The organism is Micromonospora sp. NPDC048894 (genome assembly GCF_040649765.1).
Taxonomy (GTDB): domain Bacteria; phylum Actinomycetota; class Actinomycetes; order Mycobacteriales; family Micromonosporaceae; genus Micromonospora; species Micromonospora antibiotica.
Genome location: NZ_JBEZFY010000008.1, coordinates 1 through 332012, shown reverse-complemented (window position 1 = coordinate 332012; position 332012 = coordinate 1). Strand labels below are relative to the sequence as shown.

Below are 332012 nucleotides of genomic sequence, written 5' to 3'. Positions count from 1 at the left end.
AACCTCGCCAAACGCCTCACCACCGAAACCACCCCAACCTGGCGAGAAACCCCACAACCACAAAACACACAAAATACGTGAATCAGACGTCCTCTGAGAACGTCGTTGACCTCACCGCTGAATTCCTCCACCGAGACGCCGACTGCACGTGCCTCGTCGAGGAACTTACGGGCCAGAGACAGCGGACTCTTCAACCGGAACTCCTGGTCACGCAGTTCGACCGCACCATCTGATCCCAGTGCCCTGCCTACCCGGGAGAGCGCGCTCTCCACATCGTCGGCCACCACCGCCGCCTGCTCATGAAGCCTGTCAAGCACCCTACGCTCATGCGCGGAGAGTTCGGCGAACACGTCCGCCGGCTGTACGCCCTGACCACTCGTTTCCGACGCGTCATCTTGGGCGTCCGCCGTGCGGTCCGAGCCACCGGGCCCGTCGAGCAGGTGCAGGCGGTTGAGGTACGGGTCGCCGTACCCCTGCTCGTCGTCGGGTGCCGGCGGGTGCTCGGGCAGGTCGGGCAGGGCGCTGAACCGCCCCCGCGCCAACCCGGCCAACGGCATCGGGTGGCCGTCTCCGCCGAGGATCAGCGCGTCGATACCAACGACGTTGTCGGGGTGCCGCCGGCCGGCGTGGGCGTAGAGGGGGCGCTCGTGGACCGTTCCCGCCTGCGGGTCGAGATAGAGCACCGTCCCGTTCTGGTTGAGCGCCACCCAGGCGTGCGAGCCGCCGTTCTCCCACTCGGTGATCAGGAAGGCGTAACTGCCGTGACCTCCCAGGACCAGTTGGTCGTGCAGGTTGCGGTAGCCCCGTTCGACGGACTGGCGCAGGTCTGCCGGCCCCGGCGGGACACCGTCGGCGACGGCGAACAGCTTCTGGAACCGTCCGCCGGTGACCTCCTCGACCCGGCCGGGTCCGCCGGCCTCGCCGTTGACCGGACGCCGGATGTCGCCTTGCAGGTAGCCGTCGAAGGTACGGGGCGCGGCCACCCTGGGTCGACCGTGCACCCACGTCTCGAACAGGGACAAGGTGCAGTCCAGGCAGTTGATGCCCCGGGTCGGGTCGGCCTGCGGGCCACCGTCGTTGGCCAGCGCGAACCACCCGCCCCGCCGGGGATCAGGGGTACGCACCACGCTGCCGTCCGGCTGCCGGGGCATCTGCCGTTCGAGGTCGGTCTGGTGCAGGGCCAGCGGTGGCCGCAACCCACCGAACTGCCCGTACCGGCGGGAGCGGTCGATGGGCGGCGGATCGTCGTCGCCGGTGAGCGCCGACCTGTCGCCCGTCTCGACCCCACCGGTGGCCAACTCGGCCACGTCGTCGTTGATGCGGGAGAAGTCAGCAGGATCTCCGATGACGACATCCGTGGGAAAGACCCGGCCGTCGATGATCGCCGAGGCCAGATCCAATTCTCGATAGCTGTCCGCCTGCTCGGTACTCGCGATCTGCTGATACCAGTTGGCCAGTTCGAGACGGCCTTCGCGCTGTAGGTGGTTCGCCCGGCGAGCAGCACGCTGTGCCCTCGCTTCGTGCTCGCGGGCGACCTCTCGCCGGAAGCCGGCGTCATCCCTACGTCGCCGATCCTCGAACCAGTGTCGCTGTGCCTCGAAGTAACCCTGATAGCGGCGACGGTCGAGCGCCTCCCGTTCGGCTGCCCATTTCGCGGCGTACCACCGGGGAGTTCTCGGGCGCGGTGGCTCGTCGTCCGGATCTGGTGTCGGAGGGGTCGGGTCGGTGGCCGGCGGGTCCACGGGCCCGGGGGCCAGTGCCTCCAGGAGCGGGAAACGCCTGTCGCCCTGCCGCCGGCCATCGCGGTCGGCTACGCCGGGCGGCCTCTCCCGGGCAGCCTGCGGAGTGTCCGGTGCGCTGCCGTGGGTCGGGAGCCCCGGCGTCGGTGCCGGCCCCACCGACCCAGCGGGTGCCGGCCCCAGCGGAACGCCGGCTGTGGAAGCGGCCGACGTCGTGCGTCCAGGAGAGGGGTCTGCGGTAGGTGACGCCGCAGCGGTTGCCGTCGGTGCTCCGCCCGCTGTCGTCACGCTCGCGGGCGGGGTGCCCTGCCCGGAGTCGGGCCCGGGTGGTGCGGTGACCGCCGCGTTCGTCGGCGCCACCTCAGCGGCTCGACCTGCCGTCAGCGGGGAGGTCACCTGATCGGCAGCGACCGAGGACAGGGTGGGGCTGGACGGCGTCGACTCGGCCACGATCGACGCCGGAGCCGCGCCCGTGACGTGGTCGACCTCGGGTGCCGGTGGGGCCGGGGGCGTCACTGCGCCCGCTCCCGCCGGCCCGTCCACCGGCCCGACGGCAGCGGCGGCCCGGCTGGGATCGGGCGGCACCTGCGGATCGCGGGGCGACGGCGTCTCGACGGCAGTGCCTGAGCCGTCACCGGCCACGACGGTGGGGCCGAAGGATGTCGCCGGTCCCGGCACGGAAGCGTCGGCGGCCGGCCGCGCAGGAGCATCGCCGGCCGGGGATGCCTGGTCGGTACCGGCCGGCACCGGCGACGGTGGGACGGGGAAGGCCGCCGGCACCTGGGTGGCGTCGGCCAACGAGTGCAGCCGGCCGTCGAGGCGGGCGTGCAGCGCGGCGTCCGCCTGCGCGGTCGCCGAACCGCCGACCCCGGAGACGGCCGCCCGGGCCGCGTCCTCCGGCGACAACGCTCCCTGGCCGGTGGCCAGCCCCGCCGCGCCCTCCGCGAGCACCTCGCCGGTCATCTCCCGGCCCAGGTGCTCACCGACCCGGGCCCCCCGCCCGGTGGCGTGCCGCCCCAGCCCGGCCAGTGGTGCGACCGCACCACCGGCCAGCCCACCGAGCGCCGACGCACCGAGATCGGCGAGGTCGAGGCCGTGCCGGCGACCGGTGGAGTTCTGGTACGCCTGCGTCGCGAGGTTGACGCCGCCCTCCTGTCCCGCCTCGAACAGGCCCCCCTTGACCGCCCGCTTGCCGAGCCCACGCATCCCGTCCCGGGCCACTTCTTTGGCGGCCCGCTCGCCCGCCTCCTTGAGGCCCTGTCGGAGCGCCTTCTTGGCCAGTTGCGCCATCAGCCGGCGGAAAATCTGCTGGATTACCAGCCGACTGGCGGTGACCGCCGCGCCGGCCGCCGGTGAGGCGGCCCCGGCGGTGAGTGCGGCGGCGACGGCGAGCGCGAGCAGCTCCACGACCAGGATGCCGAGTTCGATCCACACCTCGAGCTTGGCGGCCTCGATGTCGCAGCCGCACTCCTCGACCAGGCGACCCAGGTCGGTACTGACCGCGAGCAGCACCGACAATGGAGCCTCGTCGCCGTCGGCGAGCCGTCGCCAGGCCGCCTCGAACGCCTCCGGGACCGCGCCGGTCCCGCCGTAGCCGCCGCGTACCTCGGTGGCGGCGGCGATCGCGTCGGCACGAGGGCCGGCCAACGCGCCCGCCACGGCGTACCACTGGTCGGCGAGGTCCCAGACGGCGCGTTCGTTTCCCTCCGGCCACTCCACGCCGACCACCCAGTCGAGCGCCTCGTAGGCCCAGCCCGGCAGGTCCCAGGGGCTGTAGTCGAGGGGGTGCGGGATCGGGCTCGGCAGCACGGTCACGGCTTCCCCCGCAGGTCAGTGCCGACGGTCACGAGGGTCGGCCACCCGGTCGAAGCGCCGGCCGCTGGCCGCGTCGGTCCGTAGGTTGGCGTCGACCGAGGTGACCACGTCGGTGCCGAGCCCCTGCAACGCTCGGCCGAGCCCGGCCCAGGCACGCAGCAGGGTCTCCTCGTGGGACCGGTAGCTCTTCTCGAAGGCCGCGCCGATGTCGTCCCGGCCCCATGGGCGGGGTGCGCTGGCCGCCGTGATCTCCCCACCGAGGGTGACGCGGCGGGCCGACACCGATTCACCGGCCAGGTGCAGGTCGGTGCCGCCCCACCGGGCCCGGGCCGGATCGAGCCAGAGTTGCCCCTCACCCATGCCGTTCGTCCTCCCGCCGGAGCACCGCGTCGGCCCGCCCGAACAGTGCGCCGAAGTCGCCCGTACGCAGGAACTCCACCGACCCCGAGCCGGCCGGCAGATGGGCGGCGACCAACTCCTGGGTGGCCGTGGCCGCCCGGGCGCAGGCCCGGTGCACCGTCATGGTGATCTTGCGACTGAGCGCGTGGTGATCGCGGTCGTGGTAGACCTCGCCGGTGAGCTCCACCGAGATCAGCTCGCCACGGGCACCCACCGTGGCGGTGACCTGGCCGTCGTCCGACCGCTCCGTGACACGCAGTGCGGCCAGTTCGGACCCCAGTTCGTCCACACCGGACCGCAACCGCCGGTATTGGCCGTACACCTCGTCGAACCGCGCCCGGAGCGCCTGGTTCGCGTCGCGGTCCACCCTCTCGGCCAAGGCCACCCTCCCCCGGTCACCGTCAGTCAGGCGAACCATACCGGGTGCCACGATTCCGTGGGGTCCGGTAGTTTCGGGCCGTGATCGATCGCCAACAGGCCGAGCAACTCGCCGACGTGTGGGCCCGGCGGGACTCGCAGCGCCTGGGCCACGAGTGCCGGGCCACCCTGGACGAGTTCGACCTGGGCTACGTGATCAGGTCGACCGTCGACCGCGCGGTCGACACGGACCCCGGCGACCTGCCCACCACCGTCGTCGACAAGGAGACCGGCGAGGTCACCACCTGGCCCCGGGTGCCGGCGGCCGTGGTGCAGCAGATGTACCGCCGCAGCCGCCCCACCGGCACCCCCGCCCCGCGCACCGTCGACCCGGCCAGCCTGCTGCTCCGCGAGATCCGTCGGCTGCCGACGCCCGCCACCGTGGCGCACCTGACCGTCGAGGGCCGCACCTACCTCGGTCACGGCGTCAAGGGCGACGTGGCGGTGCGGCACCACCCACTGGTCCGGGCCTACCTGGACGAGCTGCCCCCGGGGCACCTGGTACGCGGAGGCGACCGGCACGCCGAGATGGTCGTCGTGTCGGACGTCCTGCACGAGTACGACCACCGCCGCGCCGCCGCCGGCCAGCCCCCGCTGACCATGCGCGAGGCGGAGTCGCTGCTGCTGGCGACCGGGATGGACGTGTTCCTGGCCCGCGAGCCGGGTGATCCGCAGGCCGGCCCGGCGGAACGCCCGTGCGACTCCTGCCTCAACTTCCTGGTGCACTTCGCGGTCCTCGGCTGGTCCGAACTCGCGTTCACCCGGCAGTGGCAGCCGGACAGGCAGGCCGCGCCGGAGCCGGGGCGGTTCGCGCCGGAGGTGGCCGACGCGCTGGTGAGCGCCGGCTGGCGTCCGGGGTTCGGTGACGATGGCCTTGCCGAGGAGGCGATCGCGGAAACGAGGGAGATCTCCCCCCGACATCCTGATCTCACGTCCGCGCTGAACGCCCTCACCAGGTTTCCGGGGCTTGCCTCCGGTCGGCGCGGTCCCGGGCGGCAGGTCTGGATCTCGCGGTTCTCCATCGACCCCGTGCACGCCGCCTACACCGCCGCCACCCTGGCGGACTTCGGTGCCGTGCTCGGCGTACGGCTCTTCCCGATCGGCGCGGGGCATCCGGACACGATCCTGGCGGTGGACGAGCACGGCCGGGTCTTCGCACTGGACCAGGCGGGCGAGTGGTTCCTCGGCGACGACGTCGACACGGCGCTGACCACCCTGCTCCTGGGTCTCGCCCCGCCCCGGGTCCGGGACGACGGCAGCTGGTGAGAGGGGTGTGCCGGGGTTACAGCGGCATCCCGGTCAGCACCAGCACCCTCGGCTCGGTGTAGTCGTCCATCGCCGACCGCACGCCCTCCCGGCCGACGCCGCTGCCCTTGACGCCCCCGTACGGCATCTGGTCGGCCCGGTACGACGGCACGTCGCCGACGATCACCCCGCCCACCTCCAGCACCCGCGCGGCGGTGAACGCCACGTCGAGCCGGTGGGTGAACACGCCGGCCTGCAGCCCGTACGCCGAGTCGTTGACGGCGGCGAAGGCGGCGTCGTCGTTGTCGACCGACGCCACCACCAGCACCGGCCCGAAGACCTCTTCGGCGCAGACCTTGGCCGACGGCGGCACCCCGGTCAGCACGGTGGGTGGATAGCTGGCGCCGTCGCGGCGGCCCCCGGTCTCGACGGTGGCCCCGGCGGCGACGGCCTCGTCGACCCACGCCTCGACCCGTTGGGCGGCCTCGACGGAGACCAGCGGCCCGACGTCGGTCGACTCGGCGGTGGGGTCGCCGGTGCGCAGTGCCCGCACGGCGGCGACCAGCCGGGGCAGGAAGGCGTCGTGGTGGTGTTCGTGCACGAGGACCCGCTGCACGGCGATGCAGGACTGCCCGGCCTGGTAGTTGCCGAAGGTGGCGATCCGCCGGGCGGCGAAGTCCAGGTCCGCGTCGGACGACCAGTCGGCGCAGATCACCGCCGCCGCGTTGCCGCCGAGTTCCAGGGTGACGTGCTTGTCCGGCACCTGACGGCGGATCTGCGCGCCGACCGGCCCGGAGCCGGTGAACGACACCACCGGCAGCCGGGGGTCGTCGACCAGGTCGGCGGTGCGGTCGTTGGGCAACGGCAGCACCGAGAACATCCCGGCCGGCAGGTCGGCGCCGGCGAGGATCTCGCCGAGCAGCAGCGCGGACAGCGGTGTCGCCGGGGCGGGCTTCACGATGATCGGCGCACCGACCGCGAGGGCCGGGGCGACCTTGTGCGCCACGAGGTTGAGCGGGAAGTTGAACGGGGTGATGCCCAGCACCGGCCCCCGGGGCACCCGCCTGACCAGGGCGATCCGGCCGGTCGCGGTGGGGTCGGTGTCGAGGCGCTGCATCTCGCCGGAGAACCGTCGGGCCTCCTCGGCCGCCCAGCGGAACGTCGACACCGCCCGGCCCACCTCGGCTCGCGCCCAGGTGACGGGCTTGCCGTTCTCGGCGGTGATCAGGTCGGCCACCTCGGCCGCCCGCGCGGCGAGTTCCCGGGAGACGTGGTCGAGGGCCGCCGCCCGGACGTGTGCGGGCAGGGCCGCGGCCTCCGTCGCCACCCTGGCCGCCGCGGCGACGGCGGTTTCGACCTGGTCGGGCGTGGCCCAGCTGGTACGCCCCACCGCCCGGCCGTCGTACGGGTGGGTGACGGTCAACTCGTCGTCGCCGTGGACGGCACGACCGGCGACCCAGAACGCTCTCGGCTCCACGTCGGCAGCGTAGACGACACGCAGCCGCACGGAAACAGTCGCTCAAGCCCTTGTCTGCCGCGAATTCGGTAGCCAAGATGGCAGTCAGATTGCGATTACCTCCGCTGACTCCGACTCCCAGCCACCCCTGGAGAGACCTCACCATGAGCGACCAGCAGCAGTTGCGCAACTTCGTCGACGGCGCGTACGTCGACCCGGTGGACGGCGGTCACGCCGATCTGATCGACCCCTGCACCGGTGACGTCTTCGCCCAGGCTCCCGTCTCCGGCGCGGCGGACGTGGACGCGGCGATGCGGGCCGCCGCCACCGCCTTCGAGACCTGGCGGGAGACCACCCCGGCCGAGCGGCAGCGGGCGATGCTGAAGCTCGCCGACGCGGTGGAGTCGCGGGCCGCCGAGCTGGTCGACGCGGAGGTGCGCAACACCGGCAAGCCGCGGCAGCTCACCGCCGAGGAGGAGTTGCCGCCGGCGGTGGACCAGTTCCGGTTCTTCGCCGGGGCGGCCCGCATGTTGGAGGGCCGCTCGGCCGGGGAGTACCTGGCCGGGCACACATCGTACGTGCGGCGGGAGCCGATCGGGGTCTGTGCGCAGGTCACCCCGTGGAACTACCCGCTGATGATGGCGGTGTGGAAGATCGCCCCGGCGTTGGCGGCCGGCAACACGGTGGTGTTGAAACCGTCGGACACCACGCCGGTGTCGACGCTGCTGCTGGCCGAGATCGCCGCCGAGTTCTTCCCGCCGGGGGTGTTCAACGTGGTCTGCGGCGACCGGGACACCGGTCGTACCCTGGTGGCGCATCCGACGCCGCAGCTGGTGTCGATCACCGGCTCGACCCGGGCGGGCATGGAGGTCGCGTCGGCCGCCGCGCCGGACCTCAAGCGGACCCACCTGGAGCTGGGCGGCAAGGCCCCGGTGGTGGTCTTCGACGACGCGGACGTGGCGGCGGCGGCCGAGGCGATCGCGACGGGCGGCTACTTCAACGCCGGCCAGGACTGCACCGCGGCGACCCGGGTGCTGGCCGGTCCCGGTGTGCACGACGACTTCGTGGCGGCCCTCACCGAGCAGGCCCGCAACACGCGCACCGGTGCCCCGGACGACGCCGACGTGCTCTACGGCCCGCTGAACAACGCCAACCAGCTCGCCCGGGTCAGCGGCTTCGTCGACCGGCTCCCCGATCATGCCGACCTGCACACCGGTGGCGCGCGGGTGGGCGGGCGCGGCTACTTCTACTCCCCCACCGTGGTCTCCGGGGTACGCCAGGCCGACGAGATCATCCAGCAGGAGGTGTTCGGCCCGGTCATCACCGTGCAGCGGTTCACCGACGAGGACGAGGCGGTGCGCTGGGCCAACGGCGTCGACTACGGCCTGTCCGCCTCGGTCTGGACCCGTGACCACGGCCGGGCGATGCGGATGACCCGCCGGCTCGACTTCGGCTGTGTCTGGGTGAACACCCACATCCCGTTCGTGTCGGAGATGCCGCACGGCGGCTTCAAGCACTCCGGGCACGGCAAGGACCTGTCGGTCTACAGCCTGGAGGACTACACCCGGATCAAGCACGTCATGCACCACATCGAGGGCTGATCCCCATGGTTTCCAGCGCGGAGCTGCACCGGCGGCGGGGTGCCGCCGTGGCCCGGGGGGTCGGCAGCGTCATCGACTCGTACGTGGACACCGCCAGCGGCGGCACGGTCGTCGACGTCGAGGGGCGGGAGTGGATCGACTTCGCCGCCGGCATCGCGGTCACCAGCGTCGGCAACTCGGCCCCACGCGTCGTGGAGGCGGTACGCGCCCAGGTCGAACGGTTCACCCACACCTGCTTCATGGTCGCGCCGTACGAGTCGTATGTGGCGGTCTGCGAGCAGCTCAACGCGTTGACCCCGGGCACCTTCGAGAAGCGGTCGGCGCTGTTCAACTCGGGTGCCGAGGCGGTGGAGAACGCGGTGAAGATCGCCCGGCACGCCACCGGACGGCAGGCGGTGGTGGTCTTCGAGCACGCCTACCACGGCCGGACCAACCTGACCATGGCGTTGACCGCGAAGAACATGCCGTACAAGCACCGGTTCGGGCCGTTCGCCGGGGAGATCCACCGGGTGCCGATGTCGTACCCGCTGCGCGACGGCGGGTTGTCCGGGGCGCAGGCGGCGGCGCGGGCGATCGAGTTGGTGGACAAGCAGGTCGGGGCGGAGAACGTGGCCGCGCTGCTGATCGAGCCGATCCAGGGGGAGGGCGGTTTCGTCGTACCGGCGACGGGTTTCCTGCCGGCGCTGCGGGAGTGGGCGACGGCGGCCGGGGTGGTGTTCGTCGCCGACGAGATCCAGACCGGCTTCTGCCGTACCGGCGACTGGTTCGCCTGCGACCACGAGGGCGTGGTGCCGGACCTGGTCACCCTGGCCAAGGGCATCGCCGGCGGGTTGCCGTTGGCGGCGGTGACCGGCCGGGCGGAGCTGATGGACGCGGTGCACGTCGGCGGCCTCGGCGGCACCTACGGCGGCAACCCGATCGCCTGCGCGGCGGCCCTGGCCAGCATCGAGACGATGCGGGAGCTGGACCTGGCCGCCGCCGCCCGGCGGATCGGGTCGGTGCTCGCCGACCGGTTGCGCGCCGTCGCCGCCCGCGACCCCCGGATCGCCGAGGTACGCGGGCGGGGCGCGATGCTGGCGGTGGAGCTGGTCCGGCCGGGCACCCTGGTGCCGGACCCGGCCGCCGCCAGTGCCGTCTCGGCGGCCTGTCACGCTGCCGGCCTGCTCACCCTGACCTGCGGCACCTACGGCAACGTGCTGCGGTTCCTGCCGCCGCTGGTGATCTCCGACGGCGAGTTGGCCCGTGGGTTGGACATCCTGGACGCCGCCTTCGGCTGACCGTCCACGGCCGTCAGCGCACCAGCTCCACCAGGTTGCGCCGGATCACGTTCTTGCCCGGCTCCCGGAGCAGCTCCATCGCGGCGGCGTTGAGCAGCACACAACTGCCCGACGGCCCACTCACCGACACCGTCGCCACCTTGCCGTTGTCCAGATTCGTCACCCGCAACCGTGTGCCCACCGGAAACCGGTCGCTCGTCGCGGCGGCTGCGCCGGCCTCGGCGGAGAAGGTGACCGGGCCACTGCACGCGCTGCGCCCGGCAGCCACGCCGGTCGCCGGTGGCGTCGTCGGCCGCTGGGTGGCCGGCGGCTGGGCGGCACCGGGCCGGGTCTCGCCGGGGGCGGGGGCCGCCGGCGCGTCGACGCCGACCCGCTCGACCACGTTGCGCCGGATCACGTTCTTGCCGGGCTCCCGGACGAGGTCCATCGCGGCGGCGTTGAGCAGCACACAACTGCCCGACGGCCCACTCACCGACACCGTCGCCACCTTGCCGTTGTCCAGGTTCGTCACCCGCAACCGTGTGCCCACGGGGAACCGGTCACTTGTCGCGGCGGGGTCCCCGCCCTCGGCGGAGAAGGTGACCGACCCGGAGCAGAGGCTCGGACGGGCGGACGTGGTGTCGGCGAACCCGAATCCGGTCCCCACCGCCACCACCGCCGTGGCGACCACCGCCACCCCCGCCGCCAGTACGTGCTTGCGCTGCACCTTCACCACGTCTCCCGTCGTCGCCGTTGCCTGCATCGGCTGATACGGCCCGGGAGCGCTCCCCGTTCAGTTCCACTGTCAGGAAAGTTTCGGACACCAGGCGAGAGTGCCGTCGATGTCGACGGAGTGTGACGGCTCCGCTCAGGCGATCTGCCGCAGATCGTTGCCGTAGTCGAAGATGATCCGCAGGCGTGCGCCGAGTGCGGCGGCATACCTGCTCAGCGTCGCCACCTCGTTGACGTCCAGATCACCGTTCTCGATCTGACTCACCCGGCCCGGCGTGACCCCCATCAGCCGTCGAAGGGCGCCCCGATGATGACCACGTCGGCGTCGGCGTAGGTCACCGGCTCGGTGACCGTGCAGGGTGGCACCCCGAGGAAGGTGACGTCGGGGCCGTACATCGGGCCGTAGCGGGTCATCGTTCCTCCAGCGCCCAGGGGGAGCCGTAGTCGGTGAGCAGGTCGAGGAAGGGGCGCGGGGGCAGCGCCTCCGGGCCGAGCACCCCGACGCCGGACCAGCCGCCGGTGGCGAGCAGTTCCAGCGCCACCACCGGATTGACCGCGGTCTGCCAGACCACCGCCTGGTGGCCGTACTCCCGCATGGACCACTCGTTGTCGACCACGTGGTAGAGGTAGACCCGGCGCGGCCGGCCGTCGGTCCCGGTGCCGGTGACGTACGTGCCGGCGCAGGTCTTGCCGCGCATCCGGTCGCCGAGGGTGGCCGGGTCGGGCAGGCTGGCGGCGACCACGTCGCGGGGCGAGACCTGCATGCCGCGCACCGACACCGGGGTGGTGGAGTCGAGACCGACCTTGTGCAGGGCCCTGAGCACCTCGATGAACTCGTCGCCGAGGCCGTACTTGAAGGTGACCCGCCTGGCCTTGACCCAGCGTGGGATCAGCAGCACCTCCTCGTGTTCGACGTTGACGCATTCGACCGGGCCGATGCCGGCCGGGAAGTCGAAGACCTCCGGTTCGCTGAACGGTTCGGTGGTGTACCAGCCCCGGTCCCTCTCCCAGATCACCGGCGGGTTGAGGCATTCCTCGATGGTGGTCCAGATGGAGAACGAGGGGGCGAAGTCGTAGCCGTCGACGGTGAGGTTCGCGCCGTCGCGGATGCCGATCTCGTCGATGTCGGTGAACAGCTCGTCGGCGGCGTACCGGGCGAACACGTCGGACAGGCCCGGTTCGATGCCGATGCCGCACAGCGCCAGCCGACCGGCGTCGGCCCAGGTCGCGGCGGCGGCGAACTGCTCGTCACCGAGCTTCACCCCGGTCTGGGTGTAGGGCCGCGCCGGGTGCGGGTGCGACAGTGACATCGCCATGTCCAGGTAGTCCGCCCCGGCGGCGAACGCCCCCTCGAAGATCGGCATGACGAAGCGCGGGTCGACGGCGTTGAGCACGTGGGTGATCCGGTGTTCCCGGCAGAGCGCGGCGACGGCGTCCGCCGAGGAGGCGTCGACCCGTACGGCGACGAACCGGTCCCCGTGTCCGGCGACGGCCCGCTCGGCCCGGGTCAGGTCGTAGTCGGCGACGACGACGGTGGCGAAGAAGGAACGGCGGGCGGCGATGGCGACGGCGGCGGAGCCGACCCCGCCGGCACCGACGAGCAGGATACGCATCAGGAATCGAACCCCAAACCAAGACGATCGGGCGTACGGAGCCAGTGCTGGTGCCGGTCGTCGTGCGCGTACGCGTCGGCGCGGGCCGGCGACCAGCGGGTGAGGTGGATGTCGGCGGCCGGACGGGGAGAGTCGGGGCGGTGGTGCGCATACCGGCCGGGCGTCACCTCGGCGAACGCCCGGTCGGTATGCGGAAGGATCACGACGGGTCTGCCGCCCGTCGGCCGGGCGCGTCGGCGACCGGGAGCGCCGAGCCTGCCGCCCGTCGGCCGGTCACATCGGCGACCGGGAGCGCGGCCCGTCGGGACCGTCGACCGCGCAGCATGCTCAGCCCGACGAGCAGCAGGGCGATGGCGAACATCGCCGTGCCGATCACGTTGACCTGTGGGGGGATGCCCCGCTGGGCGGCACCCCAGACGTACATCGGGAAGGTGACGGTGGTGCCGGCGTTGAAGTTCGTCACGATGAAGTCGTCGAAGCTCAGCGAGAAGGCGAGCAGGGCGGCGGCGACGATGCCGGGCAGCACCAACGGCAGGGTGATCCGCCGGAACGTCTGCCACTCGCTGGCGTAGAGGTCCATCGCGGCCTCCTCCAGCCGCCGGTCCATCCCGGCGAGCCGGGCCTTGACCGTCACCACCACGAACGACACGCAGAACATCACGTGCGCGATGACGACGGTCCAGAATCCCTGCGGCACCCCGGCGGAGACGAACAGCGCGAGCAGCGAGGTGCCGAGCACCAGCTCCGGCGTCGCCATCGGCAGGAAGATCAGCAGGTTGATCCCGCCGCGCCCCCGGAACCGGTGCCGGACCAGGGCGAACGCCATCAGCGTGCCGATCACCGTGGATCCGACGGTGGCGAGGAACCCGATCTGTACGCTGCGGACGACCGCGTCGCACATCTCGGGGGTGGCGCAGGGCTGCCGCCAGTTGTCCAGGGTGAACTCGTTGAAGTCGTACGACAGCCGGCTGGACGGGCGGTTGAGGGAGAGGCCGGCGACCACGGCGATCGGCAGGAACAGGTAGCCGAGCACCAGCAGCGCGACGATCATCACCCACCGGTCGGCCAACCACCGCGACACCCTCACCGGAATCCACCTCCGTTCACGACTGCGGGGCTCCGCTGCGCTGCACTCCTCGCGCTCACCGGACCGACCTTCCGCTCGCGACTGCGGGGCTCCGCTGCGCTGCACTCCTCGCGCTCACAGCACATCCTCCGTGCCGGCGCGGCGCAGGTAGACGAAGACGACCGCGAGGATCGCCGCCATCAGCAGGAACGACAGGGCGGCACCCTGCGGGTAGTCCAACCGGACCAGGAACGCCGAGTCGATGACGTTGCCGATCATGTACTCGTTGGGGGTGCCGAGCAGTTCGGCGTTGATGTAGTCGCCGGTGGCCGGGATGAAGAAGAGCAGGGTGCCGGCGATCAGGCCGGGCATCGACAGCGGCAGGGTGACCGTGCGGAAGGCGTGCAGCGGGCCGGCGTACAGGTCGCTGGCCGCCTCCAACAGCCGGTAGTCGAGCCGCTCCAGGCTCGCGTACAACGGCAGGACCAGGAACGGCAGGAAGTTGTACGTCAACCCGAGCACCACCGCGACCGGGGTGGCGAGTAGTCGCCCGTCCGGACCGAGCAGGTGCACGTCGCGCAGCAGCCCGACCAGCACGCCGTTGTCCGACAGGATGGTCTTCCAGGCCAGGGTGCGCACCAGGAAACTGGTGAACATCGGGGCGACCACGCAGACCAGCAGCAGGTTCTTCCACCGGCCGGCCTTCTGCGCGATCGCGTACGCCAGCGGGTAGCCCAGCAGCAGGGCCAGCACCAGCGCCGCCCCGGCATAGCCGAACGACCTGGCGAACTGCGGCCAGTACGCCTGCACCGCCTCCGGATAGTTGCCGAACGCCCAGGTCAGCGCGTACCCGGTGGAGAGCGAACCGGTCGGGTCGTAGAGGCTGGCGGCAGCCAACTGCAGCAGCGGCACGACGAAGAACAGCGTCAGCCAGGCCGCCCCCGGCAGCAGCAGCAGGTACGGCAGCAGCCGGTGCCGGCCGGGCCGGGCCGGTGCCGGTGCCCCGGTCGCCGGCGTCCCGCCGCCCAACTGGGCCAGTGCGGTCACGACGGTGCCCCGACGGGCTCGTCGAGCAGCGGGGTGGTGCGGTCGTCCTGACCGGGCTCGCGGGGCAGCAGGAAGGCGTGCCGGGGGTCCCAGTGCGCCACCACGGTCGTGCCGACCGGGTGCTGCCGGCCGACGCCGCTGTTCGCGGTGAACGCGGACAGTTCACTGCCCCACCCGGTGCGCACCAGGTACTGGGTGCTCACCCCCACGTACGACGCGTCGGTGATCACCCCCTCGACCTGGTGGTGGCCGGTGGGCACCTGGTCGGCGGTCTCGGCCAGGTGCAGCTTCTCGGGACGTACCCCCAGGTAGACCGGGCCCCGGTCGGTGCGGGCGCGGTCGACGGGCACCGAGAAGCGCGCGCCGTGCGCGGTGACGGGCACCTCGGACCCGGCCGGGCCGGCGGCGTCGGCGGCGAGCAGGTTGGACTGGCCGAGGAAGTTCGCCACGAACGCGGTCGCCGGGTACTCGTAGAGTTCGGCCGGTGCGCCGAGCTGCTCGATCCGGCCGGCGTTCATCACCGCGACCGTGTCGGCCATCGTCATGGCCTCCTCCTGGTCGTGGGTGACGTGCACGAAGGTGATGCCGACCTCGGTCTGGATGCGTTTCAGCTCGATCTGCATCTGCCGGCGCAGCTTCAGGTCGAGCGCGCCGAGCGGCTCGTCGAGCAGCAGCACCTGCGGGTGGTTGATCAGGGCGCGGGCCAGTGCGACCCGTTGCTGCTGGCCGCCGGAGAGCTGGGCCGGGCGACGCCGTTCGTAGCCGTCGAGCTGGACCAGGGCCAGCATCCGGCGGACCTGGTCGCCGACCTTGCGGATGCCCCGCCGCCGCAACCCGAAGGCGACGTTCTCGGCGATGTCCAGGTGCGGGAAGAGCGCGTAGCTCTGGAAGACGGTGTTGACCGGCCGCTGGTACGGCCGCAGCCGGGCGATGTCCCGGTCGCCGAGGAGCACCTGCCCGCTGGTGGGCTCCTCCAGCCCGGCGATCATCCGCAGGGTGGTCGTCTTGCCGCAGCCGGACGCCCCGAGCAGGGCGAAGAAGGAGCCCTGCGGGACGGTCAGGCTGAGGTCGTCGACGGCGGTGAAGACGCCGAACCGCTTGCTCAGCTGGGCCAGCCGCAGGTCACCGGCGGGTGCCTCGTTCGCCATCCCGCTCACGCCCCGATGACCTGCTGGAACTTCGACTCGTATTCCTTTTCCTGTTTTTCGTCGAGGGCCATGAAGACCTTCGACTTCGCCAGCAGGGTGTCGTCCGGGAAGATCAGCGGGTTGGCGGCCAGCTCCGGGTCGATCTTCTCCATCTCGGCCTGGGCGCCCTTGACCGGGCAGATGTAGTTGACGTACGCGGCGAGCTTCGCGGCGACCGCCGGCTGGTAGTAGTAGTCGATCAGCGCTTCGGCGTTGCCCCGGTGGGTGGCCTTGTTGGGCACCAGCATGTTGTCGCTGAACAGCATCACCCCCGAGTCCGGCGCGACGAACTTGATCTTGGGGTTGTCGCCGGCCAGTTGGATCACGTCGCCGGACCAGCCGACACACGCGGCGATGTCCCCCTTGGCCAGGTCGGGGGCGTAGTCGTTGCCGGTGAAGCGACGGATCTGCTTGGATTCGACGGCCTTGCGCAGCTTGTTGAGCGCGTCGTCGAACTGCGCGGCGGTGAACTTCGACGGGTCGTGCCCGTTCGAGGAGAGCAGCAGGCCCATGGTGTCCCGCATCTCCGACAGGGCGGTCACCTTGCCCTTGAGATCGGGCCGGGTGAGCAGCTCGTCGACGGTCCGGACCTCGCCGGTGACGCTGCCGTTGTAGGCCAGCCCGGCGAGGCCGGACTGCCACGGGATCGCGACCCGGTCCTCCGGGTCGAAGGAGCGCCCGCGCAGCGACGGCAGCAGGTTGGCCGCCACGTTCGGCACCTTGGCCGGGTCGAGCTTCTGGATCCAGCCGAGCCGGATCATCCGGGCGGCCATCCAGTCGGTCAGGACGATGATGTCCCGCCCGGTGCTCTGACAGCCGGCCAACTGGTTCTGCACCTTGCCGAAGAACTCGTTGTTGTCGTTGATGTCCTCGGTGTAGGTCACCGTGATGCCGCTGGCGGCGACGAACGCGTCGAGGCTGGGCCGCTTCGCGGCGTCCTTGTCGTCCACGTCCATGTACTGCGGCCAGTTGGAGAAGGCGAGGGTCTTCTCCGTGGCCGACAGGTCGTCGCTCTTGCAGCCCGCCTCGGTCTGGGTAGCGGCCTTGGTGCCGCAGCCGGCGAGGCTGCCGCCCGCAGCGAGCAGGGCGGCCGATCCGAGGGTGCCGGTGAGCAGTCCACGCCGGGTGAGGGGCCGCAGGGGAATACGCATGTGACGACTCCTAGGGGTCGTCCGACGGCGGCGGGGACGGGGTGCGGCGCCGGCGGGAGGGGTCGGGTGCCTGAGACGACTGATCCTGGCATGAGGTAACCAGCCTCACAAGGGATTCCGTTGCCGCAATAGCCTCTGACGACGAATTACGCCAAACTGCGCGATGGCACTAGGCTCAGCTGGGGGAACGGACATGGGGAGCGGTCGATGACGATCCGACAGCACGAGAACGGTAGCGGGGGGCGACGCGTCACGGTGCGCGAAGGTGCCAGCCACGCGCTGTTGGACGACGTGGCGAAACAGATCATCGAGCAGCTACAGCAGGACGGCCGCCGGCCGTACGCGGCCATCGGCAAGGCGGTGGGGCTCTCCGAGGCGGCGGTCCGCCAGCGGGTGCAGCGGCTGCTCGACGCCGGGGTGATGCAGATCGTCGCGGTGACCGACCCGCTCCAGCTCGGCTTCCCCCGGCAGGCCATGATCGGCCTGCGCACCGACGGCGACCTGGAAGCCGTCGCCGACCGGCTGGCCGAGTTCGACGAACTCGACTACGTGGTGATCACCGCCGGATCGTTCGACCTGCTCGCCGAGGTGGTCTGCCGCAACGACGCCCACCTGCTGGAGATCCTGCAACGGCTGCGGTCGGTGCCCGGGGTGCTCGCCACCGAGGCGTTCGTCTATCTCAAGCTCCGCAAACAGACCTACACCTGGGGTACGGCCTGAGCCCGCCCACCATGGTCCACTCCCCGGCGCTCAGCGGGAGGCGACGAAGGCACGCCAGGCGTCGGGGGTGAAGGTCAGCGTGCCGCCGACCCGGTCCTTGCTGTCCCGCACCAGCACCCGACCGTGCAGGTTGTCGGCCACCTCGACACAGTCACCGCCGTTGTTGCTGCTGCGGCTGGCGGTCCGCCAGCGGGGCTCGATCACGTCCATGTCTCCACCGCTTCCCGGATCAGCTCGTGCGACCGACGAGCGGGCAGCGCCTCGCCGGCCACGCTCTCCCACCTCCTGCCCAGGCTAGCAATGTCGGCACTCTCGGTCACTAGCCCACCACGGAGTTGGTTGTCCAGATAGGCCAACTCGCTGCCGTCGGGCAGCCGAGCCAGCATGAACGGCCCGGCCAGACCGGTGTGCCAGGGTCCACCGAGCGGAATTACCCGCACCTGCACGTGTCCCGCCCGGCGACGGCCGCCAAGTGGGCCACCTGTCCGGCCATGGTCATGCGATCGCCAACCAGTCGATGGAGCACCGCCTCGTCGATCACGAAAACCAACTGGGCTGAAGGGTCGCGGTCGAGCAGGACCTGTCGTTCCAACCGTCCGCCCACCAGTTGCGCAACCTCGTCAGACGGGAGCAGGCCACCGGTCCCCAACACCGCTCGGGCGTACCCCTCGGTCTGGAGCAGGCCCGGCACGAGCAGTGACTGATACGAGCGGATCGAGGTGGCGTCCTGCTCCAGTTCTGCCCACGGGCGGAACCAGGGCAGGTCACGGCGACGGTAGGGCTCGGGCCAGAGTTCGGCCGGCTCCCGGCCGAGGACACCGGCCACCGCCACCCGGGTACGCGGATGGGGCACCCGCCCCGAGCTGAGCCATCGCCCCGCCGTCTTCGGATCGACCCTGACCTGCTGCGCCAGCGACTCGACCGTCTCCCCGCGTTCCGCCATCGCCACCCGGAGCACCTCGTTCACCGGCAGCCCCTTCCACCCGACCGACACGCTCCGGCGCACCATAGCGACAGTGCGTGTCGACGTCCGCCCGTCATCGGCGTGTCGGCGCGAGACCTCTGCCAAGGGTCCGCAAGGTGCCCCGGAAGGTCCGCGAAGCGCCCCGGAAGTGCACCTGGATCCACTCTCGGGAGCCGATATGACGGTTTCCCCCGTGCCCGCATACCGCCAGTTGGCCGCCATCGAGTCGATCATGCCCCACCGAGGCCGGCCGGCGCGGGGCCGGCGGAGCGAGCATCCAGCCGGACTGCCACCATCCCAGGGGCATACGGATTCCGTTGCCTTACGCCCTCACTCACGCTGAATCCGTCGCCCCTGACGCGAACTAGGCTTGCATTTCGCGGCAGGACTGTGGGATAACCGTGGGCAGAGCGGCCGGTGTCACCCCTGCCCGGCCCGAGACCCGATGGGGCTGACATGGCCGACGCCACCGACCACCTCTGGATGCACTTCACCCGGATGGCCAGCTACTCGGCCGGCGAGGTGCCCACCATCGTGCGCGGCGAGGGCACGTACGTCTGGGACTCGCAGGGCCGTCGCTACCTGGACGGGCTCGCCGGGTTGTTCGTCGTCAACGCCGGGCACGGGCGTACCGAGCTGGCCGAGGCAGCCGCGAAGCAGGCCGCCGAGCTGGCGTACTTCCCGCTGTGGTCGTACGCCCACCCGAAGGCCGTCGAGCTGGCCGAGAAGATCGCGTCGCTGACACCCGGCGACCTCAACCGGGTCTTCTTCACCACCGGCGGCTCGGAGGCCGTCGAGACGGCGTGGAAGCTGGCCCGCGCCTACTTCAAGCGCACCGGCCGGCCCAACAAGCACAAGGTGGTCAGCCGCTACCTCGCCTATCACGGCACCTCGATGGGCGCCCTGTCGATCACCGGCCTGCCCGGCATCAAGAACGACTTCGAGCCGTTGGTGCCCGGCGGGATCAAGGTGCCGAACACCAACTTCTACCGGGCCCCCGAGCACGGCGACTCGCCCGAGGCGTTCGGCCGCTGGGCCGCCGACGAGATCCGCCGGGCCATCGAGCGGGAGGGGCCGGACACGGTCGCGGCGGTGTTCCTGGAGCCGTTGCAGAACTCCGGCGGCTGCTTCCCGCCGCCGCCCGGCTACTTCCAGCAGGTACGCGAGATCTGCGACGCGTACGACGTGCTGCTCGTCTCCGACGAGGTGATCTGCTCGTGGGGTCGGCTCGGCGAGTATTTCGGTGCCGTCCGGTACGGCTACCAACCTGACATCATCACCACCGCCAAGGGCATCACCTCCGGCTACGCCCCGCTCGGCGCGATGATCGCCAGTGACCGGCTGATGGAACCGTTCCTCACCGAGACCGGCATGTTCGCCCACGGGGTGACCTTCGGCGGGCACCCGGTCTCCTGCGCGGTGGCCCTGGCCAACCTTGAGGTGTTCGCCCGGGAGGACCTGATCGGCCACGTCCGGGCCAACGAGGACGCCTTCCGGTCCACCCTGGAGAAGCTCACCGACCTGCCGATCGTCGGTGACGTCCGGGGGGACGGCTACTTCTACGGCATCGAGCTGGTCAAGGACAAGTCGACGAAGGCCACCTTCGACGAGGCCGAGTCGGAGCGGCTGCTGCGCGGTTTCCTGTCGACGGCGCTCTTCTCCGCCGGGCTCTACTGCCGCGCCGACGACCGGGGCGACCCGGTGGTGCAGCTCGCCCCGCCGCTGATCAGCGGGCAGGAGCAGTTCGACGAGATGGAGCAGATCCTGCGCGCCGTACTCACCGAGGCGTGGTCCCGGCTGTAACCGTCTGCGGGCCGACCGGCCGGACAGCGGCTCGACCCGCGGTCCCGCCGGCCGGCCCACACCGGACCGGCCACCCCACACCCGAGGGGCACCTCCGCACCCCGGTCGGCCACCCGTCCCCGCCGGCCGGCACTGACACTTCGCGGCCAGCGAAGTTCCCGCCGCCGGCCCGGCCGGCGCTGACCGCCCGGAGCCCGCATGCGCTACCCGGAGTTGTCCCACTGGTTGTCCACGGTGGACGAACCGTTGACCCCGCTCCCGGCGCTGCCCGGTGACACCGACGCCGACGTGGTGATCGTCGGTGCCGGCTACACCGGGTTGTGGACGGCGTACTACCTGGCGGTGGCCGATCCGACGCTACGGATCGTCGTGCTGGAGGCGGAGATCGCCGGGTACGGCGCGTCCGGGCGCAACGGTGGCTGGTGCTCGGCGCTGTTCCCCACCTCACTGCCGGCGTTGGCCCGTCGGCACGGCCGGCCGCAGGCACTGGCGCTGCAACGGGCCATGCAGGCGACCGTCGCCGAGGTGGGCCGGGTGGTGGCCGCCGAGGGGATCGACTGCGACTGGCACCACGGCGGCACGGTGCTGCTGGCCCGTACCGACGTCCAGCTCGGCCGGGCACGCGCCGCGGTCGCCGAGGCCCGCGACCACGGCCTCGACCCAGCCGACCTGGTCCTGCTCGACGCCGCCGGGGCCGCCGCCCGGTGCGCCGCCGACGGGGTACGCGGCGGCACGTTCACCCCGCACTGCGCCGCCGTGCACCCGGGGAAGCTGGTCCGGGGCCTGGCCCGCGCCGTGCGCCGGCACGGGGTGACGCTGTACGAACGGTCCCCGGTCACCGCGATCCGGCCCGGCGCGGCGGTCACCCCGCACGGCACGGTACGCGCGAACGTGGTGGTCCGGGCCACCGAGGCGTACACCCCGATGCTGCCCGGCCACCGCCGCACGGTCGCCCCGGTCTACTCGCTGATGGTGGTCACCGCGCCGCTGCCCGCGCCGACCTGGGAGCGGATCGGGCTGGCCGACCGGGAGACCTTCGCCGACTACCGGCACCTCATCGTGTACGGCCAGCGCACCGCCGACGGGAGGTTGGCCTTCGGCGGGCGGGGCGCCCCGTACCACTTCGGGTCCCGGGTCTCCCCCGGCTACGACCGGGAGCCCCGGGTCTTCGCCGCGCTACGCCGGACGCTGGGTGAACTCTTCCCGGTGCTCGGCGCGGACGTACCGGTCGCCCACTCCTGGGGCGGCCCGCTGGGGGTGGCCCGGGACTGGTCCGCGTCGGTGGGGCTGGACCGGTCGTCCGGGCTGGGTTGGGCCGGCGGCTACGTTGGCGACGGGGTGGGGACGAGCAACCTGGCCGGCCGTACCCTCGCCGACCTGATCCGGGGTGTGGAGTCGGACCTGACCGCACTCCCGTGGGTCGGCCACCGCTCCCCCCGCTGGGAGCCGGAACCGCTGCGCTGGCTGGCCATCAACGCCGGCCTCCGGGTGATGTCCTCCGCCGACGAGGTCGAACACCGCACCGGCCGCCCCGCCCGCCGCGCCACCCTCTTCTCCCCCCTCCTAGGCCACTAACCCCCACCCCGCTCCCCCTCCCTGCTTCCCCTCCCCCACCCGCCGACCCCCCGTCCCGCCGACCCCCCGTCCCCGCGACCCGCCGGCCCCGGTGATCAAGAGGTTTGCGTCAGGTTGAAGATCGAACTTGACGCAAACCTCTTGATCACCGGGGAGAGGGCCTGGGGTGGGGTTGGCCTGGGGTGGGGTGGGGTGGGGTGGGGTGGGGAGGGCCGTGGGGGTGGGGTGGGGTTAGTGGTTGGGGGGGATTACGCGGAGGTGACCACGGCGGCCGGTGGGCGGGGTCTGGGGGTGGGGGTCGTGGTCGTCCTGGGGTGGGCGGGGGGCCACCGGGCGGGCCGCCTCGCGGACGGCCTCGGCCAGGGCGACCAGGTCGTCGGTGGTGGGCGGCGGCGGCTCGAACTCGCCCTCGTGCCGGACGACGTCCCAGCCCCGGGGGGCGGTCAGGCTCCGGGCGTGCTGCTCACACAGGTCGTACGTGTGCGGCTCGGCGAAGGCCGCCAACGGCCCCACGACAGCGGTCGACTCGTTGTAGACATAGGTCAATGTGGCAACCGCTTGCCGGGGGCAGGCGTTACGGGAGCAGCGCCGTGGTGACCTCACGTGCGGCAGGGTATCCCCATTACCGGGTCCGGCGCACCGGTTCGCTTTCCGACACGCCCGTCACCGTGATCACAATTCGCACCTGACGCCCCGCCGCGCCCGTCGGCGCGCGCTGCCATCGGGCGGGCCGGACCGGGGGCTACCCTTTTGTTCATGACGAGCCCGGAACGCCGCCGCCCCGGCTCCGGCCGGCGCAACCACCGCGACCGGCACGGACGGGGCCTGCGCGGGCGGCTGGTGCCGGCGACCGTCCCGTTGGCCCGGACCAAGGCCGAGATCTTTGACGACCTGGTGCTGGACACCGTGGAGACGTTGGAGCGCCGGTTCGCCAAGGAACTTGCCGGCGTGGAGTTCGCCGTCGAGGACGTCCCGCCGGATCTGAACGTCTATGACTCAGACGTGCTGGAGGACGGCGAGGTGCCGCTGGCCCGGTTGCTGCCCGGCCGACCGGGCCGGCAGGAGGTGCCACCCCGGATCGTGCTCTACCGGCGGCCGTTGGAGTTTCGCGCGATGGACCGTGAGGACCTGGCCGACCTGGTCCACGACGTGATCATCGAGCAGGTGGCGAACCTGCTCGGGGTCGACCCGGACGAGCTGACCTGAGGCTGCGCGCCCGGTGACGACCCGGGTCTTCGGCCGAGGTTGACCAGGACCAGCACTCCGCCGGCCCACCACGCGGGCGGGCACTCATCTACCGGAGGACGGACCCGCCACCCAGGCGGACATTCATCCGCCCAATGACGAGCCGAACCGCGTCGGCGGGCACCCGGTCCCGGGGTCGAGCACCACGCCCCGCTTTTGACGGATCGTCGGCACTGGTCCGGCGAGCCGCCGTCACCGGCCCGACGATCCGCCGGGCCCGCTACCTCCACCGCCGGCACAGCCCGGCCCGGGGACCGACTCGCCCGCCGCCCGGGCCCGGTGGCCGCTCACGTCGTGACCTGGTGCTGTATCGCCATGGTCGGCCACCGTCGTGGCCGGACCGCCGCCCGACGCCGGCCGCCCCCGCGACCGGCTGTGGGCGTGAGCCGGGCGGCCCCCACCGCCCGACTCGACCTTCCATTCAGGCGGCCCGCCGCTTCAGCTTGCGCCGCTCCCGCTCGGAGAGCCCACCCCAGATCCCGAACCGCTCGTCGTGCCCGAGGGCGTATTCCAGGCATTCCGTCTTGACCTCGCACCGCGAACAGATCCGCTTCGCCTCGCGGGTCGAGCCGCCCTTCTCGGGGAAGAACGCTTCCGGGTCGGTCTGCGAGCACAGTGCCCGCTCCTGCCACTCCGGCGCGTTTCCGAGCAGGTCGGCCACCTCAAGCTGGCCGTCCATCAGATGCCTCCTTGTCGCGCACCGACGTCACCGCCGCTGCAACCCCCCACGCGAAAGGCGTGCTTGTCCGTCCGGTCCTATTTGTGCGTTCCGTGCGAACAACCCCATCGAAATTACACGCGTGTAATGCGTGCGCCGTCAAGCCGAACTTGATAATGGAGTCGTCCTCCCGACACGCCACCGGACGGTCACCCGGACCACCCGGCCCTCGCAACCTGCCCTATCGATTCAGACCCCGGGCGAGTAACGCCCTCTCCGGCGAGTTGCCCCAGATTTCTGCCGTGGCGTCGCCGCCCCGGACGCTCCCGCACAGCGCCGTCGAACGCTCCGGCCGGCCGGTCCTATCAAGATCATGAGCATGGTGGGGGACAGGTTAACGCGGTTGGGCCCGGATCGCTCACCGAGTCGGAAATACCGACAGCGCCCCGTCCACATTGTGGACGGGGCGCTCGGGTCGGTACGGTTGTCGTGGTGCTCAGGTCGACCTTGACGGGCTGGTCGGCCAGACGAATTCGGCGATCGAACCCCCGTTGACGGAGATCGTTCCGGCGGGCGTCTCCTCGTCCCACCAGACGGTATAGACACCCGCCGTCAGGTCCGGGTACACCGCGCTGTGGAACACCCCGTCCCGGACGATCCGCTCCCGTACGGCGGAGTGCGTCCGCACCGCACCGGCCTGGTCGACCCGGCTGATCTCGATCTCCCGCCCGTGCTGGTCACGTCCGGTGTAGATGATCAGGGCACCGGTGTCACCACCGACGTCGAGCATCACCGTGCCGCTCTCCGTCGGCCCGTACTGGTGATGATGGTGGTGGTGTCCGCTCACGCCGCTCTCCGTCCGGTCAGGAGTTCGCCGCGGCCGGGTTGTTGAACCCGTCGTACGGCGTGCCGAGGAAGGGGAAGTCCCGCAGGAACGGCGCCGTCACGTCGGCGGCGCTCAGGCCGGGGGTGACCGCACCGGCCGCCGCGTCCGGCTTGAACTTCTTGTCCACCAGCGGGACGGTGACCCCGGCCACCGCCCGCAACGCGATGCTCACCACGTCGTCGACGACCCGGCGACCGTTGGGAAAACCGGCCAGGTCCCCGCCGAGCAGCCCGAACTGGTTCGGCTTGCTGCTCGGCCTGATCGCGGTGTTCAACCGCAGCATGTCGGCCTGCACGTCACCGGTGAGGTTGGTGAAGCCGTCGATCAGCCCCGACGGAATGCCGGTGAGCAGGATCGCCAGCAGGTCGGCCCGGGGCTTCTTGGATTTGTTCAGCGCGTCCAGGTTGGGAAAGACCCCCGGGTAGAGCACCGGCAGCAACGCCGCCAGCTCCGGCTGCTCGACGAACCGGGCGAACCGCTTGTCCTCGGTCGGCGGCAGCGTGTTCCACAGGTCCTTCTTGGACATCGGGACGATGACCTCGTTGAACAACGGGTTGCCCAGCCGGGACACCTGGGTCCACGGGCCGATCGCGGCGTCCGCGGCGACCCGGTCGCCGAGCACCCGCACCTGCTGCCGGGACGCCGTCGTCCACACCCCGATCGTCGAGGCGCGGTCGCCCACGCCGTACCGGTTGGACCTGCGGCGGACCTTGCTCAGCGGCACCTGCACCGCGATGCTGTGCACGTTCATCCGGTCCACCGAGTTGACCGGCTCACCCTCGGTCTTGAACAGCTTCTTGCCGGCCACGTGCAACTGCTGGAACGGCCGCAGCGTACCCAGGTCGAAGATCGCGCCCAGGTCGACGAAGAAGCCGTCCGCGCGCTGCCCGGCGAACACCTTCTCCCCCGTCGACAGCTTGTACGTCGCCTGCCGGACCAGGTCGTTGTACTTGGGGATGGACAGCGGCCCCACGTTGCACGGCGGGCAGGGCAGCTTGTTGGCGAGCACGTGCTCCTTGCCGTCGGTCACCCGGGTCAGCTTGTAGAACTGCCGCCGGTTCCAGTTCTTGCTGTCCAGCGACTCGATCGGCCCGGTGTTGTAGAGAAAACTGTTCTCGTTCGTGATCTCGGTACGGAATTCGAACCGGTAGGTCACGTCGGGATGGCCGTCACCGTCGTTGTCGATATGGATCTCGTACCGCACGTCGTCGCCGAACTCGAAGAAGTTCGGGCCGCCCGAGGGGAGCTGCAACGGCACGTAGTTGGCGATCAACGTCACCGAGTCGGGCCGTTCGGGGCTGACGAAGGCGTAGAGGTCGGAACTGTCGGCGACCGGGTCCTTGCTTATTTCCGGTGCTTCGCGGTGGGACGACATGGCGGACCAACCTTTGCGGGATCATGAGGAGTCAGGGCATGACGAACCGGGCGCGGGAGTCTGCGCCTGGCGGTGAAGAGGAAGAGGGCGGGCGGTTCAGGGCCACCCGGGACAGCGGGCGGGTCACCCCCACCCGGTGACGGCGGGCAGGTCAGACCGCCGTCGGACAGCAGACGGGGTCAGCCGCGCCCGGCAGCCCGGCGGAGCCGGTCCGCGAGCCCCCGGTCACGTACCTCGATCCGGGACGTACCGACGAAGACGTCCAACGTCCCCGACTTGGCGTCGCGCAGGTGGACCACGATAGGACCCTCCGCGCTGCTCGCCGACGGGGAGTTCTGCGCGGCCGACACGCCGGTCACCGTCAGCGCCGCCGCGCCCAGCGTGGCACTCGCCGCAGCGGTCAGTGTCTGCCGCCGGGTCAGTCGCGGCCAGGAACGCTTCCGCACTTCGCTCGTCATGGGGAACCTTTCCTCCGGCGGCGCGTGAGCGCGCGCGGTGTGGAGCGCGAGGTCGCCGGCGGCGGCCCTCGCCTCAACCGCCGCCGGCGAACACTGGTACGGCCCGCACGCGCGAAAGGTTCGATGTCATCGCAACGGATGACCGTAAGCGGTCGTCCGCTTGCGTGCCGGACGTCCCGCGGCGGCGGCGATCGCCCGCAACTGCTCCTCGGTACGCGCCGAACCGTTGCCCGAGCCGGCCATCCGGGAGATGGTCTCCTCCATCAGGGTGCCGCCCAGGTCGTTGCAGCCGCCCTGCAACATCGCCACGGTGCCCTCGTCGCCGAGCTTCACCCAGGAGCACTGGATGTTGTCGATCCGCCCGTGCAGCAGCAGCCGGGACATCGCGTGCACCACCCGGTTCTCCCGCCAGGTCGGGCCGGGCCGGGCGATGCCGGCCAGATAGATCGGCGCGTTGGTGTGCACGAACGGCAGCGCCACGAACTCGGTGAACCCACCGGTGCGGTCCTGCACCCCGGCGAGGACCCGGAAGTGCGCCAGCCACTGGCCGGGATGGTCGACGTGGCCGTACATCATCGTGGAGCTGGAGCGGATGCCCAGCTCGTGCGCGGTCGAGACCACCTCGACCCAGGCGGCGGCCGGCAGTTTGCCCTTGGTGAGCACCCAGCGCACGTCGTCGTCGAGGATCTCGGCGGCGGTGCCCGGGATGGTGTCCAGGCCGGCCTCGCGCAGCATCGACAGCCACTCCCGCACCGGCACGCCGGCCTTGGCGGCGGCGGTGACGATCTCCATCGGGGAGAACGCGTGCACGTGCATGCCGGGCACCCGGGCCTTGATCGCCCGGACGATGTCGGCGTAACCGGTCACCGGCAGCTTCGGGTCGATGCCGCCCTGGAGGCAGACCTCACCGGCGCCGGCCGCCCACGCCTGTTCGGCCCGGTCGGCCACCTGCTCGACCGACAACCGGAACGCGTCGGCGTCCCGTTCCCGCTGGGCGAACGCACAGAACCGGCAGCCCACATAGCAGACGTTGCTGAAGTTGATGTTGCGGTTGACCACGTAGGTGACGTCGTCGCCGACGGTGTCCCGCCGCACGTCGTCGGCGAGCCGGCACAGCTCGTCCAGGGCGGGGCCGTCCGCGCCGAACAGCGCCAGGGCCGCGTCGGCGTGCCGGGGCTCCAGCAGCGCCGCCGGGTCGTCGGCCGCCAGCCGCAGCCCCGCCCGCAGGTCACCGTCGGCACCCGGCACCGGCCCGCCCGACGCGGCGGGGCTCACCTTGCCGGCGACCTCCGCCCAGTCGCCGTAGACGCTGTCGAAGTCACCCCGCCGGTCGTCGGTGCGGCCGGCGGTGTCGATGGTGGCGTGCAGGTCGGTCCGGCCGCCGCCGAAGACCTCCTCCGGCTCCTGCCACGGGCGGCCCACCGGCCGGGCCGCCTCCACGGCCAGCCCGGTCGCCGGGTCGGCGAGCGCGGTGACGTGCGGTGACAGCCGGGGATCGAGCCACGGGTCGCCGGCCCGGACGTACTCCGGGTAGATCGTCAGCCGCTCGCGCAGGGTGAAGCCGGACTTCTCGGTCTGCCGGGCCAGCTCGTCGAGCTGCGGCCACGGCCGCTCCGGGTTGACGTGGTCCGGGGTGAGCGGGGACACCCCACCCCAGTCGTCGATGCCGGCCCGCAGTAGCAGGTCGTACTCGTCCTCGATCAGGTTGGGCGGGGCCTGGAGCCGGGCCTTCGGGCCGAGCAGCAGCCGGGCCACCGCCACGGTGGCCGCCAGGTCGTGCAGCTCGGCGTCGGGCAGGCCGCCCATCGCGGTGTCCGGCTTGGCGCGGAAATTCTGCACGATCACCTCCTGGAGGTGGCCGTACTCCCGGTGCGCGCGACGGATCGCGAAGAGCGCGTCGACCCGCTCGGCCGGGGTCTCACCGATGCCGATCAGGATGCCGGTGGTGAACGGCACCCCCACCCGGCCGGCGTCGTCGAGCACCCGCAGCCGCACCGCGGGCTCCTTGTCCGGGGAGCCGAAGTGCGGGCCGCCCGGCTCCGACCAGAGCCGGGTGGCGGTGGTCTCCAGCATCATCCCCATGCTCGGCGCGACCGGCTTGAGCCGTTGCAGCTCCGACCAGGAGAGCACCCCCGGGTTGAGGTGCGGCAGCAGACCGGTCTCCTCCAGCACCGCCACCGCGCAGGCCCGCAGGTAGTCCACCGTGGAGTCGTAGCCGCGCTCGTCGAGCCAGGCGCGGGCCGCCGGCCAGCGCTCCTCCGGCCGGTCACCCAGGGTGAACAGGGCCTCTTTGCAACCCAGCGCCGCGCCCTGCCGGGCGATCGCCAGCACCTCGTCGGTCTCCAGGAAGGCCGCCGGCAGCCGGTGCGGCACGGTCGCGAAGGTGCAGTAGTGGCACCGGTCCCGGCACAGCCGGGTCAACGGAATGAAGACCTTCTTCGAGTACGTCACCACGCCCGGCCGGCCGGCGTCGCGCAGCCCGGCATCCCGGACCTCCCCGGCGATCCGGAGCAACTCGTCCAGGTCGGCGTCCCGGGCGCTCAGCAGCGCGGTGGCCTCGTCGACGTCGAGCGCGCGCCCGGTGGCGGCCCGGCGCAGCGCCCGTCGCACGCTCGCCGAGGTCGGGCCGGGATCGGTGCGGTCAACCATCCGCCCAGCCTAGGCGCTGGCCGGGACGATCCGGCAGCCATGCGAGCCGGGTGTGACATCTCCCCGTCGGGGCTGCCGCACCACCGTCCCGGCCGGATCGGCACCTCGCGTCGCAGCGCGCCGACCGACCCGGGTTGGTGGCACCGCGCCGGCCGGGTCGGGCTCACGCCGTGGCGCGGGCCGACCCGGCCGGGTGCGGCTCAGTGCGGGGTGTTCGGATCGTCCCGCCGGAAGGGCTGGGTGCGGTCCCCGTCCGCGTCGGCCGGGCCGGTGGTCGGCTCCGTGGACTGACGCGGGATCGCCTGGGTCGGGTCGGCCGACGGAGGCTGCCCGAACGGTGGGGCGGACTGCGGAGCCCCGAACGGCGGGGCGGACTGCGGAGCCCCGAACGGCGGGGCCGACTGCGGCGGGATTCCGGTCGGTGGCCCGGACTGCGGCGGCGCGGACTGCGGCGGCGCGGACTGCGGAGCACCGAACGGCGGCGCGGACTGCGGCGGGGCGAACCCGGGCTGGCCGTACTGCCCGGCACCAGGGTGACCCGGGGGCGGGTAGCCCTGGCCCGGGTAGCCACCCTGCTGCTGCGGCCAGCCGGGCTGCGGCTGGCCGTAGACGCCGGGCTGGGGCTTCGGCTTCGCGACGTAATAGAGGGTGCGCCAGATCCGGTAGACCACGAAGGCGGCCATCCCGAACAGCGCCAACCAGGCCGCCCGGGTAAGCATGCCGAGCAGGGCGTCCAGCACCTCGGCCTCGGCCAGCCGGCCGACCAGCCAGATCAGGAAGGTCAACACGCCGAACAGGGCGCCGAAGGCGTACTCGGCGAGGGCGACCTGGGTGAACTGCCGGGCCCGGCCGGACACCGGCGCGAGGTGGGTGACCAGCAGCACGGCCAACAACGGCAGCACCGTGGCCTCGACACCGACGAAGGCGAAGAACTCGCTCCCCGCCCGCCCCGAGAAGGTGCTGTAGTCCGACATCGGCACGAGCAGCCGGACGAACCCGACGAAGAGCAGCACGGCGTTCGCGCCGAGCAGGACGAGCGCGGCGAGTTCGCGCAGGGGTGCGGTGATCTGGCGGGCCTGCGACGCGTCGTGCGACGCGGGCTCGGCGGGGCTGGTCACGAACTCTCCCTCGGGGCGAAACGGACAGATGCCGACGTGAGCCTAGTCTCCCGGGCCGCCCGGCGGCGGCTCGCGTCCCGTACGGGAGGATGGACGACATGCGCATCGTGGTTCTGACCGGCGGGATCGGGGGTGCCCGATTCCTGCTCGGCGTCCGGGCGTACGCCCGCGAGGTGGGCGCCGAGGTGACCGCCGTGGTCAACGTCGGCGACGACCTCTACCTGCACGGCCTCAAGGTCTGCCCCGACCTGGACAGTGTCCTGTACACCCTCGGCGGGGGTGCCGACCCGGAACGCGGGTGGGGGCGGGTCGGCGAGAGCTGGACCATCAAGCAGGAGCTGGCGGCGTACGGTGCCGAGCCGGGCTGGTTCTCCCTCGGCGACAAGGACGTCGCCACCCACCTGGTGCGCACCACCATGATCAATGCCGGGTATCCGCTATCGCAGGTCACCGAGGCGCTGGCCGCCCGCTGGCAGCCCGGCGTACGGCTGCTGCCGGCCACCGACGACCGGCTGGAGACGCACGCGGTGGTCGACCTGGACGGCGAGCGGCGGGCCATCCATTTCCAGGAGTGGTGGGTCCGGTACCGGGCGGGCGTGCCCACCGACCGGTTCGTCTTCGTCGGCGCGGACACCGCCAAGCCGGCCCCCGGGGTGGCCGAGGCGCTGGCCGCCGCCGACGTGGTGCTGGTCGCGCCGAGCAACCCGGTGGTGAGCATCGCCCCGGTGCTGGCGGTGCCCGGCCTGCGCGACGCGGTCGCCACCGGTCCGGCCCGGGTCGTCGGGGTGTCGCCGATCATCGGCGGCGCACCGGTGCGCGGGATGGCCGACCGGTGCCTGGAGGTCCTCGACGTCGAGTGCAGCGCCGCCGGGGTGGGTCGGCTCTACGGCGGTCGCAGCGAGGGTGGCCTGCTCGACGGTTGGCTGGTCGCGCCGGAGGACGACGGGGTGGCGGTGCCCGGGGTGACCGTCCGCGCGGTCCCGCTGCGGATGACCGACGAGGCGGCGACCACGGCGATGGTCCGGGCCGCGATGGAGCTGGTGTGAGACTGGAGATCCTGCCGGTGCCGGGCATCGGCGACGTGACCGAGGGCGACGACCTGGCGGTGCTGATCGGCACGGCCGCGCCGTGGTTGCGCGACGGCGACGTGCTGGTGGTCACCAGCAAGATCGTGTCGAAGGCGGAGGGCCGGCTGGTGGACGTGCCGGCCGACGGCCCGGAACGGCTCGCCGCCCGGGACGAGGTGCTGGCCGCCGAGACCGCCCGGGTGGTGGCCAGCCGGGGGGCGACCCGGATCGTGCAGACCCACCACGGCTTCGTGATGGCCTCTGCCGGGATCGACGCGTCGAACGTCGACAAGACCCGGCTGGTGCTGCTGCCGGTGGACCCGGACGCGTCGGCGCGGGCGCTGCGCGCCGCCCTGCGGGACCGCTACCGGGTCGACGTCGCGGTGATCATCAGCGACACGATGGGCCGGCCGTGGCGCAACGGGCTGACCGACGTGGCGCTCGGCGTCGCCGGGATGCCCGCCATCCGGGACCACCGGGGCGAGGTCGACCCCTACGGCAACGAGCTGCAACTGACCCAGATGGCGGTGGTCGACGAGCTGGCCGGCGCAGGTGAGCTGATCAAGGGCAAGTGCGACCAGGTCCCGGTGGCGGTGGTCCGGGGCTACCTGCCGTCGTCGTCGCCCCCGGCCGACGGTGGCCGGGCGCACCCGCCGGCCGGGGGCGACGGCCGGGACGACCGGCCGGCGGTCCGGCTGGTCGACGACGGGGCCGGAGCCGCCGCCCTGGTGCGGGAGAGCGCGTTGGACCTGTTCTCACTGGGCACCGCCGAGGCGATGGCGGCCGGGATGCGCGCCGCCGCGACGCTTGCCGACGGCCGTGGTGAGGCACCGGTGGACCCGGCGGCCGTCGACCGGGCGATCGCCGCGGTGGCCGAGGTGGTCGCCCCCGGCACCACGTTCACCCAGGTCACCGACGACGAGGTACGCGCCGGTCTCGCCGCGACCGTCGACGGCTGGCCGATCGGGGCGAGCGGTCTGCTGCTCGGCGCGGCACCCACTCCCGTCGACCAGCCCGACCTGGTGCGTTTCGGCGTCGACCTGCACCGGCTGCGGATCGCGCTGGCCGCCGAGGGGATCCCGTCCACCCTGCTGCCGCCACCGACGGGCAGCATCGCCAGCGCCTGCCTGGCCCTCTGACCGGCCAGCACCCTCCCCGGGCGGGCTGACCGAGCCGGTCATGATCACCACAGGGTCGCCGAGGTGGCGGCTTCCGCGAGGCTGGACACCGCCGGGTCAGCCGCACCTGCCCGCTCGCCGCGTCACGCGTCACGCGTCAGGCGTCAGGCGTCAGGCGTCAGGCGTCAGGCGTCGAGCATGGCCCGGCCGAGCGGGGTCAGGGTGTGCAGCACCGTGTTGCGGTCGCGGCGGCTGACCAGCAGCCCGGCGTTGCGCAACACGGTGGTGTGCTGGCTGACGGCGGCGGCCGAGATGTGCAGCCGCCGGGCCACCTCGCCGGTCGTCGCACCGTCGTCGCTGACTTCCAGGACCGCCGCCCGGGTACGGCCCAGCAGCGCCGCCAGCGCCTCCCTACCGCCGTCGCCGGCAGGTCGGCCACCCTCGCCCGGGGGCGGGTCCAACCCGCCGAGCCGGTCGGCCGGATAGACCAGCACCGGCGGCAGCATCGGGTCGAGCAGGGCGACCGGGGTACGCGCACAGAAGAACGAGGGCACCAGCAGCAGCCCCCGACCGTCCAGGTGCAACTCCCGGCGGTTCGGATAGTCGAGGACCTGGAGGACCCCGGATTCCCAGCGCATCCCCGGCCGCAGGCTCGCCAGTAGTCCCTCCGCCCCACCGTCGAGCAGGGCGCGGGCGCGTACCGCCCGGTCGGCCTCCACGGCGGCCCTGATCCGCCCCCAGTACGGGTCGATCGCCACCGACCGGTACTGCGCCATCGACTCCGTCAGGTGGCGGAGGACCTCCGGCTCACCCCGGGCCAGCGCGGCAGCCGACGGCGGCAACGGGTTCGTCCCCGCCAGCAGGGCCAGGTCCCGGCGCAGCAGCCCGGTCGGGGTGGACCGGACGGCGTCCAGCCCCGCCTCGAAACCGTCGAGGCTCTGGTACGGGGTGAGGAAGTCGGGGAAGTAGCCGCGGGGCGGGTTCAGCGCGAACAGCAGCCGGAACTGGTCGGCGGCGGTCTCCCGACGCAGCCCGGTGGCCACGCCCCGCCGCCAGCCCGCCATCAACGGGTCGCGGGTCCGCCCCTGGAGCAGGTGCAGGCTGAGGACCGACTCCCAGACCGGATCGGCGGCAGGGGCGACCCGGGTCCGGAGGATGTCCTCCTGGGAGAAATGAATGGTCAGCATCGAGCGCTCCTGGGGCGGGGCAGGGGGAGCCCGCCGACCCACTGAACTGTACCGGGCGGCACTTATCTCCACTTTTAAGCGTGGGCTGAAAGACCTCGACGCCCGTACCGTCGGTTGACATGCTCCTACTGCCTGGTACGACGCGTGGGGGTCTCCCCACCGTCCACCTGGTGGCCTGTGGCCCAGGGAGACGTGGGTCCGGGAGGCACCACGAGGGTCTGCGGCCCTGGTTCCGTGGAGGTGTCGCCCGGGCCCACCACCCGAGCGGTGGTCGGCTCAGCCGATCCAGAGCGCCACCCGATGATCCTCGTCGGTGACGTAGAAGCTGCGTCCGTCCACCTCGGCCACCCCCTCGACATTGTGGAACGGCGCCAACTCGGCCGCCACCTCACCCGCGATCCGGTCGTCGTCGGTCGGCTCCCAGCGGAACCGGACGTGCCGTGAGGTGACATCGCCACCGGTCGGATGGTCGTCCAGCAGCACCGAGCCCTTGCCGAGCGCGTCGATCGACCCGACCACCGCCGCGTACCCGCCGTCGGGCGTCGGGGTGATCGCGCGGAAACCCACCAGTGCACCGGGCGGCGTCACACCGGTCACCACATACGCCCGACCGGCGCGCGGCCAGCCGCCACCGGGGGTGAACATCTCCGGGATGCCGGCCAGCTCGACCAGGACCGGTTCCCCGTCCACGGTCACCGGGAATCGGAGCCCCAGCAGCACCGTCCCGTGCGGGGTGAACGTCGCCGCCTCCACGTTCAGCGGCAGGTCACCGTCGGCCAGCCGGCGTACCCAGGACTTGGCCCGCGCCGTACCCCGGGACACCGTCTCGCCGATGAACCGCTGGCGGACCCGCTCACCCGGCGGCAACGGGGTGAACGCCGCCTTGACCAGGGCGTCGTTGACCGCCCGGTGCACCCGGAACCGGTTGCGGACCACCTGCACCGGCAGCGTCCCGGTGGCGGCGTCGTCCTCCCGGAACCGGGCCACGAACGCACGGCGGGGCCGCAGCGGGCCGGCCTTCGAACCGAAGTGCGACCCGAAGACGTACACCCAGCCGTCGTGCGCGGCGAGCGCCTCACCGTCCTCGGTACGGCCGTTCTCGGTCCCCGCGTCGGCCGTCACGTGATGGGCGACCCACTCGCCGTCGGTGCGCTCCAGCAGCAGGGCGAGGCAGTGTTCCACCGGCCCCTCGTCGAGCACGGTCCAGAAACCACGGACAGCGTCGTACGCCCGTAGCAGCGACCGGGACCGGACCGGCAACAGGTCGCTGGCCTCGTTGCCGGCCACCACGAACTCCAGAAGTCTCAGGCTCACCGCGCCAGGGTACGGAGCGCACGCTCGTAGAGTGTCGGGATGCCCGACGCCTTCCCCGCCACCCCGGTCCCCTCCCCGGCCGGCACCACCGAGCCAGCCGCCCCCACCGAGCCGGGCGGGACTGCCGACCCGGGCAGGACTGCCGACCCGGGCAGGACTGCCGACCCGGGCAGGACTGCCGGGTCCACCTGCGCCAGCCGGGCGGACACCGCCACCCTGCCGGGCGGGACCAGCGGAGCCCGCCCCGGAGTGCCCGGCGACGGAAACGTGGCGCTGCACGCGGACGCGGTGGCGGTGCTGGCCGGTTGGACGCCGACCGGGCCGGACGCCGCCGAGGCGCGGGACCGCACCCTCGCGCTCCTCGCCGCCGGCCCGGTCGCCCTGACCCGCCACCACCTGCCGGGGCACCTCACCGCGAGCGCGCTGATCCTCGACGCCGCCGGAGCCCGGGTGCTGCTCTGCCTGCACGGCAAGCTGCACCGCTGGGTGCAGTTGGGCGGGCACTGCGAACCGGGCGACGAGACACTGGCCGGGGCGGCGTTGCGCGAGGCCACCGAGGAGTCCGGCATCCCCGGGCTGGTCATCGATCCCGTACCGATCGACGTGGACATCCATCCGGTGGCCTGCCAGGGTGGTTCGCTGCACCACGACGTGCGGTTCGCGGTCTTCGCCCCGCCGGACGCGGTCGAGCAGGTCAGCGACGAATCCGAGGCGCTCGGCTGGTTCCCGACCGACCGGCTGCCGGAGCCGCTGGCCGGCGGGACCGCCAAACTCGTCGCGCCGGCCCTGGCCGTCCACGCCCACCGGGCCCGCTGACCGCCCGCTCCGACCCGCGCCCGGGGGCCGACCCGCCAGACGGCCGACCCCGGGAGACAGCCGACCCGCCAGACGGCCGACCCGGGAGACGGCCGACCCCGGGAGACAGCCGACCCGCCCCCGGCGGTGGGCCCGTCCGGGCGGCCGGAAAGCCCGACGGTCGCAGCGGCATACCACCGGGCGGGGGTCAGGCCGCCCCGACAGTCAGACCAGCCCGTCCTCGCCCCGGGCTTTCAGCTCGTCGACCAGGGCCTTGACGTCCTGGGCCCGGTCGCGCGGGCAGACCAGCACCGCGTCGGGGGTGTCCACCACGATCAGGTCACGGACCCCGAGAGCGGCGACCAGCCGACCCGACTGCGGCACCACCACCAGGTCGTGGGCGTCGTGCAGCAGGACCCCGGGCTTGGCGTCGGTGCCCAGCACCACGTTGCCGGCCGGGTCGGCGGGCAACACCTCGCCGAGGGTGTGGAAGTCACCCACGTCGTTCCAGCCGAAGTCACCCGGCACGGTGGCGACCCGGCCGGCGGTGGCCGCGCCCTCCATCACCGCGTAGTCGACGGAGATCTTCGGCAGTGTCGGCCAGACCGCGCCGAGGACCTCGTCCTGCTCGGGGGTGCCCCAGGCCGCCGCGATCGAGATCACCCCGGCGTGCAGGGCGGGCTGCTGGCGGGCCAGCTCGGCGAGGAAGACGTCCACCCGCCAGACGAACATGCTGGCGTTCCAGAGATGCCGACCCGAACGCAGGTACGCCTCGGCGACCGACGCGGCCGGCTTCTCCTTGAACTCGGTCACCGGACGCAGCGGGCCGTCGCCGGTCGGCTCACCGGTCTCCAGGTAGCCGTAACCGGTCTCCGCCCGGGTCGGGGTGATCCCCACCGTCATCAGCAGCCCCTGCTCGGCACCGCCGATCGCCGCCCGGACCGTCTGCACCCAGGTGGCCGGGTCACGGATCAGGTGGTCGGCGGCGAAGGAGCCCATCACCGCCGCCTCGTCCCGCCGGGCGATCACCGCCGCCGCCAGGGCGATCGCCGCGCAGGAGTCCCGGGGCGACGGCTCCACCAGGATGTTCTCCTCCGGCACCCCGCTCAGCTGCCGGGCCACCGCCGCCGCGTGGGCGGCCCCGGTGACCACCAGGATGTGCTCCGGTGTGGTCAACGGCGCGAGCCGGCCCACGGTCGCCTGGAGCAGCGACGCGTCGGTGCCGGTGAGCGGATGGAGGAACTTGGGGTGCCCCGCGCGGGACAGCGGCCACAACCTCGTGCCGCTGCCACCCGCCGGGATGACGGCGTAGAGCATCAGCACATCATGCCCGAACCGCCACAGGTCGGATGCCGGGTCCGCCGTACGGTCAGCGACCACTCAGGAACGCGCCCGGCTCCAGGCGGCGATGTGCACCTCGGCGCTGGACGCCCAGGTGAACTCCTTGGCCCGGTCGAAACCCGCCTTGGCCAGCGACAACCGCCGCTGCTCGTCGTCGAGCAGGGCGGCCAGGTCGGTGGCGATCTGGTCCGGGTCCTCACTGGTGTACGCGACCGCGTCACCGCCCACCTCGGGCAGTGAGAGCCGGGGCGTGGTGAGCACCGGCGCGGCGCAGGCCATCGCCTCCAGGATCGGCAGACCGAACCCCTCGCCGTACGACGGGTAGGCGGCGACCAGCGCCCCGCCAAGGAAGCCGGGCAGGTCGGCGTAGCGCAGGTAGCCGGGACGCAGCAACCGCAGGTGCGACGGGACCTCGGCCACCGCGCGGTCGATGTCCTCGTCGTGGCCCTGGCCACCGGCGATCACCAGGGCCGGCGGGTTCTCCCGATCGCCCACCGCCCGCGCCCACCCCCGGATCAGATTGGGTACGTTCTTGCGCGGCTCCTTGGCCCCGAGGAAGGCGACGTAGCTGCTGCCGGCGAGCCCGAGCCGGGCCCGCACCCGGGCCTTCTCCTCCTCGCCCGGGGCGTGGAAGGCACTCTGGTCGACCCCGTGGTAGGCCACGTCGATCCGGGTCGGGTCAGCGTCGAGCAGCCGGATCAACTCGTCGCGGGTGGCCTTGCTCGGCACGATCACCCGGCTGGCCCGGCGCAGCGACGTCTTGATCGCGCTGCGGAAGAACGTCCGCCGGGACTTGTCGTAGTGCTCCGGCTCGGTGAAGAACGTCGCATCGTGCACGGTCACCGTGACCGGGCAGCCGGCCCGCAGCGGGCAGGTGTAGAACGGCGAGTGCAGCACCTCGGCACCGACCTGCTGGGCGAGCAGCGGCAGGCCGGTCTGCTCCCAGGCGAGCCGGGCCGGGCGGTGGGCGACAGCGGCCGGGGCGGGGATCACCTCGGCCCCGGGCAGCATCCGGGTGTAACGCTCCAGGTCGGTACGCAGGCTCACCACGACCAGGTCGACCGTCTCCCCGCAGACTGTGCCGAGGGCTCCGAGCAGGCCATCGACGTATCTACCGACGCCGCCACGGTCGGCGGGGACACTCGTGGCGTCGATGAGCACGCGGGGCGGGCGACCGGCGGTCACGGGGCGACTCCTTGCACTGACTGGTCTGTGGGAAACAACACTCCGGGCAAGCCTACGCCGGAGCCCGGTACGGACGCTGACTCCGACCCGACCGTACGCCGACTTGTCATCGTCATCGAATACGGGCGACAGGGGCGTATCGTTCGCGCCGATGGCCGACAACATTGCCCGGGTGTTCGCCGCCGCGATCGCGGCCGACCCCGCCCGCCCCCTGCTGACCTGGTACGACGACGCCACCGGCGAACGCACCGAACTCTCCGGCGCGACCCTGGCGAACTGGGTGGCCAAGACCGCCAACCTGCTGGTCGACGAGCTGGCCCTGAGCCCCGGCGACCCGGCCGGGGTGCTGCTGCCACCGCACTGGCAGACCGCCGCCGTGCTACTCGGCTGCTGGTCGGCCGGGTTGACGGTGCGTGACGAACCGGGTGACGTGGACGTGCTCTTCGCCGCCGCCGACCGGGTGGCCGAGGTCGACGCCTGGCCGGCCGGCGACCGGTACGCGCTGGCGCTCGCCCCGTTCGCCGCCCCGCTGCGCGAGGTCCCCGCCGGCTTCGCCGACTACGTCGTCGAGGTACGCACCCAGGGTGACCACTTCACCCCGTCCGGCCAGGGTGGCCCCACCGACGCGGCCCTGCTGGCCGAGGCGGACGCCCGCGCGACGGCCCTCGGCATCGCCCCCGGCGACCGGCTGCTCATCGACGCGACCACCCACCCCGACCCGCGCGACTGGCTGCTCGCCCCGCTGCTGCGGGGGGCGACGGTCGTGCTGACCGGCAACCCCGACCGCTCCCGCTTCCCCACCCGCGCCACCACCGAACGCACCACCCACACCCTCCCCTGACCCCCACCCCCTCCGCCCTGCTCCCACCCCACCCCCGCCGCTTCCTCCCCGCTTCCCCCCGCCCTCCCCGCCTCGCCCCGCCCTCCTCGCCTCGCCCCGGTGATCAAGAGCTTTACGTCAAAATTCCGCCGACAAATGACGTAAACCTCTTGATCACCCGACCTCGATGGCGCTGGTGTTCGGTGATCAAGAGGTTTGGGTCAGAAACAGGGGGCGGATTGACGTAAAGCTCTTGATCACCGGGGCGAGGCGGGGCGGGCGAGGCGGGGCGGGCAGGGCACGGGGCGGGGCGGGGCGGGCAGGGCACGGGTAGAGCGGGCGGGCAGGAGACGGGCAGGGCGGAGCCGGGGGCAGGGGTGGGTGGGGTTAGGGGGTGGGGCGGGTTTGGGCGAAGGCGGCGAAGGCGGTGAGGGACTCCGGGTTGGCCAGGGCACCCTGGGCAGCTGCCGAGTCGACCGGAGTGCCGGTGAGGATCTTCTTGACCGGGACTTCCAGTTTCTTGGACGACAACGTGCGCGGCACTGCCCGGACCTGGTGAATCTCGTCGGGGATGTGCCGGGGCGACAGGGCGGTACGCAGCTCGCGGGCGATCTTGCGGCGCAACGCGTCGTCGAGTTCGAGGCCCTCGGCGAGCACCACGAACAGCAGCAGCTCCCCCGCCCCGCCCTCGTCGTCCTCCAGGTGCACCACGACCGAGTCGACCACCTCGTCGAGGCCCTCCACCACCGAGTAGAACTCGGCCGTGCCGAGGCGTACGCCGCCCCGGTTGAGGGTGGCGTCGGACCGGCCGGTGATCACGCAGCCGCCCCGCTCGTTGATGGTGATCCAGTCGCCGTGCCGCCACACCCCGGGATAGACGTCGAAGTACGCCTCCGTGTAGCGGCGACCGTCCGGGTCGTTCCAGAACCCCACCGGCATGCTCGGCATAGGCGCGGTGATCACCAGTTCGCCCAGTTCGCCGAGGACGGGGGTGCCGTCGGCTGAGCGGGCCTCCACCTTCGCACCGAGCGCCCGGCAGGTGATCTCACCGGCGTACACCGGTAGCAGCGGCACACCGCCGACGAAGCCGGTGCAGACGTCCGTCCCCCCGGACAACGACTGGAGCTGGAGGTTGGTGCCGACCGTGTCGTACACCCAGGTGAAGCCCTCGGCGGGCAGCGGCGCTCCGGTGGAGCCGACCCCGCGCAGCGCGGACAGGTCGGCGACGTCCCTGGGCACCAAGCCGGCCTTGCGGCAGGCCAACAGGAACGGCGCGGACGTGCCGAAATAGGTGGTGCCGGTCTCGTCGGCCAGCCGCCACAGCTCGCCCAGGTCGGGGTGGCCGGGGTTACCGTCGAACAGCACGATCGTCGCCCCGACGGCCGGCCCGGAGACCAGGAAGTTCCACATCATCCAGCCGGTGGTGGTGAACCAGAAGAACCGGTCGGCCGGGCCGAGATCGTGGTGCAGGGCGAGCATCTTGAGATGTTCGAGCAGGATGCCGCCGTGCCCGTGCACGATCGGCTTCGGCAGGCCGGTGGTGCCCGAGGAGTAGAGCACGTAGAGCGGGTGGTCGAACGGGACCGGGGTGAAGGTCAACGCCCCGTCGGTCTCCGCCGCCAGGTCGGCCCAGCTCAGGCTGCTCTGTGGTACGCCGCCCGGCGCGGCCTCCGCACCGCCGACGGCACCACCGGGCAGCGCGGATGCCGGGGCAGCGCCGTCGGAACCGGCCGGAGGGGCAGCGCGGTCGGAACCGGCCGGGGCGAAGCCGTCGGGGCCGGTCGGGTGCAGGTAGGGGATGTGGACGGTGTGGGTCAGCGACGGCAGGGCGGCCCGGATCGCGGCCACCTCGGCCCGCCTGTCGACCGGCTTGTCGCCGTACCGGTAGCCGTCCACGGCCACCAGGACCTTCGGGGCAATCTGCTGCCAGCGGTCGACGACACTCCGGGTGCCGAACTCCGGGGCACAGGACGAGAAGATCGCCCCGAGGCTGCTGGTGGCCAGCAGCAGCACGTACGTCTCGGGGATGTTCGGCGCGTACGCGGCCACCCGGTCCCCGGCGACGACGCCGAGGCGGCGCAGCCCGGCCGCCACTCGACGGACCTGTTCGCGCAGCTCGGCGGCGGTCAGGGTGACCGGCGGGCGGGTCTGGGAGTGGGCGACCACCACCGGGTCGTCATCGGCGCGGCCGGGCAGCCGCAGCACGTTCTCGGCGTAGTTGAGCGTCGCGCCGGGGAACCACCGGGCACCGGGCATCGCCGCATCGGTCAGGGTCGCCGTCGGCGGGGTGTGCGCCACCACCTCGAAGTGGTCCCAGATCGAGCGCCAGAAGGCGTCCAGGTCGGTGACCGACCACTGCCACAGCGCGTCGTAGTCGGCGAAGTCCAGCCCCCGGTGCTCCCGCAGCCACCGCAGGTAGCCACCGATCCGGGACCGCTCGCGTACGTCCGCCGGCGGCGTCCACAGCACGTCACCCACCGCTCCACCCTCCCTGAGGCCCACACGGCACTGTGCCCGGCCATACCGCCATCTTGCCTACCTCGCAGCGCCATCATCCACACCGGGGCCCACCACGGAAACGTGCCCCGCGCACACAATCCGTCCCCACCCCCGCTGCCGAGTCCGGCTCAACCCGCTGATCAAGCACCCATCTCCCACTGATCCAGCTGACCCATCGACCAGACCCCGTTGATCAAGAGGTTCGGGTCAAATTCCAGCCCGAACCTGACGCATACCTCTTGATCACCGGACCGACACATTCCGCCCCGGCCGAAGCGACGGGCTGGCGCCGGTGATCAAGAGGTTCGCGTCAACATTGAGCCGATACCTGACGTATACCTCTTGATCACCGGGCTGGGACGCCCAACGCCGGGTGCAGCCGGGGGCTGGGGGGTGGTGATCAAGAGGTTTGGGGCAGGACTGGGCGCGGAGCTGACGTAAATCTCTTGATCACCGGGGCGGGAGGGGGAGCCGGGGGGCAGGGGTGGGAAGGGGGAGCTTGGGGGGACGGAGGGGGTCAGGAGGCGCGGTGGGCTTGGATGGCGCGGCGTTTGGCCAGGCGGTGGGCTCGGCGGATCTCGGCCTCCTTGTAGCGGCGGTGATCGTCTGGGGTCTCCGGGAGGACGGGGCGGACCGGGCGGGGGGCGCCGGCCACGTCCACACCGACGAAGACCAGGTAGGCGGTGGCCACCCGGACGGGTTCGTCCTCGGCCGAGTCCCAGCGCTCGGCGACCACCTTCACCCCGACCTCCATCGAGGTGTTGCCGGTCCAGTTGACCTGGGCGTGGGCGTGCACCAGGTCACCCACCCGGACGGGCTCGGAAAAGACGATCTCGTCGATGGAGGCGGTCACCGCCGTACCGCCGCTGTGCCGGGCCGCCGCCGCCCCGGCCACGTCGTCGACGAACTTCATCAACACCCCACCGTGCACGGTTCCGTACAGGTTGACATCGACAGCGGTCATGATGCGACTCAGCGTGACCCGGGAGTACGACGTCGGCTTGCCGGGAGGGGTGGTGGGGTGCTCGGTCATGGCAGAAACGGTACGGTGCGCCAATGCGACATCTCTGGAGCTTCCTCGCCGGGCTGGTGGTGGCACCCGTCACGTGGGTGCTGATCACCCTCGGGCAGGACGGGTCGGGCCGGACCGTGGACCGCTGGGTGGAGATCGGCACGTACAACACGGCCAACCTGATCGAGCCGACCGTCTACCTCGGCGTCGCCGGTATCCTGCTCGGCCTGGTCGGCACGCTGCGCACCTCGCCGCTCGGCCCGCTCGTCGCCGGGCTGCTGCTGGTCACCCCGTACGTCGGGATGTTCATCGCCCCGTTCACCGTGCTCGACTGGATCCCGAGCGGCTGGAAGGTGCTCGGCGACCCGCTGCCGCTGCACCAGCCGGTGCAGAACGGCACCCTGTTCCTGATCGGCGTGCTGCTGCTGATGGCCGTGTTCAGCGCCCAGCGGTGGCGGCGCTGGCCGCAGCCGGCGACCGGGACGGAATCGGCCCCGGCCGACTACGACGACCCGCCACCGCCCAGCTATGCCACGAGCGACTGGCCGCCGGCCGGTCCGCCCGCCCGCAGCGAGCCGGACACCGCGCCGCTCACCCTCGGCTACCCCGACCTGGACACCCCCACCGAGCCGCTGCCCCGGCGGGCCGGCACCGAGTCGCCGTGGTCCGCCCCGCCGCGCTACGGGGCCAAGCCGGAGAACAGCCCCGACAACCGTTGACCGCTGACGGGTGGGCCGGCACGACTGGCCCACCCGATCATCCGGTACGGCTTCTTCACGGCCGAGCCGTTGTCAGGACGGCTCGGCCCCCTCGGGCGGTGACCAGGGATCGACGGGCAACTCGTAGACGAGTCGGTAACGGTCACCAGGAAACACGATGTCGGCGGTTTCCACTGCGGTCCGCCCGGCGAAGTAGGTGCGCTCGACTTCGATCACCCACCTGCCGCCGCGCCGGTCGAGTTCGAGGGCGGCAGCTTCCTCGGGCATCGCCTGCCGGGTCGTCACCTCTTCCACAAACCGGTCGACGGCCACACCGATGAAGTCCATCCGAGCGACCACGCCGATGATCGGACCTCGCTCGGGGTACTCGATCGGCGTACCGCCGGTGAGGGCCAGCGGCTCGTACGAGTCGGCAAGTTGTATCGGGGCTCCGTCGGCCAGGTAGCGGTACCTGGTGTGCATGACGACGTCGCCGGGCCGGATGCCGAGCCGTTCGGCGATGCGGGGCGTCGCGGGGATCTTCTCGCTGTCAGACTCCCAGCTCGGTTGCTTGCCTGCGGCTTCGCTGTCCCGGGCGAACGGTGACGTGCTGCCGATGCGGTTGCGCAGGTCCCGAGAGTGGGCGCGACGCACGAGCGATGTGCGGCTGCGGACGTAGTTGCCCGATCCCCGTCGGCCTTCGATGAGCCCTTCGCTGCGGAGCATGGTGAGGGCGTGCTTGATGACGGTGCTGGAGAAGCCCCAGCGCTGCTGGAGTTCCCTCTCGGTGGGCAGCTTGTCCCCAGAGGACAGTTCACCGCCAAGGATCCGCTGTCGCAGGTCATCCACGACGCGCTGATAGTTGGGCGGCTCCCTGCCGGTCATGGATGACCCCTCCACGTGGACACACCTACTCACGGTCAAGTCGACCACGTCTCCGCAGGCGCAGCAAACAATGTCAAACGTTCATGATCCGAAAGTTAGCACAATTAAATCCTTTACTGATCCAGAGTTAGTGCGCTAACTTTCGGTAGCAGTGCAGGAGCCCTCACTCAGAGCTATCTGCGCAGCTCACAGCCCCGCTTACCGAAGGTAAGAGTGATCATGAGGTCTGAAGTGGTATCGATCGTGTTCGGGGGCCTGGTGCCGGGCTTTCTGGTCGGGCTGCTGGCGTTCCGGGTCAAGTCGAGGTGGTGTCCGCGCTGCGGGGAGTCCACCACCGTGGCCGTACCCCCGCCGGTGGAGCGGGACCGGTGAACCGGCCGGCGCTGACCGACGTCGACGAGCTGCCGATCGGCCGGCGGGTGGCCCGCTGGCGGGTACGCCGCCGGATGACCCAGCAGATGCTCGCCGACCGGCTCGGCAAGTCGAAGAGCTGGGTGGACAAGGTCGAACGCGGCGTACGCAGCCTGGACCGCTACTCGACCGTCCAGGAGATCGCCGAGGTGCTGCGCCTCGACCCGGCCACCCTGCTCGACCCCCGCAGACCGCTACCGCCCGTGACCGCCGGCCTCGACGGTGTCGACGCGGTCCGCGCCGCCCTGGCCCGCTACCACCACCAGCGTCCGGCCCGGACGGTGTCGCCCGACGAACTGGGGCGGCATGTCGCGCACGCCTGGCTCACCTACCAGCACGCCCACTACACGCAACTGCTCCGGGCCCTGCCCAGCCTGCTCGACGCCGCCCGTGCCAGCCCGGGACCGCTGGTGGCCGCGTACCGGATCACCGCATCGGTGCTGGTCAAGCTCGGTGAGGCCGATCTCGGTTGGCTCGCCGCCGACCGGGCCGTCGCCGCCGCCGTGGGGGACCCCGTCCGCGCCGGCACCGCGACCATCGTCGTGGCCCAGGCGCTGCGCGCGCTCGGCCGCGACCGGCTCGCCCTCACCGCCGCCGTCGCCGCCATCGGCACCGCCACCCACGACGCGGTACGCGGGACGCTGTTCCTCCAGGCCGCGCTGGCCGCCGCCGGCTGTGGTGACGGCCGCCGCGCCGACGACCTGATCGACCACGCCACCGTCCTCGCCAACCGGTGTACGAGCGGCGACGACCCGCACCACACCGCGTTCGGCCCCGCCGCCGTGCTGCTGGCCCGCTTCCTGACCGCCCTGCGCCTCGGCGACACGGCCGTGGCGGTCCACCACCACGAGAAGGCCATCGGGCGCGACGACTGGCGTCGGCTTCCCGTCGAGCATCGGGCCGCGCACCTCGTCGACGCCGCCCGCGCCTACCTCGACGCCGGTGACCTCGCCGCCGCCGGTCGTACGCTGGTCGAGGCCGACACCATCGCGCCCGCCGAGGTCCGCTACCGCCCCGCCGCGCGTACCCTCGTCGCCGAGATCGCCCGCAGCGGCCCGCCAGCCGCCGACGTGGCCCGCCTCGCCACCACCGTCGGCCTCACCCGCTGACCCGCCAGCAGCCGCACATCGAGATCGTCGGCAGCTCACGGAACTTGACACCCACTTCGCACCTTGCCTGTCAGGTGCGAAGCAGGCGTCCGGAACGGAGGAGCAACGAACCCGGCGGTCAGTCCTTGAGCAACTGGCGGGCCATGACGATGCGTTGGACCTGGTTGGTGCCTTCGTAGATCTGGGTGATCTTGGCGTCGCGCATCATCCGCTCGACCGGGTAGTCCCGGGTGTAGCCGTACCCGCCCAGCAACTGCACCGCGTCGGTGGTGATCTCCATCGCCGCGTCCGAGGCGAAACACTTCGCCGCCGCCCCGAAATAGGTCAGGTCGGCGTCGCCGCGCTCCGACTTCCCGGCCGCCGCGTACGTCAACTGCCGGGCCGCCTCCAACTTCATCCCCATGTCGGCGAGCATGAACTGGATGCCCTGGAACTCGGCGACCGCCTTACCGAACTGCTTGCGCTCCTGCACGTAGCCCTTGGCGTAGTCCAGGGCCCCCTGGGCGATCCCGACGGCCTGCGCGGCGATGGTGACCCGGGTGTGGTCCAGGGTCCGCATCGCGGTGCCGAACCCGGTCCCCGGCTCGCCGATCATCCGGTCAGCGGGAATCCGCACGTTGTCGAGGTAGACCTCCCGCGTCGGAGAGCCCTTGATGCCGAGCTTCTTCTCCGGAGCACCGAAGCTCACCCCCGGGTCGGACTTCTCCACCACGAACGCGGAGATCCCCCGCGAGCGGGCCGCCGGGTCGGTCACCGCGAACACCGTGTAGAACTCCGACACGCCGGCGTTGGTGATCCACCGCTTCACCCCGTTGAGCACCCAGTGATCACCATCACGCACCGCCCGCGTCGTCATCGACGCCGCGTCACTGCCCGCCTCCGGCTCCGACAGGCAGTACGAGAACATCCCCTCACCCGAGGCGACCCGGGTCAGGTACCGCTGCTTCAACTCCTCGGACCCGGCCAGGATCAGCGGCATCGTGCCGAGCTTGTTCACCGCCGGGATCAACGACGACGACGCGCAGACCCGCGCGACCTCCTCGATGACGATCGCGGTGGCCAGGGCGTCCGCGCCGGCACCGCCGTACTCCACCGGGATGTGCGGGGCGTGGAAGTCGGCGGCCCGCAGCGCGTCGTACGACGACTGGGGGAACTCACCGGTCTCGTCGGCCTCGGCCGCGTGCGGGGCCACCTTGGCGGCACAGACGTCGCGGACCGCCTCGCGGACCGCGTCGTGCTCCTCGGGCAACCGGTAGACGTCGAACGTCTGCTCTGCGGCCATGTCGACCCTCCCATTTCACGGCTATCATGCGCAGTCTGTGACGTCCCTCAGGCCGCCGACTGCCGCGGTTGAAGAATAGCCATCGCGACCCCCGTCATGTTACCGACAGGTAGGATCACGCCGCACGGCCCCCGAGAGCGCACAACTACGCTGACCGAACGACAGGTTTTTCCATCGGTGCCCGGCCAGGCGCCGCAGCCGATTGCGACGCAGTGAAGCGCCGCCAGCGCGAGCGGAGAAGACAGGCGTGACGATCCCGTACCCGAACATCCAGCCGGCGCCGACCATCTCCCCGGTGACGCCCCCCTCGGGTGCGCCGCGCCCCCGGGTGACCTTCCTGGGCACCGGCTACCTCGGCGCGACGTACGCCATCTGCTATGCCGAACTGGGCTACGAGGTGCTCGGCTTCGACGTCGACGCCGACAAGATCGCCAAGCTGAACGCGGGCGAGGTGCCGATCCACGAACCGGGCCTCGACGAGCTGCTACGGCGTAACCTGGCCGCCGGCCGGCTGCGGTTCTCGACCGACATCGCCGAGACCGCCGACTTCGGCGACGTGCACTTCATCTGCGTCGGCACCCCGCAGCGCGCCGACGGCATGGGCGCCGACCTGTCGTACGTCGAGGCGTCGGTGACCGCCCTGGCCCAGCAGCTGACCCGCAAGGCGCTGATCGTCGGCAAGTCCACCGTCCCGGTCGGCACCGCCGAGTGGGTGGAGCAGCTCGTCGGCAAGCACACCCCGACCGACCTGGGCGTCGAGGTGGCCTGGAGCCCCGAGTTCCTCCAGGAGGGCTTCGCCGTCGACGACGTGCTGCGCCCCAACCGGATCGTGGTCGGGGTCAAGAGCGAGTGGGCCAACGCCATGCTCTACGCCGCCCACAAGGGCGTCTTCGACCTGGCCGCCACCGAGGACCGGGAGGTCCCGCTGGTGGTCACCGACTTCGCCACCGCCGAACTGGTCAAGGTCGCCGCGAACGCCTTCCTGGCCACCAAGATCTCCTTCATCAACGCGATGGCCGAGGTCTGCGAGGCCAGCGGCGGCGACGTCACCCAGCTCGCCCGCGCCATCGGCTACGACCCCCGGATCGGCAACCGGTTCCTCCAGGCCGGCCTCGGCTTCGGCGGCGCCTGCCTGCCCAAGGACATCCGCGCCTTCCAGGCCCGCGCCCAGGAGCTGGGTGCCGGCGAGGCGCTGCGGTTCCTGCACGAGGTCGACCTGATCAACCTGCGCCGCCGCACCCGGGTCCTCCAGCTCGCCGCCGACCTGCTCGGCCGCCGCTCCGGCCCGGCCGGCCCGGACTTCTCCGGCACCCGGATCGCCGTGCTCGGCGCGACCTTCAAACCCAACACCGACGACGTCCGCGACGCCCCGGCCCTCGCCGTCGCCGCGCTGCTCGCCAAGGCCGGCGCCGACGTGCACGTGTACGACCCGCAGGGCACCGAGAACGCCCGCCGGGTCGCCCCGGAACTGGTCTTCGAGGACAGCGTGAACGACGCGGTCTCCGGGGCCGACCTGGTCTGCGTACTCACCGAGTGGGCCGACTTCCGCAACGCCGACCCGGTGGCCCTCGGCGAACTGGCCGCCGGGCGCAAGGTCGTGGACGGCCGCAACTGCCTCGACGCGGCACTGTGGACCCAGGCGGGCTGGGAATACCGGGGCATGGGCCGCCCCTGACGACACCGGAACGCGTCGGTGCGGGAGGTGACACTCCCGCACCGACGCGTTTTTTGTGCCCCTAACGGAGCGGCAGGTGTCGAAATCCACGCCCGCTCAGGGCATGCTGCGTGGGGACGGCGTCCACAGTGCGGCCGGCCGGGTGGAGGGATGTCGTGGAGAACTTCCAGTGCTCCTCGTGCGGGCGGCAGATGAAGGCGGCGGCCCGCTGCCCCGACTGCGGGGCCGAGCAACCGCAGTGGCGCGAACACCTGGCCGACATCGAACGCTCCATCGCGGAGATGAAGGCACGCGACGCCGAGATCGCCCGCGAACAACGGCAGATCGCCGCGAAGATGCAGGCCGCCCTCTTCCAGCGGGACATCCTCGCCCACGCCGGTGACGAACGCGTCAAGCAGGCCACCCGCCCGCGCCGGGTGCTGCGCCGCAAGCCGGGCCGTCGACCGCCGACCGCCGCCACCGGAGCGCCACCCCGGGTGCCCCGGCAGGGCACCCCGGCCGGTCCGGACGAACCCCCGCTCCCACCGCCGTACCGGACCGCCACCTGGCTGGGCGCGGACAACCCGGAACACCCGGCCGAGGCCTCCTCCCGGGAGGTGCAGAACATCCCACTCGGGCTGGGCGCACTGGTGCTGGCGGTGGCCGCAGTGGTCTTCGCCGCCGTCGCGACCAGCTCGATGGACGCCCTGGCCCGACTCGGCATCCTGCTGGTCGCCACCGTCCTGCTGCTGCTCGCCCCGCCGGTGCTGGCCAAACGGGGCCTGACCTCCACCGCCGAGACGATCTCCACGGTCGGCCTGCTGCTGGTGCCGCTGGCCGGGTACGCGCTGTGGGCGGTGGACCGGATCGGCGCGTCCGGCGCGGTCTTCTCCGGGATGATCTTCGCGCTGACCACCGGGGTCGCCCTCGCCTACGCCGTCGGCACCGGCCTGCGGGCCCCCCGGTTCGCGGCGGTGCTGGCCGCCCAACCCGTGGTGCCGCTGCTGGCGTACGGGTGGATCAGCGGCCCGACCGGCTGGGCGGTGGTGTTCACCGTGGTGGCCGTGCTCGACCTCGGACTGGTGCGCTCCGGCATCATGCGGGAACGACCGGCCCCACCGGAAGCCGCGACCGGCGGCACCACCGCCCCGCCCCGGCAGCGGGTCACCCCGGACGGCCGGCCGGAGGGCGCACCCGAGGAGACGGGCGAGATCCTCGACGGCTCGGCGGCCACCCCGACCGGGCCCGCCCGACCGGTGCCAGGGCTGCCCGAGGCGACCTGGCTGCTGCACGGGGTGGCGGTGGCGCTCGCCCTGGCGTACGCGGTCACCGCCCTGCTGCGGGTGCAGACCGTACCGGCAGCCACCGGGGCGGGTGCGGCGCTGCTGCTGGCCGCGGCGGTGGCCCTGGCCGGCACCCTGCTGCTGCGCCGCCCGCCGCTGCCGGACGTGGGGGCCGGCATCCTCACCCTGGCCGTGATCGGCGCGCTCGGGCGGATCGCCTCGGTGGCCTTCCCGGACCGGGCGTTGCTGCTGATCGCCGCCGTCATCACGTTGACCGGGCTGGCCGTGCGGGCCGTACCGGAAGCAGCCCGACGGGGGCCGCAGCTCGCCTCCGCCGCAGCGCTGACCGTCAGCGGCCTGGTGGTGGCCGGCGGTGCGCTGCGGGCCGGGCTGGCCCCGGTCCAGGCGGCGTTGCCGGCCTGGCGGGCCGACCTGTCCGCGTTCACTGGCGAGGTGGCCGCGACGGCCGGGCCGTCCGCCGGGCAGCTCGCCGCCAGCGCCCTGTTGCTCACCGTCGCGGCGGTGCTGGCCCTGCCGCCGGAGATCCGCCGCGAGTTCGCGGTGGTCGGCGCGGGCCTGACCGCGCTGGCCGTACCCGCCTCACTGGGTCTGGGTTGGGTGGCGGCCCCCTGGCCGATGGTGCTGGCGGCGGTCGCGATCGGCGTCGCCGGGATCTCCGCCGGCACGACCCGGGCGGCCGTGGTGCACGCCGGCACCGCCACCGTCGTCGGGTTCGTCGGGGCCGGCGCCGCCCTGAGCCGGCCGTCGGTGGCTGCCGCCGCACTGGCCGTGCTGATGCTGGCGGGCGTGCTGGTGGCGCTCGCGCCCCGGGTACGCATCGCCCCGGCCGCCGCCGACGTCCTGTCCGGTTGGGCGGCCGGTGGGGCGGCATTCGCGCTGCCCGGCGCGGTCACCGCGTTCGTGGCGGCCACCGAGCCGCCCGGGCCGGCGCTCACCCCGGCGGTGCTGCGGGAACTGACGGTGCCGATCCTCGCGGCGGGCTTCCTGGCCGTCTGCGTCACCCTCGGCTACGCGGCGATGATGCAGGTGTCGCAGCGGCACCTGAGCCTGCCGCACGCCGTCGGCACCGGGCTGGGCGCGTTGGCGGTGATCGGGGCCGCCTTCTTCGCCCCGGGACGCACCGCCGCCGACGCCTGGCTCGGTGGGCTGGTGCTGATCGCCACGCTGCTGCTGCTGTTCGCCGGCCGGATCGACGCGGGTCGGCGTTCCGACCTGGCGCTGGACGGCGCGGACCTGGCCGCCGCCGCCGTCACCGCCGCACTGATCGCCACCCTGGCCCGGATCACCGCGGTGATCTCCCCCGGTGGGCAGCTCGCGGTCGCCGCCGTGCTGGTGCTGGTGGTCGCCGTCGCCGCCCGGGCGATGCCCGAGGAGTGGCGGCGCGGCCCGGTGCTCGGTATCGCCGTCGGTGCCGCCCTGATCGGGGTGCTGGCCGGCTGGTCGACGCTGCGCGGCGGGGTGGGTGTGCTGGCCACCCCGGGCCCCATCTGGGCCGGGGACCTCACCGCCTGGCCGGCCGCACCGACCGGTGGCTCGGCCTGGCAGGCCCCGGTCGCGCTGGCGCTGCTCGCGCTCGCCGCCGCGATCCTGCTCCCCACCCCCTGGAAGTACGACGTGGCGGGCATCGGCGCGGTGCTCGCCACCATCGGTGTCCCGGCCGCCTTCGACCTGCCCTGGTGGTCACCGGTCCTGGTGGGGTTGACCGTCGCCACCGTCTTCGCCATGGCCGCGGTGGCGTCCGCCGACCCGCGCGCCGGGCTGTCCCGGGCCACCGTGGCCGGGGTGGTCGCGTTGCACGCCGCCGGAGCCGGGCTGGTGCGCCCGTGGACCACCGCGCTCGCCCTGGGCGGCATCGCGTTGATCGGTCTGGCCGTGGCGGCGGTCGCCCGGTCCGTCGCCCCCTCCCTGGTGGACGACGTCGAGACCGAGGGGATGCCGCCACACCTGGTGCAGATCGGTGGCCTGGCGACCGCCGCCGCGCTGCTCACGCTCCCCGGTGCGGTGGCCGCCCTCGCCGCCGAGTTCGGCCACGGGTCGCAGGTGGTGCTGACCGCCGCGTTGGCCGCGTCCAGCTTCGGCCTCGCCGCCGTGGCCGCCGTCCGCCGCCAGGTGCCGCAGTACCTGCCGTACGCGAGCGCGGCGATCGCCGGTGGAGCCACCGTCAGCGCGCTGGCCGCCATCTTCGTCGACCTGCCGTCCGGGGTGTTCGCCGCCGCAGCCGCACTACTCGGGGTGCTCGCCGAACTCGTCCGGGCGGCGACCGTGCCACCGGTCGGGTCCGCCCAGCCGACCCGCCGCTGGACGGTCCTGCTGGACGGGGCGCTGCGCCGGCTGCCCGACGACGGTACGCAACGACGCTGGCGGATCGACCCCGCCGCCGGGGCGCTGGCCGCGGCGGCCGTGCCCACCGTGCTGGCCCTGATCTCCCTCGCACCGCTGCTCTTCGTGGCGCTGGTCGAGCCGCACCGGATGCTCGCCCACATCTGGCAGGGCCCACCGCCGCAGCTGCGTACCCCGCCACCGAAACTGGTCGACCCGACGCACGTGCTCACCGCGCTGCTGCTCACCGGCACCGCCGCGCTGGCCGCCACCGGCCTGTCCGGTGGGCGTCGGTCCCGGGCGGTGCCGGTGGTGCTGCCCGGCCTGGCGGTGACGCTGCTGATCACCCCGATCGCCCTGGGCATGGCCTGGCCGCAGAACGCCCTGGCCGCCCTCGCCGTGTTCACCATCTCGATGCTGGGCCTCGCGTTGACCCCGCCACCCCCGCTGGCGGAGCGGGCCCGGTCGCTGCGGTTGGCCCGGGTGCTGGTCTTCGTCATCGGGCTGGCCGGTGGTGGCGCGGGGCTGGCCGGCAGCCTGGCCAGTGAAGGGCTGACCCTGTTCACCCTGGGCGGCGCCGTCGGCGTCGGGGCCGTCGCCGCGCTCGTCGGCACCACCGGGCGGGCCCGCATCCTCGGCTGGCTGTTCGCCTCGCTGATGGCGCAGCTCTTCGTGCTCACCGCCGGGCTGGTGGCCGGTTTCCCCGCCGTCTGGTCGGCGTTCGGGGTGCTCGCCGTGGGCGCGGCGTTGCAGGTCTTCGCCGCGACGCTGCCCCGGCTACGGCGGCCCGAGGCGCACCGGGAGGCCGCCACCGTCGAGTGGAGCGGGTACGCCGCCGCGCTCATCGCCCTGGCCCTGGCGTTCGACTCCCCCCGGCACATCGCCGCCCTGCTCGCCGCCTGGGGTGCCGTGCTGGGGGTGGCCGCCGTCCGGCCGGGCCGGCGACCGGTGGAGCGGCGGATCCTCTTCTGGGCGGTGGTCGCCTGCGAGATCGTCGCCTGGTGGATCCTGATGCGGGTCGCCGACGTGGCGCTGCCCGAGGCGTACACGCTGCCGTTCGCGGCGCTCGCCCTCCTGGTCGGCATGTTGGAGTTGCGCCACCGCCCCGACCTGTCCAGCTGGGTGGCGTACGGCCCGGCACTCGTCGCGGCATTCGTGCCGACCCTGGCGATCGTGCTGGCCACCGACTCCAGCATGCTGCGCCAGGTGCTGCTGCTGCTCGGCGCGGTGGCGGTGCTCGTCTTCGGCTCGACCAGCCGGCAGCAGGCCCCGGTGATCGTCGGCGCGGCGGTGACCGCGATCGCGGCCGTACACGCCCTGTTCAGCCTCGGCCCGTGGCTGGTGCTCATCCCGGTCGGCCTGGTGCTGCTGGTGCTCGGGGCGAGCAACGAACGTCGCCGCCGCGCCCAGGACCGGCTCCAGACCGCCCTGCGCTCCATGAGATGAAGCCGGAGGGTCACGGCGGGGTTCGGACGTGGCCGGGCTCAGTGGGCCGGGTGGTCGTGGGTGGTCACGGCCTGGGCCGGGTGGTCGTGGGTGGTCACGGCCTGGGCCGCAGATCGTGGGCGGCCCAGGCCAGGGTGGGGCTGCGGGGGTCAGGTCAGGGAGGCGCGGAGGGCGGCGTCCTTCTCGGCGACCAGGTCCTCCAGGTCGGCCTGGAAGGCGACCATCCGGGCGCGCAGGGCCGGGTCGGTGGCCGCGAGGATGCGGACCGCGAGCAGGCCGGCGTTGCGGGCGTTGCCGATCGACACGGTGGCCACCGGGATCCCGGCCGGCATCTGCACGATGGACAGCAGCGAGTCCATTCCGTCCAGATGCTTGAGCGGGACCGGTACGCCGATCACCGGCAGCGGGGTGACCGAAGCCACCATGCCGGGCAGCGCGGCGGCACCCCCCGCCCCGGCGATGATCACCTGGAGTCCCCGGTCGGCGGCGTCCCGGCCGTACTCGATCATCTTGACCGGGGTGCGGTGCGCGGAGATCACCGCCACCTCGTACGGCACCTCGAACTCGTCAAGCGTGTCGGCGGCGGCTCTCATCACCGGCCAGTCCGAGTCGCTGCCCATGATCAGCCCGACGGTGCTCACCCGTGCCCCTCCCGCAGCCAACGGGCGGCCCGTGCGGCCCGTGCCCGTACGTCGTCCAGGTCGTTGCCGAGCACCGTGACGTGCCCGATCTTGCGGCCGGGTCGGACCTGCTTGCCGTACAGGTGGACCCGGGCACCCGGTTCGGCGGCGAAAAGGTGGTGCAGCCGCTCGTCGAGGGAGATCCCCCCCGGCTCACCGCCGAGCACGTTCGCCATCACCACCACCGGGGCGGTCAGCGCGGTGTCCCCCATCGGGTAGTCGAGCACCGCCCGCAGGTGCTGCTCGAACTGCGAGGTCCGGGCCCCCTCGATGGTCCAGTGCCCGGAGTTGTGCGGGCGCATCGCCAGCTCGTTGACGACCAGCCCGGTGTCGGTCTGGAACAGCTCCACCGCCAGCAGGCCGACCACACCGAGCGCGGTGGCCAGGTCGATGGCGAGCTGCTGGGCGGCGACCGCCGACTCCTCCGCCAGGTCGGGGGCGGGAGCGAGGACCTCGACGCAGATCCCGTCCCGCTGCACCGTCTCCACCACCGGATATGCGGCGACCTGCCCGAACGGTGAGCGGGCCACCTGCACGGCCAGCTCCCGGCGCAGCGCCACCCGCTCCTCGACGATCAGCGAGGTGCCCCCGGCGAGCAGGGTGGCGGCCAGCTCGGCGGCCTGCCCGGCGTCGTCGACCAGCCACACGCCACGCCCGTCGTAGCCGCCCCGGGCCGCCTTGAGCACCACCGGCCAGCCCTGCTCCGCACCGAAGGCGAGCAGGTCAGCAGGGGCCTCCACCGGCCGCCACGCCGGGTTGGGTGCGCCCAGCGCACCGAGCCGTTCCCGCATCACCCGCTTGTCCTGGGCGTGCAACAACGCCTCGGCGGGCGGGAAGAGCTTCACGCCCTCGGCGGCGAGGGTGCGGATGTGCTCCGTCGGGACGTGCTCGTGGTCGAAGGTGACCACGTCGCAACCCTTGGCGAAGGTGCGCAGCGCGGCGAGGTCGGTGTGGTCGCCGTACTGCACGTCGGTGGCGACGAGCGCGGCACCGTCGTCGGGGGCGAGCGCCAGCACACGCAGTGACTGGCCGAGGGCGATGGCGGCCTGGTGGGTCATCCGGGCCAGTTGGCCGCCACCCACCATGCCGACGACGGGCAGACCGGTACGGGAATCCATAGCGCCACCAGCCTAACCGGGGCCGTTCGCCGCCCGGCCCGAGGGCCACCCGGCTGAGCGGACCACCACCCGAAACCGGGCACCGCTCCCTGTGGGCGACCACCCGAGCCGGTCACCGCTCCCTGTGGGCGACCACCCGAGCCGGTCACCGCCCCGGCGGGCCGCCCCCCGGCACCGGGCCGGGCGGACAGCCGCCCGGCAGGCAGCCCGCCGGCCCCTGGCGGGGTCGGCTCAGGTGAGCTGGGCGACCAGCTCCTCGACCGAGGTCACCGGCCGTTGGCAGACGAACCCCCGGCAGACGTACGCGGTGGGCCGCCCGTCGACCAGCGGCCGGTCGGCGAGCAGCGGCACCCCGGGCTGGTCGGGCCGGCCGGCGACCACCACCGCACCGGGTGGGGCGTGCCGGTGCGCGGCGGCGACCAGCGGGTCCCCGGCCGGGTCGTCGGTGACCACCGCGATCTCGTACGGCCCGGACAGCAGCGCCTCACCGGCGGACGACGCGTACCCGGTGAACCGGGCGTGCCGGCCGACGATCGGTGCGACGGTCGACAGGGCCGCCTCCGCCGCCTCCCGGTAGCGGGTCTCCCCGCTCAACGCCGCGTACGCGCTCAGCGCCGCCACGATCGCCGACCGGCCCGACGGGGTGGCGTTGTCGGTCGGGTCGGCCGGCCGGGTGACCAGCCGTTCGGCGTCGTCGGCGGTGTCGTAGAAACCGCCGTCGGAGGCGGCGAACCGGGCCAGCGCCACGTCCAGCAGGCCACCGGCCAACTCCAGCCAGCGGCCCTCGCCGGTGAGCTGGTGCACCGCGCAGAACGCCTCGGCCACGCAGCCGTAGTCCTCCAGCACACCGGCCGGCTCGCCGACCGTCCGGTCGCGGGAGGCCCGGCGGAGCCGGCCGTCGACCAGGTGCACGCCGGCCAGGTGTTCGGCGGCGTCGCGCAGCGCCCCGTCGGCGACGATGGCGACCCCGTCCATCAGGTTGGCGTCCTCGTCGCCGGGGTCGGCGCAGAGCGCGGCGACCTGGACGAACTCGACGAGCGCGGTGACCGCCAGGCCGTTCCAGGCGGCCACCACCTTGTCGTCGCGGGCCGGTTGGGGGCGGGTGTCCCGGGCGGCCAGCAGCCGGCCCACCACGCTGCGCCAGCGGGCCCGGATCTGCGGGTCGGCGTCGTCGACGTCCCGGGCCAGCCGCAGCACGCTCGTGCCGTGCTCGAAGGTGCCCGCCTCGGTGACGTCGAACAGGTCGGCGGCCCAGCGGCCGTCGTCCTCGCCGAGCGCCTCGACGAGCTGGGCCGGGGTCCAGGCGTAGGTGAGGCCCTCCACCCCGTCGGTGTCGGCGTCGAGCGCGGAGGCGAAGCCGTCGCCGGGGCGGTGCAGCTCGTCGGCGAGGAACCGGGCGGTGTCCCGGGCCACCCGGCGGGCCAGCCGGTCGCCGGTGAGCCGCCACAGCTGGGTGTAGACCCGCAGCAGCAGGGCGTTGTCGTAGAGCATCTTCTCGAAGTGCGGCACCGTCCAGTGGGCGTCCACCGAGTAGCGGGCGAACCCCCCGGCGAGCTGGTCGTACAGGCCGCCCCGGGCCATCGCCTCGGCGGTGTGCCGGACGATCTCCAGGCTGCGCGCCGACCCGGTGCGCCGGTGGTGCCGGAGCAGGAACAGCAGGTTCATGTGCGGCGGAAACTTCGGTGCGCCACCGAAGCCGCCGTTCGTCTCGTCGTACTCGGTGGCGAGTTGGGTGGCGGCGGCGTCGAGCAGGTCGGCGGTGAGCGGGGCGGTGGGGCCGCCGACGGCCTGGGCGCCGCCGATCGCCTCGACCACCGCCGCACCCTGCCGCAGTACGGCCTCCCGCTGCTCCCGCCACGCGGTGCCCACCGACTCCAGCAGCCGGACGAAGTTGGGCTTCGGGAAGTACGTGCCGCAGAAGAACGGGGTGCCGTCGGGGGTGGCGAAGACCGTCATCGGCCACCCGCCCTGGCCGGTCATCGCCTGGGTGGCGGTCATGTAGACGGCGTCGACGTCGGGCCGCTCCTCCCGGTCCACCTTGATCGCCACGAAACCGGCGTTGACCAGCGCGCCGACCGTCTCGTCCTCGAACGACTCGTGGGCCATCACGTGGCACCAGTGGCAGGCGGCGTAGCCCACCGAGATCAGCACCGGGACGTCTCTCCGCTTCGCCTCGGCGAACGCCTCGTCGCACCACGGCCACCAGTCGACCGGGTTGTCGGCGTGCTGGAGCAGGTACGGCGAGGTGGCCTGGGCGAGTCGATTCACCCGACGACCCTATCCACCCCCGGGCGCACCCGTCCCGCCGAAACCGGGCCTTCCCCCGTTCACATTCATCGTCTTTGATCTGTGCGGGTGCGGTGATCGGCACCGGCCCGCGAGGAGGTACCCCCATGCGCGGTTCCCGTCTCCTGTCGGCGCTCACGTCGGTCGCGGTGGCCACAGCGGTGTTCAGCACCGCCGCCCCCGCCTCGGCCGCCGTGGACCCCGGCACCCGGGTCTCGGCGACCACCGTGGTCGGCACGCACAACGCGTACGAACGCGGGACGTACACCTATCTGGCGCAGGCGCTCGACGCCCGCCCCGGAATGATCGAGCTGGACGTCTGGCCGGACATCATCACCAAGCAGTGGCGGGTCAGCCACTCCAACCCGCTCGGCAACGACAACAACTGCGTCGCCGCCAGCACCCCCGCGCAGCTCTACACCGGCACCCGCAACAAGAACCTGGAGCACTGCCTCGACGACATCCGGCTCTGGTTCGACGCCCACCCCGACGCCGGTCCGCTCCAACTCAAACTGGAGCTGAAGACCGGCTTCAGCAGCCGTACCGGGCAGGGGCCCGTCCAGCTCGACGCGGTGCTCGCCGCCCGCCTCGGCAGCCGGGTGTTCCGCCCCGCCGACCTGCGCGCCGGGTACGCCACCCTGGACGCCGCCGCCCGCGCGAACGCCTGGCCGACCCGGGCGCAGCTCGCCGGCAAGGTGATCGTGGAGCTGATCCCCGGCACCGTCGAGGAGGGCAACCCCACCGACACCCTCTGGACCGACATCGAGTACGCCCAGCACCTGGCCGGCCTGGCGGCGGCCGGCACCCTCGGTCAGGCGCAGGCGTTCCCGGCGGTGCACCGGGCCCAGACCGGCGACCCGCGCAGCCGGTACGCCGACACCAGCCTGCGCCCGTGGTTCGTCCTGTTCGATGGCGACGCGTCGGCCTACGTCACCGGCGGCATCGACACCTCCTGGTACGACACCAACCACTACGTGCTGGTGATGACCGACGCGCAGAACGTCCCCCCGGCGGTCGGCAACACCGATCCGGTGGCCGCCCGGGCCCGCCTCGCGCAGCTCGCCGCCGCCCACGCCAGCATCGCCTCCGCCGACTGGGCCGCACTGCCGGCGGTGGTCGGCGAGGTCCTCCCCAGAGGCTGACCCGCCCGCCGCCGGGGTGGCCCGCGTTCCGACGTAGGCACGCGGGCCACCCCGCCACCCGCCACCCGCCACCCGCCGCCCGCCGCCCGCCGCCCGCCGCCCGCCGCAAGATCATGCTCGATCCTGGTTGTAGTGGCCCAAGCCCGCCGAGACCACTACATCGTGGATCGAGCACGATCATGCCGTCGCCACACGCCCGAGGAGGGGTGGGGGTTGCGGGGTCAGGAGGCGCCGTCGGCCCGCAGGGGGAAGACGTTCGACTCGGCGGAGTCGCGCAGCGAGCCGAGCACCGCGCCGATCTTGTCGGCCGGCATCGGCTTGAAGAAGTGGTAGCCCTGGGCGGCGGTGCAGCCCAACGCCACCAGTGCGGCCCGCTGCTCAGCCGTCTCCACGCCCTCGGCGACCACCCGCAGCCCCAACTCGTGGGCGAGGCCGACGGTGGCCCGGACGATCGCCGCCGCCTCCGGCGAGTCGGCCATCCGGATCACGAAGGACCGGTCCACCTTCAACTCGTCCACCGCGATCCGGGTCACGAACGACAGCGACGAGAACCCGGTGCCGAAGTCGTCGACGGCCAACTGGACGCCCATCGACCGCAGGTTCGCCAGCACCTCGTCGATCACCTCCAGCTCGCTCATCACCACCGTCTCGGTGATCTCCAGGACCAACCGGTGCGGCGGCACCTGGTGGCGACGCAGGGCGTCGGCGATCTCCGCCGGCAACCGGGGGTCGAGCAGGCTGCGGGCCGAGAGGTTCACCGAGATCGGCACGTCCAGCCCGTCGCGGGCCCACTCGGCGGCCACCGACAGCGCCTTGTCCAGCACGTACCGGGTGAACGTGCCGAGCTGCTCGCTGTTCTCCACCGGGCGGATGAAGTCGGCCGGGCTGAGCCAGCCCCGCCGGGGATGCCGCCAGCGGATCAGCGCCTCCACCCCGGTCGGTGCGCCGGTGGCCAGGTCGACCGCCGGTTGCAGGGCCAGCACCAGCTGGTCGTCGGCCTGCAACGCCTCCCGCAATTCGGCCAGCAGGGCCAACTGGTCGGTGCTGGCCGCGTCCCGGGTGCTGTCGTACGCGGCGACGCTGCCGCCGCCCTCCTTCGCCTGGTACATGGCGATGTCGGCCCGACGCAGCAGCTCCGTCAGGTCGGCGGTGCCCGCACCGGCAACCACCACCCCCACCGACACCTCGACCGACATCCGCACCCCGGCCACCTCGGTCGGCGCGGCCAGCCGCTCGGCGATCTCCCGGGCCTGCCGCAGCGCGTACGCCATCGGGGCGGCCCGGTCGCCGATCACCGGGACCGACGTCAGCAGCAGGGCGAACTCGTCGCCGCCGAGCCGGGCGAGCAGGTCGCCGGGGCGGGTCAGGGTGCCCAACCGGTTGCCGGTGAGCCGCAGCAGCTGGTCGCCGGCCGCGTGCCCGAGGGTGTCGTTGACCTCTTTGAACTGGTCGATGTCGAGCAGCAGCAACGCCACCGGATGATCGTGGACGAGCTGCCGCAACGCCTGGTCGCCCTTGGTCAGCATGGCCGTCCGGTTGACCAGCCCAGTCAGCGCGTCGTGCACCGCGTCGTACGACGAGCGGGCACTGACCAGCCGCAACTCCCGATGGGTCGCCGCGTCGTGCAGCGCGGCGGCCAACGCGTCGGAGTAGGCGGCCACCGCGTCGCGTTCCCGGTCGTTCGGCGGCCCGGTGGAGGGGAACCGGACCCGCAACTGTCCGACCTGGACGTCACCGACGACGAGCGGCCGGACCAGTTCGTGGGTGTCCACGGTGGCCCCGGCGGGTGGCCCGGTCTCCCGGTCGGCCACCTGGCCCGAGGCGTCACCCCGGTAACGCCGCCAGCGGCCGTCACCCCGGGCCACGTCCACGTCCACCAGTTCGGCACCGAAGAGGGCCAGCGCGCCGGTGACCGCCGCCGTGGCCACCCCGCGCTCGTCGAGCTGGTTGAGCGCGGCGGTGGCCTCGGCGAAGGCCCGCCAGGTGCGCTGTTCCTGGTCGGCGCGCAGCCGGTGCCGGTAGGTCTGCTGGAGCAGCCAGAGCAGCGGTGGGAGCAGCAGCAACCAGCGCGGGTCGACCTCCAGCAGGGCCACCACGACCAGCCCGACCACCACGTTGCCGACGAACATCAGCACCTTGCCGCGCAGGGCGACGAGCAGCGCCGGGCCGACCGCAACGCCGTGCCGCAGGGCGAGGGTGGCCCCGCCCAGCCCGGCGGTGGTGAGCAGGTAGGTGACCGCGCCGGCGACCAGGGCGGGCACGAGGGCCGGGGTGGGGCCGGCCAGCAACGGCTGACCGAGGGCGGTGGTGACGGCGACGGCGAGCGCGGTGGCTGCGGTCAGCGAGGCGGCGATCCGCAGCAGCTCCACCGGGGGACGGCGGTCGGCGGCCAGTGACATGGTCGTCCAGGCCACACCGGTGCCGAGCAGCGCTGCGGCCGGCAACCAGCCGGCTGGCGCGAGGTAGAGGCAGACGATCAGGGCCGCCTCGCCCCAGGTGATGCTCACCATGCCGGTGGCGGTGCGGAACCGCAACCGGGCGAGTTGGGACATCGCGAACACGGCGACGACGATGCCGAACCGGGCGACCGCGGGGAGCGGGTCGTCGGGCGGCAGGACGGTCGGCAGGCGCAGGCCGAGCGCCACCGCCACCAACGCGGTCAGGGTCACGGCGAGGGTGAGGACACGTACCCGCAGCGGGGTGTCCGGCGGCTCCGGCCCGTCGTCGGACGCGCCGGCCCTGCCGGAGGTCACCGCCCGGCTCCGTCCGCGGGGCCGTCGACGGCGCGACGGACGAACGCGGCTACGACGGTCATGGCACCCCCTCCCGCGCACGGCTCAGGGACTTTCGTCCCCCGGCGGAAGGCTAAGCCAATCCGGGTGGCCGCAACAGGGGTCGACGACCCGGATCAGCGTGATTCACGCCCCCGTCATCCCACTCAGGGCTGCTGGTGGCCGCTCGGCAGGTTCGTACGTGATTCCTGCCCGGTCGTCCCGTCCGACGGACCGGTGGCCGACGAATCGGCCCGGTCGGCCCCGACCGGGCCGCCCTGCTGGGGGAACCGCTCGGGCAACCGGCGCAGCCGGGAGTTCATGTTGCGGATCAGCAGCACGGTGGCGGTGCCGAGGATCAGGATGAGGAACAGGCCCATCGGCCCGGCCAGACCACCCGTGCGGGTGTCCCCGAAGTTGTTCTCCGCGAGCACCTGGACAGTGTTGAGCATGGCATTTCTCCGATGTGCGGTGGAGTGTCAGCGTAGCCCCGGCCGCCGGTCACCTGACATGGGCGGCTTCCCGTACCCCGGCGAACAGGTCGGACTCGGGCAGCGGGGAGTCGACCGTCGAGCGGGCGAGTTGGAAGTCCTCCGTCGGCCAGGCGTGCTGCTGGATCTCCATCGGCACGTGGAACCAGAAGCCGTCCGGGTCGACCTGGGTGGCGTGGGCGCGCAACGCGTCGTCGCGGACCGGGAAGTATTCCGCGCACTCCACCCGGGTGGTGATCCGCGAACCCTTGTCCGGCCGCTCGTCCCAGCGCTTGAGCCAGTCCTCGTACGGTGAGGGGAGGCCCGCGGCCAGCGTGCCCTCGTGCAGGGCCAGGATCCTGCCCTTGGAGAAGCCGATGTCGTAGTAGAGCTTCAACGGCTGCCAGGGGGCGCCCAGTTCCGGGTACCGGGTCGGGTCGCCGGCCGCCTCGAACGCGGCCACGCTGACCTTGTGGCACATGATGTGGTCGGGGTGCGGGTAGCCGCCCTCCTCGTCGTACGTGGTGACGACGTGCGGACGGAACTCCCGCATCAGCTTGACCAGCGGCCCGGCCGCCACCTCGACGTCCTGGAGGGCGAAGCAGCCCTCGGGCAACGGCGGCAGCGGGTCGCCCTCGGGCAGGCCCGAGTCGACGAAGCCCAGCCAGGCCTGCTCGACGCCGAGGATCGCCCGGGCGGCGTCCATCTCGGCCCGCCGGATCTCACCGATGTTGGCCCACACGTCGGGGCGGTCGAGCTTGGGGTTGAGCACGCTGCCGCGTTCGCCCCCGGTGCACGTCACGACCAGCACGTCCACCCCCTCGGCGACGTATTTCGCCATGGTCGCGGCACCCTTGCTGGACTCGTCGTCCGGGTGTGCGTGCACGGCCATGAGCCGCAGCTTCTCTGCCAACGTGGGCGCTCCTCGTCTGTGCCCGCCGGCGGCCCGGTCCGGGTCGCTCGCCCGACCCGCCGCGGTGACCTGTCGGCGCGGCTGCCGACCTGCCGTTCCGGGCCCGGCCCCGGGCTGGGAAGATGGACCCTGTCATTCTTGCCGACGCGACCGACAACAACGCCAGGAGATACCCGCCGGTGACCGAGACGCACGCCACAGTTCCCTCGGCCGCGCCGGTGTTCCCGCCCGGCCGGTACGGCCGCCGACGGGAGCCCGGGCGTCGACGCCCGGCGCTGAGCTGGGCACTGGTGGCCGTGCTGATCGCCGGGTTGGTCCTGGCCGCGACGCAGCTCTACCAGCGCTACGGCGACCCGGAATACCGGCCCGAGGTGATCACCTACACCGATGCCAGCGACACCGGCGTGCGGGTCGACTTCCGGGTGACCGTGCCCGAGGGCGGCTCGGCGGTGTGTCTGGTGCGGGCCCGCTCGCACGCCGGCGTCGAGGTGGGGCACGAGGAGGTCACCGTGACCGCGTCCCCCGGCCAGCGGCACGTCACCGCCCGGCACCGGGTGGCGACCACCGAGCGTCCGTTCATCGGCGAAGTGGTCCGCTGCCGTCCGGCGGGCTGAACACCACGGGTGACCAGGGCGCGGCGACGCCACGGCCGGCGGGCGGCACGCTGCTCCCACCCGACCGGGTGATCGACGACGCCCGCACGTGCCGGCCACTGGTAGGTTGGTAAGTCACCTGTCAGCCAGCACGCACATCCGAGGAGTACGCCTGTGTCCACCAATGACAACAAGGCGCCCGCCACCTGGCTGTCCCAGGACGCGCACGACCGCCTCCAGGCCGAGCTCGACGAGCTGATCGCCAACCGGCCGGTCATCGCCGCCGAGATCAACGCCCGGCGGGAAGAGGGCGACCTGCGGGAGAACGGTGGCTACCACGCCGCCCGCGAGGAGCAGGGCAAGGCCGAGGGCCGGATCCTCTACCTCAAGGAGCTGCTGCGCACCGCCCAGGTGGGCGAGGCGCCGACGGCCGACGTGGTGTCGCCCGGCATGGTCGTGACGATCTACTTCGACGACGACAAGGACGACACCGAGACGTTCCTGCTCGGGTCGCGGGAGATCGCCGCCACCACCGACCTGACGGTCTACAGCCCGGAGTCGGCGCTGGGCAGGGCCATCCTGGGCGGTCGCCCCGGCCAGGCCTGCACCTACACCGCGCCCAGCGGCGCGGACATCAAGGTGACGATCGTCAGCTTCGAGCCGTTCTCCGGCTGAGCCGCACCGCCGCCGGGTCCGCGCGACCCGACGACGATCCATCGGTACGCACGAGGCGTGGCACCCGTCGGGGTGTCACGCCTCGGTCGTCAGGACCACCTGGTAACCACTGGCCCGTAGGGCACTGATCAGGGTGTCGGAGTGCTCGACGCCCCGGGTCTCCACCGACAGGGCCACCTCCACCTCACCGAGCCGCAGGTGCGGATTGGCCCGCTGGTGTTCCACGTCGACCACGTTCGCCCGGTGCCCGGCGATCTCGGTGAGCAGTGACGCGAGCTGGCCCGGCCGGTCCGAGCAGCGCACGGTGACCCGCAGGTAGCGGCCCGCTGCGGCGAGACCGTGTTCGATCACCCGCATCATCAGCAGCGGGTCGATGTTGCCGCCGGAGAGCACCGCCACCGTCGGGGTGTCCACCTGCACGACGCCGGCCAGCAGCGCGGCCACCCCGACCGCACCGGCCGGCTCGACCACCTGTTTGCCCCGCTCCAGCAGCATCAGCAGCGCCCGGGAGATGTCCTCCTCGCTGACGGTGACCATCTCGTCGACGAGCGTACGGACGTGACTGAAAGTGATCTCACCTGGCCGGCCGACCGCGATGCCGTCGGCGATGGTGGCGAACGCCGGCAGCCGGACCGGTTCCCCGGCGGCCAGCGAGGGCGGGAACGCGGCGGCGCTGGCCGCCTGCACGCCGATGATCCGCACGTCGGGTCGCAGCGCCTTCGCGGCCACCGCCATCCCGGAGATCAGGCCACCGCCACCGACCCCGGTGATGATCGTCCGCACCTCGGGGCACTGTTCGAGGATCTCCAGGGCAACGGTGCCCTGGCCGGCGATCACGTCCGGGTGGTCGAACGGGTGGATGAACACCGCGCCGGTGCGCTCGGCGAAGGTCTGCGCGGCCACCAACGACTCGTCCACGGTGTTGCCGACCAGTTCGATGCGAGCGCCGTACCCCTTGGTGGCGGCCACCTTGGGCAGTGGGGCGTTGACCGGCATGAAGACGGTGGCGTGGGTGCCGACCAGGCCGGCGGCGAGGGCCACCCCCTGGGCGTGGTTGCCGGCACTGGCCGCGACCACACCCTGCTCCCGCTCCTGCGCCGACAGCCGGGAGATCCGCACGTACGCGCCGCGCACCTTGTAGGAGCCGGCGCGCTGCATGTTCTCGCACTTGAGCCAGACCGGGCCGGCCAGCGCCGCGCTCAGCGGCCGGGACGGCTCCAGCGGGGTGGTCCGGGTGACCCCGGTGAGCAGTTCCCGGGCGGCCCGTACGTCGGCGAGGTCGACCAGTTCCGTCATGCCCCGATCGTGCCACCCGCCCCCGGCGGCACCGGCGGCGACACCGCCCGCCACCAGCGGCGACGACGTGCTCACCGACCGCTGGTGGTCGCACCGGGGTCAGCCGGCCGACGACCCGGACCAGGTGGGCCCGCTCCGGCACCGACGGCCCGGCACGGGGCGGTCAGGCGGGCGGGTCAGGCGACGGCCGGGGAGCCCGTGTCGACCCGGGGGTAGCCGGGGGCGTGCCGGGTCCAGGGGGCCTGCATCTCGAACTGCCCGGCGACACCGAGCAGCAGCAGTTCCGACCCGGGCGGGCCGACCAGTTGCGCGGCGACCGGCAGGCCGTCCGGGCGGCGGCCCACCGGCACCACGATCGACGGCAGGCCGGCGACGTTCCACGGGGCGGCGAACGGGGCGTACCGGATGTTGGTCCTCATGTTCGCCAGCCAGGACCGGCCGGACCAGGCGGTGGCCTCCGGCGGCGGCCCGGCCAGGGCCGGGGTGAGCAGCAGGTCGACCGCGTGGTCGGTGAAGAAACCGACGGAGCGGTCGCGCCAGGCGGCCCGGTCGGCCTCCCGCACGTACCCCCGGCGTTGCGCCCACTCCCCCAGCGCGACGTGCCGGCGGCTGCGCCGTTGCAGGCCACGCCGGTCGATGCCGGCGGCCCGCACGTCGGCCGCGGCGGCGGCGAGCCAGGTGGCGATGCCCTGGAGGCCGAGCGAGGTCGGGTAGACCGGGTCGGCGGGCACGGTGTCGTGGCCGGCGGCGGCGAGCAGCCGGCCGGCGGCGGCCACCGCGTCCCGGTTGGGCGCGTCCGGCGACACACCGCGCACCGGCGAGCGCAGCGACACGCCGACCCGCAGCCGGGGCGGGGGGACCAGCTTGTCCGGGCGACGCCCGGCGAGCACCTGGAAGCCGACGGCGGCATCGGCGACCGTGGTGGTGAGCATGCCGTGCTCGGTCAGCCCGAACCAGTCCTCCGCGCCGAGCTGGCACGGGACCACACCCCGGCCGGGCTTGAGCCCGACCAGGCCGCAGCAGGCGGCCGGGATGCGGATCGAGCCCAGCCCGTCGTTGCCGTGCGCGATCGGCACCAGCCCGGCCGCGACCGCCGCGGCGGCTCCGCCGGAAGACCCCCCGGGGGTACGCCGCAGGTCCCACGGGTTACGGGTGACGGCGGTCGCGTCGTCGGTGATCGCCCAGAGTCCCAGCTCCGGCATCCGGGTCACCCCGAGGATCACCGCGCCCGCGCCGCGCAACCGGCGCACCACCTCGTGGTCGGCCTCCGCCACCGGGGTACGCGCGGCGACCGACCCGTTCCAGGTGGGCAGGCCGGCGACCGGGGTGTTCTCCTTGACCGCCACCGGCACCCCGGCGAGCGGGAGGTTCGCCAACTCCTCCTGCTCGTCGACCTTCTCCGCCTCGGTGATCGCCTCGCCGCCCCGGACCACCCGGAACGCGGAGAGGGCGCCGTCGACCCGCCCGACGTGGTCCAGGTGGTCGGCGACGACCTGGGTGGCGGAGACGTCGCCCCGGCGTACGCCTCGGGCGATCTGCTTGGCGGTCGCCCCCACCCAGGTCGGCATGATGTCCTGCACGGCCACCTCTTCCCAGCCCGCGGTCAGCCCAGCGCCTGCTCCAGATCGGCGAGCAGGTCGTCGACCGTCTCGATGCCGACAGACAGTCGCACGAGATCGCCGGGAACTTCAAGCGGCGAGCCGGCAGCACTTGCGTGTGTCATCCGGCCCGGGTGCTCGATCAGGGACTCCACCCCGCCGAGCGACTCGGCGAGGACGAACAGCCGGGCCCGGTTGCAGACCTGCACGGCGTGTTCCTCACCGCCGGCGGCCCGGAAGGAGATCATCCCGCCGAAGCGGCGCATCTGCTTGGCGGCCACCTCGTGTCCGGGGTGCGACGGCAGGCCCGGGTAGATGACCTGGGCGACCTTGGCGTGCCCGTCGAGGAAGGCGGCGATCCGTTCGGCGTTGTCGCAGTGCCGGTCCATCCGTACCCCGAGGGTCTTGATGCCGCGCAGGGTCAGCCAGGCGTCGAACGGGCCGTTGATCGCGCCCATCGCGTTCTGGTGGTAGCGCAGCTCGCCGCCGAGGGTCGGATCGGCGACGATCAACGCGCCACCGACCACGTCGGAGTGCCCGCCGACGTACTTGGTGGTGGAGTGCACCACCACGTCCGCGCCGTGCGCGAGCGGCTGCTGCAGGTACGGCGAGGCGAACGTGTTGTCGACCGCCAGCAGCGCCCCGGCCTCGTGCGCGAGCCCGGCCAGGGCGGCGATGTCGGCGATGCCGAGCAGCGGGTTCGTCGGCGTCTCCACCCAGACGATCTTCGTCTCGGGGCGGATCGCGGCCCGGACCGCGTCGACGTCGGAGACCTTCGCCGGCGTGTACGTCAGCCCCCACCGCTCGGCGACCCGGGCGAACAGCCGGTAGGTGCCGCCGTACGCGTCGTCGGGGATCACCACGTGGTCGCCGGGCGAGCAGACCGTCCGCAGCAGGGTGTCCTCGGCGGCCAGGCCGCTGGCGAAGGCGAGCCCGACCCGACCCCCCTCCAGCGCGGCCAGGCACTCCTGGAGCGCGTCGCGGGTGGGGTTGCCGGAGCGGCTGTACTCGTAGCCCTGCCGGGGCGCTCCGACGGCGTCCTGGGCGTACGTGCTGGTCTGGTAGATCGGGGGGATCACCGCGCCGGTGCGGGCCTCCGGGTCCTGGCCGGCGTGGATGGCGAGCGTCTCGAAGCCGTGACTCATCCCGCAGACGTTAGTCCGCCCCGCCCCGCCCGCCGGGCGGAACCCGCCCCCGCTCATCCCGCGCCGCGCCCCGGCGGCGTCCACTCCGCGTGGTGGGCGGGCGCGCAGGGCTCTAGGCTGCGCGGGTGAGCGGGTGCGTGTTCTGTCAGATCGTGGCCGGGGAGGTGCCGGCGTTCCGGGTGGCCGACGAGCCGGACGGGGTGGCGTTCCTGGACACCCGGCCCGTGTTCAAGGGGCACGTCCTGGTGGTGCCCCGCGCCCACCTGGTCACCCTGACCGACCTGCCGGCGGCCGACCTGTCCGGCTACTTCGGCCTGGTGCAGCGCCTGGCGGCGGCCGTGGAATCCGGTCTGGGGGCCGGTGGGACCTTCGTGGCGATGAACAACCGGGTGTCCCAGTCGGTGCCGCACCTGCACACCCACGTGGTGCCGAGGACCAAGGGCGACGGCCTGCGCGGCTTCTTCTGGCCGCGTACCCGCTACGCCGACGACGCCGAGGCCGACTCCTACGCCGGGCGGGTCGCCGCCGCCCTGCCCTGAGACCCGCCGACATTCGGCGAGGCCCGGGGGCGAGAGCCGGGACGCAGCGGGTAAGGAAGACGGGCCCGCCGGTGTTGCATGCGGGGAGAGGTACGAGAGGAGTTCCACCGTGTTCCTTCGCCGCATGAAGGCCGAGATGATCAGCCCCGACCAGGCCCTGCCCGGCCGCCCGATCGCGATGCCGATCGGGGACCGGCACGAGGTGCTGCCGTCGTCGCTGAAGGGCCCGTTCCCGGAGGGTGCCCAGGTCGCCGTCTTCGGCATGGGCTGCTTCTGGGGCGCCGAGCGGCTGTTCTGGACCCTCCCGGGGGTGCTGACGACGTCGGCCGGCTACGCGGGCGGCTACAGCGCCAACCCGACGTACGAGGAGGTGTGTTCGGGGATGACCGGGCACGCCGAGGTGGTCCAGGTGGTCTACGAGCCCACCGTGATCAGCTACGAGGACCTGCTCAAGGTGTTCTGGGAGAACCACGACCCGACCCAGGGCATGCGTCAGGGCAACGACGTCGGCAGCCAGTACCGCTCGACGATCTACACCACCAGCGACGAGCAGCTGGCCACCGCGCAGGCGTCCCGGGACGCGTTCGCGCCGATCGTGGCGCGGGCCGGCAAGGGTGAGATCACCACCGAGATCGCCCCGCTGGGCGACTACTACTTCGCCGAGGACTACCACCAACAGTATCTGGCCCCGACGAAGAACCCGAACGGCTACTGCAACCACGGACCGAACGGGTTGAGCTGCCCGGTCGGGGTGGCCCGTACCGCCGGCTGAGGGAGCCCCGGCAGGTGAGGGCCGTGATCGCGGGCGGAACTGCCCGTTCGAGGAACGCGCGAGGGAGTATGGGCCCGATGAGTCACGATCCGGCCGGGGGTGTGCGGGTCATCAGAATCGTCGATCACGATCCGGCCTGGCCACAACGGTTCCGGGAGGTGGCGGGTCCACTGCGCGCGGCATTGGGCGATGTGGCACTGCGCATCGACCACATCGGCTCCACCTCGGTGCCGGGCCTGGCGGCCAAACCGGTGATCGACCTACAGATCTCGGTGGCCCGGTTGGCACCCGACGAGCCTTTCCGGGTGCCGTTGCAGAGCCTGGGACACGTGTTCCGGGACAAGAACCCGGAACGTACGAAGCGGTACTTCCGGGAACCGCCGGGGCAGCCGCGTACCCACATCCACGTGCGGATGGCAGGTAGTTTCTCGGAGCAGTTTCCCTTGCTGTTCCGCGATTACCTGCGGGTGCATCCACAGGCCGCCGAGGAGTACGCGGCGGTCAAGCGTGACCTGGCCGCCAGACATCCGCACGATGGGCTCGCCTACACGAACGCGAAGGCCGGGTTCTCCTGGGCGCTCATCCGTCGCGCCGACGACTGGGCCCAGGAGACCGGGTGGTCGCCGGGCCCGAGCGACGCATGAGCACCGACGGTGTGAGCTGCCCGGTCGGGGTGGCCCGTACGGTCGGCTGACCGACCCGGACACCGAGCGGCCGTCGGGCGACCCGCCCGACGGCCGTTTTCCGGAGCCTGCGGTGTTTGTCACATCGTGGGCCCGGGGCGAATCGGGCACCCGCCGGGCCCCGGGCAGGAACGTCGGCCCGCGCGGGGCCGTCACGGTGAGTGGCGCACATGCTAGCAATCCCGTAACACCATCGACATCAGCTCAACAGGCGAAGTGCAACAACCTCTGGCAGCATTGGCTGGCATGTGCGGACTTGCGGGAGAGTTCCGGCGTGACGGTTCCCGGGCCGATGTGTCGGCGGTGGAACGCATGGCGGCCACGATGAGTGACCGGGGGCCCGACGACAGCGGAGTGTGGTCACAGGGGGCCACCGCCCTCGGGCACCGCCGCTTGAAGATCATCGACCTCTCCGCCGCCAGCGGGCAACCGATCGTCGACCCGGCCGCCGGGCTCACCGGCGTGTTCAACGGCTGCATCTACAACTACCGCGAGCTGCGCCAGGAGTTGCAGGCTAAGGGCCACCGCTTCTTCTCCTCCGGCGACAGCGAGGTGGTGGTCAAGGCGTACGCCGAGTGGGGGCTCGACTTCGTCGACCACCTGATCGGCATGTTCGCCGTCGCGATCACCGAGCGGGACACCGGCCGGCTGGTGCTGGCCCGGGACCGGCTCGGCATCAAGCCGCTCTACCTGGCCGAGACGCCGGGCGTGGTGCGGTTCGCCAGCACCCTGCCCGCCCTGCTGGCCGGCGGCGGGATCGACACCACCATCGACCCGGTGGCACTGTCGCACTACCTCAGCTTCCACAGCATCGTGCCGCCGCCGCGCACCATCCTGCGTGGCGTGGCCAAGCTCCCCCCGGCCACCGTCCGGGTCTACGAGCCCGACGGCCGCACCCACGAGCGGGTCTACTGGGACCCGTCGTTCACCCGGGACGCGTCGCGCGCCGACTGGTCGGCCCGGGACTGGGAGGACGCCCTGCTGGAGTCGCTGACCACCGCCGTACGCCGGCGGATGGTCGCCGACGTGCCGGTGGGCGTGCTGCTCTCCGGCGGCCTGGACTCCAGCCTGGTGGTGGCGCTGCTGGCCGGCGAGGGGCAGACCCGCTCCGGGCTGTCCACCTTCTCGATCGGCTTCGACGCCGTCGGCGGGCGGGAGGGCGACGAGTTCGTCTACTCCGACCTTGTGGCCAAGACGTTCGGCACCGACCACCACCAGCTCAAGGTGGCCGCCGGTGACCTGGTTCCGCCGCTGGAGGCGGCGGTGGCCGCGATGAGCGAGCCGATGGCCAGCCACGACTGCGTCGCCTTCTACCTGCTGAGCCAGGAGGTCTCCAAGCACGTCAAGGTGGTCCAGTCCGGTCAGGGCGCGGACGAGATCCTCGGCGGCTACCACTGGTACCCGCCACTGGCCGGCATCGACCGGGAGCAGGCCCTCGACTCGTACGCGAAGGCGTTCTTCGACCGGGACGCGGCCGGGCTGGCCCGGGTGCTCAACCCGGCGTGGCTGGCCGACGGCGACCCGGCGCGCGAGTTCGTCGCCGCCCACCTGGGCCGGGCCGGGGCGCAGACCGCCGTCGACGCCGGCCTGCGCATCGACACCCAGGTCATGCTCACCGACGACCCGGTGAAGCGGGTCGACAACATGACCATGGCGCACGGCCTGGAGGCCCGGGTGCCGTTCCTCGACCACGAGTTCGTGGAGCTGGCGGCGAGCTGCCCGCCCGAGCTGAAGCTGGCCCAGGGCGGCAAGGGCGTGCTCAAGGAGATCGGCCGCCGGGTCCTGCCGCACGAGGTGATCGACCGCCCCAAGGGTTACTTCCCGGTGCCCGGCCTGACCCACCTGGAGGGCAAGCTCCTCGACCGGGTCCGCGACGCGCTCACCGCGCCGCAGGCCCGCCGCCGCGACCTGTTCCGTGCCGACTACGTCAATGCGCTGCTCGCCGACCCGAACGCCGAACTGACCCCGTTGAACGGAAACAAACTGTGGCAACTGGGACTCCTGGAAATGTGGCTCCAGAGCCACGGAATCGACTGACCGTGAACGAGACCCTCGCGACCGGCACGGCCCGTACCGACCGGGAGCGGGTGCTCGGCCGCCGCCGGGAACGCATCGGCCCCGGCGGTGACCCGGTCGCGCCGGCCACCGCACCGGAGCCGCGCCGGGAACCGGCCGGGCCGTCAGACGTGGTCCTGGACTGCGGCTGGGGGCGGCTGGTGTTCGGCCAGACCTTCCACGAGCAGGTGGCGGTGGCCCATGTGCTGCGGTCCGAGGCGGCCGGCTCCCGGGACATCTGCATCTACCTGCGCGACCCGCACGTGCTGGTGTCCCGGCTGCCCGACGAACTGTTCATCGACCCGTCGCTGACCTACCGGCTGCCGCTGGGTGAGCGCCGCCCGGAGGCCACCGGGCGGATGGAGATCCCGGGGCTGGTCGTCCGGCCGCTGCGCGACGCCGACGACGCGGACGCGGTGAACCGGATCTACGCCCGCAACGGCATGGTCACCGCGCCGGTGGAGGTGCTCGTCGACAACGCCGGCACCGACCGGTTCCTGCACCTGGTGGCCGAGGCGAGCACCGGGGAGATCGTCGGCACCATCACCGGCGTCGACCACGTGGCGGTCTTCGGCGACCGGGAGAACGGCGCGAGCCTGTGGTGCCTGACCGTCGACTTCAACACCGCCCCGCCCGGCACCGGTCAGGCCCTGCTCACCGAGCTGGCCGACCGGCTCGACGAGCGGGGCCGGGCGTTCGTCGACCTGTCGGTGCTGGCCGAGAACTCCGGCGCGATCCGGCTCTACGAGCGGTTGGGTTTCCACCGCACCGGCACGCTCTGCGTCAAGCGGAAGAACCCGATCAACGAACGGCTGTTCCTGCCGGCCACCCCGGCGGGCTACGACGAGCTGAACCCGTACGCGAGGATCGTCGCCGACGAGGCGATGCGGCGCGGCATCCGGGTGGAGGTCACCGACGCGCACTGGGGTGAGCTGCGGCTGACCAACGGCGGCCGGACGATCGTCACCCGCGAGTCGCTGTCCGAGCTGACCTCGGCGGTGGCGATGAGCCGCTGCGACGACAAGCGGGTCACCCGGCGCATCCTCACCGAGGCGGGCCTGTCGGTGCCGCGTGGCCGGACCGCCACCGGCGACGCCGACGACCTGGCCTTCCTCACCGACGTCGGCCCGGTGGTGGTCAAGCCGGCCCGGGGCGAGCAGGGCAACGGCATCACCGTCGGGGTACGCACCGCCGAGGCGTTGGCCACGGCCGTCGAGCTGGCCCGCCGGTTCTGCCCCGACGTGCTGATCGAGGAGCTGCGCGCGGGCGAGGACCTGCGGGTGATCGTGATCGACCATGAGGTGGTGGCCGCCGCCGTACGCCGACCGGCGCAGATCACCGGTGACGGGGTGCACGACGTCACCGCGCTGATCGAGCGGCAGAGCCGACGCCGGGCCGCCGCCACCGGCGGGGAGTCCCGCATCCCGGTCGACGAGATGACCCGCGAGGTGGTGGCCGAGGCCGGGCACCGGATGGACGACGTGCTGCCCGAGGGGCGGGTGCTGGCGGTGCGCCGGACGGCGAACCTCCACACCGGTGGCACAATCCACGACGTGACGGCCGAACTGCACCCGACGATCGCCACCGCCTGCGTGGCGGCGAGCCGGGCCCTGGACATCCCGGTGACCGGGCTGGACCTGCTGGTCCCCGCCCCCGACCAGCCCGAGCACGTGTTCATCGAGGCGAACGAGCGGCCGGGGCTGGCCAACCACGAGCCCCAGCCGACCGCCGAGCGCTTCGTGGACCTGCTCTTCCCCGGCACCCGGGCCCCGCAGCGCCTCTGGAGCCCGGCCGGGCCCGGAGGGGTCGCGTGAGCCTCAAGCCCCTGGAGATCGACCTGGACTACCTGCGCCAGGTGCTGGTGGAGTTGCTGGACATCCCCAGCCCGTCGGGGCGTACCGACCACGTGCAGCAGTACGTGGGGGAACGCCTGTCCGCGCTGGGCATCCCGTCCACGCTGACCCGGCGGGGGGCGCTCAGCGCCTGCCTGCCCGGCCCCCGGCAGACCGGTGCCGACCGGGCGATCGTGGTGCACACCGACACCATCGGCGGGATGGTCAAGCGGCTCAAGGAGAACGGCCGGCTGGAGCTGAAGACCATCGGCACCCACTCGGCCCGGTTCGCCGAGGGCGCGCACGTGCGGATCTTCACCGACGACCTGGACCGGGTGGTCACCGGGCAGGTGTTGCCGTTGAAGGCCAGCGGGCACCGCTACAACGACGACGTCGACCTGCAGGGCGTCGGCTGGCAGCACGTCGAGGTACGCGTCGACGAGCCGGTCGAGGACATCGCCGGCCTGCGGGCGCTGGGCATCGACGCGGGCGACTTCGTGGCGTTCCTGCCGAACCCGATGGTCACCCCGTCCGGTTACGTGAAGTCCCGGCACCTGGACGACAAGGCCGGGGTGGCGGCGGTGCTGACCGCGTTCAAGGCGGTGGTGGACGCCGGTATCACCCCCACCGTCACCGCCCACCTGCTGGTCACCGTCACCGAGGAGATCGGCCACGGCGCCAGCCACGGCCTGGACCCGGACGTCGCCGAGATCGTCTCGGTGGACGCGGCGGTGGTCGCGCCGGGCCAGCAGTCCCGGGAGGACGCGGCGACCCTGGCGATGGGCGACGGGGTCGGCCCGTTCGACTACCACCTGACCCGCAACCTGGCCACCATCGCCCGGGAACACGGGGTGGACCTGGTCCGCGACGTCTTCGACTACTACCGCTCGGACGTGGCGGCGGCGGTCGAGGCGGGCGCGCACGCCCGGGTGGCGCTGCTCGGTTTCGGGGTGGACGCCACCCACGGCCACGAGCGCACCCATCTGGACGGCCTGGCCCACCTGACCCAGTTGCTCTGCCTCTATCTCCAGAGCGACCTGGTCTTTCCCGAGTGGGACGCCGAGCCGGAGGGCGACCTGGCCGACTTCCCGTCGCTGGCGGTGCAGCCGGCCAACGAAGACGGCCCCCGTGAGGGCCCGATCGGCATCGACTGACCGGCTCCGCGCAGCCCTGACCACCGGCCCGGCCGGCGGTCACGTCGCCGGTGGGTGGCGGCCCGCGTCGCGCCCGCCACCCACCGGCCGGGTCGATCGCTGCCCGGCGGGTGACCGACGCCTTCGCACCGGCCACCCCGGCCGGGTCACCGGTTGCGGCGGTCCGCCGCGTGCAGGAGCGCGATCAGCGCCTCGGTCGGTCGCAGCACCGCGTCCCGGGCTGCCGGGTCACCGGTGATCCGCTGCCGCGCCCGGTCGGCCAGCTGCGCCAGCAGTTCACCGGCGCGGGCCGCGTTGCCGGCGGTGCCGGCCTGCTCGGCCCGCTGGAGCCGGTCGGTCAGCCGGGCCGCCACGTACTCGGTGATCCGGCCGGCGGCGACGTACTCCGCGATCAGGTACCGCAGGTCGGAGTACCAGGCGGGGTCGCGGGTGAACGACGCGGGCAGGTGACCGGCGTCGGCGGCGGCGAGGGTCGCCGCGACGCTGGCGTCCACGTACGACCCGACGGTCGGGTATCGGGTGGCGAGTTGCGCGTCGGTCAGCGGCACCGAACTGCCGTCGAGGAAGCAGAAGCCGGGTCCGGTGTTGCTGCCGCTGTTGACCCGCAGCGGCACCTGGTGCTGGGCGAGCCGGATACCGCCGAGGGCGAGCCCGAGGTCGTCGCGGGCGATGGCCGGCGGGGTCGTGGTGGTCGTCTGGATCGGCGGGGCACTGGGCGGGGCCACCTGCCGGGCGACCCAGGCGACGGTGTGGTCGTAGACCGCGTTCTGCACCATGTGCTGCGGGACGCGCGACAGCGAGGGCAGCGTGCAGGTCTGCGGTTCACCCGGGTAGCCGCCCGGGTAGCTGCCGATGTCCCGCTTGCGCAGCGGCCCGTAGTCGGTGATCAGCTTCCAGTCGCCGTGCGACGCGCCGGCCACCTCCCAGGAGCGCAGGACGGGCGAGTCGGCCTGGGCGCGGGCCGTCGCGGGCAGGATGCCGCTGGCCACGTCCCCCTCGGAGTTGATCCGGAACACCGGTGTGGTCAGGTCGGTGCGCAACACCCCGCCACCGCCGTGCAGGACGACCGCGTCGAGGACGTTCGCCGACTGCTGGACGCCGTTGTAGTAGTTGGCGAGGCGGCCGGCCGACTGCGAGTGGCCGGTGGCGATCACGTACTGCGGGGCGGGCAGCTTGCCCAGCGGGTCGACGCCGGTCGGGTTGCGGACCGCCTTCACCGCCTGGCTGAAGATGTCGTACGAGAGGCTGTCGTCGGTGACGGTGCCGCCGACGGTGACGTCCAGCGGGCCGTACCGGGTGGGGCTCCACGCCTTGAGCCCGGTGGCGGAGTGCAGCCCGGCCCGCTGGGCGGAGACCCCGACCCAGGCGTAGCCGGAGCGGATCAGGTGTTCGTGCGACTGGAACCAGTCGACCTCCTGGTCCCACTGGTTGCTGACGTTGTTCCACTCGGCGATGACGACACCGTTGAACTTCGTGGTGTTGGCCGGCCGGCGGACCACCAGCCGGGTGCCGTACGGCTGGTCGGTGCCGAGGGTGGTCGCGTTCTGGGTGCCCTGCACGGCGTACCGGGTGGCGGTGCCGAAGAGGAAGAACTCCTCCTCGACGTAGCCGGCGGCGGCCAGGTTGACGTCGGTGGCGAGGAACGGGTAGCCGTGACCGGGGTCGCCGACCGGGGTGGTCCGGGCGATCGGCCCGGCGACCACCGGGTTCGCCACGGTCGCGCCGGTGGCGGTGGACGGCCGGGGCGTGGTCGGCGCGGCTGCGGTCGCCGGGTGGACCGGGCCGGTGGCGACGGCCAGCGCACCGACCAGGCCGAGGGTGAGACATCGTCGGGTGTTCCTGCGGGTGGTGGACGAAACGGGCACGGTTCACCTCACGGGGGGAGCGACCGAGGGGACGACTCGGGCGGCAGCGGCGAGACGTGGCCACTGTGGGGCAGAGAGTAATGCTCACTTCAGGCGAAAGATAGGCCAGACGAGCACGAACTTTCGCCGACTTGAGCAAAAGTCGCCGGCCTGCGACCCTCCCCCGCCGGCATGACGCCGTCTGCGGGATCGCGCGAAAAATCACTACCGGCACCCGGGGCGCAGTGGGTAGCGTGGCGGTACACGGGAAAGGAGGTGGTCCAGACTTGTATAGCAATCGGACTCGTGAGGTGGCTGTCCGCTAGCCGCTGTCCTCGACAGTGAACGACCAAGCATGATCGTCGAGACCGTGTGGCAGCGGTGCGGCGAAACCACGACAGCCACCCGACCCCCGGGGTGCCGACCCAGTCCAGTCGGCCCGTGCGCGAGCACGGAAGCCCCGGGGGTCGCTTCGTCTCCGGAGGAGGCCGGCGGTGTCCATGCGTGAGCTGACGGTGCTCGGTACGGCCAGCCAGACCCCCACCCGGCTGCGCAACCACAACGGCTACGTGCTGCGCTGGGACGACGAGGTGATCCTCTTCGACCCGGGCGAGGGCAGCCAGCGCCAACTCCTGCACACCGGGGTCACCGCCACCGACCTCACCCGGATCTGCGTCACCCACTTCCACGGCGACCACTGCCTCGGCCTACCCGGCACCATCCAACGGCTCTCCCTGGACCGGGTGCCGCACCCGGTGGCGGTGCACTTCCCCGCCGGAGGCGCCGAATACTTCGCCAGGTTGCGGCACGCCAGCAGCTTCCACGAGACCGCCGAGCTGGCCGTCGAACCGATCACCACCGACGGGCAACGGATCACCCTGGGCGTCGGCACGCTGGAGGCCCGCCGGCTGCGGCACCCCGTCGAGACGTACGGCTACCGGCTGGTCGAGCCGGACGGCTGCCGGATGCTGCCGGAGCGACTGTCCGCGTACGGCATCGGTGGGCCGGCGGTCGGCGAGCTGCTGCGCGTCGGGCACCTGGACGTCGGCGGACGCCGCGTCACCCGGGACGAGGTGAGCGTGGTCCGGCCGGGGCAGCGGTTCGCCTTCGTGATGGACACCGGCCTCTGCGACGGGGTGTACGCCCTCGCCGAACACGCCGACCTGCTGGTCATCGAGTCGACGTTCCTGGCGTCGGAGACCGCGCTCGCCGCCGAGGTCGGCCACCTGACCGCCGGCCAGGCCGCCCGGGTCGCCACCGAGTCCGGGGTACGCACCCTGGTGCTCACCCACTTCTCCCAGCGGTACGCCGACCCGCGCCGCTTCCACGACGAGGCCCGCGAGCACTTCACCGGGGAGCTGGTGATCGCCGAGGACCTGACCACCGTGCCGGTCCCGCCCCGGCGGGTAGCCTCGGCCGGGTGACCGTCACGCTCCGTCCCGCCGTCGCCGACGACCTGATGCCGGTGGGCGCCCTGCACCAGCGGTCCCGGATCGCGGCCTACTCGTCGTTCCTGCCGCCCGAGGCGTTGGCCGACCCGACGCCCGAGGCAATGGGGGCGTACTGGGTCGAGCGGTGGACGTGGGAACGCGACGAGCACCTGATGACCGTGGCCGAGCGGGACGGCCGGCTGGTCGGGTTCAGCTACCTCGGCCCGGACGACGGGGGCGACCCGGCGACCGGGCTGCTCAACGCCATCCACCTCGACCCGGCCGAGCGGGGCCGGGGCACCGGCCGGGCGCTGATGGTGGACGCGTTGGACACCATGCGGGTCCGGGGCTGGCGTCGGGCGGTGCTGTGGGTGCTGGAGAGCAACGCCCCCGCCCGGCACTTCTACGAGCGCGGCGGCTGGCGGGCCACCGGCGATCGCCGGGACGAACGGATCGGCCCCACCCGCACCCCGCAGCTGCGCTACGCCCGGCAGCTGCCCGGCTGCTGACCGTCAGGTGCCGTCCTGGTCCGCGTCGACCGAGAAGTTGATCACTGATAGATACCCGTCGCCGTCCTCGACCACCTTCATCAGCATGCTCTCGGCAAAGATGTTGTCGTTGTCGTTGAAGGTGTCCCGCCCGGTGTGCGCGGCGTACGGCGCGGCGGCGTACACCCGGGTGTTGAGCGCCTCGTCGAACATCATCTGGGTGGTGAGCACCCGGTCGTCGCCCAGGTGCACCATCGCGTGGATGTGCGTGGTGCGGCCCCGGTACCAGCCCGGCCAGATGGTGGTGAACTCGACGATCCCGTCGGCGTTGGTGACCTGGGCGCCGCGCAGGTAGCGCTTGTCGTCGGTCGGCGTCAGGTCCGCCGCCGACCCCTCGGCGCCGCCGCCCGGGGCCGCCCCACCCCCTGGCGGGGTGCCGGTGGGCGGGGTGCCACCCGACGCGCCGCCGGGCGGATTGCCGCCGGACGGAGCGCCGCCGCCCGACGCACCGGACGACTGCGCCTCGGCACCCGAGTACAGGCCCTCGGCGTCACAGTGCCAGATCTCCACGACGGCGTTGGCCAACGGTCCGCACTGCTCGCTGTCCTGCACCCGGATCGCCACCCGCAGCCGGGTGCCCGCCCGGTCCTCCCGGATGTCGTTGCGGATCTTGTCGGCGTCGAAGTAGTACGGGCCCTGGGTGGTGCTCGCGGTCAACGTGCAGGTGTTCGCCGCGCCGAACAGCGCAGCCAGGTCGGCCGACGTGCTGGCGGTCGCCTGGGGGGACACGGTCTGGCCGGTCGACGTGGTGACCGTGCCGCTGTCCCGGCCGCAGGCCGCGAGCAGGCCGGCCAGCCCGATCGAGCCGACCCCCGCGATCAGCCGCCGACGGCTGACCCGCTGCCCCTCGTGGTGGTCCAGGTCGTGTCGCATGTCGTTCCTCCCGTGGTCGGTGCCTCTCGGCTCACCCGACCGTAGGGAGGCTGCTCGGATGCCCTCTGTGCTGCCCCTGTGCCCGTGCTGTGAATGGTCGACCCGACGGCGACCGGCCCGGACACGCTGCGGGCCCCTCCCGTCGGAAGGGGCCCCGCAGCGGCGTCGGATCAGCGTGCGCCGAGGTGGGCGAGCAGGTCCTGACGGGTCAGCACGCCCTTGGGCTTGCCGTCGACCAGCACCAGCGCCGCATCGGACTTCTCCAGCAGGCCCACCGCCTCGCTCACCGGCTGGCCGCCACCGACCATCGGCAGCGGGTCACCCATGTGCCGCTCGATGGTGTCGTGCAGGTGGGCCTGACCGGTGAACAGGGCGTCCAGCAGGTCCCGCTCGGCGATCGAGCCGGCCACCTCGCCGGTGACCACCGGCGGCTCGGCCTTGAGCACCGGGAGCTGGGAGACGCCGTACTCACGCATGTAGTCGATGGCGTCGCGGACCGTCTCGGTCGGGTGGACGTGCACCAGTTCGGGCAGGCCGCCCGGCTTGCCGGCCAGCGCGTCGGCGACGGTCGGCTCGGTGCCGGGGTGGTCGAGGAAGCCGTACCGGGCCATCCACCGGTCGTTGAAAATCTTGGACAGGTAGCCCTTGCCGCTGTCCGGCAGCAGCACCACGACCACGTCGTCCGGGCCGGCGGCACGGGCCACCTCCAGCGCCGCCACCACGGCCATCCCGCAGGAGCCGCCGACGAGCAGCCCCTCCTCGCGGGCCAGCCGCCGGGTCATCTCGAAGGACGCCTTGTCGGACACCTCGATGATCTCGTCGGCGACCTCCCGGTCGTACGTCGCCGGCCAGAAGTCCTCACCGACACCCTCGACCAGGTACGGCCGGCCGGTGCCCCCGGAGTAGACCGAGCCCTCCGGGTCCGCCCCGATCACCCTGACCCGCCCCTCGGAAGCCTCCTTGAGGTAACGCCCGATGCCGGTGATGGTGCCGCCGGTGCCGACCCCGGTGACGAAGTGGGTGAGCCCGCCCCCGGTCTGCTTCCACAGCTCCGGGCCGGTGGTCTCGTAGTGCGAGCGCGGGTTGGCCGGGTTGCTGTACTGGTCGGGCTTCCACGCGCCGGGGATCTCCCGGGCCAGCCGGTCGGAGACGTTGTAGTAGGAGCGGGGGTCCTCCGGGGCGACGGCGGTCGGGCAGACCACCACCTCCGCCCCGTACGCGCGCAGCACGTCCTGCTTGTCCTGGCTGACCTTGTCGGGGCAGACGAAGACGCAGTGGTAGCCCTTGAGCTGGGCCACCAGGGCCAGCCCGACACCGGTGTTGCCGCTGGTCGGCTCGACGATGGTGCCGCCGGGCCTGAGCAGCCCGGCGGCCTCGGCGTCCTCCACCATCCGCAGCGCGATCCGGTCCTTGACCGAGCCGCCGGGGTTGAGGTATTCCACCTTCGCCAGCACGGTCGCGCTGATGCCCTCGGTGACGTTGCGCAGTCGTACCAGCGGGGTGTTGCCGATCAGGTCGACGACGTTGTCGTAGTACTGCACCTCGTTGTGCCCTTCGTTGCGGCGCCGGCGACGGCGGCCTGGCAGACGGTCCTTCGTCGCTCAGGGTACGTGCCCTCAGAGCGTCACATGACCGGGGATGACGGAGGCCCGACGCGCCTCCCACTCCAGGAAGCGCTCGGTCTCCGACAGCACGCTGCCGGCCAGCCAGGTGACCATCACGGCGTCGTCCACCAGACCGAGCACGGTCAGGAACAGCTCCGGCACCAGGTCGACAGGCGACACGACGTAGACCGTCGCCGCCGTCATCATCGCCAGCCGCAGCCCGCCGTCGTACTCGCCCCGGGCGGTCGCCCGGATCATCCGGGGCAGCGCCGCCAGCCGGGCACCCAACGACGGGCCACCCCGGGCACCCGCCGCCAGCGACCGGGCCAACGCCGTGAAGGCCGCGGTCCGCTTCAATGTCCTACCCATCTCATCCAGCCCCTCTCCACCGACCAGCGTGACTGTCCGGCGCAAGCCGTCGCCACCTGCGGCGGGGCGACCGCAGGTGGGCCCCGCCACCGGATCAGGTACCCAGAATCGTCGCGGCCCAGCCGGGAAACCGACCGTCCCGACGGAAGCGGGGGGCCGTCACGGCGCGATAATGTCGCTGTATGGGGGTGGCTGGTTCCGTCGTACCGGTGGTTCCGCGCTGGCATCGCGCCCGACAGGTCGCCCGGCTGGCGGCGATCGGCACGGGTGCCACCGCGGCGGCCGTCGCCGCGACCGGCGGGGTGCTGCTCGGCCAGGCCCGGCAGGCCCGACGCACCATCCCGATGGCGCAGGCCCCACCGCCGCGCTGCGACGGCGTCTACGGCGCCAAGATCCCCGGGACACCGCTGACCATGGTGATCCTCGGCGACTCCTCCGCCGCCAGTTACGGGGTGCTGCGGCGGCGGGAGACCCTGGGTTCGCTGCTGGCCACCGGGCTGTCCCGGCGACTGCACCGGGCCGTACGGGTGCACCGCTTCGCCGTGGTCGGCGCACTCTCCGCCGGGCTCCGGCCGCAGGTCGAGGCCGCCCTGGAATGCGCGCCGGACATCGCGGTGATCATGGTCGGCGGCAACGACGTCACCAACCGGTCGCCATACTCCGTGGCGGTCCGGCACCTGGTCGACGCGGTCCGCGCGCTGCGCGCCGCCGGCTGCGAGGTGGTCGTCGGGACCTGCCCCGACCTGGGCGCGATCCAGCCGATCCAACCCCCGCTGCGCTGGTTGGCCCGCCGGTGGAGCCGGCAGCTCGCCGCCGCCCAGACGGTCGCGGTGGTCGAGGCGGGCGGCTGGACGGTCTCCCTCGGTGACCTGCTCGGCCCCCGGTTCTCCGCCGAACCGACCCGGATGTTCGCCTCGGACCGGTTCCACCCTTCCGCCGAGGGGTACGCGATGGCCGCCGCCGCGCTCCTGCCGACCGTAGTGTCGGCGCTCGGCGGCGGGGAACGCCGACCCGCCCCGGGCCGGAGCGACGGCGTGCGGTCGCTGCCCGAGGCCGCCCAGGAAGCAGCCCGGCACGCCGGCACGGAGGTCAGCGGCGCACAGTTCCGGGGTCGGGAGCGCGGCCCCGCCGGCCGCTGGGCGCAACTGCGGCGGCGGGCCTTCTTCGGCGTCGGCGCGGTGCCGCAGTCCGGTGCCGCCGCCGACTCACCCCAACTGGAGGAACTGGCATGAGCGAGCACAGCGAGCGAACCACCGGGTGCCACGAATGCCACGCAGCGCCGGTCGGCATCGACGTGCACCTGCCGACGGTGACGCCATGACGGGCCGGTCCGTGGGCGGCGAGCTGGCCGTACGCCTCGGTAAGGCCGCGGCGGTCTCCCTGGTCGCCGGGACGATCGGCGGGGCGGCGGTGCTCGCCGGCCAGGCGGTGGCGGCCCGCAACCGCGACTACGCCCAGCCCGAACTGGGCCTGGCGCTGCGGGCCACGGTCGGCCGGGCCGGTGCCCCACCGCTGCGGCTGGTGCTGCTCGGGGACTCCTCGGCGCTCGGTGTCGGGGTGGGCCGCTTCGACGAGACGGTCGGCGGTCAACTCGCCTACCTGCTGGCCGAGGGGCCGACCGGTCGTCGGGTGCACCTGTCCAGCGTGGGTGTCTCCGGCTCCCGCTCCACCGATCTGTCCACCCAGGTGGCGCGGGCGCTGCTCGGGGACCGGCCGGACGTGGCGGTGGTGCTGATCGGGGCGAACGACGCCACGGCGATGAGCCGGCCGTTGGAGGCGGCGGCGTACCTCGCCTCGGCGGTGCGCCGGCTGCGGGAGGCCCGGGTCGAGGTCGTCGTCGGCACCTGCCCGGACCTGGGGGCGGTGCGCGCGGTGGCCCCGCCGCTGCGGCAGGTGATCGGGTGGTCGGGCCGGCGGGTCGCGAGGGCACAGACCGCCGCCGTGCTGGACGCCGGGGGCACGGTCGTCGACCTGGGTACGGAGACCGGGCCGGTGTTCCGGGCCGACGCCGGGACGCTGTGTCACGACGGCTTCCACCCGTCCGCCGACGGTTACCGGGTGTGGGCGCACGCCCTGCTGCCGGCGGTGGTCGCCGCCGCGAACGTCGCCTCCCGGCACTGACCGGCCCCGGAACGCACGGCGGTCCGGCGTAACCGCCCGGCGGTCCGGCATACCCCGCCCGGCGGCCGGGCGTGCCCCGGCGGTCCGGCGTGGCCCCGCGGTCCGGCTTACCCCGGCCGGCGTAGCCCGGGCCGGCGGGTCCGAGCTGCCGGTGGGTCGACGCCGCCGCCACCGGCATGCCGCCCGGGTGACATTTCCCGCTGGTCGGGCTGCTTCCGCGCCAAGTTACCGTCAAGTTAACGTTGGTTCATGCCGATTGAGTCGTCCCGCGACGCCGTCATCGTCGCCACCGCCCGGTCCCCCATCGGCCGCGCGTTCAAGGGTTCCCTGCGCGAGGTCCGCCCGGACGACCTCGCCGCCACCATCGTCCAGGCCGCGCTGGACAAGGTTCCCGGGCTCGACCCGACCACCATCGACGACCTCTACCTCGGGTGCGGGCTGCCCGGCGGCGAGCAGGGCTTCAACCTGGCCCGGGTGGTCGCCACCCTGATGGGCCTGGACGGGCTGCCGGGCGCCACCCTCACCCGCTACTGCGCGTCGTCGTTGCAGACCACCCGGATGGCGATGCACGCGATCCGGGCCGGCGAGGGCGACGTCTTCGTCTCCGCCGGGGTCGAGATGGTCTCCCGGTACGCCCGGGGCAACTCCGACACCCTGCCACCCGAGGCGCAGGCGCTGGTCGGCGGTGGCTGGGAGAACCCGCGCTTCGCCGAGGCGCGGCAGCGGTCGGTGGCCCGCGCCCAGGGCGACGCCGAGGTGTGGACCGACCCGCGCGACGCCGGGCAGCTCCCCGACATCTACCTGGCGATGGGGCAGACGGCGGAGAACCTGGCCCAGGTGTACGACGTCACCCGGGAGGAGATGGACGCGTTCGGCGTCCGCAGCCAGAACCTCGCCGAGAAGGCCATCGCCGACGGCTTCTGGGTCCGCGAGATCACCCCGGTCACCACCCCGGACGGCAGCGTGGTCGACACCGACGACGGCCCGCGCGCCGGGGTCACCCTGGAGGCGGTGGCCGGGCTGAAGCCGGTCTTCCGCCCGGACGGCCGGATCACCGCCGGCAACTGCTGCCCGCTCAACGACGGGGCCGCCGCCGTGGTGGTGATGAGCGCCCAGCGGGCCGACGAGTTGGGGCTGACCCCGCTGGCCCGGATCGTCTCCACCGGCGTCACCGCCCTGTCGCCGGAGATCATGGGCCTCGGCCCGGTCGAGGCGTCCCGGCAGGCGCTGCGCCGGGCCGGGATGACCGTCGACGACGTCGACCTGGTCGAGATCAACGAGGCGTTCGCCGCCCAGGTGATCCCGTCGTACCGGCAGCTCGGCATCCCCGAGGACAAGGTCAACGTGATGGGCGGGGCGATCGCCGTCGGCCACCCGTTCGGGATGACCGGCGCCCGGATCACCGGCACCCTGCTCAACGCCCTGCAGTGGCACGACGCGACCATCGGCCTGGAGACCATGTGCGTCGGCGGCGGTCAGGGCATGGCGATGGTGCTCGAACGGCTCAGCTGAGCCGCTACAGCGCGCCGCGGGTCGCCGTCACCAGGGCGGCGGCCCCGGCCAGTACCGCCTCCGGCGGGCCGGCGGCCACCAGGTCCGCCGTGACCACCCGGAGCTGGTCGGGCAGCGCCATCGGGTGCGCCAACCGGGGTACGTCCCGCCGGGGCTCACCCTCCGCGTCGGCCGCCAGGTCGGCGACCTCCTGCACCAGCTTGTGCACCAGGTCGGCCCGGGACACGTTGCCGCCCTCGGCGACCGCCGCCCAGCGCGGCTGCTGCCAGTGGCCCACCTGACGGACCAGCAGGTCCACCGCCCGGCCCAACTCCGCTGCGCTCATCGTCGGCGAGTCTACGCACCCCGGTCGGGGTGCGTAGACGACGACGCCCGCCGCCGCAGGGTGCACGGTGGCGGGCGTCGGGTGCGAAAGCGTCAGTCGTCACCCTGGAAGTAGCTGATCAGACGGAGCATCTCCAGGTAGAGCCAGACGAGGCTGACCACGATGCCGAACGCGGCCGTCCAGGAATAGCGGGCCGGCAGCCCCATCCGGACGCCGTCCTCGACCTCCTTGAAGCTGAGCACGAAGCTCAGCGAGGCGACCACGATGCAGACCAGGCTGAACCCGATGGCCAGCGGGCTGCCGTCGCGCAGGCCGGTGTTCACGCCGAACAGCGCGAGCACCAGGTTGATCAGCATGACGGCGAACAGGCCCGCCATCACGGCGATCATGCCCTTGACGAACTTGGGGGTGGCCCGGATGACGCGCGCCTTGTAGAGGATGGTCATCACGAAGAAGACGCCGAAGGTGGCGACCACGGCCTGGAGCACGATGCCCTGGTAGGCCGTTTCGTAGACCTTGCTGACCAGGCCGACGAACGCGCCCTCGACGATCGCGTACGCGACGACCAGCGCCGGGTTGGCGACCCGGGAGAACGAGATGATCAGCCCGAGGACCAGGCCGACCATAGCGGCGCCGATCCAGGCGACGCCGAGCACCGAATCCGGCACCAGGATCCAGGCGGCGGCGGCGGAGACGCCGAGGATCGCCAGGAGCGTGACGGTCTTGACGACGACGTCGTCGAGGGTCATCGTGCCGGACACCTGCGGGGCGACCGGGGAACCGGGCTGACCCGGGTACTGCTGGGGAACGCCGGGCTGTCCGTAACCGTACGGCCCGGGCTGGGCGTACCCGGCGGAGCGCTCCCGCTCGGCCGCCTGGCCGAGCCGGGCGAGCACCGGGTTCGAGGTCTTCACTGTCTCAGGCCTCCCTCAGGGGGTCAGTCGCACGCAAACGTGCACTCCCAGGGTAAACGGCCCGGTGCCAGCCGGTACGGCCGGGACGCTGTGGGAAAGCTGAGAGTGTGTGGTGCCCGGGGCGGGTCTCGAACCCGCACGCCTTGCGGCAGCCGCTTTTAAGGCGGCCGTGTCTGCCGTTCCACCACCCGGGCGAAAGCGCGTCACGTCGATGCGCGGCGGTGCAGTCCCACGGTAACCGGTCCGTGTCGCCCCGGCGTACCCGGCGACGCGAACGCCCCTGCCCGCTCCGGCGGGCAGGGGCGTTCGGTGTCGGAGCGGCGGTCAGGCCGCCCTGCTGGTGATCGGGATCGGCTGCGACGCCTCCGCGAACTCCTCCCGCGGGTCGTGCAGCTGACCGAGCGCGACCACCTCACGCTTGAGGAAGAAGGCCAGCGACCAGTCGACCACGACCCGGACCTTGCGGTTGAACGACGGGATCCGGCTCATGTGGTACGTCCGGTGCATGAACCAGGCCGGCCAGCCCGTCATCTTGATGCCGTACACCTGGGCGACGCCCTTGTGCAGGCCGAGGCTGGCCACGCTGCCGGCGTGCTTGTGCTTGTAGTCGACAGGCGGCCGGCCCCGGACCACCAGGGCGATGTTGTCGGCCATCCGGGCGGCCTGCCGCACCGCGTGCTGGGCGCTCGGCGAGCAGTAGTTGCCCGGCTCCTTGGTGAGGTCCGGCACGGCCGCGCAGTCACCGGCGCTCCACGCCCCCTCGACCACCCGGTCGCCGTCGACGACCTGGAGGGTGGGCAGGCAGGTGACCCGCCGCCGCTCGTCGCGGGGGAAGTCGGTGCGGTCCAGCATCGGCGACGGCTTCACCCCGGCCGTCCAGACGATGGTGTCGGAGCGGAAGCTGTCGCCGTCGGAGAGCTTCACCACACCGTCGACGCAGGACTCCAGCCGGGTGTCCAACCGGATGTCCATGTTCCGCTTGAGCAACTGCTGCACCGTGTAGGCGCCCATGTCCCGGTCGACCTCGGGCAGCACCCGCTGGGTCGCCTCGACCAGCACCCAGCGCATGTCGTCCGGTTCCAGCTCGGGGTAGTAGCGCAGCGCGTCCCGGGCCATGTCCTCCATCTCGGCCAACGCCTCGATGCCGGCGTAGCCGCCGCCGACGAAGGTGAAGGTCAACGCGGAGCGACGGACGTCGGGATCCGGCGTGGCGGCGGCCACGTCGAGCCGGTCCAGCACGTGGTTGCGCAGGTAGATGGCCTCACCGATGGTCTTGAAGCCGATCCCGTGCTCGTGCAGGCCCGGGATGGGCAGGGTGCGGGACACCGAGCCGGGGGCGACGACCACGTGGTCGTAGGGGATCTCCCGGGTCGGGCCGGAGATCGGCTGCACCACCGCGGTCTTGCGGCTGTGGTCGATCCGGGTCACCGCGCCCGCGACCACCTTGCACTTGCGCAACTCGCGCCGCAGCGGCACCACGGAGTGCCGGGGCGAGATGTTGCCGGCCGCCGCCTCGGGCAGGAACGGCTGGTAGGTCATGTGCGGCTGCGGGTCGACGACGACGACCTCGGCCTCACGGGAGCTCAGCTTCTTGGACAGGCGCAGAGCGGCGTACAGGCCCACGTGCCCGGCACCCACGACAAGGATCCGCTTCGGATTCACGTATCCATCTTTCCCCGGGCGGCTGCGGTAATACCCCTCGAGACCCCCATCTGTGACGGAGCACAACACCTGTGAGCTGCGCAACGTCGCGCTATCTGCGGCGCAGCAGCCAACCCAGCAGCCCGCTCAGACCCACCGCCACCAGCAGTCCGACCACCGTGGCGGTCTGGAAACCGTCATCCGGGCCGAGTTGCCCCGCCCGGGTCAGCAACACGCCGATCACCGCGGAGGCCAGCACCACCGCGCCGGCCCGGGTGAGCCAGCGCAGCACCACGTTCGGGTCGGTCACCCCGTCGTAGGGCAACACGGCCACCAGGGCGCAGAGGGTGTGCCCGAGGTAGAGCAGGGTCGCCACCGCCAGCAACCGCCACAACGCGATCGGGCGGTCGTAACCGGCCGAGGCGAACACCCAGCCGGCGACCGTGACCAGCGCGGCGAAGGTCGGCCAGACCCGGCGCGGGGCCACCGCCGGCAGCACCGCCACCACCGTCAGCGCGAGCAGCGACCGGGCCTGGAACAGCTCCACCGGGTACGCCAGCAGCAGGCCGGCCAGCACCACCAGGAAGACCGCCCCGCGCACCAGCAACGGCAGCAGCGCCACCCGACGCACCGCCGTGCGGGCCGCCCGGACCCGCTCCCGGGCCGCGTCCACCGGGCTCACCGGCCACCCACCCGGGGGGCGGTGGCCAGCCGGGCGACGTCCCGCAGCACCTGGTCCAGGCTGCCCGCGCCGGCCCAGCCCACCACCGGCACGCCGTGCTCCCGGAGCTGGGCGATCATCGTGTCCCGGTCCAGCCGCCACAGCCGGTACGCAACCGGTGCCCAGCCCCGGTCGCCGGGTGGGGCCAGGTCGGTCGGCAGGGTGTCCACCGCCACCACGAACCGTCCGCCCCGGGCCAGCCGGGCCAACATCTGCGCGGACCGCTCGTCGAGCAGCGGGGTGAGCACCACCACCAGCGCGTCGGCGGAGAGCACCTGCGGCCCGAACACCTGGTCGTACGGCTCGTGTGGGGAGGACTCGGCGTGCACGTCGAGCAGCCACTCCAGCACGGTCAGGTACTGCCGGCGGCCGGTCGCGGGGCGCAGCCGACGGGCCGCCGGGCCGTATTCCAGCAGGGCCACCCGGTCGCCCCGGTGCAGGTAGTGCTCGGCGATCGCGGCGGCGGCCCGGACGGTGGTGTCCAACACGGATGCCGCTCCGGCCACCCCGCCGGACCGCCCCGCCTCGGCCAGGACGTCGAGCAGGACGACCACCTCGGCGTCCCGGTCGGACAGGGTCGACGCCACGTGCAGTTGCCGGGTCCGCAGCGACACCCGCCAGTCGATGCGGCGCAGCCGGTCCCCCGGCCCGAAGACCCGCACCCCGGCCAGTTCCCCGCCCTCCCCCGGCCGGCGCGAGTGGTGCGCGCCGACCAGCCCGGCGGCCCGGGGCATCGCCTCCACCGCGTCGAACGGCTCGGTCTTCGGGTACACCCGCATCCGCACCGGTTCGGTGAGCACCGCACGGGAGACCAGCAGTCCGTCGGCGGCGGCGGCCCGGGCACCGGCCGGACCGACCGGGTGCCGCCCCCAGCGCAGCGCGGTGCCGGACAGTTCCAGGTCGACGGCGGTGCCGGTGGACAACGCCGTCACGAAGGGCCGGTCCATGCCGCCGGAGCGGCTGACATCCAGCTCGATGCCGCCGAAACCGACCCGCCGCACCGACAGCCACGGCGAGACGCGGGTCCGGACCACCACCACGTCGTACGGCACGGTGTCCGGATTGCCCACCGCCACCGCGCCGGCCAGGTCACCGCCCTCTACCAGCTGGGCATCCTCGGCGATGATCTCCAACTGTGGGGCGGCGGAGGGCCGGCGACGCAACGCGTACGCGGTGCCGAGCGCGAACGGGGTGGCCAGCACGACCAGGTCGACCCGGCCGAGCAGCACCGCGGCGATCAGCAGCAGCCCGGTGAGCAGCACCGCCCGGCCGAGCGCCCAGGTGGGCGACCAGCCCGCCGTCGGCTCCTGACGGTCCGGCACGACGATCAGCGCCCGGCCCGGCCGGCCGCGTAGCTGGGCAGCGCCCCACTGGCCGGGGCCGGGGTCTGCTCCAGCACCTCGCCGACCACGAACGACGGGTCGACCCGGCGCAGCCACATCTCCGGACGCAACGTGATCCGGTGCGCCAGCGCGGGGGCGGCCACCTCCTTCACGTCCTCCGGCACCACGTAGTCCCGGCCGGCGAAGACGGCCCGGACCCGGGCCAGCAGCAGCAACGCCAGCGAACCCCGGGGGGACGCCCCGACCAGCACCGACGGGTGTTCCCGGGTGGCCGCGGTGAGGTCCACGATGTACTTGCCGACGGAGTCCTCCACCACCACGTCCTCCAACGCGGCCTGCATGGCCCGCAGGGTTGCGGCGTCGACCACCGGCTCGATCTGCGCCTCCTCGCGGCGGCGGTCCATCCGGCGGCGCAGCACCTCCCACTCCTCGTCGCGCTGCGGGTAACCGAACGACACCCGCAGCAGGAACCGGTCGAGCTGCGCCTCGGGCAGCGGGTACGTCCCCTCGTACTCGATCGGGTTGGCGGTGGCCAGGACGTGGAACGGCTCGTCGAGCCGGTAGGTGACGCCCTCGACGGAGACCTGCTTCTCCTGCATCGCCTCCAGCAGCGCCGACTGGGTCTTCGGCGGGGTCCGGTTGATCTCGTCGGCGAGCAGCAGGTTGGTGAAGAGCGGACCGGCCCGGAAGGAGAAGTCGCCGGTGCGCTGGTCGTAGAGGAACGAGCCGGTGACGTCGGCGGGCAGCAGGTCGGGGGTGAACTGGAGGCGGCGGAAGTCCAACCCGAGGGCCTGGGCGAAGGAACGGGCGGTCAGTGTCTTGCCCAGGCCGGGCAGATCCTCCAGCAGCACGTGCCCGCCGGCCAGGATGCCGGCGAGGACCAGTTCCAGGGACTCCCGCTTGCCGACCACGACCGTGCCGACCGCGTCCAGCACCGCCCGGGCCAGGTGGCCGACCTCCGTGGCGGGAATGCTGCGGTCCACGTCGTTCATCAGATCTTCTCCAGTTCGGCGACGATCGCCGCGAGGTCGCGCGGCGACGGGGGACGGCGGGAGGGGGTCTCGAGGAAACTCCACAGCGGGTCCCCGAGCAGGGCCCGGGCCCGGGTCGGGTCGGCTTCCCTGGTCAGGCCGTGGCGTTGGCGCAGCCGCTCGTCGGCCAGCTCGCCGAGACGGGGCAGGATCCGCTCGGTGAACCGCTCCTGGTTGCCCGAGGACCAGTCCAGCGGTCGTTCCCAGCCGTTGATCGCGGCCCGCAGCGCGTCCCGGGCCGCCCAGTTGTAGGCGCCCGGCTCCTCACCGGCCGGGGTCCGGGCCCCGCTGCGGGGCGGGGGCGGCGGGGCCAGCGCGGCGGTGACCCGACGGACGGTGAGCACCGCCAGCACCCCCGCCACCACGATGCCGATCGACAGTTGCAGACCGACCGCGCGCAGGCCGACCAGGACCACGGCGGTCACCCCGGCGGTGGTCAGGAGCAGCCGGAACAGCCAGCGCACGCGCCCGCCCCGGGCCCGGCCGGACCGGGCCGACGGCTCCTCCTCGAAACGGAACAGGTCGTCCAGACCGGTCGACTCGCTCACCCCGACACCCCGCCGGACGGGTGGCGGGCGGTCACGCCGGCACCCCACCGGGTGCGGTGTGCTGGCGGGCGGTCACGCCGGCACCTGCGGGTCGGCCAGGGCGGTGAGTTCGCCACGCAGCCGGCGCAGCGCCCCCCGGGCCTGGTCCCGCATCCGGGCGTCGACGCTGCGGGTGGCGTAGCGGGCCTCGCGGTAGACGTGGGCGAAGCCGTCCAGCACGTCGGCGCTGGCGATGGCGGGCACCCCGGCGGCCGGGTCTCCCCGCAACAACCGGGTGACCAGGTCGGTCGGGGTGTCCCCGGTAAGCCTCGGCACGCCGGCCTCGGTGGCGGCCTCCTCCAGCCGCACCCAGCAGGCGATGACGGCGGTACGCGGGTCGGTGTCGGCGTCGTCCAGCTCCTCCAGGCCGGCGTCGAGCGCGGCCACCACCTCCCGGGCGGTCCCCTCGGCGGTACGCCGGGCCCGCGCGGCGGGCACCGCCCGGGTGGTCCGGCGCAGCGCGCCGCGCAGCAGCGTCCAGGCCAGGTAGCCCACGGCGGCCAGGATCGCCAGCCCGAGCAGGCCGAGCGCCGCCGTGGCGATCCACTGCGGAACACTCGCCCGGGTCTGCGCGGCGTCGGCACGGGGCTCGATCGGGATCGACGCGGCCGGCTCGGCGGACGGGTAATCCGGCACGTACGGGATGTTGTCGGCGGCCGGCGGGATACGGCTCGCGCCGATCGAGGAGTGCCCGGCGGAGAGCGCGGCGGCGAGCAGCAGCAGCGTCACCAGGGCGACGGGCCACCACCTGCGCAGTACGCCGAGGTCCATCGCCACCGCCCCACGCTGCTCAGTCCACCCCCGCGAGCTGTTTCGCCCGGGCGAACACGTCGTCCAGCATCTGTGTGGTCAACCGCTCGGTGAAGGTGTTCTGCTGGCTGACGTGGTAGCAACCGAGCAGATCGGGAGCGGCCGACCCGGACCAGTGTGCCCCATGGCCGAAGACCGGTCGCGGGCTGGGCGGTCGGACGCCGTACACCTGGCGTAGCACCGGCCACCACGCCGCCCAGGCGAACGCGCCCAGGGCGACGACCACCCGCATGGTGGGTCGGATCAGGGCCACCTCCCGGTGCACCCAGGGGGCGCAGGTGTCCCGCTCGGCCGGGGTGGGCTTGTTGTCCGGCGGGGCGCAGCGCACGGCGGCGAAGATCCGCACGCCGGTGAGGGCGAGGCCGTCGTCGGCGGCGACGCTGGTGGGCTGGTTGGCCAGCCCCGCGCGGTGCAGGGCGGCGAAGAGCACGTCGCCGGAGCGGTCGCCGGTGAAGACCCGCCCGGTCCGGTTGCCGCCGTGGGCCGCCGGGGCCAGGCCGAGGATCCCGATCCGGGGTTCGGACACCGGGCCGGGTGGGGTGGCGGACGGGCCCGCGCCGCCGCGCCCGGTGCGGTTGTCGGGGGCGCCGAAGCCGGGCACCGGGCGACCCCAGTAGTCCTGGTCGCGGAACGCGGCCCGTTTCGTCCGGGCGACCTCCTCCCGCCAGTCGACCAGGCGCGGGCAGGCGAAACAGTCGCTGACCGCCGCGTCGAGGTCGGCCAGGTCGGTCGCCCGCGCGGCGCGGGCGACCACCTCGGCGGGGGTACGGGACACGGTCGGCCTGGGCACCGTCAACGCCTGCGCCCGTCGGCTGACCGGCGCTCAGCCAAGCTTGGCCCGGAAGAGTTCGAGGGTGCGGGCCCAGGCGGTGGCGGCGGCCCGCTGGTCGAAGTTCTCCGGCCGGTCCTCGTTGAAGAACGCGTGCGCGGTGCCCGGGTAGTCGTAGGTCTGGCAGGTGCCGCCGGCGTTCTCCACGGCCCGGCGTACCGTCTGCACGCCGTCGGCGGCGGACAGTCCGTCGGCCTCTGAGCAGTGCACGACCGCCGCCTTACCCGCGTAGTCGGTCCACTCGGTGGGCATCCCGTCCCACGGCAGCCGGGGGTAGAAGGCGGCGGTGGCGACGATCCGCTCGGCGCGGGTGGCCGCCCACAGCGCCAGGCTGGCACCGGCGCAGAACCCGGCGCACCCCACCTTGCCGGTCACCTCGGCCCGACCGGCGAGGTATTCCGCCGCCCCGGCGATGTCGGCCGCCGCCTCGTCCATCTGGGTGCTGTTGAGCATCTGCCGGGGCTCACTGGGCTTGCTGGCCGGCTGGCCGTGCCGGAAGTCGGGGGCCAACGCCACGAAGCCGGCCTCGGCGAACCGGTCCACCACCGAGCGGATGTGCGGCACGAGACCCCACCAGTCCTGGATGACGATGACCGCCGGGCTGGCCGTCGCACTGGCCGGTACCGCGAGATACCCCTCGCCGGTCCCTGCGTTCCGGCGGTAACTCACCATCTCGCCCATCGGCCCGTCCTCCTGTCGGTCAGTCATCGTCGGCTGGTCGCAGGGCGTTCCTACGTGTCGGTAGCCTGCCACGCCGTACGCGTGCCGGGAAGATGCCAGAACAGTGGCATATACCTCGCGTTCATCGAACGGTGGCGTGCAACACGCCGACGGCGGCGCGGGAATCCCGCGCCGCCGTCGGCTGATCGTCGTACGGACCGGTCAGGCCCTGTCGGTCACGCCTTCTTGGTGAGGCAGAGCAGGTAGCCCTTGCCGCCCGGGGCGATGTTGTAGAAGACGTAGCCGTCCTCACCCTCCTTGATGTACTGCTCGCACGCCTTACCGGTCTTGGCCTGCGCCTCGGTCTGCTCCTCGACCCGGCCGACCACGTTGTAGACGGCGTCGGTCGAGGTGCACTTGACCACCTTGGCGTCGCTGACCGACTTCTCCTGCGTGCCGGTCACCTCCGGCAGCTCGGCGATGCAGTCACCGGCCTTCGCCTCGGCCGTCTCGTCGGGGTTGAGGAAGTTGCCGATGGCATTGGCGACGCCGAACTTCAGCGCCGCGATCACCAGGAAGGCGACGATCGCGCCGACGATGCCGAGCACCTTCTTCGCCCCGCCACCCTTCGGTTCCGTCGGCTGCGCGGCGGTGGCCGGGGTGACCGGTTCGGGCTGGGCCACCTGCTCCGCCTGCGGCGCGGGGGACGATGCGACCTGCTCTGACACTGAATTTCCTTCCGAGGGGCGAATGAGCAGACGACAACGTAGCGACGAAGATCAGCGCGTGCTGCCCCGTTCCCCTCGTCCGTTCAGCCATTTCCCAGCAACGGCAGGTCAGCCGGTGGCGGTGGGCAGGGGCACCCCCGCCGGCCCGGACACCGAGGGCGACGCGACCGGCACCGATCCCGTGGGTACGGGGTTTCCCGGCGCGGTGGCTGTCGGCGCAACACCCGGCGCGGTGGCCGTCGGCGACCCGCCGGGGCTCACGCCGGACCCGGGCGGGAGCGGGGCGACGGCCGGCGGACGCGGCCGGAACGGCGCCTGCTGCGGGCAGTACGGGTAGCCGCGCTGCACCGGGTTGACGTCGGGCAGGGCCGGATCGTCGCAGGCCGGCCAGCCCAACCGGATCGGGGTGCCGTTCTGGTCGAAGAGCCGGGCGTTCTCCACCAACCGCCCTTCGCTGTCGTAGACGTAGACGTCCTGCACCTGGTCGTACGGGTTCTGCACGGAGGTCGTCTCGTAGCCGTAGCCGTAGCCGGAGCGGGCCTGGTCGTCCACGTTCGCCACCGCGGCGATCGCGAACAACGCCAGCACCGCCGAACTGGCGTGCAACGCCCAGCGCCGCCAGGACCGCAGCTCGGGGGTGCGCCGACCCAACCAGACGGAGCCGCACACCAGGCCGGCGAAGACCAGCAGGCCGACGAACGCGTGGCCGTCGAGCCGGGGCAGCAGGCCGAGCGGCCCGTCGGTGCTGAGCGCGGTGAGCATCATCGCGACCAGGTAGGCGCGGGCCACCCACCACGCCGGGCGCAGCAGCCGCAGGAACTCCCCCGCCGTGTCGTGACCGAACAGTGGGCCGAGCCGGGCGTCGACCCGATCCACCCGGGCCCGGGCACGCCCCAGCATGGTGGCGATCCGCCGTTCCAGCGCCCGCCGGCCGGCCGCCGGGTCACCCGCCCCGGCGGCGGCGCGCAACTCCGCCGCGTACGCCTCGGGGGTGCCCAGCCGGTCGACCAGGGAACCGTCGGCCTCGGCGGCCACCTCGGCGAGGTGTTCCGGAAGGTCCTCGGTCAGCTCCTCGCGTACCTGCGGTGGCAGGTCGGCCAGGGCGGTCCGCACCCGCTCGACGTAGTCCGTTATCTCCTGCCCAGTGACGGTCATGCCGCCATCCCCCGATCGTCGAGCAGCTGGTCCATCGTCGTCGCGAACGCGCGCCAGGTCTTGCCGGAGCGGGTGAGCTGGTCACGGCCGGCGGCGTTGAGCGCGTAGTACTTGCGGTGCGGGCCGGCCTCGCTCGGCACGACGTAGGTGGTGAGCAGGCCGGCAGCGAAGAGTCGGCGCAGGGTCCCGTAGACCGACGCGTCGCCGACCTCATCCAGCCCGGCCTCGCGCAGCCGGCGCAGGATGTCGTAGCCGTACCCGTCGGAATCCCGCAACACGGCCAACACGGCCAGGTCGAGCACACCCTTGAGTAGTTGTGTGGTGTCCACGCATCACACACTACTGCGCACTGCGCACTACCGTCAACAACGCCATACCCCACCCCCGTCCTCATCTCCCACCCCCACCCACCCCACCCCCACCCCGCCCCAGCCCTCACCCTCGGCTCACCCCAGCCCCGGCCCATCCCCCGCCCCGACCCTCACCCCCGGCCCCCGGCCCCCGGCCCTCGCCCCCGACCCCGGCCCTCGCCCCCGACCCCCGACCCCGGCCCGGTGATCAAGAGATTCGCGTCATCCCCACCCGGATTTCCGACGCAAACCTCTTGATCACCACACCCTCGGCCCGGTGATCAAGAAGTTTGGGTCGTTCTCGCCGGGAAATTTGACGCAAAGCTCTTGATCACCGGGCTCGATGTCGAGCGGAGGGGAGGGAGGGGGGAGGGGGAGGGGGAGGGGGAGGGGGAGCGTGGGGGTCAGCTGGGGGTGGGGTGCTGGCTCCAGGCGATGCCGTCGAGGATGTCGTGTTCGGAGGCGACCACCGAGGACATCCCGGCCCGCTCCATGATCACCTTGAGCACCAGGGCACCCGCACCGATCACGTCCGCCCGGCCCGGGTGCATCACCGGGATCGCCAACCGCTGCGCGGCGGTCCGGCCCAGCAGGTCGGCGGTCACCCCGGCCACCCGCTCGTACGGCACCCGCGCGTGGTGGATGCGCTCGGGGTCGTACTCCTGGAGGTCCTGGGCGATGGCGACGACGGTGGTGACCGAACCGGCGAGCCCGACCAGTGTGGCTGCCTCCCGGCCGGGGACGGCGGCGAGCGCCCGGTCGACGGCGGCGGCGATGTCGGCCTGCGCGGCGGCGACCTCGGCGACGGTCGGCGGGTCGCCGTGCAGGTGCCGTTCGGTCATCCGGACGCAGCCGATGTCCACCGAGATCGCCGCCTGCACCCCGGAGTCGCGGGTGCCCACCACGAACTCGGTCGAACCGCCGCCGATGTCCACCACCAGGTACGGCGGCTCCGCGTCGGCGGGCAGCCCCCGGACCGCGCCGGTGAACGACAGCCGGGCCTCCTCGTCGCCGGTGACCACCTCGGGCGCGACGCCCAGGGTCTGCTCCACCATGGCCCGGAAGTCGGCCGCGTTGCTCGCATCCCGGGACGCCGAGGTGGCGCACATCCGCACCCGGTCGACGCCCAGCTTGTCGATCTCGGCGGCGTACCCGGCGAGCGCCACCCGGGTCCGCTCGATCGCCTCCGGGGCCAGCCGGCCGGTCCGGTCGACGCCCTGACCGAGCCGGACGATCTCCATCCGGCGGGCCAGGTCGACCAGTGGGGCCTGCGGCCCGGCCGACGGGTCGGGCAGGTCGGCGACCAGCAGGCGGATGGAGTTGGTCCCGCAGTCGATGGCGGCCACACGCGTCGTCACGGCAGCAACCCTACGGCAGCAGTCGCCCGCGCACGGCAGCGCCGACCCGACGCCCGACCGCACCGCCCCGACGCACGGCAGCACCGACAGGGTGCCCGGCAGCGCCAACCGCACCCGGCAGCGCCTGCCGGGCCGGCGGCGGTCACCGTCGCCGGCGCCGACGCCACAGCAGCCACGGCACCCAGGGCAGCACGGCGAGCAGCACCAGCAGCGCCACCAGCGGCGCGCGCCACCACGGGTCCACCGTCGCCGGTGGCGGGTCGGTGGGCGCGGAGACCCACGGGCGGGCGGTCTTCGACCACGCCAGGAAGGCGTCACCGATCGGGAGCAGCCCGAAGGCGTACCGGCGGGTGTGCGGGGTGTCCAGCGGAAAGCCGACCAGTTCGCCGTAGTTGGCCAACGCCCCGGCCAACGCGTCGTCGCCCTGCACCTGGGCCGCACCGAGGGTCACCACGGTGGCGGAGAAGCTCACCCCGAGCGGCAGCGGTCCCGAGTCGACGTCCCCCGGTCCGTCCAGGCCGCGCGGGTACTCCCGCACCGCCGGGCCGAGCCTCAGTGGCGACACCACGAAGTCGGTGCGGAAGCGCAGGTACTGCTCGCGGGCGAAGGTCGGGTCGATCTCCGGCAGGAACCGCTGGATGACGCTCTGCGAGGTGCCCCGGGCCACCTCGGCCGGTGCTCCGGTGCCCGGGTCGACCCGGTGTGGCAGCAGACCGGTACGCGGGTCGAGGCGCTGGCGTACCCCGTCCAGCCAGCGGCCGGTGGTCGGCGCGAAACGCGGCGGTAGCAGAGCGTCGTGCAGCCGCAGCGAGGCCACCGCCACCATCGAGTCGACCGGCCACGCCTGCCCCGGATAGGCGGCGAGGTACGGCGTGGGAGAGGCGTCGAACGCGGCGGCCAGGGTCGCCGACGCCTCGGCGAACCGGCGCACCTCGGCCGGGTCCCGCTCCGACTCCGGTTGCAGGGCGAGCACCCCGCCGCGCAGCCAGTTCGTCCAGCCGGCGTGGAAGACGCCGTACGCCGGGGTCAGGTCGCGGCTGAACGGGGCCGTGCCGGCCGGTGACTCCAGCCGGGCCAGCGCCCACCGGGCCTCCCGCAGCGCCTCGTCACGTCCCTGCGGCGGTTGCCGCAGGCCGGTCTCCACCCGGGCCAGCCCGTACAGCGCGTGGGCGAAGAACCAGCCCTCCGGGAACATCGCCTGGGCGTCCTCGCCGGCACCGTCGTCCAGTTCGGCCCGCAGGTAGTCGAGTTGCCGGTCCACCCCGGGCGGCTGGCGGTCGACGCCACCGGTCGCCGGGGCGATCAGCCGGGCGATGCCGACCAGGGCGAACAGGGTCACCAGGGCGGCGAGCACCGCGCCCAACCGGCGCACGATCGTCACCGACCCAGGGTGGCGGGCCGGGTCAAGACCGGCCGGGGCCGCACCTTCGGGCCGCCGCAAGCGGGCGCGGACCCGTCCGGGGCTAGAGGCGCAGCAGCACCGGGCGCGGACCCAGCCGTCCGGGGCTAGAGGCGCAGCAGCATCCGGGTGTTGCCCAGGGTGTTCGGCTTGACGCGTTCCAGGTTGAGGAACTCGGCGACGCCCTCGTCGTAGGAGCGCAGCAGCTGCTCGTAGACGGGCTGCGGCACCGGGGCGCCGTCGATCTCGGTGAACCCGAACGCGCCGAAGAACGCCGTCTCGAAGGTGAGCACGAAGATCCGGGCGATGCCCAACTCCCGGGCGGCGTCGATCAGCTCGGTGACGATCCGGTGGCCGAGCCGCCGTCCCCGGCAGGCCGGGTCGACGGCCACGGTACGGATCTCGGCGAGGTCCTCCCACATCACGTGCAGCGCGCCACAGCCGACGACCCGCCCGTCGCCGGTGACCGCGACCCGGAACTCCTGCACGTCCTCGTAGAGGGTGACGGTGGCCTTGCTGAGCAGCCGCCGGTCGTCGGTGTAGGTGTCGACCAGCCGGCGGATGCCGCGTACGTCGCCGGTGCGGGCCCGGCGTACCACGATCTCGTCGGTCACTGCGCCGCCGGCAGGTCCACGCACGGCCCGGCCGTCCACCACTTCTCCACCAAGGCGAGCGTCTCGTCGCCGAACGGGTTGACGCCGGGGCCGGCACCGAGCGCGTGGCCCAGGTGCACGTGCAGGCACTTCACCCGGCCGGGCATCCCACCGGCGGAGATGCCGGCGATCTCCGGCACCTCGCCGATCACGGCCCGGCGGGCCAGGTAGTCCTCGTGCGCGGCCCGGTACCGGTCGGCCAGCTCCGGGTCCTCGGCGAGCCGCTCGGCCATCTCCTTCATCAACCCGGCCGACTCCAGCCGGCTGCACGCCGCCGTCGCCCGGGGGCAGGTCAGGTAGAACAGCGTCGGGAAGGGGGTGCCGTCGGCGAGCCGGGGGGTGGTCTCCACCACGTCGGGCAGGCCGCACGGGCAGCGGTGGGCCACCGCCCGGGTGCCCCGGGGCGGGCGTCCGAGCTGCGCGGCCACCGCGGCCAGGTCGGCCTCGGTGGCCGGCTGGTGCTCCGGCGGGGGTACGGAGTCCGCCGCCGGCTCCTGCGGTGGTACGACAGTCACGGTGCCCATCTCTCGTTCGGTACGCGGGTGCTGCTCACTGGTCCGGGGCGTCGCCGTTCGCCGCCTGGACGCTCGACCACAGGGTGTCGTACCAGGGGTCGGGGGTCTTGGGTGGGGTCGGCGGCCGGCCGCCGTTGGCGTCCCGGGCCGCGCCGTCCGCGTCGTTGAGCACGATCACCGGCGTCTCACCGGGGGCCACCATGAAGAACCGTTCCCGCGCTTTGATCTTGATGTATTCGGGGTCCTGCCACTTCGCCGCCTGGGCCGACAGCTCGGCGATCTCCGTACGCTGGGCGGCCTGGCTGGCCTCCATCCGCTCGATGTCGACCTGCTGGTCGAGATAGACCCGGACCGGATAGGTGTACGCCAGGGCGAGCGCGAGCAGCACCGCGAACAGCACGGTGGCCCGGCCGGTGAACCGTCGGGGGTGGGGCGCGGTGAGTCGCCGGATGGTGCCGCCGGCCGCCGTCCGGCGGGCCGCCGCCGGACGGTTCGCCGACCGTACCCCGTCGGCGGTCCGCGACCGGGCCGCGGCAGCCCGCGGCTCGGCGCGGACCCCGCCGTCGCGCAGCGGCGTCCGGGCGCCCCGGGCCCCGCCCGGCCGACCGGTCGGCCGGCGGGCCGGGCGTTGGCCACCCGGTGTGCGGCGCTGCTGCATCGTCACACCCCTCCCCCGAGGTTCGCCTGGGTCAGGCCGAACGGTAACGCGGGAACGCGCCGGCGCCGGCGTACCGCGCCGCGTCGGCCAGCTCCTCCTCGATCCGCAGGAGCTGGTTGTACTTGGCGACCCGGTCGGACCGGGCCGGGGCACCGGTCTTGATCTGACCGCAGCCGGTGGCGACGGCCAGGTCGGCGATGGTGGTGTCTTCGGTCTCGCCGGAGCGGTGGCTCATCATGCACTTGAAACCGGCCCGGTGGGCCAGGTCCACCGCGTCCAGGGTCTCGGTCAGCGAACCGATCTGGTTGACCTTGACGAGCACCGCGTTGGCGGACTTCTCGGCGATGCCCCGGGCGATGCGCTGCGGGTTGGTGACGAACAGGTCGTCGCCGACGATCTGGATCCGGTCGCCGACGGCGGCGGTCAGGGTGGCCCAACCGGTCCAGTCGTCCTCGGCCAGCGGGTCCTCGATGGAGACGATCGGGTAGTCGCCGATGAGCTTGGTGTAGTAGTTGCTCATCTCCTCGGCGCTCTTGGCGGCGCTCTCGAAGGTGTAGGTGCCGTTGTCGAAGAACTCGGTCGCGGCCACGTCGAGGGCGAAGACGATGTCGGTGCCCAGCCGGTAACCGGCCTTCTCGACCGCCTCGGCGATCAGGTCGAGCGCGGCGGCGTTGCTGGGCAGGTTGGGGGCGAAGCCACCCTCGTCACCCAGACCGGTGGAGAGGTCCTTCTTCTTGAGCACCGACTTCAGCGCGTGGTAGACCTCGGCACCGGAGCGCAGCGCCTCCCGGAAGCTGGGGGCCCCGATCGGCGCGATCATGAACTCCTGGACGTCGACGTTGGAGTCGGCGTGCGCGCCACCGTTGAGGATGTTCATCATCGGCACCGGCAGCAGGTGGGCGTTCGGGCCACCCAGGTAACGGAACAGGCTCAGCTCGGCGCTGCCGGCAGCCGCCTTGGCCACCGCCAGGGAGACCCCGAGGATGGCGTTCGCGCCCAGCGTGCCCTTGTTGTCGGAGCCGTCGAGGTCGAGCATCTTCTGGTCGATCAGCCGCTGCTCGCTGGCCTCGTAGCCGATCAGCTGGTCGACGATCTTGTCCTCGATGTTGGCGACCGCGTTCTCGACGCCCTTGCCCAGGTAGCGGTCCTTGTCACCGTCGCGCAGCTCGACCGCTTCGAAGGCGCCGGTGGAGGCGCCGGAGGGTACGGCGGCGCGAGCGATCGTGCCGTCGTCCAGCCCTACCTCGACCTCGACCGTCGGGTTGCCCCGTGAGTCGAGAATCTCCCGGGCGACGATTCCCTCGATGGTTGCCACTGAGTCGCTCCTCGTTCGTTGTGCGAATCCGGTATGGGCCGCGACGGTGCGGCTGGGGCAGTTGTGTTGAACGCAGCGTATCGGGCGACGCTCGGCTGCACGGCGTCCGGGCACACGTAGCCCACCCCTAATCAGCCCGCCCTAACGGACATTCCCGGATTCTCACCCCTCAACCGGCAACCGGTTTGCGCCGGGTGGACACGATCGACCACGCTGGTCGCCATGCCCGCCGTCTCGACCACCCTCCGCGTGCTCGCCGTGTCGGTCATCGCGTCGCTCACCGTCACCGGCTGTCAGACCCTCGACGACACCGGACGCACCCTCGGCCGGTCCGATCTGATCAACGATCTCGCCACCCGGCTGGACGAGTCCCTGGTCCAGACCTGGACCGCCGAATACCGGCTCCCCGGCGGCCGGACCACCACCATCGCCCAGGAGAAGGAGCCGGCCCGCTCGGCGTACACCTGGGCCGCCGGCAAGATCACCGTCTCCGAGCAGGCCATCACCCGGTGCGCGACCACCGCCGGGCGGACCGCCTGCACGGTGGAGCCGCCGGTGCTGATGTCCGGCAAGGCCGCCGTGCCGCTGTTCGCCGAGGCCCGCAAGGCCGGGCTGGTCACCCCGCCCGCCGTCATCCGGTTGCTCACCGAGGCCGCCCTGGACCCGCAGGCCCAGGTCAAGCAGAGCGACACCACGCTCGTCGGCCACCACGCCACCTGCGTCGCCGTCCGGCGTTCCGTCGGGGACTTCGACGCCTGCGTCACCACCGAGGGGGTGCTCGGCAGCTTCACCGGTCTGCTCGACGGCCAGCCGGTCGAGCTGGCCCTGGAACGCTTCACCGACTCGGTGACGCCGACGGCGTTCGACCTGCCGGCCGGTGCCGGGGTGACGGACCGCCGGCCGGCGTCGTCGTGACCGTCCCACCGCCCGGACACCCCACGCCCCCGGCCGACCACCCGGCGGCCTCCACGACCGCCACCGACCGCCCCGCCGGCCCCACGCCTCCGGCTGACGACGCGGCCGGCCACGCTGCCGGGCCCGCGCCCGCGTCGGGCGATCTGGGTCTGCTGGTGGCCGGCACCCGGCTGTTCACCACCCCCGACGGTGGCCTGCCCCGGGTCGGCGAGCTGCCGGCCGGGACCGGATGGGTGCCGCTGGGCACGCTCGACGGCGTGCCGGCCTGGGCGCTGGAGACGGCCGACCCGGGCCGGCCAGCCACCCGGGACAACCCGACCGGGGGCGGGGAGCCGGGGAGCGGGGAGACCGTGGGGAGCAGGGCCGGGGGTCGACGGCCGGTCGGGCGGTGGCGCAGTTGGCGGGCGCTCGCCGCCGAGCTGCCCGAGCCGGTCGCCACGCTCGCCGGACGGGCGGTGGCCGTGGTCACCTGGCGGCGTACCCACCGCTGGTGCGGGGTCTGCCGGGCGGCGCTGGCCGACGTGCCGGGCGAGACGGCCCGCCGCTGCCCCGACTGCGGCCTGTACGTGCCGCTGCGGCTCTCCCCGGCGGTGCTCACCGCGATCACCCGCCCCGGCCCGGCCGGTGGCCCCACCGAGCTGCTGCTGGTCCGGCATGCGTCCGGGCCGACCGAGCTGTGGGCGCTGGTCGCCGGATTCGTGGAGGCCGGCGAGTCGCTGGAGACGGCGGTCCGGCGGGAGGTCGCCGAGGAGGTCTCGCTCGACCTCGACACGATCGACTACTTCGGCAGCCAACCCTGGGCGATCTCCGGGCCGGGGGTGCTGCTCGCCGGGTTCACCGCCACCGTCGCCGATGCCGGAGCCGAACCGGTGGTGGACGGGCGGGAGCTGGTGCGGGCCCGTTGGTTCCCGGTGGACGCGTTGCCGGCGGAGCTGCCGCCCGCGTACTCGATCTCCCGCTGGCTGATCGACGCCGTCGCCGCCCGCGGCTGAGCCGGCACCCGCGCGGCCCGGACGGCGGGCACCCGGCCGGGGTGGCGTGGCGGTCAGATGCCGAGCAGGGTGCGCAGGTGGCGTGGGGGCGGGCAGTCGTGGGCGAGCATCGCGTCGTGCCAGTCCCGCACCGACACCCCGGCCGGCCGGGCGGCGGCGACGTCGGCCAGTTCGCTGTAGCCGACGAAGTAGGTGGAGAGCTGCGTCGAGGTGAGCAGCGCCCGCCGCCACTTGCCGGCCGCCTCGCCCTCCTCCTGGAAGCCGCGTTCGGTCATCAGCGCCAACGCGTCCGCCTCGGTCATCTGGTCGCAGTGGACCAACTGGTCGAGCAGCGCGTTGATGGTCATCCGCAGCTGCATCTTGAGCTGCTGGAGGCGGACCGGCAGGCCGCCGAAGCCGAGGCCGGCCATCAGCTCCTCGGTGTAGACCGCCCAGCCCTCGATGAACACCCCCGACTCGGTCAGCGCCCGGACCCGGGTGGGGCCGGCGTACCGGCGGGCGTGGGCGAGCTGGAGGAAGTGCCCCGGCATCGCCTCGTGCACGGTCAGGTTGCGGATCATGTGGTCGTTGTACTCGCGGTAGAACGAGTCGACCCGGTGCGCGGGCCAGTCCGCCGGGGTGGGCGCGATGCAGTAGAAGGTGGGCAGGTCGGCCGGCTCGAGCGGGCCGGGCGAGTCGCAGTAGGCCACCGCGACACCCCGGGCGAACTCCGGCATCTCCTGGATCACGCACGGGTCGTCGACCAGGCCGACCAGGTCGTGGGCCCGGACGAAGTCGACGGCCTCGTCGAGGGTGACCGAGGCGAGGTCCACGATGGAGTGGTCGTCGGGGTGCTCGGCGGCCAGCAGGTCCAGCGCCCGGCGTACCGTCTCGTCGTCGGCCGGGCCACCGACCAGCTCGACGGCCGCCGCGCGGATCTCGGCGGTGACCCGGTCCAGGTTGGCCCAGGCGCGGCGCTGCACCTCGGCGGCGCCCAGCTCGGTGTCGAGGGTGTGCCAGAGGCGGGCCTCCCAGCGGCGGCGGCCCAGCCGGGGGTCACGGCCCGGCCCGGTTTCGGCGGCCAGCCCGGCGCGCAGCCAGCCGACGAACTCGTCGAGCGCGGCGATCGCCGCCGTCGCGGCCGGCCCGACCGTGCCGGCCAGCGTGGGTGCCTGGGCGAGCAGCAGCGGCACCTCGTCGCGGATCAGCGCGGCGGTGCCGACGAACTGCCCGACCGCCGTCTCGGCGTGCACCCGGGGCATGTCCCGCAACGTCGTCCGCGCGGTCGCCAACGCGTCGGGTACGGCCGTCAGCCGCCCGGCCAGGTGGGCCAGCCGCTCCTCCACCGGGGCGTACGGGCGGGCGAGCAGGGCGTGCAGCAGCGGACCGGGGTTGTGCACCAGCGGGTCCCACTCGAAGGCCCGGATCTCGCTCAACTCGAACAGTTCCCGGTCGACCAGGGCACTGAGCAGCGCGTGGTCGACCTGTTCCTCGACGTCGAGCGAGTCCGTGTCGACCTCGGCGAGCGCGTCGGCGGCCTCCCTCAGCATCGCCTGGTCGGCCGCGACCGCCCCGGCGGAGAGATCGGGCAACCGGTCGTCGTAGCGGTGGTCCCCGCTCGACGTGGCGACCCCCGGCCGGCTCTCCAGCACGGCCTCGACGATCCGCTCCGCCAACGGCACGAATGAACCCATCCCCCGACCCTACCCACTCCCCACCGCCCGCCCCGGCCTCGTCGATCAAGAGGTTCGCGGCACCGCACACCCGCCCCGCTCTCGTGATCAAGAGGTTCGCGTCACCGGATCGCGCAGGGCTGACGCAAACCTCTTGATCAACTCGACGAGGTGGGGGGTTCGGTGGTGCGGAGGGTTCGGGTGTGAGCCAGGGTGGTGCGGCGGAGAGCCGCTTCGGGGTCCAGGCCGGCGTGGCGGGCCTCGGCGACCAGGGTCAGCAGAGTGGCACCCAGGTGGGACTCCGGGTCGGGCTGGGCGTCGGGGGACGGCAGCGGGGCGGTCAGGCCGGCCCGACCGGCCCGGTCCAGCACCTTGGCCGCCAGGGCCAGCGCCGGCTGGCTCAACGCGATGCCGTCGAGCACCGACGCACGGGCCTTCTCGGCCCGCTTGATCCGTTCCCAGTTCGCCTCGATCTCGGCCAGCGAACCCGCCTCGGCACCGGCGAAGACGTGCGGGTTCCGGCGGACCATCTTGTCGACCAGGGTGCCGGCCACGTCGTCGACGTTCCACCGCTCACCCTCGGGCAGGTCCTCCGCCAGGCGCGCGTGCAGCAGCACCTGGAGCAGCACGTCGCCCAACTCCTCACGGAGCGCGTCGGTGTCACCGTCGCTGATCGCGTCGTACGCCTCGTAGCACTCCTCGATCAGGAAACCGGCGAGGCTACGGTGGGTCTGCGCCCGCTTCCACGGGTCACCACCCGGGGAGGCGAGCCGGTCCATCACCTCGACCGCATCGAGCAGCCGGGCCCCCGGCGGGTCCCACGAGCCGTACATCAGCTCCAGCTCGGCCAGCCCCGGTTGCCGGGCCAACCGCAGACCCAACTCCCGGGCCAGGGACTCGTCGCCGGCCGGGCCGGCCAGCCAGACCGCCGTACCGCCCGCCGCCGCCGCGTCGAGCAACGCGTCGGTGGCTCCGCCGGAGACGACGGTGACCTCGACGCCCGCCGCGCGTACCGCCGCGACCTGGGCGCTCTGTGCACCGGTCAGCACCGGCGCGGAGCGCAGCACGTCCCAGGCGGCGGCGGTCAGCAGACCGGCCGGCAACCGGGGCGAGGTGACCAGCAGGACGATCCGGTGGGACGTGCTCAGGAGGCCACCGGCCCCTGCGCCGGGGTCGGGCTGCCGACCGGCTCGGGGGTCGACACGTCGGTCACCGGGCCGCTCGCGTCGATGTACGGCAGCGCGTAGAAGACCAGCTCCTGACCCTTGTTGACCCAGGCCGGGACGCCGAGCGGCCGGTACCGGGGGTTGACCTCGACGTCAAGCTTGTCGGCCTGCTCCCCCAGCGCGTTGCTCAACGCGGCGGCGCTGCGGACGAAACCGCCGTCGCCGAAGAGCTGCCGCACCTGCGCCACCGGCAGCCCCTTGTCGATGCCGCCGGTCTTCTCGATCGCGTGGTAGACCGCCATCACCGACTCGTCGCTCAGGTCGGCCGGCGGCAACTGCTGGCTGAGCACGGAGAACAGGTCCGCCCACTCACCCCAGAGCTTCGCGAACTCCGCCTGCGGCGGCATCTGCAACTGCTGGGCCAGCTGGTCCGGGGTGATCTGGTCGGGGACCTGGAGGCCCTTCTCGGCCGCGACCCGCTTGCCCAGGTCGATGCTGACCAGCAGGTTCACCACGTCCTGCCGGGTCACCCCGGCCCGCAGCTGCTCCGGGGCCGGGGTCTGGCCGGACTGGGCCGCGCCCTGCCGCACCGCCTCGGCGTACCTCGTCTGCGCGTCGGTGTAGATCGCGTCCACCCGGGCGACCGAGTAGCGACTGTCGCCGATGTATGCGGCCACATCCGGAGATGCCTTGCCGCAGGCGGTGAGGGAGAGGACACCCAGTGCCGCGACGCTGGCGGCGGCGATGAGACGGCGTGCACGCATGACGGTCACTCTCTCATGCCTGCCCGGCTACGGTGACGCCGCCCACCACGCGCTGCGGCCCCCGCCCGCAGCTTTCGCGCCCCCGGCCCCGGCCACCCCGGGTCACCGGACCCGACCGGCCGCTCATGCCCGCGCCCCGGCCAGCGGGGCCGGCTCGCCGAGGACGTCGGAGAGGAGCTGGGCGCACCACTCCAACAGCGCCTGGTCACGCAACGGCTCGCCACCGACCCGGCGGGTGCTCGGCCGGGGCACGCTGACCTGGTCGGTGGCCGGCTTGTAGACCGAGTCCGGGTGGTAGCGCTTGAGCCGCAACTGCTTGGAATCGGGCAACGGCAGCGGCCCGAACCGCAGGTGCTTGCCCTGCACGCTCACGTCGGAGAGGCCGTAGCGGCGGGCCAGCAACCGGAACCGGGCCACCGCGACCAGGTTCTGCACCGGGGCGGGCGGCTCGCCGTACCGGTCGGTCATCTCGGCGACCACCTCGCGCAGCCGCTCGTCGTCACGCGCCTCGGCGAGCTTGCGGTACATCTCCAGCCGCAGCCGCTCCACCCCCACGTAGTCCAGCGGCAGGTGCGCGTCGACCGGAAGATCGATGCGGACGTCGGTCGCCAGCTCGTCGGACTCGGTGCTCTCCCCCTTGAACGCCGACACCGCCTCGCCGACCATCCGGACGTACAGGTCGAACCCGACGCCCTCGATGTGTCCGGACTGCTCGCCGCCGAGCAGGTTGCCCGCACCCCGGATCTCCAGGTCCTTCATCGCCACGTACATGCCCGCGCCCAGCTCGGTGTGCTGGGCGATGGTGGCCAACCGCTCGTGCGCGTGCTCGGTGAGCGGCTTCTCCGGCGGATAGAGGAAGTACGCGTACGCCCGCTCCCGGCCCCGACCGACCCGGCCCCGGATCTGGTGCAGCTGGGCCAGGCCGAGCAGGTCGGCCCGCTCCACGATGAGGGTGTTGGCGTTCGGGATGTCGATGCCGGACTCCACGATGGTGGTGCAGACCAGGACGTCGAACTCCTTCTCCCAGAAGCCGACCATCACCTTCTCCAGGGCCTCCTCGCCCATCTGCCCGTGGGCCACCGCCACCCGCGCCTCGGGCACCAGCTCGCGCAGCCTCCGCGCCGTCCGGTCGATCGACTCCACCCGGTTGTGCAGGTAGAAGACCTGCCCGTCGCGGAGCAACTCACGGTGGATGGACGCGGCCACCTGCCGGTCGTCGTACGACCCGACGAAGGTCAGCACCGGGTGCCGCTCCTCCGGCGGGGTGGCGATGGTCGACATCTCGCGGATGCCGGTGATCGCCATCTCCAGCGTCCGCGGGATCGGGGTGGCCGACATGCTCAGCACGTCGACCGAGGCGCGCAGCGTCTTGAGGTGCTCCTTGTGCTCGACGCCGAAGCGCTGCTCCTCGTCGATGACCACCATGCCGAGTTGCTTGAACCGGGTGGCCGTCTGGAGCAGCCGGTGGGTGCCGATGACGATGTCGACGGTGCCGTCGGCGACCATCTCCAACGTCCGTTCGCTCTCCTTGGCGGTCTGGAAGCGGGACAGCTGCCGGATGGTCACCGGGAACTGGTTCATCCGTTCGGCGAACGTGTTGTAGTGCTGCTGCACCAGCAACGTCGTCGGCACCAGCACCGCCACCTGCTTACCGTCCTGCACCGCCTTGAACGCCGCCCGGACGGCGATCTCGGTCTTGCCGTACCCGACGTCACCGCAGATCAGCCGGTCCATCGGGACGGTCTGTTCCATGTCCCGCTTGACCTCCTCGATGGCGGCCAACTGGTCGGGCGTCTCCTGCCACGGGAAGGCGTCCTCCAGCTCCCGCTGCCACGGGGAGTCCGGGGCGAACGCGTGCCCCTTGGACGCCTTGCGGGCGGCGTAGAGCTGGATCAGCTGGGCGGCGATCTCCCGGACCGCCTTGCGGGCGCGGGCCTTGGACTTCTGCCAGTCCGAGCCGCCCATCTTGTGCAGGGTGGGCTGCTCGCCGCCGACGTAGCGGGAGAGCTGGTCGAGCTGGTCGGTGGGGACGAAGAGCCGGTCGCCGGGCTGGCCGCGCTTGCTGGCCGCGTACTCGATGACCAGGTATTCGCGGGACGCGCCGTTGACGGTGCGCTGCACCAGCTCGACGTACCGGCCGATGCCGTGCTGCTCGTGCACGACGAAGTCGCCGGCCTTCAGCTCCAGCGGGTCGATGGTGTTGCGCCGCCGGCTCGGCATCTTGCGCATGTCCCGGGTGGAGGTGCCCCGGCCACCGGTGACGTCGTTGCCGGTGAGCAGCACGAACCTCGACGCCTCGTCGACGAAGCCGGCGGTCAGGCAGCCGCAGGTGACCAGCACCTCGCCGGGGGCGGGCGCGGCCGGCACCTGCTCGGTGAGCCGGGCGCCCAGGCCCGCGTCGCGGAGCACCTCGACGGCCCGCTGGGCGGGACCGTGCCCCTCGAAGACCAACGCGACCGCCCAGCCCTCGCCGGTCCAGCGCTTGATGTCGTCGACCACCCGGCCGGTCTCACCGTGGTAGAGCGGGGCTGGCTGGGCGGCCAGGGTCACCGTGATCGCGTCGTCGGGGGTCACGTCTCCCCCGCCCGGCGCATCCTCCCAGGGCTGCCGGGTGGGGGTGGCGGCGTCCGCCTCGACCAGCCCGAACGGGGCGAGGGTCCACCAGGGCTGGCGCAGGGCGCGGGCGGCGGCGCGTACCTCGGCCAGGGACTTGAAGGCGGCGGCGCCGAGGTCGACCGGGGCCTGGCCACCGACGGCGGCCGCGGCCCAGCTCGCCTGGAGGAACTCCTCCGAGGTACGCACCAGGTCGTGGGCCCGGGTGCGGATCCGCTCCGGGTCGCAGAGCAGCACGTGGGTGCCGGCCGGCATGGTGTCGACCAGCAGCTCCAGGCTCTCGCTGCCGAGCAGCGCCGGCACCAGCGACTCCATCCCCTCGACGGGGATGCCCTCGGCCAGCTTGTCGAGGATCTCGGCCAGTTCCGGGTGCTCCCCGGCGAGCGCGGCGGCCCGCCGGCGCACCGCCGGGGTCAGCAGCAGCTCCCGGCACGGCGGGGCCCACAGCTGCGGTACGCCTTCGATGGTGCGCTGGTCGGCGACGGCGAAGGTGCGGATCTCCTCCACCTCGTCACCCCAGAACTCGACCCGGGACGGGTGCTCGTCGGTGGGTGGGAAGACGTCCAGGATGCCGCCGCGCACGGCGAACTCGCCGCGTTTGGTGACCAGGTCGACCCGGGCGTACGCCAGGTCGGTGAGCCGGCGGGCGACCTGCTCCAGGTCGGCCTCCTCCCCGGCGGCGAGCTGCACCGGGTCCAGGTCGCCGAGGCCCTTGAGCTGTGGTTGCAGCAGCGAGCGCACCGGGGCCACCACCACCCGCAGCGGGCCGGTCACCCCCTGCGCGTCGGCGGTGTCGGGGTGGGCGAGGCGGCGCAGCACGGCCAGTCGCCGGCCGACGGTGTCGGAACGGGGTGAGAGCCGCTCGTGCGGCAGCGTCTCCCAGGACGGGAAGACCGCCACCTGCCCGGCCGGGAGCAGGCTGCCCAGCGCGGCGGCCAGGTCGTCGGCCTCCCGGCTGGTGGCGGTCACCGCGAGCACCGGCCGGCCGGCCCCGCCGACCGGCTCGTCGGCGGCGACGGCGGCCACGGCGAACGGGCGCAGCGCGGCCGGGGCGGTCAGGTCCAGCCCGTCGACCTGGGCGGCACCGGAGCGCGCCAGGTCACGAGCACGGGCCAGCCCGGGGTCGGCCAGGGCGGCGGAGAAGAGTCCGGTGAGCATCAGTGATCACTTCCAGGAAAGCCGCCGGTCGGCCCGGGGCGCGCGAAGATGCCCCCACGCCCGGCCGGGCCGGGGGGTGCACGGCCGCCAGCCTATCTCGCGAGGGAGACAATCGAGCCCGCAGCGGCGGTGCCGGAACGGGGGAGGACCAATGCCACAGCAGTGGGGCGCGGACCCACGCCAACAGACCACCCAGGGACGGTGGCGGGGTCTGGGCCTGCCCGACGGGATGACCTTCTACGAGGTGCGCTGCCTGATCGACGAGCCGGGCTGGGTGGGCCCGGTGCCCAACCTCGGCTACCGGGTCTACCTGGGGCGCTCCGGCGGATACCTGCGCCGGCTCAACGGTGAGATCGCGTTCGCCGATGCGACGTCGGTGCTGCTGACCCGACCCGGCGACGAGATGAGCGTGGCCCATCCGCTCGGCTGCGGCGACGTCTACTCGTGCCTGGAGATCCGCCCCGAGGTCCTCGAGGAACGCCCGGACGCCCGCGACTGGTTCACCCGGCGCAGCTGGGACGGTCAGCTCGACGCCGCGTTGGACCTGGAGCACCGGATGCTGGTGGCCCGCAGCCGGCGGGGTCTGGACGGCTTCGAGCTGACCGAGCACACCCACCAGTTCCTGGCCACCCTGCTCAGTGGCAGCCCGCTGGGCCGGGGTGCCCCGGGCGCGGACCTGGACCGTGCGGTGGGGCGGCGACCGGCCACCCTGGCCGCCCATCGACGCCTCGCCGACCAGGCCCGCCAGGTGCTCGCCGCGTCGGGTTTCACCCTGGGGCTCACCGAGGTCGCCCGGCTGGTCGGCTGCTCACCGCACCACCTGAGCCGGGTGTTCCAGCGGGTCACCGGGCGCAGCCTCACCGCCTACCGCAACGAGCTGCGGGTCCGGGCGGTGCTGGATCTGTTGGGCCGCTCCGATCCGCCCCGGCTGGTGACGATCGCCGCCGAGTACGGCTTCGCCGACCAGGCGCACCTGAGCCGGGTGGTCCGGGAGCGGGTCGGCCATCCGCCCGCCCGCCTGCGTCGACTGCTCGCACCCGCCGACTGACGGCCCGCTGCCCGGCACCCGGGCCGCGGGGCGCTCGTCGTGGCGGGGCCGCCGGTCGAACCGAACCGCGCACGAATCTTCAAGATTTCGACCCCCGTGCCAACCGAGGATGGAACAGCCAGCCCGGTCGGTCGACGTTGCGACGGCCGAGGGAGACGCGGACCTGTTCGGGGAGGCCCGCGTACCCCCCAGTCGGGCTGACCGGGGATGCCGTCCGGCGCCCGGTGGAGGTGCCGTACCCCGGTGCGGCACCTCCACACCCGGCCGCGTCCCGTTCAGTAGCGCACGGCGATGCGTCGTTCGACCGCGTCGACCCGGATCTCCCCGCCGTACGGGATGATCAACTGCGGGTCGGTGTGGCCCAGGTCGACGTCGAAGACCACCACCGCGTCCGGGCGGTACGCGCTCAGCGCCCGGACGATGGCACCCCGTTGGGCGGCGGCCCACGCCAGCCGTTGCGCCACCGGCAGCGGTCGTGCGAAGTCCCACGCCTTGGGCCGGCCGACGATGATCGCCGGGAAGGCGGCGAGCAGTCCCCGCTCCCCCATGTTCCGCACGATCCGGAACACCTCCTGCGCGTCGGGCAGCTCGTTGGAGGTCTCGACGACGAGCACCGAGCCGGCCAGTTCGGCGGCCGACGGGACCCGGTCGGCGGCCATCAGCCAGTGCAGGATCTCCAGGCAACCGCCCCAGGTCCGGCCCTCGACGACCGTCGACGGTCCCCGCCAGCGCCAGCCCTCGCCGGGCAGCATCGGCGGTTCGACCGTGAGCGTGGCGGGGTCCCGCCAGTCGCCCGGTTCGTCACCCCACTGCGGCGCGGGGGTCAGCTCGTACCAGTCGGAGGTGAACAGGGCGGCACGCAGCGAGTCGAGGGTCAGCGGGTGCGGCGCACCGGGTCGGCCGAGGTGCACCAGCACCGAGCCGCCGTGGTAGGCCACCATCCCCAGCCGGTAGAGGTGGTTGAGGACGTTGGTGTTGTCCGAGTAGCCGAAGTAGGGCTTCGGGTTGGCCCGCAGCACCGCGTCGTCGAGGTGCGGGGTGACGGTGATCAGGTCGTCGCCGCCGACGGTGGCGAGCACGGCGGTGACCGTCGGGTCGGCGAAGGCGGCGGTCAGGTCCCGCGCGCGGTCCCGGGGGTCGGCCCGGGTCTGCCTGGTGGTCGGGTACTCCACCGGCACCAGGCCGAACTCCTCGCGCAGCCGGTGCAGGCCCAGCTCGTACACGTGCGGGAACAGACCCGGCAGGCCGGCGGAGGGGGAGACGACGGCGACCCGGTCGCCCGGTTTCGGTTTGGCGGGGTACGCGGGACGGCTCACGGTCGGAACCTACCGCCCGTCACCAGCGGTTTTCGCCTGACGAAACCCCACAGGCCGGGCATTACGGGCCATAGGCTGAGCCGGTGGACGAGGAGCCGCGGACCCGGGCCTGGCTGCCCCGCACGGCGGCGCTGCTGTTCGGCACGCTGGTGCTGGCCAGCGCGTTCATCGCGGCCTACGTCGGCGCGCTGCACCAGCCGCACCCCCGGGACGTGCCGGTCGGGGTGGTGACCGGCGACCAGCGCGCCGAGGCGCTGCTGACCGCCGTGCGGGCCCGCACCGACACCATCGAGCCCATCGGGTACGCCGACCCGGGCGCGGCCGACGACGCCCTCACCGCCCGCCAGGTGTACGCCGTGCTCACCTCGGCCCCCGACGGCACGCTCACCCTCGCCACCGCCAGCGCCTCCGCCCCGGCCGCCACCGAACTGGTCACCGGGGTCCTCACCCCGGCCGCCCAGCAGGCCGGACTGCCGCTCACCGTCACCGACCAGGTGCCGGTCTCCCCCGACGACCCGCGCGGTCTGGTGCCGTTCTACCTGGCCGTCGGGCTGGTGCTCGGCGGCTACCTGGCCTCGACCGCGCTCGGCGTCTCGCTCGGCACCGCCCCACGCGGGCTGCGCCGGGCCGGACTGCGGATCGGCTCGCTGGCCGTGCACGCGGTGCTGCTCGGGACCATCGGCGCGGTGCTGGTCGGCCCGGTCCTCGACGTCTGGGACCACGACCTGGTCACGGTGGCGGCGGTCGGCACGCTCACCGTCTTCACCGCCGCGATGGTCGCCGCCGCCGTGCAGGGCTGGCTGGGACTGCTCGGCACCGGGCTGGTGATCCTGCTGCTGGTGGTGCTCGGCAACCCCGGCTCGGGCGGCATCTACGCCCCGGAGTTCCTGCCCGCCGCGCTGCGCGGGATGCACCGCTGGAACGTCCCCGGCCTCGCCACCGACCTGCTCAAGTCGGCCGTCTACTTCGACTGGCGGTCGGCCCGCTGGCCCCTGGCAGGGCTGCTGACCTGGGCCGTTCTGGGGCTGCTCGGCCTGCTCACCGCCGCCCGGTTCCGGGCCCGCCGGACCACCACCCACCGGGTCGACACCCGACCGGACGGGTGAGGCCGGACCGCCGGCGGGCGGGGTCGAATCCACCGGGCGGGGGTGGGACACGGCGATCGTGGGGAAGGTGACACACCGAACCCCTTCCTCGCCGACCGGGCCGCGCAGATACCATCCAGGGAGTCGGACAGCGCTGTCCTTCGTACTCACGTAAGGAGCGCACGGTGACCGACCAGCATGATCACGACGGGCCCGACGCCGCCCTGCGGGCCGACATCCGCCGGCTCGGCACCCTGCTCGGCCAGACCCTGGCCCGGCAGGAGGGTCGGCCGCTGCTCGACCTGGTCGAGGAGATCCGCGCCCAGGTCCGCTCCGACGCGCCGGCCGCCGCGCAGCGCCTCGGCGGGCTGGACGTGACCACCGGCACCAAGCTGGCCCGCGCCTTCTCCACCTACTTCCACCTGGCCAACATCACCGAGCAGGTGCACCGGGCCCGGGACCTGCGCCGCCGTCGGGCGATCCAGGGCGGCTGGCTCGATCAGGCCGCCAAGATGATCGCCGAGCGCGGGGTGCCGGCCGAGGAGATCGCCGCCGCCGCCCGCCGCCTCGCGGTACGCCCCGTCTTCACCGCCCACCCCACCGAGGCGGCCCGCCGGTCGATCCTGTCCAAGCTGCGCGCCATCGCCGACGAACTGGACACCGAGACCGCCAACGCCATCCTCTACGGTGCGAGCGACGAGGGCCCGGCCAACCGCCGCCTCGCCGAACTGCTCGACCTGATGTGGCAGACCGACGAGCTGCGCCTCGACCGGCCCGACCCGACCGACGAGGCCCGCAACGCCATCTACTACCTGCGCGACCTGTACGCCGAGGCCGCCCCGCAGGTGCTCGACGACCTGGCCGACACGCTGCGCACCCTCGGCGTGGAGACCTCGCCGACGTCGCGCCCGCTGACCTTCGGCACCTGGATCGGCGGCGACCGGGACGGCAACCCGTTCGTCACCCCCGTGGTCACCCGGGAGGTGCTGCGCATCCAGCACGAGCACGGCATCACCGCCACCGAGGCGGCGATGGAGCACCTGGTCAACGAGGTCTCCGTCTCCCGCCGGCTACGCGCCGTGTCGCTGGACCTGTCGGCCAGCCTCGCCGCCGACCTGGACGCGCTGCCCGAGGTGGCCCCCCGGTTCCGCCGGGTCAACGCCGAGGAGCCCTACCGGCTCAAGGCCCGCTGCGTGAAGGCGAAGCTGGCCAACACCCGGGAGCGGCTGCGCGCCGGCACCCCGCACGTGCCGGGCCGCGACTACCAGGGCTCCGGCGAGCTGATCGCCGACCTGGAGCTGCTGCGCGCCTCGCTGGCCCGCAACTCCGGGCAGCTCACCGCCGTCGGCCGGCTCGCCTCGACCATCCGTACCGTCTCCGCGTTCGGCCTGCACCTGGCCACCATGGACGTACGGGAGCACGCCGAGAAGCACCACGAGGTGCTCACCCAGCTGTACGCGGCGGTCGGCGAGGTGTCGGACTACCCGGCGCTGACCCGCCTGGAGCGCACCAAGCTGCTCGCCGACGAGCTGACCGGCCGCCGGCCGCTGTCCGCCCTGGACACCCCGTTGACCGAGGGGGCGCGCAAGACGTTCGACGTGTTCGGGACCATCCGCGAGGCGCAGGACCGGTTCGGTGGCGAGGTCATCGAGTCGTACATCATCTCGATGACCCTCGGCGTGGACGACGTCCTCGCGGCGGTGGTGTTGGCCCGGGAGGCCGGCCTGGTCGACGTGCACACCGGGCGGGCCCGGATCGGCTTCGTGCCGCTGCTGGAGACCCCGGCCGAGCTGAACGCCGGCGGCGAGATGCTCAACGAACTGCTCTCCCTGCCGGCCTACCGGGCGCTGGTCGCGGCCCGGGGCGACGTGCAGGAGGTGATGCTGGGCTACTCCGACTCCAACAAGGAGGCCGGCATCACCACCAGCCAGTGGTCGATCCACCGGGCCCAGCGGGCGCTGCGGGACGTGGCCGCCCAGCACGGCGTGCACCTGCGGTTGTTCCACGGCCGGGGCGGCACGGTCGGGCGCGGCGGCGGCCCCACCCACGAGGCGATCCTGGCCCAGCCGTACGGCACCCTGGACGGCGCGATCAAGGTGACCGAGCAGGGTGAGGTCATCTCCGACAAGTACACCCTGCCGGCGCTGGCCCGGGAGAACCTGGAACTGACCGTGGCCGCGGTGCTCCAGGCCACGCTGCTGCACACCGCACCCCGGCAACCCGCCGAGCAGTTGGAGACCTGGGACGCGGCGATGGACGTGGTCTCCGAGTCGGCCTTCCGGTCCTACCGTGGGCTGGTGGAGGACCCGGACCTGCCGGCGTACTTCTGGGCGTCCACGCCGACCGAGCTGCTCGGTGCGCTCAACATCGGCTCCCGGCCGGCGAAGCGGCCCAACACCGGGGCCGGTCTGGGCGGCCTGCGGGCCATCCCGTGGGTGTTCGGCTGGACGCAGACCCGGCAGATCGTGCCCGGCTGGTTCGGGGTCGGCTCCGGCCTCGCCGCCGCCCGCGCCGCCGGCCTGGAGGACGTGCTGGCCGAGATGAACCGCAACTGGCACTTCTTCCGCACGTTCCTGTCCAACGTGGAGATGATGCTGACCAAGACCGACCTCAGCATCGCCCGCCGGTACGTCGAGACGCTGGTTCCGGAGCAGCTGCACCCGATCTTCGACAAGATCGAGCAGGAGTACGAGCTGACCAAGCAGGAGGTGCTGGCGGTCACCTCGTCGCCGGCCCTGCTGGAGAACTCACCGGTGCTCCAACGCACCCTCGCGGTGCGCGACACCTACCTGGAGCCGCTGCACCACCTCCAGGTGGCGTTGCTGCGGCAGTACCGGGACTCCGGCGCCGCCGGCCGGGCGGTGGCCACCGCGCCGGGCGGCCGACGCGCCCCCAGCGACGGTACGGCCCTGGAGCGTGCCCTGCTCACCACGGTCAACGGCATCGCGGCCGGGATGCGCAACACCGGCTGACGCGCCGGGCCCCTGCCGACGCCACGGCTACCGCAGGGGCCCGCTCGGCCCGGCCGCAGCGATCCAGGCCGGCCGAAGCGATCCGGGCCGGCCCGGATCGCGGTAGGTGCGCGGCGGGTAGGGACCGGTCGGGGCCCACAGCGTGAGCCCTGACGTCAGAAGTCGCCACCACCGCCGAAGTCGCCACCCCCGAAGTCGCCGCCGCCGAACCCACCGCCGCCGAAGTCACCCCCGCCGAAGTCACCGGCGGTGCCGAAGTCCGCGCCGTCGCCGAAGCCCTCCTGGTAGCCGGCGTCGTAACCCGGGTCGGCGAACGCCGGCGAGAAGAGCGCGTCGGCGATCAGCATCCCGCCGACCACACCGACGCCCGCCCCCAACGCGGTCTTCCACCAGGGCGTCGAGTACCAGCCGGCCGGCACCGGCCGCCCCTGGTAGCGCCCGCCCGGGTAGTAGTACGGGGTGTCCCGGCCGGGCTGCGGGCCGGCCCTGAACGTCTGCCCCTGCACGTCCACCTGACGCTCCCGGGTGATCTCCCCGGCCCCCTGCGCGGCGGCGAGCGGGGGCAGCTCCGGGCCCGGGTCCAGGCCGAGCGCCACCCGGGCCGCCCGCGCGTAGGCGAGCCCCTCCAACGCGGTCTCCCGGGCCAGCCGGAACTGGTGCACCGTCCGGGCCTGCTCCAACTGGCTGCCCGCCGCGTTGTACCGCTCACCCGCGTCGACCAGGGCCTGACGCACCGCCGGGTCGTCGCCGTGCAGGTTCATCACCTGACCGCCGAGGCGTTCGTACCACCGTTGGGCGTCGGCCCGCACGTCGGCGAGGCTGCGCGCCTCCCGGGCCGCCTTCTCCCGCCGCCACCAGACGAAACCACCGACCAGCAGGGCGATCAGGATCGCCACGAGCAGAAATTCCATCCTACGAACGTACCCGGGGGCGTCGAGTCGTACCCGTTTGGCAAGCTCTGGTGATGGACTTCTCGACGCTGGCCGTGGTGGTGGTCTGTCTCGCCGCCGGTGGAGCCCTCGGCTGGTACGCCGCCCGCTCCCGGTCGGCCACCGAGATCGCCCGGCTGGAGGCCACCCTCGCCGCCACCCGGGAAGGCGAGGGCCGGTTGGAGCAGTCGATGCGGGCGCTCAGCTACGAGGCGACCGCCCAGTCCCAGGAGGCGGTGGCCCGCGCGGTGGCCCCGCTGCACGACACCCTGCGCCGCTACGAGACCCGGGTCGGCGAGCTGGAACGCGACCGGGTCGACGCCTACGCCGAGCTGCGCGAACAGGTCCGCTCCATGGGGGCGGTCTCCAGCGAGCTGCGCACCGAGACCAAACAGCTGGTCGCCGCGCTGCGCGCCCCGCAGGTACGCGGGCGTTGGGGCGAGCACCAGCTCCGTCGGATCGTCGAGGCGGCCGGCATGCTGGAGCACTGCGACTTCAGCGAACAGGTCACCGCCACGACCGACCACCAGGGGGTCCGCCCCGACCTGGTGGTCCGGTTGCACGGCGGGCGCACGGTGGTGGTGGACGCCAAGGCACCCTTCGACGCCTACCTGACGGCGATGGAGGCGCGCGACGAGCACGGCCGCGACACCCACCTCGACCGGCACGCCAAGCACCTGCGCGGGCACGTCGACGCGCTGGCCGCGAAGACCTACTGGGCGGCGTTCGACGACACCCCCGAGTTCGTGGTGCTGTTCGTGCCGGCCGACCCGTTCCTGGACGTGGCGTTGCAGCGCGACCCGACGCTGCTGGAGCACGCGTTCGCCCGCAACGTGGTGCTGGCCACCCCGGCCACCCTGGTCGCGCTGCTGCGTACGGTGGCCTACTCGTGGCGGCAGGAGGCGCTGGCCCGCAACGCGGTGGCGGTGCACTCGCTGGCCCGCGAGCTGTACGGCCGACTGTCCACCCTGGGCGATCACGTCGGCAAGCTCGGCACCTCGCTCGGTGGCGCGGTGACGGCGTACAACCGGGCGGTCGGTTCGTTGGAGGCACGGGTGCTGGTCAGTGCGCGCAAGCTGGCCGAGCTGGGCGTCTCCGACCAGGAGCTGGCCGTCCCCGCCCAGGTCGAGCTGGCCCCCCGCCAGCCCCAGGCCCCCGAGCTGCTCCCCACCGACGACCGCTCCTAGGCCGCCCCCCACCCGCTCCACCTGCCGGTCCGGCCCGCCGGCCCCGGGCACGGCCGCAGGCGTGGGCACCGGGCCGGGCGGGCCGGGCGGGTCAGGAGCGGCGGGCGGATTCCACCACGAACGGGACACCCTGCTGGCAGGTGCTCATCAGGTCGGGCTGGGCCCGGCCGGTGACGCTGACCCGGGCCCCCACGACGAGCACGTCCTTGGGGCCGCCGACGAGTTGGTGCCCGTCGAGCAGCAGGCAGCCCGGCTCGACCCCCGACTCGACCGTGCCGGTCAGCTCGGTCGCGCCCGGACCGGGCGGCACCTTCGGCCCGCCACCGGGCAACTTGGGCCCGCCGGGTGGCACCGACGCGCCGGGTGGCACCGGGCCTGCGGGTGACGTGGACGGGGCCACCGAGGCCGGCGACGGGGTGGCCGGGTCCGTCGGGGAGCTGGTCGGCACGGCCGGGGGGCCGGTGACGTCGGCATCGTCCCCGCCACAGCCGGTGAGCGCCACACCGGCGGCCAGCAGCACGACCAACGCCATCCGAGGAGTTCTCATACCCACTGGGACGCACCCCTTCCGCGTTCCGTTCCGTGGGACCGGCATCGATCCCCGGGGAAACCCGTCGGTCCCGGCCACGGGCCCCGACGACCCCGGGCACGAAAGGCCCGACAGCCCAGCGGGCGGCGGTCACCCAGCCCAACGCGGCGGACCGTCAGCGCAGCGCAGCGGCGGACCGTCAGCGCAGCGCAGCGGCGGACCGTCAGCGCAGCGCAGCGGCGGACCGTCAGCCCAGGACGCGGCGGACCGTCAGCCGCGGGCGGCGGCGGCCTTCATGTCGCGCTTGAGTTCCTGGGGCAGTGAGAAGGTCAGCCGCTCGTTGGCGGTGACCACCTCGTCGACGTCGGTGAAGCCCCGCTCGGCCAGGTGGGCCAGCACCTCCTGGACCAGCTCGTCGGGCACGCTCGCACCGGAGGTCAGCCCGACGGTGGCGGCACCAGTCAGCCAGGCGTCGTCGATCTCGTGGGCGAAGTCGACCAGGTGCCCCGCGCGGGCCCCGGCGTCCAGGGCCACCTCGACCAGGCGTACCGAGTTGGAGGAGTTGCGCGAGCCGACCACGATCACCACGTCGCAGTCGGGGGCGATCTCCTTGACCACGTGCTGCCGGTTGGAGGTGGCGTAGCAGATGTCGTCGCTGGGCGGCGACTGGAGCAGCGGCAGCCGGGTCTTGAGCCGGGCCACCGTCTCCAGCGTCTCGTCGACCGACAGGGTGGTCTGGGAGAGCCAGACGACCTTGCTCGGGTCCCGCACGGTGATCGTGTCGGCGTCGTCGGGGCCGTCGACCAGCTGGATGTGGGCGGGAGCCTCCCCGGCGGTGCCGATGACCTCTTCGTGCCCCTCGTGGCCGATCAGCAGGATGTCGTAGTCCTCGGCGGCGAACCGCTTGGCCTCCTGGTGCACCTTGGTCACCAGCGGGCAGGTCGCGTCGATCGCCTTGAGCGACCGGGCCTTGGCCTGCTCGTAGACCTCGGGGGCGACGCCGTGCGCGGAGAAGATGACGGTGGCGCCCTCGGGCACCTCCTCGTTCTCCTCCACGAAGATCGCGCCCTGGGCCTCCAGGGTCTGCACCACGTGCTTGTTGTGCACGATCTGCTTGCGGACGTAGATCGGGGCACCGTAGAGCTTCAGCGCCTCCTCGACGGTCTGCACCGCCCGGTCCACCCCCGCGCAGTAGCCGCGGGGCTTGGCCAGGAGCACGCGCTTGCCGGTCTTGGGGGTCGCCTCAGCCTCGGTCACCCGCCCATCGTACGTGCCGGCATCCCCACCGGCAGGAGCTGCGACCCGTACCACAGCGGGGGTACGCCGTCCCGTCCCGTGGCGTGCTCACGCGGCAGCTCCCGGGACCCGGCCGGGACGCGTGGCGCGGGCGGTCGGGGCTGCCCCGGGTCGTCGGAGGCGGACCGTAGGGTGGGCGGGTGACCGATGCCCCCCGCAGCACCCCCGAGGAACCCTGGCCGGTCCGGGTGGTCAGCCAGAAGGTCGGCGCCTGGATCGCCAAGCTCGGCTGGGTCTGGGTCGACGGGCAGGTGGCGCAGATCAGCCGCCGGCCGGGGGCGGGCACGGTCTTCCTCACCCTGCGCGACCCGTCGGCCGACCTCAGCCTCACCGTCACCACCAACCGGGACGTCCTGGACGCCGGCGCACCGGAGCTGCGCGAGGGCGCCCGGGTGGTGCTGCACGCCAAGCCGGAGTTCTATGCCGCCCGGGGCACGTTGAGCCTGCGCGCCGACGAGATCCGCCAGGTGGGGCTCGGTGAGCTGCTGGCCCGGCTGGAGAAGCTCAAGAAGCTGCTCGCCGCCGAGGGGTTGTTCGACCGGGCCCGCAAGCGCCGGCCGCCGTTCCTGCCACAGCGGATCGGCCTGGTCACCGGCCGGGCGTCGGCCGCCGAGCGGGACGTGTTGACCAACGCCCGGCGACGCTGGCCGGCGGTGGAGTTCCGCACCGTCAACGTGGCGGTGCAGGGGCCGGGTGCGGTGTCGCAGATCGTCGACGCGTTGCGGGTCCTCGACGCCGACGAGACCATCGACGTGATCATCCTGGCCCGGGGCGGCGGCGGCATCGAGGATCTGCTGCCCTTCTCCGACGAGGCGCTGTGCCGGGCGGTCTTCGCCTGCCGTACCCCGGTGGTCAGCGCGATCGGCCACGAGACGGACGCCCCGCTTGTCGACTACGTCGCCGACGTGCGCGCCTCCACCCCGACGGACGCCGCCAAGCGGGTCGTCCCCGACCTGGCCGACGAGGTACGCCTGATCGGCCAGGCCCGGTCCCGGCTGGAGCGGGCGGTCCGCAACCTGGTCGACCGGGAGTCGCACCGGCTGACCCTGCTGCGCTCCCGGCCGGTGCTGGCCCGCCCGCAGGTGATGGTCGAGCAGCGCGCGGCCGAGGTGTCGGCGTTGCGGGACCGGGCGGGGCGCAACCTGCACCACCGGCTCGACGCGGCCACCGGCGACCTGCGGCACACCCTGGCCCGGTTGCGGGCGCTCTCCCCCGCCGCCACCCTCGACCGGGGTTACGCCATCGTGCAACGGGCCGACGGGCACGTGGTCCGGGCGGCCGGCGAGGTGGCCACGGGCGATCCGCTGCGGGTACGCCTCGCCGAGGGCGAACTGACCACGACCGTCGAGGAGACGAGGACGAGATGAGCGACCGGAAAGCCGACGAGCAGCTCAGCTACGAGCAGGCCCGGGCCGAACTGGCCCAGGTGGTGGAGCGGCTGGAGGCGGGTGGCACCTCGTTGGAGGAGTCGCTGGCGTTGTGGGAGCGCGGCGAGCGGCTGGCCGCCGCCTGCCAACGCTCCCTCGACGGCGCGCGGGCCCGGATCGACGCCGCCCGGTCGGCCACCGACGCCTGATCCGGCGTCAGCCGACCAGGCGGATGCGGACCCGACGGTTCTGCTTGCCCTTGCTCTCCACCTTGACCACCTGGAGCCGCCCGACCTGCCCGATGGACGCCACGTGGGTGCCGCCGTCGGCCTGCACGTCGAGCCCTTCGATGTCGACGATGCGGACCTCCTGCTCGTCCGGGGGGATGAGGTTGGTCTGGGTGCGCACGATGTCGGGGATGGCCAACGCCTCGTCTCGGGGCAGCACCCGCACGGAGATCCGCCGGTCGGTGGCCAACTCCTTGTTGACCGCCTCCTCCAGCAGCCCCTTGAAGCCCTCGGGGGGCTGCGGCAGGTTGAAGTCCATCCGGGCCTCGCCCGGCTCCATGTTGCCGCCGGTCACCAGCGCGCCGAAGTCGCGGAACACCACCCCGCAGAGCACGTGCAGCCCCGAGTGGGTACGCATCAGCGTGAACCGGCGTTCGTCCTCGATCGCGCCCTGGACCTCGGCGTCGACCGGCGGCGTCGGGTCGCCCTCGGCGGGGATCAGGTAGAGGTCGTCACCCTTGTGGGTGCCGACGATCCGGGTCTGCACCCCCTGCCACAGCAGGACGCCGTGGTCCGGTGGCTGTCCGCCGCCGCCGGGGTAGAAAGCGGACCGGTCCAGCACGATGCCGCGCTCGGGGTCGACGTGCACGACCCGGCAGGTCCACTCGCGCAGGGACGGGTCGGCGAGGTCGAGACGTTCGGTGCGTCCGTGGTGGGAGATGCCCATGGGGGCGCAGCGTACTACCGATCGTCGCGCATCGTGAGCCTAGCCACGCCCGGCCTCGGCCCAGTAGCCGGCCAGCCGTTTGACCACCTCGACCAGCTCCCCCTCGTCGAGGGTGAAGGGAAGCCGGACATGGTCCAGGTAGGAGCGCGCCCCCACGGCGAAGTGCGCACCCAGCATCAACTGCATGCCGTGGTGCTGGGCGACGTGGTTGAGCTGTTGCAGCGGTCGGGGGGTGGCGCACCAGACGCTGAGCCCGCCGTGCGGTGACTCGTACCGCCACTGCGGCAGGTGCTCGGCGAGCGCGGCGAGCAGGGTGTCGCGACGGAGGAGGAGGTCCCGTTGCCGTTCGAGCCGGATCTGCGGCAGGTCGTCGAGGAGTTCGACGGCGAGCAACTGGGTGGGCAGCGGGCAGCCCAGGTCGTACATGGCCCGCAGGTGCACGATCCGTTGCAGCTCCCGGCGGGGCCCGACCAGCCAGCCGATCCGCAGCCCCGGCCAGCAGACCTTGCTGAGGCTGCCCACCGTGTAGATCTGCGCGCCGGGGGCGTACGCGGCGATCGGGGGCGGCGGGAGGGGGCCGTCGATCCGGGTGTCGGCGAGGGTGAGGTCCTCCACCAGCGGGACCCCGTACCGGCGGGCGATGGCGGCGACCGCTGCGCGGCGCTGCTCGGTCATCGTCCACCCGGTCGGGTTGTGGTATGTCGGGATGACATAGATGAAGGAGGGTTCGTACCGGCGGACGGCTGCCTCGACCGCCTGCGGGTCGGCCCCCTCCCGCTCGATCGGCACCACGACCAGCCGTAGTCCGGCGGTACGCAGCGACGCCAGCACGGTCGGGCAGGTCAGCTCCTCCACCAGCACGGTGTCGCCCCGGCGGGTCAACACCCCGGCCAGCAGGGACAGCGCCTGGGTCGCGCCGTTGGTGACGATCACCTCCTCGGCGGCGGTGACCCGGCCGTCGGCGGTCAGCTTGCCGGCGATCCGGTCCCGCAGCGCGGGGTAGCCGGCCGGTTCGTACACCCGGCCGGGCAGTGCCGCGGCGGCCAGGGCGGGCAGCCGGGACATCGCCGTCATCAGCCATGGGCCGGGCGGTGGCGCCGGGACCGTCAGGTCGACGGTACGCACCCGGTCGCGGACGACGTCGGCGATGAAACCGCTCGCCGCGGCACCGTAGTCGGCGGGCGGCAGGACGGCGGGTTGGGCGTGCGCGACCCGGGTGCCGCTGCCCTGGAGGCTGACCAGCCAACCCTCGTCCTTCAACAGGCTGTACGCCTGGGCGATGGTCGTCCGGCTGACGGACAGCACCACGGCGAGCCGGCGTTCCGGGGGCAGCTCGCTGCCCGGGGGCAGCGAGCCGAGGCGGATCAGCAGCCGCAGCTGCTCGGCCAGCCCCCGGTAGAGCCGGGTCTGGTCCTGCTTCCACGCACCGAGCTGAGCCGCCAACTCTTCCGCGTTCATGCTCTCCCCCCAATGGACTGAGGATTGGCTATTTCCCTCAGCCACTGACTTGAGCAATATTCCATCGTCACGTTAGCGGGGGGCTGTGACTACCACCTGGTAACGCCCCGTGCCCGCTCGGCGGCCATTGCCAGCTTCCCGGGTCGTGACACCGCAGCGAGTGTCACCTCACTCGAGCCGCCAAAGGAGACGGTTCACAGCAGAACGGGGAGCAGGAGCCGCATGGAGTCGTCGTTGCACGAAACCGCAGGCTCGACCGGCACCGGGCAGCGCGTGCCCGGCCCCCGTACCGGCTCCACACCGCCCCCGGGGCCGGACGACAGGCCGTCACCGGTGACCTCCCGGGCGGCAGACGTCGCCCAGGAGTCGACCGACGCCCTGGAGCCGCTGCTGCGGCAGGAGATCGTGCGCATCACCGAGGCCGAGGCGTCCTCGTCGGTGACCCAGGTGCTGCTGTCCCCGCAACGACTGCGCACCATCTGCGCGCACGCCATGGAGGACCTGCTCGCGCTGGCCCGCCGGGACCCGGCCGCCGGCAGTTCGTGGCGGTACGTCTGGGACAGCTACATCGCCTACCGGGCCACCCTCGCCTACCGGGTGGCGCACGCCATCCACCAGGCCGAGGACACCCCGCTGGGTCAGGACGTCCGGCTCGCCGTGGCCCGTCGGGTCTCCGAGGTCGCCAAGGTCCGCACCGGCGTGGAGATCCACCCCGCCGCCCGCATCGGACGACGGCTGATCATCGACCACGGGCTCGGCACGGTGATCGGCGAGACCACGGTGATCGGCGACGACGCGTACATCCTCCAGGGTGTGGTGCTCGGTGCCCGGGGCATCGCCGACAACCCCAACGGCAGGCGGCACCCCCGGCTCGGGGACCGGGTCGAGGTGGGGGCGTTCGCCCGCATCCTCGGTGCGGTGACGGTCGGCGACGACGTGCTGATCGGGCCCGGGATCATCGTCACCACCGACGTGCCGAGCCACCGCCGGGTCCGGCTGCTCAACCAGTACCAGGGCACCTCCGGCGAGTGCAACGTCCGGGTCTTCGGCGTCGTACCGGTCTGCGAGGGCGTGGTCGAGGTGCACGGCACCGGTCTCGCCGCGATCGAGGTCGACCTGGTGACCAGCACCGGCCAGCACCGCCCGGTGGTGGTCCTCGAACGCGACGACCGGCGGGTCCGGTGCGCGGTGAACCGTCCCGGCACCGACGAGCGGCTCCGGATCATCGACACCTGCGGGAACGAGACGGTCCTCTACAACCTCCAGCAACTCTGGCGAGCGCTCGACGAGTTCGGCTTCGCGTGACCAGGAGATGACATGACGAACGACACCGGCCGGCGTGCCGGCCGCTGGCAGCTCGGGCTGCTCTATCTGCTGGTGTGCCTGATCTGGGGCACCACCTGGTACGGCATGAAGATGAGTGTGGAGACCCTGCCCCCGATCACCGCGGCCGGGCTGCGCTTCCTGGTGGCCTTCCCGTTCCTGCTCGCCGTCTGTCTCGCCACACCCGGGGTGTCGTTGCTGCCGCCGCCGGGGCGACGCTGGGTGGTGCCGTTCATCGCGGTGGTCTACGTCGCCGTCCCGTACGCCCTGATCAACTACGGTGAGCAGCACATCAGCTCCGGCCTGGCCGCGTTGATCTTCTCGTCGGTCGTGGTCTTCCTGCTGCTGTTCTCCGTGCTGATCTCACGGATCTCGGTGAGCTGGATGCAGTGGGCCGGCGTGGTGGTCGGCCTCGGCTGCCTGGTCGGCATCGTCCAGCTGACCGCCGGGATCAGCGCCCGGGGCGTCCTCGCGCCGGCCGCCGTGCTCCTGGCCGCGGTTATGCACGCCCTGACGTACGCGGTGATGGCCCGCTACGGCGGCACGGTGCACGTGCTCACCCAGGAGACCCTCCCGATCGGGCTCGGCGCGCTGGGCTTGGTGGTCCTCGGCGTGACCGTCGAGCAGCCCGACCTCGGCGCGGTCTCCGGCCGGTCCCTCACCGGCGTGCTCTATCTCGGGCTGGTCGGTTCGGTGATCGGCTTCGCCGCCTACTTCTACCTGCTCCAGCACGTCGACGCGGTGCTGGTGTCGTACGTCTTCGTGCTCTTCCCGGTGGTGGCGCTGTTCGGCTCGGCGGTGCTGGAGAACTCGGCGCTGCCGGCCCTGGCGGTGGTCCTGGCGGTGGTCATGCTCGCCGCGTTCGGTCTGACCAAGAAGGCGACCGGGGGCGGGTCGGCGGCGACGCCCGCACCGGTGCCCGTGGACGACGGGGCGACGCTCGACGAGTCCACCCTCGACGCGGTCTACGAGCACGCGCGGACCGCCTACCCCGGGGAGGCGTGCGGGTTCGTGCACGCCAGTGGACGGGTGCACGAGGCGCGCAACATGGCCGACGAGATGCACCGGCAGGACCCGGTCCGGTTCCCCCGCACCGCCACCACCGGTTACGTGCTGGCCCCCGCCGACCTGATCTATCTGGAGGACAACCTCGACGGGGACGACCCGGTGGTGGTGCTCTACCACTCGCATCCCAACGGCCGGGCCTACTTCAGTGACGAGGACCGGCGCAACGCGCTTGTCGACGGGGCGCCGCTCTATCCCACGCTTACGCAGTTGGTGGTCGGCATCGACGACACCGGCGTCCGGGAGGCGCGGTTGTTCCGGTGTGTCGAAGGCGACTACACCGAGCTGCGCTTCCTGCCCGGCCCGGACCGGCGTACGGCGGAGGTGGGCTGAGATGGGCATTCGTGACTCGATCCTGGACACGGTGGGCGGCACCCCGCTGGTGCGGCTCAGCCGGCTCACCGCCGACCTGCCCGGGGAGATCCTGCTCAAGCTGGAGCTGAACAACCCGGGCGGCAGCCACAAGATGCGCATCGCGTTGAACATGATCCGGGCGGCGGAGCGGGACGGCCTGCTCAAGCCGGGCTCCGGGCAGACCATCCTGGAGCCCACCGGGGGCAACACCGGGATGGGGATCGCGATCGCCGCCGCGGTCCTCGGCTACCGGGTGGTGCTGGTCATTCCGGACAACTACAGCGAGTCGAAGCGTCGCCTGCTGGCCAGTTTCGGGGTGGACGTCCGGCTCTCGGACAGCACCCGGGGCAACAACTCGCACGGCGAGCTGGCCACCGAGATCCAGTTCGAGCACCCCGAGTACGTGATGCTCAACCAGGCGGCCAATCCGGCCAACCCGGAGATCCACCGGTTGACCACCGTCCGCGAGATCATCGCCGACCTGGACGGCACCCGGGTGGACACCTACGTGGCCGGCATCGGCACCGGCGGTCACCTGACCGGCATCGGTGAGGTGCTCCGGCAGCACCAGGGCGGGCTGCGCATCCTCGGCGTGCAGCCGGAGGGCTGCGACATGTTCGCCGACGTGTTCGTCCCGCACCGCATCCAGGGGCTGTCCATCGGCATGATCCCGCCGGTGCTCAACACCGAGATCATCGACGAGATGGTCACGGTGAGCGAGGCGGACGCCATCGACGGGATGCGTCGGCTGATGGAGTGCGAGGGCATCGGCGCGGGGCCGTCGACCGGGGCGAACATCGCCGCGTGCCGCCGGCTGCTGGCCGCCTCGGACGAGCCGCTGACCCTGCTGACGGTGGCCTACGACCGGGTCAACGACTACCTGGAACTGCTCTGAACCGGGGCTGACCGCACCACCGGGTGCTGAGGCGGACACGCCGACGGCGGGGTGGCCCCGGGGCCACCCCGCCGTCGGTACACACGCTCAGCTGAACAGGTTGTACAGCTCCTGCGGTGCCTCGACCACCTGGTCGGCGGCGGGCTTCTGGGCGGCGGTGGCGTTGCCGTAGTCGGAGTAGGTGATCTTGATGTCCTGCGCGGCGACCTGGCCGGCGGCCGGGATCTGCACCACCAGCTCGCTGAGCCGGCCCTGCGGGTCCAGCTTCGCGGTGAACGGCACCGACTGCGCCTGGGCGCCCAACGCGGTGATCACCGTCTGGTCGACGGAACCGGCCTCGGCGGCCTTCGACACGTCCAGGGTGCCGGCGTAGGCGCCCTCGCCGGTCTGCCGGACCTCGGTGATGCCCTGGGTCAGCACGGCGCTGCCGGCCGGGTCGACCTTCTCGAAGTCGAAGCCGAGCGACTTGTTGCCCTTGATCCGGGTCTGGTCGAGGTGCTGGTACTTGCCGAGGCTGAGCTTCTGCGCGCCGGGGATGCTGCTGGCGGACTTGCCGCCCAGGTCCAGCTTCACCCAGCTGTCCGGCTTGGCGTGGATCAGGTCCAGGTTCATCATCAGGTCCGAGGACGCGTCACCGATGCTCAGCTTCATCTGGGCGCTCTGGCTGGGCTGGTGCACCTGCCCCTCGGCGGTGGAGCCCACCCCGGTCATGGTGAACCGGAAATTGCCGTTGCGGATCTCGTTGGTGGAGTTCAGCAGGGCCTGCTTGGCCTCGGAGGTGCCCGGCGAGGCGCTGCCCGAGGCGGCGCCGCCGGAGACCGTCGGGGATGCGGAGGCCCCCGCCTCGCCGCTCCCGGCGTTGTTGCAGGCGGCCAGGCCGGGGGTGAGCAGCGCTGCGGCGAAGACCGCCGCGCTGAAACGTCGAATGGTCACGTCAGGCTCTCCAGTCGGGTCGTCCGACCCCCGGCGGGCGTCGGGGGCGTGGCGTCGCGGGCGTGACGCTTCCCGCGTGGCGCGCGATCCCCGCCCGGTCGCGCCGGACCCCGGGGGTCGCGTCCCTTCTGTTCCCGCGCGTCGCCTTCCGCAATCCACCCGCCCGCAACTGCCGCGGACTTCCTGACCGACGCCGCTTGGCCCGACCACGATCAGCACCGCGTCGACCGTCCGCAGGACCGCGCCGACCGTCCGCAGCACCGCGCCGACCAGGGTCACGCGGCCGGTCAGCGTAGTGCGCCGGCCAGTTCGCGCAGCTCGTTGTCCCGGGCGTCGCCGACCACGATCACCGTACGGCCCGGTTCGAGCAGCACCAGGGCCTGCTCGTTGCCCCGCCCGGTGTACCGCTGCCAGTTCGCCCCGCCCAGGTCGGCCGGCCCCTGCGGCTGCCCCTCGGCGGTCAGCTCGGCGGGCAGCAACCGCTCCGGCGGCACGTTGCTCTGCACCAGTTGGGCGCCCCGCCCCTCCGGGGTGAGATAGCCCACCCGCAGGTTCGCCCCGTCGTCCACGGTGCGGAAGCTCGCGCTGACCGTACGCCAGCCGGAGCCCAGCCCGGACGGCTCGGTGACGGGGAAGACGTTCGCGGCGCGGGCCTGCTCGTAGGCGGGGGCGGCGTCGACGGTGGTGGGCTGCTCGCCACCGAGGAAGCCCCGGTAGAAGGCGAGTAGCAGGGCGATCGGCACCAGCAGCACCAGCAGCGACAACGCCATGTCCTTCGGCGAGCGCTCGGAGCGGGACTTCTCCGCCCGGCCGGAGCGGACCGGCACCGGCTCGCCCGCCCGGTCGTCCGCCGCCGCGACCAGCGCCGGTTCGGCGGCGGGGGCGGGCCCGGCGGGGGCGGCACCGGTCACCGGCCCGTCACCCGGGGGCAGCGGCGGCTGGCCGTCCGGCGGGGTCGGATCGGCGGGTACGCGGTCGGCAGGCTGTGCGGGCTCCACCGGCCCATTCTGGCAGCCGCCCGGTGGGGCGATCCCGCCCACCATCGCCCCGCCCCGCCGCCGGACCTGGCATCGTGTGAGGATCAGCGACAAAGCTGGCAGTGGCGAGCGCAGCCCCTGCCGGTCCACCCCGCACCGTCGCGAGGAGGAAAGCCGCCATGACGAACACCAGGACGCGGGTCCCACAGGATCTCGACCGCAACCTCGCCCTCGACCTGGTCCGGGTCACCGAGGCCGCGGCGATGGCCGCCGGTCGGTGGGTCGGCCGGGGCGACAAGGAGGGCGGCGACGGGGCAGCCGTCGACGCGATGCGTAAGCTGATCAACTCGATCCAGATGCGCGGCGTCGTGGTGATCGGCGAGGGCGAGAAGGACAACGCCCCGATGCTGTTCAACGGCGAGCAGGTGGGTGACGGCACCGGCCCCGAGGTGGACGTGGCGGTGGACCCGGTCGACGGCACCACGCTGATGAGCAAGGGCATGCCCAACGCGCTCGCGGTGCTGGCCGTCTCGGAGCGGGGGGCGATGTTCGACCCGAGCGCCGTGTTCTACATGGAGAAGCTGGCCGTCGGCCCGGAGTACGCCGACGTGGTCGACATCGAGGCCGGGCCGGCGGAGAACATCCGACGGATCGCCAAGGTCAAGGGCACCGACGTCGCCGAGGTCACCGTCTGCGTGCTGGACCGTCCCCGGCACGCGGACCTGGTGGACGAGATCCGGCGGACCGGGGCGGGCATCCGGTTCATCTCCGACGGCGACATCGCCGGGTCGATCGCCGCCGCCCGGGGCGAGTCGGGCGTCGACGTGCTGATGGGCGTCGGCGGCACCCCGGAGGGGATCATCTCCGCGTGCGCGCTCAAGTGCATGGGTGGGGCGATGCAGGCCAAGCTCTGGCCGCAGGACGCACAGGAGCGGGAGAAAGCGCTCGCCGCCGGGCACGACCTGGACCGGGTGCTGGGCACCGACGACCTGGTCACCGGGGACAACTGCTTCTTCGTGGCGACCGGGGTCACCTCCGGTGACCTGCTGCGCGGGGTGCGGTACCAGGCCGGTGGGGCGTACACCCAGTCGATCGTGATGCGGTCCAAGAGCGGCACGATCCGGGTGATCGACTCGTACCACCGGTTGGAGAAGCTGGCCCTCTACTCGGCGGTGGACTTCGACGGCAGGCCCCTGGCAGAGCAGGAGTGACCGCGACCGGCACGGCGGTTCCCGCCGTCCTGCCCACCTCCCGCCGGATCGCCGGGATCGGGCTGGCGACCGCCGCCGGGGTCGGGGTGGCCGTCCAGTCCCGGATCAACGGCGAGCTGGGCGTACGCCTGGCCGACGGGATCGCCGCGGCGGTGGTCTCCTTCGGTCTCGGCCTGGTGGTGCTGCTGGTGCTGGTCCCCGCGCTGCCCGGTGGGCGACGCGGGCTGGCCGACCTGCGTGCCGCGCTGCGCTCCGGCACGTTGCGCCCCTGGCAGATGCTGGGCGGGGTGTGCGGGGCGTTCCTGGTCGCCACCCAGGGCCTCACCATCGGCGTGCTCGGCGTGGCGGTCTTCACGGTGGCGGTGGTCGCCGGGCAGTCGGCCAGCAGCCTGGCCGTGGACCGGGCGGGTATCGGGCCGGGTGGGCGTCAGCCGGTGACCGTGGCCCGGTTGGCCGGCGCGGTGCTGACCGTGCTGGCCGTCCTGCTGGCGGTCGGTGACCGGCTGGGTAACCCGGGCACCCTGGCGCTGGCTCTGCTGCCCCTGCTGGCCGGGTTGGGCCTGGCCTGGCAGCAGGCGGTCAACGGCCTGGTCCGCGCGGCCGCGGGCAGCGCGCTGACCGCCACCGGAGTCAACTTCGCCGTCGGTACGGCGGCCCTGCTGGTCGCCTTCGGCGTGGACGTGGCCATCCGGGGTGGCCCCGCCGGCCGGTTGCCGACCGAGCCGTGGCTCTATCTGGGTGGCCCGATCGGCATCGTCTTCATCGCGGTCGCGGCGGCACTCGTCCGGTTCACCGGGGTGCTGCTGCTGGGGCTCGCCACCATCGCCGGTCAGGTCGTCGGGGCCGTCGTCCTGGACGTGGTGCTCCCGACGGCGGCGTCGCACCCGGGCCCGGCCACCCTGGCGGGCGCGGCACTCACCCTGGTCGCGGTGCTGGTCGCGGCGCTCGGCCCGGTGCACCGTCGCTGACCTGCGCACCGGACCTGCCGTCGGGCGGGCCGTCGGCCGGTCGAGCGTCCGCGCGGCCCGACCGTCGGGCGGCGGTCAGTGCGCCCCGCCCGCCGGGGTGGGCGTCCGGATGGTGGCGGCGAGGATCCGGACGGTGTCGGCCAGCGCCTCGTCCAGCGGGGTCGGCGTGATGCCCAGGGTTTCGGTGGCCCGGGTCGAGTCCAGCACGAAGGGCCGGGCGAACTGGTGTGCGGTCTCCCGCAGCTCGCGGGCGAACGGGTCGTTCAGGCCACCGAGCCAGAGCAACGGGTAGGGCATCCGGACCAGCCTCGGCGCCGGGGCGCCGGCCAGTTGCGCCACCCGTCCGGCCAGCTCGCGGGCGCTGACGGCCGGGTTGCTCGGCACGTGCCAGGCCCGTCCCCAGGCCCGCTCGTCGGTGGCGGCGGCGACCAGGGTGCGCACCACGTCCCCGACGTACGTCCAGCTGTGCGGGGCGTCCCAGTTCACCGGCAGGAAGACCCGTTGCCCGGCGAGCACCTTCGGCAGCACCAACGGCAGCAGGGAGTTGCCTTCGGCACCGAGGTAGTCCGAGCCGCGCACCTCGGTGATCCGGGCCCGGCCGGCGTGGTGGGCGGCGAGCGCCTCGGTCCACATCCGGTTGCGGACCTGCCCCTTGGTGCCGGTGGCGGCGAGCGGGGTGTCCTCGGTCATCGGCGCGTCGACCGGGCCGTAGCCGTAGAGGCAGCCGACGGTGGCGAGCACCGCGCCGGTGCGCTCGGCGGTGGTGAGCAGTGCGCCGGCCAGCGGCGGCCAGTCGGTGGCCCACCGGTGGTAGGCGGGGTTGGCGCAGTTGTAGAGCGCGACCGCCCCGCCGGTGAGGGCGGTCAGCCGGTCGGTGTCGGCGGCGTCGGCGGCGATCCGCTCGATGGCCGGGTCGACGGGGCCGGTGCCCCGTCGGGTGACGAGCCGGACCTGCTCGCCCCGCTCGGCGAGGTGGCGGGCGGTGGCGGTGCCGACCGGACCGGCACCGACGATCACGTGCAGTGACATGGGAGAACCCTTCAGAGCGGGAGGCTGGATAGAGAGCAGTGCTCTCGTTGAACCGTGTTCAGCATGTCCGACCGACCGCTCCCCGTCAAGAGCAGTGCTCTCTATTTTGATTGCCGCTCTGGACCGTGGCAGAGTGGAGCCATGCCGGCTTCCTCGATCCGCGCCCGGGTCCGCGCCGAGATGATCGACGAGATCAAGGCGACCGCCCGCCGCCACCTCGCCACCGACGGTGCCGACCTCTCCCTACGGGCGGTCGCCCGGGACATGGGCATGGTCTCGTCCGCGATCTACCGCTACTTCCCCAGCCGCGACGACCTGCTCACCGCGCTGATCATCGAGGCGTACCACGCACTCGGCGAAGCAGTGGAGTCCGCCGACGCCGCCGTCGACCGGGCCGACCTGCGCGGACGCTGGCACGCCGCGTGCCGGGCCGCCCGCGCCTGGGCGCTGGCGCACCCCGCCGAGTACGCCCTGCTCTACGGCAGCCCGGTCCCCGGGTACGCCGCCCCGGTCGACACCGTGCTCCCCGCCCAGCGCCCGCCACGGACCCTGATCGGCATCCTCCGCGACGGGGTGGCCGACGGCCGGCTCGCCCCACCCGACGACGACCTGCCCGAACCGGTCCGCTCCGACCTCGCCGAGATCGCCACCGGCCTCTTCCCCGGCCTGCCCGAGGCCCTGCTGGCCCGGGGCATGGCCGGCTGGACCCAGCTCTTCGGGCTGATCAGCTTCGACCTCTTCGGCCGCCTCGGCCCGGCCCTGCCCCACCGGGACGCCTACTTCGACCACCAGACCGCCCTGATGGCCGACCTCGTCGGCCTGCCCTGACCCGGGGCGGGCGAGGGCCGACCGCCACCGCGCCGGACCGCCCGGCACCGGCCTCCCGCAGCGCACCGAACGGCGCAGGTCTCACCTGCAGACCGGCCGGCACCGGCTCGGCCCGGCCGTGGCCGCCGGGTCAGCCGGCGTCGGAGGAGTGGCCGGGGAAGAGATGCGCCGCCGGGTCGATGGCCACGGCGGCGTTGTTGACGGCGGTGGCGGCCTCACCGAAACCGGTGGCGATCAGCCGCACCTTGCCCGGGTACTCGGTGATGTCCCCGGCGGCGAAGACCCGGGGCAGGTTGGTCGCCATCGCGCTGTCCACCACGATGTGCCGCCGGTCCAGCCGCAGCCCCCACTCGGCCAGCGGCCCCAGGTCGGCGGTGAAACCGAGCGCCGCGACCACCGTGTCGACCGGCAGGGTCTCCGCCGCGCCACCCCGTACGGTGATCTCGGCGGCGGTCACCGTGTCGTCGCCGTACAGCCGGGTCACCTCGGCGTTGACGACGACCCGCACCGGCAGGGACAGCACCCGGGCCACCGTGCCGGCGTGCGCCCGGAACCGTTCCCGGCGGTGCACCAGGGTCACCGAACGGGCCAACGGTTGCAGGGTCGCCGCCCAGTCGAACGCGGAGTCACCGCCGCCCACGATCAGCACGTCCCGGTCGGCGAGCGCGGCCGGCTCCGGTACGAAGTAGACGATCCCGCCACCGAGGAAGCTGTCCGCCACCGGCAGCGGACGCGGGGTGAAGCTGCCCAACCCCCCGGTGACCACCACCGCACCGCAGCGCAGCTGCTCGCCGCCGGCCAGGCCCAGCACCGGTCGGCCGTCGAGGTGGGCGAGCTTCTCGGCCCGGGTGCCCAACAGGTATTCCGGGTGGTAGGGCGCGGCCTGAGCGACCAGGTTGGCCACCAGCTCCCGGCCCTTGACGGCGGGGAAACCGGCGACGTCGAGGATCAGTTTCTCCGGGTACATGGCGGTGATCTGCCCGCCCGGCTCGGGCAGCGCGTCGACCACCGCCACCGACAGGCCCCGGAAACCCGCGTAGTACGCGGCGAACAGCCCCGTCGGACCGGCTCCGATCACGGCGACATCGACCTCGCGCATGGGCGTACCGTCGCTTTCCGCTGGCGGGCACACACAGTTGGATCAACGCGTGCTGCTGCCGACGGTAGGCCCGCCACCCCGTCCGGGCAAGCATCTCCCGGCCGTACCGCGTGCCGGGCGGGTCGCGCCCCGCTCAGGACCTCAGCGTGGACTCGACCCGGTACTCCCCGTACGGGTCGTACGGGCGGCGACGCCGGAACAGGATCGCCGCGACCACCCCGCCGAGCAGCCCGAACAGGTGCCCCTGCCAGGAGATCCGCTCGTCGGTGGGCAGGATGCCGAGCAGCTGCCAGCCGTAGAGCAGGCCGACCAGCAGCACCACCCCGAAGTTCCACCAGCTCCGCTCGACGACGCCCCGGGTGAACAGCAGGCCCAGGTAGCCGAAGATCACCCCGCTCGCGCCGACGACCACCGAGTTGGGCGAGCCGGTGAACCAGACGCCGAGGCCGCTGACCAGGATGATGACCAGGGTGGACCAGAGGAACCGGCGGCTACCGGCGGCCAGCACGAAGGTGCCGAGCAGGATCAGCGGGATGCTGTTGCTGTAGAGGTGGTCGAAGCCGTGGTGCAGGAACGGCGAGAAGAACACCCCGTCGAGCCCCTGGATGCGCTGCGGGATGATCCCGGCGGCCACGTCGAGCCCGAAGCCGAGCCCCTGGTCGAGGGCCTCGATGAGGAAGAGGAACGGCACCACCGCGCACATGGCGACGAAGGCCCGGCCGAGCGACGCGTAGAACGCCTCGGTGCCGAACCGGTCGGGGTCGCCGCCCGTCGGGTGCAGGGTCACCCCACCATGGCTATCAGCATTCTTCGCCGACCGCCACCCGGGTCCCGCGCCACCGGGGGTACGACGACGGCGGGGCGGGTGGTCGCCCACCCGCCCCGCCGTCGTACCCGTCGATCAGTACCAGCCGGAACTCTGGCTCTTGGCCCAGGCCCCGCAGGGGCTGTCGTACCGGCCCTCGATGTAGCCGAGGCCCCACTTGATCTGGGTGACCGGATTGGTCCGCCAGTCGCTGGCGACCGAGCTCATCTTGTTGCCGGGCACGGCCTGCGGGATGCCGTACGCGCCGGACGAGGAGTTGCTGGCCTTGGGGTTCCAGCCGCTCTCCTTGTTCCAGAGCTTGTCCAGGCAGGGCATCTGGTCGATCTTGAAGCCCGCCTGGAGGAGCATCGCGCAACCGGTCTTGCGGTGCCCGCTGTAGGAACTGCACGAGGCCGGGACCGGGCCGGCGAAGGGCTTGATCTTCCCGTCCTCCGACTTGGCCTTGGCCTCGGCCTCATCACGTTCCTTCTTGCGCGACGCCGCCGCGGCCTCGGCGGCCTTGGCCCGCTGGGCGGCCTCCTTGGCCGCTGCGGCGGCCCGCTGCCGCGCCTGGTACTCGGCGGACCGCTGCTTGGCGGACTCCCGCCGGTGGTCGGCCTGCCGGTCACGCTGGTAGTCGTACTCGGCCTGGTCGACCTGGAGGCCGACCTGTGCGGTCAGGCCCTGTTGCTGGGTTTCCCGGTCTTCGCCCAGGTAGAAACCGCCGGCAACGCCCACGGAGAGCAGTGCGACAGCGGCCGTACGGGCACCGAACCGGCTCCACAGCCGACTCACGAAGTATCCCTTCGTCGGGGGCAATGGCGCGGCGCGGACCAGCCCGTGCCGGGCGTGGTCGCACCACGAGCGCCCCGACCTCAGCCGGTCGCCGCCGACGTACCGGCGGGCGGTGGCGGCTCGTCCACGGATGGGACGAACGTTCACCAATGACCCCCACCGGGACGTGGGCGCTCGTGGGACACCATCGCGCACAGTGAGGCTGATGGGAAACCCGGCGCGCGAATTGTGACCTGTGCCACAAAGTGAATGCGGACGATGGGGGGCGACCCCACCCCTCGCAGGACTCAGCCCGGGATGTCCTCCAACAGATCGGTCACCATCGCCGCGATCGGGGAACGCTCGGACCGGTTCAGCGTGACGTGCGCGAAGAGCGGATGTCCCTTCAGCGCCTCGATCACCGCCGTCACCCCGTCGTGCCGGCCCACCCGCAGGTTGTCCCGCTGGGCGACGTCGTGGGTCAGCACCACCCGCGAGCCCTGCCCGATCCGGGACAGCACGGTGAGCAGCACCCCCCGCTCCAGCGACTGCGCCTCGTCGACGATGACGAAGGCGTCGTGCAGGCTCCGGCCCCGGATGTGGGTCAGCGGGAGGACCTCCAGAATGCCCCGGGAGGTGACCTCCTCCAGCACGTTCTCGTGCACCACCGCGCCGAGGGTGTCGAAGACGGCCTGCGCCCAGGGCGACATCTTCTCCGACTCCGAGCCCGGCAGGTAGCCCAACTCCTGACCGCCGACGGCATAGAGCGGGCGGAAGACCACCACCTTCTTGTGCCGGCGGCGTTCCATCACCGCCTCCAGCCCGGCGCAGAGCGCCAACGCCGACTTGCCGGTGCCGGCCCGACCGCCCAGCGACACGATCCCGATCGACTCGTCCAGCAGCAGGTCCAGCGCGATCCGCTGCTCGGCCGACCGCCCGTGCACCCCGAACGCCTCCCGGTCGCCCCGGACCAGCCGGACCGTCTTGTCGGGCAGCACCCGACCCAGGGCCGACCCCCGGGTGGAGTGCAGCACCAGGCCGGTGTGGCAGGACAGCCCGGCGGCGGCGTCCAGGTCGAGGCAGTCCCCGGCGTAGAGCCGGCCGATCTCGTCCTCACCCAGCTCCAGCTCGGCCATCCCCGTCCAGGTCGGATCGCTGGCCTGGCCGTGCCGGTACTCGTCGGCCCGCAGGCCCACCGCGGCGGCCTTGACCCGCAACGGCATGTCCTTGCTGACCAGGGTCACCTCCCGCCCCTCGGCGGCCAGGTTCAGCGCCACCGACAGGATGCGGGCGTCGTTGGACTCGTTGCGGAAGCCCGGGGGGAGGACGCCGCCGTCCGAGTGGTTCAGCTCCACCGTGAGCGTGCCGCCGGACTCGTTGGCGGGCACCGGGCGGTCCAGCCGACCGTGCCGGACCCGCAGCTCGTCGAGCATCCGCAGGGACTGGCGGGCGAACCAACCCAGCTCCGGGTGGTGCCGCTTGCCCTCCAGCTCCGAGATCACCACGAGGGGCAGGACCACCTCGTGCTCGGCGAAGCGGTGGAAGGCCGCCGGGTCGGACAGGAGCACCGACGTGTCCAGGACGAACACCTGGCCGCTTGGTCCGGGCTCCTCGGGGCCGGGCGGAGCAGCGGCCGTCGTACGGCGGCTCCGGGTGGATCGGCGGGTCGTGGCAGTCGCGGCCGGGATCTGGTCGACACCGGCGGGCGTACGGCGAGTCGTCACAGGCCTGCTCCGACGGACGGGCATCCGCCATCCGCGTTCCGCCTCCTCCGGTGCCCGGGGACACGGGGTCGGATGCGGAACCCCGTGCGCGAGGTCGCAGATCCGGGCGGCCGGCTGACCCGGGAAAACCCCGGGTCATGCCTAGACGCTAGCGGCGTCGGGCCGCCTCGGCTAGAGGCAGACGAGGATCCGCCCCCGGTGCGGTGGCCGACGGCGGACCGGCCGGGATGCCAGCCCCCTGCGCGCATCCCGGCCGGTGGAACCGCGTCACCCGTCCGACGCGGTCGACATCGTCGACGACGCCGTGGAGGGTGACGAGCCAACTGCTGGGCCGCGTCCGCCGTGACCGACGAAGGTGGCCCCTGCGGTTCAGCCGGTCCGGCGAACCAGCGTGCCGGTCGGGTGCCGACCGGTGACCGGCCCCGGACGGGCAGCGACCGGCCCCGGCGGGGCGGCCATCGGGGCAGGACGGACGGCGACCGGGCCCGGCGGGGCGGTGAACGAGGAGCCGGCGTAGGTGGTGCCCTGGCGGACCGCCGGGGCGGACGGTCCCGCAGCCGCAGCCGTCCCAGCTGGGACGGCGAGCGCCGAGGCGAGCACCGCCTGGGCGTCACGCCGACGCCGGTTCCAGGCGCCCCGGTCCCCGTCGAAGTAGCCCTGCCGATAGCCGAAGCGGTAGCCGATCCGATAGCTCAGCTGGCCGTGCAACCGACCGGCGGCGTAACTGGTCGCACCCAGCACGAGGACGAGGAACACGGCGAGAAGCGGGCTCATCGGGCGGCTCCGGTGGGCCGCGTCGGCCGGATCACCGGTCCTCCGGCTCGGCCGGGCTCGGATCGACGACCAGCAACCGTTCCAGGTCCTCGGTGCTGACCTCCTCGACCAGCTCCACGCTGATCCGGCAGCCGTCCAGGACGACCTCGGCCATTGAGGACCGTCGGATCTCGCCCCCGGCGTCGTAGACCCGGACGCTCATCTCCGGGCAGCCCAGATGGGTCCGCCAGGCGTTCCACTCGTCCCGGTCGCCGACGCTCAGGGACAGGTAGCGGCAACCGCGGGCCAGGTAGAGCCGCCAGGGTGCGCTGAGTCCTGCGGCGACCCCCTCCGCGATCAGGCCGAACGCCTGGGCGCGGGTCGTGAGTTCGGTCACCGCGCCCCCCTGGCACCGGACGCGTGACGCATGTGAGCAGTGATCGTCTCAAGCACGTGACAAACCGTAGAATGTCCCATGAGCGTGACAGTATCAGCTTTTTGCCCGGTTCCCCCCGACCCGCAACGCAGCTATTATGCCCAGGTAAACACCCATGAAGCGAGGAATCGGCAGGCGTCGGGCCGCACGATGAGTGCGTCTCACATGCGTGACAAAGATCCGCCCCGGGCACCCCGGACGGGCGTTACGGCCGTACCGTCACGGGGTGACCGAGACCGCCCCCGCCCGGAAGATCGCATTCGCCACCTTCGTTCGCCGGGCGCTCGACGACGCCCGGGCCATGCGGGCCTGGACCGGCACCGAGGTCTCCCGCCGCACCGGCGTCTCCCGCCAGACGATCAACCGGTGGGTCCGCGGCGACTGGGCCAGCGACCCGGAGGCCGAACGGGTGGTGGCGTTCTGTGAGGGGCTCGGCCTCAACCCCGCCGCCGCCTTCACCGCCCTCGGCTGGGACCGGGCCGCCGCTCCCCGGGGTGCGGCGAACACCCCTCCGATGGACCCGGACGTCGAGGCGTTGCTGCGCCGGCTGGTCGATCCCGCCGTGTCGGACGCGGAGAAGTTCCACATCCGGGAAACCATTCGTTATCTCGCATACCGCCCTACGCTCCCCCTCGATGTCCGAAATGGAGGCGAGCAGGCCGGGTAGTTCCTCAGATGGCGAAAGAACGCCTGAGCAGACCCGACCGTTTCGCTCCGGGGCCGCAACGGGCACGCTAGCGTCCGTATCCGTACTGCTTGGGCTCGTCGTCGGCGGGGGGACGGGACAAGGCCGAACTCAGCCCTGCGGGACAGAAGGAGGGGTCTGTCCATGACCCTGAAATGGTGGGCAGTCGTGGTCGCGGCAGTCTCCCTGACCGCGTGCGTGACCGCGAACCTGGTGGTCGGCCTGGGCCCCGGCGGGCAGATTCCGCTGGTCGTCAACCTCTTCGCCCTCACCGCCGCCGGCACCGCCGTCGTCCTGGCGGTGGTCGCCGAACTGCACGACCGACTCGACGACCGGGTCAGCGCGCTCACCGACTTCATGGTGGCGCGGCTCAACGAGATCGAGGCCCGCACCGGCGACCGGAACACCGGTTTCGTCGAGGGTTACCTGCTCAACCAGGGCCGGCAGGCCACAGTGGTGCCGTTGGGACGACGCGGCCGGGGAGCCGCCGAGCGCTGAGGCGCACCACGATCAGCCCATCCCGCCGGTGTCAAGAAGCCACTCCGAAGCCACGAATCAGCCACCACCCCCGGGGTACGCTGTCGCGCGTGCCGTCGTTGAATCTGGGTAACCAGCAGCCACCGATTCCGCTGGATGCTGAGCACGCCTGGCGTACCACCGCCGAGCGGGCCGCCGACACCGTCCTCTTCTTCGACTTCGACGGCACCCTCGCGCCGGTCGACGACGATCCCACCGCGGTACGCCCCGCCCCCAAGGTGCTCGCCGCGTTGGAGGCGCTGGCCCCGGTGGTGCAGCGGGTGGCGATCGTCTCCGCCCGCCCCGTCGACTTCCTTCGCGACCACCTCGGTGGCCTCAGCGGGATCGACCTCTACGGCCTCTACGGCCTGGAGCACAGCCACTCCGGCGGCGAGACGGTCACCGAACCCGCCGCGCTGCCCTGGGTGCCCACCATGGCCGAACTGGCCGACCTGGCCCGCGCCGAACTGCCCGCCGGAGCGCTGGTGGAGTTCAAGCGGCTGAGCGTCGCGCTGCACTGGCGTACCGCCCAGCAGCTCGGCCCGACGGTCGAGCAGTGGGGCCGGGCCCAGGCCGAACGGCTCGGGCTGCGGGTGCAGGCGGGCCGGATGGTGCTGGAGCTCAAGCCCCCCGTCGACCGGGACAAGGGGCTGGTCATCGGCGAGGTGGTCCGGGACGCCGGTGGCGCCTGGTACTTCGGCGACGACGTCTCCGACATCAAGGCGTTCGCGGCACTGCGCGCCCGGTCCGCCGCCGACCCCGGTTTCCTCGGCGTCTGCGTGGCGGTGGCCAATCCGGAGACCGGCCGTGAGGTCGCCGAGGCCGCCGACCTCACCATCGACTCGCCCGCCGCGCTGGGCGACTTCCTCACCCGGGCCGTACACCACCTGACCTGACCGCAGCCGCGCGGGCGTTCTCCGGGGGTGCCATGGACGGCCCGCCCGGTCGCGTCGGTGGGTCAGGTGCCGTAGCGGCGTTGCCGGGTGCCGTAGGAGCGCAGGGCGCGGAGGAAGTCGACCCGCCGGAAGTCCGGCCAGTTCAGCTCGCAGAAGTAGAACTCCGAGTGCGCCGACTGCCAGAGCATGAAGCCCGACAGGCGCTGCTCGCCGCTGGTCCGGATGATCAGATCCGGGTCGGGCAGGCCCCGGGTGTAGAGGTGCTCCGAGATGTGGTCCACGTCCAACGAGTTGGCCAGTTCCTCGATGGTGCCGCCCTTGGCGGCGTGCTCCACCAGCAGCGAACGGACCGCGTCGGCGATCTCGCGCCGGCCGCCGTACCCGACGGCGATGTTGACCTGGGCGCCGCCGCTGCGCTCCCGGGTGCGTTCCTCGGCGGCCTTGAGCGCCTGGGCGTGCTGGGTCGGCAGCACGTCGAGCGCGCCGACCATCCGCAGCCGCCAGGGGTTGCCCTCCTCGGCCAGCTCGGTGGTCAGATCCTCGATGATCTGGAGCAGCGGGTCGAGTTCCTCCGCCGGCCTGGACAGGTTGTCGGTGGAGAGCAACCAGAGGGTGACGTGACCCACCCCGGCCGCGTCACACCAGCGCAGCAACTCCTTGATCCGCTCGGCACCCATCCGGTGCCCGTCGTTCGGATCGACGAGGCCCATCTCCCGCGCCCACCGACGATTGCCGTCGCACATCACGCCCACGTGCCGGGGCACCGGCCGACCTGCGAGCCTGGCCGTCAACCGGCGCTCGTAGACGGAGTAGATAAGGTTCCGCAGAGTCATCACCCTGCAGCGTAGCGACCCGCACCGAATATCAGTGCCTCGGTGGGCGCACTACGGGCGTGATCAAGAGAAATACGCCATCCCACCGCCTGCCGCTGACCGAAACCTCTTGATCACCCGGGCGGGCCCTCGGGGGCGGGGGTGGCGCGGTGGAGGGAATAGAGGGTGAGGGAGGCCGCCGCCAGGAGGGGGGCGCCGTCGCGGACCAGGCCGTCCAGGCCGAGGAGCCACCAGCACAGGGGGACGTTGACCGCGAGGACGCCCAGGGTGACCGTCACCAGCAGGCGGCGGGCCCAGGGTCGGCCACGCATCAGGAACGCCGTACAGAACAGCACCAGATAGCTGACCACGATGCCGCCACCGAACCAGAGCAGCACCACCGGTACGGCGGCGAGCCGGCCGTCCAGCACCGCGCCGCCGGCCACCAGGGCGGGCACCAGCATCAGCGGACTGTAGGTGAAGGCGGCCACCCGGGCGGTGAGCAGCCAACCGGTGACCTGGGGGCGTTTCGGGGCGACCTCCCGCCAGGCGATCGTCCCGTCCTCGACCACCAGGCCCCGGCGGTGGCGCACCAGATGCCCGGTGACCGCGTCGCAGCGGTAGAGCAGCACGACCACGGCGACGCAGAGCGCGGTGAGCACGGCGAAGCCGAGCAGGCCGGGCAGCGGCGGCACGCCCTGCCGGGGCACCACCAGCCGGCCGACCGCGAAGACGGTGGTCACGGCGAGGATCAGCCCGAACGGCTTCGCCCCGGCCCGTCCCCGGGTCACCTGCCCGATCAGCACCAGGAAACCCAACGAGCGCAGCATCGCCCAGCCGGTGCGTACCGCGAGGCCGAACTCCTGCTCCGGGGCGTACCACCAGTTGAGCAGCTCGACCACGACGGTGGCGGCGGCGGTCGACGCCAGCAGGACGGTCAACACCCGGACGGCGGACGGCCGCCGGACCTGCGGGGTCACGGCGGCCGTCCTCATGGTTGGTGATGTTGCCCGCAACGGGCCTCCGGCACACCTGTCACCGCTGCGCCGCGACGGAGGCTGCCCGGTGTCTGGTTACCGCGGCTGCTCCGCGTCGAGCCGGGCGCGCAGCGCGTCCAGCTCCGACCACAGGACGGCGGGCAGCTTGTCACCGAACTTCTCGAACCACTCGGTGACCAGCGGCAACTCGTTGCGCCACTCCTCGGGGTCGACCTTCAGGGCGATCCGGACGTCCTCAGGGGTCATGTCGAGCCCCTCGACGTCCAGCGCGTCGGCGGTCGGCACCATGCCGATCGGGGTCTCCACCGCGGCGGCGGTGCCCTCGAGCCGCTCGACGACCCACTTCAGCACGCGCGAGTTCTCGCCGAAGCCGGGCCAGAGGAAGTTGCCCTCGGCGTCCTTGCGGAACCAGTTCACGTAGTAGATCTTCGGCAGCTTGGCGGCGTCCCCGTCGACGCCCTTGCCCATCTCGATCCAGTGGTTGAAGTAGTCACCGGCGTGGTAGCCGATGAACGGCAGCATCGCCATCGGGTCGCGGCGCACCACGCCGACCGCGCCGGACGCGGCGGCGGTGGTCTCCGAGGAGAGCGTCGCCCCCAGGTAGACCCCGTGCACCCAGTCGCGGGCCTCGGTGACCAGCGGGATGGTGTCCCGGCGACGCCCGCCGAACAGGATCGCGTCGATCGGTACCCCGTTGGGGTCGAAGTAGTCGTCGGCCAGGATCGGGCACTGGGTGATCGGGGTGCAGAACCGGCTGTTCGCGTGGGAGGAGAGCTGCTCGCTCTCCGGCGTCCAGTCGTTGCCCTTCCAGTCGGTCAGGTGGGCCGGCGGCTCACCCATGCCCTCCCACCAGATGTCACCGTCGTCGGTGAGGGCGACGTTGGTGAACACGGAGTTGCCCCGGTCCAGCGTGCGCATGGCGTTGGCGTTGGTCTTCCAGTCGGTGCCCGGGGCGACGCCGAACAGGCCGTACTCCGGGTTGACCGCGTAGAGGCGACCGTCGGGGCCGAACCGCATCCAGGCGATGTCGTCGCCGATGGTCTCGACCTTCCAACCGGGGATGGTCGGCTCCAGCATGGCCAGGTTGGTCTTGCCGCAGGCGGACGGGAACGCGCCCGCCACGTGGTAGACCTTCCCCTCCGGGGAGGTGATCTTGAGGATCAGCATGTGCTCGGCGAGCCAGCCCTCGTCCCGCCCCATCACGCTGGCGATCCGCAGCGAGTAGCACTTCTTGCCCAGCAGCGAGTTGCCGCCGTAGCCGGAGCCGTAGGACCAGATCTCCCGGCTCTCCGGGAAGTGCGAGATGTACTTCGTCTCGTTGCACGGCCAGGCCACGTCGGACTGGCCGGGGGCGAGCGGGGCGCCGATGGAGTGCAGCGCGTGCACGAAGTCGGCGTCGTCGCCCATCGCCTCCAGCACGGCGGCACCCATCCGGGTCATGATCCGCATCGAGGCGACCACGTACGGGCTGTCGGTGATCTCGACGCCGAACATCGGGTTCTCGGCCTCGACCGGGCCCATGCAGAACGGGATGACGTACATCGTCCGGCCGCGCATCGCACCCCGGTACAACTCGGTCATCGTCCGCTTCATCTCGGCCGGCGCCATCCAGTTGTTGGTGGGGCCGGCGTCCGCTTCGTCCACCGAGCAGATGAAGGTGCGCTCCTCGACCCGGGCGACGTCCGTGGGGTCGGTGCGGGCGTAGAAGGAGTTCGGCTTCTTTTCCGGGTTGAGCCGGATCAGGGTCCCGCTGTCGACGAGTTCGTCGGTGAGACGCCGCCACTCCTCGTCGGTTCCGTCCACCCAGACCACCCGGTCCGGGGTCGTCAGTTCCGCGATCTCCCGGACCCAGGCGAGCAGCTTGGGGTGGGTCGTGGGGGCCTGATCGATCCCCCGCACAGTAGCCGGAGCAACCATGACTCATCTCCTTGTGGTCGACGCTGACCGATTTATGGGATGCACGAGTCTCGGCGGACGCGGGCCGCGTCGCCTTCGTGGAAACCTGGGATTGGCCTCAGCGTAAACCGGGCGGACCCGCGAGTCAGTGGGACTGGTTGTGAACAACTGCACAAGGTGCCGCCCGGCTGCGGTAACACGAGCTGATACCCGCTTTCACGCGCAGTTTCACGCAAATCCTCAGGCGAACTGCCGGTGACCGCGAGAACGGACGGCCGGCGACGGAGAAACCGGGCGTCCGGGCGGATCGGCGCGCGGCGCGCGACAGGTCGCCGGTGGTGCCCCGTCCGATCAGCCGGCAACCGGTACGCTCGCGAGGTGGCCGCGACGATGACCGGGGACCAACCGGGGACCCCACAGACCCGCCCGGGTCTGGTCCGTTCGCTGCTGGACCGGTTCGGTCACCTCATCCGCGAGTTGAGCAAGTTCGCCACCGTGGGCGGGGTGGCCTTCCTGGTCGACTTCGCGCTGTTCAACTTCCTCACGCTGGCCCGCGGGATGGAGCCGGTGACCGCCCGGGTCATCTCCACGGTGATCGCGGCGACTGTCGCGTTCGTCGGCAACCGGTTCTGGACCTGGCGGCACCGGGTCCGCTCCAACCCGGCCCGCGAGTACGCGCTGTTCTTCTTCTTCAACGCGGTCGGCCTGGGCATCGCGGTGGCCTGCCTGGCGGGCAGCCGCTACGGCCTGGGCAGCATCTGGCCCGACGTCTTCCGCACCCCGTTGGCCGACAACATCGCCAGCTACGTGGTCGGCACCGCGCTCGGCACGCTGTTCCGGTTCTGGTCGTACCGACGGTTCGTCTTCGTCGAAGCGGGAACTCCCCCGCTTCCGGAGGCGACCACCGACGACCCGTCGCCCGGGTCGTGAGCGGTCGCCCTCCCCGTCCAGCCGGAGCCTCCGGCATCGTCCACTGCCCTAAGGTGTTGCGCATGCGTCTTGTCCGTCTGCTGCCCGAGCGCTGGCAGAAGTTCATCCGCGAGGCGCTCAAATTCGGCATCGTCGGGGGCGTCAACACCGTCATCAATTACGCGGTGTTCAATGCCCTGGCACTCACGGTCTTTGTCGACGGTCAACTGAAGGCGACGGTCATCGCCACCATCGTGGCGACTATCACGTCGTATCTGATGAATCGTCACTGGACGTACCGGGATCGTCCCAAATCAGCACTTAAGCGCGAATACGCCCTTTTCTTTCTGTTCAACGGCGCCGGCCTGATCATCGAACTGGGCGTGCTCGCCGCCGCCAAGTACGGCCTGGGGTTCAACAGCCTGCTCGCGCTCAACGTGGCGAAGACCGGCGGCGTACTGCTCGCCACCCTGTTCCGGTTCTGGTCCTACCGGACCTTCGTCTTCCAGCCGGTCCCCCGGCACGCCGAGGAGAGCTGGCACGCCATCAAGCGGGACGAGTGGGACACCATGGCCGAACTGGACCCGGTGGCCGAACTGGCCGAATCGGTCAGCGAGCTGGAGGAGGCCCAGGCCCAGCCGGAACCACGACCCGGCCCGACCACCGGCCCCACGCTCCGACCCGCCGCCGAACCGCCGCGCACCCCCGCGCCGGCCACCGAAACGGTGTTCACACAGGCCCGGGGCGGAAGCAGCGGCGTCGGCCGGACGGCGGCCGGCGGTGACCTGAACGCGAAACTGCCCACCGAGCTGCACGCCGGCACCAACCGCGCGCCACGCGCCTGACCGACCCGGTCCCGCGATCCGACCGGTACGGCCCCGGGAACGCCCCGGGGCCGTCGCGCACCCCCGCCCGGGTCAGCCGGTGGTGTCGCGCAGCGGCTTGCCCTCCCGCATGTCGGCCAGGATGTCGCGCATCTCCCCGTCGCCAAGCGTGTGCTTGTCGTGCTGCGCCTCCACCAGCTCGTAGAGGGTGGTCTGCACCCGGTCGACCCGGGGCACGTCGACGAGCACCGACTGCCCCCGCTCGCCGGCCGACTCGATGGTGAGCGTGCCGCACCCCAGCAGCCGTTCGGTGAACCGCTGGGTCATCGAGTGGTCGTTGATCCGGGCCAGCGGCAGGTCCCGCCGGTGCCGGGAGAAGACCCCCTCCTGGAGCAGCACCCGCTCGTTGGTGAACAGGTAGTGCGTGCTGCGCCAGACCAGGAACGGCCACAACCCCAGCCAGAGCACCGCGATCAGGAACAGACCGGCGACCACGGCGAGCACCAGCGCGCCACCGTCGCCGTCGGGCAGCAGGAGCCAGCCCGCCACCACCGCCGCGACACCGATGACCAGCACCAGGACCGGCCGCAGCAGCGCCTTCCAGTGCGGGTGCAGGTGCAGGACGACGTGCTCGTCCTCGGTGAGCACGTCTTCGGGGAACGCCACGGGAACCTCCTAGCCGACAACCGGACGCGCTGACCGTAACCGGTCGACACGACCCGCCGGATCAGCCGGGCGGCCCGCCGTGCACCCCACGCACGAACCGACCGCAGACGGCCCGGTCAGCGCAGGTGCAGCACGTCCCCGGCGGCCAGCCGCCGCTGACCGGCAGCGGTGTCGACCAGCAGGTGCCCGTCGGGATCCACCCCGGTGGCGAGCCCGGTCAACGCGGAACCGTCGGGCAGCAGCACCCGCACCTGCCGGCCCACCGTGGCGCAGGAGACCAGGTACGCCTCCCGCAGGCCGCACGCGTCGGCGTCACCGCCGGCCACCCGCCACCTGTCGTACCAGTCGGCGAGGCCGCGCAGCAGGGCCCGTAGCAGCGGATCACGGTCGGTCGCGGTGGCCCCGGCCAGTTGCAGCGAGGTGGCCGGCAGGCCGGTGGGGTTCTCCGGCAGTTCGTCGGCGCGCAGCGTCACGTTCAGGCCGATGCCGAGCACGATCGCGGGTGGCTCGGCCGACCCGGCCGCCGGCACCGCCTCGGCCAGGATGCCGGCGCACTTGGCCTCGCCGACCAGCAGGTCGTTGGGCCACTTCAACCCGGCGTCCAGCTCGGCCAGCCGGGACACCGCCTCGACCAGCGCGACACCGGCGAGCAGCGGCAGCCAGCCGTACCCGGTCGGGGGCGCGGGCGGCCAGTCGCGCTCGGTGACGGCCTCTCCGGGCCGCAGCAGGACGCTGGTCGCGAGGCCCGCCCGCGGCGGTGACTGCCAGACCCGACCGCGTCGGCCCCGGCCGGCGGTCTGCCGCTCGGCGACCACGACCAGGCCCTCCGGCTCGCCGGCCCGCGCGGCGTCGGCCACGTCGGCGTTGGTCGAGCCGGTCTCCGACCGCAGGTCCAGCCGCCGCCAGGGGCCCAGCGGCGCGGTCAACGCCCGGGACAGCCGCGCCGCCGACAGCGGCGGTCGATCCAGATCGGTGTACGGCGAACCCGGCATCCCGCCAGCCTACGGGCCGGGGCCGACGCCGCCGCCCGGCCAGCCTCCGCCGGAAGCTACTGAGGCGTACTGCACAGCGGCGTCGGCCTGAACCATCGTTATATTCCCAGGGTGACTACCGAGACCGGGACCAACATCCACAGCACCGCGGGCAAGCTGGCGGACCTGGAGCGACGGGTCGACGAGGCGGTCCACGCGGGCGCGCGCGGGGTGGAGAAGCAGCACGCGCGGGGCAAGAAGACCGCCCGGGAGCGGATCGAGCTGCTGCTCGACGAGGGCTCCTTCGTCGAGCTGGACGAGTTCGCCCGGCACCGGTCCACCAATTTCGGCCTGGACCGCACCCGCCCGTACGGCGACGGGGTGGTCACCGGTTACGGCACCGTGGACGGCCGGCAGGTCTGCATCTTCGCGCAGGACTTCACCGTCTTCGGCGGCTCCCTCGGCGAGGTCTTCGGCGAAAAGATCGTCAAGGTGATGGACCTGGCCATGAAGATCGGCTGCCCGGTGGTCGGGATCAACGACTCCGGTGGCGCGCGCATCCAGGAGGGCGTCGTCTCGCTCGGCCTCTACGGCGAGATCTTCTTCCGCAACGTACGGGCCAGCGGGGTCATCCCCCAGGTTTCGCTGATCATGGGTCCGTGCGCGGGTGGCGCCGTCTACTCCCCGGCGGTCACCGACTTCACCGTGATGGTCGACCAGACCTCGCACATGTTCATCACCGGCCCGGACGTCATCAAGACGGTCACCGGCGAGGACGTGGCGATGGAGGAGCTGGGTGGCGCGCGTACCCACAACACGCGCAGCGGCAACGCGCACTACCTGGCCACCGACGAGGACGACGCGATCGACTACGTCAAGGCGCTGCTGTCCTACCTGCCGTCGAACAACCTGGACGAACCGGTGGTCCTCGACGCGCCGGCCGACCTCGACGTCACCGACGCCGACCGGGAACTGGACACCCTGGTCCCCGACTCGGCCAACCAGCCGTACGACATGCACCAGGTCGTCGAGCACGTCCTCGACGACGGCGAGTTCCTAGAGGTGCAGCCGCTCTACGCGCAGAACATCGTGGTCGGCTACGGCCGGGTGGAGGGCCGCCCGGTGGGGGTGGTCGCCAACCAGCCGATGCACTTCGCCGGCACCCTCGACATCGCCGCCTCGGAGAAGGCGGCCCGGTTCGTGCGTACCTGCGACGCGTTCAACATCCCGGTGCTGACCTTCGTGGACGTTCCCGGGTTCCTGCCCGGCACCGGCCAGGAGTGGGACGGCATCATCCGCCGGGGCGCGAAGCTGCTCTACGCGTACGCCGAGGCGACCGTGCCGAAGGTCACCGTGATCACCCGCAAGGCGTACGGCGGGGCGTACGACGTGATGGGCTCCAAGCATCTCGGGGCGGACCTGAACTTCGCCTGGCCGACGGCGCAGATCGCGGTGATGGGTGCGCAGGGCGCGGTGAACATTCTCTACCGGCAGGAGCTGGCCGCCGCCGAGGACCCCGCCGCCGTCCGGGCCGAGCGGATCGCCGAGTACGAGGACACCCTGGCCAACCCGTACGTCGCCGCCGAGCGCGGGTACGTCGACGCGGTGATCCCGCCGCACGAGACCCGGACCCAGATCGTCCGGGCGCTGCGGGTGCTGCGGACCAAGCGGGAGACGTTGCCGCCGAAGAAGCACGGCAACATCCCGCTGTAGCCGACCCGGCCCCGGACGTGCCGACGGTGGACCGGGCAGCCGCCCTGGCGCGCACCGGGCAGCAGAGCAGGACCCCCGCCGGGGGCAAGCGAGCCGGTAAGGGCCGGCAGCCCGCAGGCCAGTCAGCAGGGCCGGGGGAACCCGGGCCGGTCAGCAGGGCGAGTCGGTGGCCGGGCAGAGGCGTTTCGCGGCTCTCCCGCCCAACGCGACGAGGGCGGCCTGGGTCAGCTCCGGACCGGTGCCGTCGACCCGGTCGGCGACCGTTTCCGGGGCGGGCGCGACCACGGTCACCAGGTCACCGACCCGGACCACCAGGGTCGCCTCGACGGCTGCCGGCCGGCCGGCCGGCTCCCCGTCGGCCTGCGCCCGGGGCTGCGACGTCACGTGCCGCAGCAGCACCGACTGGTCACCGGCGAAGTCTCTCGCCGCGGGCTCCCAGCGGTGCTCCTGCCCGGTGCGGGCCGGCTGCTGATCGGCGGTCAGCAGGGACGCGCCGAGGGTCCACGTCGCGCAGGCGTCGAGCAGCCGGTAGATCTCCCCGAACAGCCACCGGCCCCGGGGTGGGTCGATCCGGTAGACGTCCTGGCTCAGCACCTGGGCGACCGGGACGTCGGTGCGGGCTCCGGGACGCAGCAGGGTCTGTGAACGGGAGGCGCGGGACACCGGCAGTTGGGCGGCGACCGCACGTTCCCGCCCGCACGATTCGAGCAGCGGGTCGACCTGGACGGTCTCGGCCAGCCCCGTCCCGCCCAGCCGGGCCCCGGTCCGCACGGGCAGGTCGGCGGGGGTCAGCAGGGCGGCGAGGGGGATCTCCGTCCGGGCCGGGTAGACGACCGGTGCGGAGTCCGAGGCCGCCACCGGGGCGGTGGGTGACGGCAGCCCGGCGGACCGCCCGGTCACCAGCGCGGCGGAGCCGGCCAGCACCACGAGCACCGTCACCGCCGACAGCCCCGCCGTCCGACGGGCCCGGCGACGGGCGCGGGCCCGGATCTCCGCCGGCTCGGGCCAGTGAACCGTACGCAGGTCCCGGTGCAGCCGGTCGACGAAGGTCGGATCCTCAGCCATCAGACCTCCTCCAGGTCAGCAACGGTGAGCAGCCCGGCGAGCGCGGCACGCCCCCGGGAGAGCCGGGCCTTGACCGTGCCCACCGGGGCTGCGGTCTGCCGGGCCACCTCGGCGACGGGCATGCCGACCAGGTAGTACAGGGCGAGCGCGATGCGCTGTTCCTCGGGCAGTTGCCGCAGGGCGGCGACCACTTCCAGGGTGTCGGTGCCGGGGCCGGGCACGCTCTCGGTCGCCCCGTGCCGCAGGTAGGCGCGGGCCCGACTGCGCAGGCTGCGCCAACGGCTGACCGCGATCCTGGAGGCCACCACCCGTACCCAGGCTTCCGGGTCGTCGTACCCGCTCACCGTCGACCAGCGTTGCCAGGCCCGCACGTACGCCTCCTGCACGGCGTCCTGCGCCTCGGCCAGGTTGCCGGTGAGCGCGCAGACGAAGCCGAGCAGCCGGTGTCGGCTGCCCCGGTAGAACTCGTCGAACCCGTCGACGTCCGGCACCCTGGTACCTCCCCGTGGCGGTCGCAGGTGACACGCGCGCCGCACACCGGTGGGTTGCGTGGTCAGCCGATCATTCTGGTCGCTGCACCAGGTCGGTCAGTTCGGCCAGCGGGAAGGTGCCGGCGGGCAGTCGTTCCCGCGCCAGCCGGCGGACCGCGATCTGCACGGCGGTGTTGGCCGGCGTGGGCACCCCGTGCCGGCGGCCGAGCTGCACGATCTCACCGTTGAGGTGGTCGGCCTCGGTGGAACCCGCCGCCCGGGTCAGGCTCTGCCAGGTCGAGCTGCCGCTGCGGGGTTGCCCGTCGACCGGCCGGGTGCCGACCCGGTCACCCCGCTCGGTCCGTTCCTCGTCCTCGCTGGAGTGCGCGATGCCGGCGGCGGCGAGCACGGCGACGCCCTCGGCCCGGACCCGGTCGAGCAGCCAGCCGGGAAGGTCGCCACCGAGCAGGGCCTGCACCCCGTTGCCGAGGTTGTTCAACAGCTTGCCGTACTTCCACCGCATCACGTCGGGCCGCACCGGGGCGACGAAGCCGGCGGCGGTCAGGTCCGCCGACACCGCCACGTCGGTCTCGTCGGCACCGGCCGGATAGCGGCCCAGGTGCAACATCCCCGGGTACGGGTGACCACTGGCGATCACCCGTCCCGGGTCGAGATGGGTCGCCGGCAACCACACGCAGACCGGGTGGACATGGGCGAACAGGCGCAGCGCGGTCGGCTCGTTCGCCACCCCGTTCTGCGCGGTGAACAGTGGCAACCGTTGCCCGGCCGTGCCACCGCCGACGACCGGGGTGTCCGCCCAGGCGTCCAGGGCGGCCCAGGTGTGCTGCGACTTGACGGTCAGTACCAGGGCGGTGTCGGCCGGCAGCGGCTCCGGGCCCGGCCCGCCGGTGGCCGGCCCACGCCAGGTCAGCGACCGGTCGGGGGTACGCAGCGTGAGCCCCCGGCGGCGGATCGCGTCCAGGTGCGCGCCCCGAGCCACCAGTGTGACGTCGCGCCCGGCCTCTCCCAGCAGTACGCCGATGGTGCCGCCGACCGCGCCCGCTCCGATGATCACGTATCGCATCGGACCGATTCTGCCCGCATCCGGCCAGGTCGGCGACCCGGCGTCGCCCGCAGGTGCGCGCACCGCACGGACGCCCGACGGCTCGACGCGGGGTGCCGCTGGAGGTGCGGTCGCGGTGGAGCGGCCCGGGTGGACGGCCTCAGAGCGGAATGCCGGCCCTGGTGAGCAGCGGCCCGGCGAGCAGGACCGCGCCGACGGCGAGGGCGAACAGGTTGACCAGCCCGAAGACGACCACCCAGAGCAACGCCGGGAAGGGCGTCAGGTGGGCCAGCTGGTCGGCGTCGGACTCGGGCATCCGGCCCCGGCTGCGCAGCCGTTGCAGCTCGAAGACCGGCCGGACGCCGCCGATCAGCAGGAACCAGACCGAGGTCCAGGCGAACACGGCCTGCACCTGCGGGGTGGCGTACCAGGAGACGACGAGCACTACCCCGCCGGTGACCAGCAGGGAGAGCATCCCGAAGACGTTGCGGACCAGCAGCAGCATGGCGAGCAGCAGTGCCACCGCGACCCAGAGCAGCAGGGTGATCCGGTTGCCACCGAGCAGCCAGGCACCACCCAGGCCGACCAGCGACGGCGCGACGTACCCGGCGAGCAGGGTGAGGATCATGCCGGGGCCGGTGGGGCGGCCGGCGCTGAGGGTGAGGCCGGAGGTGTCCGAGTGCAGCCGGATGCCGTGCAGCCGCCGCCCGGTGAGCAGCGCCGCCAGGGCGTGACCCCCCTCGTGGGCGATGGTCACCGCGTTGCGGGCGACCCGCCAGGACGACCGGACCGCGACGACCGCCAGCGCGGCCAGGGCGGTGAGCACCACCAGCAGGGGCGGCGGGTCGGGTTGGGCGCTGAACAGCCGGTCCCAGAGGTCGCCCAGCCCGTCGATCGACACCATGGCCGGGGAGCCTACCCGGCCCGGTTCATGTCGCTCGACGCTCGTCGCCTCGTATCGTGTGAGACTGACCGGGCGGCGAGCGGAACGGGAGGTGAGGGCCGGTGAGCGCGGCTCCCCTGGAACACCACGTCGGCCTCTGGACCGAGGCCGACTACCTCGCCATGGGCGACACCCCGAACCGGATCGAACTGCTCGACGGGAGCCTGATCGTGAGCCCTGCTCCGAGCAAGCGGCACCAGCGGGTGTCCCGCTTGCTGGCCAACAGCGCCGAGGCTGCGGCGGGTCGGCTGCTGGTGTTCAAGGCGGTGAACGTGCGGCTCGGGGTGGACCGGATCATCATTCCCGACGTGGTGGTCGCCGACACCGACGACGAGGGCACGGTGGTCGAGGCCGGTGAGGTCGCGCTGGTCTGCGAGATCGTCTCCCCGGGCAACGCCGCCGCCGACCGTCTGGTCAAGATGCAGCTCTACGCGCTCGCCGGCATCCCGTGGTATTTGCTGGTCGAGCAGGACGGCGACGCCCACTCGTTGCGACTCCACCGGCTCGACGGCAGGCACTACGTGGAGGACCAGGTGGCGAAGGCCGGCGAGACGCTGACCCTGGCCGAGCCGTTCCGGTGGCAGCTCGACCCGGCCGCGCTGCGCTGAGCCGGCCCGCTGCCTGATACCGCCCCTGGCCTGCCCTGACCGCTTCGGATCACCGCAGATCGACTCGACCGTTGTCGATGAAAGTTTCCTTAGGACCTCTTGCGATCAAGGGCAGGAATCTCCAAAGATTGGCGTCAATCGATTGGCGTCCCTGGAGGAATCCATGACCCGTACCAGATTGTCGTTGCGCCGGCTGTTCGCCGCCGGTCTCACCGTCGCCGCCACCGCGGCCGCGGCCCTCGTCGTCACGGCCGCACCCGCGGCCGCCGCCACCACCGCCGGCGTCGACGTCTCCCACTACCAGGGCTCCATCAACTGGAGCAGCGCCCGCAACGCCGGAATCGAGTTCGCCTTCATCAAGGCCACCGAGGGTACGAGCTACAAGGACCCGGACTTCAACACCAACTACGTCAACGCCTACAACGCCGGGGTGATCCGGGGCGCGTACCACTTCGCCCGGCCGAACATCTCCTCCGGCGCCACCCAGGCCAACTACCTCGCCAGCAACGGCGGGGCCTGGTCGGCGGACAGCCGCACCCTGCCGGCCGCGCTCGACGTCGAGGCCAACCCGTACAGCGGCGGCACCTGCTACGGGCTGTCCACCACCGGGATGCGCAACTGGATCCAGGACTTCCTCAACACCTACCGCTCCCGCACCGGCCGGTACGCGGTCATCTACACCACCACGAGCTGGTGGAACCAGTGCACCGGCAGTTGGACGGCCCCGTGGGCCAACCACCCGCTCTGGGTGGCCCGCTGGGCGAGCGCGCCCGGCACCCTGCCGGCCGGCGCCTCGGTCTGGAGCTTCTGGCAGTACACCAGCACCGGCAGCGTCTCCGGGATCAGCGGCAACGTCGACCGCAACTACTGGAACGGCACCCGGTCCCGGCTGGTCGCGCTCGCGAACAACACCTGACCGCCCCCGCAGCCGGCTCGGCGGCAGCGGGACCGGTCATCACCGTAGGGTCGATGGCTGGTCCGGCTGCCGCCGTCGCGGTTCGTGGACCCCGTCGGGTCAGGCGCTCTTCCGGCTGGTCAACGGCATGGTCACGGCATCCGTGGCGGCGGGCGTCGCGGTCCGTCGGCTCAGCCGCCAGGCGGCGACCCCGGCGGCGGCGACCGTCACGACGGCGATCGACACGACCAGCGCGGCCACGCCGGCGCTCAACAGCAGCAGGACGACATCGCCGAGGGCGACGAGCATCCACAGTGCCAGTCTCGGCCGGGCATCCCTGCGTCGGTAACTCATCTCGCTACCTCCTTCCGTCGTCCCGGGTCAGATACCCCGGATGACGGAAAGTCATGCGAAACGATTTCACCCCCGGCGGGAATCCCCCGGGTCAGTTATTCCGGTCCGGCACGAACCGGCTGGTGATCAGGGCGAAGTTGTCCAGGTTGGCGTTCCAGTCCTTCGCCGCCACCTCCCACCGGATGGCGTAGCCCCGGTTGGTGGCGGTGACGAACCCCCGGTTGCGGACGTGGATGAGGGTGTTGTCCCGGGTTTCCAACCAGTCCCAGTCGGCGCAGGTGCGGTAACCGCCGCACGCCTTGATGTCGAGATACTGGTAGTTGTTGACGATGTTCTTCCGGGCCGGTTCCTTGTTCTTCCAGTCGGCGACCGCGTCCTTGAGCGGGCTGGACGTCCACTGGATGAGCAGTTCCCGCACCCCGTTCGGCTCGGTGATGACGACCGAGTCGGAACGGACGCTGCGCCGCCAGCCCTTCGGCACCGGGACCTTGAACGTCGGCCCCTGGTACATCTCCCAACCCTCAGGCAGCGCGTTCGGGTCGGTGGAAGGGGTGGCCGACGGCGTCGGGCTGGGCGCGGCGCTGGTCGGGGGCGGAGCCGCCGGAGCCGACGTCGGGGCGGCGGAGGACGCGGCGACGCTCGTCGGGTCGGCCTGCGGGGTGCCGTCCCCCGGCTCGTCGGAGCTGGTCAGCAATGGGACGGCCAGCGCCAATCCCACCAGCAGCACCGCGACCAGCGCGCCGATCAGCAGGTTACGTCGCTTGTGGTCCGGTGGCGTCTCGTCGTACACCGGGACGGAGGCGACTCCGGCGGACCCGGCGGACGGGCTGACCGGCGTGTCCAGCACGGCGGTGGGGTTGGCCGGCGGGGCCGGGTCGAGACCGGCGCGGGCCGCCGGGGCGACCGCGCCCGACGGCCCGGCATCGGTCGGGACACCGGCCTTCCCGGTCGGCGCGGTTTCCGCAGGCGTCGACCCGGGGACCCGGGTGGTCGGTGCGGCGTCCGCGTCGCTCGACGGGACGACCCCACCGGTCGGTGCGGCATCCGCAGCCACCGACGCGGCAGCCCCACCGGTGGGCGTAGTCCCGGCCGACTCCACCATGCTGGTCGGCGCGTCGTCGACACCACCCGGTGGGGTGACCTTCGTGGTGGGCCCGGCGTCCGCACCGGCCGACATCTTCGTGGTGACGTCCGCACCCGTGGTCGACGCCCCGGTGACGACAGTCGCCTCCGCAGCGCCACCCGTAGCGGTGGCACCACCCGCCGTGGCCCGCGCGGCGGCACTGTCCGACGCCGCCTTCGCCGCCGCGGTGCCGGTGGCGGCCCCCGCCGCGGCGGCCAGGGACGACGAGGTCTTCGCGCCCCCGCCCTGCGCCGGGCGGGGTGCCGGCACCACCGGCGTACGCGGCTCACGTGGGCCGTTCGGCCCCGGCCGGCGTACCCCGTCGAGCAGTGAGATGCCCCTGGCGCGCTTGCCGGCGGCCCGGCGCAGCATGCGCTCCGCGACCTCGGCGGTGATCCGCTCGGTCGGGTCCTTGCGGAGCAGGCCGGTCAGCACCGGCTTCAACGGGCCGGCGTTCCTGGCCGGCGGCAGCGGCTCCGTGGCCAGCGCGGCCAGGGTGCCGATCGCCGACGGCCGGGCGTACGGCGACTTGCCCTCCACGGCCGCGTAGAGCGTCGCCCCCAACGACCAGAGGTCCGCCTCCGGCCCGGCGGTGCCGTCGCGGGCCCGCTCCGGCGCGATGTACGCGGGCGAGCCCAGCACCATTCCCGTCCGGGTGACGTTCGGGTCGCCGGGAATGGTGGCCAGTCCGAAATCGGTCAGCACCACCCGACCGTCGGTGCCGAGCAGCACGTTGCCCGGCTTGACGTCCCGGTGCATCACCCCGGCCTTGTGGGCGGACTTCAGCGCGCCCAGCACGCCCAGGCCGATCTCCACCGCGCGGGCCGGGGGCACCGGGCCGTCCTCGGCGAGGGTGTCCTGCAACGACCTCGACGCCACGTACTCCATGACGATCCACGGGTCACCGTCGGTACGCAGCACGTCGAAGATGCGCACCACGTTGACGTGGTTGAGCCGGGCGATCGCCCGCGCCTCACGCAGCGACCGCTCCCGCATCTCGCGCCGCTCGTCGTCGGTCAGGCTGGGCGGCGGGACCAACTCCTTGATGGCGACGTCCCGGTGCAGCACCTCGTCACGTGCCCTCCAGACCCGGCCCATGCCACCCTGACCGAGCGGCGCGAGCAGCCGGTACCGGTCAGCGACGAGTTGGGAAGGCACGTCAGACATCGGTGAGACGGTACCCGGCCGCACCAACGCGCACACCGCCGGCACGCCACTGTGCGACGTGGGTCAACTTGTCGACGCGTACCCTGGCGACATGTCTGCCGAAGAGCCGCTGTTCCGGGTAGTCCGGGGGGTTCCCACCGCCGAGGAACTGGCCGCGCTCGTGGGCGCGATCACCCTCCGTTCCCGGCCGGCCGGCACACCCAGGCCCGCCGCAGGGTCCACGTGGGCCCGTAGCGCCCGTCCGGTCGGCGTGGTCCCGGTGCCCGGTCGTGACGCCTGGCGCACCTCCGGCCTGCCCCGCTGACAGCCGACGCCACCGGGCCAGGCTTGCCGGCCGACGGCCGGCGGCCGACGGCGGCCGTCCGGGGCTGCTGACTGGCCGAGGACGGCCGGAGCCAGTGCCGGGCTGCTGACTGGCGGAGGGCGGCCGGGGCCAGTGCCGGGGCTGCCGGGATCGCCGAACAGCCACTAGCCTCACTCTGGGAGACGGTGTCGTGACGTTCGGGAGGACCAGTGATCCCTGAGGAGGGCCGCCCAGCTTCTTGGCTGGGCAACTACGGCGGCATCGAGGCCGACATCCGACAGATGCGGGAGTTCGCCGACCAACTCCAGGCCGAGGTCGAACGGAACTACACGCCACACCTGCGCTACATCGCCGACGACATGACCGCCGCCGTACCCAACCCGTGCGACGCGTTCATCGAGCTGGTGCACTTCCTCCAAGCGCACTGGGAGACCCAGCAGGCCACCTCCGACCTGGTGCACGGCCTGGCCGGCGCCACCGGCCGGCTGGCGACCGCCGCCAACCGGATCGCCACCGACTACCAGGGTGCCGACGCCTTCGCCAACGCCCGGCTGACCGACGTCGAACGCGCCCTGCACGGCGCGCAGGTCACCGCATCCACTCTCACCGGCCGTTCCTCGTGGACCGCTCCCGCGCCCAACAGCCCCGAAAATCCGGGCCCGGTGGTGCTGCCGTGATCGAACGGGGCAGCGGCCGCACCTCCGGCCTCACCGACTGGCAACTCATGGACGTGCTCAGCATGTGGGCCTGCCTCCAGGACCAGGAGACCCAGGGGCACTGGAAACACGTCGCGGGATGGCGCAAGGTCTGCGACCTCGCCCAGGCTCATCTGCGGAGACTCCAGCAGTACCGCAGCGGCCTCGCCGAGGCATGGCCACCCGCCACCAACGACGCCGCCAAGGCGTACCTCGGTGAACTGGACGAGCTGATCAGCAGGGTCCAGCACACCCACGACACCGCCGCCGCCAACCACGACGCCCTCGCCGCCGCCGCCCGCGCCATCGACAGCACCAGACCGCAACTGAAGCGGCTGCACGACGAGTACGCGACGAAGCTCCAGCAGAAGCGGGGGTACGAAGCCACACTGGCCGACCCCAAGGCGGCGATGGGCAGCCGGGTGGTGGACCCACCGGTGAGCGATGGCGACCTGGAGCGGTTGAACGTGCAGGCACGCGGGATCATGTTCGGGCTCAGTGGTGAACTCCAACAAGCCCAAGCAATGCTCCAAAAACCTCCAGTCACACGACCAAGTCCTCGGATCGAGCAACTCGGTACCGACCCCTACAGCGCCGTCAGTGCAGTTCCGATTATTCCACCAATCACACCTATACCCATAGCACATCCGCCTAGCCCGAAGAAACCAGTCCAAAAGCCGCAGTTGCCTCCGACGCTGAAGTCGCCATCGGTTGGATCAGTCATCGGAGATGGTCCAACCCTCGGAGGAATCGCATCGAATCCACCGCCACCCACTGCCACCTCACCGACAACACCTACAAACTCTCTGAACACTACGACTGCCGCCGGAACTAAAATGCCACACCTTCCGCCGCCAACACCCATAGCGCGAATATCCAATCCGCCAATTCGGCCAAACCAGGGCCAGAGCGCCGAAGCAAATATCCATCCCCCCACAAATGCAGCCCGCCCAAATTTGCCTGGTGGATTAATAGGGGGCGCGCCAGCCTATGGTGCCGGGCAACCAGGAGGGCCCCCAACTCGCAGGGTCAATCCCATCGGCGGAGTAATCGGCGGAGGATCCGCCGGCACCGCGCCAACCGGCGCCGCCGGATCTCGACCAGGCGCTGGACGAGGTTCGCAATACTCCTCCGTACACGGCCTTCCACCCATAGGCGGTGGGCCCGGACAGGGATCTTTCTCGGGTTTGAGCGGCACGCCCACACAATTCCCGAAAAGCCGATTCGATACAGAAAGCCGGCGTTGGGATCCGGACAACCCGTGGGAAACGGACCATGGAGTAGCTCCAATCGTCAACCCTCCCGACGAGGGTGGCCCCATCGACCCAGGGCCAGCAATCGGCTTTCCTCGGTGAATCGCCCATGAGAAAAGCCTTCACAATTACAATCACTTCGCTAATCTGTATCATTTCAATCCCAACTTCGACCGCCATTGCAGGAACCCCGCGCCCCGATGGATCAGAGCGCGTACGGAATGACCAGTGGCATCTAGACTACTTAAATGTGAAGGCTGCACATGCAGTTGCTCGCGGCAAGGGTGTAGTCGTAGCAGTTCCCGACACAGGGGTAGACCCCCACGTCGATTTGCGCAGAAATCTACTTCCAGGATCAGACATGATCCCCGGAGGCCGCGGGGACGGCCAAGAAGATCGCAACAGCCACGGTACGTGCATGGCGGGCCTCATCGCCGCACATGGCAGACCGAACCGGATAGGCGCCTTGGGAGTGGCACCCGAAGCTAAAATCTTACCCATTTTTGATACCCCACCAAGCGGCATGGGAAATCCAGACGACTTAGCAGCCAGCATCGATTTTGCTGCGCGAAGCGGTGCCGACATAATAAGTATATCGGCCGCCAGTTCGCCCACCAAAGAATTACAACAAGCAATATCTAGCGCACAAAATGCAGATATACTAATCGTGGCAGGCGTTGGCAATGCGCCAAGAGAAAGCCGCGCTAGCTACCCAGCTTCAACAGAAGGCGTATTGGCAGTTGGAGGAATAGATCGCAATGGAAGGCACCTCCCGGTATCAGTGACTGGACCGGAGGTAGATTTGGTTGCGCCCGCGATTGACATTTACTGCCCCAGTCTTGGTGGTCGTTACCGCAAGAGCACCGGTACGTCCGATGCGACGGCCATTGTTGCCGGGGCGGCGGCGCTGGTCCGCTCGAAGTACCCCTACCTTCCCGCCGCCGAGGTCGTACACCGGCTGACGGCCACAGCTGTCGACAAAGGTCCTCCCGGCCGGGACGACGAGTACGGCTATGGCGTCATCGACCTGGTGGCCGCGCTCACCGCCGATGTCCCACCCCTCGGCTTCGAGAGCGTCACCGCCGCTCCCCCGCAGGCAGGGACGACGAGCGCAGCCACGTCATCGTCCGGTGGGAACGACGATGGCGGTGCCGCCGCACGGGGGTGGGCGACGTTGGGGGTGATCGTGGCTGCCGGGTGCGGGTTCCTGGTGTGGCGTCGTCGCCGACGTGCCGACGACCCGCCACCACGGATCAGCCGGTAGCGTCGGCCCGTGTCCAATTCTTTGCCGCTGCGCCTCGTACTCGCCTCGCAGAGCCCCGCCCGCCGCAAGTTGCTCCAGGCCGCCGGGATCGAGCCGGACGTACTGGTGAGTGGGGTCGACGAGTCCCAGGTGGTCGCGGATCGGGCCGAGGATCTCTGCCTGGAGTTGGCCCGGCTGAAGGCGCAGGCGGTGTCCGACCGGCTGCGTACCACTGCGGACGAGCGGACTCTGGTGTTGGGGTGCGACTCGGTGCTCGCGTTCGACGGTGAGATTCTCGGCAAGCCGGCGGATGCGGCCGACGCCACCCGACGGTGGGAGCGGATGCGTGGGCGCAGCGGGGTGTTGCACACCGGGCACTGTCTGCTCGACGTGGTGCGTGAGTCCCGCGCGGAGGCGGTGGCCTCGACGGTCGTGCACTTCGCGGACGTCACCGATGCGGAGATCGCCGCGTACGTGGCCACGGGTGAACCGTTGGCGGTGGCGGGGGCGTTCACCATCGACGGGTTGGGCGGGGCGTTCCTGAACGGGATCGAGGGTGATCCGGGAACGGTGGTCGGGTTGTCGTTGCCGCTGCTCCGTGGGTTGTTGCGCGATCTGGAGCTGAGCATCACCGACCTGTGGTCGAAGGTCGCGCCGGGCGCCCAGGAGATCGAGCCGCTGGGCTAACGTCCGGTCATGACCACGAAGTCGCTGCCGCTGACGCCGAAACTGCACGCCTACCTCGTCGCCCACGGGTCTCCGCCGGACGAGATCATCCGCGATCTGGCTGAGGAGACCCGCGCGGTGCTGCCGGCGCACGCCGAGATGCAGGTGGCGCCGGAGCAGGCGGCGTTCCTCACCTTCCTGACCCGGCTGCTGGGTGCCCGGCAGGCCGTCGAGGTGGGCACGTTCACCGGGCTGTCGTCGCTGGCGATCGCCCGTGGGCTGCCCGAGGACGGCCGGCTCACCTGCTTCGACATTTCGGAGGAGTTCACCGGTATCGCCCGGTCCTACTGGCAGCGCGCCGGGGTGGCCGACCGGATCGAGTTGCGCATCGGCCCGGCTGCGGAGACGCTGCGGGAGTTGCCGCACGAGCGTTACCTGGACTTCGCCTTCATCGACGCCGACAAGACCGGCTACCCGGTGTACTGGGCGGAGTTGGTGCCGAGGATGCGGCCCGGCGCGGTCATCGCGGTCGACAACACCCTGCGCGGCGGCCGGGTGCTCGCCCCCCGTGACGCCGCCGACCGGGCGATCGCCGCTTTCAACGACGAGGTGCTCGCCGACGTACGTGTCGACGCGGTGCTGCTCCCCCTGGCCGACGGCGTCACCCTCGCCCGGGTGCACTGACCGGCCGGCCGGGGGAATGGCGAGTTCGGCTCCCCTGGGCCGATGTTGCGGTGTCCACCTCGCACCGATACCGCTCGGCGGCACACAGTCGATCACCTCCCCACGGCATCCGGCCGGGATGCCGTGGGGAGGTGGGGAGTCGTGGGGAGGTGGGGCGACGGTCTGACGCGACGAGCCCGTGACCGGGCCTCGCCGGGGTGGGGATCGTCAGCGGACGCTGCGGGCGAACTGTCGGGCCGCCCAGAAGACCCCGGCGGCGGCGAGCACCGCGATGATGCCCAGCCCCTGCCACACCTTGTCGTTGGCGAGGTCACCGGCGAACAACGCCCGGGTGCCGTCGACCGCCCAGGAGAACGGGTTCCACTCGGCGACCCCCTGGAGCCAGCCGGGGGCGAAGGTGAGCGGCAGCAGGATGCCGGAGAGCAGCAGCACCGGCTGGGCCACGGTGTTCATCAACGGGGCGAGCGCGTCCTCGCTCTTGACCTTGAGCGCGACGCCGTACGAGACGGCCGAGGTCATCAGCGCGATCAGGGCCAGCATCAGGTACGCCAGCAGCAGGTCCCCGATGAAGACCCGCAGGTCGAACAGGAGCGCCAGCAGGGTGATGATGATCGCCTGCACGATCAGCGAGACGACGTCGCGCAGGGAGCGGCCGAGCAGCAGGGCGAGCCGGCTGATCGGGGTGACCCGGGACCGCTCGATGACCCCGGCGCGCAGTTCGGCGATCAGGCCGAAGCCCTGGAACAGTCCGCCGAAGATGGCCAGCAGCACCAGCAGGCCCGGTACGAAGATCTTGTAGGCGGCGGCCTGGGTGGGCGCGTTCAGCGCCGGCTTGAGCAGCGGGGCGAAGAGCAGCAGGTACATCACCGGCTGGAAGACGCCGACGAAGACCCAGACCGGGTTGCGCAGCAGCAGTTGAAGTTGGCGTTGGAAGATCAGCCAGGTGTCGCGGGCGAATTTCATCCGTGGTCTCCGGTGTCTCAGGACTCGCGCAGCGAGCGGCCGGTCTTGGTGAGGAAGACGTCGTCGAGGCTGGGGCGGTGCAGCTCGATGGAGCTCATGACCAGCCCGGCGTGGTCGAGCCGGCGCAGGACCTGCGGGATGGCGGTGGTGCCCTCGTCGACGTAGAGGCGCAGCCCGCCCTCGTTGACGGTCTCCAGCTTGTTGAGGTATTCCTCGCTGTCGAGGAGTTCGGCGGCCTGCGGGGTGCTCGCCACGTCGAGTCCGACGAGCACGACGTCGCCGGAGATCTCCCGCTTCAGCTCGGCCGGGGTGCCCTCGGCGACCACCTCGCCGTGGTCCATGATCGCGATCCGGTCGCAGAGCGCGTCGGCCTCGTCGAGGTAGTGCGTGGTGATGAAGACGGTCATCCCCTCGGTACGCAGCCGGCGGATCTCGTCCCACATGTGCGCGCGGCTCTGCGGGTCGAGGCCGGTGGTCGGCTCGTCGAGAAAGACGATCTTCGGCTCGTGGATGATGCCGAGGGCGATCTCCACCCGTCGCCGCTGGCCGCCCGAGTAGGTCTTGCACTTGCGGTCCGCGTACTCGGTGAGCTGGAAGGCCTCCAGGGCGCGGACCGCGCGGCGGTGCGCGTCGGCCTTGCCGATGCCGTACATCCGGGCGTGCAGGACGAGTTCCTCGCGGGCGGTGCTCTCGTCCCAGGTGCTGCCGCCCTGGGCGACGTAGCCGATCCGGCGGCGTACCTCGGCCGGGTCCTTGCGCAGGTCGGCACCGGCGATGGTGGCCTCGCCGCCGTCCGGCTCGATGAGCGTGGCGAGCATCCGCAGGGTGGTGGTCTTGCCGGCGCCGTTGGGGCCGAGGAAACCGAAGATCTCTCCCGCCGGGACCTGGAGGTTCACCCCCCGGACGGCGTCGACCGTTTTCGTCTCCCGACCCTGCCGGGAGCGGAACGACTTCCGCAGCCCTCTGGTCTCGATCATCTCTGCTCCTGGTCGTCCGGGCCGGGTGGTGCCGGCCGTCGTCTGCCCCCGTGACGCCATGCGGCGCACTCCCGCAACGGGCCGGAAGCAGGCTAACGCGATATAGCTTCTATGGTCAACGTTGATTATTACTTTTCTCGACGGGCGGCGGAGCACCGTCGGTCGTGCCGGGCGGCAGAGCACCCTCGGTCGTGCCGGGCGACAGAGCACCCTCGGCCGTGCCGCGCTGCGGAGCGCCGTCGGTCCAGCCGGGCCAGACGCCCTCCCCCGTCAGCCCAGCAGGCAGGTACGACACCCCGGAGTCGATCCGCTCGGCGATCCGCCCGCACCACGCCATCTCCGCCTCGGCCCGGGCCAGCCACAGCTCGAACATCCAGGTCACGTGCACCGGCTTGCTGTCGCGCACCCAGTCGGAGTCCAACGAGGCACGCATCGACTCGACACCGGCGCGCAGCAGGTTCGCCCGGTTGCGCAGCGCCGCCGCCGCCTCCTCGCGGGGCATCGCCGGCAGGAACGAGAAGGCCGCCGCGAACGGGTCCGGCACCTCGTGCAGCTGCCACCACTGCGCCCGCAGCAACGTCTCGAACTCCTCGCCCCCCTTGGGCGTCACCTCGTAGGTGGTGCGCGCCGGACGGGCACCGACCTGCTCGGTGGCGACCGCCCGCAACAGGCCCTCCTCGGTCAGCTTGCGCAACGCGTGGTAGATCGAGCCGGGCTGCACGTTCGCCCACTTGTCGGCACCCCAGCTCAACAGCTCGCGGCGTACGTCGTAGCCGTGCACGGGCTGCATCCACCGAACCAGCCCCAGGATCATCAACCGAGTCGCAGACACCGTACAAGCGTAATAACCAAGTTTGACTAGTCGACCGCGACCACAGTGCGGCATCCCACACTGAATGATCGTTAGGGGGCCTCCGGGCTGCCGATACACTCCCGAGGCAACGACCCCGGGAGGAGCACCAAGGTGCGCAAGGTACTCATCGCCAACCGTGGAGAGATCGCCGTCCGCGTCATCCGGGCCTGCCGCGACGCGGGTCTGGGCAGCGTCGCCGTCTACGCGGACTCCGACCGGGACGCCCTGCACACCACCCTCGCCGACGAGGCGTACGCCCTCGGTGGCGACACCGCCGCCGACAGCTACCTGCGCATCGACAAGCTGATCGAGGTGGCCCGGCGGGCCGGCGCGGACGCCGTACACCCGGGTTACGGCTTCCTCTCCGAGAACGCCGACTTCGCCCAGGCCGTGCTGGACGCGGGCCTGACCTGGATCGGTCCGACCCCGCAGGCGATCCGCGACCTCGGTGACAAGGTCACCGCCCGGCACCTCGCCCAACGGGCCGGTGCACCCCTGGTCCCCGGCACCGCCGACCCGGTCGCCGACGCCGACGAGGTGACCGCCTTCGCCGTGGAGCACGGCCTGCCGGTCGCCATCAAGGCCGCCTTCGGCGGGGGCGGGCGGGGCCTCAAGGTAGCCCGCACCCTGGAGGAGATCCCCCACCTGTTCGAGTCGGCCACCCGGGAGGCAGTCGCCGCGTTCGGCCGGGGCGAGTGCTTCGTCGAGCGCTACCTCGACCAGCCCCGGCACGTCGAGGCGCAGGTGCTGGCCGACCGGCACGGCAACGTCGTCGTGGTCGGCACCCGGGACTGCTCCCTGCAACGCCGGCACCAGAAGCTGGTCGAGGAGGCCCCCGCGCCGTTCCTCACCGACGCGCAGCGCAACCAGATCCACGACAGCGCCAAGGCGATCTGCCGGGAGGCCGGCTACCACGGTGCCGGCACGGTCGAATACCTGGTCGGCGGCGACGGCACCGTCTCCTTCCTGGAGGTCAACACCCGGCTCCAGGTGGAGCACCCGGTCACCGAGGAGACCGCCGGCGTCGACCTGGTCCGCGAACAGTTCCGGATCGCCGACGGCGAGAAACTGCGGTTCACCGCGGACCCGACCCCGCGCGGGCACGCCATCGAGTTCCGGATCAACGGCGAGGACCCGGGCCGCAACTTCCTGCCCGCCCCCGGCACCATCACCGCGCTGCGGCTGCCCACCGGCCCCGGCGTCCGGGTCGACACCGGGGTCAGCGCCGGCGACGTGATCGGCGGCAACTTCGACTCGCTGCTGGCCAAGGTGATCGTCACCGGCGAGACCCGCGCCGAGGCGATCGAACGGGCCCGCCGGGTGCTCGACGAGATGGTCGTCGAGGGGATGGCCACCGCGCTGCCGTTCCACCGCCTCGTCGTCCGCGACCCGGCGTTCACCACCGAGCCGTTCACCGTGCACACCCGATGGATCGAGACCGAGTTCGACAACACCGTCCCGGCGTTCACCCCGACCGCCGGCCCCGCCGAGACGGCGGCGGCACGCGAGACCGTCGTGGTCGAGGTGGGCGGCAAGCGGCTGGAGGTCACCCTCCCCGCCGGCCTCACCGGGGGTACGACCACCGCAGCCCCCGCCGCCCGCCGGCCGGCCCGTCGCGGTGGCGGCACCGGCACGGGTACGGCGGTCAGCGGCGACGCGCTCACCTCCCCCATGCAGGGCACCATCGTCAAGATCGCCGTCGCGGACGGGGACACCGTCGCCGAGGGGGACCTGGTCGTCGTCCTGGAGGCGATGAAGATGGAGCAGCCGTTGCACGCGCACAAGGCGGGCACGGTCGCGGGGCTCGCCGCCGAGGTCGGTGCGGTGCTCACCGCCGGCGCGGCGATCTGCACCATCGCCTGACCCGCTCCACGGCCCGCCGCCTGTTCCGCCTTCCGGCCGTACCCCCGGTGGGCCGGCAGATCCCCGGCCCCCCGCCGCCGGACGGCCCCCGCAGCGGTGGGGTGGTCTGGGCCACCGACGGCGGCGGGACGGGGCGGAAGCGGGAATGATGGCGGGGTGAGGTTCCTTCATGGCGCGGTGCCCGCGCACGACCTGACCTACAACGACGTCTTCATGGCCCCGGCCCGGTCCGAGGTCGGTTCGCGGCTCGACGTCGACCTGTCCACCGGTGACGGCACCGGCACCACCATCCCGCTGGTGGTGGCGAACATGACGGCGGTGGCCGGCCGGCGGATGGCCGAGACGGTGGCCCGGCGCGGCGCGATCGCGGTCATCCCGCAGGACATCCCGATCGAGGTGGTCGCCACCGTGGTCGACTGGGTCAAGCAGCGGCACCTGGTGCACGACACCCCGATCACGCTCGGCCCGACCGACACCGTCGGCGACGCCATCCACCTGCTGCCCAAGAAGTCCCACGGCGCGGTGGTGGTGGTCGACGAGGCCGGTCGGCCGGTGGGGGTGGTCACCGAGGCGGACACCCACGAGGTGGACCGGTTCGCCCAGCTCCAACACGTGATGTCGACCGAGCTGCACACGGTGCCGGCCGACGCGGACCCGCGTACCGGATTCGAACGGCTCAACGCGGGACGGCGGCGACTGGCCCCGGTGGTCGACGACGACGGTCGCCTGGTCGGGGTGCTCACCCGGCAGGGCGCGCTGCGGGCCACCCTCTACCGGCCGGCCGTCGACGACCGGGGGCGGCTGCGCATCGCGGCGGCGGTCGGCATCAACGGTGACGTCACCGGAAAGGCCGAGGCGCTGCTCGCGGCGGGCGTCGACACCCTCGTGGTGGACACCGCGCACGGGCACCAGGAACGGATGATGTCCGCGTTGCGGGCGGTCCGCAAACTCGACCCCCCGGTCCCGGTGGCCGCCGGCAACGTGGTCACCGCCGAGGGGGTACGCGACCTGGTCGAGGCGGGCGCGGACATCATCAAGGTCGGGGTGGGGCCGGGCGCGATGTGCACCACCCGGATGATGACCGGGGTCGGCCGACCCCAGTTCTCCGCCGTGCTGGACTGCGCGGCGGCGGCCCGCGCCCTCGGCCGGCACGTCTGGGCCGACGGCGGGGTACGCCACCCCCGGGACGTGGCGCTGGCGCTGGCCGCCGGGGCGTCCAACGTGATGGTGGGCTCCTGGTTCGCCGGCACCTACGAGTCACCGGGTGACCTCTACACCGAGCCCGACGGGCGACGCTACAAGGAGAGCTTCGGGATGGCCTCGTCGCGCGCGGTCAGCGCCCGGACCGCCGAGGACAGCGCCTTCGACCGGGCCCGTAAGGCGATCTTCGAGGAGGGCATCTCCACCGCCCGGATGTACCTGGACCCGGCCCGCCCCGGTGTCGAGGACCTGATCGACGAGATCATCTCCGGGGTACGCAGCGCCTGCACCTACGCCGGCGCCCGCACCCTCGACGAGTTCCACGAACGCGCCCTGGTCGGCGTCCAGAGCCACGCCGGCTACACCGAAGGCATGCCCCTCCCCACCAGCTGGTAACCCCCCTCCCCCTCCCACTCCCCCTCCCACCCCCACCCCTCGCCCCCACCCCCCCGCCCCGCCCCGCCCCGCCCCCGGGCGAGTTGATCAAGAGGTTTGCGTCACCCACCGCCAGATTCCCGACGCAAACTTCTTGATCACCACCTCACCAACCCGCTCTGCTCGGGTGATCAAGAGGTTTACGTCACCGGCAACGGAATTCCTGACGCGAATCTCTTGATCACCGACTCAGACACTCAGACGGTGGGGTGATCAAGAGGTTTGCGTCAGCTGGGGTGGACGGGGTGACGTAAACCTCTTGATCAACTCGCCCGGGGGCGGGGGCGGGGGCGGGGGCGGGGGTGGGGGTGGGTCAGGGTGGGGGGATTAGGTGGCGGATTACGGTGCGGGCGGCGGCGCGGGGGTCGGCGTCGACGTCGGGGGGTAGCGCGCCGGAGAGCCAGAGCGTGGCGAAGCCGTGCACGATCGACCAGGCGGCCAACGCGTCCGTCCGTGACTCGCCCGGCTCGGCCCGGTGCGGTGGCAGGGCCGCCACGCCGAGGTGCAGCGCCGCACCCGCGCGCTCCCGGGCGGCCCGCACCTCGGGGGCGTCGGCCCGGTACAGGTCGGGTCGGAACATCACCTCGAAGTGCGCCCGGTGACTGACGGCGAAGTCCACGTAGGCCACCCCGACGTCGAGCAGGTCGCCACCGGCTGCGGTCAGCGCGGCGGCCAGCAGGTCGAACCCCTCGACGGCGAGGGCGGTGAGCAACCCGGCCTTGTCGCCGAAGTGGTGGGTCGGGGCGGCGTGCGAGACGCCCGCGCGGCGGGCGAGGTCGCGCAGGCTGAGCGCCGCCGGGCCGGATTCTTCGATCGCCGCCACCGCCGCTGTGAGCAGGGCGCGAGGCAGATCTCCGTGGTGGTAGGCGCGGGTGACGGTCATGACACGATCATATCTTTACGTTGACAAGAAAGCGATCGGGGTGGCTATCTTGGCAATATAAAGATTTGCGCCTCAGGAGGTTCGCATGGTTCCGTTCATCGCTCTGCTCGTCGGCACCGCCGTCGCACGCCTGGTCGGCCTGGCGGGCGTGGACGCGCTCGACGGCTGGCACCCCGCGCTCCGCGTCGGCCTGGCACTACTTTTCGTGCTGACCGGTTTCGCCCACTTCACCTCGCCCCGCCGGGAGGGTCTGATCGCCATGGTCCCGCCCCGCCTGCCCTTCCCCGGCGCCCTGGTCACCATGACCGGAGTGCTGGAGCTGGCGGGCGCGGTGGGCCTGCTGATCCCGGTCACCGCCCGCCCGGTCGCCGCCGGCCTGGCCCTGATGATGGTGGCGATGTTCCCCGCGAACGTCTCGGCGGCCCGACGCGGCCTGACCCTCGCCGGTCGACCCGTCACCCCGCTCGGTCCGCGTACGGCGCTCCAGATCCTGTACGTCGGAGCAGCCCTGGCCATTTCGTTTGGCCCCTGACGGTCTGGGGGCTAACATACTCAGCGTGCAGATGGAACCACTGGCTGCCTATCCCGACGTGCTCCGCAGCGTGCCGCTCGGGCGGCTGCTGTCGGTCGCCGGCCACCTCGTCGACCAGCACTGGGGTCGTTACCTGGCCGAACACCACGGCCTCACCCCGGCCGGGATGCGGGTGCTGTTCACCCTGACCCATCTCGACGACGCCACCCACCGGGACGTCGCCGACCGCTGCTTCGTCCGGCCCGCCACCCTCACCGGGATCGTCGACACCCTCGAACGGGACGGCTTCGTCGAGCGCCGCCGCGACGACGCCGACCGGCGGACCGTCCGACTGGCGCTGACCGACAAGGGGCGGGAACACACCCGCTCCCTGGTCGACCGGATGCGCACCGACACCCCGCTCACCTCCGTCGACGCCGACCCGGCCCGACGCGCGGTGATCCGGGATTTTCTGATCGAGGTCATCACGACCATGTCCGACGGGGAGGACAAGAGGTTGACAACACAGCACCAGGACACGACCGACGACCCGAGGCCCGGGAGCCATCCGTGCTGATCAGTCTGCTGCGCCGCTACCTGCGGCCCTACCACCGGCCGCTGGGCGCGGTGGTGCTGCTCCAGTTCGTCGGCACGATGGCCTCGCTCTACCTGCCGAGCCTCAACGCCGACATCATCGACCTGGGGGTGGCCCGGGGCGACACCGACTACATCATCCGTACCGGCGGTTGGATGCTGCTGGTCAGCCTGCTCCAGATCGCCTGCGCGGTGACGGCGGTCTACTTCGGCGCGCGTACCGCGATGGCCTTCGGCCGGGACGTCCGCGCGGCGATCTTCAGGCAGGTCAACCGGTTCTCCGCCCGCGAGGTGGCCCGCTTCGGCGCACCCTCGCTGATCACCCGCAACACCAACGACGTGCAACAGGTGCAGATGCTCGTGCTGATGAGCTGCACCATGCTGGTCGCCGCGCCGATCATGAGCGTCGGCGGGGTGGTGATGGCGCTGCGGGAGGACATCGGCCTGTCCTGGCTGATGCTGGTCAGCGTGCCGGTGCTCGCCATCGCGCTGGGCCTGGTCATCCGCCAGATGGTGCCCGGGTTCCGGCTCATGCAGACCCGCATCGACACGGTCAACCGGGTGCTCCGCGAGCAGATCACCGGCATCCGGGTGGTCCGGGCGTTCGTCCGCGAGCCGTACGAGACGCAGCGGTTCGGGGTGGCCAACGCCGACCTGACCGCCACCGCCCTGCGGGTCGGTCGGCTGATGGCGCTGATCTTCCCGGTGGTGATGCTGGTACTCAACGTCTCCAGCGTCGCCGTGCTGTGGTTCGGGGCGCAGCGGGTCGACTCCGGGCAGATCCAGATCGGCGCGCTGACCGCCTTCCTGGCGTACCTGATGCAGATCCTGATGGCCGTCATGATGGCCACTTTCATGCTGATGATGGTGCCGCGCGCGGCGGTCTGCGCCGAACGCGTCACCGAGGTGCTGGACACCGAGTCCACTGTGGTGCCACCGGCCGACCCGGTCACCCGGGTCGACGGCCACGGTGAGCTGGAGCTGCGCGGTGTGGCCTTCCAGTACCCGGGGGCCAGCGCGCCGGTGCTGCACGACATCTCGTTCCGGGCCACCCCGGGGCGGACCACCGCCGTGATCGGGTCGACCGGCGCCGGCAAGACCACCCTGCTGACCCTGATCCCCCGGCTGGTCGACCCGACCGCCGGCACGGTGCTGGTCGACGGGGTCGACGTCCGCGAACTGGCCCCCGAGGAGCTGTGGCGGCGGATCGGCCTGGTGCCGCAGAAGCCCTACCTGTTCACCGGCACGGTGGCCAGCAACCTGCGCTACGGCAACCCGGACGCCACCGACGACGAGCTGTGGACGGCGTTGGAGATCGCCCAGGCCCGGGACTTCGTGGCCCAGATGACCGGCGGGCTGGACGCCCCGATCACGCAGGGCGGCACGAACGTCTCCGGTGGGCAGCGGCAACGGCTCGCCATCGCGCGGGCGCTCGTCCGCAAGCCGGAGATCTACCTGTTCGACGACTCGTTCTCGGCGCTCGACCTGGGCACCGACGCCCGGTTGCGGGCCGCGCTGCGCCCGGTCACCGCCGACGCCGCAGTGGTGATCGTCGCCCAACGGGTCTCCACGATCATCGACGCCGACCAGATCATCGTGCTGGAGGACGGAGGCGTGGTCGGGATGGGCCGCCACGACGAACTACTCGACGACTGTCCCACGTACGCCGAGATCGTGGCGTCCCAGCAGACGACGGGGGTGCCGGCATGACCGCCGTACCCGAGCAGAAGAAGGCCCCGGAGGAGACCACGCCGAAGCGGCTGCCGGCGGCCGGCCGGCGCACCGGCGGACCGCCGTGGATGAGCGCCGGCATGCCGGCGGAGAAGTCGATGAACTTCGGGCCGTCGGCCCGCCGGCTGCTCGGCCGGCTGCGACCGCACCGGGTGACGCTGACCGGCATCATCGCCCTGGCGGTGACCAGCGTCGGGTTCAGCGTGATCGGGCCGAAGATCCTCGGCCACGCCACCGACATCATCTTCGCCGGGGTGATCGGCCGGCAGTTGCCTGCGGGCACCACCGTCGACCAGGCGGTGTCCGGGATGCGGGCCGCCGGCAACGACAACCTCGCCGACATGGTCGCCCGGATGGACGTGGTCCCCGGGGCCGGCATCGACTTCGACGCCCTCGGCCGGACGCTGCTGTTCGCCCTCGGCCTCTATGTCGCCGCCAGCCTGCTGATGTGGTGGCAGGGCTGGCTGCTCAACGGGGTGGTGCAGGCCACCGTGCTGCGGTTGCGTGCCGAGGTGGAGGAGAAACTCAACCGGCTGCCGCTGCCCTACTTCGACCGGCAGCCGCGCGGCGAGCTGCTCAGCCGGGTCACCAACGACATCGACAACATCTCGCAGACCCTGTCGCAGACGCTGAGCCAACTGCTCACCTCGCTGCTGACCGTGGTCGGCGTACTGGCGATGATGTTCTGGATCTCGCCGCTGCTGGCGCTGGTCGCGCTGGTCGCGGTGCCGCTGTCGGTGATCGTGACGCAGCAGATCGCCAAGCGGTCGCAGCAGAAGTTCATCGCCCAGTGGACCCACACCGGCGAGCTGAACGGTCAGATCGAGGAGGCGTTCACCGGCCACGAACTGGTCAAGGTCTTCGGTCGCTCCCCGGAGGTGGAGGCCACCTTCCACGCCAAGAACGAGGAGTTGTTCCGGGCCAGCTTCGGCGCCCAGTTCATCTCCGGGATCATCATGCCGGCGATGATGTTCGTCGGGAACCTCAGCTACGTGGCGATCGCCGTGGTCGGCGGGCTGCGGGTGGCCTCCGGGTCGATGAGCCTCGGTGACGTGCAGGCGTTCATCCAGTACTCGCGGCAGTTCACCCAGCCGCTCACCCAGCTCGCCTCGATGGCGAACCTGCTCCAGTCCGGGGTGGCCTCCGCCGAACGGGTGTTCGCCGTCCTCGACGCCGACGAACAGAGCCCCGACCCGGCCACGCCGGCCCGGGTCGTCGAACCGCACGGCCGGGTCGAGTTCGAGAACATCTCCTTCCGGTACGACCCGGACAAGCCGCTGATCGACGATCTGTCGCTGGTCGCCGAGCCCGGCCACACCGTCGCCATCGTCGGCCCCACCGGCGCCGGCAAGACCACACTGGTCAACCTGGTGATGCGCTTCTACGAACTGGACGCCGGGCGGATCACCCTCGACGGGGTGGACATCACCACGCTGCGCCGCGACGACCTGCGCGGCCGGATCGGCATGGTGCTCCAGGACACCTGGCTGTTCGGCGGCACCATCCGGGACAACATCGCCTACGGCCGGCCGGACGCCACCGAGGAGGAGATCCTCGCCGCCGCGCGGGCCACCTTCGTGGACCGGTTCGTCCGTAGCCTCCCCGACGGGTACGACACCGTCATCGACGAGGAGGGCAGCAACGTCAGCGCCGGGGAGAAGCAGCTCATCACCATCGCGCGGGCGTTCCTGGCGGAGCCGTCGCTGCTGATCCTGGACGAGGCGACCAGCTCGGTGGACACCCGTACCGAGGTGCTGCTGCAACGGGCGATGGCGGCGCTGCGCTCCGACCGGACCAGCTTCGTCATCGCGCACCGGCTGTCCACGATCCGCGACGCCCACCTGATCCTGATGATGGAGGACGGGCGGATCGTCGAGCAGGGCACCCACCAGCAACTGCTCGCCGCGCGGGGGGCGTACCACCGGCTCTATCAGGCGCAGTTCGCCGCGGCGGTGGTCGACGACGAGGTTGCGCCGGCAGCGGCGGCACCGGCACCGGCCCGGGGCTGAGTGACAGACCGGTGCGGGGGCCGGGGGGACGACCCTCCGGCCCCCGCACCGTCAGCCGGCGGGGAGCAGTTGCGCCGAGCGGGCCGCGACCACCGCGCCGATCAGCCGCACCGCGTCCGCCGCCGGCATCGGGTCGAGGCTGCGACCGTCGCGCAGCCGCAGGGCCACCGCGTCGTCGGCGGCCTCGCGGGCCCCGACCACCCCGACGTACGGCACCCGGCGGCGGGCCGCGTCGCGGACCCGGGCACCCAGCGAACCGCCCGCGTCCACCTCGACCCGCAGCCCGGCGTCGACCGCCCGGCGGGCCACCCGGTCCACCGCGTCGGCCTGCCCGGCGTCGACCGGCAGGAGCAGCAGCTGCACCGGGGCGTACCAGGGCGGGAAGGCGCCCTCGTGCGCCTCGATCAGGTAGGCGAACAGCCGCTCCATGCTCCCGACCAGGCTGCGGTGCACCAGCACCGGTCGTCGCCGGGCACCGGCCGCATCGGTGTACGACAGGTCGAACTTCTCCGGCTTGTCGAAGTCGATCTGCACGGTGGAGATGGTCGACTCCCGGCCGGCCGCGTCGATGATCTGGATGTCGATCTTCGGGCCGTAGAAGGCGGCCTCACCGGGGACCTCCACGTGGTCCACCCCGTCGAGGGCGGCCCGGAGCAGCTCCTCGGCGCGCGCCCAGGACGCGTCGTCCCCGACGTACTTCGCGCCCGGCCCGCGCAGCGACAACCGGAACCCGGCCGGGCGGACGCCGAGCGCCGCGTGCGCCTGGTGGATCAGCCGCAGGATCTCCCGCACCTCGTCGCCGACCTGCTCCAGGGTGCAGAAGTTGTGCGCGTCGTTGAGCGAGATCGCCCGCACCCGGGCCAGCCCGCCGAGCACCCCGGACCGTTCCGCCCGGTACATCCCGCCCAGCTCGCCGACGCGCAGCGGCAACTCCCGGTAGGAGCGGCCCCGGGCCCGGTAGACCAGTGCGTGGTGCGGGCAGAGCGCCGGCCGGAGCAGCAACTCGTCGTCACCCATCCGCATCGGTGGGAACATCTCGTCGGCGAAGTGGCCGAGGTGCCCGGACAGCGCGAACAACTCCCGCCGGCCCAGCGGTGGCGAGTAGACGTGCTGGTAGCCGGCCCGGCGTTCCAGCTCGCGGACGTACTCCTCGACGGCGTGCCGGGCCGCCGCGCCGGCCGGCAGCCAGATCGGCAGCCCGGCCCCCGCGAGCGGATCGGAGACGAACAGGTCCAGTTCGCGGCCGAGCCTACGGTGGTCGATCATGTCGCGCTCCTTGATCGGGTACGACCCGGAGGCGACCGTGCCCGCGACGCCACGAGGCCCCGGGCGGATCGCCCGGGGCCTCGTCGACGGTGAACGTCAGTGCGGCACGCCGGGATCTCCCGGCGTCGTGGTCACCACAGCACTGCGCATACCGTCACCGTACGAGCCCGGCGACGCCCGGGGCGAACGCTTTACGGCCGACCGGCCTGCGGCGCGCGGTCCCCCCGGCCCCGCGCTGTCCGGCACGGCGCGCGGCGCGGCGCGGTCCGGCGCTGCGGTCCGGCGCTGCGGTCCGGCCCTGCGATCCGCTGCGGCACGGTCAGCGCTTCTCGCAGGCGACCTTGTCCTTGTCCCGGTCCAGGTGGGTGTTCTTCGCGTAGACCGAATCCGACACGGTGAAGTTCGTGACCGGCTTGGTGCTGCCCCGGACCTTGTCCTTCGCGCCCTTCTTGCCCACCCCGTGCTTGTACTTCTTGTTCAGTTCGGTGCAGTTCTTGTACTTCGTCGCCGCCGCCTCGGCCGGGCCGGTCACGACGACGAGGGTGCTGCCGAGCGCCAGGGTCACGGCGAGCGCGCCCCGCACCAGGATGGAAACCATCTACGAGCCTCCGAAAGGAATGTCGGTTGAGCCCGGAACGCTATCCGGGCGACACCGGCGGGTGGGGCGTCGTGTCCCCGGGCCGACAGCCGGTGTGTCCGAACGATGATCACCGGTCGGCCGGTAGCGGCGCGACGCCGCTGTGACGGCCGTGAGACGTCGTACGACCCGCGCGGCCGACCGCCGGGAAGGGGGAGGGTGCCCGGCTCGACCGGGTGCGGGTGACCGGCGCAGCCGGGGCCGGGCCGGCGGCACCGGTCCGACCCGCCGGGTCGTCGCCGCGCGGCTGGGGTCAATCACCGGGTCCGGGCCGGTGACGGCGATACGGTTGGCTCAGTTGCCATCGTCAGAATCGACAGCCGTCATGATCAACGATCATCATCCGTGGCCGGCGCAGAGCGGGGGACCGGACCGGATCCGACGCTCACCGGTGTGGCGTTCCCGCTGGTCAGCACGCGGCTGTCCGGGTTCACCGGGGCGGAGATTAGGAGGGTCGCCGGCACGGGACCTGCCGGCGACCCACGGCGGCCCGCTCGTCAGGAACGGGGGACCCGACGGGTGGGGGGCCGCGTACCCAACGGTACGCCGACGACCGACGATCCGCCGACCCCCTCCGGGCGGCGAGCGGCGAACGGCGGACCGCGAGCGGCAGACGGCAGGCGGCCCTCCCCGCTGCTACCGGTGGCACACGGCGCGCAGTCGCGCGGTCTCCCCAGCAGGCACCGGTGGTGTCCGTGGTCACCACCGGCCGGTCCGGTCGCCGGTGCGGGCGAAGCCACCGGGAGGCTCGGTGCCTGGAATCGGCCCTGACCGGCGAGGTGGCAGTCGTGCCCGAGCTACTCACTGACGTCGCATCGCCCCTGCTGGCGTACCTGCTGCTGATGGGCCTGCTCGTCGCGGACGCCTTCGTGCCGGTCATCCCCACCCAGGCCGTCATGATCACCGGCGGTGCGCTCACCGTGGTGGGTGGGCTGAGCCTGCCGTTGACCATCGGCGTCGGGGCGCTCGGCGTCTTCGTCGGCGACCTCGCCTGCTACCTGCTCGGCCGCAGCGCCCCGGACCGGCGACAGGCCCGGCACGTCGCACCCGGTCGGGCCCGTCGGGTCGCCGGTCGGGTCACCCGGGGGCTGCGCCGCCCCGGACCGCTGACCATCCTGCTCTGCCGGTTCGTGCCCGGCGGCCGGATGGCGGCCTGCTTCTCCGCCGGCCGCAGCCGCTACCCCTACCGGCTGTTCCTCTGCTACGAGGCGCTGGCCGCCGTCGGCTGGGCCAGTTACGGGGCCATGGTGGGCCACCTCGGTGGCACCGCGCTCACCGGATCGGCCTGGCGGTTGGGGCTGGTCGCGGCAGCAGCGGCGGTCGGGTTCGGGGCGGCCGGCTGGACGATGACCCTGCTCAGCGCCCGCGCCGCCAGCCGGGACACCCGCACCGACCTGAGCGCGTCCACATCCCCACCGGCATAAGGTTTGCTTATATTGACGGGGTGTGGGACATCAGACTGCATCCTGAGGTGGACGATGAGCAACGGATCCGACTGGCGTGAGGTCAAAGCCAAGGCCCGCGAGCTGGACCCCTCCTGGGAGGACCCCGAGCGGATCGCCCGGCGCAGCCGGTTCCGCGAAAAGATGCTCGCCTCGGTGAGCGGCGCGCAACTGGCCGAGATCCGCCGGCAGCTCGGCATGACCCAGCAGCAACTCGCCGAAGCATCCGGCCTGTCCCAGGCCAGGATCAGCCAGATCGAGACCGGCGAACACACCAGCCTGGAGACCCTTCGCGCGTACGTCACCGGACTTGGCGGCCAGGTGGACGTGGTCGTCCGCATCGGGAACATCCAACTCAACGTGGCCTGAGATGCCACCGCCGGTCGGCTTGTCGGTCGACCGGCAACGCACGTCAGCCTCCACTGCGGCTGACGTCGCACGGTCGGGCGTCGGTCAGCTGCTCGACCGACGCCCGCCGAGGTCACCGGGTCATTCGAGTTCGTGCAGCATCAGCTGGCGGGCCGCCTCGGTGATCGAACCGGACAGGCTCGGATAGATGGTGATGGTCTGGGCCAACTCGTTGACGGTGAGGTTGTTCTCGATCGCCATCGTGATCGGCAGGATCAGCTCGCTGGCCTTGGGGGCCACCACCACCCCGCCGATCACCTGACCGGTCGACGGACGGCAGAACAGTTTGACGAAGCCGTCGGCCAGGTCGTCCATCTTCGCCCGGGCGTTGCCGGTCAGCGGCAGCATCACCTGACGGGCCAGGGTCCGGCCGGCGTCCGCCTCGTCCTGCGAGACACCCACGGTGGCCAGCTCCGGGTCGGTGAAGACGTTCGCGGCGACGGTCCGCAGCCGCAGCGGCCGGACCGCCTCGCCGAGGGCGTGCCACATCGCGATCCGGCCCTGCATGGCGGCCACGCTGGCCAGCGGCAGCACGCCGGTGCAGTCGCCGGCGGCGTAGATGCCGGGGACGTTGGTACGCGACACCCGGTCGACCGTGACGTAACCGCCCTTGGCCAGCTCGACGCCGTACTCGGCCAGGCCGAGGCCGGCGGTGTTCGGGATCGAGCCGACGGCGATCAGGGCGTGCGAACCGGTCACCACCCGCCCGTCGGAGAGGACCACCTCCACCCCGTCGTCGGTACGCCGGACCGCGTCCGCCCGGGAGTTGTTGAGGATGCTCATGCCCCGGCTGCGGAAGACCTGCTCGATGGCCATCGCCGCGTCGGCGTCCTCGTGCGGCATCACCCGGTCCCGGCTGGAGACCAACGTCACCTCGACCCCCATCGCCTGGTAGGCGCTGGCGAACTCGGCACCGGTGACGCCGGACCCCACCACGATCAGGTGGCTGGGCAACTCGGGCAGGTCGTACACCTGCCGCCAGGTGAGGATGCGCTCCCCGTCGGGCAACGCGGTGGGCAGCTGACGCGGGGTGGCGCCGGTCGCGACCAGCACGGTGGACGCGGCGATCGAGTATTCCTCGCCACCGTCGGTCGGGGTGACGACGACCCGGTGGGTGTGACCCAGGGTGTCCTCGCCGAGTCGGGCGGTGCCCGCGACGAAGGTCACCCCGGCCTTGATCAGCTTGGCGTGGATGTCGGCGGACTGGGCCAGGGCGAGCCGCTTCACCCGCTCGTGCACGGCCCGGGCGTCGACCGTGACCGCCTCCAGGCCGTCGGAGTGGATGCCGAACGCCTCGGTGTCCCGGTAGCCGGTCACCACCTCCGAGCTGGCGATGAAGGTCTTCGACGGGACACAGTCGGAGAGTACGCAGGCACCTCCGGCGCCGTCGGCCTCCACCACGGTGACGTCGGCGTCCAGCTGGGCGGCGACCAGGGCCGCCTCGTAGCCGGCCGGCCCCCCGCCGATGATCACGATGTGGCTCACAGCCCTCGCCCTCTCTCGGTGTTCACAGTGACTTTCTTCTCCCGAACCCGTGCGACACGCACCGTCGTATTCTCCCCCACCCGTCTGCCGGGCTATCGTCATCGCCGTGCGTCACTACGCGGCCTACGGCTCAAACCTGGACCCTGCCCGGATGCGTGCCTACTGTCCGCATTCGCCGATGGTGGGCGTCGGCTGGCTGGAGGGGTGGCGGCTGACCTTCGCGGGCGAGGACGTGATCGGCTGGGAGGGGTCCGTCAGCACCGTGGTCGAGTCCCCGGGCGACCGGGTCTTCGTGGCGCTCTACGACATCGACCCGTACGACGCCGCTCAGCTCGACGAGTTGGAGGGCGTCACCGCCGGCACGTACCGCAAACTCACCGTGCGGGTCTTGACGCTGGACGGTGACGTGACCGCCTGGGTGTACGTCTTCGACGGCTACGAGGGCGGCCTGCCGACCGCCTGGTACCTGTCGGAGATCGCCAACGCCGCCGAGAAGGCGGGCGCACCCGACGACTACGTCTCCGAGCTGCGGTCCCGCCCCACCGGCACCGCCTCGGCGTAACGCGTGTCGCACCCGTCCAGTGTGCTACCGGCGTCGCTGACGCCCGACGGCGACCCCGTCGGGCGTCAGCTCCGGCACACACCGGGCCGGCCGGGACAGCCGGGCACGCACCGGGGCGGCCGGCGCGTGCCGGGCCGGTCAGGTGGCGGGCACGCTCCGCTCGTACAGATCGATCCAGCGGGTCTCGCGTAGCCCCACCGCGCGGTAGAGGGTGACCGGCGTCGTGGGGTTGGCCAGGTCGAACCCCAGCCCGGCGTGACCCCGGCCCTTGGCCGCGTAGACGGCGAACGCCCGCCGCAGCAGCGCCGCCCCCACCCCGCGCCGCCGGTACGCGGGCAGCACCGACAGCGTGCGCACCCAGCCCATGTCCTGTTCCAGCGCCTGGTCGGACGAGTTGAGCGCGCCCGCCGGCTCGCCGTCGACCTCGGCGAGGAACCACTCGTCCCAGACCCGCCCGCCGTCGGTGAGCCGGTCCCGCCAGCCCTCGAAGCCGATCGGCTCGTAGTCCGGGGTGTCCCGGAACGCCGTGTCGTGGATCCGGTGGAACAGCCGTAGGTCGGCCTCGTCGTCGGGGCGCAGCGGCCGGACGGTCACCCCGGGTGGAGGTGGCGGCTCGGCGGGCAGGTCGGCCAGCGACTGGCTCATCCGCAGGTACCGTTTGGCCCGGGTGAAACCGGCGGCGGTCAGCTCACCGGCCCAGCGGGTCTCCGGCGGGCAGGCGGCGGCGCGGACGGTCAGCGCGGGCCGGCCCCGCTCGGTGGCGCGTTCGGCGATCCGGCGCAGCATCCGGTCGAGCAGCACGGCCCGCTGCTCCGTCGCGCGCTCCGGATCGACGAAGACGTCGAGGTATTCGCGGCCCACCCCGGTCGGGTTGTCGACAAGGGTCCAGCCGACCACCTGCTGATCAGGATCGGTCAGGACCCAGGAGTCGTGCTGCGGGTCGAAGAACGGCGCGGTCAGCGCGGCCCGGACGTCGTCGGCGTCGAAGTCGGGGTGGCCGATGGCGAACGTGTCGGCGGCGTGCACCACGGCGAGCAGCGCGGGCACGTCGTCCAGGGTGGGGCGGCGGGCGGTCCAGCCGGCGGGGAGCGTCACGCCGCAGATCCTGGCAGCCAGCCCGCCACCCCGCCGCTGATTTTTCGGGTCGCCGACCGGTCGCACCGAACTGCCGGTCGCACCGGGCCGGGCCGGACCGGGCTGGGACCGGCCGCACCGCACCGGGCCGGCTGGGACCGGCCGCACCGGGCCGCGCCGGGACCGGCCGCACCGGGCCGCGCCGGGACCGGCCGCACCGGGCCGCGCCGGGACCGGCCGCACCGGGCCGGCCGGGATCGGTCAGCCGTCCGCTTCGGCGCGGAGCCGGGCCCGCACGTCGGTGAGCAACTCGATCAGCTCCCGGCCCTCGGCCGGGGGGAGCGCCCGGAACCCGGCCGAGGCCAACCGGTCGGTCACCGCCTCGGCCCAGAGCCGACGCCGCACCAACGGCCCGACCGGCGGGTACGGCGGAGACCACCCGCACGCCGCCGCCCCGGCCTCCCCCTCCGGCCCGGCCAGTACGGCCTCCAGCGGTGTCATCCCGGCCGCCCGCACCGCCAGCAGGTAGGCCCCGACGAAGTGTTCCCGCAACAGCAGCAGTGCCACGGCAGCGCGGGCCCCCTCGGTGTGCTCGGGCAGCGGCATGGCCCGCCAGGCCGCGAAGAGCGGCATGCCGGTCGCGTCGGCGGCGGCCACCACCCGTTCCAGCAGGGCCGTCAGCCGGGGTGTGTCGGGCAGGTCGTCGAGGTGCTGGGCACCCCACCGGCAGCACTCGGTCAGGTTCGCGGTGGCCACCTCCAACGGTCGGACCACCCGCACGGCGGTGTCCCACCCGTCGGCGACGGCCTCCGGGGCGAGGAACCCCAGCGCCGCCGCCACCGTCTCGGCGCGGATGTCACCCAACGCGCCGGCCCGCCCGGTGACATAGAACGCCCAGCCGGGAATACCCATCGTCCTGGCCCGCCGCAGGGTCCCCGGGCAGCGGCTGAACAGCTCCCCCAGCTCCAGCACGGCGGGTTTGCTGCCGGCGGCGACCTGTTCCGGCGTCATCCCGACCGCCCGATGCACGCATTCATCGTGTTCAGTCTGCCCCCTCAGCGTCCGCCGTGGGGTCCGCCTCCTCGGCGTCCGCCGCCTCGATCACCCCCTCGACCTCCCCGGTGCGGCGGCGGGCGGCGGTGAGTGCCCGCTCAGCCGCCCGACGGGCCAGTTTGGCCCGGCTCAGCTCCTGTTCGGCGGCGGCCCGGCGGCGTTCCAGTTCGGCCAGTTCCCCCTCGATCCGGTCGAGCGCGTCGGCACCCGCCCGCTCGGCCGTCGCCGCACCGTCCAGGTCCTGCTCCGCCTGCCGCTGGGCGGCCCGCGCCGCCGCCAACTCCCGGTCCAACGCGCGGCGACGCCTGGCCCGTTCGGCCTGGGCGGCCCGCGTCGCCACCCGCTCGTCACGGGCCCGTCGCGCACCGCCCCGGTCCGCCTCCCGCGCCGGTACGCGGCCAGCCGCCGCCCCGGCACCACCGGCCGCCGTCCCACCCCCGGCCGCCCGCGCGCCACCACCAGCCGCCGCCCTGCCACCGGTCGCCTCCTCGGCGACGCCGCCGGTGACCAGCCGCAGCTGGGGGCGGGGCACCTCGCCGAACCCGGAGTGGTGCACCGCCCGCAGCAGCCGTCCGGACCGGACCTGCCCGGCCACCCCGGTGTCGGCGAGCGCGGCGTGCAGGGTGGCCTCGACCTCGGCCAGTGGTAGTCGGGTGGCCGGCGGTGCGTCGGGAATGTCGGCGACGATCCGGCGTACCTCGGTGACCAGCGCGGCGACCAGTTCCCGCCGCTGGGCGGACAACTCCCGCAGCCGGGCACCCTCGAGATCGCGTTGGGCGGTGCGCAGCGCCTCGGCCAGCGGCCCGAGGTCGGCGACCAGCTCGGGCCGGTCCAGGGCGAGCAGGTTCACCAGCCAGGCCGCCACCGTGGGCCGCTTCCATCCGGCGATCCGCCGGGCGGTGGCGACGTCCCCGACCCGGCGGGCCTCGGCGACGGCGGCGTCCCGGGCGGCCACGAACCGGTCGGGCGGGGTGCGGTAGAGCTGCCGGGCCAGCGTGGACTCGTCGTCGACGGCCACGGCTCAGGCGTCGATCCGGCTGCCCGGCTCCAGCCGCTGGTAGTCGGTGCGGGACAGCGCGGTGTACTGCCGGTCGAGCACGCCGTACCCGTTGTCGTTGAGCAGCGCGTCGTGCAGGGCGTACGCCCGGCGCGGGGCGACCGCCCGGATGAAGTCGACCACCTCGGAGAACTTCGACCAGGGTGCGTGGATCGGGGCGAAGAGCGTGTCCACCTCGACCCCCTCGGGGACGTACAGCGCGTCGCCGGGGTGGTAGACCGTGCCGTCGATCAGGTAACCGATGTTGTCCACCACCGGGATGTCGGGGTGGATCACGGCGTGCCGGCCACCGACGGCGCTCACCGGGATGCCGGCGGCGGTGAACGTGTCACCCGGGGTGACCGGGGTGAGGGCCGCCGCGGCGTCGCCGAGGACGGCACCGAGCGCCGCCGGGCCGTACACCGGGACGGGTTCCCGGTCCAGCCGGCGGGCGAGCGCCGCCGTGTCGAGGTGGTCGGGGTGTTCGTGGGTGACCAGCACCGCGTCCGCCCCGTCCAGCGCCGCCGCCTCGCTGAACACGCCCGGATCGACGACCAGCACCGCCCCGTCGCGTTCGATGCGCAGACAGGAGTGCGAGAACTTGGTGAGCCGCATCGTGACTCCTCGCTTATCGAATCGTGATGTCCTCAGCGCAGTCTGCCGGAACCGGGGCGGCCGTGCGCCGCGTCCGAGCTATCGCCCCGGAACCGGGGGACGGACGACGACGGGAGCGGGGATGACACTGGGGACAGCGGCCGGTGGGGCACGGGCCCTGGCGGCGATCGGGTTGGCGGCGCTGCTGCTGGCCGGGTGCGGGGCGGGCGACCGCGACGGCAGTTCGGCCGGTTCCGCGCCGCAGGAGAAGGCGCCGGCGCAGGGGGCACCGGGCGGCGCGGCGCCGGACCGCGATGCGGCGAACGGACAGGCCGGTACGGGCGCGGCCGACCTGCGGGTCGACCAGCGCGCGATCATCTACACCGGAACGATGCGGGTGCAGGTGGACGACGTGGAGGCTGCCGCCCGGCGGGCGGTGGACGCGGTCACCGCCACCGGCGGGTTCGTCGGCGGCGACCAGCGTCGCAGTGTCGACGCGTCCGCCCAGGCGGAGCTGCAACTGCGGGTGCCGGCGGCGAAGTTCACCGCGCTCGTCGACGAGTTGGCCACCTACGGTCGGCAGCAGCGCCGGGAGATCCGTACCCAGGACGTCACCGAGGAGACCGTCGACCTGGACGCCCGGATCGTCACCCAGCGGGCCCGGGTGGACAGCGCCCGCCGGCTGCTGGCCCGGGCCGACACGGTGGCGGAGCTGGTCTCGTTGGAGAACGAGGTGACCCGCCGGGAGGCGGACCTGGCCTCGCTGGAGGCGAAGAAGCGTCGGCTGGCCGACCTGACCGCGCTCTCCACGATCACGGTGACCTTCGTCGGCCGGGACGCCTCGACGGCCGACGACGAACCGGCGGACCGGACCGGGTTCATGGTGGGCCTGCGCGGCGGCTGGACCGTCTTCCTCGCCTCGATGGGCGTACTGCTCACCGTGCTCGGGGCGCTGCTGCCCTGGCTGCTGATCATCGGGGTGCCCGTGACGGCGCTCGTGGTGGTGCTGCGGCGGCGGGGCCGGCGGCGGCAGCCCCCGCCGCCGGCGGGGCCGGTCGGCGGGGGACGCGCACCGATGCCTGGTGGACCGGGCGGCGGGGGTCACCCGCCGGCTCCTACCGGGCCGCCGCCAGTGCCCGCAGCGCGGTCTGCACCATGACGCGCACGCCGACCGGGATGGCCCGCTCGTCGACGTCGAAGGACGCCCGGTGCAGGTCCATGGTGGGGCCCCCGGCGCGGCCCACGCCGAGCCGGGCCAGCGCACCGGGGACGTGTTCGAGATACCAGGAGAAGTCCTCGCCGCCCATGCTCTGCGGGGTCTCCGCGATCCCCTCCGGGCCGAGCGCGGCGGCGGTGGCGGCGGTGAGGATGCCGATGGCGCGGGCGTCGTTGCTGACGGGTGGCCGGCCGCGCAGGTATTCCAGGTCGACGGTGGCGCCGGTGGGCGCGAGGACGTCCCGGACGACCTGAGCGACGATCTCCGGGGCCCGTTCCCAGGTGTCGCGGTCCATCACCCGCAGGGTGCCGGCCGCGCACGCCTCGGACGGGATGACGTTGTACCGGGTGCCGGCCGAGGCGTGGCCGAACACCAGCAGCAGCCCGCTGTTGGCCGGCACCCGGCGGGTGACCAGGGCCGGGACCTCGGTGACCAGCCGGCCGAGCGCGTCGACCAGGTCGACGGTCAGGTGGGGGCGGGCGGTGTGCCCGCCCGGCCCGGTGAGCTTGACGGTGACGTTGTCGGCCGCCGCGGTGATCGGACCGACCCGCAACCCCACCCGGCCCACCGGCTGGTTGGGGTCACAGTGCAGGGCGAAGATCTGCACCACGTCGTCCAGGCCGCCGGCCTCGATGACCTCCAGGGAGCCGCAGGGCAGGATCTCCTCCGCCGGCTGGAAGATCATCCGGACCCGGCCGTCGAGCTGGCCGGCGTCGGCGAGCTGGGCCAGCAGCATGCCGACGCCGAGCAGCACGGCCGTGTGCACGTCATGGCCGCAGGCGTGGCACACCCCGTCCACCGTGGACCGGTAGGAGACGTCCTTGACGTCGGTCAGCGGCAGGGCGTCGATGTCGGCGCGGAGCGCCACGACCGGGCCGTCGGGCCGCCCGTCGATGTCGCAGATCACCCCGTTGCCCTTGGGCAGCAGTCGGGGATGCAGCCCGGCGAGGGTGAGTTCCCGGGCGATCAGCGCCGCCGTCTCGAACTCCTCACCGGAGAGTTCCGGGTGGGAGTGGAGGTGGCGGCGGGTGGCGATCAGGCCGGGTACCCGCAGCGCGAGCAGGTGATCCAGATCGTGGGGCAGGGGCTGGGACCCGGACGGCGCCTCCGCCCAGGACGACGCCAGCTGGCTGCCGTTCGGCAGCGTCAACGCACTCGTCACGTCGAATTCTCGATCACTAGAAATGGATGGATCATCGGGGAGGACAGCAGACAGCCTAGACCTCCGACGGTGACGCTGCGCAACCTCGTTACGGTAGTGATCGGAGCGCACAGCGTCACGTAAGCCCTGGTGGGAGGGGTCAAATATCTGCGGGACAGCAGGTAGATCGCGGTCGGACGCCGTCATCTGCCCCCCACCTCCTACAACGCGTAACCGATTGGGCGGTCGCGAAATCGGCGCCGATCCGGGGCCGTCGTACCCGAATTGTCGCATTGGTCGCCCCGGTCGACCGCCGGTCCGACAATTAGCCGACGCCGCCGGGTGAACAGCCGGTGCCCGACGGTGACACGGCGTCTCCGGGCCCGCGCGGACATGCTGTCCGCCCCGTCCACCCGTCCGGGTTTACCCACGAACCCCGCACCGCACGCCCCGGCCACCCGAGCCGCCCCGCCGCCTGCCGGGCCGACCTGGCACACCACCGCAGGCTGTCACCGACGGTAGCCCCGGGCGCGTCGGCCTGGCGACCCCTAGCGGCCCAGACCGGACGACGACGGCGACCCCTGCCGGCAGCGGACTGCCGGCGGAGGTCGCCGTGCGGATCAACGTGGGGCTCGGCCCACCCGCCGGGTCGCGGGCGGCACACCGGCCGGGACCGCAGCGGTCGGACCGGGGTCAGAAACGGTCGCTCGGGCGGTACGTCCCCCAGACCTGGCGCAGCAGCCCGCAGACCTCACCCACCGTGGCCCGGGCCCGCAGCGCCTCCTTCATCGGGTAGAGCACGTTCTCGTCCCCCTCGGCGGCGGCCCGCAGCTCGGCCAGCGCCCGCTCGACCGCCCCGGCGTCCCGCTCGGCCCGCAGCCGGGCCAGCCGTTCCGCCTGGGTCGCCTCGATCGTCGGGTCCACCCGCAGCGGCTCGTACGGCTCCTCGGTGTCGATCTGGAAGCGGTTCAACCCGACCACCACCCGCTCCCCCGCGTCGATCTGCTGGGCGAACCGGTAGGCCGACTGCTCGATCTCCCGCTTCTGGAACCCGGCCTCGATCGCGTCCACCGCCGAACCGTGGTCGAAGACCCGGTCCATCAGGTCGTTGACCGCCGCCTCGATCTCGGCGGTCATCGCCTCCACCACGTACGACCCGGCGAACGGGTCGACGGTGGCGGTCAGGTCCGTCTCGTACGCCAGCACCTGCTGGGTACGCAGCGCCAGCCGGGCGGCCTTCTCGGTGGGCAGCGCGATCGCCTCGTCGAAGCTGTTGGTGTGCAGCGACTGGGTGCCGCCGAGCACCGCGGCGAGCCCCTGCACCGCCACCCGGACCAGGTTCACCTCGGGCTGCTGGGCGGTCAGCTGCACCCCCGCCGTCTGGGTGTGGAACCGCAGCATCATCGACTTCGGGTCCTTCGCGCCGAAGTCGTCACGCAGCAGCCGGGCCCAGATCCGCCGGGCGGCGCGGAACTTCGCGACCTCCTCCAGCAGGGTGGTGCGGGCCACGAAGAAGAACGACAACCGGGGGGCGAAATCGTCGACCGCCAGCCCGGCGGCCAGCGCCGCCCGGACGTACTCGACCCCGTTGGCCAGGGTGAACGCGATCTCCTGCGCGGGCGTCGCCCCGGCCTCCGCCATGTGGTAGCCGGAGATGGAGATGGTGTTCCACTTCGGCACCTCCTTGCGGCAGTACGCGAAGGTGTCGGCGACCAGCCGCAGCGACGGCTTCGGCGGGAAGATGTACGTCCCCCGGGCGATGTACTCCTTGAGGATGTCGTTCTGGATGGTGCCGTTGAGCGCCGAGCCGGACAGGCCGTTCTCCTCGGCGACGAGCTGGTAGAGCAGCAGCAGCACCGAGCCGGGCGCGTTGATGGTCATCGAGGTGGAGACCTTGTCCAGCGGGATGCCGGCGAAGAGCAGCCGCATGTCCTCGATGGAGTCGATCGCCACCCCGACCTTGCCCACCTCGCCGCTCGCGATGGCGTCGTCGGAGTCGTACCCCATCTGGGTGGGCAGGTCGAAGGCGACCGACAGGCCCATCGTGCCGGCCTTCAGCAGCTGGTGGTAGCGCGCGTTGGACTCGGTGGCGGTGCCGAAGCCGGCGTACTGGCGCATCGTCCACGGCCGGGAGGTGTACATCGTCGGGTAGACCCCCCGGGCGTACGGGTACTGGCCCGGTTCGCCGAGGCGGGAGTCCAGCTCCGGGGGGAGGTCCGCAGCCGTGTAGACGCCCTTGATGGGGAACCCCGACTCGCTCGCCCGCGCTTCACTCATCCAGGGATGGTAGGACGCCCGGCGGCATCGGTGGGGTGAGGGATGGCGCACATCTCGGTTCGGCATCGGTCGACGGCAGGTGAACGGCCAGGTACACACCGTTCGGCATGGCGGTCGGTAGCGTCGGATAGGACAAAGGTCCGCCGCGTCGGGTTTCGCATCGGGCGTCGGAACCAGCAAGATAGAGACGTTGTGTCCCAGCCCCCTCGACTTTCCCGGTGGCTTTTCCTGTGACTCAGATCCCGACGTGGAGCGGCGGACCAGTGAGTCCTCCCAACGGACGCGCAGCACCCGGCACCATCATCGGCGGCCGGTACGAGTTGCGCTCCTCGGTGGGCAACGGCGGCATGGGCACGGTCTGGCGCGCGACAGACACCCTGCTGCGGCGCGACGTGGCGGTCAAGGAGGTCGTTTTGCCGCCCGGGCTGGCCCCCAGCGACCGGGACGCGATGTACGAACGCACCCTGCGCGAGGCGCGTGCCGCCGCCGCGATCCAGCACCCGGCCGTGGTCCAGGTCTACGACGTGGTCACCGAGGGTGGCCGGCCGTGGATCGTGATGGAGCTGCTGGACGCCCGCAGCCTCGCCGACATGGTGATCGAGGACGGCCCGGTGGCCGGACGCGCGGTCGCCAAGATCGGCATCGCGCTGCTCGGCGCGCTGGAGGTGGCGCACGCCAACGGGGTGCTGCACCGTGACGTCAAGCCGGCGAACGTGCTGATCTGCACCGACGGCCGCTGTGTGCTGACCGACTTCGGGGTGGCCCGGATGCCCACCGACGTCCAGCTCACCACCCCCGGGATGGTGCTCGGCTCGCCGCACTTCATCTCCCCCGAGCGCGCCATGGGGCAGGATTTCGGCCCGCCCAGCGACCTGTTCTCGCTCGGTGTGACCCTCTACACGGCGGTCGAGGGGCGGCCCCCGTTCGACAAGGGCGACCCGATCGAGACCATGCACGCGGTCGTCGAGGACCCGCCGGCCACCCCGCAGCGCAGCGGCCCGCTGACCCGGGTGCTGATGGGCCTGCTGGAGAAGGACCCGGCCCGCCGGCTCGACGTGCACACTGCGCGGGCGATGCTGCGCGAGTTGCTCGCCGGCCCGCTGACCAGCACGGCGACGGCGGTCAACTCGATCACCGACCCGTACTCGGTGGTGCCGGTGCAGCGCCCGTCGGGGCCGCCGGCCGTCACCGCGCCGCCGGCCGAGTCGAAGCCGAGCGGGCAGATCGGTGGCCGGGCGATGCTGGCCGCCGGTGAGTCGCTGACCGACCGGCTGGCGAAGCTGCGCCGGGGTGAACGCCCCGAGCCGGTGGCGACCTCGGCCGCCGCCCTCGACGACACCAGCGCCGACGCGTTCGCCGGCCCGCTGCACACCCCGACCGATGCGATGCCGGCATCGGGCGGGCCCACCGTCGACCCGCTGCCGACCCGCCCGACCGCCGGGACGTACGGCCGGCCGGAGGCCACCCAGCGGATCACCCCGAGCGCCGCCCCGGAGGCCACCCAGCGCATCGGTGGCGGCACCACCGACGCCACCCAGCGCATCGGCGGGGGCCCCGAGCCGGCCCGGGCCGGCTACGGGACGGCGGAGCCGACCCAGGCCATCTACGGCGGTGGCGGCAACTCCGAGCAGACCCAGGCGGTGTACGGCGGACAGTGGTCCATCCCCGGCACCGGCCAGTCGTGGACGTCGCCACCCGCGCCGCCGGGCGGGGCCGACGGTGGCGCGCTCGGCCGGGCGAAGGGTGCCGGCGGTCGACTCGTCGGCACGGTCAAGGGCTGGCCGCGCAAGCTCCAGCTCGCGGCGGCCGGCGGCCTGGCCGTGGTGTTGCTGATCGGAGCGGTGGCGCTGTTCAGCGGCGGCGACCCGGAGTCGACCCCACCCCCGCAGGCCGGCCCGAGCGCACCGGCTGCGGGTGGCGGCGAGCTGCCGCCGATGCAGGAGCACAGCGCCCGGGGCATCCGGGTGAACGTGCCGAAGGGCTGGCAGCGGGCGACCGGCGGGGTCTACATCGACTACGTCGACCCGCAGGACAAGGGGCGCAAGGTGCGCATCCTCACCGAGAAGTTCGGCGGCTCCTCGAGCCGCTGGGTCGAAGTGGCAGCGGACGGCCTCCGCAAGCGGACGAGTTCCTGCGCCAGGCCCTACGAGCAGCTGGCGATGGGCGAGAAGAACCTGGCCGGCAAGTCGGCCGCCGAGTTCGAGTACACCTGCGGCGACGGCGGCGACAAGCGGCACGGGGTGTGGCGTGGGGTGGTGCACGAGGGGAAGGTCTACTCGTTCTATCTCACCGCCAACGACGCCAAGTTCGCCGAGAGCAAGCCGATCTTCGACGAGATGGTCAAGTCGTTCCAGCTCACCGGCTCCAGCTGAGCCGGCTCGCGAGAGCCGACTGAGCCGGCTCGTGGGGCGGGCCGGACCGGCCCGCCCGGCAAGGTGATCCGGGTCGACCGGACGCGGTGATCCGCCGTCGTGCTATCAAGAGGCAATGGTGGCGGAAAGCACTGACCTCGACCGGATGCGCGACCAGGCTCGACGCTGGCTCGACGACGACCCCGACCCGGCCAGCCGGGACGAGCTGCGGGCCGTGCTCGACCGGCTGCCGGCCAGCGCGCCGGAGCTGGCCGACCGGTTCGCCGGCCCGCTGACCTTCGGCACGGCCGGGCTGCGCGGCCCGCTGCGCGCCGGGCCGAACGGCATGAACCTCGCGGTGGTCACCCGGGCGGCGGCCGGGCTGGTCGGCTGGCTCGCCGCCGAGGGCGGCGAGGGTCCGCTGGTGATCGGGTACGACGCCCGGCACGGTTCCCGGGAGTTCGCCGAGCGCACCGCCCAGGTCGCCACCGGCGCGGGCCGGCCGGCGCTGCTGCTGCCCCGGCCGCTGCCCACCCCCGTGCTGGCGTACGCGGTGCGCAGGCTCGGCGGGGTGGCCGGGGTGATGGTGACGGCCAGCCACAACCCGCCGCAGGACAACGGCTACAAGGTCTATCTGGGTGCCCAGCTCGGTGGGGCGCTCGGCACGGGGGCGCAGATCGTGCCGCCCGCCGACGCCGGTATCGAGGCGGCCATCCGGGCGGTCGGCTCGCTGGCGCAGGTGCCGTTGGGGCCGCCCGGCCAGGTGCTCGGCGACGACCTGGTCGCCGCGTACGTGGAACGGGCCGTCGCGGTGATCGAAGCGGGCGGACCACGTGACCTGCGGGTGGCGTACACGCCATTGCACGGGGTGGGGGCGGCGGTGCTGACCGCGACCTTCGCCCGGGCGGGTTTCCCGACCCCGGGGGTGGTGCCCGACCAGGCGGAACCGGACCCGGCCTTCCCCACCGTCAGCTTCCCCAACCCGGAGGAGCCCGGCGCGGTGGACCGGTTGGTGGCCCTCGCCGACGCCACCGACGCCGACCTGGCGATCGCCAACGACCCGGACGCCGACCGCTGCGCGGTGGTGGTCCGCGAGCCGGCCGGCACCGGGACGGGGTGGCGGATGTTGCGCGGGGACGAGGTGGGGGTGCTGCTCGCCGACCACCTGATGCGGCGCGGCGTCGACGGCCTGTACGCGACCACGATCGTGTCGTCGTCCCTGCTCCGGGCGATGTGCGCGGCCCGGGGCCGGGCGTACGACGAGACGTTGACCGGGTTCAAGTGGATCGTCCGGGCCGGGGGTGGGACGCCGCCGCTGGCGTACGGCTACGAGGAGGCCCTCGGCTACTGCGTGGCCCCCGAGCACGTACGCGACAAGGACGGCATCACCGCCGCGCTGACCGTCGCCGAGCTGGCCGCCGGGCTGAAGGCGCAGGGGCGCACCCTGACCGACCGGCTGGACGAGCTGGCTGCCGAGTTCGGCGTGCACCAGACCGACCAGTTGTCGGTCCGGGTGGACGACCTGCGGATCATCGCCGACGCGATGGCCCGGGTCCGGGCGGCCACCCCGACCACGCTGCTCGGTGCACCGGTCACCGAGGCGCAGGACCTGCTGCCCGCCGCCGACGTGGTGATCCTGCGTACCGCCGCCGCCCGGGTGGTGATCCGCCCCTCGGGCACCGAGCCGAAGCTCAAGGCGTACCTGGAGGTGGTGGAGCCGGTCGCGGACGGGGACGTGCCGGCGGCCCGCACCCGGGCGGCGGCGGCGCTCACCACGCTACGCACCGAGATCGCCACCGCCCTCGGCATCTGACCCCGCCCACCACGCGCCGCGCCGCATTCTCCGCCACGCACTGCGCTGCATTCCCGCCACGCACCACACCGCATTGCCCGCCACGCACCGCACTGCATGATCGACTCAGTTTCCTGGTTGTAGTGGCATCCGAGCGGGATGGATGCCACTACAACCAGGAAACTGCGAGGCTCCTCCGCGACCAGCGGGGTCGCGTGCGGTGGTGGCGGTCAGCTCACGGCGCGCTTGCCGAGTGCGTGGTCGACGGCCTGACCGAGGGCGGTGACGACCAGGGCCACCGAGGGGCGGACCACCGACTCCTCCAGGCTGATCGTGCCGGAGAAACCGGCCCCGCCCGCGATCTCCTCCAGCCGACGCCGGGCGTCCTGCGCCGCGCTGCCGGTCAGGCCGAGCGCCGGTTCCATCCGCAGCACCGCAACCAGCGTGGCCAGCGCCGCCGTCCGCTCGTCGGGCAACTGCTCGCCGGCCAGCGCCTCGGCCAGCCGCCGCCGGCTGTCCTGCTCCACGGACGGGTCGGTGGTCGGGTAGCGGTGCACCACGATGAAGTCCAGCTCGGTCTCCTCGACGTCACGCACCACGCCACGGTCGACCAGGTCGCCGAGGATGCGGTCGCGCAGGCCGTGCCGCAGCCGCTGCACCCAGGAGGACGGGCTGTGCGGGGTGTCGGCGGCCATCCGGCCCAGCACCCCGTCCAGGATCGGCTCGCCGACCGGCGTCGGGTCGGTCACCACCAGGTTCCCGTCGACGTACGCGATCCGGCCGGCAAGGGCCAGCTCGACCAGGACGGCGGCGGCCATCCCCAGGTCAAGACTGATCCGGGGCATGGTCGCCTTGCCGGATTCATCGTCATACGCGAGGAGCAGCAACTCCTCGGCCAGCGCAACACCAGTCATGGCCCGAGACGGTAGCGCCTGAACGCACCCCGCGCTCACCGACTCGCTCTGGGTGGGAAGGCAACCCCCGCGACCGACCCGACCACTCGCCCGCGACCTGCCGACCACCCGCCAGCTCAGCCCGGAGACACCGGAGCTGGGCGGGCCGGAAACGGAGCATGCCACCGCGAGCTGAGCGGGGCATGCCGGCCGCACGCCGGGGCGAGGCATGCCGGCCGCACGCCGGGGCGAGCCGGGAGCGGGGCATGCCGCCGCGAGATGGGCCGGTCAGAACCGGGGCATGCCGCCGAACTGGCGGTCACCGGCGTCGCCAAGGCCCGGCACGATGAACATGTTGTCGTTCAGCCCCTCGTCGATCGACGCGGTGACCAGGCGCAACGGCAGCCCCGACCGCTCCAGCCGGGCGATGCCGACCGGCGCGGCGAGCACGCAGAGCACGGTGATGTCGGTGCAGCCCCGGTCGGCGAGCAGCCGGCAGCAGTGCTCCAGCGAACCGCCGGTGGCCAGCATCGGGTCGAGCACCAGCACCGGCAGGCCGGCGAGGTCCCGGGGCAGCGACTCCATGTAGGCGCGCGGCTCGTACGTCTCCTCGTCGCGGGCCAGGCCGACGAAGCCCATCGACGACTCCGGCAGCAGCCCGAGCGCCGCGTCGGCCATCCCGAGGCCGGCCCGCAGCACCGGCACCAGCAGCGGCGGGTTCGCCAACCGGGTCCCCTCGGCACCGGTGACCGGGGTCTGCACCGGGTACTTCTCGACGGGGAAGGTGCGCGCGGCCTCGTACACCAGCATGGTGGTGAGTTCGTGCAGCGCGGCCCGGAACGACGACGAGTCGGTCCGGGCGTCCCGCATGGCGGTCAGCCGCGACTGGGCGAGCGGGTGGTCAATGACGTGTACGTCCACGATCGCTCAACCTACCGGTCCCGGCCCGCCGGCAGTACGGGTGCGCGGCGGGCGGCGACGCGGCTCACCCGTGCCCGCCGGGCCAGGCCGCCCCACCCGCAGTCAACCGTGGCACCCCGGCCCACCGAACCCTGCGGCGGTGCCCAGGCCGACGGCTGGCCCACCGATCGGGGACGCTGTGACCAGGATCACCCGACTGGCGGCTGCGTAGTATTCGGGGCATGACGGCGACAACGACGTCGGCCCGGTCGGACCTGTCCGAGCTGGGGCGATCCGAGACCGCGTTGCGGACCTTCCTGCACGGCCTGCCCGGGGTGGACCAGGTCGGCGCGGAGCAGCGGGCGGCACAGCTCGGCACCCGCTCGATCAAGACCACCGCCAAGGCGCAGGCGATCGACCTGGCCATCCGGATGGTCGACCTGACCACCCTGGAGGGGGCCGACACCCCGGGCAAGGTGCGCGCCCTGGCCGCCAAGGCGCTGCGCCCGGACCCGGCCGACCCGACCTGCCCGCACGTCGGCGCGGTCTGCGTCTACCCGGCGATGGTGCCGCACGTGGCGGAGGTGCTGCGCGGCAGCGCCGTGCACCTGGCCAGCGTGGCGACCGCGTTCCCGTCGGGGCAGGCGCCGCTGGACGTCAAGCTCGCCGACACCCGGGCGGCCGTCGCCGCCGGTGCGGACGAGATCGACATGGTGATCAACCGGGGCGCGTTCCTGGCCGGTCGTTACCAGGAGGTCTACGACGAGATCGTCGCCACCAAGGAGGCCTGCGGGGACGCCCACCTCAAGGTGATCCTGGAGACCGGCGAACTGGCCACCTACGACAACGTCCGGCGGGCCTCCTGGCTGGGGATGCTGGCCGGCGGCGACTTCATCAAGACCTCCACCGGCAAGGTCCCGGTCGCCGCGACCCTGCCGGTGACCCTGGTGATGCTGGAGGCGGTTCGCGACTTCCGGGCCGCCACCGGGCGGCAGGTAGGCGTCAAGCCGGCCGGCGGGATCAAGAACACCAAGGACGCGATCAAGTACCTGGTCATGGTCAACGAGACCGTCGGCGGCGACTGGCTGAGCCCGGACTGGTTCCGGTTCGGCGCGTCCAGCCTGCTCAACGACCTGCTCATGCAGCGCACCAAGCTGACGACCGGCATCTACTCCGGTCCCGACTACTTCACCCTGGACTGAGCATGATGTTCGAATACGCCCCTGCGCCCGAGTCGCGCGCGATCGTCGACATCAGGTCGTCCTACGGTCTGTTCATCGACGGCAGGTTCGTCGACGGCGAGAACCTCGACAAGACGGTCAACCCGGCCACCGAGGAGGTGCTCGCCGAGGTCACCTGGGCCGGCGCCCAGGACGTCGACCGCGCGGTCCGCGCCGCCCGCAAGGCGTACGACAAGGTGTGGGGTCCGATGCCCGGCCGGGACCGGGCCAAGTACCTGTACCGGATCGCCCGGCTCGTCCAGGAACGCTCCCGTGAGCTGGCGGTGCTGGAGTCGCTGGACAACGGCAAGCCGATCCGGGAGTCCCGGGACGTCGACCTGCCGCTGGTCGCCGCCCACTTCTTCTACTACGCCGGCTGGGCCGACAAGCTGCCGTACGCGGGCTTTGGCGCGGACCCGCGACCGCTCGGGGTGGCCGCGCAGGTCATCCCGTGGAACTTCCCGCTGCTCATGCTCGCCTGGAAGGTCGCCCCGGCGCTCGCCGCCGGCAACACGGTGGTGCTCAAACCCGCCGAGACCACCCCGCTGACGGCGCTGCTGTTCGCCGAGATCTGCCAGCAGGCCGACCTGCCGGCCGGCGTGGTCAACATCGTCACCGGCGCGGGCGACACCGGCCGGGCGCTGGTGGAACACCCGGGCGTGGACAAGGTCGCCTTCACCGGCTCCACCGAGGTCGGCAAGGCCATCGCCCGGTCGGTGGCCGGCACCGGCAAGAAGGTCACCCTGGAGCTGGGCGGCAAGGCCGCCAACATCGTCTACGACGACGCGCCGGTCGACCAGGCCGTCGAGGGGATCGTCAACGGCATCTTCTTCAACCAGGGCCACGTCTGCTGCGCCGGTTCCCGGCTGCTGGTCCAGGAGAACGTCGCCGAGCAGGTGCTCGACGCGCTCAAGCGGCGGATGGCGCTGCTGCGCGTCGGTGACCCGCTGGACAAGAACACCGACGTCGGGGCGATCAACTCGGCCGCCCAGCTGGCCCGCATCCGGGAACTGTCCGACGCCGGGGCGGCCGAGGGGGCGCAGCGCTGGTCGCCGCCGTGTGAGCTGCCCGAGCGGGGGTTCTGGTTCGCGCCGACGATCTTCACCGGGGTCACCCAGGCGCACCGGGTCGCCCGCGAGGAGATCTTCGGCCCGGTGCTGTCGGTGCTGACCTTCCGCACCCCGGCCGAGGCCGTGGAGAAGGCCAACAACACGCCGTACGGGCTGTCGGCCGGGATCTGGACCGACAAGGGCTCGCGCATCCTGTGGACCGCCGACCGGCTGCGCGCCGGGGTGGTCTGGGCCAACACGTTCAACAAGTTCGACCCGACCTCGCCGTTCGGCGGCTACAAGGAGTCGGGCTACGGCCGCGAGGGTGGCCGGCACGGGCTGGAGGGGTACCTCAATGTCTGAGCGGGTCGCGGTACGCAAGACGTACAAGCTCTTCATCGGCGGGAAGTTCCCGCGCAGCGAGTCGGGACGGTCGTATCTCGTGCAGGACTCGAACGTGTCACTGGCCTCCCGCAAGGACGCGCGGGACGCCGTGGTCGCCGCCCGCGCCGCCGTCAAGGGGTGGTCCGGGGCGACCGCGTACAACCGGGGTCAGATCCTCTACCGGGTGGCCGAGATGCTGGAGGGCCGCCGCGAGCAGTTCGTGGCGCTCGGCGTCCCCGGCGGCGAGGTGGACGCGGCGGTCGACCGCTGGGTCTGGTACGCCGGCTGGGCCGACAAGCTCCCCCAGGTGTACGGCGGCGCGAACCCGGTGGCCGGGCCCTACTTCAACCTGTCCGCGCCCGAGCCGACGGGGGTGGTGGCCGTGGTGGCACCCGAGTCCCCGGCGCTGCTCGGTCTGGTCGGCGTGATCGCCCCGGCCATCGTCACCGGCAACACGGTGGTGGTGGCGGCCTCCCCGTCGGCCCCGTTGGCGGCGGTGACCCTGGCCGAGGTGCTGGCCACCTCGGACCTGCCGGGTGGGGTGGTCAACCTGCTCACCGGCCGGATCACCGAGACCGCGCCGACGCTCGCCGCGCACCTGGACGTCAACGCGATCGACCTGGCCGGGGTGACCGACCGGGAGTTGGCGACCGAGCTGGAGGCCGGGGCGGCGGAGAACCTCAAGCGGGTGCTCCGGCCGGTCCCGGCCGACCACGACTGGGCGGGCGACCCGGGCCTGGGCCGGATGACCGCGCTGCTGGAGACCAAGACGGTCTGGCACCCCAAGGGGGTCTGACCGGCCGGGTCGCCGGTGGGCCGGGGCGGCATGGGCGGCCGGGGCGTCGGCCCGCCCGATGGTCCGACAGCCGGTCGTACTACCGGGGGTAGGATTGCCTGGTGACGCGGTTGGGTGATCTTGAGCGGGCGGTGATGGACGTGCTGTGGGACGTGGTCCCGGGCACGTCGGACGGGGTGACCGTGCGGGAGGTCGCCGAGGCGCTGGACGGGCGCGAGTTGGCGTACACGACGGTGATGACCGTGCTGGACCGGCTCGCCGGCAAGGGCATGGTGCAGCGGGAACGCGAGGGGCGGGCCTGGCGCTACCGGGCCGCCGCCAGCCGGGAGGCGCACATCGCCCGGCTCATGCTCGACGCCCTCGACCTCGGCGGCAGCCGGGACGCCGCGCTGGTGCGCTTCGCCCGTTCGGTGACCGGCACCGAGGCCGAGGTGCTGCGGGCGGCGCTCGGCGTGGAGGCGGGGCTGACCGGCCCCGCCCCGGCCGGACCCGACGCCGGTGCGACCGGCTCCGGACCGCCACCCCGGCCGACCAGCTCCACGACGGGTCGGCACGAGGCCGGGCTGACCGACCGGGTCGGGGACCCCCGCACCGGCCGGGCCCGGACCGCCGACGAGGCGACGGACCGGTAGGGCGGCCACCATGGCGTACGCCGTGCACTTCGCCGGGGCGATCCTGGCCTGCTGGCTGACCGCGCAGGTGTTGGCCGGCTCCACCTGGACGTGGCGGGCCCCCCGGGTCGCGATCGTCTGCTGGCAGGCGGTCGGGCTGGCCCTCGGCCTGTCCGCGATGGGCCTGCCGATGGCGCTCGGGCTGACCGCGTACGACCGGCCGACCGGCGGGGCGTTGCTGGCCCTCGCCGACGACCTGCTCCACGGCACCCTGCCGGCCGGGGTGACCGCCGTCCACCTGGGTCTGGTCGGGGTCGGCTTCGGCATCGGCGCGGTGCTGCTCGGCACCACCGTCCGTAGCGTGCACGCCGCCGTGACCGCCCAGCGTCGGCACCGGGACCTGCTCACCCTGGTCGCCCGCCGGGACCCGACGATTCCCGGCGCACTGGTCCTCGACCACCCCGGCGCCGCCGCGTACTGCCTGCCCGGGGTGCGCCCCCGGGTGGTGGTCAGCGCCGGCACGCTCAGCCTGCTGGACCGGGCCGAGCTGGCGGCGGTGCTCGCCCACGAGCGGGCGCACGCCCAGGAGCGCCACGACCTGGTGCTGTTGCCGTTCACCGCGCTGTGCCGGGCGTTGCCGTGGTTCCGGTGGGTCCGCGCCGCCCACGAGCGGGTGGCCCTGCTGGTCGAGATGCGGGCCGACGACAAGGCCCGTGAGCTGCACGCCGACGCCCCACTGGCGGGTGCGCTGCGCCGGTTCGCCGCCGCCGGGCACCGGGTCACCCCGGCCGGCGCGCTCGGCATGGGCGACCGCGACCTCGACGTCCGGATGCAGCGGCTGCTGGTCGCCGACCGGCCGCCCCGGCTGCTCGGGGCCGCCGCGCTGGCGGTGACCACCACCCTGGCCGCCCTCCCGATCTCCCTCTTCCTGAGCTGACCGCAGCCGGCCGGACCGACCGCACGCCGCCGGACCGCCGCACGCCGCCGGACCACGGCCACCCGGCTGGATCGGCTGCGCCCTGCCCCGCCGACCGCGCCCTGCCTGCCTGATCCGTCCCGTCCGCCGGAGTCGGCGGCGATGCCGCGCGGATGCATAGGTAGCGAGGCTACGTGTAGGCTTCCTACGACAAGCGGGACTACGTTTAGAGAGCGGTCATGGACACCCTGCTCCTCGCGCGCCTCCAGTTCGCCACCACCACCTCGATCCACTTCCTCTTCGTGGCGGTCACCCTCGGGCTGGTCACCCTGCTGGTCGGCATGCAGACCGCCTGGTTCGTCACCGGCAACCCGCAGTGGGAACGGCTGACCCGGTTCTGGGGCCAGCTCTACGTGATCAACTACGTGCTCGGCATCGCCAGCGGCATCCTGCTGGAGTTCCAGTTCGGGCTGAACTGGAGCGGGCTGTCGCGCTACGTCGGCAACGTCTTCGGGGCCCCGCTGGCGATCGAGACGCTCGTGGCGTTCTTCCTGGAGTCGACGTTCCTCGGCATGTGGATCTTCGGCTGGCACCGGCTGCGGCGCGGCGTACACCTGGCGCTGCTCTGGGGGGTCGCGCTCACCGCGTACGCCTCGGCCTTCTGGATCATGGTGGCGAACGCCTGGCTCCAGCACCCGGTCGGCTACCGGGTGCGTGACGGGGTCGCCCACCTGACCGACTTCGGAGCGTTGCTCACCAACCCCACCCTCGGCATGGCGCTGGGCCACGTGATCGCCGCCAGCCTGCTCACCGGCGGCATGCTGATGGCCTCGGTCAGCGCCTGGCACCTGATCCGACGGACCGCCGACTTCGCCCTGCACCGCACCTCGCTGCGGATCGGGCTGGTCACCGCCGCCCTGTCGGTCAGCCTGGTGCAGGGGTTCGGCTTCGCCCAGTTCGGCCCGGTCGGCGAGCTGCAACCCACCAAGTTCGACGCCGGCCCGACCGCCGACGCCCGGATCGCCGAGTGGACCACCCGGTTCGGCCCCGGTGACTACACCCCGCCGGTGCTGTCCAACGTCGGGCTCGGCTTCATGATCCTCATCGGGTTCACCCTGGGCTGCGTCTGGCTGCTGCTGCCGCTGCTCTGGCGGGACCTGGTGATCCGGCTGCGCTTCCCGCTCTGGCTGACCCTGTGCGCCCTGCCACTGCCCTTCGTCGCGGTCATCCTCGGCTGGCTCGCCCGGGAGGTCGGCCGGCAGCCCTGGGCCGCGTACGGGTTGCTCCCCACCGACCGGGCCGTCTCCGACGTCGACCCGGGCCTGATGCTCGCCTCGCTGATCGGTTTCAGCCTGCTGCTCGGCACCCTCGCCGTCACCAACTGGACGCTGCTCGCCCGGCACGCCGCCCGGGGCGCCACCGACCCGGCGCTCGGCCGCCCGCCCGGCGTCCTCGACGACGACGAACCCCGGCCAGCCCGCACCTTCGCCTGAGAGGACCCCGATGCCCCTCCTCTGGTACGCCCTGCTCGGTCTCCTCTTCGCCGGCTACCTCGTCCTCGCCGGCTACGACTACGGCGTCGGGCTGCTGCTCGCCCGGCGCGACACCCCGGCCGCCCACCGCGCCGGGCTCACCGCGCTCGGCCCCTTCTTCCTCGGCAACGAGGTGTGGCTGGTGGCCGCCGTCGGCATCCTCTTCGGCGTCTTCCCCACCCTGGAGGGCGAACTCCTCTCCGGCTACTACCCCGCCGTGGCCGGAGCGCTGGCCGGGGTGATCCTGGTCACGGCCGGGGTGCAGCAGCGCAGTCGGCCGACCGGGCCGGCCGCCCGCCGGCGCTGGGACCGGGTGGTCGTGGTCGGCAGCGCACTCGCCGTGTTCGGCTGGGGTGCCCTGCTCGCCGGGCTGCTCCAGGGCCTGCCGATCGACACCTACGGTCACGTCGCCGGGCAGAGCCACCTGGCCACCCCGTTCGTCGCCGCCACCGGGCTCGCCCTGCTCGTCCTCGTCGCCGCGCACGGTGCGACCTTCCTCACGCTGCGGCTGCCGACCGCCGACGCCCCGGTGACCGCCCGGCTGGCCCGCCGGCTGCTCGTCGGGTCGCTCGCCGCCGTCACCACGGCCGCCGCGCTGGGCCTGCTCTCCGACCGGGTACGCGCAGCGACCAGCCAGCCGCTTCCCGCCGTACTGCTGCTGGTGGCGCTGGTCGGGGCGCTGGTTGCGGCCCGCGCGGCGCTGCACCGGGGCCGGCCCGGGGTGGCCCTGGCCGCCACCGGCACGGCCCTGGCGCTGCCGGTGGCGCTGGTCGGGGTGGCCCGTTGGCCGGCCGTGCTGGTCTCCACGGTCGACCCGGCGGCCACCGTCGGCGTCACCGACGCGGCGGCCAGCGGGCCGACGTTGCAGCTGCTGGGCTGGCTGCTGCTGCCCCTCCTGCCGGCCCTACTAGGCTTCCAGGCAATGTGCTGGTGGGTGTTCCGGGGACGGACCGACGGCAGGGCACCGGTGTACTGGTGAACCGCCGTCCCTTCGACCCGCGTCTGCTGCGCCGGGTCCCCGCGGCCCGGCGCGACCTCGCCGTGCTCGCCGCCCTCGGCGGGCTCACCGCGCTGCTGGTCGTCGCGCAGGCCACCGCCCTGGCCACGGTGCTCGCGACCGCCATCGACGGCCGGCTGGACACCACCGCGCTGGCCGGTTTCGTCGCCGCCGTCGGCGGTCGGGCCCTGGTCACCTGGGGGCAGGGCACCGCCGCCGCACGGGCCGCCGCCACCGTGAAGGCCACCCTCCGCGCCGACCTGCTGGCCGCCGTCGGCCGGCACGGGCCCGGCTGGGTCGCCGGCCAGCGGGCCGGCCAGCTCGCCACACTCACCGGGCGCGGCCTCGACGCGCTGGACGCCTACTTCACCGGCTACCTCCCCCAGCTCGTGCTCAGCGTCACCGTGCCGGCCGCCGTGCTGGCCCGGCTGGTCTTCGCCGACTGGAGCTCGGCCCTGATCATCGTGCTCACCATCCCGCTGATCCCGGTCTTCGGCGCGCTGCTCGGCTGGCAGGCCCAGGCCGCCACCGAACGGCAGTGGCGGCGGCTGTCGATGCTCGGCGGGCACTTCCTCGACATGGTGGCCGGGCTGCCCACCCTGCGCGCGTTCGGCCGGGCCCGGACACAGACCGAGGTGGTCCGCCGGATGGCCGACGGGCACCGGATCGCCACCATGAAGACCCTGCGGATCGCCTTCCTCTCCGCGCTGGTGCTGGAACTGGTCGCCACCCTGTCGGTGGCGCTGGTCGCGGTGCCGGTCGGCATCCGGCTGCTCGACGGCGGCATCACCCTGGCCACCGCGCTGCTGGTGCTGCTGCTCACCCCGGAGGCGTACCTGCCGTTGCGGGCCGCCGGCAGCCGCTTCCACGCCAGCATGGAAGGGCTCACCGCGCTGGACGAGGCGCTGACCGTCTCCGCCGTCACCACCGGCCCGGCCGGTGCGGCGACCGAGGGCCCCGCCGCCGGCGTGCCGGCCGGCCCGGCGGGGGTCGGGGCACGCGTCGGTACGCCGTCCGGGGCGGGCGAGATCGTGTTCACCGACGTCACCGTCGCCTACGAGCGGACCACCGCGTTGCGGGACGTCACACTCACCATCCGACCGGGCGAACGGATCGCCGTCGTCGGGCCGAGCGGCGCCGGCAAGAGCACCCTGCTCGGCCTGCTGCTCGGCTTCGTCACGCCCACCGCCGGCCGGATCACCGTCGCCGGGGTCGACCTGGCCGACGTCGACCCCGACGACTGGCGTCGGCAGATCGCCTGGGTGCCGCAGCGGGCCCACCTCTTCGCCGCCACGCTTGCCGACAACATCCGGCTGGGCTCCCCCGACACCCCGGACGCCACCCTGACCCGCGCGGTCACCGACGCCGCGCTGGACGACGTGGTGACGGCCCTGCCCGACGGGCTGGGCACCCTGCTCGGCGAGCGCGGCCACGGGCTGTCCAGCGGTCAACGGCAGCGGGTCGCCCTGGCCCGCGCCTTCCTCCGGGACGCCCCGCTCGTCCTGCTCGACGAGCCGACCGCCCGGCTGGACACCGCCAGCGAGACCATCGTCCTGGCGGCCACCCGGCGGCTGGTGGCCGGTCGCACCGCCCTGCTGGTGGCGCACCGGCCGGCCCTCCTGGCGGACGCCGACCGGGTCCTGCACGTCGCCGCCGGGCGGGTGACCGAGCTGACCCCGGCCGCAGAGGCCGGCCGATGAGCGCCCGACCCGCCTCCGTCACGCCGACCCGACCCGCCCCTTCCCTGGCGCGGGAGGCCCGCCGATGAACCCCGGACCCGTCCCTGCCGCGCGGCCCGAACGGGTGGTGCTGCGGCTGGCCCGGCCGTACCTGGGCCGACTGCTCAGGGCCGGACTCCTCGCCTCGGCCACCGAACTCGCCGGACTGGCCCTGATGGCCACCGCCACCTGGCTGCTGATGAGCGCCGCCGGCCAGCCACCGCTGGACCGGCTGACGGTCGCCATCGTGGCCGTCCGGGCGCTGGCGGTCAGCCGGGGCGTGCTGCGCTACACCGAACGGCTCGCCGGACACGACGCCGTGCTCCGCCTGGTCACCGACGTCCGGGCCCGGGTCTTCGCCACCCTCGCCGCCCGGCCCACCCCGGCCGGCCAGCGCACCGGGGACGCTCTGAGCCGGCTGGTCTCCGACGTCGAGGCGGTGCAGGACCTGCTGCTCCGGGTGCTCGTGCCCGGGGCGGCAGCCGCCCTGGTCGGGGTGCTCGCCGTCGGTGGGGCCGCCCTGATCTCGCTGCCCTCGGCCGGGGTGCTCGCGGTCGGGCTGCTGGTCACCGGGGTGGCACTGCCGGTGCTGGCCACCGCGCTGACCCGTCGGGCCGCCGACGAGGTGGCACCGCTGCGCGGGGCGCTCGCCACCGACGCCGTCGACCTCACCCACGGTGCCGCCGACCTGGCCGCCTTCGGGGCCACCGGCCAGGCACTGAGGGCCGCGACCCGCCGCGCCGACCGGCTGGCCCGGCTGGAGCGCCGGCTCGCCGCGACCGGATTCGCGGTGGACGCTGCCGGGGTGCTGGTGGCCGGACTGACCGCCGCCGGGGTGGTGCTCGCCGCCCTCCGCGCCGACGTGGCCGGGGTGCTGGTGGGGGTGCTCGCCGTCGGCACCCTCGCCGCGGTGGAGATCACGTTGGCGCTGGTCGGCGCGGCCCGACAGTGGACCCAGCTCCGCGCGGGCCTGTCCCGGGTCGCCGCCCTGCTCGACGACCCCACCGGCGCGGCCGGCCCGGGGGCCGCCGCTGGCCCGGCAGTCGCCGGTGCTCCGGGGGACGGCGGTGCTCCGGGGGACGGCGGTGCTCCGGGGGACGGCGGTGCTCCGGGGGACGGCGGTGCTCCGGGGGACGGCGGTGCTCCGGGGGACGGCGGCCTGGTGGCCGCCGATGGCCCGGGGGGCGTGGGGGCGGCGGCGCGCGACGTGCGGTTCGACGGGGTCGTCGTCCGGTACCGGGAGGGGGCCGCGCCCGCCCTCGCCGGATTCGACCTCGACCTGCCCGCCGGCCGCCGGATCGCGGTCGTCGGGCCGAGCGGCGCCGGCAAGAGCACCCTGGCCGCGGTGCTGACCGGGGCGGTACGACCCGACACCGGCCGGGTCACCCTGGCCGGTCGGGACGTGTCGGCGTACCCGCCCGAGGAACTGCCCCGGGCGATCGGCGGCCTGTTCGCCGAGGCGTACGTCTTCCACGCGTCGGTGCGGGAGAACCTGCTGCTGGGCCGGCCCGACGCGGACGAGGCCGAGCTGGCCGCGGCGACCCGCGCCGCCGGCCTGCTGGACTGGGTGACGGAACAGCCCGACGGTTGGGACACCATGGTCGGCGAGGAGGGCGGTCAGCTCTCCGGCGGGCAGCGGCAGCGGCTCGCGCTGGCCCGGGCACTGCTCGCCGCGCCCGGCGTCCTGGTGCTGGACGAACCGACCGAGGGTCTCGACCCGGTCGCCGCCGACGCGGTACTCGCCGGAGTGCTGGCAGCCACCCCCGCCGGGCACTCCGTGCTGCTGATCAGCCACCGGCTCAGCGGCCTGTCCGGGATGGACGAGGTCGTGGTCCTGGACGCCGGCCGGATCGTCCAGCGGGGGCGGCACGCCGATCTGGTCACCACCGCCGGCTGGTACCGGGACCAGTGGGTGCTCCAGGAGGCCGCCGAGCGCGGATACCTGACGCTGACGCCCTGAACGAGCCGACCCCCGACCCGTGTCCCGGAGCCGCCCCACACCGGAGCCCGGGTCCGGGAATCTCCCCGACGCGCGGCCCGCCCGGTCGTGGCAGGGTGATGCCATGCGCGCCTGCGACGAGGTAGGAATCGACGAGCGGCTGCGGGATCTGGAGTCCCGACTGCACGGTCCGACGCGGCTACGGACCGAACTGATCCGCGAGGTACGGGACGCGCTGGACGACGCCGCCGAGGCGTACCGGGACGGTGGCCTGCCGGCGCGGGAGGCCGAACGGCGGGCCGTGGTCGACTTCGGCTCGCCTGCCGAACTTGCTCCGGCCTACCAGGCGGAGTTGGCCGCCGGGACGCTGCGCGGGTTGGCCCGGCGGGCGCTGGTGATCGCCGTGCTGCTGGTGGCCTGCGGTGACCTGACCTGGCAGGGGTCGAGCTGGAGCGGTGGGCCGCCCCCGCCCGCCGGCTACCAGGTGCTCGCCGGATCGATGCACGGCATCTGGCTGACCGTGGCCACGGTCGCGCTGGCCGCCCTGGTGTCCGGACGTTGGGCGGCCCGTCGCGGTCGGGCCGGCACATCCGTGAACCGGCTGCTCGGCTGGGGACTGACCGGCACCCTCACCCTCGGCGCGGTCGCCGGGGTGGCCCTCTTCGGCTGGTCGATCGCGCTGTGGGAGGCCGCCCTGACCTGGCCTCCGATGATCGTCGGCGCGGTGCTGGCCGGGGCCGCCCACTTCGCGCTCTTCCGGGCCACCCGCTTCTGGCTGGTCGCCACCCGCTGACGCTGCGGGGTCAGGCCGGCGTGGCGGGCGGGCCGGCAGGGTCGAGGAACCGGCCGACGGTGGCACTGAACTCGCGCCACCCGGCCCGTTCGCCGGCCAGCGACGCCCGACCGGAGTCGGTGAGCCGGTACGTCCGCCGCTCCCGACCGTTGACCGTGCTCCAGGAACTGGCCACGTGACCGGCCCGCTCCAACCGACGCAACGCCGGATAGATGGTGCCGGTCGGCAGATCGAGCTGGCCCGCGCTGCGGGCGCGCAGCGCCTCGATGACCGCGTAGCCGTGCAGTTCGCCCTGCTCCAGCACGGCCAGCAACAGGGCGTCGAGGTGGCCGTGCAACGCCTGAGCCTTCATACGTAGCAACGCTACTTGTCAGCCGCCCGGACCGCCAGCAGGCACGGGTTCCCGGGCCTCGCCGGGGTGCGGGGTCGGCCCACGGCCGGCCGCCCATTAGGGTATGTGCCCAGAGTCACTCGGCGACCGCATGCCGCCGAGTGGGTAACCCGACGCACACGGAGGTCAGCGTGGCCCGCCAGTCGCCCCAACGGCCCGACGCCGACGAACCCGAGCTCGGCGACACCGATGGGCCGACCGGGCCCGACGTGGAGTCCGGCCCGGCCGACCGCTCGCTCTGGGACGAGCTGAGCATCGATCCGGTCGAGATCGCCCTGCCCGCCGGCACCGGTTTCACCCTCCGGGCGTACCGGGCGGCACGCGAGCTGACCCCGACGGACGTCGCCGAGCGCGACGAGGACGACCCCTTCCTGGCCCGCCGCCAGGTCGTCGAGGCCGAGGACGACGACGAGGTGGTGATCCTCGACGAGGAGTTCGCCGCACTCTCCGCCGAGGACGAGGACGACGCGGACCGTAAGGGCGTGAGCGACGGCAAGCGCGCCGGCGGCACGGGCACCGACACCCTCGACGCCGACGCCTCGGACGCCGACGACGACACCGACGCCTCGGACGCCGACGAGGACGCGGACGACGACGACACCGACGGCGACGAGGAGGTGCCGGTCTTCCTGAGCCACAAGGGCCGGCTGCTGCTGTTCAAGACGCCCGAGTCGCTCGTCAGTTTCATCCGCTCCGGGGCACCCAACGACCTGTCTCAACTGGACGGTTGGAATGAACTGTCCGAACGGGTGGAGCCGGCCGACATCGCCCCGCGCGACGAGGACACCTACGAACTCGACCTGGTCGTGGAGAACCTGCGCGGTGGGCACGACACGTGGGACCCGACCCTGCTGATCGAGGCCGGCGAGGTCGCCCGTGACCTGTCGTACGCGCTGCGGCTACCCGCCGTGCTGGACATGCTCTCGGCCGGCTCCAGCCTGGACGATCTCGACGAGGCGCTGCGCGCTTCTGTCAACGGCGGAGTCGGTGGATTTCTCGGCCGTAGGCGGCTGAAGAAAATCGGTGCCCAGACCGCAAGCTTGGGGTGGCGCACCATTGTCGGCAAGATCTCTGCCGTCGTGGACTGGCGCGACTGACCCCGAACGGGGAGCATCAGTGGCTGGCAGAGAATAGACCTGTGTCCCGGGAGGAGGACGACGCCGTGGCGCTCGTGCGCGTGTACTGCGGTCTGGCCTCGGCAGATCCGGCCGACCGACCGGCCTCGGCCGGATCGACGCTGACGTCCGCCGTGGTCGACGACGCAGGCCGTCTGCTGCACGTCTACGAGATCAGCGACGACGCGGCGGGTTACGCCCAGCTCGTCACGCTGCTCGTGGAACGGTCGGGCGGGCCGAGCGGCGTGGCGATCGCGGCCGACAGCGACGACCACACGGTCACCTCACTGCTGAGCGCGGCGGGCCGTCCGCTGGCGATCGCCGACGACGACTCGGTCGACGACTTCGCCGAGCGGTTCGCCGACGACGACTCCTTGGAGGAGATGCAGTCCGCGCCGGCCGAGCGGCGGGCGGTGGGCCTGGCCCGCGCCCTCCAGGCCGGCGCGCTCTCCGCAGTCACCCTGCCGGCTCCCCGGGACCTGGCCGGCTTCAAGCAGGTCCTCGCCGCGCACGCCGCCCTGTCCAGCGGCCGGCACTCCGCCGCCGTGGCCCTGCGCGAGGTGCTCCGCGAGTTGTATCCGGCCGCCCTGCGGGCGTACCCGGACCCGGCTGATCCGGTGGCGTTGGCCGTCCTCGACGCGCTGCCCGAGCCGAACATGCTCACCGGCACGGCGGCCCGGGGCCGCGACATGTCGGTCGCCGCCGAGGCGGTCACCGCACACCTCACCGCCGACGGGGTGGCCGAGGCCGGGGAGATCGAGGCGGCGGTCACCGCGCTGCGGGTCGCCATCTCCGAGACCCCGCGCCGGGCCACCGTCAACCGGGCGCTCACGTCCGCCGTCGCCGAGACCGTCCGGCAGTCGGTCGCTGCGGTGCGCGCCTGTGACGCCGGCTGCGAGGCCCTGGTGGGCGCGCTCAGCACCCGGGTCAGCGCCCCGAGTCCCATGCCCGGCCGCCGGGCTGCCGCCCGCCGGGGCGAGCAGGTCGGCGAGCTGACCGGCATCAGTGGCACCGGTCCCGGCCTGCGGCCGGTCCGGACCGCAGAGCCGGCCCCGCCGGTACCGACCGGGCGGCGGAGCCGTCCCGAGCCGGTCCCCGGCGGAGCGATGCCGGTCACGCCCCGACCGCTCGGGCCGCCGCCGGTGGCCCCCGCCCCGATCGCCCCACCGCCGGTGGCCCCCCAACCGGTGACCCCGGCTGCCGCCGCCAACCTGCCGACCTCGGCACCACCCGCGCGTACGGACCAGGGCATGCCGCCGGGCCGACGTGGGGGTTCGGACGCACCGACCACCATGATTCCGCCGATCAGGCGCGGGATGGACGCCCCGGCGAACCGGCCCGTCTCGGCTCCGCCACCGCCTCCTCCGGGGATCACCCCGATCGCCCCGGCACAGCGCGGCAACGTGCCGCCCGCCGAGGCCGGTGAGCCGTTCCGGCCGACGCTGACCACCGCCGCGATCAACAACGCACGGGCCGAGCGGCAACGCACCGTGATCCCACCCCGGCCCAAGACCACCGGCGCCCTCTCGACGCCCACTGGTGGGTTCAGCGCGACGGACCTGAACGTCCCGGTGCCGATCACCCGCCCCGAGCCGGAGCCCACCGCCGCGCCGGGTTCGCGGGCGAACTGGCCCCTGGTCAACAACCCGGAGAATCCGGGCGACAGCTCGGCCAACAACCCGGTGGTGCCGGCCTATGGTGAGCGGGCCGGGCGGGCGGGCGACGCCCCCGCCGACCCGGGTGCCGGACGCCGGATCACCCCGCCCTGGCTGGCCGACGACCTGCCCCCGGAGCCGCCGATGTTGCGGCTGGTGGAGCCGCCACCGCTGGCCGACCGGGCGTTGCGGGACGGCTTGGACGCCCCCGCCGATCCGCACCTGGACACTCCCCCGCTGCGGTTGGTCGACCGGGAGGAGGCCGGCCGTCCCGGTCGGCCCAGCCGGGTTGACCGCGCCGAGCGCCTCGACCGGCCGGAGCATCTGGACCGCCCCACCCGGGTCGACCGTCCGGCACGCCTGGACCGGCCCGAGCGGGCCGAGCGCCTGGACCGGCCGGAGCGGTTGGAGCGGTCCGAGCGGCCGGAGCGTCTCGACCGGCCCGAGCGGTTGGAGCGGCCGGAGCGGTCCGAGCGGCCGGAACTTCTCGACCGGCCCGAGCGGCCGGCACGCAGCGAGCGGCCGGGCCTGGAGCGGCGACCGGAGCCGGTCGAACGCCGTCCCGCGCCGATGGAGCACCGCCCGCCACCGGTCTCCGACGAGGGCGACGGCGACCTGTTGATCTTCGCCCAGGCGAAGTCGGCGTGGTTCGTCGGGCACGGCGACGAGAGCGACCTGGAGTGGTCGTCCACCGCGGACACCGGCTGGCAGGCCGCCGAAAAGGTCGCCCAGCCGGCGGTGGGTGCGGAAACCTCGGCCGGGCTACCCAAACGGGTCCCCCAGGCCAACCTCGTTCCCGGCTCGCCGCTGCGCGAGGAGCGTCCGCTGCGGATCGTCCGGGACGCCGCGAGCCTCGCCGAGAACACCACCGGCTACTTCCGGGGTTGGCGTCGTGGGCAGGAGATCGGCGGTTTCGCCGTCGGCGGCCGGCCGGGCCGTGAGGCGGCCGGCGGCTGGGACTTCAGCCGCGACCCGACCGAGCGGGAAGACGATCGGGAGTACGAGTTCCGCTCCGCCGGATACCGGTCCTGACAGTCTGATGGTTCCACCCTGGCCCGGCCCGGTTCTTCCGGCCGGGCCAGCGTCGTCGTACCGACCGTGCGGCACCGCGTCCGCATCCCGGATGACCCCCAGGGCGTCGACGTCGCCCAGGTGGCCCCACAGCGGTCGCACGACCCGCCCGCGATGACCGCCGGGAACGCGAACGCGCCCGGTAACGGCCAGGGGCCGCCACCGGGCGCGTCGGAGTCGGTCAGGCCGGCGCGACCGCGCGCGACCGCCGCATGGTGAGGACGTACTCGACCAGCGAGATCAGCACGTGCTTGGTCGACTCCCGGTTACGGGCGTCACAGGCCACCACCGGGACGTCGGTCGAGATCGCCAACGCGTCCCGGACGTCCTGCGGGTCGTGGTACTGCATCCCGTCGAAGCAGTTGATGGCCACCAGGTACGGCAACCGCCGGTGCTCGAAGAAGTCGATCGCCGCGAAGCAGTCGGCCAACCGGCGGGTGTCGACCAGCACCACGGCACCGATGGCACCCCGGACCAGTTCGTCCCACATGAACCAGAACCGCGTCTGACCGGGCGTACCGAACAGGTACAGGATCAGATCCCGGTCGATCGAGATACGGCCGAAGTCCATCGCCACCGTGGTCGTCGTCTTGCCCGGCACCTGCCGGGTGTCGTCGACGCCCACACCGGCGGAGGTCATGATGGCCTCGGTGGTCAGCGGCGTGATCTCCGAGACCGAGCCGACCAGCGTCGTCTTGCCGACGCCGAACCCACCGGCGATAACGATCTTCGCCGACGTCACGCGCCCGTTCGGGGCAGGCGGCCGCTGCGACATGTCAGAGCCTGCGAAGTCCACTCAGCACCCTCTCCAGCAGTTCAGTGCCCACCGCGTCGTCCGAGTCGTCCAGAATGGTCGGCTCGTGGACCGCGACCAGGCCGTCCGTCGCCATGTCGGCGATGAGCACCCGGGCCACACCGAGCGGGAGTTGCATCCGCGCCGCGATCTCGGCCAGCGACTGCACACGTCCGTCACACAGCGCGGCGATGTACTGGTGCTCCCGGCCCTGACCGCCGTTGCCACCGGCAGCAGCGCGACCGCGCACCGTCGTCTCGACGAGCGCCTCCAAGGCGATGTCGAGCCGGGGACGGGTGCGACCACGGGTCACGGCGTACGGCCGGACCAACGCACCTGTCGGTTCGTCACGATCGACCATCTCGCCACTCACCTCCTTCGCCCCCGGCACCGGCTCTCGCCCGGTGGAACCCGTCGTTGTTGTCGTCGTTCCGTGCCGACCAACTGGTCAGCCCGGTCAGCCCATCATCCCGACAGCCGTACGGGCCTGCGGGGTGAGCGCGTCGCCCACCCGGTCGACCAGCAACGCCATCTCGTAACCGACCTGACCGACGTCACAGCTGCGGGCTGCCAGCACGGCGAACGACGAGCCGTCCGAGATGGACATCAGGAACAGGAAGCCGTTGTCCATCTCGACGACGGTCTGCAACACCGCGCCGCCCTCGAAGCAGCGGGCCGCCCCCTGGGTCAGGCTGACCAGGCCGGACGCGATTGCGGCCAACTGGTCGGCCCGGTCCCGGGGCAGGTCGCGCGACGAAGCGAGGAGCAGGCCGTCGGCGGATACCGCGACCGCGTGCGCGACACCCGGCACCCGGTCGGCGAAGTTGGCCAGCAGCCAACCAAGATCCTGCGTAGTTGTCATCCTTCTTGCTCCTTCTGCCCGCTCCCGCCCGCCGGGCCGAAGCCAGACGGCGAGGATTGCTGCCCGCCCGGAGTCGCGTCCGGGTTGGTGGGGTTGTCCGAGGTGGTCCGGCCGCGTTGCACACCTCGATGGTAGGCCGAGAGCAGACCCCTGACTGCCTCCGGCGTACGTCGCTGCACCGACGCGGCCGGCTTCTCGATCGCCCCTGGCACCAGCTGCGCCATCGGCGTCCGCTTCGGCAGGCCGGTCTGGGTGGTCCCGGCCACCGGTGCCTCGGTCGCGGCCACCGCCGCCCGCCAACCGTCGTCGGCGGCGGTCTGCCAGGAGTTGGGCTGAGGGGCGGGGCGGCGGGCCGGCGGGCCGTCGCCGCGACCGGCGAATCCCCCGTTCGCTGTCGACCCGTTGTCACGCGGCACGCCCCCGGCCGGCGCGGTGTCTGCCATCGGTGCGCTACCTGTCGTCCCTGGTGCGGTGTACTGGGCCGGGTGGATGGCGGTGTCGACGGCGGACTGCGAGGTCCCCGCGCCATTGGTCAACGACTGTCGGGCACCGGCTGACTCCTCCGGACCCGGCTTGCGGGTGCGGAACCAGGCCGACTCCAGCTCCCGGAAGATCGGCAGTTCCATCGTCTCGTCCGCGTACCGCTGCTGGGGGACCTGCTGCGGCGCTGACGGCCGGTTGGCTGCCGGCTGCGCGGCCCGCACCGGCGGCGGCGTCGGCTGGCGGGGGGCCGGCGTCGGCTCGGCGCGCGGCACCCGGGGCAGCTCGGTGGTCATGTCCAGGGCGGCGGAGAGCCGTTCGGGGACCGGCGGGGTGGCCGTGTCCCGGTCGGGATTGGCCACCGGCGGCCAGGCCGGCGGGGCACCGGCACCCGGGGCAGCACCGCCGGAGGTGGGCCGGGACGGCAGCGGGGCACCGGGCGAACCGGACACCGGCGCAGCCGGGCCGGGGTGACCGGCGTACGGGGACGCCGACACCGGGTAGCCGGACATCGGCTGACCGGAAACCGGGTAGCCGGAGACCGGCTGGCCCGACACGGGGTGACCCGACACGGGCTGGCCCGACACCGGGTGACCCGACACGGGCTGGGCGGAGACCGGTGCGACCGGGTACGCCGGCGGCAGCGGCGGTGCCGACACCGGCGGGACCGGCGGAGAGCTGTACGGCCGGGCCTCCGGGCTGCTCGGCAGCTGACGCGGGATGACCGGCTGCTGGGCGGTGTTGTCCGGGTCGTCGGTGCTGCGCCGTTGGGGCAGCGGATCGATCGACTGCCCGTTGGTGGGTCGCGGGGTGAACCCGTCGCTGCCGTTGATCCCGCTGGCACCGGTGAGGTCCGACCAGGCGGGCAGACCGCGCCCGCCGTTGGCCGGGGCGGCGGAGCCGTTGCGCGGAGCCGGGTCGAAGGGCCGGCCGCCGAGGGTGACCTGGTTGCCGGAATCGCCCTGTCGGGGGGCGGGCGGTTGGCCGTTGCCGAGCGCGGGCAGCGCACCGAAGGCCGGCGGGGCACCGGCACCGCCGAAGGCCGGCGACGTGCCGTTGCCGCCGAAGGCCGGCGAGGTGCCGTTGCCACCGAAGGCCGGGGTCGGGGCGGAACCACCGAAGGCCGGCGCGGCACCGCCGAACTGGGGGCCGGGGCCCGGCAGTCCTGGGGTGCCCGGGGCCCGGCCGGTGAGGGCACGCGGCACGAGCACCGAGGTGGGCAGGACGACCTCGGCCACGGTGCCCCGGTCGGTGCCGGGCCGCAGCTCGACCTTGACGCCGTGCCGGGAGGCCAACCGGGCCACCACGACCAGGCCCATCATCCGGGAGACGGCCACGTCCACCTGGGGTGGGGTGGCAAGCCGCTCGTTGAGATCGGACAACTGCTCGGCGCTGATGCCGATGCCCCGGTCCTCGACGTAGAGCGACGCGCGGTCACCGACCCGGCGGGCCTCGACCATCACCTGGGAGTCCGGCGGGGAGAACGCCGTAGCGTTGTCGAACAACTCGGCGACCAGGTGGACCAGGTCGTTGACCGCGTGTGCGGAGACCTCGATGTCGCGGTCGATGACCCCGAACTCGATCCGGGTGTAGTGCTCGACCTCGGACTGGGCGGCACGCAGCACGTCGATGAGGGCGGCCGGCTCGCGCTGCACCCGGGTGGAGTCGGCACCGGCGAGGACCAGCAGGTTCTCGTCGTTACGGCGCATCCGGGTGGCCAGGTGGTCGAGCTGGAACAACTCGGCCAGGCGGTCCGGGTCCTCCTCGCCGCGCTCCAGCCGGTCCAGGTGGCCGATCAGCCGGTCGACCAGGATCTGCGAGCGGCGGGCGAGGTTGACGAACATCGTCGCGACCGAGGAGCGGAGTGCGGCCTGCTCGGCGGCGGTCCGGACGGCCTCCAGGTGGACGGCGTTGAACGCCTCGGTCACCTGGCCGAACTCGTCGCGGCTGCGCACCGGCAGCGGCTCGGCGATCTGGTTGGCCAACTGGGCCGGGGACTGTTGCCCGGTGAACTGCGGGTCCCGCAGCCGGGCCACCGCCTGCGGCAGCCCGAACTGGGCGATCGACAGGGCACCCTGACGCAGCTCGCGCAGGGAGCGGGCCATCGAGCGGGCGACCAGGTAGGCGAACAGGATCGCCAGCAGCAGCATGCTGAGCAGCAGGCCGGTCTCCAGGAAGACCTGACGCTGGACGTCGGAGCGCAACTCGTCGGCCTTGGCGACGACGTCGCTGTCGAGGCGTACCTCCACGGACCGGTTGAGCTGGGCGTACGCGACCATGGCCGCGTCCCACTGGTCGGTGCTGAAGGTGAGGCCGTCGAGCTTGTCGCTGTTGAGCGCGCTGACCTGGCCGGCGTAGATGTCCGCCTGACGCCGGTCGGAGCCGGAGATGGTCTGGTCCTGGAACTCGCGCTCGGCGCGACTGGCCACCGCCTGGAAGCTCTGCAGGGCCTGCTGCTCACCGGTGTTGCTGGAGATGTACAGCTCCCGCAGGGCGGGCGTGTACGCCTTCTGGAGCAGCACCTGGTGCACCGCGATCCGGCGGACGGAGGCGTACTCCTTGGCGCGGGCCATCGCGGCGGCGGCGCGCATCTGGTCGCTCAGGTCGTTGTCACCGGCGAGCTGGGTGGCCGAGTCACGGATGGTGATCAGATTGTTGATCAGGCCGGTGTACCGGCTGACCGCCTCACTGAGCCGGAGCTTGCCGTTGTAGACCTGGCTGCGGATGCCGGGCATCTCCGTCAGGTCGCTGTCGATCCGGTCGAGCTGCGCCTCCAGGGTCGCCGGCAGGCCCTCGATCTCGGCGCGCTGTTGCGAGTAGGGCGACTTCGACTGGTCGACCCGTTGGTTGACCCGGTTGTACGCCTCCTGGTATTGCGCGCGAGCCTGCCCCTTCGGCGACCCGAGCAGGAGGACGGCGTTGGTGCGCTCGTCCTGGAGGGTGTTGACGAGGTCACCGGAGTAACCCACCAGGTTGGCCAGGTCGCCGGCCCGGTTGGCGTTGTTGAGCGTCTGCAGGTGGTCCACCAGCCCGCTGGTGCCCACGACGACCGTGGCGATGGTCGGCACGATCATGATCAGCCCGAGCTTGGACCAGATCGGCATGTCGCGGAGCCGGCCGGCCGGCCGACGCAGACGCGACAGGAAGGAGTTCGCCGTCGTTGGCCGTTTGCTCACGTCACCGCCCTCGCGATTACAGCGTCTCCGCGTTGCCACGGGCAACGCCCAGCAGCCGACCCGGCGGGTCGGACCTCCGAGATTCCATCACGCCTCCCCTGAAAGAGAAAGCCCAGGTTGTCGGTCGCCGGAGGTGTGATGAGATGTTGATGCAATTTGATCGCAATCCGTCTTTCCGGAGTTACCCAAAGTAATGGAATATCGCCACCGTGTCGTGCTCCTCGCCGGCCCCTCCGGGTCCGGAAAGTCGTATATAGCGCAACGAACCGGCCTTCCCGTGCTCTGCCTGGACGACTTCTACAAGAACGGTGATGACCCTACGTTGCCGCGACGAAACGGACTGGTCGACTGGGACGCGCCCGAGTCGTGGGACGCGGGAACGGCCGTGGAGACAATTGACCGACTGGCCCAGCAGGGCCGGGCCGAAGTGCCCGTCTATGCGATCGGTGCGGATCGCCGGGTGGCCACCCGGCCATTTGACGTGACCGGATCGCCACTTTTCATCGCCGAAGGGATTTTCGCCGCCGACATCGTCGAGGAGTGCCGCCGACGAGGGCTGCTCGCCGGGGCGTACGCGCTGCGTCGACCGCGCGGGGCGACCTTCGTCCGCCGGCTGGCCCGGGACCTGTCCGAGCAGCGCAAGGCGCCGAAGGTGCTGATCCGGCGCGGGGTGGCGCTGCTGCGCGCCGAACCGGCGGTGCTGCGCCGGCAGACCGGCCTCGGCGCCGAGGCGGCCCACGCGCGGGAGATCCTGCGCCGGGTGGCCGACCTGGTCGCCGGCCACCCGCACCGCTGAGTCAGCCGATCAGCTTCGCGTACGCCGGCTTGATCACCTCGTCGATGATCGCCAACCGCTCGTCGAACGGGATGAAGGCGCTCTTCATCGCGTTGACCGTGAACCACTGGAGTTCCTTCCAGCCGTAGCCGAAGTTCTCCACCAGCAGCGCCATCTCCCGCGACATCGACGTGCCGCTCATCAGCCGGTTGTCGGTGTTCACCGTCACCCGGAACCGCAGCTCGCGCAGCAGCCCGATCGGGTGTTCGGCGATCGACGCCACCGCGCCGGTCTGCACGTTCGACGACGGGCACAGCTCCAGCGGGATCCGCTTGTCCCGCACGTACGCGGCCAGCCGGCCGAGCGTCGGCACCGGACCCGGGGTGATGTCGTCGACGATCCGCACCCCGTGGCCGAGCCGGTCCGCCCCGCACCACTGGATCGCCTGCCAGATCGACGGCAGGCCGAACGCCTCACCGGCGTGGATGGTGAAGTGGAAGTTCTCCCGCTGGAGATACTCGAAGGCGTCCAGGTGGCGGGTGGGCGGGAAACCGGCCTCGGCACCCGCGATGTCGAAGCCCACCACCCCGGCGTCGCGGTGCCGGACGGCCAGCTCGGCGATCTCCTGCGACCTGGCGGCGTGCCGCATCGCGGTGAGCAGGGTGCCGACCCGGATCGGGGTGCCCGCCGCAGCGGCCTCCGCGCTGCCCTCCACGAACCCGGCGACGACCGCCTCGACCACCTCGTCCAGGGTGAGGTTCTGCTCCAGGTGCTGCTCGGGGGCGAACCGGACCTCGGCGTACACCACACCGTCGGCGGCCAGGTCGAGCGCGCACTCACGGGCCACCCGGCGCAGCGCCGCAGCGGTCTGCATGACCGCGACGGTGTGCGCGAACGTCTCCAGGTAGCGCTCCAGCGAACCGGAGTGCGCCGCCTCCGCGAACCACCGGCCGAGCGCCTCCGGATCGGTGCTCGGCAGCTCGTGCCCCACCTCGGCGGCCAGCTCGACGACCGTCGCCGGCCGCAGGCCGCCGTCGAGATGATCGTGCAGCAGCGCCTTCGGGACCTTGACGATGTCCTCGTATCGGATTGCGACCATCCCCCGACCCTAGTCACGCCCCCCAACGGACCGCGATCAGGCTCACGCCGACCCGCCGACCCGCCGACCCGCCGACCCGCTGACCCGCCGACCCGCCGACCCGGGCGCGGGACCCGCGCATCGGGCAGACATGCCGGCGGCCCGGCCGGCCGTGCGCCGTAGGCTGCTGCGGGTGACCGCGCCGCACCCGTTCGAGCAGCCCGTCGACGCGACGCACCCACAGATCGTCGCCCGGCTGCGCTGCCCGGTCTGCACCCAGCCGCTGGCCGCCGCCACCGACACCCGCGCGTTGCGCTGCCCCCGCCGGCACAGCTTCGACCTGGCCCGCCAGGGGTACGTCACCCTGCTCGCCGGCCGGGCCCCGCACGTCGGGGACACCGCCGAGATGGTCGCCGCCCGCGCCGACTTCCTGGCCGCCGGGCACTACGACATGATCTCGTCCACCCTGGCCGAGGTGGCGGCATCCGCCCTGTCAACGCCCACCGACCCCGCCGAAGCGGCCGAACCGGCCGAAGCGAGCGAACCGGCCGACCCGACCGGACCGGCAGCCGCGAACAGGCTGCCAGCATCGACCCCGGCAACGGGAAATGGGCCGGCCCAGGTCAGCGGACCGGCAGCCCAGGTCGGGCCGGCAGCCGCGAGCGGACCGGCCGAGGCGAGCGGGGAGGTGGACCGGGCGGCAGGCGGGTCGGAGCGGGTGGGCTTCGGGGCGTACCCGCTGGTGGTGGAGGCCGGGGCGGGCACCGGGCGGCACCTCGCGGCGGTGCTGGCGGCGCTGCCCGACGCCGTGGGTCTGGCCCTGGACGTCGCCAAGCCGGCGCTGCGCCGCGCCGCCCGCGCCCACCCCCGGGCCGCCGCCGCGCTCGCCGACACCTGGCAGCGGTTACCGCTGGCCGACCGGTCGGTGGCCGTGCTGCTCGACGTCTTCGCCCCGCGCAACGGCGACGAGTTCCACCGGGTGCTGCACCCCGCCGGGGTGCTGCTGGTGGTCACCCCCACCGACGCCCACCTCGCCGAGCTGGTCGACGTGCTCGGGCTGCTGCGGGTCGACCCGGCCAAGGCCGACCGGGTCGCCGACAGCCTCGCCGGGCGGTTCACCCCGGAGCACACCGCCGTGCACACCGCCCGGCTCACCCTCGACCGGGCCGAGGTGGCCACCCTGGTCGGGATGGGGCCGAGCGCCTGGCACACCGACCCGGCGCGGCTCGCCGCCGCGATCGACGCGCTGCCCACCCCGGTCACGGTGACCGCGTCGGTACGCCTGACCACCTGGCGTCCCCGCTGACCACGGCGTCACCAGAGGGACCGCCCCCGTCGACCACGACGTGCCCGGGGACCCGCCGGCCCACTGGCCCACGAGGGGCCTGGCGGGCCACCGGCTCAGGTGGACAGGTCGACCTCTTCCCAGCCCGGCGGCTCGTCGTGGTACGGGCCGCGCAGCATCACCGCCCACTCCAACGCCCACCGGCGCTGGCCGATCGCGTTCGCGTCCACCAGGCCGGGCAGCCGGTGCCCCGACTTCTCCACCTCCAGGTACGCCCAGTCCAGGCAGTAGTGCAGGTCGAGCAGGGCGGCGGCGTCCGCCGGGTGCTGCGGGGCGGCCAGGATGCGGGCCCGCCACTGGCCGAAGGTCTCCCCCCCGGCCAGGTACGGCATCCGCTCCACCAGCCGTTCGTCCACCGGGATGGTCGGGTCGAGCTGCTTGCTCAGGCCCAGCACCCAGGACAGCGAGAAGAGCGCGTCGTGGTGCAGGACGAACGAGCGGTGGTCGCCCTTGCCGCCCACCACGAACTGCCACTCGGGCGGGGTGACCATGTCGACCAGGTGGGAGTCGAGCAACCAGCTCATCGCCGTCTGCGCCGGCATCCCGAAGCAGCGGGCCAGGATCAGGTGCAGCACCGCGATGCGGGCCTCGATCTCCACGGTGGGACGCAGTTCGATCTCGTCGCCCGGCTCCCAGACCAGGGGAAACTGGGTCGGTGGCAGGGGCAGGCGCAGCCGGGACAACTCGTCGAGGCTCGCCTCGCGGACCTCGCGGGGATCGGGCGCGGCTACCAGCACGATCGGATTCCCTGTCTGCTCACGCGGCGTCACCGCCGTTCGGTCCCCCTGACCAGGGAGGATAGCGTTCCGTTGCGACCGGCACCATGCCGGCCGACCCCTGTCGGTCGACCGGCCGCCAGGGGTGACGACCTGTCAGCCGATCCGCTCGATGACCAGCGGCGACGTCGTCGGCGCGACGGTCGACACCCGCACCGCGCGGGCGGCCTCCGCAGCCGCCGCCGGCAGTCGGGTCGCATCGTCGGCGCGCAGCTCGTACAGCGGTTCGCCGACCCGCACCGGGTCGCCGGGCCGCTTGTGCAGCACCACCCCGGCGGCGGCACTGACCGGGTCCTCCTTGCGGGCCCGGCCGGCGCCGAGCCGCCACGCGGCCACCCCGATGGCGTACGCGTCGACCGACTCGACGTAGCCGTCGGTGTCGGCCCGGACCACCTCGGTCTCGTGGGCCGTCGGCAGCGGGGCGTCGGGGTCCCCACCCTGGGCGCGGATCATCGCCCGCCAGGCGTCCATCGCCCGCCCGTCGCGCAGCGCGGCGGCCGGGTCGGCGTCGGGCAGACCGGCCGCGTCGAGCATCTCCCGGGCCAACGCCAGGGTCAGCTCCACCACGTCGGCCGGGCCACCACCGGCGAGCACCTGCACCGACTCGGTCACCTCGATCGCGTTGCCGACGGTCAGACCGAGCGGGGTGGACATGTCGGTGAGCAGGGCGACCGTGCGCACCCCGTGGGCGTCCCCGAGCGCCACCATGGTCCGGGCCAGCTCGCGGGCGTCGGCCACGTTCTTCATGAACGCGCCGGAGCCGACCTTGACGTCGAGGACCAGCGCCCCGGTGCCCTCGGCGATCTTCTTGCTCATGATCGAGCTGGCGATCAGCGGGATCGCCTCCACGGTGCCGGTGACGTCGCGCAACGCGTACAGCTTGCGGTCGGCCGGGGCGAGTGCGGCGCCGGCCGCGCAGATCACCGCGCCGACGTCGCGGAGCTGGGCGATGAACTCGTCGTTGCTCAGCGCCGCCCGCCAGCCGGGGATCGACTCCAGCTTGTCCAGCGTGCCGCCGGTGTGCCCGAGCCCCCGGCCGGAGAGCTGCGGCACCGCACCGCCGCAGGCCGCGACGAGTGGGGTGAGCGGCAGGGTGATCTTGTCGCCGACGCCGCCGGTGGAGTGCTTGTCGACGGTCGGCCGGGCCACCGCCGACAGGTCCAGCCGCTCCCCGCTGGCGATCATCGCGGCGGTCCACCTGGCGATCTCCGCCGCCGTCATGCCGCGCAGCAGGATCGCCATGGCCAGCGCCGACATCTGCTCGTCGGCCACCAGCCCCCGGGTGTACGCGTCGACCACCCAGTCGATCTGACCGTCGCTGAGCACACCCCCGTCCCGTTTGGCCCGGATGACGTCGACCGCGGTAAAAGCACTCACCGTTGAGTTCCTTCTGAAGTCGTTGCAGTAACCGGCGTGAGGGCCGGACGGGTCAGGAGGCGGCCCAACGGGCCGGGATCTCCAGCGGCGGCTCACCCTCGCCGGCCCAGAAGATGGTGCCCTCCGCGTCCACCACCACGACCCTCGGCGTCCGGGCCAGTCCCCAGGTGATCGCCTCCGCCGGGTCGCCCCAGCTCGGCGCCTCCTCCAGCACCCCGGGCCCCGCCTCGTCGGTGTCCCCCGCCGACCGCTCCCAGTACGCCGTCCAGATCTGCTGCCCGGCGGAGAGGTCCGGGTGCACGAAGACGGTGCCCCGGCCCCGCCAGGCGGCCAACCGGTCCGGCACCACCGGCACCGGGGTCCCGCCGACGACCGCCTCGATGTCGGCCACGTCGAAGGCGTGCGGCAGCAGCTCCGCCATCCGCAGCGGGCCCGTCCTCGACTCGACCAGGCACTCCGGGCCGCCGTTCTCCCAGAGCAGTTGCCGGCACCGGCCGCACGGCATCAGCGGCTCACCGTTCGCATCGACGCAGGACATCGCGACCAGCCGCCCGCCGCCGGTCGCGTGCAGCGCCGACACCACCCCGCACTCGGCGCAGAGGGTCACCCCGTAGCCGGCGTTCTCCACGTTGCAGCCGACCACCACCCGGCCGTCGTCGACCAGGGCCGCCGCGCCGACCGGGAACTTCGAGTACGGCACGTAGGCGTGCCGCATCACCTCGGTGGCGGCGGCCCGCAGACGCTCCCAGTCGATCTCGCTCATCCCCTCATTCTGCCCAGGTCACCCCGCCCGGGTGCGGGAAGGGTGCCGGTCAGCCGCCCGTCGTCCACCGCCGCCCGGCGGGCCGTACCCGGACGGCGTCGTCGGGAACGGTGCGGGCCCGGCAGGGAGGTCCCCGCCGGGCCCGCACCGGGCCGGTCTCTCAGCCCTTGACGTACGGCTTGCCGTCGGCGGCGGGCGCCCGGACCCGACCGACCAGCCCGGCCACCGCCAGGATGGTCGCCAGGTAGGGCAGCATGGCCAGGAACTGGCTGGGGATGCTGCTGCCGATCGCGCCGAGGTAGGTGGCGAGCTGGTCGGCGAAGCCGAAGAACAGCGCGGCGAGCAGCGCCCCCGTCGGGCTCCACCGGCCGAAGATCAACGCGGCCAGGGCGATGAAGCCCTTACCGCCGATCATGTTCTTGGTGAAGCTGTAGAGCGCCAGGGTGTACGACGCGCCACCGATGCCGGCGACCACCCCGGCCAGCAGCACGTTGCGGTAGCGCAGGCCCAGCACCTTGACCCCGAGGGTGTCGGCGGCGGTCGGGTGCTCGCCCACCGACCTGGTCCGCAGACCCCACCGGGTCCGGAACAGCGCGAGGTGGATGACGAGCACCAGCAGCAGGCCGAGATAGAGGAAGATGTTGCCCCGGAACAGCGCCGGGCCGAGCAGCGGGATGTCCTTCAGCAGCGGGATCTCCCAGTTGCCGAAGCGCGGCGCACTGTTGTACTTGTCGGCGTTGGTCTGCATCAGCCGCTCGTAGAGGAAGCCGGTGACGCCGACCGCCAGCAGGTTGAGCACCACCCCCATGACGACCTGGTCGACCAGGTAGCGGATGGCGAAGACGGCCAGCAGCAGCGAGATGAACGCACCGCCGATCGCCGCCGCCACCAGACCCACCCAGACGCTGCCGCTGAGGCTGCCGAACAGCGCGCCGCTGAACGCGCCCATCAGCAACTGCCCCTCGATGGCGACGTTGACCACGCCCGACCGCTCGCAGAGCACCCCGGCGAGCGCACCGAAGACCAGCGGCAGGGCCAGGACGAAGGTGCCCCGCACGATGTTGACCATCGGCATGAAGTTGCGGCCCTCGGGGGCGGCGGAGACCTGCCAGCACAGGAAGCTCAGCACGAAGCCGACCAGCCCCACCCCGAGGACCACTGTGAACCAGCGCTTCGGGACCCCGGCCAGCAGCGCGCCGCCGGCTGCGGCGGCGACGACCCCGAACAGGATCGCGCCGAGGGTGCCCTGGATCTCCAGCGCCGCGCCGCCCTCGGTCTCGCTGAGGGTGAACCGGGCCTGCTGGCCGGTGGCTAGCGCCCCGAACAGCACGGCGGCGAGCACGCCCAACGCCAGCAGGACCAGGCCGACCTTACGGGGGCGGGTCCAGAAACCCTCGTCGACCGCGGCCACGGCGACGTCGGGAACAGCGGTGGTGGACATGCCTCACCAGCCCTTCGCGAGGCTCGTCTGCAACCGGGCGGCACGGGCGGCCCGGAGCTGGAAGATCGCCTTCACCAGGGCCGGCGCGGCGATGAAGATGACGATCAGCGCCTGGAGCACGGTGACCAGCTCCAGCGAGATCCCGGAGTACGACTGCATCCGGTTGCCACCGGCCTGGAGCGCGCCGAACAGCAGCGCCGCCAGCAGCACCCCCCACGGCTTCACCCGGCCGAGCAGCGCCACCAGGATGCCGTCGAAGCCGATCTGCGCGATCACCAGCGGGGTGAGCGCGTTCGCGGTGGAGCCCAGCACCATCTGGCTGCCGCCGAGGCCGGCGAGCATCCCGGCGATCACCATCACCAGCACGTACGTCTTGGTGACGCTGATGCCGGCGGTCCGCGCCGCATCCGGGTTGGCCCCGACGGCCCGCAGCTCGAAGCCGAGCGTCGACCGGTTGAGCAGCCAGGCGATGGCCCAGGTGGCCAGCACCGCGAGCAGGATCCCGGCGTGCACCCGCAGGTTGTCGCCGAGCAGCCGGGGCAGCGCGGCGGAGGAGTCGACCGGGCGGCTGATCGCGTCCGCCCGGTCCGGGTTCTGCACACCGTTCTGCACGATGATCCAGGACAGGAAGTAGACCGCGACGTAGTTGAGCATGATCGTGTTGATCACCTCGTGCGCACCGGTCCGGGCCTTGAGGATGCCGGGGACGAAACCCCAGACCGCGCCGCCGACCGCACCGGCGATCAACGCGACGACCAGGTGCACCACCGGCGGCAGCGGCAACGCGAAGCCGGCCACGGCGGCCAGGATCACGCCCATCGTCGCCTGGCCCTGCGCGCCGATGTTGAACAGCCCGCCCCGGAAGGCGAGCGCGACCGACAGGCCGGTGAACACCAGTGGCGCGGTGTAGGTGAGGGTCTCCGAGATCGGGCTCATCGCGGCGGTGAAGCCGGACGCCTCCGGGTCGAAGACCGCCCCCTTGAACAGGTTGGCGTACGCCTCGCTGACCACCGTCCAGCTGGCGTCGAGCGCGTCGGCCGGGCGGGCCGTGATGTAGCCGTAGGTGGCCAGCACCTCCGGGTCCGACACGATGATCAGGACCGCGCCGACCAGCATCGCCAGCACCAGGGCGAGGACGGTGACGGTCACCGTGTTGGCGGCCCAGAGGTTGTCCAGGAAGAGCCGGCCCAGCGTGGGCCGGGGCCCCGGCGCGGGCTGCTTCGGTGCGGTCATCGTGGCGCCCCGGTCGGCCTTGCCGGTCGCGGTCAGCTCCGCCTCGGTCGCCGGTTCCTTGTCCGGGGAGCCGGACACCGGGTTGGGGTCGCTCATGCCGTCACCTCGCTGCACGCGGTGCCGGCGGGAGGCACCGGGGCGCGGTGTCGATGATTCACTCGCTGCCGCTCGCTCATGCCTCGTCCTCGTTGCCAGGGCTCTCGGGGGTCGGTGCCGCGTCGCCGGTCGTACCGTCGGCCACCCCGGTCGGGTCGCCCGCCGGGGCCGACCCGGCGGCGTCGGGGGTGATGCCGGCCATCAGCAGGCCGATCTCCTCGCGCGGGGTGTCCGGGCCGACGATGCCGATGATCCGGCCCCGGTACATCACCGCGATCCGGTCGGCGAGGCCGATCACCTCGTCCAACTCGCTGGAGACGACCATGACGGCGGTGCCGACGTCGCGCTCGCGGATGACCCGGCTGTGGATGAACTCGATCGAGCCGACGTCCACGCCCCGGGTGGGCTGGGCGGCGATGAAGAGCTTCAGCGGCCGGGACAGCTCCCGGGCCACGATCACCTTCTGCTGGTTGCCGCCGGAGAGGGTGCCCACCGCCGCGTCCGCCGACGGGGTACGCACGTCGAACTGTTCGATCCGCTCCCGCGCCGACGAGGCGATCGCGTCCGGCCGCAGCGCCAGCCCCTTGCCGAACGGCGGCCGGTCGTAGATGTCGAGGACCAGGTTCTCCGCGACGCTGAACTCCTTGACCAGGCCGTCGACACTGCGGTCCTCGGGGACGTAGCCGACCCCGGCGCGGAGCACCTTCTTGGTGGACCAGCCGTGGATCGGCTCGCCGTCGAGGGTCACCGTGCCGGCGAGCGTCGGGCGCAGCCCCATGATCGCCTCGATCAGCTCGGTCTGCCCGTTGCCCTGCACGCCGGCCACGCCGAGCACCTCACCGGCGCGTACGGTCAGGTCGATGCCGTCCACCGCGCGGATCTGCCGGTCGTCGTCGACGACCAGGCCGGCGACCTCCAGGATCGGCCGGCCCGGGGTGGCGGGCTGCTTGTCGACGGTGAGCCGGACGTTGCGGCCGACCATCAGCGCGGCCAACTCGTCCCGGCTCGCCTCGGGGGAGGCGGTGCCGACGGTCCGGCCCCGCCGGATCACGGTGATCCGGTCGGCGATGGCCTTGACCTCGCCGAGCTTGTGGGTGATGAAGACGATCGACTTGCCGGCCGCCTTGAGCGACCGCATGACCGTGAGCAGCTCCTCGGTCTCCTGCGGGGTGAGCACGGCGGTCGGCTCGTCCAGGATCAGCAGGTCGACGTCGCGGGTGAGCGCCTTGACGATCTCGACCCGCTGCTGGATGCCGACCGGCAGGTCCTCGATCACCGCGTCCGGGTCGACCCGCAGGTTGTACCGGGCGGAGACCTCCGCCACCTCGCGGCGGGCCCGCCGCCGGTCGAGGAAGCCGACGACGCCGCCCCGGACCTGCTCCGCGCCGAGCATGATGTTCTCGGTCACGGTGAAGACCGGCACCAGCATGAAGTGCTGGTGCACCATGCCGATCCCGGCCCGGATCGCGTCCGAGGGGCCCTTGAGCCGCAGCGGCTGGCCGTCGACCAGGATCTCGCCCTCGTCGGGCTGGTAGAGCCCGTAGAGCACGTTCATCAGGGTCGACTTGCCGGCGCCGTTCTCGCCGAGCAGGGCGTGGATCTCTCCAGGCTCCACCGTCAGGTCGATGTGATCGTTGGCGACCAGATCACCGAACCGCTTGGTGATGCCGCGCAGTTCGAGTCTCAGCGCAACCTCCTGGAGTGCGAGCGATGGTGCAGCCTAGCTGCCGGTCGACCGGCCACCGGGGTGCCGGCCGGCCGGTGCGCGGACCGGCCGCCCCGACGCCCGTGGATTCCCCACGTACGCCGGGACGGCCGGTCGTCATGCCTGGTGCCCGCCGGCCGCCGCTGCCGATGATCCCATCGCGGCGGCCGACGCGGCGGTCACTTGGTCGGCTGGGCCTTCGAGGTGACCGTGATGGTGCCGGCGGCGATGTCCGCCTTCAGCTTCTCGACCTCGGCCTTGAGGTCCGCCGGGACCTTGCTGTCGAAGTCGTGGTACGGGGCGATCGAGACACCGTTGTTGGCGAGGTTGCCGACGAAGCCCGGGGTGGCGGCGAGCTTCTCGCCACCGGCGGCCTTGAGCACGGCGTCCTTGACGGCGTCCGGGATGTTCTTGACCACGGTGGTCAGCAGCGCCGCGCAGTCGGGGGTGCTCTCGCAGCCGTCGACGTCGACCCAGACGACCGAGTACTTGCCACCCGAGGCCTTCGCCGCGGAGGTGGTGCCGAGACCCGCGCCGCCGGCGACCGGCATGACGATGTCCGCGCCCTGGGCGACCAGCGCGTCGGAGACCTTCTTGCCCTCGTCCTGCTTGGCGAAGTCGTTGGTGAAGGAACCCTTCTGGGTCGCCTTGTCCCAGCCGAGCACCTGGACGTTCTTGCTCTTGGTCTTGTTGTAGTGCGCCACGCCGTCGGCGAAACCGTCCATGAAGATGGTCACCGGCGGGATCGGCAGGCCACCGTAGGTGCCGACCTTGCCGCTCTTGGTCATCCCGGCGGCCAGGTAACCGGCCTGGAAGGCGGCCTGGGCGGTGTCGAACTGCATCGGGTAGACGTTGGCCGTGGCCGGGTTCGCGTCCACGATGCCGAACTGCTGGTTCGGGTTCGCGGCGGCGATCTTCTTGGTGGCGTCCTGCATCAGGCCACCGACGGCCAGGATGAAGTCGCACTTCTGGTTGACGTACCCGGTCAGGTTGACCTCGTAGTCCGCCTCGGCCTTGGACGCGACGTACTTGATGTCGATCTTGTCGTTGGCCTTCTTGGCCTCCTCCAGGCCCTTCCAGGCGGAGGTGTTGAACGACTTGTCGTCGATGCCGCCGACGTCGGTCACCATGCAGGCGCTGTACTTCTTGTCGCCGCTGCCACCGGCGTTGTTGTCGTCGTCCGGCGCCTCACCACACGCGGCGGCACCCAGCACGAGCCCACCCGCCGCGATGGCAGAGGCGATCCGCATCCCACGCACAGAGCGCAAGACGTCTCCTTCCATTGCTCACCGCCTCGTGCGGTGGCAGCCCTTGAACCGGCGAGCGTTGTGCCGCCGGCATCCCACGTTACGGACGGGAGCGTAGCCCGCCGTCCACCCACCGGCCGCCAATCGTGCACGACTGTTGAACGCTCGTTATCCCGGCGTAACCCGGGCGTGGGGCACATCACTCAGCGTGCCAGTGCCGACCGGCCCGGTGTCGCGAACGCCCGTTTCCCGGCGGCCCCGCCGACCGTCGCCGGCTACCGCCAGAACACCGCCACGGCGGCCGTGACCAGGGTCAACCCGACGATCGCCAGGAAGTGACCACGGGCCACCTGCTCCCGCTTCCGGGAGAAGAAGACCATGACGAAGATGAGCAGGGCCAGCACCAACTTGGTAACAAGCTTCGCGGGGGCCGGCTCGTCGCCGTCACGTAGCGGCGCGGACAGGCCCACGCCGGTCAGCAACTGGATCACCGAGCCCCAGAGCATGGCCGCGTTGATCCGCAGCCGGCCGCTGACGTACTGGGCGACCGCACCGCCGAGGAGCAGCGCGAAGCCGATCAGATGGACGTAGAGAAGGATCAGTCGGAGAGCTTCCACGCGAGCCATCCTCCCCCATCAACGACACTTTGTAGTAGGTGCCCCGCCGGCTGAGCTCAATCCGTGATCTCCCCCGGCCACGGCAGGCCGCCCGCCCACGCTCCGCAGCTCAAGATCGTGCTCGAACCATGGTGTAGTGGCCTGCTCGCACGGAAGCCACTACAACCAGGTTCGAGCACGATCTTCCAGGAGACCCCCACGGAAAGGGCAAGACGGGCGCGGGTGGGGCGGGAGCGGGGGTGGGCGGGGGTGGGCGGGGTGGTGTGGAGGTGCGGGGCGCGGGGTGGTGCGGGGGCGTGGGCGGTGCGGGGGTGAGGGTGCGGGGTGGGGTGCGGGGTGGGGTGGGGGTGCGGGGCGCGGGGGCGGGTGGGGTGGGGGTCAGAGGTGCCAGAGTTGGAAGGTGGGGCCGTCGCCGGGAAGGGTGGTGCTGCCGTCGGCGGACGGGTGCAGGGCCGGGGCGCCCCCGTAGACGTTCTCACCGGCCGGACGGGATGCGGCGCTGCCCCCGTACGGCAGGCCGGTCAGCCGCACCGGTGGGCCGGCGGCCCGGCGGGCCAGTACCAGCACCGTGCCGGCCGTCGCCTCGCGTAGGAAGACCAGTGTGTCGGCGTCCGCATGCACCCAGCGCAGTCCGCCGTGCCGCAGCGCCGGGGTGTCCCGCCGCAACGCCAGCAACGCCCGGTACGCGGCGAACGTCCCGGCGTCCCAGCTCTGCGGCCGGTGCCACGGCATCGGGGTACGCGAGCCCTCGCCGTTGCCGCCGGTCAGGCCCAGCTCGTCACCGGCGAAGACCACCGGGGTACCGGGCATGGTGGCGAGCAGCCCGGCGGCCACCTCCTGCCGGGCCGCGTCGCCAACCACCGTGCGGATCCGGGCCGAGTCGTGCGAGCCGAGCAACTGCCACGAATGGGTGTACGACCGCCAGGAGATCAGCGACCGGAAGCTGTCCATGGTGGCGAGCACGGCACGGGCGTCCCGCCGCCGCACCCCGCCCGGCGTCCCGAGGAAGTTCGGCACCGGCTCACCGCCCTGCCCCGACAAGCCCCCCGGCCCCGGCCCCCGCCCGCCCGCAGAACCCGCAGGACCCGGTGCGCCGGCCGGCCGGTGGGCAGGGCCCTCGCGGCGCAGCCAGGACCAGACCGGGTCGGTGAAGCCGACGTAGTTCATCGTGCCGTGCCAGCCGTCGCGGTCCAGGTCACCGGTGTGGTCGTGACCGTGCTCGGCGAGCAGCAGCCCGTCGGGGCGGGTCTGCACGACCACCTCCCGCAGCAACCGCGCCACCTCGTGGGTGTACGCGTCCGCGCCCCGCCGCCCGGTCATGTTGGCCACGTCGACCCGCCACCCGTCCAGCCCGTACGGCGGACGCAGCCAGCGGCGTAGCGGCGAGTCCGGATCGGTGGCGAAGCGGCGGCGCAGTTCGGCGCTGCCCCAGTTGAGCTTGGGCAGCGATCGCACCCCGTTCCACGACTCGTAGCCGGTGGCCGGGTCGAAGTAGTACAGCTCCCGTTCGGGGGCGTCGGCGTCGGCCAGGGCGCGGGTGAACCACTCGTGCGCGTCGCCGGTGTGGTTGCTGGTGATGTCGCCGAGCAGCCGCCAGCCCCGGGCCCGGACGGCGTCGGCCAGCCGGACCAGCGCCGCCTCCCCGCCGAGCAGTGGATCGACGGTGTCGAAGCCGGCGGCGTCGTAGCGGTGGTTGGAGCGGGCCGGGAAGACCGGCGTCAGGTAGACGGTGTTGACGCCGAGCCGGTCCAGGTGGTCGAGCCGTTCGGTGATGCCGTCGAGGTCGCCGCCGTAGAACTGGCGTGGGGTATGCGGGCCGTACCCGATGACCGGGGTGTCCCAGTCGCAGGGGATCGCCCAGTCCGGCGGGGTGCGGTCGGCGGCGGCGGCGGAGCGGGCGAACCGGTCGGGGAAGATCTGGTAGATCACCGCGTCCCGGGCCCAGGCCGGCGGCGGGGCGTGGCTGACCAGCTTGAAGTCGCCGTGGTCGGGCACGTCGTGGTCGACCTGACCGGCGGCGTTGAGCCAGCGGTAGCCGGTCGTTCCGGTCAGCATGAACCGGTAGTTGCTGACCGGGTTGCGGACCTCGACGTCGGCCCGCCACCACACGTCGTGGCCGTCGTGGCGGTCGACGGCGGCCTCGACGAAACGCGGTTCACCGTCGGCGGTGGTGCGGACGTGCACCTGCCGGACGTCGGTGCCGTCGGGTACCCGAACGAAGACCGGCACGGTCTGCCCGAGGGCGGGTTCCTGCTCGGGCACGTACAGCGCCGAGCCGTCGTGGTGCGGCGACAGGGACATGGCGTGGCCTTTCGGTTCAGCCCTTGACGGCCCCGGCGGTGAGGCCGGAGACGATGTAGCGCTGGAGGAGCTGGAAGACCAGCACGGTAGGGATCGCGGTGAGCAGGGTGCCCGCCGCGAAGATCCCGAAGTTGTTGTTCCGCTCCCCCGCCACCAGGCCGAACATGCCGACCGCGAGGGTCTTGGAGCCGGTGTCGGTGAGGAAAACGTTGGCGATCATGAATTCGTTGATCGTGCCGATGAACGACAGCAGCGCGGTCACCGCCAGGATCGGCGCCACCAGCGGCAGCATGATCCGGAAGAAGACCTGCGCGTGGCTGGCGCCGTCCATCGTGGCCGACTCGTCCAGCTCGCGGGGCAGGGTGTCGAAGAACCCCTTCATCAGCCAGGTGTTCATGCCCAGCGCGCCGCCCATGTAGAGCAGGAACAGTCCCCACGGGGTGTTGAAGCCGATCGACGGCCACAGGTCCGTGACCCGGGTGAAGATCAGGAAGATCGCCACGATCGCCAGGAACTGCGGGAACATCTGGATCAGCAGCAGGGTCAGCAGCCCGACCCGCCGCCCGGCGAAGCGCATCCGGGAGAACGCGTACGCCGCCAGCGCGGACAGGAAGATCGACGCGAAGCTCGCCCCGCCCGCGATGAGCAGCGAGTTGAGGAACCAGCGGCCGAACTCCGTCCGCTCGAACAGGTCGCCGAAGTTCGACAGCGACGCCCCGGTGGGCAGCAGCTCGGTCGACGAGAGGGTGCCGAGCGGGTTGAGTGCGGCGGAGAGCACGAACAGGATCGGGAAGAGGCTGAACGCCACCGCCAGCACGCCGACCACGTGCCGCCAGCCGACCTGGGTGAACCACCGGCCCGGACGTCGGCCACCGCGTACCGCGGCAGCCGGCCGACCGGCACGCGGGCCGGCGGCATCCGACCGGACGACGGGTGCGGCGGGGGCCGCCGGCCCGGCGGCGTGGGGACGGGTCGTCACGAGTAGACCTCCTCCTGCTGGCGGGTGCGCCGGAAGCTGACCGCCGAGACCGTGGCCACGATCGCGAAGATGAAGATCGACACCGCGGCGGCCAGGCCGAACTCGGCGCCCTGCGCGCCGAAGGCCAGCCGGTAGGTGTACGTGATCAGCAGGTCGGTGGCCCCGTTGGTCGGGTTGTCCGGCGCGAACGGGCCGCCCTCGGTGGTCAACCAGATCGCGTTGATGTTGTTGAAGTTGTAGGCGAACGACGCGATCAGCAGCGGCGAGAGCGCGACCAGCAGCAGCGGCAGGGTGACCGCCCGGAACGACTGCCAGGGCGACGCGCCGTCGACCGAGGTGGCCTCGGTCAGCTCCTTGGGGATCGCCTGGAGCGCGCCCGTGGTCACCAGGAACATGTACGGGTACCCGAGCCAGAGCTGCACCAGCAACACCGCCAGCCGGGCCGACCAGGCCTCGCCGAACCAGTCGACACCGAGCCCGAACAGGTTGTTGACCAGGCCGAAGTCGGTGTTGAACATGTCCCGCCAGACCAGCAGCATCGCGAACGACGGCATCGCGTACGGCAGGATCAGGAACACCCGGTAAAGGTTGGTGCCCCGCATCCGGGGCGAGTGCAGGGCCAGGGCGATCGCCATGCCGAGTCCGAAGGTGAACCCGGTGGAGCCGACCGCGAAGGCGAAGTTCCACAGCAGGGTGCCGAAGAACGGGCCGGAGATGTCCGGGTCGGTGAGCACCCGGGCGAAGTTCTTGAACCCCACCCCGACCTGCCAGCCCTGGGCGAGCCGCTCGCCGTCGGCGGCGACGAAGGCACCGGTGTCCGGGTCGGCCGTCCAGGTCCTGCCGGTCTCGCCGTCGGTGACGCAGTCGCAGCCCCGGTCGTACGCCCGGACGGCCTTGCCCTCGTAGGCGCGGGACAGGCCGTTGGAGCGCACCGCGCCCCCGGAGGTCGGCACCACCAGGGCGGTGATCTCCTCGCTGCGTACGCTGGCCTGGCCGACGTTGAGCACGGTGTAGCCCTTGGCGGCGGTGACCCTGCCGCTGCCGGCGACGGTCACGTCGGCGGCGTCGAGTGGGCGCAGCCCGGCGGCGTCCCCGGCGGAGACCCGGCCGGTCCCCGGGTCGGTGAGCAGGAAGACCAGCGGGCCGGTGGTCGGATCGCCGGTGGTGGCGATGGCGAGGGCGTACTCGGCGGAGCCGGGGACCTGCTTGACCGAGGAGGTCTCGATGGCGACGATCGCGTCGTCCTTGGAGCCCCGGTGGCCGTCGCCGAAGTTCGTGAACGCGGTGCTCGCGGTGTAGAGCACCGGGAAGACCTGGAAGGCGATCAGGAAGATCGTTCCTGGCACCAGGTACTTGGCCGGGATGTGCCGGCGGGTCAGGTAGAGGTAGCCCAGGCCGACGGTGGTGACCGCCAGGACGGCGAGACCGACCCAGAGCCGGGCGGCGACGAGCGGGAAGGCCGCCCAGATCGCGATCCCGGCCACCAGGCCGAGCAGGACCACCTTGACGGCGAGGCCGGTCGCGGTGATCGGCGCGTGCTGGCGCGCGGTACGGGAGGTTTCCGGGGGCCCGGAACGCGCAGGCCCCCGGCCCGGGGCCTGCGGGGCAGGTCCCGGACCGGACAGCGTGCTCATTACTTGATCTGACCCGAGATCGTCTTGCCGGCGGCGGTGACGGTCTTCGCCGGGTCGGCACCGCCGATGACTGCCGCTTCGGCCTTGCCGAACGGGTCCCAGATCGCGGCCATGGCCGGGATCGCCGGCAGCACCTGGCCGCCCTTGCCCGCCTCGGAGAACTTGGCCAGGTCCGGGTCGGCACCCTTGACCTGGTCGAACGCGGCGGTCAACGCCGGCGGGCGCGGCTCGGCCTGGTAGAGCGCCACGGCCAACTCGGGCGTGGTCACGTAGTTGGTGACGAACTCCTGGGCCAGCGCCTTGTTCTTGCCCTTGGCGGCGACGTAGAACGCCTGGACGCCGACGAACGGCTGGGCCTGCTTGCCACCGGCGAAGCCGGGGACCGGGGAGATGTCGTAGGAGATGCCTGCCTTCTTGGCGTCGGCGATCGCCCACGGGCCGGAGACCAGGAAGGCGCACTTCTTACCGGTGAAGGTGGCGATCGAGTTCTCGCCGGTGATGGAGCGCTTGAGCGCGCCGTCGCCCTTCTCACCGAGCTTCGCGATCTTCTGGAAGGCCGCGATCGACTCCGGCTTGCCCACGCCGAGGTCCTTGGGGTCGTAGTCGCCGTTGGCGGCGGTGCCGAAGAGGTACCCGCCGGCCGAGGTGTACAGCGGGTAGATGTGGTAGGCGTCGCCGTTCTGTCCGGACTGGAGGCAGAGGATCTCGCTGGCCTTCTTGTCGGCCTTGAGCTTCTTGCCGGTGGCGACGAGGTCCTCGATCGTCTTGGGCGCCTCGGGGGCCAGCGCGGTGTTGCGGATCAGCGCGACGTTCTCGGTGGCGTAGGGGACGCCGTAGAGCTGACCGTTGAACGTCACCGCCTTGATCGCGGTCTCGTTGAAGCCGGACTTCTGCTCGGCGGCGAGCTGCACCGGGTCGATGGCCCCGTTCTGCACCAGGTTGCCGATCCAGTCGTGCGCGCCGACCACCACGTCCGGGCCGCTGCCCTGCTGGGAGGCGGTGACGAAGTTGGTCTGGAGGTCCTTGGAGACGGCCTGCACCTCGACGGTGACGCCGTTGTCCTGGCCGAACTTCTCGGCGAACGGCTTGAGGGCCGCGGTGCGCTTGTCGTCCGCCCAGATGACGAGCTTGCCGCCCGCCGCCTGGGAGGTGGCCTTGGTGGCCGGTTCGTCGTTGCTGTTGTCGCCGCCGCAGCCCGACGCGGCGAGCGCCAGGCCGAGAACGGTGACCACACCCGCGGTACGGATGCGCATCGGTACTCCTGTCGTCATGGCGAAGCCGACCACCGGGGGGAAGGGCGGCCTCGTCGTGGGAACACTGAAAGTTCTTGCTGACCGGCGCCGGGCAGGCCGCGCCGCTGCTGTCGCGTGTTGCCGGGACGTTAGCAAGAGGTTGCATATTATGGAAGGGCTTGCAGAGACGTACGCAAGAACTTGCCCTTGGGTTAAAGTTCCGCCATGCGCGCTCGACTGTCCGACATCGCCCAACAGGCCGAAGTCAGCGAGGCCACGGTGTCGCGGGTGCTCAACGACCGCCCCGGCGTGGCCCCCGAGACCCGGCAGGCCGTCCTGACCGCCCTCGACGTGCTCGGCTACGAGCGCCCGGCCCGGCTGCGCAAGCGCAGCGCCGGGCTGGTCGGGCTGGTGGTGCCGGAGCTGGAGAATCCGATCTTCCCGGCGTTCGCCCAGGTAATCGAGTCGACGCTGGCGCAGAGCGGGTTCACCCCGGTGCTGTGCACCCAGACCCCGGGCGGGGTCACCGAGGACGAGTACGTGGAGATGCTGCTCGACCGGCAGGTCTCCGGCATCGTCTTCGTCTCCGGCCTGCACGCCGACACGGCCGCCAACCACGACCGGTACCGCGCGCTGATCGCCCGGCCGCTGCCGGTCGTCATGATCAACGGGTACGCCCCCGGCATCGCCGCACCCTTCGTCTCCTGCGACGACCGGGAGGCCACCGAGCTGGCCGTGGCGCACCTGGTCGCGCTCGGGCACCGGCGGATCGGCCTGATCACCGGGCCGGACCGGTTCGTGCCGGTGCAGCGCCGGGTGGCCGGCTTCCGGGCCGCGATGACCCGGCTCGGCTCCACCGGCAGCGAGCTGGACGCGCTCGCCGAGCTGTCGCTGTTCGGCGTCGAGGGCGGCGAGGCCGCCGCCGGGCGACTGATCGAACGCGGGGTCACCGGGATCGTCTGCGGCTCCGACCTGATGGCGTTGGGTGCGGTCCGGGCCGGCCGGCAGCGCGGCCTGTCCGTCCCCGGCGAGCTGTCGGTGGTCGGCTACGACGACTCACCGCTGATGGCCTTCACCGACCCGCCGCTGACCACCATGCGGCAGCCGGTGGCCGCGATGGCGGTGGCGGCGGTCCGGGCCCTGGTCGACGAGATCAACGGGCACGCCGCCCCGCACTCGGAATACCTGTTCCGCCCGGAGCTGGTGGTACGCGGATCGACCGCGGTGGCCGGCCAGGCCGGCCCGGGCCGGCCCCACCCGGCACCCACCGCCCTCGCCGTCCCCGCCTGAGCCACGCCCCAGTTCCACTGCCGCCCCGCCTCCGCCTGAGCTGCGGAGCCCGCATCTGCGCCCAGGCCGCGAGCCACCCGACCTGCCAGCCTGCCCGGCCCACCTGATCCGCCGGCCCACCTGATCCGCCATTCCACCTGATCCGCCAGCCCGCCCGGTCCGGCGGCGAACCGACGCCGGACCGGGCGGATGCGGCGCTCCGTCGCCGGTCCCACCTCCCGGCTGCTGGGACGGGGGCGGGCCGACCCCACCCTGGCCGCGGGTGACGGGCGTCATTTCTTGCGCAAGCCCTGCTTGACTCTTGCAGCATTCGGCCGGCATTCTCTCCACACCCGCGTCCGTCACCCACCACCGCGCGGGTGCCGCCGTCCCGCCACAGAACGGGGAGCTCCGCCGATGACCGCCGCCACCGACCCCACGCCGCAGACCTCCGACGACTGGTGGCGTGCCGCGGTCGTCTACCAGGTGTACGTCCGCAGCTTCGCCGACTCCGACGGCGACGGCGTCGGCGACCTCGGTGGCATCCGGCAACGGCTGCCCTACCTGCGTGACCTCGGCGTGGACGCGCTCTGGCTCACCCCGTTCTACACCTCGCCGCAGATCGACGCCGGCTACGACGTGGCCGACTACCGCGACGTCGACCCGCTCTTCGGCAGTCTCGCCGACTTCGACGCCATGATCGCCGACGCGCACGCGCTGGGCCTGCGGATCATCGTGGACCTGGTGCCCAACCACACCTCCAGCGCGCACCCGTGGTTCACCGCCGCCCTCGCCGCCGGCCCCGGCTCCCCGGAGCGGGAGCGTTATCTGTTCGCCGACGGTCAGGGCGCGCACGGTGAGCTGCCGCCGAACGACTGGGAGAGCATCTTCGGCGGCCCCGCCTGGACCCGGCTGCCCGACGGCCAGTGGTACCTGCACCTGTTCGACCCCGCCCAGCCCGACCTGAACTGGCGGCACCCGCAGGTGCGCGCCGAGTTCGAGGACGTGTTGCGGTTCTGGCTCGACCGGGGCGTCGACGGGTTCCGCATCGACGTCGCCCACGGGATGATCAAGTCGGAGGGGCTGCCGGACGTCGGCTTCAACTCGATGACCACCGGCCGGCGTCAGTCGGAACTGCTCGGCAAGGGCCGGCTGCCCTACTTCGACCAGGACGAGGTGCACGACATCTACCGGGCCTGGCGGCCGATCCTGGACAGCTACCCCGGTGGCCGGATGGCGGTGGCCGAGGCGTGGGCGGAGACCCCGCAGCGACTGGCCCGCTACATCGGCCCGGACGAGCTGCACCAGGCGTTCAGCTTCGACTTCCTCGACGCCACCTGGTCGGCGGACTCGTTCCGCAAGGTGATCGACACCGCGCTGGCCGAGTCGACGATCGTCGGTGCGCCGACCACCTGGGTACTGTCCAACCACGACCGGCAGCGGCACGTCACCCGGTACGGCGACGGCGAGATCGGCCTGCGCCGGGCCCGCGCCGCCGCCCTGCTGATGCTGGCCCTGCCCGGCTCCACCTACCTCTACCAGGGTGAGGAACTCGGCCTTCCCGAGGTGCTGGACCTGCCCGACGCGCTCCGCCAGGACCCGGCGTTCCTGCGTACCGGGGAGAGCCGCGACGGCTGCCGGGTGCCCATCCCGTGGAGTGGCGAGCTGGCCCCGTACGGCTTCGGTCCGCAGGGCAGCGCGCTGAGCTGGCTGCCGGCCCCGGCGACCTGGCGGGCCCTCTCGGTGGCCGCCCAGACCGGGACGCCCGGCTCGACGCTGGAGCTGTACCGGGCGGCGCTGCGGGTGCGGCACGAGCACCCGGCGTTGGCCGCCACCGCCGGCCCGGTGGTCTGGTTGGAGACCGGGCCCGGCGTGCTGGCGTTCCACCGGGCCGCCGACGACGCCCGGCTGACCTGCGTGGTCAACCTCAGCGGCGCCCCGGTCCGGATCGACGGGTACGGCCACCCCCTGGTGGCCAGCGCCGACCTCACCGAGCAGGACACCGGACACGTCCTGCCGGTGGACGCCGCCGCGTGGTTCGAACGGCGCTGAGCCGGGTAACCCGCCTTTGACCTGGTCGTCCGTTGTGCCCCGCGCCGACGGGCGACTGGGCTGCCGACCCCTTGTGGTGGGGGGTGAAGGTGGCACCGGCGTCCCGGGAGGTCCGCTTCCCGGGGTGCCGGTGCACCACCGCGCACCGGCGTCGCCCGACCCGTCAGCGCCCGCGCAGCAGCCCCGCGATCCGCCCGAAGCCCGCCCGCACCTGCGCCTCGGTCGGTACGGGCGGCGGCTGCGGCCGGTCGGGCCCGGCGACCGCCTCGTCCTCCTGCTCGTCGAGGATGTCCTGCTCGTCGAGGACGTCGTCGAAGTCCCCGTAGAGGTCGGCCGCCTCGATCCGGGCCTCCTCGTCGGCGGCGGCGAGTTGCGACGCGGCGATCTCCTGACGGATCTCCCCGGGCGACAGCGCGGGCACCAGCGGTTCGACCACCGCCATGAACCGTTCGTCGGCCACCACCGCCTCGGCCAGGGCCAGCGCGTGCGGTCGCTCGTACGGCCCGCAGACCACGGGTTCCCACTCGGCCGGATCGGCGAGCGGGCCGAACGTGACGATCCAGGGCAGGGTGAGCAGCGGCGAGTCGTCCGGCAGGTCCAGCGTCACGAGTGCGCCCACCGGCTCATCATGTCGGCTCGGCCTCGAACGTGGGCAGTATTCGCCTCAACCCACGGTGACCCGACTCAGCAGCGGCGGAGGCGACCGGCCGGTCCTGACGTCGTGCCGCCTCGGATCAGCGCGCGTTCAGGCTGAGCATGAGATTCTCGTCGGCATTGTGGATCGCGAGCAGTTCGAACCGGGTGGACTGCCGAATATGATCACTCGGAGCGGAGAAATCCGCCTTCAGTAGCCAGTCGAGCGTCGCCGTGCGCTCCTTGGCAGTGAGGACCGGACCGAGGCAACCCTCGACCAGGTTCTTCAACAGAAGCCGCTGCACGGAACCACGGAGCTTCACCCTGCAGAAGATGTGCGCCACTTCGTTCCGGCGGTACTTGTCCGGCTGACCGACCGCAGCCGCCAGCTCGTCCCGCGTGCCCGGCAAGGTCACATTGACGATGCGCAGCGCACCGTCGACCGTGACCGGGCCGGACCAACGCTCGACCCAGGCGTCCGTGACCTTGGCCGGGGTGATGCCGGCGAACGCCGGAACGGGTCCGGTGCGGGTGGCGGTGGGGGTCGGTGGCGGCAGGGGTTCGCCTCTGTCTCCCTGCGTGCCGGGGGGCCGCTGGGGGGCCGCGCTCCTGTCGCGCCACACCACGGCGGTCAGGAGTAGGGCCAACACCACGACAGGCACCGTCAGCAGGAGCCACCTTCTTGACGTCTTCGACGTCGTCCCGCCATCCGCCGGCACCGATCCGGCTTCCCGTTCGAACTCGTTCACTATTGTGCCCCCCGTGTCACATTTAATCGGCAATGGTGCCACCACACATTGCCAGCCATCATGGAGAATGGCCGCGCAATGAACATTTGTCAATATTGCGCATTCAGATCAACCTCTGCAACTATCAAACTCGCGGCAATCGCCGCGGAAATCCACGGGGAGGATTACTTGACAAAGCTGCGAACAGCGACGCTGGCCGCACTGACCTGCGCGAGCCTTGTCGCAACCCTGCCACCGACAGCACCTGCGGCAGCCGCGAGCTGCAGCCGGACCGGTTGCAATGGCAAGATGGCGTCCGCCAATGGATGCATCACCGGCGCCTATGCCATCTCCAGCTTCAGTCGCGTGGACGGAAATGATCCGGACGGCACCGTGGCACACGGCGACCTCTACTATTCACCAGCCTGCGGCGCAATGTGGGGCGACTACACTGCCACCTATTTTGCCGACGGTTCCACCGTTCGCCTGGACTGGCAGCCCACGTACGGCGGACTGACGCAGACAGCGGCCTCACTGAGCGTGAACGGTAGCGGCAACTACGTCACCACGATGTTCAGCTGGGAGTACTCGCTGCAACTGTGCGCGTCGTCGCCATCGGGCAACCCGGAAGGCAATGAAACCTGCACCGCATGGCGATGACCACTTATCCGGCATGGCAACACCCTGCCACTGACAGACGCTTTTTTGAAACGGGGGGAAGTTGAAAAGAACCAGTAGGAAAACATGTGCGGCCATAGCCGTACTGGTCGCCCTCGCCGGCACCGCGAATGCGGTGCCAGCTGCGGCGCAGGGGCGGCCGGCCGGAGCCTCCACCACAGATCCGTCAGCGGTCCACGACCCCGACACAGCACTCGGGAAGAACTGGCCCGCCTCCTCTGACGTCCTGGTCACCGGGGTGGGCGACAGTAACGGCTTCCACCTCTATATCGCCCGGGAACGCAACGCCTTCGCCTGGTCCACGTTGGCCACCCTGTCGGCCTCGTCGCTGGACATGGGTCCGTGGATGGGTGAGACCTGCGTGACCGGCTCCGGCCGTTACGCGGTAGCGGTGTTCGCGCCGAAGATGGCCGCCAACAAGCCCAATCTGGTGCGGGCCGGAGGGATCGCCGCAGTAGTCGACATCGCCAGCGGCAAGTCGACCACCGTGGCGACAGGGTTGCAGCTGGCCTACTTCAACCCCGCTTGCGGACCGGACGACCGGGTACTGCTCACCCGTGCGGTCGGGGAGGACATGCAACTGACCGATCTGCTCACCGTGGATGCGGCCGCTCACCGGGTCACCCGTACCCGGCGGATCGCGGCCCAGCTCACCACACCGGCGCCGTCGGCCGACGGCGACTACGGCATCGCCCGGGGACATCTGGTGAAGGTCGACCCGACCGGGGCACTCACCGAGGTGGCCCGCCCGGCCGGTCCGGTCTCTACTCTTCGCGGCACCGCGCGCAGCGGCGTCGATCTGGTCGCCATCTCGGGCGAGCAGGCCGTGGCCCAGCGGTACCAGGCAGACCGGCTCCGGACCGTCGTCGTCGGCGGCAAGGGTCACCTGCAGCTGATGGGCCAGGCAGGCGGACGGAACGTGCTCGTCGGCACCGCACCCGCCCCCGACCGCAGTTGGCCGGATCTGACGGTGATCAGATCGGACCGTCAAGTCCGAGCCGTCTCCGCACGGGGTCACCTGCTGGCCGAGGACGTCGCCACCGCACAGGGCCAGCAGGCGGTACGCGCACCTTTGTCGCCCGCAGACCGGGCCGACGCCGGCCGGGTACAGGTGGCAGTCCAGGCGACCGCCAGCGGCCGCCGCTCCACCGTCACCTTCGACACCTCCCGGACAGCGCCTCGGCTCGATGCGATACCGACCCGCGCGGCGGCCGCGCCGACCGCGAGCGCACCGGCCGTCGACCCGACGATCTCGAGCCCGAAGTGCGCCGTCCGGCGCAACGACCCGAAGGTTCAGGCGCAGCAGGCAAGCGCCGGCATGGTCGAATGGGCGGTGGACCGGGCGGTACACGGCACCCTCACCACCTCCCGTCCGGCCAACTACCTGAAGTCAGGGCTGCCCTCCTACAGCCCGCAAGGGCTGTTCCCGAAGCGTGCGGTGGCCGGCGGCGGTGAAGTGCCGGCACAGCTCATGCTGGGCATCCTGGCCCAGGAGACGAACCTCTCCCAGGCCTCCTGGCACGCCGTCCCCGGCGACCTGGGCAACCCGCTGATCGCCGACTACTACGGCAACGCCGGAGCCAGTATCGACGTCATCAACTACCCGAAGGCCGACTGCGGGTACGGCATCGGCCAGGTGACCACGGGAATGAGCGTCGGCGACACGGTCTACAGCCGCAACCAGCAGATCGCGATCTCAGTCGACTACGCGGCGAACATCGCCGCCGGGCTCAACATCCTGATCGACAAGTGGAACCAGATCTACAACGAACCGCTCGGTCGGAGCACCCTCAACAACAACGATCCCACCTGGATCGAGAACTGGTTCCTCGCCGTCTGGGCCTACAACAGCGGCTATCACCCGAGTAGCGAGGCCAGCAACAACAACGGCCGATGGGGCATCGGTTGGCTGAACAACCCGGCCAATCCGACCTACGACCCGGCCCGGGCGGGATTCCTGCGGAACTCGTACGCCGATGCGGAGACGCCGGGCCACTGGTCGTACCCGGAACGCATCATGGGCTGGGTGGAAACCCCGCAGCTGAAGGGCTACCCGATCGCCACGGAGGCGTACGCCCAGCCGACATACGGTGCCAAATCTCCGACCTACCCGAGCCGCTTCACCAAGGTGCTGTCGCTGCCGGGCATCTACACGTTCTGCTCGCCGACCATCAACAGTTGCACCCCGAACACCGCGAGTCCGTGCCCGGCCGACAGTGAGGCCTGCTGGTGGCACGGCAGTGCCAGCTTCGCCAACTGCATCGCCGCGGCATGTGCGAAGGAAAAGCTGACCTACGGCTCGACGTCCGCAGAGCCGGGGGTACAGCGGGTCTACGACCGGGACTGCTCGGTCTTCACCGGCAACTCCGATCCGGACAAGGACGCCACCCGTAAGAGCAGCATCGTGTACACCACGATCGACTCGTCACAGTACGCGCTGGGCTGCACCAGCGACCCGAACGACGGCAAGTTCACCCTCCGTGCCGGTTCGCCGACGGGCAGCACGAACGCCCTCTACGCGGACATCGACCTGCATCAACTGGGCGCCGGCTACCAGGGGCACATGTGGTTCAGTCACGTCTATCCGACGGTCAACGGAAGCGCCAACCCCAAGCACAACCTGGTCGGCGCTTGGACACCTAACCTGGACCTGCAACCGGGAGAACGGATGCGGTTCGACATCGTCGCGCACCTGCCCAGCCACGGGGGCGAGTACGAGAACGCAGAATACGTCATCCGCGGCGGCAACGACGGCAGCGAGTACACCTGCGAACTGGATCAGGGCACCGGGCTGCCCGGGATCAACGGTCACGACAAGTGGGTTTACCTGGGTGCCTACAATCTGGGTCGTGGATCGTATGTGCTGCTGAACAATTCAGGGCCCGGCAGCAACGTCGACATCGCCTGGGACGCCATGGCGTTCGTCCCTATCGCCAACCGCACCGGCCACGACTGCAAGGATCCCTACTAGCAGCGCCGACATCGGACCGACCAGCCGATGCGCAATGTCAGCAAACGCCCCCGGTGACGAGTACCGCGTCACCGGGGGCGTTTGCCCTGTCCTCGGCTCGGTTCTGTCAGGGTGTGTCCAGGGCGGCGCGGACCAGAGCCAACGCGCGGTCTGGCGGCACGCCCAGCCGGGTCGCCTCCTCGGCGTAGCGGGCCGCCGCCCGCTGCAACCGGTCCGCCGCGTCGTCCCGCCCCGGGGCGACGAAGCTGCCGTGCCGGCCCCGGGTCTCCAACAGCCCGGCCGACTCCAGCTCCCGGTAGGCGCGGGCCACCGTGTTCACCGCCAGCCCCAGCTCGGCCGCGAACTGCCGCACCGGGGCCAGGCGGGTGCCCACCGCCAACCGGCCGTCGCCGATCATCGCGGCGAGCTGCGCCCGCACCTGCTCGTACGGGGGCACCGCCGAGCCCGGGTCGATCTCGATCAGCATCAGCCCGCTCCTCCCGGCGTACCCGGATCGGTCTCGGTCTCGACGTCGGCCTCGACGTTGACCTGCCGCATCACCGCACCCTCGGAGAGGTCGACGACCCGGCCGTGCCGGCTGGTGGCGGCGAGCGCGGCACCGAAGAGCACCAGCTGGTTGAGCAGGTAGAGGTAGAGCAGCACGGCCACCGCACCGGCCACCACCGCGTACGCCGGGTTCCGCTCGGTCCGCACGATGTAGAACCGGCCGACCGTGTTGAGCAGGGTGATCCCGACCGCCACCAGCAGCACCACCGGCCGCAGCCGTCGCCGGCTCATCCGCAGCCGGGGCACCACCACCAGCAGCGCCGTCGCCAGCACCGCGTTGACCAGCACGCTGAGCACCGCGCTGATGGTGGTCAGCCCCACCGAGCCGGTGGCCCGCAGCAGGAACCGCAGCACCGACTCCAACGCGTCCACCGCCGCCACCGAGACGCCGAGCATGACGAAGACCAGCAGCAGCACGCCCAGGTCCACCAGCGGACGGACCAACAGGTTGCCCGGTTGCTGGTTGAAGCCGTACATCAGCCGCTGCGACGACCGGATCGCCTCCACCCAGCCGATCCCGGTGAAGACCAGGATGACCAGGCCCACCACCCCGACCGCGTTGCTACTCTCGGCGATCTGCTGCGGGTCGAGGAAGGGCAGGTTGTCCCGCAGGAACGCCGCCACCGCGTCGGAGACCTCGTCGTTGTCCTCCAGGATCGCCCCGAAGACCGAGTACGCCACCAGGGCGAGGGCGAAGACCGCGAAGAAGCCGTAGTAGGCGATGGCGGCGGCCAACCGTCCGCCCAGCACCTCGCCGTAGAGGTCCACCGCCCGCCAGACATGGTCGAGCCGCGGCCACCGGTGCCGGGCCACGGCGAACCGGCGGTCCATGCCGGCCGTCCACCGGCCCCACGCATCCACCACGTCATCCTCGCCGATCTGTCGTCACCGGGCCCGCCAACCGGCCGCCGGCGGAAGGGGTGCCGGCCACCGGCGGACGGGGGTGCCGCCCGTGCTGGCGCTGCGACCGGACACCGGCGGGCGGGTCAGCCGCCGAGCCGGAAGTCCCGGCGCGGCTGCCACCGGGTCTGACCGCTGTGCGAGAACAGGGTGAACGCCTCCACCTCGAACATCGCCGAGAAGTCCGCCAGGTCCTCGTACGCCCGGTCCAGCGCCTCGGGGGCGACGTCCTGCGCCACGGTGACGTGCGGGTGGTACGGGAAGCGCAGCTCCCGGTGCAGCTGGGGCGCGGCGTTGATGGCGGCGGCGAGCAACTCGCACTCGCTGATCCCGGCCGCCACCGCGACGAAGACCACCTGGGTCACTGGCCGGAACGTGCCGGTGCCCCGCAGATGCAGGGTGAACGGCAGGTGGGTGGCGGCCACCTCGGCCAGATGCGCCTCAACCGCCCCCAACGCGGCCACCGGGATCTCGGTCGGACCGAGCAGTGTCACGTGCGCCGGGACGACCTGCGGGTCACCCGTCTGCACCCGCCGTCGGGTGAGCAGCTCACCCCACGGCTCCGGGATGTCCACCGCGATCCCGATCTGGATGGTGTCGCCGGCCACCGGAACCTCGTCCCTGCGATCCACGCTCCGCGCCACCCCTCCGGCCATCGTCTCGACCCGTACCGCCGCCCCGCCCACGACTACTCGAAGCGGACCGGCGCCAGGAACCCGACCCGCTCGTACGCTGTGCGCAGCGTCGGCACGGTGACCTCGCGGGCCTTCTCCGCACCGGCGGCGAGCAGCTTGTCGAGCTGGGCGGGATCGTCGAGGTACCCCCGGGTGCGTTCCTGGATCGGGGTGACGAACTCGCGGACCACCTCGCCCAGCTCCTTCTTGAGATCGCCGTACCCCCGGCCCGCGTACGCGGCCACCAGGTCGTCGATGCTCCGGCCGGACAGCGCGGAGTGGATGGTGAGCAGGTTGGACACCCCGGGCTTGGTCTCGGTGTCGAAGACGATCTCCCGGCCGGTGTCGGTCACCGCCGAGCGGATCTTCTTGGCCGAGCGGGCCGGATCCTCCAACAGGTCGATGATGCCGGTCGGTGAGGACGACGACTTCGACATCTTCGCCGTCGGCTCCTGAAGATCCGTGATCTTGGCAGTGTCCTTGACGATGTGCGGGGCGGGCACCGTGAAGGTCGGCCCGAACAGCGAGTTGAACCGCTGGGCCAGATCCCGGGACAGCTCCAGGTGCTGCCGCTGGTCCTCGCCGACCGGCACCGCGTCGGCCTGGTAGAGCAGGATGTCGGCGGCCTGGAGGATCGGGTACGTGAACAGGCCGACGCTGGACCGGTCGCTGCCCTGCTTCTGCGACTTGTCCTTGAACTGGGTCATCCGGCTCGCCTCACCGAAACCGGTGATGCAGCCCAGCACCCAGGCCAACTGCGCGTGCTCGGGCACCTGCGACTGGACGAACAGGGCGCTGCGCTCCGGATCGATACCGACCGCGAAGAGCTGCGCGGCGGCCACCCGGGTGCGCTGCCGCAGCACCGCCGGATCGTGCCCGGCGGTGATCGCGTGCAGGTCGACCACGCAGTAGAACGCCTCGTGGGTGTCCTGCAACGCCACCCAGTGCCGCACCGCGCCCAGGTAGTTGCCGAGGTGGAACGAGTCGGCCGTCGGCTGGATGCCGGAGAAGACGCGGGGGCGGGCGGGAACGTCGGACATGCCGGCAATTCTGTCAGCAACCTCCGGCGTACGTCATGACGGGCCGGCGGGTCGACTCGCCGCCGGTTCCGCCGCGGCGGTGACCTCCCGTACCGACGCCCGCGCGACGTCGGCCGGTGCCGCGGCAGCGGCGGCCTCCCGGCGCGGCTCGGGCAGGCGGGCGGCGGAGACCGCGACCCGGGACACCCGACGCCCGTCGAGGGTGAGCACCCGCAGCAGCCAGCCGTCGGCCGGGTCCGTCGCCGACGGATCGTCCGACGCGGTGACCGGGACCTCGTCCCCGGCCACCGGGAGCCGGCCGAGCGCCGCCATCACGTACCCGCCGACCGTCTCGTAGGGGCCGGTGGGCAGCGGCACCCCGGTCCGTTCGGCGAAGTCGGCCAGGTTGAGCCGGCCGTCCACCACGGCCGGCAGACCGGCCGACACCGGTTCGGGTGGACCGGCGTGCTCGTCGTGGATCTCCCCGACCAACTCCTCGATCAGGTCCTCGCAGGTGACGATGCCGGCGGTGCCGCCGTACTCGTCGACCACCACGGCGAGGTGGTGGCCCTCCCGGCGCATCTCGGTCAGCGCGGCGAGCACCCGCTTACTGCCGGGCAACCGCTTCACCTCCCGGCTCACCCGGCCCACCGTGGTCGCCCGGTCCAGGTCGGGGCGCAGCAGCACGTCGCGCAGGTGGACGAAGCCGACCACGTCGTCGTGGGTGCCGTCGACCACCGGGTAGCGGGTGTGCGGCTCGGCCCGGACCAGCCGTTCGGCCTCGGCGAGGGTCAGTCCGGCGGAGAGGAAGACCACCTCGGTGCGGGGCATCATCACCTCGCGGACCAGACTGGCCCCGGCGACCAGCACCTCGTCGATGATCCGCCGTTCGTCGGGGTCGAGCACGGTGTTCGCGGCGACCAGGTCACGCAGTTCGTGCTCGCTGATCCGTTCCCGACCGGCGGCGGGGCTGGCGCCGAGCAGGTCGGTGACGAGCCGGGTGGCGCCGTCGGCGGCCCGGACGACCAGCCGGGCGACACCGCGGGCCACCGGCCCGGGTACGCGTCTGGTCCGCCCCGGCGCGCGTCTGCGGGGCCCGGGACCGCCCGCTTCCCGCATGGAAGTGATGGTAGGGCCGCCAACCACGAACGGTGGACGATGTGCGGATCTGTTCAACTATGAAGGTTCGTGATGGAATAGTGCCGACCCCGCGACGCACAGCGCGACGACAGCACCCGCCCGTAGGGTGATCACGAACGGCCGCAGCGGGCGCGGCCAGGCAGGAGGACCGACGTGAAACTGCTCGTCACCGGCGGCGCCGGGTTCATCGGCAGCGTGGTGACCCGGATGCTGCTCGACGCCGGCCACCAGGTGACGGTCCTGGACGACCTGCGCACCGGCCACCGGGCCGCACTGGCCCCCGACGCCACCCACGTCGACCTGCCCGTGCACGAGGCCGCCCGGGTCCTCACCCCCGACGCCGGCTACGACGGGGTGCTGCACTTCGCCGCGCTGATCGCCGCCGGCGAGTCGATGGTCCACCCCGAGCGGTACTGGCACGCCAACACGGTCAGCTCCATCGCGTTGGTCGACGCCGTCCGGGCCGCCCGGGTGCCGCGCCTGGTCTTCTCCTCCACCGCCGCCGTCTACGGCAACCCGGTCGAACTGCCCATCCCGGAGACCGCCGTCAAGGCCCCGACCAACACGTACGGCGCCACCAAGCTCGCCGTCGACCTGGTGCTCACCTCCGAGGCGACCGCACACGACCTCGCCGCCGTGTCGCTGCGCTACTTCAACGTCGCCGGCGCCTACCTGCGCGACGGCCTCGCCATCGGCGAACGGCACGACCCGGAGACCCACCTCATCCCCATCGCCCTCGACGTCGCCGCCGGCCGCCGGGAGAAACTCCAACTCTTCGGCGACGACTACCCCACCGTCGACGGCACCTGCGTGCGCGACTACATCCACGTCGAGGACCTGGCCCGCGCCCACCTGTTGGCGCTCACCGCCGCCGTGCCCGGCCGGCACCGCATCTACAACCTCGGCAACGGCAACGGCTTCACCAACCGGCAGGTAGTCGACGTGGTCCGTGAGATCACCGGCCACCCGGTGCCCGTCGAGACCGCTCCCCGCCGCGAGGGCGACCCGGCCGAACTCGTCGCCTCCTCGACACTGGCCCGCCAGGAGTTGGGCTGGGTGCCCGAGAAACCGACCCTGACCGACATGGTGGGCGACGCCTGGGCGTTCTACCGCTCGCACGTGCTGGAGCAGTCGTGACGGGCCGGCCCGACGTCGCCGACCGCGCCACCGCCGGCTTCTCCTCCGGGTACGACGCGACGCCCGCCGGACGCTGGGCGGCACCCGGACGGGTCAACCTGATCGGCGAGCACACCGACTACAACGACGGATTCGTGCTGCCCTTCGCCCTTCCGCTGCGTACCGTGGTCGCCGCCGGCCCGCAGCCCGGCGAACGCTGGACGGTCCGGTCGGAGATCGCCGACCGGCCGGTCGACTTCGGCGCCACCGAGGCCGACACCCCGGGACGGGTCACCGGCTGGGGTGGGTACGTCGCCGGCGTGGTCTGGGCCCTGCGCGAAGCCGGGTACGCCGTCCCCGGCGCCCGGCTGGCCATCGCCTCGGACGTGCCGCTCGGCTCCGGGCTCTCCTCCTCGGCGGCCCTGGAAGCGGCGGTACTCACCGCCCTGGTCGACCTGGGCGGGTTGGACCTGCCCGACGAGCACCGCCCCCGGCTGGCCCAGCGCGCCGAGAACGGCTACGTCGGTGCGCCGACCGGCATCATGGACCAGTCGGCGGTGCTCCGCTGCCGCGCCGGCCACGCCCTCTTCCTCGACTGCCGGGACGAGACAGTCGAACACATCCCGTTCGACCTGGACGCCGCCGACCTGGCCATCCTGGTGATAGACAGCCGCGCCCCGCACCGGCACGCCGACGGCGAGTACGCCTCCCGCCGCGCCGCCTGCGAACGGGCCGCCGCCCTGCTCGGGGTGCCGGCGCTACGCGACGTGCCGGCCGCCGGCCTCGACGACGCCCTGGCCCGGCTGCCCGACGACGAGACCCGACGCCGGGTCCGGCACGTGGTCACCGAGAACCAGCGGGTGCTCGACACCGTCGCACTGCTGCGCGCCGGCCGGGTGCCCGAGATCGGGCCGCTGCTGACCGCCTCGCACGCCTCCATGCGGGACGACTTCGAGATCACCGTCCCCGAGGTCGACACCGCCGTCGAGGCGGCGCTCGCGGCCGGCGCCCTCGGTGCCCGGATGACCGGCGGCGGCTTCGGCGGCTGCGTCCTCGCCCTGGTCGAAGCGGCGGCTGCGGAACCGGTGGCGGCGGCCGTCCGTACCGCCTACGCCGAACGCGGCTTCTCCACCCCCACCACCCTCACCGCCCACCCCTCCCCCGGCACCACCCCCCTCCCCTAACCCCACCCCACCCTCGCTCCCACCCCACCCTCGCCCCCACCCCGCCCTCGCCCCGTTGATCAAGAGGTTTACGTCAACCCACCAGCAAAATCTGACCAAAAGCTCTTGATCACCGGGGCGAGACGGGCAGCCGGACATGAGGCGCGGCAGGGCCGGTGGGGCGGGGAAAGGCGCGGTGGGGCTCGGTGATCAAGAGCTTTGCGTCGTCTGCCGGGCGGAAACTGACGCAAAGCTCTTGATCACCGAGAGCCGATGAGGTGGGACGGACGGGACGAGGTGGGACGGGACGGGACGAGGCGGGATTGGGCGGGGCGCTGGGGGGTGGGTCAGGCGGTGTCGACGATCATGCCGGAGGCTACGGTGCGGTTGGTGGCCTCGTCGATGATGATGAAGCCGCCGGTGGTGCGGTTGCGGCGGTACTCGTCGGCCAGCAGCGGGACGGTGGTGCGCAACCGGACCCGGCCGATCTCGTTGAGTCGCAGCTCACTGGCGGTCTCGTCGCGATGCAGGGTGTTCACGTCGAGGCGGTAGTACAGGCCACGCACGATCGTCCGCGCCGTCCGGGTGGTGTGCTTGATCGTGTACTTGCCGCCGACCTGGAGCGGGCGGGTCTCGTCCATCCAGCAGACCATCGCCTCGATGTCCTGCGAGACGGTCGGGGCGTTGTTCGGCCGGCAGATCATGTCCCCGCGCGAGATGTCGATCTCGTCGTCGAGGCGGACGGTGACCGACATCGGGGGGAACGCCTCGTCGACGGGGCCGTCGGCGGTGTCGATGGCGGCGATCCGGCTGGTGAAGCCGGACGGCAGGACCATCACCTCGTCGCCGGGCTTGAGGACGCCGGAGGCGACCTGCCCGGCGTAGCCCCGGTAGTCGGTGACCGTGGTCGACTGGGGGCGGATCACGTACTGCACCGGGAACCGGACGTCGACCAGGTTGCGGTCCGAGGCGATGTGCACGTGCTCCAGGTGGTGCAGCAGCGACGGGCCCTCGTACCACGGCATGTGCTCCGAGCGGGTGACGATGTTGTCGCCGCGCAGCGCGGAGATCGGCACCACGGTCAGGTCCGGCGCGTCGAGTTTCGCCGCGAAGGCGGTGAACTCGTCGGCGATCTGCTCGAAGACCTCCTGGGAGTAGTCGACCAGGTCCATCTTGTTGACGCACAACACCAGGTGCGGCACCCGCAGCAGCGAACACAGGAACGCGTGCCGCCGCGACTGCTCCACCAGGCCCTTACGGGCGTCCACCAGGATCAACGCCAGATCGGCCGTGGACGCGCCCGTCACCATGTTGCGGGTGTACTGGGTGTGCCCCGGGGTGTCGGCGATGATGAACTTGCGCCTGGGCGTGGCGAAGTAGCGGTACGCCACGTCGATGGTGATGCCCTGCTCCCGTTCGGCCCGCAGGCCGTCGGTGAGCAACGCCAGGTTGGTGTACTCGTCACCCCGGGCCGCGCTGACCGCCTCCACCGCCGCCAACTGGTCGGTGAACAACGACTTCGTGTCATACAGCAACCGACCGATCAGGGTCGACTTGCCGTCGTCCACACTGCCCGCGGTCGCGAACCGCAGCAGATCCATCGGCCGGGCCTCGACCTCGGGTGACACCGTCTCGGCGCTCATCAGAAGTAGCCCTCCCGCTTGCGGTCCTCCATGGCGGCCTCGCTGACCCGGTCGTCGCCCCGGGTCGCGCCCCGCTCGGTGATCCGCGTCGCGGCCACCTCGTCGATCACCTTCTCCACCGTGTCGGCATCCGAGCGGACGGCCGCCGTGCAGGAGGCGTCGCCGACCGTGCGGTACCGCACCCGGGCCTTGAACCGCTGCTCGCCGGCCCGGGGCTGGAAGAACTCGTTGACGGCGTAGAACATGCCGTCGCGTTCGATCACCTCACGGTCGTGCGCGTAGTAGATCGACGGCAACGGCACCCGCTCCCGCGCGATGTAGTGCCAGATGTCCAACTCGGTCCAGTTCGACAACGGGAACACCCGGATCGACTCACCCGGATGATGCCGACCGTTGTACAACGACCACAACTCCGGCCGCTGATTCTTCGGATCCCACTGCCCGAACTCGTCCCGGAACGAGAACACCCGCTCCTTCGCCCGCGCCTTCTCCTCGTCCCGCCGCGCCCCACCGAACAACGCGTCGAACCGGTGCTTCTCCACCGCGTCCAACAACACCGGCGTCTGGATCCGGTTCCGCATCCCGTCACCGGACTCGCGGACCGTCCCGGCGGCCAGGGCGTCGGGCACGCTGGCCACGATCAGGTGCAGGCCCAGCTCGGCGACCCGCTCGTCGCGGTAGTCGAGCACCTCGGGGAAGTTGTGCCCGGTGTCGACGTGCATCACCGGGAACGGGATGTTGGCTGGCGCGAACGCCTTCTGCGCCAGGCGCAGCATCACGATCGAGTCCTTGCCACCGGAGAAGAGCAGCACCGGCCGCTCCATCTCGGCGACCACCTCACGCATCACGAAGATGCTCTCCGCCTCGAGCGCGTCGAGGTGGGAGACCTGGTAGAAGCGGCCGGGGGCGGTCATGCCACAGGCTCGATCGGCGCGGATCCGTTCATGGATTCCAGACCTTTCCGGTCGGACAAATCAAAAACAGCGCTCAGGCTACCCGGAATGCCTCTGCAGCGCTGCAAGCAACCGGCTGGCGAGATCCTTGCGGCAGACCAGCAGGTCCGGCAGGCGCGGATCCGCCTCGTTGTATCTCAGCGCAGAACCGTCGATTCGGGAAGCGTGCAGACCGGTGGCCGTCGCCACAGCGATCGGGGCCGCCGAATCCCACTCGTACTGGCCGCCCGCGTGGATGTAGGCGTCCACGTCACCGGTCACCACCGCCGCGATCTTCGCCCCCGCCGAACCCATCGGCACCAGTTGGGCGCCCACATCCTCGGCCAGGTCGGTGAGGAAGGCCGGCGGTCGGCTCCGACTCGCCGCCAACCGCAGCGTACGGTCGCCCGAGGTCGCCGCCTCCACCGTCATCGGCGGGTACGCCGGCGGATAGTCCGTGCCCAGCACCCGGTGCTGCGCCGGCAGACCCACCGCGCCCGCCACCAGCCCGTGCGGCGTCGGCGCGTTGCGCGCCCAGAGCGCCACGTGCACCGCCCAGTCGGCACGCCCCTGCTCGGAGAACTCCCGGGTGCCGTCCAACGGGTCGATGATCCACACCCGGTCGGCGGTCAGCCGGGAGACGCCGTCCGTGGAGTCCACCAGCCGGGACCCCTCGTCCTCCTCGGAGAGGACGGCGTCACCGGGCCGCCACTTCGCCAACTCGCTGCGGATCAGATCGTGGGAGACCTTGTCCCCGGCCGACTTCAACGCCGCCGCGTCCGCGAACCCCATCTCGTCGCGCAGCGCCAGCAGGGCCTGCCCGGCCCGGTCCGCCAGCCAGCGGGCGAACGCGCCGTCGATCATCGGAGGACTGCCCACGAACTCGCTCCCGTCCCAACCACGGCCCGTTGGGGGCACGCCACGTCAGAACGCGCAGACTACCGCCATCCCCGCCGCGCCACGAGTACGCCCCCGCGAAATCAGGCCCCGTGGTAGGCGTTCTGGGTCGGCTCCACACCCTTGCTGACCACCGACTCCACCATGTCAGCAGCCCGATCCACCAGAAACTCCAACTCCTTGCGCTCCGCAGTGCCGAAATCCGACAGCACGAAATCCGCCGGGTCCTGCCGTCCCGGCGGCCGGCCGATGCCGAACCGCACCCGCACGTAGTCCTTCGTCCCGAGCGACTTCGACATCGAGCGCAGACCGTTGTGCCCGCCCTCGCCACCGCCCTGCTTCACCCGCAGCTGCCCGTACGGGATGTCCAACTCGTCGTGCACGGCGATCACCCGGTCGACCGGGATCTTGTGGAACTGCGCCAGCGCGGCCACCGGCCCACCGGAGAGGTTCATGTACGTCTGCGGCTTGAGCAGCACCAGCTTCGGCCCACCGAAACCGAGCCGCCCCTCGGCGACGTCCGCCACCACCCGCTTGTACCGCCCGAACCGCCCACCCAGCCGTACGGCGAGCAACTCGGCGACCATGAAGCCGACGTTGTGCCGGTTGCCGGCGTACTCCCGACCCGGATTGCCCAGGCCGACCACCAGCCACGGCCCCGTCTCGTCCGTCACGTCCCGTACCTCCCGCTCGCCGTCTGCCCGCCGCCGGTGCCCCGATACGCCGGCAGGCGCCCCCGCGACGGGAGCGCCTGCCGTGAACGATGCGACCGGTCAGGCCTCGGTCTTCGCCTCGGTGCTCTCCGCGCCCTCGGCGGCCGGAGTCTCGCCGGCCTCGGCGGTCTCCGCACCCTCGGCGGCCTCTTCGGCCTCCGTCGCCGGGGTCTCGATCTCGGGCAGGGTCGCCTCGAGCTGCTCGGCGGTCGGGGCGGCGGTCACCGAGGCGACCGTCTGGTCCGCGTCGGCGGCCAGCTCGACACCCGAGGGCAGCTCGACGTCGGCGGCGGTGACCTGGCTGCCGGCCTCCAGGCCCTCGATCGAGGCCTCCAGGTGGTCCGGCACCTTGGTGGCGTCGGCGGTCACCGAGAGGGTGTCGTGGTCGTGCACGATCAGGGTGTCCCGCGCGGCCTCACCGGTCAGCTGGACCGGGACGTCGACGGTGACCTTCTCGCCCCGACGGACCAGCAGCAGGTCCACGTGCTCGAAGCTGTCCCGGATCGGGTCACGCTGGATCGCCTTCGGCAGGGCCAGCACCTGGGTGCCGTCGCTGACCTCGATCGCGAAGAGCTGGTTGGCACCGCCCTTACGGATCGCGGCGGCGAACTCCCGCGCCGGAAGCGCGATGTGCTTGGGCTTCTCGCCGTGGCCGTACAGCACGGCGGGCACCTTGCCGGCCCGGCGGGTACGACGGGCACCACCCTTGCCGAACTCCGTACGGGGCTCGGCGCTGATCTTTACCTCGGACACGGGAAAACTCCTGATGCTCAACGCTACGGCGGCTTGTCGTCTGGCGGTGCTGGGGCGAGGGGCTCGCTTGGGGCTCATGCGTCATGAACGACTGCCCGGAGCACCGCGTCGATGACGGTGCCTCCGTGCGGCGCTCGATCAGCGACCCGCCGGGCACCCTCGCCGTGGCAACCGCACCAGTCTACCCGAGGTCTTTCCGCGCTCTCCGGCAGTCCCCGTCTCCGGGCGCGGCCCCGCCCCACCGGGCCGGACCGCACCGTCGGCCGCGCCACCCGACGTGCCCCGACCGGGCGGGCCCACCGGGTCCGGACCGCATTGCCGGACGCGGCCCCGACCACACCGGCCCACCGGCCCGGGACGCCGTCGTACGCCGTCCCGGCCGGCGGTCAGCCGCCGCTGCTGACCAGGTGCCCCGTCAGCTCAGGCCACCGAAGAGGGTGGTCACCGACCCGTCGTCGAAGACCTCCCGGATCGCCCGGGCCAGCAGCGGCGCGATCGACAGCACGGTGAGCTTGTCCAGTTGCTTGTCCGCCGGCAACGGCAGGGTGTTGGTCACCACCACCTCGGTGATCGGGCTGTTCTTCAACCGCTCGGTCGCCGGGTCGGACAACAGGGCGTGGGTGGAGGCCACCACGATCTCCGCCGCACCGGACTCCTTGAGGATCTCGGCCGCCTTGGCGATCGTCCCCCCGGTGTCGATCATGTCGTCGACGATCAGGCAGACCCGGCCCTCCACCTCGCCGACCACCCGGTTCGCCACCACCTGGTTGGGCTTCAACGGGTCCCGGGTCTTGTGGATGAACGCCAGCGGGCAGCCGCCCAGCCGGTCCGTCCACCGCTCCGCCACCCGTACCCGACCCGAGTCCGGGGCCACGACCGTCATCGGCCGGCCGGCGAACTTGTGCTCCACGTACTCGGCGAGGATGTCCATCGCGAAGAGGTGGTCCACCGGGCCGTCGAAGAAGCCCTGGATCTGCGCGGTGTGCAGGTCGACGGTGAGGATCCGGTTCGCCCCGGCCGTCTTGAGCAGGTCGGCCACCAGCCGCGCCGAGATCGGCTCGCGACCGCGGTGCTTCTTGTCCTGCCGGGAGTACGGGTAGAACGGCAGGACCACGGTGATCCGCTTCGCCGACCCCCGCTTCAACGCGTCGACCATGATCAGGGTCTCCATGACCCAGGTGTTGACCCCGTGCGTGACGGACTGCACCACGAAGGCGTCCGAACCACGTACCGAGTCGCGGAACCGTACGAAGATCTCACCGTTGGCGAACTCGTACGCGTCGGAAGGGGTCGGCGCCACGCCGAGCACCTCACCGATCTCCTTGGCCAACTCCGGAAAGCCACGTCCGGAAAAGAGCATCAGGCTCTTACGGTTTTCGGCGACGATGCTGCCCATGGGCCCGTCTGCTCCCGTTGGTCGGTGGTGCCCGGCGGTGGTGGGCCGGGGTATTCGGTTGCAGTATGCCCCGGCCCCGCCGACCCTCACACCGTCTCGGCACCCCCGTGGATTGCCTCACCTTCACTTGCCGACGGCGACCCGCCCGACGCATCCTCACCAGCCGCGCGGGCCTGCTCCGCCGCGCGAGCGGAGACCGTGCCCGGCCGGTTGCGCAGCACCCAACCCTCGATGTTGCGCTGCGGTGCCCGGGTCACCCCCAACGCCCCCGGCGGCACGTCCTGGCTGAGCGCACTGCCCGCCGCCACGTACGCCCCCGCACCCACCTCGACCGGTGCGATCAGGTTGGTGTCGCAGCCGACGAACGCGCCGTCACCGACCACCGTGCGGTGCTTGTTCACCCCGTCGTAGTTCACGAAGATCGTCGCCGCGCCGATGTTCGCCCTCGCCCCGATCGTCGCGTCCCCCACGTACGACAGGTGCGGCACCTTCGCGCCCGGCCCGACGTCGGAGTTCTTCACCTCGACGAAGGTGCCCACCTTCGCCTTCTCGGCCAGCCGCGCCGCCGGCCGCAGGTAGGCGTACGGGCCGACGCTCGCCCCCGGGCCCACCTCGGCGCCGGTGGCGTGGCTGCGCAGCACGGTCGCCGCCGGGCCCACCACCGTGTCGATCAGCGTCACGTCCGGCCCGACCACCGCCTCGGCCCCCACCACCGTCGCGCCACGCAACTGGGTGTTCTGGTCGAGCACCGCGTCCCGCTCGACGGTGACGGTCACGTCGATCCAGGTCGTCGCCGGGTCGAGGATCGTCACCCCGGTCCGCATCCACGCCTCGTTGACCCGGTCCCGCAGCAGCCGGCGCAACCCGGCCAGCTCCACCCGGTCGTTGCAGCCCAGGGTCTCGACGTGGTCGGCGGCCACGTGCACGCCCACCGGCTCACCGGCCGAGACGAGCAGCCCGAAGACGTCGGTGAGGTACTCCTCGCCCTGGTCGTTGTCGGTGGAGAGCTTGCCCAGCGCGGCCCGCAGCCGGGCCAGGTCGAAGGCGTAGATGCCGGCGTTGATCTCCCGCAGCGCGCGTTGGGCGGGGGTCGCGTCGCGTTCCTCGACGATCTGTTCCAGCCGGCCGGCGGCGTCCCGGACGATGCGCCCCAGGCCGGTCGGGTCGGACACCTCCGCGGCGAGCACGGTGGCCGCCGCGCCCTCACCCTCGTGCGCCGTGACCAGTGCGTCCACCGTCCCGGTCCGCAGCAGCGGCACGTCCCCGTTGATCACCACGACGGTGCCGGTGGACTCCGGCACCGCGTCCAACGCGATCCGCACGGCGTGCCCGGTGCCGAGTTGCTCGGCCTGGAGGACCCCGGTGGCGTCCGGGGCGATCTCGGCCAGGTGGGCGCGTACCTGCTCGGCGCCGTGCCCGACCACCACCACGGTGCGGTCCGCGCCCAGCGGGCCGGCGGCGGCCAGCACGTGACCGAGCAGCGTCCGGCCGAGCAGTGGATGCAACACCTTGGGCAGCGCCGACTTCATCCGCTTGCCCTCCCCGGCGGCGAGCACGACGACGGTACGGCGGTGGGGCTGGGACACGGGTGGGCTCCCGTCGGGGAAGGCGACAGTCTCGACGCCATGCTAACCAGACGACGGGGGCGGATCAGCAGAAGCTCCCGGGAGAGGACTCGAACCCCTACAATCAGGACCAAAACCTGACGTCCTGCCATTAGACGACCCGGGACGGTCTATAACGGACAAACCGAGTAGCTCGGTCGACCTCCTACACCTTACCGCCCCTCACCGTCGCCGCCATCGCCCATTCCCTTCATGATCCCCTCTATCCGCCAGTACATCTGCCGCGACCTGGGCACGTCGACGATCAGACAACCTCGATAGTCCTCACCGGTGTTGTGCCGCACCGTGGTCGGGCGATGACGCTTGAGCGACGTGGGGCGGAACGTCTCGGCCGGGACACCCACCCGCTCAGCCCACCAACGGACAGCCGCCTCGGAGTCAGCGGTTTCGTGGATGCTCACCCGGAAGCGCAGGGTCGCCCGCGGTGCGCCCATCGCCTCGACGAAACGGACGAAGATGTCGACCAGCCCTGGATCGCTGTTGATGAACCTGACCCGACACTCGTGGGGCCGCCAGGGCTTGGCCTTCTCCCCCTCCGCCCAGTAGAGCGCAGCGCCCACCATGATCAGCTCACGGTGCCGCATCGACCCGACCCAGGTCGCGGCGTCCGCCACGGTCGCCGCCCGGGCGGTGTCCCGTGCCTGCCGGTGGGCCGACCACCGGGCATCCGTCATCACCTTGGAGTGCGCCCGTCGACGCTCGGCGGCGACCTCCTCGTCCGGGTCGAGGGGCAGGTGCCTGACCCAGAGGTAGGCGGTCGACTTCGCCACCCCCAGCCGGACCGCGATGTCGTTGACCGAACAGCCCTCGCCGCGCAGTGCCACCGCCGCCGCGCGCAGCCCGTCCCTGGCCGTCGGCCGTCGGGTCCACGCCGGTGCCGCAACGCCGCGCAGCAGCGCGTACACCCGGTTGCGGCCCAGACCGGTGCGGGCCTGGATCTGCCGGACGGAGAGCCCCTCCTCGACGCGCAGCCGGCGCACCTCGGCGGCCGTGGGATCGGTCATGACCGGCAGATTAGAACAGGCGTACGACACCAGGCCCGGTCGCCATGCCACCGGGCCCCCGGCGGCGGCCCGCGGGTCCGTCGGCAGCCGTGCCCGCCCGCCTGGGTCCACGCCGGGTCGTGGCCGGGCGGGTGCGGGAGCCGATCCGGCGCTGAACCCGGCGGTGCCGGGGTGGATCACCTGGCAGGATGGCCGGGTGACCGAGACAGGCGGGCACGACCGGAGCATTCCACGACAGGGCGTCACCGAGCGCCGACGAGGTGACGACATGGCGCAGGCCCCGGACGGGGAGAACACCGGTGCCCGACGGGCGCTGTCGGCGGCGGACGCGAAACCGGCGTCCCGGGTACGGATGTCGGCCGCGCGGCGGCGCGAGCAGCTGATCGCGATCGGTCGGCAGGTCTTCGCCGAGAAGGGCTTCGACGCGACCTCGATCGAGGAGGTGGCGGCGCGGGCGCAGGTCTCCAAGCCGGTGATCTACGAGCACTTCGGCGGCAAGGAGGGCCTGTACGCGGTGGTCGTCGACCGGGAGGTGCGGGCCCTGCTGGACCGGCTCAGCACGGCGCTGACCGCCGGTCATCCCCGGGAGCTGCTGGAGCAGGCGGCGCTGGCCCTGCTGGGCTACATCGAGGAGGAGACCAGCGGGTTCCGGGTGCTGGTGCGGGAGTCGCCGTTGATGTCGGCGACCGGCAACTTCAGCAGTGTGATGAACGACGTGGGACACCAGGTGGAGCACATCCTGGCGGCCGAGTTCTCCAGCCGGGGCTACGACCCGAAGCTGGCCGAGCTGTATTCGCAGGCCCTGGTGGGGATGGTGGCGTTGACCGGCCGCTGGTGGTTGGAGGTCCGCAGGCCGCGTAAGGAGACGGTGGCGGCGCACCTGGTGAACCTGGCCTGGAACGGGCTGTCCCACCTGGAGGCGAACCCGGGCCTGATCACCACCCGCCAGCCCGGCTGAGCGACGACTCAGCGGGCTGGGTGGAGCCGGTCGGCCCGTTCCTGTTCGGCGTGCTCGTCGGTGCCGATCTTGTCGTACAGGCCGGTGGCGAGGAGCAGCAGCCCGAACAGCAACGAGACGATCACCGTCGACATGGAGAAGTTGAGGACGTTGGCCCGGGTCTGGAGCACGCTCATCATCGCGATGCCGGTGACCATGAAGACCACCCCGGCGGTGAGGTTCATGACGTGCCCGAGGTTGCCGCGCCGGGACGCCCCGATGATCAGCACGAGCCCGAAGAGCACCGAGACCAGCGAGAACGCCAGGTTGGTACGCAGGCCCAGCACCCAGTGACCACCCCGGGCGAAGAGCGGCTCACCCCAGGACTGCACGACGCCCCACACCCCGAAGACCAGGATGTAGACGCCGACGAGCCCGGCGAAGACCCGGTACAGCGGGCGGGCCGGGTGGTTGACCGGAAAGTGCGCCATGACCCCTCCTGCACGCGGACGCGATATCAGGAGAATTGTCCCCCGTCCCGCCGTCCGGCGTGGGCGAAACGCCAGGCACCCGGCCCACCCCGCGAGCCGGGTCAGAGCACCAGGCGGGCCTTCTGCCAGGCTTCCTGCTCGTCGTCGGTGCCGACCTTGCCGTACATGCCGACCATCAGCAGGACGAGGCTGAGCGTCATCAGCACGATCACCGTCAGGATGCTGAAGTTGACCACGTTGGCGTCGGTCTGGAGGAAGGCCAGGCCGGCGAGGCTGATCACCATCAGGGTGTAGGACAACCACTGGTTGATCGCCACGTCGAGGTTGCGGCCGATCACCGTGCCGACCAGGATGACCACCCCGAACAGCACGGACAGCAGCGAGAACCCGAGGTTGGTTCCCTGACCGAGGACCTTGGTGTCGTCCTGGGCGAAGATGTCGTTGCCGGCGCTGGCGATGACGCCGAGCGCGCCGAAGACCACGAGGTAGAGACCGATGAGCCCGCCGATCGCCCGGTAGACCGGCCGCGCGGGGTGGTTGACGGGGGTGTGGGCCATGACTGTGTCTCCAACGCCGTTCGAGGTGAGGGTCGCCGACGATTGTCCCGTACGCCGGAGTGTGACGCCGCACACGGGGTCGTCCCCGGTCTACAGGGGCGGGATCTCCTCGGCCAGGGTCAGCCAGGTCTCCTCGGTCCGCTCCCGTTCGGCGCGTACCTCCTTGAGCTGCGCGTCGAGGTCGGCGACCCGGGCGTAGTCGGTGGCGTGCGTGGCGAGCTGGTCGAGGAGGGCGGCCTCCTTCTGGTCGAGCTTGCCGATCTGCCGTTCCAGCCGGGTCAGCTCCTTGCGGCCCTGCCGGGCGTCGGCGGCGGACATGCCGCCCCCGGCCGGGGCGTCGGGCGTGCCGGTGGGGGCGGTCGCCGTCCGGGCCGGGCCGGGTCCGGCGGCGCGGGCCAGGTACTCGTCGACGCCGCCCGGCAGGTGCACCAGCCGCCCGTCGCCGAACATCCCGTACGCGGCGTCGGTGACCCGTTCGATCAGGTAGCGGTCGTGGCTGGCCACGATGATCGTGCCGGGCCAGGAGTCGAGCAGGTCCTCCAGCGCGGCGAGGGTGTCGGTGTCCAGGTCGTTGGTGGGCTCGTCGAACAGCAGCACGTTGGGCTCCCCGGCGAGCAGCCGGAGCATCTGCAACCGGCGGCGCTCCCCACCGGAGAGGTCGCTCACCGGGGTCCAGAGCCGCCGGTCGTCGAAGCCGAACACCTCGGCGAGCTGGGCGGCGGAGATCTCCCGGTCACCGAGCTGCACCCGGCGGGCGACCTCCTCGACGGCCTCCAGGACGCGCAGGTGGCCGGGGAGTTCGGCGAGCTCCTGGGAGAGGAACGCCGGCTTGACGGTGGACCCGGTGTGGAACCGGCCGCCGTCGGCGCGGGTGATGCCGGCCAGCAGCCGCAGCAGGGTGGTCTTGCCGGCCCCGTTGCGCCCGAGGATGGCGATCCGGTCGCCGGGGCCGACCTGCCAGGTGGTGTCGTGCAGGATCTCCTTGGGGCCGGCGTGCAACCGGACGTGCTCCAGGTCGTACACCTGCTTGCCGAGCCGGGCGGTCGCCATCCGCTGCAACGACATGGTGTCGCGCGGCGGCGGCACGTCGTCGATGAGCGCGTTGGCGGCGTCGATGCGGAACTTCGGCTTGGAGGTACGGGCGGGCGGGCCGCGCCGCAGCCAGGCGATCTCCTTGCGGAGCAGGTTCTGCCGGCGGGCCTCGGTGGCGGCGGCGACCCGTTCCCGCTCGACCCGGGCCAGCGTCCAGGCGGCGAAGCCGCCCTCGTAGGCCCGGACGGTCTGGTCGGCGACCTCCCAGGTGGTGGTGCAGACCGCGTCGAGGAACCACCGGTCGTGGGTGACCACGACGAGCGCGCCCCGGCGGCCGACCAGGTGTTTCGCCAGCCAGTCGACGCCGCCGACGTCGAGGTGGTTGGTGGGCTCGTCGAGGATGAGCAGGTCGGATTCGCGGACCAGCAGCGCGGCCAGGGCCACCCGACGGCGTTCACCGCCGGACATCGGGCCGACCGGCTGGTCGAGGCCGAGGTGGGGCATCCCGAGGCCGTCGAGGATGGCCCGGACCCCGGCGTCGCCGGCCCACTCGTGTTCGGCGCCCATGCCCTCGGCGAGCCAGGCGGTGCCGAGCACCACGTCCCGGACGGTGGCTTCGGGGGCGAGGGTGAGGGCCTGCGGCAGCCAGAGCACCCGCAGGTCGCGGCGGTGGGTGACCCGGCCGTCGTCGGGGCCCTCCTGCTTGGTGAGCATCCGCAGCAGGGTGGACTTGCCGGCCCCGTTGAGACCGACCACACCGATCCGGTCGGCGTCGTCGAGGCCGAGCGAGACGTCGGTGAGCAGCGGCCCGGCGGCGCCGTACCCCTTGGACACCCGGTCCAGGTTGACGATGTTGGCCACGGTCCCACCTCTCATGATCAAGGCGTCCCGGTGCCGGCGGGCACCTCGGGACGCCTGGGGCAAGGGTACGCGGGCACCCGCGCCGCCCCACCCGCCCGTGCCGGAACCGGGGTCGGACCGCCCCGGACAGCAGGTCGAGGCACGTTGATCAACTCATCGGGGCCGATGTTGCGGGTTCCCGGTCGCCGGATACCGCGCCCCCGGCCCACGGGAGTCGATCCCGACCCTGGGTAAGGCTCAGCCGACGCGGGCACCGGGCACGGGGCCGTGGGCCACCCGGGTCTCCCGGCACACCCCGGCGGATTCCACCTCGGCGGCGATCCGCTGCGCGTCGGCGGCGTCCCGGGCCAGGAAGACGCAGGTCGGACCGGAGCCCGAGACGATCCCGGCGAGCGCCCCGGCGGCCTCCCCGGCCTTCAACGTGTCGGCCAGGGCCGGGCGCATCGACAGGGCGGCGTCCTGCAGGTCGTTGCCGAGGCAGCCGGCCAGCACCCGGGGGTCACGTTGGCGCAGCGCACCGAGCAGTCCGTCGGTGCTGCCCAACGGGGTGCCGGCGGTGCCGGCGTCGCGCAGCCGGTCCAACTCCCGGTAGGCGGCGGGGGTGGACAGGCCACCGTCGGCGACGGCCACCACCCAGTGCCAGGAGGTGGGGCGGGCCAGCACCGGGCTGACCGCCTCGCCCCGGCCGGTGCCCAACGCGGTGCCGCCGTGAATCAGGAACGGCACGTCCGAGCCGAGGTCGGCGGCGATCCCGGCCAGTTCGTCGCGGGACAGCCCGGTGCCCCACAGGGCGTCGCAGGCGACCAGCGCGGCGGCGGCGTCGGCGCTGCCCCCGGCCAGCCCACCGGCGAGCGGGATCTGCTTGCGCAGGTGCAGCCGGGCGTGCGGCAGCACCCCGGCGTACCCGGCGAGGGCGTGGGCGGCGCGGATGGCCAGGTTGGAGTCGTCCAGGGCCAGCTCGCCGGTGCCCTCACCCTCCATGGTCAGGGTGAGCGTGTCGCCCCGTCGGGCGGTCAGCTCGTCGTAGATCGAGATCGCGTGGTAGACGGTGTTCAGCTCGTGGTAGCCGTCCCGGCGCAGCGGGCCCACCCCGAGGTGCAGGTTGACCTTCGCGGGGACCCGGACCCGGACCGGTCCGCTGCTGCCGCGCCGATGCTGGTCGTCGTCGTCCGGTCGCCAGGCCTCGGTCACCGGGTGACGTCCCACCGGCACGGGCGGATGTCGAACGGCATCTCCACGATCAGCTCCTCGGCGGAGTCGGCGGCCGGCGGCGAACCGGCCGGCAACCAGGTCGTACGCGCAGGCGCGGCGTGTCCCTCGGCGGGCACGGCGTCAGCCTACTGTGCGACCGGCGCGGCGGTCGGAGCCGACGCGGCGATCGCCGCGAACTGCTCCACGGTGAGTGACTCCCCGCGTGCGCCGGGGTCCACCCCGGCGGCGGTGAGCGCCGCAGCGGCCCGGTCGGGGCCGCCCGCCCAACCCGCCAGCGCGGCCCGCAGCGTCTTCCTCCGCTGGGCGAACGCGGCGTCGACCACGGCGAAGACCGCCTGCCGGGGCACGTCGTCGCGGGGCGGTTCGCGGCGGGTGAAGGCGACCAGGCCGGAGTCGACGTTCGGCACCGGCCAGAACACGTTCGGTGGCACCCGGCCGGCGGCACGGGAGCGGGCGTACCAGGCGAGCTTGACCGACGGGATGCCGTACACCTTGGAGCCGGGGCCGGCGACCAGTCGGTCGGCGACCTCCTTCTGCACCATCACCAGCCCGTGCCGCAGGGTGGGCAGCCCGGCGAGCAGGTGCAGCACCACCGGCACGGCGACGTTGTAGGGCAGGTTCGCCACCAGCGCGGTCGGCGGCGGGTCGGCCAGTTCGGCGGCGGTGATCCGCAGCGCGTCGGCCCGGTGCACGGTGAGCCGGGCGGCGTCCGGGCCGGCGTGGGCGGCGGCGGTCTGCGGCAACGCGCCGGCCAGCACCGGGTCGATCTCCACCGCGTGTACGTGGGCGGCGACCGGCAGCAGGGCCAGGGTGAGCGAGCCGAGCCCGGGGCCGACCTCCAGCGCCACGTCGTCTCCGGTGAGCCCGGCGGTGGTGACGATCCGACGGACGGTGTTCGGGTCGTGCACGAAGTTCTGGCCGAGCTTCTTGGTCGGGTTGACGCCGAGGCGCGCGGCGAGTTCCCGGATCTCCGCCGGGCCGAGCAGGCCGGTCACGCCCCGAAGCGTAGTCGTGGGTTCCGGGGCGTTCACCACGGGCCGAAGACCCGGTCCCCGGTGGCGGAGATGGCCGCGCACAGCTCGTCGAGGTCGGCCCCGGTGGTCTCGGCCAGCGACCGCACCGTCAGCGGGATCAGGTACGACGCGTTGGGCCGGCCCCGGTGCGGCATCGGCGTCAGGTACGGCGCGTCGGTCTCCACCAGCAACTGGTCGATCGGGGTGAGCGCGGCGGCCTCGCGTAGCGCGGCGGCGCTGCCGAAGGTGACCGTGCCGGCGAAGCTGAGCAGGTGGCCCCGGCGGACGCACTCGCGGGCGAAGTCGGCGTCGCCGGAGAAGCAGTGCAGCACCACCGTGTCCGGGGCGCCCTCGTCGTCGAGGATGCGCAGCACGTCGGCGTGGGCCTCCCGGTCGTGGATGACCAGGGCCTTGCCGTACCGCTTGGCGATGGCGATGTGCGCCCGGAAGCTCTCCTCCTGGGCGGCCCGGCCGTCGTCGCCGGTGCGGAAGAAGTCCATCCCGGTCTCGCCGACGCCCCGGACCCGGTCCCGGGCGGCCAGCGTCTCGATCTCGCGCAGCGCGGCGTCCAGGTCGGCCAGCCGGGGTGCCTCGTTGGGGTGCAGCGCCACGGTGGCGAGCACCGCCGGGTACCGGTCGGCGACGTCGGCGCCCCAGCGCGACGAGTCGACGTCCACCCCGACCTGCACGAGGCGGTCCACGCCGACGGTGGCGGCCACCCCGATCGCGGCGGCCACCGGGTCGGTGGTGTCGCCGCCGGGCGCCCCGGCCTCGGCGACGGTGATGTCGAGGTGGGTGTGGCTGTCCAGCACGGGACGGGGCAGCGGCGGCGGGGCGGGCGGGAACTCACCGGCCCGGCGGGCGGCGCGCTGCTTGCGGGATTCGGTCGGTCCGGTCATCGCGGTCAGCATCACACACCCGGCGTCCCGGTCGGCACCGACCCGGACCGGGGCCGTGCCGCCGACGGCGTCGGCGGATCGAGGGGTGGCGGCGGGACGGCCAGGGCCGGCGCGGTGGGGTCCCGGGTCGGGAGCGTTCCCGGTACGCCACCGGATGTTCACCGGGCCGGCATCTGACCGGCTTAGCCTCGCCGGGATGAGCGTCACCGACCGGGCCAGCGGCGCCGCCTCCGAGCGGACCGGGTTACGCGTCACCTACGGCGGGGTGGTCCACCCGGCGGAGGAGCTGGCCCGGGGCGCGGCCTACGAGCTGTTCAGCGCCGAGGCGGCACCCGGCTTCGAGTGGGCGCCCCGCCCGGGTTCGACCTGGCCGTGGCGGCGGTTCGTGCACGTCACCGAGGTGACCGAGGTGACCGGCGGCGGGACGCCGGCCGAGGAGCCGGAGGCGGCGCTGCTGATGCCGGTGCACCGGGACCGGGGCTGGTCGTACGTGCACCAGCTCAGTCAGCAGCCGACGGCGGCCGGCGACCCGACGGTGGTTGCGGTGCGCGGGTCGGCGGTGCTGCGCCGGGGCACCCGGATGGTCAAGGTGCTCTCGGCCCGGCAGCTCGCCGGGTACGTACGGGGTTGGTTGCCGCACGGTTTCTGCTACCGCGAGCACGACGTGGCGCACCTGCGCACGCCGGCCGCGCTGGCGGTGCTGCGCGGTGACGGCACCAGTGGCGACGGCACCGACATCGGGTACGCGCTGCGCTGGCGGGCCGCCGACCCGGGCGACTACGACGTGCCGGTCGGCGAGGCGCACCGGGGCCTGCTGGGGTTGGCGCCCCGGGAGCGGCTCGGCCCGCCGGTGCTGGGCACCGGGTTCGTGCCGAGCTCGGCGCAGTTGATCCCCGAGTTCGTCACCCGGGACTTCGCCGACCTGCCGATGCCGGCCAACGCCACCCTGCTGGCGTACACCGCAGAGGGGGCCGAGGTGGTGCTCTACAGCTACCAGGCGGAGCAGCGGGGCTGGTTGCGGATGGTGGGGCCGCAGTGGCGGCACCTGCTGGCCGCGGTGCCGGGCCTGTCGCCCGACCAGGAGTACGTGCCGACCGGCGAGGTGCCCCGCTCCACCCAGCTCGTCGGCGGGTACGCGGGTGGCGAGTACGAGGCGGTGGCGGACCTGCCGGGCGGGTTCCGGGTGTTGGCGATGACCCGCGCGGCCCGCTACCCGGTGGACCAGGTGGCCCGCCGGCTGCGGTACGTCCGGTGGCGGGGGGTGCCGTGCCTGGTGCTCCGGGAGGAGGCGGGCTGGCTGCGGCTGCGGCTGCGCCGCCCCGATCCGGACGCGGTGCGCGACACCGGGGCGCAGTGCCACGAACGGGGCGTGTACGAGACGTGGGCGCCGACCGCCGAGGTGACCGACGACCAGGTGGTGGACCTGCCGTACGCGCTGTGAGGGCATACCGGGGGTCGGTCGGGGAATGCGCGGGGGGTCCGACACCGACGGATCAGGAGAAGCGCATGCCCTTCATCACCGTGGGTACGGAGAACTCCGCCCCCATCGACCTGTACTACGAGGACCACGGCCAGGGTCAGCCGATCGTGCTGATCCACGGCTTCCCGTTCAACGGGGCGACCTGGGAGAAGATGTCGGGTCCGCTGCTCGCGGCCGGGTACCGGGTGATCACCTACGACCGGCGCGGGTTCGGCAGCTCGGCCCAGCCGGCGACGGGCTACGACTACGACACGTTCGCCGCCGACCTCGACGTGCTGATGACCGAGTTGGACCTGCGCGACACGATCCTGGTGGGTCACTCGATGGGCACCGGCGAGGTGACCCGCTACCTCGGCACGTACGGGGCGGACCGGGTGGACCGGGCGGTGCTGATGGCGCCGTTGGCGCCGTACCTGTTGCAGACGGAGGACAACCCGGAGGGCGTCGAGAAGAGCCTCTTCGACGGGTTCCAGCAGGCGATCGTCGCGGACCGGTTCGCCTACCTGACGCAGTTCTGCGACGCGTTCTTCAACTACAGCGAGAACAAGGGCAGGTGGGTCAGCGAGGAGGCGTACCGGGCGCACTGGCAGATCGGTGCGCAGGCGTCGGCCAAGGGCACCCACGACTCGGTGGACGCCTGGCAGACCGACTTCCGGGGCGACGTGCCCAACATCGACGTCCCGGTGCTGATCATCCAGGGCGACAAGGACAACGTGCTGCCGTACCCGAAGACGGGTCAGCGGTTGGCGCCGATGCTGCCCAACGGCAAGCTGGTCACCCTGAAGGGTGCGCCGCACGGCATTCCGTGGACGCATCCGACCGAGGTGTACCGGGCGCTCATGGAGTTCGTCGGTGCGCCGTCGATGGCCCACGCCTGACGTTGTGCCGGCGCGGCCCCGGGGGGTTCCCCCGGGGCCGTTGCCCGTCCGTGGCGGCCGGTCAGCTCTCCAGCCGGGCCAGTTCCTCGTCGACGATCGACGGGTCGAGCTTGCGGAAGACCGGCTTGGGCGCGGTGAGCGGCCGGCCGGCGGGTAGCGGCACGGACTCCCAGCGCGCGCCGACGGTGTAGTCCCCGGTGAGCACCGGGTAGCCGGGGCCGCCGTCGAGGTCGTCGACCTCTTCGAGGACCGGCATCGGGGCGTGCACGCCGGTGCCGCCGAGCAGCTCGTGGATCTGCTGCGCGGAGTGCGGCAGGAACGGGGTGAGCAGGGTGTTGGCGTCGCTGATCACCTGGAGGGCGACGTGCAGGATGGTGCCCATCCGGGGCTTGTCGGCGTCGGCCTTGAGCTTCCAGGGGGCCTGTTCGGACAGGTAGCGGTTGGCCTCGGCGACGACCTTCATGGCCTCGCCGATGGCCTGCTTCTGCCGGTGCCGGGCGATCAGGTCGCCGACCGTGGCGAAGCCGGCGCGGGCCACCGCGAGCAGCGCCTCGTCGGCCTCGGTGAGCCCGGCCGGGTCGACCGGCGGGACCGCGCCGAAGTTCTTGGCCGCCATGGAGACCGACCGGTTGACCAGGTTGCCCCAGCCGGCGACGAGTTCGTCGTTGTTGCGGCGGAGGAACTCGGCCCAGGTGAAGTCGGTGTCGTTGCTCTCCGGGCCGGCGACGGCGATGAAGTAGCGCAGCGCGTCGGCGTCGTAGCGTTCCAGGAAGTCCCGGACGTAGATGACGACCTTGCGGGACGAGGAGAACTTGCGCCCCTCCATGGTCAGGTATTCGCTGGAGACGACCTCGGTGGGGAGGTTGAGCCGGCCCAGCTCGCCGGGCTGGCCGTCGTGCGCCCCGGCCCCGGAGTAGCCGCCGAGCAGGGCCGGCCAGATCACCGAGTGGAAGACGATGTTGTCCTTGCCCATGAAGTAGTAGCCCGGGGAGTCCTTGCCTTCCCCGTCGGCCGACCACCACCTGCGCCACGCGTCCGGGTCGCCGGTGCGTCGGGCCCACTCGATGGACGCGGACAGGTAGCCGATCACCGCGTCGAACCAGACGTAGATCCGTTTGTCGCCGCGGTCCTGCCAGCCTTCGAGGGGGATCGGCACGCCCCATTCGAGGTCCCGGGTGATGGCCCGGGGCTGGAGGTCGTCGAGCAGGTTGCGGGAGAAGCGCAGCACGTTGGGCCGCCAGCCCTCGCGGGTGTCGAGCCACTGGCGCAGCGCGTCGGCGAGGGCGGGGAGGTCGAGGAAGAAGTGTTCGGTCTCCACGAACTCCGGCGTCTCGCCGTTGATCTTGGATTTGGGGTCGATCAGGTCGATCGGGTCGAGCTGGTTGCCGCAGTTGTCGCACTGGTCGCCGCGGGCGCTGTCGTAGCCGCAGATCGGGCAGGTGCCCTCGATGTAGCGGTCGGGCAGGGTCCGCCCGGTGGACGGGGAGATCGCCCCGGTGGTGACCTTGGGGACGATGTAGCCGTTGCGGTGCAGCCCGGCGAACAGCTCCTGCACCACCGCGTAGTGGTTGCGGGTGGTCGTCCGGGTGAACAGGTCGTACGACAGGCCCAGCGCCAGCAGGTCCTCGGCGATCACCCGGTTGTACCGGTCGGCCAGTTCGCGCGGGGTGACCCCCTCGGCGTCGGCCTGCACCTGGATCGGGGTGCCGTGCTCGTCGGTGCCGGAGACCATGAGCACGTCGTGACCGGCCATCCGCATGTACCGGGCGAAGACGTCGGAGGGTACGCCGAAGCCGGACACGTGGCCGATGTGGCGCGGACCGTTGGCGTAGGGCCAGGCGACCGCGGCGAGAACGTGACTCATGACCAGCAAGCCTAGTGACCCGGGTCGGGGGGCGGCGAACCAATAGGGTCACCCGCGCCGCAGCGGCGGGAATTGCCGTCCACCGGAATTGCCCACCGACACGCGGAGTCAGCTCACGGACACCGAGCGCCACGCGGTGTCCAATGGCTGACGTGACGGGCAGACGATCGGGGCACGACGAATCGACGGCGGGCACCCGACGACCACCGCGTCCGGGCCCCGGGGACGGCCCGCCGCCGCGCGGGTCGGCCGTCGCCCCGCAGCCCCGACCCGTCCCCGGCCCGGACGACGCGACCGTCGAGGTCGAGCCGACCACCGGAGCGCCGGTCGACGCGGTGCCCCGGCGGGTCCCGGTCCGTCAACCGCGCAAGCACCGCCCCGGCCGCTCCCCCGACGGCGGTACGGACGACGACTCCTTCTTCTGGGCCCCGATCGAACAGGTGCACTGGGACGGCACCCCGCTGCGCAAGGAGCCGAAGCAGCGGCTGCGGTCCCCGCGCCGACCCCGGCCCACCCGGCTCACCCATCCGCCGGACCCGGTGCGGGGGCTCGCCGTACTGCTGGCGTTGAGCCTGGTGGCGGCGTTCTTCGCCTGGGTGAGCGCCGGTCCGCTCTGGCTGGCCGTCGGGCACTCCACGAGGGGGACGGTGATGATCACCCACTGTTCGGGCGGTGGGCTCACCCAACGCTGCCGGGGCATCTTCGCCGCCGGCGACGACCGGTTCCTGGCCCACGGGATACGGGTCAGCGGGGTCCCCGCCGATCACACCGACACCGGCACCACGCTGCCGGCGCGGGTGACCGGGCCGGGCGCGGACACCGCGTACGTGGACACCGGGGCGGGTGCGCACCTGCGCTGGCTGCTCGGCCTGCTGGCGGTGGCCGGCTGTTCGGCGGGGATCGTCCGGTGGACCGGGGCGAGCCTGCTGGCCGACCCCCGGCAGCGCCGCTGGGCGACCGGCGGCGGGTACGCCGGGCCCGTGCTGATCACCCTCGGCTTCCTCGTCGCCGCCTGGTGAGGCGGGCGGGCCGACGCGCGTCGCGGTCCAGCGGATCGGCCCGCGCGGATCGGCCCGTACCACGGCTCAGCGGTGCACGACGGTGTACACGTCCCGGCGGCGCAGCCCGTACCCGGTGGCCACGTCGCTGATCGCGTCCCGCCGGGACATGCCGGCGGCCTCCCGGTCGGCCACCCGGGCCCGCAGCGTGTCGTCGTCGGGGCGCTCGGCGGGGGTTTCCGGGGCCCCCGCGACGACCAGGGTGATCTCGCCGCGCGGTTCACCCTGGGCCGCCCAGTCGGCCAGTTCGCCGAGCGGCCGGCGGACGACCTCCTCGTAGGTCTTGGTCAACTCCCGGCAGAGCGCGGCGGGCCGGTCGACGCCGAACGCGGCGGCGAGGTCGGTCAGGGCGGCGGCGATCCGGTGCGGGGCCTCGAAGAGGACCAGGGTGCGCGGTTCGGCGGCGAGCGCCTTGAGCCGGGCCCGCCGGCCGCCGGGCGAGCGGGGCAGGAAGCCCTCGAAGCAGAACCGGTCGCTGGGCAGCCCGGACAGGGCCAGGGCGGTGGTGACGGCGCTCGGGCCGGGCGCGGCGGTGACCGGCACCCCGGCGTCGAGTGCGGCGGTGACCAGCCGGTAGCCGGGGTCGGAGACGCTGGGCATGCCGCCGTCGGTGACCAGCGCGACCAGGTAGCCCTCCCGGAGCACGTCGACCAGTTCCGGGGTACGGCGTTCCTCGTTGCCCTCGAAGTAGGAGACGATCCGGCCGCCGACGGTGACGCCGAGATCGCGGGCGAGCCGGGTCAGCCGGCGGGTGTCCTCGGCGGCGACCACGTCGGCGGTGGCGAGGACATCGCGGAGCCGAGTGGACGCGTCGGCCGGGTTGCCCAGTGGCGCACCGAGCAGAACCAGCCGTCCAATCTCGGACATTTCACCCACGAGACGTGCTCCTTCATCGATAGTCGTACCAATCTCGGGGACGATGGGCGCCACCGGGCACCTTCGCAGCCTACGATCGCCGGGTGACGAGTGCGTCGACAGCACAGAGTGCGAGCGCGGACCGGACCGACCCGGAGGCCCCGCCTCCCGAGGGCGGAGGAGGCGGCGTGCCGGCGATCATCCGCCGCAGGCTGGCCACCGTCGAGACCCGGCTGGACGTGAACTCGTGGATCGCCACCGCCGTGGTGGTGACGATCGCCGCCGTCCTGCGCCTGCTCGGGCTGAGCAGCCCCAAGGGCAAGATCTTCGACGAGATCTACTACGCCCGGGACGGCTACGGCCTGATCGACAAGGGCGTCGAGTGGAACTACAAGGACAACGGTCCCTCCTACGTGGTGCACCCGCCGCTGGGCAAGTGGCTGATCGGGCTCGGTGAGTGGGCCTTCGGCTACCAGGACGCGGAGACCAACATCTCCGTACCGGGCCACCTGATGACCACCGCCCCGGAGTTCGGCTGGCGCATCGGCGCCGCGCTCGCCGGCATCGTCTCGGTGCTGCTGCTGACCCGCATCGCCCGCCGACTGTTCCGCTCCACCACCCTCGGTTGCGCCGCCGGTCTGCTGCTCGCCCTGGACGGCTTCCACCTGGTGCTCTCCCGCACCGCGCTGCTCGACATCTTCCTGCTGCTGTTCGTACTCGCCGCCTTCGGCGCGCTGGTGCTCGACCGGGACGCCCGGCGACGGCGCTGGGCCCGCGCCCTCGACGAGGGTCTCGACCCGACCCTCCCCGGTCGGGCCGGCCGACCCGCCGGTGGCTGGCGGAACTGGCCCTGGTGGCGGCTGCTCGCCGGGGTGCTGCTCGGCTGCGCGTGTGCGGTGAAGTGGAGCGGGATCTACTTCGTGCCGGTCTTCGGGCTGCTGGTGCTGCTCTGGGAGGTCGGCGTCCGCCGGTCGGCCGGGGCCCGCCGACCGTGGCGCGACGCGCTCCTGGACGAGTTGCCCTGGCTGGTGCTCGCCGGGCTGCTGGTGGTCGGGACGTACGTGCTGAGCTGGTCGGGGTGGCTGCTCTCCGACGAGGGCTACTACCGGTCCGCGGCCAAGTACCCGAACCTTCCGGGCCTGAACGACACCCCGATCATCGGCGCGCTCAACAACCTCTTCCACTACCACAAGGCGGCGTTCGAGTTCCATACCGGCCTGGAGACCGCCCACAAGTACCAGTCGTGGCCGTGGCAGTGGTTGCTGCTGGGCCGGCCGGTGGCGTTCCACTGGTCCGGCGACGGTGCCTGCGGTGCGCCGACCTGCGCCTCGGAGATCCTGCTCCTGGGCACCCCGCTGCTCTGGTGGTCGTTCCTGCCGGCCCTGGCCGCCACGCTCTGGCTCGGCGTGGCCCGTCGGGACTGGCGGGCCGGGGCGATCCTGGCGGCCGTCGCCGCCGGCCTGCTGCCCTGGTTCTGGTACGCCCTCGACGGCCGGACGATGTTCTCCTTCTACGCCGCCCCGGCGCTGCCCTTCCTGGTGCTGGCGGTGGTCTACGTGCTCGGTGCGATCGCCACCCCCACCACCCCGGACCCCGCCACCCCGACCGGCCGCGCCCAGCCCGGGACCGCCCCCGACCGCACACCACCCGACGGCACCGCCCAGCCCGGCACCACACCCGACGGCACCGCCCGGGACGACACACCACCGGCGGGCACCGCCCCGGACGTCACGCCACCGGACGGCACCGCACCCGACGACACGGGGTCGGACGTCGGCCGGCCGGTCGGCCCGAAGGCCACGGTCATGGTCGCGCAGGCCGATGCCGCCACGGCCGAGCAGCTCGCCGACCGGCGACTGATCGGCGGGGTCATCGTCGGCGCGTACGTGCTGCTGGTGGCGCTCTGTTTCGCCTACTTCTATCCCATCTTCGTCGGCAACCTCCTGCCGTACGACGACTGGTCCGCCCGGATGTGGTTGGACGGCCGCTGGATCTGACCCACCCCGTCCACCGCTGCGCGTCTGCCCCGGACCCGCCCGACCCCACCGGTCGAGGCGGGTCCGGCGCGTTCCGGGACGGTCGTCACCCGGCACCACAGTGGACGAGGGCAGACGGGAGGGCGCCGGCCGACACCGCAGGCACCACGGGTCGGGATCAGACACCTGGCGGGCCGGGGAGACGACGGGCCGGCAGCGGGGCGGAAGACCGGGGGCGGATCGCATCGGCCGGGATCTCCGGCGGGAACCGTCGGCGGCACCGGGAGCGGTGGCGGTGGCGCGGGAGGGGGTGTCCCACGAGTGTGCCGCAACGAAAGGACGCGCCCCGATCGCCTGCCACGGGGGAAGCGGGCGATTGGGGCGCGCATGGAGAGCTTAACCACGTTATGCCACCGGCACAACGGGTCGACTTGGGTCAGATTTCCGACCGATGCGTCGCGCGGCAAATGCTTTACATCTAGCATCTAACGGACGGTCGACGGTCATCGATCTCACACCGGTCCGCCGACGCACCGCGCCGGGCCGACGATCCCGTGGTCGAGACTCGCCCGGGTGCACCCCGACGAATCTCCATAGTGGATCTCACTACACTTCGCCCGGTGATCAACACGAGACGACGATCAACGACCGTCCTGATCGGAGTGTTGGCGGCGACCGCGCTGACCGGCCCCGTGCCGGCCCTCGCCGACAACGAGGAGCCCGCCGAGCCACCCAAGGTCGAGCTGGTCCTCGACGTCAGCGGCTCGATGCGGGCCAACGACATCGACGGACGCAGCCGGATCTCGGTCGCCCAGCAGGCGTTCAACGAGGTGGTCGACGCGCTGCCCGAGGAGACCCAGCTCGGCATCCGGGTGCTCGGCGCGACCTACCGGGGCAAGGACAAGAAGCAGGGCTGCCTGGACACCCAGCAGATCGTGCCGGTCGGCCCGGTGGACCGGACCGCCGCCAAGGCCGCGGTGGCGACGCTGCGCCCGACCGGCTTCACCCCGGTCGGGCTGGCCCTGCGCTCCGCCGCCCGGGACCTCGGCACCGGCACGACCGCCCGCCGGATCGTGCTGATCACCGACGGCGAGGACACCTGCGCCCCGCCCGACCCGTGCGAGGTGGCCCGGGAGTTGGCCGCCCAGGGCACCAAACTGGTGGTCGACACGCTCGGCCTCGCCCCGGACGAGAAGGTCCGCAAGCAGCTGCTCTGCATCGCCACCGCGACCGGCGGCACCTACACGGCGGCCCAGAGCGCCGACGAGCTGACCGGTCGGATCAAGCAGCTCGTCGAGCGCGCGAAGGACACCTACACCGCCGCACCGACGGTGGTCACCGGCCGGGCCGGGTGCGCCGACGCCCCGTTGCTCGCCCCCGGCGTCTACGCCGACCGGGAGGCGTTCTCCGAGCACCGCTGGTACCGGGTGCCCGTCCGACCGGGGCAGGAGCTGCGCGCCTCGGTCAGCGTGGCACTGGACCGGCCGGTGAACCCCGACCACGCGGTGCTGCTGCGGGCGACCGCCGCCGACGGCCGGGAACTGGTCCGGGGCGTCGACGCGGGCAGCGGTCGTACCGACGTGGTGTCGGCGGGATTGCGCTGGTCGGGGGCGGAGGACGAGGTGTCGCCGAGCCCGTCGGCCAGCGACGCGCCGGTCCCGGCCACCACGGTCTGCCTGGTGGTCAGCAACGCGTTCGCACCCCGACCGGGCACCCGGGCCGAGCCGGGCATGCCGGTCGAGCTGACCATCGACGTGGTCGCCTCGTCACCCGCCCCGACCGCGCCGGACCTGGGGCGCGGCTGGGTGCTGCTGCTCCTGCTCACCCTGGCCGGCCTACTCACCGGCCTGGTCGTCGGGCTGCTCACCCGCTGGTGGGTGGCGACGTGGAGGACGAACTGACGATGCGTACCCCGATCATGCGGACCGGCGCGGCACTGGCCGCCGCCGGACTCACCCTGCTCGTCGCCCCGACGCCGGCCCCGGCCGCGCCCACCCCCTCCCCCGGCGCCACCCCGGTCACCCGGGCCGGCACGTCCTTCCTGACCGCCACCGGCATCGCGGCCGGCCAACCGGTCCGGGTGGACGCCTCCACCGGCGATTTCCTGTACTGGTCGTTCCCGGCCTCGGCGGGACAGCGGCACCACATCACCGCCACGGTGTCCCTGCCCAAGGCCCGCACCGGCGCGTCCACCTGGACGGTGGAGGTGTTCGACGGGCTGCGCCGCCGGCAGGCGTGCACGGCCGGGGCGCAGACCCCGACGGTGGCCGCCTCCGCCGGCAGCGTGGCGCTCGGCTGCACGTTGCGTCAGGTGCGCTCCTGGGCGGAGCCGTGGTCGGCCGACCCGCTGCCCGGCACCTACTACGTCCGGCTGTCGGTCACCGACCTGCCCGAACCCGACCTGGGGCTCCCCGTCGACGTGGAGCTGCTGGTCTCCGCCGAGGGCGAGGGCTCGCGCGACGACGGCGAGTTGAAGGCGCCGCTGGTGCCGAACACCAAGGCCGGCGCGGTGCTGACCGGTGAGCCGGCGGCCGCACCCGCCGACGCCGACGACGACTGGTTCGACGGCGACTGGCTGCCCGCGCTCGGCTCCCGCTGGGCGTGGAGCGCGGTCGGCGGCGTGCTCGCCGCCGTGGCCGGGGTGTTCGGCTTCGCGCTGACCCGCCGCCCCCGCCGCCGCTGACCCGTCGTGGTGGCCGACCCCGGGTACCGGGCCGGCCACCACGACGGGACCCTCCGGTGTCGCCCGGTTGCGGTACGTTCACCAACCATGGCCGATGGTCCGCACACCGGGCGGACCCGGCGGTGGTCGTACCGGAGAGGGGTGGGTTATGCGTGACCTGCTGCCGGCGGCGGTCTCGGTGGCGGTGGCCGAGGGCGCCGACTGGGTCGGTGAGCTGCTCCCGGAGGAGCGGGCCGGGCTGGGCGAACGGGCCGTGGAGAGCCGGCGACGGGACTTCACCGCCGGTCGGGTCTGCGCCCGACGCGCGATGACCGCCCTCGGCCTACCGGCCACGCCGGTCCCCGCCGCACCGAACCGCGCACCGGTCTGGCCGACCGGGCTGATCGGCACCATCACCCACACCCGGGGCTACTGCGCCGCCGCGGTCGCCCGCCGCGCCGACCTGCGTGCGGTCGGCATGGACGCCGAGCGGCACCGGGAACTCGACCCGGGGGTACGCCGGATGATCCTGCGCCCCGAGGAGGCCGACCGGCTGGCCCGGTTGCCGGCCGGGGTGAGCTGGCCGGTGGTGGTGTTCAGCGCCAAGGAGACCGTCTACAAGGTCTGGCACCCGGTGGTGGGCTCCTGGTTGGACTTCCTGGACGCCACCGTCGACCTGGACCCGGACACCGGCGTCTTCACCGCCCGGATCGACCCGGCGCGGGTGTCGGCGGCCACCGTGGCGGATCCGCCCTCGGTGGTCACCGGCCGGTTCGTGATCGAGGGCGATCTGGTCCGCACGGCGGCGGTGCTGCCACTACGCTGACCCCTTCGTCAGCACCACCAGCTTTCCCGAGTGACGACCGTGTGCGAGGAGTACGGTGAGCCAGCCCCAACCCCCTTCCGGGCCGCAGGACCCCAACCAGCCGCCCCCGGTCGATCCGACCGCCCCGCCGCCCCCGGTCCCCGAACCGCCGCAACCGACCTACTCCACCGACCCGTACGCGCCGCCGTCGCCGTACGCGCCGCAGCCGCCGGTCTCTGCAGCACCGCAGCCGACGTACCCGCCGCCGCCGACGTCGGGACAGCCGTTCCCGTCGTACGAGCCGGGGACGACACCGCCGGTGTCCGGCGCGGGCTACCCGCCGGTGTCGGGTGCGGGTTACCCGCCTCACGGTGGGGGCTATCCGCCGCCCGGTGGGGGCTATCCGCCGCCCGGTGGGGGTTACCCGCCGCCCGGTGGGGGTTACCCGCCGCCGCCCGGTGCTCCGGCTCCGCCCGGCTATCCGTTGGGTCCGCCGCCGGGCGGCTCCTCGGGCAAGAAGGTCTGGATCGTCATCGGCATCGTGGTCGCCGTGCTGGTGCTGCTCTGCTGCGGTGGCATCGTGGTCGCCGCGGTCGTCGGGGGCAACCGGGCCAACGAGGCGGCCGATGACTGGGAACGCTCGTTGCCCACCCCCGGTGCCACCGCTGTGCCGACGCTGCCGGGCGGGAGGCCGTCGGCGGCACCGTCGTCCACCGACGACGAGACGTTCAACCTGAAGGCCGGCGAGACGCTGGTGATCAGCGACGACGACGGCACCATCGAGATCACCGTCCGCAGCTTCAGCACCTCGACCAAGGGGTGCCGCTCGTTCGCCCCGCCGCCGGACAAGGGCATGTACCTGATCGCCGACGTCACCGCCACGGTGACCAAGGGCACCGCGTCGATCAACCCGTTCTACTTCCAGTGGGTGGCCGACAACGGCACCACGGTCAACGGGCTGGCCGGCGCGCTCTCCGGCTGCGGTGGCGACATGCTCGACTCGGGCAGCAACATCCGGGCCGGCAGCAAGCGCTCCGGTGCGGTGGTGTTCGACGTCGCCGACAAGAAGGGCGTGGTCGAATACCAGCACCGGTTCGAGGCGGCGGGTTCCTGGAAGCCCTGATCTCCCGGGTCCCGTGCCGGGCCGGCTCCCTCGACGGGGGCCGGCCCGTTGCGTTGTCGGGCCCCGGCAGCACCGCGGGCGGGCCGGAATCGCTGCCGTCGCTTGAATCGGCCCCGGCATCGGCGGATGCTTAACGAATCGAACTCTACCGATCCAGAGGGAGGTGGGAGATGCGTCGTCTCTCGCTCGTCGCCCTGGCCCTGACCGTCGTCGTGCTGCCGGCGACCCCGGCCAGCGCGTACGCAGGCGGCACCGACCCGGCCGCCGTGCACCCCGGTGCCGCCGGACCGGCCGCCGCATCTCCCGGGGCCGTCGGGCCGACCGTGCAGGACGTGCGGACCGTCGGCACCGCCTGGGGACCCGACCCGGTCACCGGTCGCCTGACGCTCACCGTCGACGACACCGTCGCACCCGAGCAGGTACGCGCGCTGCGCGCCACCGCCGCGCGGGCCGGCGCGGACCTGCGCCGGGAGCCCGGCCGGCTGCGCCTGCTCATCGCCGGGGGGCAGGCCGTCTACGGCGGGGGCACCCGCTGCTCGCTCGGCGCGAACGTGCACAGCGGCAGCACCTACTACTTCCTCACCGCCGGGCACTGCACCGCCGCCGCGACGACCTGGTACGCCGACAGCGGCGGGACGACCGTGCTGGGCAGCCGGGCCGGCAGCAGCTTCCCCGGCAACGACTTCGGTCTGGTGCGCTACACCGGGAGGGTCAGCCACCCGAGCGCCGTCTACACCCATCCCGGCCTGCTCACCATCAACGGCGTCGGCACCCCGTACGTGGGTCAGGCGGTCTGCCGCAGCGGCACCACCACCGGCGTCCGGTGCGGCACGGTGACCGGCCTCAACCAGACGGTCAACTATGCCGAGGGCAGCGTGACCGGGCTGATCCGCACCAACATCTGCGCGGAGCCCGGCGACAGTGGCGGGCCGCTCTACGTCGCCGGGACCGGGCTGATCCTCGGCATCCTCTCCGGCGGCAGCGGCAACTGCACCAGCGGCGGCACCACCTTCTACCAGCCGATCGCCGAGGCGCTCGCCGTCTACGGCGTGGCCATCCCCTGAGCGCCCCGGTCGGCGTCGCCCGGTCCCGGCCCACGACGATCAAGGGCGGGCCCCGAGTGGGGCCCGCCCTTGATCGAATGTTGCTGGTGGAGCTGTGGGGATTCGAACCCCAGACCCCCTCGATGCGAACGAGGTGCGCTACCAGACTGCGCCACAGCCCCTCCGCCGGATGGAACCGGCTTCGGTCCCACCCGGCTTTCACCGGGCGGGCCGGCAGCAAGACTAACAGCCCACCCGCCCCCCGGGCGAATCACCCCTCCCGCCGCGCGAACCGGCTGGTCCGCCGCACCGGTGAGCCGACGTTGGGGTATCCGAGCGCCCGGGTAGCGCCACTTCGGCCCACGTGAGTCGATCAGGAGAACCGACCAGCCCGAGCAGGGCGAGCACGTAGGGCGGGCGGGGCGGCAGGCCGGACCCGGGTTCAGCGGGGGTCGCGGCCGGACTGGTAGGGGCGGCCACGCAGGCCGCCGGAGCGGCGGTAGGACACCGAACCACCCCCGCTGGCCGCCGCCGGCAGGTCGGTCGGCCGGTCCAGGCCCATCGCCGTGCGGCGTACCGCCTCGCGTTGGGCGGCCAGGCGGCGCTGCGCCTCCCGGCGGGCCGCCGCCCGACGGGCCTGTTCGCGGCGCACCTCGGCCTGCCGGGCGGCGAGCCACGCCGCCTCCCGGGCCCGTAGCCGCCGCCGACGGCGTTCGGCCAGCGCCCGCCGCCGCAGGTGTACGACGTACACGACGAGCAGGGCGGCGGTGACCGAGAAACTGATCCAGAAGCCGGGGCTGACCACGATCACGCCGACCAGCTCGACGAGGTTGAGCAGCAGCAGCGCGGCGAGCACCCGACGCCGCCGGTACACGGCCGGGGTGTGCGGCCGGGGTGGACGCCGACGGGCCTGCCGGGGGGCGGGCGGCACCGCGCGCAGCCGGCCGGAGCGGCGGGCGGACGCCGACAGGGCGGCACGACGGCCGGGGGCCGGGGGCGCGGAGACCGGGGCGGCAAGGTTCCCGGTGGTGGCGTCCTCGGCGAGGGTGACGACGAGCGCCCGGGGCTGGTTGACCGGTCGCCGACCGGGGACGGTACGACGCCGCCGGCGGCGCTGGAGCACCCGCGCCGTCGACTGCGCCCGCTCCGCCACCAGCCGCTCGGTGGCGTCGTACCGACGGACCAGCGCCGGCGCGAGGGCGAGCAGGCCGGCGGCGGCGAGGACGGCGAGGAGCACCGAGGTCGGCACCCTCACCCCTCCCGTCACCGAATTTCGGGGCAACCACCGAACATCAGCAAGATCTTCCCCGAAAGATCACTCTCGACGCAGATCCTGCGGTCGGGCGGTGCTTGCCGCAGCTTGCAGTTACTTGAGGTTACGGGCCGCCGACCGGGATGCCGACGCGCCGCGCCGGATCCCATCCGTGGGACGACTCACCCGGCCTCGTGACGCATCCGGTGCCAGCGGGCCAGCAGACCACCCTCGGCGGCCACCTCCTCGCTGGTCAGCGCGTATCCGATGTGGTCCCGCCAGACCCCGTCGATGTGCATGTAGCGCACGTGGTACGCCTCCTCGCGGAAGCCCAGCTTCTCCACCACCCGCCGGGACGGCTTGTTCTCCGGCCGGATGTTCACCTCGACCCGGTGCAGTCCACCCGGGCCGAACGCGTGGTCGACGGCGAGCGCCATCGCGGTGGGGATCACCCCACGCCCGGCCACCCGGGAGTCCACCCAGTAGCCGACGTAGCCGGAGCAGAACGCCCGCCGGACGATGTTGCCCACGTTCAGGTGCCCGACCAGCCGTTCCTGCCCGTCCTCGCGCAGGCAGACCGCGAACGGCATCCCCTCACCGCTACGCGCCGAACGCCGCTGGTCGGCGTGCACGTAACGGAACGCAGCCGGCGAGTTCGTCTCGTCCCAACTGCCTGGCAGGTGCGACTCCCAGGGCGCCAACCAGGCCCGGTTCGCCCGACGAACCGCCGACCAGGCGGTGGCGTCGGACCGCCGGTACGGTCGCAGCACCACCGGACCGTCCATCAGCATCACCGGCCACCCCGGCACCCGCCCGAACCAGCTCACCGCGCCGACCTCCCGTCCACGCCCGGGGCGGCGGCCGACCCGCGCCGGCTCACCGCCGTCGGTCCAGCAACAACACGTCCACCGTGGAGCCGGCCGCCGCAGTGGTCACCCGCTCACCGAGCACCATCAGGCCGTTCGCCTCGGCCAACCCGGAGAGGGTGTACGGCCCACCGCTGAGCGGCTGCACGGTGTAGCCCCCGCCGCGCCGCTCGGCCACGTGCGCCGGCCGGAACTCGCGCAGCCCACCGGGCGACGAGATGGTCTCCAACAGATGCGCCCGTACGCTCGGCCGGAACACCGGCTCCGCACCGGCCAGCAGCTGGATCGCCGGCCGGGCCAGCACCTCGAAGCCGATCAACGCCGCACCGGGCTCACCGGGAAGACAGACCACCGGCACCTCCTCGGCCCCGACGGTACCGAACCCGAGGGCCGTGCCGGGGTACAGCGCCACATCGGTGAACGTCACCGGCCCGGCCCGGCCGCCCTCCCGGCGGGACAGGATCCGCCGGACCATGTCACCGGGGCCGGTGCCGGTGCCGCCGGTGGTGATGATCAGATCGGCCCGCAGGGTCTGGTCCTCCAGGAGGCCACGCAGCCCCTCCGGGTCGTCGTCGCAGATCCCCACCCGGTACGCCAACGCGCCCACCTCGGCGGCGGCGGCGGTCAACGCGTGCGAGTTGGCGTCCACCACCTGACCGGGCTGGCTGCCCCGGCCCACGTCGACGAGTTCGTCGCCGGTGGCCACGATCACCACCCGGGGGCTGGGCCGGACCACCACGTGTCCGATGCCGGTGGCGGCGAACACGGCCACCAACGCCGGGGCGACGTACGTGCCGGCGCGGGCGAGGACGGTACCGGCGGGCAACTCCTCACCGGCACGACGGACACCGTACCCCCGCTTGGGGGTACGGAAGATCTCCACCGCCGCCATGCCCTGGTCGGTCCACTCCACCGGCACCACCACGTCGGCGGCGATCGGCATCGGCGCACCGGCCGCCACCGAGAAACACGAGCCGGGGGTCAGCCGGACCGGCCGCCAACTCGCCGCGCCCAGGTCGCCGACCACGTTGAGCCGCACCGCCCGGCCCGGTCCCTGCGTGGGGATCGGGCCGTACCCGACGAGGTCCTCCCAGCGCGCGGCGTACCCGTCCACCGCCGCCTGGTCGAAGGCGGGGAACGAGTGCGGGGCGACGACGTCCGAGGCGAGGACGTTGCCGTACGCCTGGGTGAGGTCGAGGTCGAGCGGGGGCAGCGCGCGCAACCTGCGCAGCACGCTGCCCAGGTAGTCGGCGAGCGGCGTCAACTCGTTCGCGGCCGCCTCGGCGTCGGCCGTCGAGGTCATGTACCGGAGCCGCCCGCCGTGTCGCGTACCCCGTTGATGATCGCCGCGGTGACCGTCTCGTCGCCGTTGTTGACGAACTCGGTCAGCCAGGCGCGGAACTCGGCGCCGAGGTCCTCCCGCTCGACGGCGATCTGCACGACTGTCTGGAGGTAGCCCAGCGGCATGCCGGTGTCGTAGCGGGTGCCCCGGTAGACGATCGCGTGCACCGGCACCCCCTCGCTGCGCAGCAGTTCCATCGCGTCGGTCAGCTGGATCTCCCCGCCGCTGCCCGGTTCGGTACGCCGGATCGCGTCGAAGATCCGCCCCGGCAGGACGTACCGGCCGAGGACGGCGAGGTTGCTCGGGGCGTCCTCCGGCTGGGGCTTCTCCACCATGCCGGTGACCCGGACGACCTCTCCGATGTCGGTCAGCTCCGCTTCGGCCGGTTCGACCGAGGCGATGCCGTACCGCTTGGTCTCGGCCGGGTCGACCTCGAAGAACGCCAGCACCACCCCGCCGGTACGGGCCTGGAGCTCCAACATGGCCGGCAGCAGCGGCTCCGACGGCTTGACGAACTCGTCACCGAGGAGCACCGCGAAGGGCTGGTCGCCGACGTGCGACTCGGCGTACCCGACGGCGTGGCCGAGGCCGAGCTGCTCCGGCTGCCGGCAGGTGTAGATCTCGGCCAGCTCGCTGGGGCGCTTGACCGCGGCGAGCCGCTCGGCGTCGCCCTTGGCCTCCAGCCGGGCCTCCAGGTCGGGGCGACGGTCGAAGTGGTCCACCATCGACGTCTTGCCGCGACCGGTGATCAGCAGCACGTCACCGATGCCGGCCTGGGCGGCTTCCTCGACGATGTACTGGAGCACCGGTCGGTCGATCACCGGTAGCAGCTCCTTGGGCACCGCCTTCGTGGCCGGCAGGAACCGGGTGGCCAGGCCGGCGGCCGGGATCACGGCCTTGACCGCGCGGGCGCGACCGGTCGCGGCGGTCGTTGAGGGGTTCGCTGAGTGCTCCGACATGCCGCGAGACTATCGGCCACGGCTCTGCCGCGGCGGGTGAGGACCGGAAGACGCGCCGCCCGGCTGCGTCACACCGGGAGCACCGACGGCGTGCCGACCGGCCGGCCCACCGGTCGACCCGTCGGCAGGTAGGTCGATCGACCCGTCGGTCGGCAGGTCGTCGCCGGCTACCCGGTCGGTGGGCGGCCGGTGGGCGGGTGGCCGGGTGGCGCTGGTCGGCCCGACGGGCGGACCGGCCCGGGGCAGGCCGTCGTCCGGGCTGGTCGCCCCCGCCGGTACGGCGATCTCCTCGACCGCACCGTCGGCTGCCGGCGTCGGTCGGGGCCGCGCCGTCGCCACCCGGTAGCCGTCACGGCCGGCGCCCTTGGCCGCGTACAACGCCTCGTCGGCGGCGTCCAGCACCTCCGCGCCGGTGCAGGCGTGGTCGGGATAGACGGCGATGCCGATCGAGACCGACACCGCGATCGTGGTCGGGACACCCGCGTGGCCGGCGACCACGACCGGGGCCTCCCGCACCGCCGCGCCCAACCGCTCGGCGACGGTCGCCGCGCCCCGGGCGTCGGTCTCCGGCAGCAGCACCACGAACTCCTCACCGCCCTGCCGGAAGGCCAGGTCCACCTCGCGGATCTCGCCCCGGACCCGGCGGGCGAACTCGGCGAGCACGGCGTCCCCGGCGGCGTGCCCGTAACTGTCGTTGACGATCTTGAACCGGTCCAGGTCGAGGACGAGGATGCTGAGCATCCGGCCGAACCGGCTGGCCCGCTCCACCTCCCGGCGCAGCGACTCACGCAGGTACCGGTAGTTCCACAGCCCGGTCAGCGGGTCGGTCAACGACAACCGCTGCGCCTCCTCGTGCACCCGGACGTTCTCCACCGCCACCGCCGCGTGCCCGGCGAAGGTCCGCAGGGTCGCCAGGTCGTCGTCGTCGAACTCGCCGACGCCCAACCGGTCGTAGAGGACCAGCACCCCGACCGCCGGGTCCCGGCCGGCGGCGTCCCCACCGGGTGCGGTGAACGGCACCGCCACGTACGTCTCGCACCACGGTTCGCCGGTCGGCGTCGGGCCCGACGGGACCCGGCCCCGCTGCGGTTCACCCGTGGCGGCGACCGCACCGACCACCCCCGTGCCCACCGGCACCCGCAACTCCTCCGGCTCGGTGCCCGGTGGGCAACGCCCGGCCAGCCCTTCCGCGCACTGCCCGACGAGCACCCCGGCGTCGTCGACCAGCAGCACCGCCCCGGCCCGCGCCCCGGTCGCCGCGATCGCGCTGTGCAGGATCACCCGCAGGATGCGTTGCAGGTCGTGGGTGCTGGCCAGGGTGTCCCCGAGCACCCTCAGGTGCCCCCGCAACTGGTCCCGGCTGCTGGTCAGCGCAGCCACGTACCCGGCGGTCTCCCGGATCATCCGGTTGAACGCGGCGGCGAGCCCGCCGATCTCGTCCCGGCTGCGCACCGGCACCCGGGCGGTCAGGTCACCCCGGGCGACCCGGTCCACCGCACCGGCCAACTCCACCAACGGCCGGGTGGTGACCCGGGCCAGCCGCCACGCCGTCAGCACCGCCACCACCACGGCGAGCAGCACCGCCCCGACCAGTGCCGCCGGCAGGCCCGACGGTCGCTCCCCGGCCACGGAAAGGACCAGGGGCAACGGCTGCCCCGGGGCCGGCCCGAGCCGCCGCACGTACCGGCCGTCCCGGGTCGCGGTGACCCGGTCACCATCGAGGGTGCCGGCCGCGGCGAGCACCGCGTCGCGTACCCGACGGGTCTCGGTGGTGTGGGTGATCCGGTCGGGGGCGGCGGTGTCGTCGAGGAGGGTGACCGCGACGCCGGTCGCGGCGGCCAGCCGGGCCACGAACGCCGGGTCGACCACCTCGGCGGCGGCCACCGCGCCGAGCGGCGTGCCCGCCGGGTCACGCAGGTCCACCCGGGCGCTCAGCGCCCGGACCGGTCCACCGGTGCGGACGCCCGCGCAGTCCTGCCACGGAGTCGCCGGCCCACCCGGGGTGGCGTACGTGGTGCCACCGGTCACGTCGGTGACCAGCACGGCGGTGGCCAACCCCCGGCTGACCACCTGACCGGCCGCGCCCGCCCGGGTCGCCGGGTCGGGGCGCAGGGCCACCGCGTCGGCGGCGGCCCGCAACTGCTGGCACAACGCGTCGATCGAGGTACGCACGGCGGACGCGGCCAGGCCGAGCCGTTCGGTGGACCGGGTGCGGTCCACCGTCGACAGGGTGGTGCCGACGAAGACCGCGCCGAGCAGCACGGGACCGAGCACCACCGTGAGGAAGGCCGCCGTCAACCGCCCGCGTAGCGTCAACGCTGTCCCCCCGGAAGTTCCAGGCCCGTTCCTGCGATGCTGACACAGAGCGACCACATTGACAGCGTTGCGTCAGGAGTGTTGCGTGCCCGATTTTTCTGATGAAGCGGAAGCCCTCCACGCGGCCAAACGCGAGACACGCGCCGTGCTGCTCGCCCACCGCCGGGCGCTCACCGCAGCCCACCGCTCCGCCGCCGCGACGCGCGTCCAAGCCGAACTGACCGCGCTGGTACGCCGCCTGCGGCCGGCCACGATGACCGGGTACGTGCCGGTCGGCTCCGAGCCGGGCGGCCCCGACCTGCCCGAGGTGCTCCGGGCCGCGCTGCCGGCCGGGGCGGAGCTGCTGCTGCCCGTGCTCCGCGACGACCTCGACCTGGACTGGGCCCCATACGCCGGACCGGGCACCCTGGTCGCCGCCGGCCGGGGGATGCGCGAGCCGCACGGACCCCGGCGGGGCCGGACGGCGATCGTCGGAGCATCCCTGGTGGTGGTGCCCGCCCTGGCGGTGGACCGGCACGGCCTACGGCTGGGCCGGGGCGGCGGCTCCTACGACCGGGCGCTGGCCCGGGTACCGGCGGCCACCATGACCGTGGCGCTGCTGCACGACGGTGAACTGCTCCCGGCGCTGCCCGCCCAGCCGCACGACCGGCCGGTGCGGGCGGCTCTCACCCCGTCGGAAGGTCTGCGCCTGCTCACCCGGGACGGGATTGCGCTGACGGCGTCGGGCTCCGCTGATGCTGCGGTCGGCTGACGGCGTCGGGCCCCGCTTCGACTGACGGCGTCGGGCTCCGTGGTGGCACGGTGCACTGACGACGTCGGACTCCGCTGATTCTGCGGTCCGGTGACGGCGTCGGGCTCTGCGGCGGCGCGGTGCAGTGACGACGTCGGACTTCGCTGGTGGCGCCCTGCCGACGGCGGGCGGTGCGCCGACGGCGTCGAACTTCGCCGGTGGTGGGGTGCGGACCCGGCTCGCCGAGGTCCGGTTCGCGCCTGCTCCCCCGCTGGTCCGGACCTCCCGGCGGGTGGGTGACGATCACGTCCGCTGGACGAACCCGGGTCCGATGACGCACCATTGGCACTCGAATACGTCGAGTGCCAATCGGCTGAACCAGATCCGGAGGAGAACGTGCCCACGTACCAGTACGCCTGCACCGCGTGCGGCCACCAGCTCGAGGCGGTGCAGTCGTTCTCCGACGAGCCGCTGACCGAGTGCCCCGCGTGCGAGGGGCGGCTGCGCAAGGTCTTCAACTCGGTCGGGGTCGTGTTCAAGGGCTCCGGCTTCTACCGCACCGACTCCCGGGCGGCGGGCACCGAGGGCAAGGGCGGCACGACGAAGCCGGCGAAGTCGGAGGGCACCTCTTCCGGTGGCGACTCCTCGGGCTCCGGCTCGTCGTCGACCTCGGGCGGTTCCTCGACCCCCAACTCGTCCTCCTCGTCCACCACCTCCGGCCCGTCGGGCTCGACCAGTTCCACCAAGCCCGCCCCCACCACCACGACCTCCTGACCCCCTCCCCCACCGCCCCACCCCGCCCCCGCGATCAAGAGCTTTGCGTCACGTTGACGCAGTGATCAAGAGATTTGCGTCAAGTTGATCGCGGTATTTGACGCAAACCTCTTGATCACGCCACTTGTGGGTGGGTGGGTGGACGGGCGGGGGTGGGGGGACGGGGGTGGGGGGACGGGTGGGGGTGGGGTTTTCCACAGGCGGGGTGTTGTCCACAGGGCGTGGGTGAGGGGGCGTGGGGTTTGGGTGGGTGCGACATAGCCTGCTGGGCCGGGGGGTGCCGCCAGGGCATCCGGTGAGCGGCAGAGGGTGTTGCATGGTGACCGGTGCGGTCGATGGAGAAGGCTCGCTGCGAGCATTCCGCTGGCCGCGTCGCCCCGGTGGGGGGACCATGTTGCGGGCGGCCTTGGTGGCGGTCCTGCTGGGGCTGGCGGTGATCGTCATGGACACCCCGGCTGGCTGTTCCACCGGTGCCCCACCACCTGCCGTCGCCCTCGGCCCGGCGGGACCTCCCATGGGGAGGCCCCATGCCACAGATCCCGCCACCGGCAGGCCCAGCGCGGCCGGACCTCCCGCCGGCACATTCAACGCGGCGGGATGTCCGGACCCACCGACCGTGGCCGGGCCCGCCGTCGGCGGCCAGTCCGGCCAGCCGCACCATCGGACGGTACGACCGGGCGTCAGCGGGGCCGGCGTCCCCGACGGGGTGGGCGACCCCCGGTCCGGTACGCAGGAGACCGGAAGGCCCGCCGAGGAAGGCACCCCGACTGCCGTACCGCTGCCGAGCGGCTTCGTGGGAGTGCCCGTCCGCCTGGCCGAACCGGCCGCCCTCGCGGTCCTGCGCCCCGGTGCACGGGTCGACCTGCTCGTGCTGCCGGCCGGGCGCAGCGCTGGAGCACCTGTTCTGCTGGCGGCCGACGCCCTGGTCCTCGACGTGGTGGGCGCCGGGGCCGGGGACGGCTCGTCTGCGCTCTACCTGGCCGTACGCCCCGATCAGGCGCAACGGTCCGTCGGTCAGCCGGAAGGGAGCCGCTTCAGCGTCGTCATCCGAGGATGATCCACTCCTGCGGCGAGGTCTTCGGCAAGGTCGTCGTCGACCACACCGCCTGACCGCCAGACTGCGGGCCGAGACAGCGATATCGCGCCCATCCGGAACCGCATTGTCGCCACCCTGGAGTGGATGTTGCGGCCCACCGGCGGCCGACGATGGTCAACTCCAGTGTGGGGGGCGCTCGGCGAGCAACCAGTCGTCGTTGCCGTCCCGGCGCTCACCCCACCCGAAGTCGGTGTCGTCGGCGGTCTGCTCAGGCAGCACCACGAAGTCGTCGCTGAGGTCGACCGCGCGGTCGTCATCGCCGGGCACACCGCCGCCGGCCAGATCCTCGGTGCTCACGAGCGGCAAGGTTACTCCTCAGACCGCCCACTTCCCGCACACCACCGCGGCGGCCAACTGCCGGGTCTCCCCGGCAAGGGTCCGCCGCGTCTGGCCCTCACGTTGGTAGCGTCGGATGGCGTGACGACCCCCAGCGGTGCCAGCCCCGACGACGAATACTGGCGACGCCCACCCGCACAGCCGCCCACCCCCGCACCCGCCGGGCCGACACCCCCGACCCGCCAGCCTCACCCGAGCACCATCCCCGGCGGAACGGGTGCCCCGCACCACCTTGACGGATCTCCCACCACCGGGGTTGACGCGGCCCCTGAGGCCGGGGCCGAAACCAGGGCCGAGACCAGAACCAGTGCCGGAACCGAACAAAGGGCCGGAACCGAACACGGGGCCGGAACCGAACACGGGGCCGGAACCGAACACGGGGCCGGGAGCGAACAAAGGGGCGCGACCGAACAAGAGGCCCGGACGGGAGGAGGTGCCGGGACCGGAACTCGTGCCGCAGAGGAGGCCGGGGCAGAGAGCGGGGTCGCGACCGGCGCGGGTGCCGGGGGTGCCGGGGAAGCGGAAGGTGGGGCGACGCACCAGCCCTCGCCCTGGGCCAGCCCGGTCGACGCGCCGGCACCCGGCCTGCCGTCCGGTCGACCCGCCAGCCCACCGGCCGGCCCGCCGTCCGGTGAGCCGGCCGCGCCGCCGAGGGTGGGTACGTCGATCCCGGGAACGGTCCCGACCACTCCCTGGACGGGCAGTACCGCACCGGGGACGAGTTCGGCCTGGTCGGGGCGGGGTGGTTACCACGGGCCGCCGCCCACCACGCCACCGCCGCCGGGCTGGCGTCCCCCGGTGCACCTGGAAGCGACTCCCGCCCGCACCCTGCCGGCGCAGGACATGGAGGCGATGGACGCGGCAGAGCAACGGGCGCAGCGGGTCACCTGGAGCGTCGGCGCGGTCATCGGCACCGTGTTGCTACTGCTGCTCTGTCTGCTCTGCTCCCGGGCACTGTTCTGAACACCCGCCGAACACGCCCGAACGCCATCCGGCGCACACGCCGAAGGCGCTGCCCGGCCCACGCGCCGACCGACCAGGCCGACCAGGCCGACCGGTCAGCACGAACAAGACCGCTCAGCACCCGGACAACCGGTCAGCAGGCGGACAACCGACCGGGCCCGACCGGGCCGCCAGGCCGACCGGGCCGCCATGCTGCCGGGCAGCCAGGCCGACCGGTCAGCACGCAGGCGACTGGTCAGAACGTGTTGCTCCACACCGAGGCGGCACCGCTGTCCCCGGTGAGATAGACGTAGACGAGCGCGAACACCGACAGCACCACGACGATCGCGGTGAGGACCCAGGGTGCCCAGCCGGGCAGGTTCGGGGTACGCACCCGACTGCTGGTCACCGCCAGCAGCAGCAGCGCCGCCACGGCCAGCCCGATGGTGAACCACTGCAGCGTCTCGCCGTACTCGGAATGTTCGTGGATCTTGGCGAGTAGCTCGGGCGAGTAGCCCTTCGCCCGCAGCGCCTCCTCGAACGCCTCCCCCGATTCGGTCGCCACCCAGGCGAGGACCGGGGTGATCACGGCCAGGATGGCCACCGCCCAGTCGAGGCGGGGCCGCCAGCGCGGCATCAGCCCGTAGGCGCTGGCCAGCAGCGCGAGTAGTGGGACGAAGACGACCACGGCATGGACCACCAGGACGTGACCTGGCAGACCGTTGATCTCCTTGAACACCGACACCTCCGAGCGTGGAATGCGGGTTGCGGCAGACAGCGTACGTCGAGCCTGGTGTCGCAGCGTCTCGCCGTACGCGTACACGCGGTGGCGGAGGTTCCGGTTCACCGCGTCCCGGCCCGTCCCGCACCCGCTGGTTCCGGGCGAGGGTCACGACGACGGACGGCGGTACCTCGTCGAGCGTGGCACTGTTGACGGGTGGACACCGACGATCTCGGCCTCTTCGGTCCCGGTTCGGTCACCTGGAAGGTGCACGACGAACCGATCCTGATCGTCGCCGGCCTGCGCTCCCTCTATCTTCAGACCCTGCACCCCCGGGCGATGGCCGGGGTGGCCCAGAACAGCAACTACCGGTCGGACGCCTGGGGGCGGCTGGTCCGCACCGGCACGTACATCGACACGGTGAACTACGGCACCACCGCCGAGGCCGAGGCGGCCGGCCGGCGGTTGCGGGCCCTGCATGCCCGGCTGCGCGCCACCGACCCGTTCACCGGCGAGCGGTTCCGGATCGACGAGCCGGATCTGCTGCGCTGGGTGCACGTCACCGGGGCCGAGTCGTTCGTCGGCACCGCCCGCCGGGCCGGTCTGTCGCTGACCGATGCCGAGGTGGACGGATATTACGCCGAGCAGCGGCGGGCCGCCGCACTTGTCGGGCTCGACCCGGCCGGGGTGCCCGGCAGCGCCGCCGAGGTGGCCGACTACTACCGGGCGGTCCGGCCCGAGCTACGGATGACCAGGGAGGCGGCGGAGACCGCGCTGTTCCTGACCGCCCCGCCGATCCCGTGGAAGCTGAGCCGGCCGGCCCGCCTCGGGTTGAGCCTGGGGCCGCCACGCTGGGCGTACTTCGGGGTGGCCGGCACGGCGCTCGGGCTGCTGCCACCGTGGGCGCTGCGACTCTACGGCGGGCTGGGACTGCCCACCACCGCGCTGTCGGCCGACCTGAGCGTCCGGACGCTGCGACTGGCCCTGGCGGCGTTGCCCCGCAACTGGCGGGAGAGCCCGATCCAGCAGGCGGCGAAGGACCGTGCCGCCCGTCTCACCGCCGCCGCCTGACCATCCGGGACGGGTAGACCCGACGCGGGAGGTCGGTCAGTCGGCCTGCGGAGCGGTGGGGCGGTCGATCGCCGACCACGGCTCGCGGCCGGGGGTCTGCGCGCCGACCGGGCAGGTACGCCGGTAGTCGCACCAGCCGCAGCGGGGCCCGGCGACGGCAGGGAACGCCTCGTCCGGGTCGGTTCCGTCGGCCACCGACCGCTCGGCGGCCATGATGTCCCGGGCGGTGTCCTCGGCGCGGCTGAGCTGCCGGGTCAGCGACTCGACGGTGTGGTCGTGCCCGGCGACGGTGCCGGTCGGCAGATGGTGCAGCTCCACCCGGCGGCAGGGTCGGCGGAACGTCCGCTCGGCGGCGTACGCGTAGAGGGCCAGTGCCTGCGAGCCGCGCGCGTCGTCGGCGTCCAGCCCGGTGCGGCCGGTCTTGTAGTCGACGATGACCAGTTCGGGGCCGTCCGGGCCGGGGCGGGAGTCGATCCGGTCGGCCCGCCCGTTGAAGGCCAGCACGGCGGTCTTGACGGCGACCACGCGTTCCACGCCCAGCGGGTCGTCGCCGGGGTCGAGGGTGGCGACGTACCCCTCCAGCCAGCCCAGCGCCCGCTGGTAGGCCGCCCGCTCCTGCTCGTCGTCGCGGTAGCCCTCGCGGACCCAGGTGCCCTTGAGCAGGGCGGGCAGCGCCTCGGGGCGCCGCCGGTCGACGGGCAGCGCATACCAGTTCTTCAGGGCGGTGTGCACGCTCGCGCCGAGCGAGTTGTGCGCCCACGGCGGCCCCTTGGGCGGGGCGGGCCGGTCCAGGTAGGTGTAGCGGTAGCGGCGGGGGCAGTCGGCGTACGCGCCGAGTTTGCTGGGTGTGCAGGTGAAGAGCCGTTCGGGCATGCCGGCGAAGCCGAGTTGCTCGGGTTGGCCGGAGCGGGGCCGGGGAGTACCGGCGGAGGAGGCTCGTCGCACCCCGGTGATCCTGCCAGCCCGGTGCGACAGCCCGGCGGCGGCACGACGGGCGACTCAGCTCATGTTCACGTACTGCGTGACGAAGGCGGCCACCGCGTCGGCGATGAGCTGCACCGCGATGGCGGCCAGCAGCAGGCCGGCGATCCGGGTCAGCACCTCGATGCCACCCGGCCGGAGGATCTTGACGATGCCGCCGGAGAACCGCAGCACGATCCAGACCGCCAGCATCACCGCGACGATCGCGGCGGCGATCGCCGAGACCTGTCCCACCCCGTCGGCCTGCTGCACGAACAGCATGGTCGCCACGATCGCGCCGGGGCCGGCCAGCAGCGGGGTGCCCAACGGCACCAGGGCGATGTTGGAGGTGGCCTGCTGGCTGGGGTCGTCGGCCTTGCCGGTGAGCAGTTCCAGCGCGACCAGGATCAGCAGCAGGCCACCGGCCGCCTGCAACGCCGGCAGGTCGACGTGCAGGTAGGCGAGGAGGGTCTGGCCGGCGACGGCGAAGACCACGATGACGCCGAGCGCCAACGCGACCGCCTGCCAGGCGGCCCGGTTACGGTCACGGGCCGGCAGCGGGCCGGTCAGGGCGAGGAAGATCGGCATCATGCCCGGCGGGTCGACGATGACCAGCAGGGTCACGAAGACCTCACCGAAGAGCTTGAGATCCACCGGACGAGGGTAGCGGTGCCGCTGGCAGGCGGAACGCGGATCAGCCGGAAGCGACGCCGGTCACTCCGGAGGACGCCGCGACGATCCGCTCGTACGCCTCCAGCGCGGTGGTGTGCGCGCCCAGCCGGACGGTCTTGTGGCTGCCGTGGAAGTCCGACGAGCCGGTGACCAGCAGGCCCAGGTCGGTGGCGAGCCGCCGGACGTGCGCCGCCTCGGCGGGGGTGTGGTCCTCGTGGTCGGCCTCCAGGCCGGCGAGCCCCGCGTCGGCCAGCTCGGCGATCAGCGTGTCCGGGACGATCCGCCCCCGCCGGCTGGCCCGGGGATGGGCGAACACCGGCACGCCGCCGGCCGCCCGGACCAGGGCCACGGCCCGGAACACGTCGATGTCGTCCTTGGGTAGCCGGTACCGCTGCCCCAGCCACTGCGGGCCGAACGCCTCGGTGGTGGTGGTGACCAGGCCGGACCGGATCAGCGCGGCGGCGATGTGCGGGCGACCCACCGTGCCTCCGTCGGCGGCGGCCAGGATCTCCGGCCAGCTCACGTCGATCCCGTCGGCGCGCAGCAGCTCGACGATCCGTTCCCCGCGTACCTCCCGGGCCTGCCGGACCCGGGCCAGCTCGGCGACCAGCTCCGGGTGCTCCGGATCGAACAGGTACGCCAGCAGGTGCAGCGGCAGCGCCGGTTCGGCACCGTGCCAGCGGCAGGACAGCTCCGCCCCCCGCACGAGGCTGAGCCCGGCCGGTAACGCGTCGACCGCCGCCGCCCAACCGGCGGTGGTGTCGTGGTCGGTGATCGCCACGACGTCCAACCCGGCGTCGGCGGCGGCCCGGACCAGCTCGGCCGGGCCGAGCGTGCCGTCGCTGGCGGTGGAGTGGGCGTGCAGGTCGATCAGCGGGCGGGCGGGCATGGTCCCGACGCTACCGGCGGGCGGGTCGGGGCAGGTCACCCGGTGCCGGCCACCACCACCGGTCGGGCGTCGGCCCCGGCCCCGGCCACCGGGGTCGGGGTGGCCGGCCTGTCCGCCAGCACCTCGTCGGGGCGCACCCGGGCGAGGTCGCCGTCCCCGTCGACGTACGCCGCATCGTGGTCGTCGGTCCAGACCACCGCACCGCCGATCGCCGGGCCGGCGCCGCGTGGGGCTGGGACGGTGCCGGCCAGGTCGACCAGGATGGCGTCGTCCGATCCGGCGAGTCGGCCGTTGACCAGCAACCAACGTCCGTCGGGAGAGACCGCGCCCCGGCCGTCGGCGGTCGGGGTCACGTCGCACCGGGTGCTCGCCGGGGCCAGGTCGGGGTCGAGCAGGGCCAGGCAGCTCCCGCTGCCGACCCGCACCCGGGCGACCAGCCGGCCGTCCGGCCGGGTCCCGTAGACCTCCTGGACGTCCGGCGCGACGATGCCGGGCGGCCCCGCCGGGCTCCACCGCCACCACAGGTGACCACCCTCGGGGGCGGCCCGCAGCAGGACCCGGTCGCCGACCACCCGGACCGGGACCGCGTCGACGGAAGGCCCGGCGACGGAGGCGATGAGCTGCCCGGCCACGATCCCGGCGGCGAAGAGTCGGCCGTCGTCGCGCCAGGCCACCTGCCGGCTGTCGGGTGACAGCACGATCTCGTCGGCACCGGCGAGCAACGCCTGCGGTTTCCCGCCCGAGGGCACCACCCAGAGGGTACGGCCGGCAGCGGTGACCGCCCCGGTCAGCAGCCAGCCGCCGCGGTCGGGCAGGCGTTGCGCGCGTTCGACCGGCCCGATCCCCAGCTCGTACCGCTGCCCGGCGGCGGTGACCAGCGCACCGGCCACGATCAGGTCGACCTCGCCGTCGGTCGGCCGGTCCGCCGGGTGGGGAGCGACCGGGTCGGGGGACAGGGTGGCCACCCCCTGCGGGTCGCCGAGCACGACGGTCGGGGCGGTGGGCTGGTCCGCCTGCCCACCGAGCTGGGTCATGCCGCCGGCCGCCAGGGCGGTCACGATGCTGGCCAGGGTGAGCCCGGCGACCGTGCGCCGCCGCCTGACCCGCCGGGCCCGGCCGAGCGCCAACCCGGCCGGGTCGACGGGGAGCCGGTGCGGCACCGCGACCCGCTGGGACAACGTCTCCCGCAGCGCCCGCTCCAGCTCGTCGTCGTGCGTCACGAGGAGTTGACGCCCCGACCCGTCGGTCTGGTTGCCGGGCCGCGACGGTGCGGGCTTCATCGGGTCTCCGTGGCGAGCGGCGCGGTCGGGATCGGCAGGACGCCCGCGCCCACCGGCCGGGGCGACGCCGGGCCGGTACCCGCCCGCTCCCCGGGTACGACGCGCGCCGCGCCGGACCGCCCCGTCCCCGTCCGGGCCGGTGCGCCGGGGCGGGCCGGCATCACCCCGGTGTGGCCCGGCACAGGCTCGCCCGGGGTGCCCGGTGCGGATGTCCGGGTCTGCCCGGTGGTGCGCCCGGGTGACGGCGGCCGGGAGGCCTGAACTGCCCCGGTGGACGTGGTCCGGGTGGTCGTGGCTGTGGTCGGACGGGTGACCGGTTCGGGGGTCAGGTCGTGCAACGCCTCCGCCCCGAGCCGGCGGCGCAGGGTGGCCAGGGCCCGGGACGTCTGACTCTTCACCGTGCCGGGGGAGATCTCCAGCAGGGCCGCCGTCTGGGCCTCCGACAGGTCCTCGTAGTAGCGCAACACCAGCACGGCACGTTGCCGGGCGGGTAACGCCCGCAGGTGCCGCCAGAGGACGTCGCGGTCGAGCTGCTGCTCGATCTCGTCCACTCCGGCCCGCTCGGGCAGCACCTCGGTGGGCCGCTCACCGTGCCACCGCCGCCGCCACCAACTGGTGGACGTGTTGACCAGCACCCGCCGGGCGTACGGTTCGACCGCCTCGATCCCACCCAGGCGCCGCCAGGCCAGGTACGTCTTGGTCAACGCGGTCTGGAGGAGGTCCTCGGCGGTGGCCCAGTCCCCGGCGAGCAGGTAGGCGGTCCGCAGCAGGGCACTGGAGCGCGCCGCGACGAAGTCACGGAACTCGTCCTCCAGCGGATCCCGGTCGGCCACCGCTCACCTCCGCACGCCGTCCCGCCTGGCAGACTGCCATGCCGGGCATCACCCGGTCGACGGCGGAAGGTGTGCAGTTCGTCCGACGGACGGACGACACGTGTCAGGCGCCGTCGTCGGCCTTGGCCTCGTCGGCCTCCTTGCCCAACCGGGCCTCGACCGCCTGCGGCTCGTACATCTCCTCGACCACCCGCAGGTAGAGTTCGTTCGGGTTGGGCAGGTTCTTGATCTCCCGTAGCGCCTGCTCCTGGCCGGCGGACTCCAGCACGAAGGTGCCGTAGTTGAGTGCCCGGCCGGTCGGGGTCTGCTCGTATTTCATGTCGGTGACCCGGGCCAGCGGCATCATGGCGACCTTGCGCGTGACGATGCCGTTGACCACCATGACCCGCTTGTTGGTCAGGATGAACCGGTCGTACCACCAGTCGGCGACCTTCCAGGCGACCCAGCCCATCACCCCGAACCAGAGCAGCACGGCGATGGTGGTGAGGGCGCCGACGTCCTGCCCGGCGAGGAAGCCGGAGAGGTAGCCGAGGATGAAGGTGGCCGCCACGCCGACGACGATCGGGGTGGCGAGGTGGATCCAGTGCCGCTTCCACTCGCCCCGGTAGCGCTCGGTCGGGAAGAGGTAGCGGGCGACGAGGGAGCTGGGCTCGTCCTCCAGGGGGAGCACCCGGCGGGGGGCCATGCCCTGGGAGTCGGACCGCAGACCGGACAGCTCCTCTTCGGAGATGACCGGCGGTTGGTAGCCCGCCTCCGGATCACGGACCCAGGTCCGCCCCTGACCCCCGAATCCCGGGACGTCGCCGTAGCCGGCGTCGTCCGAGAAGGACGGTCCACTGGCGGGTCCCGCCCCGGACCCGTAGGCCGGCCCGTCGTCGGGTCGGTACCTCGGGATGGGTTCGGTGTCCCGCTCCCGGCGGTCCCGGCCGGGATCGTCCGGGTCGAACGGGGGTCCGGAGGGGCTGCCCATCGGCGGCTAGGCGACGAGGCTCGTGAAGAAGTCGCCGAAGCCCTGGGCGATGTCCACGATGCCACCGCCGAGCGACTTGAAGACGTCCGCTGCCGAGTTTGGCCGGTAGGCAACGAAGAAGATCAAGAATGCGATACCGGCCCAGGTGAGGACCTTCTTGACCATAGCGGGCCATCCTCTCGCGCGGCGCCGGGTCCGTTTACCGCAGCGGCACCCAGAGTATCAGCATGATGTCGTAGCGTGAATATCTGCGTCCCATCTCCGACTCACCCGGAGGGCCGTCAAGCCCCTCCGTGCAGGTACGGGGACGGTGCGCCGAACACGAGCTCGGGCGGAGTCCACTCGGTGAGGTCGTGCAGGACGACATCTTCCGCGAGGAGGTGACCCGCGCTCGCCGGCCAGGCTATCGCATGAAGCCACATTCCCCGAGCCTCACCGGCGTACGCGCTTCGATCCGTGGCGGAATTGACCAACCACAGTGGAGTCGGATGACCGCCCGCCCGGATCCGCGCCGGCTCGACGTGCTCGGGATGACCAGGGCCGGGACCCGGCCCGGCCAGCACCTCCGTCAACTCTGGACCGGGGTCCGGACCGGCCAGCCCGGCGAATCGGGTGCCCAGTCCGACCCCGGGCTCCTCCGCCACCAGGACCAGTTCGGCCGGACCGCCACCGAGGGGCGCCGGACCGGCGCACGCGACGGCGGTGGCCCGGACACCACCGGCCTCGTCCCCGGCCCAGGCCACCCCGGTGACCGTCCAGCCGGCCGGCAGCGGCCACGGGCACCACAGCGGCAGCGCGGGCCGCTCTGGGCCACCCTCGGCAGCCACCCGCTCCACCACGCTCGCCACGATCTCGGCGTCGATGTGCTCGGGCACGTGCAGCGGGGCGACCGGCCCACAACGGACGCAGCGCGACTCACCGTGCATCAGGTCCGGTGGGCGCACCTGCCCCGCACACCTCGGACAACTCACCATGACACTCACATCCCCACCGTGGCCCGACGATGCGGGTCCGTCAAGCCGACCCCGCCGACCCGCCGCCACCTTTCCCACTACGGTGTCCCGCCCAGCCGGCGAGGATCGGGGGCAGCCGCCCGGGGCCGGGCCGGCCACGGTCCGACCAGCGGCGTGCCGGTCAGGACGGCGGGGCGGCGGCGTGGGCGCGGATCCAGGCGTGCATGGCGATGCCGCTGGCCACCCCGGCGTTGATCGACCGGGTCGAGCCGTACTGGGCGATCGAGAAGAGCTGGCCGCAGGCGGCCCGCGCGGCGTCGGACAGGCCGGGGCCCTCCTGGCCGAAGAGCAGCACGCAGCGCCGGGGCAGGGTGGTGGTCTCCAGCGGCCGGGAACCGGGCAGGTTGTCGATGCCGACCACCGGCAGGTCGTGCCCGCCGGCCCAGCCGACGAACTCCTCGATCGTCGGGTGGTGCCGGACGTGCTGGTAGCGGTCGGTCACCATCGCGCCCCGACGGTTCCACCGCCGCAGCCCGACGATGTGCACCTCGGCGGCGAGGAACGCGTTGGCGTTCCGGACCACCGTGCCGATGTTGAAGTCGTGCTGCCAGTTCTCGATGGCCACGTGGAAGTCGTGTCGCCGCTCGTCCAGGTCGGCCACGACGGCCTCCCGCCGCCAGTAGCGGTAGCGGTCCACCACGTTGCGCCGGTCGCCCGCCGCGAGCAGCTCCGGGTCGTAGCGTGGGTCGTCCGGCAGGTCGCCGACCCACGGTCCGACACCCACGTCGAGCTGGTCCTCGGTCACGATTGCCAGAGGGTACGGCCCGCCGCCGCCACCGCCGCACGCCACCCCGGCCGACACCACGACGGGTCGGCGGCACCACCGGTCGACGGTGCACCTGTCAGCGCAGGTCCAGGGCGTCGCCGAGGCGGTCCAGGAAGCGCCGGTGGCTCGGTTGCGGGGTGCCGGTCCGGCAGACCCGCACCGCCACCGACTCCACCCACTGCCGGTACGCGGCGGAGTCGGCCGGGTCGGCCCGGCGGCGCAGCACCCGCACGGCGGCCCGGCACACCTGTGGCAGCTCCGCCGGATCGGCGAGCCCGCCGGCCAGGGCAGCAGCACTGTCGGTCGGGGCGGTCGCGCTGCCGGTCGGGGCGGTCGCGCTGCCGGTCGGGGCGGTCGCGCTGCCGGTCGGGGCGGTCGCACCGTCGTGCCGGGCGTAGATCGCGGCGGCCACGGCGCGTACCAGGTCACTGTCGGAGGCCCGACCGGCGGCGACGGCGTCCAGTCCGACGAGACCGGCGGCGACGTCCCGGGCCGGACGACCGGGACCGGGCGACGCGGCGGCCACCAGCACCCGGCCGGGCAGGGTGGTGAGCAGGTCCCACTCGACGGCGGAGTAGGCGGCGGTGGTCAGCGGTGCGGCACGCCGTCCGGCAGAGGGCGGCTCTCCGGCGAGGGAGTGGCTCATCAGGACCTCCGCCGTCAGCATATGCCCACCGCGACGGGCGACGGGCCGGTCCTGCCTCGATCCGCCCCACAGCCGGCCTCGAACCGCCCGGGGCGGGCCTCGAGACACCCGGCGCCGTGGCGGCCGGACCGGAAGACGCCCGACTGGCCCTCGTCGTGGTTGTTGCGGATCTGCGTCCTGCCCGTCGACGGGTGACGACGCCCTGCCGGGCCCTGGCCGACGAGCCGACGGAGTCCGACCCGGCGTGTCTTACCGCCGGTTCCCGCCTTAGCGGTGGTTAAGGAGATGCGGGGGGCGTGGGGGCCGGGGAAATGTCACACCAGGGCCAACCCGGGGGGAGACGCAATGAGCGGCGGGGCCCTCCCCGGCACCCGCCGCCCACGCTCTGATGTCGAAGATTCTGCCCCACCGAAGCGATGAACGGACAGAGACGGAGGTCACATTTATCTTTTCGTAACAATACGGAGAGTCATTATTGATCAACGAGAGAGCGATCTCCGCAGGTGAAGTAGCACCTTGTCAGGCCACAAATCGATGCGTGTTCGCTGGTCCGGGGGGCGATCTCCCTGGAAACGCTCCCATCACGGGCGGTCACGCAAATGCGTCATGCAAGTGCAGTCCGCATGCGCACATCGACCGACGCGGTTCGATGAGCATGATCAGGCCGTCCCGAGCGTGCCGGTTTCGGCGTCCCCCACCCGGGAATTTGCCGGGGTACCACCTGGTTCTACCGGACGGAAAACGCAATCTGCGCTGATCGGAGAGTCCAATGGCAACCGTTGAGCTGACCACGGCCAACTTCGACGAGGTGACCGAGAGCAGCGGCATCGTGCTGGTCGACTTCTGGGCCGAGTGGTGTGGCCCGTGCAAGCGGTTCGCCCCGGTCTATGAGCGTTCGTCGGAAAAGCACCCCGACATCACCTTCGGCAAGGTCGACACCGAGGCGCAGCAGGATCTGGGGGCCAAGTTCGACATCCGCTCCATCCCGACGATCATGGCGATCCGGGACGGCGTGATCGTCTTCGCCCAGCCGGGCGCGCTGCCCGAGTCGGCCCTGGAGAACCTGATCGAGCAGGTCCAGGCCCTCGACATGGACGACGTGCGTAAGCAGCTGGCCAACCACCAGCACTGAGCACCGCACCCGCGGCCGGGCCACGTCAGGTCACTTGCGTTCCGGTCGCACACATGTTCGAATAATCGGCATGCGCTGGGATCACCTCTCCGCTCCCCCGGACGAGGAGCATCCCGACCGGGCAGTGCCAGCGACGCCACCCCTGCCGCTGGCGCTGCCCGGAGCGATCGTCCGCACCTTCGACACCCCTGACTTCGCCGGGATGACCTTCTACGAGGTGCAGGCAAAGTCGATCATCAATCGGGTGCCGGGCGAGTCACGGGTGCCGTTCAGCTGGACGATCAACCCCTACCGGGGCTGCACCCATGCCTGTGTCTACTGCTTCGCGCGCAGCTCCCACACCTATCTCGATCTCGACGCCGGGGCGGACTTCGACCGCAAGGTGATCGTCAAGGTCAACGCCGGGGAGCTGGTCCGCCGCGAGCTGGCCGCCCCGCGCTGGCGTGGCGCGGCGATCGCGATGGGCACCAACGTCGACTGCTACCAGCGGGCCGAGGGCCGTTACCGGCTGCTGCCGCCGATCATCGAGGCGCTGCGCGACTTCGCCAACCCGTTCTCGATCCTCACCAAGGGCACCCTGATCCTGCGCGATCTGCCGCTGCTGCGGCAGGCCGCCGAGGTCACCCGGGTCAGCCTGTCGTTCTCGGTCGGCTTCGTCGACGAGGCGCTGTGGCGGGCGGTGGAGCCCGGCACCCCGAGCCCGGCCCGCCGGCTCGACGCGGTGCGCCGGCTCACCGACGCCGGTTTCGAGGTGGGGGTGCTGATGGCGCCGATCCTGCCCGGCCTCAGCGACGACGACGAGTCGATCGACGCCACCGTCGCGGCGATCGCCGCCGCAGGCGCCACCGGCGTCACCCCGCTGACCCTGCACCTGCGTCCCGGTGCCCGCCAGTGGTATGCGTACTGGCTCGGTCGGGAGTTCCCCCACCTGGTCCCCCGCTATCGCGAGCTGTACCGGTCCGGGGCCTACCCGCCGCAGGCGTACCAGCGGGAGGTGACCGCCCGGGTGCGGATCGCGGCTCGCCGGCACGGCCTGCACCAGGGCGGACCCGGCGACACGCGCCGGCCCCCGGACCCGTCGCCCACGCCCACCGGCGAACAGCTCGCCCTGCTCTGACTGTGAGGCTGGCCTGGTCCGTCCGCGACGGTGGCCGCGCCGCCGTGCCCCCACCCGGCGCTGCGCTGCGCGCAGGATGGTTCTGACCCTCGGAGCTAGGCTCGGCGGATGCGGACCGCCCAGCAGCTCCTCGCCGACTCAGCCGTGATCGCCGTCGTGGGTGCGTCCCGCGACCCGGGCAAGGCCGCACACCGGGTGCCGGCGCAGATGCAGCGGTACGGCTGGCGGATCATCCCGGTCAACCCGACGGTGGACGAGTTGTTCGGTGAGCGGGCGTACGCCTCGCTGGCCGACATCCCGCACCCGGTGGACCTGGTGAACGTCTTCCGACCGGCCCGGGACGCGGTGGAGGTGGTCCGTCAGGCGGTCGCGATCGGTGCTCCGGCGGTCTGGCTCCAGCTCGGCATCGTCTCGGCCGAGGCGCGGCGGATCTCCGAGGAGGCCGGCATCGACTACGTCGAGGACCGTTGTCTGATCGTCGAACGGGCCGCCGCCGGTCTCAGCCGACTCGGCTGAGACCGACGCCGATCCGGAGCCGGACCCGCCGGCGACCCGTCCCGCCTACCGCCGGGCGACCCCGTCCCGCCAACCCCCGGGAAAAGGTGCACCGCTACCGGTAGCGTCCGCAGGAGAAAGGACCACTGACCTGCGGCGGAAGGCGGACACCGTGAGTACGCCACCGGGGGGACCGGAGCAGCCACCATCGCCGTACGAACCGCCCCGGCCCGACCCGTCGCCCTGGGCGCAGCCCACCGGACCGTCCCCGTCGGGCCACCCGGCCGAACCACCGCCGACCGGTGAGCCGGCCGAACCGCCGCAGTCCGCTCCGCCGACCCCACCGTCCTGGGGACAGCCATCGCCGGACGAGCCACCGCCGTGGGGGCAGCCACCGCAGGACGGGTCGCCGGACCGGACACCGCCGGCTCCCGCTGAACCACCCTGGGGGCAGCCGACGCCGGGCGAACAGCCCTGGGGACAGCAACAGTGGGGGCGACAGCCGTGGGAGCAGCCGGCGTACCCGCCGTCCGGGCAGTACGGGCGGCCCGGCGGTGAAACCAACGTGCTGGCGATCCTGTCCCTGGTCCTCGCCTTCGTCTTCGCCCCGGCCGGCATCGTCCTCGGCCACCTGGCCAAGCGGCAGATCCGCCGCACCGGCGAGGCTGGCGACCAGCTCGCCACCTGGGGGCTGGTCCTGGGCTACGCGTTCACCGTGATCGGGGTGCTCGTCTGCTGCGGCTGGCTGGCCCTCGTCGTGTGGGCCGGCGCCAGCGGCAGCAGCGACACCGGGTACTGATCAGCGGAACTGCGCCTCCCGGACGCTGTTGCCGCCGTCGACCACCAACATCTGCCCGGTGATGTACGACGCCGCCGGCGAGCAGAGGAAACTGATCGCGGCGGCCACCTCGTCGGGGGTGCCGGGGCGGCCGACCGGGGTGCCCAACCCCTGCTTGATCTCCGCGATCGTGGACGCCGCCGTGTAGATCGTCCCCGGGGCCACCGCGTTCACCGTCACCCCGTCGGCGATCATCTCCATCGCCAGCGCCCGGGTCAGCCCGACCACCCCCGCCTTGGCCGCCGCGTACGCCGCCTCGGTGGGCAGCGCCTTGACCGGCCCGGCGGTCGCCGAGAGGTTGACGATCCGCCCCCAGCCCCGTTCGGCCATCCCGCCGATGAAGGCCCGGCTGCACAGGAACGCGGTGGTCAGGTTCCGGTCGATCTCGCCGCGCCACTCGTCATAGCTGAGCTGGGCCACCGGACGCAGCACCTCGGGGCTGGCCCGGCTGGCCAGGCCGGCGTTGTTGACCAGCACCTCGACGTCACCGAGCTGCTCGGCGACCGCGTCGGCCAGTGCACCGACCTCGGACTCGTCGGTCAGGTCGGCGACGAAGCCGGTCACGCCCAGTTCCCCGGCCCGGTCGTGGATGCGCCGGGTGGTGGAGACGATCGCCACCCGGGCACCCAGGTCGGCCAGTCGGCGGGCGGTCGCGTACCCGATGCCGTCCGCGCTGCCCGCGCCGGTGACCAGCGCGACCCGGCCGTCCAGCCGCATGGTCACCGGGTCGGCCACCGGCACCGGCTCGTCCTGGCCGGCGTCGCTGCCGCCGCCGACGGCGCGGGTGCGCCGGGCCAGGCCGGGACGGCTCACGTCCCGCCTCGGTCGGCTGCCGGATCGGTCGGCCCCACGTGCGTCGATAGCCATGCCGCGATCCTGCCCGCTCGGTGCGACGTGGGCAACGAGCCACCACGGGCGGACCCCACCGCTGTTGCACCCTGGCTACCCTGACGGCGCACCTACATGCGACGGAGAAGATCAGATGACCTACCCCCCGCCCTCGGACGGCTGGCAGGACCCGGCATGGTCGGGCCACCAGCCCGATCCGACACTGCCGGCCAGCGGCCCACCGGTTTCCGCCCAACCGATCGGCAAGGACCCGTACGCCCCGGCTGACCCGTACGCGGGTGCGCCGCTCATCCCCGGCCAGGCCGGCCCGGTCGACCCGTACGCTGCCGCAGCCGCCTACCCGCAACCGTCCGGTTACCCGCAGCCGGCCGGGTTCCCCGGCTACGGCGGCTACCAGCCCCCGCCCCCGCAGAGCGGCCTCGCCATCGCCTCGATGATCGTCTCGATCATCGGCGCGATCGGCCTGTGCGGTTACGGGCTCGGCGGCTACATCGGCATCATCGGCGCGATCCTCGGCCACGTGGCCCGCAAGCAGATCAGGGAGCGGGGCGAGGGCGGCGCCGGCTTCGCCACCGCCGGCATCGTCGTCGGCTGGATCTCCACCGTCATCGCGGTGCTGGCCACCATCGCCCTGGTGGTCTTCTTCGTCTGGCTGGCCAACCAGGAGTCGACGACCGGCTACGGCACCAGCTACTGAGCAGCGGGGCCGCCCCGGGACCCGGGGCGGCCCACCGGGTCGCTGCCCCGATGGGGTGACGTGCGGGTGCGGGTCGACCCGGCCGGGACCGCCAGGGCGCGTCGGTGTTGGCGGACCCGCAGGAGCGGCGGCGTCGATGGCCCGCACGGCGCTGGACATGACAGGGACCCGACGGTCCCCGGGGCTTGGTGACCTCGCGGTAACCTCGTGCCGTGACCGGGGTGAACGGACCTGTGGAAGATCTCGCCGGGCGGCGGACCGTGGTGGTGACCGGGGCCAGCTCCGGCATCGGCCTGGCCGCCTCCGTGGCGCTGGCCCGGCGGGGCGACCGGGTGGTGCTGGTCGGCCGGGACCCGGCCCGCCTCCAGGCCGCCGGTGACCGGGTACGCGAGGCGTCCGGCGAGCGCCCCGAGCTCTTCCGCGCCGACTTCGCCGTGCTGGACGACGTACGCGGGCTCGCCGAGCGGCTGCGGGCGGCGTACGACCGGATCGACGTGCTGGCCAACAACGCCGGGGCGATCGTGTTGGAGCCGCTCACCACGGTCGACGGGTTCGAGCTGTCGATCCAGGCCAACCACCTGGCCCCGTTCCTGTTGAGCAACCTGCTGATCGACCGGGTCGGCCGGCTGGTGGTGACCGCCTCCGGTGCGCACCGCAGCGGGACCCTCGACCCCGACGACCTCAACGCCGCGCTGCGCCGTTACCGGCCGATGCGCGCGTACGGCACCAGCAAGCAGGCCAACATCCTGTTCGCCGCCGAGGCGGCCCGACGCTGGCCCGACGTGCCGGCGTACTCGTTCCACCCTGGGGTGGTGCGGACCCGGTTCGGCGCGGACAGCAGGCTGGTCGCCCTCGGCATGCGGGTGATGCCGTTCCGCAGCCCCGAGAAGGGCGCAGAGACCCTGCTCTGGCTCGCCAACCAGCCCGCGTCCCGGCTGGTCGACGGGGGCTACTACGCCGACCGGCGGCTGCGCCGCCCCTGGCCGAGAGCGGCCGACCCGGCCCTGGCCGCCCGCCTCTGGACCGCCAGCGCCACCGCCGTCGGCCTCACCGCCTGACGGGGCCCCACACCAACTGCTGCGCCCCCGGGACCGACGTGGCCGTCCCGAGATGCTCGGGGCACCCCTGCGCCGGCACCGGTCGAGTCACCGGGTCAGGCCGACGATGGCGGCCAGCCGGGTCACGCCGGCCGCCGCCGGGCCGCTGCGGGCGATCTCGGCGATCACGGTACGGGCGTACGGCCGGTAACGGACCTCGGCAGGGGCGGTGATGTCAGCATCAAGGAGGGTATATCCGGCGGCAGCGAGGTTGCCGGCCTGAAGGTAGGCGCGGGCGGCATCGATGAGGTGGGCAGCCCGGTGCTCAGCCGGCAGCTGAGGCCAGTCGGCACGACGGATGGCCCGCTCGTGCAGATGGATCGATTCCTCTGGGTCGCCGAGGGTGCTGGCGGCGAGGGAAAACGCCAGCAACACGGCGGTGGGGCCGAAGCAGGCGTGCTGCGGATCATCGTCGGCCAGCCGGTGGTCGGCCAGGTCGGCGGCATGTTCGAGCAGGTCCTCAGCGTTGCGGCGATCGCCGCTTCCGGCAGCGGCGAGACCCGCCTGCACCAGCAGCATTCCGCGTACCGCGTCGTCTGTGGTGGTGTCCGCCGCCGCGACACAGGCGGTGAGGGCCAGCCGGTCACGGCCGAGGGCGCGCAGTGCCTGGGCCACCGCGATGGTGGCGCTTCCGCTACGGGTGGGGTCCGCTTCTGCGGCATTGACCGCGCGGTCGGCGGCGAGCCAGGCGAGATCGGCTTCACCGAGCTTGACCAGCACCGATGCGGTGATCCGATATGCCGGCACCAGCAGCGCGAGGGCGCCGTGGACGGCGTCGAGCAGGGCGGGCAGGGATCGCAGTAGTTGTGCGTAGTGGGCATGCTGGTAGGTCAACCAGGCGTGCGCCAGGTGCCGTTCCACCTGGTCACCCGGGACAGCCCGGGGCCGTGGACGGTGGTAGCGGGCCAGCGCGGCACGGACCGCGTCAATACCGTCCAGGCCGATCGCCGAGGACGGTGAGGGCTGGCGGGGGCCCAGCAGGATCGCCGGGTCGAGGTGGAGCACCTCGGCGATCTCCTGGATCACCGAGTATCGGTCCAGCGCACGGACGCCGCGTTCGACCTTGTCCACCCAACTCTTCGACTTGCCGAGCCGGTCGGCGAACACCTGCTGGGTCATCCGGCGGCGTACCCGCCAGCGGGCCACCTGCCGCCCGATCGGCAACTCGGCGCGGTCCCGCTGCCCCGGGCAGGTCATCTGTCCTGCTCCGTGGACCGGCGGAGAGCCTCCGTGGACTCGCCGCAGCGCGGGCACCAGCGGGACTTGACCCGGAACGCGAGCAGCCCGGCAAGGAAGCCCGGAACGAGTCCCCCGAGCACCATCGACACCACTGCGGGAGCCGCAGTCTCTCTCACCCTGACCTCCTCGGAAGACATGCAAGTGGCCTGAGTCAGCTCGGCCGGTGGGTTGATCGGGTCCGGTGCCTGCTGCAATCCGGCCCGAGGGGACAACTGAGCAGGCACCGGACGTGTGTCCTTCCTGGTGCGACCCGAGGATGAACACGACGGCAGCTTAATCAACTATGTCTACCTGGTCTAGCTTGCTCGACATAGTTGATGCAGCTTTCTGAAAGTGATCTACTCGGGGTGCGACCCGAGGAGTACAGATGCCCGCCAAGTACGAGCGGGTGGCCGAGGCCATCCGCGAGCAGATCCGGACCGGCCAACTCGCCGTGGGGGACAAACTTCCGTCCACCGCCGAACTGAAGGCCGAATACGACGTGTCCTACGGATCGATCCGTGGAGCAATGCTGGTCCTCAAGACCGAGGGCCTGGTCGAGGGGCGCCAGGGCGAAGGCGTCTACGTGAAGGCGGTGCCGGCAGACTGATCCCATCCGTCGAAACGAGCAGGCCCTGCGAGACACCCTGTTCTGTGGAGATCTCCTGCTGCTGGAGCGACAACAGATCTCCACGATCCTGATGTTCTCCTTGGCCCCGGCGACGCGTTGCTCGACGGTCCGCCGGGGCCCTGTTCGCGGCGTGCTCGGCAGGTGCCGGCGGTCGCTACAGTCGGGTCATGGCGCGTCACGTGCGGGTTGCGTATCCAGTGGCACTGCTGATCCTGGTCGTCGTCGGATTGATCGCGGATCTGCCGGTCTGGCAGGCGGCGCTCGTGGGGGCGGTCGCGATGACGCCGATCCTCCTGGTCGACCTCATCCTGACTCGCCCCAGCAGGAGCGCATGATCGGGCGTGGGCAGTAGGCGAGGACGCCGCCACCCGGCCGGCCAACGGTGGCGTGGGCGACCGCCCCGCGCCGCCGGGGTGGTCCTCACTCGACGACGTGGACCGGGACGGTGGTGACCACCACGCCGGGCAGCGCCCGCAGGGCCCGGCGCAGCCGTTGACCGGTGCGGTTGTGCAGCAGGCGGTGCCACGGCCGGCGCAGCAGCACCTCCGGCACCACCACGGTCAGCACCAGCTCCGGCGCGGCGACGTGCAACGCCGCCAGGTAGTGCGCCAACGGCCCGACCACCGCCCGGTAGGGCGAGACGATCGTCTCCAGCCGCACGTGGTCCCCCCAGGCCCGCCACTGCTCCCGGAACCGGTCCGCCTCGGCGTCCTCCGGAGCGAGGTGCACCGCCAGCGTCGGTCGGCCCAGCGACACCGCGTACGCCAGGGCACGCATCGAGGCCCGGTTGAGGCGTACCACCGGGACCACCACCAGGTGCCGCAGCTCCTGCGGCAGCTCCTCGCCCTCGACGGACCTGCCCGCCGGAGGCCGGGGCGGCCCGACCCCGTGCCCCGTCCCGGAGGGCGGCGGGCCCCCTCCCGCCACCGGCTGCGGCCCCGCCCCAGGCTCCGCAGCTGCCGGCGGGGCTCGCAGGGCCAGGGCGGTGTGCAGGTCGCGGTAGTGCCGGTGGATCCGGCGGAAGAGCAGCACCAGCAGCGGTACGGCGACGACCACCACCCAGGCGCCCTCGGTGAACTTCGCCACCGCCGCGGTCAGCAGCACCAGGCCGGACAGGACCGCGCCCACCCCGTTGACCAGCGCCCGACGCCGCCAGCCGGCGTCCCGGTGCCGCCGCCAGTGCACCACCATGCCGCTCTGCGACAGGGTGAAGGCGAGGAACACCCCCACCGCGTACAGCGGGATCAGTTTCTCGGTGTGCCCGCCGAACGCGACGAACACCACGATCGCCGTCCCGGACAACGCCACCAGGCCGTTGCCGAACGCCAGCCGGTCGCCCAGGTGCAGGAAGCGGCGCGGCGCGTGACCGGCGCGGGCCATGAAGAACAGCAGCCGGGGAAAGTCGTTGAACGCGGTGTTCGCCGCCAGCAGCAGGATCAGCGCGGTGGTCGCCTGGACGACGGCGTACCAGGGGCCGGTCGGGAAGGTGACCCGGGCGAGCTGGGACAGCAGCGTCTCACCGGGGCGGGGCACCAGACCGGCCAGGTGGATCAGCAGGGTCAGCCCGGCGAAGAGGACCACCAGCATCGCCACCATCCAGCCCAGCGTGGTCCGCGCGTTGCGCCACTCCGTCGGGCGGAACGCCGGGACCGCGTTGGAGACCGCCTCGATGCCGGTCATCGACACCGCCCCGGAGGCGAACGCCCGCAGCACCAGCAGCAGGCCCAGACCCTCTGCCGCCGGCACGACCGGCGGGGCCACCGGTGTGAACCCCCGGCCGGCCGCCCGCAGGTAGCCGACCACCAGCAACCCCAGCACGGCGACCACGAAGGCGTACGTGGGCAGGACGAAGATGTTGCCGGCGGTGCGTACCCCGCGCAGGTTGCCGGCGAGCAGCAGCAGGATCACCAGCACCCCGAGCGGCACGGTGAACGGCGTCAGCCCCGGCAGCGCCGAGGTGACCGCGTGCAGGCCGGCGGCGATCGACACCGACACGGTCAGCACGTAGTCCAGCATCAGCCCGGCGGCGGCGGTCAACCCCGCCCCGACCCCCAGGTTGTCCCCCGCCACCAGGTACGACCCGGCCCCGTGCGGGTACGCCGGGATGGTCTGCCGGTAGGAGATCCCGACGGCCACCATCAACAGCACCAGCCCGGCCGACAGGGGCAGCGCCAGGCCCAGCGCCCCGCTGCCGGCCAGCACCAGCACGGTCAGCAGCGCCTCCGGCCCGTACGCCACCGAGCTGAGCAGGTCGGAGGAGAGCACCGGCAGGGCCACCAGTTTGCGCATCCGCTCGTGCAGCACGGCAGCGCTGGCCAACGGTGGGCCGAGCACCACCCGCCGGACCCGGCCCAGCCGTCGGCCGAGGTGGGAGTCGGGGCGGTTCGCCGGTTCGGCGGCGATCAACCCGTCCCGCCCGCCCCGGCCACCCGGCTCCGGCTCGAACAGCGCGATCGGGGCCAGTCGGCTGAACCGGCCCGGGGCGGGCCGGTTCCGGTAGCGGTCCAGCGTCGGGTCGACCGGCAGGGCGGGCCGGCTCCCGGTCCGCCAGTGCGCGCCGACCCGGCGCAGGGTGTCCACCTCGGCGGGGTCGAGCGGCGGGAACTCGGCCGACGGGGTGACCACGGTGCCGCTGCGGTCGTCGTCCACGTTGCGCCCCGACATCGCCCCACCTCCCCCCGCACTCTCACGCGTGCCGGGGTCCCCTGCCCGTGGTTTGGGCGGAATCGCTCAGGAGGGCGGGGCGGCGTCGGCGGGGACCGCCGGCGGGGCGGGGCGACGGCCGGCGCGGGCCCCGCCGAGCACCACCACGGCCACCCCGGCGAGCAGCAGCGCCAACCCGGGCAGGGCGAACGGGCGCGGCAGCTGCCCCAGCCAGGCCCAGGCGATCAGTGCCGCACCGGGCGCCTCCAGCAGGATCAACACGCTGATCGTGGTCGCCGACACCCGGCGCAGCGCGTGGTTGAACATCGAGTGGCCGAGCAGTTGGGCCCCCACCACCAGCCCGGCGATCGCCAGCCAGGTGCTGGTGCCGTAGCCGTGCAGCCGTACCCCGCCGGCCAGGCAGACGACCAGCAGGATCACCGCGCACACCCCGTAGCAGATGGTGGTGTAGGTGGCGGTGCTGATGGTGGCGCGGGCCCGTTCGCCGAAGGCGGTGTAGACGGCGGCGAACATCCCGCCGACCACCGCGAGCAGGTCACCGGCGAAGGCCCGGCCGGAGACGCCGACGTCCGCGCCGGTCGCCAGCACCGCGCCGGTCACCGCCAGCCCGATACCGACCCAGACGGCGTACGGCAGCCGCCGACCCTGCCAGCGGGCGATCAGCCCCTGCCAGACCGGCTGGGTGGCGCCCAGGGCGGTGGCCGCCGCGACCGAGGTGAGCTGGGCGCTCGGCATCCAGGTGGCGAAGTGCGCGGCCAACGCCACCCCGGACAGCACGCAGTACCAGCCCTCCCGACGGCCCGCCCCCACGGTCAGGGTGCGCAGCTCGGCCCGCCGGCGGACCAGTGTGAACGGGACGAGCACGGCGGCCGAGAGCAGGTTCCGCCACGCTGCGACGGCCAGCGCGGGAGCCGCCGCGAAGGCGATCAGCGGGGCCGACGACGAGACCGAGGCGACGGCGATCGCGAGCACACCGACGGTCAGCGGATCGACAGGTGGGCGCGGGTGCGGGGCAGCGGAGGACACGGTGCGTCATCCTCACACGGGCGGCGTCGCGGGTGTGGACGCCGGGCGGTGGGTCAGCGGCGGCGGACCCGGTGCAGGCGGAACGGCTTGCGGGTGGCCCGGACCACGGCCGCGCCGCGCGGCTCGGCGGCGAGGGAGGCGTCCGGCAGGGCCGGCCCGGCGTCCGGCGGGCCGTCCGGGGCGAGGCGGGTCAGCGCGCAGCCGTCGGCCGCCCAGCGGGCCACCAGGTCGGCGGTCGGGCCGGAGGCGTTCAGCCGCTTCGCCGCCACCAGCGGTGCCGACGTCTCCCACTCCGGGGTGCCCGGGGCCAGCCGGGTCACCCGGGCCGGCCAGGTCACGATGCGTCCGCCGTGGTCACCGCGCAGGGTCACCCGGGCGGCGTCGGCGTCGGCCAGGCCCGGCGCGGTCTGCTCCCCCGGCCCGCTGACCACGAACAACGCCCCCTCCAGGGGTACGCACCACAGTGCGGTCGCCGGCCCGTCCGCGACGCCCACCCATGCCACCGCGGCCTTCTTCATCGCCTCGTCGACCAGTGGCGTCGACCGGGAGGCAGCCACCTCGTCCGTCACATCCGCATCCTCTCGCAGCTCCCACCCGACCGCGGTCAGCCCACGAACGGTGGGACGACGATCTCACCCCGGGCCACCGGCATCACCTGGCCGGCCACGGTCGTCCCGACCGCCATCCCGCCCTCGGCGGTCACCGTGCACGTCAACGCGGACGGGCGGCCGATCTCCGCGCCCTGCCGGACGGCGTAACCGCTGCGCCCCTCCCCGGGGAGCAGACCGCTGGCGACCAGCCACACCCCCAACCCCAGGGCGGCCGAGCCGGTGGCCGGGTCCTCCGGGATGCCGAGGCCGGGCACGAAGACCCGGGCGTGTGCGGTTTGCGTGTCGGCGTCCCAGGAGAAGACGCTGACGTGTTCGACTCCGTACCGCTGGGCCGCCGCCGCGTTGACCCGGGCGCGGGCCACCGCGTCCGGACGCACCGGGAGGTAGGGGAACTCCAGCCCGCAGCCGGCCACCCGGGGGGCCGGGCCGGTGTGGTCGTCGGCGGTGAGCCCGGCCATCTCCAGCAGCGGCTCGGGATCGAGTTCCGGTCCGAGGGTGGGGGTGCCGCCGGTCAGGGTGGCTCCCGTCGCGGTCACCTCGAGGGGGAGCACCCCGGCGTGGCACTCCTGACTGACCGACCCGACCCCGAACAGCCCCCGGCGACCGGCGGTGACCGCCGCGCCCACGCTGGGGTGCCCGGCGAACGGCAGCTCCTCGGTCGGGGTGAAGATCCGGGCCCGGTAGGTGGCGCCCACCTGGGTCGGCGGCAGCACGAACACCGTCTCCGACAGGTTGAACTCCATCGCCAGCGCCTGCATCTGCTCGGTGGCCAGCGCTTCGGCGCCGAACACCACGGCCAGGGGGTTGCCGGCGAACGGGCGGTCGGTGAAGACGTCCACGATCTCGTAGGCCAGGGTCGACATGGTGATAAACACTAGGCGCTTAGGCTGGTGGCCGTGAGTACGCCGAACCGGGTCTACATCGCTCGACTCGCCGGAGTCGCCGTCTTCGACCCGAACGGCGACCAGGTGGGGCGGGTTCGCGACGCGGTCGCCCGGATCCGGCCGACCCAGCGCCCGCCCGAGGTGGTGGGGCTGGTGGCCGAGATGCCGATGCGCCGCCGGATCTTCCTGTCCATCAACCGGATCACCTCCATCGACCCCGACGCGGTCGTCCTCGGCAGCGGCACCCTCAACCTGCGCCGCTTCTCCAAACGCCCCAACGAGCTGCTCGTCCTCCAGGAGCTGCTGGACCGGCGGGTGCAGCTCGACCCGGGCGGCCAGCCCGGCGCGGTGGTGGACGTGGCGATGGAGCGCAGCCGGGGCGGCGAATGGGCGCTGTCCCGGGTCGCCGTCCGCGAGCAGACCAGCCGGTTGACCCGCCGTGGCCACCTGCACCAGGTCGACTGGGACCGGGTACGCGGGCTGAGCGGCATCGCCGACAACCGGGGCACCGCCAACCTGCTGGCGGTGCTGGAGGACATGCGCCCCGCCGACCTGGCCAACGCGCTCCAGGACCTGCCCGACGCCCGGCGCAACGAGGTCGCGGCGGCCCTCGACGACGAACGCCTCGCCGACGTGCTCGGCGAGCTGCCCGAACGCGACCAGGTGGAGATCCTCGCCGCACTGGATCGGGAGCGGGCCGCCGACGTGCTGGAGGAGATGGACCCGGACGACGCCGCCGACCTGCTCAACGAGCTGCCCCCGCCCGAACAGGACGTGCTGCTCGACCTGATGGAACCGGACGAGGCCGACCCGGTCCGCCAACTGCTCAAGTACACCTCCGGTACGGCGGGCAGCGTGATGACCTCGGAGCCGGTGATCCTGCCGCCGGACGCCACGGTCGCCGAGGCACTGGCCCGGATCAGGGAGGAGCAGCTCTCCCCGGCGATCGCCGCGCAGGTCTTCGTGACCCGCGCCCCGATGACCACCCCGACGGGCCGTTACCTGGGCATCGTGCACTTCCAGCGGTTGCTGCGCGAACCCCCGGCCGACCTGCTCGGCGGGATCGTGATCAACGACATCGACCCGCTGCGCCCGACCACCCCGTTGCCGGAGATAACCCGCCGGATGGCCACCTACGACCTGGTGGCGATGCCCGTGGTCGACCGGAACAACCGGCTGGTCGGCGCGGTCACCGTCGACGACGTGCTGGACCACTCGCTGCCCCGGGACTGGCGGGACCGGGACGCCGTGACCACCCCGTCCGACGACGACGACGCAGGGTCCTCCGCCGCGGTGGCCGGGCCGACGGGCGGTGGCACCGATGGCTGACCAACGACGGGCCGAACGGCTGGACCAGCCGCGCGAGCCCCGGGGCGTCCAGCTGCCCCGGTTCGACCCGGAGGCGTTCGGGCGCTGGTCGGAGGGGATCGCCCGGGGGATGGGTACGGCGAACTTCATCGTCTACATGACGGTGGTGATCGCCCTGTGGTTCGGCTGGAACACCCTGGCCCCGGCGGACCTGCGCTTCGACCCGTACACCTTCACGTTCCTGACCCTGGTGTTGTCGTTGCAGGCGTCCTACGCGGCCCCGTTGATCCTGCTCGCGCAGAACCGGCAGACGGACCGGGACCGGGTGGCGCTGGAGGAGGACCGCCGCCGGGCGACCATGCAGAAGGCGGACACCGAGTACCTGGCCCGGGAGGTCGCCGCGCTGCGGATCGCCCTGGGCGAGGTGGCCACCCGGGATTTCCTCCGTTCCGAGCTGGTCCGGTTGGCCGAGGAGCTGGACGCGGCGGCGCAGCGCCGGCAGAAGCGGGAGTTGCGGCAGCTGGACCGGCCTACCGCACGCCCCGGAGGTGGTGAGGGACGATCCGGGGGTGAGGGACGCTCCGGGGGTGGTGAGCCGCCGCTCGACGAGCCCCGGGACGATCTCGACGGCGACTACGTGCGCGACGGCCACCGCCCGGAGAGCTGAGCCCGCGACGCCGGACCGGCACGGGTGGGCTGGCGGCGGCCCGACCGGGGGTCGACCCCGCGTCGGTGACCCGCTTGTCGCGGGCCGGAGCGCCAGCGGGCCCCGTACCTGATCGTCCAGGTTTGTCCGTGGAGCGGGGCGGGCCGGACCGACCGATCGATTCGCTCACACCCGGCCCCGCTGCCGGCGGTCGTCCCGCCCGGCCGACGTAGCATTGCCCGCATGTCAGCTCCCGTCAGCACCCTCTCCGACGCGATCCAGGCCGCGCTGGCCACCGTCAACGACCCGGAGATCCGCCGGCCCATCACCGACCTCGGCATGGTCCGCTCCGCCGAGATCGGCGAGGACGGCGTGGTCCGGGTCGGGCTGCTGCTCACCGTGGCCGGCTGTCCGCTGAAGGACAAGCTGCGCGGGGACATCACCGCCGCCGTCGGCGCGGTGCCCGGGGTGACCGGCGTCGAGATCGACTTCGGGGTGATGAGCCCGGAGCAGCGGCAGGAGTTGCAGGGCAAGCTGCGCGGCGGCAGCACCGACGAGGCGGTGATCCCGTTCGCCCAGCCCGGCTCCCGCACCCGGGTCTACGCGGTGGCCAGCGGCAAGGGCGGCGTGGGCAAGTCCAGCGTCACGGTCAACCTGGCCGCCGCGCTGGCCGCCCGGGGCCTGTCCGTCGGTGTGGTCGACGCCGACATCTACGGCCACTCGGTGCCCCGGATGCTCGGCGCGGACGGCAAGCCCACCCGGGTGGAAGACATGATCATGCCGCCGCAGGCGAACGGCGTGAAGGTCATCTCGATCGGCATGTTCACCCCGGGCAACGCGGCCGTGGTATGGCGCGGCCCGATGCTGCACCGGGCGTTGCAGCAGTTCCTCGGTGACGTCTACTGGGGTGAGCTGGACGTCCTGCTGCTCGACCTGCCCCCGGGCACCGGCGACATCGCCATCTCGGTCGCCCAGCTGCTGCCGAACGCCGAGATCCTGGTGGTGACCACCCCGCAGGCCGCAGCCGCCGAGGTCGCCGAGCGGGCCGGCGCGATCTCCCTGCAGACCCACCAGCGGATCGTCGGTGTCATCGAGAACATGTCCTGGCTGGAGCTGCCGGACGGTTCCCGGATGGAGGTCTTCGGCGCCGGTGGCGGCCAGGAGGTGGCCGAGTCGCTGACCCGGACGATCGGCGCGCAGGTGCCGCTGCTGGGGCAGATCCCGATGGACACCCGGGTCCGTGAGGGCGGCGACGCCGGCATCCCGATCGTGCTGTCCGCACCGGACGCGCCCGCCGCGAAGGCGCTGCGCCAGGTCGCCGACCGGCTGGCGGTACGTCGCGAGTCGCTGCTCGGCAAGCCGCTGGGTCTCACCCCCGCCGGCCGCTGACCACACCCGCCCCGGCGGGCAGGGGTGGTCCACTCATGTGAGCCGATGTTGCGGTGTCCCCGGCCGGGGACACCGCAACCGGCCCAGCACCGAGTGGATCAGAACGTCAGGTGGCGTCGTCGTAGCTGGGGCGGGGGGCCGGCGCGGGAGCAGGAACGGCGGCGGTGCTCGTCGCGGTGCTCCGCCGGACGGCGGCGCGCGGGTCGACCCGGTCGGCGATGTCCTTGAGTTCCTCGTGCACCCCGGTGACATCCGCCCGCAGATTGTCGTAGACACCCTGGAGGGGCTTGCGGATCGCCTGCTCGTCCTCCTCGCTGAGGAGGTGCTTGCGGATGAACGCCTTCGGGTGCAGATCCTCCAGCTGGATGTCGGTGCCCAGCTCACGGCTCAGGTCACCGGTCGCGTTGCGGGCCATGTTGCGCAGGTTGCGCACCATCCGCAGGCCGTCGCTGATGACGTTGGGCAACCGGTCCCCGAAGATCAGCAACGCCAGGAGCAGCAGTACGCCGATCTCCCACCAGTTCAGGTTGTCGAGCACCGCGGGGCCTCCTCGTCGCGTCGTACCAAGACTACGCACGTCAGGCCCCGCTTCGGGAGGGGGTGACCGGCCCTCACTTGGCATCCGCGGCAAGCGTCACCGAGGCGTTCTGCCGGGTCGAACCACGCCGGTACTCCACCGTCACCACCGACCCCGGGGCGAACTTGCGGACCAGGGCGATCAGGTCGGTCGGCTCGTTCATCGGCCGCCCGTTGAGCCGCAGGACGACATCGCCCGTCTGCAGGCCCGCCGCCGCCGCCGGGCCGGCCGGTTCCACGGCCGCCAGGCGCACGCCGGTGCCGGCCCGGGTGGCGGTCCCGGTGCCGGCGACCTGGGCCCCGATCACGGTACGCCGGGCCTTGCCGGTGCCGATGATGTCCTGGGTGATCCGCTTCGCCTGGTTGATCGGGATGGCGAAGGCGAGCCCGATGTTCCCCGCCTCCTGCCCCTCCGCGACCAGCGACCTGATCGTCGAGTTCACCCCGATCACCCGGCCGGCCGAGTCGACCAGCGGGCCACCCGAGTTGCCGTGGTTGACGGCCGCGTCGGTCTGGATCGCGGCGTAGTAGCGGACCGGCCCGCCGGGCTCCCCCGCCTGCATGGTGCGGTCCAGGGCGCTGATGATGCCGGCGGTCACCGTGTTCGCCAGCGACAGGGGCGAGCCGATGGCCAGCACCGGGTCCCCCACCGCGAGCGACTCGGAGTCACCGAACTCGATCGGCCGCAGGCCCTTGCGGTTCACCTTGATCACCGCGATGTCCGACTCCGGGTCCTGACCCACCACCGTCGCCGGGGAGCTGCTGCCGTCGTTGAAGGTCACCGACGCCCGGCCGGTGCCGTCGGCGACCACGTGGTCGTTGGTGACCACGTAACCGTCGGCGCTGACGATGAACCCGGACCCCTCGCTGGTGCCGCCCAGGCTGGCCACCCGGATGGTCACCACGCTGGGCAGGACCCGACCGGCGACCCCGGCCAGCGAGTCCGGGCGACGCTGGGCCAGAGCCGGACCCTCGCCCGGAGCCCCCAGGGTGACCCCACCGCCGACCCCGCCGCGCACCGCGAAGGCATAACCGAGGGCACCGCCCAGGGTGCCGGCGAGCAACGCGACGATCAACGGGACGATCAGCAGTTGGCGCAGCTTCGGCCGGCCCGGCGCATCCGGGTCGGTGACCGGTTCCGGGGCCGCCCCGGGGGCCGGCACGCTCGGCAGCACGACCGCCGACGGGGCGTACGGGTCCCGCCACGGGTCGGCGAGCGCGTCGGACCACCACGGCGACGCCGACCCGCCGTGGCCGCCGGACGACGGCGGACCGCCGTACGGCGTCGTCGGGCCCGTCTGCGGCGGACCGGGGGGCGGCCCCGCCGACCCCGGAGTCCCGCCGGGCGCTCGCCAGTCCCAGCCGTCGGTCACGTCGGTGCCTCCCAGTCCGTCCCCCGGTGCCCCGGGCCACGACCGGGGGTGGCGGTCACGGCGCAGGGGGCACCGCATCCAGGATTGCACGGATGCGCCGGACGCAGTCAGCTGTTGCCCGGCCGCGACCGCCCGCCGCCGGCCTTCCCCCGGGCCGCCACTGGCCTTCCCCGGGCCGCCGCCGACCTTCCCCGGGGTAGCCACTGACCTTCCGGCACCCAGCACGGGCAAGCCGGCGGCCACGGGCAACTCCCGCCCCGGGCGGAGCCGTCCACGGCGGCTTCCGCCCCGCCGGAACCGCCAGGGGTGGACTCGCGGCTGCGCGGAAAGTACCTCGCCTCTAGGCTCATACCGCCCACCCGCCCCTCGCACCATCGCCACCGCCCGGAGGTGTCCCATCGCCACGGTCGCCAGTTCCGGCAGCCCGACGGCGCAGTCGTTGCAGTTCGCCGAGTCGTACGTCGGCGAGGACATCGTGCTGGCCACCGCCCGTAGCCTCGCCCGGGAGGTCGGCCTCGACGCGGTCACCCCCGGGGCCGGGGCGGCACTGCGCCTGCTCGCCGCCGCCGGCAACGCCCGCGCGGTGGTGGAGATCGGCACCGGCACCGGGGTCAGCGGGGTGTGGCTGCTGCGCGGGATGCGCGCCGACGGGGTGCTCACCACCATCGACGTCGAGATCGAGCACCAGCGGATCGCCCGGCGGATCCTCGTCGAGGCGGGTTTCCCGTCCGGCCGCACCCGGATCATCACCGGGCGGGCGTTGGACGTGCTGCCCCGGCTCGCCGACGGCGCGTACGACCTGGTCTTCGTGGACGGTGAGGCGACCGGCTCCGCCGCGTACGTCGACGCCGCCCTGCGGCTGCTGCGCCCCGGTGGGGTGCTCGCCCTCAACGGCGGCTTCGCCAGCGGCCGGATCGGCGACCCGGCCGCCCGGGACGCCGAGACGGTGACCATGCGGGAGACGGTCAAGGCGATCCGGGAGGCCGAGCAGTGGATCCCGGCCCTGCTCCCGGTCGGCCACGGCCTGCTGGCCGCGGTCAAGTGCTGACCGGCGACCGGGCGCCGACCGGCGACCGGGCGCCGACCGCGTCGGGACGCGGGGCGGGCACCCGGCCCGGCGGCCGCTCAGTCCAGCGTCGCCAGCCAGCGCAGCAGGCCCCGGACACCCCAGCCGGTCGCGCCCCGGGTCAGCTCCGCGTCGTCGCCGTCGGCCCAGGACGGCGCGGACATGTCGACGTGTAGCCAACGGTCCCGCAGTTCACCGGTGAACTCGCGCAGGTAGAGCGCGGCCATCACCGAGCCGGCACCCCGGTCCGGGGAGCTGTGCCGGTCGGCCAGGTCACTGCCCAGGTGTTCGAGGTAGTCGGCGGGCAGCGGCATCCGCCAGGCCGCCTCACCGGCGTCGGCCACGGCGGCCAGCACGGCGGCGGCCAGCTCGTCGTTTTCGCTGTAGAGCGCGCCGGTCCGCTTGCCCAACGCCACCGCGTTGGCCCCGGTCAGGGTGGCCAGGTCGATCAGCAGGTCGGGGCGGAGTTCCCGGGCCGCGTAGCCGAGCGCGTCGGCGAGCACCAGCCGGCCCTCCGCGTCGGAGTTGGTGCTCTCGCTGGTCGTGCCGTCGTAGTGCCGGATGATGTCGCCGGGGCGGAACGCGGCCCCGCTGACCATGTTCTCGGCCAACGGGGTCAGGGCGGTGACCCGCACGGGCAGCCGCAGCGCCGCCGCGCCGAGGGTGGCCGCGACGACCGCCGCCGCACCGGCCATGTCCTTGCGCATCAGCTTCATCGCCGGCACCGGCTTGATCGAGATGCCGCCGGTGTCGAAGGTGATCCCCTTGCCGACCAGCACGACATGCAGCCGGGCGTCGGCCGGCCGCCAGTCCAGCTCGACCAGGCGGGGGCCGCTGGCCGAGCCGGCACCGACGGCGACGATGCCGCCGAAGCCCTCGTCCGCCAGCTCCTGCGGCCCGCGTACCCGCAGGTGCAGGTCGGGTTGGTCGGCGGCGGCGTCGGCCACCTGGGCGGCGAACCACTCCGGGTTCTTCACCGCGGAGGGGGTGTTGGTGAGATCCCGGGCGAGCCGGGTCATCGCGGCGGTGGTCCGGGCCGTCTCGACCGCCCCGGTGTACGCGTCCGGCGCGGCGGTCAGCAGGGTCACCCCGGCCAGTGCGGGCGTCGGCCCCGCCTCGGTCAGCCGGAACCGGTACGAGGCGAGCAGCAGCCCTTCGACGAGGGCCCGGACCACCCCGGCCGGCACGTCGACAGGCAGCGCCAACGTGACATGTGTCTCATCTACGGCGGCCCGGGCCAGGGCGGCGCCCGCCGTCCGCCAGGCCCGTTCCCCGCCGTCACCCACGCCGAGCAGCAGCAGCCGGACCGGGGTACGGCCGGGACGCAGCTGGGTCAGTGTCTCGCCGGCCCGGCCGGTCAACCGGGTCACCGGCAGCAGTGCCTCCGCCTCGCCCCGCACCTCGTCGGCGGGTGGTGGTGCGGTGGCGACCAGCGACGGCGCGGCGTCGTCCGGTGCGGTGGCGGCGCGGACGGGCAGGACGAGGACGTCCGGCCCGTCGGTGGTGACGGCGAGACTGATGGCGAGCACGCTGGACCGTACCTCCGGGAAAATTCGTGGTGCGGGACCTCGACGACCCGCGTGGGACAGACGAAGTCCCTGAGTCACCGGCAGTGCCGGTGACTCAGGGACCAGGACCTTCCGCGCGGCACCGCACGGAGTGTCGGCCGATCAGCCGGCAGCCGCCTTCAGCGCGTCACCGAGCGCGTTGGCCTCGTCGGGAGTCATCTCGACGACGAGCCGGCCACCGCCCTCCAGCGGGACCCGCATGACGATGCCCCGACCCTCCTTGGTGACTTCCAGCGGACCGTCGCCCGTCCGCGGCTTCATCGCCGCCATGTTGTCTCCCCTCAGACCTGAACATCAGGGTCGGTGTACTGCCCCACAGCCACTTCGTGCTGACCACCCGCAAGGTACGCGGGGGCGTCGACCACGATTTTCCCTGATGAACACCGCCGGACCCAAACCGGAGCGGCATTGATGTAACAGCACCTAGCTTATCTTGAGAAGGCCTGTCACAATGTGCGGTCATGCAGGCACGGTCGGCACTCTTCGACCTCTACGGCGACCATCTCCGCACGAGAGGTGGGCGCGCACCGGTCGCCGCCCTGGTGAAGTTGCTGGCCCCGCTCGGCGTCGCTCCCCCGGCCGTGCGGACCGCCGTGTCCCGGATGGTCCGCCAGGGCTGGCTGGAGCCCCTGCGGCTCGCCTCCGGCCCGGGTTACTCGATCACACCGAAGGCGGTCCGTCGGCTCGACGAGGCCGCCGCCCGAATCTACCGGACCGGCCGGATCACCTGGGACGGGCGGTTCGACCTGCTCGTCCTGGCGACCCCGACCGCCCGCCGGGACCGGCAGCGGCTCGCCGCCAACCTCAGCTTCCTCGGCTACGGCACCCTCGACGAGCACACCTGGGTGGCGACCCGGGCCAGCGAGGACGTCGACGTGCTGCTGGAGGAGGCCGGGGTGCGCTACGAGCGGTTCACCGCCGCCCACGCCGCCGGCACCCCCGGCGCGATGGGAGTGGTCCGCCGAGCCTGGGACCTCCGCGAGATCGGGCACGCCTACGAACGGTTCGTCGCCGAACAGCGCGCCCAACTGGCCGGGGTGACCGTGCGCAGCGGCGACGAGGAGGCGTACGCGGCCCGGTTCCGGCTGGTGCACGCGTGGCGTACCTTCCTGTTCCAGGACCCTCAACTCCCTCCGGCACTGCTCCCCGAACGCTGGCCCGGCACCGCCGCCGCCAGCTTCTTCGACCGGCACGCCGCCCGGCTCCGGCCGGCCGCCGACCGGTACGTCGAGCAGTGCCTCGACGCCGGCAACCGGGTCCCCCGACAGAAGGGCCGTTAGAGACGTGACCGAGCCGCTGCTCGTCGACCGCACCGATGGCGTGGTCACCCTGACCATGAACCGCCCCACCGCGATGAACGCGCTCGACGTGGCGCTCAAGGAGGCCCTGCGGGACGCCCTGGCCGCGTTGGAGACCGACCGGTCCTGCCGGGCCGTGGTGCTGGCCGGGGCGGGCGGTTCGTTCAGCGCCGGGCAGGACCTGCGCGAGCACGTCCAGGTCCTGGAGTCGCCGGGCCGCGACCCGCTGGACACCGTCCGGGCGCACTACAACCCGATCGCCGCCCGGCTGGCCAACCTGCCCAAACCGGTGGTCGCCGCGGTCCGGGGCATGGCCGCCGGGGCGGGCGCCTCGCTGGCGTTCCTGGCCGACTTCCGCATCGGCGGGCCGAAGACGAAGTTCCTGATGGCGTTCGCCGGGGTGGGCCTCGCCGCCGACACCGGGGCGTCCTGGACGCTGCCCCGGCTGGTCGGCCACGCCAAGGCCGTCGAGCTGCTGATGCTCGCCGAGCCGGTGGACGCCGCCGAGGCGACCCGGCTGGGTCTGCTCACCCGGCTGGTCGACGACGACGAGCAGGTGCTGCCCACCGCACACGAGCTGGCCGCCCGGCTCGCCGCCGGCCCGACCGTCGCGTACGGGGCGATCAAGCGGCAGCTGTCCATCGCCGACGCCGGCACCCTCGCCGACGCCCTCTCCGCCGAGGCGCAGGCCCAGTCGATCTGCGGGGCCACCGCCGACCACCGGGCCGCCACCACCGCCTTCGTCAACAAGCAGAAGCCCGTCTTCCAGGGCAACTGAGCGTCGGACCGGCACGGTGTCCCGGGCCGGGTGGACCGACCCGGGACACCGTGCCGGCCACGCCGTGGCGGTGACGCGGATCCCGGACGACATCCGGTCGGCCGTCATCGGGCCACGTAACCGCCGTCGATGGGGACGGTGTGGCCGGTGATCCAGGTGGCGTCGTCGGAGCAGAGGAAGAGCACCACACCGGCCACGTCGTCCGGGGTGGGAATGCCCGGCTTCGGGTTGAACGACTCCATCCGGGCCCGCATCTGCGCCGGGTCGGGGGCGCTGTCGATGAAGTGCTGCACCAGCGGGGTCATCACCACCGTGGGAGCGACCGCGTTGACCCGGATGTTGCGGGCCGCGTACTCCACCGCCGCCGACCGGGTCAGCCCCACGATGCCGGCCTTGGTGAAGGTGTACGGGGAGATGTTCTCCTGCGCCGCCAGGCCGGTCGTGGACGAGGTGTTGACGATCGCACCCCCACCACCCCGCAGCATCGCCTCGATGCCGTACTTGAGCACGTGGAACACGCCGTCACCGTTGATCCGCCGGACCTTCTGCCAGTTGTCCACGTCCATCTCGTGCAGGGGCTGCTGCCGGCCGTCGATGCCGGCGTTGTTGAAGATGACGTCGAGCCGGCCGTAACGCCGCACCGTGTCGGCGATGCCCTGTTCCACCGCGTCGGCGTCACCGGTGTCGACGGTCACCGCGAGCGCGTCGGGCAGCTCGGCGGCCACCCGCTGGGCACCCTCGGCGTTGATGTCGGCGATCACCAGCCGGGCCCCCTCGGCGGCGAACCGACGGGCGGTGGCCTCCCCGAGCCCCGAGGCACCACCGGTGACGAACGCGACCTTGTCCTGGAACCGCATCGGCTCTCCCTCACCCCGCCGACCGGCTGCCGGCACCCGAGCGCCCATACCCGGTCGGCGGGTGGCTAGTCGTCCTCCTCCGGGTCCTGGTTGGCCTCGACGCCCAGCACGAACGCCTGCATGGCCAACTCGTCGCCGCTGGGCGAGACGAACGCGGGCAGCTCCGCCGGACCCAACTCCCGCACGTACGACCAGAAGAGCCGGACCGCCTCGGCCGGCGACTCGGCCTCGATCGGCAGGTCGAGGCTGACCAGCCAGGTCCGGCGGGGCGGCGGCGGGCCGAGCCGGTCGGCCAGCTCACGGTAGGTGCCCGGGGCGAGCGGGGTGACCGGCCCGGCGACGCTCACCTGCCCGGTCGGCACCGGCGCGTCGAACGACCGCCGGGTGTAGGTCACCAGCAGCGTCTCCCCGTCGAGGCGGGCCACCCGGCCCAGCGCCACCAGCCGGGACGGCTCGTCGGCCAGCACCGCCACCGGGTCGCCGGGGCGGGGGGCGGGCACACCGGGCGGGACGGTCAGCTCCAGGGTGTCATGGTGGACGAGGCGTTCGGCGTCGTACCGCCCGGCCGGGAGCAGCACCGCCCAGGCGTCGCCGCCCGGCCCGCCGTCGACGTCGGTCGGGCCGGTGCTGCGATGGTCGGTCACGGTCATGGAGCCATCCCATCACGGGAGGAGACGGTGCCGGCGTGGCAGCCCGCGAGATGGTCGTCGACCATGCCGGTGGCCTGCATCAGCGCGTACGCCGTGGTGGGGCCGACGAAGCGGAAGCCCCGCTTCTTGAGCGCCTTGGCCAGCGCGACGGACTCCGGGGTGGTCGCCGGCACCTCGGCGAACGACCCGGGCCGGGTCGGCCGGGGTGCCGGCGCATGGGACCAGAGCAGCGCGGAGAGCCCCTCGGGCAGGGCCAGTGCGGCGCGGGCGTTGACGATCGCCGATTCGATCTTGGCACGGTTGCGGACGATGCCCGCGTCGGCGAGCAGCCGGGTCACGTCCGCGTCGCCGAAGGTGGCGACCCGCTCGATCCGGAAGTCGGCGAAGGCGAGCCGGAACGCGGGGCGTTTGCGCAGGATCGTCAGCCAGGACAGCCCGGACTGGAACGCCTCCAGGGTGAGTCGCTCGTAGAGGGCGTCGTCGCCCCGCACCGGCCGACCCCACTCGGTGTCGTGGTAGAACGCGTAGTCCGGGGTGCTCGCCCCCCAGGCGCAGCGGGGCAGGCCGTCGGGGCCGGTCACCAGGTCAGTCACCCGTCACACGCTAGGCCAGGGGCCTGACACCCGGCATCGGGGCCGGGTGACGCGACCCGGCCGGCCGCGCTGCGGGGCGTCAGGGCGTGGGCGGGCGGGGCAGGCGGCCGGCCTCGACCAGGCGGGCGAAACGCTTCAGCGCCAGCGTCAGGCTGGCCTTGGAACCGGGCCAGAGCAACGGCCAGGCGACCCGCCCGGCCGACCCGCCGGGCAGGTGGAACCACTCGTGCCAGACCACCTGCGTACGGTCGTCGGCCAGCGGGGTGCACCGCAGCACGCCGGGGCCACGCAGCAGCCTGCCGCAGTGCACCACACCCACCTCGTACGGGGCGTCGACCCGGACCACCCGCATCTCGTCGCGTAGCACGGCCGGGCCGAGCGCGGTGACCGCCTCGACGAGGCTGCCCTCCCCGCCGTCGCCCTCGACCACCCGCACCCGGGTCAACGGGATCCAGTCGGACTGCCCCTCCCAGTCGGTCAGCGCGGCGAAGACCCGCGCGGCGGGAGCGTTGACGATCACCGTGGCGGTGAACTCGCCCGCGCCGGGCTGGGCGGCCTCGTCGGCCACCCCACCACCGGCCGGGCCGGGTCCGGTCACACCGGCTCCGACCGGACCACCGCACCGCCGGGGCGGTCCGCGGCGGCACCCTCGGCCCGGTCGGTCCCGGGCTTGTCGGTATCGGGCTTGTCGGTCCCGGGCTGGTCGCTGTCGGTGCGGTCATCCGCATGGTCGGTGTCGGTGCGGTCGCCGGTCGCCCCGGCCCCGGAGGTCGTCGGCGCGGGGACCGGGTCCGCAGGCCCGACCTCGACGGTCGGGCCGTCCTCCGGGCCGGGTGCCTCGGCGGCGGGCGTCGCCGGGGGGCCGTCGGGCGGGGTGCCCACGGCCTCCTCCCGGGTACGGCGCAGCACGTCGGCGTCGTCGGTACGGCCCTCCCGCAGCGCGGTGATCTCGGCCTCCAACACCCCGATCAGCTCGGTCTTGTAACCGATGTCGTAGCCGGCCCGGCGCATCGCCTGGTCGACCTGGTCCATCCGGTAGCCGCGCAGGGCGGTGTCGAAGCGCAGCGCGCCGACGTCCGACTCCCGCAGGGGCCGGCCGCCGGGCAGCGGGACGGCTCTGCCGTCGGGTTCGGCGGGGGCGAGCCCGTCCCGACCCGAGATCAGCACCGTCACGCCGAACACGACCGCCGCCACGGTCAACGCGACGACCAGAATGAGCAGAGTCTGACCCATGAGGAGATCGTGGCACGGCGACACCCTCCGGAGCGACCCCAACCACCATCATCGTCACCGATCTTCTGGCGCTACCCGGCCCGCAGCGGTGCGGGTAGCGGGTGCCGAACCGGCCCGAGGGCGGGGGCGGGCGACCGGCTAGCGTCGGCATCGGCCGGGTCGTCCGGCCGGTGACCTGCGGGAGGCTGAATTGTCCGGGGCGCTGCGGCTCGGGGGGCGGACCTTCGCCCCGGGTGAGCCGGTGGTGATGGCGATCGTCAATCGAACGCCGGATTCCTTCTTCGACCGGGGTGCCACCTTCGCGCAGGACAGCGCCCTGCGCGCGGTGCAGCGGGCGGTCACCGAGGGCGCGGAGATCATCGACATCGGCGGGGTGAAGGCCGGGCCGGGCGACGAGGTCGACGTGGCCGAGGAGATCCGCCGGACGGTCGACACCATCGCCGCCGTGCGGGCCGCGTTCCCCGAGGTGGTCATCTCGATCGACACCTGGCGGGCCGAGGTGGCGGTCGAGGCGGTGGCGGCCGGCGCGGACCTGCTCAACGACACCTGGTCCGGGGCCGATCCGGCGCTCGCCCGGGTGGCCGCCGAGACCGGTGTCGGCCTGGTCTGCTCGCACGCCGGCGGGTTGGCCCCGCGGACCCGGCCGCACCGGGCCGCCTTCACCGACGTGGTCGCCGACGTGGTCACGACGGTGACCGGGCTCGCCGAACGCGCGGTGTCCCTGGGGGTACGCCCCGACGGCATCCTGATCGACCCGGCGCACGACTTCGGCAAGAACACCAGGCACTCGTTGGAGATCACCCGGCGGTTGGGCGAGCTGTCCGACACCGGCTGGCCGCTGCTGGTGGCGTTGTCGAACAAGGACTTCATCGGCGAGACCCTCGACCTGCCGGTGGCGCAACGGTTGGAGGGCACCCTGGCGGCGACGGCGGTGTCGGCCTGGCTCGGCGCCCGGGTGTTCCGCGCCCATCAGGTGCTGCCCACCCGGCGGGTGCTCGACATGGTGGCCTCGATCCGGGGCGACCGGCCGCCCGCCGTCACCCGCCGTGGCCTGGCCTGAGCGCCCGCGACGTCGCCGTGGTCGGGCCGTGGTCGGGCCGTGGTCGGGCCGTGGTCGGGCCGCCGCCCCGCCCCTGCTGACTCCCGCCCCCGCTGACCCCCGCCTCCGCCGGCCGGGCGGCGGGGGCGGTCAGGTCCAGTGCAGGATGCGCTTGCGCCAGGCGTAGAGGATGCCGAGCGCCACCACGGCGACGAAGACACCCATCTCGGCGACCGTCACCGCACCGAAGCCGGGCCGGTCGAAGACCATCGCCCAGGGGAAGAGGAAGACCGCCTCCACGGCGAAGAGCACGTAAAGGTACGCGTACACGTAGTAGCGGATCTGCATCTGCGCCCAGTCGCCACCGACCGGGTCGAGGCCGCACTCGTAGCCGGCCCGCTTACCGGCCGGGTCGGCCGGGCGGGCGGGACGTAACACCCGGTTGGCGGAGAACGCCGTAACGAAGAAGAGGACGGCAGCGAGCAGCAGCAGCCCGAGCGTCGCGTACGAGCCCAGGTAACCGGTCACGGTGGCTGAGCCTACCGGGCGTCGGGCCGGCCGGGACGACGCGAGCGGCTCCGGGACCCGTCACCGATTATTTTCCGCCGGTACTAGTGCCCCGCCGCAACTGTTACCGAATAATGAACTCTCACCCAGGGTCACGGAGGTCAGATTGTCCCGCGTGGACGCGCGTACCGTTCGGCGGTCCCTCGCCCGGCGTACCCCCGCTCTGGTCGGAGCGGTGTTGGCGGCGGGGCTGGCGGTCGCCCTCGGGGTGACACCGGGCCTGGCGGCGACCCCCACCGTGACGCGGGTGGCCGTCGACCCGACCGACGACTGGCTCCCCGGCGGTGACCCGACGGACGACCCGACGCCCCCGGTCGAGCCGTCGGCGACCGGACCGACCACGACCAGCGCGCCGCCGACGCTGCCGCCGGGCCCGACTCCGACCGGCGCACCCGAGCCGACCGGCACGACGTCGGCGCCGGTGCCGACGGCCGCCGGCACGCCGAGCACCACTCCCACCCCGAGGCCGCCGCTGCCCACCCGGTCCGCGCGACCCTCCGGGCCGAACCCCGCCCAGCCGGGTGGCGGTCGGGTCGGGGTCCAGGTCACCACCGGGGACATCACCCTCGACGACCGGTACTGGAGTGCCCGGAGCACGGTCGCCACCCTGCAGGTGACGGTCACCAACACCGGCGTCGTGCCGGAACGGCTGCGGCTGGCCTACACGCTGCCGGCCGGGCTCACCGACGCCGGGACGCCGGGTTGCGCGGCGGCCGGTGACGGCGGCTGGCAGTGCGGCGAGTGGACCACCGCGCCCGGCGACCGGTTCAGCAGCCTGATCCAGGTCCGGGTCAGCGGCACCGCCTGGCGGCAGATGCCCCTCAGCGGCACGGTACGGGTCACCGCGACCGGGCCGGACGCCGGTGACACCACGCAGGACCACGAGGGCTTCGCGGTCCTCTTCCCACCCGGCCCGCCGGTGCCCGGGATACTGCTGGACGCCGAGGAGGTGGTCTTCGACATCGGCGGCGGCCCCACCGCGCTGGCGGCCCACCTGGGCAACACCGGCAGGGTGGACGCCGCCGGACGGGTCGACGTGCTGTTGCCGGCCGGGGTCAGCGTGCTGAGCCCGCCGGCCGGCTGTGCGTCGATGTCGCCGACGCGGACCCGCTGCGACCTGGACGTCGTGCCGGCGGGGCAGACCCGGACGCTCCGGTTCACGGTCGCCGCCACCCCGGACGCCCAGCGCGACGCCCCCCTGGCCGGGGCGGTGATCGGCTGGCTGGACCCGGAGCAGGGACCGACCCGGCAGGTCCAGATGAGCTTCCGGATCACCGCCGCCGCCGCGCTGGCCACCTCCCCGGTGGGTGCTCCCGCGCCGACCGGTTCGCAGGGGTTGATCGCGGCGCAGGGCGGGTCGGTGGACGTCAGCGCGATGTCCTCCGCCCAGCGGACCGCGCTCGGGCTGATCGTGGCCTCCGTCCTGCTGGTGGCGCTGGCGCTCGGGCTGGCCACCGGCTCGCTACGACGGTGGACGGCCGGGCGGGCGACGGAGCCGTCGGCGACGGAGCGCTCCGGCTGACCGGCGGGGCGCCACGAGTGGGGCGGTGATCTCAATTACGGCGGCCATCGCAAATCACCGCATAGTCTCCCAGATGTCCTCGACCAGTTTCCCAGGTGTCGGACCTCCACCAAGGAGACCCTAAGCCCGGGACGTAGGCTCGGAGCGAGAGACGACAGCGGGCCGGGGCCCGCCCACGGGCGGACCGCGCAGCGGCGCATCAGGGAGGTCGCGTGGCCGGGCAAGGCGGGGTCACCATCATGTGCAGCCGCGCGCGCGGCGGGGCCGAGCGAAGCGAGGTGCAGGCGTGACCAAGCAGATCCGTCAGTTGGACCGGGTGGTGATCCGGTTTGCGGGTGACTCGGGTGATGGGATGCAGTTGACGGGGGACAGGTTCACCTCGGAG

303 protein-coding genes, 3 tRNA genes and 2 pseudogenes are annotated in these 332012 nt (G+C 72.8%); 119 read left to right on the top strand and 189 right to left on the bottom strand.

All coding sequences use genetic code 11. The features are described from left to right. From AB0C22_RS20150 to AB0C22_RS20140, 3 genes are all read right to left on the bottom strand, one after another. Positions 1-3554: toxin glutamine deamidase domain-containing protein (locus tag AB0C22_RS20150; protein ID WP_357536328.1), on the bottom strand; the 3554-nt coding region annotated here is incomplete at its 3' end. A gap of 15 nt (positions 3555-3569) precedes the next feature. Further along, entirely contained in the window at positions 3570-3914 is a 345-nt protein-coding gene (locus tag AB0C22_RS20145) for a hypothetical protein (protein ID WP_219467389.1), read from the bottom strand. Then, the gene (locus AB0C22_RS20140) at positions 3907-4338 is read right to left on the bottom strand and encodes a YbaB/EbfC family nucleoid-associated protein (RefSeq protein WP_308291022.1); all 432 of its coding nucleotides are present in this window, start codon (positions 4336-4338) and stop codon (positions 3907-3909) included. The genes AB0C22_RS20145 and AB0C22_RS20140 overlap by 8 nt, the downstream gene beginning before the upstream one ends. Positions 4339-4412: 74 nt before the next feature. Between AB0C22_RS20140 and AB0C22_RS20135 the strand changes: the two genes are divergently transcribed. Beyond that, entirely contained in the window at positions 4413-5636 is a 1224-nt protein-coding gene (locus AB0C22_RS20135; RefSeq protein WP_219467383.1) for an SUKH-3 domain-containing protein, read from the top strand. Between the two features lie 16 nt (positions 5637-5652). Here AB0C22_RS20135 and AB0C22_RS20130 read toward each other — a convergent pair whose 3' ends face one another. Beyond that, a complete protein-coding gene (locus AB0C22_RS20130; RefSeq protein ID WP_219467380.1) occupies positions 5653-7092 on the bottom strand; it encodes an aldehyde dehydrogenase family protein in 1440 nt (479 codons plus the stop codon). Between the two features lie 143 nt (positions 7093-7235). Here AB0C22_RS20130 and AB0C22_RS20125 point away from each other — a divergent pair, with 143 nt between their 5' ends. Both AB0C22_RS20125 and gabT read left to right on the top strand, forming a co-directional pair. Next, positions 7236-8672 carry a gamma-aminobutyraldehyde dehydrogenase gene (locus AB0C22_RS20125; RefSeq protein ID WP_219467378.1) on the top strand — a complete coding sequence of 479 codons (1437 nt, stop codon included), beginning with the start codon at positions 7236-7238 and terminating at the stop codon, positions 8670-8672. A gap of 5 nt (positions 8673-8677) precedes the next feature. Continuing rightward, positions 8678-9949 (top strand): 4-aminobutyrate--2-oxoglutarate transaminase, encoded by a 1272-nt coding sequence (gene gabT, locus AB0C22_RS20120; RefSeq protein WP_219467374.1) that lies wholly within the window; start codon positions 8678-8680, stop codon positions 9947-9949. Between the two features lie 13 nt (positions 9950-9962). Here the strand turns inward: gabT and AB0C22_RS20115 are convergent, their stop codons facing one another. From AB0C22_RS20115 to AB0C22_RS20075, 9 genes and pseudogenes are all read right to left on the bottom strand, one after another. Further along, positions 9963-10661: a hypothetical protein gene (locus tag AB0C22_RS20115; protein WP_357536323.1), complete on the bottom strand. Its 699-nt coding sequence runs from the start codon at positions 10659-10661 to the stop codon at positions 9963-9965. A gap of 135 nt (positions 10662-10796) precedes the next feature. Continuing rightward, the gene (locus AB0C22_RS20110; protein ID WP_255597893.1) at positions 10797-10925 is read right to left on the bottom strand and encodes a hypothetical protein; all 129 of its coding nucleotides are present in this window, start codon (positions 10923-10925) and stop codon (positions 10797-10799) included. A 23-nt stretch (positions 10926-10948) separates the two neighbouring features. Next, positions 10949-11074, bottom strand: a pseudogene (locus AB0C22_RS20105) (agmatinase); the annotation flags it as partial. Then, entirely contained in the window at positions 11071-12273 is a 1203-nt protein-coding gene (locus tag AB0C22_RS20100; RefSeq protein WP_357536321.1) for a saccharopine dehydrogenase C-terminal domain-containing protein, read from the bottom strand. The pseudogene AB0C22_RS20105 and the gene AB0C22_RS20100, both read right to left, overlap by 4 nt. Further along, positions 12273-12476 (bottom strand): hypothetical protein, encoded by a 204-nt coding sequence (locus AB0C22_RS20095; RefSeq protein WP_219470902.1) that lies wholly within the window; start codon positions 12474-12476, stop codon positions 12273-12275. The genes AB0C22_RS20100 and AB0C22_RS20095 overlap by 1 nt, the downstream gene beginning before the upstream one ends. Next, entirely contained in the window at positions 12473-13360 is an 888-nt protein-coding gene (locus AB0C22_RS20090) for an ABC transporter permease (RefSeq protein WP_357536319.1), read from the bottom strand. Before AB0C22_RS20090 ends, AB0C22_RS20095 begins: the two co-directional genes overlap by 4 nt. Positions 13361-13474: 114 nt before the next feature. Then, positions 13475-14377, bottom strand: a complete 903-nt coding sequence (locus tag AB0C22_RS20085) for an ABC transporter permease (protein ID WP_357536362.1) — start codon at positions 14375-14377, stop codon at positions 13475-13477. A gap of 5 nt (positions 14378-14382) precedes the next feature. Then, entirely contained in the window at positions 14383-15534 is a 1152-nt protein-coding gene (locus AB0C22_RS20080) for an ABC transporter ATP-binding protein (protein WP_357536360.1), read from the bottom strand. Between the two features lie 5 nt (positions 15535-15539). Continuing rightward, a complete protein-coding gene (locus tag AB0C22_RS20075; protein WP_357536317.1) occupies positions 15540-16724 on the bottom strand; it encodes a spermidine/putrescine ABC transporter substrate-binding protein in 1185 nt (394 codons plus the stop codon). Between the two features lie 207 nt (positions 16725-16931). Here AB0C22_RS20075 and AB0C22_RS20070 point away from each other — a divergent pair, with 207 nt between their 5' ends. Further along, positions 16932-17444, top strand: coding sequence for an Lrp/AsnC family transcriptional regulator (locus tag AB0C22_RS20070; protein ID WP_357536315.1), 513 nt, complete (start codon positions 16932-16934; stop codon positions 17442-17444). 30 nt (positions 17445-17474) lie between these two features. Here AB0C22_RS20070 and AB0C22_RS20065 read toward each other — a convergent pair whose 3' ends face one another. Together AB0C22_RS20065 and AB0C22_RS20060 are read right to left on the bottom strand one after the other, a co-directional pair. Beyond that, on the bottom strand, positions 17475-17654 hold the full coding sequence (locus AB0C22_RS20065) for a DUF397 domain-containing protein (protein WP_357536313.1): 180 nt from the start codon (positions 17652-17654) through the stop codon (positions 17475-17477). Continuing rightward, positions 17645-18387: pseudogene (locus AB0C22_RS20060) on the bottom strand (DUF5753 domain-containing protein). The gene AB0C22_RS20065 and the pseudogene AB0C22_RS20060 overlap by 10 nt, the downstream one beginning before the upstream one ends. A 477-nt stretch (positions 18388-18864) precedes the next feature. Here AB0C22_RS20060 and AB0C22_RS20055 point away from each other — a divergent pair. Together AB0C22_RS20055 and AB0C22_RS20050 are read left to right on the top strand one after the other, a co-directional pair. Then, entirely contained in the window at positions 18865-20211 is a 1347-nt protein-coding gene (locus AB0C22_RS20055; protein ID WP_357536311.1) for an aspartate aminotransferase family protein, read from the top strand. 198 nt (positions 20212-20409) lie between these two features. Beyond that, the gene (locus tag AB0C22_RS20050) at positions 20410-21786 is read left to right on the top strand and encodes an FAD-dependent oxidoreductase (RefSeq protein ID WP_357536309.1); all 1377 of its coding nucleotides are present in this window, start codon (positions 20410-20412) and stop codon (positions 21784-21786) included. Between the two features lie 231 nt (positions 21787-22017). Here AB0C22_RS20050 and AB0C22_RS20045 read toward each other — a convergent pair whose 3' ends face one another. Next, positions 22018-22389, bottom strand: a complete 372-nt coding sequence (locus AB0C22_RS20045) for a DUF3499 domain-containing protein (RefSeq protein WP_208570299.1) — start codon at positions 22387-22389, stop codon at positions 22018-22020. Positions 22390-22542: 153 nt separating this feature from the next. Between AB0C22_RS20045 and AB0C22_RS20040 the strand changes: the two genes are divergently transcribed. Next, complete coding sequence (locus AB0C22_RS20040; RefSeq protein WP_208570298.1) at positions 22543-22992, top strand: metallopeptidase family protein; 450 nt, start codon at positions 22543-22545, stop codon at positions 22990-22992. Positions 22993-23452: 460 nt separating this feature from the next. On the opposite strand, the gene AB0C22_RS20035 is transcribed toward AB0C22_RS20040, so the two are convergent. The 6 genes from AB0C22_RS20035 to AB0C22_RS20010 all read right to left on the bottom strand — a co-directional run bounded on the left by AB0C22_RS20035 (position 23453) and on the right by AB0C22_RS20010 (position 30175). After that, entirely contained in the window at positions 23453-23710 is a 258-nt protein-coding gene (locus AB0C22_RS20035; RefSeq protein WP_007455784.1) for a WhiB family transcriptional regulator, read from the bottom strand. Positions 23711-24185: 475 nt separating this feature from the next. Continuing rightward, on the bottom strand, positions 24186-24479 hold the full coding sequence (locus tag AB0C22_RS20030; RefSeq protein WP_219470688.1) for a phospholipase: 294 nt from the start codon (positions 24477-24479) through the stop codon (positions 24186-24188). Positions 24480-24552: 73 nt separating this feature from the next. Next, positions 24553-25950: a DUF4331 domain-containing protein gene (locus tag AB0C22_RS20025; protein WP_208570297.1), complete on the bottom strand. Its 1398-nt coding sequence runs from the start codon at positions 25948-25950 to the stop codon at positions 24553-24555. A 179-nt stretch (positions 25951-26129) separates the two neighbouring features. After that, a complete protein-coding gene (locus AB0C22_RS20020) occupies positions 26130-26408 on the bottom strand; it encodes a hypothetical protein (protein ID WP_208570296.1) in 279 nt (92 codons plus the stop codon). A 126-nt stretch (positions 26409-26534) separates the two neighbouring features. Then, a complete protein-coding gene (locus tag AB0C22_RS20015) occupies positions 26535-29057 on the bottom strand; it encodes a bifunctional FO biosynthesis protein CofGH (RefSeq protein ID WP_357536307.1) in 2523 nt (840 codons plus the stop codon). 200 nt (positions 29058-29257) lie between these two features. Continuing rightward, positions 29258-30175, bottom strand: coding sequence for a hypothetical protein (locus AB0C22_RS20010; RefSeq protein WP_357536305.1), 918 nt, complete (start codon positions 30173-30175; stop codon positions 29258-29260). 98 nt (positions 30176-30273) lie between these two features. On the opposite strand from AB0C22_RS20010, the gene cofD reads away from it, so the two are divergent. Together cofD and AB0C22_RS20000 are read left to right on the top strand one after the other, a co-directional pair. Further along, positions 30274-31221: a 2-phospho-L-lactate transferase gene (gene cofD, locus AB0C22_RS20005; RefSeq protein WP_219467346.1), complete on the top strand. Its 948-nt coding sequence runs from the start codon at positions 30274-30276 to the stop codon at positions 31219-31221. Beyond that, on the top strand, positions 31218-32381 hold the full coding sequence (locus AB0C22_RS20000; RefSeq protein ID WP_357536303.1) for a coenzyme F420-0:L-glutamate ligase: 1164 nt from the start codon (positions 31218-31220) through the stop codon (positions 32379-32381). Before cofD ends, AB0C22_RS20000 begins: the two co-directional genes overlap by 4 nt. A gap of 164 nt (positions 32382-32545) precedes the next feature. Here the strand turns inward: AB0C22_RS20000 and AB0C22_RS19995 are convergent, their stop codons facing one another. After that, the gene (locus tag AB0C22_RS19995; RefSeq protein WP_219467342.1) at positions 32546-33547 is read right to left on the bottom strand and encodes a winged helix-turn-helix domain-containing protein; all 1002 of its coding nucleotides are present in this window, start codon (positions 33545-33547) and stop codon (positions 32546-32548) included. A gap of 276 nt (positions 33548-33823) precedes the next feature. Then, entirely contained in the window at positions 33824-34861 is a 1038-nt protein-coding gene (locus AB0C22_RS19990) for a hypothetical protein (protein WP_357536301.1), read from the bottom strand. 249 nt (positions 34862-35110) lie between these two features. Between AB0C22_RS19990 and AB0C22_RS19985 the strand changes: the two genes are divergently transcribed. Then, positions 35111-35677, top strand: coding sequence for an NUDIX domain-containing protein (locus AB0C22_RS19985; protein WP_357536358.1), 567 nt, complete (start codon positions 35111-35113; stop codon positions 35675-35677). 204 nt (positions 35678-35881) lie between these two features. Here the strand turns inward: AB0C22_RS19985 and AB0C22_RS19980 are convergent, their stop codons facing one another. Then, positions 35882-36973 carry a sugar phosphate nucleotidyltransferase gene (locus AB0C22_RS19980; protein WP_219467337.1) on the bottom strand — a complete coding sequence of 364 codons (1092 nt, stop codon included), beginning with the start codon at positions 36971-36973 and terminating at the stop codon, positions 35882-35884. A gap of 63 nt (positions 36974-37036) precedes the next feature. Next, positions 37037-38182, bottom strand: a complete 1146-nt coding sequence (locus AB0C22_RS19975; protein ID WP_219467335.1) for a glycosyltransferase family 1 protein — start codon at positions 38180-38182, stop codon at positions 37037-37039. 151 nt (positions 38183-38333) lie between these two features. Between AB0C22_RS19975 and AB0C22_RS19970 the strand changes: the two genes are divergently transcribed. Continuing rightward, entirely contained in the window at positions 38334-39023 is a 690-nt protein-coding gene (locus AB0C22_RS19970; protein ID WP_219467299.1) for a TIGR03089 family protein, read from the top strand. Between the two features lie 366 nt (positions 39024-39389). Here the strand turns inward: AB0C22_RS19970 and AB0C22_RS19965 are convergent, their stop codons facing one another. Both AB0C22_RS19965 and AB0C22_RS19960 read right to left on the bottom strand, forming a co-directional pair. Further along, positions 39390-41471: an acetoacetate--CoA ligase gene (locus AB0C22_RS19965; protein ID WP_308291128.1), complete on the bottom strand. Its 2082-nt coding sequence runs from the start codon at positions 41469-41471 to the stop codon at positions 39390-39392. Positions 41472-42018: 547 nt separating this feature from the next. Continuing rightward, positions 42019-42534, bottom strand: coding sequence for an acyl-CoA thioesterase (locus AB0C22_RS19960; protein ID WP_091248315.1), 516 nt, complete (start codon positions 42532-42534; stop codon positions 42019-42021). A gap of 23 nt (positions 42535-42557) precedes the next feature. Here AB0C22_RS19960 and AB0C22_RS19955 point away from each other — a divergent pair, with 23 nt between their 5' ends. After that, positions 42558-43232: a hypothetical protein gene (locus AB0C22_RS19955; protein WP_208570975.1), complete on the top strand. Its 675-nt coding sequence runs from the start codon at positions 42558-42560 to the stop codon at positions 43230-43232. A 72-nt stretch (positions 43233-43304) separates the two neighbouring features. Here the strand turns inward: AB0C22_RS19955 and AB0C22_RS19950 are convergent, their stop codons facing one another. Continuing rightward, positions 43305-44096 (bottom strand): GntR family transcriptional regulator, encoded by a 792-nt coding sequence (locus AB0C22_RS19950; protein ID WP_357536297.1) that lies wholly within the window; start codon positions 44094-44096, stop codon positions 43305-43307. A gap of 219 nt (positions 44097-44315) precedes the next feature. Between AB0C22_RS19950 and AB0C22_RS19945 the strand changes: the two genes are divergently transcribed. Next, entirely contained in the window at positions 44316-44468 is a 153-nt protein-coding gene (locus AB0C22_RS19945) for a hypothetical protein (protein WP_208570977.1), read from the top strand. Further along, positions 44465-45616, top strand: coding sequence for a helix-turn-helix domain-containing protein (locus tag AB0C22_RS19940; protein ID WP_357536295.1), 1152 nt, complete (start codon positions 44465-44467; stop codon positions 45614-45616). Before AB0C22_RS19945 ends, AB0C22_RS19940 begins: the two co-directional genes overlap by 4 nt. A 118-nt stretch (positions 45617-45734) precedes the next feature. On the opposite strand, the gene AB0C22_RS19935 is transcribed toward AB0C22_RS19940, so the two are convergent. Beyond that, entirely contained in the window at positions 45735-46898 is a 1164-nt protein-coding gene (locus AB0C22_RS19935) for an acyl-CoA dehydrogenase family protein (protein WP_357536293.1), read from the bottom strand. A gap of 247 nt (positions 46899-47145) precedes the next feature. On the opposite strand from AB0C22_RS19935, the gene AB0C22_RS19930 reads away from it, so the two are divergent. Further along, a complete protein-coding gene (locus AB0C22_RS19930; RefSeq protein ID WP_208568510.1) occupies positions 47146-48573 on the top strand; it encodes a UDP-glucose/GDP-mannose dehydrogenase family protein in 1428 nt (475 codons plus the stop codon). A gap of 155 nt (positions 48574-48728) precedes the next feature. Continuing rightward, entirely contained in the window at positions 48729-53621 is a 4893-nt protein-coding gene (locus AB0C22_RS19925; RefSeq protein WP_357536291.1) for a permease, read from the top strand. Between the two features lie 149 nt (positions 53622-53770). Here the strand turns inward: AB0C22_RS19925 and purE are convergent, their stop codons facing one another. From purE to AB0C22_RS19910, 3 genes are all read right to left on the bottom strand, one after another. Beyond that, positions 53771-54262, bottom strand: a complete 492-nt coding sequence (purE, locus tag AB0C22_RS19920) for a 5-(carboxyamino)imidazole ribonucleotide mutase (RefSeq protein ID WP_208568512.1) — start codon at positions 54260-54262, stop codon at positions 53771-53773. Next, positions 54259-55419, bottom strand: a complete 1161-nt coding sequence (locus tag AB0C22_RS19915) for a 5-(carboxyamino)imidazole ribonucleotide synthase (RefSeq protein WP_219467287.1) — start codon at positions 55417-55419, stop codon at positions 54259-54261. Before AB0C22_RS19915 ends, purE begins: the two co-directional genes overlap by 4 nt. A 231-nt stretch (positions 55420-55650) precedes the next feature. After that, entirely contained in the window at positions 55651-57687 is a 2037-nt protein-coding gene (locus AB0C22_RS19910) for a thioredoxin domain-containing protein (protein ID WP_219467285.1), read from the bottom strand. 125 nt (positions 57688-57812) lie between these two features. Here AB0C22_RS19910 and AB0C22_RS19905 point away from each other — a divergent pair, with 125 nt between their 5' ends. After that, a complete protein-coding gene (locus AB0C22_RS19905) occupies positions 57813-58847 on the top strand; it encodes a phosphatidylinositol-specific phospholipase C domain-containing protein (RefSeq protein WP_357536288.1) in 1035 nt (344 codons plus the stop codon). Positions 58848-59068: 221 nt separating this feature from the next. On the opposite strand, the gene AB0C22_RS19900 is transcribed toward AB0C22_RS19905, so the two are convergent. The 3 genes from AB0C22_RS19900 to mca all read right to left on the bottom strand — a co-directional run bounded on the left by AB0C22_RS19900 (position 59069) and on the right by mca (position 63001). After that, a complete protein-coding gene (locus AB0C22_RS19900) occupies positions 59069-61543 on the bottom strand; it encodes a bifunctional diguanylate cyclase/phosphodiesterase (protein ID WP_255599003.1) in 2475 nt (824 codons plus the stop codon). Positions 61544-61785: 242 nt separating this feature from the next. Continuing rightward, a complete protein-coding gene (locus AB0C22_RS19895) occupies positions 61786-62070 on the bottom strand; it encodes a hypothetical protein (protein ID WP_219467277.1) in 285 nt (94 codons plus the stop codon). 49 nt (positions 62071-62119) lie between these two features. After that, positions 62120-63001, bottom strand: a complete 882-nt coding sequence (mca, locus tag AB0C22_RS19890) for a mycothiol conjugate amidase Mca (protein WP_219467274.1) — start codon at positions 62999-63001, stop codon at positions 62120-62122. A 179-nt stretch (positions 63002-63180) separates the two neighbouring features. On the opposite strand from mca, the gene AB0C22_RS19885 reads away from it, so the two are divergent. Next, positions 63181-63615: a DUF4307 domain-containing protein gene (locus tag AB0C22_RS19885; RefSeq protein WP_208568519.1), complete on the top strand. Its 435-nt coding sequence runs from the start codon at positions 63181-63183 to the stop codon at positions 63613-63615. Positions 63616-63768: 153 nt separating this feature from the next. Next, positions 63769-64269, top strand: coding sequence for a transcription elongation factor GreA (gene greA, locus AB0C22_RS19880; RefSeq protein ID WP_208568520.1), 501 nt, complete (start codon positions 63769-63771; stop codon positions 64267-64269). Positions 64270-64344: 75 nt separating this feature from the next. On the opposite strand, the gene ilvA is transcribed toward greA, so the two are convergent. The 3 genes from ilvA to AB0C22_RS19865 form a co-directional block, all read right to left on the bottom strand. After that, on the bottom strand, positions 64345-65565 hold the full coding sequence (gene ilvA / locus AB0C22_RS19875) for a threonine ammonia-lyase (RefSeq protein ID WP_219467271.1): 1221 nt from the start codon (positions 65563-65565) through the stop codon (positions 64345-64347). Between the two features lie 176 nt (positions 65566-65741). Then, positions 65742-67151 carry an amidase family protein gene (locus tag AB0C22_RS19870; protein WP_219467268.1) on the bottom strand — a complete coding sequence of 470 codons (1410 nt, stop codon included), beginning with the start codon at positions 67149-67151 and terminating at the stop codon, positions 65742-65744. Positions 67152-67168: 17 nt separating this feature from the next. Beyond that, positions 67169-68308, bottom strand: coding sequence for a cystathionine gamma-synthase (locus tag AB0C22_RS19865; RefSeq protein WP_357536285.1), 1140 nt, complete (start codon positions 68306-68308; stop codon positions 67169-67171). Positions 68309-68433: 125 nt separating this feature from the next. On the opposite strand from AB0C22_RS19865, the gene AB0C22_RS19860 reads away from it, so the two are divergent. The 6 genes from AB0C22_RS19860 to AB0C22_RS19835 all read left to right on the top strand — a co-directional run bounded on the left by AB0C22_RS19860 (position 68434) and on the right by AB0C22_RS19835 (position 75343). Beyond that, complete coding sequence (locus AB0C22_RS19860; RefSeq protein WP_219467262.1) at positions 68434-68847, top strand: HIT family protein; 414 nt, start codon at positions 68434-68436, stop codon at positions 68845-68847. A gap of 109 nt (positions 68848-68956) precedes the next feature. After that, on the top strand, positions 68957-69619 hold the full coding sequence (gene msrA / locus AB0C22_RS19855; RefSeq protein ID WP_208568525.1) for a peptide-methionine (S)-S-oxide reductase MsrA: 663 nt from the start codon (positions 68957-68959) through the stop codon (positions 69617-69619). A 77-nt stretch (positions 69620-69696) separates the two neighbouring features. Continuing rightward, positions 69697-70263, top strand: coding sequence for a GrpB family protein (locus AB0C22_RS19850; RefSeq protein WP_219467242.1), 567 nt, complete (start codon positions 69697-69699; stop codon positions 70261-70263). Between the two features lie 285 nt (positions 70264-70548). Continuing rightward, a complete protein-coding gene (locus AB0C22_RS19845) occupies positions 70549-72339 on the top strand; it encodes an N-acetylglutaminylglutamine amidotransferase (protein WP_357536282.1) in 1791 nt (596 codons plus the stop codon). A 2-nt stretch (positions 72340-72341) separates the two neighbouring features. Beyond that, positions 72342-74171, top strand: coding sequence for an N-acetylglutaminylglutamine synthetase (gene ngg, locus AB0C22_RS19840; protein WP_219467237.1), 1830 nt, complete (start codon positions 72342-72344; stop codon positions 74169-74171). Further along, positions 74168-75343: an osmoprotectant NAGGN system M42 family peptidase gene (locus AB0C22_RS19835; protein WP_357536279.1), complete on the top strand. Its 1176-nt coding sequence runs from the start codon at positions 74168-74170 to the stop codon at positions 75341-75343. Before ngg ends, AB0C22_RS19835 begins: the two co-directional genes overlap by 4 nt. A gap of 146 nt (positions 75344-75489) precedes the next feature. Here AB0C22_RS19835 and AB0C22_RS19830 read toward each other — a convergent pair whose 3' ends face one another. Continuing rightward, a complete protein-coding gene (locus tag AB0C22_RS19830) occupies positions 75490-77208 on the bottom strand; it encodes an alpha/beta hydrolase domain-containing protein (RefSeq protein WP_219467235.1) in 1719 nt (572 codons plus the stop codon). Between the two features lie 473 nt (positions 77209-77681). On the opposite strand from AB0C22_RS19830, the gene AB0C22_RS19825 reads away from it, so the two are divergent. Both AB0C22_RS19825 and AB0C22_RS19820 read left to right on the top strand, forming a co-directional pair. Then, positions 77682-78611, top strand: coding sequence for a ribonuclease Z (locus AB0C22_RS19825; RefSeq protein WP_357536277.1), 930 nt, complete (start codon positions 77682-77684; stop codon positions 78609-78611). Beyond that, entirely contained in the window at positions 78608-79126 is a 519-nt protein-coding gene (locus AB0C22_RS19820; RefSeq protein WP_357536275.1) for a GNAT family N-acetyltransferase, read from the top strand. Before AB0C22_RS19825 ends, AB0C22_RS19820 begins: the two co-directional genes overlap by 4 nt. A 3-nt stretch (positions 79127-79129) precedes the next feature. Here AB0C22_RS19820 and AB0C22_RS19815 read toward each other — a convergent pair whose 3' ends face one another. The 3 genes from AB0C22_RS19815 to AB0C22_RS19805 form a co-directional block, all read right to left on the bottom strand. Next, positions 79130-80038 (bottom strand): intradiol ring-cleavage dioxygenase, encoded by a 909-nt coding sequence (locus AB0C22_RS19815; RefSeq protein ID WP_219467229.1) that lies wholly within the window; start codon positions 80036-80038, stop codon positions 79130-79132. 170 nt (positions 80039-80208) lie between these two features. Beyond that, positions 80209-81579 (bottom strand): cystathionine beta-synthase, encoded by a 1371-nt coding sequence (locus AB0C22_RS19810; RefSeq protein ID WP_208568533.1) that lies wholly within the window; start codon positions 81577-81579, stop codon positions 80209-80211. A 75-nt stretch (positions 81580-81654) separates the two neighbouring features. Next, the gene (locus AB0C22_RS19805) at positions 81655-82011 is read right to left on the bottom strand and encodes a YkvA family protein (RefSeq protein WP_204928292.1); all 357 of its coding nucleotides are present in this window, start codon (positions 82009-82011) and stop codon (positions 81655-81657) included. A 182-nt stretch (positions 82012-82193) separates the two neighbouring features. Between AB0C22_RS19805 and AB0C22_RS19800 the strand changes: the two genes are divergently transcribed. The 3 genes from AB0C22_RS19800 to AB0C22_RS19790 all read left to right on the top strand — a co-directional run bounded on the left by AB0C22_RS19800 (position 82194) and on the right by AB0C22_RS19790 (position 85644). Further along, entirely contained in the window at positions 82194-83243 is a 1050-nt protein-coding gene (locus tag AB0C22_RS19800; protein WP_357536273.1) for an SGNH/GDSL hydrolase family protein, read from the top strand. An 85-nt stretch (positions 83244-83328) separates the two neighbouring features. Further along, on the top strand, positions 83329-84132 hold the full coding sequence (locus AB0C22_RS19795; protein ID WP_208568535.1) for an SGNH/GDSL hydrolase family protein: 804 nt from the start codon (positions 83329-83331) through the stop codon (positions 84130-84132). A gap of 249 nt (positions 84133-84381) precedes the next feature. Further along, the gene (locus AB0C22_RS19790; protein ID WP_357536271.1) at positions 84382-85644 is read left to right on the top strand and encodes an acetyl-CoA C-acetyltransferase; all 1263 of its coding nucleotides are present in this window, start codon (positions 84382-84384) and stop codon (positions 85642-85644) included. Positions 85645-85648: 4 nt separating this feature from the next. Here the strand turns inward: AB0C22_RS19790 and AB0C22_RS19785 are convergent, their stop codons facing one another. The 20 genes from AB0C22_RS19785 to eno form a co-directional block, all read right to left on the bottom strand. After that, complete coding sequence (locus tag AB0C22_RS19785; protein WP_208568537.1) at positions 85649-85969, bottom strand: hypothetical protein; 321 nt, start codon at positions 85967-85969, stop codon at positions 85649-85651. Positions 85970-86061: 92 nt separating this feature from the next. After that, positions 86062-86883: a Bax inhibitor-1/YccA family protein gene (locus tag AB0C22_RS19780; RefSeq protein WP_219467221.1), complete on the bottom strand. Its 822-nt coding sequence runs from the start codon at positions 86881-86883 to the stop codon at positions 86062-86064. Between the two features lie 110 nt (positions 86884-86993). Next, positions 86994-87077 (bottom strand) — tRNA-Leu (locus AB0C22_RS19775). A 130-nt stretch (positions 87078-87207) separates the two neighbouring features. Next, positions 87208-88545 (bottom strand): NAD(P)/FAD-dependent oxidoreductase, encoded by a 1338-nt coding sequence (locus tag AB0C22_RS19770; RefSeq protein WP_208568539.1) that lies wholly within the window; start codon positions 88543-88545, stop codon positions 87208-87210. A 91-nt stretch (positions 88546-88636) separates the two neighbouring features. Then, complete coding sequence (locus AB0C22_RS19765; RefSeq protein ID WP_219470682.1) at positions 88637-89197, bottom strand: hypothetical protein; 561 nt, start codon at positions 89195-89197, stop codon at positions 88637-88639. A gap of 5 nt (positions 89198-89202) precedes the next feature. Continuing rightward, positions 89203-90573 carry a DUF58 domain-containing protein gene (locus AB0C22_RS19760; protein ID WP_357536355.1) on the bottom strand — a complete coding sequence of 457 codons (1371 nt, stop codon included), beginning with the start codon at positions 90571-90573 and terminating at the stop codon, positions 89203-89205. Further along, positions 90573-91580, bottom strand: coding sequence for a MoxR family ATPase (locus AB0C22_RS19755; protein WP_208568540.1), 1008 nt, complete (start codon positions 91578-91580; stop codon positions 90573-90575). The genes AB0C22_RS19760 and AB0C22_RS19755 overlap by 1 nt, the downstream gene beginning before the upstream one ends. Continuing rightward, positions 91580-92167, bottom strand: coding sequence for a hypothetical protein (locus AB0C22_RS19750; protein ID WP_357019853.1), 588 nt, complete (start codon positions 92165-92167; stop codon positions 91580-91582). Before AB0C22_RS19750 ends, AB0C22_RS19755 begins: the two co-directional genes overlap by 1 nt. Positions 92168-92239: 72 nt before the next feature. Next, positions 92240-92977 carry a DUF4129 domain-containing protein gene (locus tag AB0C22_RS19745; RefSeq protein WP_219470678.1) on the bottom strand — a complete coding sequence of 246 codons (738 nt, stop codon included), beginning with the start codon at positions 92975-92977 and terminating at the stop codon, positions 92240-92242. A 19-nt stretch (positions 92978-92996) separates the two neighbouring features. Continuing rightward, positions 92997-93806 carry a uracil-DNA glycosylase gene (locus AB0C22_RS19740; RefSeq protein ID WP_357536269.1) on the bottom strand — a complete coding sequence of 270 codons (810 nt, stop codon included), beginning with the start codon at positions 93804-93806 and terminating at the stop codon, positions 92997-92999. Between the two features lie 33 nt (positions 93807-93839). Further along, positions 93840-94526, bottom strand: coding sequence for a dienelactone hydrolase family protein (locus AB0C22_RS19735; protein ID WP_208568659.1), 687 nt, complete (start codon positions 94524-94526; stop codon positions 93840-93842). Positions 94527-94741: 215 nt separating this feature from the next. Next, positions 94742-95233 (bottom strand): hypothetical protein, encoded by a 492-nt coding sequence (locus AB0C22_RS19730; protein WP_255597890.1) that lies wholly within the window; start codon positions 95231-95233, stop codon positions 94742-94744. Between the two features lie 108 nt (positions 95234-95341). Further along, positions 95342-96388, bottom strand: coding sequence for a hypothetical protein (locus AB0C22_RS19725; RefSeq protein ID WP_357536266.1), 1047 nt, complete (start codon positions 96386-96388; stop codon positions 95342-95344). Then, positions 96385-96717: a PadR family transcriptional regulator gene (locus AB0C22_RS19720; RefSeq protein WP_219467211.1), complete on the bottom strand. Its 333-nt coding sequence runs from the start codon at positions 96715-96717 to the stop codon at positions 96385-96387. The genes AB0C22_RS19725 and AB0C22_RS19720 overlap by 4 nt, the downstream gene beginning before the upstream one ends. Before the next feature lie 425 nt (positions 96718-97142). Beyond that, positions 97143-98084 carry a Ppx/GppA phosphatase family protein gene (locus tag AB0C22_RS19715; RefSeq protein WP_219470674.1) on the bottom strand — a complete coding sequence of 314 codons (942 nt, stop codon included), beginning with the start codon at positions 98082-98084 and terminating at the stop codon, positions 97143-97145. A 154-nt stretch (positions 98085-98238) separates the two neighbouring features. Then, on the bottom strand, positions 98239-99477 hold the full coding sequence (locus tag AB0C22_RS19710; protein ID WP_357536264.1) for a hypothetical protein: 1239 nt from the start codon (positions 99475-99477) through the stop codon (positions 98239-98241). 125 nt (positions 99478-99602) lie between these two features. Then, on the bottom strand, positions 99603-100109 hold the full coding sequence (locus AB0C22_RS19705; RefSeq protein ID WP_219467207.1) for an amino-acid N-acetyltransferase: 507 nt from the start codon (positions 100107-100109) through the stop codon (positions 99603-99605). Continuing rightward, a complete protein-coding gene (locus AB0C22_RS19700; protein WP_219470673.1) occupies positions 100106-100663 on the bottom strand; it encodes a DUF501 domain-containing protein in 558 nt (185 codons plus the stop codon). Before AB0C22_RS19700 ends, AB0C22_RS19705 begins: the two co-directional genes overlap by 4 nt. A gap of 34 nt (positions 100664-100697) precedes the next feature. Then, a complete protein-coding gene (locus tag AB0C22_RS19695) occupies positions 100698-101321 on the bottom strand; it encodes a septum formation initiator family protein (protein WP_357019836.1) in 624 nt (207 codons plus the stop codon). A 31-nt stretch (positions 101322-101352) separates the two neighbouring features. Next, entirely contained in the window at positions 101353-102636 is a 1284-nt protein-coding gene (gene eno, locus AB0C22_RS19690) for a phosphopyruvate hydratase (protein ID WP_208568547.1), read from the bottom strand. Between the two features lie 222 nt (positions 102637-102858). On the opposite strand from eno, the gene AB0C22_RS19685 reads away from it, so the two are divergent. Both AB0C22_RS19685 and AB0C22_RS19680 read left to right on the top strand, forming a co-directional pair. Next, positions 102859-103551, top strand: a complete 693-nt coding sequence (locus AB0C22_RS19685; RefSeq protein WP_357536261.1) for a hypothetical protein — start codon at positions 102859-102861, stop codon at positions 103549-103551. Beyond that, a complete protein-coding gene (locus AB0C22_RS19680) occupies positions 103548-104543 on the top strand; it encodes an NUDIX domain-containing protein (protein ID WP_357536259.1) in 996 nt (331 codons plus the stop codon). Before AB0C22_RS19685 ends, AB0C22_RS19680 begins: the two co-directional genes overlap by 4 nt. Before the next feature lie 53 nt (positions 104544-104596). Here the strand turns inward: AB0C22_RS19680 and AB0C22_RS19675 are convergent, their stop codons facing one another. From AB0C22_RS19675 to mfd, 4 genes are all read right to left on the bottom strand, one after another. Then, positions 104597-106216: a DUF885 domain-containing protein gene (locus AB0C22_RS19675; RefSeq protein WP_219467180.1), complete on the bottom strand. Its 1620-nt coding sequence runs from the start codon at positions 106214-106216 to the stop codon at positions 104597-104599. 137 nt (positions 106217-106353) lie between these two features. After that, positions 106354-107343 carry a nucleoside triphosphate pyrophosphohydrolase gene (locus AB0C22_RS19670; protein ID WP_219470671.1) on the bottom strand — a complete coding sequence of 330 codons (990 nt, stop codon included), beginning with the start codon at positions 107341-107343 and terminating at the stop codon, positions 106354-106356. Further along, positions 107340-108125 carry a hypothetical protein gene (locus AB0C22_RS19665; RefSeq protein WP_219467177.1) on the bottom strand — a complete coding sequence of 262 codons (786 nt, stop codon included), beginning with the start codon at positions 108123-108125 and terminating at the stop codon, positions 107340-107342. Before AB0C22_RS19665 ends, AB0C22_RS19670 begins: the two co-directional genes overlap by 4 nt. Before the next feature lie 123 nt (positions 108126-108248). Next, a complete protein-coding gene (gene mfd / locus AB0C22_RS19660) occupies positions 108249-111896 on the bottom strand; it encodes a transcription-repair coupling factor (protein ID WP_357536257.1) in 3648 nt (1215 codons plus the stop codon). A gap of 151 nt (positions 111897-112047) precedes the next feature. Here mfd and AB0C22_RS19655 point away from each other — a divergent pair, with 151 nt between their 5' ends. Further along, entirely contained in the window at positions 112048-112944 is an 897-nt protein-coding gene (locus tag AB0C22_RS19655; protein ID WP_219467173.1) for a helix-turn-helix transcriptional regulator, read from the top strand. A 275-nt stretch (positions 112945-113219) separates the two neighbouring features. Here AB0C22_RS19655 and AB0C22_RS19650 read toward each other — a convergent pair whose 3' ends face one another. Beyond that, complete coding sequence (locus AB0C22_RS19650) at positions 113220-114260, bottom strand: S66 peptidase family protein (RefSeq protein WP_219467171.1); 1041 nt, start codon at positions 114258-114260, stop codon at positions 113220-113222. 83 nt (positions 114261-114343) lie between these two features. Here AB0C22_RS19650 and AB0C22_RS19645 point away from each other — a divergent pair, with 83 nt between their 5' ends. Together AB0C22_RS19645 and ppc are read left to right on the top strand one after the other, a co-directional pair. Next, positions 114344-115366 carry a hypothetical protein gene (locus AB0C22_RS19645; protein ID WP_219467169.1) on the top strand — a complete coding sequence of 341 codons (1023 nt, stop codon included), beginning with the start codon at positions 114344-114346 and terminating at the stop codon, positions 115364-115366. A gap of 164 nt (positions 115367-115530) precedes the next feature. Further along, positions 115531-118317, top strand: a complete 2787-nt coding sequence (gene ppc / locus AB0C22_RS19640; protein WP_357536254.1) for a phosphoenolpyruvate carboxylase — start codon at positions 115531-115533, stop codon at positions 118315-118317. A 155-nt stretch (positions 118318-118472) separates the two neighbouring features. Here the strand turns inward: ppc and AB0C22_RS19635 are convergent, their stop codons facing one another. Continuing rightward, positions 118473-119228: a hypothetical protein gene (locus AB0C22_RS19635; protein ID WP_357536252.1), complete on the bottom strand. Its 756-nt coding sequence runs from the start codon at positions 119226-119228 to the stop codon at positions 118473-118475. 53 nt (positions 119229-119281) lie between these two features. On the opposite strand from AB0C22_RS19635, the gene AB0C22_RS19630 reads away from it, so the two are divergent. Then, positions 119282-120433, top strand: a complete 1152-nt coding sequence (locus AB0C22_RS19630) for a DNA recombination protein RmuC (RefSeq protein WP_208568557.1) — start codon at positions 119282-119284, stop codon at positions 120431-120433. Positions 120434-120524: 91 nt separating this feature from the next. Here AB0C22_RS19630 and AB0C22_RS19625 read toward each other — a convergent pair whose 3' ends face one another. Then, positions 120525-120980, bottom strand: coding sequence for a hypothetical protein (locus AB0C22_RS19625; RefSeq protein ID WP_357536250.1), 456 nt, complete (start codon positions 120978-120980; stop codon positions 120525-120527). Positions 120981-121232: 252 nt separating this feature from the next. Then, on the bottom strand, positions 121233-122219 hold the full coding sequence (locus AB0C22_RS19620) for a 4-hydroxy-3-methylbut-2-enyl diphosphate reductase (protein WP_219467161.1): 987 nt from the start codon (positions 122217-122219) through the stop codon (positions 121233-121235). A gap of 179 nt (positions 122220-122398) precedes the next feature. On the opposite strand from AB0C22_RS19620, the gene xseA reads away from it, so the two are divergent. Together xseA and AB0C22_RS19610 are read left to right on the top strand one after the other, a co-directional pair. Continuing rightward, positions 122399-123625, top strand: coding sequence for an exodeoxyribonuclease VII large subunit (xseA, locus tag AB0C22_RS19615; RefSeq protein WP_219467152.1), 1227 nt, complete (start codon positions 122399-122401; stop codon positions 123623-123625). Beyond that, positions 123622-123834: an exodeoxyribonuclease VII small subunit gene (locus AB0C22_RS19610; protein WP_219467138.1), complete on the top strand. Its 213-nt coding sequence runs from the start codon at positions 123622-123624 to the stop codon at positions 123832-123834. The genes xseA and AB0C22_RS19610 overlap by 4 nt, the downstream gene beginning before the upstream one ends. A 7-nt stretch (positions 123835-123841) precedes the next feature. On the opposite strand, the gene AB0C22_RS19605 is transcribed toward AB0C22_RS19610, so the two are convergent. Further along, on the bottom strand, positions 123842-124579 hold the full coding sequence (locus AB0C22_RS19605; RefSeq protein WP_219467136.1) for an alanyl-tRNA editing protein: 738 nt from the start codon (positions 124577-124579) through the stop codon (positions 123842-123844). A gap of 39 nt (positions 124580-124618) precedes the next feature. Next, positions 124619-126037 carry a PLP-dependent aminotransferase family protein gene (locus AB0C22_RS19600; protein WP_219467133.1) on the bottom strand — a complete coding sequence of 473 codons (1419 nt, stop codon included), beginning with the start codon at positions 126035-126037 and terminating at the stop codon, positions 124619-124621. Positions 126038-126259: 222 nt separating this feature from the next. Between AB0C22_RS19600 and AB0C22_RS19595 the strand changes: the two genes are divergently transcribed. From AB0C22_RS19595 to AB0C22_RS19585, 3 genes are read left to right on the top strand one after another with little or no spacing between them, the layout of a single operon-like run. After that, positions 126260-127342 (top strand): serine O-acetyltransferase, encoded by a 1083-nt coding sequence (locus AB0C22_RS19595; protein ID WP_357536247.1) that lies wholly within the window; start codon positions 126260-126262, stop codon positions 127340-127342. A gap of 12 nt (positions 127343-127354) precedes the next feature. Continuing rightward, positions 127355-128758 (top strand): EamA family transporter, encoded by a 1404-nt coding sequence (locus AB0C22_RS19590; protein ID WP_219467128.1) that lies wholly within the window; start codon positions 127355-127357, stop codon positions 128756-128758. 1 nt (position 128759) lies between these two features. After that, positions 128760-129674, top strand: coding sequence for a PLP-dependent cysteine synthase family protein (locus AB0C22_RS19585; RefSeq protein WP_219467126.1), 915 nt, complete (start codon positions 128760-128762; stop codon positions 129672-129674). Positions 129675-129761: 87 nt separating this feature from the next. Here AB0C22_RS19585 and AB0C22_RS19580 read toward each other — a convergent pair whose 3' ends face one another. Together AB0C22_RS19580 and AB0C22_RS19575 are read right to left on the bottom strand one after the other, a co-directional pair. Further along, positions 129762-130607: a hypothetical protein gene (locus AB0C22_RS19580; protein WP_219467125.1), complete on the bottom strand. Its 846-nt coding sequence runs from the start codon at positions 130605-130607 to the stop codon at positions 129762-129764. Between the two features lie 287 nt (positions 130608-130894). After that, complete coding sequence (locus AB0C22_RS19575; RefSeq protein WP_219467123.1) at positions 130895-131605, bottom strand: DUF4245 domain-containing protein; 711 nt, start codon at positions 131603-131605, stop codon at positions 130895-130897. Positions 131606-131763: 158 nt separating this feature from the next. On the opposite strand from AB0C22_RS19575, the gene glpX reads away from it, so the two are divergent. Beyond that, on the top strand, positions 131764-132795 hold the full coding sequence (glpX, locus tag AB0C22_RS19570) for a class II fructose-bisphosphatase (RefSeq protein WP_208568569.1): 1032 nt from the start codon (positions 131764-131766) through the stop codon (positions 132793-132795). Next, positions 132792-133763, top strand: coding sequence for a DMT family transporter (locus tag AB0C22_RS19565; RefSeq protein ID WP_219467119.1), 972 nt, complete (start codon positions 132792-132794; stop codon positions 133761-133763). Before glpX ends, AB0C22_RS19565 begins: the two co-directional genes overlap by 4 nt. A 75-nt stretch (positions 133764-133838) precedes the next feature. On the opposite strand, the gene AB0C22_RS19560 is transcribed toward AB0C22_RS19565, so the two are convergent. Beyond that, complete coding sequence (locus AB0C22_RS19560) at positions 133839-134792, bottom strand: NAD-dependent epimerase/dehydratase family protein (RefSeq protein ID WP_357536243.1); 954 nt, start codon at positions 134790-134792, stop codon at positions 133839-133841. 141 nt (positions 134793-134933) lie between these two features. Between AB0C22_RS19560 and AB0C22_RS19555 the strand changes: the two genes are divergently transcribed. Continuing rightward, the gene (locus AB0C22_RS19555) at positions 134934-135620 is read left to right on the top strand and encodes a TetR/AcrR family transcriptional regulator (RefSeq protein WP_219467115.1); all 687 of its coding nucleotides are present in this window, start codon (positions 134934-134936) and stop codon (positions 135618-135620) included. Positions 135621-135750: 130 nt separating this feature from the next. Here the strand turns inward: AB0C22_RS19555 and AB0C22_RS19550 are convergent, their stop codons facing one another. The 6 genes from AB0C22_RS19550 to AB0C22_RS19525 all read right to left on the bottom strand — a co-directional run bounded on the left by AB0C22_RS19550 (position 135751) and on the right by AB0C22_RS19525 (position 141172). Beyond that, positions 135751-136719 carry an NAD(P)/FAD-dependent oxidoreductase gene (locus AB0C22_RS19550; RefSeq protein ID WP_208568573.1) on the bottom strand — a complete coding sequence of 323 codons (969 nt, stop codon included), beginning with the start codon at positions 136717-136719 and terminating at the stop codon, positions 135751-135753. A 133-nt stretch (positions 136720-136852) separates the two neighbouring features. Beyond that, complete coding sequence (locus AB0C22_RS19545) at positions 136853-137506, bottom strand: rhomboid family intramembrane serine protease (RefSeq protein ID WP_208568574.1); 654 nt, start codon at positions 137504-137506, stop codon at positions 136853-136855. A gap of 114 nt (positions 137507-137620) precedes the next feature. Continuing rightward, entirely contained in the window at positions 137621-138319 is a 699-nt protein-coding gene (locus tag AB0C22_RS19540) for a transglycosylase SLT domain-containing protein (RefSeq protein ID WP_208568575.1), read from the bottom strand. 287 nt (positions 138320-138606) lie between these two features. Further along, a complete protein-coding gene (locus AB0C22_RS19535; RefSeq protein WP_219467112.1) occupies positions 138607-140022 on the bottom strand; it encodes a PhoH family protein in 1416 nt (471 codons plus the stop codon). A gap of 369 nt (positions 140023-140391) precedes the next feature. Continuing rightward, the gene (locus AB0C22_RS19530; RefSeq protein ID WP_219467110.1) at positions 140392-140796 is read right to left on the bottom strand and encodes a hypothetical protein; all 405 of its coding nucleotides are present in this window, start codon (positions 140794-140796) and stop codon (positions 140392-140394) included. Between the two features lie 31 nt (positions 140797-140827). After that, entirely contained in the window at positions 140828-141172 is a 345-nt protein-coding gene (locus AB0C22_RS19525; protein WP_208568578.1) for a hypothetical protein, read from the bottom strand. A 265-nt stretch (positions 141173-141437) separates the two neighbouring features. Here AB0C22_RS19525 and AB0C22_RS19520 point away from each other — a divergent pair, with 265 nt between their 5' ends. From AB0C22_RS19520 to otsB, 3 genes are all read left to right on the top strand, one after another. Then, positions 141438-141878 (top strand): XRE family transcriptional regulator, encoded by a 441-nt coding sequence (locus AB0C22_RS19520; protein ID WP_208568579.1) that lies wholly within the window; start codon positions 141438-141440, stop codon positions 141876-141878. 162 nt (positions 141879-142040) lie between these two features. After that, positions 142041-142394 carry a hypothetical protein gene (locus AB0C22_RS19515; RefSeq protein WP_219467108.1) on the top strand — a complete coding sequence of 118 codons (354 nt, stop codon included), beginning with the start codon at positions 142041-142043 and terminating at the stop codon, positions 142392-142394. A gap of 89 nt (positions 142395-142483) precedes the next feature. Then, on the top strand, positions 142484-143308 hold the full coding sequence (gene otsB, locus AB0C22_RS19510; RefSeq protein WP_208568581.1) for a trehalose-phosphatase: 825 nt from the start codon (positions 142484-142486) through the stop codon (positions 143306-143308). 62 nt (positions 143309-143370) lie between these two features. Here the strand turns inward: otsB and AB0C22_RS19505 are convergent, their stop codons facing one another. From AB0C22_RS19505 to AB0C22_RS19495, 3 genes are all read right to left on the bottom strand, one after another. Next, a complete protein-coding gene (locus AB0C22_RS19505; protein ID WP_208568582.1) occupies positions 143371-144141 on the bottom strand; it encodes an isoprenyl transferase in 771 nt (256 codons plus the stop codon). A 113-nt stretch (positions 144142-144254) separates the two neighbouring features. Next, the gene (locus AB0C22_RS19500) at positions 144255-145115 is read right to left on the bottom strand and encodes a hypothetical protein (protein ID WP_357536240.1); all 861 of its coding nucleotides are present in this window, start codon (positions 145113-145115) and stop codon (positions 144255-144257) included. A 78-nt stretch (positions 145116-145193) separates the two neighbouring features. Next, complete coding sequence (locus AB0C22_RS19495) at positions 145194-147035, bottom strand: phosphoenolpyruvate carboxykinase (GTP) (RefSeq protein WP_219467102.1); 1842 nt, start codon at positions 147033-147035, stop codon at positions 145194-145196. Positions 147036-147404: 369 nt separating this feature from the next. Between AB0C22_RS19495 and AB0C22_RS19490 the strand changes: the two genes are divergently transcribed. Both AB0C22_RS19490 and AB0C22_RS19485 read left to right on the top strand, forming a co-directional pair. Further along, positions 147405-147944, top strand: coding sequence for a GtrA family protein (locus AB0C22_RS19490; RefSeq protein WP_208568665.1), 540 nt, complete (start codon positions 147405-147407; stop codon positions 147942-147944). Positions 147945-148006: 62 nt separating this feature from the next. Beyond that, the gene (locus tag AB0C22_RS19485; protein WP_219470669.1) at positions 148007-148768 is read left to right on the top strand and encodes a GtrA family protein; all 762 of its coding nucleotides are present in this window, start codon (positions 148007-148009) and stop codon (positions 148766-148768) included. A 72-nt stretch (positions 148769-148840) separates the two neighbouring features. Here the strand turns inward: AB0C22_RS19485 and AB0C22_RS19480 are convergent, their stop codons facing one another. Both AB0C22_RS19480 and AB0C22_RS19475 read right to left on the bottom strand, forming a co-directional pair. Further along, on the bottom strand, positions 148841-149413 hold the full coding sequence (locus AB0C22_RS19480; protein ID WP_208568586.1) for a PH domain-containing protein: 573 nt from the start codon (positions 149411-149413) through the stop codon (positions 148841-148843). 116 nt (positions 149414-149529) lie between these two features. After that, entirely contained in the window at positions 149530-150405 is an 876-nt protein-coding gene (locus AB0C22_RS19475; protein ID WP_357536237.1) for a biotin--[acetyl-CoA-carboxylase] ligase, read from the bottom strand. A 111-nt stretch (positions 150406-150516) separates the two neighbouring features. Between AB0C22_RS19475 and AB0C22_RS19470 the strand changes: the two genes are divergently transcribed. Beyond that, on the top strand, positions 150517-152097 hold the full coding sequence (locus AB0C22_RS19470; RefSeq protein ID WP_357536235.1) for an acyl-CoA carboxylase subunit beta: 1581 nt from the start codon (positions 150517-150519) through the stop codon (positions 152095-152097). Between the two features lie 150 nt (positions 152098-152247). On the opposite strand, the gene AB0C22_RS19465 is transcribed toward AB0C22_RS19470, so the two are convergent. The 4 genes from AB0C22_RS19465 to AB0C22_RS19450 all read right to left on the bottom strand — a co-directional run bounded on the left by AB0C22_RS19465 (position 152248) and on the right by AB0C22_RS19450 (position 155599). Beyond that, positions 152248-153162: a hypothetical protein gene (locus AB0C22_RS19465; protein ID WP_219467092.1), complete on the bottom strand. Its 915-nt coding sequence runs from the start codon at positions 153160-153162 to the stop codon at positions 152248-152250. Further along, complete coding sequence (locus AB0C22_RS19460; RefSeq protein ID WP_208568590.1) at positions 153162-153653, bottom strand: SigE family RNA polymerase sigma factor; 492 nt, start codon at positions 153651-153653, stop codon at positions 153162-153164. The genes AB0C22_RS19465 and AB0C22_RS19460 overlap by 1 nt, the downstream gene beginning before the upstream one ends. Positions 153654-153723: 70 nt before the next feature. Then, entirely contained in the window at positions 153724-154716 is a 993-nt protein-coding gene (locus AB0C22_RS19455; RefSeq protein ID WP_219467089.1) for a 2-dehydropantoate 2-reductase N-terminal domain-containing protein, read from the bottom strand. A 139-nt stretch (positions 154717-154855) separates the two neighbouring features. Beyond that, positions 154856-155599, bottom strand: a complete 744-nt coding sequence (locus AB0C22_RS19450; protein ID WP_219467086.1) for a M50 family metallopeptidase — start codon at positions 155597-155599, stop codon at positions 154856-154858. A 101-nt stretch (positions 155600-155700) separates the two neighbouring features. Here AB0C22_RS19450 and AB0C22_RS19445 point away from each other — a divergent pair, with 101 nt between their 5' ends. Beyond that, positions 155701-156246, top strand: coding sequence for a Uma2 family endonuclease (locus tag AB0C22_RS19445; protein ID WP_308291017.1), 546 nt, complete (start codon positions 155701-155703; stop codon positions 156244-156246). 163 nt (positions 156247-156409) lie between these two features. Then, a complete protein-coding gene (locus tag AB0C22_RS19440) occupies positions 156410-157162 on the top strand; it encodes a GH25 family lysozyme (RefSeq protein WP_219467083.1) in 753 nt (250 codons plus the stop codon). A 99-nt stretch (positions 157163-157261) separates the two neighbouring features. On the opposite strand, the gene AB0C22_RS19435 is transcribed toward AB0C22_RS19440, so the two are convergent. Beyond that, complete coding sequence (locus tag AB0C22_RS19435; protein WP_219467080.1) at positions 157262-157495, bottom strand: hypothetical protein; 234 nt, start codon at positions 157493-157495, stop codon at positions 157262-157264. Positions 157496-157586: 91 nt separating this feature from the next. Then, positions 157587-159785: a serine/threonine-protein kinase gene (locus AB0C22_RS19430; RefSeq protein WP_219467077.1), complete on the bottom strand. Its 2199-nt coding sequence runs from the start codon at positions 159783-159785 to the stop codon at positions 157587-157589. A gap of 91 nt (positions 159786-159876) precedes the next feature. Here AB0C22_RS19430 and AB0C22_RS19425 point away from each other — a divergent pair, with 91 nt between their 5' ends. Continuing rightward, on the top strand, positions 159877-160089 hold the full coding sequence (locus AB0C22_RS19425; protein ID WP_219467074.1) for an acyl-CoA carboxylase subunit epsilon: 213 nt from the start codon (positions 159877-159879) through the stop codon (positions 160087-160089). A 209-nt stretch (positions 160090-160298) separates the two neighbouring features. Then, a complete protein-coding gene (locus AB0C22_RS19420; RefSeq protein ID WP_219467072.1) occupies positions 160299-160766 on the top strand; it encodes a hypothetical protein in 468 nt (155 codons plus the stop codon). A 148-nt stretch (positions 160767-160914) separates the two neighbouring features. Here the strand turns inward: AB0C22_RS19420 and AB0C22_RS19415 are convergent, their stop codons facing one another. Further along, the gene (locus tag AB0C22_RS19415) at positions 160915-161172 is read right to left on the bottom strand and encodes a hypothetical protein (protein ID WP_219467069.1); all 258 of its coding nucleotides are present in this window, start codon (positions 161170-161172) and stop codon (positions 160915-160917) included. A gap of 1115 nt (positions 161173-162287) precedes the next feature. Here AB0C22_RS19415 and AB0C22_RS19410 point away from each other — a divergent pair. From AB0C22_RS19410 to AB0C22_RS19400, 3 genes are read left to right on the top strand one after another with little or no spacing between them, the layout of a single operon-like run. After that, positions 162288-163301, top strand: a complete 1014-nt coding sequence (locus AB0C22_RS19410) for a S8 family serine peptidase (protein ID WP_308291016.1) — start codon at positions 162288-162290, stop codon at positions 163299-163301. Positions 163302-163310: 9 nt separating this feature from the next. Then, complete coding sequence (locus tag AB0C22_RS19405; RefSeq protein ID WP_208568598.1) at positions 163311-163967, top strand: Maf family protein; 657 nt, start codon at positions 163311-163313, stop codon at positions 163965-163967. Between the two features lie 9 nt (positions 163968-163976). Next, entirely contained in the window at positions 163977-164630 is a 654-nt protein-coding gene (locus tag AB0C22_RS19400) for an O-methyltransferase (protein WP_357536229.1), read from the top strand. Here AB0C22_RS19400 and AB0C22_RS19395 read toward each other — a convergent pair. The 4 genes from AB0C22_RS19395 to AB0C22_RS19380 form a co-directional block, all read right to left on the bottom strand. Further along, on the bottom strand, positions 164608-164922 hold the full coding sequence (locus tag AB0C22_RS19395) for a DUF3079 domain-containing protein (RefSeq protein ID WP_357536227.1): 315 nt from the start codon (positions 164920-164922) through the stop codon (positions 164608-164610). The two genes, AB0C22_RS19400 and AB0C22_RS19395, sit on opposite strands and share 23 nt — an antisense overlap. Then, positions 164838-165593, bottom strand: a complete 756-nt coding sequence (locus tag AB0C22_RS19390) for an ABC transporter permease (protein WP_208568600.1) — start codon at positions 165591-165593, stop codon at positions 164838-164840. The genes AB0C22_RS19395 and AB0C22_RS19390 overlap by 85 nt, the downstream gene beginning before the upstream one ends. 17 nt (positions 165594-165610) lie before the next feature. Then, positions 165611-166570, bottom strand: a complete 960-nt coding sequence (locus AB0C22_RS19385) for an ATP-binding cassette domain-containing protein (RefSeq protein WP_219467060.1) — start codon at positions 166568-166570, stop codon at positions 165611-165613. A gap of 115 nt (positions 166571-166685) precedes the next feature. Next, the gene (locus AB0C22_RS19380; RefSeq protein ID WP_357536225.1) at positions 166686-167402 is read right to left on the bottom strand and encodes a PadR family transcriptional regulator; all 717 of its coding nucleotides are present in this window, start codon (positions 167400-167402) and stop codon (positions 166686-166688) included. Between the two features lie 132 nt (positions 167403-167534). Here AB0C22_RS19380 and AB0C22_RS19375 point away from each other — a divergent pair, with 132 nt between their 5' ends. Then, entirely contained in the window at positions 167535-169286 is a 1752-nt protein-coding gene (locus AB0C22_RS19375; RefSeq protein ID WP_219467042.1) for a biotin carboxylase N-terminal domain-containing protein, read from the top strand. A gap of 156 nt (positions 169287-169442) precedes the next feature. Continuing rightward, a complete protein-coding gene (locus AB0C22_RS19370) occupies positions 169443-170882 on the top strand; it encodes a GuaB1 family IMP dehydrogenase-related protein (protein ID WP_357536222.1) in 1440 nt (479 codons plus the stop codon). A gap of 352 nt (positions 170883-171234) precedes the next feature. Here the strand turns inward: AB0C22_RS19370 and AB0C22_RS19365 are convergent, their stop codons facing one another. Beyond that, positions 171235-171804, bottom strand: coding sequence for a TetR/AcrR family transcriptional regulator (locus tag AB0C22_RS19365; protein ID WP_219467034.1), 570 nt, complete (start codon positions 171802-171804; stop codon positions 171235-171237). 85 nt (positions 171805-171889) lie between these two features. On the opposite strand from AB0C22_RS19365, the gene AB0C22_RS19360 reads away from it, so the two are divergent. From AB0C22_RS19360 to AB0C22_RS19345, 4 genes are read left to right on the top strand one after another with little or no spacing between them, the layout of a single operon-like run. Continuing rightward, positions 171890-172336, top strand: a complete 447-nt coding sequence (locus tag AB0C22_RS19360) for a DoxX family membrane protein (RefSeq protein WP_357536220.1) — start codon at positions 171890-171892, stop codon at positions 172334-172336. A gap of 31 nt (positions 172337-172367) precedes the next feature. Further along, entirely contained in the window at positions 172368-172892 is a 525-nt protein-coding gene (locus tag AB0C22_RS19355) for a MarR family winged helix-turn-helix transcriptional regulator (protein WP_219470663.1), read from the top strand. After that, positions 172886-174619, top strand: a complete 1734-nt coding sequence (locus AB0C22_RS19350) for an ABC transporter ATP-binding protein (RefSeq protein ID WP_219467029.1) — start codon at positions 172886-172888, stop codon at positions 174617-174619. The genes AB0C22_RS19355 and AB0C22_RS19350 overlap by 7 nt, the downstream gene beginning before the upstream one ends. Continuing rightward, positions 174616-176649 carry an ABC transporter ATP-binding protein gene (locus AB0C22_RS19345; RefSeq protein WP_219467027.1) on the top strand — a complete coding sequence of 678 codons (2034 nt, stop codon included), beginning with the start codon at positions 174616-174618 and terminating at the stop codon, positions 176647-176649. The genes AB0C22_RS19350 and AB0C22_RS19345 overlap by 4 nt, the downstream gene beginning before the upstream one ends. Before the next feature lie 51 nt (positions 176650-176700). On the opposite strand, the gene thrS is transcribed toward AB0C22_RS19345, so the two are convergent. Together thrS and AB0C22_RS19335 are read right to left on the bottom strand one after the other, a co-directional pair. Next, positions 176701-177915 carry a threonine--tRNA ligase gene (gene thrS / locus AB0C22_RS19340; protein WP_357536217.1) on the bottom strand — a complete coding sequence of 405 codons (1215 nt, stop codon included), beginning with the start codon at positions 177913-177915 and terminating at the stop codon, positions 176701-176703. 319 nt (positions 177916-178234) lie between these two features. Next, positions 178235-178513, bottom strand: coding sequence for an excalibur calcium-binding domain-containing protein (locus tag AB0C22_RS19335; protein ID WP_208568609.1), 279 nt, complete (start codon positions 178511-178513; stop codon positions 178235-178237). An 827-nt stretch (positions 178514-179340) separates the two neighbouring features. Here AB0C22_RS19335 and AB0C22_RS19330 point away from each other — a divergent pair. Together AB0C22_RS19330 and AB0C22_RS19325 are read left to right on the top strand one after the other, a co-directional pair. Beyond that, positions 179341-179976 carry a DedA family protein gene (locus tag AB0C22_RS19330; RefSeq protein ID WP_219467023.1) on the top strand — a complete coding sequence of 212 codons (636 nt, stop codon included), beginning with the start codon at positions 179341-179343 and terminating at the stop codon, positions 179974-179976. A gap of 54 nt (positions 179977-180030) precedes the next feature. Beyond that, a complete protein-coding gene (locus AB0C22_RS19325; protein ID WP_219467021.1) occupies positions 180031-180363 on the top strand; it encodes a helix-turn-helix transcriptional regulator in 333 nt (110 codons plus the stop codon). Between the two features lie 120 nt (positions 180364-180483). Here AB0C22_RS19325 and AB0C22_RS19320 read toward each other — a convergent pair whose 3' ends face one another. Next, the gene (locus AB0C22_RS19320; RefSeq protein ID WP_219467012.1) at positions 180484-181887 is read right to left on the bottom strand and encodes an NAD(P)H-quinone dehydrogenase; all 1404 of its coding nucleotides are present in this window, start codon (positions 181885-181887) and stop codon (positions 180484-180486) included. A gap of 106 nt (positions 181888-181993) precedes the next feature. On the opposite strand from AB0C22_RS19320, the gene AB0C22_RS19315 reads away from it, so the two are divergent. Further along, positions 181994-182449, top strand: coding sequence for a gamma-glutamylcyclotransferase (locus tag AB0C22_RS19315; RefSeq protein WP_208568612.1), 456 nt, complete (start codon positions 181994-181996; stop codon positions 182447-182449). Between the two features lie 138 nt (positions 182450-182587). Here the strand turns inward: AB0C22_RS19315 and AB0C22_RS19310 are convergent, their stop codons facing one another. From AB0C22_RS19310 to AB0C22_RS19295, 4 genes are all read right to left on the bottom strand, one after another. After that, positions 182588-183544 (bottom strand): GNAT family N-acetyltransferase, encoded by a 957-nt coding sequence (locus AB0C22_RS19310; protein WP_357536214.1) that lies wholly within the window; start codon positions 183542-183544, stop codon positions 182588-182590. A gap of 240 nt (positions 183545-183784) precedes the next feature. After that, positions 183785-184534 carry a hypothetical protein gene (locus AB0C22_RS19305; RefSeq protein ID WP_208568668.1) on the bottom strand — a complete coding sequence of 250 codons (750 nt, stop codon included), beginning with the start codon at positions 184532-184534 and terminating at the stop codon, positions 183785-183787. Between the two features lie 31 nt (positions 184535-184565). Next, entirely contained in the window at positions 184566-185594 is a 1029-nt protein-coding gene (locus AB0C22_RS19300) for a hypothetical protein (protein WP_357536212.1), read from the bottom strand. Between the two features lie 3 nt (positions 185595-185597). Beyond that, on the bottom strand, positions 185598-186227 hold the full coding sequence (locus tag AB0C22_RS19295) for an MBL fold metallo-hydrolase (RefSeq protein ID WP_219467010.1): 630 nt from the start codon (positions 186225-186227) through the stop codon (positions 185598-185600). A 121-nt stretch (positions 186228-186348) separates the two neighbouring features. On the opposite strand from AB0C22_RS19295, the gene AB0C22_RS19290 reads away from it, so the two are divergent. Then, positions 186349-187365, top strand: a complete 1017-nt coding sequence (locus tag AB0C22_RS19290; protein ID WP_219467009.1) for a DUF4349 domain-containing protein — start codon at positions 186349-186351, stop codon at positions 187363-187365. Here AB0C22_RS19290 and AB0C22_RS19285 read toward each other — a convergent pair. Both AB0C22_RS19285 and AB0C22_RS19280 read right to left on the bottom strand, forming a co-directional pair. Then, on the bottom strand, positions 187322-188584 hold the full coding sequence (locus AB0C22_RS19285) for an amidohydrolase (RefSeq protein WP_208568617.1): 1263 nt from the start codon (positions 188582-188584) through the stop codon (positions 187322-187324). The two genes, AB0C22_RS19290 and AB0C22_RS19285, sit on opposite strands and share 44 nt — an antisense overlap. A gap of 672 nt (positions 188585-189256) precedes the next feature. Continuing rightward, a complete protein-coding gene (locus tag AB0C22_RS19280; protein ID WP_219467006.1) occupies positions 189257-190840 on the bottom strand; it encodes a methylmalonyl-CoA mutase family protein in 1584 nt (527 codons plus the stop codon). A gap of 230 nt (positions 190841-191070) precedes the next feature. Between AB0C22_RS19280 and AB0C22_RS19275 the strand changes: the two genes are divergently transcribed. Then, the gene (locus tag AB0C22_RS19275) at positions 191071-193212 is read left to right on the top strand and encodes a protein kinase (protein ID WP_357536351.1); all 2142 of its coding nucleotides are present in this window, start codon (positions 191071-191073) and stop codon (positions 193210-193212) included. A 115-nt stretch (positions 193213-193327) separates the two neighbouring features. Beyond that, positions 193328-195004, top strand: a complete 1677-nt coding sequence (locus AB0C22_RS19270) for a phospho-sugar mutase (RefSeq protein ID WP_357536209.1) — start codon at positions 193328-193330, stop codon at positions 195002-195004. 209 nt (positions 195005-195213) lie between these two features. Here AB0C22_RS19270 and AB0C22_RS19265 read toward each other — a convergent pair whose 3' ends face one another. Together AB0C22_RS19265 and upp are read right to left on the bottom strand one after the other, a co-directional pair. Then, positions 195214-195897, bottom strand: coding sequence for a GPP34 family phosphoprotein (locus AB0C22_RS19265; RefSeq protein ID WP_208568622.1), 684 nt, complete (start codon positions 195895-195897; stop codon positions 195214-195216). Positions 195898-196164: 267 nt separating this feature from the next. Beyond that, positions 196165-196797, bottom strand: coding sequence for a uracil phosphoribosyltransferase (upp, locus tag AB0C22_RS19260; RefSeq protein WP_208568623.1), 633 nt, complete (start codon positions 196795-196797; stop codon positions 196165-196167). 221 nt (positions 196798-197018) lie between these two features. Here upp and deoC point away from each other — a divergent pair, with 221 nt between their 5' ends. The 10 genes from deoC (at position 197019) to AB0C22_RS19210 (ending at position 208731) form a co-directional block, all read left to right on the top strand. After that, positions 197019-197978, top strand: a complete 960-nt coding sequence (deoC, locus tag AB0C22_RS19255) for a deoxyribose-phosphate aldolase (RefSeq protein WP_219466994.1) — start codon at positions 197019-197021, stop codon at positions 197976-197978. Positions 197979-197983: 5 nt separating this feature from the next. Further along, the gene (locus AB0C22_RS19250) at positions 197984-199408 is read left to right on the top strand and encodes an aldehyde dehydrogenase family protein (protein WP_357536349.1); all 1425 of its coding nucleotides are present in this window, start codon (positions 197984-197986) and stop codon (positions 199406-199408) included. After that, positions 199401-200225 (top strand): aldehyde dehydrogenase family protein, encoded by an 825-nt coding sequence (locus AB0C22_RS19245; RefSeq protein WP_219466992.1) that lies wholly within the window; start codon positions 199401-199403, stop codon positions 200223-200225. The genes AB0C22_RS19250 and AB0C22_RS19245 overlap by 8 nt, the downstream gene beginning before the upstream one ends. Positions 200226-200326: 101 nt before the next feature. Next, positions 200327-200857: a BlaI/MecI/CopY family transcriptional regulator gene (locus AB0C22_RS19240; protein ID WP_357536206.1), complete on the top strand. Its 531-nt coding sequence runs from the start codon at positions 200327-200329 to the stop codon at positions 200855-200857. A gap of 10 nt (positions 200858-200867) precedes the next feature. Next, positions 200868-201773 carry a M56 family metallopeptidase gene (locus AB0C22_RS19235; RefSeq protein ID WP_219466989.1) on the top strand — a complete coding sequence of 302 codons (906 nt, stop codon included), beginning with the start codon at positions 200868-200870 and terminating at the stop codon, positions 201771-201773. Positions 201774-201991: 218 nt separating this feature from the next. After that, complete coding sequence (locus AB0C22_RS19230; RefSeq protein ID WP_219466987.1) at positions 201992-203245, top strand: cytochrome ubiquinol oxidase subunit I; 1254 nt, start codon at positions 201992-201994, stop codon at positions 203243-203245. Positions 203246-203255: 10 nt separating this feature from the next. Next, positions 203256-204263 carry a cytochrome d ubiquinol oxidase subunit II gene (locus tag AB0C22_RS19225; RefSeq protein WP_357536204.1) on the top strand — a complete coding sequence of 336 codons (1008 nt, stop codon included), beginning with the start codon at positions 203256-203258 and terminating at the stop codon, positions 204261-204263. Next, positions 204260-205981, top strand: a complete 1722-nt coding sequence (gene cydD, locus AB0C22_RS19220) for a thiol reductant ABC exporter subunit CydD (protein ID WP_219466981.1) — start codon at positions 204260-204262, stop codon at positions 205979-205981. The genes AB0C22_RS19225 and cydD overlap by 4 nt, the downstream gene beginning before the upstream one ends. Before the next feature lie 64 nt (positions 205982-206045). Then, positions 206046-207959 (top strand): ATP-binding cassette domain-containing protein, encoded by a 1914-nt coding sequence (locus AB0C22_RS19215; protein WP_357536201.1) that lies wholly within the window; start codon positions 206046-206048, stop codon positions 207957-207959. Positions 207960-208062: 103 nt separating this feature from the next. After that, a complete protein-coding gene (locus AB0C22_RS19210; RefSeq protein WP_357536199.1) occupies positions 208063-208731 on the top strand; it encodes a permease prefix domain 1-containing protein in 669 nt (222 codons plus the stop codon). Positions 208732-208741: 10 nt separating this feature from the next. Here the strand turns inward: AB0C22_RS19210 and AB0C22_RS19205 are convergent, their stop codons facing one another. Beyond that, positions 208742-209083, bottom strand: coding sequence for a helix-turn-helix transcriptional regulator (locus AB0C22_RS19205; protein WP_208568633.1), 342 nt, complete (start codon positions 209081-209083; stop codon positions 208742-208744). A gap of 140 nt (positions 209084-209223) precedes the next feature. On the opposite strand from AB0C22_RS19205, the gene AB0C22_RS19200 reads away from it, so the two are divergent. After that, positions 209224-210219: a DNA primase gene (locus AB0C22_RS19200; protein WP_357536197.1), complete on the top strand. Its 996-nt coding sequence runs from the start codon at positions 209224-209226 to the stop codon at positions 210217-210219. 302 nt (positions 210220-210521) lie between these two features. Here the strand turns inward: AB0C22_RS19200 and AB0C22_RS19195 are convergent, their stop codons facing one another. From AB0C22_RS19195 to AB0C22_RS19175, 5 genes are all read right to left on the bottom strand, one after another. Next, a complete protein-coding gene (locus tag AB0C22_RS19195) occupies positions 210522-212471 on the bottom strand; it encodes a DUF4573 domain-containing protein (RefSeq protein WP_357536347.1) in 1950 nt (649 codons plus the stop codon). Between the two features lie 673 nt (positions 212472-213144). Continuing rightward, positions 213145-213738: an ATP/GTP-binding protein gene (locus AB0C22_RS19190; protein ID WP_088643912.1), complete on the bottom strand. Its 594-nt coding sequence runs from the start codon at positions 213736-213738 to the stop codon at positions 213145-213147. 1 nt (position 213739) lies between these two features. Beyond that, complete coding sequence (locus AB0C22_RS19185; RefSeq protein WP_088643989.1) at positions 213740-214117, bottom strand: DUF742 domain-containing protein; 378 nt, start codon at positions 214115-214117, stop codon at positions 213740-213742. Positions 214118-214213: 96 nt separating this feature from the next. Further along, positions 214214-214618, bottom strand: a complete 405-nt coding sequence (locus tag AB0C22_RS19180; RefSeq protein WP_067304724.1) for a roadblock/LC7 domain-containing protein — start codon at positions 214616-214618, stop codon at positions 214214-214216. After that, a complete protein-coding gene (locus tag AB0C22_RS19175) occupies positions 214615-218274 on the bottom strand; it encodes a nitrate- and nitrite sensing domain-containing protein (RefSeq protein WP_357536195.1) in 3660 nt (1219 codons plus the stop codon). The genes AB0C22_RS19180 and AB0C22_RS19175 overlap by 4 nt, the downstream gene beginning before the upstream one ends. Before the next feature lie 385 nt (positions 218275-218659). Here AB0C22_RS19175 and AB0C22_RS19170 point away from each other — a divergent pair, with 385 nt between their 5' ends. Further along, complete coding sequence (locus AB0C22_RS19170; RefSeq protein WP_255597883.1) at positions 218660-219070, top strand: uridine kinase; 411 nt, start codon at positions 218660-218662, stop codon at positions 219068-219070. A gap of 1 nt (position 219071) precedes the next feature. On the opposite strand, the gene AB0C22_RS19165 is transcribed toward AB0C22_RS19170, so the two are convergent. Then, positions 219072-220148: an adenosine deaminase gene (locus AB0C22_RS19165; RefSeq protein WP_208568638.1), complete on the bottom strand. Its 1077-nt coding sequence runs from the start codon at positions 220146-220148 to the stop codon at positions 219072-219074. 223 nt (positions 220149-220371) lie between these two features. Between AB0C22_RS19165 and AB0C22_RS19160 the strand changes: the two genes are divergently transcribed. Then, positions 220372-221433 (top strand): putative RNA methyltransferase, encoded by a 1062-nt coding sequence (locus AB0C22_RS19160; RefSeq protein ID WP_357536345.1) that lies wholly within the window; start codon positions 220372-220374, stop codon positions 221431-221433. 95 nt (positions 221434-221528) lie between these two features. Here the strand turns inward: AB0C22_RS19160 and AB0C22_RS19155 are convergent, their stop codons facing one another. The 12 genes from AB0C22_RS19155 to AB0C22_RS19100 form a co-directional block, all read right to left on the bottom strand. After that, positions 221529-222209 carry a DUF4272 domain-containing protein gene (locus tag AB0C22_RS19155; protein WP_208568640.1) on the bottom strand — a complete coding sequence of 227 codons (681 nt, stop codon included), beginning with the start codon at positions 222207-222209 and terminating at the stop codon, positions 221529-221531. A gap of 135 nt (positions 222210-222344) precedes the next feature. Further along, on the bottom strand, positions 222345-223625 hold the full coding sequence (locus AB0C22_RS19150) for a thymidine phosphorylase (RefSeq protein WP_219466964.1): 1281 nt from the start codon (positions 223623-223625) through the stop codon (positions 222345-222347). A gap of 52 nt (positions 223626-223677) precedes the next feature. Continuing rightward, positions 223678-224388 (bottom strand): cytidine deaminase, encoded by a 711-nt coding sequence (locus AB0C22_RS19145; RefSeq protein WP_219466959.1) that lies wholly within the window; start codon positions 224386-224388, stop codon positions 223678-223680. 160 nt (positions 224389-224548) lie between these two features. Then, a complete protein-coding gene (locus AB0C22_RS19140) occupies positions 224549-225829 on the bottom strand; it encodes an ABC transporter permease (RefSeq protein ID WP_219466956.1) in 1281 nt (426 codons plus the stop codon). A 3-nt stretch (positions 225830-225832) separates the two neighbouring features. Further along, positions 225833-227158, bottom strand: a complete 1326-nt coding sequence (locus tag AB0C22_RS19135) for an ABC transporter permease (RefSeq protein ID WP_219466954.1) — start codon at positions 227156-227158, stop codon at positions 225833-225835. A gap of 76 nt (positions 227159-227234) precedes the next feature. Then, entirely contained in the window at positions 227235-228785 is a 1551-nt protein-coding gene (locus tag AB0C22_RS19130) for an ABC transporter ATP-binding protein (protein WP_357536343.1), read from the bottom strand. 257 nt (positions 228786-229042) lie between these two features. Further along, the gene (locus AB0C22_RS19125) at positions 229043-230113 is read right to left on the bottom strand and encodes a BMP family ABC transporter substrate-binding protein (RefSeq protein WP_219470653.1); all 1071 of its coding nucleotides are present in this window, start codon (positions 230111-230113) and stop codon (positions 229043-229045) included. Positions 230114-230385: 272 nt separating this feature from the next. Further along, positions 230386-230727: a hypothetical protein gene (locus tag AB0C22_RS19120; RefSeq protein WP_091252785.1), complete on the bottom strand. Its 342-nt coding sequence runs from the start codon at positions 230725-230727 to the stop codon at positions 230386-230388. 378 nt (positions 230728-231105) lie between these two features. Next, positions 231106-233028, bottom strand: a complete 1923-nt coding sequence (locus AB0C22_RS19115) for a glycoside hydrolase family 13 protein (protein ID WP_357536191.1) — start codon at positions 233026-233028, stop codon at positions 231106-231108. A gap of 16 nt (positions 233029-233044) precedes the next feature. Continuing rightward, on the bottom strand, positions 233045-233854 hold the full coding sequence (locus tag AB0C22_RS19110; protein WP_219470651.1) for a sugar ABC transporter permease: 810 nt from the start codon (positions 233852-233854) through the stop codon (positions 233045-233047). Between the two features lie 149 nt (positions 233855-234003). Continuing rightward, a complete protein-coding gene (locus AB0C22_RS19105) occupies positions 234004-235641 on the bottom strand; it encodes an ABC transporter permease subunit (protein WP_357536189.1) in 1638 nt (545 codons plus the stop codon). Further along, a complete protein-coding gene (locus tag AB0C22_RS19100; protein WP_219466940.1) occupies positions 235641-236894 on the bottom strand; it encodes a maltose ABC transporter substrate-binding protein in 1254 nt (417 codons plus the stop codon). The genes AB0C22_RS19105 and AB0C22_RS19100 overlap by 1 nt, the downstream gene beginning before the upstream one ends. A 204-nt stretch (positions 236895-237098) precedes the next feature. Here AB0C22_RS19100 and AB0C22_RS19095 point away from each other — a divergent pair, with 204 nt between their 5' ends. Beyond that, positions 237099-238163, top strand: coding sequence for a LacI family DNA-binding transcriptional regulator (locus AB0C22_RS19095; RefSeq protein WP_357536187.1), 1065 nt, complete (start codon positions 237099-237101; stop codon positions 238161-238163). Positions 238164-238559: 396 nt separating this feature from the next. Next, positions 238560-240194, top strand: coding sequence for a glycoside hydrolase family 13 protein (locus AB0C22_RS19090; RefSeq protein ID WP_357536185.1), 1635 nt, complete (start codon positions 238560-238562; stop codon positions 240192-240194). Between the two features lie 163 nt (positions 240195-240357). Here AB0C22_RS19090 and AB0C22_RS19085 read toward each other — a convergent pair whose 3' ends face one another. Further along, positions 240358-240813 (bottom strand): hypothetical protein, encoded by a 456-nt coding sequence (locus tag AB0C22_RS19085; protein ID WP_219466927.1) that lies wholly within the window; start codon positions 240811-240813, stop codon positions 240358-240360. Between the two features lie 115 nt (positions 240814-240928). After that, positions 240929-241576 carry a hypothetical protein gene (locus tag AB0C22_RS19080; protein WP_219466924.1) on the bottom strand — a complete coding sequence of 216 codons (648 nt, stop codon included), beginning with the start codon at positions 241574-241576 and terminating at the stop codon, positions 240929-240931. Between the two features lie 48 nt (positions 241577-241624). Between AB0C22_RS19080 and AB0C22_RS19075 the strand changes: the two genes are divergently transcribed. After that, positions 241625-242215 carry a hypothetical protein gene (locus AB0C22_RS19075; RefSeq protein WP_357536182.1) on the top strand — a complete coding sequence of 197 codons (591 nt, stop codon included), beginning with the start codon at positions 241625-241627 and terminating at the stop codon, positions 242213-242215. A gap of 256 nt (positions 242216-242471) precedes the next feature. Then, positions 242472-245204, top strand: a complete 2733-nt coding sequence (locus tag AB0C22_RS19070) for a hypothetical protein (protein ID WP_219466918.1) — start codon at positions 242472-242474, stop codon at positions 245202-245204. 106 nt (positions 245205-245310) lie between these two features. Here the strand turns inward: AB0C22_RS19070 and AB0C22_RS19065 are convergent, their stop codons facing one another. The 5 genes from AB0C22_RS19065 to AB0C22_RS19045 form a co-directional block, all read right to left on the bottom strand. Beyond that, positions 245311-245670 (bottom strand): GntR family transcriptional regulator, encoded by a 360-nt coding sequence (locus tag AB0C22_RS19065; protein ID WP_219466915.1) that lies wholly within the window; start codon positions 245668-245670, stop codon positions 245311-245313. Next, positions 245670-246581, bottom strand: a complete 912-nt coding sequence (locus AB0C22_RS19060; protein ID WP_357536340.1) for a YhjD/YihY/BrkB family envelope integrity protein — start codon at positions 246579-246581, stop codon at positions 245670-245672. Before AB0C22_RS19060 ends, AB0C22_RS19065 begins: the two co-directional genes overlap by 1 nt. Before the next feature lie 155 nt (positions 246582-246736). Further along, entirely contained in the window at positions 246737-247306 is a 570-nt protein-coding gene (locus tag AB0C22_RS19055) for a 2'-5' RNA ligase family protein (protein WP_244252842.1), read from the bottom strand. A gap of 32 nt (positions 247307-247338) precedes the next feature. After that, complete coding sequence (trpS, locus tag AB0C22_RS19050; RefSeq protein ID WP_208568652.1) at positions 247339-248364, bottom strand: tryptophan--tRNA ligase; 1026 nt, start codon at positions 248362-248364, stop codon at positions 247339-247341. 33 nt (positions 248365-248397) lie between these two features. After that, complete coding sequence (locus AB0C22_RS19045) at positions 248398-249462, bottom strand: hemolysin family protein (protein ID WP_357536179.1); 1065 nt, start codon at positions 249460-249462, stop codon at positions 248398-248400. 228 nt (positions 249463-249690) lie between these two features. Here AB0C22_RS19045 and galE point away from each other — a divergent pair, with 228 nt between their 5' ends. Beyond that, positions 249691-250620 carry a UDP-glucose 4-epimerase GalE gene (gene galE / locus AB0C22_RS19040; RefSeq protein WP_357536338.1) on the top strand — a complete coding sequence of 310 codons (930 nt, stop codon included), beginning with the start codon at positions 249691-249693 and terminating at the stop codon, positions 250618-250620. Then, positions 250617-251783 carry a galactokinase gene (galK, locus tag AB0C22_RS19035; protein ID WP_357536177.1) on the top strand — a complete coding sequence of 389 codons (1167 nt, stop codon included), beginning with the start codon at positions 250617-250619 and terminating at the stop codon, positions 251781-251783. Before galE ends, galK begins: the two co-directional genes overlap by 4 nt. Positions 251784-252109: 326 nt before the next feature. On the opposite strand, the gene cysN is transcribed toward galK, so the two are convergent. The 9 genes from cysN to AB0C22_RS18990 form a co-directional block, all read right to left on the bottom strand. Beyond that, positions 252110-253405 carry a sulfate adenylyltransferase subunit CysN gene (gene cysN / locus AB0C22_RS19030; RefSeq protein WP_219466881.1) on the bottom strand — a complete coding sequence of 432 codons (1296 nt, stop codon included), beginning with the start codon at positions 253403-253405 and terminating at the stop codon, positions 252110-252112. Next, complete coding sequence (gene cysD / locus AB0C22_RS19025; RefSeq protein WP_357536175.1) at positions 253405-254319, bottom strand: sulfate adenylyltransferase subunit CysD; 915 nt, start codon at positions 254317-254319, stop codon at positions 253405-253407. Before cysD ends, cysN begins: the two co-directional genes overlap by 1 nt. A 78-nt stretch (positions 254320-254397) precedes the next feature. Then, on the bottom strand, positions 254398-255201 hold the full coding sequence (locus AB0C22_RS19020) for a 3'(2'),5'-bisphosphate nucleotidase CysQ (protein ID WP_208570425.1): 804 nt from the start codon (positions 255199-255201) through the stop codon (positions 254398-254400). Positions 255202-255317: 116 nt separating this feature from the next. Next, positions 255318-255908 (bottom strand): aminoacyl-tRNA hydrolase, encoded by a 591-nt coding sequence (pth, locus tag AB0C22_RS19015; protein ID WP_208570412.1) that lies wholly within the window; start codon positions 255906-255908, stop codon positions 255318-255320. A 99-nt stretch (positions 255909-256007) separates the two neighbouring features. Further along, positions 256008-256700 carry a 50S ribosomal protein L25/general stress protein Ctc gene (locus AB0C22_RS19010; protein WP_208570411.1) on the bottom strand — a complete coding sequence of 231 codons (693 nt, stop codon included), beginning with the start codon at positions 256698-256700 and terminating at the stop codon, positions 256008-256010. Between the two features lie 415 nt (positions 256701-257115). Beyond that, on the bottom strand, positions 257116-258096 hold the full coding sequence (locus tag AB0C22_RS19005) for a ribose-phosphate diphosphokinase (protein ID WP_208570410.1): 981 nt from the start codon (positions 258094-258096) through the stop codon (positions 257116-257118). A gap of 86 nt (positions 258097-258182) precedes the next feature. After that, positions 258183-259682 (bottom strand): bifunctional UDP-N-acetylglucosamine diphosphorylase/glucosamine-1-phosphate N-acetyltransferase GlmU, encoded by a 1500-nt coding sequence (gene glmU, locus AB0C22_RS19000; RefSeq protein WP_357536173.1) that lies wholly within the window; start codon positions 259680-259682, stop codon positions 258183-258185. Positions 259683-259756: 74 nt separating this feature from the next. After that, positions 259757-259827 (bottom strand) — tRNA-Gln (locus AB0C22_RS18995). Positions 259828-259873: 46 nt separating this feature from the next. Next, positions 259874-260725 (bottom strand): resolvase, encoded by an 852-nt coding sequence (locus AB0C22_RS18990; RefSeq protein WP_357536171.1) that lies wholly within the window; start codon positions 260723-260725, stop codon positions 259874-259876. Positions 260726-260993: 268 nt separating this feature from the next. Here AB0C22_RS18990 and AB0C22_RS18985 point away from each other — a divergent pair, with 268 nt between their 5' ends. Further along, positions 260994-261683: a TetR/AcrR family transcriptional regulator gene (locus AB0C22_RS18985; protein WP_208570407.1), complete on the top strand. Its 690-nt coding sequence runs from the start codon at positions 260994-260996 to the stop codon at positions 261681-261683. Between the two features lie 8 nt (positions 261684-261691). On the opposite strand, the gene AB0C22_RS18980 is transcribed toward AB0C22_RS18985, so the two are convergent. The 7 genes from AB0C22_RS18980 to AB0C22_RS18950 form a co-directional block, all read right to left on the bottom strand. Next, on the bottom strand, positions 261692-262153 hold the full coding sequence (locus AB0C22_RS18980; protein WP_357536169.1) for a DUF4383 domain-containing protein: 462 nt from the start codon (positions 262151-262153) through the stop codon (positions 261692-261694). A 101-nt stretch (positions 262154-262254) separates the two neighbouring features. Further along, a complete protein-coding gene (locus AB0C22_RS18975; protein WP_208570405.1) occupies positions 262255-262710 on the bottom strand; it encodes a DUF4383 domain-containing protein in 456 nt (151 codons plus the stop codon). A gap of 90 nt (positions 262711-262800) precedes the next feature. Then, positions 262801-264603, bottom strand: a complete 1803-nt coding sequence (locus AB0C22_RS18970; protein WP_357536167.1) for an ABC-F family ATP-binding cassette domain-containing protein — start codon at positions 264601-264603, stop codon at positions 262801-262803. Positions 264604-264840: 237 nt separating this feature from the next. Then, a complete protein-coding gene (locus AB0C22_RS18965; protein WP_208570403.1) occupies positions 264841-265794 on the bottom strand; it encodes a 4-(cytidine 5'-diphospho)-2-C-methyl-D-erythritol kinase in 954 nt (317 codons plus the stop codon). Continuing rightward, on the bottom strand, positions 265791-265931 hold the full coding sequence (locus AB0C22_RS18960) for a hypothetical protein (protein WP_208570402.1): 141 nt from the start codon (positions 265929-265931) through the stop codon (positions 265791-265793). Before AB0C22_RS18960 ends, AB0C22_RS18965 begins: the two co-directional genes overlap by 4 nt. Positions 265932-265940: 9 nt before the next feature. Beyond that, positions 265941-266810, bottom strand: coding sequence for a 16S rRNA (adenine(1518)-N(6)/adenine(1519)-N(6))-dimethyltransferase RsmA (rsmA, locus tag AB0C22_RS18955; RefSeq protein WP_357536165.1), 870 nt, complete (start codon positions 266808-266810; stop codon positions 265941-265943). Positions 266811-266842: 32 nt separating this feature from the next. After that, the gene (locus tag AB0C22_RS18950) at positions 266843-267739 is read right to left on the bottom strand and encodes a TatD family hydrolase (protein WP_219466865.1); all 897 of its coding nucleotides are present in this window, start codon (positions 267737-267739) and stop codon (positions 266843-266845) included. A 184-nt stretch (positions 267740-267923) separates the two neighbouring features. On the opposite strand from AB0C22_RS18950, the gene AB0C22_RS18945 reads away from it, so the two are divergent. Together AB0C22_RS18945 and AB0C22_RS18940 are read left to right on the top strand one after the other, a co-directional pair. Then, positions 267924-269168 carry a hypothetical protein gene (locus AB0C22_RS18945; protein ID WP_208570400.1) on the top strand — a complete coding sequence of 415 codons (1245 nt, stop codon included), beginning with the start codon at positions 267924-267926 and terminating at the stop codon, positions 269166-269168. 65 nt (positions 269169-269233) lie between these two features. Then, entirely contained in the window at positions 269234-270085 is an 852-nt protein-coding gene (locus AB0C22_RS18940) for an alpha/beta hydrolase (RefSeq protein ID WP_219466863.1), read from the top strand. 61 nt (positions 270086-270146) lie between these two features. On the opposite strand, the gene metG is transcribed toward AB0C22_RS18940, so the two are convergent. Beyond that, complete coding sequence (metG, locus tag AB0C22_RS18935; RefSeq protein WP_208570398.1) at positions 270147-271949, bottom strand: methionine--tRNA ligase; 1803 nt, start codon at positions 271947-271949, stop codon at positions 270147-270149. Between the two features lie 152 nt (positions 271950-272101). On the opposite strand from metG, the gene AB0C22_RS18930 reads away from it, so the two are divergent. Next, entirely contained in the window at positions 272102-272968 is an 867-nt protein-coding gene (locus tag AB0C22_RS18930; protein ID WP_357536162.1) for a hypothetical protein, read from the top strand. A 66-nt stretch (positions 272969-273034) separates the two neighbouring features. Here AB0C22_RS18930 and rsmI read toward each other — a convergent pair whose 3' ends face one another. Then, complete coding sequence (gene rsmI, locus AB0C22_RS18925; RefSeq protein ID WP_208570397.1) at positions 273035-273883, bottom strand: 16S rRNA (cytidine(1402)-2'-O)-methyltransferase; 849 nt, start codon at positions 273881-273883, stop codon at positions 273035-273037. An 83-nt stretch (positions 273884-273966) separates the two neighbouring features. Here rsmI and AB0C22_RS18920 point away from each other — a divergent pair, with 83 nt between their 5' ends. From AB0C22_RS18920 to AB0C22_RS18895, 6 genes are all read left to right on the top strand, one after another. Next, a complete protein-coding gene (locus AB0C22_RS18920) occupies positions 273967-275859 on the top strand; it encodes a phospholipid carrier-dependent glycosyltransferase (protein ID WP_357536160.1) in 1893 nt (630 codons plus the stop codon). A 599-nt stretch (positions 275860-276458) separates the two neighbouring features. After that, positions 276459-277739: a VWA domain-containing protein gene (locus AB0C22_RS18915; RefSeq protein WP_219466857.1), complete on the top strand. Its 1281-nt coding sequence runs from the start codon at positions 276459-276461 to the stop codon at positions 277737-277739. Between the two features lie 2 nt (positions 277740-277741). Next, entirely contained in the window at positions 277742-278521 is a 780-nt protein-coding gene (locus AB0C22_RS18910) for a peptidase (RefSeq protein WP_357536336.1), read from the top strand. A gap of 148 nt (positions 278522-278669) precedes the next feature. Then, on the top strand, positions 278670-279326 hold the full coding sequence (locus AB0C22_RS18905) for a 4'-phosphopantetheinyl transferase superfamily protein (RefSeq protein WP_208570395.1): 657 nt from the start codon (positions 278670-278672) through the stop codon (positions 279324-279326). A 55-nt stretch (positions 279327-279381) separates the two neighbouring features. Further along, positions 279382-280428: a DUF4352 domain-containing protein gene (locus AB0C22_RS18900; protein ID WP_357536158.1), complete on the top strand. Its 1047-nt coding sequence runs from the start codon at positions 279382-279384 to the stop codon at positions 280426-280428. A gap of 170 nt (positions 280429-280598) precedes the next feature. Continuing rightward, positions 280599-281492, top strand: a complete 894-nt coding sequence (locus tag AB0C22_RS18895) for a S1 family peptidase (RefSeq protein WP_357536156.1) — start codon at positions 280599-280601, stop codon at positions 281490-281492. An 84-nt stretch (positions 281493-281576) separates the two neighbouring features. On the opposite strand, the gene AB0C22_RS18890 is transcribed toward AB0C22_RS18895, so the two are convergent. From AB0C22_RS18890 to AB0C22_RS18865, 6 genes are all read right to left on the bottom strand, one after another. Next, a tRNA-Ala gene (locus tag AB0C22_RS18890) sits at positions 281577-281653 on the bottom strand. 260 nt (positions 281654-281913) lie between these two features. Next, positions 281914-282726, bottom strand: coding sequence for a hypothetical protein (locus AB0C22_RS18885; RefSeq protein WP_219466852.1), 813 nt, complete (start codon positions 282724-282726; stop codon positions 281914-281916). 179 nt (positions 282727-282905) lie between these two features. Next, entirely contained in the window at positions 282906-283514 is a 609-nt protein-coding gene (locus tag AB0C22_RS18880; RefSeq protein ID WP_208570421.1) for a GNAT family protein, read from the bottom strand. 85 nt (positions 283515-283599) lie between these two features. Beyond that, entirely contained in the window at positions 283600-284892 is a 1293-nt protein-coding gene (glp, locus tag AB0C22_RS18875) for a gephyrin-like molybdotransferase Glp (RefSeq protein WP_208570391.1), read from the bottom strand. Next, complete coding sequence (locus AB0C22_RS18870; RefSeq protein ID WP_219466850.1) at positions 284889-285890, bottom strand: UTP--glucose-1-phosphate uridylyltransferase; 1002 nt, start codon at positions 285888-285890, stop codon at positions 284889-284891. The genes glp and AB0C22_RS18870 overlap by 4 nt, the downstream gene beginning before the upstream one ends. Positions 285891-285899: 9 nt before the next feature. Continuing rightward, the gene (locus tag AB0C22_RS18865) at positions 285900-288206 is read right to left on the bottom strand and encodes a diguanylate cyclase (RefSeq protein ID WP_357536153.1); all 2307 of its coding nucleotides are present in this window, start codon (positions 288204-288206) and stop codon (positions 285900-285902) included. Positions 288207-288291: 85 nt separating this feature from the next. Between AB0C22_RS18865 and AB0C22_RS18860 the strand changes: the two genes are divergently transcribed. From AB0C22_RS18860 to AB0C22_RS18850, 3 genes are all read left to right on the top strand, one after another. Then, positions 288292-288957, top strand: a complete 666-nt coding sequence (locus AB0C22_RS18860; RefSeq protein WP_357536151.1) for a 5-formyltetrahydrofolate cyclo-ligase — start codon at positions 288292-288294, stop codon at positions 288955-288957. 375 nt (positions 288958-289332) lie between these two features. After that, positions 289333-289710: an FmdB family zinc ribbon protein gene (locus AB0C22_RS18855; protein WP_208570387.1), complete on the top strand. Its 378-nt coding sequence runs from the start codon at positions 289333-289335 to the stop codon at positions 289708-289710. A gap of 616 nt (positions 289711-290326) precedes the next feature. Further along, positions 290327-290767, top strand: a complete 441-nt coding sequence (locus AB0C22_RS18850) for a hypothetical protein (RefSeq protein WP_255597878.1) — start codon at positions 290327-290329, stop codon at positions 290765-290767. A 153-nt stretch (positions 290768-290920) separates the two neighbouring features. On the opposite strand, the gene AB0C22_RS18845 is transcribed toward AB0C22_RS18850, so the two are convergent. Then, positions 290921-291103, bottom strand: a complete 183-nt coding sequence (locus tag AB0C22_RS18845; protein ID WP_255599277.1) for a hypothetical protein — start codon at positions 291101-291103, stop codon at positions 290921-290923. Between the two features lie 624 nt (positions 291104-291727). Between AB0C22_RS18845 and AB0C22_RS18840 the strand changes: the two genes are divergently transcribed. Then, positions 291728-292105: a hypothetical protein gene (locus AB0C22_RS18840; RefSeq protein ID WP_357536334.1), complete on the top strand. Its 378-nt coding sequence runs from the start codon at positions 291728-291730 to the stop codon at positions 292103-292105. 235 nt (positions 292106-292340) lie between these two features. Here the strand turns inward: AB0C22_RS18840 and AB0C22_RS18835 are convergent, their stop codons facing one another. Further along, positions 292341-292823 carry a DUF2231 domain-containing protein gene (locus tag AB0C22_RS18835; protein ID WP_208570420.1) on the bottom strand — a complete coding sequence of 161 codons (483 nt, stop codon included), beginning with the start codon at positions 292821-292823 and terminating at the stop codon, positions 292341-292343. Between the two features lie 198 nt (positions 292824-293021). On the opposite strand from AB0C22_RS18835, the gene AB0C22_RS18830 reads away from it, so the two are divergent. Continuing rightward, on the top strand, positions 293022-293876 hold the full coding sequence (locus AB0C22_RS18830; protein WP_219466840.1) for an oxygenase MpaB family protein: 855 nt from the start codon (positions 293022-293024) through the stop codon (positions 293874-293876). Positions 293877-293912: 36 nt separating this feature from the next. Here the strand turns inward: AB0C22_RS18830 and AB0C22_RS18825 are convergent, their stop codons facing one another. The 10 genes from AB0C22_RS18825 to AB0C22_RS18780 all read right to left on the bottom strand — a co-directional run bounded on the left by AB0C22_RS18825 (position 293913) and on the right by AB0C22_RS18780 (position 301926). Further along, on the bottom strand, positions 293913-294749 hold the full coding sequence (locus AB0C22_RS18825; protein ID WP_219470643.1) for a PD-(D/E)XK nuclease family protein: 837 nt from the start codon (positions 294747-294749) through the stop codon (positions 293913-293915). 126 nt (positions 294750-294875) lie between these two features. Then, a complete protein-coding gene (locus AB0C22_RS18820) occupies positions 294876-295490 on the bottom strand; it encodes a MarC family protein (RefSeq protein WP_208570384.1) in 615 nt (204 codons plus the stop codon). 40 nt (positions 295491-295530) lie between these two features. After that, complete coding sequence (locus tag AB0C22_RS18815; protein ID WP_357536148.1) at positions 295531-296397, bottom strand: PHP domain-containing protein; 867 nt, start codon at positions 296395-296397, stop codon at positions 295531-295533. A 35-nt stretch (positions 296398-296432) separates the two neighbouring features. Further along, positions 296433-297677: a hypothetical protein gene (locus tag AB0C22_RS18810; RefSeq protein WP_219466830.1), complete on the bottom strand. Its 1245-nt coding sequence runs from the start codon at positions 297675-297677 to the stop codon at positions 296433-296435. Further along, a complete protein-coding gene (locus AB0C22_RS18805) occupies positions 297674-298510 on the bottom strand; it encodes a SigE family RNA polymerase sigma factor (RefSeq protein WP_308291009.1) in 837 nt (278 codons plus the stop codon). The genes AB0C22_RS18810 and AB0C22_RS18805 overlap by 4 nt, the downstream gene beginning before the upstream one ends. A gap of 103 nt (positions 298511-298613) precedes the next feature. After that, positions 298614-299480, bottom strand: a complete 867-nt coding sequence (locus AB0C22_RS18800) for a PH domain-containing protein (protein ID WP_219466827.1) — start codon at positions 299478-299480, stop codon at positions 298614-298616. 6 nt (positions 299481-299486) lie between these two features. After that, complete coding sequence (locus tag AB0C22_RS18795) at positions 299487-299645, bottom strand: hypothetical protein (RefSeq protein ID WP_165942702.1); 159 nt, start codon at positions 299643-299645, stop codon at positions 299487-299489. 116 nt (positions 299646-299761) lie between these two features. Continuing rightward, a complete protein-coding gene (locus AB0C22_RS18790; RefSeq protein WP_308291127.1) occupies positions 299762-300454 on the bottom strand; it encodes a DUF6758 family protein in 693 nt (230 codons plus the stop codon). Between the two features lie 160 nt (positions 300455-300614). Next, entirely contained in the window at positions 300615-301238 is a 624-nt protein-coding gene (locus AB0C22_RS18785; protein WP_219466824.1) for an RNA methyltransferase, read from the bottom strand. A 97-nt stretch (positions 301239-301335) separates the two neighbouring features. Next, the gene (locus AB0C22_RS18780) at positions 301336-301926 is read right to left on the bottom strand and encodes a hypothetical protein (RefSeq protein ID WP_357536145.1); all 591 of its coding nucleotides are present in this window, start codon (positions 301924-301926) and stop codon (positions 301336-301338) included. A gap of 748 nt (positions 301927-302674) precedes the next feature. Here AB0C22_RS18780 and trxA point away from each other — a divergent pair. The 4 genes from trxA (at position 302675) to AB0C22_RS18760 (ending at position 305448) form a co-directional block, all read left to right on the top strand. Beyond that, the gene (trxA, locus tag AB0C22_RS18775; protein ID WP_219466818.1) at positions 302675-303037 is read left to right on the top strand and encodes a thioredoxin; all 363 of its coding nucleotides are present in this window, start codon (positions 302675-302677) and stop codon (positions 303035-303037) included. Positions 303038-303107: 70 nt separating this feature from the next. Next, complete coding sequence (locus AB0C22_RS18770; protein WP_219466814.1) at positions 303108-304154, top strand: Rv2578c family radical SAM protein; 1047 nt, start codon at positions 303108-303110, stop codon at positions 304152-304154. 108 nt (positions 304155-304262) lie between these two features. Continuing rightward, positions 304263-304670, top strand: coding sequence for a CoA-binding protein (locus tag AB0C22_RS18765; protein ID WP_219466812.1), 408 nt, complete (start codon positions 304263-304265; stop codon positions 304668-304670). Between the two features lie 151 nt (positions 304671-304821). Further along, positions 304822-305448, top strand: a complete 627-nt coding sequence (locus AB0C22_RS18760) for a DUF4190 domain-containing protein (protein WP_219466810.1) — start codon at positions 304822-304824, stop codon at positions 305446-305448. On the opposite strand, the gene AB0C22_RS18755 is transcribed toward AB0C22_RS18760, so the two are convergent. After that, positions 305449-306285 carry an SDR family NAD(P)-dependent oxidoreductase gene (locus AB0C22_RS18755; RefSeq protein ID WP_208570417.1) on the bottom strand — a complete coding sequence of 279 codons (837 nt, stop codon included), beginning with the start codon at positions 306283-306285 and terminating at the stop codon, positions 305449-305451. A gap of 184 nt (positions 306286-306469) precedes the next feature. Between AB0C22_RS18755 and AB0C22_RS18750 the strand changes: the two genes are divergently transcribed. Continuing rightward, a complete protein-coding gene (locus tag AB0C22_RS18750) occupies positions 306470-307033 on the top strand; it encodes a DUF4190 domain-containing protein (protein WP_208570375.1) in 564 nt (187 codons plus the stop codon). Positions 307034-307266: 233 nt separating this feature from the next. After that, on the top strand, positions 307267-308091 hold the full coding sequence (locus tag AB0C22_RS18745; protein ID WP_357536331.1) for an SDR family NAD(P)-dependent oxidoreductase: 825 nt from the start codon (positions 307267-307269) through the stop codon (positions 308089-308091). 87 nt (positions 308092-308178) lie between these two features. On the opposite strand, the gene AB0C22_RS18740 is transcribed toward AB0C22_RS18745, so the two are convergent. Together AB0C22_RS18740 and AB0C22_RS18735 are read right to left on the bottom strand one after the other, a co-directional pair. Then, positions 308179-309327: a helix-turn-helix domain-containing protein gene (locus AB0C22_RS18740; RefSeq protein WP_357536141.1), complete on the bottom strand. Its 1149-nt coding sequence runs from the start codon at positions 309325-309327 to the stop codon at positions 308179-308181. After that, on the bottom strand, positions 309324-309485 hold the full coding sequence (locus tag AB0C22_RS18735) for a hypothetical protein (protein WP_357536139.1): 162 nt from the start codon (positions 309483-309485) through the stop codon (positions 309324-309326). Before AB0C22_RS18735 ends, AB0C22_RS18740 begins: the two co-directional genes overlap by 4 nt. A gap of 251 nt (positions 309486-309736) precedes the next feature. Here AB0C22_RS18735 and AB0C22_RS18730 point away from each other — a divergent pair, with 251 nt between their 5' ends. Together AB0C22_RS18730 and AB0C22_RS18725 are read left to right on the top strand one after the other, a co-directional pair. Continuing rightward, positions 309737-309958 (top strand): winged helix-turn-helix domain-containing protein, encoded by a 222-nt coding sequence (locus tag AB0C22_RS18730; protein ID WP_357536137.1) that lies wholly within the window; start codon positions 309737-309739, stop codon positions 309956-309958. Positions 309959-310146: 188 nt separating this feature from the next. Then, positions 310147-310314: a hypothetical protein gene (locus AB0C22_RS18725; protein WP_219466801.1), complete on the top strand. Its 168-nt coding sequence runs from the start codon at positions 310147-310149 to the stop codon at positions 310312-310314. Positions 310315-310399: 85 nt separating this feature from the next. Here AB0C22_RS18725 and AB0C22_RS18720 read toward each other — a convergent pair whose 3' ends face one another. The 4 genes from AB0C22_RS18720 to AB0C22_RS18705 all read right to left on the bottom strand — a co-directional run bounded on the left by AB0C22_RS18720 (position 310400) and on the right by AB0C22_RS18705 (position 315143). Beyond that, positions 310400-312643, bottom strand: a complete 2244-nt coding sequence (locus AB0C22_RS18720; protein ID WP_357536135.1) for an APC family permease — start codon at positions 312641-312643, stop codon at positions 310400-310402. A gap of 66 nt (positions 312644-312709) precedes the next feature. Continuing rightward, complete coding sequence (locus AB0C22_RS18715) at positions 312710-313669, bottom strand: DMT family transporter (protein WP_219466796.1); 960 nt, start codon at positions 313667-313669, stop codon at positions 312710-312712. Positions 313670-313722: 53 nt separating this feature from the next. After that, positions 313723-314238 (bottom strand): hypothetical protein, encoded by a 516-nt coding sequence (locus AB0C22_RS18710; protein WP_219466793.1) that lies wholly within the window; start codon positions 314236-314238, stop codon positions 313723-313725. Between the two features lie 35 nt (positions 314239-314273). Further along, complete coding sequence (locus AB0C22_RS18705; protein ID WP_357536132.1) at positions 314274-315143, bottom strand: PhzF family phenazine biosynthesis protein; 870 nt, start codon at positions 315141-315143, stop codon at positions 314274-314276. Between the two features lie 33 nt (positions 315144-315176). Here AB0C22_RS18705 and AB0C22_RS18700 point away from each other — a divergent pair, with 33 nt between their 5' ends. The 3 genes from AB0C22_RS18700 to AB0C22_RS18690 all read left to right on the top strand — a co-directional run bounded on the left by AB0C22_RS18700 (position 315177) and on the right by AB0C22_RS18690 (position 318507). After that, positions 315177-316493 carry a CBS domain-containing protein gene (locus AB0C22_RS18700; RefSeq protein ID WP_357536130.1) on the top strand — a complete coding sequence of 439 codons (1317 nt, stop codon included), beginning with the start codon at positions 315177-315179 and terminating at the stop codon, positions 316491-316493. Beyond that, entirely contained in the window at positions 316486-317139 is a 654-nt protein-coding gene (locus AB0C22_RS18695) for a DUF1003 domain-containing protein (RefSeq protein WP_357536128.1), read from the top strand. Before AB0C22_RS18700 ends, AB0C22_RS18695 begins: the two co-directional genes overlap by 8 nt. A gap of 222 nt (positions 317140-317361) precedes the next feature. Then, entirely contained in the window at positions 317362-318507 is a 1146-nt protein-coding gene (locus AB0C22_RS18690; RefSeq protein ID WP_208570365.1) for an Mrp/NBP35 family ATP-binding protein, read from the top strand. 106 nt (positions 318508-318613) lie between these two features. On the opposite strand, the gene AB0C22_RS18685 is transcribed toward AB0C22_RS18690, so the two are convergent. Both AB0C22_RS18685 and AB0C22_RS18680 read right to left on the bottom strand, forming a co-directional pair. Next, on the bottom strand, positions 318614-319045 hold the full coding sequence (locus AB0C22_RS18685) for a preprotein translocase subunit TatB (RefSeq protein ID WP_219466789.1): 432 nt from the start codon (positions 319043-319045) through the stop codon (positions 318614-318616). Between the two features lie 73 nt (positions 319046-319118). Then, positions 319119-320471, bottom strand: coding sequence for a trypsin-like peptidase domain-containing protein (locus tag AB0C22_RS18680; RefSeq protein WP_219470637.1), 1353 nt, complete (start codon positions 320469-320471; stop codon positions 319119-319121). Between the two features lie 424 nt (positions 320472-320895). On the opposite strand from AB0C22_RS18680, the gene AB0C22_RS18675 reads away from it, so the two are divergent. Continuing rightward, positions 320896-321504, top strand: a complete 609-nt coding sequence (locus AB0C22_RS18675) for an O-methyltransferase (RefSeq protein ID WP_244253447.1) — start codon at positions 320896-320898, stop codon at positions 321502-321504. A 77-nt stretch (positions 321505-321581) separates the two neighbouring features. Here AB0C22_RS18675 and AB0C22_RS18670 read toward each other — a convergent pair whose 3' ends face one another. After that, positions 321582-322955 (bottom strand): leucyl aminopeptidase family protein, encoded by a 1374-nt coding sequence (locus AB0C22_RS18670; protein WP_255598957.1) that lies wholly within the window; start codon positions 322953-322955, stop codon positions 321582-321584. 237 nt (positions 322956-323192) lie between these two features. Further along, a complete protein-coding gene (locus tag AB0C22_RS18665) occupies positions 323193-323360 on the bottom strand; it encodes a DUF3117 domain-containing protein (RefSeq protein WP_007455245.1) in 168 nt (55 codons plus the stop codon). A gap of 191 nt (positions 323361-323551) precedes the next feature. Between AB0C22_RS18665 and AB0C22_RS18660 the strand changes: the two genes are divergently transcribed. Both AB0C22_RS18660 and AB0C22_RS18655 read left to right on the top strand, forming a co-directional pair. Next, positions 323552-324370, top strand: coding sequence for a PaaX family transcriptional regulator C-terminal domain-containing protein (locus tag AB0C22_RS18660; RefSeq protein ID WP_219466786.1), 819 nt, complete (start codon positions 323552-323554; stop codon positions 324368-324370). Positions 324371-324374: 4 nt separating this feature from the next. Next, entirely contained in the window at positions 324375-325166 is a 792-nt protein-coding gene (locus tag AB0C22_RS18655) for an enoyl-CoA hydratase-related protein (RefSeq protein WP_208570362.1), read from the top strand. Between the two features lie 104 nt (positions 325167-325270). Here AB0C22_RS18655 and AB0C22_RS18650 read toward each other — a convergent pair whose 3' ends face one another. The 5 genes from AB0C22_RS18650 to AB0C22_RS18630 form a co-directional block, all read right to left on the bottom strand. Continuing rightward, complete coding sequence (locus AB0C22_RS18650; RefSeq protein WP_208570361.1) at positions 325271-326023, bottom strand: SDR family oxidoreductase; 753 nt, start codon at positions 326021-326023, stop codon at positions 325271-325273. A gap of 65 nt (positions 326024-326088) precedes the next feature. Then, positions 326089-326673 (bottom strand): hypothetical protein, encoded by a 585-nt coding sequence (locus tag AB0C22_RS18645; RefSeq protein ID WP_219466783.1) that lies wholly within the window; start codon positions 326671-326673, stop codon positions 326089-326091. Then, on the bottom strand, positions 326670-327266 hold the full coding sequence (locus tag AB0C22_RS18640) for a DNA-3-methyladenine glycosylase I (RefSeq protein ID WP_219466782.1): 597 nt from the start codon (positions 327264-327266) through the stop codon (positions 326670-326672). The genes AB0C22_RS18645 and AB0C22_RS18640 overlap by 4 nt, the downstream gene beginning before the upstream one ends. Positions 327267-327345: 79 nt before the next feature. Beyond that, the gene (locus AB0C22_RS18635) at positions 327346-327864 is read right to left on the bottom strand and encodes an SRPBCC family protein (RefSeq protein WP_219466780.1); all 519 of its coding nucleotides are present in this window, start codon (positions 327862-327864) and stop codon (positions 327346-327348) included. Further along, positions 327861-328499, bottom strand: coding sequence for a DivIVA domain-containing protein (locus AB0C22_RS18630; protein ID WP_357536125.1), 639 nt, complete (start codon positions 328497-328499; stop codon positions 327861-327863). The genes AB0C22_RS18635 and AB0C22_RS18630 overlap by 4 nt, the downstream gene beginning before the upstream one ends. 190 nt (positions 328500-328689) lie before the next feature. Between AB0C22_RS18630 and folP the strand changes: the two genes are divergently transcribed. Then, positions 328690-329559 (top strand): dihydropteroate synthase, encoded by an 870-nt coding sequence (folP, locus tag AB0C22_RS18625; RefSeq protein WP_208570356.1) that lies wholly within the window; start codon positions 328690-328692, stop codon positions 329557-329559. A gap of 129 nt (positions 329560-329688) precedes the next feature. On the opposite strand, the gene ndhC is transcribed toward folP, so the two are convergent. Beyond that, complete coding sequence (gene ndhC / locus AB0C22_RS18620) at positions 329689-330066, bottom strand: NADH-quinone oxidoreductase subunit A (RefSeq protein WP_091254266.1); 378 nt, start codon at positions 330064-330066, stop codon at positions 329689-329691. A gap of 154 nt (positions 330067-330220) precedes the next feature. Between ndhC and AB0C22_RS18615 the strand changes: the two genes are divergently transcribed. Beyond that, a complete protein-coding gene (locus tag AB0C22_RS18615) occupies positions 330221-331627 on the top strand; it encodes a hypothetical protein (protein WP_308291006.1) in 1407 nt (468 codons plus the stop codon). The last annotated feature ends 385 nt before the right edge of the window (positions 331628-332012 follow it).

Coding starts and splice junctions, on each gene's coding strand:
- AB0C22_RS18980 (WP_357536169.1), bottom strand. CDS start 262,153: ATGGCGCACTTTCCGGTCAACCACCCGGCCCGCCCGCTGTACCGGGTC.
- AB0C22_RS19100 (WP_219466940.1), bottom strand. CDS start 236,894: ATGCGCATCCGTACCGCGGGTGTGGTCACCGTTCTCGGCCTGGCGCTC.
- AB0C22_RS18660 (WP_219466786.1), top strand. CDS start 323,552: ATGCAGGCACGGTCGGCACTCTTCGACCTCTACGGCGACCATCTCCGC.
- AB0C22_RS19665 (WP_219467177.1), bottom strand. CDS start 108,125: ATGCGTGCACGCCGTCTCATCGCCGCCGCCAGCGTCGCGGCACTGGGT.
- AB0C22_RS19065 (WP_219466915.1), bottom strand. CDS start 245,670: ATGCTGATCGAGATCGACCCGGGCTCGGCGGTGCCCCCGTACGAGCAG.
- AB0C22_RS19735 (WP_208568659.1), bottom strand. CDS start 94,526: ATGGGCGAGATGGTGAGTTACCGCCGGAACGCAGGGACCGGCGAGGGG.
- AB0C22_RS19440 (WP_219467083.1), top strand. CDS start 156,410: ATGACCCGTACCAGATTGTCGTTGCGCCGGCTGTTCGCCGCCGGTCTC.
- AB0C22_RS19625 (WP_357536250.1), bottom strand. CDS start 120,980: ATGAGAACTCCTCGGATGGCGTTGGTCGTGCTGCTGGCCGCCGGTGTG.
- AB0C22_RS19495 (WP_219467102.1), bottom strand. CDS start 147,035: ATGGTTGCTCCGGCTACTGTGCGGGGGATCGATCAGGCCCCCACGACC.
- AB0C22_RS19125 (WP_219470653.1), bottom strand. CDS start 230,113: ATGCGGATCGCCTCTGCCATCGCGGCGGGTGGGCTCGTGCTGGGTGCC.
- AB0C22_RS19055 (WP_244252842.1), bottom strand. CDS start 247,306: ATGGCCGGAGGGGTGGCGCGGAGCGTGGATCGCAGGGACGAGGTTCCG.
- AB0C22_RS19115 (WP_357536191.1), bottom strand. CDS start 233,028: ATGTCCCTGTCGCCGCACCACGACGGCTCGGCGCTGTACGTGCCCGAG.
- AB0C22_RS19140 (WP_219466956.1), bottom strand. CDS start 225,829: ATGTCCACCACCGCTGTTCCCGACGTCGCCGTGGCCGCGGTCGACGAG.
- AB0C22_RS19945 (WP_208570977.1), top strand. CDS start 44,316: ATGAGGTCTGAAGTGGTATCGATCGTGTTCGGGGGCCTGGTGCCGGGC.
- AB0C22_RS18975 (WP_208570405.1), bottom strand. CDS start 262,710: ATGGCCCACACCCCCGTCAACCACCCCGCGCGGCCGGTCTACCGGGCG.
- AB0C22_RS19450 (WP_219467086.1), bottom strand. CDS start 155,599: ATGGTGTCGATCGACGGGCTGGGCGACCTCTGGGACCGGCTGTTCAGC.
- glp (WP_208570391.1), bottom strand. CDS start 284,892: ATGACCTCGACGGCCGACGCCGAGGCGGCCGCGAACGAGTTGACGCCG.
- AB0C22_RS19560 (WP_357536243.1), bottom strand. CDS start 134,792: ATGTCACTGCACGTGATCGTCGGTGCCGGTCCGGTCGGCACCGCCACC.
- AB0C22_RS18815 (WP_357536148.1), bottom strand. CDS start 296,397: ATGCCCGCCCGCCCGCTGATCGACCTGCACGCCCACTCCACCGCCAGC.
- AB0C22_RS18695 (WP_357536128.1), top strand. CDS start 316,486: ATGGCTGACCAACGACGGGCCGAACGGCTGGACCAGCCGCGCGAGCCC.
- AB0C22_RS19950 (WP_357536297.1), bottom strand. CDS start 44,096: ATGACCGGCAGGGAGCCGCCCAACTATCAGCGCGTCGTGGATGACCTG.
- AB0C22_RS19335 (WP_208568609.1), bottom strand. CDS start 178,513: ATGGTTTCCATCCTGGTGCGGGGCGCGCTCGCCGTGACCCTGGCGCTC.
- AB0C22_RS19385 (WP_219467060.1), bottom strand. CDS start 166,570: ATGATCGAGACCAGAGGGCTGCGGAAGTCGTTCCGCTCCCGGCAGGGT.
- AB0C22_RS19655 (WP_219467173.1), top strand. CDS start 112,048: ATGCCACAGCAGTGGGGCGCGGACCCACGCCAACAGACCACCCAGGGA.
- AB0C22_RS19090 (WP_357536185.1), top strand. CDS start 238,560: ATGACCGCCGCCACCGACCCCACGCCGCAGACCTCCGACGACTGGTGG.
- AB0C22_RS19190 (WP_088643912.1), bottom strand. CDS start 213,738: ATGTCGCAGCGGCCGCCTGCCCCGAACGGGCGCGTGACGTCGGCGAAG.
- AB0C22_RS18800 (WP_219466827.1), bottom strand. CDS start 299,480: ATGGGCAGCCCCTCCGGACCCCCGTTCGACCCGGACGATCCCGGCCGG.
- AB0C22_RS19905 (WP_357536288.1), top strand. CDS start 57,813: ATGCGCGGTTCCCGTCTCCTGTCGGCGCTCACGTCGGTCGCGGTGGCC.
- AB0C22_RS18990 (WP_357536171.1), bottom strand. CDS start 260,725: ATGACCGATCCCACGGCCGCCGAGGTGCGCCGGCTGCGCGTCGAGGAG.
- AB0C22_RS19325 (WP_219467021.1), top strand. CDS start 180,031: ATGAGCAACGGATCCGACTGGCGTGAGGTCAAAGCCAAGGCCCGCGAG.
- AB0C22_RS19400 (WP_357536229.1), top strand. CDS start 163,977: ATGACCACGAAGTCGCTGCCGCTGACGCCGAAACTGCACGCCTACCTC.
- AB0C22_RS19610 (WP_219467138.1), top strand. CDS start 123,622: ATGAGCGACCGGAAAGCCGACGAGCAGCTCAGCTACGAGCAGGCCCGG.
- AB0C22_RS19295 (WP_219467010.1), bottom strand. CDS start 186,227: ATGCGGCTCACCAAGTTCTCGCACTCCTGTCTGCGCATCGAACGCGAC.
- AB0C22_RS18740 (WP_357536141.1), bottom strand. CDS start 309,327: ATGACCTGCCCGGGGCAGCGGGACCGCGCCGAGTTGCCGATCGGGCGG.
- AB0C22_RS20020 (WP_208570296.1), bottom strand. CDS start 26,408: ATGACGAGCGAAGTGCGGAAGCGTTCCTGGCCGCGACTGACCCGGCGG.
- AB0C22_RS19515 (WP_219467108.1), top strand. CDS start 142,041: ATGACCCTGAAATGGTGGGCAGTCGTGGTCGCGGCAGTCTCCCTGACC.
- AB0C22_RS18765 (WP_219466812.1), top strand. CDS start 304,263: ATGCGGACCGCCCAGCAGCTCCTCGCCGACTCAGCCGTGATCGCCGTC.
- AB0C22_RS18950 (WP_219466865.1), bottom strand. CDS start 267,739: ATGCTGACCGCGATGACCGGACCGACCGAATCCCGCAAGCAGCGCGCC.
- AB0C22_RS18705 (WP_357536132.1), bottom strand. CDS start 315,143: ATGTCGACCCTGGCCTACGAGATCGTGGACGTCTTCACCGACCGCCCG.
- AB0C22_RS20075 (WP_357536317.1), bottom strand. CDS start 16,724: ATGCGTATTCCCCTGCGGCCCCTCACCCGGCGTGGACTGCTCACCGGC.
- AB0C22_RS19105 (WP_357536189.1), bottom strand. CDS start 235,641: ATGAGCACGCTGTCCGGTCCGGGACCTGCCCCGCAGGCCCCGGGCCGG.
- AB0C22_RS20065 (WP_357536313.1), bottom strand. CDS start 17,654: ATGGACGTGATCGAGCCCCGCTGGCGGACCGCCAGCCGCAGCAGCAAC.
- trxA (WP_219466818.1), top strand. CDS start 302,675: ATGGCAACCGTTGAGCTGACCACGGCCAACTTCGACGAGGTGACCGAG.
- AB0C22_RS18630 (WP_357536125.1), bottom strand. CDS start 328,499: ATGGGTCAGACTCTGCTCATTCTGGTCGTCGCGTTGACCGTGGCGGCG.
- AB0C22_RS19005 (WP_208570410.1), bottom strand. CDS start 258,096: ATGGGCAGCATCGTCGCCGAAAACCGTAAGAGCCTGATGCTCTTTTCC.
- glpX (WP_208568569.1), top strand. CDS start 131,764: ATGACGAACACCAGGACGCGGGTCCCACAGGATCTCGACCGCAACCTC.
- AB0C22_RS18690 (WP_208570365.1), top strand. CDS start 317,362: ATGTCAGCTCCCGTCAGCACCCTCTCCGACGCGATCCAGGCCGCGCTG.
- AB0C22_RS19490 (WP_208568665.1), top strand. CDS start 147,405: ATGACCGGGGACCAACCGGGGACCCCACAGACCCGCCCGGGTCTGGTC.
- AB0C22_RS19695 (WP_357019836.1), bottom strand. CDS start 101,321: ATGCAGCAGCGCCGCACACCGGGTGGCCAACGCCCGGCCCGCCGGCCG.
- AB0C22_RS19060 (WP_357536340.1), bottom strand. CDS start 246,581: ATGGACCGCCGGTTCGCCGTGGCCCGGCACCGGTGGCCGCGGCTCGAC.
- AB0C22_RS19185 (WP_088643989.1), bottom strand. CDS start 214,117: ATGGTCGATCGTGACGAACCGACAGGTGCGTTGGTCCGGCCGTACGCC.
- AB0C22_RS19795 (WP_208568535.1), top strand. CDS start 83,329: ATGACGGGCCGGTCCGTGGGCGGCGAGCTGGCCGTACGCCTCGGTAAG.
- ilvA (WP_219467271.1), bottom strand. CDS start 65,565: ATGACGGAACTGGTCGACCTCGCCGACGTACGGGCCGCCCGGGAACTG.
- AB0C22_RS19555 (WP_219467115.1), top strand. CDS start 134,934: ATGCCGGCTTCCTCGATCCGCGCCCGGGTCCGCGCCGAGATGATCGAC.
- AB0C22_RS20145 (WP_219467389.1), bottom strand. CDS start 3,914: ATGGGTGAGGGGCAACTCTGGCTCGATCCGGCCCGGGCCCGGTGGGGC.
- AB0C22_RS18730 (WP_357536137.1), top strand. CDS start 309,737: ATGCCCGCCAAGTACGAGCGGGTGGCCGAGGCCATCCGCGAGCAGATC.
- AB0C22_RS19935 (WP_357536293.1), bottom strand. CDS start 46,898: ATGGCCGCAGAGCAGACGTTCGACGTCTACCGGTTGCCCGAGGAGCAC.
- AB0C22_RS18780 (WP_357536145.1), bottom strand. CDS start 301,926: ATGCTGACGGCGGAGGTCCTGATGAGCCACTCCCTCGCCGGAGAGCCG.
- AB0C22_RS19180 (WP_067304724.1), bottom strand. CDS start 214,618: ATGACAACTACGCAGGATCTTGGTTGGCTGCTGGCCAACTTCGCCGAC.
- AB0C22_RS20035 (WP_007455784.1), bottom strand. CDS start 23,710: ATGGACGGCCAGCTTGAGGTGGCCGACCTGCTCGGAAACGCGCCGGAG.
- AB0C22_RS19095 (WP_357536187.1), top strand. CDS start 237,099: ATGCGCGCTCGACTGTCCGACATCGCCCAACAGGCCGAAGTCAGCGAG.
- AB0C22_RS19590 (WP_219467128.1), top strand. CDS start 127,355: ATGACGAACGACACCGGCCGGCGTGCCGGCCGCTGGCAGCTCGGGCTG.
- AB0C22_RS19165 (WP_208568638.1), bottom strand. CDS start 220,148: ATGGTCGCAATCCGATACGAGGACATCGTCAAGGTCCCGAAGGCGCTG.
- AB0C22_RS18770 (WP_219466814.1), top strand. CDS start 303,108: ATGCGCTGGGATCACCTCTCCGCTCCCCCGGACGAGGAGCATCCCGAC.
- AB0C22_RS19725 (WP_357536266.1), bottom strand. CDS start 96,388: ATGACCGTCACTGGGCAGGAGATAACGGACTACGTCGAGCGGGTGCGG.
- AB0C22_RS20015 (WP_357536307.1), bottom strand. CDS start 29,057: ATGGTTGACCGCACCGATCCCGGCCCGACCTCGGCGAGCGTGCGACGG.
- AB0C22_RS18895 (WP_357536156.1), top strand. CDS start 280,599: ATGCGTCGTCTCTCGCTCGTCGCCCTGGCCCTGACCGTCGTCGTGCTG.
- AB0C22_RS19270 (WP_357536209.1), top strand. CDS start 193,328: ATGGTGGCGGAAAGCACTGACCTCGACCGGATGCGCGACCAGGCTCGA.
- AB0C22_RS19790 (WP_357536271.1), top strand. CDS start 84,382: ATGCCGATTGAGTCGTCCCGCGACGCCGTCATCGTCGCCACCGCCCGG.
- AB0C22_RS19675 (WP_219467180.1), bottom strand. CDS start 106,216: ATGGGTTCATTCGTGCCGTTGGCGGAGCGGATCGTCGAGGCCGTGCTG.
- AB0C22_RS19265 (WP_208568622.1), bottom strand. CDS start 195,897: ATGACTGGTGTTGCGCTGGCCGAGGAGTTGCTGCTCCTCGCGTATGAC.
- AB0C22_RS18750 (WP_208570375.1), top strand. CDS start 306,470: ATGACCTACCCCCCGCCCTCGGACGGCTGGCAGGACCCGGCATGGTCG.
- AB0C22_RS19465 (WP_219467092.1), bottom strand. CDS start 153,162: ATGGCTGAGGATCCGACCTTCGTCGACCGGCTGCACCGGGACCTGCGT.
- AB0C22_RS20055 (WP_357536311.1), top strand. CDS start 18,865: ATGGCCGACGCCACCGACCACCTCTGGATGCACTTCACCCGGATGGCC.
- AB0C22_RS19045 (WP_357536179.1), bottom strand. CDS start 249,462: ATGCGGGAAGCGGGCGGTCCCGGGCCCCGCAGACGCGCGCCGGGGCGG.
- AB0C22_RS20025 (WP_208570297.1), bottom strand. CDS start 25,950: ATGTCGTCCCACCGCGAAGCACCGGAAATAAGCAAGGACCCGGTCGCC.
- AB0C22_RS18870 (WP_219466850.1), bottom strand. CDS start 285,890: ATGTCGGAGCACTCAGCGAACCCCTCAACGACCGCCGCGACCGGTCGC.
- AB0C22_RS19960 (WP_091248315.1), bottom strand. CDS start 42,534: ATGACCGAGCACCCCACCACCCCTCCCGGCAAGCCGACGTCGTACTCC.
- AB0C22_RS19635 (WP_357536252.1), bottom strand. CDS start 119,228: ATGGAATTTCTGCTCGTGGCGATCCTGATCGCCCTGCTGGTCGGTGGT.
- cysD (WP_357536175.1), bottom strand. CDS start 254,319: ATGACCGCCCCCGGCCGCTTCTACCAGGTCTCCCACCTCGACGCGCTC.
- AB0C22_RS19475 (WP_357536237.1), bottom strand. CDS start 150,405: ATGCCGGGTTCGCCGTACACCGATCTGGATCGACCGCCGCTGTCGGCG.
- AB0C22_RS18910 (WP_357536336.1), top strand. CDS start 277,742: ATGCGTACCCCGATCATGCGGACCGGCGCGGCACTGGCCGCCGCCGGA.
- AB0C22_RS19745 (WP_219470678.1), bottom strand. CDS start 92,977: ATGGACCTCGGCGTACTGCGCAGGTGGTGGCCCGTCGCCCTGGTGACG.
- AB0C22_RS18650 (WP_208570361.1), bottom strand. CDS start 326,023: ATGCGGTTCCAGGACAAGGTCGCGTTCGTCACCGGTGGTGCCTCGGGG.
- AB0C22_RS18790 (WP_308291127.1), bottom strand. CDS start 300,454: ATGGTGAGTTGTCCGAGGTGTGCGGGGCAGGTGCGCCCACCGGACCTG.
- AB0C22_RS19245 (WP_219466992.1), top strand. CDS start 199,401: ATGTCTGAGCGGGTCGCGGTACGCAAGACGTACAAGCTCTTCATCGGC.
- AB0C22_RS18645 (WP_219466783.1), bottom strand. CDS start 326,673: ATGACCGTGACCGACCATCGCAGCACCGGCCCGACCGACGTCGACGGC.
- AB0C22_RS19425 (WP_219467074.1), top strand. CDS start 159,877: ATGTCTGCCGAAGAGCCGCTGTTCCGGGTAGTCCGGGGGGTTCCCACC.
- AB0C22_RS19980 (WP_219467337.1), bottom strand. CDS start 36,973: ATGCTCTACGCCGTCATCCCGGCGGGTGGCAGCGGCACGAGGTTGTGG.
- AB0C22_RS18665 (WP_007455245.1), bottom strand. CDS start 323,360: ATGGCGGCGATGAAGCCGCGGACGGGCGACGGTCCGCTGGAAGTCACC.
- AB0C22_RS19895 (WP_219467277.1), bottom strand. CDS start 62,070: ATGCTCAACACTGTCCAGGTGCTCGCGGAGAACAACTTCGGGGACACC.
- AB0C22_RS19785 (WP_208568537.1), bottom strand. CDS start 85,969: ATGAGCGCAGCGGAGTTGGGCCGGGCGGTGGACCTGCTGGTCCGTCAG.
- AB0C22_RS19605 (WP_219467136.1), bottom strand. CDS start 124,579: ATGGGCATCTCCCACCACGGACGCACCGAACGTCTCGACCTCGCCGAC.
- AB0C22_RS19360 (WP_357536220.1), top strand. CDS start 171,890: ATGGTTCCGTTCATCGCTCTGCTCGTCGGCACCGCCGTCGCACGCCTG.
- trpS (WP_208568652.1), bottom strand. CDS start 248,364: ATGTCCGACGTTCCCGCCCGCCCCCGCGTCTTCTCCGGCATCCAGCCG.
- AB0C22_RS19145 (WP_219466959.1), bottom strand. CDS start 224,388: ATGAGCGAGATCGACTGGGAGCGTCTGCGGGCCGCCGCCACCGAGGTG.
- AB0C22_RS19530 (WP_219467110.1), bottom strand. CDS start 140,796: ATGAGCCCGCTTCTCGCCGTGTTCCTCGTCCTCGTGCTGGGTGCGACC.
- AB0C22_RS18905 (WP_208570395.1), top strand. CDS start 278,670: ATGCGTGACCTGCTGCCGGCGGCGGTCTCGGTGGCGGTGGCCGAGGGC.
- AB0C22_RS19815 (WP_219467229.1), bottom strand. CDS start 80,038: ATGCGACACGACCTGGACCACCACGAGGGGCAGCGGGTCAGCCGTCGG.
- AB0C22_RS19230 (WP_219466987.1), top strand. CDS start 201,992: ATGGACACCCTGCTCCTCGCGCGCCTCCAGTTCGCCACCACCACCTCG.
- AB0C22_RS19585 (WP_219467126.1), top strand. CDS start 128,760: ATGGGCATTCGTGACTCGATCCTGGACACGGTGGGCGGCACCCCGCTG.
- AB0C22_RS20030 (WP_219470688.1), bottom strand. CDS start 24,479: ATGCTCGACGTCGGTGGTGACACCGGTGCCCTGATCATCTACACCGGA.
- AB0C22_RS20100 (WP_357536321.1), bottom strand. CDS start 12,273: ATGCGTATCCTGCTCGTCGGTGCCGGCGGGGTCGGCTCCGCCGCCGTC.
- AB0C22_RS19500 (WP_357536240.1), bottom strand. CDS start 145,115: ATGAGGACGGCCGCCGTGACCCCGCAGGTCCGGCGGCCGTCCGCCGTC.
- AB0C22_RS19805 (WP_204928292.1), bottom strand. CDS start 82,011: ATGGGTAGGACATTGAAGCGGACCGCGGCCTTCACGGCGTTGGCCCGG.
- AB0C22_RS19020 (WP_208570425.1), bottom strand. CDS start 255,201: ATGATCGACGGCGCGTTCGCCCGCTGGCTGGCGGACCGGGCCGGGCAG.
- AB0C22_RS19865 (WP_357536285.1), bottom strand. CDS start 68,308: ATGAGTCACGGCTTCGAGACGCTCGCCATCCACGCCGGCCAGGACCCG.
- AB0C22_RS20125 (WP_219467378.1), top strand. CDS start 7,236: ATGAGCGACCAGCAGCAGTTGCGCAACTTCGTCGACGGCGCGTACGTC.
- AB0C22_RS19915 (WP_219467287.1), bottom strand. CDS start 55,419: ATGGATTCCCGTACCGGTCTGCCCGTCGTCGGCATGGTGGGTGGCGGC.
- AB0C22_RS19995 (WP_219467342.1), bottom strand. CDS start 33,547: ATGCTGACCATTCATTTCTCCCAGGAGGACATCCTCCGGACCCGGGTC.
- AB0C22_RS19850 (WP_219467242.1), top strand. CDS start 69,697: ATGAGTCACGATCCGGCCGGGGGTGTGCGGGTCATCAGAATCGTCGAT.
- AB0C22_RS20070 (WP_357536315.1), top strand. CDS start 16,932: ATGACGATCCGACAGCACGAGAACGGTAGCGGGGGGCGACGCGTCACG.
- AB0C22_RS19365 (WP_219467034.1), bottom strand. CDS start 171,804: ATGACCGTCACCCGCGCCTACCACCACGGAGATCTGCCTCGCGCCCTG.
- AB0C22_RS20080 (WP_357536360.1), bottom strand. CDS start 15,534: ATGGCGAACGAGGCACCCGCCGGTGACCTGCGGCTGGCCCAGCTGAGC.
- AB0C22_RS18795 (WP_165942702.1), bottom strand. CDS start 299,645: ATGGTCAAGAAGGTCCTCACCTGGGCCGGTATCGCATTCTTGATCTTC.
- AB0C22_RS19685 (WP_357536261.1), top strand. CDS start 102,859: ATGCCCGCCGTCTCGACCACCCTCCGCGTGCTCGCCGTGTCGGTCATC.
- AB0C22_RS19800 (WP_357536273.1), top strand. CDS start 82,194: ATGGGGGTGGCTGGTTCCGTCGTACCGGTGGTTCCGCGCTGGCATCGC.
- cysN (WP_219466881.1), bottom strand. CDS start 253,405: ATGAGCGCCGAGACGGTGTCACCCGAGGTCGAGGCCCGGCCGATGGAT.
- AB0C22_RS19390 (WP_208568600.1), bottom strand. CDS start 165,593: ATGAAATTCGCCCGCGACACCTGGCTGATCTTCCAACGCCAACTTCAA.
- AB0C22_RS19600 (WP_219467133.1), bottom strand. CDS start 126,037: ATGAACGCGGAAGAGTTGGCGGCTCAGCTCGGTGCGTGGAAGCAGGAC.
- gabT (WP_219467374.1), top strand. CDS start 8,678: ATGGTTTCCAGCGCGGAGCTGCACCGGCGGCGGGGTGCCGCCGTGGCC.
- metG (WP_208570398.1), bottom strand. CDS start 271,949: ATGAGTCACGTTCTCGCCGCGGTCGCCTGGCCCTACGCCAACGGTCCG.
- AB0C22_RS19135 (WP_219466954.1), bottom strand. CDS start 227,158: ATGAGCGACCCCAACCCGGTGTCCGGCTCCCCGGACAAGGAACCGGCG.
- AB0C22_RS18825 (WP_219470643.1), bottom strand. CDS start 294,749: ATGCCCGAACGGCTCTTCACCTGCACACCCAGCAAACTCGGCGCGTAC.
- AB0C22_RS19345 (WP_219467027.1), top strand. CDS start 174,616: ATGACCGCCGTACCCGAGCAGAAGAAGGCCCCGGAGGAGACCACGCCG.
- AB0C22_RS19210 (WP_357536199.1), top strand. CDS start 208,063: ATGCGCGCCTGCGACGAGGTAGGAATCGACGAGCGGCTGCGGGATCTG.
- AB0C22_RS19845 (WP_357536282.1), top strand. CDS start 70,549: ATGTGCGGACTTGCGGGAGAGTTCCGGCGTGACGGTTCCCGGGCCGAT.
- AB0C22_RS19430 (WP_219467077.1), bottom strand. CDS start 159,785: ATGTCTGACGTGCCTTCCCAACTCGTCGCTGACCGGTACCGGCTGCTC.
- AB0C22_RS19595 (WP_357536247.1), top strand. CDS start 126,260: ATGGAGTCGTCGTTGCACGAAACCGCAGGCTCGACCGGCACCGGGCAG.
- AB0C22_RS19290 (WP_219467009.1), top strand. CDS start 186,349: ATGACACTGGGGACAGCGGCCGGTGGGGCACGGGCCCTGGCGGCGATC.
- AB0C22_RS18945 (WP_208570400.1), top strand. CDS start 267,924: ATGAGCGTCACCGACCGGGCCAGCGGCGCCGCCTCCGAGCGGACCGGG.
- AB0C22_RS19355 (WP_219470663.1), top strand. CDS start 172,368: ATGGAACCACTGGCTGCCTATCCCGACGTGCTCCGCAGCGTGCCGCTC.
- AB0C22_RS20050 (WP_357536309.1), top strand. CDS start 20,410: ATGCGCTACCCGGAGTTGTCCCACTGGTTGTCCACGGTGGACGAACCG.
- thrS (WP_357536217.1), bottom strand. CDS start 177,915: ATGATCGACCACCGTAGGCTCGGCCGCGAACTGGACCTGTTCGTCTCC.
- AB0C22_RS19225 (WP_357536204.1), top strand. CDS start 203,256: ATGCCCCTCCTCTGGTACGCCCTGCTCGGTCTCCTCTTCGCCGGCTAC.
- AB0C22_RS19485 (WP_219470669.1), top strand. CDS start 148,007: ATGCGTCTTGTCCGTCTGCTGCCCGAGCGCTGGCAGAAGTTCATCCGC.
- AB0C22_RS20040 (WP_208570298.1), top strand. CDS start 22,543: ATGACGAGCCCGGAACGCCGCCGCCCCGGCTCCGGCCGGCGCAACCAC.
- AB0C22_RS19205 (WP_208568633.1), bottom strand. CDS start 209,083: ATGAAGGCTCAGGCGTTGCACGGCCACCTCGACGCCCTGTTGCTGGCC.
- AB0C22_RS18940 (WP_219466863.1), top strand. CDS start 269,234: ATGCCCTTCATCACCGTGGGTACGGAGAACTCCGCCCCCATCGACCTG.
- AB0C22_RS19550 (WP_208568573.1), bottom strand. CDS start 136,719: ATGCGCGAGGTCGATGTCGCCGTGATCGGAGCCGGTCCGACGGGGCTG.
- AB0C22_RS19755 (WP_208568540.1), bottom strand. CDS start 91,580: ATGAACGACGTGGACCGCAGCATTCCCGCCACGGAGGTCGGCCACCTG.
- AB0C22_RS19305 (WP_208568668.1), bottom strand. CDS start 184,534: ATGACGCCGGAACAGGTCGCCGCCGGCAGCAAACCCGCCGTGCTGGAG.
- AB0C22_RS18725 (WP_219466801.1), top strand. CDS start 310,147: ATGGCGCGTCACGTGCGGGTTGCGTATCCAGTGGCACTGCTGATCCTG.
- AB0C22_RS19435 (WP_219467080.1), bottom strand. CDS start 157,495: ATGAGTTACCGACGCAGGGATGCCCGGCCGAGACTGGCACTGTGGATG.
- AB0C22_RS18880 (WP_208570421.1), bottom strand. CDS start 283,514: ATGCTGATGGACGGTCCGGTGGTGCTGCGACCGTACCGGCGGTCCGAC.
- cofD (WP_219467346.1), top strand. CDS start 30,274: ATGCGCATCGTGGTTCTGACCGGCGGGATCGGGGGTGCCCGATTCCTG.
- AB0C22_RS19970 (WP_219467299.1), top strand. CDS start 38,334: ATGGCCGACAACATTGCCCGGGTGTTCGCCGCCGCGATCGCGGCCGAC.
- AB0C22_RS19215 (WP_357536201.1), top strand. CDS start 206,046: ATGAACCCCGGACCCGTCCCTGCCGCGCGGCCCGAACGGGTGGTGCTG.
- AB0C22_RS18985 (WP_208570407.1), top strand. CDS start 260,994: ATGGCGCAGGCCCCGGACGGGGAGAACACCGGTGCCCGACGGGCGCTG.
- galE (WP_357536338.1), top strand. CDS start 249,691: ATGCTGCTCGACGCCGGCCACCAGGTGACGGTCCTGGACGACCTGCGC.
- AB0C22_RS19280 (WP_219467006.1), bottom strand. CDS start 190,840: ATGAGTGAAGCGCGGGCGAGCGAGTCGGGGTTCCCCATCAAGGGCGTC.
- AB0C22_RS19630 (WP_208568557.1), top strand. CDS start 119,282: ATGGACTTCTCGACGCTGGCCGTGGTGGTGGTCTGTCTCGCCGCCGGT.
- AB0C22_RS19955 (WP_208570975.1), top strand. CDS start 42,558: ATGCGACATCTCTGGAGCTTCCTCGCCGGGCTGGTGGTGGCACCCGTC.
- AB0C22_RS18810 (WP_219466830.1), bottom strand. CDS start 297,677: ATGAAGCCCGCACCGTCGCGGCCCGGCAACCAGACCGACGGGTCGGGG.
- AB0C22_RS19235 (WP_219466989.1), top strand. CDS start 200,868: ATGGCGTACGCCGTGCACTTCGCCGGGGCGATCCTGGCCTGCTGGCTG.
- deoC (WP_219466994.1), top strand. CDS start 197,019: ATGACGGCGACAACGACGTCGGCCCGGTCGGACCTGTCCGAGCTGGGG.
- mfd (WP_357536257.1), bottom strand. CDS start 111,896: ATGCTCACCGGACTCTTCTCCGCCGCCCTGGCCGACCCCGGGCTGGCC.
- AB0C22_RS19505 (WP_208568582.1), bottom strand. CDS start 144,141: ATGACTCTGCGGAACCTTATCTACTCCGTCTACGAGCGCCGGTTGACG.
- AB0C22_RS19455 (WP_219467089.1), bottom strand. CDS start 154,716: ATGCGATACGTGATCATCGGAGCGGGCGCGGTCGGCGGCACCATCGGC.
- AB0C22_RS18720 (WP_357536135.1), bottom strand. CDS start 312,643: ATGTCGGGGCGCAACGTGGACGACGACCGCAGCGGCACCGTGGTCACC.
- AB0C22_RS19250 (WP_357536349.1), top strand. CDS start 197,984: ATGTTCGAATACGCCCCTGCGCCCGAGTCGCGCGCGATCGTCGACATC.